The organism is Spirosoma endbachense, assembly GCF_010233585.1.
Classification (GTDB): Bacteria; Bacteroidota; Bacteroidia; order Cytophagales; family Spirosomataceae; genus Spirosoma; species Spirosoma endbachense.
In genome coordinates this window covers 4,890,297-5,351,669 of the sequence record NZ_CP045997.1, presented here as the reverse complement: position 1 = coordinate 5,351,669, position 461,373 = coordinate 4,890,297, and the positions used below count along the sequence as shown (strand labels likewise).

The window sequence follows — 461,373 nt, the reverse complement described above, 5'->3', positions numbered from 1 at the left end:
GGCGAAACAGCAAATACCTCCTGTCCACTGACATTGAGTTTGCCAGCGCTGATGCTGATAAAGAACGTTCCTCGATTCGTAATGACCAGACTGCCGGGCTGAACAATCGCATAGTCTTTTTCGCTGTTTATCCGCTCCAATTCCTGTTCCAGACCCAGCGCAATATCGAGCTGGTGCGCGTATCGGTCCCGTTCGATCTGCGCCATAGCACGGCCGGTTTCGTATTTATCACCAGCACTGCTCTTCGATTCCGAATTGGCCGACTCCTGAGCGGCTTCCATTGCCTGTCGGGCTATTTCAATGCGTTGCTGAACATGGCCCCTGCACTGGGCCATTAAATCCTGTCGGAGCTGCTTTGGCGTAAAATCCTGATTCACAATAACTAAAAATAAACAATTATTCTGTAGATGTACATAGCCAGCAACTTGCGTTTGCCTATGCTGGCTCTAGTTAAGAATAATTTTATTGTCAAACGCTAAATAGCGCTGCAGGAAATAATTTTTGAGCCTTTATCTATTAGGCTTTTCGCTTCGAGTCGATTCGTCTGCGATTGGATAGTAAAGGTGCTGTAGCTATACCTATGTGCGCCGTTACCACTCCACTATTTTAATAGATTTCTCCAAACAACCACCGTTGCTTTTGGCTTATAAAACCAAGTACAACCAACAGCAACGTTATGGAAGCAAAAATTCCCCCTCAGCATCAGGATCTCCAGCCGGGGATTGAAGCGGAACTGGATCCACAGCCGAAGGTAATTCGGCATCTGTACAAAGGAGCGAACAAATTGAAAGACAAGGTCGCACTCATTACGGGCGGTGACTCCGGCATTGGCCGGGCGGTGGCCGTGCATTTTGCCCGCGAGGGTGCCGATGTAGCCATATCCTATACGCCCCGAGAGGAAGAAGACGCGCAGAAAACCAAAGAACTGGTTGAGGCAGAAGGTCGTAGATGCCTGCTACTACCGGGCGATATCCGTCAGGAAGTTTATTGTAAGCAGATTGTTGAGGATACGGTCCAGCAATTGGGCAAGCTCAACATTCTGGTCAATAATGCGGGCTTGCAGTTGCAGCACCAAACGCTCGAAGAAGAGCGTGATGAAGACCTGCTGGCAACCTATGAAACCAATATATATTCGTTTTTTAGAGTCACAAAAGCGGCCGAACCACACTTGCATAAAGGGGACTGCATTATCAATACCACATCGGTTACTGCCTATCAGGGGCGGGCCGATTTGTTGGAGTATTCATCTACGAAAGGGGCCATTATGACCTTCACGCGGGCCTTGTCCAGCAATCTGATCACCAAAGGTATTCGTGTCAATGGTGTTGCCCCTGGCCCAATCTGGACTCCGCTCAACCCGTCGTCGGTCAGCGCAAAAGAAGTGGCGCAGTTTGGTAAGGCTGTACCCATGAAGCGCCCCGGCCAACCTAGTGAAGTGGCACCAGCCTATGTTTTTCTGGCCTCAGAAGATGCCTCATACATTACCGGACAGGTTCTTCACCCCAATGGCGGTACGATTGTCAATGGCTGATATAACAAGGCGTGAGCGCATCGACTTGATGAATGAGAATAGGTCAGTCTCATTCATCAGGTCCTGCTCCTAATTCTTCAAAAATATGGAACAAATGGAAATTAAAACCAAGCCTCAGCATCAGAATGCGCAGCCAGGTTTGGAATATGAAATGGATCCTCAACCGATTTACATTCGGGACAATTATCAGGGAGCCGATAAGCTGAAAGATAAAGTTGCGGTCATCACTGGCGGTGATTCGGGCATTGGCCGGGCAGTAGCCATTTATTTTGCCCGCGAAGGCGCTGATTTGGCACTTATTTATCATCCGCGCGAAGATGTAGATGCTCTGAAGACAAAATCACTTGTCGAGGCTGAAGGGCGTCGGTGTCTGTTAATTCCGGGGGATTTAAAACAAATTGCCTTTATCCGGGACGCCGTCGGCAAAATCATAAGCACCTATAATCGGGTGAATATTCTGGTCAATAATGCCGCAAATCATGTTGAGCAAAAAGAGTTTAGCGGCATTTCGGACCAGCAGATGCGCGAGACGTTCGAGCTCAATATTCTGGCCATGTTTCGATTAACGAAAAACCTACTGCCACACATGGGTGCATACGACTGCATCATCAACACGACATCGGTGGTATCGTACCGGGGTAGCGAATCGCTGATCGATTATGCTTCGACCAAAGGGGCCGTAACAGCGTTTACCCGGTCTTTGTCGCAGAATCTGGTGGAGCGAAACATTCGTGTCAATGCTGTAGCGCCCGGCCCTATCTGGACCCCGTTGATTGTAGCAACCAAAACACTGGAAGAGGTTGAGAAATTTGGAAAAGATACGCCTATGGAACGCCCTGGCCAACCTGCCGAACTGGCTCCAGCCTACGTGTTTCTGGCATCAGAGGATGCGTCCTATTTTACGGGACAGGTGATTCACGTCAATGGTGGCGAGGTGATCAACTCCTGATCTGGCAGGCGATTTTTGTGCAGCGGCCTACCGAACAAAACGACTTTAAACTCCGTCATTTTGTTCGATGGGCCGCTGTAGTTCTCTGATTAGTAGTAGTAGTCCTTTTGCTAATCGGGCAACCACAAACGATCATTTTACTGTAAAATCGGAGTCTTTCAGGCCTTTATTAATCTTTACGTTGTCAACGGTCATCGTCATTGGGCCGCGTGGCGACTGTTGCGCGATCGTCATCGGGAATTTGATACCACTAACCTCTTTATAGTCCGAGTAAACCGATGTCATTGTCATTTCGCCCCGTGCATTTTTGGTCGTAGTAACAGACTGCACTTTCAGGCCAGTAGTAGCATCGAAATTATCGGTCCAGGTAGCTGAGCCATCAGCCGTTGTATGGCTTAGCTTATACGTGTCTTTACTATCTATTTTTTCTGGCCCAACAACTGTCGATTTCACCCCATTTTCAGCATAATGCAGTTCCGGGAAAATCACGTTCATCACAGTCATCTGCTGCGCGGCCGGGCCTTCGAGCGTTGTACTATTGCCCTGCATACCGCCCATAACGATCTTTGAGCCATCGCCGGTTTGTTTCATCACTTCCATTCCATTGGCGTTTATGACCATCGAGAATTTGTTAGGCAGCTTCTGCTTTCGGGTAATCATTATAGCGCCCATTTGCCCTTCGCTCGACATACTGGTGGTCACATCAGTCACTTTGGCAAGCGCATCTTTGCCACCAATGGCCGTAATGTATTTGTCTAAAACCTCCTCAGCAGTCGGAGTCGTCTGGGCAGTTGCCCGATAGTAAAGCAGCGGCAATACGAGTAGGGTTACGAGCAGTCTTCTCATGATAAGTCTGGGTTAACGATTTTTACCAAATGTAATGGATCACAAACAGATCAACAAGCTACTGATTCTGTGTGTCAGTCGCTTAGCGCATCACCATAAACTCAGCCAGATAAACCAGCGCTCCAGCTATATAGCCGATCAGGGCAAGCCAGCTGATTTTACGTAAATACCAGCCAAACTCCAGTCGTTCCAGCCCCATAACGGCGACCCCGGCTGCCGAGCCAATCACCAGAATGCTACCTCCCGTTCCGGCACAATACGCCAGAAATTCCCACAGTTTGTTATCTGTCGGATAGGTCTGCATATCATACATACCCATTGCTGCGGCAACAATCGGCACATTGTCGACTACGGCGGAAGCCAGACCAATTAGTAGAACAATTACATCAAGGTTACCAATCGACTGATTCAATGATTCGGCCAGATTGCGTAAAATGCCGGTTGTTTCAAGTGAGCCAACGGCCAGAAGAATCCCCAGAAAAAACAGAATACTTGGCGTATCGATACGGCTCAGCGCATAGGCCGGGGTAAACTTCTGGCGTTCGGCCTCATCCTTATCACTATGCAGCACTTCAGAAACCACCCAGATCACGCCCAATACAAGCATCATGCCCATATAAGGAGGTAAGTGGGTAATGGTCTTAAAAATAGGAACATAAAGCATTCCACCCAGGCCAACAGACAGCATGATCCGGCGATCTCGGCGGGCCGCTGTCGTCACGTAGGGGCGGCTGATCCCCTTCGCGGCTGTCGATACGGTAGCCTGTTCTTCGGGTTTATACCGAAATGTTAAAATCCCCAGTGGAACAAGCAGCGAGACTAAACTGGGCAACAGCAACGAACTAATTATTCGGGTAGTGGTTATTTGCCCACCAATCCAGAGCATTGTTGTTGTCACATCACCAATGGGAGACCAGGCTCCGCCCGCATTGGCCGCAACGATAATCATACCTGCCATAATTTGCCGTTGCCCAACGTTGCGGATCAATTTACGCGACACGGATACCATCACGATGGCGGATGTAAGATTATCTAACAGGGCAGACAGGAAAAAGGTCAACAGGCTGATAATCCAGAAAAGAACGCGGGTATTACGGCTGGCAATACGGTCGGTGATGAGCGTAAAGCCGTCGTGCGCATCGATCAACTCGACAACAGTCATGGCGCCGAGCAGGAAAAATAATATTTCGGCGACGCTGGCCAGATGCTCACTCAGGTGGTGAACAACGACTTCGGCATTCGGAGCCATCAAGGCATAAACAGCCCAGCAAACAACTCCAGTAATCAATGCTGTGGCTGTTTTATTAATTTTAACCGGATGTTCAAGTGTGATCAGCACATAACCGACAACAAAAAGAAGGATAAGTGTTAACGTCATAATGGGAATTTCAAAGTCATATTAACTGTTTTACAGTCAACTACTGTTTGCCTGAACCGCCAGCCTGTTCATCACGTACAAATCAGCGCCTGATGCCTACATTCATTATTCGTGTTTCTTCACTTGGCCCCGATGGCATGGCCCTGTTTCCCTTTATTCTGGTTCGTAAGCCTAACCCTGGGCCTGTGTTGCTCAATCACGAACGAATTCACCTGCGCCAGCAGGCTGAACTGGGCATCTTGCTTTTCTACATCTGGTACTCACTCGAATACCTTATCCGGCGATTTCAATACCGCACTCATTATACAGCTTATCGAAATATCAGCTTCGAACGGGAAGCATTCGCGAATGAACAAAACCTGATTTACCTAAAGAATCGCCCGTTCTGGACATTCCGACGATACATAGTGAATAAGTAGGTCCGGCTACCCGAACATCATTCATTAGGAAGTACAGGTTTTTGACCGAGTCCACCCACTACCATAACGATCAGTGAAAGCACGATGACAAGTATTGGAATTCCATCCCGGAAACCAATTACCCGCATATCCTGGGGAATGTTGAGGTAAAGTAGAATGGTGATCAAACCACGCGGAGCAATCCAGAGAAGTGGCTTCATCGGCCCCTGATAAGTCAGGCGGAGCGTGATCCACCGCCAGCCAATAATGACTGCAACAAATATGGCACTCACGATCAGTGCATCCCTATCCAGTAATTCACCGGGTACGGCGGCATAGCCCAGAATCAAAAAGAAGAACGTGCGGACAACAAATGCACCTTCAGCCGTAAGATTTTTGAGCTGATCCAGTTCCTTCTCGAACAGGTCATTTTTTAGAATCTGGCTTAACTGGCCGCGAATAAACAATTCGGTATTATTCAAAAACAGGCCGAAAATCAGGATCAATAACAAGGACGACAAATGGTTGATTTCGGCAATGGCATAAACCAGAAAGAGTACCGATATGATCGGCAGGAATTTGATCCGATGGTTGATCCGTCCAATCAGATACAGCAACAGAAAGCAGCACCCTAACGATAGCAACGCCATAATGAGCATATCGCGGGCAAAAAACCAGACGGCACCCCATATCGAATCCCGGCTGAGCAACAAAAAATTAAATACTAAGACCCCAATTATTCCCGCAAAAGCGGATTCATAAACGACAAACTCGCCCTGCCCATACGATATATTCGATATGCTTGGAATAACAACCGCGCTGCTGATGATTGAGAACGGCAGGGCGGCAATTAAACAATGATAAAAGGAATCGTTCAGCAATAGGTATAAAACACTGGCCAACAGGAGGGTAATACCCGCTACCGATAATACGGATGCAACCAGCGTACGACGAATAACACTCAGTTTTTCCCGATGCAATTCCAGATCAAGGCCATTTTCAAGTACAATCAGAATCAAACCCAATGTGCCGAGCGTCGGCAGGATTGTATTGACAAACGGAACCTGAACCCCAAAGTAATTAGTCGCCTGTCGGGTTATTCCACCTAATAATAAGAGCAACAATACCGAAGGCGTTCGGAACCGGCTGCTGAACAGGTCAAACGCGTAGGAAATTAAAACGGATAAGCTCAGAACAATAATGAGAATCGAAGAATCCATTCGGCAAGATAAAAAGCAGTTTTCAGTTTACGGTTTATCATCGGTAGTTAAACCCGTATCTGACGCTAAAAACCAGTAACTGGCCGCTCGAAATCTACACTAAATCAGTTGCGATTTTTGCCGACAGCAAACAGAGTGGAATACCACCTCCCGGATGAACGCTGCCACCCACAAAATAGAGATTCTTAAACTGCCGGGAGAAATTGGCATGGCGCAAAAACGCAGCAAACCGGCTATTGCTGCTATTCCCGTATAAGGCGCCCTGCGTTGATGAGGTTCGGGCTTCAATACTTCGCGGGTCCAGTATCGATTCCGTTTCAATAAGCGAGCTAACATCTGTGCCCAGCATATGACTAAGTTTCTGCACAATACGTTGTCGGGTCCGGGCAATGATAGCATCCCAGTCCTGGCCGGTGTTGTTTGGCACGTTTAGCAGGATAAACCAGTTTTCGCAGCCTGCCGGCGCATCATCAGGGTTAAGTTTCGCGCTACAGTTCAGATAAATGGTTGGGTCGTCGGGTACCTGATTCTGCCCGAATAAGGCATTGAATTCGGCCCGATAATCGGTACTAAAGACTATATTGTGCAACCCCAGTTCGGTAAACTGTTGCTTGATACCCCAATAAAAAATTAAGCCCGAACTCGATTTAGGTTGGCGTAGAATTCGCTCAGGTTGTCGGGCATTCGGCAGGAGTTTCCGGAATGTACTGACAATGTCCATATTAGAAACGACAACACTAACCTCGCTTCCAATTGAGTTGCTAGTAGCTATTTCCTGATTCAGAAGGCGACCAGCCTGTGAGGTGAATTTAATAGCCACGGCGAGTTTACCCTTCGTTACAATTTCTGTAACATAAGTATTGTAGTGGAAACGCACGCCCAATTCTTCGGCCAGTTTCAGCAAACTATTGGTGATACTAATCATACCCCCTTTCGGGAAGAAAGCCCCGATGTTGTATTCCAGATGCGGAATAATATTCATCGTTGCTGGCGTCTGATACGGATCTGAACCGTTATAAGTAGCGTATCGATTAAATAACTGCACCAGCCTGGGGTGATCAAACCGACGTTCATTTGCCCCGTTCATGGTCCCAAAAACACCGAGTCTGGGTAGATTAAGATAACCAATCAGCGCGTCACGATTGAACCAGGTCGACAGTTTATGGAGTGATCGATGCAGAAATAATTTCTCCGTTACCGCATATTTTCGGGCACTGGCTTCTAAGTGCTGGTGTAAATGCATGGCTGGTTCACCAAATACGGTTTCGATCTCTTTACCAAATCGATCAAGATCGGCCCAGGCAGTCAGGCGCGTGTTGTCATCCCAGAAATAGCGACAGGTCTCGTCAAGGCGGGTGTACTCAAAATAATCGGCGGGATTTCGGCCAGCGAGTTTGAATAGTTCATCTACTAAATGCGGCATCGTAAAAAGCGACGGACCAGCGTCGAAGCGGTACGATTGTCCGTCGGGTGTTACGTCTTCGAAACCAGACAATTTACCGCCCGCATAGGCATTAGCCTCGACTACATCGACCTCATAACCCTTCACGGCCAATCGGATGGCGCTGGCAATCCCGGCGATTCCGGCCCCAATGACCGCAGCTTTCTTAGTCACAACGGATTATCAGTAAGCAGTTTCCAGACGAAAAACTGCCTGTACTAACTTACTGTCTGGCGTAGTAATATAGATTCACCGACGAAGCACTAGCCAGTTCGCTAATGGTAAAAAAGCCTTTTCCGTCTTTGTCGAAGCAAATGGCTTCGCCCTGCGGTTCCATGCGCGATGTCAATAGCGATCGGGTACCTTTTTGCAACGCATCAGCGACAGTTTGGCCGGATGTACGTTTCCAATAAAAAATACCGGTATATGTACGGACTAAAATCTCACCACCATCGGGCGAAATGGCCGCACTCGTTACGTAGCCCGCCAGTCCATCGCCAAAGGATGGCAGCTCGCCATAGGTCTGAAGTGTGGTAACCTGGTTAATATCCTGTGGATACGGAAGCCGATACAGATGGACTTTTTCTTCCCGTTTGGAGATTATCCATGTATCACGGGTTTGAGGATCGACAATGAATGCTTCAGCATCGCGAGGTCCGTCAGGGTATTTGTAATTAATCCGTTCAACCTGTCCGATTGTCTCCTGCAAATTAGCCGGTTCGATAAACCGATATAGCACGCTGGTTGGCCGCTGGGCGTTGTTGTCGCCAATGTCGGCAATATATATGTAATTTTTCCCATCCTGAGGGCCGGGGCCTATAGTCATATCCTCCCAATCGATGTTGGTCGTGTTCGGAATACTCATTTTCCCCTTCAGCTTGCCATCATACCCCAGCAAAGCTAATTCGGCCGGGCTACCGCTATCCTGTTCAATCCAGAGATTACCGGGTTGAGTACGGCTATCGGCCAGGCCGGATGCTTCGTTAATCTGACCCGGAGTAACAGGTGTCGATGTAGGGTTACTACTAAAATTACCCGCATCAGGAGTAACACCTATAGTACAGGAAACGACAGTTAGTGTACCAAGAACTAAAAGGACTATGCGCATGAATGATTTCCGGTTGATTCAGTCGCCAAAGTAACGAAAGAAGCGACGGAATAAGTCTTTAATTTGAGGAAGAGGGCAGTAATATCCTGAAAGTAGCTCCCTGACCCGGTCGTCCATCGGCCGTGATGTACCCTTTGTGATTCTCGACAACCTTCTGAACAATAGCCAATCCAATACCTGTTCCCTGGTATTCGCTGCGCCCATGCAGGCGTTGGAATACCTGAAAAATCCGTTCAGCGTAGTGTGGGTCAAAACCAATTCCATTATCAGTCAATTCGATGGCATGAAACAGTTGGTTGTTCTCAGGAGGAGATATGGGCAGACCCGACTCGCGCCCACGAAGCACGCTCGAACTGATCGTAATTTCCGGGATTCGATCGACTTGTGCAAACTTCAGGGAGTTACTGATCAGATTCTGAAACAACTGGCGCAACTGAGCAATATCACCCATAATGAGGGGGAGTTGCCCTACGGTTACAACGGCTTTTTTTTCTGTTATAAACGTTTCCAGATCAATCAACACCTCCGCTACAACACTATTCAGATGAACTGGCTTATGTTCCTCTCGCTTAGCCGAAACGCGGGAGTAAGCCAGTACATCCTTGATCAGTACCTGCATACGGGCAGCAGCCGACTGCATCCGTTGGATCATATCAGCCCCCGAATCGCCAATAAGTGGCGCATATTGGGCCTTAATAATATCGCCAAATGCCTGAATCTTACGCAGTGGTTCCTGAAGGTCATGGCTGGCGACGTAGGCAAACTGCTCCAGGTTACGGTTCGACCGTTGAAGCTCTATAACCGATGTTTCCAGTTGCTGCTGAAGTTGTTTGAGCGATGTATAATCGCCAAAGGTTACCAGTACTTCATCGCCCATTTTGGTGGACATAATATCAAGCCAGGCATCGATTCCGCCACCATCGTAATGAAAATCGAACCGCTGTGGCTCACCGGTTTGATAGGTTTTATTATAAAGTTCAAACAGGCCGTTATTTTTATAATCAGGGAACCACGTGCTTCCTAATGCCCCCATAACCGATTCGGGATCCTGGCCAACATAAGACGCTAGTTGCCGGTTGGCTACCCGAAACCGAAAATCAATGACATTCCCCGTTTTGTCACGTACTGGACTAAAGAGAAAAATACCGGTTTGCGATGTATCGATTACGGTCTGCAATTCAGCCCGTGATCGTTCGAGTTCCTGCTGGGCCCGCTTCAAATCAGTAATATACTGGAAGACAGTGAGTACATCATTTTCCTGCCTGACCATCGTAATTTCAGCCCACAGATCGACACCGTCGTCCGAAAAATGATGTTCATACTGCTGCGTCTCACCCGTTTTGAGCACAATCCTTAACCGATCAAAGAGTCCCTTCTGCGCTGCCATTGGAAACAGCGTGTTTCCCTGCATATATTCCAGTGTTCGACTGGTGGCGGTGGCCGCTACCGGATTCGCCAGCTTATACCGAAAATCGATCACTTCGTTGCTTTCATCCCGTATGGGTTCATAGAGTACGAGTGCAGTCGGTGAATTATTGATCACCGTTTGAAGCAGGTCGGCCGTTTGGCTGATCTGCTGTTGGGCCCGCTTGGCTTCCGATATATCTGAAAACGTAACGACAAAACCATCGCCCAATTTCAGGGCCGAAACGGCAACCCAGAAATCAAGTCCGTCATAACCATAATACGTTTCCATACTGGTACGCTCACCCGTCTCGACGGTGTGAATGTACATTTCCATCATACCCGACTTCGCATTGCCAGGAAAGATTGACAACATGGATTGCCCCATCATATCGTCGGGCGATCGGCCGCTTAACAGACTGGCAGCTTTGTTGAGCGCAATGAACTTAAAGTCTGTAATTACCCCGAATTCGTCCCGAATGGATTCAAAGGCCATGATACCATTGGTCGAATTATCGAGTACACTGTTGAGCAAATCAGCCTGTCGTTTGTTTTCGGCAGCGGCATCTTCAATGACCTGTTTTACGCGTTTACTCTCTGTAATGTCGGTGTAGGTAATGACGAGTCCGTTACCAAACGGAGCCAGGGCCATATCGTACCAGACATCACCGTGTAAACTCTGACTATGCTGAGGATCGCCGGTTTCGGTTACGTTACAGTACTGATCGAATAAATCTGTCTGCTGGAGATCCGGAAATACCTGTAAAGCCCGTTTACCAACAATATCGTTTGCGTCAAGTCCACGGATATCAGCCCCGGCTTTATTGATCACGGTCACAACAAAATCGATAATCTTTCCGGGTAAGCCATCCGGTGCAGTTTCTCTGATGGCCTCCATCGCCTTTATACCATTTGGCGAGCTGTTCAAAACGCTGTTGAGTAGATCAGACAGGCGCTTATACCGCAATAAATCCTGCTTTTGCTGCGTGATATTGACTCCCGTTACCACGCATCCATCACCGAGTTTTGTAATGGCCGTATCATACCATTCCTGAACATCCGGGTAGTAATGCTGAGCCCAAACGGGCTTTCCGGTTTCAATAACCTGGCAAAAGAGGTTAAACTGGCCTGTCTCCCGCGAACTGGGGCGAAACCCCAGCAAGGTGTTGCCCAGCACTTCTTTGCCATACCGATCCATAACATCCTGTCGACCAGCCGGATTGGCCAGTCTAACCCGAAAATCCTGAATTTGGCCTGTGGTATCACGAATCGCTTCGTAAACAAAAACATTATTGAGCGAAGTATCCAGTATCGTTTGCAGCAATTCCGTCTGAGACTGCTTTTCCTGCTCAGCCGCTTTTAACGATGAAATGTCGCGGGTGACGCTGAGAACACCATCGCCCAATTTAGACCGGCTTATCAGATACCAGCTATTCAGTGTACTATTGAAATACGTATCTTCAATGGGTTGGCCCGTTTCGTATAGGACACACATTTTCTTAAAAATCTGTGCCATATACACCTGATCGTGCTGGTTATCGCCCAACAGGAGCGTCCCAATACTAACCTGATATTTGCCCTGGCTATACTCCTCCGCTTTTTTATTTACATAATCAATTCGAAAATCAACAAGCTGATTGTTCTTATCACGGATCGTTTTCATCCAGATCACTGCATCGGGCAATGCATCAAGAAGCTGAGAGAACTGGATATCGGGAGATTTATCGGTTAGCATTCTCGGCAAAAGCAATTTTTCGATAAAGGTCTGATAGCTAACCGAATACACATTCTATAGCAGTAAAAGCAGTTGTCAGGCAGCTTTCATCAAACCTGCTACCAGCCTAAGCAATCAGCGAATATACGTAATTTATGACGTAAAAATCATCCAAGTAACCGGACACTCCAATAGAACCATTATCCTGAACAATGGTAGCTGATTTTGGCGTATCTTTAGTGCTTGTGTTACCTTGAAACAACTTTCCTCTTATGCTTCACAACCTGACTACTCGTCGAAAACGTGTTCGACTTCTACTGGTACTTTCGGTCGTAATTCCGCTTGCCGGACGCGCACAGGACAACCCAACCTACCAGACCCCTCCCAAAGCCCTGGCCGATCTGGTGACCGTTCCCCCCACGCCTACTGTCAGTATGTCGGGCAAGGGCGATGTCATGCTCATTCTCGAACAGGCCTCTGCACCAGGAATTGCCGAGCTGGCTCAACCCGAGTTCAAACTGGCTGGCCTACGCCTGAATCCGGCAAATAATGGACCCAGCCGGGCGCGTTACATAACCGGCCTCAAAATCAAAAAACTGACAGATAAAGATGAAAAAACCATTACCGGCCTTCCGGCAAATCCACTCATCAGTTATGTACAGTGGTCGCCCGACGAGACTAAAATAGCCTTTACCAATTCAACCGATACCCGTATCGATCTGTACGTTGCCGATGTAACGACGGCTGCGGCCCAGAAAATTGGCACAATTGCCCTCAACGCAACCCTCGGAACACCCTATCACTGGGTATCGGACAGCAAAAACCTGATCGTTAAGAGTATTCCGGCCGGGCGCGGGTCTGCGCCCGAAATCAGCCGCGTACCGAGCAGTCCGACAACGCAGGAAAACGTCGGTGGCAAACGCGGTCAGGCACCCACGTACCAGGATTTGCTCAAAAACCCGTCCGACGAGCGACAATTTGCCTACTACACCACAGCACAAGTGGTTCGGCTGGGTCTGGACGGAACAACGACAAACATTGGCCAGCCGGGAATCATTCTCTCCGCCGATCCGGCACCAAATGGTCAGTACGTACTGATCGAAACGGTTCATACTCCCTTCTCGTACCTGGTTCCGGTCTATCGGTTTCCGCTGAAAACGGAGGTTTATGCGATTGCTGGCTCGCTGGTAAAGACACTCAACGACGGCCCATTGCAGGAAACCGTTGCATACAGCCCCGATGGTGCTCCCAATGGCCCACGTGAGTTTGCCTGGCGGGCCGATGCTCCAGCTTCGGTCTATTACACAGTAGCTCAGGATAATGGCGATCCTAAAGTAAAAGCAGACATCCGGGACAAGGTCTTTCTGACAGAAGCTCCCTTCTCGGCACAACCCAAAGAGATTTACGCAGCTCAGTTCCGGTTCGAAGGCTTCGAATGGGGGAATGAATCGACCGCCCTGGCCAATGAACGCTGGTGGCAGAACCGCAAGACAATTACCAAAATTGTTAATCCGGCAACCTGGCAAACGTCCGTTCTGTTTGATCGGTCATACGAAGATCGTTACACAAATCCTGGTCAACCCGACACGAAGCAGAATCAATATGGTCGCGACGTATTAAATCTATTGCCTAGCGGGGAGTTGATTATGTTGAACGGACTAGGTGCATCGCCCGAAGGGGACCGTCCCTTTGTGAGCCTGCTCAACCTGAAAACGAAGCAAAATCGTGAGCTCTGGCGGTCGGCGGCTCCTTATTTTGAGCGCCCCATTGCCGTACTGGATGCCACTCGACAAGTGATCTTAACCACTCGCGAAACGCCCGATGAAAACCCGAACTATTTCGTCAGGAACCTAAAAGCCCGCATTGCTCCAGTTCAGGTAACATTCTTCCCTCACCCCTATCCGCAACTGAAAGGGATTCAAAAACAACAGCTTCGCTATAAGCGCTCAGATGGCGTAGACCTGACTGCCACGCTTTATCTGCCTGTTGGCTACAAGAAAGAACAAGGTCCACTACCGACCTTCCTGTGGGCCTACCCTGCCGAGTTCAAGAGCAAGGATGCCGCCAGTCAGGTATCCGGCTCGCCCTATCAGTTTAACCGGATCAGTTACTGGGGTGCGGCTGCGTTCGTAACAATGGGCTATGCCATTCTGGACAACGCCAGCATTCCCATTGTGGGCGAGGGTGATAAAGAACCGAACGACACCTACATTGAGCAGTTGGTAGCCAGTGCCAAAGCGGCTATTGATGAAGGTGTTCGGCTAGGTGTGGTCGACTCAAGCCGTGTGGGTGTGGGCGGCCATTCATACGGTGCGTTCATGACAGCCAATCTCCTGACTCACAGCAAATTATTCAAAGGTGGCATTGCCCGCAGTGGTGCTTACAATCGTACACTGACCCCATTTGGGTTCCAGAACGAACAACGTAGCTATTGGCAGGCTCCGGAGGTGTATAACAAAATGTCGCCGTTTATGAATGCCGACAAGATGAAGACTCCCCTATTGCTTGTTCATGGTGAAGCGGATAATAACACAGGGACGTTCCCGATTCAGTCGGAGCGCTATTATAATGCGCTAAAAGGCTTTGGCGCAACCACGCGGTTAGTATTCCTGCCTTATGAGAGTCACGGCTACACGGCCAAAGAATCGTTACTGCACATGCTTTGGGAAATGAACGGCTGGCTCGACAAATACGTCAAAAACCCAGCCGCTGCCGGACAGGGCAACAAAGCGGGGAAAGTTGGCGGAGGAAAATAAGCTACAACTAAATTCTGACGATGGCCGATCCGTCAATTGACCATTAATAGAATGACTAAAATGAATGACGGCTTCGGTCCATGTTTGCATGCGCCGAAGCCGTCATTTTTGCACGCACATTCACCTCTCCGGCAAATGACTGATGGCGCAGCGAGCGTAATCTGCGCCAACCAATGCGCGTCAGGCAGAAGCTCAAACAGAACTACTGACAATCCAGTGACCGATGCCTGATTAACGTATCGTATAAACTTAGTTGGTACGGTAAATCTTTAGGAATAGTGCCTTTGCACTCATTGCACCTTGTAACGGGTCCTGGCTTACCTTTCACTAAGAAACACCGTTGTGAATCAAGCAGGTAAAAGCCTCTTCTTTACATTTGCCTGTCATATGCGCCTAAAAGATAAACTTCCCCTCAGTTACCTTCTATTTACAAGCAGGGGCCGTATCAAACGAGCCACCTACTGGATCGTCTCCGCCTTTATCTGGAGTACGTTCTATGTGCTGCATACGTTACTAAACGATTTCATAGGCGAAGGAGCGACTTATGCACTCTATCCGCTTCTGATCGGATCGCTGTTCGCTACAGCCACCAAACGGCTGCATGATACAAACCGCTCTGGCTACTGGCTGCTTATGGTTTTAATTCCGGTTCTTGGCCCAATCTGGCTGATCTATCAACTGGGATTTAAAAAGGGGGATTCACAGAAAAACAAGTTCGGAACGGTTCCCGACGAAGCCGCCGATTATTTCAAAAACGATACCGGTCTGACAGATTCGCATCTCAAACCCCAGGAACGCGTTATCAACGACGTCACTCAGCTCAATCCGGTTGTTGTGGCGGAGGTCTTTCGGCCTAAATCTGTAGCGGAGTTGCAGGAACGGCTCCGTATGACTACGGGACCCGTATCAGTGGGCGGTGGACGGTTCAGTATGGGTGGGCAAACGGCAAGTCCAAAAAGCCTGCACATCGATATGCGTGGTCTGAATCAGGTCATTCATTTCTCGAAAGATGATCGCATCATTCAAGTGCAGGCTGGCATCCGGTGGTGCGACATCCAGCGCTACATTGATCCCCACGATCTGAGCATCAAAATCATGCAGACCTATGCCAATTTTACCGTTGGCGGAGCACTGAGTGTAAACTGTCATGGCCGATACATGGGGCACGGCCCACTCATTCTGGCCGTTCGTTCCATTGAAATTGTGCTGGCCGATGGGTCGCTTGTTCAGGCCAGCCGTACCGAAAATCCGGACGTATTCTTCGGCACTATTGGCGGCTATAACGGGCTGGGAATTATTGTAGCTGTCGAACTAGATCTCGAAGATAATCTGGCCGTTCGGCGTGACCACTACAAACTGGCTCGTTCAGACTACCGTTCCTATTTTGCCCATACCATCCGTGATAATCCAGAAGCGGTTTTCCATAATGGTGATATGTATCCGCCTGCCTTCACAAACATGCGGGCCGTTACGTGGGTTAAAACTACCGAAAAGCCAACCGTAAAAACGCGTCTGATGCCACTTCGGGAATCATATCCGCTGGAACGATATTTTATGTGGGCATTTACCGAGACATTCTTCGGTAAATGGCGACGTGAACATATCGTAGACCCGTTGATCTACCTCAGCCAGCCCATTCACTGGCGCAATTACGAGGCCGGTTACGATGTCGCTGAACTCGAACCTAGATCCCGCACGAAACGCACGTATGTCTTACAGGAATATTTTGTTCCTGTTCGTCATTTCGACGCTTTTTCGGAGAAAATGAGTGAGATATTTAACCGCTATCGGGTCAACGTCATCAATGTATCGATTCGCCATGCACTCCCGGATTCGGGTTCGTTTCTGGCCTGGGCGCGCGAAGAAGTCTTTGCCTTTGTGGTCTATTACAAACAACGGACAAACGAAATCGCTAAAAATGAAGTAGCCATCTGGACTCGCGAGCTGATCGATGCGGCCATATCGGTCGATGGGGCTTATTACCTTCCCTATCAGGCACATGCCCTGCCGGAGCAATTCCATCTGGCCTATCCCAATGCGAAAAAACTTTTTGCACTCAAGAAAAAACTGGATCCCGACTTTCGGTTTCACAACGTATTCTGGGATACATACTATAACCCCTCTACCCTCTAAGCCATGACACCAGTAACTTCTGAATTTCACACTGTTTTCGATGAAACGAAACCCCGCGATGCGTTTTACCGCTTTCTACAGGTCGTTTTTCACCTCTATCCCGAAGACAAGTTTCACCACCTGATTCGTGAAGTAACGAAAACAGAAACGTCGGACGAGCGTATTTATAAAACCGTACAGAATCGCCTGTCCAGCATCAAGCCGTTTCTGTCAGAACTGACCTATGCGCTGCCTGCCCTCAAAACGCAGAAAAAAGAAATGACCCGCCAAACACTGGAACTGTTGCCCAAAGGAGCCCAGATAAACGGCTACGTTGAAATTGGGTCACCGGGTCGCTACATCAGCCATCTGCGTAAACACCTGCCTATCAGCGAGCCCATTTACCTGATCAACGATGTTGCTCCAACCAACAGCCCTGCCGATATTATGGAACGGGGTCAGTTAGGCAAAATCGGCACCTTTGTTGAACTAAATGATTACGAGCCAATTAGCCCCGATGCTATTGCCAGCGAAAGCGTTGATCTGGTAACCTGCCTGATTGGCCTGCATCACACCCGACCCGAAAAACTAGCGGGCTTTATCAACTCCATCCGGCGAATTCTGCGTCCTGGTGGCTGGTTTATTCTGCGCGATCACGACGTAAAAACCGATGATATGGCAACGTTCGTATCGCTCGTTCATACCGTATTTAACCTCGGTCTGAACATCACTTGGGAAATCGATCAGCAGGATTATAAAGGGTTTAAACCGATTGAGGAATGGAGTCGGCTCATTAGTCAGGCTGGCTTTAGCGATGCGGGTAAACGGCTCCTTCAAGCCAATGATCCATCTGATAATACGCTGGTCCTGTTCACTAAAATTTGATAGTCCCTCATGCTTAGGCTCCCGATTCTGACGGTTATGATGGTCGTACTGGCCGTTTTTCTTTTCCTCCGCAAAGGGCGACAATCCTTGACGACTCCGGCTGGCAAGGGCTGCGTTGTGCCGAAAGAATGGCTGGTCAGCAATCCGAATCCAGTCACACCCGCCGAGCACATCCGCCCCGCCGATCAGACATTCCTGACCTATCCCGAATGGTTTCTGGTCCATAGCCCCGCCGAAATAGCCGACTACGCCCAAATCCGCACAACGACCACATTCCCATACATGAGCCACGTTAAACAGCTCTGGCAAAGTTATGGTGTCGTGTATGATCAGATCAAAGGCATTTTCGCGTTCAATACCGGTTACCACATCATGATCTGGGTCATTGGCGTCAGCACAACGGTCGAATATGCCATGAAAGCCCTCTACGAAACCATCGTTGGGCGGCTAACGAACCCAACGCAGGGCGCTATCGTGACGGATGAAGATACCTTTAATGCAACGTTTACGCAGGATTACGTAGACTTTATCCGCGTATCGCCCTGGTATGAGTTCGACTTTACTTCTCGTATTCCCAGCCTACTGACAGGAACATCGTTTTTCGGGCCACATTTCCTGCGTAAATGTGATCGCAAGTATATGCTGCTGACGGAGTTGCTGGTGAAGGCAGGCTATGGTTACCTCATCAAACTCGGCACCAAAGCTTCTTACGACGATGCTTTGCCGACAACTGCTGTCATCATAGACAAACTACCCGCTACCCAACGGCCAACCTCTCTATCACCTGCCCAAACGTATCCCGATGGCTCGGCCTTACTAATGTTGCCCCGTTATGAAGCTTTCCATCCGGCCGTGTCGGCTTTAGTACAGCAGGGTGCAACCTTCCGGGAAATTGCTGGGAATAACTCGGCCATCCTGATAACCCTATTGGCTCCCGAAACCTGGAAACCAGCCTCGACCGATTTCCAACTGGTATTTACGCAGCCAATTCTCACCAAACCCGGCCTGAAGCGGGTTGCCCTGGTAACGCCCGTCCGTTGGCTGGACAAAACCGTTCGGTTCGTAACCGAGCAGGGCGTTAAGATTGAGCATGTGTATGATTATTGAAAGAAGTTGGTCAATGACGTCATTACGCTCCTATTCTACTTCGACAACAATGCCACAACCCGGTGTGGGATGAATAGTTTCTATGATTTTTGAAGTTGCTGCCTGATCACTCCATAGGTATTGGGCAATTCATAAACCATGCCAATAGCACTACTTATTTTTCGTTTTTTGCTGTATCCTGGATGTATTGTATGGCGTTTTTTACGTCTGTGGTGTTATCCTCCCAGTTATGCTCGCATTCTACGTTAATATAACCGGTAAATTTTTGTCTCTTCAATTCCTGCACGACACGGGCAAAATCGATTTCCCCTTTTCCAGGATCAACATCCTTGCCTGACTTATCGACATCTTTGAGATGTATCCCGATAATATGCCCAGAAAGTGCTTTCAGGCAATTGACCGGGTCCAGACCACTTCTAACCCAATGGCCAATATCGGCACAAGCCCCAATATTTTTATGTCCTTTAACTGCTGCCAGAACCGAATCTGGGTGCCAGTACAAGTTGGGTTTTTTATGTTCATGAATGGCAATTTTAGTTTTATAAACTCCGGCTAAACTATCGATAATCCCCCAATCTTTTTTTAATGGTTCACACACCAGATACTTCACGCCAAATTCTTGACCCAATTTGAAATACTTTTCCCAATCGTTCAAACCATTCGCTTTGCCAACAAACAAAGATGACATATTGAGATTTCTTTCAGCCAGCATTTGTTTCACCAAAGTCACCTCAGTTGCGTTTAAATCACCCATTGTTTTGTCACCAAAGTCCTCTCCGAGTTTTTGAAATGAAAAACCTTCAACGTTTGTTAAACCACAGCGTTGAGCCATATCTAAACTTTTTTTGAAAGCGTGGTGGTGAAAAGAATACAATGCAACACCTGTTTTCCATCGGGGAACGCCTTTGACAAAGGCCATGGTGATCAGCATCAATAAAAGAAAGTATTTGATCGTCTTCATTGTATTTTAGATTAAAGTGAATTCGGAATTAGAAGTGAACAGGTTTACAAAAACAGACGGTTTTTTGTCGTAGAAATGGAAAGCGGCAAAGCCTGCCTTGGTATGCACCAGCGCATTGAGCGGAGAACGGTGGCGAGTGTGATCAATCTCCTGTATACTCATCAAAATGTCATTCACTGACAGCGCTGGCTGCCCGGTCAATTAACGCCCACTTCTTAAGTCGTAACTTATCATCCAGCCGCACTAACCGGTTCTTCCTATTTTTGCGGCTTTTAGTGACCACGCGCAAGCCTTGTTAATAGAAGGTCTCGAAAAGTTTACTGATGCATCCTTTATCCGCATAACGCTTACCTGTAAGCTTGCTCAGTAGCTTGCGTAGTACCAAGTTGTTATTATCCGACACATTCGCCAGAGTGATCAGGAAATGCGCAATTTGAACTAACTCGTTGATAATCAAACGATATTTTAATCTATAAAACCAGCCTGTTGACGGCTTGCCCCGACTAGCGATGTGGGTTAAGACTTTATGAGTATGGATTCGTCGGTTATCACAGACGGGCTCACCTCGATTACAGGTTAATACCTATTTCTCTGGTAATGTAAATGCCACATAAGCATCACTTGATCTTTTTCTGTCCCATTTAGAGCCACCGCAGGCAATAACCACATATTGCCTGCCATCGATTGCATACACGGCTGGTGTGGCCACACCAGCAGCAGGGAGGTCGGTTTCCCAAAGCAGCTTGCCTGTCTTTTTGTTAAATGCCCTGAATTTCCCGTCTGCCGAAGCTCCGATAAATAGTAACCCGCCGGCCGTTACAACAGATCCACCGTAATTTTCGCGGCCGGTAGTCGGTATTCCTTTTTTCTTTAGCTCTTCAAATTCGCCAAACGGGATTTTCCATACATACTTCCCGGTGTTCAGGTCGATAGCGTTTATTGTACCCCATGGCGGGCTGATGGCAGGATAACCGTCCTTTGTTAAAAATTTATTATAACCTGTGAAGCTATAGTCCGGTTTCGAAGGATCCTTACTCTCGATGGCCCTTCCAGTGTAGGGTTTTTCCTGTTCTGCTTTCAGGTTCAAAACAAAAGAGCCAATCGCAGTCTTTTCTTCTAATGAGAGTTGCGCAAATCCTGGCATCCTGGTCTTTCCTGTTTTAAGGAGCTGATTGAACTGGTCAAGCGTATATTTTTGATCTACCCCAATCAATTTTGGAAAATCTCCGGAGCCTAAAAGTTCGGGGCCGTGACAGATCATACAATTTTTTTTGTACAAAAATGAACCGGCCTCCAGGTTAGTCAGTTTTTTACCACCACGCTGCATTCTAACCAAGGTTTGTACCCAGGCCATTTCGTTGGCATTCACATACAGAATATTGGAAGTAGGATCCACTGTTGGACCGCCCCATTCACCGCCACCATCATAACCAGGCAAAATGATTGTTCCTTGCTCACTGGGTGGCGTATAGATGCCCTGGGATCGGTAAGTCCTGAATCGTTGCCTGATTTGTTCTTGTTCCTCAGCACTCACCAGTGGATTTAAATCCTTTTCTGTCAGGATTTGCCTTGCAAATGGTTTGGGCAATACCGGGAAAGGCTGTGTTGGATGCAATTTTTCTCCTTCTACCCCATCAGTGAGCACGGGTATTTCTTTTATTGGAAAGAGGGGTTTTCCCGTTACGCGATCAAAAACAAAAATCATCCCTGTTTTGGTTGTTTGTGCGACGGCATCCACTTTTTTCCCGTTGCGGGTAAGGGTCAGCAGTGCCGGCGGGCTGGATACATCCATATCCCAGACATCGTGATGAACTGTTTGGAAATGCCAGATGCGCTTACCCGTTTGAGCATCAAGCGCCACCAGGCAATTGCCGAACAATCCTTTCCCCAGGCGTGCACCGCCGTACATATCATTGGTAGGGCTACCGATACCGGCATAGAGTATTCCCCTTTTACTATCGAGGCTGAAACCACTCCAGGCATTGGTCGAACCCAGCCGTTGGTAAGCCGTTTTATCCTCCCAGGTGTCGTATCCAAATTCACCTGGGTAAGGAATTGTATGAAATGCCCATTTCTGCTCACCAGTTTTGACGTCAAAACCGCGTATATCGCCAGGAGTATAACCGCCGTTCAACCCACTTGTGATAAACAGGTTTTTATAGATCAGCACAGGCGAAGTCGGAGACATCGAGACGGTTTTTGGGTCTCTTCCAAGCCCTTCGCGTAAATCAACACCTCCATTTTTACCAAAAGTAGGAACGAGCCGGCCTGTTGTGGCATTCACAGCATATACGATATTCCCACAAGCAAAAAGGACTCGGCTGTCATCACCCTCCGTCCAATAGGCTACTCCCCTGTTCATAGGGGTAGCATAATTTTCATACCAGGTCCTATTGGTCGACGAATCTGCAGGATTAAACTCCCATTTCCTTTTACCGGTAGCCGCATCAATAGCAAACAACTTCAACTTGGCTGATACCGCAAATAGGGTTTTACCAATAATAATGGGATTGGATTCCATTGGTCCAAATCTGGTGCTATCCCCATTTTCAGAGCGATAAACCCATGCCACTTTTAATTGGTCAACATTGGACGTATCGATTTGCTTAAGGTCTGAATACTTATTGTTTTCAGAGTTACCACCATAAGTACGCCAGTCGAGATATAATTTCTTGGGAAAATCGGTGAGAGAAACCAAAAACACGCCCAAAACGACTAGAGAAAATGCATATTTTATCCTTGTGAATGTCATATCTTGTAAGTTTACGTGCAATGATTGGCTGACATTATTTCCCGCAAAAGTGTCAACCAATTAAATCTATTAGTAGCCTTCGTTTTGTTTCAAGGTGGGCTTCCCGTCTTTATAACTTTGTTTAATAGCATAATCTGGAATGGGCTGATATTCGCACTTGCCTTTCGTAAAACTGACACCTGTGAATATCAACTTACGCCTAGGCGTTTCCTTAGCGAGATATTTGGTAATCTCCTGCTCTGCAATTCCCCAGCGGACAAGGTCAAAAAAGCGGTGCCCTTCTGGCCTAATTCAAGCCTCCGCTCAAACATTAGTGCTTGCATCGATTCAATCTTACTTGTCCAGGGAGCTGTATAAGGTCTAGCATCAGTTCCACAGGACTTAGCATAGGCGGCATACTTCTTAGAGGCACCTGCTGAACGCCGATATATGAATTATAGGTAAGGCTTGTTGTCCCTGATTTGCCATGTTTTGTAGTGATGATTACTACTCCATTGACAGCACGGGCACCATAGATCGAAGCTGCGGACGCATCCTTTAAAACCTGTAACGATTCGATGTCTTCAGGATTAATGCGTGTTATATCAGTGGTAGCCACTCCGTCGACTATATATAACGGATTATTATTACCATATGAGGCAAAGCCACGGATTCTTATACTTGATGTAGCACTCGGATCGCCACTGGTACTCACGGTTACGCCCGCAGCCCGTCCCTGCAATTGAGCCATGATATTTGGCGACGGCGTCTGCTGCAAATCTTTTGCGCTGACCACTGAGACCGCTCCTATGATGTCTTTTTTACGCTGAGTCGTATAACCTGTTACGATAATTTCATTTAAATTTTGTTCAGATTCTAAAAGTTTGATTTTTACTCTAGTTCTTCCATTTAATGGCACCTCTTGCGTCAGATATCCAACAAATGAAAATACCAGTACACTATTGCCAGGCGCGGTAATACTATATTTTCCTGACGCATCTGTTATCGTACCACGGTTGCTTTCTTTTATCTGAATTGTTACACCCGGCATTGCCATACCTTTTTCATCGGTCACCTCTCCTTTTATAAGGGTGTCAGCCTGGAAGATGCTCTTGCGCTCTAATCGCTTTGAGTCAGGATAAAGTACCGCTGCTGCATATGATTTTAGGCCCATTAAAGGCGTTAATACAAAGAAATGGCTTAAGCAATATTTTGTTCGTCCTACCAGAAGCTGGACACTTCGCATTCTTTCCTGGGTAGAATCTTTCATACAAAATGGATTTTCAAATTGAGGCTCTGATTACTTTTAAAGCAACCATAGGGATTACGTGTTATTCCGATTAACGAAGGGGCATTATCCCAAAATATCCGGCGATAATTACATTAACCTAAGCCCTTTATCCTTCAGCTTCTGTCATAGACATCGTCCTGACAAGCCGTCCTTGCCATTTACATCGCAGATTCTATTCATGTAATTTTCTGCTGTACCTGACTCCCGACCAAAGGGGAAGGGCACAATTGAACACTGGCATGTGGATTACCATACCCAGGGGTCTCACCAAGCATTTGGCTATCTCATGCCAGCCGTATTTATATAAATAAGATAAGCTCTGATTATTTACAGATCCTCGAACCTATCTGCCCACATACATGCGATACACCGACACAATTAGCGTACTAGCTATTTAATCGAGTAAGCCCACCATCAATGGTGTAATCGCTTCCGGTAATGAAAGCAGCTTCTTCTGAGCATAAGTACAAGGCTAATGAGGCTATTTCTTCGGAAGTACCCATCCGACCAATCGGTTGGGTTTTTGATAACTTCTCAAACATTTCCTGTTCACGACCCGGATAAGTCTTCGCCAGAAAGCCATCCACAAAAGGCGTATGTACGCGCCCCGGCGATATACAATTGCAGCGAATACCATCGGCCAGATAATCTTTTGCTACGGAAAGCGTCATGCCCACAACAGCTCCTTTCGTCATGCTGTATGCAAAGCGATCTGCCAATCCTACTGTAGCCGCCACTGAAGCCATATTCAGGATCACTCCCCTTACTTTTTTGAGGTGAGGTAGAGCTGCCTGAATGACATAGAACACGCCTTTTACGTTAACTGCCAGCAGACGTTCCATATCGGCGGACCGGGTCGTTTCTGCATTGCCAATATGAGCTATCCCCGCATTGTTAATGATTATATCCAACCGGCCAACCTGATCAATAATAGACTCTACTACTAATCTCACTTCGCTCTCGTTGTGGACACTACATTTTTTGAAAAATGCCTTACCCTTGATGGCAACTATCGATTGAAGGGTCTCTGTAGCGCCATCCTCATCAATATCCAGTATAAAAACTGTGGCCCCCTGCTGAGCAAAAAGAGCGGAGATAGCCCGGCCAATGCCACTGCCTCCCCCAGTTATAAGTGCCACTTTCTGATCTAACCGTAGCATAAAATTTCCTTAGGATAAAGGATTTTGAACCATGAATAACCTGTTAATTCATTGGTGAGGGACTAACAGACGTCCAACCCCCGTCAATAATTAGTGTTTGTCCGGTAACATGTCGCGCTGCATCTGAGACAAAAAACAAAGCTGCCGCGGCAATGTCAGCCACAGTGGCTGGGCTCCCCATAGGAGTGATACGCGACCAAGTTTTTTCGTATTCCGGATCTTCGAGTGTTCGTTCGGTCAGTGTAGCTCCAGGAGCAATGGCATTGACACTTATGCGGTAGGGTGAAAGTTCAATGACTAAACTTTTAGCCAGCATTTCAATGGCTGCCTTTGTCATGCCATAAGCCTCTAGATTCTGATGGGCCTGGTGACCTGTCACTGATGAGGTAAACAATAGCGTGCCCCCTGATGGTTGGTTTTTCATTTGATTTGCCGCAGCCTGCGCCAGAAAGAATGTTCCCCCAAGATTTACCTGTAGCACGCGGTAGAACGCTTCAGGAGTATAGGAGAAAAAGTCCCCAAAAAGCGTAATACCCGCATTGGCAATAACAATGTCCAGCTTTCCAAACCTCGACACTGCTGTATCAACCAGTTGCTGAATGACGGCCCGGTCACTGGAATCACCGGGAACAGGAATGCAGTTGCCTCCTTCCTGTGTGATCTTCTCTGCTGCTTCCATTGTTAGTTGCGCCGTGCGATTATTCAGGATCACCTGAGCGCCTGCATTGGCTAGTTGCCGGGCAATTTCCAGTCCGATACCAACACCAGCCCCAGTGATAATGGCTACTTTATCTGTCAAGGTCGTCTTATTCACGGTTATTCGAAGGCTTTCATAATCAGTGATGAATGCGTATCTGTTACTGCTCAGTCGAAGACTAGATTCCCAAAAATCCTTTTATTGAACATTTCCTCGTTGCTAACACTGACAAAGTCCTGGCAAAGGCACGGTCGGTAATGCATATCATATGATTTCGGATAAACACAGCACTTTCTGCTGTTCACTTGCAATGGAGTATCTGGCTTGTTTCTCCTCTGGCTGCTTCTAATCCTATTTTTAATAGCATGCACATGGCCTAACATATATACTATTCCATTGAAATGACAAACAAATGTCTGAATAATACAATCTTCGAAAAAGCATTATATTTGCCGTTTATTACACACTATTTACATTAATTCTACCTTATATTCCATTATTCATATCAATTTCATATACTATATGAGAACTTTTTTTCGTGATATCCAGCCCGTTCTGGATGCAAGCTTTATCATTCGCCAAGAGCAAGCCAACCAGTTTGCTGCACCTTTTCATTTTCACCGGGGCTACGAGTTACTCTTCATTATAAAAGGGCAGGGTAAATTTTATGGTGGGAATCAGGTTATGAACTTCGGTCCAGGCGATGTGTATTTATTTGGCCCAAACTTTCCTCACTATTTTGTCATTGATCGACTTTTTGTGGAAATGGGTCATTCGATTGTGATCCAGTTCCGTGATGATTCACTGGAAAAGGTTTTTAGCCAATTACCCGAACTTAATGCTGTTAATGAACTGCTAAAACTGGCCGCTTCGGGCATTAAATTCGGGCCGGTTGATGATTCTGTGTGGATTTCGGTATTAGAGATGTCTAAATCCAAAAATTTGGGCCTGGTCGCTTTACTTCAATTCATCTACACACTTCATTTACTAGCTACGAGCAATCAGCACCAAATTACCATCATTGACCCCATTATAGACAAGTTTATTAAGAAACAGGGGGACGACACACGTCTTGATAGCGTCTATCAATATGTATTAAGACACTTCAATGAAAAGTTATCCACAAAAAAAGCCGCTTCCCTGGCTTGTATGCAGGAAGCGGCTTTCTGTCGTTACTTTAAGCGCCGGACTAGCAAAACCTTCTCTCAATTTGTTAATGAGGTTCGTATTAAACACGCTAAGCAACTGTTATACAGATCTCATGATAGCATATCGGTCGTCTGTTACTCCTGTGGCTTTCACAGTATCACCTACTTTAATCGACAGTTTAAAGCAATAATTGGGTTTACCCCATATGAATATCGGAAGAAACTTGCTGAGGAGGATTCTACAAAAACTGATTAATGTTTACGCGTATTGGATTAAATCATATGCAACCAGGCTTAGTATCGCCATGCCATAATTCGCTCCTATCCAATGTCTGAAAACTAAACTTCCCAGTTGACTGTCGTCTTCCAGGGCACCGAAAATCGATGACACATCGGAATATTGCGCTTACCTTCCTCAATCGACAAGCATAGGGAGTGTATATATTATTCAAGTAAAGATAGCACTCCTCCAACAAAATTGCCCGAACGCCCTTTTTTCCCTATTTTTATCGGCTTATAAACCAATTATCCGAATACTAACCTATGAAAAGACAATTCCTCACAACCTTATTACTCATTCCTATACTCGCCGTAGCTCAGCCTAAAGCAAAAAAAGCAGCAACTCCGGCTATTGATCCTGATAAACAGGCTGTCATTGCGGATCTCGACAAACGGTTCCCCGAATACGCCACTATTTCGAAGCAGATCTGGACTTTCGCAGAACTTGGCTATCAGGAAGAAAAAAGCTCCGCCCTGCTGGAAGAACAATTAAAGAAAGAAGGTTTTGATGTTCAAACGGGTGTGGCTGGAATTCCCACGGCTTTTGTAGCTACCTATGGTTCAGGCAAACCCGTTATCGGTATTCTGGGTGAATATGATGCGCTGCCAGGACTGGCGACCGAAGCCAAACCCGAATTTACTCCCATTCCGGGACAAAAAGGCGGGCACGGATGCGGCCATAACCTATTCGGAACGGCGTCGGTTGCCGCTGCTGTTGAGGTGAAAGACTGGCTCAAAAAATCAGGCCATGCCGGAACGGTCAAAATTTACGGTTGTCCGGCCGAAGAAGGTGGTTCGGCCAAGGTATATATGGTCCGGGAGGGGCTGTTCAATGATGTAGATGTAGTGCTGCATTGGCATCCTGGTGCGCAGAATGCTGCCGATGCTGGTACATCGCTGGCCAACAAGAATGCGAAGTTCCGATTTAAAGGCATTGCGGCTCACGCTGCCGCATCACCGGAGCGCGGTCGATCGGCGCTGGATGGTGTCGAAGCCATGGATTACATGGTCAACATGATGCGCGAGCATATCCCATCCGATACCCGTATCCACTATGTCATTACGCGCGGTGGTGAAGCTCCAAACGTGGTTCCAGCTTTTGCGGAGGTTTATTATTACGCTCGCAATAAAGACCGGGCAGTTGTGCAAAGTGTCTGGAAACGGATTGAAAATGCGGCTGAAGGTGCAGCGAAAGGAACAGGCACACAGGTAAGCTGGGAAGTGCTGGGCGGTGTTTATGATTTGTTGCCCAATGTAACCCTGGCCGAAGTAATGCATCAAAACCTGAAAACGGTTGGTGGTGTGAACTATACCCCTGAAGAAACGGAGTTCGCAAAAAAAATCAGTGAAACGTTCGATCGGAAAGTCCCCATCGAAGAAGCAGCTACCGTAAAAGACTTCCGCGATGCCTCTGAAAGCGCAACCAGCGGTGGCTCAACCGACGTTGGCGACGTAAGCTGGACGGTACCGACCGTAGGTTTATCAACCGCAACCTGGGTTCCGGGCTCATCGGCACACAGCTGGCAGTCTACAGCCGCCAGTGGCATGAGCATTGGCCAGAAGGGAATGATCGTTGCGGCCAAAACGCTCTCCATGACAGCCCTCGATCTCTTTAAAACACCGGCACTCATCGAGAAAGCCCGCGCAGAGTGGGTCAAGAAGCGTGGGGCCGACTTCAAGTATGAAGCACTGCTCGGCGACAGAAAACCAGCCCTGGATTACCGAAAATAATGAGTGAAAGTATGAAAGAGCGAAAGAGTGAGTAGTCGGGTTTCGGCAAAGTACCTACCTTTGCGGTAGAATTCTAAAGAGTGAAGAAGTGAATGAGCGAACGAGCGGTTTCCGTCAGTCACATTCGCCCCTTCACTCTTTCACTCTTTCCTTCTTTAAACATGCTTCGAACGCATACTTGCGGAGAACTCCGCCTTACTGACAGCAACAATACGGTCACATTGACCGGCTGGGTCCAGACAATTCGTGATAAGGGTGGCGTGTTGTGGGTTGATCTACGCGACCGGTATGGTATTACACAGCTTCTGCTCGAAGATGGCCAGACTGCGCCCGAACTCTTTGCCATCGCCCGTTCGCTGGGTCGCGAATATGTTCTGAAAGCCACAGGTACGGTCATCGAACGAAAGTCAAAAAACCCGAATCTGCCCACTGGCGACATTGAAATCAAGGTAACGGCTCTGGACGTTCTGAACCCGGCCAAGTTACCACCTTTCCTCATCGAGGACGAAACCGACGGTGGCGACGATCTGCGGATGAAATACCGTTATCTTGATCTGCGCCGTAATCCTGTTCGTCGGAACCTTGAGCTTCGCCATCGGATGGCCCAGCAGACACGTCTGTATATGGACGGTCAGAATTTCATTGAGGTCGAAACGCCGGTACTGATCAAATCTACACCCGAAGGCGCACGGGATTTTGTGGTGCCAAGTCGGATGAATCCGGGCGAGTTTTATGCACTCCCACAGTCTCCCCAAACATTTAAACAATTGCTGATGGTATCGGGCTTCGACCGTTACTATCAGATTGTGAAGTGCTTCCGCGATGAAGATCTTCGTGCTGACCGTCAACCCGAGTTTACACAGATCGACTGCGAAATGTCGTTTGTGGAGCAGGAAGACATCCTGAATATGTTCGAAGGACTGGTTCGGCACCTGTTCAAAGCGGTAAAAGGGATCGATATGGTCGAAGTGCCACGTATGACCTATGCCGATGCCATGAAACGTTACGGGTCCGATAAACCCGATACGCGCTTTGGTATGGAATTCGTCGAGCTTAAAGGCACCTTCGATACGGTTGATATGACCTCTGGAAAGGGTTTCGGCGTGTTCGATTCGGCCGAACTGGTTGTGGGTATCAACGCGCCGGGTTGTGCGCACTATACCCGCAAGCAACTCGATGAGCTAACGGACTGGGTTAAACGCCCGCAAATTGGCGCTAAAGGGTTGATTTATGTCCGCTATAACGAAGACGGTACGCTAAAATCGTCGGTAGACAAATTTTATTCGGAAGACGATTTGAAAGCATGGGCTGCTCACTTTGGTGCTAAACCTGGCGATTTGATGCTTCTCATTTCGGGCGATTGTGCCAAAGCACGCAAGCAACTGAACGAACTGCGGCTGGAAATGGGTAGTCGGTTAGGTCTGCGCGATCCAAACGTATTCAGCGCATTGTGGGTGCTCGACTTCCCGCTTCTCGAGTATGGCGAAGAAGAGAATCGGTGGTTTGCCATGCACCACCCCTTTACATCGCCAAAGCCAGAAGATATTGCCCTATTGGCGAACGATCCGGGTGCAGTTCGGGCCAATGCGTATGACCTGGTTATCAACGGAACCGAAGTTGGTGGTGGTTCTATCCGGATTTTCAACCGTGACCTACAGGCGCGGATGTTTAGTATTCTGGGTTTCTCAGATGAAGAAGCCAAAAATCAATTTGGCTTCCTGATGGATGCCTTCGAATACGGTGCTCCGCCCCACGGTGGTATCGCGTTCGGTTTCGACCGGTTATGCTCGCTCTTTGGCGGAGCCGATTCTATTCGCGACTTTATTGCCTTCCCGAAAAACAATTCTGGCCGGGATGTGATGATCGACTCGCCGTCTACCATTTCGCAAGCCCAATTAGATGAACTAAAGATCGCAACGGTAGCGAAGTAAATTTATGAATAGCGTGAGTGGAAACTTCGCGTAACCAGAGTCTGGCATATAACCACTGTTTTGCAGACTCTAGTTACACGAAGCTTCCATCCGCGCTGCTTTTCTGGTCAAAATCTGCATTTACTTACTTAAAGGTTATAAGTTTTTTATATAATAAATACCTAGTATTCTTTATTACCATATTACACCTAGAATTAGTATATTAAACTAGTAAACAGCTCTATATCAGCTCATTAATTTACGATCTAAAATTCTACAAAAGCCAGCTTGCCAATCAAACCGAAACGGCTATCTCGTCAAAGCATAGGCTAATGTATTAAGTTAGCCCATTTTGGCAACTTCACAAGTATATACATCTAGCATTTCATGCGATAATAGTTTATACTTGGCGGCCATTATCACGGCATTACGCAACCCTATCCGACATGAGCGCTTCTGTACGACCAATACTAATGGTATTGCTTATTCTATATTCTGCGCGATCCTTTGCTCAATTAACAATCACTAGCCCGGTACCCCGAATTGTTTATCAACGAAATCAGTCAGACGAAGCCACAATAGTCATAACTGGGTTAGCTCCGCCGACGGCTACAACTATCGAAGCGAGGTTTATACCGATGGCCATTGAGCAGGGCGAAGTAACGCCCTGGACACCTCTCTCATTTTTCCCATCATCTAAAGCATTTCGAGGGTCTGTTCTTGTCAAAAAAGGGCAATATCGCCTGGATGTCCGAGCGAAAACGGGTAGTACATTAGTAGCCGAAACGCACGTAAACCGGGTAGGTGTTGGTGAAGTATTCGTATTGGCCGGTCAGTCGAACGTCTATGGTGGACTACAGCGCGTTCCAAGTTCCGAAGAGGATCGCGTTTCCTGTGTCGATTTCCGACAGGAAACGATCAATGAATATCTGCTTCCCTTTCGGTTTAGCAATGTCAGCTACGGGAGTAACATAGGTCCCAGTCAGCCTCCGCACCTTTGGAGTATTCTGGGTGATCGACTCGTTCGTCGGCTCAATGTACCGGTCATGTTTCTGGGTGCAGCATTGGGTGGTACGTCAAGCGACGAATGGAAGCAATCAGCTGCTGGTAACCTGGGCAATACGCCGAATTCATCCGTATATAGACGTTTGGGTATCGCTTTATTGCATTATGTATCCCGTACGGGAGCGCGCGCTGTTCTCTGGCACCAGGGTGAAAATGACCTCATGACCAGCACTCAGACCTATTTCGACAATATTCAGTACGTCATCAACAAATCCCGTCAACAGACAGGCTTCAACCAATTAGCCTGGATGGTATCACGAACCAGTTTTGTCGCTGGCCAGACAAGCCCTACCGTCATTGCTGCTCAAAATCAATTAATTGCCCAGGTTCATGATGTCTTTGCGGGGCCAGCTACAGACAGTATAGTTGGTCCGGAAAACCGCCCCGATGGTACGCATATGCTTGGCGAGGGGCTTTATCGGTTTATCAATACCTGGGAACAATGTCTGAATAGTACGTTTTTCAATACAGCTCTCCCATTTACACCAGTCGATTCATCCGCTTTTATTACCAGTGGTTACACGCTTCCCCTCATCCGCCGACCCGGCGAAACCATTCAGGTGGCTTCACTTCGGGCCGACGCTCATGAAGCTGATAATCAATATATTGCCCAACTAGTACGAGCTGACAATAATCAGGTCGTATACGAATCAGCCCCCGGCACAGCCAATCCACTGATGGTAACGCTACCCGCCAGCTTGCCCGATGGTCAGTATCGGATGCGAACAAACTCGACTCACCCTGTTACTCTAGGTACTCTTGGCGAGCCTTTTCAGGTACAGCAATCGGCAACACCCACCGCTACTCAGCCATCGATTCAGCTGACAACCAGTGGCGGAACGACCGATCCTGCCATCCAGCGTTTTGCCTACCGGTATGAACCAAAAAGCCATGGTTTTTTTGTCATGGTTCGATCAGATGTTCCGGTAGAAACCCGAGTCGAAAGTATGGATGGCGGCACTTTCGGCAATTCGGGCTGGAATCTGGCCCTACCAAGCAGTCAGGGGCCCGACTATGCCGAATTTGCTGATTTCAATTATCTGAACAATTATCCACCCAGCGCCTTTGGTGTCGGTGGGGTTGAACCTGGGCGGTACCGATTGGCTGTTCGACGGCAGGGTGATTCGGGATCAGGCTTCTGGTATGATGTAAGCCTGATTGAAGGCCGAAATATTCTGTATTATGCCATGGAGCCAATTCCTACTGTTCCTCCTATTCTAACACTTTATGGTATTCCGGTTACTCCTCCATGCGTATCCGGTTCATTCTCTGTATCGGTTATTGTCACAGACGGCGAAATGAATAATGGGAATAGCTTTACAGTCCAGTTGTCGGACGCAACAGGTTCCTTTAACGCCGGAACGACGATTGGCACGGGTAATACAAGTCCAATACTTGCCACTTTACCATCAGGCTTACCACTGGGAACTAATTACCGTATACGGGTGATCGGTAGTAATCCGGCCGTAGTCAGCATGCCTGGCGCGCCCCTGCTTATTTGCCCTGATGTAGCTGACTTATCGCTGTCTATGCAGCTTGATAATCGCGTACCCGTTGTTGGTCAGGTCGTTTCTCTTACCTTGTCACTGACTAATACCGGCCCACAGGCTGCCGCGGGCGTACGCCTTCAAAGCCTCCTCCCTCCAGCCATCACCTTTGTTGATTCGCCTAATACCGCCGTTAGTGTGCTGAACAGCGCTGTAACCATTGAGGCAGGTACCGTTTCTGCGGGGGAAACAATACCTTACATTTTTCGGCTAAAAGCAACTCAGTCCGGTACTTTTGCCACAGCCGCCCAGATCATTGGCAGTCAGACATTCGACCCCGACAGCCAGCCCAATTCAGGTACGGGCGATGGGCAGGACGATGCCAGTCTGGTCGACCTGCGAACTGCCAATGCAACCGGGCCGTTAGTCACATCACCAAACCCAAATCAGACGCCCCTTCCGGTGGTACTATCGAATCAGCCTCCAACCGATCCGACAAAAGCAGACTTAAGCCTTGGCATGAGTACGAGTAATTTAACCGTATCAGCAAATGGACTTGTTAGCCTGACAATTACCATCTTTAATCGAGGAGGGCTCGTAGCCAGTAATACTGCCATTCAGATTCTGTTACCCACAGGCTGGCAAGTGACCGATACAACTAACTTAACCATTAATGGTCAGACGATTACGGCATCCATAGCCGAGATAGCGGCCGACAATTCGGTCAGTATTGTCCTGCCTGTTCAGGTAAGTGGAACCGGAACGATAACCGCTCAGATTTTAAGTGTTGCTGAAGCCGACCCAGACTCGACACCCGGCAATGGGTATGAAAATGGCGAAGACGATGAAGCCCGCATCAGTATACGAACCAATGGCTAGCTCCGGCCGACAAAACACAGATCATACACCAACAACGAATTGTCAGATTTTGGGTAAGCAGTTCGTGTAGCGACTCATAATACCGTCAGGTCCCAATTGTGTTTAAGCGGTATTGTCGCATCAGGAAATGGTAGCTATATTGCTTTTCGAAAATTCGAGACTAATTAGGTTTGCAAAATAGATGAGCTTTTTTTCAATCCGGCGCAATTTTAGCGAGTCAAAATCTGTTGGATTAAAGCAATAGATTTGGGTTTGCATAGCGTTCGACACCATGGAAGCAACAACGTTAGTACCTGCCGAAAAACAACGATATCAAAAACATCTGAACCTACCAGAAATGGGTATGGCAGGCCAGCTTAGGCTCAAAAACAGCCGGGTGCTGGTCGTTGGTGCGGGAGGCCTGGGCTGCCCTGTGCTGCTTTATCTGACAGCGGCTGGTGTTGGCACTATCGGCGTTATCGATCCCGATGTAGTAGACCTCAGCAACCTTCAGCGGCAAGTGCTCTACACGACCGATGAAGTTGGTAAACCAAAAGCTAAAATCGCCGTTAGCCATCTAAATCGGCTCAATCCCGATATTTCTTTCGATACCTATACAGCGGCTCTTGAGATCAGTAATGCCCGAGGTATTATTGAAGGTTATGATATCGTTGTTGACTGCACCGATAATTTTAAAGTTCGGTATCTTGTTAACGACATTTGTGTAACACTGGGCAAGCCATTCGTTTATGGGGCGATTCATCGCTTCGAAGGGCAGGTAGCCGTACTCAACGCCGATCTGGGCAATGGCCAGCGAGGCCCAACGTATCGGTGCCTGTTTCCTGAATACCCCAACGACATTGAGATTCCTAACTGCAACGATACGGGTGTACTCGGAGTATTGCCAGGTGTTATTGGAACGTATCAGGCAAATGAAGTAATCAAACTTATTACCGGCATTGGGCAATCGCTAAGCGAACACCTGCTGATGGTCGATCTGCTGACAATGAATCAACAGCGAATCAAAACCAAACGCCGTGCCGATGCTGACGACCTTGCCCGACAGGGTCTGGCATCTGGATACCGACCAACGCCCGCCGTTGCGACCGGCCCCCAGAAAATCACCGCTCATGAATTAGCCGAACGGCTTGCTCTGGGTGAGGATATATTTTTGCTGGATGTTCGCGAACGACCCGAATATGACCTCTGTCACCTCGAAGGATCAGTACTTATCCCGGTTGGCATGATTCCCAATAACCGAAAACGCATTCCTACCGATCGGCCCGTTGTCGTGTATTGTCATCATGGAATCCGCTCGGCCAATGTCATCAACTACCTCTATGCACAGGGCGGATTAACGAATCTGTATAACCTTGAGGGTGGTATTAATGCCTGGGCGCGGGATATTGAACCCGAAATGGCAATCTATTAACGTCCAATCAAGTTCAAAAAATAAAGCCATAGCCTAGTGCTATGGCTTTATTTTTTGAACGTCAGGTTACAAGTTGAGCCGGAACCAACCCCTAACTGCGGTTGTTTCGTGAGTGCCGTTGGTAAGCGTCGGTATTTGTCGCCCCAACCGGCATTATCTTACCAATCATGTTTATCAACGTCCTTAAATCCAAGCTCCATCGCGTTAAAGTCACGCAGGCGGAGTTAAATTATGTCGGCAGCATCACTATTGATGAAGATCTTATGGATGCCGCCGGATTGTTCGAGAATGAGCAAGTGCATATTGTCAATAACAATAACGGTGAACGACTTATCACCTACGTCATTAAAGGCGAACGGGGTTCGGGAACGATCTGTCTGAATGGAGCCGCAGCGCGTAAAGCGCAGGTTGGCGATATCATTATCATTATTGCCTACGCAATGATGACGCCCGATGAAGCCAGGTCCTATAAACCAACCGTAATCTTTCCGGATAATAATAACCGACTGGTGAAAGACTAGCCTTTTACGCACCGTTAACATCCATTTCCGTGAAACTCCGTTACTTTGTAGCGGAGTTTTTCGTGTAACGCGGCCAAAAAGTCGCCCTGTATTTGCCATAAGCGCGGTCTTCGAGCCGCGTTACCATCCTATGAATCTCAAAAACGTACTAAAATACGCCATCTCATTAGCAATCGCCGGAGGATTACTCTGGTTTACATTTCAGCAAAGCCATCTTGATGTTGCTGATTTATGGCGCAAACTAAGCGCTGCTGATTTCCGATGGATATTCGTGTCGGCGGCCCTGACGCTTGTAGCACACTGGAGTCGGGCTGAACGCTGGCGGACATTACTGGAACCCGTTGTTCCGCAACGACCAACCTCACTCGATGCAACAGTAAGCGTTCTGACCGGTTATTTAGCGAATATGGCCCTTCCGCGCGCTGGCGAGGTGGCTCGTTGCGGAACGCTCTATCGGCTTTCAGGCGTACCGGTCAACGTTAGTTTTGGTACTGTAGTCGCCGAACGTTTGTTCGACGTATTGATGCTTCTTCTCTTGCTGGCAGCCACATTCGTACTTGAATTTGACCGGCTAAGTCAGTTCTTTATGGAATTTTTAGGTGGCAAGCTTCCCAAAGGATCAAGTGGTTCGAGTATTCTGATGCTGGCAGGAGCGGTATTGCTTGGGCTGGCTTTATTGGGCTGGTTTCTTTTCAATCGCTACCGGGAAGCCCTGGGCAAACACCCGGTCTATCAGAAAGTAAGCGGCTTTCTATCCGGTTTACTCGAAGGATTATTGAGCGTTCGCAAATTACGCAGGCCCGGTGCTTTCTTATTTCACACGCTGCTCATCTGGACGATGTATTACCTTATGTCGTACACGCTCTTCTTTGCTATGCCCGCCACTGCCAATCTTGGTCCGCTGGCTGGATTGACAATTTTAGTGGTCGGATCGCTTGGTATGGCAGCACCCACACCAGGAGGTATAGGCTCGTTTCACCTATTGGTGGGGCAGGTTGCACTACTCTATGACCTGACCAGTCAGGATGGGCAGGTGCTGGCCACGTTCATACATGGCGTTTCAACCCTAATGATTATTATACTGGGTATCCTGAGCCTGCTGGTCGTACTGTTACGCCGTAACAAAATGACGGAAATAGCAGATGTTCTGGATGATCCTAAAGCGATAAAACTATAGTAGCGCGTTCGCGTAACATTTCTTTACATGACTGAATCCAAAATCCTCTCACGCGAACAGGCTATTCAACAAGCCGATCAATGGCGGGCAGCAGGGCAGAAAATCGTTTTCACGAACGGTTGCTTCGATATTGTTCATCTGGGTCATATAGATTACCTTGAGAAAGCCCGCAACCTGGGTGATCGCATGGTTCTGGGACTCAATACAGATGACTCTGTTAGTTGTATTAAAGGCCCTTTACGCCCGGTTGTCAACGAGTATGCCCGTGCCCGGTTGATGGCCGCCCTCGAATTTGTAGATGCTGTAACACTTTTTGGCGAGCAAACTCCGCTCGAACTGATCGAAGCCATTAAGCCAGACATTCTTGTAAAAGGCGATGATTATTCGGTTGCCAACATTGTTGGAGCCGACTTTGTGTTGGGCAGGGGTGGTCGTGTTGAAACGGTTGCTCTTGTGCCAGGCTATTCAACGACAAAACTCATCGAACGTATCAAACAGAGTTTCTAGCCGGGCGCATACGAGTATTTTTTTTCCACTGTCCAAGAAAAATACTTAGCACTTAAATTCCCGTAATTCATTCACTATCAGGCAGGAGCTGGCAAAATGCCAGCTCTTTTTTTACATTAAAATAACCTTAATCTATATAACCAGTAGAAATTCACAAATAGATTTTTTATTTTAGTCCCTCGTTACCCCTACTCACCGACATACAATCTGCAAATCCGTAATTTTTGCTTGTATCACCTTGTAAACCAATCGTGAACGAATGTCTTTGTTACTGCGCCGAAATCGCCTTTGGGCATTAAGCCTTTTTTTCCTTTGTGTTTGGCCTGCATCAGGTAAATCATCCACAGAGAATACAGCCGATCAGATTCTGGGGCGCTGGCTGTTTCCTGGGCGAGGCTCGACGGTCGAGCTGTATCGTGTCGGTGATCGCTACTTTGGCCGCATCTCTGAAGTCAGTCCAACGGGTAAACAACAGTTTGGTATAACCAAAAACCAACTCCTGATCAGTAATCTGATATTCGACGGTTCTGGCTGGTCGGGCGGGGAGTTGATTCACCCAAAAACGGGGAGCCATTTTAATATTGAAGTCAAAATGGTGGATTCACAAACATTAACCGCAACTGTTTACAAAGGCTGGCGCTGGCTTCATAAAGAATATATCATGACGCGAAAGCCTTTATAATTAGACGGCTACTGACCCACATACACTCTTGCTGTTCCTAAACCTTTGCAACGGCCAGCCGACTGTCGGCTGGCCGTTGGTATTTACAGCTTGCCAACGGACCGTAGACTTGATAAATGGTTGCAATTGTGGAGACATTTCAGTAAAACTATTGTTTTATAGGAGACGGACCGGTAAGTTACCCGTTCGCATACGTATAAACCTAACCAAAAAACGATGATTTCCCCTTGGTTGTTAATGATTCTTATCTTCGGTATCAGCCTTTTTGTGAGCTGGCGCCTGAAGAGTAAGTTTAATGAATATTCTCAGATTGGCTTAAGCAATGGCCTTAGCGGTGCCGAAATTGCACAGCGGATGCTTCAGGAAAATGGCATTTATGATGTGCGTGTCGTTTCGACGGAAGGCATGCTTACCGATAATTATAACCCACAGGAAAAGACCGTTAACCTGAGTAATGATGTCTATTATGGCCGTAGTGTGGCAGCCGCAGCGGTAGCCGCACACGAATGCGGTCACGCAGTTCAACATAAACTCGCTTACGCTCCGTTGCAATTACGATCGGCGCTGGTTCCTGTTTTATCCGTTTCTTCGCGCTATTTGCAGTGGGTTATTCTGCTCGGCATTCTTATGCTCCAGACAACGCCTATTCCATTGGCTATCGGTGTTGGCTTATTTGCCCTCACAACGATATTCAGTTTCGTGACGCTACCCGTTGAGTTCGACGCCAGCCGTCGGGCGTTGGCCTGGATTCAGGATCGGGGCGTCGTAAACCAGCGCGAATATGGCTTTGCCAAAGATGCGCTCTGGTGGGCAGCCATGACATATGTTGTAGCGGCCTTAGGTTCGCTGGCAACCTTGCTCTATTACGCGAGCTTACTGTCGGGTGGTCGACGTAGCGACTAATCTTATTGAGTACTTACTATAGAAAGGGGTAATTGGGAGCCATACGGTCTCTCAATTACCCCTTTCTAATTTTCAGCTCAGGTACTTAATCGCTATTCACCTGATCATCATCGCTTCATAACCTGATTGAACCCGCTCTTCAGTCGGTGCCGAACGGTCAATTAACATCCCTGCAACGGCCACAGCAAGCGCAATAACAAGAGCGGGCCAGAAGCCAGTGATGGTAAAACTGTCTAAAAAGCTATCGATAAGTTTTAGTAAAATAGCCGTTACGACGATACGAATAATGCCAGTCAGGAGGAAGAAGGTTACTAAATTAAGTGGGAAGCGAATAATCCAGCCGATAAAAAAATTGAGCAATCCCAGCAATACAGCAATCAGCAGCGCTGTTCCAAAATTCTTCACATCGACCTGTGGCATGAGGTAAGCCAATCCAAAAATTACGGCCGCGTCTAACAGTAAATGCAATATAAGGTTCATAGATAAACGTTTAGATGGTTTTCTGAACAACTGTTTCCGGACAGGGTTGTTTGAAAGATCGTATCACCCCTAAGAGCATGTACCGTCTCTGGCTATTCTCCTTACTCTCCTTATTGGCTTGCAGACCTGGCTCTTCACAGCAGCAAACATCCGCTCAGACTGCCGATAGCACCCGCTATTACCAATACCAGCAAGCCACCCGCGATGGAATTGGCAAACGATACATGGGCCGGGAGATTGCGCAGGTTATGGGCCATCTTGGTGCATCATGGCTTGAACGACCCGAGCGGGAACGGGAAGAACGAACCGATTTATTACTCAAGGCGCTCAATCTCAAACCAACTGATGTTGTTGCCGATATTGGGGCCGGAACGGGTTTCTTTACCTTTCTGATGGCTCCCGAATTACCGAAAGGCCGTGTGCTGGCGGTTGACATTCAACCCGAAATGATTCAATACCTAAACGAAGGCAAAACGAAGCGAAACATCAGTAACATTCAGCCGGTGCTTGGTACGGAGTCAGACCCAAAATTACCCGCGAATACCGTCGATCTGGTCATCATGATCGATGCGTACCACGAATTTTCGTACCCACGGGAGATGATGGACCACATTGTATCATCGTTAAAACCGAGTGGGCGTGTTGTGCTGGTTGAATATCGCGCCGAAGATCCGAATGTGCCCATAAAAGCACTGCACAAGCTAAGTGTAGCCCAGGCCACCAAAGAAATGAAAGCGGTTGGTTTACGATTGCTAAAAAACGATAGCCGCTTACCGCAACAGCACATTATGTTTTTCGGAAAATAGCGCCCCTACCTTTTCTATTTCCACCACGTCGCCCGGTACTATCCTTGCCATTAAGAGACCGTCAAGTTGGAGGAATAAGGTTGTTGCACACAATTCAAATCTGCTAAACGGCTTTCTAATAAACAGCTTCTAAAGATGTGCTGTATAAGCATTCGTACGTTAGGTTTTTCTAAGAATGATCTGGCTAACCCCTAGCCGATTAACCTAAAATAAGCCGACCAGGACTACCCTAAGCAAACTTATTCGACAACCCGGCTACTTTCTTTAATTACACTAAACACCTCATAAGCTCCTTGATTTTCATTGTGATTTTCATTGTGATTTTCATTTATATAAAAGAATACGTATAAATATTTATAATATAAAATATAGTATATAAATTCTATATATAATATAAGATTTTATAAATTAAATAATATTCATCTCTATTTGGGTGATTTCATCCGGCGAAATGGTGATTTCAGCCAAAATCACATAAAAAAATGATACCTCTGTCACCTGACAGGGTCTAAAATGGCAAAAGTCCTAAGCCTGTTTGGAGACCAGACGTGGGGCTTTGAGCAAGTTCAATGTTTTATTATTAAATCAGTTAAAAATATGGGAAAGAAAATTAATTCAAAGCTCTCGCTTTTTAGGCGACTACTAACTGCGATTCTACTTCTAGCTGTTGTTTCTTGCTCAAAAGAGCCAGGGGCACTGCTCAAGCCAAGCATTAATGGTCTAACAGTAGATAAGGCTCGTAGTTGGTTTGCGTAACATTCACTTTATAAATCAGGAGCACGGGTAAAAACAAAGAGATTTGATGGCCTTGTTCCAATTTGGGAAAAGGCTCAGGAAGGACAGACGAAGCAGGGAGAACGATTTGTTGAAATTCCGCTTAGGTCGTCAAGAAATAAAAAATGGTTATATAATATAGGGGCGAAGAATGGACAGCAAAATGAAACTATGCTATTAACGCCTGACAATCTATCGTTAGTCATCTATATTAAAGATGGGCAGATACAGGAGCAAGTAAAGAAGGTCCAGCCTGATGAAGAGTATTTGCGTATTTACAATGGAAGAATTTGGAAAAACAATTTTTCAGGTAGGGTATTTTTATGGAATTGGTTGGGAGAACTGTTGGGGGGTAGCTATTATAAAGATGGATTAAAAGTAGCTACAATCAAGCCTATCACATCTTCCTCTAATAGCAATGCACGTGCTGCCATGTTCTGTAATACGCACACTACTTGTTATTGGTCGTCATTTTGTTATGGAGATTGGGGTTCTCCAACTTCCTACGGTACAAGTACTAATTCACTAGGACCGAATTGTAGCGCACCAAACTATGGACATGGATCTACTGATGATTATTACTGTTCTAACTGGGAACTTGTAGACACAGATAGCTATGAAGAATGCTATGATGATAATCCGCCAAGCCCTGGAGAAGGTACAGGACCGACCGAGCCAACAACTCCAGGGAGTAATAATGTAGTCGATATAAACATAGTAAATTTAAAGACCCCATGCATGGTTAGTGCCTATAACTCTTTGATTGATGCACAACTAAAATCTAACGTGTTAGGTATAATACAAGGGTTTGCTCAATCGAAAGACGTTACTATTGATTTGATTGACAAAGATCTTGGCGACCCTAATATTGATGGAGAAACCCGTGTTACAAATGCGGCTTATAAGGTATATGAAATTACGTTGAATACAGGTGCACTAGCTAATTCGAGCAAAGATTATATAGAAGCGACGATTATCTACGAAATGCTACATGTTTATCTTCCAGCTAATGATGGAGAAACAGATCATGAAATAATGGCGGAAAAATACGTTAAGCCGATGGCTTTTACGCTAAAAGCTGCTGGCTATGCACTGACCTATGATGATGCTATTGATTTGTCCTGGGGAGGGTTACAAAAAACGAAAGCCTGGAAGCAGCTGGTAGATATAGACCGGGTGTCAGGCACCAATGTGACAGGTAAAATACTACAGACAAGCGTTAACTATAAAAATAACACAGGTTATGGAGCTAGGTGTAACTAGGGTATTTGTATTAATACTCATGCTGGCGACTACCACTAATGCAATAGGGCAGTCAGTCAAGGGAGTACCGACTCCCCCGACACTGAAGAGTGGAGAGCCTTTTTTAAAGTCTATTCGCTTAACGTGTGCAGAGAAACCTAACATCTTCAGAACGGTCTCTATCAAGTTTAAAGTGTCCTCTGAAGGAAATTTGGATACGCTAGTTGTTTCCGATAATACGCCCTCAGAGTTGGCTATATCCATTCGAGAACAGCTAAACCGATTAAATGGACAGTGGAAGAGCCAGTATCTAGATGGGCATCCAGCTGCCAGCAAATGGGTAATAATTCGATTTTATATTACGGGGTACAAAGAGGACTCCAATGAGTGTTTGAATAAGCAAGAAGCTGACTTTATAGCTGCTTATAAAAGAGAAGCTGACTTAGTTGATTGTTCAGTTGATCTAGAACATCCTATGAGGTGTAAAACTGCTTACCTAGAAGGGCATGATTATTTTCTATATCCACCTTGGTTATCGAGAGTTGAACGTTAACCTGGATAAGTAAAGGTCCGTATTATTTCCTTATTGCGATCATAGTTACAATAAGGAAATAATACGTTCCGCAATTGATTTATCAAATCGTTTATTAGCTTACCATTGCTTTCACTGGCTTACCACTTTGTTTGGGAAAGGTGGAATTCACTCCACAAATGAACTATTCCCCGGTTATAGATTTTTTTCCTTTGGCTGTTTTAGGTTTATGTCGCCCTGCACCCTAAATCAATAAGGTGCCTTTAATTGCAAACCCATCGGACCTGTTCGGCGAATATCCTCATAATCAAAGGAATATTAATCACTTTTTAAGGGGAAACAGGCCAAACTCTAAGCCGGATTTAATTCTGAGTACTGCTTTCTGTGCGTCATTTGTGACACTACATTCTAGTGTTATGTCCATTCAAATCGCCAGGTCTAAATCTGGTTTATTGAATTGATCAGGCATCTAAACTGGTCTTTGCTGATTTTAGGCAGATGCGCATGAAACTTTTACTTATCGATAGCGAGGTATCCCAGGCCGACTGGATACGTCGGCGGCTGGAAATTGAGAACAATCAGGTTATGGTTAGCCCAGACTGGCATACGGGCTGGATGATGGCTCACCAGTCTCATTATGACATCGTACTGTTGGCCATGAACCTCCAGGACAGTGTCCAGTTAAGTTCATTTTATTTATGGGCTGTCGAAACGCATGATGTGCCGCTATTATTAATTATTTCTCCCGATACGCCTGCCAATAAAGCATGGGTACTGGAATCAGGAGCGGATGATTGTGTTGGCAATTCGGTAGATATTCGGGAATTAATGGCCCGGTTGTATGCACTTTACCGGCGTAAAGCCGGGCACTTTACAACACGATCAGAACTCAGCATTGACGATCTTAACGTTAATTTATCCGAGAAATCAGTATACCGGGCTGGCAAACGCATTAATTTACTCCCTCGTGAATACTACCTGCTGGTATTTCTGATGGAAAATAAGGGACGCGTTATCTCTAAAAAAGAAATCCTTGAAACGGTATGGAATGCCGCCGATGCGATTCGCCCGAATACAGTTGAAGTATATATCAATTATCTGCGGAATAAAATCGACCGCCCGTCAACCACCAAGCTTATTCATACCGTAGTCGGTATGGGTTATGTTATCCGGATTCCGGACGACGTGTAATAAATTCGTTTTCGGCTTTGGTAAATCGCGATTCCGAATCTGGCGAAAATCTGATCGTAAACGGGTGTACAATAAGGAAGCAAAGGTTCTATTGCGGCAGAAAACGCCTTACCTTTGCCGCATGAATACGATCCTGCATCAGCGTCTTAACACAATACCATCTCCCTGCTTCATCCTCGAAGAAGCAAAACTCCGCCGAAATCTACAACTCATCGACTCTGTTCAGAAGGCCGCCGGTGTAACGATCATTCTGGCTCTGAAAGGCTTTTCCATGTACAGCGTGTTTCCGTTGGTACGCGAATACCTGAGTGGAGCCACGGCCAGTTCGCTTAATGAGATCAAGCTGGTGAACGATTACATGGGCGTAAAGGCGCATACCTATATACCCGCTTACCGCGACGACGAATTCGATGAAGTTGTTGAACGCAGCAGCCATCTGACATTCAACTCGTGGAACCAATGGGAACGCTTCAAAGACCGGGCTATTGGCCGTGTTTCGTGCGGAATACGCGTTAATCCACAGTATTCGGAGGTTGCTACCGATATGTATAATCCGTGTGTACCCGGCTCCCGCCTGGGGGCAACGCGCGACCAGCTCCCCGATCAATTACCCGAAGGGCTGGAAGGTATTCATTTTCATACCCTTTGCGAAAATGACTCGTTTACCCTCGAACGTACCCTCGATGCGCTTGAAAGTCGATTCGGCGATTTGCTTCATCAGGCAAAGTGGGTCAACTTCGGCGGGGGCCATCTGATGACGCGCGAAGGCTACGACACCAACCACCTGATTGGGCTACTCACTGCTTTCCGGCAGAAATATAATGTTGACGTACTTTTAGAGCCAGGTTCGGCCATCGCCTGGCAGACAGGAGTTCTGGTGTCAACGGTACTCGATATCATTGATAGCCAGGGTATTCATGTCGCTATTTTAGATACGTCGTTTGCGGCTCATATGCCCGATACGCTCGAAATGCCTTATAAGCCACGTATTATTAATTCCTACCACGAGCCCGTTGACGGAAAACCAACTTACAGACTGGGTGGAATGACCTGTCTGGCTGGTGATTTCATGGGTGATTACTCGTTTGACAAACCGCTGGAAATCGGTGATAATCTTGTCTTCGATGACATGATCCATTACACCATGGTGAAAACCACAACCTTTAACGGCGTGGGTTTACCAAGTATAGGCATCTGGAAAGAGAATGATCAGTTTCAGGTAGTACGCTCCTATGGGTACGATAGCTTTAAGGATCGGCTGAGTTGATCGGTTGGGTCTTAAGCTATTCCCGTACCAGTCTCTATGCCAAAAAACAAAAAACCTGCGCACAATATGGTCCGCAGGTTTTTATCAGACAGCTAAAGGTGTACTGCACAAGGCAATTACGGAAGTAAAACTACGCAACGTTTCCATTAACGGCAACGCAACGGTTCAGTTTATTTCTTCACGAACTCACGGTGGTAGGCCGCCTTGTACAGTTCTTCTTCTGGTAAACTCTTGAAATAGTCATACGTAATCCGTAATCCTTCTGCGCGAGACACTTTCGGCTCCCAGTCCAGAATTGCTTTTGCCTTGGTAATATCAGGCTGACGTTGTTTCGGGTCGTCCTTAGGCAAATCTTTTAATACGAGTTTCTGGCTCGTGCCGGTAAGCTTGATAATCTCTTCGCCAAACTCTTTAATGGTGATTTCCGATGGATTACCAATATTGACCGGATACGGATAGTCACTTAGCAACAGGCGATAAATACCTTCAACCAGATCGTCGACGTAGCAGAACGAGCGTGTCTGGCTACCATCGCCGAATACGGTTAGGTCTTCGCCCCGAAGCGCCTGACCAATGAAAGCAGGCAATACCCGACCGTCGTTCAGGCGCATCCGTGGGCCATAGGTATTGAAAATCCGGACAATGCGCGTCTCCAGCCCATGATAGGTATGATAGGCCATCGTCATTGCCTCCTGGAATCGCTTCGCTTCGTCGTAGACACCACGCGGCCCTACCGGGTTCACATTACCCCAATATTCTTCGTTTTGTGGGTGAACCGTTGGGTCTCCATACACTTCCGATGTTGACGCGATCAGCACACGAGCGCCTTTTACCCGCGCCAGGCCCAGGCAATTATGGATTCCCAGTGAACCTACTTTCAGGGTCTGAATCGGAATCTTGAGGTAATCGATCGGGCTGGCTGGCGAAGCAAAATGCAGGATATAATCCAACTCACCGGGAACATGAATGAATTTGGATACATCGTGATGGTAGAACTCAAAATTCGGCAGGTGGAACAGGTGTTCGATGTTACGAATGTCGCCGGTAATAAGGTTGTCCATCGCGATGACATGATAGCCTTCCTTGATGAACCGATCACACAAATGCGATCCTAAAAATCCGGCTCCGCCGGTAATTAAAACACGCTTCATTCAATATAGGGTTTGTGGTAAATTAAACACAGAGACACAAAGTTACAGCGTTTTATGGCTGTACTCTTTGTGTCTCTGTGTTTAAAACTACGCTTTTTGTTCGACTGGGGCCAGAACGGCTTCCCGGCCAACGCTAATGTATGTATAGTTCAACTCGCGCATTTGATCGAGTTCATACACGTTTCGACCGTCAAAGATAACCTTGTTCTTCAACAGCAGATTCATCTTATCGAAATCTGGCGTACGGAACAGCGGCCATTCAGTAATAATCATAAGTGCGTCGGCATCGTCTAATGCGGCATATTGTGTATGTGCGTACGAAACGGCATTACCAATCTGATTCCGCACATTTTCCATCGCTTCGGGGTCATATACCGTTACTTTAGCACCTGCTTCGATCAGGGCTTTGATGTTATCCAATGCGGGCGCTTCGCGGATATCATCGGTATAAGGTTTAAAAGCAAGTCCCCAGACAGCAATGGTTTTACCCGTCAGATCTCCACCGAAGTAGTCTAAAATCAGGGGCATCAGTTTCGTTTTCTGTGTATAGTTAACCTCCATTACTGATTTCAATACTCTGAAATCATAATCGAAATCCTGCGCTGTTTTCGCCAGTGCCTGTACATCTTTGGGGAAACAGCTTCCACCATATCCAATACCGGCAAACAGGAATCGCTTCCCAATCCGGCTATCGGTACCAATACCGCGACGAATGTCATCTACATTAGCGCCAGCCCGTTCACAGAGATTGGCAATCTCGTTCATGAACGTGATTTTCGTAGCAAGAAACGCATTGGCTGCATATTTAGTCATTTCAGCCGAACGCTCGTCCATGAAAATAATGGGGTTCCCCTGACGTACCAGGGGCGCGTAGAGTCGATTCATGACGCCTTTCGCCCGCTCTGATTTTGTACCGATCACAACCCGGTCAGGTTTCATGAAATCTTCAACGGCTACACCTTCGCGCAAAAACTCAGGGTTAGACACTACATCGAAATCTACCTTCGCATTATCGGCAATGTGAGCGTGCACTTTTTCAGCAGTACCGACTGGAACTGTGCTCTTATCGACAATAACCGCGTATTGGCTTAGAATAGGACCCAGATCACTGGCTACCTTCAAAATATATTTCAGGTCAGCAGAGCCATCTTCACCCGGAGGAGTCGGCAGCGCCAAAAAGATTACTTCAGCCCCTTTAATTCCTTCTTCCAGGTTCGTCGTGAACGACAAACGGCCCTGTTCTACATTTCGATGGAAGAGTACATCCAGGCCAGGCTCATAAATCGGCATAATGCCATTATTAAGCTTTTCTACTTTGCGTACGTCGATATCAACGCATGTTACCTGGTTGCCGGTCTCAGCGAAACACGTCCCCGTGACAAGGCCTACATATCCAGTTCCTACAACTGCCAGTTTCATATAAAAATGTCAAAGTAAAATTTGCGAACGATTACGGTATATATTACGGACGCTTAAGTCGGCCCGATGTCACAAAAATAGGAGTTTTTTAATAACTGCCTAGCCCTAAAGTGTAATTATGACTTATCGGTAAACAATTCGTCACCTACCAAATGCACTGAACATTAACTCTGGTAGCCTCGTAACAAATATACGATTTAACTTTATTATAACTCAAAAAATTTAAAAATAGCGTAATTGGTAACATAATAAACTATGGACCTTATTTTGCTAGTTAATATTGCCTAGAAAGTGTCCAGTAAAAAACCATTGGAGTTTCAATAGAATTTAGCGATATTTCTATTCGATCACTTCATCGAGTCACACCCTTATATGACCAACGAAATTGTAGAAAATCAAGAATTAATAGCCCAATCGGTTCGGGATTTGAGTGAACGCTTGATTCGCCCAAACGTGCGCCAATGGGATGAAGAGCAACATTTTCCTGCCAGCTTATTTAAACAGTTGGGTGATCATGGCCTCATGGGAATGCTGGTACCCACAGCCTATGGCGGAACAGGTTTAGGGTACCGCGAATATGTAACAGCTATTGTGGAGCTTTCCCGCGTGGATGGTGCCGTAGGGCTGTCAATGGCTGCCCACAATTCGTTGTGCACAAACCATATTTTATTATTCGGCAACGAAAATCAGAAACAAACATACCTTCCCCGGTTAGCAACTGCAGAGTGGATCGGCGCGTGGGGTCTGACTGAGCCCAATACTGGTTCTGATGCAGGTAATATGCGCACAACGGCTAGTCGTCAGGGCGACGGCTGGATTTTGAATGGAGCCAAGAATTTTATAACGCATGGCAAAAGTGGAAACGTTGCGGTAGTGATCGCCCGAACGGGTGAACCAAACAAACCACACAATGCTACTGCGTTCGTCGTTGAACGGGGTACACCCGGTTTTTCGGGTGGCCGAAAAGAAGATAAAATGGGGATGCGTGCTTCAGAAACGGCCGAAATGCTGTTTCAGGACTGTTACATTCCCGACAGCCAACGGCTAGGTGCAATAGGAGACGGCTTTATCCAGTCATTAAAGGTTCTGGATGGTGGTCGTATTTCAATTGCTGCATTAAGTTTGGGAATAGCTTATGGTGCCTACGATGCTGCTTTAGCCTATGCCAAAGAGCGGGAACAATTCGGGCAGCCCATTGCGAATTTTCAAGGGATCAGCTTTAAACTGGCCGATATGGCCACCGATATTGAAGCGGCAAAATTATTGACCTACCAGGCAGCCGATTTGAAAGATGCCGGCAAACCCGTAACGAAAGAATCGGCGATGGCTAAACTGTTTGCTTCAGAAACCGCCGTTCGGGTGGCTAATGAAGCGGTTCAAATTTTTGGTGGTTATGGCTATACAAAGGATTTTCCGGCGGAGAAGTTTTACCGGGATGCCAAGCTTTGTACGATTGGAGAAGGAACGAGCGAAATCCAGAAAGTGGTCATTTCGCGACAAATACTCAAATAAGTTGAACCGCACAGGCAACCCTGTGCGGTTCAGAAATTTACACGGTTCGGCGTGAGCCTTTAATCAGAGCGGCAATACCCAGAATGATGACGGCACCAACAAATGAGGTTAGAATCTGATCTACTACACCACCAGCTCTACCAAATATCCAGCCGCCTACAAAACCACCGGCAATACCCAGCAGAATTTCAATGACGAGCGAAAACGAAAAGCGCTTAAATACAAGATCGGCGAGCCATCCGGCAACCGCACCTACTAATATTGAAACTAGGATTCCCATGATTATTAACTGTTGAGTGAAAAATCTATTACAAAAACAGATACATAACCGTCGTCACCTGAACTTTGTTTAAGGCTGAATACCAATTACAACCAACATTCGTCCGGTTTGGCCTTGCTCTGCGCGATAGGAAAAATAATCATCGTTATTTAACACAGTCGAAAAAGTCGATATGCCGATTTGGGCCGGTGGAACCCCATAATCAACGAGCTGCTGTCTGTTAGCAGCTTTCAGATTGATACAATCTTTTAAGGTACTGGAATCTTTCTGCTTAAAGGCCATCGCAAACTGTTCGGCTACTTCAGGCCCAACCTCAAATGAATTTTCGTCGATACAGGTCCCGATATAGGCATAGCATTGATCAGCGACTGTTCCGAACTGCTGCTGCATCGTCGCCAATGTTTTGGTAACAATTTCGCCTGCTGTTCCGCGCCATCCTGCATGAATGGCAGCTACGGCCTGGTTCGCTTTGTCATAAATTAAGATTGGAACACAATCGGCAACAGTGACGCCAACAAATAAACCTGGTTTATCGGTGATGAGTGCATCATAGCCGTCAAAACGGCCACCTTCCGTAGCATATAGAATAGCCGTTCCGTGAACCTGATGCGACGATGCAAAGTGGCTTTCTGATTCCTCTACACCCAGGGCACTGAAGAAACGACGGCGATTTTCAATCACATTACCTGGCTCATCGGATGTGTTTATGCCCAGATTGAGCGACGAAAACGGAGCAGGACTGACTCCTCCATGTCGGGTACTTTCGGCTGCGATTAACCGGTTAAAGTCAGATAATATAGCAGGAATGCGATAGAGAGACATTATATCTAAAAAGTGTTTCAGGCGTCGTAGCTGTCATTGGCCATAACAAAATTGCGCTCAAATCCCCATCTATCCTAAAGACCGTTTCCTCAACCGCCCCCATTTTTCCGCCATTCATCAAGTTGGCAAACCGCTCCGGTAGTTTGTAATGCATAGTACCATCTATCACCTATACCTTTGGATCATCAATCGGGAATAACCCGGCTAGATTTTAAAACGGAAATAAAAAAACTAACATATCATGAAAACGTTCATCAAACCTCTGCTTCTTACTCTTTCACTGGGTATTCTTACATCATTGACTTCTTTTTCTGAAGCGAAACCAATCGGTCGTCCAACCAGCGCAGTAGCCTACAAAGCGGGCGTTTACACAACCGTTAACGGCAAATTGAACATTGCTCTTGACAAAGAAACCGGCGGCACCGTCGACATTCGCCTGAAAAATTCTCAGGGTGTAGTTTTATACAGTCAGCACCTGAATAAAAACGAAAGTCAGTACCGCACTCGCCTGAATCTGAGCGACCTTCCAGATGGCGTATATCAGGTAGAAATCACGAACGGCGTTGAAACGACAACGCACAACATCACACTCTCGACTCAACAGCCTAGCGCACCAAGCCGAGTAGTTGCCTTAAACTAACAACTAAGATTCATTTTTCGACAAGACCTCAACTGGCTACCAGTTGAGGTCTTGTCATTTCCGATCCATCCATAAAGCGTCTGGAACAGGCTATCAAGCTTTCAAGCAGAGCAATTGATCGGCAACTGGTTTTAGTGGATGTGACATAGCCACTGCACCGTTTTAACCATAGGAATTAGTGCTTCTTTGCCAATAATATAAACGCTTAAGCCTAGTACAGACCATCCAAAAAGCATTCGGGTTCTAAGACCCGAAACAAACCTCGATACATACGAACCTACCAGAATGCCCAGCACGGCCAAGCTGGTAAAAACCAACAGAAATGGCCAGTTAAACCGCTCCATTGTCGTGTCGCTCAGGAAACCGGTAAATGAATTGACAGCTATAATTAACAATGACGTACCAACTGCTTTTTTCATTGGCAACCGCATCAGTATTACTAAAGCTGGTATAATCAAAAAGCCACCGCCAATACCTGCCAGCCCAGTCAAACTACCTGCCAATATACCGGTCAGGATCGTTAATGAGTCGCGATATTGGGGTAGGACTGCTCCGTTATTCTCCTGGCTTCTTTCTCCTTTGATCATCGAAAAAGAAGCGACCAGCATGATAAAGGCAAAAAAAAGAAGAAAGGCGAGTGCTTTACTCAGTCGAAATGATTCGTGGACAAAAATTGGGTCAGGAATAGTCGGAATAACGTATCGACGGATCACAAATACGACGCCGGATGATGGAATCGAAAACAGCAGGGCAATCCGGTAGTGAATTTGTTCGTGGATGTAATTAACCGTTCCAATAAGCGCGGTTGTGCCTACTACAAACAGCGAATAAGCCGTTGAAAGTATAGGATCAATGCCCAATAAATACACTAGCACGGGTATGGTTAACATACTTCCTCCTCCTCCCATAAGGCCCAGGCAAAAACCTATGAGCACCGAACAAAAGAAGCCAAGTTCCTGCATGATTATTATCGTTCATCTTTTGTTGTCATTCGACTATTACTGACCTACTACTGGCCACTTTTACATCAGCCGGCAAAAATGTAAGCACATCCTTTCTCCTGCGCCCGACCGAGCGCCCACACGCCAGAGGGAACGGGCTGAATGCCGGGCAGTAAACCCGAGAGCCAGTCTTTTTTCACATCGTCTGGCTTTTGATTAATGCCCTGAGCAACAGCCGCACTGTAAACAGACATGGCTGCTTCGCAGACGCAGAACTTTACACCACTGGCTTGCAGTTCGTTGATGCCAATCGCTACATTACCTATGCCCGGAAATTTATAGTCACCTGCCTTGGGTTTCCAAAACGGATTACGAGTTGCGGGCTTATTCGTAGCCGGATCGTCGGCTTTGAAAACGTCGCCAAATTTGTATTTCTCCCATAAACGGTCTTCAAACGCATACGGAATCGCATCGTGACGGAGCACAACCACGACACTATTTTCTGCTTCAGGAGTGCCCGTAGCCCCATTAGTCAGTAGAAACACCCGTGGCCAGGCAAAAGGGAAAAGACCATGAGGTCGAGTTGCATCAAAAACGACCTTGTGTTTGCCCTTAATGTCGTTAAACCAGGCATCGGCGCTATCTACACTATTTTCCAGTACAGGTTCGAGTCCTGCCTGCGCTGCCTGTGGATTAGCGAATGTGGCCACGCTCAAAGCTGCTACCCCACTGGTTAGTGCGCCCAGAAATTCGCGACGGGGTGTCGATTGATTGTCATTCATTGGTTTCATGAGAAAAGTGGTTATATGTATGGGTAAGGAAAAGATTATGCGTTTTCTGTTTCAGCAGCCCGCGTCAAATTCAGGTAAGACAATAGCCTGATGGTAAAGTGTATACCTTACCATTGGGAGTCTGAGTAGTGTCTTTTTGATAGCTACCCGATTAAAAAATGAATCGCAGGCTTGGCGTAAACTGCCAGAAAGGTCCCTCTAAAAACTTAGTTGTTTTTGGCTCATATACCTTGTTGTTTAAATGGGTTTAAGTCCATTCCCAGGCACGTTGTCGAACATTATACGGGCTTAATGTTCTGATTCACCCGAAACAGATTAGTCGGGTCGTATTTAGCCTTTACTGCCACCAATCGATCGTAGTTATCGCCGTATGTGGCCTTTACACGGTCTTCACCTTCTTCCATCATAAAATTGATGTAAGCACCTCCGGCACCGTATGGGTGTAAATCCTGCCAGTAATTTTTGGCCCAACTGGTGATCAGTGCACCGTTAGCCGGGTCAGGATCAACACCGACGATAACCATTGCCCAGGTAGCGTCCCGATAATTCCAGGCAGTATCCTGATTGCGTACCCGTGCAGCCGCACCATTGATGGGGTATAAATGCATGGTCGAAAGCATGGTTGGGAGTTGGGCAGCATGTTGACAATGAATATCGATTACCTCGTCGCTCAGCTCATTGACATAATCAGCCTTCCAGTACCATTGCATTCCCGGCGGATAAAGCGGATCGAATAGGCCCTGTAATACGGGTACCGGCATTGGTCCGACCAGATCGAGTGCCGGGGTTTTCATTTGACGAATTGGGTCCAGTAGTTTATCAGCGTCTTCAGTGGGGCCACTATAACACCACAGAATACCACACATTTTTTTCAGATGAAGATGTTCTGGAAATGGCGGGCCGGGGGGTACGGTCAGGAATGCAAACCAGCCATTGATCTCATCAGGAGCATCTTTAATGTAGGAACGATACCACTGCATGATCTCTTTAGCATCTTCCAGTTCGTAGAGTATTGGCCCGGCAACGACCGTGCTGATCGGATGGGCATGAAACAGAAAAGAGGTAATAACCCCAAAATTGCCGCCACCGCCCCGAATAGCCCAGAATAAATCCTCGTTTTCACTGGCCGATGCCTTTACGACCCGGCCGTCGGCCAGCACGACAGTAGCCTCCAGCAGATTGTCAATGGTCAACCCGCAATGCCGGGTCAGATAACCAAGACCACCACCGAGCGTAAGACCAGCCAGGCCCGTTGTTCCGTTAATACCCGTTGGTACAGCTAAGCCATAGGGATGTGTTGCGGCATCTAAATCTTTCAATAAACAGCCTCCTTCAGCCCAAACGGTCTGTTTCTCGGCATTAACCTCAATCCGCTTCATGCCTGACAAATCAATTACCAGACCATCATCGCAGACGCCTAATCCCGCTCCATTGTGCCCACCTCCTTTGATTGCCAGCAACAAGCTGGTTTCTCTGGCATAGTTAACCATTGCCACCACATCTTCCACCGTATCACATTGAGCAATCAGGGCTGGATGCTTATCAATCATCCCGTTATAAACCTTACGCGCCACATGGTATTCCGGGTGCTGCGGATCAATGAGTTTCCCCTTCAATTGAGGAATAGCTACTGTTTCCATAATTAGAATAGATTTGGTTTAAGAGTGAAAGCGTATAGAACAGACTAACTAAAGCTCAATTGCTTACGGTATTGCAGGGGTGATTCGCCGAACTGATTCTTAAACACGCGACTAAAGTGCGACCCACTCTCGAAACCACTCTCCCGCACAATATCACTGATACTTTTCTCCGTGGTTCTCAGCAAGATGCCGGCATGCGATAACCGTTTTTGCAGAAGCCACTGAGCAGGCGGTATATTGAACATCCGTTTGAACTCACGCTTGAAGGTGGGCAAACTTTGATGGGCCAATTGAGCAAACTCATGGAGCGATAGATTGTACATAAAATTAGTCTCCATAATCATGTACAACGACGGGCTAGTACGTTTAGCAAGTTTGCCGAGATACCCGACCAATGATTGATTACCAGGTTCGGCCTGAATAGCCAGAAACAATTCCCGAAAACATTGTTCAAGCATCGCTTCAGTCGGTGCCTGCCCATCGGTAAAGTAAGCCAGCATTCGTTGCGCCAACTGGCTAATCAGGTCATTGATTTTTAACTCATTAACCTGATCAAAAAGCGATTCTGGCTCTGATTTCTGATCATAAATCTGTGGATAATTTTCAACAAGCTGTTGCAGATAACTGTCCGGTATGTAGAAGTTCATCGACCGCCAGCCTTCATCCAGATAAAGCTCCTGATTATAGGCTCCTGTTTTGAAAAAATAGCAATGTCCCTCCTCCAATAAGTAAGTATTATCAGGTCGATGAATCAACTTTCTGCCTTCTATAACAAAGGAGAGAATATTGTAATGCGTAAACACATCCACCTTCCGAATGGTCTGCGGACAGTAGTAGTATACAAACATCAAATCTTTACAGTTAAACTGTTTGTAAAGCTCTGGCTGGTAGCGCAAAAATTCATACACATTTATCATGGCAATGCAGGATAAGAGCTTGGCCTTTAGTCGAAAAGCCACAGAAAACAGGCAACACATCCATGTCGCCATTTCAGCCAATACAGGTAGAACTGATTAAGCGGTTAGGGTCCGTTCCGTCGGCCCTATACGTTGTTTTCGATAGTGTTGGGGCGAAAGGCCAAATTTGTCTTTGAAGACCCGGCTGAAATGTGAACCATTTTCAAAACCACTGTCAAAAACAATATCACCAATGCTTTTTTCAGTTGTTCTGAGTAGAATCAAGGCATAATCGAGCCGCTTCTGAATGAGCCATTGAGCGGGCGTTGTATTGAATAGGCTTCTGAATTCACGCTTAAAGGAGGCCAAACTACGATTGGCAATCTGAGCGTACTCATTGAGTGACAGATGGTACATGTAATTAGCCTCAAGCACCTCATAAAGCGATATACGAGGGCGATCGGTCAGGCTATTGAGATAGGTGACCAGGGCATAATTATCAGGATTGATAAGCAGGGTAAATAACAATTCCCGAAACCGCTCTTCCAGTACCTCTCCAGTAGGTTCTATTTCCTGTTCAAAGTAGTTTAACAAGGTTTGTACGAAGCCAGTCGTAGTTTCATTGACGGCCAATTCAATAATCGGCTCGGTAGGCTGGTTTGTAATGGGTTTCCCCCGGTAGAATTGCCGAAAACTTCGGATGAGCTGTTGTAAATAGGTATCCGGTATATAGCACGTCAATGCCCGGAAGCCTTCATCCAGATACACTTCCTGAATAAATCCACCTTTTTTGACAAATTCCAGGCTCCCCTTCGCAAATGTCCAGCTCTTTCCCTGCCGGTAAATGCGTTTGCTTCCGCTGACAACAAATGAAAGGTAGCTATGATGCGAAAATATGTCATCCCGGTGTTGCGACTGTGGGCAATCATAGTAGGCAAACAGAAGATCTTTACATGCGAACTGCCTGTAAATATCTGGTTGGTACTTTAAGAAGTCGTATACATTTGTCATAGCTTCGATCGAAAAGTTAACCAACTGACTGATAGAACAAAACTAGACAATATCACGCAAGCTTATTTTGCTGTACGGCTCAATTTATTGCCTGTAAAGGTCAATTTATAGCACGACCAACAAGATAGATCAACTATTCCCCCAGATCCTTTATTTCCTGTACTGACCAGTTAACAACTACCGCTATTTTACGAATCGGCAAATCGGTTGAAAACGCCCAAATCATCAGTAATTGCGGGCATTCGGGAATCAGTCAGGCAGATGGTCTCTGACATCTTTAGAGTTCAGGCCAAAAGAAAATACGCATCCATTCTCATACCCGCCAACATCAGCCGTTCTTTTTTGTTTTATATTCAAGAAATTTTTGACTTGAACCGAGTATCCAGAAGCATCAATATCCGTACTAAACACGAGTAACCAGCTACTAATCTGCATTCAGCTCCGCCAAAGCCCGTTCGAATTAACACGACACAACCTGTTCGACTCCAAGCCAATTGAACCTAATTCATGGTATCCTCCCAGCCTCTGACCTCCTCCACTCCCTGGACTACCGTTGCATCCGATACACCATTCTGGTCAGAACTGGCCCAAACGTTACTTCCTTTTTACGTCAATACCTGCCGTTGGTTTGCGGGTAAAGCCCGGCAGCAAACCGGCTTTTCGGTCCAGACAATACATACATTAACGCTATCCGATGGCGACGTAGCCTATCTGTTAATTCTGGAAGCAACCTATGCCGACGGCATTCCCGAACATTATCTGCTGCCGCTGTCGTTCATGACCGACTCCCTGGTTGATGTGCCCGACAAAGGCCGCATCGGTGAGGCTACTCTTGGCGGTCAATTGGGGCTTCTGATCGATGCCATCTACGACGAACGCTTCCGGCACGCTTTGTTCACCAACATCTATACCAATCAGGTGATAGCGCAATCGGATGGTCAACTGGTTTTTCGTAAAGGCAAAGGGCTGGAAGAAGGCGATGAGAACCTGCGTTCAAGCGTGCTGCCTGTCGATTCGAGTAATTCGGCGATGACCTTCGGCGATAAATATTTTCTTAAACTCTATCGTAAGCTCTTTCAGGAGACCAACCCCGAAGTCGATATGGTGGCCTTTCTGACGGACGAAAGCAACTTCAACCACATTCCGGCCTTTGGCGGAAGCATTAGCTGGCAACAAGCCAATACCAATCCATCGGAGGAACGTTCGGATATTACGCTGGGAATGATGCAGCGTATGGTCCAGAATGACAAAGACTCGTGGATGCAAACCGGCGACTACCTCAACGATTTTCTGTTTGCCGTGCCCCAACGCCTGTTTGCCATTCGGGAAGATGTTTTCGAGAAGGTTGAGTTATTAGGAAAGCGAACCGGCGAAATGCACTGTGCACTCTATAAGCCGGAGGCCAATGAAGCCTTTGCTCCTGAACCATTTACGGATGAGTATCGCGAATTTCTGATTAAACGTTTTGGCGATCTACTTGAGCGTCGATACGCGCTGCTTATCGACAACTATACGAAGCTCGATCCTCAAACGCAGCGATTGGCCTGGGTGTTTATGGAGGCCCGCGAGATGATCGAGACGTTTATTGACGATTTCCGAAACCGTCCGATCGATTCACTACGCATTCGCATTCACGGTGATTACCACCTTGGGCAAGTACTGGCAGCCGCCAATGATTTTGTAGTGATCGACTTCGAGGGAGAACCGGAAAGTAGCATTACCGACCGAAAAATCAAGCACTCCCCCCTCAAAGATGTGGCGGGTATGATCCGGTCTTATCACTACGCGGTTTCGGCCAAACTTTTTAACTCCATAGAAACCGACGCCCTCCATCCCGAACATTTACAACGTGTTTCCGATCGGTGGTTTTATCTCATCCGCGATACGTTTTTAAACTCGTATCTGGATGTTTTCGGGACTCCGCATCCATTATTCAAAAACAACAATGAGGTAAATTTCCTGTTACTGGTTTATCTCCTCGAAAAGGCTGTTTATGAATTGGGCTACGAAATTAGTTACCGCCCCTCCTGGGTTAAAATTCCGCTCAGGGGTATTATCGACGTCGTTCGTGAAATCGAGAAAATTCGCCTGAGCGATGGCGAAAGCGTGCCCAACATACCAATGCTTCAAACAGCTCTGCTACAATCGAAAAGCGAATAGTTTTACAAAGGGTAACCACACATACCCTTTGACGAAGTAAGCCAACCACGCCCCAACACGAACAGTAAAAATTGAAGCATCGATAGATTGTACAGGTGCTTCATGAAGAACGGTAAGGAATTTTTCTAACTTTCCGGCCCTGATCACGTTCAATAACGTAGCTATACTAGTTCCTAAACAATGGCAAAACGCAAAACCACGACGTCACCGTCTACAATTCCACCGGCTGAAATCAAGCAGCCAGAACAGCCTGCCTCTTCGCCACAAAACACCAATGAACCGGTGAAATCGGATATCTATTCCCGTTTTACGGATTTCGATATTTATCTATTTCGGGCAGGGAAACATCAGAAGCTTTACGAAAAATTTGGCTCACACGTCGTTGAGTTTAACGGCGTTGTTGGTACTTATTTCGCAGTTTGGGCACCTTCTGCGCGGTATGTATCTGTGATCGGCAGTTTTAATAGCTGGGACAAAGCTAGTCATCCGCTGAAAGTTCGCTGGGATTCTTCGGGTATCTGGGAAGCATTTATTCCGAACACGGGCCGGGGCGAATCTTACAAATATTTCATTGTTCATGAAGGAGGACGTGAAATTGAAAAAGGCGATCCGTATGCACACTGGTGGGAAACTCCTCCCAAAACAGCTTCATTAGTCTGGGATACTTACTATGAATGGCAGGATCAGGACTGGATGGCGAACCGAAAGGCCAAAAATGCCCTTAATGCCCCTTTTTCGGTCTATGAGGTTCATTTATCCTCCTGGCGACGTGACCCTTCAGATCCAAAACGCGAACTGAGCTACGGCGAAATTGCCAATGCGCTTGTTCCGTATGTACAGGATATGGGCTTCACGCATGTTGAGTTCATGCCGGTTATGCAATACCCTTACGAACCCTCCTGGGGCTATCAGATTACAGGCTACTATGCGCCTAGCAGCCGCTTTGGTACACCGCAGGATTTCATGCATTTGATCGAGCGATTGCACCAGGCGGGCATTGGCGTATTGCTCGACTGGGTTCCCTCCCACTTCCCCGGCGATGCACACGGTCTGTATGAGTTCGATGGGTCACATCTCTACGAACACCCCGATCCACGCAAAGGCTACCATCCCGACTGGAAAAGCTACATTTTCAACTACAGCCGACCAGAGGTTCGTTCTTTTCTGATCTCTAACGCCATTTTCTGGCTCGACCGTTGCCATGCCGATGGGCTGCGGGTCGATGCCGTTGCCTCCATGCTCTACCTGGATTATTCCCGGAATGCCGGAGAATGGGAACCGAACATGTTTGGCGGCCGCGAAAATCTGGAGGCCATTTCGCTCTTTAAAGAAATTAACGAAGCGATTTATCTCAGCTTTCCGGATGTACAGACGGTGGCCGAAGAGTCGACTGCTTTTCCGGGTGTATCGCGCCCCGTTTACACCGGCGGATTGGGTTTTGGCATGAAATGGATGATGGGCTGGATGAACGACACACTACGCTACTTCCAGCGGGATCCGGCTTTTCGCAAATTCCATCAGGACAATCTGACCTTTAGTACAGTCTATGCCTTCACTGAAAACTTCATGCTCCCCCTTTCGCATGATGAGGTCGTGTATGGCAAGAAATCGCTTATTGGTAAAATGCCGGGCGATGAATGGCAACGTTTTGCCAATTTAAGGCTATTGTTCTCCTATATGTTTACGCACTCCGGCAGTAAACTGCTGTTTATGGGCGGTGAATTTGGGCAAACATCAGAATGGAAATTCGACGACAGCCTCGACTGGCATTTGCTGGAATTTGCTCCTCATAAAGGCATGGCAGCCTGCGTTCGAGCTTTAAACAAACTCTACAGAAACGAGCCTGCTATGTACGAACGCACCTACACAGCCGACGGTTTTGAATGGATTGACACATCAGATCGGGAAAATAGTATCATTACCTACATCCGTAAAGGCAATCGCCCCGAAGACAGTTTGCTGATTGTTCTCAATATGACTCCGATTCCCCGCTCCGACTACCGCATTGGCGTACCAACTTCGGGTTCATATCGGGAAATTTTCAATAGTGACTCCACCGAGTTCTATGGTAGTGGCATTGGCAATACATCACCAATTCAGAGTGAAGAATCTTCGTGGCATGGACGCCCGCAATCAATCCGTTTAAATGTGCCGCCACTAGGTGCTATTGCCCTAAAAATTGGCTAATAACATAGTTTTTTGTGCGATTACACTGATTTAAGGATTAACTTGATTTTGAACCGTTCGCTAGGCGACAAAATCAGATTAATCCTTAAATCAGTGTAATACCGGCTCAGCACCTATCTTTACCGGCTCATACATCCTGATTCGTTTGCATGAAGAAAATAATTGTTGCGGTACTTACCCTTTTCTCCATTCCTAGTTTTGCCCAATCGCCGGTAGCAGCTCGCCTGAAGAGTGGTTTTGATCTGGGCATGGCCTATTCAAAAAACAATTATAATCCATCCATTACGTATTATCAGCTCATTAATGTAGGTGAGCGGAAATTATTCTCTCTGGGCTGGACGCTTCGTCTGGGTGCTTTTTACGGCGATAATTTGAATTATTACACAGCGCCTGCCCGGCTAACACGGGGAAAAAGTGGTTTTGGTGCACTCGCGGAGCCTCTCATTGTCCGTAATGTTGACACGGTTCGGCTCGATTACGTAACGATGACCTCCCTGAATGCAGGAGTTCGGGCGCAGCTCAACCTGGGTATGGTTGAATTAGGGGTCAGCGCTGACCTGCTAGGTTTCACATTTGGCAAGTCGCGCACGGGCCGCTATTGGTCATCGAATGGAAAATTCAACCTAAAGACACCTGCGGGCGCTGATTCGACTCTTTTCTTTCAGGGAGTTAACGCTTTCCAGCAGAATCGTCCCAGCACGCTAAACGTGCGGCTGCTGGGCGACAATGATCTTGGAACACTTTCTACAGAAGTATATGCCCGTTTTCATGTCAGCCAACGCTTTGCCGCCAAAGTGGGGTATCAATGGCTGACAACTGAAATCACCGTAAATAACCGCGATATTGTAGCCGATAACAATCGATTTCGGAATCGGGCAGGGATGGTGTATGTAGCGCTTACATTACCCATATTTTATTGATTCTCCGTTGGCTAACCAGCCAAAAATTAACAGCTTTCAGTCGTATGACTTTTCGCTCAGATGCGTGCCACGGTTATTGGGAGCAGCACCAGTAACCGTGGCACGCATCTGAGCGAAAGTCCTACGTGAGCCATTTCCTCCTATAAATAGTTTCATTTTCGGCATGAGTAACTAGTTGACAGCTCAGGCTTTCAGCTTATAGATCAACTATTCAGTAAGCACTAGTTTGATTTACTGCCCGATAATCATAACCAATCTACCGCCATCACTATAAGTTAGCACGATCTACTACATTTAATTGACAAAATCTTAGCCGAGCATTGCCCATTTAACACTTCATGGACTCACCGATTACGTGCCTTTTAATTGATGATGACGAAGACGATCAGGAAATTTTTTTGCTAGCTTTAAGAAAATTGGATTCGTCAATTGCCTGTTCCTTTGTTGACGATGGAGCGGAAGCACTGCGAAAACTTCGGCAGGATGAGACTTTTGTGCCTCAATATATTTTCCTGGACTTAAACATGCCAGGAATGAATGGCAAGCAATGTCTAACGGAAATCAAAAAAATTGCCCACCTGCAGCACGCATTAATCTTTATCTACTCAACATCGTCTGAAGCAAAGGATATCCTGGAGACAAAACAACTTGGGGCAGATGGGTTTATAACAAAGCCCGCACAAGTGTCTGACCTGATTGATGAGTTGTCAAAATTGCTTCTGAACTGTTAGCCTGTCTGAGACCAGTTCATCATGAAAACGCATAGTCCGGCTTCTCTTTATCCCTTTCTCAGTCGAGGGGGAGAAATGGGCAACTTGATTCCCTCGATTGACTGGTCGATTAATCCACAGGGTCCAATTGACACATGGCCGCAAAGTTTGCGTACATCGCTAAGCATTATGCTCGGCTCCCGGCTTCCCATGCTTCTTTTCTGGGGTCCCGAACGGATTTGTTTTTGTAATGACACCTACCACCTGGAGCTTGGTCATTCGAGTAATTACCCCGCAATCACAGGTGAGCCGGGTCCAACGGCCTGGCCATTACTCTGGACTGAGACGAAACCGATTATCGATCACACAGTTAGCAGCGGAGAACACGTCTGGATAGAGAATAAGGTACTGGCTATCCATAGAAATGGAAAACTGGACGATAGTTACTGGACATTTAGTTACAGTCCCGTTATAGACGAACTGGCTGAACCTGGCGGTATACTTATAACCTGCATTGAAACGACAGACAATGCTAAGTCTACGGTACCAATGGACGTAACTCAGGAGCAGCTACAATTTGCGCTGGAGGCCAGTGAGTTGGGCACCTGGGTTCTTGATCCTGTACAGAATATTGTTCGCTGGGACACGCGCTGCCAGGAGCTTTATGGATTCCCGAACGATAATCAGGTCGCTTATGCCGATGTTTTGAACCACATCCATCCCGATGATCGTCAGGAAGTAGAAGAATCGGTTCGGCGCGTATTAGCACCAGGGTCAAAGGGTCGGTATGATAGCAGGTTCCGAACAATCGCAGCTACCGATAATAAGCTACGCTGGTTACGTTGCCAGGGCAAAGCATATTTCAATGAGCAAAAGGTAGCCTACCGTTTTGCTGGAACTGCGCAGGATATTACGGATCAGGTGTTGGCTCAGGAAAATCTGAAAAGAACCGAAGAACAGGCCAGATTGGCCGTAGAAAGCGCGGGAGCAGGCACATTTTTCGTCGACTTGGCCACGGATGCTATTGCCTATTCCTCTACGCTTGCTACCATCTTTACGGGTATTGAACAGGCCAACTTAACCCGCGATCTACTCATCAATTACATCCTGCCGCAGGATCGCCCCATCCGGGATAAAGCTTATGAAAAAGCAGCCCAAACGGGCAAATTACAGTACGAAGCAAGAACTGTCTGGAACGACGGCAGTATCCATTGGCTAAGAGTAATGGGTACTTATCTAAACGATACATCCGGTAAAGCAAGAAGTTTTGCCGGTATTGCCCAGGACATTTGCGCCGAAGTCGAAGCACGATTGGAACAACAGCAGTTTACGTCTCTGGTAGAAGGCAGTCCGGAATACATGAGCATTTTCCGTCTGGACGGCCCCGTACTGTATGTCAATCCGTATGGTTTAAAGTTACTGGGTTTGACGCATGACCAGCTGACGTTCAGGCAAATGAGCGATTTCTTCACTGTTGAAGACTGGAAAATCGTACAGCAGGAACAGATACCTGTTGCCATGGCTCAAAAGCAGTGGGAAGGTATACAGCATTACCGTCATTTTCAGACAGGCGAACGAATTCCCCTGGATATTAAGCGATTTATTATCGACGATCCATCAACCGGAGAGCCCTACGCTATAGTGGCAACGGGCCGGGACTTACGCCCGACACTGGCAGCCCGAAAAGAACTGGAAGAAAGCGAAGCAGCTCTTCAGAAAGCAAATAAGCGGCTGGAAATGGCGTTGAATGCCGGGCGTTTAGGTTCGTATGAGTTGGATTTAGGATCGGGTCTTATGCAGTGTACGCTTCAATGCCGGGCAAATTTTGGCCTTCCAGCCGATGCGCTCTTTAATTTCCCTGACCTACTGGATGTGATTTTACCCGACGATCGCCAACGTGTATTGGAAGCCATCGACGAGGCAATCATGACGACGAATACCTATAATTCCGAGTATCGCATCAACTGGCCGGATGGCTCCATCCATTGGATCAGGGCTTCGGGCCAGGGAACGTATGACGAGGCAGGAATCCCGTTAAAAATGGTTGGTATTACAATGGACATTACTACCCAGCGAATGGCCCAGCAGGAGTTAGAGCGCCAGGTTAAGGAACAGACACAAGAATTGAGAACAACAAACCATGAGCTAATCAGAACCAATCACGAACTGGAACAATTTGCCTATATCGCCAGCCACGATCTTCAGGAGCCCCTACGAAAGATTCAAAGTTTTGCGGGGCTGCTGCTTGACAATCGACACGATGACGAACTGTTTACGCTTTACCTGAATAAAGTAACTAAATCGGCGCAACGGATGTCGGCCCTGATCAAAGCCGTTCTCAACTACAGCCGACTGTCAAAAACCGATGAGCAGCTGGCACTAATCGATCTCAATCAGATAATACGCAATGTACTGGTCGATTTTGAGCTATTAATCGAAGAAAAAGAGGCCGTTATTCAGTGCGAAAATCTGCCCATTATTGAAGGAATTCCGTTGCAGATGCATCAGCTTTTCACAAACCTGATCAGTAACGCCCTGAAGTTTTCTGAAACACTCCCTGTCATTGTTATTCAGGCCAATATACTTACCCCAATAGAAGTCGTAGAGCAGCTTAACCTGTATCCGACCAGCACGTATGTCCACTTAGTGGTACAGGATAACGGCATTGGCTTCGAGCAAGAGTATGCCGACCGTGTTTTCACTATTTTCCAACGGCTCAATAATGCTAAAAACTACAGTGGTACTGGTATTGGACTGGCCTTATGCCGCAAAATCGTAAACAATCATGGCGGCATTATCACGGCCGAAAGTGAACCGGGCCAGGGAGCCAGTTTTCATATCTATCTGCCAGAGAAACAACCCGTAGGCCAGTTTTCAGCAGGGTATAGTCTCTAATCGGCTCCCTGCTGAAAACTGGTTTCTGGCTTATACTTCTATGGGCTTTAGGTCGAAATAGGTTTCGAAAATGGAAGCCCCGATCTCATTCGTACGCGTCTGAAAATGATCCAGATACTGATGTAATCCTGTCTTAAAGACATCTGCAGTCTCGGTAAATTCAATCTCCGCACGTAGTTTGGAGAGCGTTCGCTCAGCTATATTCCCGAAGCCATGAGAAATATTATTTCCCGAAATTTCGTAGAGCGATAACTCAGCCTGCCGAATGCAGTGAGCAACGGCGCGGGGAAACATTTTATCCAGGATAAGGAACTCAACAATGCTCGATGGCGTCAGTGAACGATACTGCTGACGGTGCATATTGTAGGCGCTAACCGACTTCAGCACCGCCGACCAGATCATCAGATCGAGCGTGGAACCGACCGCTTCAATTTCGGGCAATAAGGTAAAATATTTCACATCCAGAAAGCGGGATGTTTTATCGGCACGCTCCAGAAATCGACCAAGCCGCCCAAAATGCCAGGCTTCATTACGGGTAATCGTCGCATCGATAATGCCGTAAAAGAGCTGCGTATCGTTGCGAATATCCGTGAAAAAACTTTGCGTTTGCACCTCTCCCCATTGCTGCTTTGGCGATGTTTCGCGCACTTTCAGGTAAAACTGATTGAGGTGCTCCCACATCTCCTTCGAAATAACCTCGCGGATCGTCCGGGCATTCTCGCGAGCGTTACTCAGGCACGAAACAATGGAGTTGGGGTTACGCTTTTCAAAAGTCATAAAATGAATGACATTCTCACGCGTCGGCTGCTTATAGTACTTGTCAAACAGGTAGTTATCGGCCGTTGCGATGAGCAGAGGCTCCCATTGCTGATTCACATTAGGTGGCAAATCGAGGGCCAGATTGAAGTTAACGCTCATGAAGCGGGCATAATTTTCGGCCCGTTCGATGTAGCGATGCATCCAGTAAACAGAGTTGGCAACGCGGCTCAGCATAAGTTAAATAATTGGGTTATCACGGAGGGTGACTAACAAAAATAGAACTTCATTGCTGTTTTCCAAGCCGCAAGTCTTTAGTATGATTATTTTGCAAAAGAATCATTTAAAAATAAAGTAATTTGCCAGCCATTCCTTTTCTATAGAAAACACTATGTTCAAATTGTATTCACTACTCACGTTTAGCTTGCTACTCGGTACAGCAACCTTGGCTATTGCCAACCCAGGAAAGCCCAGTTCCAAATTTTATGAGGTGAGGATTTATTACCCAACACCGGGTAAGTATGCCGAAATTGTTGACCGATTCCGGCAATACACGACAAAAATTTTCGAGAAGCATGGGATGGAAAATATCGGATACTGGACTCCAACCGATACGGCTCGCAAAGAGTTAATTTACATTCTGGCCTATCCTAGCCGCGAAGCGCGTGACGCGTCATGGAAAGCATTTAGCAGCGATCCGGAATGGAAAGCCGTTGTGGCCAAAACCGAAGCCAACGGCAAACTGGTCGACCATGTGGATCAGATATTCATGACCGAATCGGATATTTCACCCGAAGTAAAAACCGGTGCTAAATCACCTGCCCGTACGTTCGAATTAAGAACTTATACGCCAGCTCCCGACAAGCTGCCTGCGCTGCTGTCTCGTTTCCGCGATCATACCATTAAACTTTTCAGTAACCATGGTATGACACACATTGGCTATTGGACAACGCAGGAGAAAGATGGCGGGCAGCCAAAGCTGGTCTATATTCTGGCTCACCCAAGTGAAGCAGAAGGCAAAGCCCATTTCGACGAGTTCCGTAAAGATCCAGTCTGGGTTAAGGTAAAAGAAGAATCAGAAAAAAACGGACCGTTAACCACAAAAGTGGAATCGGTTTACATGAAACCAACTGATTATTCTCCGATTAAGTAAGCTGAATTTGGTCCTGAGGTGCTTATTGATCTGACCGTAAAAATTAGATCAATAAGCACCTCAGGACCAAATTCACGCTGTAATAAACTGATTCTTTTCATCAATACGAAACGAGTCAATCAGTATGTAACGACCAGCATGATAGGGACTGGTCAACTCGTGCGATCAATGGCTTACTTTTCTTAACAAAGCGGTTGTAGGTAGGTTGCTTTAGCAAAACTACAACGTTATGAAATCGATTGATCATCTGGTTGATTTGCTCGATCAGTCCCGTTTGCCGATGGTATCCCGGCAACAATTCCTAAAAACAGCCAGTCGAGGTCTGGTTGCTGGCGCAGTCGGCAGTGCACTTATCGGGTGCGATAAAAAGCCGGAAACCAATTTATCGGCCTCCGCAACGGTCAATACGACCAGTGGACCTGTGCCCAAACTACCTGCTACTTCTCCCCCCGCCAAAGTACCTACCGATTCTACCAAGCCAATAGAGCTGGAACAGATCAAAGCAAAAACAGAACAGCAGGAATCACCAACGCCAACCCCGTTACCTGAAGATCAGCGCATTGGCTATGCCCTGGTTGGTCTGGGCCATCTGACACTAAACCAGATTTTACCAGCTTTTGGCGCTTGCAAAAAATCTAAAGTAGTGGCTTTGGTTAGCGGTAGTCCCGAAAAAATGCAGAAAGTAGCCGCCCAATATGGCGTCAGAATAGAGAGCTGTTACAGCTACGCCGATTACGACAAACTACGCGACAATAAAGAAGTACAGGCCATATACATCGTGCTTCCTAACGGGATGCATGCCGAATATACAATCCGGGGGGCACAGGCAGGCAAGCATATTCTCTGCGAAAAGCCAATGGCAAATAGCGCACAGGAATGTCAGTTGATGATCGATGCCTGCCAAAAGGCGGGCCGTAAGCTAATGATTGCGTATCGGATTCAATATGAACCTCATCACCGGATTGTACGTGAAATGATTCAGAAAGAACAATTCGGTAAGGTCAAGTCCATCATGGCTAACAACGGGCAAAACTCCGATAACCCGGACCATTGGCGGTTTAAAAAGGCGCTGGCCGGTGGTGGTTCGTTACCCGACGTTGGTTTATACTGCCTGAACACAATTCGATATCTGCTGGGCGAAGAACCAACGGAAGTAGTTGGTTATGTTCATAGCACACCCAATGATCCTCGGTTTAAGGAAATTGAAGAGCAGGTCAACTGGCTCATGAAATTTCCCAGTGGGGTACAAACCAGTTGTGCCACCAGTTATGGTCATCACGATGACAAAAACTATAAGGTGCTGGCCGATACGGGCTGGATCAAAATGGACCCGGCATTTCCCTATACGGGTTTGCAGTTAGAAACGAGCCAGGCACAGGGAAAAGAAAATCAGGTTATTCAGCACAAAATTGGCGACCAGGATCAGTTTGCGGCCGAAATGGATCATTTCTCGGAATGCATCCTTGAAAACAAACGACCCTTTACGCCTGGAGAAGAAGGCCTTCAGGATCAGAAAATCATGGAAGCGATCTACCAATCAGCGTGGGAAGGGCGGCCCATAAAGCTCGCTGGAGTCGATAAAAAGGACGCCTTTCGTGGCCCGGAACCCAACGAATCCGCCTGACGGCAAAGGCTGTCGACGCGAGTCGGGTTAGAGTACCATAAACTCTACCCGCCTGTTTTTCTTCCGGTTCTCTTCGTTGTTATTGGGAGCAACGGGGTCCAGCGATCCACGCCCGACGGCCTGTAGCCGATTTTTACGAATTCCTTTACCAGCCAGATAGTCAACTACGGCCTGACAGCGATCGCGGGAAAGCTGCGTATTCAGATCAAAATCGCCCTGGTTATCGGTATGACCACGTATTTCGATGCGCAGTGATGGATATTTCGACAGCACGTCAAACAACTGATTAAGTTCGGTATACGATTCTGGTCGCAGAACAGGACTGCTCTGATCGAAATAAATCTTGTTCAGGCGTATGCTTTTACCTTTTTCAATGACGCCAAAGGTTTTTGTTGTGACAGAAGGTACCGATAAAGCGGCCGTTTCCACTGCTGCTTTATCGGTTGGCTGGGCTTCGGATAAGACCGTTTTTTCAGCAGTAGCAGGCGATTTAGCTGACAATTTAACCAATACCTCATTCTGTTCTTTATCCAGGACAATCGACCGCGTAAAATCCTCGTAGCCCGGAGCTACACTTGTCAGTTGATACGTTCCTTTACCGGGTATAGTTGCAGTAGCCAGACCGGTTGCAAAGTCTATTTTTACGGGAACCGGTGGAGTTCCTGTCGGGCCCGAAAGTGTGAATGTGGCTCCCGACACTGCTTTCCCCGTTTGATTGTCGACCGCCCGAATGGTCAGACCAAGTGTAATTTTATCCAGTTCGGCATCGAACTCATAAAGCTTGCCTGATAGTGGTACGTCAATGGCTAATCGTCGGTTTATGGACGTATAGCCAGCTGCACTAACCTGAATATCAAGATCATCAGAGGTTGTAAATATACGTTCAAGCCGGCCGGTGGGTAATTCGAACCGCTCAGCTTTACCCGTAATTCGGGAGGTAATACTGACTACGGCCGATGCGAGAGGCTGACGAATAGACATCGAAAACACTTTGATAGTCAGTACAGTGGGCTTTAGCTTCATCAACTTCATCGTAATCCGTCGTGAAGCATTCAGGTTAGCGAGTTGTATTTTAGCGGATACATAATCGGAAGCAGATGCCAGAACAGCGAGTGAGGTGCCCGGCACTACCGACACACTAAACTGTTGATTGAGACTGTCAAATACGGGTATCAACGTCTGTTGGGTCTGGTCGGTCACGCTCAGCTTCCCGCCAGGAACAGGCTCCTTCGTTTCGGAATCAATTACCTGAATTGTTATCGCCAGTTGAGCCGAACCATTCGGTTTTCTTACAGAATCAGCCGATGCCGTTGGCGGTATGACCGCTGCAATGGCTGTAACTAACAGAGGTTGTTCAGCATCTTTTGTCACTACGGTAATAGTATCTGCTTTATCGTCTGCATGGATAGACCGTAGCCGAAAATCTTTGGGAATTATAGTGTAGATTTCATAAGTGGTTTTATTGATGAACTGGCTATTAGCCCGAAAATCCAGTCGGTCCTGCGCCAATGAACTCAAAACCGGCACTCCCAGCACTATTATCCGGGCAATTAAATAGGCGATTACGCCCAATCGATCGCGGCTTACTGAATTCGCCATCTATTTTTAATTTTGCAAGTGCGGTAACAGCGAAAGACCTAATCAAAAATCCGAACAGCTTACTTGTAGTCAGATCAGATAGTTAACCGGTAAAATCGTATGCACATCTTACTACTTTGGCTGTATATAGGCTGTCAACTCCTAAAGGTATGGACCAATTCTACACCTAAGAATATACTTGCTGAAATACCCTCGCCAGTTCTGTTTCAGGGTGATGACCATACGGCTTATCGCGACCCGGCAGTGCTGTATTACAACAACACAATATACCTCTTTTTTACCCTGGTACGGATCGAAGACAGTGGCAAGGTATATTCTTATACAGCCATGAGCCAATCCAAAGATCTGCGTCGCTGGTCGCGAATACAGATTTTGACACCCCGCGATCAACGTCTTGATTATAGTAGCCCTGGCAATATTATTCGATACAATAACGAATGGGTTCTTTGCCTGCAAACCTACCCTCGCCCTGATTACACAGTTCAGCAAATGCCCCGATTCGGCAGCGGTGATGCCCGGCTTTTTACCATTCGGAGCCGCGACCTGCGTTATTGGAGCCAACCCGAGCTTCTGCGTGTTAAAGGCCCAACCGTGTCAGAACACGACATGGGCCGAATGATCGATCCGTATTTACTGGCCGATAAAGATGAACCCGGTAAATGGTGGTGTTTTTACAAGCAGAACGGGGTGAGTATGTCTTATTCCTATAACCTCCACGACTGGACCTACTTTGGGCATACAGATTCCGGCGAAAATGCCTGCGTGCTGGTGGAGAATAACGAATACGTTCTGATTCATTCGCCGAAAAACGGGATAGCCATCAAGCGCTCAACCGATTTACGAACCTGGAAAGACTGGGGTAACCTCATTACTTTAGGACAGGCAGATTGGCCCTGGGCCAAAGGCAGGCTAACCGCAGGTACGGTGCTGAACATGAAGAACGAACCTCTGTTCGGAAAATACGTCATGTTCTTTCACGGCTCGGGTCCATTAACCGAAGAAGCCGGTGATTTTGACAAAAATGCATCGATCGGAATTGCCTGGAGCGATGATCTAAAAACATGGAACTGGCCCGGTCTGCAAACACCCCGTTAACAAATTACGCCCTGTCTGCAGACCACCTTTTCACCGACATGGATTTGCTACTGACTATTCCCCAGTTTTACCGCCAGGCCGGGCGCTTGTCCTGTAATGACGTTTACCGTAAAACGGAAACGATCGGAAGTACCGAAATAGGTTCCCAGATCATCTTTAAAAAGCGTGGCCACCCGAACCAACTGCTCCTCATTTCCGCCCAAAAATTCCAGCATTACTAATCGGGTAGGGTTAGCTGTCAGGTAAGTTTTTAGTTGCTCCAAAACTGCCTTATTGCCTTGAACCCCTCGTAACCAGCTTTTCCCTAACAGACTAACGAACAACCGATCCTGTTCTGATAAGGTAGTATCTTTATTGGCTACCACTTTCAACGCGCAGCCGTCAAGTTCTTTCAAACCTGCTTCGTTTGGACAGGTATCCTGATTGTCGCGCAGACCATCGGCATCAGTATCCGGACAACCGGCCATAGCAGCCGAACCGGCCACAGTTGGGCATTCATCGTTGTTATTGGCGATACCATCACCGTCGGTATCTGGGCAGCCGTTGTATTTGGCCGGTCCTGCTTCATGAGGACAGGCATCGTTTTTATCTAAAATACCATCACCATCAGAATCCGGACAGCCTTTGTTAGATTTTGGTCCGGCATCCTGCGGGCAGTTATCGTCTTTATCCTGAATGCCATCGCTGTCGGTATCGGGGCAACCCTGAAAAGCCCAGACACCCGGTACAGACGGACAAAAATCACGCTGGTCAGAAACATGGTCCCCATCGCTATCCCTTGGCCGCTTCGCTCCAATGGGCAAGGTTACACCCGCGAAGAGATGAGCTGCCATGCCATTATCCGCAATAAACCCAACTAAATTATCGCTTCCGATCGTGAACATGCCGATCCGAACGTGCGTACCAAGTGATACCTTACCCAAATCCTGCCAGTAATTAACCATCGCCGAAAACTCCAGGCCAGCCGATTCATAGCGAGGGCCGAATGTTATAAGTTCGGACCGATGCTGAGCAATGGCCGCCCTATCTGCCGCTGGTCGGGTGGGTTTCCACCAGGCAGCCCCGACAAACCAGCCCTTACGGACCTGAGCATCCAACTGAACCGACAATGTCTGGGGTAGTTTCACCGTCAGATCACCAATTGTGCCCTCAGGTACAATTCCCAGCGATCGGGCTACGGCATCTCTTACCTGTGTAGGTGTTCTGGGCGGCTTTATCTCCGACTGAAGAAGCGTTCCATCGCGTGGCTGAACCATCCAGGAACTGGCATTTTTATACCGGATACTGCCAATATCCAGAAGCGATAATCCGAATCTGAATTTATATTTTGTTGCAGACGCATCGACAAGCGTTTTGCCATCCATTGGATAGTAAAACGACTCGGGCTCCGGCCTGAATTCATATGTAAATCCAATATCGAAGCCATTGCCTGTTCCGGGTATTTTCCCAAAAAGAGCATCGCCAAAAGTCAGTTGATTTAGTGTAATAAGGTCCGAGTAAGTCGTTGTCAGGCTGTTAAGTGAATAGCCAAGCCAATCAGAAGGTGCTCCGAATTTCCCGTTGGCCGCTAATTCTGTTGTTTGCAGACCACGAATGTATTTATAGGTTCCCCCCGCCTTAACAAAATGATGATCCTTAACAAATATTGGCAGTGCATACGACAAAGCAATTTCACCGAAAGCGGTTGATGTCAAATGAGCCGAACGGTTAATATCTGCCAGGGGTGCTGTGCTTCCCTGAAACCAGTCGATCAGGTCAAAAGCCCCGGTCAGATTAAGATCGGACCGATATCGGGTAGTAACCGCAAATGCATGATTATTAGGCAATTGATACATAGCCCCCGGCCCATGCATATCAACTTCTTTCATGGCCAGGCTCTGCCCATGCAGTTTAATATTAGCCTGAGCAAAGAAAAGCGTTGCCAATGGCACGCGAGGCTGATTGGCAGCCTGAAACGATACTGTTCCTATGTTAACGTAAGTCCCCCAGCGAGAATCAGCAATTGAAGATGGATTTAAAGTTAACCCATTGGTGCCAGCATAATTACTAAGCTGATAACCAGTCATCCGCTGCGCAATCAGAAAACCAGGCACTAAACAAAGAATACCAATAAGTAGACGTTTGGGCATAGAGGAGGCATGATATACTGGCAAAAATGCGAAATCAAAAGCCCCTATCCAAAACTGTACTTGGGTGATTTAGTACACGGCGATTTTTAGTGAAAACGTTATATATAATAATCGCTTAATCAATGATGAGCAGCCGTTGTCGATACCGGTGGATTAATCATGATATGGGCCCTGTGCGTACCCGGATCCATAATCCAGGGCATACCCGGCGCTTCGGGTTTTAGAGGAAGCCCGGTGCTTTCGGCAGTTGCATAGGGAATGTAAACGACATAGCGCAAATAACCGTCTTTCACGTCACCAGTGGCAACATCATAATTCTCATCTTTTGCCGTATACGAAAACAACGTCGATGGATGAGTGGGCATTATTAGCTTCTTGTCCTTGGTTTCCTGCTCGCGAATAGCCAGGATTTCGGCTGGTTTTTTACCTTCCTTTTTCAAAATCCGGCCCCGCTCCATAAACAGGTCCAGATCGCGATGGTAGCACGACACGCTCAATCCCTTCTGAGCGGGGTCGTCGGCCAGACAAATCAGTTCGTTTGTCCCTTTCCGCAGCACGACAAACTCATTCTTTGCGCTATAACCATATACCGTTGCTGCGTCGCGTTTATCTGCCGGAGCAGCCAGAATTGCGGCCTTAATCTGCACATCGGGCGAAGGCACAGTAGGCGTTTGGGCCATAACAACGGCAACCAGGCTGTATGAAGCCAAGAAGGCAGAGATCGTTTTCATCCTTAACGTATTTTTATTCAGTAAGGCGAATCAATACAACTACTACTCAAACCACAGAAAGGCTATTGATACCCTCTGGCCTGCAAACCAAACAATTCAGCGTATCGACCATCCTTCTCCAGCAATTCGTAATGGCTGCCGATCTCGAGCAGTGTACCATTCTCCAGAACCAGAATCCGGTCGGCCATTCGAACGGTACTGAACCGGTGCGAAATAATCACCGACGATTTTCCATCAGTCAGTTTTCCGAAGCGCTGGAACACCTCATATTCGGCGCGAGCGTCAAGTGCGGCTGTCGGTTCATCCAGAATAATTAATTGAGCGTCGCGCATGTAGGCCCGGCCGAGGGCAACTTTCTGCCATTCGCCCCCCGACAGTTCGACGCCTTTACCAAATGAGCGGCCCAACTGCTGGTCATAACCACCGGCGAGTTTGGCAATAACCGTGTCGGCCAGGCTTCGTTGCGCCGACGCTTCAATGCGGGGCTGGTTGGTCCGTTCGTCAATATCACCTACTGCAATGTTTACGCCTGCCGACATTTTAAAGCGGGTATAATCCTGAAAAATAACGCCGATGTTCCGCCGTAATTCCATCAAATCATATTCGCGGAGATCATATCCGTCGAGTAAAATCCGCCCCTCTGCGGGATCGTAAAGGCGGGCCAGTAGCTTAACGAGTGTTGTTTTACCCGCACCATTTTCGCCGACGAGCGCAAGCTTCTCGCCCGCGTGGAGCGTAAACGACAAATTACGCAATGCCCAGCGCTCTGAGTTTGTGTATTTAAACCCAACATTTTCGAAAACAAAACCTTCCCGAATCGGATTCGGAAATGGCCTTGCTATACCGGGCGAGTGAATCGATGGTTGAATGGCGAAATAATCGAAGAGGTCCTGTAAATAGATGGCTTCCTGTGTCAGGCTGCTGAACTGAAGTAAAATACCTTCCAATGAACCGCGAACCTGCCGGAACGATCCCGCCAGGAATGTCAGATCCCCCAGCGAAATCTGGCCACCAACTGCCCGCATAACAATCCAGACGTAAGCTCCGTAGTAACCCGCCGTACCGAGAGCGGTCAGTAGTGTTCCCCAACCCGCCCGACTAATGGCTAATGATCGATTTTTGAGAAAGTATTCCCACGATAGGGAACGGAAGCGATCAATCAGGAAATTGGATAATCCGAAAATCTTGACCTCTTTGGCCGTTTCGTCACTAGCGCCAATGAAGCGCAGGTAGTCAAGTTCGCGCCGTTCGGGTGTCCACGAACGCGATAGTGAATAACTCCGCTGATTGAAATAATTATCACCAATGAAGGATGGCGTTACGGCCAGTAGAATCAGGAGTAACAACCAGGGGTTGTAGATTGCCAGACCAGCAGCCAGAAAGGCCACCGAAATCAACTCCTGTACTTGCCCGAATACACCCGACAAAAGCACCGTCCGACCCGTCGTTTGTCGGCGGGCGCGTTCGAGCTTGTCATAAAACGTAGCATCTTCAAACTGTTCCAGATCGAGCGTGGCTGCGTGTTCCATCAGCCGAATCGATGTCTTGTTCGCAAATAGATCGCCCAATAGGCTATCCATTAACGAAACTGCCCGACCCAGCGCCGTCGAAATAATAGCCAGTCCAAACTCAGCCGCAACGAGCCACCACAGATAGTTCGTATCATCGGGAGTTGACCCAGCCGTATGTTTATTCAGGGCTACAACCTGATCAATAATAAGTTTGCCAATGTAGAGTGTTGCGGCCGGAATTGCCGCCCGAATCAGGCGCAAAGATGCGTTGCCCAGAAACAAGCCGGGCGAAGTTTCCCAGACTAAGCGAAAAAAGGCGGGCAGATTGCCGAGGGCTGCGAAGCGTTCGCGCCAGCTTATTTGTTCCTTAGTATCAGTGGGATTAGCGTGTGGAGTTACCGTTTTTGCCATATACCCAAAAGACAAGTGCAACCGGGGATTAGTTCACAATCCTTATCTCGCTGCTCCAGGATTCAGGCACTCAGGTCAAGCTACCGGTTGCGAAAAAAATTCATAGGCAGGCTTCCTATTTTGTACCTTAATCCGATCCGAACCATTTTGATTTATAGAAGATTTTCAGGTTCCGTAAATCAATAGTTAAAACCATCTGTTACCTTTCTGAACAAACTAAGTTCATTTCATTGGCCGTGCAGAAAACAGTACCTTTCTCCATGCAATCCTGCTTTTTACGATTTAGTCTGGGCGTAGTTCTGTTCGTGGCAGTCGGCACAACGGTCTTTAGTGCAGCTCTTCCGTCCGACAATCCATCGGGTATTTCGTTTTTTAGAGGTTCCTGGAAAACCGTAGTAGCCGAAGCCAAACGCCAGAACAAACCGATCTTTCTGGACATTTATACAACCTGGTGCCCGCCCTGCAAACGAATGGCTAAAGAAGCGTTCCCTAACCCGAAAGTGGGCGCTAAATTCAACGTTCATTTCATCAACTATCAGCTCGATGCCGAAAAAGGTGAGGGTATTGAGATCGCGAAACGGTACGCTGTATCGAGTTATCCAACCGGGCTATATATAACCTCAAACGGCGATTTAATTCACCGATCGGTTGGCTACGGAGGTGTAAATGCCATGATCGATCAGGCCAACCATATGCTGGCGTTGCCCCAGTTCCGACCAACAATTGCCAAAGGAGACAAAGACTATGCGGAGGGTCGGCGTGATGCACCATTTCTGAGAAAATATCTGGCGACCTGTAAAGCACTTAACCGGCCCATCGATGAGGTGCTGGATGCTTATCTTGACGCACTACCTGAGCAGGAACGCTCGACAAATGAGTCGATTTCATTTATCGCCGGGGCGATTCAATCATCCAATACCAAAGCATTTGGCTACCTCATCAAAAACCGGCCAGACTCTGTTGACTCAACCAAACAAAGTGTGGCAGTGATGGTTTCCGATGCCCTAGCCCGTGTACTTGCCAATGACTTCGAGCACGCATGCGCAACTAATGATGAATCGCTTCTCGAATCGCTTATTGCCAATAGTGAACGAAACATCATTTCGGCTAATCCGTCGGCAATTAGATCGGATGTCCAGAAACAGGAAGCGGCTGATGCTTACCGCCTGAAATTTTCAAGTCAAACTAAAAATTTGGGCAAATAACGGGTGCTAACATTTGACCGGCTTCTACCTTCAAGCTAGATTAAAATCATTTAATCTCACAAACCGGGCAGGATAATGTTAAGGTAGTTAATCATTCAGGCTGTAAACCATTCCTACCGTATGGAAACTAGTAAATTCACTCGATTTTTTGAAAAATTTGCGTCGAGGGCTACCCAGGCGACTGGCTCCTCAACTGCATTTCTGCTGGCTTTATTAACAATCGTTATATGGGTCATTACAGGCCCAATTTTTGGCTATTCTGATACCTGGCAATTAGTAATCAATACGGGTACCACTATCATTACGTTTCTGATGGTCTTTCTAATTCAGAAATCGCAAAATAAAGACTCGCTTGCGATGCAGATTAAACTGAATGAATTGCTGGCCGTTAATCGAAAAGCCAGCAACAGGCTGCTCAATGTCGAAGATCTGACGGAAGCGGAGCTTCATGCCCTGCACGAATTTTTTGGGCGACTGGCCGAACGGGCAAAAGCAGAAGCGACTCTTTCGGAATCGCACTCAATTGAAGAAGCAGAAGAAATACACGAAGACAAACTGGAAGAATTAGAAGAACGCCGGGTCGTACGTCAAAAAGAGAAGCAGACTCATAAACAACAGGCCAAAACTCAATCGGTAAAGAGCTAGAATCCCATTTTGACTTCATGCCGCTCACCCGAAACGGTCTGTTCTTCCATATTGAATATGTCAGCCAAAGTCATTGGTTCTTTGGTTCGGTACTCCATACCAATATGTGCCAGCAACTCATTGGCTTTATCGGCCGCCAGCTTACCAAATGCGTAATCGACCATCAGACGTCCCTTCCGTAACAGGGCTTTGTCCAGTAGGTGCTTGCTGGCATTGAAGGTAGCAATAACCTGAATGTGCATGCAATCGGCCAGCAAACCGTCGGTAAGGTTTAATATGTTCGATACACTGTTGGTATCTCCACCGGCCTCCCGTGATTGAAGAATGCGCTCAGCATCTTCAATAATCAGTACAGAGTCTTTATTATCGAGCAAAAATGGAATGATCTCCGGCGATGTCAGGTAGTTGGTCATGTAGGGTGGTAAAATAAGCATGTCCTTTTTGACCAGTGAACTCAGATATTTGATATAGGTTGTTTTGCCAGTTCCGGGTTCGCCATGAAGCAGAATCAACCCTTTGCTTTTGGGTTGTGCCAGCAACGTAACCAGTCGTTCATGAACCGGCTGGAAATCGTCATTATAATGCAGGTCGAGGTTGATATCAGGCGGCAGAATTTCAACCCGTTCGGTATGTAACCCACCCAAGCCACTCTGAATCAAATAAATATGAGTCTGATTTTCCTCATGAACGTACTTATGATCCTGAAATCCATCCAGCAATGCCCGCGCAGAGCCCTCATCACGGTAAAATCCATACAGTCTAAAGAATCGCTCGCCAACAAACTCAGCCTTGAGCACTACACCATCGTTATGCTGATAGATACGCTCAACTGTATGCCAACCATCGTCGTTAACGCGGGTTGAGAGATTGATCAGGTCAAACCCACGCTCATCCAGCAATGCCCGTGCCGACGGCTTAAAATCGTCATTGAAATGCAGGTAGTTCGGATAGCTGCCAAAAGCCTGCACAAAGTGCGGTGCCATCGGAAACTCACGATCGAGGTCGCTGGGAATGTACAAGTTTTGAATGGTTTGATGATTAGGCATACGGCTATCGGCCGTCAGGTAGCGGAACATTTCGGCTTTTGAAAACTCTTCCTGAGGCTTCAAGTGGGCTTTAGATTACGGTTTTACGGTACTAAATTACCTTAAAATTAATAAATAGCATACTCCGAGCGACAGTTTAAGCCAATAGCGATAAACAACAGGGACATTTAATATGAAAACTTGAGTAGGCCCGGCGAAAAGCGAAACATAATTTCATGAACACTCTTCTCATAATACTGATTAGACAACGGGCTTTCGGGTGTTTTTGAGTTAAAAATATATCCTATCCGAATTGATTTTGTCAATTGATATTCTGCCAGAGCCTGCAAATAATTTGTCTGAATAACCCCAGGACTGTTACTGCGATAGGAGGCCCCAAGTCCAAATTCTTCGCCAAACCAGATTCGGGCGTTTATGTCGATACCCAATGGCCGATCTTCAATTTTGGATACAAGAATAGATGGAATCAGTACGGTTCCTTCGTCAATGCTGATTTTCGTACCCACATTCACCATAATCGGCCGAACGGCGGGATAAATTGTCTGTCCTGCCAGATTTACTCCCTTCGACACGATTTCGGGCATCGAAATCCCGCCAAAAAAGTGTTCAGCCTGATAATAAATCCCAACACCAAAGCTTCCAACAGCCCGGTTCAGGCTCGATGCGCTGGTGAAATCATAGACCGGTAACACGTTGACACCACCCTGCACACCGATCGATAGCTTAGCCAGGGCGGGCAAATTAAATCGATACGCCACACTACCATATACACCAGTAGCGGCCAACACGCCCATACGATCGTTCAGGGCCTGAAAACCCAAACCAATCCGGCCATTGTCTATGGCTCCATCGCCCGAAACACTCTGCGTTATCGGTGCATTACGGGCAGTTATCCATTTACGTCGTAGAAAAGCCGACAAATGAAACGACTCGCGACTACCCGCATAAGCCGGATTGATACTTAATGGGTTGACCAGGTATTGCGAGTAAAGTACTTCGCGTTGCGCCAGAGCAGGACGAGCCGTAACTAGTACAACAAAGCAAAAAAGCAGAAAAAGGGGATTTTTACGGATAAAAACAGACATAGGTTGTTGAGGAATAGGAACCCAAATTGCGGGGTTTTGTGCTAAAAACCTAATCGGACCTTTGATTAACGATCAACCCCGCTCGACTACCGGGCGGGGTTGATTGCTTAGGCCATACAGGTATGAATATGATGTTCAGCGATACTCTTTTAATGGTAGATTGCCCCTGTCCTGCTAACACAGATCAAGCCATTACTACTCCAGCGTCAGAATCTTGATTTCTGTCCGACGGTTCTGCTGGTGTACTTCTTCAGGACAGTTGACGCCATCTTTGCACTTGTTCAGTAACAGGCTTTCTCCATACCCTTTGGCAACCATTCGCTTAGCCGAAATACCTTTTTTCTTCAGGTAAGCTACGGCAGCTTTGGCGCGGTTACTCGATAATGTTTTGTTATATGTGGAAGTAGCCCGGCTATCGGTATGCGACCGCATTTCGATTTTCATTGTCGGGTATTTGGCCATCAGGGCTACCACTTTATCGAGTTCGAGGGCTGCATCAGGACGGATGGTTGCTTTATTGAGGTCATAATAAATGTTATCAATTTTAATAACATCGCCTTTCTTGAACATCGTCAGATCGGGCGATCCTGAACCGTCTTTAGTAATCCTGCCACCATTGGTTCCCATATTGTCTTTCATGGCTTCGAGCGAGTAATCGCAACCGGACTGTACCATAAACTCGTAGCTACCATCTGCCCCAGTCGTGGTTTCCTGCGATGTTCCGTCACATTCATTGACCAATACTACTTTCACACCCGCAATAGGCTTCTTATTGGTCTGGGTCGTTACAACACCACGCAGCTTGCTTGTGGCAGGTTTTGCCTCTTCTTTCGGCTTAGCGAGCGGTATTTCGATACGGGATGGCAAATCGTCGGATAAATCTTTGGTCGAGAATCCGATTTTATTATCAATATAACCCTCACGACTTGCCAGGAATTTAAAATCACTGTCGGCGTCGAGGCAAATCCGCATCAACCCTTCGGCATCCGTTTTGAGTTGCTTGTCGTTCGCTTTGCCTTCACGCTCAACGGCCACCGATGTATTGGCCAATGGCTCTTTCGAGTCAGCATCAAATACACTTACCATCAGTTCACGGCAGGCATACATAGGTCCTTCACGCGTAAAACGATAGACATCATCATCAGCTCCGCCATTTTTGCGATTACTGCTGAAGTACCCGGTTTTGCGTTCAGCATCGGTTACGATGCCGAAATCATCCTGTGGAGAATTTATCGGTTCGCCAACATTCCGAAGGTTTTTGACATGCTGCCCATCGTCAGAAAGCTGAGCATAAAATATATCCAGACCTCCTAATCCGGCCTGCCCATCGGAAGCCAGGTAGAGGTTGCCTTTTTCATCAATGAATGGAAACATTTCATTCCCTTTCGTATTTACATCTTTGCCCAGATTAATGGGTTCCGACCACTTTCCATTCGTCCATTTTGACACGTAAATATCGGTTCCACCAAATCCTCCTGGGCGATCAGATGAAAAGTACAGGAATTGATCATCTGGGGAAAGAGCGGGATGCCCTGTCGAAAATTCGTCGTTATTGAACGGAAGCTCTTCTACTTTACCCCAATAGCCGCTTGTTTGTGTTGATGTATATAATTTAAGTTTGTTAACCCCATCGGTACTTTTACGAGACTTCCCATCATTGAAGTTATTTCGCGTAAAAATTACGCGGCTACCATCTTTAGTAAACGTTGCTGGGCCCTCATGGTATTTTGTGTTCAGAGATCGGCTAAACTGATCGGATTCGCTAACTGCTTCCTCTGAATATCCTAGTCCGGCGTTGATATTATTTCCGCCAAAAAAACCCACCGTCCGTGAGTCGTTGGCCGTTTGTGCGGTATAATCGTCGCTACCGAGTGGCCGGATCAGCATGGTCTTTGGTGCCTTTTTAGCTTTTGGCGTAGACCCCCCCAGACGGGATGCTGTTGAACCCCGAAGGTCTTTGGCTTCTGGCAGATAATACAGATCCAGAAATGGTGTACTATTCCATTTGAATACCCGCTTGATTCCGTTTGGCTCACCTGTCGAAACAAATACCAATCCCCCTTTATAAAGTATTGGACTGAATTCCGCCTTACGCGTATTCAGTTTCAAAAACTCAACTTTATAGCTGTCGGCATTGCTCGTCAATGGAGTTACGTCACGATAAAGCTTCGTGAATTTGGCGCCCCGTTTGTCGTCAGTTTGTACGTTACTGTATTTTTCGTACATCTCCTGCGCTTCGCGGTATTTGCCATTGCTAGCCAGCGCCTGAGCATAATAAAGATAACTTTGGGAATATTCCGGAGGGAGTTCGCCCCCTGCAATTAGATCGCGATAAACTCGTTCAGCATTCTTCGTATCATGAATCTGATGGTAACTATACCCTAATTTCACTTTAGCGGCTCGACGTTCATTTTCCGGTAACGATGCAGTGCCCGTCAGGGCTTGTTCATATAGATTAACGGCCTGAGCATAGGCCAGTTGATCGAACTGGCGATCGGCCTGTTTACTGAGCGACTGTGCGAACACCTGTCCGATAAGCAGCCAGAGCAAACTAAAAAGCGGGCAAATCCGTATCATAATAACAATGGGTCTTTTTAAGGCTGTTACTGGAGCCAGAATAAATTGCTATGTCTTTGTAAACAAGCAAAGAGAACATATCTATTAATAAAGCAAATACTGCGCCGAAATTGACGCTGACCTGTAAAGAGGAGAGACGCAAGCGAAAAGACTTATTGAATCGTCTTCCTTCTTACGTCTCTCCTTAGCTTTATCTTTCTTTATTATCAGAAATACCTGGGCGTGAGGATGCGATTCTTGCCGAAACCAAACTCATACCGCAACATGATCTCATGCGAACTTGGGGCGATGTCCTTGAAATTGTTCATCGTCCGATCATACGCATAGCCGAACCGGAACTGATCCGTCAACTGCACCTCCAGCATCCCGACCAGTGCATCTGTACCCACGGGGCTCCAGTCCGAAAACTGATTCCGTCGGATCGACGCTCCGATCGCGACCCGATCCGCAAACCAGAAGTTGATGTTCCCATCAAAGCCCAGCGGAGCGCCCTCTGCATACTTCACCAGCATCGATGGCTTCATCTTCACCACCGGGCTCAGGCCAACCACAAATCCGGCCGCTAGATACGCATGACGACGTTGCGTCGAGATCACGTTTCCTACATTGTACTCCGTTAGCTTGTTCTTGATCAGGCGGGGCACCGATAAACTGATATACGACCGGTCATTGCTCAGGTAAATCCCGGTACCGAAATTGGGCAGGATCTTCGAAATGTTGTTGGCAAAAGCCGGGTCCAACTGACCCGACCCGTCTGGAGTCGTCTTGATATCGGCCAGGTTCACATTGTAACTGGCCGCGCCAGCCTGTAAACCCAATGCCAGCGTACTCTTGGCGCCCACTTTGATTCGGAACGCATACGAGGCAAAACCGCCCGCTTCCGAGACCGCCCCATACTTATCCCCGTACAACTGTAGACCGACGCCTACCCGCTCCCGGTTTAGTGGCATATCCATCGTAAAGGTCGCCGTTTGCGGTGCTCCCTCCACCCCTGTCCACTGGTTGCGGTACAGGGCAGACATGCTCAGGACATCCCGACTGCCTGCATAGGCTGGGTTCAAAGCCATCATGTTGAACATGTACTGCGAGAACATCTTGTCCTGCTGAGCCTGGGCCGGCTTGCTGCCGATCCCAAGGATCAGCAGCAGCCCTACCGCCCACTTTTTTGTTGAAAACTGATTTGCCATCGGTCTTAGCGGTTAATCATCATGTAGCGTACAAACCGGCGACCGTCGCTGGTTCGGATCACGTAGTAGTAGGTGCCATCGGGCAGTCCATCAGCATCCGATCCCACCGTTACACCGGTATTCGGCTTGCCATTCCAATCGTTGTGGTAGTCTTCGTTCTTGTAAACCATATTCCCCCAGCGGTTGTAGACTTCCAGACTTACCGTGACTCCCGCTAGCCCCCGGATCACGAACAGGTCGTTGATGCCATCGCCATTTGGTGAGAAGCCTTCCGGAATGAAGACGCTCTGGTCGGTGGGTGGCAGGTTGAGCGGAGTGGCTTCACGTTCGTTGTCATCGGTCGGATTACCATTGCCATTGAGGTCGGCGATGAGCCCATTGGTGGACACATCGGTAACGACTCCAGTTGGCGAGTTGGCCTGAGCGAAAGCCGAGTTGAGGAACGTAGTCGTGCTGCCATTCGTAGCCACATTGATAACCACCAGGATGGTATCGATCTGACCCGGTAGCAGCGTGCTGGTGCTGTCGCCGATGACGATGAGCGATTCGGCGTTTCCATCGAAGTTAGGATTGAGCTTCAGTGTGCTACCCGTAGAGGTTGTAATTGGGGCTTTGACCACCGAGTACCTCGATCCTGTCTGACTGTTGAAAACTTTCGACAGTGAATCGCTCACGCTGACACTCCTAAGGATTGTGGTCCCGAAGTTCTGAACAACGATCTGATAGGTGACGTTGTAACTTCCATCAGGTTGGCGAGTGGTATCAGCCACAGCCATGGCAACGCCAATGTAGGATGCTCCGGAGAGACCGTTCAGTGAAACTGGTGTCGGCTCATTGTTATTGCGCGGATCCAGATCATTATCGGGGTCTTCGTTTATACCAGCCGTCGACGTATCTGCTATAACTACATTATCAGGGCTCAAAGCGGTTGCATAAGCCGTGTTATAGAACGTCAACGAATCCGCATTCTTCGCATTCACCCGAACCGTAAAGACCAGATTGCGAGTAGCGCCAACAGGCAATGTACTCAAGGAGTCGACCAGCATGTTTGTGATCAGTCCCTGGCCCGTGTAGAGCGAATCGGCGGTCAGGCCTGAATCAGCAGTTACCTGAATCCGATCATCCACAATCAAGGCACCGTGGCCGAAGGTTTGGGAGAGGTTATCCACCACCTGTACGTTCGTTAGTGGTACCATACCCAGGTTGCTCAGCTTAATGGTGTAAGTAACATCATAAATACCAGTTTGCAATAGAGCAGGTTTCCCGACCGACTTGGCAACACCTAACAGTGCCGTCGGTAGATCGAAACGAACACCGGTGGCCGTAGCCCCCGCAGGTTTGGGGTCCAAGCCATTATTCGATATATCGGTCACGGTCTGAGTTGTATCAGCGGTGTGTCCTTCACCTGTAATGGTCGAGTAGAACGGCCCTTTATTACCATTCGTTTTCACATTAACCGTTATTAAAACGGTATCCTGTTCGCTTACATTCAGATAGCTTGCATCGGTCAGTAAGTTTGGCTCGGTGTTACCATTGAAAGCAGCATTTGCGACCAGATGGCTACCGGCACCGACGACTGGCGATCCAACTACGGAGAACGAAGTAGGAGCCGGGAAAGCTTTCGCCAGGCTATCGGTTAGACTTATGCCATAGAGGGCTACATCACCGAAGTTCTTCACGGTTGCTTTGTACGTAACATTATAGCTACTATCGGGCTGCAACTCAATTTTAACGACCGCCAGTGCAACACCGATGCTCGGTCCACTTGTCTGGGGTGCGCCCAGCGTAAATGTAGAGAAGCCTGCGTTGTTAGTCGGGTCGCCATCGTTGTCCGGATCCACATCACCACCGTCAACAGAAACGTCTTCGACCTTAGTACCGTTACTCAGCGCCGATATCGCAGCAATGTTGCTGAACGTTTTTGTGGAGTCCCCTGAAGCGCGCTTCACCGTCACATCCAGGAAGAACGTTTGTGAGCGTCCTGGCGCTATGTAGCTGCTTGTCGAGTCGAATAGATTCGTATTGGCACCTGTTCCGGTAAAGGCTGGGTTATAGGCCAGACTAAAGTCCGCACTCGTCGTGCTAACCGTTGCTGCTTCGATCTGATTCGGAGCGAAAGCGTGTGCCAGATCATCCTTCACCTGAACACCTTTGAGCGTATCATCCCCGAAGTTGGTGACCACAAACCCATAGCGAATATTGATCAGCGAGTCACCCACAGCAGTCGGAGTGCCAACAACTGCTTTGGCCAGCCCAACAATACCTGTTTTAGCCGCTGACGTATCTTTTACGGTTACGCTTGAGCTATTGTTGGTCAGATCGGTGTCCACATTATCCAGATAGGTAATCTGTGCCGTATTCACCACTTCGCCTTTGGTTAACAAACGAGCTGTGAATACAATCGATTCGCTTTTGCCCACTGGCAAGCTGTCGATTCGTTTGGTCAGCACTCCGTACGAGACCGAAGACTTCGGTGTGAGTACCGAAACCAGTTCCAGCCCTTTAGGCAGCACATCCCGTACATCCACGTTGTGGGCAGTGTACTTACCCTGATTGCTTACCGTCAGCGTATAGGTTACCAGTTCTCCGCGTTTCACTACCGACTTGTCGGCTGTTTTGGCCATCACCACATCGGCCGTCAGTGTATCAGCTGCACAGTTGAAGACTTTCACTTCAATCTTGGCGGGTGCACTCAAACAACCTGTGGGCCCTTTAGCCACCACCCAGTAAGTCCCTTCGCAAACCGAATCCGGGCGAATCACGATGTTGGCAGTGTTGCATTCGCAAATCCGGTAGCCATACGAATAGCCAGCGATAGTTGAAGACAGGGCTTTGGTCAAGTCTACAATTTTCGCGGGGCAACTGTTGCGCAGATTCGACACCAGCGGAGGCAGAACCGGATCGGCCACATTTACCGTGACATTATTTGATTTTACGGAACTACACCCTTTTGGATCCAGCACCTGTACATTGTACACGCCACTGGCTTGCACTACAATGGTTTGGGTAGTGGCTTTGTTGTTCCACAAATAACCAGCCGCGCCATCGGGTGCTTTCAACCGTACCGAGTCTCCGTAACATAAGCTGGTAGACCCAAGGATTGAAATAGTCGGGATAGTTTTGCTTCCCTCGATAGTCAGAATCATATCGTCGGTCGCTACCGGACAACTGGCATTGTTGGTACTCACCGACAATGTCAGTGTCACCTTGCCAGCCAGGATATCCTCCGCACTGGCCCTATAAACTGCATTCAACAGGAAGGCATTATCAAACGTACCATTGCCGCTGGTAGTCCAGTGGGCGGTTTTACCCGACCCTCCCAGCACACCTGCTAATTGGTAGGTCTTGGCCGCACAGATGCCCGCATCTTTTCCTGCATTGGCCGTCGCCGGATTCCGCTCATCGCAAGGTAGCTGTGCTTCGCAACCAGTGATCTGTACATGAACCGCCACCGGCAGACTCACACAACCACTCACCGTTCTCTCGACTATATAGTACGTCCCAGTGCCGACCACTGAAGGATTGGCTACTTTCGAGGCTGCACTTAGGGTCGCATCTGTATAGTACTCAAAGACGCCCCCAGAGGTCGAAACCGTACTGCTCACCGCCGTGCTCAGATCCACCGTATTGAAGGGACAACTGTTTAGCTTGTCTACCACCACAGGCGAAGCCACTTTGGGCAATACCGTAACTACCACTGCATTCGATGCCGCACTCTTACACTGAGCCGAGCTATTGCAACTGGCCGTGTAAGTCGCACTGGTTGTCAGCGAGACCGTGATCGATTGACCCACCTGATCATTCGACCAGGTTACATAGCTGTTGTCGGGGCAACCCTGGGCCACCAGCGTCACTGGCGAGCCGAAGCAGGCCGTCGTGCTGGTCGAACCGCCAGCCACCGAAACCGTGGGAGCTGCGGGAGTTCCGACCGTAATCGTGTTGAAGGCTGACCACTCACTGGCACATTGACCCACCACACATTTTACTCGATACTGTACCGTTTGGGTAGGTGTGACTGTCAGTACACTGCCCGTGGTACTGGCCGGATCCGACCAGACATAGGTACCTCCAGCGCAGCCGATAGCCGTCAGCGAGACGGTTTCACTAGTGCAGATGACGGGTTTATCAACTGCGATGGCTGGAATGGCTGGTGTACCCAGCTTCAGCACCAGGGGTTGAGATACCCCACTCGAGCAACCATCCACTGTACAGATGGCCGTTATCGATAGATCACTGTTGAGCACTTTGACGATACTCGCTCCTATCGATTGGTCACTCCAGGTCACGACACCATTCGTACAACCCTGGGCTGTCAGCGTCACACTGGAGCCTGCACAGACGGTTGGGGAAGAGCCTGCGCTCAGCGTTGGCGGAGCCACCACCCGTACACTAACCTTCGCTCCTATTAGATCCAGATCCGCACATACATGCTGGTCGGTGATCAACTTGAGCACATCGGCACTCGTGGTAATGCCCGGTTTGACAGCCGACAGATTCAGGTAGTTCTTATCGCCTACGGTTGCGTTATAAACCAGCGTATTGATGGTGTATTCAGCACCCACCGCTGACAGGCTAAAGCTAGGAGTGGCACTGGTTTGTTCGACAACCAGACCCGCTCCCTGAGTCAGCAGATACAGTACCGAGTAGCCCGCTGGCTGAACCAAACCACCATTGGGTGTAGCCGCCACAATTACACTCGTACTCGTTCCTACGCAAACCGTTGGGCTCACAGGAACCAGCGTACCGGCTTTGGCCACACAATCACCTTTGTTGATGATGATGGCATTGGACGGAGTACTCAGGCAGTCATGGAATTTGCATTGGGCATAGTAGGTCTGGGCTCCGTCAGGCTGGACTACCAGTACCGCCCCCCGGTTATTGCCCGTAGCGTCCATAGCCGACCAGATCACCTCACCAATACAGCCTGTCGCCGTAAGAGAGATAGTTCCACCCGGCTCCACGGCGGTGGCCGAGGCTACAATGGTGGGAGCGCCGACTGGCATAACGGTAATCGTATAGGCATCTGATGCTTCACTGGGACAAGCTCCCTGCTGGCAGTAGACGGTATAGGAAGTGGTCACGCTTGGGGCCACAACGATGCTGGCAGTTGTCTCCTGGGTGCTCCAGTGAGGGGTACCGACGCAGTTTTTGACATTAAGTTTGACGGTTTCGCCGGGGCAGATCGTATCGGCACTACACACACAACGGACAATGGTCGGTTTGGATGTGGGTGTCACATTGATATTGATCACGTTCGACTGACCGCTGGCGCAGAGCGTGCTATTAGCGGGCCGACATATGGCGTAGAACGACTTATTAGTTGGCGTAGCAGTTACCGTTATTACGGCTCCTCTCTGATTATCGGACCAGATGATGTCGCCCGTACAACCGGTAGCGGTTAGTGAAACGACCGCACTGCTACAGACCGATAGACTTGACGCGGTCACAATTGGCGCTGCAAGACCCGATGTAGACACAGTAACACGTACTTTGTTTGATGGATCGCTGGTACAATTGCCAACTTTGCAAGTAGCATAGTAGTCTCTGGATTCACCAGGCACGACCTGGATGATCGGACCAACTTTATCCAGACCCACCCATTGTACTGTTCCGTTACAGCCCGTAGCCGTTAGCGAGATCACCTGACCACTACAGACCGACAGACTCGAAGCCTTCACAATCGGAACCGAGGGTGATACAACCGTCACCGGCAACGAAGCCGATGGGTCACTGATGCAATTCTCGCCCGTTTTGCACTGGGCAAAATAGCTCGTACTAGCTGATGGGTAGACCGAAATGCTGCTTCCCACCTGTTTATCACTCCATACGACAGTGCCTGTACAGCCGTAAGCTGTCAGTACCACTTTGGCGTTGGCACAGACCGAATCCACATCCGCACTGATGGCTGGAATCGTCGGTGCGACTAGTTGAATCACGGTAGGCTGCGAGGTTTTACTTGCGCAACTACCTGTATTACAGTAAACTGTGAAGATTTTATTACCTACTGTTGGCGTGACAACAATGCTGCTTGTGGTAGCCGTTGTGCTACTCCACTGTGGCGTTCCCAGACAGTTGTTGATCGTCAGTGTGACGTTGCTGCCTGGACAAACCGCCGTTGCACTGCTAACGATGCTCGGTGTCGGCACGTCTGTTGCAATATCAATGGTTTTAGCGGCTGGTTTGCTCAGACAGGTACCAATGATGCAGGTAGCTGTATAGGTGGTTTTGGTCATCGGATTGACCACGATAGAAGCACCGGTTTGGGGGCCTTCTGACCATTCTACGATACCACCGGCACAGCCCGATGCAGTCAGGGTGACCGAAGTACCAGGGCAGACGGTTGTGGCACTGGCCACAATTGTCGGTGGCTGCGGATCACGAACTGTAATGGTGACCAGGTTGGAAACTCCGCTCGTGCAGCTAGTGCCAGAAATGCAGCTGGCTGTGTAGGTTGCTGTTACTTCAGGCTTGACTGATACTGAGAGCCCTCGCTGACCATCAGACCAGATGACAGTACCGCTCGTACAACCCGTTGCTTTCAGGGTTGCCACATCACCTTTGCAGATTTCGCTAACGGCACATGCAATATAGGGTGGCTCAACAGAGCACGGGTTCATCGGTATGGTCACTGACGATGTATCATTGCCAGGATGGCCAGGATCGTTGTTCGAACCACCGATTATTGCCGTATTCTTAATTGAACCTGTACCCGTTCCAATTATCGTCGCTTCGATAAGCAGATTACGGTTTGAGCCAGTTGTTAAGGTACCGATAGTCCAAACACCAGTAGCAGCACTATATTCTTCTGCTGGAGTCGCGCTGACAAACATCAATGTCGACGGCAATAAATCGGTTACTTTTACTGCAGTACCTGTAATTGGGCCATTGTTGGTAGCGGTTATCGAGTACGTAATTTTCTGTCCTACACTATAGGGACCAGCCGTCACAACTCGCTTAACTACGGCCAGATCGGCCTGACAGGAACCAACCGTTACAGTTACTGATGAGCGCGTAGCGCTAGTACAGTTTTCAGCACTTATGGCTTCGGCATAATAAATATTAACACCCGATTTCGCTGGCTGAACCGTTTGCTTGCCACCGCTCAGCGTCGAGCCGATCAATTTCCCATCCTGGTCATACCAGTTAATTTTGGAACCAGGAGCAAACCCGATCAGCTTAGTCGCGCCACCCTGGCAAATCAGTGTGTCGTCGCAGGCAACACCGGTTGGTGCTTCTGGCCGCTTATTGACTTTCAGGATCAGTGCGCTTGTAGATGCACTACAATCACCTGCACCATCTGGATCGTTGGTCGTGGCCGTAATCAATACTGACCCAGCCGTTATATCGGTAGTTGACGGTGTATACGTGGAAGTCAGACTATTGGGAGCACTAAATGTGCCGGTACCATTTGACGTCCAGGTTACACTCGTAGCCGAACCCGAGATTGTTGCTTTCAATGGAACCGGGTCCACCGAGCAAGTCGCCAGGCCAGGACCAACCTGAACTTCTGCCAGATTCGGACAGTTACAATTTACGACTTCAACTGTCAGTACTGTCGGGCTACTGTAGCAACCTTCTGCTGAGCGGGAAAACAGATAGTATTTACCTGCAGCTACCGCCGTTAGATTCGTCACTCGTGTAGCCTGCGAACGAATTGTACTTGTATACCATTCGTAGGTCAGTGCCGGATTGTTGTTATCAACCGGAACCGTTGCCAGGTTAACCGTTTGTTCAGGACACTTATTTTTAATGGTACTCAGTATTATAGGTGCCTGAATTGTATTTACGGTTATAATTACCGGCTTCCGAGCGCTATAGCAACCATTCACTGTCGCTTCGACATAATAAGTCGTCGTTATCGTCGGTTTCACCGTTACCAGCTGGCCATTATCAACTATGGCAAACGCGGTTCCATCCGTAGGGGTTAAGAACCAGCATATTTTTGCGCCAGGAAGAGACGATGCCGTCAGTTTAATTGAATCGCCATTGCAGAGATTAGCATCATTCGAAGCAATCAGGCTAAAGTTGGTTGGGCACGATGGCGTAAATCCAGCATCCAGTGTTGGGTTGTATTCTCCAGCCGCCAGTATCACCGACTGTGTCTGACCCGTTATCGAGTTAGCATCACTGTCTTTGGTATCATCTCCGCCCTGACTGGCCGAGGTGCTCGCATAACCCGCCGGTGTTACAAAGCTTACTGAGTAAGGAATACCGGGTGTTAAGCCAGTGAAACTATAGATACCACTGGCATCCGTTGTTGTTGACTTAAGTGGATTGTTATTGGCATCCAGCAATACGACGACGACACCCGGGATCGGTGTATCGCCACCATCCTGAATACCGTTTTTATTGTTATCCGCAAATACATAATCACCCAGACTTGCCGTCGATGGAATGAAGCCCGCATCCAGAGAGGTGTTAAACTCCCCAGCCGCCAGCGTCACCGACTGGGTCATCCCTGTAACAATATCAGCATCACTGTCTTTGGTATCATCTCCGCCCTGATTAGCCAGAGTGGCTGTATAACCCGACGGTGTTGTGAAACCCACTGTGTAGGTGGTGCTGCTGCCTGAAGCCAAACCGGTGAAACTGTAAAAACCAGTTACATCAGTGGTCGTCGTCAACGAAGCTACCCCGTTGACATACAAAACCACTTTGACACCCGGAATTGGTGTATCGCCACCATCCTGAATACCGTTTTTATTGTTATCCGCAAATACATAATCACCCAGACTTGCCGTCGATAGTATCAGACCGGCATCAACATTTGGATTATTACGGGCGATATCGGTAACCGGTTTATTCGTGTCAATGGTATAGACACGCGTAAAACCATCTGATCCGGCATCACTATCGAGCGAATCAGTGGGCGTAGAAGCTACATCCTGCTGAGAAAAAGTGAAGTTAGGTTGTACGGCGAATTTGACTTTATACTGACCATCGGTCAGGCTATCAAATAAATACCGGCCACCTCCTGCGGTTATTGTAGAATCTAGTTTGGTAGTTCCGGTAGCGTTGTATAAGTAAACCTTTACACCGTCTATACCGGTCGCTCCATCATTCTGTAATCCGTCTTTGTTCGTATCATTCCACACGTAATTACCCAGACTACCAAATAGCCCCTGAATAACTTCAATGTCACAACAGTTTAGAGCTGGACAGCCATTGATACTTGTCGTGAAACGGTAGGTACCAGGACTCTTAATGGTTAATGAAGAATCAGCGTTAATAACCGCCAAATCGGCTGAAACGGTCGTTACATTCACATTGTTTCGGTACCAGGTAATGTTCTTGTAACCCGATGGAACGGTTACCGTGAATTCATCACCCACATACCAATAGATGGGAACCGAAAAGCAGACTGTACTATAGTCATCTTCACCCAGGCTCTGGTTATTAGGTTGTGAGTCAGCATCCGTTTGATCGGCAGACATAACCTCAGCCGTATTAAACCAAACGCCACGCTCCAGGACTGTTGCCTGAAGCGTAAGAACAGCGGAGTCACCGGGAGCCACAGCACTTAAGTTCCAGAGTCCGGTAGCGGACGTGTAGTTACCTGTGCCACGAACTGTGGTGGCCGAACCTGCAACATACGAAACACCTCCTAGCGGTAACTGGTCCTTCACTACCACATTTGTAGCGGTAGCCGATCCAGCACCATTCCGAACGATAACTGTATAGGAAATAACATCACCCAATGCCGGGTTCTGCTTGCTGATTTTCTTTGAAACGCTCAAATCAATAGTAGCAGGCGCTTGTGCACGGGCTGAGCCAGTAATCAAAAATAGTAACCCCAGTAGAGAAAAGGCAGTTTTCATCAACTGCTTCGACTGTAGCAACGAATGAGTGAAGGCTATAAACGGTAATAGCAACTTTTTCAAGTTGTTTGCCTCTGAAGGGTCAATCTCAGCTGAGTCCAGATTTTGGCCGGTGTCGGGCACCGTTCTGGAGACATTTGCGAGATAAGACTGGTTTAGTAAAGTTCGCTCATTCATTGGTTGTTGTCCTAAAAAAGTGGATGCCTGGTGCAGACAATTCGTTGATTGGCCAGGAGGGCTGGGAAGTCCAGTAAGAGGGATATCAGGTGGTTCGCAGTCAGCGCGAATTGACCTGTTTATTTTCAGATCCTCTCTAGGTGGCATTATAACGGCGGTACCGACAGTAGTAGATTTAGTATCGCCCGTTAAGAGCTTGGTGGGTTTTGCCTGCAAAAGCTGCAGCAAATAGATAATGAGTCGACCTTTCAGTCGAACCATTTGATTCTTCCTGCCGGCAAGACTAATGTCTCGCATAAGAAATAGACCGGCTAGGGCCTTAAGGCAAGTTGTGCTTAGCGTAGAAGTTACTTTCATCTGCAACCTTATTTGGGGCGGTATACTTAATTACAAAAAGACCCCGCCAGCTGGCAATTGTTCAGACAGCCAAACCACTGATAAGTCACGGTTTGCATTCTACTAACAGAGGTTACTTTTTGCTAACTAAGAATCGAACGAAAACTATGCCAAAGCGTAATTTTCTCAGATTTATTCTAAGTGGCAACTATCTAAACCGTTACATACAAACAGTTTAAATAGACAAAATACCTCATCTGGTTACCAATTGTATGACAATTCATTCTCTGGTTCCGTAGACAACTTTAAGGTACTGAGAGTTGTACAGATAGCGAAAACTATGCCAATCATCCGGCAATGAGTCTTATAAATTATTTTATTGATTTTGTTCGCCTATGTGAATACATAAACCCGACAAAGTGGGGTTTTATCTGTTAGACGAAATAGAGAGAGAATATGCCCAAGGCATGCCTGAATCATCTTTATCGAAGAGTCGATAAGTACAGTGATTCAATCGAACAAACATACGTAAGAAATTGCGTATAACAAAGATTCATTCCTGGCTGGAATTTAGTCAAACAAAAAGGCGACTTTGATAGGTCGCCTTTTTGTTTGACTAAATGAATTTATTCTAAAAGTCGTAACCTAATGTTAGATAGGCGATTGGCTTACTTACAACTTTATTTTCCAGACCCCAGCCGTAATCAAATTTAACAAAATAGCCAAATAGCATTGTTCGCGCTCCGGCACCATATCCAATCAGGAAAGGATTTTTGAAATTCGTTACTACAGCCCTGAACGGAATATTACCACCGCCGACTATTTCGGTATTCAAACTATTTTGCTGGCTAAATGGGCCTTTTCCTGACCAGGCCGTTCCAATATCTGTAAAGGCGACTAATTGCAGATTCCGCAAAAAATTCGATGTGATATTACCGCGATATAAATAACGGATCAATGGTAATCGAAGCTCTAAATTAAGCAGCATATGACTGGTGCCCGTTAACTTACCTTGCCGGAATCCACGCAATGGTGCCGCAAAATCCAGGAAAAACACGTTCCGATAATCATACGGGATCTCAACGGGAATTGTGTTTGGAACCAGCAACGGATTGGATGCGATCGGTTCTTTAATAGACGAGTTAGCCCCGATCCAGTTATCCATACCGCCCAATGTGCTTTGTTTGGGAGCAGGACCACCCGACTGACTAAAGGAGAACCGGGCTGCCAATACCAGATCGCGGTGAATTTTCTGATAATGACGCAAATCGATCGATAGCCTTCTGAAACTTTCCGATGAAGACCGCAATCCAGCGTATTCTTCATACTTGACTTTCATTTTGGTTCCGATGGCCATATTCATGCCATTCATTTTCGTATTGTCGAACACGACTTCACCTCGTAAACCAGCATAGTCAGAGACACGATCAGGCTCGCTAAATGACGAAATATCGATTAAACGAGTCGTGGCGTAGAATGGTGAAAGCGTGAATCGGGTTGTCACCGAAATTGGATAGGAGGCCGATAGTGAGACACGGTTATAGCGATACTTCTGGCTTAGGCCGCTGTTGTCGACAAACAGTGTACTCCGGTCTACGCGTGCACCAAAGTCTATAAGATGGGTGAGGTTCGTATATTCGGCAAACAGATCACTATTGCGAAGGGTCGTCGTAATAAACAACCCAGCCCGTAAAACATGATTTTCCAGGAGATCGGTCAGGGTCACGTCCTGCGAGTAACCAAATCCTTTAGCCGAAATCGGATCAATCCGCCAGTTTGAATTAGCATCATTGACCGTAAACATTCCTTTATAGTTAAAAGGCCCCCGAATGGTAATGTTCTCCCGGCGACGGTTTCGGGGCAACGTTGTTGTCAGGGTAGGCGTAGTTCCCCCTATCGAACGGCGTTGGCGATATTCGGTTGCCTTCAGTACTTCCGGATCGAACTGATAATTATCGGTATCGACTTCGCCCGGTTCGAGAGCCAGCTTGCTTTCAGTGCCGGTAACACCGGTTGCAGGTCGTTTTGCTATTGATGTATCGGGTTGCGTGGTATTCGTACGGCCGGGTAGCCCTGCCGAATCAGGTTTAGTGGCTCCGGAACGAACCGCGTTAGCCTTGGCAGGATTTGCCAGTCCAGCATTAATACTGCGCTGTGTTGGAGGAGCCTGAACCGTTTGCGTTAAGTTTAATTGCGACCGGAAACCAATGTATTCTTCTCCATTCTTGAGGCTACTGTAAACAAAGCCCCCGTTTGAAGGATTCAGATCATAAAGCTGGATGCTTTCTGGAAAAGCGGTCAATTGGCCAACCGATCCAGATTCAGTATCGAGCCGGTACAGGTTACGTATTCCGCTGACGTCATTGAGGAAATAAACAACCGTTTCGCTGGCCGGAATTGGCTGTGTAGCATGCGAGAGCGAATCCGTCAGCCGTACCAGCGAAAAATCGCGTGCACCGCCCTCATGCGAGAACAAACTCAACCGATCGGTAATGCTTTTGTAGGAGCCTTTGTCGACGCCAAGCGTATCTAATTTCCGGTTTGAGCTGAAAACAACCTGTCGAGCCGTTCGCCCAACAAATTGAGGATACAGATCATCATACAGATCGTTGGTTATTTGTTGATACGACCCCCGATTAATGCTGTAAATGAATAAATCGTTTTGCCCCTTCCGGTCGGCACTCAGAATCAAGCTACCTCCATCGTCCGACGCATCTACCGAAACAACCTGCGTTAATCCGTTGATCTGGCGCTTAAACTGGCGCTTGGGCCGTTTCTCAAAGTCGCTGAATTGATACATGTTCGTTTTCCCTAGCTCGTCGGTAATAACGATCAGATTATTTCCGCGCTGCCAGGCTACGAGGGGTGTATTGGTCCGGGCTACCTGTCCATCAAGACGGTATCCACCCTGTAACACCGTCGTTTTCTTATGGTTTGTCGTATTGACAACCTCTACATTAAACTTTCCGTCGAAAAGCGTCGTATAGGCAAAATATTGTTTATCGGGGCTTAGTTTCAAACTATTCAGTACCAGCTCATCATCAGACGAACTAAGTTTAACTTGAAAATCATCGGTCCCGGCCTTGTAGGATTGCGCTACTACATTAGCCATAGCGGCATAGTATTCGCGCCACTCGCGCAGAAAGCGGTTGTAGGGTACGCCAAGCGTGCTAGAAATACTACTCTGCTCATTACGAATGATGCGGGTCAGATTCAGAATGTTCGATACATTATCCCGGCCATATTTCTGAACAATATAGTTCCAGATTGAATGTCCAACCCGTTCGGCTTCCACACCCGACAATAAAGACGGTTTTTTGACAGCCTTTGCTATTGACGCATCACGCATATAATCGTCGATCTCCAGACTATAGCCATCAGCAATATAGGAAGCGATGCCAGGCATAAACCAATCGGGCAATGTCAATAAAAGCGAACTCTGAAGTGCGTCTTTCAGGCTACCCCCATAGAGCATGTCATAGACAAATAGCATGGAGATATCATGGACAATCTGCCGACGAAAACTAATCTGATCGCCAGTAAATGCCAGTTCTACGCGCGACTTCGACAGATCAAGTTCCCTGCGGTTCAGGCCGCCCTGTGTATTAAGGCCAATATTGCTCTGAGCCAGCTCCGACGGCGAATTAAATAAGAATATTTTGACCCGGTTATAGGGCGTATATCCTAACAATTCAGTGATCCGATCAAATTCAGATTCAGCATATTGCGCCGTTAGATTCGCAATCTGGCTACCATCCTGATAATAATAGATTTCGAAGTTGGAAGTTCGTATAATCTTCCAGTCAAAACTCCGGTATTGAATCCGGTTTTTACCAAAACGCTCAAGCGCCGGGTAGTTTTGCGCTGTGGCTGCGCTCAATGTTCCCAGCCACAAGCCCATCAGCAGAATGTATTGATTTCGCATACTGATCAACAAAACGTTAGACGTCGGCTAAAAGCCCCGGAATTGAGCCAAAAAAGCTCTCTATTCAAGGCCTGAAATCGAACGCCTTAATTAACGCTATAATAACGAAACATAACGGCTAATATTCGCTTCCGGCTCTAATTCTTCGCCATCTAATAAATGCCGCGCAAATTGCTCAGCCAGATAGGGAGCTAATGAGACCCCTTTGGTGCCCATACCCCCAAAAATACCAACTGCCGGATGCTCTGGATGAATACCCACAAACGGCCGACGGTCTTTAGTTGATGGTCGAATACCAGCCTGTTGTGCAACAACCTGATAAGGAACCTTCAAAACCGCACGAACTTTCGACTCTAAAAACGATCGCCCGTCATCGGTCGTTTGCCAATCCAGGTCATGCCAGGAATAAGTAGCCCCAATCCGAAGCAATCCACTCCGAATTGGCAAAATAAAAACACCCTGATTTACTATCGATGTAATAGGATAATTCTCGACAACCGCTGTCAGAATTTGCCCTTTAACGGGATTATACGGCAGCCAGTCAAATAACAAATTCTCGCGGGCCTGAACGCCGTCACAAAATATGACTTTATTTATTTTGATGCCTTTCCATTCTACACTTTCATCCTTAATTATCAGATCAATAGAAGACACCCGGCCTTCGTAATATTGATTTTTTCGTATAAAATACCCCTTTATAATTCTGGTCAGTTCAGTTAAGTCTACCCATCCCGACTGGGTTACTTCCAAACCCCCGAATGGGTTATTTATATACTGGCTATAGGACTGATTATCAACCAATTTTGAGACATACGATTGAATTTCGGGGTCAGCTGTAATGGCGAGATAATCGGTTTGCTCGGCCAGTGAGCGAAAGGGACGGTAAATATTTTTAGGATGAAAAAAGCGAACAGCGAGTTCCTGTTCAATCTGAGAATAAAACTGATGAAGGAAAGGAAACAACTCATCAGCTTTCCAGGTACGAACCAATTTCCGGCCGGTAAGCGGATTAACGATCCCGGCTGCTACCGCCGAGGCTGATGGAAGCCCAGGATCATCGGCCAGTAATACAGAACAACCACGTTGATCAAGTATCCAGGCCAGCACAGACCCGGCTATCCCCTGCCCTACTATCAAAAAATCGGCAGTCATTCGTGTGTATAATTTGGCAAGTGTAGCAATAGATACGCAATCGGACTCAGGTTATAATCACTCACTAACGAATCTCCCTATTACTGAATAACTAATTACCCTATTACTTTCGTTTTTAACCGATGTATCTCTGCCAGCCGCCGATCTGCCAGTTCAATAACCCAATCGACCTGCTCTTCAATAGTCATGTGCGATGTATCCAGTAGAATGGCATCAGGTGCTTGTACGAGTGGGCTTTCGGAGCGAGTGGTGTCAATTAAATCCCGCTTTTCGATATTTTTAATAATTTCTTCCAGACCGACCAATTCGCCCTTTGCCAACAACTCCTGCTGACGCCGTTTAGCCCGAATATACGTTTCGGCGGTCATGAAAACTTTGATCTCAGCATTCGGGAAAACTTTGGTTCCAATATCCCGGCCATCCATCACAAGTCCTCGCCGACGTCCCATCTTCTGCTGCTGGGCTACCATTGCCCAACGAACTTCGGGGATGGCGCTCACTTCGCTGACCAGATTGGAAATGTACATCTTGCGGATTTCTTCTTCTACATTCAGCCCGTTCAAACAGGTTTCATTCTTACCCGTGCGAGCGTTATGCTTGAATGTAATATGAATGCGGTCAAGAGCAGCTTCAATTTCTTTTTTATTGGAAAACGAAACCCGTTCCTGAAGAAAGAACAGCGTTACAGCACGATACATAGCACCCGTGTCGATGTAACCGTAACCCATTTTGGCGGCTACGGCTTTAGCCGTCGTACTTTTTCCGCAACTGGAATATCCGTCTATGGCAATCACTATCTTCGGCATGAAAGGCTTGGTCCGCCGAAGCGGTAATATTTCAGCAAAATAACCACAAATTAGAGGGATAGTCAAATCAATAAAGCTTGTCGGCTATCGGTTCAACTCTCTAAATTCTGAACGTAACATGGCAAAAATATGCTCGTCCAGGTATTGATTGTTCTTTACAGCGGCTTTAAGATGTACGGATTCGTGTCGATAACCAGATGCTTCCAGTACACGCATCGAGCCTACATTTCCATCCAGCACACAGGCAAAAATCCGATTGACCTGAAAATTCTTAAAAATATAATCAGTCATGATCGGTACGGCTTCACTCATAATTCCCTGCCCCCAATAGTCTTCGCTAAGCCAGTAGCCAATCTCGGCATTATAGCGGTAAATATCGTCTTTAATCGTAAAGCCAATATTCCCTACTGCCTGCCCATCAACCTCAACAGCCAGATTATTAGGCTGTTGATAAGACTTATTGGATCGTACCCATGAATGGGCATCGCGTGGTGTGTAAGGGTACGGAAAAAAATCCCGGACGTTATTCCAGATACGACGGTTACTGGCATGGCGGGCTAACGAATCTTCATCGCCCTCACGCCAGGGACGAAGTCGACCAAGAGAAAGTTGAAATGTGATCAATGTAGTGGTCAATGGTGCGAGGGTCTTTATACGAAAGTAACTATGTATTCCACCAAATGTTAACCCAAATTTATCCTTATCCTGCGGGATTTCACACCCTGCTTTACTGAGTTCGTCGGAAAAAGTGGGGTGCTGGCAGATGAGCACGGTAGTTTTGGTCTATCCAATCAGCAACCGAAGCACCTGAACGCCGGATAGTCATGAAAATAATTTACGTTATTTCCGCCCTGCAACTCACCACGTCTGTGGCTTCGGCACAGGTCATACTGGCAGGGCGCGTAACGGACCAGAAAGGCCAATCGTTGCCCGGAGCCAATGTGTTCCTGCGCGGTACATACGACGGTGCCAATACCGACAGTACGGGTAGCTTCCGTTTCTCTACCACCCGAAAAGATACAGCTACCCTACAGGTTTCCTATATCGGTTATGAGTCATTCAGCAAAAAAGTGACCCTGGGTTCTCCTAATCCCATTGCTATTCGGCTCACCGAAGCAGCCAACGAACTGAATACGGTTGTCATCACAGCGGGGTCGTTCGAAGCGTCCGACGAACGCCGGATGACTATGCTCAAGCCAATGGATATTGTAACAACCGCCGGAGCCAACGCTGATATCACCGCTGCCATGAATCTGTTGCCGGGTACGCAACGGGTTGGCGAACAAACGGGATTGTTTGTGCGGGGAGGCTCTGGAGAGGAAGCAAAAGTAGTGATCGATGGGATGATCGTCCAGAATCCGTATTTCAGTTCGATGCCCGATGTGCAGTCACGAGGGCGATTTCAACCGTTTATGTTTAAAGGAACATCCTTTAGCACAGGTGGATATTCAGCCCAGTATGGTCAAGCACTCTCATCAGTCCTATTGCTCAATACCACCGATAAAACCCAGAATGAAGGAGTTAGTTTGAGCCTGAATCTGGCGAATGCTGGCATCAGCTACGACCATGCTACGGAGAAATCGTCGGTATCTGCAACGGGCTATTATGGCAATCTCAAGCCTCTTTTCAGTCTGGTTCGGCAAAACATCGACTGGACGCACGTACCCGAATTTGCCGGATCGTCTTTAACGTATCGGCTACAACCTACTAAAACCGGTATGTTCAAGTTTTACGGCATGTATTCCGACAGTAGGCTTGGTATGAATTTCGTCGATCCTTCGAATGAAACGGGCAAAACAGCACTTCAGCAGCACAATCGTAACTTCTTCACCACCAGTACCTATACCGATAGCTGGGCTAATGGCCGCTGGCTGCTCAATTCTGGTTTATCGTATAGCTATGACACAGACGCAACCACGTTCGATACCCAGGATTTTGGGCGTTCAAGCGCTCGGGCACAGGGCCGGTTTGTGCTGACTCGGCTCTTTGGCAACAACTCACTACTGTTTGGTACCGAAGCCCACGCTATTACAATAAAAAATTCAGTACAGGGAATCCAATACGCTCTGCATGATAATTATGGCGCAGTATTCATTGAGTCGCAGACTTACCTGGGACGCAATTTAGCCGTACAGGCAGGAATCAGGGGCGAATATTCGTCGGTACTCAGCCGATTCAACCTGGCTCCCCGCTTATCCCTGGCTTATAAAACAGGTATGTTCAGTCAGGTATCGATGGCGTATGGGCAATTTTACCAAACGCCGGATTATCGCTATCTCTATCGCAATACGTCTCTGGATTTCGAACGGGCCGATCATTTAATTCTCAACTATCAGATCATTAAAAACAAGCGCACATTCCGAATTGAGACTTTCTATAAAAACTACGCGCAGTTAGTCCGTGAATTTACGGGGCAACCTTTTGACGCCAATCCCTATCGTTTTCCGATCGGCACGACGAATAACACGGGCAATGGTTATGCACAGGGGTTCGACGTTTTCTGGCGCGATCAGAAAACGATTAAGGGCCTCGATTACTGGGTTACCTACAGCTATGTAGACTCCAGGCGGCTATTTCAGCAATACACTGTTCAGGCCACTCCGACATTCATTTCTAATCACAACATAAGCCTGATTATGAAACGGTATTTCGAGAAGATCAGCACGAACATGGGGCTAACCTACACGGTCAGTAGTGGCAGACCTTACTTCAATCCTAATAACGAAGTATTCCTTGCAGACCGGACACCCATAGTTAACAACCTCAGTTTCAGTGCCAGTCATATCATGAGCATTAAGAAAAATTTTGTAGTGCTCTATGCTTCAATCGATAACATCCTCAATACGCACAATGTGTTTACGTATCGCTACACACCCGATGCAAAGACCCGCTATGCTGTTGGTCCACAGTCATACCGGAGTTTCTTCGTCGGTGGTATGATCATGCTGTCGAAGAAAGCGAAGGTAAATGTGAACGAATTATAAGAAGGAAACCATATGCTGATAGAACCAGGTCAAACCTCAATCAGGCCAGCAGTTGTAGCCGTCGATGAAGCCGCAATTCGCGAGGTATTTGCTCAACTGGCAGTAGCCTGGAATGCTGGCGATGCCAGAGCGTTTAGTCAATACTTCACCGATGACTGTGATTACGTCACCTTCGCAGGACAACATATCAAGGGCAGACAAGCGAACGAACAGATTCACAATGAGCTATTTAACTCCTGGGCACTGAAAGGATCTACGATGCATGCAGGACCCGAATTGCCTTCGATTGCCTTTTTGAGTACTAATGTTGCCCTGATGCATTCGACCGGAACGATTCAATTACGCTTTCAGAAGAAGCCCCCTTTGAACCGATTATCGATCCAGACAACCGTTTTGGTCAAAGCAGGCGGCCAGTGGAAAGTCAGGGCGTTTCACAACTGTCGTGTGCAGAAACCGGGCTTATTCCAGCGATTTCTTATGGCATTTAAAAGCAAGTAATCAACCACAGGTCAAACTAACCAATCTCATGAAAACAATCATTCTCATCATCATCGCGGCTCTCACCGCCCACTGCCCGGTATGGGCGCAATCTGACCAATATAAGCAGGCAATGAGCGAAGCCATTGGTACGATGAAAACGCATACCGAAAAAACACCAGCCGCCGATTTACTGGCAACAGCGAATCAGTTTGAACGCATTGCCGGAGCGGAGCCTAAAGAGTGGTTGCCGCGTTACTACGCTGGTTTGAACTACGTTTATTTAGGCTTTACGGGGAAAGACGAAGCGACCAACGATAAATTCCTCGATCAGGCCGACGTCAATCTGAAAGCGGCAGAGGCTATTTCCCCCGATAACGACGAATTAGCTGTTTTGAAAGCGTATATTGCTCAGGCGCGGATGGTAGTCGATCCGATGAGTCGCTGGCAGCAGTATGGGCCACTTTTTCAGGCAGGTTTAGTTAAAGCAAAAGGCCTCAATGCCAATAATCCACGCACCTATGTACTGGAAGGATCATCGCTCATGTACACACCCGAGCAGTATGGTGGTGGGCCTACTGCAGCCTGTCCGGTATTAAAGCAGGCCACCGAAAAATTCGCTAGTTTTAAACCAGCCAGCGACTTAGCGCCCATGTGGGGCCAGAAGCAAATAGAACCATTACTGGCAAAATGCCCAAAATAAGAGCAGTATTCAGCGTATGGCTTTCGGTTTATAGCAAACGGAAGAGCTAGTAGCAACAAGGTACCAGTAACTTTTAGATCAGATACCGTAAACTGTAAATCAATAACTAACGAATGACTCGCGAGCAACTTATCGGCACAATCGGCAAAAATGGCAGGCGCCTTAATATGCGGGCATCTGACCTGGCCGATTTCGATTTTAGCGGTATTGACCTGACGCAGGCTGACCTTCGTTTTTCGAACCTCGCCAGAGCTAATTTTCGGGGAGCCATATTGCGACAGGCTAATCTAAGCTTTTCGGAACTCAGCGGGGCTGACTTTACGGATGCCGATTTGTATGAAGCGAACCTGAATTTCTGCGGGTTGATGAATGTGAACCTGACGGGCGCTAATGTAGAAGGAGCCACATTCAACTTTGCCGGGCGCAGTAAATACATCCCGGAAAAGATCAAAGCAGAACCCATCACCTTAACGACACTGCTCCAGAAACCAGGCTGGGGAACCTTTATTGGCTCTTTTCTGGGTGCTCTCCTGATCTATGGTTGCAATGCGATCATCTATTTTACTCATCTGATTCTCAATGCTACCGATCCACTGATAGCGGGCCTGTATCGGTTCCTGATCATCGAGAATATCACCGATGGAGCCGCTGTTTTCCTGTTAACATGGGCACTATCGGGTTGGCTTACGAGTCAATTTAAAGCCATCTGGGTAAGACACCTACTGGTCAGTGTTGCCGTAATTATCAGCTTCTTTAGCATCAATACGGTTTTATATATGCTGTTGGGAAAACCGTTTATCGATGAATTAGCTAAACGGCCCATCGGGGTCGAGCAAACAGCATCCTGGTATTTCTATGTATTAGGTGATTTACTCATCGCCAACATCTTCCTTTATGTTCTTCAACAAGGTCGCCAGTTGACCCGGAAGCTCTCAGAGCAGGAAATTCAGCTTCTGAATCTGGAGAAATTAAAAACACGGGCCGAACTGGATGCTTTACAGGCTAAAATTAATCCACACTTTCTGTATAATGCCCTCAATAGTATTGCCAGCCTGGTTCACGAGGACCCCGACAAGGCCGAAGAAATGACGTTGTTGCTGTCAAAACTGTTTCGTTACTCGACAAGCCGCAATGGCGAATTATTTTCTACCCTGGCCGACGAACTGGAGATGGTTCGAACCTACCTACAGGTTGAACAAGTGCGGTTCGGGAATCGGTTAACGTTTAGCGTTGAAGTGGCCGATCCGGCCCTGAATGAGCTCAAACTGCCTCAGTTTTTGTTACAGCCCATTGTCGAAAATGCCATCAAACATGGGATCGCGAAACGCGCCGACGCAGGCCGTATCGACGTCCGTATTTATGAGAAAAACGGTGAACTCAATCTCTGTGTCCATGATAACGGCCCCGCTTTTTCCGACGATATGAGCGGTGGGTATGGCCTACGAAGCATTCAGGATAAACTTAAACTACTCTACGGCGACGACGCCCGCGTAGAACTTCAGAACTGGCCACTCAAGCAGGTTCTCATATCTATTCTTATGAGTAAAGTTCGAAGTGGTTATTCGCTGGTGATTCCCGATACAGATGCTTAATCACATTAATCCCATGACATTCCCGCTCAAAACCATACTTATTGACGATGAGCCACTGGCTATTAGCCGGTTACGCCGTCTTCTCATCAAATACAATGATACGTTTGAGGTTATAGGCGACGCATCGAACGGGGCCGAAGGTTTAACGCTGATCGAAGCAGAGCGCCCGGATGTAATTTTTTTAGACATCGAGATGCCATTGCTCAACGGCTTCGAAATGCTTTCGCGACTCACAGCCATGCCGCTGGTTGTGTTTGCCACGGCTTTCGATCAGTATGCGATTCGGGCATTTGAAGAAAACTCGGTCGATTATTTACTAAAGCCCGTTGAAGCAGATCGATTGGCTCGTACAGCGCAGAAAATCAGGTCATTGGTCGAGCGAAACGATCCATCAGAGTTAGGCAGCGGCCCGATGTCGGACAATTTAATGCGGCTTTTGGCCCAGATGCAGCCGAAGAAAGAAATCTACTCAATCTCGGTAAAAACGGGCGAAAAAATCCGGCTGGTTCCTCTGTCAGACATTGCTTTTTTTGAAGCCGAAGACAAATATGTTTTCCTGGCTACGATGGACGGGCAGAAGTTTCTGACAACCTATACGCTGACAACACTCAACGAAAAGCTGCCCGACACGTTTGTCCGCGTGAGCCGGTCGGTGATGGTCAATCGGCATAAAATTGCCGAAATCCATAAGCATTTCGACGGCAAATTCCTGCTGGCCATGAGCGATAAGAAAGGTACCAAGCTGACAACGGGCAGTACCTATGGCGAAGCTGTGCGGCAGATGCTGGAACTTTAACAAACAACGTTATGAAAGCCGCTACTGAACGTAAAATCATACGCTGGTTTCATATTCTGGCCAGCATTCCTATACTGGGCTATATTTATGGGCCGGTTGCCTCACTACCTGAGCCAGCTTTTGCCGTCAAATTTGTCATTCTCCCTGCCGTCGTTTTATCCGGATTCTGGCTCTGGTTGGGGCACCACGTCCGGAAGTGGTGGCGTACCGTGAGTGGCGGGAATACAAACGTACGCACGGCACAGGGGCGAACGCGCTAAACAATAAAAAGCCTGTATTTTTTAGCGCGTTCGCTCAAAAGCGTGCCACGGTTACTGACGATGTTCCTGATAACCGTGGCACGCTTTTGAGCGAAAGCGCTATTTTTGCAGGAAACAGCGAAACCTATGAGCAAGAAAAACCGCAGTGGCATTGTTTACTCAACCAATCCAGACTTTGATTACCAATCTGACGATCAGTCGGAAGCCGAAACAATACCTCCAGCCCAGCAAAACCTGAAAATCTGGCTAGAGAAATTAGGCGGCAATAAGGTCGTAACAAGTATACGCGGTTTTATCGGCACCAATGCTGATTTGACAGATCTCGGTAAGCAACTAAAAACCGCCTGTGGTGCAGGCGGTTCAACAAAAGACAACGAAATCCTGATTCAGGGTGACCACCGCGACAAAGTACTGACGTGGCTCACAGGCAAAGGTTATAAAGTGAAGAAAGCAGGCGGATAAAGTCCGTGCACAGGAGACCAAATCCCCGATTGTGAAGACTGTTTACGGCACACTGGCTACTCAATTCCTCCCATCCATTTCTTCAGTGGCTTAACAAGTACCAAAAGCAGAAAGCCAAACCCCAGACTGAAATAGGCAACTTTCTGGAACATTTCGGGCATCTGGTGCACATTTTTCTCATCGAATCCGCCCGCAAACAGACCGGCGATCAGGTTCCCCAGTGATGTACCTACGAACCACAGGCCCATTAGCTGGCTAGTATAGCGTTTGGGGGATAATTTGGAAAAGGCACTCAACCCGACGGGGCTCAAAAACAGTTCGCCAAGGGTAAAGAACAGATACGTAAATGCCAGAAAGAAAGGCGATGTACGAACGCCAGTACCACTAAGAGCCAGCCGGGAGGCTACTACCATAACGACATAAGCTAATCCAAGCAGCAGTAGGCTAGTCGCAAATTTGGCAGGAACAGCAAAATCAATCTTTCGCTTGAACAGGAAAACCCATAAAGCCGCCAGAACCGGCGAAAAAATGAGGATAAAAGCGGGATTTAGATTTTGAAACCAGCTCGAAGGCATCTGCCACCCAAACAGGTTAAGGTCGGTATAGCGATCGGCAAAAATTTGCAGTGATGATCCTTGTTGTTCATTTCCCGCCCAGAATAAAGCTGATGCCAGAAAAAATACGAATAGAACGACAACCCGCTTTTTCTCGACACTATCGAGCCCACCCGCAGCCAGAATATAAACAAAGTAACTTACAGCGATGAGCGAAATAATCGTGCCCATTGCCTGAGCCAGCCCCTGCGCGGTTGTCATATCGATCACTCCGGCCAGTTGCAAACCGGCCAGAATTGCCACCAACACAGCCAGGAACACCAATAGCGAACGATTGCCCGTCGACGACTTTTCATCTCCAACGGATGTTGGTACCACAAAGAGCCCCCGGTCGCCGAGGTATTTTTGGCCGAACATCCTGAAAGTAATGATACCTAGCGCCATTGCGATAGCTGCGGCTCCAAATCCGTAGTGCCAGCTAATTTTCTGTCCCAGATAGCCTACGATCGAAATACCGAGCAACGACCCAGTATTGATACCCATGTAGAAAATAGAAAAGGCAGCGTCTTTACGAGCACCGCCTTCAGGATAAAGTTCGCCTACAAGGCTGCTAATATTGGGTTTCAGCAATCCCGTTCCAATGGCAACCGTGCAGAGGCCGGCATAGAACAATCCGGGTCCCGATGGAATGGCTAAAATGATATGACCGAGCATAATGACTATGCCGCCGTACAGGATCGATTTGCGCTGCCCCAGCAGGTTGTCGGCAATCCAGCCTCCAGGCAGCGAAAGCAGGTAAACAGAAGCGGTATAAATGCCATAAATAGCGGCCCCATCAGCTTCGGTCAAGCCCATCCCACCCCGAACATTATCAATTAGAAACAGCAGCAGAATGGCTCGCATACCATAGTAGCTGAACCGCTCCCACATTTCGGTAAAAAATAAGACGAAAAGGCCCATCGGATGGCCGAAAAGCGTGGCCTCATTAACGGGCTTCTCAATAGTAGCTTCCATGCAGTTAGGTTAATTGGTCAGTTTGCCGAAGAATATGCCTGTAATAACGAAAAAATAGTTGTAAATATACCTTCAGCATCCGAAACCAGCAAGGCTACCTAATTACCATCCGGCGTAAACTCCCATAAATCATTAAACCGCGTCTGACCGCTTGACCCCGTCGTTATATAGCCTTTGGAGCTGGTAGCAAAGCCAACCGCTCGTGTTCGGGCCGTCCCTTCAAACGACGATTTGGTATCCCAGGAATCATCGGTGGGATCATACGCCCATACGTCGTAATCGCCTGAACGCTGTGTACAGGCACCTGTTATGAGATATCCCATTTTATTAATCGAAAAACCGACGCTGTAGGAACGGGCGATGGATGTTCCGGTAAAATTCCGACGCTCTTTCCAGACGTCTTTCGAGGCATCATAAGCCCAGAAATCATTTTGATTCACATTATTGGTGCTTCCTGTTCCAAGATAAGCTATGTTGTTAATAACAAAAGTTGCGGCACCAAGCCGTGCCCGGCCGCCAAAATCTGCCTTACGCGTCCAGGAATCTGTCGCGGGAGTATAGGCCCATAAGTCTTTCTGTTCGGCACCGTCAGACCCCGTCGCTACAAAACCGATCCCCTCTACGGTAAATGCAATGGCCGACCGTCTGGCCGACCCGCCAAAATCGGCTATCGGAGTCCACTTATTGGCGACCGCATCATACGCATAGAAATCCTGTAGCAAATTGCCCGTAACCCGGTCAAGGCCGGTTCCAACGTAGCCTTTATCGCCAATAGTAAAACCAACCGCTTCACTACGGGCTTTTCCGGGGAAGTCGGCAATTTGTGTCCAGGAATTTTTTGCCGGATCATACTGCCAGAAGTCAGCAAGTGGGTCTTTATCGGTATTGGCCCCGGTTCCGACAAAAGCCAGATCACCAATGGTAAATGTTACAGCCGCATTTCGAGCTGTTCCGCTAAGATCTGACCTTGGATGCCAGCCTCCGGCAAGGGGTGACGTATCATTCATGGTACAGCTATGCAGTAAAAAACTGATGAAAACACATAAAATCCCAGATGCACTACTGCGTTTCATAGCCTTCTATTGTGGTTAGAGTACTCCAACGTTTCTGTAGGATTGTAAAGTATACGATTGCCAATTCTTAATAGTTTTAACGAAAGAATTCTTAACTTTTGAATTAGTCTTACCTTTTGCGTCACTCATTGCGTATGCTTCTTCCCTTCAATTTCCAGAAAGATACCTATTTACTACTCAACTTGTCGGCCACAAATCCTGACCTGGCATTGCTTGATTTAACCGATACGCACCTCTTTACTGATTATATTTCCGGGAAACTACAGGAAGCAGGCGTTAAAGTCGGCCTTGGTGGTTATAACGAACACCGCGTCATTTACCGTCGCAGCGAACACTTTAATACCCAGGAAGAACCCCGCGAGATTCACCTCGGCATTGACTTCTGGGCCGAAGCCGGAACGCCCGTCTTTGCACCCTTAGCCGGGATCGTCCATAGCTTTCAGGACAATGCCAACTTCGGCGACTATGGCCCAACCATTATTCTGGAACATACTTTTGGCAGGAAACCGCTCTATAGCCTCTACGGTCATCTTACGCGTTCGTCGCTGAATGGGCTATATGTGGGAAAGCAAATTGACGTCGACGATAAAATCGGGGAGATTGGCCCCTACCCCGAAAATGGTGACTGGCCTCCACACCTCCATTTTCAACTCATGACCGATATGCTTGGCCGCCAGGGTGACTTTCCTGGCGTTTGCACAATAAGCGATCGTGCGAAGTTTCTGGCGATCTGCCCGAATCCCAATGATCTTCTGGGCATTCGGGGTTTATAAAACTTCCCTCATCTAATCTCAGTATTACTGATTAGTTTTTGCGCCTTAAAGTTTGGCACGTTAAGCAATAGCCTATATTTGATTTTCATTTATTCACTATTTCGAGTTGGCTCTTTAGCCAGCCATGAATGGCTTATTTTCAGCACACAATGAACGAACACAGTAAAAACTTTCTGTATCAGTACCTTAATAATGCCTCGCCAACTGGCTTTGAATCGTCGGGGCAGCAGATCTGGCTGGATTACCTAAAGCCTTATATCGACGAGCATATTGTGGATACCTACGGCACGGCAGTAGGAGTCATAGGGCCAGGGAAAGACTATAAAGTGGTCATTGAGGCTCACTCCGATGAGATTTCATGGTTCGTCAATTTTATTTCTGACGACGGTTATCTATTCGTCCGACGAAATGGTGGTTCCGATGCCGTTATAGCTCCTTCCATGCGAGTCAATCTACATACCAAAAAGGGTGTTGTAGAAGGCGTATTTGGCTGGCCAGCTATCCACGTCCGCGACCTCGCTAAAGACACTGCCCCTAAAGTAACTGATCTGTTTATCGATATTGGTGCAGCAACCAAACAGGAAGTGCTGGATATGGGAGTCCACGTCGGTACGGTGTGTACGTTCTCTGATGGCTTGATGGAGTTAAACGATCGCTATTTCGTTGGTCGCGCCCTGGATAACCGCATGGGCGGGTTTATGATCGCTGAAGTTGCCCGGCTCCTGAAAGAAAATAACGTAACGCTGCCATTTACGCTGTATGTGGTCAACGCGGTTCAGGAAGAAATCGGTTTACGTGGGGCCGAAATGATTGCCCGTCGGCTCCGGCCCGATCTTGCCATTTGTACCGATGTGACACACGACACCCAATCGCCGAGATACGATAAAAAAGAGCAGGGAGATCTTAAATGTGGCGATGGTCCGGTGTTGTGTTATGGTCCTGCGGTACAAAACAATGTGCTTGATTTTATGATCGGTGTTGCTGACCAGCAAAGCATTGCATTCCAGCGGCAGGCCGTTAGTCGTTCGACCGGAACGGATACCGACGCCTTTGCCTACGCCACTGAAGGCATTGCGTCTGCGCTGATCTCACTTCCGTTGAAATACATGCATACAACTGTCGAAACTGTTCACAAAGACGATGTTCAGAATGTGATTAAACTCATGTATGAAACGTTGCTGGCGTTGAAAGGTGGAGAAGATTTCCGCTATATCAAATAAAGTCAATCAACTAGCCGGTTGCTGACCGGCTAGTTGATTATAACCAGATTATTGGCAGAAATAGCTGTACAATTAATCAGGTATGACAGATAACCGCATTTAAACCATCTGAAAATGCCCAGGCATGAAGTAATAATTAAGTACCAAATGCTCTATTGCCGAATAATAGCTCTGATTATCTCATCTAAATCACGAAAACGAAACCACGTTTGTCTAAAATAGACTGTTCCGTTTGGTTTAATTAAATAGGCCGTATTAGGCGACTGACCAAAAGACAACCAAAAACTATTAGCTGGATTATCGATAAGGATAGGGGGAATAACATAGCTTTTCTGCTGTAAGAGCCTGGCTAGCAGTTTTCGTTCGCCATACGTTTTAGGTTGTTTGGCATCAATATGTTCTTTGATGTTTTCAGAGGTTAATTGCAAGCGGTTATCTTTTGAATATGGCCCCGCAGTATCTGAAGGATGAGCATCAATGGTGTAGATAAAATATACATCAACAAAGTTTTTATATTTGGCAGCTATTGAGTTTATATCAACCATATTACGGCGGGTAATATCACATGTATAACTGCCTGAAATCAATAAAATAGGTTTATTGATTTTTAATATTTCCGAAAAATTAAAACGGATTCCATCGAGAGAAAATAAGGTAAAATCCAGAATTTTATCTCCTTTTTTATAGCCAATTTTATCAAAATTTTTATAATTATTTTTAATACCTTTTGACGTCATTAAGACAATTTTGTCGGTATCTATCGGTATTTTATCATTATTTGCATTCTCACAACCAAATACAAGCATAGCTATAGCAGACACCCAGTATAGGTTTTTCACTTGCCACATGTTCATAACGCTGGTAGTAGTTTTACACCACTACAGCAAGTGAAATTTACTAGTCAGCTACTAAAAAATAATAATCAATAAGTAAATTTACATTCGCCGTAACCGATGCCGTTTTTAATTGTATAGGAGAAGTTATTTTATGTATGAATATATATTTTTAATCTATTCTATTATTAAAATAATATTAAAAAACTACTCCAAAACCGGTCTATTCAGGAATATTTCAGAATAATAGCTCTCCTTTTTCTGAGTCAACTTTCATAACGACTGTTCGCCCAATTGGTAAAGCTAAATTGTACGTTACATGGCCAGCGGGAAAATCAAAAATAATTGGGTAATTATACTCGAACACCGAATCGGCAATTATTGAAAACGCGTCTTTGCCAAATGGTAACGATGGATTAAGGCGCATATCGGAAAACTGGCCTACTACCAAACCTGCTAACTTCGCCAGTCTACCTCCCCGACGAAGTTGAGTCATCATGCGATCGAGCGAGAAAAGTGTTTCGTCTATATCCTCGATAAATAGAATCGATCCTGAAAAGTCGATATCTGTAGACGTACCCAGCGAATTAACAAGCATGGTAAGATTGCCACCAACCAGCGACCCCTTTGCCTCACCTATCCGGTTAAGCGAATGGGCAGGCACAGCATAGTGCGCTGGTATCTCGCCAAATAGCCATTGCCTCACCGATTCAAGCGATTGAGAGCGGTCAGGGTATCCAAATTGGCGGGGCATCAACCCGTGCAAGCTCTGAATTCCATGCTTGTAGAACAGGCTTAGCAAAACGGTTATATCGCTAAAGCCGACGAGCCATTTGGGGCTCTCGTGTAAGCAGGTCAGGTCTAATTGGTCTACAATTCGGTAGCATCCGTAGCCCCCCCGAGCAGCAAAAACTGCTTTTACGGATGGATCATCAAAAAGGCGTTGCAGATCCGCCCGCCGAAGGTCATCGGAACCGGCGAATGGGCCATCAATGGCGTGTAGGCTATCACCTTCCAGTACATTTAGTTTCCAGTCGTCGCGCAGGATACGCAATCCATCAACTAACTCTTCATATGGAAACCAACTGGCAGGAGCTACTACTCCGACCGTATCGCCAGGGCGCAGAAATGGAGGAGAAATCAATTCGGTTTACAATTTATGGTTCACACAGTAGGCTTGCCTTTAATTACATCATGAGCAACTAAACTACCTTGAACCGAGAACTAGTTAAGCTCAACTTCTTCAGTATCATCCAGTTTCTCAAGATCGAGATTAACAATACCGCTTTGGCCACTGTCAAACATGGGGCGAAATTTGTGTCCCCAAAGAACTTCATCATACCGATACGAATACCGTCGATGAACTACCTGCGAGAATGTATCGTCCATTGCCTGGAGCAAAATTAAGAATTCAGTATCAGATTCGGCAAGGTCTTCGGGCGTACAGCCATGTAATGGACTTTTATTCGTAATAGCGTGGACCAGGGTCCAGTTAGTTGGAAAAAACGTTACTTTCTTCCGCTCCAGACTTAAGGAATAATAATTACGGTGCTTCGTTCCATCCGCTTTAGTTTCCATGCGCGACATAGTTACTTCTACCAGCACATCGATCAACTGGTGTGACCGTGCATTAATGATCCGGAACATCCAGGCATTTACATCCAGATAAGGCGCAAACACTGACCGTTGGGAAAATTTAATATGAGCAGATGGTCGCGAAAACCGGCCGTACAGGAGTCCGGTTACCAAAGCAAACGACAGTAATCCCATCATTGACTCGAAAGCGGCTATAATACTAGTCAGAAAGCTAGTAGGGGCAATATGTCCGTATCCTACAGTTGTAAGCGTTTGAGAACTAAAGAAAAAAGCTTTCCAGAAAGGTCCATAAAATGATTGGTCCGAGGTACTCTGAAGATTCTCAGCGCCAGCCAGCATATATACTACGGCAAAAAAGCCATTCGCAATGAGATAAAATACCAAGACTAAGCCTAAAAAAGGCAACCATTTGATGGTAATCAGCCGATTATAGAGATTTAGTTGATCCCAAAATGTTCCGTTCTTACGAAATATATTAAAACTACCATCTTTGTTGATTAATCGAGAATAGGTATCACCGAGCTTTGTTCCGAACCCTAAATCACGCCTTTGCTCCTCTTGTTCAACAAGTTGACTGTTCCGTCCCTGTAAATTCTGTTTTGGCAAAGTATTCATATAGTCTATAGAGAAGTGCTCTTTTAGTAAATTTTTGACGGTAAAGGCAACTTTTAAAACAACTTTAATTCATCTATTGATAAAATATTAAGTATTAATACTTATTTTAGCAGAAAATTTAAAGAAACCGTCCGTAACGGTTCTTAATCCACGAAGATACAATGAAATCATCTGAAGGTATGATTAGTATAGTCGTACCAGCCTATAACGAGGAAGAGAACTTACCCGTTTTAGTACATCGGCTCATGGCCGTTATGGAGCCGTATCGATCTTATGAAATACTGATCGTTGACGATGGCAGTTCTGACCAGACTCGCTTTGTGCTTCGGCAGTTAAGCAAAGAGTATCCTGTAGTACGGTTTCTTTCTTTTTCCCGCAACTTTGGTCATCAGATGGCCCTTCGTGCTGGTTATGAAAATGCCAGAGGTCAGGCGATAATCTGTCTCGATGCAGACCTCCAGCACCCTCCCGAACTCATCCCTACGCTGATCAGTAAATGGCGCGAAGGCTTCGAGGTCGTTTATACGGTTCGGCAGCCCGATCCAAAATTATCCTGGTTCAAGCGTACAACGTCAAAAAAGTTTTACAGCCTGCTGAGAAATATTTCAGGCCTTAAAATTGAAGATGGTGCAGCTGACTTCCGGTTACTCGACCGCAAAGTTATCGACACCCTGAAGGCTTTCAAGGAAAATGATCTGTTCCTCCGCGGGGCGATTTCGTGGGTAGGTTTCCGCCAATGCCGGATTCTCTATCAACCAGCCGCTCGCTACGCAGGTCGTTCTAAGTACTCATTTCGCAAGATGATGCATCTGGCTGCCATGGGTATCACCTCGTTCTCTACCAAGCCCTTGTATTTGTCTGTTCTGCTCGGCTTCGGCATGTTCATGTTTGCCAGTTTATTCGGGGCGGAAGTCCTCTACGAAAAGTATTTTACAAATGCGACCGTTTCTGGCTGGACTACGCTAGTCCTGTTGATGCTGCTCATCGGTGGTGTTCAATTCATCATAATCGGGATCATCGGCGTATATTTGGGGAAAACGTTTGTGGAAGTAAAACAACGCCCGGCTTATATCATCGGCGACACAAGCGACATTGAGGAGACCGTTACAACATGGGAAGCCCCAACCAAAGAGCAACACCCCCTGGGAGGCAAATATTATTCACCGTTGATGTAGAGGAGTTTGATACTGCGGTTGAGTTCGGTCACAACATTCCACTGAGTGAGCAAGTGGCCGTTTCAACGCGGGGTCTGCGTTTGCTGGCCGAACGCTTTGATGCAGTTGAGGCTCGTACCACGCTTTTCACTACGGCTAATTATGCCCTTCATGAACCCGAATTAGTCTGTCAGCTAGCTGGTAAGCACGAAATTGCGTCCCACGGCTATTTCCACACGACTTTCGAACCTGCTGATTTACTGACATCCAGATTAACGCTGGAGAAATTACTTAATCGTCCGGTAACCGGCTTCCGGCGCGCGCGCATGGGTTTTGTCGACCCCAACGATGTTGAACAGGCAGGCTATCAGTATAATTCATCATTGCATCCGACCTGGCTCCCTGGTCGCTATAATCACTGGGGCGAACCACGGCATCCATTCCGGGAAGCAGGTGTCTGGCAAATCCCGGCATCCGTTACGCCTACCCTACGGTTGCCGCTTTTCTGGCTAAGTCTAAAAAACTTTCCGTTTGCTTATTATAAACAACTATGCAGGCAAACGCTTCGAGCTGATGGCTTTCTGAATTTATACGTTCACCCCTGGGAGTTTACGGACCTGTCGGGCTATGAAAAGATCCCGGCTTATGTTCGGCGTCATTCCCGGGAGGAATTACTTGACCGGGTTGAGGCACTACTTCGCTATTTAAAGCCACAAGGCGAGTTTAGCACAATGCACGAATTTGCCAGCTCCTTATCGTAAGAAGTCTGCCAGGATTTTTTAAAACCGAAAAAGGCATTACTGACCAGTAATGCCTTTTTCGGTTTTAAAATCTAACTTATTCAGATAAATACCACGTCATCGATAACATCGGTACCCATGTCTTTATTAACAAGTTGAATTAGTTTCTGCTTGGCATTGACGAGTTCGTTACGCAGGGGAGCCGAAGCGATCTCGATATGTAATTTTCGGTCCCTAACGTAGAGACGGTTTGTTCGCGATGCAATCGTTGGCCCCATCATACGTCCCCAAAAGGCTTCGAGGTACGTTTCGTTGAAGCGAGTCTGAAGTTGATACGCTTTCAGCAACTGCCCGATTGCATCCTTCACAGTTGTAGTTCCGGCTACTCGGGTAGCATTCTCACGGTTGTAACGGTAGGATTGATTCATTGGGGGGGTGTCTTCGCCACAAAAGTAAATATCCGCCCGATTAAATAAACCTTACTCGACAACGAAGTCAAAAAAAATAAGGCAACGGTCAGAAAATAGAGTCTGTGTTTGGATTGGCGCGCTTTGGCTAGTATACTTGCGGTATCAAGTCAATTGCCAGACGTCAATCATTTCATACCGACGTCAATTGATTTATAAAGAAGCGAGGAGAGATCAGGCTCTGTGAATCGCTGGCAACCTACCACATGGCAAGGTGCTAACTCCTGCCTAAAGCAACCGCAAAAGCGGACGGTTAGGGACTATAAATCGTTTATTCACATGCGCTACAAACGGCACTGTATGCCCTACGAGGCCTACTAAGCATCACTCACCTCATCGCACCGCTAACCGGGAGTGGTTTTGTGCGGTTCCATATGTTTATGGTTTTCAGCGTAGTTATGCCTCCATAATTCCTGAAAACGTTAGGGCAGAAAACGCATTATCCATTGGACATCCATTATTTTAACTATAAATATTCGTTCCCGCTTGAGTCGGGAGAAAGCTTACCGGGTTTTCGGTTAGCTTACACGACACGCGGTACATTGAACAGCGATGGATCTAACGTTGTCTGGATTTGTCATGCTTTGACTGGTAATGCCGACCCCGGCGACTGGTGGAATGGCATGGTAGGGCCAGGCAAATATTTTAATCCCGATACCGACTTCATCGTCTGTGCCAATATTCTCGGTTCCTGTTATGGCTCGACCGGGCCGCTCTCAGTCAATACAACTACAGGGAAACCCTTCTACCATGATTTCCCGACAATTACAATCCGCGATATGGTTGAAGCGCTGGACTTGTTACGGCAGGAGCTGGGTATCGATAAAATTCATACCTGTATTGGTGGATCTGTTGGCGGAGAACAAGCCGTTGAATGGGCAATTCTGCGCCCGAATCTAATCGAAAATCTGGTTCTGATTGCTGTCAGCGCGGTAGCATCGCCCTGGTGTATTGCCTTCAATGAAGCGCAGCGTATGGCTATTGAAGCCGACCCTACCTGGATCGAACAACGCGACGATGCAGGCATGTCGGGGATGAGGGCCGCTCGGGCTATGGCCATGATTTCTTATCGTAACTACGATACATATGGCTTTACGCAGGCTCTCGATAACAATGAACAACTCGATGGCTACAAAGCGGCTGGCTATCAACGCTATCAGGGAGAAAAAATAGCCGATCGATTTAATGCCTTTACGTACTGGACACTGTCGAAAGTAATGGATTCGCACAATGTCGGCCGAAACCGAGGTAGCATTCTGAACGCACTCAACCAGATAAAAGCTCGCGCTCTGGTAGTTGGTATTCGTTCCGATTTGCTGTTTCCAACAGCCGAACAGCAGTTTTTGGCCCGGCATATTCCGAATGCCGTCTACGAAGAGATTGATTCCCTATATGGCCACGACGGCTTTCTGATCGAATTCCGGCCATTGGGCAGCATTCTCCGGAAATGGATGGCTTCAGCCGCATCTGATTCAAACAAAATGGCCGAAACAGTAAAAAAGTAACGCATTATTCCTTCATTAGCATGAAGCTTTCTTCAACGAGCGGGTAGCATCACTGAAAAAAATTATTCTATAATGCCTAAAGGGTTCATAAAGATTAGACAACACATTTGTCAGCTTATGAGTTAACCCATTCTGGTGCAGTAATCTACCCATGCGGGTTGTAAGAAGCCATTAGGCAACCCTTAATCATACAATAACCAGATGGTCTGGTACGAAGACGACGTTCGGCAACTCGAAGCCAAAATTAAGTTAGCTCATCCCGCATCCGATCGGGTTGTTTTTTATGGTAGTTCATCGATTCGGCTTTGGTCGACGCTGGCTCAGGATTTTCCGCAACTCGATACGCTTAATTTAGGATTTGGCGGTTCAACATTGGCGGCCTGTGCCTGGTTTTTTGATCGGCTGGTCGTTCCGGCAAATCCTAAATCCATTGTATTTTACGCAGGTGACAACGATCTGGGCGACGGTCGGCATCCTGAGGAAGTTTACCTGTTTTTTTGCGCGCTTGTCGAAAAAATGCGCCGGGAGCTACCCGATGTACCGCTGTTTTTTCTAACGATCAAACTTAGTCCGGCACGCTGGGGAATTGGCGATAATATTCGCCTGACAAACAAACTCATTACCGACGAAGTGGCTAAAAACCCTGCTTTTCGAACCATCGACATGACTTCGCCCTTATTGGCTAGCGATGGTCGGCCACGTCGCGATTTTTTTGAAGGAGATGGACTTCATCTTAACCCGGCTGGTTATCAGGTATGGAAACGGATCTTACAGGAATCGCAGATTTTTAATAATTTGTTTACCTACTAAGTTAGCCTGATTTGCCCTCTCTGATGCAATTTCACCCAATCTATCACCTTCCTTATGCATCGTGAGTATCATAAATGGTTCAGTCCAAATCTGAATCGTGACATGGAGTTGCTTGTCTTCGGCCATTCGGGGGCTCGTGTACTTGTCTTTCCGACCCGACGAGGTCGTTTTTATGAGTATGAAGAACTGGGGCTTGTAAATGCCCTGGCCGACCGGCTTGAAAATGGCTGGCTCCAGCTTTTTTGTGTTGATAGCGTTGATCGGGAAAGTATTTATAACCGCTATATTCCTCCACCAGAACGTATTAAGCGGCATGGGCAATATGAGGAGTATATTCTGAATGAAGTTCTGCCGTTTTCGCGTCTGAAAAATCCGCAGCCCTTCATGATTTCGCACGGATGCAGTTTGGGAGCCTATCATGCGGCAAACATTGCCTTTCGTCATCCGCAATGGTTTGGCAAATTAGTGGCACTCAGTGGCCGATACGATTTATCGGCTCCGGTAGCTGAGTTCAGGGGGTTATTCGATAATTATTACGATGAGGATATTTATTTCCATAACCCCAATCATTTCCTCCCGAATTTGGGCGATGGTATTGTCCTCGACGAATTGCGACGAATGCAGATTGTGATGACTGTGGGAGCTGCCGACCCGTTTCTGAACAGTAATCTGGCCTTAAGCGAAACCCTTGGGCTAAAAAACGTATCGCACGAATTCTACATCTGGGATGGGCGGGCTCATCAGGCCGACGACTGGTACAAAATGGTGCAGATATACCTCTAGTCGTTATTCTGACGAGGGCAATTTAGCAGCCAGATCCAGGTATGGCTCCAGTTAATGATGCACAAAAATCGTTTTTTTGTTGTCATAAGTTTCTAGCCAAACCGTGTTGTGGATGCCAGAATACATACAGGCAACGTTAGAAGTTTTTCCATAAAATACAGGGAAGAAGAGGGTAAACAGTTCTCATTAACAGCTAATTAGTTGTTGATGAGAACTGTTTACCCTCTATATATCATTTTGCCGATTCCACCCGTAAGCGTGCCAGTAGCCTTGTATCGTGCTTTAGCTGTAATTTGTTTCGCTCAGCGTTTTTACAAATGTACTTTTGGCAATTTAGCCTTAATAGTTAACTATCTATTCTACAGGCCATTGCTGCGGCTCCAGGAGACTATTCCCGACAATGCGCTGGGCATTTAACAACGCATTGGCATACGGCTCATACAACACGCGCCCCGGTGGATCGACCGATAGATCAGCATCCCATAATCCGGAATGATGCCAGCGATCCAGATGGTCCCAGTCGGGCCGGTCAATGATCGGATACAAACAAACACCCCAAAGCGGTACACCTGCTTCGATCACGGCGGCACATTCACGACCAATCATGTTAATCCAACCGGGCCGGTCAATTCCAGGATGGCTGGTTTCGGTCAGAGCAATGGGTTTATTGTATCGATGGTGTGCTTTTAGAAGTAATCGCCGTAGAGGCACCCAGCGTGGATCAGGAATGGCATCAGCCCAACCCAAAAACGTACTGGTTTTGTTGATCCACTGGTTATTGTAGTAATAATTAAACCCTAGAATATCGAGGTATTCGGGCGAACCACCCAACTCTGGACGAATAGCCCCGGCTAATATATCTACTGACTGAAACTGGTTTTCGTCGGCAATGGCAGCGTCTATAATTTCCTGTTCGGTAGCGTTCATCGGTGGCACCATCTGTACCAATGGTTCAGTCGTCAGAATGCGAATTGATGGATCTATTTCACGCATAGCGGCAACGCCTTCAATGTAGGCTCTCATTAGCCCAACTTTCACTTCCCAACCCTGTTTGGTGCAATAAGGCGATGTACCACGCACATCGCCCCCTAACCAGGAAATAAAACTGACTTCATTGATGGGGGTTACAATTAGTTCATCGTCGGGATACAGATCGCGATAGAAATGGACAAAGGCCCGACAAAGTGCGGCAAAACGGCGGGCAAACATCGGGTGTAGGGGCGTCAAATCGTCGGGATAACCAAAATGGCACAAATCCCAAACTTGCTGAATGCCCTGCCGATGCCCTTCGGCCAACAGTTGTTCAACCACATGCCAGTCGTACTGATAAGCGGTTTTCTCGACCTGACTCCAGCGAATACCCTCCCGAACCGTGCGAATGGCAAACGAATCAAGGTGTTTATAATCGTCGCTTAAGCGTTGTAAATGTCCCGTTAGGGGTAGAAAATCCACCCGATTACCAAAGCAATTGAGTTGATCTGTGCATTCATAACCTGCCCACCAGAATGACTGAAAGGGGTTCTTCGTTAAGAATGTACGTTTGCTGATCATAATTTCGGGTTAAATGTGTATAGTTATCCAATATGACTAAAAAAAACATCGGTCAGCTTATATCCTGGGCTTTTCTGAGGGAAGGGGCTATAAATTGCCAACTATGATTCATCGATGCCGATCGGTCCGTTGTCAGCGATTTGCCGTAAATCCTCATAATGCCTGAACGATAGCGATGACCAACTTGGCCGAGTTTCGGGCAGCCGTGGGATAAAACTTGTCGTAGGCAATGTGCGCTTCGGCATCGGCACGATCGCTCAGGCTACGAATAATCAGGTGCGGCACCTTTACCTGATAACAGACCTGCGCAATAGCCGCTCCTTCCATTTCAGTAGCATCTGCGCCAAATTCAGCCCGTAAGCTGCTTACTTTTACCGACGATGCAACAAACACGTCTCCTGTTACAACCGTACCGGTCATAACTTTCACCGGCCGATCAGAAACGCCACCAGATGCTAATGGAATTCCTTCCAGCGTAAGACTTGTGACTACTTTTTCAGCTAATCGCATCAACGACGAATCAGCGGGGAAATAAACCGGATTAAACTGTTTCGTGATAACGTTTCGAGTTTGCCGTGTCGGTGTATTTTTATCGGTGATCGAACCATAGTCGTGGTGGGCGGTCCGGCCAGCAATGACAATGTCACCAGGTTGTAAATCGGGGTTTGTGCCACCCGCAATACCAGTGAACAGTACGCGTTCTGGGCGAAAATGGTCGAGCAAAAGAGCCGTGGTCATGGCTGCATTGACCTTGCCGATACCTGTTTCGGCCACAACGACTTTGTGTTTGCCAATGCGCCCGGTGGTGAATGTCACTCCGTCGACGACAACAGTTTTGGGCTTTTTCAGCGTCTGTTTAACTAACTCAACTTCAGCCCCGAATGCGCCTAACAAGCCTGTAATGGAGCGAGGTTTGTAGTGCTGAGCAATGGTAGTTTGTGAAAGAAGCAGCAGAACGAGTAAGTGTTTTTTTACGAGTTTATTATTCATACGGTTGTATTAAGCAATCACAAGGTACAGCCTTTTGCCGAGAGGAGGAGAATATGCCAATTTACCGTTTTACTCTCTGATTAACTGCATCTCGTAGTCACAATCGACATTTTTCGTACACTCATGGACTCATTACATACCGGATAAAAATTATTGGGGTAAACTGTTGGTTATAAAAAACTTAAATAAGAAATTTAGATAACTTGTATTAATAAAATATCATTTTTTACAAATAAAATGACAAAATATGCCGCTTTTTTACTAATCGTTGGGCTTTTAGGACTACTTACCGGAAAAACAAGCTGGGCTCAAACCGGCCCAATTTCTAATTCAACTCTTTGTGGTACAGTAGACCTCACCCCCGCACAGGCCCTATCGCTTGTCCAGCAAGCCAATCTGGCACTACAAGAAAAGAGAGCTTCCGGAGCTGTATTTACGAATATAACGTATATTCCCATTCGCCCCCATATTGTTCGCCGGAGTGATGGCAGTGGTGGTCTGAGTCTTGCTAATCTGAATCGGATGATGGCGGCTACGAATAGCTATTATTTGCTCAATGGCTTTGGCATCCAGTTTTACTTTGCCGGTACTACACCCGATTACATCGATAACGATGGCCTATTCAACAGTTTTCCGTATCCGGAAGGGTCAACGGTAGATAGTCGTGATGCTGCCAATGCAATGAACCAGTATTACATTCATAGCTTTTCTGCCAGTGTAGGCGGCTACGCTTATTACCCTGCCAATAACATCGTTACAACACGCTCTTTTATTGGGGTATTTAATAGCACGGAAGCGGATATCAACGATGCCAGTGACCGGATAATACCCCATGAATTAGGCCATAACTTTAACCTCTACCATACATTTGGCAATAACAATGGTATTGCAACTTCGACCGAACTGGTCACTCGGGGAGCCGGGGCCAACTGCACAACCGATGGCGATCTGATCTGCGATACGCCTGCCGATCCCTATGGCATGTATGGGGCTGATGTTACCTATGTCAACAATTGCCCTCAATACAATCCGAACAGCTTCGCCCACGATGCTCATAATGAGTACTATACGCCCTCCATTACCAATATCATGTCGTATTATTTCCCCTGTACGCATGATTTTACGCCGGGGCAGTACGATCGGATGCAGGCCGGATTGGCCCTCCGTCAGACCCATACAGCTTATACGCTCGATGCCCCGGCTACGAATGTCGCACCAGTCAGTAACCTGACGGCTAATTTTACGCTGACATCAATTGTACTCAACTGGCAGGACAATGCCAACAATGAGATGGGTTACTTCATTGAACGCTCTACCTCCCCCACATCGGGCTTTGCGTCCATTGGGGGAGTAGGCCCAGATGTAACAACATTTACAGACACCAAATTTGACAACCGAACAGTCTATTATTACCGCGTTCGTCCGTCCAACACAACTACAGGCAGTATAAGCTCAACGGCTAACGTTGACACGACAATTCCTTCGATAACCGGCCTGGTCACAAACAACATTACGGCGAATAGTGCGGTCCTGAGTTGGAATAGCCTGGGTTCAGGCCTAACCTACGATGTACAGTGGCGAGCCGTAGGAAGCGCGACCTGGACCACTGTTGCTAACATCACAGGTACAAGTAACTCCCTTTTCGGTTTGACTCCGGGTACTGCCTATGAATGGCAGGTGAAAGCGTCAATCGGTACTGCGTATTCCGGCCCCATTAGTTTTTCTACTCCCTGTACAGCCCCACAAAACATTTATTATTCGACAAATCGTACTGTGGCATACCTATCGTGGTTTGGTAGCAGTTCCCCAGCGTATACTCTCCAATGGCGTCAGCAGGGAGCTGCCAACTGGACTACTGTGACAGGAATAACGACCCCAACCTATTCCTTAACAGGATTGACCTCATTAACTGCCTATGAATGGCAGGTACAAAGTGTTTGTTCGCTTACAGCCAGTTCAACCTACGCTGGTCCGCAGTCGTTCACCACGCTCTCCTGTCAGGCTCCATCCGGGCAAAACGCTATTCCAAAATCAATCTCGGCTCAGTTAAGCTGGTATGGAGGTTTTGATCCAGGTCAAACATTTGAACTCCGTTACCGCCCTGTAGGTACAGTTAACTGGACATCAGTCGCCAGTTTAACAACTACAACCTTTTCGCTGACCGGTTTAACAAATAACACACAGTACGAATGGCAAGTCAGGGGTATCTGTTCCATGACTGAGTTCTCAAACTATACCACTCCGAGTACCTTTACTACATTGTGTCTGGCAATTACTGGCTTAACTGCTAGCCCTAGCAACACATCAACCATTCTATATTGGTTCTATGCTGGCATTCCTGAGCCGGGCAGCATCTATGAGTTACAGTATCGCCCCACAGGCAACCCTAACTGGATGACTGCTATTGGTTATAATTCCGGCTCATCGTATAATTCCCGAACGATAACCGACTTACTGGCCAGCACCACCTATGAAGCCCGCATCCGAACACTCTGCTCACCAGGTGCATACACTGATTATTCGACCACAGTTACCTTTACAACGGGCTGCTATGCCCCAGCCCCCAACAGTCTTTATTTAAGCAACACATATTCTTCCTTCGTCCAACTTCAATGGAGCGTTACTATCGATCCCGGTTCATCGTTCGATCTGCGTTACCGCACCATAGGCGCTACCGACTGGTCAATACTCAATGGCATAACGACTCAATATTACTCATTGACGGGTCTGAACGGCAACACCCAATACGAATGGCAGGTTAGAACGGTTTGCTCGCCTTCTACCAGTTCGACCTTTACGGCTGGTCCAAACTTTACAACCAACTGCCATTTGCCCAGCGGGTTATATGCACTTGCCAAGCTAAAGTCAGCTACGCTAAACTGGAGTTCTGACGAATCTGGCTCTAGCTACGAGGCTCGGTATCGGCTGGCAGGAACCACCGATTGGACCACAGTTAGTAATCTGACCAGCACAAGCGTCGCCATAACAGGCTTAATTAGCAATACTGGTTATGAATGGCAAGTCAGAGTGCGATGCGGGAATGGCTCATACTCAGATTTTTCATCCTTAAATACCTTTAATACAACATCCTGTAGCCTACCCTATAATTTAGTGGCCTCAATTAGCTATAACGGGGCCCGTCTGAGTTGGACTTTTGGTAACGCTGATGCTACTACGCGTTATGAAATTCAATATCGGCCAACCAACGATTTTGCGAATCCCGGCTGGTATACGCTCTCAAATCTGACCAGCGATAGTGGCAATGGTTATGTGGACATCGGCGGATTAATTTACAATAGGTTTTATGAATGGCAAATCAGAACACTTTGCTCACCCACCGAAAGCACAGCCTTTTCGGCTAGTTCTTATTTTGCTACTCAGTGTGAAACGCCAACTAATCTTATTGTTACGACAACACCGACAACCGCCCGATTAAACTGGTCATTTCAACATGCAGATGTCGACACTCGGTATGAAGCCCGCTATCGGGTCATTGGAACTACTAACTGGGTATTCGTCGGTAATCTGACAAGTGACACTGGTGTTGGCTATATTGACATTACTGGATTAACCAACAATACACAATACGAATGGCAAATCAGAACCATGTGTTCAGCGACCAATGGTTCGTCATTTACGCCATTAGCCACATTCTCGACGCAATGTAGTGTTCCTGGCGGACTGCTCGCCAACGTTCTGACTAATTCAGCGACGTTGTCCTGGGCCCAGTTGTCAGGAGCCGCTGGTAATTATGAAGTACGATACCGGCCCACTGGAACAACGGGCTGGACAACGATCAGTAACCTAACCAGTACCAACACGGTAGTATCGGGACTCACAGCAAACACCGCCTATGAATGGCAGGCAAGAACGTTATGCGGCAACAATGTTGCTTCTGATTTTTCGGACATACGAAACTTTACAACTAATTCCTGCAGTTCGCCGGTAAGTTTATATACGAGCAATTTGGCAACGACCTCGGCCCGGTTGAACTGGTCTTTCTATAGTGCAACAGCCGAGACTCGTTACGAAGCGCGTTACCGGGCAGTAGGAACCACCGACTGGGCGACACTCAGTAATTTGACGAGTCTACTTGGAAACGGTTATTTTGACGTGGCAGGCTTGACCGAAACGGGCCCCTATGAGTGGCAAATTCGAACGATTTGTTCGCCTTCTGAAAGCTCGGCCTTCTCTTCATCGGTTATTTTCCGAACGCTTAGTCCTTGCCAGAGTATGTATACCGTTAAAACGGGTTTATGGACAGACCCTACAATCTGGTCATGCGGGCGATTACCACTCAGCAGCGATATCGTTGAAATCAGACATTTTGTAACCGTCCCGACCAATCTGATCGTTTTTGCGAAGAAGGTCAGCATCGACAGCGGGCAGCGGCTGATCTACAGTCTCAATACTCAATTGAAGACAGGGTTTTGACGGTTAATCATCGGGCATCATGCTGATACCAGTTTTGAAAAATTGGTATCAGCATGATGCCCGAATTGGGGGGAAACCCAGCAATCAAAAGTGCTCGATTTTGCCTGACCAAACGATGGATGAGCCAAAAAGATTGAAAAAAACTCACCCAAAAGTCATTTTTCATGACAATAGAACCGCTGTGTGTTTGCTGAATTCGCGTCTTCCCTCGTTGCTTTTTACCGAAATGCCAACTTGTCTCTTTTATTCACTTGCACATGGCGAAATACACCTACAGGCTGATTCGAATCAGACATTAATAGGATTCATAGTCGAAATGCAGGGTCTCTATAGTGGTCCGGTTACCAGCAGGTAATGGCATAGTGGATGTCTTAACCCGAAGAACGGGTAGATTAGCCGCATTGTATTGATATTGATAGGAAATGGATTCGGCCTCAGCAGACAAAGGATTCTTCTCGGTCAACACATTGTTCTGGCTCAAATTAAGCACATTATCGATCCCGCCAAAATAGGCTTTGGGCGACCCTGGTGATGATTGTAGATTAACAAATCCATTGGGATAGGGTGATGGAATAACATATATCCCGTAGAAAGGATTGACTTTATCATCGTGGGTATAAACATTGTTAGACCCACTGCTTGGCAGCATTACGCCATGCCCTGTTATGTTCAATGTTGTTTGATAGGCCGTCAGGTTATGGCCTGTGAACGTGAAACTCCCTGATCCATTGATCGTAAGGCCACCCGTGGCAAAATTACTTGTATGACCTACCGGCTGATTGGCGCCATTGTAGCTAAATGTCAGGGTTAGTCCATTCACATACTGTATTCTGGAAACCTGGCCCGTAGCGTTATACGAATATAAATACTGCTCAACCCGGTTGGGCCAGCTACCTCGGGGATACAATACGACCTCATGCCGAAGCTGCGTAAATCGGTTCTGCTCATCATAAGAGTACGTGCTATATTCAACCTCAGAAACAGTACTGTCGGGTGTCTGATAGGTCAGGATGGCGCTAAGCTTGCCCTGTGAATCATAGGAAAAGGCGCTGATTTTGGACCGATTATCGGGTAACTCCTGAGTTATTGTTTTGACTCGCAAACGGACTGGCGGTGAGCCTGGAGGCACCAGAAGGCTATGATCGGCGCATTGAGACAGTGCTAAAATCACCAGTAATCCGGTAACCCATTGGTATAAATGTGTGCTTTTCATGATTTGTATAAGAAAATGAGGTGTATTTGGAATAAGGCTATTAACAATGTAAGCTGGCCTGGCCATCTGTAGCGAACAGCTTACTCATTTATAATTAACTAGCCACTTATGTGAAAAACTTCCGGCTAACAGATTAGCCGGAAAGTCAATAGATTCCAGAATAACAGTGCAAAGGGTAAATTGAGACGTTTAATGCTATGCCTAAGCCAGTAAGGAAATATATTGAGACGGCATTATTTGGAGGAATACTCCTATTTCTGGTTTATCAATCGGTACGGTGGGCCATGATTTATTGTTTCCCCAGTTATACGGTTGGAGTAGTCACAGCGCCTTATAAGGGGGCTAAGGGTATGTATGGCATCGAATATGTCTATTATGTAGCAAACAGGACTTACGCCAGTAGCCAGCGAAGAAACACATTTGATAAGTTAAAGGTAGAGCCAGTAGGCAGCCGGTATGTAGTTAAATATTGCTCAAAAGTTCCGCGCTGGAGCAGGATGTATATGGGCCATCCTGTTCCGGACAGTATTCCTGATTTTAAGATTTGGTCAGATTTCCCCGCTACAGGCTGGGAAAGGCTTTCGAACCAGCGGGAAAAAACACAATAGGAGTCACGTTAGGAGTTGTGTGATCCGTACAGTACAATTTCGTTACCTGCGCTCTGGATACACTTTTTGTTCATAAACCAGGTTCGATCGCTAAACCATATGCCGTTCCCAGCTTCCGGGAGTATATACAATTTCATAGTTAAAAACAGCCTACGATTGACTGCAATGCTAAGCGAAAGCTGGATTTGACTGGGTATATTTGTTTATAACTAATCTGCATCAACAATGAGAGCCATCGATAGTATCCGGCAAAAAGCAAATCAATTAACGCTTGATAAAGTAGCCCTAAACGGCGAGCTAATTCACAACTGGGAAGCGTATAGCCCATTCGACGATGGCCATTCGACTCAGGTAAGGATCTATTTTAATGACTTCTATATTCGATTTAGGCAGGATTATTCGCCTACTGTCAATGAGTCGAACTTGCGGGTAGCCCCCGTCCTGAAAATGGTGGATCGGGAAACCCTGGAAAAAAACTTAAAGAGAGCAGAGGGAATTATTGACGAAATACGCCATACCCATTTCAAGGAAGAAATGGCACGGGTAATCGAATTTAATATGATTCTGGATGATGGCCGCCCAATTGAGCGATGAGAAAACTGTTCGGTTTTCAGCAGCTTTGACTAGATTCAACTAGCCCATAATATTCATTTCCTGAACCCCTGTTCGGCCACTAATCACCCGTTTTTATTTATTTCTACGGATAGACTAAGGGTAAATAGGCATTTATCCGTCTACTTTATGTACTGAATATCCTGAATTGTTCAAAAGTGGGCATTACGGGCTTTAGAGAAATTAGTCAAGTCCCCATTTTGCTACTGGCTAGATGGGGCTTTTTTATGGTTGAGAATCAACAGCATCAGGTTAAATCGATTTTTGCCTGCGTACAGTAAATCCAGTCCACTCTACTCCTTCAAGCCGTAATCTGGCGACTTAATACAATACCCACAAGCAGCATAAAGTAGACGATTAAAAGTAGGTATTCTCCATGCCTGACTTCTCATTAGGTGTCCAATATACACGTTTTGCCTACCCTTCCTTTCGACAATGAAAAAGCTATTCTCCCTCCTTTTTTTTCTGGGGCACTTATCGGTAGTCGCCCAGCCCGCGGCCGAATCGTATCCCATTGACTCGGCTTCAATTGAGCAGGCCAATGTTCCTAAAGGTGAAGTTATGAAGTTTACTTTTCAGGATTCCAAACGATTTCCTGGAACCTGGCGCGAGTATTGGATCTATGTACCTGCTCAATACCGTCCTGATAAACCTGCTTGTGTATATGTCAATCAGGACGGCATTCAGTGGAAGGCCCCCACTGTTTTCGATAATTTAATTCATCGAAAAGAAATGCCCGTAACCATTGGTGTTTTTGTCATGCCCGGCAAGGTGCGAGTTGTCGATGGCGACCCTACTCATGATCGGCTGAATCGGAGTTTTGAATATGATGGCCTGGGCGAAGCTTATGCCCGGTTTATTTTAGACGAGATTTTACCCGAGGTTGAAAAGCAAAAGACCAGTGATGGCCGATCGATTCGACTCTCGAAAAGTGGCAACGATCGTGCCATTGGTGGCTCAAGTAGCGGAGCCGTTTGTGCCTTCACCGCAGCCTGGGAACATCCAGAAGCTTTTTCCAGAGTATTTAGTGCGATTGGGACCTACGTTGGGCTACGGGGTGGCGACCGATACGCAACTTTAATTCGCAAATATGAGCCAAAGCCTATTCGCGTCTTTTTACAGGATGGAACCAATGACCTGAATAATTTCGTCGGCGATTGGTGGAAAGCCAATGAAACCATCGACCGGGCCTTGATTTTCGCGGGCTACGAGGTGCAGCATGTGTGGGGCGAAGGCGGGCATAGCGGCCAGCATGGTACGGCTATCTTTCCCCAGGCTATGCGATGGCTCTGGAAAGACTACCCAAAACCTGTTACAACTGGACAGACTAAGAATCCTTTTCTACTAGATATTCTACAGCCTAATGAAGGCTGGGAACTGGTTGGTGAAGGCTACTCCTTTACGGAAGGGCCAGCGGCAAATGAGGCAGGTGAAGTGGTTTTTCAGGACGTATTAAACGGAAAAACGTTTAAAGTTGACCAGACAGGCAAACCTGTCAGCATTAATACCGATTCCAAAAAAGCGGCAGGCACAGCCTACAGTACTACAGGGCAGCGATATACCGTATCAAGCCGGACTAATGCGGTATATCGATACGATCGTTCAGAAAAAGAGACTGTAGTAGTAGAGGGGCTATCGGGCAATGACATTACGGTGGCAAAAAATGGAAATCTATACATTACTTCTCCGGATGGAATTGACAAGCCAAGCACAATTTATCTGATCAGACCCGACGGCCAGAAAGTAGTGGTTGACGGCGGTGAAGCGCCAACGGGCTTAAAGCTCGCCAATGGGCTGGCCTTCACACCCGATCAGCGTCAATTATATGTAGCTGAATCGGCCTCGCACTGGATATGGGCTTACCAGGTCCTGCCCGATGGGCAACTGACTCATAAGCAACGCTATGGGTGGCTTCATGTTCCTGATACCGCCGAAAATGCCTGGCCAGATGGACTGAAGTGCGATAGTGCAGGCCGTGTCTATGTGGCCACACGACTAGGTATCCAGGTTCTTGATCAGACAGGCCGGGTCAATGCGATTATACCCACTCCAACAGGTTATCCTTCCAATTTATGCTTTGGTGGCAAAAACTTTGACACCCTATACGTAACATGTGGAGCCAAGGTATATCGACGTAAATTAAAAGTAAGAGGTCTATCACCTAACTGATAAATCGCCACCTAATCAAATTCAACTGATAGCTATCATGGGCGACAATTGAAATTTGGTATTTTTGATACATGGAAGGATTATCTGATCAGATAGAGCCGAATTTACCATCGCCCGAGCAACAACGGATCGATGCCGCGAATGATTTTCTGACTATTTGTGACCGTTTATCTACGGGCTATGATAGTGGCTATTATTGGGAAGATGTGCAGCGGGCTTTGCGCATTGCCGCTGGCCTGGAAAAGTGGCCTACCTGAACAGGTTATGGTTGAATTTGCGTCAAAACTAGCCTTTCTATGCTAAGGACTCTCTTGATTTCGTTTATATTGAGAAGTCTATAATCTATTCCTGATCACAACCATGAGCCAGCCTGTTTACACATCCATTCCCGATACGTCGGACGCAAATTACTGGGAGATAAAGTCTCACAGTGAAAAGCACCAGAGTAGCACATTCGTACCAAGGGATAAAGAGCTGCATCAACAATTAAAGGCAAAAGCCTGGGTTGAGATTCAAGCCTCATTGGATCGTAAGCGACGAAATTATTAACCTAAATGCCTTCCAGTAAGCCAGCAAACGATTGTAAAATCATCGATTGCCAGGCATAGCCGTGTCCTTCTTCTGGGTACGTCATGATTTCTGTACAATTCGTACGCACCTATTCAGGAAAATCTACAATAACCAATAGGAAATTGATTTATAGAGCGCTCGTATCTGGAAAAGTCGGGTACAATTGTTACGGTGAAAGTGTACTTTCCAGGGGTTTGCATCTAGCCCACGAAAAAGATCAACCAGATACTATAATAGGCGCTTAAGAGAAGTAAAACTACGCCTACATAATAACTGATACAATACGCTAGCTAAGCCAATAAATACCTGAAAAAATCAGAATATTAAGTGGTCTCGACGGGACTTGTACTTATACCTATAAGTATTTAAATATCAGCATCTTTACAATGTTACAATAACATAGGTGACGGAATAGGTGACGGATATTAAAATAACATTGCGGTAAGAATACCTACTCAATAACAAGACTTATATTTGTATTAATCAAGAAACCACGTTGGTTCTTGGTTTGGCCAGAGTTGAGCTGGCGGTTCCCCCGGCCTATTTATTTTTTAGATCTAGTTGAACTTTGAAGACGATAACGATCAGCGATAGATTCGCAATATGTTCGAGTGGGTCGGATCGACTCCTGGAAATTGATGCAGTTTCAACCTAACTAGACTAAGGCCAGTTCGTTGATCTTAAGGACTGACCTAATTGAGGTTGATTAAATCGAAATTCTCTCGTAAAGGCTAAAAAACCAGAACCCCATGTCTGGGGGGGCTGTCTTAATTGAAAAGCGCCCAGATGAATAGCGGGCATTTTGAGTTCTGGTATAGACTGCTGCCAGCCAGGGCTACTTGCCACATTATGGCCAAAATCAGGATAGGCTAATCTAGGAAAATTCGTTGACGAGTCGAATGAGTCAGCTAGCGAGGGTAGATTAGTCGCCATTGGCTGATATAATGAATGGAATAAAGTTGTAGTACTATCTAGCAGAAAAACTTCCCCAGCCAATAAATTAGCGGTGGTTCTTGGCGGAAGGTAAGTCGGATGCGGTTTAAAGCCAAGAACGGGAGGTAGTAACCTCAATCGAGCATCCATAAAGGAAGGCCTCTTCCCCTGCTGTACTCCCGCTTTAAGATCATTCTCATACAGTTGAACATGGAGTGGATCCCATGGGTCTACCCATGTATTACCTGTTAGCAAGCCATGTCGTTCGCTTAAAACTTGTAAATCCTGAATAAAGGCGTGGTTCCTGGGGGGATCGCTGCCAACACTACGATCCGTAACGTGAACGGCCATTGCTTGAGGATTGCCTGCCCGGTCAGTAACGTTATGAAAACTAAATTTTGCACCTGTGCGATCAGGATGCTCTGCTTTAAGTTTTTGGTGATCCGCAACCGATCGATAACCCGTTCCTTCTTTTCCATATATTTCAGGTATGAACGGATGCCAGCCTCTAGATACTAAATCGGCCATGACCAGTTTAATACGCCGGGCTAATTCAGGGTGAAGAAGGGACTCGAACTTATGTGTCATGGCAAGAAATGTTTAGAGCAAAAACAGCGTACTCGCAATGGATGGATAGTTAATAAGGCTTGCAACGTATAGTTCTACTAGAAGCTGTAAGTTGCTCCTATATTCGTGATCAGCGCTGTCCATATAAATCTTTTAATTGCGGAAATAAATGGACAGTACTTTTGAGCTTTCGGAATTGGTATAACCAGTTACTTGGGATCAATTGTTTTTCTGACTTTTTGGAAAGTTATAGTGGTATATTCCTTTTGCATCGGTATAGATGTTTAAATCGTACTTTCCGATCATTCGGCTTTTTAGTGTCCTATTTTTACTTATTTCATTGGCGCAGTGTAAGCAACCATCCGTACCTGTTCCTCAGAATACCACGCCGACTCGCGATGATAACATGGTCTTGGGTAATCCCGATGGAGCCAGGCTGAGCGAGATTAGTCCCAATGCCTATCTGATTGCCGGCCTACCTACAGCTTATCGTATAATCAGTCGACTGGTATCGCTAATTGGTGCAGCTGGCATTTGGGTTCCGCCTGGAAAGGATCAGCTACCCGCTACTCGGGCAACTTCACCACAGATCACTCGTTGCCCGCTAGTTGGTATCAGGTCAAACACAGCGATTACACGAATACCGGCTTCGATAGAGGCCACCTCTGCCCCAGTGATGATCGGGACAGTACGACCGAGGAAAACAAGACGACATTCCTATTAACCAATATTGTGCCACAGGCTCAGCAACTCAACCGGCAAAGCTGGCTCCGACTGGAAGATTATTGTCGGAGTTTATTAGACCAGGGTAATGAACTATACATTATCGCCGGAACCCAGGGTAAAGGTGGTGAAGGCGATAACGGCCCAGCGCGTAGTCTTGCTAATGGGAAGCTAACGGGTCTTGCAGCCCTCTGGAAGGTGATCGTTGTGCTGCCGGTAGGATCGGATGATTTAAGCCGAATAACCACTCAGACGCAGATTATTGCGGTCTTTATGCCCAACACCAATGTAGTAAGCGAGCAATCTTGGGGAAATTACCGTGTAAGTGTCGATGAGCTAGAGAAGCAGACAGGGTATGATTTATTGTCAAACCTGCCTGAGGGCGTCCAGAAGATGATAGAAGGAAAGATAGATAACACCTTATTATAATGGAAGAGTACCTATTGAAAGTTTGGCTTCCATTTTCTCTCAAAAGTAGATGAAAGAGAGATTACAAGACTGATGTAGTTTGACCTAATGGATTTATCTAACGATTAACAAGAAAGCCCGGATTCATCGTCCGGGCTCTCTTTATTTAAGAGATGTCTTCAGTAAGGCTTTTCGTACTTTCTCGGCAGCGGCTAGATCCGTCAGAGTGATGTTGGTTTGATGACGAAGGGTTGGCGATGCGGTCAGAATCTCCGTAGCCATCTTGATCAGTAGGGCCGCAGTGGCTGGACCGTTTACCTTTCGACGGGTTGCCCGAGCCGGTTTACGCTCTCCTGAAACCGGGAGTAATTGATGCAGGTTAATGGACTCCATACAGGCTTATAAACAGTTATTTACGTTCTATATAGAGAACAAAAAACAACGAGTATTCATTCGTAAATGGGAGGCATAGAACTTCTTATTTTGCCTTCAATACTGCTTCCAGCCCGTTGTATACAACGTTAAGCCTACCTGATTTGACCATTCATTCTGCTTGTGCTGGTCCCTGGTGAAGTATGCTTTTATACGAGCGAAATTGGTTCGCGTGTCCTGATATATGTCAGCCAGGATGATCATACATACCGGACGGTGTTCGTAAAGCAGAGCTTATTCCTAAGCGTCAGGACTCCTACTGGTAAGATCCTCCAGCTAGGAGGTTATGTTACTTAGGTTGGGTGTGTTTGCCGTACGGCAAACACACCTCAGGGACGTTAACCAGGCCCGAAACGACACTTTGCCCCTCTATCAGGCGCTATTTTTTCGTTAACTGGGGGAAATCTCCCCCTGTGAATACATAGTTGTCGGCGGCCGGATCGAAATCTAGGTATTTGTCGCTGTGTCCAACCTCATCCTTTGACACATCGAAATAGCCATTAAAATCAGGCTTTTCTGTATGGAATTGTTTGTAAATGTAGTCGCGAGGCCACAAACCCGTTAATGGCTTTGTCTTATCGTTGGGGGCTGGATTGATGATGTGACCGGGAGTCGAATCGATAAATAATTCTTTGGCAGCATCAGCTGAAAGTTTTTTACCATCGAACTCAAAATAAAATTCTTCAAATGTATACGTATCAAGGGTAGGACCACCATAAACGCCCCGTACATAACTCCCTTCGTAACCCGGCTGGCTATAATAATTAACGCGTACATGTTCATTTGCACCGCCCGCGTAGTAACCCGCTTCATGTACCCCAAGATAATGGTAAGTCATGTTGCCAGCTTGAATGATCATCGCATTCCAAATGTATTTTTTGAATCGAAGCAAGGCAGTATTCCGTAGTGCTTCGTATTGAGCACTATCTGCCGGGACGCTGCCATCTGGGAAATGGTTTTCCGCCAAATCCTTGAGGGTGTATTTTTTGCCCATAAAGTCAATATCCCCCTTCGCAAACGCGGCCTGCAAATTGGCGTAATTATTTTCGCTGCTTGCCAGTGTAAGCAGACTGTTGGAAACTGCCGTCATCATATCGTCGTAACCCGCCTTAAAACCGCCAAAGGCAGCATCTACCCCTTTTTCTGTTTTTGCCTCGAGTCCCCATTTCTCAATTTGCGTAGCCGTAGCGGCAATGATCGGCCCCACACCCGGAAATTCTTCTACCGCTGCTTCTAAGATCCCAAACCCTATATCCGTAAAGATCTCTACGATAATCTTTGTCCAGTCCGAGGGCTCTGCGCCACCTTTTAACAACGCCCACACCCGCTCTTCATAAGCACCGGTAAATATGAATAGATCGTCATTCCAGACTCGCATACGTAATAAATTTTTGGCAGCCTCGTCGTACAGATCCAATTCTGCCTGGCTCAGTGGTGGTTTGCTCCCCAGGCCCGGAGGATGATCTGTACAGCCGGTTAGAAGCGAGGGCAGTACAACGGTACCGGCAGTTGCCAGGGCGGCATCCCGTAGCCAGTTCCTGCGACTTAGTTTGTTGGGGGTGTTTTGTGATAGCATGGCGAGGTTTATTTTATATGATTTAGTTTACATTGGAAAAGACACAGTCAGGCAGGACCATCCTGCGGACGGCCTGGGTAACACAGGTAGTAGGCATTGGCCTGCCAGGTTTTGGTTTAAGGTTTGCCCGGATAGCCTAAGGCCACGCGGGCCGCGTAGGCTGCATCGTAGAGGGTATTCAGGCCTTTCTCAAACGAATCCAGCCCTTGGGTCAGATCCCACAAAGGCAGATAAACCACCACCGATACGTCGGTCAGGGGGTCGTAAATGATCAAAGCCGTATTGCCAATGCGCGCCCCGGTGTGCCCATAGCCCAGGTCGGGCCGGATGTGGATACCTAGCCCATACAAATTATTCGCTGCTGAAACATCGGTCTGCATGAGCTGCACGGTTTGGGGCGTTAACACATTCTGGCCTTTCATCAGCGAGCGGATGAACGTATTCAGGGCGGGCATCGTCCCATACCCATTCCCTTCCCCTACCTGCGCACTCATGTTATAATCGCCGTAGTAGATGGCCTGGCCGGGCGACAATACCAGCCCTTCAATACGGGGAGCCGGTAAGATCGTATCATCGGCCCTGACCGGAAACCGAATAGCAACGGGTACTGGCGTAGTGGGGCCTACGATGTGATCCTGTAGATAGTTGTCATAGGTTTTCTCGCTACCACTTTTAGTCGAATAGACCCGGGCGATAATATAGCCCAGGATGGAATAACCGGTATTACTGTAGTGATAACCCATACCGGGGGCAAAGTAGGACAGCTGATGCAGCGTTAGCTGTTGCACCATTTCCTGGGTGTTGAACTGGTGAGTCGGATCGGCTGTCTGGGTAGCGTCAGTGAAGGAGGTACCATTGAAGCCGGGAACCGGGTCATTGTCCACATCGAATACGCCCGAACTATGTTGGAGCAGTTGCTCAATGGTAATCTCATTTTTATAGGGAAAATCCCACGCTGGTGTGTTGGGCACATAAGGGATGTTCGTGCCGGGAATTAGGTCGGTGATGTGGGCTTTAAAATTCAGCCAGCCCCTCTGATGCATATGCATAATGGCGGTGGCCGTAAACGTTTTGGTGTTGCTGGCGAAGCGGAAATTAGTCGTTTCGGTCATGGGGGTACCGCCCGGGGGCACCGAGGAGACAAAGATTTTTTGGCTTGGCGTTTGAATCAGCACATTCAGAGAGGGCACCTGATTCTGGAGGGCATTCTGTAGCTCAGCGCGAACCTTATCGACGGCTTGCTGAACCCTCTGAGCCGGGAGAATAGGATGATCGTCCAGGTTAATTACGCTACAGCCAACCAGCAATCCGGTCAACCCAGCTGTCAGGCAAGAGCGGAAGAAAACGGTACGAACAGACGTTCGTGAAAAATCGAGCAGACGACTCGGGTCCGTAGAAAAGTTAGGTTTCATACGTTTATTGAGCAATTGTTTTGTAAAAAGAATGATACTCGTACGGTAGTTGTGAGAAGCCGTTCTACCTACAGGTAGTGGTAACCCGTATTGATCGAGCCTCAACCAGCCCCGTGCAGATGGTAGTAGTCCTAGGCCCGTAAGCGACTGAGGTCCGAGTGGCCGAGGATAACCCGAATAGAGATCCCAGCCGAAAATAAATTGGAGGCGAGCGGCTTGGAACAAACTTCAAGCCTGGTCGGAAATGACGGAACGAAGTAAACCTCATGAGGCAAAGGCTGGCTGGTTTAAGTGAGGATCAAACAGCCGGACAATGGTAGAGGTATTTCCAGAGGAAGAGGTGGATTCCTGTGTCAAAAAGGTGGACTCCTGTGTCAGAGCCCCCCAAAAGGTGATTTTGCTCAGAAAAGGGACCCCTATACACCCTTTTTCAACGTTATCCACAGCTATCCCCTCTGACCTGTGGATAAAATGTACAAAAAGGATGGTTGGAGACTGCTATTGACTGCCATTAGTAGCCGGGACATAGACAGGTACTTTTATCCCAAATGCTGGTACTGAGATCCCAACCTACAGGTTTTGCATCAAAAAATAAATATGTTTTTCGAGCCTCACTTTCACCACTATCACCACTTTTCTGTTTTCTATAAGTGACATATATTCTTAGGACCACCGTTAACTCACATGGCGAAAGAAACATTGGAAGTTTAAAGGTCAATCCATTGATTTGTTACTCAGTAAACCTAATCCCTCTGTTTAATGAGAAACTGCGAAGCTATACGTAGTTTATTGATTATTAACTGTATTTCCGCAGCTAACTTTTATGCCCATCTTAGTCCTTCAATTTATACTACAAATGTCCCTAAAAGACAGGTGGTGACTGTCAAGGTAGTATCGGCTGACAGAGCTAATTCCTGATTATGCAGCTCGGTAAGGACGGTTTCGCGCCGATGTAACGCTTCATGTTTGGGTATAAAAGAAGATAAATCACGTCAATCCACACTTTATGTTTAAGCCTATTCACTTTATTTGGGGGTTACTATCTACCCTATTGCTGATTATTGGTAAGCCTGCTGTTTTCGCTCAAAATAGGGCCTCATCTACTCCCGTTCCATCGACTGGCAAAGCTGGGGCGCTTAAGTCAGAAGATTTTAAATATTACGCTATTCTTAGGCGTACTAATATGTTCCAACCCTCTCAGTATAGCCTGAAGGGCTATCCCCCTAGTGGTCTATCGACACAAGCTGGATTACAGACTGGAATTGTGGTTGTTGATATACGTACAATGAAGGAAGTTGCCTGGTGGCCAGAGGGAACAACTTTTTTGCATGATAATTCTATCTACACGACCACAAATTCCTCATTAGGCACAAGAGTGATTAAAGTTTCAACCAATGGTACAATTCTTTATAATAAGCTTCTCAACTTAAATAAAAACGGTATCGGCTCAGGTTTAACCCTATCAGCGGACTTATTACATGTCTATTATCTCAATAACGGCGATGCCTGGATAGGGGATTTCAATATAGAAACAGGCGCCGTTTCGAATGTACATCAGGTTACCCAAACTGGGGTGATTCAGGGCGGTGAAACCTACATGAGACAGCAGACACTGTTAGCTGGAGGCTACATCATCAATACACAGGATGGGACATTTGAGCAATGCTGTAAATATGGATTTGTGCCAATTAGCAGTAAAGCCACTCGTTTTGTGTATGCATCCGGGGGGCCATTTGGGAAAGACGATAAAGTTTGGAGTTTAGAAACCCGAAAACCTGTTTTTGGCTTTCCAGGAGGGGCAGAACATTGGCTAAATGCTGAACAGACTAAACTTATTCGTCAGGCATCGAATGGGTACCAAATAATTGATCTTTCGCCGATTAAAAGCAATGCTGTTAACTGGAAAGTAACGGCGTACAAACATCCTACTTATCTGAGTACCATTTGGACTTCAGCTAAAGCCCGCCTTTCGCCTAATGGAAAATATTTGTTCCAGGCTGGTGGCGAAGGCCCTACGAGTGGTTTATACATACACGATTCTGAAACGTATAAAGAATCTTTTCTTCCGATGAATCTGAAAAAGAATATGTGGAGAGGAGCCAATTATGCACCAGAAGCCTTCTGGACAGATAATTCTCATCTAATCTTTAAAGCCGATGAAGGGTCTATAGTGAACGGAGAAATGATAACTACGGCCAATCAGGGAACATATATTATTGATTTGAATACCAAGAAGGCTAAGCGTATAACACCTTATTTAATCGACGTTGATAAAGATAAAGTCCTTCGGTTCGCGGACGCTGAGATGATATTATTTCAGGCAAATAACAATCTGTTTACTTGCTCTTCAAATGGCGATAATCTCAAGCAAGTAACATCACTCCCAAATCTATATAGCCTTGAATATCCATTTTTGGACGATGAGGCTAGGTAAAACACTTTGCTTAAGTATCAGGAAGGCTTTCACAGGCTTAAAATATATACCCCATTGGCCACTGTTACTATCATATAGTTGGCCCATATAACCCCTTATCATTATATCGGATGAGTAACTCTACCAACTTACGAATAAACACACGTTGCACATTGTCAGTATTTTTTATTCTGCTTTTTGGATTGTTCTTTTCATGCACTAGCGAAAAGGGTTCATCAGGTGAGGTCAATCCCGTTTTGACTAAGTTATCAAGCGAAGAGAAAAAGAACGTAAAACGCCGAGAAGAGGCTCTTTTGAACAATACTCAAGCGATTGTCCTATCAACACAAAAATATTGGGATCATGTTGAGGAGTTTACCCAAGCTTCTCCTGGAGATCGCTATATTCCTTATCCAGAAGCAGAAAAGTTTTTACCTGCCACAATTGGATCGGAAGCTTTAAAATTTGATACAGGTGGGCAACAGTCATTTTATGAACTTGGTAGATTTAAGTATGGCAACAAGATGACTGTATTTTATAAATTTTCCCATAGGCAGCCCTTTTCCGCTTGGGAGTTAAGGGAATATATAGCTCAAGCGTCCAAACCCAACATTGAAACACGTGTATTGAGTCCTCAAAATGAAGTATTAATTATTTCAATAGATGACAGAGAAGCTAACAGTGATTATTATCCGATTTGCGGCATACTAATAAATGGATTCGCTAAACTGCAAATTACCTTCGGCGAAAAATTATCGAAAGAACAAAAAACCAGTTTATTAAATGAGCTTTTGACAAAAATCAACTATGATAGTGCTATAGCAGCCATGTCCCCCAAATTATAAAACCTGGCAAAGGGTTTCGTTTATGTAGAATACGTGGCTTAACAAGATAGCTTTCTGAGTCTTAGTCGGTTTTTGTTGGCAGAATTCACCTTCTAAAGAATATCTACCAGATCAATCAGTACAAAGCTTTTAATCAATCGCACAAAACCTATCCTCAATCAATATATTATAGGTACCCAATTCACCCCTCCATTTCCTGCACCCGCTTTTCAATAAACTCATTGATCTGCACCTGAAACTCGTGGAGCTAAAAAAAAATAAAAGATGTTTTTAAAAACTACATTTTCTACACATCCTACACCTGGAATCAACTAGTGGGTAATTAAACGCGACTGGGACTCTGGTTTCGTCAGATACCCACGGTAGTGAATTTTAGGTGGGTAAATCACTGTTACTAACTCGGATAATTACGCCATGTGGGAGATCGCTTACGGGCATCATTAAGCTCAGTAGTAGAGTATCGTTCGATTGGTAATAACAGGAGTTTGGTTCCTGCAACCAATCGATTCGGATTCTTTCCAATGACCTCTTTGTTTAAATCAAAAATCAGTGGCCATAAATCCACAGCACCGTATTGTGCTCTTGCAATGGCAGACAGGGATGACCGCGTTGGATCACTTGGTATTACCTCAATTCGATAGCCACCCGTTATAACTATATCCCCTAATACAGCAGGGGGCTTTTTGCCTTTCGCGTCAAGAAATTTCTCAAAATCTGCATCAAGTGCTTCTGAGGACGAAAACTTGGCGAAGTTGATGTCGAACACGGCCAGCGATTGCCGAACCAGTACAGCAAGTAAGCCTGCCTGATTGGCTAAGTAAATGAGTTTTTCATCAACAACTGCATTGACAATAGAAAACAGGGGCTGTGATGTATTGACGACGAAGGTGCCTTGTCTATAGAATTTAGACAGCTCATCTAAACTATTGAAAAGTCCATAGCGATCAATGATTTTAATTCCGCTTAGGGTCTTACTGACAAGAATTAAGTGGCCGACATTGTTCTCTAAAGATTTAAGTACAACAAGAAGCGGCCGATCCTCCTGAATAGCTAGCCGCTTTAATTCTTCGAAGGAAGTAAGCCCTCGTCGTCGTGCTGTATCAATCTCAGAAAAAACTACACCTAACCTTCTCAAGGCATCAGCAATGAGCCTATTGGGTGTCCCAGATGTAGCTATCGTCTCTAAGGGAATACCGATTGCCTTAGCGATTTCAGATACACTAATTGCGATTCGATAACCAGCGCGCTGGAGGGCTTGTCCAATGGCAATGGGAGCACATAACCCACCCCTAAGCCAACGCCATATAGTTAAATTAGTGAATTGTTGAACAATTGCCCTGAAATAGGTGGCTGACTCCTTTAAAACTTTACCCTGTGGAACAAAATTTAATACGCGCAGAAAATCTTGTACGGCGCCCTTTAGCGATCCATCAGCAGCCCCTTCCCCAATTCGTGCCAGATCAACATACATGGTGTTGAGGTAGTCAGCGCCACTCGCTTTAGCGGTGGCGATATAGACCGCAAAATTACCCGGATTCTCAAGAATATACTGTTCCAATTCAGCGTGATACGCTTTATTCCGCTTTGCCCACCAATCGGCGCATTCGGATCCAATCATCATTCCTTCAGCCATATGGAGTTCTTCAGTTTAAGGGCCTATTTTACTGGCGCTTCAGCGTGGTGATTTCAGGCAAATTGACCGCCGCCGGGCGTAACGAATCTGGTCATACTATGCTGTCCTAATTAATTGCAGACAGGGCCGTATTTCCCCGTTTTTGCGGGAATGTATGAGCGGTTTCCAAGCAGTATATTTTGCTTATTATCCATTCCTAACTGGAAGTACCCCGGTTGCCCATTCTCAGCCGTAAGCACAAGCTGAACGCTTCCTGAGCGGGCCTGCAAACTCCAGGTGCCCGATTCCGTTTTAGGACCTGACATATCGAAACTGGCCTCTCCATAGAAGTTATAAAAGCCCTGCGGACATAAATCCAGTTTCTGAACCCGGGTAAATCCTCCGGTAGACGACCGGTACGTATGGAAATAGTTAAGCCGGGTTCCCGACAGAATTTGTCGCCACTGCGCTACCTGATCAGTTTCGCTACTGGTTTCTATGGCCTCGTTGTCGGTGTTGTCGTCCTGCGGGTAGGCCAGGACTCCGATCAGAAAAAACAGGCCGATGGCCCAGATTTTTGTGGATTTGGGATTGGTTTTCATGGTATTTCTAACGGATAACAGATCTTTTCAAAATCGTTCATACTTAAAAGAAGCGTGATGACGAGTGAGCCCACCGGAAGATTATCTTTCTACTTTCTTCTTTCCATTGCCTCTGGTGCTCAAAAGCGAACCGACTAGTAGTTGGTTGCTCTTGAGTTTGATAAACCGTGCCTCTTGTAAAGGTCGTGGCTCAGGTACTAGCACGCTGACCGGGCTGCGGAGTCATCGTGGCGTAAATCTTCTTGCCATTTGTCGTCATGTGCGTAACCGTTTGGCGGCTGCTCCCTGATTAGATCGAAACCAACTTCATCGATAACTATCCCCTTACCCGAAACGACGACAACCCACACTCGTCAATAACTACGTGCGCTATAGGCTTTCCCCCGATTCCCTGGGTTGATTTCTGATCCGATCATGATGGGACTGTTAGCCTTATTTTTCTTTACTACAGGACAAAGATGAGCGGATAATCCCAGTCGGTTATTCATGGTTTTCTATGCTATTCGATCAGGGGAAACCATGATTTTTTGGATCATGGAAAACCATGATTTTTTGGCCAAGTAGCGCGGTAAGCTGCCAAATAATAGTAGCTTTCCGTATCTAATCGTTTGTGCTGATGCGACGTTTTATCTGTCTGATAATCTGCACCCTTATGCTGGCTACGAGCCAGGGGCAACCTGCTCCCCCGCCCGAAGAGAAACAGTTAATTCAACTGAGCAAACTTCCGGTTAGCTACGGTCGGGATACAGCAGTAGCCTATCTGCACGACCGATGCGCCCGGCACTGGATCATTCAGGGCATGCCGCAACGTGCCGACGAACACTTACGACGTTTTGAGGCTATCAATAAAAACTATACATGGCCTTTTGGAGAAGCACTGCTTTTATACCGAAAAGGGCACTACCAAACTGTACTGGGTAATGCGACCCAGGCAAAATCTTATTTTTTACGGGCATTGGAGCGGCTAATTCATCTGAACCATCCCGAAGTGCTGCTGGCGGCTTATACGCAGATGAGCGCCAATGAATTAAATAGCGATTGGGCGGACTCCACCAGTACACAAGTGGCCATCCGTTATTTACAGAAGGGTCGAAAAATATCGCTGAAAACACCGAAACGATTGTTTTATTCAGCACTCTGTTATCAACTGGGTCGGGCGTATCTGCAATTACAGGATTACAAACAGGCTCGTTACTATTTAACCGAATCGTGGCAGGAAAGTCAGCGAACGGGTTATAAGGAGATGACATTTTACCATAGCCTGCTTTTCACAATCTGTTACCTTCACCTAGGTGACCCGAGACACCGGCAAACCTGGAAAAGCTGCCAATCTTATTTACCCAACCTGAGTAATCAGGAATACTTCGATTATTTCACAGCCCTGTCAGCTATGCACCGCTTTGAGCAAGAGCCTCCCAAGCTACTTTCGGATGGATTGAATATGCTATCGTATGCAACGGCGATAAAGTCCCCGACGAAAGTGCTTCAATCGCGCCGTATTGTCTTTGAGGCCTATAAGCTATTGAATCAACCCCAATCCGCATTACAGGAACTGGAAATCATAAAGCAACTTGAAGATAGTACACAACGCCAACGCTCCAAAGTGCTACTCGCCGAATTGCAATTGAAATACGATGCCAAACAGCATCAGGCCGAGCTTGCCCGCTTAACCATCGAAAACCAACGTAGTCAAAGTAGGGTATTGCTTGGCAGCATTCTCATTTTGGTCGTGTTACTAGGTATTATTGTTTATAGTAACCGTCGCCTTCGTCAGAAAAACCAGGCTATCCGAGCTGCTCTTTTGCGGGGGCAAGCCCTCGAACGCCAGCGTGTTGCAGCCGACCTCCACGATAATCTGGGCACTACCCTCTCCGCCCTCCGCTGGACTCTGGAAGCTATGGATAGATCCAAACTATCCCTTATGGAACAGAACGCCTATGCGACCATCAGCCTACAAGTTGATCAGGCCTACAATGATGTTCGGCTCCTCTCCCACAATCTACTTCCCGACGAATTAGCCAGGCAGGGACTACCTGTAGCGCTCCAGGCCTTATTGACGAAACTGAATCACAATACGTCTGTATGGTTTAAACTGACAGGGATTGAGACTTTACCGAGATTAAATGCCCAAACGGAATTTGAGTTATATAGTGTCTGCCTGGAATTGCTCAATAATACGATTAAACACGCTAAGGCGACGGAAGGGTACATTAGCTTTAGTCAGGAAAATGGAATGCTCCATCTGACAGTCGGTGATAATGGAGTAGGTTTCAGCAGCCAACGTAAAGATGGACAAGGATTACGGAACGTAACAGCACGGGTTAACACACTGGGCGGTATGTGGCAGGTCGATTTTAGGCCGGAAGGCGGGATACGAAATCAGATTGTTGTGCCGCTTAAGACAGCCGTCCGTGTTTCATCGCGAACTTGATCCTACTGACTACACGCTTTACCCCTAGCTTTTGTATCAGGTGTTTGCGGTGGGCTGCGGTGTCCGTCTCAACTAGGTTCAGTTGTTCATTGAGCCGTTTCAGAACTTCAATCGGCTGCTTCTGGATGTATCCTAGAGATGTAAGCTCAAAATACACAAGCCCATTAGTATGTGAAAGTCTCTAAATTCAATAGCTCTGAACTGTAGCCTGACTAAATAAGGAATGCCCGGTTCCCTGCTGAACCGGGCATATACCTTAACTTTTACAACTTCATTTCAGAGCAGGCAGCTAGATACTTATTTACAATTACTGGTAGTAAATGAAGTACTACCCACTTGATTGCCGTTTAACGACATAACAGATGAAGTTGGAAACCCATCTTTATATATGTATGTATCTGTTCTTGTCGTTATTGTACCAACAACACCGGCGGAATTTTTCGGGGAGATTTTAGTAGTTAGCGGGTTGTTTTTGCCAAAAAGTCCCAGATTAGAGCCGATGGCAGTTACATTGAAAAAATTACTAGTCAATACAATCTTATGCGCTTCAGATAGTGCAACACTCGCAAATGCCAGCTTTTTATCATCATAGGTTAGGTCTGTACGAGTCTCTCCCCCAGCTTTCAGTGTTTCTACAAGAGAGGTGAGATTTCCCTGACTATCATAGCTAAGTTTAGACTCGGCTATATCGCCAGAAGTAGGCTGAATAGTGACTATCTGGCCAGATGCATTTAGTGACACTTTGTAGACAGCATTATTGTAACTATACTCCGTTAGCTTACCCCCAGAATAGGTAAAGACATACTTATTAAGTGAACTCCCCAATTTCTCTTCCACCGACACTAATTCTCCGCTAGTGGCATACGAAAATGTTAGCACTGTGCCACTGCTATAGGTAATTTTGGATACTCGTCCCTGAGCATCATAACTGATGGTCGCCGTATAACTATCACCAGTATACGTAACTCGTTGTGTTATACTACTTAAAATACAGGTTGTTGCGGTGGTGGTCGTTGCCGTCAGCGTGGTGAAGGTAAAGGTAGGGCCATAGGTTGTGCCTGATGCTGTTGTCAGATAAGCACGGATGGTATAGTTAGTCGCGGCATCGAGTCCGGTTAGAGCACTGGAAACACTGTAGGGCACAGCTACTGAAGAGGCTAAAGACCCTAATTCTGTTTTGCCAGTGTTACTTGCCAATGTGGGAGTTTGCGTGCCTTTGCTCCAAACATGACCATGCTGGCTGATGGCCTGGTCTCCAAGCTGATTCAGTACCGATACTGCCCGTGCGGTAGAACTGGTTATGCCCGATGTGGTTTGATTGTTGATAGCAGTACCAAACGTAGGGGTTGTGACGGTAGGTGTAGTCATAATGACGAAATCGCTAGTACTACTTACCGTTGTTCCACTCACTGTCACACTTATTTTTCCGGACTGGGCACCCTGTGGCACTTTCGTGACTAGCCGTGTTGTAGTAGCACTATCCACAGTTGCCTCCGTACTGCCAAATTTTATATTGTTATTGGCCGTTGTAGCACTAAAGGCTGTTCCCGTAATGACGACTTTCGTGCCAACCGAGCCAGTCATCGGTGTTACGCCCGTGATTGTTGGGGGATTTGCCGTCGGCGTTGTGGGCGTTGATGGTGTAGGCGTTGAGCTATTGTCTTTGCCGCAGGCCAGCACTAGAAATAAGCTCATGATTGACAGGTAAGCAAGTAAATTTTTTAACATGTGGATATGAATAAATGGTAATTGTTCAACCTTAATTCTAGTGCACTAGAGTTCGATAAATCCTCGCAATAAAGTTATTATTCAGCCGAACACAAAAATACGTTATCCCTTAGCGAATAGCTGTTTAGTCGTTGTATTTGCCTGACCACGATGCTCCTTTATTGTTGTTAAACCGGTTGACGTAACAGGTTCGTTTAAAAAAATTATAAATGTTGCTAAGTGCTAATTATATCTCATCCGCTTCTTCAGAGTTGACGTTAGTTGCCGTACCATCTGATATGGAGGTGGCCACCGTGCGGTTCCCCACGAGCGGCTAGCGGCCGGGACGCGGTCAACTGACAACGGAATTGGCGGGTGACCCGGCGGTGGTCCGAGGCAGCGAAATCTCTACTTTTACTACCCGACCAGGTGAAGTAGGCTAATTTGTTCGACAAAGTGATTTGATCGAATGGGGTCTGGTCAAGTCGATACCAATAGAAAACGCCCGATCTCATTGAAACCGGGCGTTGTATTCCATCAGCTAAAGGACAAACTAGGGTTTCAACAGTTTCACTTGCCGGTGTTCCTGAGTAGTATTGACCTGCAAGAGTAATAATCCCTTACCTGTACCAATAGGCACACTCACCCGTTCTACAGAACCCGCTTCGTCAAGCCGCTGCTGATGCAGGAGCTTACCCTGCATATCCACCAGATTCAACTGCACAGCCTGGCCTGCTACCCCCCGAATCTCGACATCGACGGTTCTACCTTCCACCGGATTGCCCAAAACGTTGACCTGTAATCCTGGTCCCGTTTCTGCCACACCCACTCGGGTGGGAGCCGTGCAGATCGATAACCAGTTGTAGAGGAAAGTAGCGGTTGTAGCGCCCTGTTTGGCACTCAGGGTAATACTCGGGTTATCCGTGTACAGATTGAGACTGTACGGTCCCGGATTGGTCGTAGCCGGCATCTCATTGACCACCGAGAAACTAATCGGTGAGCTGTCTACTCCGCCATACTGGGGTGTAAAGGTCACCCGACGAAGCCCTGTACTTAACACCTCACAGCTCACCGTCGATACCCCTACGATCGTAAAGCCCGCGGGCGTCGAAGGCATGGGATTTACCGTCAACTGGAAGCTACTGCTCACCTGTAAGCCACCTGGATCCAGAGCCGTTACCTGTACCGAGCTTACGCCAGTCGTCGAAGGTGTGCCGCTGATCAAGCTACCACTGACCGAGAGTCCACCGGGTAAACCTGTCGCCGAATAGGTTAAGGCTTGCCCATCAGGATCCGAGAAGTAGTTGTTCAGATTGAGCTGATAAGCCTGATTCACCAGAATGGTCTGGTTGGGAATACCACTTGTGGTGGGCTGCTGGTTGGGGTCAGTGCCACTCTGACAGGAGGCAAACCAGTTGTAGGCATAGCGCGCTTCGGTACTGCCCGCCTGATTAGCGACCAGGGTGATCACCGGGTTATCCGTATAGAGCTTTAAGGAGTAGGGTGGAGCCTCTGTCGTAGCCGCCTTTTCATTGACCACCGCGAAGGTGATTTGATTGCCATTAGACCCGCTGTACTGGGGCGTGAACTGGACCTGATAGCCCCCTTTGGCTTCATCGATGAGCGTGCAATTGACCATCTTGACGGCCTGAATGGCAAAACCACCGGGTAGGATCTGCAAACTGACCGGAGCGGCTTGCGGACTGGTGCAGTTACCCACCGAACAGGTAGCCGTGAGCGTATAGTTGCCCGGCTGAGTGAACGTGTAGATGTTACCATTGGCCTGGCCTGTTCCGCCCTGGGGGAGCCAGTTGACTGTTCCCGCACAACCCGTAGCGGTCACGGAGATGGGCTGGTTAGACGTCGAGGAAGCTGAAGCTTGCAGGGTTGGCGCTGACAGGGCTGTGTTACTGGTCACCGTCGTGCTGGCCACCGACGAGCAGCCACTGCCCGACAGCACGGTCACCGAGTAAACACCCGATTGACTGACGCTAGCCGTAGAGGAAGAAGGCCCATTGGGTTGGCTGACTCCAGCACTAAACAGGTAGGTGCTACCCCCACTTCCGGCGGTTAAGGTCACGCTTGTCAGAGCGCAGGTTAGCGGACCATTATTGGCCAAACTGGCAATAGGTAGCGCGTTAATGGTCACACTGGCGGTGCTATTGGCGGATTGGCCAGCTACACTCACGGTCAGGGTGAAACTTTGACTGCTCGACTCTGTGGCTGTCACTGTCTGGCTGAAAGCAGTTCCTGATGCATTCCCCATCGTTGTACTGCTGCCATTGGTCAGCGTGAAGGTATAAGTTCCTGTTACATTACCCAGCGTTGCTGTGAAAGTAAGGGGGCTGCCCGTACAAACCGTTATGGGATTAGCCGTCAAACCCGAAATCGTCGGTACCGGAGTTTGAGTTCCTAGGGTGAATTGGCCAAACATAGCCGTAGCTCCGTCCGTGGAGACCAGTCCAGCGGCCAAACCACCATTAGCCGAGCAGGAAATCGGATCCCACACACTCCCGTTGAAACGGACCACCCGTAAATTAGGAGACGAGGTGATCGACGGACTGGTCGCTACATTTTGATAAGCAAGTCCAACCTGAGCGGATCCACTGCCACTGGTATGGTCAATCTGCCAATACTCTTTATCGGAGATCACCGCCAGGCAGGCAGCCAGACTGGTAGACTGGGAGGGCGACGTCTCTACATACTGGGCCGTAAAAGCATCCGTTGGGGTTCCTTGTGGAGAAATGGAGGCTGGTCGATAGGTAGTGCCATTGCCCAGTGGAAAGGTGAAAGCCTCATCACCAATTTTGGCTATGGGTCCTACTACGTGCGAGGCATTACTGGCTCCAACGGCCTGGGCATTGTCGTTTAGGGTGAGCAGGTTGGTAGCATCCGTTTTCAGAATACCATCTACAAGGCTCAGCGATTGGCTGGCCGTAACCGGTACGGCCAGCACCATCGACTGACCGGCTGCGGTGTTTTGCAGCGTGAGCTTACCAAAGGTCAGACTGGTTGACCCGGCAATGGTCTGGCTGGCTGTTCCTGCCAGCAGACCTTCGCCCTGAGCCGCGTTGAAGCTACCGTTGTTGGTCACATTCGCCCGAAAGCTCATGCGGCCATTATTAGTCACTGAGCCGGTGTTGGTAAAGGCTTCACTCGTGACGAGCGACGTGCCTGTAGTAACAAAAAGCGTCCCCTGATTGACAAACTGAGCCATTCCGCGTAGGGAAAGCATAGTAAGCAAGATGGTTAGGAATAGACCTTGTTTCATAGATGAATTGTCGAATAGACCGTGAAGTTTTCCAGAAAGGATCAGCCGCAGGCGTCCGGCGATTAGCACCGAACCCTCAGGGCAGGATCCCTCCCTCAAATGCCACACCTAAAACCAAGGTTATTCAATGGTGACGCCTGCACTGGCGTAGCCGCTGACCGTATTGATTAACGTTAGCCCGGCAGATGTCGAGTTAAAGACGAGCAACAACCGGGTCCCTGCCGTAACGGGAATAGCCAGGCCTGATGTTACGCCAGAGCTGGTGGTGCCCAACCCTATAATACCCGTTAGGCCAGGCGCTAAACTAACGGTTGCCCCCCCCACGGGGGTAAAGGTATTACTCGATTCACTGGCTTTATATAACTGGGCATTGACGGTAACCGTCGTGCCGATTAGCGATAGTGCCTGAGTTGTACTAAAAAAGCCGGACAGGGAAGTGATCGTGCCGGCACGGGGAACGGAGAATGCGAAATTAAGTAAGACCCCTGCATTACCAGTGAGATCGATGGATCCTCCCGTAGTGATACCCGATGCAGAATTGCCAAAGCCCAATAAGGCACCTGTACCCGCCAGGCCACCCAGAATGGTCGTCATCGTAACGGGTAGACCCGAGGAAAAGGGAATTATGCTTCCCGCGGAGGAGCCTCCCGAGACATCAGCTGTCGTTGCCAGGCGAACCCATTGACCGCTTTTCCGGAAATAAAACCCGGCTGTTCCCCCGGTTTGGTACACCAGCAACCCCTCTGCCGGATTAGCCACATCGCCTGTGCTGTTGACTCGTGGAATCAGCAACCCTTTGGTACTGGACTGGACTTCCAGTTGAGCGCTGCCATCGGGGCTATTGGTACCAATACCGACCTGAGCTCTGGAGTGTTGGGCAAACAGGAGCAGGCCAAAAAGACAAAGCAATACATTGTTTTTCATGGTTAACGGAGGTTTAGTTAAAGACGTTTTCAATGAGAAGGCACAGGATTAGTTTACCGGGTCTTTATCTGATTGACCGGAAAAAGACCTTAAAGACAGGACAAAAGGGCTTACAGAGAGGTTTGTGGCCACTTCGCCCGAAGCATGCCTCACCAGCTGATGGTATTCCGCCAATAAGTTGGCAGGATCCAGCTACCGATTGAGCCGGAGAAGACAACTCTGGGGATCATTGTCGGAACCGCCAGGCGGGTTGCCGGTGCTACATGGGCATGGGGCTGACTGGCTTGTGATTTTGCTGAAGCCAGCGCGTTCAGGCTTAAGCACTACCCACTGATGAGGAGTAGTTACCTGTCTGTGGTGAATTGGCCAGCTTTATGGAGACTTGTAGGCTGGTCGATCGACTGACTAAATGAGTTGTAGTCAGATTTGCGAGTCGAACTGAAGTTATCTGGGAGGAAAGAGAAAGGTAGACCATTCGTATGATTTGGGAGGAAAGGTGGTAAGGCAAAGGATAACCTATTGTATTCAGTAGCTATAGAATTAGCCCATGAATTGGAGTATATACGTAGATATGAGCTACTTGGATTTACAATAAGTTTATATTTTTTGTTACTTGAGTATATTCTCTAAGTATTTATTGCAACAAAAACTTGTTTTAATGTACAATTACAACTGCTTGATATGCGAACGCATAGAAAAACGCCCGATCTCATCGAAACCGGGCGTTCGCTTCTAACCACCCTTTCTAGGTTATTTAGACCCAAAAAGGCCCATACCCAGCACCGGGTATTGACGCTATAATAAGTACTTATCAAAAAGTATATACCTGTCGGAAGTTCACTTAGCCAGCACCGAACTTAGTCGGCATACGTTGGTTATTTCTCCGATCCTGAAGGCTTTTTTATTACCAGCGCTGTTTCATATATGCCTGGCTTTGGGTAGTACAGTTGTACCTGCGTTAACCTGCCTTGCATTATAGAATACCGCTTCAGCGCTTCTTTACCTATTGCGACTATATAATAAGGTTGTCATGTTTGATACGCTCAAAAAATTAACCCAACTTGATGAACATTCCTGGTCGATGTTCAGTCACATACTGACTGAGCATCAGTACATGAAAGGTGAAACAATCCTGCAACCTGGTCAACTATGTAAACACATATTCTTTCTGCAAACCGGGCTTTTACGCAGCTTTCAGCTGAAAGCAGGTGACGAACGAAATGTGGCCTTTAGCCTTGAAAATTCGTTTTTAACCGATTTAAAAAGTCTGCGTAACGAGCAGCCAAGCGAATTGACTATCCAGGCACTTGAGCCCTCATCCGTATTGAGCATGGCCAAAGTGGATTTAGTTGGGCTTTATCAACAGTCTCATCCGATTGAAACTTTAGGCAGAAACTTGCTGGAAACTCTTTTGGAAGAGCAGGAAGAATATGCGTCCTGGTTCACCTTATATTCGGCCAAAGAGCGATATGATTTATTACGTCAAAAGAAACCCGATCTAATTCAACGGCTTCCGTTAGGTCAACTGGCATCGTATTTAGGGATTCGTCGGGAAACATTAAGCCGAATTCGTCGCTTGAAGTAGGACTCTTTTTTGACTTTTGTCACACATTCGCAGCTCACTGCCTACCTACCTTTGCTAACCTTAAACGATGGAAGCAATGGATCTAAATCAGGTTAAACAGTTAGCCCTCAACTTCATTGAAGAAGTTTGGAATCATCAACAGTATGACAAGCTCGATGATTATCTTCATCATGACTATGTTGACCACTCATTACCAACGGCTTTACCAGCCGACCGTGTAGGTTTGTTAAAATGGCTTCAAGCCACCAGCCAATCCTTCGAACATCAGACGCTCATTGAAGATCAGGTTACCGAAGGCAATAAGACGATTCTAAAAGTTAAAATGATGATGACCCATATTGGTTTATGGCGTGGTATTGAAGCGACCGGTGCTCAAGTTAGTACAACAGGGTATCGGTTTTATCGAATTGCGGATGGCAAAATCATTGAGCATTGGGCTGCCATTGATGGGAACGTATTAGAAACCCAACTAAAGCAGAAAGTAAACAAGGGCTGCCAGATTCCAGAATAATGTATTAGTCCAGGATCAGTTATAAAATCGATACGACGATTAGTACAGACTTTTCGCAGCAACAACTAAAAAGTCCGATTCAATCGAACCGGACTTTTAGCACGACATCAAAGGTTGCAACTACCAAAGCGGGCCACCCTGGCGGGGCCAGCTATCAAATAGAGTTCTGTAATTGGTCTTTTTCAGTCGAAATACCTGTCAGTTGCTTTTCTTCCAGCGGTTGCTACTCTCCTGTTGAATCCAAATGAATTCCATTGGAGCGGTTTTTCAACAACCATTATGTCTACTCTTTACAGCGATTTGAAGTTCATAAATTGTTGGCGCAAATGACCCTATACTTGTCATTTTCACACCCGTCAGAGGCAGAAAGTCGACCGTATATTTGTCGGAGCTAGTCAGTATTTAAACACAACTACTTATGAACCAGGAAGTCACCAACTACTTTCAAAAGCTGCCGAAATGGCAAACTGCCGTTTGTGAATCGCTTCGTACAATGATTGCCGAAACCGTTCCCATCATTGAAGAGAGGATGCAGTACGGAAAACCGCATTACTTGAAAAATGGTCACTTTGCCTGTGTCATCCACGCAGCCAAGGAAAAGGTATCTTTTATGATCTTTAATGCCGGTGAATTGCAGGAAATTAAGGGGTTTTTCAAGTCGATGTCAACCCCTGACCGAAAAACCGCAGCGATTATTGAAGGCCAGGAAGTGGATTATGGCCTGTTGGCAACTCTTCTGAAACAGGCATCCGAATCGTTATGAAAATTGAGGTAGCTAACACCATTAGAATCACCGACACGACGATAGGATCGGTTAGCGGATGCTACAGTGAACTCGTGGCGAATTGAGTACGATTCGGAAGAAATATTTATTGGTTCAAGAAAAACAGCCTACAACGGACCCCGTCAGGGAGAGCTATTTGATATCTAGTTCGCTTTGGTAGTTGCAACCATCAAAAAAACGGTAAATCTATTTCGGTCTCAGGCATTGATCAGCTATCGCATACAGGTTTTCGAGCTGGCCGTGTTCCTCGACAATATCCAGATACTTGGATTCCTTTTGCCCTCTCCCATAAGTAGGCATCAAAGCGGTATCGTTGTAAAAGTTGAGCGTATAGTCAGTTCCAGAACTCTTGATGTGTAGCTTGCTTAGCAGCTATATACCGTTAACAGTTCGCACAATTTTAGGTCGGGTTGATTGCTCAAGTACCGGCCGATCGGCTACCGAGTCGATCTCGGGAGTTAGTGGAGCAGGCATGGGATTACTCAAGACATTGGCCAGCTTGGTATTGTCAACTCTTTTAGATTAGACCGATTTGCCGAAGTTGATGAATGTCAAATGGGCCATGCAATACCAAATCGACGGGCGGCTACGCCGATAGAATAATCTGTCGATACACTATCGGCCAAGTTTGGCACCCTTGGATTAGATTAGCTATCCTGGCCAGGAGTAAATAACCGAAATAGTATATTTCTCTGAATTTCAAGAAGAGCCTACCTGTAGCGGCTGTTACGAATCATCATAACTCTATATTGCAAATAGAATTATAATTTAATTTCACTTTGTAGCATCGGTCCAACCATTACGTTTAGCTTTGGTCGGTTTTTCATTTGGAGAGTCAAACAACGCGGCAAGAACACGGCGTTGGGCAACTTCTGGCGAAATTTTTTTACCTATTAGATAATCCCGAACAGAATAAATACAGTAAAAAGGGCGGTCACCCTTGTATCGGTACCTGAGCTCTCCAGATAAGTGAATCCGTCGAAGCGTTTCGTGCGAAACGTCTAGCGCCTTCATTGTTTGGGCACGATCCAGCCAGGCAACTTGTAGCAGTAATGACCGAAGGAAACTAAGTTCCAAGCCCTGCTCATGGACTTGCCTCTTCAAATTTTCAAATTCTTCATAATCAGGAGCCTGAACCATAATTAAGCAACCCTTTGGTTTTTCCAGCCGTTGTATACCTAGCTCTACCTTGGCTTTTTTATAAGTTTCAATGCCACCAAAATCTCTTTATTAGAATCTTCACTGATAGTTATGTCCCTCACACAACTTTACCATATGCTTTTTAATCCTCATCAGTAGTCATCAAAAAGCATATCTTCTCCAAAGACCTCTTTGATCGAGTATATCTGCACAGCTCTCCCGCTTAGAACGTTTGATTGCAGCCTTCGAATATACTAGGAATTGCCCTTTCTCTGATAAAATTAAGGGAGTGATTGGTACTATATTGGTCAACTTCCCGCAGCTATGACCGAACGGTTAAGACTTTATGTAATCTGATTCTTACTAGAACTTCATAAGCGGAATCATGCAGTTCACTTCAGAATAGCCATAGTCAGGAAGATATCTGAACTAGGCTCGTTACTAATGATGCTTTTTATTGATGAAGGCCCGACGAGAACATTCGGGCCTTCACATTACCTACTCACTGAGCCGATTGATCTCGGCCTGGATGTTGGCAATTCGCTGGTCACAGTAGCCGATCTGCGGATTCTCTGGGTTCGCCGCCAGCAGCTGCTGCTTTAAGTCCTTCCAGGCAGTCAGTTGGCGCTGGTTTAACGCCAGCGGAGTAATGGGAATATTACCTTGCTCTGGGTTTGATAACTGGTTTCGTAGGGCTTCCCAGTCGGCTAATTGTTGCTCGTGGGCATTGGCTTGTGAATCGGGATTGTTGGTGTTATCCATGGGAATAAACAAGGGATTGGTAGGGTGGTAAGAAACCGGCCCGGTTGGTTGAAAAATGAAAACTGGGGTAAGTTTTTGGCATCCGCTAACGGGCTAGCTGTACGGCCGTTGCGGCCAGCAGCAACCACAGACTGGCTGCTAACAGTGGAGGAATGGGTTTGTAGCCCATTCTGGGTTCAGTCAAAGAGTTGTCCATCGGTACTAAAAAGTGGGGTTAATCAATTGACGATTAGTAGCGATTTGCTCATCGTCTCAGCAGGGATGTTCACTCATCAGTATAGGTCAACTCGGCACTGACAATGGCATAGATCTTCTCGATGTGGCCACTTCGTTCGGCCACGTCCAGCCAGCTTTCCCGCTCCGATCGCTTATGGGCCCGGATGTTGACGTGGTATAAATAATACAAGCGGTCGTAGACGCGGCGCCAGATATCCTGCTGCTTGAGGTTATTGACCCGACAGTAGCCATTAACAATGCGTTGGATCTTTATCCGGGTCGTTTCAATGGGTAAGGGCTCGGTGCTACGGGGAACATCAAGCAGTGATCGGGCGGCTTGCTGTTGGGAATCGAGCATTTGCTTCAGCTGCTGCTCCAGATCGGCGATGCGTTGGTCGTGCTGACGGAGGTAGTCGGCTGGTAGCGGTGTCTGGCCCGCTTCCCGCAGTCGCCGGCGCGCCTGGGAGAAGGATTTGACTAGCGTAGCTTTGAGTTCGACAACTCGTTTAGAATTGCGGCTGAGCGTACCAATGAACAGCGCCTGGTCTTCGGTTAAATAAGCAACAGTGATAGGCTTGGTGCTTTTCTTTTCTGGTTGAAGATTCGCCGTTTGAAACGGCGAATCTTTTTTACCTGACTCTGTTTCAAAGGCGACCCTGCCAAAGTCACGCTCGATGGCCCGTTGATGGGTTCGAATTGTTTCCAGCAAGCTCTTATGATTTACTCCTAATCCATGAGCAAAGTCAAGGCTGCTAACGGTTAACGTCTCTCCCGACGTGCGTACCGGAATCAGATGGATGTTTGGCGTAGGTTCCATCTTAGTAGGTAGCTGAAGGGAAAACAATTCCGGGAAAATCAACATAGTGCTCGGTTAAGGCCTCGTAGCTCACCCCACCGTCGAGCAACTCTTCCCCCATCTCTTCCAAGACGTAACTCACATTTTCCTGGGGTAGCAGCATCAGCCAGTCCAGATGCTCATAGCCGTACCACATGGCTGTCATGCGCAACGCTTTCACCTCCCGAAACCAGCTATCATCAATAGCCTCCTCTTCACACAGGCGAGTAGCTAGCAGCACTTTGTCGGCATCAAGTTGCAGTATATGGCGCATCATGTTGCGGTTATCATTCTCGTAGGTGGCAATGGCATGGGCGGGATCGCCGGGACGGTTGGGCAGGAAGGCCAGGCCAATCATGTCCCATCCCCGGAACAGCAGAGCATAGTTGGCATTAGGATAGACCTGGGCCGTTGGGGTAAAGGCACGCAGCAGGGCAATACCATCAAGTATTGTCTGGTAGTGAACGGGTTGTGCCTGCAGGCGCTCGGTGAGTTGCTGAGCCAACTGATTCGGAGCGAGTCCGATCAAATAGGCATGTTGAGAAATGAATTCCTCAGCTGTAATTGAGGGAGTAAGCGTAGGCTGCCGATTATCAGCCGCAGAAGGGGTTTGTAGGCCATTTTCGGCCACTGATGGATTGGGATTTGCATACAATCCCCCACCCACGTAATTTTGATCCGTGGTCATTTTAATTAACTGTTAGGGTGAACACTGCCCCGCTGCTAGCTCTGCCAAGAATTTAGCGCGGGGTTTCTTTTTGCCTGTCAAGTCGGTTCATACAGTCCAGCGAGCAACCTCTTAGGTACTATATCGCCTTTTCTAAATCTGATTGACAATACAATAATACGAAATAGTATAGATATATCTGTACTTAATAGTTAAAAAAATACGTATTATCCAAGAGTTATTTTCATGGGCATGTCCAAAGCTAACGCTACTTTATGCAGTGTACCAACAGTAAGATTTTGCTTTCCTGTTTCGTAGCCACTAACCGCTGCCTTGGTTACCCCTAATATTTCTGCTAACTCCAATTGGCTAAGCCCCTTTTTCTGACGAGCCTCCCGTATTAACTGGCCAACCTGCTCTGTAATCTCTGACATAATAATCTGCTTTCCTGTAAATATAGCATTTTGACGCTTATAGGGTGGTGGCACATAGTTTTACTACCGTTAAGTCAATAGCATATATGTGAATAGGTATAATGTAGGAATCAACGCTTTAATTCAGCGATAGTGCGTACAATCGTAGGTTGGGCAATTCATAATATTCATGATTTGCAGCTGATTAGCCTGAAGCAGACAATCCGATTTGAACTCATTAATTAAACAAGTCGGTCATAGGTAGGGCTGTTGTTAGTGGATTGATGTTAGGCCCATTAGCGGCAATATTAGGGATTTGATTGAAACAGCACATACTTGGTTGTAAATTATTGGGATGTTTCAACTAAGTCCACTCAGGCCATACTTATTGGGGGCAGTAAAGCCAGTATTCGCCTTTTTGTCAAACGGAATCAAAGGAAGAGGCTGTTAATTGACGACAAAACAGGCAGGCCGAAAGTAACCCAGTAGGATGCTTTGGAATAGTTCAATTCCCATAATCATGTTGCCAGCTTATTAATTGTTAAGCCAGGCGTTACCGTACCAAAACACAAACAAAAAATAGCCGACTAATGGGATTGTTTGACTTTATAAAGAAAAAAGAACTGGTTGAAATTGCTGCCCTAAATGCGAAGCGTGAACAGGATGAACTACTTATTGAAAAGCTCAATGGGCAATTACAACACTACAAACCAATTGTAGATATTGAAGCTGAAGTAGATAGGCAAAAGAGAAATTTGGTGCAAATGGTCGACGCGAAAACAACTGAGGTAGAAGCCGCTAACGAAAAGTTGACTACGCTAAACGCTCAGTATCAAGTGGCCCTGGAAATGTACACCAAGTTGCGAAAGGAGGTTAACGTCTTCGAATCAAAACTGGATTTGATTGAATTTGGCGTGTACGAGCCGGTATACGACTTTGAAAAGTCAGACGAATATCGCGCTGAACAAACTGAATTCATCGAAGCGCAAAAAGCACTAATCAGTATGGACAAAGCTGCCCTGTGCGATACGCAGTGGACAGTAGAAGGTAGTGAAGCCAAAGGTAAAGCAGTAGTGCGGGTGTACAAAAAACTGATGTTACGAGCCTTCAATGGCGAGTGCGATGTATTGATCGCCAAAGTCAAGTGGAATAATATCAATCAGATGAAGGAACGAATGCAGAAGATATTCGATGCCATCAATAAGTTAGGTGAAGGCTTCAAAGTTTACCTCAACAAAGACTATTTAGGCTTTAAACAGCAGGAATTAGTTCTAGAATACGAATATCAAGCTAAGCGCCAGCAGGAGAAGGAAGCCATGCGGGCTATACAGGAAGAGTTGCGTGAGGAAGAGAAAGCCAAACGGGAGTTTGAACAGGCCCAACGCGAAGCCCAAAAAGAGGAAGCCAATTATCAGAAAGCATTAGATAAGGCTCGTCGGGAAGTGGAACTAGCGACGGGTGAAAAGCAGGACCGGCTGCTGACCCAAATTCTGATGTTAGAACGTGAACTGGAGGAAGCCCAGGCTAGGAAAGAGAGGGCTTTGTCGATGGCCCAGCAAACTAAGCGGGGGCACGTATACATAATTTCAAATATTGGCTCATTCGGCGAAAACGTCTACAAGATTGGTATGACGCGGCGTTTAGAGCCAGAGGATCGGGTCAAAGAATTGGGGGATGCGTCGGTGCCCTTCCAATTTGATATACATGCCATGATTTATTCTGACGAAGCTCGTACGTTAGAATACGAATTGCACAAAGCGTTTACTGACAAAAAAGTAAACATGCTCAACTACCGTAAGGAATTTTTTAACGTAACGTTGGATGAGATTGAGCAGAAAGTAAAAGAGATCGGTCTTAACGCGGAATTTTCGCGGCTTCCTGAAGCGATGGAGTACCGAGAGACGTTAGCTATTTTGGAGAAGCTCCACGCTCAAACGCCATTAGTAACGGTCGAACAGATGATTGCCGAAGAGTTTCCAAGTAGTTTGACTTAGAGGAAGCTGCGGATCAGTTTTATTGCTTATAATGCCAAGTAAATCCTAAATCACATGTACATAACAATAATGTGAATAGGTGGTGGAATAAAAAACGACGATGATCGGATGGAAATCATCCTCTACAAAAACTAGCGATTCGCAAGCTATTCTATGACTGCAAAACGAAATGAATCAGTCGCTGGATAAGCGGATATAGGAGCTGGTTGGATAATTGAAGCTAGTAATTAGTTTATGCACACAAAATATATCTAATTATCATAATCAATTAAGTCTACTTGCACACCTAGAAGCTTTGATGCATGGGACTCATCTGTTAGCTCAAGGATAGTACTATCTTCGATATATTTAGTAAACTCTTCCTGAGTATATTCTTCCCGCAAACTATCAATTATATTCTGGTTGCTAGAAATAATATACTGAAAGTTTGTGACTTGTGTCTTATCGTAAGCTACCTGGAAAAGAGTTGCTACTTGATGAGAATCAATTTCTGAAAGTAGTCGGCTATCATGAAATAAGAAGTTAACATTGTGGTTATGTTTTCCTTCCAATAGTGTCCAATCAAAACAGAAGATTTTTACTGCCCCTACTCCATCTCCTTTATCGTCATCAATCCTAGCGCGAATGTCAAATCGTTGCCGGTTAAAATCATCATTAATTTCTATTTGAATACCCGCGCTTTTATCCGAGTAGAATTGGTCCACAAATGAGCGAAAAAGCAAAATATTAGTTTCTAATAGAGCATAATTATGCTCTATATATCGACTAGTCTTAAGATTTTCCTCGCTTACTTGAAGCTTAATTTCTTCTAGCTTTCGCTTATACTCATTGATTAGTTTCCTGTACGTTTCAAGCTTATCAAGCTGTATTTCATAATCACGTACCTGGTTATTTAAGCTTGTAAACTCGTCAAGAGCTCCTTTACCTTTTAGGTATTCGGTAAGCCTATCTTTCTCTTTATTAAAAGTTGAAATGTCAGAGTCGAATTTTCTTAATTGGTTTTCATACCGTTTCTTTTCAGTAGTTAAGCGCTTTGAGCGATTCTCAATAATTTTTCGATGGAATTCTTCTACTTCTTCCAATCTACGTTTTACAGCATCATTTAGAGAAACCACAGCCTCTTGGTACAATTCAAGGACTTTGTCCCTTGGGATATCAGGTTGAATTTTTAAGCTATCATCAATATTCCTTAAGGCAATTCTATATGAATCTGCGGTCGATTCTATTTGTGCTACTTTACCCTTCAGTACATTTACCTCACGAAGGACAGCATAGTAATCATCAGCAATCCGAAAGCTGTCAAGACTTTTACGTAAGCGTGCTACTTTCTGCTTCAGATCTGTAATATCAATACTTAAATCTCTGTCACCCTCAAAGAATGATTTTAAGACTGGATCCTTCTCTGTGCTCCTACGGAGATTATCTAACTTATCGTATTCGTCCTTTAGATTGTATTTATCCGCCATTAAATTGACATCCAAACCTAGCAGGAAAGCATTGTTTAGTAATCGGTCATAATCTTGTTCTTTTTTTTTGTAAACATCATACGAATTGTAACTTTCTTTCTGAGGCCGTATAAACCGAGCTATTAATGATCTGAATGTTAAGTTTTTTATATTTTTGGGAATAATAAAAACTAGATCAGCTAGTTTCTTTTTATAATCATCAAGCTTTATTGATTCATTATTCAGCCAGATTACTTGTTGATCGTTACAAAACCTTGTAGCAGTGTAAGTAATTTCATTAATCTCAAACGATAGGGAGAAGCTCCAGTCCTCTAACTTACTTTCAAACTCTGCGTTTTTGTGCGACCCTAAGCAAAAATGAATTAAAGCAATAGTTAGTGACTTTCCGACACTATTATAAGTAGACTTTTTATTATCAGACTGATAATTGCCGTCCGCTCGCTTTCCAATAATTAAGGATATACCCTTCCTATTAAACTCGACAGTTTGAAATGACGCTTTATTCGATGAAAGTTTCAGTAGCCGCATTATAAAGTTTTCCTTCAGAATCGATATCTATAGAGCCTATGAGATACAGAAAATCGAGAGTCAAAACCAAATTATCTATTCCGTGAAATGTTCCTTTTAACTGCCGGTTTATTTTATCCATTCTGGCTATCAAATCATCAACCGTTTGCGGAGTGGCAGTTATGTCTCGTAACAAAAACGCGCCTAAACCAAGAAGCGATTCAGAAATTCTGATATGTTTGGTTGGCAAAATCATGATAACCGCTCAAGCAGAAAATAGACCAAGCTGTTTAGGCGCTAACGGCTCCTCAAATATGTCACAGTAGCTAAAGAAATAGCTCATTAGAACCAGTACAGCATCTTGTACTCCATGATGCTGTACTGGCATAGCCTCATTTAGGATGTGGAGGAAAGTCTGATCACTTCCATCTGACATATCCGCGAATTTCTCTTTTCCCTCTCTGTATAACATGACAAACTTTGCCTGTAAATCCTCTTTGGCAAAAGCACTGTTGACTCGAAAATAGTTTTCGAGTGTTCCTTCGTGGAGACTGGCTGTAGTGAGTAAACTACCATACACCTTGCCAAGGCGATTAAATTCTATCTTACGGTCAAAGTCAGGGTTCTCGGGAAACCCAACGGAAGAAATCAAAGTTTTTTCCTTTAGTAGATGTTTTATAACATCATCTAATATACTGATTTTGAAATCATTAACGTCAATATTGGGTAATAAGTGAATCCATTTTATGCATTCACTTAAGGGGAATTTTAAAAAAATATCTTCAAGATGATGAGCTAAGAACGAAGCGCATTTAACGCCAGGATAAGCGTTCTCAATGGCGGCATATTGCTCCTGAACAGTGGCGTAAACTCCATTGTACTTATCGTTAATTACGAAAAAAAATTCCTTTACTGGATATAAGGAGTTCCAATAATTATAAAGTCCGGCAAAATCTTCACATAACTTATCAATTGTTTCTTTTTCTCTACTTAATGGATTTTCAGGCGCATATACCTGATAATAGGTGCCGGTACGTCTGTCAAATCCGTCATTCTTACGGTCACCGTATCTACCTTGTGGCCGCACGGATTCGAAGTTCGAATTATAGGCACGCATTATATTTACAAAGAAGTCTTCGTAAGATTGCCCATGGCGAGTGTATATTTCTTGTTTGAAAAGGGATCGAACAAGGTAAAGCTCGTCAGTAGTCATCATTTAACATAATTGGTGTGTAAAGATAGATTAAAGACAGTAAAGAGCAGACAACTACTGATAAACACAAACAAAGCGGTTTATTTATACTTTATGGTAGTTTACTCATTTCTACTGACTTGAGCGTTTAACAGCTGAGGCCGTGTCGTAAAGTAATTTATTGCCAGGCACGTCCCACCCCACCCGGTCAGGCTTTCTGTAGTGTAAGCGAGGAACTATGGCCTAAATGCGGCTTGAGCGTGTCATAGTAGTCGACATACTGCTCAGGGCTTGCCGACCTGGCGTTCCTTCTATTATAAACGGGATTATGGCCGAATTCCCGTTTAAACAGGTTAATCAAACCAGCTTTCAGGGCTTCAGCTTCGGCCTGCGTTTCGGTTGTAAACCACACGATTTGCAACGCGTCCGGCAGTGCTCCGCTTTTTACATCGCGTGCCATTCTTTCCGAGGCTGAATGGGGACAGGTATCCGCAATCCTTCCCTGTAAACCCTTTTGTTCCTTTTGGCCTTTCCCATCCCGTAGCCCCGCCTTGCCGATATCAAGAATGCAGTTTTGGATTAACTCCTCATCAAGTCGAAAAATAACGTACGTGCCTGGCTGAGTGGGCACAGTACTTGTGTGGGTTCGGGGTACACTCAGCCGTGCTTGACTTCTTGTTAAGTCGTACGGTAAGGGTTGACTCCAGCGCATAAAAAAAGATGTCTAAATAAGCATTGGGATAATTTCACTTGAACGAGTTGGTGGTGAGCGCCTGTCTAATCCTCTCTTAACTGCCAGATTAACAAATCCAGTATTTTCAAATCCGTAAAGCCACAATCTGGAAAGGCGGTCATAAAGTTGAGTTTAAGACCGCTAAAACGTTCGTCCTGCTTCATATCCTCAAAACGGGCTTGTAGTACTTGATATAGGTCAATCACTTTTTGCATCCGATTGGACTCGCTGTAACCTGGTAATCGCAAGCCCATCCGGTTCAAGACAATACTATCGATTACCGGCTGATGAGGGTTAATGGTGGCCAGCAGTTTTGAGGCAAACGATGCTTCAATGCGGCCCGTTTTGGTTTGAAGTTCGGCCAAAATACCTGCTATACTGATATCCAAATTGGTCTTGCTACGCTCTAGTAGCTCGAAGTAGTGATCGTAACAATCTGTACGCGGCAGCCGTAGGCGGTAAAAGCGGGTAAAGTTTTTACGATACTTTAAATCACTGGAGACATCACAAGAGTTGAAACCATCCATTGTTTGCCGGTATAAGACAACCGGCTTTTTTAACCTCGGCAGTATCGACTCAACATTAGCGGTTAATTCGTCTAGTAATTCGTTATTGTTCATGCAATCTCATCTGTAGTTAGGTAGAAACAGTGCATAAAATTCAGTCGCCTTAGCCGATTTTTATCAAAGTCCTCTGATCACTTTAAAATGTCCGTTACCGGTAGATTGAACCTCAAACTGAAGCGGATCTCCCATCGGCCAGGGAGCATAGTGATTATTTAATAGCCATCGACCGATCCTTTTATAGATTAGCTCACGACAGGTTTTGTTCCAGAAGGACGCTTTGTCTACGTTCACCTCTACTTCGGTCTCTCCTTTGGGAGAAGGCAGGTGAACGATTACCGCTTTCCAGTCCCTCTGACAATGCCGATCTCGGTCGGCTTTGTCAATCTTAAAGCCATACCCAGCTCCGGACAATTTGTAGGCTCCATTGTTCCAGGCTGTCCAGATCATAATCCCCCCCCTTTCATCTGACTCCAGCTTTTACCGTTTAAATGGGCCGCCAGCTCGGCTTCATTGGAGGAGCCAGCAGCAGCATCCCAGAAGTACAACTTGGAAGATAACATACCCTTAGGCGTGTCTTTTTTGAAATCCGTTTCTGCCTTTTCCCTAGCACAAACACCTGAATAGGGGTATGCCGATTATCATCGAGTCGGAATTGAGCGACATACTCACGGGCTTTGGTCGTTAAGGCTTCTTTGTCGGCTTCAGGTCGGTTGATCCACTTGAAGCTTACCTCCTCCAGGCCCGTGCTTACCGTGGCTACCGCATCGACTTCAAAAATCTGCCGAACGGCTTTGTTGGCGTAGGGTCCAAAATAGCGTGCTCGTTTATGCCGATACGCTCCGCCCGTATCGGGGCAGAGGTAGACGCCGGCCTCAATCTCGTGCAGAGTACCGGCGCAGTTGACCACATCGAGCAAATACTTCCAGCGGGGCAGTAGTCCTTTTGAATCGATGAACTCCCGAAAGTCATCGATCAGCCCTCTTAGGTAATCAGTGATACATACCTTTTCCAGAGCTTCCAACAGATGCTCATAGCTAAGCGGAATAAGCAAAATGTTTTTCTGTTTAGCCTGGTTGATCTGAATCTGGAACTTGTCGCGCGGGTCGCTCTCAAAGTTGCTTAGTAAAAACAGAATCAACGTTCCACTATGGGTACGTAAGCCCTGTAGATGGTTGACTAACTGCTCATCATAAAACCAGTCGTTCAGTTTGGTCTCGACAGCAATGGTGAAGGCTTGCTGAGAAATAACCAGATCCGGAACACTTTTTTGCTGCCGCTGCTGCTGCTCAAAGACAGGGCCGATGATGAGGTTACCCGTACCCTCAGTTAGCTTATCGAGCAAATCGCTGAAGCGGCGTGGGCTATCTTCATAAAGCAGTTTAAGCAGTAAACCACAGTAGTTGGTAACGCGGTTTTCGAGTTGGCTGTAATCGGTAAATAGAGAGATAAGACGACCCATAAAAAAAGGATAAGAATTATTCTCAAAGGTTGGTTAATGTTATTTTCTACGCTTTCGGATTGGGGACTATTTCTATCGGATTGGAGACAATTGGTTAACTCTCAGCAGAAGATAGTTTGTGATAGTTTATCTTCAACTGCGAAAACGTAGACGCTTATAGGCATTTGTGGAGTTGAGCCTGAAATAATTGCAACTACTTTATTCACCTTTTTCAGCCATCCCCTATAAATACCTAAGATCAGTTAAAAACGAATTAGCATGAAAGGATTTTTACTGTGCTTTGGGCTGGTAGCCCTGTTAAGTTGTAGTGGGGGCGGCGGTGATCCCACTCCCTCCTCATCAAGCGGGTCTAAATGTGGCTGCTCAAAATATAACAAACCTCAGTGTTATGGCTCTTGTCACTGGACAGTCGGTCAAGGGTGTGGTTGTTAAGGAAGCGATTTTTAACTGAGATTTTATTAAAAACGCTATATCAACTTTTCATTTTGTCAACTCGAACCACCACGCAAATACCGCAAACATGCCTTTGGCGTATAAAAACAATTATATGAATACTGAGTTAGAGGGCTTTTGGAGTCAGATTATTGATGGCTATTTTCGCCACGATATTAAGCAATTAGAGGCCATTGACATTGGCGATGAGAAGTACGGCCTATGTGCAGTAGAACAGTTTATGGCCGTGGCATCGACTCTCGAACTATTGGGGAAATTATTATCTAAAAGTGCAGCCAAAATAGCCAATGAAGATGCTGCCTGGGCTTATTACTTCAAACATTATTTAGCTGAACACAAAAAAATTAAGGGAGCGATTCACGCGTTAGTCAGGCATGGGGTTGCTCACCTTTTTCTGCCGAAATACATTGGCATTTCTAAGTCAGTAGAACGAGATGCACTGATGTTTAAAAACGAAGAGGGACTGCCTGTTTTAAATGTCTCCAAACTTACATCTCTTTTTATAGCCTCACTCAATAAGGTAAAGGACGATTTAACAAATGATCCTGAACTATCAAAACGCTTCTTAGCTAATTATACCCAGTTACTGCAATCAAGTGATAGTGATTTCGACAATTACAGAATTACAATAGACGAATATATCGTTGATCATCCATCTACTCAAGCTGAAACTTCATACAAAACTAAGTCCACACAGGAGTACAGGCAGCCTCCACAAACGACGGTGCCCTATAGGACACCGATAACAAGCAGTAAGTCTGATGACTAATTCGACTTCTTTCTTTTTTAGTTGAGTTGTTCGGCTTTCCAATTAGCAAATTTCATTCCTGCCGCTCTTAGTCGGATCGTTGGCAATAAGCATGATTAACTATTCAATGAAATATGGGGTTTCTGAAACCGCCCGTTTTTTTGGTGTCGACAGAGATACATTGAAAACCTGGGCTTATGTTTTTGCTGGCTATTTAAGTTCAGAAGCTAACCCAGGGAAGGGGAAAGCCCGTCAATTCTCAATAGAGGATCTGCGGGTATTTGCCCATGTTTTATTTTACTGGGAAGATGAACCGGATATCGAGGCTATCAGATATGGACTCAACTCCAACAGCCATTTTGAAGATCCGAGAATTGATGATTTTATTACTCAAATCACACCATTATTTCGAGATATGCCGGAAGGTATCGATGAAACGTGGCGGGGTGTCGTTTTTGGTGGCGAATATCACCTGCGAGATACCCTCACTACTGCTGACTCATTTAAACTGGCAGGTGACAAACTTATAGAAATAGCTCACGAAAATTACGAAGAACGCCAATTGTTTCAACCGGCGATTTATAACTACCGCCATGCAACAGAATTATACATCAAAGCCGTAACAGGCGAAGAAAAAAGCCATAATCTGCAGGAGTTACTACAAAAGCTAAGAATAAAGGTAAAGGCCGAGTTCGATGCAGTTCTTCCTGAATGGTTTGAAAATGTGGTCAAAGCCTTTGACGATTCCGATCCTAAAGGAACGGCGTTCCGATACGGAATTACGATACCCAAGAATGAATTATACGCCGATATGTTACACGTCAAGGAGTTAATGGGCCGCCTTTCAAAAGTATTTAAGCGCATCCAGTTGGAGCGATTGAACCGAGAATACGACTCTCAAACCATCCCCTAGAACTACTTTCGTTCACAATATTAGTCTTTCACTTGAATACTGGCCTGCCAAATAGCTATTGCCTCAGAGAAAGTGCAGTGATCGCCTTCCACTCCCCAAAACCATTTCGGGTCCCACCAGACCGGGTCTGGTGGGACCCGAACTCCTCTCGTAATCAACAAAGCCCAGTTTGTGCCGGGCTTTGTTGATTACAGGCTACATACACTACACTAAAACCGCTAGCATAGCCTCCAGACCCTTCTTCAGCCGCGCATCCAGTACCATACCCTGGGCCAGTTGCTGGCTAAATTCAATTTCGGAGTAACCTAATGCCTTAGCACAGCTGGCCGTCGTGCCCGGCAGGGTCTCCTCCAACTGAAAAAAATCCTCCCGATAGACAACCTCTTTGAAAAGGATATGACGCAGGGCGAGCTCAATGGCTTTGACGCCCTCAAGATACACCTGGCGGTCATAGCGGGTTTGCTCAGCCTCACGAAAATCAACAATGGTCCGGTACTGTTCCTGAGTAATCATGGTATAAAATTTACGTGGTTTATTTCTTAACTGGCGGGTTGAGTCGACTCAGTTGTTGCTCACTCCGCTCTTCCAATACCTCAATCCAGCCGTAAAACTGAAACACCGTCAGCTTTTCGGGTTCAGCGCAACCGCACTCGATCAGGGTGGTGTAGAGCTTGAATTGCGATTTCTCTAAAGCCACCAGTCCGTTTTCAGGGCTATCCTTCAAATTAATGGGCTTTTGCATAGCTAGTAAACCCAGCATAGTCCGGTCAAAAGCCGCCCTGCTTTCCTCGGTACCGTGCTCGAATTGCTCCAGGAGCGCTAGAGCGTAGTCCCGGTAGCGGACCAGGTTATTGAATTTTCCCTTTCCCACTCGTTTGGGATAGTAGCGTTTGGTTTCGGCCAGCATCTGCTCATTGATCGCTCCCAGCGACTCCTGGATTTGTTCTCCCGTAAAACCCTGCTCTTTAATTAATTTTATGTAGTCGCGCAGCGCATCCTCGGAATGATCCTGGACCGGCTCCCCATTAATGGCATACAGATAGCAGGCCCACTCCAGTTCCGCCGGGTTGTAACCCTCGGCTAGGAATCGCTCCGAGAGGTTATAGTTGTAGGCTTCCAACTGATACTCGGCCTGTTGATCGAATTGAAGCAGTAAGGCCACTCGCTCTTTACGGGACGCTAACTCTTCGGTTGTGGTAGCCAGCGCCGATTGCAGAATGGCATACTGCTTAGCTTCCAACTGAAGATTAGCTGGCAGCTCTTTGATCGAGTCGTAGAGTCGTATGGTAAGCGTTTCACTGATTGTTAAAGTAAGCATATAAGAAGGGCTAAAAGAGGCGTTGCCGTTTTTCAACGTATTCGATGTAATGATTTCCCCGCCGAATGCCTTCTTTCAAACCGTCGATATCAATGTAGGTTTCATGACGGGGTGCCTCTTCCCAGGCTTCCAGGAAGGCTTCCTTAAGTTGGCTAGCAGTCAGTGGAGCTGGATTGGTCGAAACAGCTTCCCGGACCACTTGTTGCCACTGGGCGCGTTGCCCCTGCTGCAGAGCCTCTGTCGACTGCTGATTTAGGGCAATTTCTCCATAAGTCTGCTCGACAGCTTGCTGTTGAGGCCAGCTATTCAATAAAGCCGCCGTCTGGGTGGCTGTGTAGACCGTGTCGCCCGGCTTTGTATGAAAAATAGTGGGTTTGTCGAAGACCTGGCCAAAGCCATCACGGTCTACCAGCAGCTCAGCCCCAGCTTCTCCGCCGAGGGCAAGACCTGTGTATTGATCCGTGGCCAGTTTTCCGTATTTATAGGCAGGTAAAGGTTTACTCAAAACAGCGGCCGCTTCTAGGGCGCCCGTAGCGATAACAAAAGCCGTTAGGATACCGGCGGATATACCCAAATCAGCATAATGAGTACCACCACCCGTGGAGAGCACCGAAGCTACCCCCATTGCGGTATTTAGGGCTATCGAAAATAAAGCCTGTTCCCGATCAGTTATGGCCTGCTTACGCGCTAACTCCGTTTTCCGTTTCTGATATTGCTCATCAATACGCTGTTTGGCATCGGCATTGTCTCCAGCCAATCGCAACTCGTTGTCGTGCTGGGCATCTAATTGTTGGGATTCTCTTTCGTAATTACCCGATATAATGGAGAAGGTGGTATCGCCGAGTTTACTGGCAAAGTCGCCCCCCAGCTTGAGTAACTCTTCCCGCTTCTTTTGGGCTTTATCAATATTCTTTAGCTCATGATCAGTTTCCAGATCACTTTGCTGTATCCCGTTTTCGGCAACCTCTTTATTGAATTTCTTCTTGAGTTCAACCTGCTCAGCGTCCCGGTTTTTCTCTAATTCGGCAATGGCTTTGTTGGCGGCATCAATCTCATCCGCCGTAAGCATCGCGTAATCGCGATAATTCTTGATGCCCTCGATTTTACTATCGTACAAGCCCGCACTAAGCCCAGCATCTTTCTGGTAGGTCTCTTCGGTAATGCGTAGTGATTCCTGGAGGTACTCCATTTTCGTGGCATATAGTCTAGCCTCTCCCTCAACTGGACTAATTCTACCATTGGCAACATCCAGCTTAATCTTACGCTCTTTTTTGGCTAGGTATTTATCAAGTTCCTGTAGCTTTTTCTCGTAATCGACTCCAAGCTCGGCATCGACTGCTTTGACTGCATCCTTGGTTTTGGCTAACTCATCCTTCCAGGCCTTTTCCTCAACTTTTAACCGACGACGCAGGTAGTCTGCCTGTTCATCACTGATATCGGTTTCGGTCTTTTTATACAATTCAGACTTTCCCTGTCCCGCTTCTTTGAGAATGTTCTTTTCCCGATTGAGACTATCGGTCAATATTTTATGGCGCTTCTCAACATAAGACAGGTCGTCCATCGTACCATTGGTATGTTGTACATCAAGGGTGGAGACCTGTTGATCGGCACCAGACCGATTAGTTTTAAGGTCTAACTGCAACTGAGATCGATTATACTCCTGCTCGGCCTTTGTTTTAGCGGTTTGAAGTTTTATATAGTCGCCCGTCTCTTTTTTGCCATATTTTTCAAGCAAAGCCTGCCGAGCGTTCAGGCCATCAAGCGTTATCTGTAGGCGTTTTTCGAGAAACGATTGTTCGTCGATTAACCCATCCTGGCGTTGATCGTTCAGGGCCGATAGCTTATTGTCAGTGCCGGATGATGATACGCCCAGGGCGACCGAAAGTTGGCGGTTAGCTGCGAATTCTGCCTTTTTCTGAGCAGCCGTTTTTTCTTTATCTTCTTTCTCCTTTCTGGCTTTGTCAGCCTGAGCCTTTTCATTGGCCTTGGCGGCACTTAGCCGGGCTTCCTGTGTTACCTGATCATTGTTGGTTTTAACCAGATAATTGTAGTGGGCTTTCGCTTTGTTCAACTCTTTTTGCAACGCCAGCTCCTGTTTTGTCACCTCCGACGTTGGCGATTTGTCGAGCAACGCATCAAGCTGCTTCTGAATAGCCAGCTTCTTTTCGTCGGCCGCATTAACTTGTCTCTGGCGATCGTCGGCAGGCATGGCACGAAATTTCTTTTCATTCTGGGCTGCCATCGCGTTGGCCGACCTAATTCCCCCGGCAACCGCATTGCCAAGGGTGGCCCCACCAGTTAGATAGTTCAGAAACAAGCCCCATTCATTGGATTTAACTAACGTGCTCAAATCCTTGAATACATTGGCTATTCCCGTTTCAATAATTCCAAAAAAAGTACTAACCTTCTTGTTTTCGTTGAAGGAGGCAATAAACTGCTGAGCCTCGTTGGTCATGCGGTTCCAGCCCGCCGACATGGTGTTGATCTTTTCCTGAGCGTTGCCCCCGTAAATTTTGTCTAGTTCCGTCGCGAACTTGGGCAGTACATCAACCGCCAATAGCTCGCCTTTCTCCATCATTTTGTTCAGCTCGATTTCAGAAAGACCCGTTGCCTGAGCCATAATCTTCATCGCTGCAGGAACCCTCTCTCCTAACTGGTTGCGCATTTCCTCAGCGGTGACCTTTCCTTTTGACAGCATCTGGGTCAAGGCCAGCAACGATCCTTCGACATCAGCATTGGTCAAACTTAGCTTTGCGCCGGCTTCGGTCATCGCGTGGAAAATATGCTCAGTTTCGTCCCCTTCCAGAGAGGAATCTTTCGTAGCTGCTTTTAAGAGCTTGTACGACTTAACCAGCGAGTCATACCGCAGGCCTAGTTCATCTGATGTTTCAAGTAAAAATTGCTGTGATCGGTTAAAATCATCCGTATCGCGGCTAACGGCTTTTAGTCCGGCATCGAGCCGTTCCATGTCAGCCGTTACCTGAATGGTCGCTGTGATGGCTTCAAATGCAGATGAAATGCCAATTAGCCCGCCAACATTTTGAAGCAGGCTTTTGCCCATTCCAGAAATGGCATTCCCATAATTGCCAACATTACGGCCGTAGTTTCCCATCGAGCTATCAGCTGCCTTGAGAGCCTTGTCGTTAGCCTGGATACGAGCCAGCATATCAACCGCGGCCTTGTTGTGCTGATTGATCTTTCCCGTAACCAAGTCTAAGGCATCGGGCATTTGCCGAAGCTGATTCTTGAGTTCGGCCGTTTGCTTAGAAAGGTGTTGATACGATCCCTCTGCCGCATCGAAAGCAGCCTTACCCACTTTTAAGCTCTTACTTTGTGCGTCGATGGCCTGACTTACAGACTTGACTTCGCGCAGAATAGCCTTTTGCTGCTTTTCGTGGTTTTTTTGGGTAGGGTCAAGTGCCTGGTATCGTTGATGTAAAGAGCCGAGTTTCGCCGTTAAATCGGCAACGAGCTGTCCGTTGAGCCTTTGAGCCTCGGTGAGCGTGCTTAGGGACTCTCGAGCTATTGCTACTCTCGGGCCGACCTGCCCGATTTTGGCGATATAGTCGGTGATTTGTTTGTCAGCCCCGTCTTTGGTGACGCTAAGGCCTTTTAAGCCTTCCTTAAGTGGTAAAAGGTCTTTTAGGGCTGAATCAAAGGAGGCTTTAATACGATTGACAGAGGCTGTTGTGCTTTGAGCCCATCCGTCGGCAGCTACTTCTAACTCAGCTAATCGTTTGAAGTAGCCTTCAAAATCAAATACATCTTCGGGGCGAATTTGTCCTGGCATAACGGGATTGCACTAGTGATTTAGTGAGTGCAGTCAGCCCGATGTGTCAGAAGTAAAGTTAATAAAAAAGTGAATGGCTAGTATACCCTAAAAGTACAAAATCAAATAGCCGACTTTCTCGACTACATTGGCCCTTTATACGCTAAAAAATAGGCAGCCTCTAACTAATGTGGCCGTACGTTTGATTTGGTCCTGAAGATGTCTTTAATCGAATCTACCGCTGACTCCTCTAAATCTTCCATATAGATCTGGGTGGTATTTAGTTGTTCATGACCCATTGCTTTTTTTATCTGCATCACGTCCAAATTACTACGTCTAGCTAAGTCAGCAAAGCTGTGGCGGAACATGTGCGTGCTGATCGATTTGTCAATACCAGTTAGTTCTGCCATTTTATGCAGATTGTCCCGAATCAGGACGATTTTAGACTTTATCTTATTGCGTAACTGATAGGGACTATAGCCTGCATCGATAAGTTTTTTCAGGTACGGGAATAGCGTATCGGTAGGGTATACAGCCTGAGTCCGATAAGGTGCCAATAGGTCTATACACTGCTGCGGCAGGAGTACGTTTTTGGGCTTTTTGGTTTTACTCATTATGTAAATTAGCCGGTGCTCGCTTTCCCCTCCGGTTTCGATAATTACGTAGTTCTGGCAGCGCAGCCTGAGCGCATCACCCACCCGCATACCATGGGCGTAGTACATCATCAAACAGATATCCCGAGCCCGGCGCATGGGACTGCCCCACGTGAGATCAAGCTGTGCCAGCCGCTCGATCTCGTCCTCATAGAGCCGGACCTTTTGGGTGCGCTGTTTGGGAATCTTGACCCGGCGAAAGGGATCGCTTACTACAGTCGGCAAACTGGTCAGCCCCTCGACATCCTCCAGGGCCTGGAAGTACAACGATTTTAGCCGCGAATGATAAAGCCAGGCAGTATTGGTCTTATAATGGTTGAGCACCCAGCTGCGCCACTCCTTGACAAAAGACACGGTTAAATCAGCGAATTCGACATCAAGCTTCCGGCGACTCACTAGAAAGCGGGCAAACGCTTTTGTGGCGTTTGCATAAGTCTCCGTCGTTGCCGACTCGCCCCGGCGCGTTAAGTAGGTATGGGCATACTGCAAAAAAGCCGTTAAACTCTGTTCTGCATCTTCTTCAATCACCTCATCTTCCCGCTTTTCTAACTTTGCTTTGACATCATCGGCAGTAGCGAAGATGCCAAATTTATCAATGACTGCCAGTGCTCGGTCATAGAGCTTCCGTAAAGAATTATTAAATAATTCATGATTGGGGTGATTCAATCGTATCCAGTTCGATGACTCCCGTTTTCCCTTCGGGTTAAAGTACGAAGGAGCTACATTAATAAACGTAGCAATATATCGGCTCACTCGATTGGCCGTTATACGCAGGCGGATATTTTTCTTCCCGTCAATACGAGATTCATATTTCTGGACGACTTTAAGTGTTACTTTTCCCATACAGCTAGCCTTTTCGATAAGTACGAATTTTCAGCAACGGGCCCCAATCAACTTATATCAATCTAACAATAGGCTAACATACTCATTACTTGCTACTGCTTTGACGTCAACTACTAAAGCCTTCATAAACGCAGTTCTATCAGCCTGCATCTTCGATTTCTTATAAAAACGATGCTGGAGTATATTTAACCTAATGCATTCATTTTAAGTAACCATCGATCTAGACGACTAGTCGGCAACCCGCTGAAGTAGTTAGTCATTTAGTTGCTGAGTGGTCCGCCTGAGCTTTAGATACCGATGCATGGGCCGAGTTAGTTTACCCCCATAGCTTCGTTTGCAATGGGGGTTGCTGAACCATTCTACCGCCTCAATAGCACGCGCTTTTTGTTTGAGTATCCGCAAGCCCGTATAAAAGGCCCGCTGGCTGTGAGACCGTAGCTGCGCCTGGTAACGCATCCCCCCTTCGTCATGACGGGATACGAAGCCATACCGACCCTTAATCAGGATTCGGCAGCGCCGATGGGTCTGAGGGCAGACGAAATACCAGATACCCCCACCCCGGCCCAGATTACTGGCTATATGTACTAAGTCAACTTGTTCTTCCACGAACTGGCCGTTCTGAGTATAGTGAACGCGCAGTGTGCCGCCTTCTGGCAGGTTTTCCTCATCATAGTTAACACGAACCCAGATACTGGCTAATACATTGTCGCCTAATAGCCAGATAATCGATCCCGATCGATTTCGGGCAAAGAAACCTCGTCGTTTCAAATCAGGTAGGCTAATCATAAGCCGCTCTTCAATGGGTTTATGCATAATGTTAATTTTTCAGACCAGCCTAAAACTTTAAGGAAGTTTGGATGGAACACAGTCAGAACGTGCCGCTTTCAGGTTCCCCGCCGCCGTTTAATCCGGAGCTGAATCCCCCGTCCGTTCTCATCCACTAGGCGGACGGTCGTGCCTTTGCCAGTTACTCGTTTTCCGACTGATTGAACCGTCACATCATAATTTCCATACGAACGGGTAGTTTGAGGAAAGCCATTACCTGGCGTCAGGGGTTGTCCGTTGCGAGATTGCTCCGACTGTTTTTTGAGCAAGTCAATATCAATTTTCTTTCGACGAGGCTTCATAGGTATGATCATTTAGTTGGTATTGTTACGCGTCTTAAATAGTTTGAGAAATTACTACAGCCTCGTCCAAAAACCGCCGGGCTGCTGCCTGCTGATAGTAGGGCCGAAAGGGTCGCTCGTTGAGCTCATAGGCCATACCGTCAGTTCCCAACGGATACCGTTGCAGCAGCCCCACTTTGCGTAACTCGGCAAACGTTTCGAAATCGGCGGACGACAGGGCGCTTTCTTTCAGTTGGGATCGCGAATAGGATTCCTCCCAGTTCAACCTATGCCGTCGGCAATCGCTGGCCAGCGCAATCACAAACGAATCGCTACCCAAGTAGGAGTTGGTGAACAAAACAGCAAAGGGTACATCCAGCTGGAGTAGTTGCTGGAGTTGACTAATAGATTTCATCAATACGTGTTTTTGTCAATACAAAACGGTGGATTTAGTAGTATGGAAGCACTCATGCCAAAAGCCTCAGTACATTAGCCAGGCTCTGAACAGCTATAAGGGGGCCGTCACGCTCAAAGCTGGCCCGGAATAGAATATAGAGCGCTCTGACTTGTATTAATCGGAGGGGTTTAATAAAAGGAACTGATTCAACAGCTTGAATAAACCCGCGTATCAGCGGCTCGCTGCCAGCCGAATCAATGAGAGCAAAGCCAACATTCTTTTGAAAGATTATTCCTCTGGGTAGCAATTGAAAGCGCTGGCAATATTCATTGAATTCAAGACGCATACGAGCTGACTTGGCTTACTATTAAAAATTTACAGGAGCCATCTTAACATGCTGGGGCTCTCCGTTGTCAAATTCACCCTTGCTACTGTAATAAGCGCTATATTTTAGCCGGTGATACAAAACAACAGCATCATCACCCGTATGAATAGCCCCATCCCGGCTCTTGGCAATATGCACCTCGGTTAGATTAGCGGTCGATATGCCATCGGGGTATTGACTTAGGTTATAATATTCCGGCCGAAACAGAAAAAAGATCGCATCGGCATCCTGCTCAAGATCACCCGAGCCCCGCAGATCACTCATAATTGGACGCTTTTCCCAGCTACTACGCTTATCAGGTTCGCGCGACAATTGCGATAAGGCGATGATGGGTACCTGTAATTGCTTGGCCAGATCCTTAAGCGTACCCGAAATGGCCGTGATAGTCTCCATAGCTGTTGCTCGCGGGCGATAATCGCGAATACGTTGCATATAGTCGACGAAAATGATTTGAGCACCATTTAACACTAGCCGGGTAATGCGTGACTCTAGCCGGTCTAACGTGCAGGGCGAATCATCGATTTGCAGAGGAGCCTGCCCAACTATATCCAGTGCCTGACTTACCAGACTGGCATCGGCCCGACCTTGCCGGATATCTTCAACACTATAACCGCAGTAACGGGTAATGAGTCGGCGCATGATCGCCGTATCGGTACCTTCCAGCAAGAGCAAACCTATTGGTATTTTTTGTTGAACGGCAATACCATCAATCTGCTGACAGAGGTAAGCGGATTTGCCCATTGATGGTCGGCCGGCCGGCACGTACAGACAGCCCGGCTCATAGCCTCCCAAAGCCTCATCGAATGGTTTGATCCCCGTTCGAATCAAATGACGGCCTTGCTGATTCATTTCCTCCAGGACCGATCGGGCCACATCGGTCAGCACTTTGGCCCGGCGATCGGGCAACCCACTTTCCATGCGGTCCAGATGTTGCCGGAAGTGATGTCCTGCTTGCAATGCGTCCGTTGACAACGTTTCCAGATCACGAATGAGCTCTAAGGCAACAGCCTGCACATTGCGCCGGTGAAACAGATCATAAAGTTGTAAACAGCGTGATTCAAAGTTGACTAAAGTGGCCTCCCTGGTTAAATCAAGAAGGTCAATTTGAGTAAGTCTGGATTCGTTGTTTCGTAAACGGCGAGCCACATCGAGCGCTTCCGGTAAGTTGCCCGCTGCGTGTAGTTCAAGCATCGCCTGGTAAACCTGTTGATGGCTATCCCGGTAAAACAGTGATTGATCTTTCAGATAACGGCGAGCAGATGCTATCAGGGCCGGTTCAGTCAAGATTGAGCCTAATATGCCCGCTTCTAAATCGACATCGAATAATGTGTTTGGTACTGGTTTCATGCTTGATTTAAGGCTGCCAGGCCTTTAGGCGCCTGGGTGGGTTGAGGGCGATTGGTAGTTGTCAACGGATTGAACGGAGGCTGAGTGGCCACGCCGGGTGCAAGAGGAATTGTAAATTCGCTTTCCCATACGCGATGTTTCAGGTAGCGCTCAGGGTCTTTGCGAAATTGAGGATCAGGTTGATAAACTTTGTAGCGATCAATCGCATCGTAGGCTGCCTGCTGCTCCAGCGCCAGAAGCTTGTTCCACTCTTTGAGGGTAGCCGATTTACTACCGGTTCTTTTGCCATAATGGTCCCAAAATCGATCAAACTCAGCCGTTATCGGCATATTAGATACGTTAGTATCTTTTACTTTACTTTTCTTTACTTTACTCTGTGGTATTTCTGTGACAGAAACCAGCGTTTCTGCGACAGAAATACTTTCTTTAGCCGTTTGAGCAACGATTCGAGCCCGGTTTCGCTTCTCAAAGACGTTCTCTAATGCCTTGTTTAGGTCTGGGCAAATTAAAAATCCCTGCTCATTCCGACTGAAAAACCCAATTTTTTCGGCAAGCTGTAGCAAACTGTAGATTTCTGTGACAGAAACTCCAAAATCACCGGCCAGTAATTCCATCTCCAACTCTTCCGTATTAAGCTGCGTATAGTCAGCATCAGTTAGGACTTCTAGAAGCATTAATGTCAAGCCATAACCTGCCGGACCAAAACGGGATCGAATCGCTTTAATGCGCCGGTCATTGCGCAAATCAGCATTATGAGTAAAGTAATCAGCGTTGTTGCGAGAAGGTCGGGCCATATAAATGAGCAGTTTCCTTACTTTTTAGCCTAGGCCAAAGCACGTGAGAATAGCCACAATTGGAGTTTTAAATTTTATTGGCAAGTATAGATTGGTTTGCCCTAGCCAACCTTGAAGCTACGTTTCTCTTTCAAGGCGGCCAAAACATCAGAACGGCGATAGCGGACACGACCGTTGATTTTTAGAGGTACCAGAATCGCAGATCGATCGTCCGTATCTTTTGCCCAGTCGTGGAGCGTCGTTAAGGAAACCTGTAACGTATCAGCGGTCTGCCGACGTGTCATCAGTTCAGGAAGAGCAACCCCCTCGGGTTGGGGTGGTGTGTAATTTGCCAATTCAGAGCGAACGGCAATGCGAACCAGTTCGGTCAACTGATCGGGAGTAACTTGAATTTGGGTGACTGTACCGTACATGATTTAATTGCATTTATGTCCGGTACAAAAGTGGATTATATAGAGAGGCAACAACTATCAGACTACTGTCATGACAGTAGTCTGATTAAGATTAAGTCAATTGATCAAGGTCCGGAAGATTTAGTTTGGCACGCTTGGAGTCAGGTAACGCATTTCTCTCTGGATCAACTACATTACGCCAACTATCCCGAGAGGGTGAATAACCAGACACATCAAATAGCTGGGAGCAAATATTGGCTAGTTTATTTAAACTTAGTTCGCCGTTCTTTATAGGCGGTTCAATATAACCAGCTCTAATAAGTTCAGAAATTATATAACCAGCTACGGCGGGTTTACAACTCCAGGTTAGCTTATTTAAACGGTTCGCTTCTTCTTCATTTGTAAGTTTTGAAGATGACGTATCTAATAATGGATATTTTTTTCTGTTATAATCTGGTATTCCATAAGGATATTCATTAACGTTTATCAAATCAGGGTATTTTTTATACCAAACTGATTGCCTTAACAATTCAATTATTGAATTTTTAACTCTACGAAACTGCAGATCAATATCTAAAAGAATTTCTATATAGCTATTTATTACCTCTTCATCATATAACGTGCCAGCTAGAACTTCAATTAATTTTAAATTTCCCAAAAATATACCGTTGCTGAAGTAGCTGAACTGATTAATAAACTTTACCCATTTATTTAAGTAGAAAACACCGCTATTCTCATCCAAAATAAATAACAGGTTTTCTTCTATTTCTTCTTTTAACTCACTTCGTAGTATGTAACTCATCTCACCTTGAATGTTTTTAAGATCCTCAAATATATGATGCCATTTTATGGGGAAATTCATTCTACCTCTTTCAGAATAGTCTTTGCTTATTTCAGCTGCTTCTGATGATGCTATATACCAAGACTTATAATGATATACTAACCTATCATAGATCTCAAATTTCAATGGCAATTTTTGGTTTCTAGACATCTTTAAAATAATCTTTTTTTAAATAAAGTTTAACTCTTTCAATTTGAAGTTCTTCTTTTTACTGATTAGGAATAAATTGCTACTGGGAAACAGTATTCAATTTCACTTAAAATGCTCATGTCCAAGCATCAATAACGCATTCTGCTCCGATGAAATCTTAATGTATCTCATGAATATCGACTCTGATTTATGGCCAGTAATTTTCATAATCGAAACGGTAGGTACTCCCGCCAGAAATGCATTTGTAGCAAAGGATCGCCGGGCAGTATGCGTGGTGATCAGTTCCCATTTTTCCATTACTCGCATTTGTCGGAAACCACCTTTTGTACGCCCAACCTCAACTCGTTCTGTAAAGCCAGCCAGTCGACATAATTCTTTCAGATACGTATTCATCCGCTGGTTGGTGATCGTGCGCGGTGGCACTCCATCGTATTTTTTAAGGATAGCGAGAATAGTAGGGTTTAGTGGTATTGAAACCCTTCCTCCTGTTTTGAGCGTCTTACGCGTCAAGATTTGACCGTTATGAGTAATATTCTCCGGCCGTAGCTCGGAAAAGTCGGAAAAGCGAAGGCCAGTATAGCAGCCGATTAAAAACAGATCTCGAATACGGCTAAGTCTGGCGTTATGGCTCAAATCAAGTTGACTAAGCTGAGTTAGTTCTTCACTCGATAGGTATATATTATCCACCTCCTCCGCTAGCCGTTTAAAGTCACTATGCTGAAAAAATGTATTGGCATGAAGCCCTTCGTTATAAGAAAGCTTAAGGAGTAGCTTAAAATCTTTCAGAAGAGCCCCGACATAGTTCAACGTCAGACCGCGATCCGTCAGCCAGGATTTGAACTCATGATAGAAATCGATAGTAAAATTGTCGTAGCTAATACCCCGACCCGTTTCCTGATGATAGCGCTCCAGAGCACTCTTGAGTCTGGAAAATCCTTTTATGGTAACCGCTGCATACCGATGGGATTTACTACTAAGTCGTTTTCCGCTATGGGCATCCAAAATAAACTGATCAATGTACGCCAGAAAAGTAGTTGGTTTGGCTTGAGCCACCACAGTCTTTTTAGTGCGACCTAAGGCATTGTCCAGATGTTGCTTTATGGTTTCGTTGCTGAACGGGATTTGTGCCAGGTGGAGTGAATTGAGAACCTTCAACAAGGCTGAACGATGTCGTTCCAGATGAGCGTTTATCGTTTCATTGGCCTCCCGTCCCCGTTTATTTCGGATAAGTTTAGGATCTGTACTGGCTCGTTGCCGTTCAGCATCCCATTGAGCAGGTCCGATCGTTTGCCCCGTTGAGGTAACGAATCGTTTATTCTCATACCGAAAAACCAGGTATATTAGAGTTGCTCGACTAGCGGCCGTATCCTTCAGCAGGAACTTGACGGTTTTGTCCGTAATCGTTTTCATTGGTTGGTTTGGCTTGGTCAAACCAAAGATAGAATAAAAAACGAATCAGGTGACGGAATAGGTGACGGATTTACTTTATTAAACCGAATTAGTTTTAGTAAAGTACAGCACATAAAAATAGGCTAACCAGTTGATATAGAGCTTTTATACTCCGAAACTGATTAGCCTTGATTTGGAAGGGGGTGGTCTCGACGGGAATCGAACCCATATCAAACGTTTAGGAAACGTCTATTCTATCCGTTGAACTACGAGACCAAAAAAGGAGCGGCCATTCTGACCGCTCGTCTTTGTAAATACAAATTTGACGAAAATCCGTCAACCTGCCAAACCGTCGCCATATTCGGCCGATTCGGTTAGTGGTACATGCACCCAGTTTGGGTAAATCTGGTAATGTTTCTCCTTGACCAGATCATAAAGCAACTCCCGTAGCTCACCGACGTTCTCGCCAGTCTGCGCCGAAATGAAGGCAACATAATCTGCCTTTTGGGCCAGGTAGGTTTTCTTCAAATACTCCAGCGCCGTTTTCCGGCGCACAGCAACCGGAATGACAACTTCTTCGTGCGACAAGTCATCACTGAATTCATCGTCGGCCAACGAAGGAGTTTTCTCTGCCCATTCGTCTTTTGGCGCAAATTGGTCCATTTTATTGAAAACCAGCACCATCGGTTTATCGGCGGCATTAATATCGGCCAGCGTCGTATTGACAACCTCAATCTGCTCTTCAAAATTCGGATGTGAGACATCCACCACATGAACCAGAATATCAGCCTCACGTACCTCGTCCAATGTCGATTTAAACGACTCGATCAGCGTTGTTGGCAGTTTACGGATAAACCCGACGGTATCTGTCAACAGGAACGGGATATTACCGAGGGTTACCTTCCGAACCGTCGAATCGACCGTAGCAAAAAGCTTATTTTCGGCAAACACGTCCGTTTTAGCCATCGTTCGCATGAGGGTCGATTTACCAACGTTTGTGTAACCCACCAGAGCTACCCGCACCAACCGATCTCGTTCTTTTCGACGTGTGACACTTTGTTTATCGATCTTGGCGAGTTTCTCCTTCAGAAACGCGATTCGGTCTTTTACAATCCGGCGGTCAGTTTCAAGCTCCTTCTCACCCGGTCCGCGCATTCCCGTACCACCTTTCTGGCGGCTAAGGTGCGTCCACATACGAGTCAGACGTGGATACAGATACTGATATTGGGCCAGTTCGACCTGAACACGCGACTGGGCTGTCTGCGCCCGCATCGAAAAAATATTCAGAATAAGCAGGCTACGATCAAGGACTTTGATCTCCTTAAATTCAGCTTCGAGGTTACGCACTTGAGCCGGAGTCAGATCATCATCGAAAATGATGCTATCGACCGGATTAGCCAGAATAAAGGTTTGAATTTCTTCCAGTTTCCCCTTGCCCACGAAGGTCCGGGTATCGGGCCGATCGAGTTTTTGGGTAAATGATTTTATCGTTTTAACACCCGACGTTTCGGCCAGGAACGCTAATTCGTCTATGTATTCTTTGGTTTGGTCGGCGGTTTGCTTTTGCGTAATCAGCGCGACCAACACAGCGGTTTCGGGTTGTTTATGAGTGTCGACCATGTAAATTCTTAGTGGTGATTAGGCAATTTATAGCTTATGAAAGAGCGTATTTCCCAGGTACTATCAGATCCGCAAACCCGATCCTGAAAAACTGCTCGCCAATGCGATGATCAATCCATCAGGTGTTATTAACCCAAAGGGCCTCTTTCTGATAAGCTATAAGCCTGTAAATTATAACGGGCCATTTTGACTAAAAGTTTCGACAGCGAATCTGCCCGATCATTCTGCCGAAACCAACTGAATAGCATTACACCTGAACCATTTTCCAGTGTCCCCGCCGGAAAACCCAGATCGCAATTCCTGCCAATAATGTCTCGCTGATAGCTACCGACCAGAATACACCCTCAGGACCCCAGTTCAGTAGGTGAGCAAGCGTATAGGCAAGTGGAATTTCAACGACCCAAAAACAAAAAATGTTAATGATTGTTGGGGTACGGGTGTCGCCTGCGCCATTGAGCGACTGGCTCAATACCATTCCATACGCCATAAACAGATAGCCCAGGCAAAATACGCGCAGACATTCTACCGCGATGGCTACTACCCGGACGTTGTTGTCGAACAAGCCAACTATGGGAGTGGCCCCCAGGAAGAAACCAACGCCAACGGCGGCTAAAAAGAGCATGTTGCAGAAAGCCGCCCGCCAGGCGGAGGTTTCGGCACGTTCGGGCTGATTAGCCCCCAGATTCTGCCCAACCAGCGTAGCAGCCGCATTGGCCATACCCCACGAAGGCAGAATTGTAAACACAATAATCCGAATGGCAATGGTATACCCAGCCACCACATCGCTACCAAAGGTCGATAAAATACGCGTCAGGAATATCCAGCTGGCCGAGCCAACCAGAAACTGACTGGTTCCTCCAACAGCCAGACTGAGCAGATTTTTGATCAGACTCATATCGGGTATAACATCCGAGCGCAACACCTGAATGGCCCCTTTCACACGCGTCAGGGCGTTTAATTGATACAGAACGCCCATCGTTCGGCCAATGGTCGTTGCCACCGCCGACCCCATAACACCCAGTTCAGGAAATGGCCCCAGTCCGAAAATAAATACCGGACATAGCACAATGTTGACGCCGTTAGCCAGCCACAGCGACCGCATCGCCACCGACGCATCGCCCGAACCGCGCAAACAGCCACTCAGTGTATAGAGTAACATGATCGCGGGCGCGCTGGCGAAAATCATCCGGGTGAACCCTACACCATTGCCGATCAGCTTTTCGTCGCCACCCATCAGTCGCAGTATATCTTCGGCAAAGGCAAAACCGACCAGGCCCATGAAGAGTCCTAATGCTGTTGACACCAGAATGACCTGCCCCACCACGGTACCTGCCCCCCGGTGGTTTTCCTCACCAACCCGGCGGGATACAAGGGCAGTGGCGGCTGTGCTGAGGCCAATAGCAATGGAGTATACAATGGTCAGCACCGATTCGGTAAGGCCCACAGTAGCAATGGCTTCTGTACCGATTTTGGCGACAAAAAATACATCGACAACGGCAAACAGCGACTCCATGACCATTTCCAGAATCATCGGAACCGACAGTAAAAAGATGGCCCGGTTGATACTACCGGACGTAAAATTGGTTTCTGTACCACGCAATGCGGCCAGGAATAACCGAAAAAATTTGGTCATTGGATCAAAAAGGCTATGCCGAAGTCACGATGACTACAGACAATGCATGAAGAATAGTAAAATGGAAACGATCGGCCCAGCTGGGCGACAGGAACTTGAAGAAGAAAAAACCGCGTGGGTTTTTAAGCGAGGAACTTCATGGGCTTTTCGGGCGCTGCAGCGAGCGCATTTAGACCGCAAACTTACTACTTTCTTTATGACAAAGTCAAACGGGTTTGAGTAAACGGCAGATTAAAATACTGAACAGGAACGTTTTTGCGAGGTTTATTTAGTTGACAACCTGATCATTAAATTTAACCTTCCTGTTGATGACAAGTAATTTGTGTCAAAAATAGCAGGTGTTTGGCGTATGAATAATCAATGGTGCAGCCTTAATGAACTAGCCGATTTCCTGAAAAACGAATTTTCTATCGATCGCTATGATCATAGTGAACAAGGCGGAATTTATCACCCTTCTGACCGGCCCGTTACGCGTTTGGGCCTTGCCCTCGAACCCTGGCCTGATTTGCCCGAATGGATTGCTGATCATCAAATCGATGCGCTCTGGATCCATCGTCCGTGGAAGCTCGATACGATCAGAATCCCTCAGGATATTGGCATTTTATCGCATCACTTACCGTTCGATGAAACGCTGACAATGGGTTACAATCCCCTACTGGCCAGTCTAATGAGCAAACTTGGACAACCTGAACCATTGGGATTCAAGCAGGCAACAGCCGACAATGGCAAATTGCTTCCCGAGCGCCCCATCGGTATGCTATTCGATATTGTCGGGCAGGAATTTGATGCCCTACTTCGGGAAGTTAACAGTCTCTTTGGCGGATATGATAGAGCCGAAGCAGGCCGTTGCCCAACGGGGGCCCATACGATTAGCCGAATTGCGGTTGTGGGGGCGATGAATGAGGGCTTAATTCGGGAAGCCTACGAGCGCAACGCTGATCTTTATTTGACCGGTCAGTATAGAAAACCAGCGCAGCCGGCCGTAGATGATACGGGCATAGCCGTCATTTCCATTGGGCACCTGCGGAGCGAAGAATGGGGCCTGCGGGCTCTGGCAGATCTATTGCACGATCGATGGCCAACAGTAGAGATCGTGATGCCCATAAGTGGGCAAACCGTTACGGTCATGAGTACTAACAATTCTGCCTAGCAACATGAAGAATGTGTTAAACCATTTTTGCCTTAGTTTGTCTTTAATAAGGAGCTGCTTAACTTGGCAGCGTTTATCCAACTATCGTATCGTACTTATAATAAATTAAACACGATGAAAACCCTACACGCTAATATCTTCCTTTGGCTGCTGGCAGGCTCACTGGCTGGTGGCTCATTAGTTGCTTGTGCGCAGGCGACTACCGGCGCAGCTACGGCGTCTACAGCAACGACTGACCCGGCTAAAACACAACTGCTGCAACCAATGCGGCAAATGATGGATAAAATCAAGAAATTACAGCCAACGGGTGACCCCGACTTTGATTATGCATTCCAGACAAAGCTCCACACCCAGGGCGAACAGGATTTATTGAAGCAGGAGATTCAGAATGGCAAAGATTCATCACTGAAACAGATGGCCCAGACTTTATTAACGGCCACCCAAAGCGATGCGGCTTTGGTCGACGAAACCTTGAAGCAACTTAAGCCATCCCGCCCTAATCAGGCATTCACCCAGCAACAGAGCCGCAATGTGCAGGCTATGGCGCTGAAACTACAGCAGGGTGGTATAGAAGATAAACTGACAAGTGATTTCGATAAGAACTTCGTTACTATTCTGCTCGATCACCGGCAGGATGCCATCGATCTGGCCAATACATATCTGCAATACGGCAAAAATGCTACACTGAAAGATTACGCTCAGAAACTGGTCACGAAAGCACAGGCAGAAATGACCCAGGCTAAAGCCGCATTACCCAAGCAGAACTAACCAGTACTAAGTATAGCGACAGTACTGCTGAATGAGCCGGTTCTCATTCGACAGTACTGTTTTTTTTATGAAGCTATCCGATACATTTATTCCAACGGCGGGCGCTGTTGGCTTACTTTCCATGGTCACTTACTTCCTTTTGATGGTGACCATGTACGCTTTTCTGGGAAATTTTATCTTTGCATTATCGGCGCGTACCCGTGTCAGTTCCAGCTACCAGACATCGCAAACCCTGACGGCCATTGTTTCAGCCATTGCGGGTCTTTCCTACTTCTTCATACAAGGCTACTACCACGATATGCTGGCCGAGCTGGCTACTCTTTCGGATGCAGAAAACCGGCAAACACTTATTCGGGAATCCTATAACGCCATTGGCCAATATCGGTACATGGAATGGGCCGTTACCACGCCCCTGTTGCTGATCAACATGGTATTGATGCTCAGAATCGACTTACGAAGCATTAAGCGCCCATTAATGATCATGCTACTGGCTGATTTCTTTATGATTTTGGCTGGCTACCTTGGCGAGCAACAGCTTGCGTTCGACAACGAAATTCTGGTCGGCCCAAAATTACTCTGGGGCGGAGTTTCAGCGATTGGCTACGTCATGATCCCCATTAGCCTCCACAAATTCTGGAAGCAATTTGCAAGCCACGCCTTGCCCGAAGAGCAATGGGCTTATCGATTGATGGCACTTACTACCGTTACATTCTGGGGTGTTTACCCAATCGGTTATAGTCTGACGGTACTCGACATCGATACGAACTGGCTTCATATCGCCTATTCACTTGCTGATCTCATCAATAAAGCTGGCGTAGGATTAATTGCCTATTGGGCAGGAAAAGCCGCAACCAAGTAGCTCATTGTTAGCATCATTACGGCTCTATATTTTTGGCAATCTACCTCAGGTATGTGCCACGGTTAGCCATTAAACCATAGCATATACCTGAACGAAAACCTTGTAAAAGATCACGATTTTTATGCCGATTGCGTACGAGACGTATACAGATTATAGAAAACAGACTAATCCTGTAATATTCCTTGAAAATCCTGTCTTATCCAATGATCCTACGGTGAATGGATGGTTTTTCAGAATTTTCAACAATCTTGCTTTGTCATTTGACAATCTCATAGCTTTAAGCTGCTTTTATTGAGAATTATGAAGGAATACATCCGTCCCATCAAACGTCTATTAGTCGCCAATCGGGGTGAAATCGCTATCCGTATCATGCGGGCTGCTACCGAGCTTGGCATCACGACTGTTGCCGTTTACACCTACGAAGACCGTTATTCACTGCACCGTTACAAAGCCGATGAAGCCTATCAGATCGGCCGCGACGAGGAACCTCTGAAACCCTATCTCGATGTCGAAGGTATCGTTCTACTGGCTAAACGGCATAAGATCGACGCGATTCACCCAGGATATGGTTTTTTATCTGAAAACGTAAAGCTAGCCCGCCGGTGCCGCGAAGAAGGTATTATTTTCGTTGGGCCGTCGCCGGAAGCGATGGATGCGCTGGGCGATAAAGTAAGAGCGAAAAATCTGGCGACTACGGCAGGGGTGCCCCTTATTCCTGATTCTCGAGAAGAAAACATGAGCCCGGAGTTTGCCCTGTCAGAAGCCGAGCGGATTGGTTTTCCGGTTATGGTGAAAGCCGCTGCCGGTGGCGGTGGACGTGGGATGCGGGTTGTACGTCAGGCCGAAGAATTTGAAAAAGCATTTACGGAGGCCAAAAATGAAGCGCGTAATGCGTTCGGGGATGACACCATTTTTCTGGAAAAATTCATTGAAGACCCCAAACATATTGAAGTACAGCTCCTTGGCGATCAGCACGGCAATATCGTTCACCTATACGAACGCGATTGCTCGGTTCAGCGCCGATTCCAGAAGGTTGTTGAGGTAGCGCCCTCCTTTGGTTTGAAGCAGGAAACCAAACAGAAACTGTATGAATATGCGCTTCAGTTGGGTCGGGCCGTGAAGTATTCGAACGCAGGTACTGTTGAATTTCTGGTCGATAAAAACGAAAACATTTATTTTATCGAGGTCAACCCCCGAATTCAGGTTGAGCATACGATCACGGAAGAAGTAACGGGCATCGATATTGTCAGGACACAAATCCTGATTGCGATGGGTTACAAACTATCTGATAACGGCATCTACATCCACCATCAGGATGAGATTCCGCTGAATGGATTCGCAATTCAGTGTCGAATCACTACCGAAGACCCAACCAACGGGTTCAAGCCTGATTTTGGCACGATCATCGCCTACCGTAATGCGGCTGGTTTCGGCATACGGCTCGATGAAGGCAGTAGCTATGCGGGCATGAAAATTTCGCCCTACTTCGACTCGATGATCGTAAAGGTATCGGCGCGGGGCCGAACCTTAAAGGGAGCCACTCAACGCCTGACCCGTGCTTTGCTGGAATTCCGGATTCGGGGCGTAAAGACCAACATTGGATTCCTGCTGAATGTAATCAGCCACCCAATTTTTCAGCGCGGAGAAGCGCGGGTTTCGTTCATCGAATCACACCCGGAGCTGTTTGACTTACGGAAGCCACAGGACCGCTCGACACGGGTGCTTAACTACCTCGCCGACGTTATTGTCAACGGCAATCCGGAAGTAAAAAAGAAAGATGATACCAAGTTTTTCAGGACGCCTATCGTACCTCCTTACGATACATTTGGCCCCTACCCTGCCGGGAATCGGGATCGATTGAAGGAATTGGGCCGGGAGAACTTTACACAGTGGGTACTCGACCAGAAGTGCGTTCTCTATACCGATACGACCTTCCGCGATGGTCACCAGTCGCTGCTGGCAACCCGCGTTCGAACGCAGGATCTGCAAAAAGTAGCCGAAGGGTTTGCCAAAAACCATCCAGATCTGTTCTCCATGGAAGTATGGGGTGGAGCTACGTTCGACGTATCGATGCGGTTCCTCTACGAAAGTCCGTGGAAACGCCTGGCCGCCCTACGCGAAGCCATGCCGAACATGCTGCTACAAATGCTGTTCCGGGGCTCCAATGCGGTTGGCTATTCGGCCTATCCGGACAATCTGATTGAAAAATTCGTCGAAAAATCCTGGGAAACGGGTATCGATATCTTCCGGATCTTCGACTCCCTGAACTGGAATGAAGCCATGAAAGTGAGCATTCGAGCCGTTCGCGAACGGACAGACGCCCTTTGCGAAGCGGCTATCTGCTACACTGGCGACATGCTCGATCCGGCAAAACACAAGAAGTATAATCTGCAATATTACCTGGATCTGGCCCGGCAACTCGAAGACGAAGGTGCGCATATGCTGGCCATCAAAGACATGGCGGGCCTTCTGAAACCGCTGGCGGCTGATGTACTGGTACGCGAATTGAAAAAAGCGGTGAGCATCCCGGTTCATCTGCACACGCACGATACGGCAGGCATTCAGGCCGCGACCTACCTAAAAGCCATTGATGCCGGTGTCGACATCGTCGATTGTGCGCTGGGAGCCTTGTCGGGCCTAACCTCGCAACCCAATTTCAATTCCGTTGTCGCCATGATGCAGGGGCATGAACGCGAATGTCCCATCAATTTATCGTCGCTCAATGCGTACTCCAACTATTGGGAAGACGTCCGCGAATACTACTACCCATTCGAGTCGGGTATGAAAGCGGGGAGCGCTGAAGTGTACGAGAATGAAATTCCGGGAGGGCAGTATTCAAACCTGAAACCGCAGGCTTTTGCAACGGGCCTGGGCGACAAATTCGAAACACTCAAAAAGAATTATTCGGTAGCGAACCAATTGTTCGGTGATATTGTGAAGGTAACTCCTTCGTCGAAAGTGGTGGGAGACATGGCGATTTTCATGACCGCCAACAACCTGACCGCCGATGACGTATTGACTCGGGGCGAATCGCTATCGTTTCCGGAATCGGTGAAAGAACTGATGAAAGGGATTCTGGGCCAACCCGTAGGCGGTTTCCCAAAAGATATCCAGCAGGTTATCCTGAAGGGCGATCAACCCATCACCGGGCGTCCAAATGAGCACCTTAAACCGATTGACTTCGACGCCGATTTTGCCGCTTTCCAGAAGAAATATCCGTTGAGTGATGGGTTCGTCGATTATCTGTCGTATCAGATGTATCCGAAGGTGTATGACGAATACTATAAAGCCAACGAGCAATATGGCGATGTCAGCATTATTCCGACCCCGGCATTTTTCTACGGTCTGAAAGAGAATGAAGAGATTTTGATCAACATTGAAGAGGGTAAAAATATCCTTGTTCGGCTGTTGTTCAAATCAGAACCGAATGAGTTCGGAATGCGGACAATTACCTTTGAACTGAATGGACAGAGCCGCCAGGTTCAGGTTCGCGACAGAGCGTCGAAGGTTGAAAAAGCGATGAACGCCAAGATTGGTAAAGCGGGCGATGTGGGCGCTCCCCTGCAAGGTCGGCTCACAAAAATACTGGTTAAAGCGGGCGATGAGGTTAAGAAAAACCAGCCGCTGTTTGTGATTGAGGCCATGAAAATGGAAAGTATCGTAGCAGCCCCTAAAGCAGGGAAGGTCGATAAGATTCCGCTCAAAGAAGGCGTTGTGGTCGAACAGGACGACTGTGTGGTTGAATTGTCGTAATGGCAAACTCCTGAAACCAGTGGTCAGTATCAAGAAGTCCCGGTTTTAGCAAAACCGGGACTTCTTGTTTCGGGATGTTTTTCTGTACCTGATAAGTCTGAGAAGTTGGAGTATTTACTGCGTGTTTTTTGTGGATAACGTTGTGTAAAACAAAAATTTACACCAAATTACTACCTCTAAACGAACCCCTTGCATCATGGAGAATCAGCCATCAACTCCGCCTTTATCACCCGCTCCCGTACCCCTTAGCGAGTCTGATGCTCGTATGTGGGCGATGTTCACTCACTTAAGCGCCCTACCCGGCTCATTTGTGCTGATTGGTAGTATTGTGCTCCCGTTAGTCATCTGGCAGATTCAGAAAGAAAAGTCTGCATTTGTGGACTTTCATGGCAAAGAAGCGGTAAACTTCAACATCACAATAGCAATTGCGGCCTGTTTATCGTTTCTATTGATGCTCATTTTAATTGGTGTGTTTCTTATTTGGGTAGTGGGAGTCGTGTGGCTTGTTTTCACCGTTATTGCCGCTGTTAAAGCGAATAACGGCGAATATTACCGGTATCCACTGACCATTCGGTTTATTAAATAAGCCAGGGCGTCATGTTATCTTATCGTCTTTCAGCAGCTTGACTCTATAATTCCAATCGCCATTCTGGTCAAAATCCCATTGAGAGTCACTAAAGATCTCATTGGGATTTTGTCATTTCTAAAGCCTCTTATCCGAATTCCATCTAGCAATAGTTGGCTTTATTACAGCAACAAAGCCAATATAATAAGTTGATTATAAAGCCCCTTAACCCTTTTTTAGAGATAATCCAAAACGGAACTTTTAATCTGGAAGAGCGCATTTCACTTCATCCGCTAATCCAATTCTCAGGGATTTCACCCGAACCTAATCACCCTCACTTTGCGTTTTAAGTATGACTTTTCGGTCGGAGTTTTGATTAACTTATTTCTTTTATCGCGAATACCCCATGCAGTCGGCTTTAGAAAGTACCCTCGATATACAAAAAATTCGTCAGGACTTCCCCATACTTGATCAGGAAGTAAACGGGCGTCCATTGGTCTATTTCGACAATGCAGCTACGAATCAAAAGCCGCTTCCAGTCATTCATGCCTTAACCCGCTATTATGAAGGCTACAACGCTAACATTCACCGGGGTATTCACCACCTGGCCGAGCAGGCAACAGCGGCATTTGAAGCATCTCGCCGGGCTGTCCAGGCGTTTTTGAATGCAAAACACTGGCAGGAAATCATCTTTACCTACGGCACTACTGACGGAATTAACCTGGTTGCTCAGACGTATGGCCGTCGGTTTTTGAAAGAGGGCGATGAGATCATTATCTCGACCATGGAACACCATTCCAACATTGTTCCCTGGCAAATGCTGTGCGAAGAAAAGGGGTGCGTTCTTAAAGTTATCCCCGTTGATGACAATGGCGAATTGCTGATCGACGAGTACGAAAAGCTTTTGTCGGAGAAAACAAAATTTGTTTCCTGCGTTCACGTCTCGAATTCGCTCGGAACGATCAATCCGGTCAAGACCATCATTGATAAAGCGCACGCTGTTGGAGCGGTTGTCCTGATCGATGGGGCACAGGCAAGCTCGCACCTTGAGCTGGATGTACAGGCGCTGGACGCTGATTTTTATGTTCTTTCTGCCCATAAATTATATGGCCCAACAGGTATGGGTGTCCTGTATGGTAAAAAAGATATTCTCGACGCCATGCCGCCTTACCGGGGCGGGGGCGAGATGATCAAGGAAGTCACGTTTGCCAAAACGACCTATAACGACCTGCCGTATAAATTCGAGGCTGGTACACCCAATATTGCCGATGTGATCGCGGTTAAAACGGCGCTGGAATATATGGCTGGCTTAGGTAAAGAAAACATTGCCGCCCACGAAAACGACCTGCTTCAGTACGCTACAGAACAATTGAGCGAGCTGAACGGTCTACGCATTATCGGTCAGGCAAAGCACAAAATCGGTGTCATTTCGTTTGTGCTCGATGGTATTCATCATCAGGATACGGGCGTCATTCTGGATCAGCAGGGTATAGCTGTCCGGACGGGTCATCACTGCACCCAACCGCTGATGCAACGTTTCGGAATAGCAGGAACTACGCGGGCGTCATTTGCGGTTTATAACACCAGAGAAGAGGTTGATCGGCTTGTGCAGGGTTTGCATCGGGTGCAGAAAATGATGCTTTGATAATGCCTAACTTGTTTTTCGTATGATCAGTACAGCTGCTATTATTGAATCATTCAGCCAGTTACCGGAGAAAATATCTCTTGATGAGGCAGTGGAACGGCTCATTATACTCGAACGCTATGAAAAGGCGATGGACGAAATGAGTCATAATAAGGGCCACAAGAATGAGGATGTCATGCGGGAAATGAAAGAATGGATACAGGCGCACCGATAATATGGACAGACGAAGCCAAAGAAGATTTACGTGATGTTCTCCATTATCTTTCACGCTCTCCGCTAGCTTACGTTGACAACTGGTCGAATGAACTGACTAAAAAGCTAAGTTTACTGGAATCATTTCCGGAAATGGGCCGCAAAGTTCCAGAAAAAGAACTTAGTCATCTTAGGGAAATATTAGTAGGGAATTATCGCTTGCTATATATACCTACACGATATGATAACAATTATTGGCGTTAGGCACCAAGCCAGCCAGTTAGGAAAACTTTGAGGATGACCATTAACGAGAAACAGGACGAAATTATCGAAGAATTCGACTTGTTCGAGGATCAGCTCGACAAGACGCAATACATCATAGATCTGGGCAAAAAACTGCCTCCCATGCCCGAAACCAGTAAAACGGACGAAAACCGTATTATGGGCTGTCAGTCAAAAGTGTGGGTCGATGCGGAGTTTAAAGACGACCGACTCTACTTCAACGGTGATAGCGAACGAACGGCACAAATTTCAAAAGGGCTGGTTAGTTTGCTGATTCGGGTGCTGTCGGGCGAAAAACCCGAAGATATTGCCAAAGCTGATCTGTATTTCATCCCACGAGTTGGTATGGGTAACCTGATTACCTCACTTCGGGCGGGCGGATTGGCCTCAATGATTGAACGTATGAAAGCCTACGGCCGCGCTTACACCAGCCAGGTCGCTCAGGCAGACTAACATAACGTCTAACTATTTACGCATTAACGTCTCTTTGCAATGACAGACGAAGAACTAAAAGAACAAGTCGTACTAGCGCTAAAAGGCGTATATGATCCCGAAATTCCGGTGGATGTGTACGAGCTGGGGCTGATTTACGACATTAAAATATTCCCGGTCAATAACGTCTATATTTTGATGACGCTGACCTCACCGTCCTGCCCATCAGCAGGGTCAATTCCGGCGGAGATCGAAGAGAAGGTGCGAGCTATTGATGGAGTTAACGACGTAAGCGTTGAGCTAACGTTCGATCCCCCCTACTCCACCGAACTGATGTCGGAAGTAGCCAAACTTGAATTAGGATTTATGTAAACATAGCAGTTGGTCGCTAACGGGTCTTTAACCTGCCAGTGACATACCTGCAAACCGCTACGGCGGATCATTAATAACTGTAAAAACTGTAAACTAATTATGTATCCTCCTCATTTGCTTGTCCCGATGCGGGAAGACCTGACGAGCGTCGGGTTTCAGGAACTGACCACCGCCGACGACGTGGTGAACACGATGGAAAATGCTGAAGGCACGATGCTTGTCGTTGTCAATTCGGTTTGTGGTTGCGCTGCGGGTGCGGCCCGTCCGGGCGTAAAGGCAGCCTTAACGGCCAGTGCTGTTAAGCCCGACAAAATGGTGACGGTATTTGCCGGTGGCGATCTGGAAGCTACGGCCAAGATGCGGGAGTACCTACTTCCTTATCCACCATCATCGCCAGCCATCGGTATTTTTAAAGATGGCGATCTGGTACATTTCATCGAGCGGCACCATATCGAAGGGCGTTCGGCGCAAATGATTTCCCAACACCTCGAAATGGCACTGGAAGAGTTTTGTACGCCAGCCAACGCATAAGTAATTAAGATAAATACAAAACGGCCCGATTGAAATTTCAGTCGGGCCGTTTTGTATTTATTATGCCGAGAATAAGGCTAACACACAAAACACATCGACTATCCACAGGCCAATGGGTATCTCCCGACTCTTCCCGACTGCCACTTTAATGACTGTCCACGACAGAAATCCCCAGATTAGGCCCTGAGTAATCGAATAGCTGAACGGAATCAGCACGAGTGCCAGAAAAGCAGGCAGTGCATCGTCTAATTGGCCCCAGTTGATTCGTGTAACGGGCTTCATCATGAAAGCCCCAACCAATACCAGAGCGGGAGCCGTTGCAATGGACGGAATAATCGATAACAACGGCGACAGAAACAGAAAAGGCAGAAAGCAACAGCCCGCAACGATAGCGGTAAGGCCTGTACGCCCACCCTGCGCAATGCCGACCGCCGATTCAATATAGGCGGTACCAGGACTAGTCCCCAGCAAGCCTGCCAGCGTTGTTGAAACGGCATCGGTCAGCAATGAACGATTCAGATTCCTGGGCTGGCCATCGGCGTCCTGCAAACCACCTGCTTCAGCAACGCCTACAAACGTAGAGAGACTGTCGAACAGATCGGTAAAGGCAAAGGCAAAAATCACGGGCCATAGCGCCCATGTCAGCGAGTTGGTCAGATCCAGCTTACCAATTAATGAGAAATCGGGCGCGGCCCATATGCCCTGACTATTGACCAGCGTTTTCTGGCCAACGTTAATAGCCGATGCATCGCCCCAATACCGACCAATGGGCCAGGCAGCCAATGTGGTCAGAATAATCCCGATAATGATCGCTCCTGGCACATCGCGCACAACCAGAATACTGGTTAACAGCAAGCCAAAAACAAAGGTCAATAGGATAGGATCGGTCAGGTGAGCAGCACTGACCAGTGTTGCCGGATTGGCGACAATAAATCGGGCATTCTCGAGGCCGATCAGCGTAATAAACAGACCGATTCCGGCAGAAACAGCGTAACGAATAGGCAGTGGAATGATACGGACAATGGCCGAACGCACATTCAGCACCGATAACAGCAAAAACAAAATACCGGCCCAAAACACGGCTCCCAGTGCCACTTCAGGCCGAATGCCCATTCCTTTAACGGCCGTGAATGTAAAAAAAGCATTTAACCCCATGCCCGGTGCAACCACAATTGGATTGCGGGCATAGAGCCCCATCATCAGACTGCAAAAGAAGGACAACAAAACCGTTGCCGTCAATACACCACTGAATGGCAAACCAGCCTGACTCAAAATTGACGGGTTAACAACGATGATGTACATCGTTGCCAGAAAGGTTGAAATACCGGCAAGGACTTCAGTACGGCGGGACGTAGTGGACGTATATTGTTGAAACATTCGGTTTACGGTTGTCATCGATTGCTGAACATACAACGTATGCTCAAGAACGACAATAAATAAGGATAAATAAGCCCTTCCTGAACGGTACAGGATCGATCATTTATCGGCTCAATCAGATGTAAAGCCAGCCAATTGTCTCATCAGCTTTAAGTACTCAGGGCTTTCTGGAAAGTTCCGGTATGATAAATTTCAAATTATCACTAAAATATTATTTTACAAATAAGCAATTACACAAAATATAATATCAATTAAGTTTCACAGCAAAATACACTGGATCGGTCGGCCATTTGATTACATTAGCTTATAATTCAATTTTGTTGTTCATGGCGAATCTATATTTCCTCTCTCCGCAGGTCAGGTATTGTCTTATTATCTGTTGTGTTCTTTTCGGATTAAGATCTACTGCTCAACCGTCCGATGCGCTCCTTGTCAAAGTACGTCAGCTAGCCTATACCGACTCTGCCCGGCTGGTGTCCATGTATAAAGACCTCCACACCCATCCGGAACTGGGCTTTATGGAAACCAGAACGGCCGATATTGTCAGCGAAGAGCTTAAAAGCTTAGGCTATGAGGTCTATTCAGGGGTTGGCAAAACGGGTGTTGTTGGCATTCTGAAAAATGGCGATGGGCCAACGGTTATGTTTCGAGCCGATATGGATGCGCTACCGGTTAAAGAAACAACGGAGCTACCCTATGCCAGCACCGCAACCGTAAAACTGCCGGATGGAAATGAGGTGCCAACGATGCACGCCTGTGGACACGATGCGCACATTACCTGGCTGTTGGGCATCGCAAAACTCATGAAAACGCTCCAGCAGGATTGGAAAGGAACCCTGGTACTGGTCGCTCAACCGGCCGAAGAACCAATAATGGGCGCCAGAGCCATGAGGGAAGACCCCGTTTTTATCAAAAATGTACCCCTGCCCGACTATCTGTTAGCCATGCACACAGGCCCATTTCCAACCGGTATGGTCATGAATCTTCCGGGCACCCGGATGGCAGGCACCGATCAGCTCGACGTTACATTTCGGGGTATTGGTGGACATGGCTCTGCCCCACAAACAACTAAGGACCCGATCATTATGGCCAGCGAGGCCATCCTGCAATATCAGACGATAATTAGCCGTAGCAATGATCCGCAAACACCGGCGGTGCTTACCGTTGGCTCCGTTCAGGCTGGTCAGGACAATAACGTAATACCGGCTTCGGCACTGGTGAAAATAAACTTTAGATGGCTTAAACCCGAAACCCGAAAAATGCTGTACGATGGTGTCAGCCGAATTGATAGCGGTATAGCCGTCAGCAATGGGCTGCCAATGGGTCTTTATCCAATCATGAAGAAAAAGGGCTATTCGTTTCCAGTCGTTAATGATTCAGCGCTCGTCAGGAAAGTGAATGCGACGCTGGAAAAAGTAGTAAAGAAGGGGAGTCTGATTTCGGCTGGTTTACCCACAGCCATGGGGTCAGAAGATTTCCATCATCTTGTTCTGGACAATAAGAAATCTGTTTATGATTTTATATTCGTCGGAACAGCCCCACTAGACAAGGTTATAGCCGCCAGAAAAGAAGGCAAACAAACCCCATTCGCCAACCATAATGGGAATTACATGGTCGATCTGGCGGGCATACCCTGGGGTGTTCAGATTGGTACAGACGCTTTACTGGGTGTGCTCAAGCTGAAGTAGTTCAGTCCAGATTCAGTAGCAGTGTCCTGATTTCAATGGCTTTCAGAAGAATCAGGACACTGCTACTCGGTCTGGGTCAACAGTTTCAAATAAGCAAGCTTCCAGCGGCTTCATCGACCAGAACACGTGCATTAGGACGCGTTTGGATAATGCTGGCCGGGATCTGTTCGGTAATAGGCCCGGTCAGTGCCTGACGCAGCATCGGTGCTTTTTTCTCACCACTAACCAGAAGCACCACATTCCGCGCTTCTGCCAGATGACGTAACCCGATGGTAATACCCTGGGTTAAGGTAGTTTCCGTTTCGAAATACTTCTGGCCAACGGTTTTGGTACTTTCGGCCAGTTCAACAACATGGCAACCCAGGTTGAAGGGTGTACCAGGCTCATTCAGGGCAATATGACCGTTCATGCCCATCCCAACCAGCAAGAGATCTAACCCGCCTTTCGACCGAATAACCGCATCGATTCGTTTACATTCGCTGGCTAGATCGCTTGCCTTAGCGTCGAAAACATGAACCTGCTCCGGGCGAAGATTGAGTGGATTAAACAAATCCCGATAGACGTAATACGAACAGCTCCCTACATCGTCGGGACCGAAACCTACCCACTCATCCAGCCCAACAAACGTGCACTGGCTAATATCAACCTTTCCGGCTTTTACCAGCGCCACAAATCGATGATAGGTTTCAATTGGCGTATCGCCCGATGCCAGGCAAAGCAAAGCATCCGGCTTTTTGTTAATAATGCCTGCGATATACTCAGCCGTATGCTGCGAAAGTGTGTTGTAATCAGAAAACTTTTTAAGGTTCATAAACTGGTTTAGGGAAATTTATAGTCCGTTTTCGGTATTCTTCGTACACCATAAAACCGAAAACGATAAACGGCATACTCATTTCAATTCACTGGCCCGAATATCCCGGCTCCAGCGTTCAGCTCCTTTCTGATCATGGACTTTAATTGTCAGAACCCGATCATTGAGCGGACCGCCTACACTCAGCAATCCGAAATTGCGCTCTGCTACCAACGTTCCGTCTACATAGGTCGGCTGTTTCAGCTCATCAGCGCGGGGTTGTGCAACTGAGGACGTGAGTGGTGAAATCGTTAGATCGTAAAGCGGGTAAGTGCCCGAACGATCCAGTTTGTGAAGAATTGAATGGTGACGATCACCGGTTATGAACAGGACCCCCGGAATTTTGGCCTCCGTGATCGCTTTAAGCAATCGGTCTCGTTCGGTGCCATAGATCGCGTAATTCTCGAAGGCAGCCGTTGGATTAATAATTTGTCCGCCCGTTATGATAAACTTAAAAGAGGCCTTACTAAACGTCAGCGCATCGACGAGCCATTGAATCTGTTTGTCACCAAAATAGGCTTTCTCCGGTCCATCGGGTTTCTCATTTGGGGCACGAAACGTGCGGTCATCCAGTAAAAAGAACTGGCAATCGTTCCAGAAAAATGTACCGGCACATCCTTCCGGAAAAACAAAATTCGGATTTGTCCAGAATAATTTGAATGCTTCAAGCGTAACGGGTTTGAGCCAATAAGAGCGATCGGCATCATTAGGGCCATAATCGTGATCATCCCAGACGGCATAATTGTGCGTTGAAGCCAGCAGAGGCTGCATTTCGGGTAATGATCGGGTGTGGGTATAGCGACGTAATACGCCCGATCGACTGTTCCAGTCTACCTCCCGCGTATAGGTGTTATCGCCTGTCCAGATCATAAAATCAGGTTTCTGAGCCGTTAGTGCCGTAAAAATCTCGTAGCCTCCACCATAGGGTTTACCGGGCCGGTCAGTGCCCTCCTCGTTGACGTAGGTGCAGCTTCCTACGCCGAAACGGAAAGCCGGTGGGTCCGTCCGCCACTGCCACAGGCTTTGGGTTTGAAACTGGGTCCGGTAGGGCAGGCTCACCTTTCTGCCCCCGATTAACAGCTCGTACTCGTACTTTTTGCCGGGTTCCACCTGATCGGCGAGCAGGTGGGCTGTAAAAGCCGTTTGCCGGGAGGTCTGAATTTCACTCGTCAGGTAAACAGGCGTGGGTTTGCCAGCTTCATGATAGCGAACCTGAACACGGGCTGGCTCTTTGGTTTGAGCCCATAACATGACCTCCCGCATATCAGAATAACCCACCATCGGGCCTGCCTGGAGTTTACTACCGGCAGGGGTTACTTTTGCCGATTGTGCGTCTGTAAGCAACGGGTTGACAAACAGTATCAACAAGAGTATGTGTCGAATATTGTACATAGTAGAAAGATGGCGTAATTTTGCGGTTCGTTTACTGAAACCATGCAACTAAAAGACCGCAACTATCAGATTCAGGGCGTTGACGTGTTGGCGATTGCCGAAGAATTCGGTTTGCCTGCATACGTATATGACGCAGACAAAATTATCGAAAAAATTGGCTTGCTCCGGTCATCTTTTGCCGGGGTTAACCTAAAGATCAAGTATGCGGCCAAAGCGCTGACCAACGTATCGATTTTGAAATTGATGCGGCAGCAGGGTGTTGAAATGGATTCGGTGTCGGTCAATGAAGCGCGTATGGGCATGTTGGCTGGTTTTGAGCCCGGCCAGATCATGTTTACGCCCAGCGGAGTGGCTTTCAATGAAATTCGTGAAGCGGTTGACCTCGGTCTGCAACTGAACGTCGATAGCCTACCCTTGCTGGAGTGGGTTGGTCAGACCTATGGTGGTGCTGTTCCGATCAGTATCCGGATTAACCCGCATATTGCCGAAGGTGGAAATATTAAGATTTCGACGGGCCATGCCGATTCCAAGTTTGGCATTTCTATTTTGCAACGGCCCGAAATTCGGGCTGTGGTTGAGAAATATCACATGTCGGTAGCAGGCTTACATATTCATACGGGTTCGGATTTTAAAAATGCCAATGCATTTCTGCGTGGGGCCGAAGTTTTGTTCGAACTCGCCAGCGATTATCCCGATCTTAAATTCATCGATTTCGGTAGCGGCTTTAAAGTGGCCTACAAAGCGGGCGATCACATCACCGATATCGTTGATCTGGGCCGTAAGGTTTCTGAAACTTTTCAGGCTTTCTGCCAGCAATATGGCCGGGATCTGGAGCTTTGGTTCGAGCCGGGTAAGTTTCTGGTGAGCGAATGCGGTCATTTACTGGTACGGACCAATATCGTTAAAGAAAATCCGACAAGAACGTTCGTAGCCGTTGATTCGGGCCTGAACCACCTTATCCGGCCCATGATGTATGACGCTTATCATGACATCAAAAACGTTTCGAACCCGCTGGGTAACGAGAAAACGTATACTGTCGTTGGCTATATCTGCGAAACAGACACCTTCGCTACCGACCGGCCACTGCCTGACGTACGGCCCGGCGATGTGCTGTCGTTCGAAAATGCAGGGGCTTATGGCTTCAGTATGTCTTCCAACTATAATGCCCGCCTTCGTCCGGCAGAAGTGTTGGTATACGACGGAAATCCATACCTGATCCGCCAGCGCGAAACCTTCGAGGATTTGATGCGCGGTCAGGTTGACGTTCCCGTTTTGAATTCAGAAATAATTGAGCAACAAGTATAAGGTGACAGCTTACAGTATTCTATTTATGATTGCCTGACACACGAATCACGCAACCCGAATGCTGAAAATCGAATACCATAAACCATAAACCACAATGGGAAGAGCGTTTGAATACCGGAAAGCGCGTAAAATGAAACGGTGGGGGCAAATGGCAAAGACCTTTACCCGCATCGGAAAAGATATCGTTATCGCCGTTAAAAACGGCGGTCCTGACCCCGACACCAATGGTCGTCTGCGGGCTATTATCCAGAATGCCAAAGCGGCTAACATGCCGAAGGAAAACGTAGACCGGGCGATCAAAAAAGCTTCGTCGAAGGATCAGGAAGACTATAAAGAGATCGTTTATGAAGCCTATGCTCCACACGGCATTGCGCTCGTTATCGAAACGGCAACCGACAATCACAACCGTACGGTAGCCAACGTTCGGAGCTATCTCAATAAACTCGGTGGTAGCCTCGGCACCCAGGGTATGCTCGATTTCCTGTTCGACCGGAAATCCGTCTTTCGCATTCCGGCCGACGGTATCGATCAGGAAGAGCTGGAACTGGAACTGATCGATGTTGGGGGCGATGAAATAGAATTCGACGATGAAGCGAATCAGTATGTGATCTATGGTGAGTTTACGGCGTTTGGTTCTATTCAGAAGTTTCTGGAAGAAAAAGGCTATGATATCAAACAGGCCGAGTTCGAGCGCATTCCAAACGACTACAAAGAATTAACCGACGACGAAGTTGCTGATGTAGAAAAGCTCATCGAACGCATCGAAGAAGACGATGACGTGCAGATGGTGTATCACAATATGCGATAGCGTAAGTCATTTCCGTAATAAAGCAATTGGGGTGAGTAAGGGATTGGTTAAACCAATCCCTTACTCACCCCAATTGCTTTATTCTATGCTTAAGATTATTTCATGCTGACGCCTTCGCGCAGAATCTGCACCCAGCCCTTAAGTACCTGCGCCGGGGCCTCCCGATCCAGCATGGCATACCGTACCGTCACCTGATAGTAGTACAACCCACTCGGCAGATCGGCCCCGTCACTCGATTTGCCGTCCCAGGCCAGCGTCGGACTGGTGCCTTCGTAGACCTTGCTACCATACCGGTTGTAAACCACCAACGCGACACTCTCCACAAACCGTGGACACTTTAAAGGCTGAAACAGATCATTTTTCCCATCTCCATTGGGCGTAAACACGTTCGGCAGAACAAAAGCCGGACAGGCATCATTACAGACCGTGTTCGATGGCAAACTCTCCACTCCCGACTTGCTGACAGCCGTCACATAATAACACCCTGCCACTGTAGTCAGATTCGTGTGATCAAAGCTGGTCGTGGGAGCAGGAATACTGGCCAGTTGGGCCGGCTTATCCTGCTGGTAACGTCCATAATAGAGCTTATAGCCCACCACATTGGGGTCGCAGGTGGGGCCGGTGGTGAGGGTCCAGTGGAGTTTGTTGGTAAAACTGGTTTGACCGCACAGGCTCTCACTGCTGAGGTTGGCACAGTTCAGACTATCCAGTCCCAGGTTTGGCGAACAGGGTTTGGTGGTATCGCTCGGCGTGGCACAGATGATCTGGCTGTAATTGATCAGTATACCCAGAGTAGCCAGTTTAGGGTCGGCATACTGACCTCGGGTCATCACCCGGTAACAGTAGCTGCTATCGGCCGAAAGTTGGCGGCTGGTATTTCCATCGGCCACAAAGGTATCGTTGCCCGTATCGGTAAAGACATAGGTCTGGGCACCCTGCACCCGCACTTCGGCGATTTTGTTGAAGGGCCCATTAGGGCCTGACCGGCTCCGATAGACATCGTGAGTCTGGTTGTCGTTGGTCCAGGGCGTGTTGGCCTGCCAGCTCAGGGCTACCTGTCGCTGGGCGGGAGTCGCGGCCAACCGGACGCTGGAAGCAGGGTCGGTCACATCCAGTCGGGTGAGCTGGCCATTGGTGCCGGTGTAGTAAAACTCGACCCGGTAGCGATACGCATTAGCCGTAGTGTTCAGCGCACTCACGGAGCTTCCTCTGTCGACAAACACCGTATCGGGTACCCCAGCCTGGAGGTTCGTGTTAATGGTAGCAATGTTGACAAAATCGGCACCAGCCAGACCTGTGGCCCGTTGGAGTCGGTATTGGTACGGAGCGCCTAAATCGCCGGGGTTCAGGCCCAAAGGCCGTGTCCATCGAACGGTAATTCGACCTCGTTGCGTATCCGTACTATCGACCGTGACCTGAGTCATGACGGGGGCCAGCAGTGGCAGTTCGAGACAGGCTTCGGTAGAGACCACGCTAAGCCCGCCGTTGTTGCCAATGCCGGGGTTGCTGGCTACGATCCGGTACGAGTAGCTGACACCCCGTTTGAGTGAACTGGTATCGATATAGCTGGTCGCCGTATAAGGTATACGGGCAATTTCCTGGTAGCCGTAGCTGGCTGGTAATCCAGTCGTACAACTTTGGGAGACAATAGGCGTACAGCCTTCTTTGCGATAAATGATCAGTTTAGTCGTATCACGTGATCCGCCAGACGTAGCAATTCGGCCGCAGCTATAGGCTGTCCAGTTGAGTTGAATGGCTCGCCCGGCGGCAGTAGCCGTGGGGCGGGCCGTCAGGTTTTTGACCGATGGTGCATAGAGTCGAATACGCAATGTAGCAAACGAAGCGAGGGAGACAGCGCCCCTACCCGGCACATCATTGACTTTGAGGGTAATATCATACGGTTCCTCCCGCGCCTGATTACAGTTGGTTTGCCAGGAGAAAGTAGCGGTTGCAGGCTGAGCCTGTGATACACCTCCGTTGATCAGTTTAGCATATTCGGGTGGCACCAGTTGACCAGCGGGGAAAGGCTGACCATCGCTGTTCACATTGAATGGCCCACCAAAAGCCGTAATAATAACTCGTTGACCGTCGGGGTCAGTAGCCCTGATCGCCTGTTGAATCAGTGTACCGGCTTCCACACAAATCTCGGCACCAACAATGAGCGGGCGCTTGTTGGGCTGATCGATTACGATGATCTGCATATCGCGGGTAATCTCGCCGATCAGTACGCCATTGCGCCATTCTTCAATGATAAAGGCGAAGTTAAATTGACCGGCCTGTCCGGGAGAATCCCAGCAGAGATCGCCTGTTCTGGCATCAATTGTAAACGTTGGCGGTGTGCCACCATCTTCCCTAACCGAGCTAAAATTACTGGCGGGATCGAGGTAAGCGGGAATAAATCGACTTCGGCAACTGTTGGGAATTCCTTCCTGAGGCTTGCTAAGCCGGTACGCCAAGCTGTCACCATCGGCATCGAACGCAGCCGGGTTGTGGCAGAATTTCTGACCAACGCGAGCCGAATCCAGGGGTGGGTTCAGCATAACAGGCGTTGAGTTAACTTCCAGAGCCGCATTGATCAGAATCGTTGTCGACACATAAAACGTAATCTGATCGGAGCTTCCGGCGGGCGGAAGGTTCAGCGTACCTTTGTTCCGGTTCGCGATCTGAACACCAATCGTATAAGCGCCAGGACCCGGATAGGTATGAGTTGTCACGTACGTGTTTACGGATGACGTACGGCCGTTAATGTACCTACGGCCAGATCGTTTCACCTCCGCCTGCGTACCATCACCAAAGCAGAACGTATAGGAATTCGCATCGTCAGCAGCTGTTTTCCCCGTTACTTCGTCATAGTACGTAGTCAGGGTTATCTCATAAGTTAAAGAAGCTCCGGGAAGTCGTCGGGTTGTAATTTCACCTGCCCGTACGTGCGTAGCCTGGCTGATGGTTGGCCAGAGAATAGCCCCCATAGATAGGGCAATGAGCCCAATTGTATAAACTAAACGCATAGAATTATCGCATTTCACTTACAACGAATTCAGACCCAAAAAGTATATTTCCTGTTGGGGTAGAAACTGCCTGTTTTCACCTTTCGGGCAAGATTTTGTTCGTATTCTGACTTTTGATTATACTTTATAAAACCCAGGCCGGTTGAACAGGGTTTTCCAGAAAAATCGCAGAAATATACCGACTTGCTGCGTAAATGCCCGTTGATTTTCCAAATCTGCCCACGGAAGTCGCCGGTCGCGCAGGTTCACCGCTATTTTCCAGGCATACACAATGGGAATCATTAGCAGATAATGCAGGATAAGGACCAGATAAGCACCAACTCCATATTGCTTCCGAACCCATAGCAACTGCGACACCTGTATTTGTGGCTTAAATCGGTTGATGTGGGTTACTACATGCTGCTGATTATCGTCACTGCTGCCATACTCAAGATGAATAAAACTGGCCTCTCGAAGTAACAATAATCTCCCATGCTTCCCTAACCGATAACCCCACTCAACATCCTCGCCGTACATAAAAAAGCTTTCGTCTAATCCGCCAGCCAGGGCAATTGTCGATGGTCTTGTCATCAGAAATGCGCCTGAAAGCCATTCTACCTGATTTGGATCAGAATACTGTGGGTCAGGAATAAGCCGGTGGAGCCAATTTTGAAAAAACGCTCCGGCGGGCAAAATATAAAATGCCCGGCGCATCTGCCCGAAAGTTGTGTATAGATTAGGTCGGAGCTGGCCACCGCCCCCCCGCTGTAGGACACTCACGGCTGCCACATCGGGTTGTTTATCCAATATGCCTACGCACCGGGCCAGTACGTTATCAGTCAGCAGGGTGTCGGAATTGAGCAATAGTACATTTCGGGCTTTTGCCTGCTTAATGCCATAATTATTGGCCCGCGCGAAACCGGCATTATAGCCCATATCGAACCAACGAACAGTCGGGTACTGGGCCAGAATAACAGCCTGACTATCATCACCCGACTGGTTATCGACGACAATAACCTCAAAATCAATACCTTCCGTATACGTATGTATTGACGCCAGACAGTTCAGAATGAGCTTAGGCGTTTTATAATTGACGATGATTATGCTTAAATCGAGCAAGACAAATTGAATTAGCAGGGCATAAAGATAGGTATTAGTAAAAATGGAATTGGGTGACGGAGTTAATTCGTTTAGCACAAATTAGCTCCGTCACCCAATTCCATTTACAATACCCACCAGGTAATCAATACAATACCCAGGTATCTTTGCCCCCTCCTCCTTGCGACGAATTGACCACGAGCGATCCCTTGCGTAAAGCTACCCGTGTTAGTCCACCTGGAATGACATTAACGCCATCGCCATAGAGAATGTAAGGCCGTAAGTCAACATGGCGCCCTTCGGCATGATCGCCGACCAGACACGGCACCCGCGAAAGCGAGATCGTTGGCTGAGCGATGTAGTTCCGTGGATTTTCCTGAATTTTCTTTCTGAATAATTCGTGATCTTCGGGCGTGGCCTTAGGGCCAATCAGCATTCCGTAGCCACCCGCTTCATTAGCCTCTTTTACAACAAGTTGCTCAATGTTTTCCAGCACATACCGACAGTCTTCTTCCTCGCGACAGATGTAGGTTCTGACGTTTGGAATAATAGCCTCTTCGCCTAAATAATACTGAATAATTCGCGGTACGTAGGCATAAATAACTTTGTCATCGGCAACGCCCGTTCCGGGTGCATTGGCGAGGGCAACGCGTCCTTTTTTGTATACTTCAAAAATACCCGGCACCCCGATCATAGAATCCGGATTAAAAGCCTGAGGATCGAGGAAGGTGTCGTCTATGCGTCGATAAATGACATCTACAATCTGGAATCCCTTCGTTGTACGCATCTTCACATAGCCCCCCGACACGACCAGATCACGGGCTTCGACCAATTCAACGCCCATTTGCTGAGCCAAATACGAATGCTCGAAATAAGCTGAATTGTAAATACCCGGCGTCAGAACAACAACCGTCGGATTCGGCCGATCGGCAATAAACTGAAGCATCTGAAGCAACCGCATCGGGTAATCGGATACGGGTCGAACACCCGTTTGAGTCAGTACTTCAGGAAATGTCTGCTTCGAGAGTTCACGATTTTCGAGCATATACGATACGCCCGACGGACAGCGGAGGTTATCTTCCAGCACCATAAACTGGCCATCGTCGCCCCGGATAAGGTCGGTTCCGGTAATATGGCACCAGATTCCTTTCGGTGGTTTGACGCCAAGACAGGGCGGAAGAAATGATTTACTGGATTCGATCAGGTCGCGGGGAACTACGCCATCATTCAGAATACGCTGTTCATTATAAACATCGTCGAGAAACATGTTCAGCGCCTTAATCCGTTGAATTAAACCAGCTTCGAGGTTATCCCATTCGGCCGATTCGATAACCCTTGGAATAATATCAATAGGCATAATCCGCTCAGTCCCTTCGCCTTCCGAATAAACATTGAAGGTAATACCCATACTCATCAGGGCGCGCTCAGCGGCATGTTGCCGGCCAATAATGTCTTCGCGGGTAAGTTGCTCAACCCGCTGCTGGAAAGGCGCACACCCTGCTCGAACCTGTGTCTCGCCGTCGAACATTTCATCGAAAAAATTTTCGGTTTGATAGTCGGCAAAGGTAAAATTGGCTGTGAGCTGACCCTGCGACTGGGTCATTCCGTTGAGCGTCTGCGATTGAGATTGCGCGGTGGATTTTCGTTTCATGGAACAATATATTGCCGTTTATTTAAATGGCCAAACAGAAATGCAGTTTAGCTCACTATTATACAAATCGAACGTAAGAAAGATCAGAATTAGCCAATACCCGTATGGAAATAAGTTCCAGTCCACCTGTGAATTAATGGATACGCATATTGGCGCTAATTCGCGGCTACAGTATACGCTATTTTATAACGTTCTGTTTTTCGTTTAAAGCGGTGCCTTGGGTCAAAACCTTGGCACTGCTTTAAACGAAAAACATAAATGTATTTATCTACAGATACGAAGTGCCTGATTTTCTTTGGCTTTCATCTGATCTGGATTTCGGTCAAGGTGATTTTATAAGTGTATTTCCCTCAGTACATTTTAATCTCTACACACCTTATCGCTTCATTTGGGCACTTTTTAACATTTTTTAAGAGTCTTGCAACAGTATATCTACTTAGGGCGTATCGGCAGTAGAATTAGCGCAGGAGATAAGCTCAGGCTAGTTCACTAGTCTAACCAGTAAACAAAACCAACAACAATTTCCATGAAAACACTGCTTGTTTTCAGTTGCGTGGCTGCCCTTGCGCTAAGCCTGAACGCCTGTAACCGTAATTCTGTAGACCCAACGACGGCCGATGCCTCGGCCCGGTCGGCCTCTGTCTCCGGAACGACCGGTGGGCCTAAAAGCCTGACAGTTGTCGATGCGTCGACCTTGCCAGCGGCCATTACAACGTACATCAATACCAACTATGCGGGTGCTACGATTAAAGAAGCCGCCAAAGGCCCATTAGGCAATTATGTTGTTGCTATTTCAGTAAATAGCACGATTAAATTGCTGGCTTTTAAAGCCGATGGGACATTTGAGAAACTACTCGATGGAAAAGGTGGACCCATGCGGGGCGATTCTGCGCATCACCCCAAACCAGATTCGCTCCATCGTCCCAAGCCTGATTCGCTTCATCACCCTAAGCCAACTCCCGGTGATTCTGCGCGCCATCCACGCCCTGCCCCTGGCGATACAGTTCGTCATGCCGGTCCTGGGCGGGGACCCGATGTAACGGTCATTGCCGTATCGAGCTTACCCGCAGCCATCACAACATACATTACTACCAACTTTGCGGGTGCAACGATCGAGAAGGCTGTTCAGGAGAAAAAAAGCAGTGATTATGTTGTCCTGATCAAAACCACAGACAGCAAGCATGTCGTGCTGCTCTTCGGGTCGGATGGCACCTTCAAGAAAGCAGTAACAGGTAAATAGTACCCCTTTTTGTTTACTCGAACACAGAAAGACCTGGCTATACAGCCGGGTCTTTCTTGTTAAATTTCCTTAATGGCTTATAACTAATTGCCAGTAGTCCATAACTTTCTACATGAAAATTAATACTGGTACTAGTTATGAAAAAAATCTCCTCTGGGCTCGTTCTCCTACTTTTTTTTAGCTCTCTAGCAACAATGGCTCAAACCGAAAAAGGTCGCTGGACGATCGGTGCCCAGGTGGGAAATTTCCAATACAGTACCCAGAATGAATATTATTCTTTTTCGGGAAGCCTTTCACCATATGCCGGCTACTTTGTCGCTAAGAACCTCACTATTGGAGCAGGAATTCCCCTGAGTTTAGCGACACATAAGTATTATGACTATCACTCCAATAATACTGGTATTGGCATTTCGCCCAATGTCCGCTATTACTTCGGCAATGCGAATCTAAAACCTTATGCAGGTTTACAGTATAGTTACTCAAGAACTCATCAACGAACAAGGACGGGAAGCCAGGATACCGATGCCAATGGGTTCGCATCCAGTTTTTCACCATCCATAGGTTTGGCTTATTTTCTTAATCATACGGTCGCTTTAAACATTGGCCTGAACTATATCTGGCAACGATACAACAGTGGCAATCAAAATTATGACGTTGATGGCAAGCCAGTTGATAGTCAAACCGCAACGTCAAAATATGCAATGGTAGCTATTGGCTTTGATCTTTTTTTCGGGAAATAATTCTCAGCCATTCATTTTACAGGCTCACGCCAAAGCGCTCTCCTAATTCTTCCAGACTTTTTACGACCGGCTCCACCAGTGGAATGCCATGAACGAGCCGCTCGGCCTCCATCTCACGCTCCGGATCGCCAGGAATCAGAACACGGTGTCCTTCAATGGCTTTAGCCTGCCGGAATCGTTGAATCCAGGTATCCATATGCGTTTTAAACTCGTCAGCGGGACGGAACGCATCAATACGCATTGCTCCGAAGAAATGGCCCGTACCCTGTCCAACTCCTTCGTTAGCCTGCATAAAACCAGCCGTAGCAAAAGGTGGCACCCAAGGCCCGTAATTAGCACCGGATAAGACACCCGAAAAAATATCGACAATGGCACCCAGGCCATAACCTTTATGGCTTCCGTGTTCGCGATCAGTGCCTAAAGGCAGTAAAGCTCCCCCGTTTCGAATGGCATTGGCATCGGTCGTAGTCTGCCCAGCGGCATCCTGCGCCCAGCCCAGCGGAATATCCTGACCTTTTCGTTGCAGAATTTCCAGCTTCCCATACGCAACAGCCGTTGAGGCAAAATCGGCCAGAAAAGTAGGTTCTGTTGCGGCCGGAATAGCCACGGCAATTGGGTTGGTTCCCAGGAGTTTATCCAGCGAAAACGTTGGCGCTACCAGTGGAGCGGCATGCGTCATGGCCTGTCCAATCATGTCGTGATCAGCCGCCAGCAGCGCGTGGTAGCCAGCAATACCGAAATGGTTGGAATTACGAACAGCCACCCAGCCCGTTCCGGCAATGCGCGCTTTTTCAATAGCAACCTGCATCGCCCACGGCCCAACAACCAGGCCAAGTCCCCGATCGCCATCAACCACGGCAGTAGATGGTGTCTCGTGAACGATTCGAATGTGGGGCTGCGGATTAATTCGGCCAAGATCATAAAGCCGAACGTAACCCGGCAAACGCGCAACACCATGAGAATCAACACCGCGCAGGTCGGCACTGACCAATACATCGGTAGCTAAACGGGCATCGGCTTCCGAACAGCCGATAGCGATAAAGATTTGTTCGGTAAATGAACGGAGTTGGTTCGCAGTAATCATGGGTGCAAATTAACGAAGCGAACAGGTTAAACTTCGCTAAAAATTCAGCCAAATCCACGTCTTTTGCGTTATACCAAACAACGCCATTTACGTACGCATGATGTCACGTCGCTCCCTCCTCCCCATTTCACTCTTTTTTTTGGCAGCACTATTCAGTCATTTTTCAGTAGCTCAGCCAACCGACACACTCACAACCGAACAACTTCTTCAGCGGAAAGGAACGGCTTACTCCGCTCTGATACGCCCCTCCAGGTATCTTGCCCTGGATGTAAATCATGCCCTCGGCGGTTTTCGCCGGTATCGTTTTTTTGAGGGAGATGAGCTTCACTTTAAAGCGCGGGGCGAAAAATTCAGGGAAGAGTTGTATGCCGTTACGGATACTAGTTTCACGATCCTGATGGCCAACGAAGTCATGAACCGCGATGAACCCGTAACGTTCCGGTTCGATGAGGTCCAAAAAATTATGCTACACCGACGAATACCTTTTGTAACGGCGGCCGGGACTATTTTTCCACTGGCCGGGGGCGTTTACCTGATCGCAGATGTAGTCAACAACAGGCAGTTGAATGCCAATGTGCTCCCTGTTACCGGGGCCTTTATCCTGAGTGGTATTTTGTTTCACTGGCTAAGTAATCCACACATAAAGATCAACCGAAACCACCGTCTGAAAGTCTTGCGAACGTATTAAGGCACTGAAACGTAAAGCAAAATTGGGGCAATGAAAAGGTTCATGTAATTGCCTCATTTCTCCTCAATTACCTCAGGCACCTGATTGCCTATACACTTAAGTTGGCGTAACGGTTGACGATACTGTATCTTTGCAGGAATGAACGCCGTTAAACTTACTCCCCCAACTGGCCCCGTTCGGGCTACCATTCCGCTGGCTTCGTCGAAAAGCGAAAGCAATCGTGCCCTCATTATTGATGCGCTGACCAACTTTCGCTGCGATCTGCGTAATTTATCGACCGCCCGCGATACGCAAACAATGATCCGTCTGTTAAAATCAGACGATGCTGTTGCCGATGTACTCGATGCCGGTACGACGATGCGTTTTCTGACGGCGTATTTCGCCGTAACGGGCCAGAAAAAAACCATGACCGGTACTCCCCGTATGTGTGAGCGACCCATTGGGATTTTGGTGGATGCGTTGCGGACGCTGGGAGCAGACATTACGTATCTGAAAAATGACGGATACCCACCTTTGCAGATCAATGGATTTACGCCTTCGGCTGAAGCGAAAGTAAGTATCCGGGGTGATGTCAGTAGCCAGTACATTTCGGCATTGCTGATGATTGCTCCTACATTACCAAACGGTCTGACGCTCGAATTAACGGGGGCTATTGGCTCACGGCCTTATATTGAAATGACCCTGGAGCAAATGGTGTATTTTGGTGCTGACGTTGAAACCGATTGGGATAAAAAAACCATTACGGTCAGGCCAAGCCCCTACACCCCAAAATCCTACACCATTGAATCGGACTGGTCGGGTGCCAGCTACTGGTACAGCGTTGAAGCGCTCGCTCTCGACGAAACCGCTGAACTTGAATTGATAGGGCTGAAAGCAAAATCATTACAGGGCGACAGCGCCATTGTCGATATTATGCGGTCATTAGGCGTCGAAAGCACATTTACCGAAACAGGCGTTCAATTGACCAGACAACCAGCCGAAACAACACTTGCCTGGGACTTCACTCATTGCCCCGATCTGGCCCAGACCGTTGCTGTCTGTGCCGCCATGAACGGTGTTGTGCTGACGCTGACCGGTGTTGAAAGTCTCAAGATTAAAGAAACAGACCGCATAGCTGCCTTGCAGGCGGAATTACAAAAAATCGGAGCCGAACTGGTTGAAATTGAGCCTAATCATCGGTATGAGGTTAGGCGATCGGGTTCTGTTTATCAATCACCAGCCACCATCGAAACCTATGATGACCATCGTATGGCCATGGCTTTCGCACCAGTGGCCATGCAGCAGGAGGTCGTGATTGAAGAACCGGGCGTAGTAGCCAAATCATACCCTAGTTTCTGGGACGATATGGCCCGGATTGTATCGGTACAGGAAATACAGGCAGGCACTAAAGTTGCCGGATAATTCCAAACTTAGGTTCACCGTAGTTGGTTTATGTGGCATCATTTAGGATAAACTGACTACTGAAAGCGGCACAACAATAACCACAAACCAACCATGACGCGTCGGGAGCAATTTGAACAGCAGGGCTACCTGATTGTTCGTAATGTATTTACAACCGAAGAAGTTACCAAACTACGACAGGCCGCTTACGACCATCGTGACCAGCAGCAAAAAAAAGGACTGGTTGCCCAGGTCAAACAAGCTTCGTCGATAAAGGGCGACCTGCTTAGCAAAGACGGTCTGGGGTGGGTTCTGTACGACCCACGAATTGTGACAATTGCCACAGAATTACTGGGCGATACCCCCGTTTACTTTTCCGACAGCACCTACCAGATCGGAACCGGAACCCGAGGATTCCACCGCGATAATATTGATCGCCATCAATTTGGTCAGGGGGCCGATTGGGAAGGTACGTATCCGCTCATTCGTTTTGGCATTTATTTGCAGGACCATGATACGTATAGTGGTGGTATCCGGTTTAAAACAGGCAGCCACCAGGCGGCTGACGGAGCCGATGTCTTTGCCGACACCCGCGCTGGCGATATTGTCGTCTGGAATATGCGGACACTGCACAGCGGCAACGCCCGACGAATGAAATTATTCAACAATTTACCATTACATGTTGGCCTGGAAAATCGCCTGCCGGATTTTTTGTTTCGTGAACAGCAGGGAGAGCGTATATCGCTTTTTTTCAGCTATGGTTTGGCCGGTAAACACCTCGATCGTTACCTGGAACAACACCTATTGAAACGGGCCGACATGCAGGATAATATCCGGCTATCTGACTATACGCCGGAGACGCTGGCGAACGCCAAACAGAATAAGATTGATGTCCTGGAGGTTAAAAAGTTATTATAAATACTTAGCAAAAAATTAACATAAGTTCGCCTGATTAAAAACCTGGTTTTGCCCTATTTTTATTGACTTTACCTTCATTATCAGTCAGATAAAAAAAATAGTTTGGCTCTGGTAAGTCTAATAATTTTATAACTTAGCCGACGGCATTGGGGCATATACGAATTTTCAACTTACAATTTGCTACGTTAAGTAATTTTTAAGTCATAAATAGCGTTAAATAAAAAATAACTCACCAACTTTGTGGTGTGAATTGACATTAGTCTTTTGGGAATTTTAACGTTTCCCGGACTAACAAAGAAATTGCTAATTTTAGCATAACGATCCTTTACAAAGGGAAGGTTGAACATCAAGATTCAACGGCCGCCCGGTCGTTGGTCTTGAAATGGTGTGGATAGAAGCGGAAAGCCGCCCCGATTTTCGGGACGGCTTTTTTGTTTTTAATCGGACTGACCAAAAACCGATTTAACTTGCTGAATAATTTAGTCTAGAAGTAGATTTATATACATCAAACCTCTTACCAGAAAAAATTGGCAATGACAGAAACATCATTCGCGACTCGTTTTGTAGATGACCAGTCTATTCCTTGGGAATCGGTTGCCGAGGGCGTCAAACGTAAAATCATGACTTATGATACCAACCTGATGATGGTGAAGGTTGCCTTTGAAACGGGTGGGATCGGCACGCTTCATGAGCATAGACATACCCAGATAAGCTACGTTGAAAGTGGTGCTTTTGACATTACCATTGCTGATGAAACAAAAACTCTCCGTACCGGCGATGCCTATTATATTCCGCCGAATATCCGGCACGGGGCCGTCTGTGTAGAAGCAGGTGTTCTGGTCGACGTCTTTACTCCCATGAGAGAGGACTTTGTCTAGTAAATATATATTTTAGAACGTGTAATGAGACCCGTTCGAGTATTCAATCAATTTTTTATAACAAATCATGCAACGCCCTCTTTGTTGTCTGCTCCTGTGCTTACTGTTTTACGCGGTTAGTGTATCGGCTCAGAAACCTGAATTACCTTATACAACAATTAATTTCCAGAATCTGAACGACTTTAAACCAACTGGCAGCAACTGGAAACTCGCCGGTGACGTTTTCTATGACCTCAATAAGAGCGGAGGTGGAAGCGTCAAATCAGGAACGGGTATACTGGTCAATGATCTTTCCGGAAAAAGCAAAGATCATCTGTTTACCAAAATGGAACACGGTGATATTGAACTGGAGCTGGATTTCATGATGGAGAAAGGTTCCAACTCAGGCATCTACCTACAAGGTCGGTACGAAATTCAGCTGTTCGATAGCTGGGGGGTAAAAGTGCCGACGCCGGCCGATTGTGGTTCCATTTACGAACGCTGGGACGAAAGCCGACCCGAAGGCCGCAAAGGCTATGAAGGCCACCCGCCCGCTCAGAATGTCAGCAAAGCACCGGGTTTGTGGCAGCATTATAAAATTGTGTTTCGGGCACCGCGTTTCAACGAAAAAGGCGAAAAAATTGCCAATGCCCGTTTTGTTAAAGTGATACAGAATGGGGTAACCATCCACGAAAATATTGAAGTAACCGGACCAACCCGATCGGCGGCTTTTCAGGATGAAAAACCCATGGGCCCGCTCATGCTCCAGGGCGATCATGGTCCGGTAGCCATTCGTACTATCAAATACAAAGCCTATGCCATTGAGCCCGTGGCGCTAACTAAATTACAGCTGAGCGCTTATGACGGTAAATTCAAATCCGTTGATGAACTGGCTTCGCTTACACCGAAACGGGAAATGCCGATCGATGTACTGGCTCATCTGGCACCCGGCAGTAAGGATAACTTTGCGGGAAAAATTACGGGCACCATCCATATTCCCCGCTCGGGCGAATACCTGCTCAACCTGAACCTGCGCTGGATTCCGGCTGAGGTTAACCCGAACGTTCGGAATGGAGCCGGCGAATTGAAAATCGCGGGTAAAAAACTCCTTACGATCAATACTGAAGATGGTGGTACGGCATCGACAAAGGTAAATCTGGAGGCAGGTGATTATCCGCTTGAACTATCCTACTACAAAAATTTTGGCTTGTGGTATGCCCGAAGTAATGATATTCTCTTATCCGTTGAAGGACCTGGATTTCAATATACAACCCTGAATCAAATTATCCGGGCCGAAGATCCGGTTAGCGAAATTTCACTGCTGGCCAAAAGCGAGCCCGTTATGCAGCGGGGCTTCGTCAACCACCACGGCCTGAAACATACTCATACCATATCGGTTGGTGAGCCAGGTGATGCCAACTACACGGTCGACCTTGCGAAAGGGGAATTTCTGCAAATCTGGCGGGGCGATTTCCTGGAAACAACACCGATGTGGCACGGCCGGGGCGAAACACAGCTTTCGGTTCCTTTGGGCAGCGTAATCGAACTTTCGGGTAAGCCTTCGCTTGCCTGGCTGGCAGATAAAAATGCAGCCTGGCCCGATTCCAGTGCTACGTATACGAACCTGGGCTACGACATCGACAAATCAGGGCGTCCTGTTTTCAAATACACGCTGGGCACAGCAAACGTACGGGAATCATTTGCGTCAACCGATGAAGGCCGAAAGTTATCGCACTCATTTACAGTAACTCCCGGAACGACCGTTACCGGGCAGGGAATCTGGTGCCGAATTGCATCAGGAAGCGATATTACCGAGTTGCCTAACGGTATGTATGCGATTAATGACAAGCAGTATTTTATTGAGCTACCAGGGAAAGAAAAACCGGTTATTCGCACTACTGCCGCAAATACCAAAGAGCTATTGATGCCGATAAACGCAACGAATAATACGGGCACGGTCACCTATTCAATTGTCTGGTAAGCGCTCAACTTCCCGAAAAACAAGATGAAAGCATATACTCATAATCTCAATACACGGGCTCTAACGGCATTGGTTGTGGCCAGTGTGGCCTGTTTAAGCCCTTTATCGAGCAGGGCGCAGATCCAGTCCAAAACTGGCCAGCCAGTCAGTTCAAGCAGTAAGCAACCGGCTCCGGTTGCCAAAGGGCTGGCGAAAGTCGAAGCTGATCCGGAAAAAGAGGATGATTTTTATAAACTGATTTCCCTACCCGTTCCGGAAGATATTATTCTGGAAGTGGGTGGCATGGCCACATTGCCCGACGGAAGCCTGGCCATTTGTACCCGGCGGGGCGAAGTCTGGATCGTATCAAATCCATACATAAGCGGAACCGAACGGCCAACCTACAAGCGGTTTGCCTCTGGGCTGCATGAGCCCCTGGGACTTGCCTACAAAGATGGAGATATCTACGTAACCCAACGGAGCGAACTTACCCGTCTGCGTGATACAGACGGCGACGGACGGGCTGATTCGTACGATAAAATTTTCTCCTGGCCATTATCCGGTAACTATCATGAATATTCGTATGGACCAACATTCCTGCCAAATGGAAACATGCTGGTTACGCTAAACGTCGGCTGGAGCAATAGTCTGGGGCATGGCGTTAGTCTGGTTCCCTGGCGTGGCTGGACGCTGGAAATTACGCCGGATGGCAAAATGATGCCTTTCGCTGCCGGTATGCGCTCTCCGGCTGGTTACGGCATGAATGCTGCAGGGGATTTCTTCTACACCGAAAACCAGGGCGACTGGGTTGGCTCGGGCCGTATTTCGCAGGTAGAAAAAGGCGATTTCCTGGGCAATGCCGAAAGCCTACGCTGGACAGGTTTGCCGGGCTCTCCGCTAACGCTGAAGAAAGATGAAGTGCCTAACACGGGCGAACCATTGTATGATGTGGCCAAACGCCTGCCAGCCCTGAAGGCTCCGGCAGTATGGTTACCGCATGGTATTCTGGGCATATCGACATCAGGTTTCATGAGCGACAATACGAACGGGAAATTTGGTCCTTTTGCTAATCAGGTATTCGTTGGCGATCAGGGACAAAGTATCCTGTCACGGGTTGATTTCGAGAAAGTTAAAGGCGAATACCAGGGTGTTGTTTTTCCGTTCCGCGAAGGTTTCTCATCGGGCGTCCTGCGTATGGCGTGGGGACACGATGCCTCTATGTTTGTGGGTATGACCAGCCGGGGCTGGTCTTCGACCGGTAAAGAGCTTTATAGCCTGCAACGCGTTGTCTGGACGGGTAGAACCCCTTTCGAAATGAAGACCATTCATGCAATGCCCGACGGTTTTGAGATCGAGTTCACCGCCCCTGTCGATCCTGAGCTTGCGGCCAATCCTGAGTCTTATAAAGTTACAGGCTTCAATTATAAGTATCATGCTACCTATGGTAGTCCGGTCATTAACCGGGGTGGTTGCCCAATTCGGGGTATTGTCGTATCAAAAGATGGACTAAAAGCACGGCTGGTGGTCGATAGTCTCCGATTAGGCTATATTCACGAGATTACAACACCGGGTGTTCGTTCGGCAACCGGCCGGGCCTTGCTGCATAATGTCGGCTATTATACCCTCAACAACATACCGGACGGCGAAAAGCTGGTAATTGCAGCCGCTGCACCAAAGCATGATCATTCCGATATGGCCATGGCTTCCACCTCATCGGCACCACCGGTCAGCACAAAGTCGACTAGCCCGAAAGGAAAACCCATGACCAAAGCGGGTGCCGCTAAAACGGCTGTCAGCAGTGCAGCCAAGCGGGTAACAGAAATGCCGGCATCATGGGGAGAGCCCGATTATACGATCACGATCGGTACTAAACCAGGGCTTAAGTTTGCTCCTGAGCAGTTTCAGGTAAAGGCAGGTAGTAAGGTTCGCGTTGTCTTCAACAATGAAGATGACATGCTCCATAACTTCGTGGTAGTAACACCCGGCACAGCAGTTCAGGTTGGCGAACTGGCTATGAAATTAGGCCTTGAAGGGCAGGAGAAAAATTACATTCCGCAGTCTGACAAGGTTTTACATCATACCAATCTGCTTCAGCCCAATACAAACGAGACGATTTACTTTATCGCTCCCGATAAACCCGGCGACTATACGTACGAGTGCTCAGTACCAGGGCACTTTTATGTCATGCAGGGTAAGATGAAAGTTGTCAAATAAAGTACCTGTAAAAAAGATGTAGCGTAGGCAGCAATCTGCCTGGTCGTAGATCAAGTTGTAAAGAAAAAGCGTTTCGCTACAGCTTCCCCTACGGTCAGGCAGATTGCCATCTACGCTACACTTATGAAAGCCAAAATCTCAACCTGAACCCGTTATGACCATTCCTGCAAAGCTATCCACTTACTTTACCCTTCTGCTACTTATTGCATGTAGTTTACCGGTTCAGGGTCAAACGTTATCAGAAGCTATTCGGCTCAACCAGCTTGGTTATTACCCCAATGCAGCAAAAATTGCGGTTGTAGTCGGAGAAGCAAAGGGAGCCTTTCAGCTGGTTTCGGCAGATTTAAAAACGGTTGTCTTTTCAGGAAAACTGAGCGATACCCGGCAGAACGCAATTTCAGGAAAAACAACCCGCACGGCTGATTTTTCTACGTTTACCAAAACCGGCACTTACGTTGTCCTGATTCCGGGTACAGGTCACTCCTTCCCGTTCGAGATTCGGCCCAGTGTGCACAGGAATCTGGCAATTGGGGCGCTCAAAGGATTCTACTACCAGCGCGTATCGACTGACCTACCCGCCAAATTTGCCGGAAAATGGGCACGGCCAGCTGGCCATCCCGATAATCGCGTACTCATTCATCCATCTGCGGCTTCGAAAGATCGACCAGCCGGTACGGTTATAGGATCGCCCAGAGGCTGGTACGACGCGGGCGATTACAACAAGTACATTGTCAATTCGGGCATAACGATGGGCACACTTCTGTCGCTGTACGAAGATTTTCCGGCCTATATGAACGCCTTAAAAACCGATATTCCGGAAAGCACGAATAAAATTCCTGATCTGCTCGATGAGGTGCTCTGGAATCTGCGGTGGATGCTAACCATGCAGGACCCAACTGACGGTGGTGTGTATCATAAACTGACGAATCCTCGTTTCGACGGAATGATTATGCCCGACAAGGCCGTTAATGATCGCTATGTTGTCCAGAAAAGCATTACGGCTACTCTCGATTTTGCGGCTGTGATGGCTCAGGCCGGGCGCGTCTACAAAGCTTATAACCGTGAATTACCCGGTCTGGCCGATTCCTGTGTATCAGCAGCCACGAAAGCCTGGAATTGGGCGAAAGCGAATCCAACAGTTGTGTACAATCAGGCCGACATGAATGCAAAATTCGATCCTGACGTCGTAACCGGAAGCTACGAAGACCGCAATGCCAGCGATGAGTGGATATGGGCTGCCGCTGAACTCTACGCAACCACCAAAGACGAATCTTATTATAAAGCGGTCAATCTGTTTCCCGATACAAAAACGCCGTTACCAGCATGGCCGCAGGTTCGTACCCTGGCCTATTATACACTGGCCCGATTCGGCAACGACCTCACTCCCCTTGGCAAAAAAGATGTACTCTTAGTGAAACAACACCTGACAACGATGGCCGATTCGTTACTTATGGGTGCCGACAAACAGGCTTTCCAAACGGTTATGGGGAAGTCGGCCAAGGATTTCATCTGGGGTAGTAGCGCCGAAGCAGCTAATCAGGGAATTGCCTTGCTCCAGGCCTACCGATTAACCAATTCGCCCAATCGAAGCCAGTATTTACAGTATGCACTCGGAAACCTGGACTACTTACTTGGCCGGAATGCCGTGGGTTACTCCTTTGTAACGGGCTTCGGCGATAAAACACCCATGCATCCACATCACCGGCCGTCAATCGCCGACGGGGTAGCAGAGCCGGTTCCGGGTTTATTATCAGGAGGTATCAACGCAAATGCCGCACGACAGGACAAATGTGCGGGCTACATCAGCACTGTAGCTGATGAAGTCTACATTGATGCTGATTGTTCGTATGCCTCCAACGAAATTGCCATCAACTGGAACGCACCACTGGTTTATCTGGCTTTCGCGCTGGAAGCATTACAGAACGATCTGAAATTAAATAAATAAACCAGACAAGCCACTTTGTAGGCATTATTGCCAAATCACGGAATGATCGATACTCGAAATCGTTGCTCTGCCGGTCAAAGCCATAGCCAGTTCAAGTTCGGTTCGGAGTATAGTCAGCACTTTCGATACGCCTGCTGCTCCACCACAGGCCAGACCAAAACAAATGGGCTTCCCTACCAATACTGCATTCGCACCCAGCGCAATGGCTTTCAACACATCCGTCCCCCGTCGGATGCCACCGTCCATTAAGATCGGGACTCGCTTGTTTACGGTTTCGGCAATACGGGGAAGTGCTTCAATTGTAGCGGGCACCGTGTCTAGATTCCGTCCGCCGTGGTTGGACACAATAATGCCCGAAACGCCCGACTGAACTGCTATGTCGGCGTCGTCAGGATTCAAAATACCTTTGAGCAGAAGGGGAATTTTTACAAATGATTGTAACCACTCGATGTCTTTCCAGGTCAGGGATTTTGTCAGCGCAAAGGCGTCAGCCATATGGGGTGTTCTCACACCTTCCGGCATTGCAAATTCAACCCGTTGCTGACGGTTGCGGACACCAGCAACGGGTGTATCAACTGTAACGCAAAGCGCCCGGCAACCCTGTGCTTCAGCTTCCTGAATGAGTGCCCTGGTAAGTTCCCTGTCGTCTCTCACGTAGAGTTGAAACCACAAAGGTTGTGTTGCTACGCGGGCTATTTCGCTAAGGGGTGTGGTGGTAAATGAACTAACGACATAAATAGCCGAAGCATCGCCAGCACCCTGAGCGGTGGCCAGTTCGCCTTCCGGGTGCATGATTTTATGGTAAGCGGTGGGGGCAATCAGAATCGGATAGGGCAAGTCGAGCCCCAACAGCGAAATGCGGGTATCGATTTCGCCGACATCCACAAGCACTCTTGTGTTTAGTTTTATGGCATCCAGCGCCTGACGGTTCCATCGGAGTGAAAATTCGTCAGCGGCTCCGCTGGCTACGTATTCGTAGGCCATTTTGGTCATGTTGCCAACTGCCAACCGCTCAACATCAAACAGGTTAATTATTTCTGATAAATCAATGGGGTCATTTTGCGGACTCATGGGGACTTTGGCAGATTGGTGTTGACGCGTTTCAAGATTTATAGTCAAGGCCATAAAGAGTTTAACCCTGGCCATTCTACCCCATTGCCAATGTATCCCTCCTGGTAAAGTCTTTCAAGAGTGAGCTCACTCTCCGGAATGACTTCCATTAATATAGCTTACGCCTACGCCCGGCTTTATTTCCTGTCGGACAGTTCGGCAGAGTGTTTACTTATATCAACTCCCGAACGGATCGTAAATAAGCGGTATATCAGCCTAAAGCTCATCAGGACTTTGTTCGACGAACGTTGGCATTATCTTTAAGGCTGGTCTAAAGCGCGCTATTACAATTACTTATTTAATGAATTGATAAAAGAAATCAATTCAGGTATGTCCAGAATAAAATCAATGGGAACATTAAAAATGGCCTGCTGAGGCATAAAGGCAGACTGTGCTGTTTCGGGTTTCTGAGCAATCGTGATCCCACCTGCTTTTTTGATGGCCATAAGGCCATTGGTGCCATCGGAATTGGCCCCCGACAATAAAATGCCAACCAAAGAATCACCGTATACATCGGCAGCCGACTCAAACGTTACATCCAGCGAAGGTCGACTGTAGTTTACTTTTTCTGAATCATCCAGCGAAAACGTCAGATTTTTTTCGATTAAGAGATGATAGTCTGCAGGTGCCACATAAATAATATCCGGCCTAAGCGTGTCTTTATCTTCTATCTCCCGAACAGGAATAGTTGTTCTACCTGCCAGTAAATCCTCTAAGGTAGAATCACCGGAATTTTTGCGATGCAATACAATTATTGCCGTAAATGATACAATAGGTTGTAAGGCTGGCAATAGCTTTAATAAAACATCAAGGCTACCGGCAGAACCGCCAATGACAACAGCTTTAACAGGATTATTTAACCTATTTTCCGCCATATTTTTTCCTTACCTAATTGCTTATATTTTAATTTAACCATCGAAAATTTTAGTGTTTCCTTTGAGCCTAGCGCCAGATAGCCAAGCTGGGCTAAACTCTCATCAAACAAATCAAATACACGATCCTGCAAAGGCTTATCAAAATAGATTAATACGTTTCGGCAAAGGATTAAATCAAATTCATTGAATGATCGATCAGAGACTAAATTATGGATTGAGAAAATCATTTTTTCTGATAATTTCTCATCAAATTTCACCTGACCATATTGGGCCGTATAGTAAGCTGAGAAATCATTTATCCCACCAGATTCTATATAATTTTCTGAATACTGTTTCATGTGAGCCAGCGGGAAAATGCCATTTCTTGCTTTTTCGAGTGCCGCCGGATTTAAATCAGTAGCATAGATCAATGATTTATGCAGAAGCTTAGCTTCTTTTAGCAAAATAGCCATTGAAAAAACTTCTTCGCCTGTCGAACAGCCTGCATGCCATATGCGAATAAATGGTTTGGCAGCCAATGTAGTTAATACTTCTGCTCTAAGGCATTTATAGAACAGAGGATCGCGAAACATCTCGGTAACAGTCACGGTAATTTCTTCCACAAACCGTTTCAGATAATCCGCATCGGATCGCACACGATGTCTGAACTCGGCAAAGCTTGGAAATTTATCCAGCGTACAAAGCCGGATTATTCGTCTCTTCAGCGATGCTCTGGAATAATTGGAAAAGTCATATCCATATAATTCATACAGATCATTCACTAATATGTCAACTTCGGCCTCTTCTATCATTACGTAATCCAATTAAACACGTAGTAATAGTTGCAATAATCTATCCACATCGACAGGCTTAGCGATGTAATCGGTTGCTCCGGCCTGTAAACACTTCTCCCGATCACCCACCATTGCCTGCGCAGTAACCGCAATGATGGGCGTATGACGTCGCTTTTCAATATTTTTAATGCGGGGAATTGCTTCGTAGCCATCCATTTCGGGCATCATCATATCGATCAGAATGACATCTAAAGTTTCATCAGTCTTTAATAAATCGAGCGCTTCCTGCGCGCTATTGCAGGCTATGCAATCAAATGATTTTGCTTTTAGTGTAGCAGTCAATGCAAAAATATTTCTTGCATCATCATCAATGATTAATACACGTTTTTTAACCATTTTCTCTTGTTTGATCAGGGCTCCAGACCAGCTAAAGCGTAAGAATTACAGGTAGTATACTCAATTAAGACCGCTCATAAAGCCAGACGCGTAATAAAGACATCAATTGATCGATATCAACTGGTTTCGTAATATAATCTGATGCGCCAGCCTGAATGCATCGCTCCCGATCACCAGTCATTGCTTTGGCCGTTACCGCAATTATAGGCAGCGATTTCCATTGATAATGCTCACGTATTTTTTTAGCTGTTTCATAGCCATCCATTTGCGGCATCATCATATCCAGCAAGACTAAATTTATAGTTGGATTTTCCTGTAATTTCAGGAGTGCTTCTTTCCCATCAAGCGCTGTAATGACGTTCATCTTATAATTTTCCAGCGCCTTCGATAGTGAGAATATATTTCGGACATCATCATCAGCAATCAGTACCGTTTTATTCGTCAATATCTGACTTAAAGCACCCAGTTTCTTTTTATTCGTTTGCGTGCCTGATGATTTTTTATTTTCATCGACCAGATGCAGAAAAAGTGAAACTTCGTCTAGCATACGCTGGTATGAATGAGCCGTTTTTACGATAATAGAATCTGCATATTTTTTAATTTTTAATTCTTCAGCCATTGATAAACTTTTCCCGGTGAAGATGATAATTGGCAGATTTTCAAGACCTGGGTTCTTCTTGACTTCTTCGAGGGTATCGTATGACTTTTTATCCGGAATTCCCATATCCAGAATAACACATTCTATTTCTTCCCGCTTTAAGGCTTCTACTCCTTCGCTTATATTGCTTTTCAGCTCGGAATTAATGTTAAATGTTTCCAGAAAATACGCCAATGCTTTGGCATGCTTCGGATTATCTTCAATAATCAGCACTTTTTTAGCCGTGCGGTTCAAAACATACTCAATTTTTTTAAAGACCTCCTGCATTTGTTCGAAGGCCACTGGCTTATCAACAAAATCAATAGCACCTTTCAACAGGCTCTCTTTCTTCAGCTTGTGCGACGACATAATGTGCACCGGAATATGTCGGGTTTGCGGATCAGCTTTTAAAGCGTCCATAACCTGCCAGCCACTCATGATCGGCAACTGAATGTCGAGCAGAATACCCAGTGGTTTGTAGATACTGGCCAGCCTTAGCCCTTCGTCGCCCCGCACTGCCACGATGACTTTATACCCTTTCTTACGCGAGTAGTCCAGTAATGATTTGGCGAAGTTGGTGTCGTCCTCAATAATCAGGATTGTTTTATCAGTAGCGGTAATCGCATTTCGGTCGTCAGGAATCGACTCAGGAATGACCGTACTGATAAATTTATTAACCGCTTCAGGTTCTTCTGCCTCTATTGCCGGAATTGGAGCTGGTTCCGGGCTTCTGCTTACATAGGTGGGTTCGGTTGATACGGCGCCGTGTACGTTTGCTAGTGGCAATTGCACCGTAAAGGTACTTCCCTCATTCACCTTACTGGTCAGCGTAATTTCGCCCCCCAATAGTTTCGCCAGTTCACGACTGATAGACAGGCCGAGACCTGTTCCGCCATATTTCCGTTTAGTTGACCCGTCGGCCTGCTGGAACGCTTCAAAAATCAGTTGCTGCTTTTCGGGCGGTATGCCAATCCCGGTGTCTTTAACTTCCAGCAGCAATGACGCATCGGTCAGTGGAGATCTTTTTATAGTAAGCGTAACGGACCCTTTTGAGGTAAATTTAAGGGCATTGGAGATCAGGTTTTTAAGTATTTGCCCGACCCGCATCTTGTCGGTTTCAATAACCGTTGGTACGTTCGGGGCTATGTCGACTTTAAATTCCAGCTGTTTTTCGTCGGCCAGCGGCCCGAATAAAGACTGGAGTTCATCGGTTATTTCCTGAACAGATACGTCGAGGTATTCGAGCTTCATCTGGCCAGCCTCAATTTTCGACAGATCCAGAATCTCATCGATTAATCCGAGCAAACCATTTCCCGAAGACTGAATAACTTTTGCGTAGTCAACCTGATCCAATGTCAGGTTTTCTTCATTGTTTTCTGACAATAATCGGCTCAGTAATAAGATTGAATTGAGTGGTGTACGCAATTCATGCGACATATTGGCCAGAAACTCCGACTTATACCGCGTGCTTATTTCCAGTTCTTCGGCCTTTCTCTGAATTTCTTCGTTTTTCTCCTCGAGCAACACACTTCTTTCTTCCAGTTCGGCATTGGTCTGTTGCAGTTCTTCCTGCTGCACCCGCAATTCTTCCTCAGAAGCCTGAAGTTTTTGTGCCTGAGCTTCCAGTTCGGCGTTGACGTTTTCAAGCTCATTGTGTTGAGCCTGAAGCTCTTCCGACTGAGCCTGCGTCTCTTCCAGAAAATTCTGAAGTTTAACGTAATCCAGCGCCGAATTTACGCCAATTGCCAACGCATCCAGATTTGACTCTAAAAAGCTTATTTCCAATGGGTCAGGCTTTCGTAAGAGTCCTATTTCAATCGCGCCGATGCATACATCGGCATATATTAAGGGAGCGATGATTACGGAAGCGGGCGACGTACTTCCTAACGAAGAATTTACGGTCAAATACGATTCGGGCAGATCATGAACAATCAGTGTCTTTTTACTTTTTATGGCCTGCCCGATCAGTCCTTCGCCCGATATAACAGTAGGCGGGGCATTATTGGCGGCATAACTACCTATCAATTTAAAGTTCGACGCATTGTCAATAATGTAAACCGTTCCTAGTGGTGCATTCAAATACTCGTTGATGGCCGTTATCAAATTGCCTGCCAGTTTTTGCAGATCCCGCTCACCACGTATCGCTTCGCTTACGGTCAGCGTTCCTGTTTGCAGCCAATTTTTAGCGTTCAAATCGCGGAATGTACTTTCGAGCGCGGCTGCCATTGTGTTGAGCGCATTACCGATCCTTCCCAGCTCATCATCCCGGATATCCTGGCTTCTCACCGAATAATTACCTTCCGCAATGTCGGTTGTGATGTCTTCCATCACATTGATACGCTCCGTTGTTTCTCTGTATTTTTCCTCGGCTTCTAACTGGTTCGCGATTCTGTCATCAAGGTCCTTTTTAATCCGTATGTAGGTGCTGATGGTGATCATTATAGAGATCGCAGCCGCTACCAACAACAGAAAAGGCGTGTAGGTAATGTAAACCTGCTGTTGCTGGATACGCGTTTCAAGTATTTTCGTTTCGTCGGTTTTCACCCGATTAACCAGTGCCCTGAGATCGTCCATAATCTTTTTACCCCGCACCATTTCGTCATTACGCGCTGAGGTATCTCTCATAAAGGCACTATAACGTCTCGCCAAGTCAATAACCCGCTGCATCTGAGTAAACTTTGCCTCATACAGGGACTTTATTCCTGAAAGCGTTTTTTGTTGAGTCGCATTATCGGTGGTCAGTTCATTCACTGTATTATAACTGGAACGCACTTTGTCGTAGGCTCCGTTATACGGCTGTAAAAATGTGGGATCACGTGTAATCAGATAGCCTCGTTGACCAGTTTCCGCATCTTTCGCGTATGAAATTATATTCTCGGCTTCAATCAAAACCTGATTGGTATGATTGACCAGCTGGGAGTTTGTAATTAGCTTTTGAATGCTATAATAGGCAGCAAAAAGGCTGACAACTAACAACACGATGGAGACCGAAAAAACAATCTGCAGTTGCCTTATGACAGAATTTGACGTCGAGAACCTGGGCATAATTACGGGTTAATAAACGCTTATTAGTTAACAATGGGCTCATTCACTTGATGAACAGGTAGAATAAGGATGAAACATGTTCCTTCGCCCACACGGCTTTTGGCCGAAATGAGCCCATTATGCTTATCGATATTCTTTTTAGCAATGGCCAGCCCAATACCAGTACCTTCGTAGCTGGTCCGGTTATTGAGCCGTTGAAAAATGATGAAGATCCGGTCCAGAAACTTTTCGTCGAATCCAATTCCATTGTCACATATTAGAAAGCGGCAAAAATTACCGCCGGGCGCCGGCTCACTATCGATTTGCTTGCTCTCGATGATTTCTGCACTAATTGTAATAATCGGGGCAACATCCTGTCGGGAAAACTTAAGCGCATTACTGATCAGGTTTTGAAAGACCTGCCTGATCCGGCCCGGAATGGTATCGATTATTGGTAATGTATCTATAGTGATAATTGCTTTCTGTTTGCTAATAGTATCCTCAAAATCGACCAGAACTTCATCAATCAACTTATTTAGATCGGTGGGCTTGAACACCGCAGGCATGGCCAATTGGGAATACGACAACAGGTCATCGATCAGACCCGATAAACGAGCCGACGATCTGATCGATCGGTCGAGATACGAAATGGCTTCCGGGTTTTCCTTCAGGTATTTCTCTTTGATGAGGTCATGAAGAAGCTGAATTTTACGAAGCGGTTCTTTTAAATCGTGCGATACGACCCAGGTAAATTGCTGAAGCTCATGGTTTGTGGTTTCTAGCTCGGAATTTTTCAGCAATAGCTCTCTTGTCCGGGTTGCAACCTGTTCTTCAAGCAGCTCTGCAGCTAGTTTTTGCGGATGTATATCCGTGAATGTTCCGACCCATCGCACGATTACATCCTGTTGCTTTATGGGTATGATTCGTAAAAGATGGTATCTATACGCTCCGGAAGCGATCTCCTTCAGACGCACTTCGCGCGTAAACTCAATTCCTTTTTCTAGATAGATCGGCCATTCGTTACTAATGTCTTCATCGTCGTGATGCGTTTGTGGAAAGTCAGTCTGGTTGGTCGAGTAGCTAAACCAATGCTCGTTCACATATTCGATTCGCCCATTAGTAGCGACCGTAAACGCCATCTGTGGCAGTGAAGCCAATACGAGCCGAAGCTCCTGTATTCGATCCGCCAGTTCTTCCTGGGCCTGCTTTCTTACATCAACTTCGTTTCGCAGTGAGTCCTGAACTGCTCTTAGCTCCTGTTGCTGTTCGTAGAGCCGATGCAGTGTTTTAACTTTTAAGACCAGAATATCAGGATCAACTGGTTTCGTTAAATAATCGACCCCGCCTGAGGTGTATCCTTTTGTAATAAATTTCTTTTCGGTATTGACCGCCGACAAAAAAATGATTGATGTGTCTTTTGACCGGCTGAACCCCGTTATGGCATTGGCTACTTCAAAGCCATCCATTCCGGGCATCTGTACGTCCAGGATAATAACGGAATAATTTGTTTTAAGAATCTTTTTTAGCGCTTCTTCGCCTGATTCTGCGGTATCGACTGAAAACTTATGAAGCTCTAAAATCTTTTTTAGCGGAAGAATATTCTCTGGCCTATCATCAACAATAAGAACCATACTCAGAATAACTGTTTATAACGTTGGCATCGAATCGCATAGCGATTGTTCTGGATGAGAACGCATTTATGAGGGCTTGCTATGAACTACTAAACTCTAAATGCAATACATTCAGAAATTGTTATGTGAAGATATAGCAGCCAGGTAGGTGCATCCAAATATATGGAGTTTACGACGTGCAAAAAGGGTTTTTAGTTTTTATACGGCCTTACCTAAAGTTCTTACTTATGCCATAAGCTGGGCAGGAGCCTGTAATACAACAAATGGCGCCAGGTTCCCCAGTCATGTGCTCCATCGCCCCCTACATAATAATCGTGTTTGATCTGGTGATTTTGCAGGGCTTCGTGCAGCGCAACCGCTCGCTTTCCTATGGTCGTTACTTCGCCAGTTCCCTGACCTACCAGGAGGTAGTCAACTTTTTGATTTGCTGCTGGATCGTTCAGAAAACCTGCACTGACAGTCTCTGTTTCCAGATCGCCTGCACTCAGAATACCGAACGAACTAAACAAATCCAGATTTTTAAGCCCCACTAGCTGCGTGTGCCGACCACCCATCGACAAACCAGCCAATGCCCGGCCTTTTCGATCAGCGCGTGTACTATATGTTTTATCGATGAAGGGCACAATCTGCTTTTTAAGCTCTTCCTCGATCAGCGGAAATGTTTGTTCAGTATGCTTCGGATCGCTTCGGTGCACTACCTGATTATTGGGCATCGCAATCAGCATCGGCACCATTTTACCCTCAGCAATCAGATTATCAGCAATAAAATTGGCCCGCCCGTCAATACTCCACGTCGATGCCAGTTCACCACTTCCGCCCATGAGATAAAGTACCGGGTATTTCTTTTTCGGGGTATAACCAGGTGGAGTGTACACGTAGATTTCGCGTTCGCCCTTAAGTACGTCAGAATGATAGATATGACGGCTAACCACTCCATGTGGCACAGGGCGTGCATCGTAATAAGCCGGGCCATCGCCATGAACGACCAGATTGCTGTAGCCGGGCTGGTCGGCAAAGCCCGTTAGGGTATTATTCGGATCAGGTACAGTTAGCCCGTCAATAATGAATTTATACACGTAAATATCGGGCTTAACCGGCCCAACGGTCAACGACCAGATTCCATCGGCTGCTTTCTGAAATGGGATAGGATCTTTAGCCCCCAGTGCCAGCAAAAGCGGCCCGCCGGTTAGCGAAACCTGCTTTGCATCAGGCACTTTTAACCGGAATGTCACTGTATGATCATCGCGCACGTCAGGCGAAATCAGATTAGCGCCAAACGGGACCAGATTCTGGGTATTCTTCTGAGGATTCCAGTCCAGATTAACATGCGCCTGTTGTGCTCTTACCCAATGACTTCCTGCTACCACAATTACAATAGCAAAATAGCAAGTCCGGCTTATTCTCATAGTTAGGTTATGTCTTTTAGTCCTTTTGTTCAGGAGTGTAGAGGTGTGCTACGGTTAACATGAGCAGAACCAGTAACTGTGGCACACCTCTTCAACCCTGAGCGAAAGAACTGGTTTTTGATCCCTTGATAATCTACAAAGTTTCGGCCTCACAACATCTCCTCTCCATCGGTTCAATTCACTGACTCACGCAATTAAACAGCGATGTATCACCTCTCTTTCCGGCGAGTTATACTGCTTTAGTAGACCATGTGTTTAATTCAGCTTTGACTATTCAATCTTTATCCTTGATAGACAAGGCATTTACTGCCAACTTGTCAGGAGGCTGGAATTTCTTTCGTGTTTTGCGACCAACCTATGAGAGTAAGTAACAAAATAGACAGGATTCTCTTGCTCAAACGCTAACCTTTTCAGTAAATCACTATTTTTTCTTCTGATAGTTCAACCTGATTCCGTTTTTTACGTTTTTTACATAAAGACTATCGCCAATTATGATCCAGACGAAACTTATTCCCCGCACTACCGAAGCTTTTGAGCCACCGATGCTTATAAAAAACCTATTGGCAGAGTCGCTTAAGTATGAACCGCATCGTGAAATCGTTTACCGGGATTTATTCCGAATGAACTATGTCGAGTTTAACCGGCGTGTTCGGCGGCTGGCTAATGTACTGACGGGTCTTGGCGTTAAACCGGGCGATACAGTTGCGGTGTTCGACTGGGATAGTCACCGGTATCTGGAGTGCTTTTTTGGCGTGACAAGTATAGGCGCTATTCTACATACGGTCAACGTGCGGCTCTCACCTGCTCAAATTCTGTATACGATGAACCACGCGCAGGATAAGGTCGTGCTGATGCATGAAGATTTCCTGCCCATTCTAAATGCGGTAAAAGATCAGCTAACAACCGTCGAGACGTTTGTTTTAATAAGCGATAAAGTTTACACGGACCTTAATGCGATTGGGCAGGTTCCAACTGGGTTTTCAGGTGAATACGAAGCATTACTCCGAGACGTATCTGATCATTATGATTTCCCGGATTTTGACGAAAACACCTGGGCAACAACATTTTATACGACCGGTACAACCGGTAATCCGAAAGGAGTTTACTTCTCCCATCGGCAGTTGTTCTTGCACACAATGGGCCTGCTTACGTATCTGATTGGCTATGAAGCACTGCCATTTAAATCGCGCACGGATGTATATATGCCCATTACGCCCATGTTTCATGTGCATGCCTGGGGATTTCCGTTTCTGGCCACACTTATGGCAGCGAAACAGGTATATCCGGGTAAGTATGAACCCGCTATGCTCTGCAAATTGATTGTTACAGAAGGCGTTACACTTTCCCACTGTGTTCCAACCATTCTAAATATGATTGTCAACAGTCCGCTTGCACAACAGTATCATGATAACTTTAGCCGCTGGAGCGTACTGATCGGTGGTTCGGCATTAACAAAAGGGCTGGCCAGAGCCGCTTTGAATTTAGGCATTAATGTGACGGCAGGCTATGGCATGTCCGAAACTGCTCCTATCCTATCCGTAGTTTACTTAAACGATAGCGAACGGACCTTGCCAGTAGAGGAGCAAGTCGAGTTTCGCACACGTGCGGGTCGAATTGCACCATTCGTAGAAGCACGGTTAGTAGACGAAGACGGTCAGTTTTTGCCCCATGATGGCGAAACGCTAGGCGAAATTGTTGTACGAACACCCTGGGCAACGCAAGGTTACTACAACGATCCCGAACGGGGTGCTGAGTTATGGCGTGGTGGCTGGCTTCATACCGGCGACGTAGCCAGCATAACACCCGATCACTGGATTATGGTAGCCGACCGAACCAAAGATGTGATCAAAACGGGCGGTGAATGGGTATCATCGCTCGATATGGAAGATGCTTTATCGCAGGTAGAGGGCGTAGCTGAATCGGCCGTAATTGGCTTGCCCGACGACCGCTGGGGCGAACGACCTCATGCGCTCATCGTGCAGAAACCCGGCTATAATCTGACTACAGAAGGGATCAAAGCAGGCTTGCAGTCCAGAATAGATCGTGGTGAATTGCATAAATGGTATATGCCCGACCGAATACTATTCGTGCCCGAAATTCCTAAAACGAGTGTAGGCAAGATTGATAAGAAGCGTATCCGATCAGAAATGAAAGAGCAGATACTTTCCTAACGAGCCGTTTGTGTTTTGGAAGTACCTTGCGGCTCATTTGCATCCGCAAGTTCACCAATTGTCTACAGCCGCCAGTGCGGCTCAATCTGCAACATGACCCGAATCGGCCTGCTTTCTGATACGCATAGTTTCCTTGATCCGCAAATTTTCACCCATTTCGACAAGTGTGATGAAATCTGGCATGCAGGCGACGTTGGTGCGCCGTCGGTTACCGATCAGTTACGATCATTCAGGCCGTTACGCGTTGTGTGTGGCAATATCGATCAGGAATCGAGTGATTTGCCCTTAAATCTTCGTTTTAATCTGGAAGAATTAGCTGTCTGGATGACGCATATTGGGGGCACTCCGCCCAGATATAACCCCATTGTTCGGCCCAATTTGCAGCTTGACCCGCCAGATATCTTTATATGTGGCCACTCTCACATTCTCAAAGTTGTTCGCGATCCAGTTATGAACAGGATTCTGTTTATCAATCCCGGTGCGGCTGGTAAAACAGGATTCCATCAGATGCGAACAGCAATCCGATTTACGCTCGACGCTGGCCGGATTTTGGATATGCAGGTGATCGAACTTGGTAAAAAATAGATGAGTTCTGAATACACAAAAAAGGCATTTACCAACTGGTAAATGCCTTTTTTGTGTATTCAGAACTCGTTTGCTTACAACGGAAGCGATTCGGGCTCCGTTTCGGCAGGCTTAGCTTCTTTACCGATTTCTTCTTTCAGTGCTTCGGCTATGCCTTTATTTTTATAAGCCTGGTAAACCGTTTCACGCTCAAATGGACGCTTGCCAATCAAACGCACCAGATCGTTCTGGTACAGAATTTCTTTCTCAAGCAATTCCTTAGCAATGATTTCCAGAGCCTCACGATGTTCAGCTAAAAGGTCTTTCGTACGGGTATAGGCGATATCGACAATCTTCCGGACTTCTTCATCAATATGCTTGGCGGTTTCTTCCGAGTAAGGCTTATTGAAGGAGTAATCCGACTGTTTCGAATCGTAGAACGATACATTACCGATTTTGTCGTTCATACCATACATCGTCACCATGCTGTAAGCAAGCTTCGTTATACGCTCCAGATCGCTCAGAGCACCCGTCGAAACTTTACCAAAGATGAGGTCCTCGGCAGCCCGGCCACCCAACGCCATGCACATTTCGTCCATAAGCTGTTCGGTACGGTAGAGATACTGTTCGCGCGGCAGGTATTGCGCGTAACCGAGTGCCGCGACACCACGGGGCACAATCGTTACTTTTACGAGCGGATCGGCGTGTTCGAGGAACCAGCCAGCTACAGCGTGACCGGCTTCGTGATAAGCGACAATTTCTTTCTCTTCGGGAGAAATGATCTTGTTTTTCTTCTCCAGACCACCAATGACACGATCCATCGCATCCTGGAAGTCTTTCATATCAACGGCCTCTTTATCACTACGAGCTGCAATCAGAGCGGCTTCGTTACAAACGTTGGCAATTTCAGCCCCGGCGAAGCCTGGTGTTTGCGCAGCGAGTTCCTTGGGATCAACATCAGCGGCCAGTTTAATTGGCTTTAAATGCACCCGGAAGATAGCCTCACGACCTACGATATCGGGTTTATCGATACTGATCTGACGGTCGAAACGACCCGGACGCTGCAAGGCAGAGTCAAGTACGTCAGGACGGTTGGTAGCGGCAAGGATAATGATACCGGAATCGGTAGCAAATCCATCCATTTCAACCAGCAGCGAGTTCAGTGTATTTTCCCGTTCGTCGTTGGCACCTGGCATCGAGCCACGGCCCCGCGAACGACCAACTGCGTCGATCTCATCAATGAAAATGATACAGGGAGCTTTCTCTTTCGCCTGCTTGAACAAATCACGCACACGAGCAGCACCAACGCCCACGAACATTTCAACAAAGTCAGAACCCGACAGCGAGAAGAACGGCACACCCGCTTCACCGGCAACGGCCTTAGCAAGCAGGGTTTTACCGGTACCTGGAGGGCCAATCAATAGAGCCCCTTTAGGAATTTTGGCACCGAGCTTGGTAAACTTGGTCGGATTTTTAAGGTAATCAACAATTTCCTTGATCTCCTCCTTGGCTTCATCCAGACCCGCTACATCATTGAAGGTAATCTTCACCTTATTATCGGCGTCGAACAGAGCGGCTTTAGATTTACCAATGTTGAAAATCTGACCACCTGGCCCTCCAGCGCCCGACATCCGGCCCAGAAGAAAATACATAGCCAGAATCATGACGATCAAAAAGCCCCAGGTACTGATGATACTGCCAAAGTCGCTTCGGCTTTCAAATCGAAAATCGATTTTCTCATTATCAGGAACGCCCTGCTGCAACACATCCAGATCTTTCTTGAACGATTCACCAGAGGCAACCTGAAACTGAAAATGAGGGCCATGACTCGACCCAAAATAAGGCTTATCGGCAAAAAGAGTGCGGTATTTCGGACTTTGAGCTGCCTGCTGGGTTAATGTTACCTCAGCAATTTTATCGTTAACTACCACGACATCGGCAACTTCACGTTCTTTCACCATCCGCTCAAAACGCTTTTGCGAAATCTCGTGCGTCGAAGAGCTTTTGTTGAAGAACGTAATACCCAGAATAGCAGCAATCAGCAGCGCAACAATCCACCCCTGAAAATTAGGTTTTCTCGGACCACCCCGGGGTACTAACGGATTTCTATTATTGTTTTCTGACATTTCCTCAGGTTGTACATAACGGATTTTAACAGTAACACCGTTTCGAAGACTAATGTTTCTATAACGGAATGGTTCGGACAGGCGGTAAACCTGTCCGATAGACGGTTGAAAATGTCCTTGTTCCTAGCTCACCGTTGCCAGCATACTTTCGTCGATATGCTGAATTTCGGCGTCGCCCCAGAGTTGTTCAAGGTCATAAAACGACCGGCGGTCTTTTTTAAATACGTGGGCAACCACATCCACGTAGTCAAGTAAAATCCATTCCCGGTTCAATTTACCTTCCTTATGCCAGGGGTCCTGGCGGCTGGCTTTATAAACTTCTTCCTCGATTGAGGTCGAGATGGCATCAATTTGCGTGTCGGAATTACCCGAACAAAGAACAAAATAATCGCAAATGGCATTTTTTACATTACGCAGGTCCATTACGACGATATCCTGCCCTTTTTTTTCCAGCATACCCCGTACTACAAAATCACGGATTTGCTCGGCTGAAAACTCATTGCTTTTGTTAATTCTCATGCTTTCGGTTTAACATTGCACGATAAGCCAACCAGCGGGTACTTTACATAATGGATATATAAACATCCAGAGCACCATTCATTGACTTCCTACTACTAAACTATACAATATTTTGTACAAAATCTATCCCAAAACGCTTTTTGTCGGGCAAATAGTTAAATATCTGCCAAGCTGTCAGTCTACTAACGACGAAGCGTCTGCTTTGATTGCCCAGCAAGACCCGGCTGAAGGCCTTATTGTCGTAACAGACAATCAAATGGCTGGTCGCGGTCAGCGAGGCAACGTTTGGGAAGCAAAACCCGCTCAAAACCTGACATTTTCGCTGATTCTCAAACCATCTTTCCTAATTCCAGCCGAACAATTCTGGCTCAACATGGCCATATCACTCGGTATATATGACACGTTACAACCACTTATAGGCGTACCGTTGCGCATTAAATGGCCGAATGATATATACGTAGAAGACAGGAAATTAGGTGGGATATTGATCGAAAACAGTTTACAAGGGCAGAGTATTGCCTGGTCAGTCATTGGTGTCGGTCTGAACATCAACCAAACTGAATTTAGTTACTCAACGGCCACATCCTTACAGCAACAGGCACCGCTTCCCGACAATTACGACCTACCAGGTGTTCTCAATTCCCTATGCGAGAAAATAGAACAACGTTACCTTCAACTGCGTTCAGGCCATCGTGATAATCTAAAGATCAATTATTTACAAACACTTTATCGCTATCAGGAAGAACACAGTTTCGTGAATGATGGACGATTATTTCGCGGTACAATTGTGGGCGTAGATGCCGTAGGGCGATTGGCGATCGCCGAAGGGGAACAGGTGAGGTATTTTGGGTTCAAAGAAGTGGCCTTTATCAATGAGTGAAAGAGCTAATGAGTGAATAGTGCAGACAACTTTCTCTCTTTCACTCATTAGCTCTTTCACTCATTTATTTAATTGCTTCCTCTACCGGATTGCCAATACAGCCGCTAGGTTCCAGGATACTGAGCAGAGCCGTAACGGTGGGCGCAATGTCGTGGATGTGGGTTCGGCGGAATGTCTGCCCCGGCTTAACGCCCCAACCGTAGATCAGGAACGGAACGTGCGTATCGTACGTGTAGGTTGTGCCGTGAGTTGTGCCTTTGGTACGGCCTTCAAGCCAGCCCGGTGGTTGCATAACGTAGAAATCACCACTGCGGTTAGGATGAAAAACGTTGCGGAATAGATTCTCCTGAAGCAGTGGTAGAGCTTCTGCCCCAAGATTATGTAGATTGATAACGTTGACAATACCCCGCTGCTTGAGTAATGTGCTCTTCAGGTATTCATAAACGTCCTGAATAGCGATCTTTTTCTCCGTTAGCAAGGCATGGTTCAGGTAAACCTGCTGATTGAAATAGGAGAGCATCCACTGTCCTGGTCCATAGGCTTTTTCGAGTGCCGCTTTGACAACATCGCCCACTTCGCCGTAACTTTTCACGCCCGACGGAATCCGGTATTGTTGTAAAAAGCCTGGCGCATCGACCACACCGTGATCGGCAGATAGAAACGCCAGCCACTGACCTTTGCCAACAGTTGCGTCGAGCTGAGCAAAAATATCGGCCAGTTGACGATCGAGCCGGATGTAGTTATCTTCCGTTTCGATCGCATGCGTACCGAACGCGTGACCGATATAATCGGGCGATGAAAAGCTTAAGCAAAGCATGTCCGTTACATCATGCTGTCCTAGTTGTTCACCTTTTATGGCTGCCAGCGCAAATTCTTTGGTAATCTGATCGCCGTAGGGGCTGGTTCTTAACGGTTCATATTTGCTGCCACCCGCCTGAATAGCAAACGTGTGAGGAAAAATGGATTTCGTTTCGCCCGCCAGTACGGTCTCGTAGGGCTCATCGTCAGGCGTACTTTCGGTGTATTGATTCATTGCCAGCGTTGGTTCCCATTTCTGGCTGATGAATTGCTCGGGCAATTTGCGGGCATTGAAATCCTGTACCCATTTCGGTAATTCATTCTGGTAAAAAGTACTGCTGATAAAATTACCGTCTTTTGAATCGAACCAGTAAGCACCATTTGCAGCATGACCAGCGGGCAAAATGGCGCCCCGGTCTTTTAACGCAATGCCAACCACTTTAGCTCGTCCATCGGTAGCCAGCTTAAGCTGATCGCCGATGGTTGTTACGAGCAGATTACGGGGCGACATTTTGCCGGCAGTTCCGGTGTTTCCGACCGTATTGACCGTAGTATCTTCGGCGCAGTACATCAGGCGACCAATATTCCGTTCATAAAAATCATTACCAACGATACCATTCAGCGCAGGAGCAGATCCGGTATAAATGGCCGCGTGCCCAGGTCCCGTATAGGTAGCCGCATAATGATAATGGTTATTCCGGGCATTGAAGCCCCCATCCATCATTCGCCGGAATCCACCAGTCGTATATTTATTATAGTATCGATATAGATAATCGTAGCGCATCTGGTCAACCACAATACCGACAACAAGTTTGGGGCGAGGCAATGCCTGGTGAGAAGCCGAAGCTACAGGCGTGGCCGCTTTTTTAGTTTGAGCAAAGGTCGTTGCCGCCAGTAATGACAGCAGCAAGACAGACGAATATAGGCGCATGAAGCCGTGCTTATTTGATTGGGTGCATTTTTGGCAAAGGTACAAACAAATCAATGGGCTGACCAACGGGCCAAATGAAGCGTTTACGAAAGCCCGATAAATCCTAAACTCCTTTCCACGAGTATATCTTGCTAGATAAATTTCCCAACATTAACGCATCCATCCAGTTGACCATATAAGCGGATTAACCGGCCGCCCCATGCAGTCATGATTCAGATCAACGGTCCAGCTTCGTTCTGGCTGACAGCTTTATTTTTCTTCATCGCTATTTTCGGGCGTTATGTCCTGTTTTCGTTCCTGTTCTGGTGGCTCTTCAAGGTATCCATGAAGGATCAGTTTGCACACCGGGCCGTTCAAACCCGGCCTCGTAAACCGGGTCAGGACCGTCGCGAAATTGGTTGGTCGGTGCTGACATCCCTAATTTTTACGGCCATTGCATTAGGGGTAATTCTGGCTTATCAGGAAGGATACACGCTGATTTACACGGATCTTGCTGCACACGCAACGCTTTGGTATCCAATCAGCATTTTGCTGGTTTTATTTATTCATGAGACTTACTATTACTGGCTTCATCGCTGGATGCACCGACCAGGGGTTTACCGTTGGGTTCATAAAACCCACCATGATAGCATAACAACCTCGCCCTGGACAGCATTCTCGTTTCACCCCATTGAAAGCACGCTACAGGCCATTGTCATACCGATCCTGACGTTTGTGTTGCCTCTGCACATTTCGGCGGTGGGTATACTCTTACTGATTATGACCTTTTCGAGTGCGATCAATCACCTGAACACAGAAATTTACCCGCGCGATTTCGACCGGCACTGGCTAGGTCGCTGGCTGATTGGTGCAACACATCATGGGCTTCATCATTCACAATTCAGGTTCAATTTTGGGCTTTATTTCACCTTCTGGGATAAATGGATGAAAACCGAAAGCCCCGATTTTCATATGTTATTTGAAGAAAAAACCAGGAAAGCAGATCGAATGAAGAGTTTAAAATAAAATGACTATACAGTGAAAGATTTTACTGTATAGTCATTCGATATGCTTCACTCTTATTTACTCCGCTCAATGGTATACTGCACCAACTGGTGCAATGACTGCCGATAGGTTGATTCGGGAAACGAATTTAGTAACGATTGGGCTTCAACAACGTAGCTGTTCATAGCCTGGGTAGCGTATTCGATTCCGCCCGAATTTTTAACGAACGTAATTACCTCATCAACCTTTTTAGGGTTCTCGCTATCGTTCTTGATAATGTTAATAACCCGGCGTTTCTCCAGAAAACCAGCTTTGTTGAGGGCGTAGATAAGCGGCAACGTCATCTTTTTCTCTTTGATGTCAATGCCTAATGGTTTACCAACCTCAGCCGTACCGTAATCGAAGAGGTCGTCTTTAATCTGGAAGGCAATACCGACTTTCTCGCCAAAGGTACGGGCTTTGTCAACGATTGATGGATCAACTCCCGCCGAACGCGCTCCAACCGCACAACAAGCCGCAATAAGCGAGGCCGTTTTCTGGCGGATGATTTCGTAATAAATAGCCTCGGTGATGTCCAGCCGACGCGCCTTATAGAGCTGAAGTAATTCACCCTCGCTAATTTCACGAACAGCTTTTGAAACGATCTGGAGGAGCTCAAAATCACCATTATCTACCGAAAGCAATAAACCACGGGATAAAAGGTAGTCGCCAACTAATACGGCAACTTTGTTTTTCCAGAGCGCATTCACCGAAAAAAAGCCACGCCGATAGTTAGAATCATCGACAACATCGTCGTGAACGAGCGTGGCGGTGTGGAGCAATTCAATAAGCGACGCTCCTCGATAGGTTGCTTCGGTAATTTGACCGCAGACGCCTGCCATCAAAAACACAAACATGGGGCGGAGTTGTTTGCCTTTCCGCTTCACGATGTAATTCATGATTTGGTCGAGCAGCATGACGTCGCTTTTCATTTGTCCCCGAAATTTCTGCTCGAATAACTCCATTTCGGCAGCAATGGGGGCTTGTATATCAGCGACAGAAAGAGGCATATTGGAGTCGGTAGTCAATAGTAGGCAATCAATGATCGTTCGTATTAAGACAACAACAGATACGCGTAATATGTGCTCCTACCTATTGACAAACGGTTATCGACGATAAACTATCGACTAAATTTTCGGCAAGTATAGCAAGGAAAGCGCAGACGCCGAAAAAGCCAGCCATAAAACCAATATTCCCGAATGCCGTTTTATAATCTGTTTCCTTTTGTTTATACCACAAAAACTGGCAACTTACTGCTAATCTACCTCAACTTCATGCGTCTTTTATGATCAACAATCCGGTCCCCCCCGTACCCCATCCAACAGCAGTTTCTTCCGAAGTAAAGCCCATTAAAGCTCTTGTTCTAGGCGGAGGTTCATTAAAAGGTGCATTTCAGGCCGGGGCCGTCATGGCTCTTTTTGAGTCGGGCTTCGTGCCCGATCAGCTTTATGGCATTTCAGTAGGAAGTCTTAATGCAACGTTCATAGCCAACGAAACCGCCCGTCAATATGCCGAAAGTGGCCACATCGACTGGGAAAAAGTGGGTAAATACCTGATCGAGTTCTGGATTCGAAACATTACTAAACCCGACGACGTAGCCGTTATTCGATCGCGGTTCCGGTTAGGCTACAACACGCTCATCCGTCGGTTTGATGGCCTTCTGGACAACTCGCCTATCAAAGCTCTGATTCGCAGTCACGTTGACCTGGATGCCATCCGAAAAGGCCCATTGAAGATTAAAGTTGGGGCTGTAGATATTATTGAAGGCGATATGCGCTATGCTGACGCCCAGGACCCCGACTTCCTCGAATATGTGTATGCCAGCAGTTCACTGCCCTTTCTGATGCCCGCCGTACAGATTGGTGGGGATCACCGACGCGCTTTTCTGGACGGTGGCCTGCGTGAAGTGGCCCCCCTGCGCGTCGCGATTGAAGACGGTGCAACTGACATCGCCTGTGTTGCCTGCCATGCCCGCAAGATCTATAACGAGAAGTTCAATTACCGAAACTTATTGAACCTGATGGACCGTGTTAAGGACATTACGGTCAATCAGTTGGTAAACAATGACATTGCCTGGGCCGAACGTTTTGCCGATCGGGAAAAACTCGACGGCCGAAAACTTCAGCTAACAATCATCAGACCGACGGAGCCGCTTTATCTGAACATGATGAAATTCACCTCCGACGATATTGGCCGGATGATCGTTTCCGGATACCAGGCCGGGACGGATGTATTGAAGATAAAAAATAGTTAACCGAAACCAGCTCAGGCTATCGTTTAGAATAAAGTAGATACCTCAATTGGTCGATCAGTGGTTACAATATCACCGCCTTGCCGGAATAGTTCGCGATACCCAGACGTGGCCTGGGAAAGTGGCTTTTCGTCTAACTGATTCGGTCCATAAGTACCGATAGAGCATGGAATTCCGAGCTTGTGCAGGCGCTCATAGAATGCGGCTGGCTGGGGTTTCTGGGGCGTCAGTGCAATTAATCGGTCTGATGCTAATGGATTCATTTCTAAGCGCTCCAGATCAGCCATGCTATTAACGCCAACTGCCAGCCACAGAGCCGGATACTTATCGCGAACACGCTGTGCATCGGCGAGCGAATAGCAAATGACAAAAACACAATATTCGGACTGATGCTTACGCACTTCGTTCAGAACGCGCACCGGATCGGTTCCGGGCTTTATATCAAGAGCCAATACATACCGATTCTGATTCCAGGCCAGTACATCGCCAAATGTTGGAATAGGCTGATCGGTTAGCTCACCGGCCAGAGTCTTGAGCCTGATCTTTTTTAAATCAGGCAACGACCATTGAGCCACATCTCCTGTTACATTCGACTCACGATCCAAGGTCGCATCATGCAGCAGCACAAAGTTGCTATCGCGCGTCATTCGCACATCCATCTCGATAATTGCATCAGGAAGCGCCTTTGCCGTTTTAGTAAATGTTGGAATTGAATTTTCAGTATCAGACGAAGCAGGTCCACCTCTATGCGCTAAAATAAGTGGTCGTTTTCGTCCAGACTGGTATTTAAGAAACGAGTCTATTGTCTTGCTATCGTGAAACCGATTAATCGATTGGCCGCAGACTTCAACCGATATAAATACGGCGACTAAAAAGAAACTGATGATTTTCATAATCCGTTATGCAGTACTAAATTTTTATGTCACTACAATCCGACGGCTTCTGTTTCACTTCGCCTGATAGGGCCCATGAATTGCCTTGACCTGTAGCTGTTCATTTTCATCATTCAAAACCAACACACGATAAACTTTACCGCCTGGCTCAACCCGTACCACAACATGACCGGAGGTACTTTTTAGCCGGGATGCCAGGTCACCAATCGCTGATCTGGTTTCGTCAAGTAGATTGGTCACGAACACATCACGATTGCCGGTATAGATTTGTTCAGAATAAATTCGTTCAAGCACAGTACGATCGGGATGTGATGAAGCCCAGGCTGGGATCACAAAAATACGAGGGCGTAAACCGGCCAGCAAGGCTCCATTTTGCGAATCTTTATACCCGTGATGATCAACCGATTGAATATCCACTGGCCCAACCACTTGTGCCAGTGGTGTCTCTACATCATGCCAGCCGGGTTCTCCAAATTGCAAAACGCCCGGAATATCTCCTCCAGAAAAATAATCGAAATCACCATAGTGAATCTGCAGGGCAATGCTGCACATATTCTCATTTGGGTAGTGATTCGTTGACAGCGTTGCCAGTTCAGGAAACAGCTTGCGGCAAGGTTGATTCTCGCCCGCCCAGATCTCGCCATTGACAGCCAGATTTCTTATCTGAAACGTCTTCTGATATAAATTCTGCTGTTTTACTAATGTAATCTGATCCGTCCGGCCAGCCTTAAATCGCTCTACTGTGAGGGCTTTGCTTTGAGTTTTGGCAACCAGAAACTGACGATAGTTAATAACCATAGAGTCATTATCGAACGGCTGAGGATAGGTGTAATCGGGCCAGCCGCGATCCAGAATCTTACGAATGGGTATATAGTCTGCTACTTCTGTTATTCCAGTCAACACATAGCCTTCCTTTGCTTTCTTCGTTAGGTGAAGCGGAGATCCCATGTGGTCATCGTGGAAGTGAGAGATAACAGCGTAATCGAGTACGGGATCACGCTGAAAGCTCAGAACTTTCCGGATATAGCGGGCAATCCACTCGCCAGCCTGCCGTTCGTCGGTAGGTTTAATTGGTAAGTTACGGGGCTTGTTGGTTCGCCAGTCAATGGGATTGATCGAACCCGCATCAATCAATATGGTAGTTCCATCCGGTAGTATTGCGAAGGTAGCGTTTCCTCTGCCCGTATTTATGTGATGAATGTCAAGCTGACCTTGCTGCCAAACCGGCAGCGTTTGCCCTATTTGCTGCGCTATAGCGTCATAAACAGGCCACAACATCAGTATTAGGATATAGTGAGGAAAGGTGAGCATACGAACGATAACTAAGTACTAACGGCCTGCTGTTTCTTGCGCATTGCTCTTTCTGTGTAATAAAAAATCCCCCGTCACAAGAGCTGTGCGGGGGATTTTTGCAAGAAAAGCGGTTAGACTAATTAAAGATATAACGAAGGCCAATTTGTGCCTGATAAACGTCACCACTGTTGAGCGAAGCGCTTTTCGTGAACGAATCTTTCAGCAAAACAGTCTGCCCGTTTATATTCTGGGTGGCTAACCGATAGGTTGGTACGCCTGTCGTTGTATTCACACTCGCTAGAGAGAGCGGGTTAAACGTAGTTTGCAGATTACCTACACCCCACTTATCGTTAAGCAGGTTACCAACGTTCAATATGTCGACCCGGAACTGAATTGTGTTCCGCTTGCCTTTAGCTCCAACAGCTACATAGAATTCCTGAATCACCGTAAAGTCGAAACGGGCAAGCCATGGGAAGGCACCACCATTACGCTCAGCATACTGGCCCCGGCGAGTTTTCAGGTAATCGTTTCCATTGATATAAGCGTCGAAAGCAGCTTGCTGTGCCTCCGGCGAATAGGTTACAGCGCTAGCTCCTGTTCCTACTACAAGCGGACTAAATGTCAGTTCAGATGCACTTTTTGGAACGTAGATCAAATCATTGTTAGTCTGACCATCAAAATTGACATCCTGATTATAGGTGTACGAAATTTTGCTGCCGCTGGCATATGTACCAGCCAAGGTAAAGGCAGTAGATCCGCCAAATTTACCTCCGTAGTTCAGGCGATAATTGACATAACCATTTATTCGGTGACGTAAGTCATTATCGGAATATGTTGTAGCCAGATAGTTCTGTCCATAAATAGTCGGTACGTTGGCCTGAACCGTACTACCTACGAAGGCAAGATCGCGAGCCTGTCCGTATGTATAAGCCACCATTCCACCAAAGCCCCGTACAACGGGTTTCTCCAATTTGAACGTAACGATATATGAATCACCCTTATTCGTATTTTTCAGGACGAATGCGTTGGCAATCTGTGGATTGATATAACGGGCAACGGCTACTGTATTCGCGGCACCAGTACCACTGCTTGTCACACCAAAAGCAGGAAACACATTACGGGTGTCAGGGCCGCTTAGGGTACGGGTAGGTGCTTTCAGGTTAGCGTCGATATAGCGCAGGGCCTGAATGTTCTTGTTATAGATAAACTCAACCGTTCCAACCAGACCGAATGGCAATTTCTGATCGACAGCAAGGTTGGTTTTCCAGATTTGTGGGTACTTAAGATTTGGATCCGACGCATTGATCGTATAGGGTAGCAGCTTAGTTAGATCAACCGACGAAGGATCAGGCGGACGGACAGCGGCTGGCAACTTACTGGGATCCGTAACAAACGGATAAGCCGTTGTATTATTCACCGAGATAAGAGCCGTGTTAACACCGTTATTACCCAATTGGTTAGAGATCAACACCTCGGGAATACGAGACACAAAAATACCCGTACCACCTCGAATCTGTGTTGTCTTATCACCTTTCAAATCGAAGTTAAAGCCAAAACGGGGCGACAGCAACAGTTTCGGTTTTGGGAAGGTCCCCGTAGTAATCTTATATGGGTTTCCGTTTTCATCATTGAAGGTTAGGCCAGCAACAACCGGGTTGTTAAAATCTTTAGCCGTACTATTGTCATAATCGAATAGATCACCCCGCAAACCAAGCGTTAATTTCAAATTTGGGGTAGCCTGAAATTCGTCTTGTACATATGCACTGTACAAATTCCGTTTTAGCGTTTGCAAAGGCTCTCCACCACCCGGAATCAACGAATAACGTAGATTATATCTGGCTACAGTAACCGGCGATGTTGTGGCAGTCGGATTACTGATTGACGCCAAAGCCGCCGTTTTGAAATCAGCAATTGAGTTATAAACATATACTCCGTTCGATGATGGGAAGAAGACGTTATTCGATGTGTAGTGCTCGAAAACCAAGCCCGCCGTCAATGTATGCTTCCCCGCGAAATAGCTAAAGTTATCTGTAATGTTTAACGTCGAATAATTCAACTTGTTATTCGGCGTGAATGGGTCAAAGCCAATCGATGTATACGTTGTTCCGCCAGGTGCGATATCGATCGATGGAAACAGCTGAGTTTTATACGTTCTGTCTTCGATCTGTTTGTTATATGTGCCAACGAGGTCATTGGCAAATTTACCACCACCAAAGTTAGACGTTAGCTCAACAGCAAGTGAACGAGTGTTATCTGCAATAATATAACCAGTGTTTTGTGGCGAGAGTGAGTTTGGGAAAACGTTCCGGTTACCATTGCCTGCTGTGTTACTACTGTTACTATTGCTAATAACCTGATCCGACGATGAATTGTGGTGTGAATACCGAACCGACAGTTTGTTATTGTCGTTGATATTATAATCAAGACGAATCAGCCCTTTTGTACTCTTCACTTCATTGTTATAGTTATCTATTGCCCCCAGATCAAACCCAAAGTTCGTCTGCATAAAATTTTTCAGGTCAACCAAATCGGAGTATTGGACGTTCGATACGTTACCTGTAGCACCAGGTTGGGCAGCAACATAACTCAAAGCTGGATTACTGCTGGTAAACCGTTCGGCATTAATGAAGAAAAACAGTTTGTTTTTGATGATCGGACCGCCCAAGCGGAAACCATAAGTTTTTTCATCAACATTAACTGTACCAATCGAATTACCAGCCGCTGTTTTACCAACCATACCAGTATTGCGAAATAGGTGGTAAACAGACCCTGAGAAATCATTGGTACCTGACCGCGTTACAGCGTTTATACCAGCGCCGGTAAAGCCAGACTGCCGAATGTCAAAAGGAGCTACGTTGACCTGAATTTGATCCAAAGCATCGATCGAAACAGCGGTCGTGCTCGTTCTACCACCGGCCAATGCCGAACTGCCTAATCCGAATCCATTATTGAATACCGAACCATCGATCGTGAAATTATTGAAACGAGGATCCTGGCCCGCAAATGATTGACCGTTACCGTAGGGGTTATATTTCGTAATATCGGTAAGAGTACGACCAATTGTAGGAAGCGTATTGATCGCTTCGCGACCAAAAGAAGTAGCAGCACCCGTACGATCCGAACTAAAAATATCGTTTCGGTTGCCTGAGACAACCACTTCATTTAGGCTAGTTCCTTCATCCGTTAATTTAAAACTAACATCAGCAGTTGTTCCTAAACTGGCAAACACATCATTCTTCGTTTGCTCCTTAAATCCTACAAACGTAACCACAACAGTATACGGCCCTCCTACCCGAACGTTAGGAAAGGTGTAAAAACCAGAGGTGTTAGAAATCGTACCATAACGACTCCCAGATGGCGTATGAACTGCAACAACCGTTGCCCCCGGTAGCCCTTCTCCTTTCGAATCGGTCACTCGACCATTGATCGCCGAAGATGTTACCTGCGCTAGTGCTCCGCTCCCACCGAGTACGGACAGTAGTATACTGCTGACTAGCACAAAAGCCGCCCTAAAATGCAGTAATTGTTTTGACATAGAAGTGATTGATTTGGTTTGTAGTTTTGAGCAACTCATCCGGTTAGATAGGTCCCTAATTTAAGGACAAAGATGCTACTTTTTTTGAGTCGACAAAGCAAGCTATCTTAAAAAAGTACCACTATTTGAATACCTATACACTACATTCTACAAATAGCCATATTTCAAGTCGGTTACGTTCTATAAATGACGATTAAGATATTGTTAAGCTCACAGTTTCATTTAGATAGCTTTATGACCACGGTGGAACCATTCAGTAGCGATGGCCGTACTTATTTTAAGGGATTCCTGCCCATACTACGCGTTTTCTCTCTTAGTTTTGTCTCCTTATGATATCAACCGAAACGGCATCCGTCAAACTCACTCAATATAGCCATGGTGCAGGCTGCGGCTGTAAGATTTCGCCTAAAATACTGGATCAGATTCTGCATAACCGGACCACCAGTCCAATGGGTCAGGGCAGTAATCCGGCGTCCGTTCAGCCAAACTACGCAAACCTCCTTGTCGGGAACGATTCTCGCGATGATGCTGCCGTACTTGATCTCGGAACGGGTGAAGCCATCATCAGCACGACCGATTTTTTTATGCCTATTGTCGACGATGCGTTCGACTTCGGGCGTATTGCGTCGGCCAATGCCATCAGCGATGTCTATGCGATGGGGGGTGAGCCCATTATGGCGATTGCTATCCTGGGTTGGCCGCTCGACAAACTTCCGCCCGACGTGGCTGGTCAGGTCATCGAAGGAGCGCGGGCCGTTTGTCTGGAAGCTGGAATTCCGCTGGCCGGGGGGCACAGTATCGATTCGCCCGAGCCGATTTTTGGGCTGGCCGTGACGGGTCGGGTCCGAATTGACCACCTAAAACAAAACAACACCGCTACCGAAGGCTGTCGTTTATACCTCACCAAACCACTTGGTGTCGGCATTCTGACAACAGCGCAGAAAAAAGGAATCTTAAAGCCTGAACATGCTAATCTGGCCCCGGCGCAAATGGCTAAATTAAACAGCTTCGGAGCTGTTTTAGGAAAATTGCCGTATGTAAAGGCACTGACCGACGTAACGGGTTTTGGCCTGCTCGGTCACCTGACCGAAATGGCTGAGGGATCGGGACTGAGTGCAGTCATTGCGTTTGACGACGTACCCAGGTTACCATTTGTTGAGGAGTATCTGGCGAAAAAAAGCTTTCCAGGCGGCACCGTTCGAAATTGGGATAGTTATGGCCACAAAATCGCGGAACTAACCGAAACTCAACGCTACATTCTGGCTGACCCACAAACGTCTGGCGGCTTGCTCATTGCCGTCGAGCCGAATAGCACAGCGGAGTTCGAGCGTGTAGCTGCCGAAAACGGTTTCGCCCTCCAATCGTTCGGTGAATTGGTCGAGCAACGGGAGAAAGTTATTTATGTAAATTAAAGCGTGCATGAGTTCAGGAGTGAAACCAGTCGGCCAAAGCAAATCGATTTCACTCCTGAACTCATGCACGCTTTCACTCTTTGGATTAGATGAAATTATTCTTCCGACAAACTGGCGAAACCGGTCCAGCAATTGTCATCCTGCATGGCGTCTTTGGCTCATCCGACAACTGGCTAACAATCAGCAAAGCCATTACGGCTAAAGGGTATCGCGTTTTCGCCCTCGATCAACGTAATCACGGGCAATCGCCCCGTGCCGACGAGCATGACTACCAAAACATGGCATCCGATCTGCACGAATTCCTGAGCGATCAGGGGTTAGAAAAGCCAATTCTGGTTGGCCATTCGATGGGTGGCAAAGCAGTCATGCAATATGCCATGTCTTATCCGGGCACATTTGCCAAACTCGTTGTTGTTGACATAGCCCCTAAATTCTACCCCGTTCATCATGCAGAGCTTGTACGCGGCCTGAAGGCTATTGACCTGACCAGTCTTACAAACCGCAATGAGGCCGATGCCATTCTAAGCCAGTACGAGCCGATTTTGGCAGTACGGCAGTTCTTGCTCAAAAATCTGTATCGGAACGAACAGGGCCAGTTTGCCTGGCGATTGAACTTACCTGTCATTGAACGGGAGCTTCATGGCATTGGCGAAGAATTAACTAATCCACGAATCGTAACTGACCCAACTTTATTCATCCGCGGAAGTGAGTCTCCATACATTCTGGATGAGGACATTCCGACGATCAAACGCATTTTTCCAAACGCACAAATCGAAGTCATTCAGGGCGCAGGGCACTGGGTACAAGCCGAGAAACCAATGGAATTCGTGGAGGTACTGATGAAATTTGTCAATAATTAGTTTTGTCATGCCAACACTCTATCTCATTCCTACACTGCTGGCCGACGACACCGCCGAGCTGGTCCTTCCGACACATATCCGGTCGGTTATTGAAAAAACGGATGCCTACTTCGTCGAAAATGTACGCACTGCCCGGCGATTTATCAGTGGCCTGAAAACCACTCGGGTTATTGATGAAACGACATTTTTCGATCTCGACAAAGACACTCCTGCGGTCGATACCCGCCGACAGATCCAGGAGTTAACCGAGCGCAAACGCAATGCTGGTGTGTTGTCGGAAGCCGGATGCCCCGGTGTAGCTGATCCGGGTTCGGTTGTGGTAGGAATGGCCCATTCGCTCGGCTGGCGGGTAGAACCGCTGGTAGGCCCATCGTCTATTTTACTTGCCCTTATGGCGTCTGGCATGAGCGGTCAGTCATTTGTTTTTCATGGGTACCTGCCCATCGAACGGCAGGACCGCGCCCGGGCCATTCGCCACCTCGAAAAAGAAGCACAACAGCGGCAGCAGACTCAGATCTTTATGGAAACGCCTTACCGCAACGATGCCTTATTTGCTGAAGTGATAGCCAATTGTGAGCCGAATACCCGCCTTTGTGTGGCCTGTAATCTGACCGCCCCCGATGCCTTCGTACGTACACGAACCATACGGGAATGGAAAACACAGGTGCCTGATTTGCGCAAAAAACCAACGGTGTTTTTACTTTTGTAACAAAAAGCAGTAAGTCAGTAAGTGGCCGACGCGAGTTTGTTGCTTACGCATCAGCTACTTACTGACTTACCAACTGCTCCATGATCCAGGCCTTCGAGTTTTCACCACTTCAAGAAAATACCTACGTAATTGCCGACGACGCAACCGGTGAGGCTGTTATCATCGACCCAGGTTGTTACGATCAGGCAGAAAAAGAAGCACTTGGGCGGTTCATTACTGACCACAAACTCACCGTCAAATATCTGCTGCTTACGCATTCACACCTCGACCACGTTTTTGGCGTCGCTTATGTAAAGCGTAAATTTGGGGTTAAGGCTTATTTGCATGAGCTCGACATGGTAATTTATAACGATGTGCCCACACGTTGTGCTATTTATGGTTTGAGAGGCTATGAGCCGTCAGAAATTGACGAACATCTGGAGGAAGGGGATCAATTTAAGTTTGGGAATACAACACTCGATGTCATCTTTGTACCGGGTCATTCACCGGGTCATGTTGCCTTCGTGAATCACGCTGATCGTTATATAATTGGCGGAGATGTACTATTCCGGGGAAGCGTAGGTCGTACGGATTTCCCGTATTGCAATCATGCCGACCTCGTTAATAGTATCAGAACTCAATTTTACACCTTACCTGATGATTACATCGTTTATCCGGGACATATGGATCCAACGACAATTGGTCAGGAGAAGCGATCAAACCCGTTTGTCAAACAATTATGAACGATGAATACCTAACCTCGTCGGCTCAAACTCATCCTTCATACGTATCCCTTGAAAAACTTACTCAAACATCTCCCGAATGCCATGACCTGCGGCAATTTGCTATGCGGGTGCATTGGCCTGGTCATGGCATTACGTGGGCACCTGGAAATAGCATCCTGGCTTATTGGCTTAGCCGCCGTGCTTGATTTTGGCGACGGTTTTGTGGCCCGACTGGTAAACGTATCGGGGCCGTTTGGGAAAGAACTGGATTCGCTGGCCGATGTCGTTACGTTCGGCGTTCTCCCGGCTACCATCGTCTTTCAGCTCTGCTGGTTTCAGGAATTGGGTGTCATTTCATACGGCGCTTTTTTAATTGCTGTTTTGTCGGCATTGCGGCTGGCAAATTTTAATATCGATACACGACAGTCTGAATCATTTATTGGCCTGCCCGTACCGGCAAATGCCATGTTGATTGCGGCTTTTCCGCTAATGGGCCACTATCAGCCGCAGTACGATACAATCTGGCAGAACGATATTGCACTCGGTATGATGATTGCCTTTTCGTTCATGCTTGTTTCTGAAGTACCGCTCTTTGCGCTTAAATTCAAGTCGTTTGGCTGGGCCGAAAACCGGATTAAATTCAGTTTTCTGATAGCTTCCGCCCTACTCTTATTATTTTTGCAGTTCGCGGCTATTCCGCTGATAATTCTGCTTTACATTGTTGTTTCACTTTTTACTAAATGAATAAGTGATTGAATGAATAAATGATTGAATTAAAGACTAATTCAATCATTTATTCATTCAATCACTCAATCACTCATTACAGATGAAATACGTTGCCGAAATTAACATCATGACCCGTTCGGAAATTCTGGACCCACAGGGAAAAGCCGTTAAACTGGGCCTTCATAACCTCCAGATGGACAATATTGACAACGTCCGGATCGGGAAACATATCCGGCTTGAGGTAGATGCCGATAGTCAGGAAAAAGCACATGAAACGGTAGACACTGCCTGTCGCCAACTGCTGGCCAACCTGATCATGGAAGAATATTCTTTCGAGTTGCAACCAGCTTAATGGCTCATTCGCCTATTTCCACCCGGATGACTCCGTTTTTAAAGAAAAGCTGCCCTTTCAGCGCAGATACAGGTAAGTAGTTTCCAAGCACAATAGCTACCTGAAAAAGTACTATTTTTGCCAACTATTTTGCCATTAACGAATGACGACCACTTATTCAAGGATTACCGGGTTAGGCTTTTACGTACCAGACAACGTGGTTACGAATGACGACCTGACCCAATATATGGATACATCCGACGCCTGGATTCAGGAACGGACGGGTATTAAACAACGGCGTTTTTTCACCTACGGGAAAGAGACTAACGCCAGTATGGCCGCAGCCGCATCGCGAATGGCGCTCAAACGCGCTGGTTTGGACGCCAAAGATGTCGATCTGATTGTTTACGCTACGCTTTCGCCGGATTATTATTTTCCGGGCTCGGCGTTTCTTATGCAGCGCGAGTTGGGCCTGGAAGGTATAGCCGTTATAGACATTCGGCAGCAGTGTTCTGGCTTTGTCTACGCCTTGTCCATTGCCGACCAGTTTATCAAAACCGGGATGTACAGGACAGCTCTGGTGATTGGGTCGGAGATCCAGTCAACGCTGATGGATAAAACAACCGAAGGTCGTGGGGTTGCGGTTATTTTTGGTGATGGTGCGGGGGCGGCTGTCGTTCAGGCTACAACAGATCCGGAACATCGTATCCTGTCGACCCACCTACATGCCGACGGTCGTTACGCCGAGGAATTATATTTGAAAGATCCGGGCAGCAGTCGGCCTGATCACTTCATTACAGCCGATACGGCTACAGCAGGTGGGAGCAGCGTAGTGATGAACGGAAACACCGTTTTCAAACATGCTGTCGTACGCTTCATGGAGGTGATTAACGAAAGTCTTCATGCCAATGGGTATCAACCCGGCGATCTGGCTCTTCTGGTGCCGCATCAGGCCAATATTCGTATTTCTGGCTATGTTCAGCAGCAGATGAATCTGCCCGATGAGAAGGTGTTCAATAACATTCAGAAATACGGGAACACGACCGCAGCGTCTATTCCGATTGCACTGACCGAAGCGTTCGAGCAAGGCCGCATCCAACCCGGCGATTTAGTTTGTCTGGCGGCCTTTGGGAGCGGCTTTACCTGGGCATCAGCTCTGATAAAATGGTAAAAAGGATTGACCGGCTCACCGGTCAATCCTTTTTAATAGGTTCCGATAGATAACATCACCAATGTACAGGCTTCAATAGGTTCAATACCTTCGGCCTGTAATTGGCTCTCAAAATCCGGATTTTCGGTTCCAGGATTAAAAATCACTCGCTTCGGCTTCAGCCCTTTGATATAGTCGTACAGGTCCGATTGATTCCGTGGCCCAACATACAGGGTAACGGTATCGATATCGGTTAGCATCGGTTGGCCCGTTTGAATAGGGCGCCCTTCGATCTGGCCCGGCCTTAATCCAACTAATTCTATTTCGTGGCCATGTCGTACTAAACTATGAGCAGCCCGATTTGCATATCGTCCAGGATTTTCAGAAGCGCCAATTACTACTGTTTTTTTTGATTCAGCATTCATTTCGTCTCTTTTGCGCCAGCTTTTCAGCGAGCACTTTTTTTTTAAAACCTATCTGGCCACTGTGTAGTTCAACGTATATTCGTTCGCTTATTTAGATTCTTTCTACCATTTAAGTATATAAATCCTTCGATTGTTTATTGTCGTATGTATTTCTTTGCCCTTATAATCAGAAATCACTGAGAATCAGAATTTTTAATTTATTTTAGCAACTATCTTGTTTTATCTTTGTTAAAGATTAGTTAAACAAACAAGCCTTTATCAGCGAAAGAAATCTATAAATAGCTAACAGGCACATAACAACCACTGGCAATGATTGAGAAGAAGTATCAAAGTTTCTGGAACGAAAAGTGGGTGCCCATAGTGTTCGATGGTGTTGAAAACCAGCCTCGCTATGACGTTTCAAATTATGGACGACTGCGTAGTTTTCAGACTACAACACGCCCTGCCAACCCGACAACTACTACAACTGGAACTATTATTAAAGGTTCTGTCATTCAGGGATATCGATCGCTAAACATACGTTCGGCGGGAAAGACCCTGAACCGATATGTTCATAAGCTGGTTGCCGAGCAGTTCATAACCCGCGAAAATCCCGATCAAACCTTCGTGATCCATCTCGACCACGATAAGCAAAATAACTACTATCAGAATCTGAAGTGGGTTACTAAAAACGAGATGATTGAGCATAACCGGAACAATCCGAGTCTCAAAAATCGCCCGGCACCTCGCCCAACCCGCAACTATAAATTAACCGAAAGCAAGGTTAAAATTATTAAGAAGCTGCTCAGAAATGATAAAAATCGACTTAAGATGATTGCCAAGCAATTTGGCATCACCCATACACAATTGAATCGAATTCGGTCGGGCGAAAACTGGAAACATGTGACCATTGATGGCGATTAGCCAGCGAACGATCTATTTTGAGTGATGTTTGAGACTACGAGTTGCAGCCGATTGGGGTTCCCGATCAGCTGCCTTGTTGTAAGGTCCACCCTAAAATCCTGAGCGCTATTTCTTTAGGACCGATTGATTCGCGGGTTCGTTTGCGGGTTTGCTATCCAATGGCAACGACAGAAAGAACGATGTGCCAACACCTTCCGTTGTTTCAAACCAAATCGATCCGCCCGCATGTTCGACGCCACGCTTGGCAATAGCCAGCCCTAAACCCGACCCGCCCCGCTTGGTACTGAAATTCGGGAGAAAAACTTTCTTGCGAATAGCCTCCGGAATACCAGCTCCATTGTCGTGCACTTCAATCTGAACATCATCGTCATTGGTATAGAGCCGCAGGCTAAGCACGGGTTTTCGGTCGGAAGGAACCGATTGAATTCCGTTAATGATCAGGTTTGTCAGGATACGGCCAATAAGCTGGCGATCACCAACTACCATGACCGGGCCGGGAGCAATCTGCCGTAATAAACTGATTCGCTCATCATCGGCATAGAGGTCAGCAGCTTTATTGATTACGCCAGTGACTTCAAATACCTCATTTTTAGGCAGTGGCATCTTGGCAAAGTCGGAGAATGACGTAGCAATATCACTCAGATTGTCAATCTGATCGAGTAACGAATCAAAGGTTCGCTGAATCACCCGGCGCATGGCCGGATCATTCGGTCCTGCCGGAGATCCGTCGGCTCCGTTCACATTCGGGAACGTCCGCTGCAAGTGTTGCAGCGTTAGTTTCATCGGTGTGAGCGGGTTCTTGATTTCGTGCGCCACCTGCTTTGCCATTTCGCGCCAGGCCGATTGTTTTTCGTTCTGTGCCAGCGCCTGTTTACTCTCCTCCAGCTTTACCAGCATTCGGTTATACTCGCGTATCAGTAACCCAATTTCATCGTCAGAACGCCACGGAAGCGGTTCATTCGGCTGATCGAGGTTCGTTTTCCGGATCTTTTGCGTCAGCAACTTCAGGGGTTTGGTCAGTACATTCGATGCGAAATAAGAGAGGATCAGGAAGAACAGAAATAAACCCGTAAAGATGCTCAGGGCCGATGAGATCACTTCAATAATCTGGCGGTCGAGTTCAGGGCGAGCATAGAAATAAGGAATACTCAACACACCCAGTAATCGTCCATCGTAGGACTTGATACCCGCGTAGGCCGTTCGGTATTGTTTACTGCCCAGCGATTCGTTGAGTAGCTTCTGATTTTCTTTTTCTTCAATAACGTGGATGTAAGCCTCCGGATTGATGCGCTTGGAGAGGTGTCCGCTCTCGTACATCAGTGGACGCGTAGACGTACTTAGCCGCCCTTCTGTATCGAACAGGTTAATGTCGATATCGGCATCACGGGCAATTTTATGCAATTCCTCCTCCATGGACGCCTTACTGCGTTTTCCCTGAAGGTATTCATCGAGGTATGCCTCGAAATTAGAGGCAATATTCCGTGTATTGCTGATGTAGGTATTCTCCTGGTTTGTAATGTAGTTTGAGCTAATTACACTCAGAATAATGACGATGACCAGAAGTAAGGGCAGGAAAAACGCGACATTCAACAGAATCTGAATCCGGGTTGAATAGTTAATGCTGAACTGCGAAAACCCGTAATGAATCGCGTAGATGATAACGATGATGAGTACAGTCAGTACAAGCAGCAGGTATAAAAATGAAAAATTGGAGAAAATATTCTGAAATGGGTACTCGGCCGATGACACAACCACGATGCGGCCATCCTGTCCAAGCTGACCAACATGTTGATAACCATTGGCAATCAATCCTGTACTATACAGCGTCGAATCGGCCAGCAGCGCAGGTGGCATCTTACGATCATAGTTATAACTACCAGCGCTGTAGAGGATTCGATGGTAGGTTGTATCCTTAATAGACTGGCCCTTAAAAATAGCATAGCTGTATTCCTGCGTATCTGGGCTCTGCATGAATTTAGCATCGACAAGCAGTTCCGGATAAACGCTTTTGGGCCGCTCATTGCGCAGTTTTAGATCCAGGACAACATAACCGATTGTGTCAGAAGCTGTTACTGCTCCTGCATTTGCCAACCGAATCGGAATAAAGCAGACATACTGCTTGATAAACTGATTCCCGACTTCATTGACGAAATACACACCAGGATACTGTGTTTTATAGATCGGTCGGCGGTATCGGGCGGTCAATTTCGATAATTCACTGGCATCCGGGCTGATGTCGAGCGGTTGACCATCGGCTCGAAACGACGATACATCAATATCGTATTTGTCGAAGTACTTATCTAAATGAACACTTTTTATCCGTTGCTGAATACGTTCTCTCACCAGAAGCGTATCCTTCCGTAATGAGCGGGCAATCTCCACATCGGTCGTAATCGACTCCTGCGCTTTACTCATCAGAAACTCGCCGAATTCGTCGTTTTCGGCCAATAACTGCGAAGCAAACTCACGCTCGTGAACCAACTGTTTCTTTATTTCCTGCTTATAAACTACATAGGCGGTTGTAACGGCGCACACAAAAGCAGCCAGAAACAGGTAGATCGACGTCCGGTAACGGAACGTATAAAGCGATCGGGAAAAGCGACCTACATAAATCAACAGGAAATAGAGCCCGTTCAACAACAAAATCGGTTCCAGCGACCAGCCTATGCTATAGAAAAGAGCAGCCGACAGTAACGTACCGACCAATAACCAGAGTATCCCGCTGATTACGGGTCGGTTAAACCGAAGAAAAATACTGGCCAGGATATGATTCAGTAAAAAATAAATCGAAGAGATCGTGACGAACACGATTAAACAAACGATTTTCAACAGAGAAAACCGAATATTAAGGGTGATATCCAGCGTAAACTGTGACTTCTCATAAATGTTATTCAATTCGTCGTAACAAATTGAGAATGCCAGATAACTCAATACGACGCACGCAATCGATATAATTTTCTTCGTACCGGGAGGCAAATGGATCAGCTTACCGTAACTCCAGGAGTGATAATAATGGCCAACCCAGTAATAAGCCAGAATAAGAATCACGACCGCATTCAGCAACAAGTCGCCCAGTGACGGCACCAGTACGGATGAAGCATAAAATTTGGCGTTAAACAGATCGGATTCAATAAATAAAAACGGGACGCCAAAATAGAGCATCACCGCACGCAGAACGACCAGATAGACCGCCAGCCAGGCAAAGCCCAGCTCATAGCGCCGACTGCGCTTGAAGCGAGCCAACGCCTGTAGCACGTACAAACCTAGAAAGACAACACCTAATGTGGCCAGAATTACGGTATTGACGGGTGTTGAATGGTTCCGGTACACATCAACTTTGGGAGGTACCACCGAAAACAAATAGACCGGTGTATTGTCATAGATCGCATGATAAACATTCGTCCGGTCGTTGGTAATCGCTTCTGGATCAATGGCAAACAAGGCAGGATTGTAGCCCGACTCTAAATACGTATTACTGTTTCGATACTGTCGAAAAATGTTGACCAGCGAAAAAACATCCAGTGTATCAGCACCACTTCGAACCCGCCGACAACTGACAATGTAGTTGCCCTGTTCGAAATTAATTAACGTTGGAAACGTTACGGAGGCAATTCGGGAATAATCGGGAATAAATCGGTAATCGGACCAGAACAACAATTTAGGCTCGCCACGCTGGCCGGATTGGCGACGAAAAATAAAATAAGGATACTGGGTCGGCTGGCTCATACTGGCAAACGTAGCGTTTGGCGTTTGCCGGACTTTTTCGGCCACCTGGTCCAGTTCGTCGGTACTGACCCGCATCTCCTCCTTCACGCGCTGCTGTACGGCAGTCATGTATTGTTCATCGGTAGCTCCTGGGGCATTTTGCTCCAGAATCCAATAACACAATACCGATAGGCCAACAGCCAGTATAGCTAAAACTAAAAAAATATGTTGTTCAATTCGCTTCACGAACCCAGAGGGAGAGTTTGGTCAAAACTGACCTAAAATCATGCCAATTTTAGTCGGCAGCCTTCAATTAATAGTACTCAGTCAGCTACTTATTGAAAATAGGAATGATTTTTTTCGCCTACAGAAAATAGTCCATTAATAACTGAGAATCTGCCTACTGAGAACTACCCACGGAAGTCTGCTCTTTTTCTACGGTAAAACCACCTGGTTCATACCCAATTTCGGCACCCAGTACGTACAACAAATGCCTGCGATCAATAATGATGCGAACACCTTCAACGTTATACACTTCGTCGGAAGAGCCAGGCACATCGAAACCCAGTAACCAGGATGCTCCACAGCCACCTCCCCGGATACCAATTCGCAAACCGTATTCGTCAGGAATTTTATTGGCCTGTAACGTGTCCATTAACTGCTGCCGCGCTTCAGGCCGAACCCGGACAGGATTATCAAGTACCAGCATAGTTAGTGTGTGGCCAACAGTTTGTGACTTTTGGTAATTGGTTTGCCGACTCAGAATGTGTTGGCGCGTCAGCCAGCCAACGACCATAAACCGAAAGCCTTTTTCCAAAATTACCCATTTTTAACTAAACAACGTTTTTCCTTTTATGGAGTTGCTGAGTGATTTTTTAAAATTGATTGTACCCGCCGGATTGGTGCTCTATGGCATGTATGTGACCGTTAAGCTATTGCTGGAACGGGAAGCTGACCGTCATCGTTTTGAGGTTAAGACCCGCTACACCGAAACGGTTGTACCTGTCCGGTTGCAGGCTTACGAACGAATGGTGCTCTTTTTAGAGCGAATCAGCCCGAACAACCTCTTATTGCGATTAGGTGGAACTGCCACCACAACGCTGGAGTTTCAGCAACGACTTTTACAGGAAATCCGGGATGAATATAACCATAATTTATCCCAACAGGTCTACATGAGTCAGGCCGTCTGGGATAAGATTCAGGCCGCTATGAACGACGTAATGACACTTATTAATCAGGCATCCGGCGACACTCGGCCCGATGCGCCTGCCCTTGAACTCTCCAAGCGTATTTTTGAGCGTATTATTCAGAAAGACCGACTACCAACTGCCGAAGCACTCAAGGCCGTAAAAGAAGAGATCCAGGTTATGTTTATGTAAGCTCGAAACCCATGCCCGATTTAACACGATCGTGTTTGATACGAATGCATAAGGTTTCCTCCTTTAAATAAATACCGCTGCTGACAATGTGAGTGCTTTCTGGAATGCGTCCTGGTTAAGATTAAGCGAAACGCCCTCATTCGTGAGTGTCTCAATAATTTCTTCGGTTGGCAGGTTTCCCGTCAAATCGTCGGCCGCCATCGGGCAACCACCAAAACCGCGTAGAGCCCCATCTATTCGCTGAACACCCGCCCGAAGTGCGGCCTTCACCTTAGCAGGAGCTTCCCCTGGCAGGGCATGAAGATGCGCCCCAAATTCGACGTCGGGGAATGTGGCTAACAACTGGCTGAACAGCCTTTCAATCGCTTCCGGCGTCGATGAACCAACCGTGTCGGAAGGAGCAATGATCTGAACACCCATATCAACCAGTCGGCCGCTAAAATCAGTAACGAGTTCGGTGCTATACGGATCGCCATAAGGATTACCAAACCCCATAGACAGGTAAACAACCAGCTCTTTATGGGTCTGTATGCACAGTTTCTGTATCTCCTCGACCTCCACAAATGCCTGTGCAACCGACTTGTTGGTGTTTCGTTGCTGAAACGTTTCGGACACCGAAAGCGGAAAACCTACATACTGAATTTCAGTGAAGTTCGTCGCTTGCTCGGCTCCCCGAACGTTGGCGACAATAGCCAGTAATTTTGTCTGGGTATCGGCCAGATTCAGTCCCGCCAGTACGTCGGCCGTGTCGCGCATCTGTGGAATGGCCTTTGGCGACACAAAGCTGCCAAAGTCGAGCGTGTGGAAACCCGCTTGCAGCAGGGCATTGAGGTACCTGATTTTCAGATCCGTAGGCACGAAATGGGCAAGCCCCTGCATCGCATCGCGCGGGCACTCGATAAGTTTCATGGTCGTGGAGCGGCTTGACGCGATAAGACAGCCAGCAATAACATAACAGCCGCACAGATAGCCAGTCCACCAGCCTCGCGCGCCATTTCTATATTCATACTCCGCATACCGACTTCGCTGAACAGGAATCCCTCAAACACGGGAGGCCACTGATAAATAGCTGCGATTACGTAAAAAAGAGCCATTATGACCAGAAACCACCAGCGAGCTACACCCGCATAGGTCATAAAACAAGCCGCAGCGGCCAATCCATAGATCGGTATCCAGACCTCCGGGTCAGGATCGTTATACTGGAAGGCTGCAAACAAAACAAAAAGCAGCCCAAAAATGATAGCAAGAATCTTACGCATACAGTGATTACCTCATTGATCAATTAGCGACAATATTCAGCCACGGCATTAGCCGCATCGGCATAGCCCAGATTTTGTGCCTGTTTCAGACTCAGGCACCCCCCTTCGCGCTCGTTTTGCAGGATCTGAGCTATACCCAATCCATAAAAGGCTTTACCAAATTTTGGGTCGGCCTGCACAGCCTGCTGAAAATCGATCGTAGCTCCAGCCAGGTCTTTTTGCTGGAATCGCAGATTGCCCCGATTATATAAAGCAAGCGCATTCTTCGGATCTAAGGAAATAGCCTGTGAAAAATCGGTCAGGGCGGGTTGAATCTGCCCCTGTGCTGCAAATAACTGACCCCGGTTCAGAAAAATTTCAGCACTCATGCTGCGGCTCGAATCGGGCGCCAGCCGGATGGCGTCAGAATAATCTTTCAACGCACCCGGCAGATCGTTCTGAGCAACCTTCAATAAGCCCCGATTGTAATAAGGGCGATAAAAGTTCGGATCCAGCTTAATGGCCTGATCGTAGTCCATCGTTGCATTGGCGTATTCTTTAAGCTCAAAATAAGCGACACCGCGCGAGTTAAACGCTTCGGCATTGCCAGCGTCGGCTTCCACAGCCTGATTCAATACCTGTACTGCTTCCCGGAATTTACCCTGTTTTAAATAATCTCTTCCCTGTTCAATCGTTTTATCTGTCGAGGTACAGGCACTGATAATGAACAGCGTACAAAAAAAACTATAAAAAGAACTCTTCATCACGAATGTATTTTGGCGCAAAGGTACAGTCGAAATTTGGTCGTTTGACTAACAATTGCTTAACTTTGCATCGGCAAATCGGTGCTACCAGCTCCTGCTGAATCCCCCAGGTCTTGACCGAAGCAAGGGTAGGTGGTCGTAGCGGTGAGACATTGGTTTGCCATTTTTTGTTTCCGTCCTACTGTGTATTAGTTTCGCGGGAGCAATTAATTTGTTTAGCGGGTTATGCGGGTTAGCTGTATCAGACCGCTAAATTCCTTAAACCCAACATGGACCTGCTTAGCCAACTTACCGCGTCGTTTCAGGACGCGTTCCATTCTGATCCGATCCTGATCTGCTCTCCTGGCCGCGTTAATCTTATCGGTGAACATACAGATTATAACGAAGGGTTCGTATTGCCCGCAGCCATTGACAAAGCGATCTATCTGGCCGTTGGTCCACGCGACGACGACGAACTTCATTTTGTTGCTTACGATCTGAATAAAACCTATCACGGTACAGTCAATGATCTTACCTCAACGCATACCTGGGCTGACTATCTTCTGGGCGTAGTTGCCCAGTTCCGGTTGTTAGGTCAGCCTATACGGGGTTTCAACTGCGTTTTCGGTGGAACGATTCCAATGGGGGCTGGTTTATCATCGTCGGCAGCGTTGGAAAATGGCGTCGGTTTTGCCCTTAACGAACTCTTTGGTCTGGGCCTGGATCGGATAACGCTACTCAAACTATCGCAACGAGCCGAGAACGATTTCGTTGGTGCCAAGGTCGGTATTATGGATATGTTTGCCAGCATGATGGGTAAGGCCAACCATGTCATTAAACTGGACTGCCGTTCGCTGGAATATACCTATGCACCCCTGCAAATGGACGGAATCAGCATCGTTCTGTGCGATTCAAGGGTGAAACACTCTTTAGTTACTTCCGAATACAACACGCGCCGGGCTGAATGCGAAGCGGGGGTTCGGTTTCTGAAAACGTTTTATCCCGAAATCAACAGCCTGCGCGATGTGACGATGACCATGCTTGACACGCATCTGAAAAATACCCAGCCGTTAATCTATCGCCGGTGCGCCTATGTAGTACAGGAGAATCAACGACTGCTCGACGGGGTAACCGCTTTAGAAGCGGGTGATATCAAAACATTTGGCCAGTTGATGTATGGGTCACACGAGGGACTCAGTCAGTGGTATGAAGTGAGTTGTCCTGAACTGGATGCTCTGGTCGACATTGCCCGCGAACATCACGGTGTACTGGGTGCCCGGATGATGGGCGGGGGTTTTGGCGGCTGTACCATTAATCTGGTACGAGAAGACGCACTTGATGATTTTACGCACCTGATTACCAAACAATATAAAGCCAGAACGGGTAAAGATACGTACCTTCACGCCTGCAAAATTCAAAATGGTACGAACCTAGTCAGTAAGTCAGTAAGTTAACAAGACAGCGTATATTTTATGTATTCGTTCCTTTTAGCTTCCGGGCTTACCAGCTTACCGACCTACTTAATTCTGTTTAACTATGAAATTTTTCATTGACACGGCCAATCTGGCCGACATTCGCGAGGCTCAGGACATGGGCGTTCTCGACGGCGTCACGACCAACCCATCGTTGATGGCCAAAGAAGGTATCACCGGCAAAGACAACGTGATGCGCCATTACAAACAAATCTGCGAAATCGTAGAAGGTGATGTAAGCGCTGAAGTTATCTCCGTCAAATACGATGAGATGATTAAAGAAGGCGATGAACTGGCCGAAATCGACGAGAATATCGTGGTGAAGGTTCCAATGACCGCCGATGGTGTAAAAGCGATCAAATATTTCTCAGAAAAAGGCATTCGTACCAACTGTACTTTGATTTTTTCAGCGGGTCAGGCACTGGTGGCTGCTAAAGCAGGCGCTTCGTTCGTGTCGCCGTTCGTTGGCCGGTTAGATGATATCTCGACCGATGGTATGGCCCTGATCGAGCAAATCGTAACTATTTTCACGAATTACGGTTTCACTACCGAAGTACTGGCCGCTTCAGTACGTCACCCGATGCACGTTATTCAGTGCGCTGAAATCGGAGCCGATGTTATGACAGCTCCATTGAGCGTTATTAAATCACTGCTCAACCACCCACTGACCGACAGCGGTCTGGCTAAATTCCTGGCTGACCACGAAAAGGCTAACTTACCGGTTAAAAAGTAAAAAAATAGTTGTCAGTCGCTGATCGTTAGTGATTCAACCAAACTTGCTAACGATCAGTGACTGACAACTGATAACCAAATCTATGTTTTCTACAGAACCCGTTCTTAGTATAGACCACGCGGACATCTACCAGGGCAGTAAACTGATTTTGGGCGATGTATCGTTTCAGATAAATAAAGGCGATTTTGCTTATCTGATCGGCCGAACGGGCAGCGGGAAAACATCATTACTAAAAACACTATACGCCGATTTATGGCTTCAGAATGGGAAGGGTTTCGTAGCTGGCTATTCGCTCGATAAGCTTAAACCCCGCGATGTTCCTTTTCTGCGCCGTAAAATTGGTATTGTCTTTCAGGACTTTCAGCTGTTTCCTGATCGCACGGTTGAAGAGAATCTACGGTTTGTGTTAAAAGCAACCGGCTGGTCGAACAAAGCCGATATGAATAACCGCATTGCCGATGTATTGATGCAGGTTGGCCTCGGAACCGCCCAGAAAAAAATGCCCCACCAGCTTTCGGGGGGCGAGCAGCAACGGGTTGTTGTTGCCCGTGCCATGCTGAACGAACCCCTCATTCTGATTGCCGATGAACCTACCGGTAACCTCGATCCAGCAGTTTCGGATCAGATTATGAAGGTTTTTCAGGCCATCAACAACGCCGGAACAGCGGTGCTCATGGCTACCCACAATTACGAACTGCTCAATAAGTATCCGGCCCGCGTGCTGCGTTGTCAGGACGGGCAGGTAATCGAACTGGGTGGGTAAGCTTATCCTACACATCATCTAAAAACGATAACCGATACTAATTCCTGCCGAGGATAAGGTACCCAGTAAGCTTGTTCTTACATCAGGGGTTAGGAAATTAGTCGAAACTCCAACTCGAATGCCAGCAATCAGTTTAGGAGTGATTGAATAGTAATAATTGGTTTTGAGATTAATCCCAGCATTGAATTCCCCCTGATAGGTTCTGGTGAAAGTTACTTTTTCTATTTGCTGGCCATTCGAAATTCCAGTTAAGTCGGAGATGATGCCATTTCGCTGATACCAGATGGATGGGCCAGCCCCAACCTGAAACGCATGCTTTTCTGTTTTGACCAGATTAAATAGAAAACTTAAGTCACCTGCCATACGCTGCGAACGAGTCCCCTTATAAAAATAATCGAATGGCAAAAAATTTTCCCTTAGATAGTGGTCTATGTAGCCTAAACTAACTTCATAATTCCATCGGCTCGACTTGACCTCCTGAGTTCTGATTAGCGAATACTTAAAAGTGGTGGATTGCCCAGGTTCACTACTACCCACATGATTTGCCTCAACAGCTATGCTTATTGCGGATTTGGGTAGTTGCTGTTGAGCCCGTAAAGGCCAGGAAAACAAAAAAAGGAGGCCGATTAAAAATACATTTTTCATGGGCAATATTACCATTTTCTATCCATTTAAAGCAATATTAGTTACATCAATCTTTAAAAGTTTATATAATCTATTTTACCATATAATTATACTTAAAATAAAAATATCTAATGAATAATAGCGCCTATTTGGATAAATTCTAACTATTTAGGCATTTACAATTCACATCTCTTAATAATTTTAGTATATTTTAATGAATTTATAAAATAAATTCATTAACAACAATTTGTAACCTATTAATATTTTTTAATTAAAATTTCTTTAAAAAATCCCATCCTAATTTATTTGATTGCTTTTATTGACCGGAAAGCTTGTATGAGCAAGCTACTGCCAATACAAAATGAAAGATTCGAAAAGCAGCATGCGATTATCTGTATAGATGTTGGCCTTGAGACCGACTTACCGAAGCTGTACCGGCGAAAGTGGTTGTTCTTTTAGGTTTTCCCTAACTACGCCCATACTGAGTAACAGGGCGGTAGCCATAAATCCAGCCTATTCTCCTCTCATCCTAGTTTTAAGGTACGAAGCCGGCAAGATTGCGTATGTTTACTTTTTACGTATTTTTTTGAGTACTCGATTTAGCTTTCTTTCACGTACTATGAACAATTTTGTTTGGAGCGCACTGTTGCTGGCTTGCTCCGCATTGACAACGCCTGTGTGGGCAGCCGGGCCAGCCCCTCTGGTCTACGAGGTTGACCTGAACAACCGGGCTGACGATCAGTTTAAAGTTACCCTTCATGTCGATGGACTGAAACCGGAAAACGCTGTTTATCAGTTTGCATCGACAGCACCAGGCACCTATCAGGTCATGGATATTGGTCGTTTTGTCCGTTCGTTTCAGGCATTCGATAAAAAAGGTAAGGAGCTGAAAACCGAGCAGGTTTCGACTAATCAATGGAAAATTGAGCAACCTGCTCAGGTACGCCAGATTCGCTATCAGATTGCCGAAACCTGGGATACGCCCGTTAAGAAAGATGTCATTTACAGGATGTGCGGCACCTCGATTGAGCAGGATCATGCCCTCATCAACGGACAGGGCGTGTTTGGTTTTCCGCAGGGCATGCAGGCAACTCCACTGGCCGTAAAAATCAATTACCCAATGGAGTGGACCGTAGGCACGGCACTTGAAAAGAATAAGGATGGGTATTTTCTGGCCGATAGCTACGACCGCATTGTCGATTCACCCATTTTGCTGGGACGCCTGACCCGCGCCGAAACTACGGTGGGCGGAGCTGCCGTTGAGATGTACACCTATTCGAAAACCGATCAGGTTACGTCCGAGCAATTGCTCAACAGCATGCAGTCGATGCTTCAGGCGGCCGGAAAGTTTTTGAAAACGCTGCCCGTAAAGCGCTATACCTTTTTATACCATTTTGAGGATGAAAGCTGGGGAGCCTGGGAACATTCCTACAGTTCGGAATACATATTCAAGGAAACTCCCTTTTCTCCTCGCCTGGCCGAAACAGTTACGTCCATTGCGGCCCATGAGTTTTTTCACGTTGTTACGCCATTAAATATTCATAGCGAGCTGATCCAGCAGTTCAATTTTGTTACTCCTACCCCCTCCGCCCATCTTTGGTTGTATGAAGGGGTAACGGAATGGGCCAATGGGGCCATGCGGCTACGGGGTGGCCTGACTGATCTGCCCGCTTACTGCGACGAACTGAGTCAGAAAGTAAAGATCGATCAGCAGCTGGACACGACCTACAGTTTGCTAAAACTCGCGCTGACGTGCTATACACCCGAAGGCCAGAAACAGTACGGAAATATCTATAACCGGGGTGCGCTGGTGGCTGGTTTGCTCGATATCCGGCTCCTTGAGTTGTCGGGTGGGCAGCGTGGCCTTCGGGAAGTAATCAACGAGCTAACAAGTACCTATGGTCCAAATCGCCCATTTCCCGATAAAGAATTCTTCGACATTTTCGCGCAGAAAACCTATCCAGAAATCACTGATTTCTTCAATCGGTATGTCAAGAATGCCGAACATTTGCCCCTTCAGGAGTACTTCGGTAAAGTCGGAATTTTGTATAAGCCCGTTTTCGCTACCGGCAAAAAACTCCCCTCACTGGGCATGAGACCGGTTCCGGTGAATGATACCCTTCGGTTGAAACAGGTGAGTGAGCCACTGCGTCAGGCTGGTATACAGGAAAATGACGAATGGATCGCGTTCAATCAGCAAACGATCGATCAATCAACACTCCCGACAATTCGGGAACAGATTCGCGGACTCAAAGCGGGCGATCCGTATGAGCTGACCGTTCGGCGTAACGGGCAACCCATAACTATCAAAGCCACCATGCAGGAAATTCCCGAAGTAAACCGTTACGTGTTCGAGCCAAACCCCCAGGCGACTCCGCAACAACTCGCGCTCAGAGAACGCTGGCAGAAGAATTTGTAGGCGTAAAACTGAAAATAACGAATAAGCCCCAAAGCTAAGAGTATATCTTCGGGGCTTATTCGTTACAGTAGTTTATCGTAATGCGGATTTCAATGTCACGAAGTAAATCCGGTTTTTATCGACCTGGCCGGTAGCGGGCAACAGTTTGGTGGTGAAGCCATTTTTGCCATCATCCAATACGCCGAAATCGTCATCATTGGAAATCGCCAGTCGATTACGACCAATCAACGCTATTCCTTCTGCTTTGTCGTGTGGATACACCGGCGAAATGTCGGTGATCAGATCAAACACGAGCGTTTTCGAAACAGGCACGATGCCAGCCGCAGTCAGGCCCGCTTTATCTTTCAGCTGGTCAACTGTCATACCGTTATAGAGCTTGCCCCCATCGCCATTGAACGAGTCGGAAATGTCGGTAGCTCCGGCCAGATCGAATTTATAAACCCGCTTAAACTTGGCCGGTTTGGCTGGATTACCGCCGTAATCGCCGTCACGTTCCAGCGTCAGGAAAGTTGTATTGGTTATGGCAGCAATTTCACTACAGCCAGTCAGGCCAGGATCTTCCATCAAATAAACGTATTGTTTGGTAGCACCAGTCGCGATTTCAAATGTAAGTATCCGAAGAACAGTTGAGTTTGTGACAGCCGCCGAAGATGGATTGTATAGGGGTGACTGCATTAAGCCAACCAGGGTTTTTCCGTCAGGCGTAATAGTCAACCCTTCCATACCGCGATTCGGCCGACGACGGGCAAACACTTTCGGAATAATACGCCCACCGGTTCCAGTCCCAAATGGATTGACACGCTCAATGGTCTTTCCGGCTGGATCAACGTGTACCAGGTGAGGCCCGTATTCATCGCTTATCCAGAATGAACCATCCGGCATCAGGACCAATCCTTCGGAGTCGATACCATCCGGATCAGGTGAAATGGTTTTCCCATTCAGGTCGATGGCAATTTCGCCCGTATTACCCTGTCCAACCGGATTCGGTAATCCCGTCAGGAGCTGACCGCTGGCATTTTTCAGCAAAATCGTTTCTTCCAACACAATCTGATCGCCCACGATCCGGAACTTACCAATCTGCGGTGTAAAGTCGGCTTTACCGAAAATAATGGAATTGGCCTGAACGCCCGCAGCATTAGGTCCCCGGTCGGTGAGCAGGTAAAACACGGATGGATCGTTGAGGGATGGAGCAATCGACGAACCATATCCACCATTGTAAATCGTTGTCCCGTTGGGCGCTGTCGATAGCGTTTTAGGGTTACTGGCTTCTACAAATGCCGGATAGGTGAAGCCATCGATCTGGTTAAGTTCATCCTGACAGCCTGCCAATAATAAACCACTAATAAATACTCCGCAGACAGCGCGGGAAAGAGGGGGTAGCTTTACGTTCATGAGGGGTGAAATAAGCAAGAGATAATCACACAAAGCTAAGGCTGCCATATTACCTGAATATTACCTAATACTGCTCATTATTAAACTATTATAAAATTGATAAGGCATCTAATCACTCCTGTTGCAGATTGCTATAAAGCACTGTAGTTTTCGTGATTATGCATGGTTTTTATGGTTGGTCGGTACTGCTCGTTGGCGTACTAATTTCGCATACGCTTCGGGCGCAACGGTCTTTGCTATCTGGTCATGCTGACGTAAGCATGTATGGGGCCAATGCGTCACAAACACCCTTTTGGCTACGCACGAATCAGTGGGGTGTTGTACCTCCTAACACACCAGCCGTTAGCCTGCAACTGGGTATCTGCCGCAGCTATAAACAGACCGATTCGCTCCGTAAGCCCTTGGTTGATTGGGGATTCGGGGTCAAAACAGTCGGAAATCTGTTACAGAATGCCTTATCAGCCAATTCCCGACAGGTTCTGCTGCCGGAAGCGTACGTAAAAGTCCGGCTTGGCCGATTTGAGCTATGGGGCGGACGTCGTCAACAGATTATTGGCCTGGTTGATACAGTTCTTTCATCCGGTTCGTATTCTGTGTCCGGCAATGCCCTGCCAATTCCGCAGATTCAGTTCGTTCTTCCTGATTTTTTACCGTTGCCTTTTCTGGGCAACGCGGTGGCCGTTAAAGGAAGCTTTACGCATGGTTGGTTCAACGCTCCCTACATACGGGGCGTAAACCTGCATCAGAAAGCAATTTTCCTGAAATTGGGTCGCCCTTCATCCCGGCTCCACGGAATCGTAGGCCTGAATCACGAAGTACAATGGGGAGGTTATGCCGATTATCTTAAAAACTCTCCCTTTGCGGTCGATGGTCATCTAACGACCAATTTCGGGGACTATTTAAAGAGTGTCGTGCTGGGAATTATTCCCAAAGATTTAGGAAACATCCGCTACACAAGTTTCGACGCGGCCAATCGAATTGGTAACCATCTGGGCAGTATTGACATTGGGCTGAGCCTGATCTTACCAGCCTCATCGTGGTTTATTTACCATCAACATCCCTACGAAGATGCCAGTGGTTTAAGCTGGCGCAATGCTCCCGACGGTTTATACGGTTTGCGGTGGCTCAACCGGCAGACAAAATCGGCGGGCAATCGTTTCTGGACATGGCATCGCGTGTTAGGCGAAGTGTTACTCACGAGAGATCAATCAGGACCTTATTTTTCGGCCCCTGGGCAAACCTATAAAGGAGCTGACAACTATTACAACCATTCCCAGTATGTGGAAGGATGGTCTTATTTTGGGCAAACCATTGGAACGCCTTTTCTGATACCGCGCCCGATGCTGTCATCTACATCAGAGCCGGGTGAATTTTACTTTCCCAGTAATCGGGTTATTGCCTATTACGCAGCATTCGAAGCCTCGATAAAAAATCGGATTAGCATGACCGGGCGGTTTTCCTACAGTCAGAATTTTGGCACCTATTCAACTCCTTTTCGGTCGGTTGAAAACCAATTTTCGGGGATGTTGAGCGCCAGTATTCCCTTACCATTGTTGCACAATAGCGTGCTTTCGGTAGCCCTGGCCGCCGATCAGGGCCAGTTATTGGCAAAGAGTATGGGGCTGAGGGTTGGTTTACGTCGGCAATGGTAATAAACAAAAAAGCCATCCGGTTAGGCGGATGGCTTTTGACTGTCAATGTATTGTTTTACCGCTTGGCTGTCAGATAGGCAAACGGAATAATCATCTCTTCGAGCGATACACCCCCATGCTGGAAGGTATTTCGATAATGATTGACGTAATAGTTGTAGTTGTTCGGATACGCAAAGAAATAGTCCTCCAGGGTGAAAACATAGGCGGTTGAAACGTGCGGCTTGGGCAGAAATAATCGCTCGGGCTTACGGCCCACAAAGAGGTGGTTGTCATCAAAGCCAAGGTTCTTACCCTGTTTGTAGCGCAGGTTTGTGTTCGTTTCGCGATAGCCAACAATTTTGGCGGGTTTCTGAACCCGAATCATGCCGTGGTCGGTCGTTATAATAAGCCGCCCGCCTTTGGCCGCAATTTTCTGGATAAATTCCAGCAGGGGCGAATGCAGAAACCACGACCGCGTTATTGACCGATAGGCCGACTCATCGGGAGCTAGTTCCTTAATCATCGCCATGTCGGTACGGGCATGCGACAGCATATCGACGAAGTTGTAGACAACTACGTTCAACTGATTCTGCAACAGGTTATTGAAGTTATCGACCAGCGATTTCCCCTGATTGACATTCAGGATTTTATGGTACGACATTTTTACGTTCAGGCGACTTTGCTCAAGCTGCCGACGCAGAAATTCGTCTTCGTGGTTATTCAAACCCTCGTCTTCGCTATCGTCGTTAACCCACAGATCAGGGTGTTTACGCTCCATTTCGCTGGGCATCATTCCCGAAAAAATAGCATTTCGCGCAAATCCGGTCGTGGTTGGCAGAATGGAGTAGTACGACGACTCTTCTTCGACCGTAAAATAGTCGCTCAACAGCGGCTCAATCACCTTCCACTGGTCATAGCGCAGGTTATCGATCAGGATAAAAAATAAGGGGCCAGTGTTTCCGTTGCTGGCCTGATCCAGTAATGGAAATACTTTTTTCCGCATCAACTGGTGCGACATGACAGGACTTTCGGCCTTTGGATCATTGAGCCAGTCTTCATAATTATCGATCACAAACTTGCAGAAGGTAGAATTCGCTTCACTTTTCTGCATGTTCATCACCTCGCCCATGCTTCTATCCTGCGACTGATCAAGCTCAAGTTCCCAGTAAATCAGCTTCTTATAAACGTCGGCCCATTCCTCAAAATCCATGCGGTCATTATACTGCATCGATATATTCCGGAAATCCTGCTGATAGCCGATGTTGGTACGTTCGGTCACCAGTCGTTTGTTATCCAGGATTTTTTTGACCGATAGCAATATCTGGTTGGGATTGAGCGGCTTGATCAGGTAATCGGCAATTTTAGAACCGATCGCTTCCTCCATGATGTGCTCTTCTTCGCTCTTGGTGATCATGACAACGGGCAGATTCGGCCGCAGCTGTTTGATTTGCGAAAGCGTTTCGAGGCCGGTCATGCCGGGCATCATTTCATCTAAAAATACAACGTCGTAGTTGCTCTGCTCTACCTCTTCAAGTGCATCCGCCCCACTATTAACGGGTGTCACTTCATATCCTTTGTTTTTCAGAAAAAGAATATGTGGCTTGAGCAGATCAATCTCGTCGTCGGCCCAGAGTATCGAATAATTTTGCATGTAGTTCTGGCTTTTCAATTAGTAATAATATGTTGGATAAGCACCTGAAATACTTTCGGTTAGACGTAAAACGTTTTGTGATCGAAAGGTAGGAAACACGATCCAATCGGGTGAAAGTATGAATCAGAAGATTACCTTCTACTAAACATCAAACGCCCGTATGTGTTTAGGCGGTTCATAATTAAGGTTTTTTAACACAGCAAAGGAATTCGAAAAAGAGCTATAAATCAGACATAAACTGACTATCAAACCGTTCTTGATGAAACTTGGGCCGATTTTTACGTTAATTTTACAATCAACTCTATTTTAAACGCTCCAGCGGTTTTTGGTTAGTACTAACCCATGAAAAAATATACAGTCCTCATTGCCCTGCTGCTTTTGATGAGCCGTATTGCAAGCGCCCACATCGTGGCCGATTCAGTGGGTGTTGAGAAAAAAGACGGCAAGCGATTTATCCTACACCGAGTCAATCAGGGTCAGACACTCTACGCCATTGCCCGGCGGTATTCCAGTTCAGTCAGTGCCATCAAAGCGGCTAACCCAACCATGGGCGATGCCGTTCGATACGCTCAGATTGTTCGGATTCCGATACCCGAAGGCTCGTTAAGCAGGAAACAGGAAAAAACCATTGACAAGGCCATCCGGAAAGATGAGAAAGCCAAAGAGCGGCTGGCAAAAAATAATTCGGATGCTACGACAAAAGCAACAGCCCAGCAACAAAATAAGGAAGCCCGTAAGAGCAATGATCCAGCTAAAGCCGGTATACACATTGTAGAGCCCGGTCAGACCTTATACAGTCTGGCTGTACGATACGGTGTCGCTCAGTCTGATTTGCGCAAATGGAATAGCTTGCCCGGCAATAACGTTCTGATCGGTCAGGCATTGATTGTGAGCGAGAAAGCCTATCAGGCCCGTACGCCCTCGGCTCCCGTTGTTTCTGTACCGGTAAAGACGCCCAATCCTGCCCACCCCGATACGCCTACACGAACTTCGCCCAAACCGGATCGGCCAACCCCGAAAAAAAACGAAGAAACAGTAACGGCAAAGGCAGAAAATCCAACTCCAAGACCCGACAATGCTGGCTCGCCTAAAACCGAAAATCCATCCGCAGCAAAAACCGAGGAGGTCGTGGTCGAGATACCCCACCCCGGCAATGACGCGCCTATGCCGACCCGTGGCCGACGCATTGCCACCAGCGGAGTTGCTGAAATGATTGAAGGTGACGATTCCGGCAAATATTTAGCCCTCCACCGCAAAGCGCCCATTGGTACGCTCGTGCAGGTGCGAAACGAGTTCAATAATCAGAGTTTATGGGTAAAAGTGATTGGCCGCCTGCCCGACACGGGAGTCAATGACAAGATTCTGATAAAACTCTCGACACAGGCATTCGCGAAACTTTCCCCCGAAGACCGACGTTTCCGAGCTGAGGTCAGTTATATAGCCCCTTAAACATAGTAGTACGGTTTGTATGTTTTATAGTTTGTAGCTACAGCGAACAACTGAATACAAACCGTGAAGTCAGTATGGAAACGAAAGAAGAACGCATTGCCCGACGCATTCGGGAACGGGATAAGAAAATGAAAGCCTCACCAGGTTATGTAACATTCAGCATCATGTTTACGCTGGCTTATCCGTTCATTGCGGTATTCACGTTTGTTATGTCGACGCTATTGGCCGTTTTTTCGGGGATATCCCGGGCAATGGCCTGGGTCGTTAGTGGGGGGAAATCACATTGACACACACCGAGCTTTCCGATTTACTCAACCAGAAGGCCGATTGTAATAATCGGCCTTCGTTCATTGAACGCGATCCGATCAGTATTCCGCATCGCTTTTCCCGAAAACAGGACATCGAAATCATGGGGTTCTGGGCGGCTGTGCTGGCCTGGGGGCAGCGTCCTGTCATTTTGAAAAAGTCAGCCGAATTGCTGGATCTAATGGATGGAGCACCCTACGACTTCATCCGGCATCATGAGGAGAGCGACCTGAAACGGTTTCTGAACTTCAAGCACCGCACCTTTAACGCTACGGATGCGCTCTATTTCCTTCATTTTTTTCGCCAATATTACCAACAGAATGACTCGCTGGAAGATGCGTTTCTGCCGCTCGTACCAGCCAATGGCAATCCCGTTGCCCGATCAACGGTTGAGGCCAATCTTATCATTTTCCACGATCGTTTCTGTGGATTGGCCGATTTCTTTCCTGAGCGAACGCGCAAGCATATTGCCACACCCGCCCGAAATTCGTCGTGTAAACGACTGCTGATGTTTTTGCGCTGGATGGTTCGGCATGACGATCGTGGTGTTGATTTTGGTATCTGGACACGCCTTCGCCCGGATCAGCTGGTGATTCCGATCGACGTTCATGTTAATCGGGTAGCTCGTAAACTTGGCCTGCTCAGTCGCCCGCAAACCGACTGGAAAGCCGCGCTCGAACTTACTGACACACTCCGTCAATTCGACCCAGGCGATCCTGTACGCTATGACTTCGCTTTGTTTGGACTCGGCGTTGAAGGCGAAATGTAGTTTTCGGGGTATAACCTCTTGGAACTGGTTATTTTTTCCGAGCGTAATAATAAATAATCTGAGGTTCTCCGTCCAGTTCCTCGGTCGTTGTGTAATAGCCCGCCCCATTGCTTGCCCAACCGACCGCTTCACCCTGTAATTCAGTGGCTAATGGTAATCGTAGTGGAACACGTTTGAGCGCATCTATTATCGACTCACCTGGGCGACGTCTGTAATAAAATAGCTTCTCATAGGTGCGGATCAGGATTTCGCTACCATCGGGTGAGAGAGCCGCTGACGTTACATCCTTAAAAGGTATGGCCAGCACACGAGTCATTGTAGTGGTTTGGGTCAGCGATTGCGGGTACGCGGCCCGATAGACCAGCGATCGTTCACCTTTCGACAAAATAAACAGGTCTTTCGTGGCTGAATCAACCAAAATCGCTTCGGCATTTTGAGAACCATCGGGTAGTTGCAACCGAATGATTTCTGCATTTGTGATGTGCCCTTCGTAAGGAAGTCGTTGCCCCACAACGGTAGGTTCGGGGAAACGATAAATCACTTTCTCGGAATACTGGTGCTTATTATCGCCAATATCAGCCAGATACAAATACGTTTCGCCCGCTACAGGTCCGGCACCAATCGCAATATCTTCCCAGTCGCGGTTGGTTGTTCCATCAACGATGAAACTAGCTACCACCTTTCCGTTCTGGTTCAGCAATTGAATTTCATTGGGATTACCGGAGTCTTCTTCGGCCCATAGATACCCCGGATTTCGGCGGCTCGCTACCAAACCGGATGTTTCCAGCAAATCAGAATCGGTCAGAACACCAACCTGTTGTGGTTGCGCAAACAATGTGGTGTCATTCGCCAGATCATGAACACGATACTGAACCCACGACAACGAATCGTCCTTTGTTTCCGCTGTGGTTGTCTGACGGGTTTTCTGACAACTATTCAGTAGCTCCATGAGCCCTACTGTTACTAAAATAATAAACTTCATTCGCTATCCATGAACTTAGCTCCCCATCATGGCTACCAAAAACAGTACCACGAAATCTACTTATATCGGGAAAGTATACTTTTTTTCTTCAACATTACGTCAAGTTACCTGAAGCATACCTTTTACTAGAGGTCATCCAATGGCCCGAGTAAACCATAGTTCACGGTACAACGGCACGACTCTGAGCAAAAATCATGTCCAGAACTCGCCCATACCGGTTCTTTATGAGATTGTGAACTTCAGGATTAAATCATAAACCAACAATAACAGAGGTCACCCGACGGCTTTAGGAGGTTTTATTCTTTAAAATTCTGTTTTAAGCTTGCAAGAAAAATCAACCTGCAACCACCTAACGTTTAGTACTCAGCATCTCATATCTTTTATTCGCTTGCCTACCTCAATTATGTGTCGAATTTATAGCCTGCTCATCAGTTGTCTGCTTTTTCCGGTATCGCTTCTGATTGCTCAGAATAAGCCGAAAAAGGCTTTATTCATCATTGTCGACGGTATTCCGGCGGATGTCATTGAACGGGAGTCGACCCCAAATCTGGACAGTATCGCCAAACAGGGTGCTTACAAACGTGCTTACGTGGGTGGCATAAAGGGCACGTATTCGCAGACACCAACGATCTCGGCAGTGGGTTATAACAGCTTGCTGACAGGCACCTGGGTCAATAAACACAACGTTTGGGACAATAGTATCAAAGCGCCCAATTACCACTACCCCACTATTTTCCGGCTATTCAAAGAGCAATATCCTGCTAAGAAAATCGCTGTATTCTCTAGTTGGCTCGACAACCGCACCAAACTGGTTGGTGAAGGCCTTCCGCAAACAGGGAAACTCCAGTTGGATTATCATACCGACGGGTACGAACTCGATACGGTTCGATTTCCGCACGATCAGGAACGGGATTTCATGGCCCGAATCGATCATCAGGTCGTTTCAGATGCCGTAGAATCCCTCAAAACGCAGACTCCCGATTTGTCGTGGGTCTATCTTGAATATACCGACGACATGGGCCATCGCTACGGAGACAGCCCGCAGTTTGTGAATGCCGTTAAGCGAATGGATGGCGAAATTGGCCGGATCTGGGAAGCTATACGCGATCGCCAAAAAAATCACGGTGAGGAGTGGCAGATTTTCATTACCACCGATCATGGCAGAGACGAACAGACGGGCAAGAATCACGGCGGGCAATCGCCCCGGCAGCGCACTACCTGGTTGATCACGAACACACCAGCGCTCAATGCCTATGCAACGCATTTTCAACCCGCTGTGGTAGACATTATGCCCACGATAGCTCGTTTTTTGAACGTTTCGATCTCAACGGAGTTGAGCCGGGAAATTGACGGAATTCCACTGACGGGGCCATTATCACTTGCCGAACCAACAATACAACAAAGCCCAAATCAACTGGCCGTAAGCTGGAAAGCACTCGCCCAAACGGGAACCGTAAACGTGTGGCTTACGACAACCAATACCTTCGAAACCGGCGGTAAAGACGATTATAAGCTCATCGCCAAGATACCGCTCAAAAACGAACAGGTAGTCATCGACACGCGCAACACACCATCGTCGTTTTACAAAATTGTACTGGAAGGGCCATCGAATACGGTCAATCGATGGGTGGTTTCTGGCGAGAAGAAATAATCAAAAAAGCCCCAGTCTGGCTAGGCGTTGAACGCCAGACTGGGACCTGACTTACAGCAACGGATTTCGCTTTATGTATTTGCCATCCTCGAAACTGATCACGTACTCCGAGGTGAAGTGTTTGCTCTTGATATAGTAATCCGTTGTGATGATTTGCGCCCCTGATTTACAGGCAGCTTCAAACATTTGCTTATCGTTCTGGCGAGCCTGCTTCGTATCCGCGTCAGCACGTGTACGAACGAGGTATCCCTTTTTGACCAGATCCTGAATAGCGGCCAGCTCATTAATCGGATTGTTTCGAATCACAAAAGCAGCTTCGGGTGTACCGGGTTCCGAGTTAGTGAACAACACCCGGCCTTTCAGCGATGGATGTCCCTCAATGTAGGTTGCCCGTTTCGCTCCTGTTTCGTCCAGCACAAACATAAACTTGCCTTTGGCGGCCGCAACCGTTGGCCATTTGCCCGCCAATACCGCTTTTTCCAAGGTTTCGGCACTACCGCGAACATCATCCGGCGTAATCAGATATTGCTTTCCTAAGGTTTCTACTATTACTTTATCTAACTGGTCATACACCTCCGCCGTAAACTTCTCAGGCACCGTAAATCCAGGTCGATTAATCGGTTCATCCTTCGCATTCATGGTGATAAAGACCGGATAATGCCCTTTGTGTGCATCAGACCAGCTCTTTAACTCCTGCAAACAGTTTTTAAACGTCAGGCAGTTGCTGCGAAAATCTATTTCCTGAATGTGAAATACTTTAAAACCAGGCTCCTTCATCACACCCTGCGGATCGTAAGGCGTAGTTTGAGCGTCTTTCCCGGCCCAGTCGAGCCCTTTTGGATGCGCATATTTACCGCCGTTAATATCGGCATAAATATCGATCTCCAGGTTTTGAAGCCCCATCGAAAGCTGGTCTGACAAACCGATATGGCTGTAGTCGATTGATTTCACCATCGACGAATCGACCTGCTTTAATGTCCGCAACAAGGCGGGATCGATAGCCTGTTTATAGCTGTTGTGTGAGCCAATCACCTGAATTTTATTGATTGGCAAACGATCCAGATCAATAGAAATAAACGCGGGAAGAACTACCAGTAGACTGATAAAAGAGAGACGTTTCATAGAAATGTAAAGCGATTCATTTACCTCAGCAAGGTAGTGATGACAGGGTTAAGCAAACGTTAAATTTAGCGTGCTTAGCCTTGCCACAACTCCTGCCTATTATGGGTGAAAGGTTAAGCTAAGGAGTAGAATGCACTTTGGTGTGAGGTCAGGTTTTTTAAACCTGACTCCTGCGAGTTGATAAACCGTATCCGACATGAAGGACGAGGTTTCTCAAAACCTCTTCGTGTCATTTTCTTAAAACTGACACCACTTGGACTGCTTTTGCTGATAAATTCAAGAATCAATAAGAAACGAACTTTTGTAAATTTAGCCCTTTCTCCTACGCTAAAATAGCTTAGTATCAGCTGTGTAAGGAAGCCATTTATTTAGTATTAATCAGTCACTCTCGTATCGAAAAAGTATAAACTGGTTTTTCAGGAAAGAGTAGTAACTCTCCATTTTTTCGCTGCGCCATCAACGTAAACTTAATTATTATCTGATCCGCTGGTTGAGCTTGTTGAACAAAATCGGCAAATAATCGGCCACCGGTTACGTCTACTTGAGCTATTCGGCGGCCATTTCGTGCTAAGGTGACTTCTGCATTTTTAATTAACACTTCCGATTGGAAGTCATTGAAAAAATCATCCGATTTCGTATCCAGTAAAGCATTAAAACGGATTTCTTTACTACCAATCTTTACTCCTGTCTGTTGATTTGTCGGCTTGCCATCTGAAAGTAAAGTGACGCCAACTCGTGGCTTTAGACCCGACGGTAGCGATTGATCAGGGGACTGGGCTTTTAACTTTACTTGCAGGGCTCAATAAAGCAAAGAAAAAGACAGATCGCATAAGAAACATCAGGTTTAGGTTATGGCTAAAACGTCCGAAGTTTATAATTAGCGTATCCGTTTTAACGTGATCTTTATTCTTGTTACGCGATTGGCCATATAGTAAGGCACGATGATTTAGTGACCTTAAAACATAAATAGACTACAAAAAAGGCGATTTATTTAGAGCTCTGAATAATTCAGTCTTGGGGTCTCTATCAATTTTAGGACTTTCGCTTTGAGCCGTGCCACGGTTTGTTTGCGCAGCATCAGTAACCGTGGCACGGCTCAAAGCGAAAGTCCTAAAGTTATAATCTTGCATTTTATAAATAAAAAATAAAAACTGATTGGGGGATTTGATAGGGCTAACTTGTCTTACCTCTACCAAACCCTTCGACTTGATGCCAGCTGACGCATTTCCATTCCGGCGATCTACCGACCCGACACCTACCGGGCCAACGCCTTTGCTGCGGAGCGACCCCGAAGCCCCAACTCCCATGCCCGTCGATAGCGAACAGTTTATCCGAAATGCGTTCGCTACTGATCCAAGGCTTGGCTGCGAGTTGCTCTTTCGGCAGTATTTCGCGCCGTTGTGTAGTCATGCCGTACGGTTCGTATATGACCGGCAGTTGGCCGAAGATCTGGTTGCCGACTTGTTTTACGCGTTTTATACGAAAGAAATTTACCGGCAAATCACGGGTTCCTATCGGGCCTATCTGTATCAGGCCGTACGGAATAAAGCCTACAACAGCCTGCGTTGGGAACTGGGTCGGCAGGAAACTTTACCCGATGATCTCGACCGGCCCGATACCGAAACCACCCAACCCGACCGGCTTCTGCAACAGGACGAACTCTATCGGGCGCTGGAACAGGCGGTTCAGCAGCTGTCGCCCCAACGGCAGCGTGTATTTCTGTTAAGCCGCTTCGAGGGTAAATCCTACAAAGAAATTGCCGAAGAGATGGCCTTATCGCCCAAAACGGTTGAAAATCATCTTCTGCGCGCCATTTCAATGGTTCGGCAATCGCTCCGCCAGCAAAAGCTGATAAGCTGGGGATTCCTCTTCATTGCGGCCTGGTCATAACGCTCAACGCTTTACCCTCTCACCATGGAACCTCCCAAAGAATTGTTATTTACCTACTTCGCTGGTCAGGCAACGTCGGTTCAGCAGAAAGCCATCGGCGAATGGCTGAGCCGTCCCGAAAACCGGGAAATGTATTTCCAGTGGCTCGACGAATGGGAACGCACCTACCCACAATATGCCCCTGATGTGGCGACTCACCTCGGTCAATTCCGGCAACGACTCGATACGCCAAACGACGTTCAGCCACGGTTGTTACGAGTGCTCCCCGATGAAGTTCTCCCGTTCTGGCATCCTGGCCGATGGCTGGTTGCGGCTACGGTTGCGCTTACGCTATTTACCAGCGGCTGGCTGTTCCGGGAATCGCTCTTGTATTCGACTATTACGACCGGCCCACACCAGCTCCGCTCGCTAAATCTGCCCGATGGTTCAACTGTGGCCCTGAATAGCAACTCATCCATACAACTGCCACGCATTGGCTACGGCTGGCTCTCCCGGCGGGTAACACTGACGGGCGATGCGGTTTTCGATGTAAAACATCTTCCCACCAATCAACCTTTTGTTGTCCACACGCATGATGGATTGGCGGTAGAGGTACTTGGTACGGAGTTTTCGGTACGAAGCCGATCTACACGCGCGGAGGTCGTGCTAAAACGAGGAAGGGTCAATCTGCATTATGCAACGAATGACCAACCCGTACAGAATCTGCTCATGAAACCCGGCGACCGGGTTACACTCGACGGACACGGCGCTTTACAACTCCAGGCACGATCCGACACAAACCGGTTTGCTCAATGGCGTTACCGACTTTTCAGTTTCAACGATACGCCCCTGCGTGAGGTAGCTTACCAGATCCAGCGTGTCTTTGGTGTGAGTGTTCAACTCACCGATCCGGCACTGGCCCGACGAACACTAACCGGCACCATCCGGGCGGGTTCTTCCGACGAACTGGCTGAAGCTCTCGCCGAATTACTTGGCCTTCGGGTCAGTCATCGCGATCAACATTTAGTTTTTTCAACTGCTTCCGAAACCCAAATCACTCAATGAGAAAATCGATACCCCTCGCGCTGGTAACGGGTTGGCTGCTAAGCGTAGGCTATGGCCCAACCTTAGCCCAAACACTGGCCTTTGCCCGAACGACTCAGCTTACCAACAAAAATCAGGCAGGCAAAGAGACTAGCCTGATTATTGCCCACCAACCCCTGAAGCAGACGCTTCTACAGTTAAAAGAGCATTATGGTGTAGACATTCTGTTTGAAGAATCAGTCGTGGCACGCCACCTCAGTCCGCTTGAACCGCTCGACCTGACCGTTCGGCTGGAAGCGAATCTCAATCTTCTTCTGAAGCCTTATGGGCTGCGGTTTAAAAAAATGCGGTCGGGTGCGTATCTGATTCTGCCACCCAAAAACGCCGAAAAAACAGCGGCCAGCCAACCAGAACCAACCACGATGGCCGCAACTGCGCCGGTTCCATTAGTGGGTCTGGCGAATCTGCAAGGTGTTCAGTTGACCGAATCTACCCCAATGGATGTTCGGGTGAGTGGTCGGGTTACGGGCGAAATCGGCGAAGCGTTACCCGGAGTAAGCGTCGTTGTTAAAGGCTCGCCCAGAGGCACAACGACCGACTCACAGGGCCGCTATCAGATCAATGTTCCAAACGAAGGCGTTACGCTCGTATTTAGTTTCGTCGGTTACGTCAGCCAGGAACAGGTCGTCGGCAACCAATCTACACTCGATGTAAAGCTCCAACCCGACACCAAGTCGCTGAATGAGGTGGTCGTTGTCGGCTATGGTCAGGTCAAAAAGAGCGACCTGACGGGTTCTGTCGCCAGCGTACCCGTTGAAGAAATCCGTAAAGTAGCGGTAACCTCACTCGATCAGGCATTGCAGGGCCGGGCGGCTGGTGTACAGATTACCCAGAACTCCGGCGCTCCAGGCGGCACAACAAGCATACGCATCCGGGGTGGTAACTCGATTCAGGGTGATAACGAGCCGCTATACGTCATCGACGGTATTCCGTTTAAAAATGATGGAGCCAGTAGTGGCGGCAGTTTCAATGTATTGAGCACACTCAACCCTAGTGATATCGAGTCGATTTCGGTGTTAAAAGATGCCTCATCTACAGCTATTTACGGATCACGGGGATCGAATGGTGTGGTGATCATCACCACCAAACGGGGCAAAGCGGGTAAGTCGACCATCAATTTTGAAACGTATTACGGTATCCAGCAGGTCCGTCGGAAATACCCGGTCCTGAACGGTCGGGAATATGCCCAGTTTGTGAATGATGCCAATACTAACGAAGGCCGACCAGCAGTTTATTCGCAGGCGCAGGTCGATGCTTTTGGTCAGGGTACCGACTGGCAGGACGAGATTTTCCAGCAGGCACCAATGGCCAATTACCAACTCTCGTTTAGCGGTGGTGACGAAAAAACGCAGTACGCCATTGCGGGTGGTTACTTTAAACAGGGAGGTATTATTGTCAACTCCGATTTCGACCGGTATTCCTTCCGAACCAATCTGGACCGAAAGCTTACTAATAAAATAAAAATCGGTAATAGCCTGACGATCAACAGAACTGTTACGAATCAGGCCCGTTCCGATGGTGACTTAGGCAGTGCGGGTTTAGTGACCATTGCCGCGCTTCAATTCCCACCGATCCTGCCGGTGCGCAATGCCGATGGTACCTATTTGCTGACGGACCCGGCTTTGCCCTTTACCGCCGACAACCCCGTTGCGCTGGCCCGCGATAATAAGAACCGGACAACAGCCTATCGTATTTTTGGTAACGTCTTCGGCGACTATCAGATACTTGATGGACTGAACCTGCGCGTATCGCTGGGTATGGATGGAATTCTTCAGAAGCAGGATTCTTACCTCCCCCGCTCGGTGTCGAGTGGACTGGCGCAGGGCGGAGCCGCTTCGATTTTCAATAGCCAATCCGTGACCTGGCTGAATGAAAACCTGCTGACTTATACGCGCACCTTCAACAGTGTACATAATGTAACGGCCTTACTTGGCTACACACAACAGGCCAATCGTACCGAAAACAGTCAGGCTCAGGCCCGTAACTTCGTGAATGACAACTTAGGATCGAGCAATCTTGCGTCGGGTTCCGTACCGCTAACCCCTTCGTCGGGAATTGGCACCTGGGGTCTGCAATCCTATCTGGCCCGTATCAATTATGGTTATAAAGATAAGTACCTGCTAACAGCTTCGTTCCGAAGTGACGGTTCATCGCGCTTTGGGGCTAACAAACAGTATGGCTACTTTCCATCGGCAGCCCTCGCCTGGCGGGTATCGGAAGAAGGGTTTATGAAAAATAATCGGGTAGTCAATGACCTGAAACTGCGGGCTACCTACGGCTCTACCGGTAATCAGGATGGTGTTGGCAACTACCCTGCCTATTCGTTGCTGGCCACTCAGAATTACGTTTTTGGCAATACTGTTTCAACGGGTCTGGGGCCAAATCAGATTGCGAACCCTGATCTATCCTGGGAAACCACCACACAGGCCGATCTGGGCGTGGATGTTGGTTTCCTGAATAATCGAATCACGCTGACAGCCGATGTGTACCTGAAACGCACGAAAGACTTGCTGCTGAACGTAACGGTTCCCAGTACATCGGGCTTCTCGAGCGCCATCAAAAACCTCGGAAAAGTCGAAAACAAAGGGATCGAGCTTAGTATTTCATCGCGGAATATAGACGGTGCCTTCAAATGGAGTACTGACGTAAATTTTGCCCTTAATCGCAATAAAGTGCTTGATATTGGGGGGACACCACAAATTTTTGCGGGGAGTGTCGCCAACATCGGGCAAGGACTGAATTCAGGAATCATCCGGGTCGGTGAGCCATTAGGGTCATTTTTTGGCTACGTCACCAACGGGCTCTACCAAACGACCGACGAACTGACGGCACTGGCTGATCCGCAGGCCAGGAAACCCGGCGACCGTAAATACCTCGATCTGAATGGCGATAAAAAGATCGATGATAACGACCGTACGATAATTGGCCGGGCACAACCCAAGTTCATCGGTGGCATCAGCAATACGTTCTCGTATAAAGGCGTGGAGCTGACCGCTTTCTTCCAGGGCGTTTATGGAAATAACATTCTGAATGCGAACCGTTATGAGCTGGAATACCTGAACGCTACGACGAATCAGGATCGGGACGTACTGAATCGGTGGACGCCGACCAATACCAACACCGATATTCCACGGGCCTCAACAACCCGTCCGGCCAACCGCGTATCAACCCGCCAGATTGAAGATGGCTCGTACCTGCGCTTAAAGAACATTCAGTTAGCCTACAACTTACCCGCATCGGCCCTGAAAACCCTGAAAATTCAGTCGCTACGGGTCTATGCAACGGCGCAGAACTACCTGACCTGGACAAGTTATTCGGGCTACGATCCGGAAGTAAACCGCTTTGGTCAGGACAGTCGCAGCCAGGGCTTTGACTATGCCAGCTACCCCGCAGCGAAAACGATCCTGTTTGGACTTAATGTAGGATTCTAATTGAATGGATCATGAGCAATTGAGAATGGATATTCAATGACTTACCCATTATTCATTGTTCGTTAATTATGTCATAAGCCATGAAAAAACACATAGTCGTTACCCTTCTTCTACTCGGCGCGATGACGTCCTGCGAAGTGCTGGATCAAAAGCCCGAATCGAGTTTTACACCAGCGAATTTTTATAAAAACGCCGACGATGCCAAAGCAGCCGTCAGTGCGGTTTATGATCCGCTGAATAACGCCAATATGTATGGTCAGATCATGTGGATTTTGCAGGATCAGGCTACTGACGATGCGGAATGGGGTAATGGTCGGTCGACGGCCAACCAGCCCAAAAATGACCTCGATAAATACACGTTTACACCCGCAACGAACACGTTTCAGTCAATCTGGTCAACGGTGTATTCGGCGATCAACCGGGCCAACGCGGTAATTGCCCGCGTACCGGCTATCCCGATGGATAATGACCTGAAAGCCCGATACGTAGCTGAGGCAAAGTTCATGCGTGGCTTTTATTACTTTACGCTGGTTCGGTTATTTGGCGGGGTTCCTATTATCACTGCTGAAACAACATCGTTGAATAATTTAGCCGTTTCCAGGGCATCCGTAGATGATGTCTACAAACTGATTGTTCAGGATTTTACTGAGGCCGAAACCGTACTGCCAACGACCTATTCGACCGCCGATAAAGGCCGGGCTACCAAAGGAGCCGCCAAAGCATTTCTGGCGAAGGTGTATCTGACCCGCCAGGATTGGACAAACGCATCGACCAAGGCCAAGGAAGTACTCAATTTAGGTGTGTATGACTTATGGGCGAACTTTGCCGATGCCTTCCTGATCGCAAACAAAAACGGGAAAGAAGCGGTGTTTGAAATGCAGGCCCTAAGCGGAGGCTTCAACGAGGGAAGTTTGATGCAAGGCTACATGCGGCCAAATTTTGACCGTGTCAATGGCGTAGCCGGTTTTGGCGATGATCCGGCTACCGACAATTTGTACAAAGCCTATCGCGCCGACGACAAACGGCGAAACGTAACGCTAAAACTTTACTCACTAACAACGACTCCGGCGGCTCCGGCCAGCGTTTTGTTTCCCTGTTACGTCTATAAATACCTCGACCCAGCCTCAACGGGAACCAGCGATGGCGGGAACAATTATCCCATTATCCGTTATCCCGACGTACTGTTGATGTATGCTGAAGCCCTAAATGAACAGGGTGCGAACAATGCCGAAGCGTATACAACCATTAATCGTATTCGCAACCGGGCGGGGCTACCCAATCTGACGGCGAACCTGAATCAGGCTCAGTTTCGGGATAGCCTGCTGCTGGAACGTCGGCTGGAACTAGCCTTCGAAGGGCACCGCTGGTATGATCTGTCTCGCACGAAACGGCTAATCAGTGCCATGAAAGCCCAGAACCCAACCATTATAGTTGAAGAACGGCACTACCTATTCCCGATTCCACAAACCGAACGTGATGTCAATCCGCAGTTAACACAAAATCCGGGTTATTAATGTAGTCCTTTGGCTTCGAGCCGTGCCATGGTTTGTTTACGCACATTAGTAACCGTGGCACGGCTCCAGGCGGCCACTCTCAGCCATAGCCTGTAATTGAGTGTATCATTTTCAGCGGGTTAGTTTTCAGTAGCTAACGCCGGGCTACCCCGCCTGTTATGCACTGAAAACGAATCTCCTGAAAACTGAATCATGCAACGTCGAACGTTTATACAAAGCACACTGGCCATTGCTCCGTTTGCGCACCAGCTTTCATTTTCTGGTAATGAGAGTCCATTGGCAGATCAAAGCCCGGCCATTATCAACGCGGGAATTGGCGGCAACAATACGGTCGATTTGCTGGCCCGGATCGATAAGGATTGTCTGGCACAGCGGCCCAACCTGACCATTCTGATGATAGGTACCAACGACATGAACAGCAAAAAATACGTTCCGCTTCCCGATTATGAGCAGAACCTTCGAACGATCTGCTCAAAGTTGGTAGCTGTCCAAAGTCAGGTTATGCTCATGACGATTCTGCCCGCTTATGAGCCATACTTAATGACCCGGCACAATCCTAAATTTTACCAGCCAGAAGGGTACACCGCGCGCAGAATGAAGGTGAATGATACCATTCGAAAGGTGGCCACCGACAACAGATTCCCATTGCTGGACATGGGTCATATTTTTGAGAAAGTAGGCAATATTGGTCTGGAAGCCAGTAGTCTGATCAAAAATGAAGCCAACAGCCAGAAAACGGATGGGCTTCACCCGACTCCCGAAGGTTACCGTACGATGGCCGTTGCCATTTACACGTTTCTGACCCAAAGTCAGCTGATCAAAAACCGTATCGTCTGCTTTGGCGATAGCATCACCATTGGGGATGGAAACGGCCAGAATTACCCGTCCCACCTCCAGAAATTAGTAGCGTCTTAATCATTCCGTTCCGCATGAAAAAACTGCTTATTCTTTTCGCTTTCGTTCCATTTTTCAGTCCGCTTACGCTTGCCCAAACGGCACCCACAACGGTCGATATATGCATTTATGGTGGTTCATCCGCCGGTGTGATTGCCGCTTATACGGCCAAAAAGATGGGCAAATCGGTCATCCTGGTTGAACCCGGACGGCATCTTGGCGGACTGACCACGGGTGGACTGGGCTATACCGATATTGGCAATAAATACGCGATTTCGGGCATCGCCCGCGACTACTACCGCCAGATTGGGAAACACTACGGCAAATTTGAGCAATGGATTTTCGAACCCCATGTTGCAGAAGACCTCTTCAACCAGTATGTCAAACGCGCCGATGTCAACGTCCTGTATGCGTATCGGCTGGCATCGGTAAAAAAACTAAACGGGTCCATTCAAAGCATTACGGTTGAACCATCGACGGGTTCGGCTCCGTCTCGGGTGATCAATGCCAAAGTCTTTCTCGATTGTACGTATGAGGGTGATCTGATGGCTCAGGCTGGTGTCAACTACACTGTTGGTCGCGAAGACAACAAGGCTTACGGCGAAACCTACAACGGTTTTCAATTACTTGACAAACACCAGTTTGCGGATGGTGTCGACCCCTATAAAGTACCGGGCAAACCTGAAAGTGGTCTGCTCTGGGGCATCAGTACAGCTCAGATCGTTCCGACGGGAACAGGCAACAAACAGGTTCAGGCGTATAATTTCCGTATCTGCCTGACCGGCGATCCGGCCAACATGATTCCGATCACCCAACCAGAAGGGTACGACCCAACCCGGTATGAGCTTCTGCTGCGAGCTATCGAAAAGAATCCCAAACTAGCCTTTAATACCATTCTGAAACCCGACCGGATGCCCAATCAGAAAACGGATATTAACAACAACGGCCCGTTTTCTACCGACATGATCGGTGTAAATTACGACTTCCCAGAGGCCAGTTACGAACGTCGGGCGGCCATTCAGCGGGAGCACGAACTGTATAACAAGGGGCTGTTGTACTTCATCGGGCACGATCCGCGTATGCGTAAAGACATTCAGACGGAGATGCTCAAATTGGGCTATCCGAAAGATGAATACACCGATTCGGGCAACTGGTCGACCCAGATGTACGTGCGCGAAGCCCGGCGTATGATTGGCGACTACGTGATGACACAGGCTAACTGTCAGGGCCGGGAGGTTGTCAAAGATGGCGTTGGTATGGCCGCTTATACCATGGATTCGCACAATTGCCAACGGCTGGTTGTCGAGAAAAACGGCGTAAAAATGGTTAAGAATGAAGGGGATGTTCAGGTAGGGGGCTTTCCGCCCTACCCGATTTCATACCGATGCCTGATTCCAAAAGAAGCTGAATGCAAAAATCTATTAGTACCCGTTTGCCTCTCAGCTACCCATATTGCCTACGGGTCAATTCGGATGGAACCCGTCTTTATGGTGCTGGCTCAGTCATCGGCTGTGGCGGCCAGTATGGCCATCGACGGCAAAACATCGGTGCAGGCTATTGATGTAAAGAAGCTTCAGAATGAGCTCAAAACGAATCCATTAGCCGACGGCAGTACACCCGAAATTCTGGTCGACAATGATGATCCGGCACAGGTTACCCGTACGGGCGAATGGACACGAGACAACAATCCGAAGGGAGCTTATGGCCCTGGCTATTTTACAACGACAGGGACCAATCCGACTCCAAAAACGGTACGGTTCAATCCCGCCGTGACAAAAGCGGGTAACTATCAGGTCTATGTCTATTTCCCCAAACTAACCGGAGCCTCCAGCAAAACAAACCTGATCGTCTCGGATGGTAACCAGACAAAACCCATCACGATCCGCGAATCAGACATTCGGGTCGAAGGGCAAACATCGGGCGAATGGGTGTCGCTGGGATCTTTCGCGCTATCGCCGAATAAGAAAAGCTACGTTGAGGTTTCTACAAGTGATGCCGACGGTATTGTCGTGGCCGATGCGGTCCTGTTTGTACCAAACTGAGAAATTTTATTTAGGCCGCATGGAGGTCGTTTTTCTTATCTTATAGTCCTTTCGCTCAGAGCCGTAGAGCCGTGCCACGGTTAGTCTATCCATCATTAGTAACCGTGGCACGGCTCTACGGCTCTGAGCGAAAGGCTTATCTTATTCAGGAGTTTTGTGGCCTTTCTAACAAACCTGCACTACTTCCACATTCAGTAGTGCTCCAAGCTTCCTGAGCTTAGACGCAATGTGCCCTACTCCCACTGCACAATGGTGAGCCGGTCCATGACTGTTCCAGTCTTCAATGAACCGGCGGGCACCAATCGAAAACCGGTATCGACTGTTTGTATTGCCAATTTCCAGAATCGGCCCCGGCACCGATTCCGCTTCAGCGGTAAGCAACTGAATTTTACCATCAACCGTTTCGACAACCGACAGCAAGGTTACCGGCCCATGCTTAACCGACATTTCTACGGATAATCCGTTGCCAACTTTGCCATGATAGACATAGAGTGGTCGTACTTTGGTTTTCCCTTCGGCAATGGCAAGGTGACCGGGGCCATCATGGCCCATTAACACGACATCGTCGGCAAAATCCATGGCGTAATATTCGGTAAAGGAGCCACCAACCCCGAATGAATCCATAATTTTCATGGCCTGCACATTCTTGACCTCGTACTCTCCCGCAACGGGTATACCCCTGGCAGTCAGTAGCGAATTGCCCAGAATGACCGAACTCATTGTGTCTTCATTCCACGGATTACCTGTTCCTTTATAATAGTAAGCCAGCGAACCTAAATCAAGCTCCTGTGCTAACCGATCGAGCGCAATGGAAGTCCGGGCCGCCCGTTCCAGCTCAGGGACTGTACAATCGTCCTGTACGTCAAACGTTTCGAAAAAGAGAGTCACCCGCTCCCGAATTTCTTCATCTGTCACGTCTTTTCGTAGAGCCGATAACTGATCGACTTCAATCATTTCAATATGTCCGCCAAACACCGAACTGTGTAGGGTGAGATTCGAGTAAATGTCGAGCATGCCGCCATAGTAATTCCCCATCACGCCCAGTCGGTTATGAGCCATTACGTTGGCTACGCGAGCTGCTTCTACCCACTCATCGATCTCATTCCAGGCGAGCGGGTCGTTCCGAAGCATGCCCGTAATCTGATAGAACGGAATGTTGGATCGCTTAAAGACGCTGGCAATTTCAGGAACCGGGCAAGCCGAGCAATAGGCCAGCCACTCGCCTGTCATACGCGTGCGGTCGTGTAATGAGTTAAACCACTGATAGCCAATGGCCGGTTCGGGAGCCAGATTGAGTACAACAACCGGCACCTTTGCCCGGCGGACGACCGGCAACACAGTCGATGAAAGCGCATAGGTCGTGACGTACAGAAAAATCAGATCTACGTCGGCCTGCCGAAACTGATGCCCGGCGATCAATGCTTTTTCGGGCGTATCGATCATGCCCAGGTTGATTATCTCAACGGCAGGTCGGCGCATTTTTGCATCCAGTTCGTTGAGATAGCCTTCCAGACGGGCCTGCAACCCATCAAATTGCGCCCAGTAGGCTTCTAAACCAATGCCAAATAAACCGACTTTGAGCGCGTAAAAATTCTGGCGATTCGGTTTATCAAATCCGTCAAACCGGGAAGTGATTGCATTTTGTGGCATAGTATCTAAAAGCTAAACTCCAGGGGTAAACTCTTCATTTCCAGTCCAATTTTAATCAAAAGTAAACTTTCAGGCAGACGAAACGAATGGTTCTTCGGGCTATTCTTTTGCACTTTTTTATAGGGAGCCATACCGTAAATACGTCAATGCAGCTCCAAACCAGGTGTTGGCATTCTTACGGTAGGCCATACCATGCATCATCCTCAAACGCAGTACCTTGTGAATGGATATTAGTTTTACTATAATCAGGCCGTATCCAGTAAATAGCTGGTGGTTTCGCAAAACCAGCAACTGCAATACCGGAATTGCTGATTACAAACCTATAAGGTTTTTGAAACCTTATAGGTTTAATTACAATTTTATTAAATCGATTGTCCTTCTTGGTGTCAGATTGATCGGGTGCTGTTTTTTTTAATAAAGAAAAGAAACAAAATAGCCGCCTGAGTACTTACCTAAAGTACCGTCCTTATTTACCAAGATTGTATGTCATTTACGATTACGACCCAGCCATTTGGTCCGTTACCGCTGCCTTCGGATCGCAAACCACTAACCGAATACATCCTCCAATACGCAGGAACGGGTGAATTTGCTACCATTATCCCGGAGTTTGGCGGTATTCTCCGGCGTTTGGTACTTCGTCGGAGCAACCACCTCTTCGCGTTACTCAAAGCGCCCGAATCGCCCCAGGCCCTGCTTGCCGACGAGTCGTACGCAAGTGCTTTGCTCTTTCCCTTTCCGAGTCGAATCCGGCATGGCATTTACGCATTCGAGGGGGAAAAATATGCGCTGAAAATGAATGAAGCCAGTCGTGACAATGCCCTTCATGGCTTTGTTCACGGTCGGCAGTTTAGCGTTGTCAATCAGGAAACTACACCCAATCACGCCAGTCTTACGCTACGATATGATTATGCCGGAGATACAGTTGGTTATCCGTTTCCGTTTGCGCTGACAGTCACCTACGAACTAACCCGCGCCGATTGGTTAACGCTTGGCAGTAACCCCTCAGAAGACCGGTTATGTGCATTGCGCATCTCCTATTCCGCCCTCAACACGGGTACAACCCGGTGCCCGGTAGCATTTGGCTGGCACCCGTATTTCACCTTTACCAGCGAGTCAGTTGACGAGCTAACGCTAACATTGCCAGCGAGATCAGCCATTGTGTTGGATGGCGATATGATTCCCAATGGACGTCAGCCAGCGGATGCCTCAGAAACGGTAGCTCTTCGGGATCGCCAGTTCGATACACCCTTCATCATTGAACCAACGGGTATAACACCCGATGGAATCAGTTTTGCCGAAACTGTTCTGGATTCACCTCAGGCGGGGGTCAAACTGGTAATAGGTCAGGAAACGGGCGAGGGAAAGCTAAATTATCTGGTTTGCTACACCCCTACCCGACGTGATAGCATTGCCATTGAACCGCTGACGGCCAACGTTGATTCATTCAATAACGGTGAAGGCTTAGTCATTCTAAACCCCGGCGAAATTTTTAGCGGCTCGATGTGGGTTCGACTGGAGTAGCCTCAAATTGTCTGATACTAGCCATTGGCTGCCAGACGCTGGCAAACAGATCAGGCAACCATTTCTTGCTGGGCCAGGCTTTAGCCTTTCGCTTCGAGCCGTATAGCCGTGCCACGGTTTGTTTGTATATCATAAGTAACCGTGGCACGGCTATACGGCTCGAAGCGAAAGTCCTATCTGTTAAAGCGACCGAATTTTTACGTTGCGAAACCACACAGAGCTACCCCAATCCTGCAACCCTATTCGCCCCGTAAAGTTGCCTTTACCGATCGGAGCACTTTTCAGCTTGCTCGATGCTAACCGCTGTTTCCAGTCGGCACTGGTCAGGTCGTGCTCCTGAATACTAAAACCATTTAATGTAACGGTTAGCTTGTTGTTTTTAAGAACAAAATGAACCTGATTCCATTCGCCAACCGGTTTCAGTTCACGGACCCGCGCATTGGCCACACTGAAGAAGTCGCCAGCACGGTGTTTATTTTCATCCGCCCCTTCATAGATGGCATCGTCGAGCACCTGAAGCTCTAAACCTGTGTCAAAAATATTCTTGTATTGAGGGGCTTCCTGCACAAAGAAAAATATGCCGCTGTTCGTAAACCGCTCGACTTTCCAGTCTGCCTTAAACTCAAAATTGCCTTTAAAAACCTCATCCGTTGCTAAATCGCCCCCATCCGGTGCTTTATTACCAACCCGATTGGGTACATTTAACTTCAGCGCTCCCTGATCAATTTGCCAGGATGAACCGACGCCTTTGCCACCATACGTGTGCCAGCCAGCCGTATTTTTGCCATTGAAGAGGAGTTTCCAGCCTTCTTTTTTCTCCTGGGGCGATAAGGTGTTCAGGGATTGAGCGTGTGCTCCAGTAAAGGCAAAACTGGTAAGGCAAATAAAGCCGAAAATTGTACGAAGCATAGTTGAAGGAAGGGTTACTTTCTTTCAAAAAGCAGGAAAGACTCATTAACTCCTCATGTCTGCCGGTAAACGTTTTTAGCCTATTCTTTGCTGCAATTCCTCAAATGGAAGGATGGCCAGTGGGGTTATCTCAATGCTTGACTTCGGGAAACTAAGTTATGCTTACTGTTATCAGGAGTTTCTTTTCTCTTTGAGCCGTGGCAAGGCTCAAAGAGAAAAGAAACTCCTGCAATAGTCTGATTATTTGTTAGATCAAAAATCGTAATGTTGTATATGGCTTAACCACTTCACTAATGAAACGCATTGTTCACAAGCATCCGCTGGCTATTCGCTGGTTTCACTGGATCAACTTCCCCATTCTGTTTGTCATGATCTGGAGTGGCTTGCTGATCTATTGGGCCTATCATCCCTATAAAATTGAGGTTGGCGATTACACCCTTCTGACATTTTTCCCGAATGGATTCTTTAAATTCCTGAATATACCCCGTCGGCTGGCCGAGGGAATGGCCTGGCATTTTGTATTCATGTGGATCTTTCTGATCAATGGATTGCTCTATGTAGGCTATACATTTATTTCGGGCGAATGGCGTCACCTGGTGCCCGATCGGAACTCGTTTCGTGAAGCCATTCAGGTAACGCTTTATGACCTGGGATTGCGCAAAACCCAGCCGCCATTCATCAAGTATAACGGAGCCCAGAAAATTGCCTATTTCTCGATCATGCTCATGGGTGTCGGATCAGTACTGACTGGCTATGCCATCTATAAGCCAACCCAATTTTCGTGGTTAACCAGCCTGCTGGGTGGCTATAAAGCCGCCCGACTCGAACATTTCGCTCTGACGATTGGCTATGTGCTCTTCTTTTTTGTTCATATCGGACAGGTAATCCGTGCCGGATGGCATAATTTCCAGTCTATGGTAACGGGCGTTGAAGTTGTTAAGGCAAATTTGCCCGAACAGCCCATAGCCACTGAACCCGACGATGACCAGCCCGTTGGCCCGCTCGAACCCACTTTATCGCCAATCGATACCCCAACCCGACCCGCCCTATCATGAGCTCATCAACGAAATCCAGTAAAGGTGAACCGAAACTTCCGGAAGAAGAGGTTCCTGAATCAGCCGTTCGTCGGCGCATGTTGAAATCATTTGGCTGGTTTGCTGTGGCTTCTGTCGTTCCTATTGGCATCTATAACTGGATAAAACGCAGCCCCAAAGCAATGGGAACGTTAAAACCACTGCGGGATGTATTGAATACGAATGAAGTAATTGCCCGAACGTACTTCAGTAACACGCACCTGGTCCGCACCTATCCGGTTGAAGAAGCGGCTCCCAAAGCGCGGACAAATGGCTATGACGGCCTCAAATCACCCGTTCCCGAAGATTGGAAACTCACCATCGAAACGCCGGGCAAGCAGCCGTTGCAGTTGACGATCGACGATATAAAAGCACTACCAAAGCAGGAAATCGTTTATGAGTTCAAGTGCATCGAAGGGTGGAGCCAGATACAGCACTGGAGCGGTGTTCGGTTGTCCGATTTTATGGCGCACTACAAATTGGGAACCCATAGCGGTAATGCCCCAAATCCCGACGCTACCAATGACCTGTTTAAGTATATGGGTTTGGAAACACCCGATAAAGGCTATTACGTTGGTATCGATATGGAAAGCGCGCTCCATCCACAAACGCTACTGGCTTACGAGCTAAACGGCCAGCCTATTACGGCTCCACACGGAGCTCCGCTTCGGCTCATTATTCCCGTAAAATATGGGGTCAAAAATCTCAAACGCATTGGTCGGCTGTTTTTTGCCGATGAACGCCCCCGCGACTTTTGGGCTGAACGAGGATACGATTATTATGTTGGTTTGTAATTGTAGGGAGCCGTGCCACGGTTACATGATACGCGAACAAACCGTGGCACGGCTCCCTACAATTACAAACCAATCGTTGAGGTGTATGGTTGGCAACTAAAAAATCGTTTTAGTCGTAGCACGGTTTTGCATCAGCCAACTTTGCACAACCAGCTGCCTATCAGCACACTACCGACTGTAAACGGTAGCATCGCCTTTGGCTAGTGAGTCGAAAAAGCAAAACTACGCATCAACATGAACCATCTACTTCTATCGCTGTTTGTCCTGACCGCCACATCCTATGGGTCGATCAACCCACTCCCGGAAAAACCGACCAGGCCAGCGCCTAAACCAGTTGTGGTACTGGAGTTGTTTACATCACAGGGATGTTCGAGCTGCCCACCCGCCGACAAAGCCTTACAGGAACTGACACAACAGGCGGCCCGGTCGGGGCAGGCGGTTTATGGGCTCTCGTTCCACGTTGATTACTGGAATCGGCTGGGCTGGCAGGACCCATTCAGCACAAAACAATTTACGGATCGCCAGCGGCAGTATGATCGGGCTCTGCAAACGCAAACCTACACGCCCCAGCTTGTCATCAACGGCAAGCAGAACGTGATTGGCGGACAGCGGGGACGTATTCAACAAGCTATTCAGGCTATTCAACAGCAACCAGCCTCAGCTTTCGTGGATATCGATGGAAGTCTGACGCATAATGCAGGGCGCATAAAAGTAAAGTACGAGTTGTCGGCTGTGGGCCCTTATCGGGTCAATGTTGCCTTAATACAGAAGGAAGCTCATACTGCTGTTTCAAATGGCGAAAACGGCGGCCGGACATTGATTAATACGAACATTGTCCGGGAGTTTAAAACCGTTGACAAGCCCGGCACATCCGGCGACGTGGTTCTTTCGCTACCCAACAGTCTGAAAGCCGAACAAACGGCCGTCCTCCTGTACGTTCAGAGAACGGATAATCAGCAGATTGTCGGGGCAAAGCAGCTGTAAGATCGTGGTATAATTGCCTTTCAATACGATTGATTTTTCTTCGTCTCAAAGGATAAAGAACCAATCGTCATTTATTACTCGTGTCACAACCCGGTCAGCCGAACACCTTATTGTGCCAAAGTCCCCCACTATTTCTTGAATACTACCGGTTGTTAACTGGTCATAGCACTCGGCTCGGGTGTCACCTACTTTTGTTTCGCCGGGTTCATTCCTGACACAACAAAACCCAATTAGTAAACACATTATCAGTACCGAGCTAATGAAAACCAGACTAATCATAACCCTTTTTATCCTGCTGCTCACGACAGCAGGATCTTATAAAGCCATTGGCGGAAGTGAGCGGGACAAACCGGCTGTAAGTCCAGAAACTGACAAAGCAAGCCGCGCCGTACAGGATTTCCTGCATTGGTACAAAACCCACATCGACTCAGCCAGCCGCATTATTCTGGTCAATCAGCAGGCGGGTAAGCCCTATTCTGTAAATGTCAAAAATGGCGAGCGTTATCTGGCCTATCTCCGTAGCAGCCACCTGCTGACAGATGCTTATCTCACGGAATGGCGAACCTATTTTAATGAACGGCAGGCGGGTTTTCGGGCCAGTCCGCAAAACGAAGGGCCTCCGCTTGGCTTTGAGTACGATCTGGTTTTGCTCAGCCAGGATGTCGATCAACAGTTAGCATCCCTAAAAACACTGAAAATCGAAACTGTTAAGGTTCGGCAGGATCGGGCTACGGTTAAGCTCCTGCTCCTCTATAACTACGAATTCCGACTGGTTAAAATCAATAATCGCTGGTTTATCAACGAAATTTTAAACCTGAGCGCCGAATAAACATGGAACGTTTACTTACTGTACTGATTGCCAGCCTGTGCGTTGCCGTTCTTTTTGGGTTGCTGGGGGCTACACTGGTCTGGTGGCTAACGAAAGATTCGGGGGGTGGCAGTGATTCGTCAATTGCCTATGGTTATTTTGGCATTCTGGCGGGTCTTGTGCTAGCCGCCATTGGATTCTTCCTGACCTGGTATCTGACGCAGCGTTTTCTGCTACCCACCTATCTGCGTTATATCCAGATTGCCGACGGTATTGCCCTTCTGGCCCTGGTTGTGGTCTGGTTAATGCAGGCATCGCAAGAGCCAGTAAGGCTACAATATGACAGGCATTGGGCAGCGCTGGAAGTAGAGGCACGCGCCGATAAATCGTTGCTGGGCGGTGAACCGGTTAGCTCCGTTATTTCTATGGATTACTCCGGTGGCCAGAGCAGCGGCAACTTTCCGAAACCCGAATCGGCTCGGGACGAGGGTTCATTTGTGATTCTTCCGTGGGCAACAGCACCGTTTCAGGTAAAGACGTGGGATGTCCGGGTGTTTTTGCGGGGCGAACCTGTCCTGTTCACCCTGGGTCTGCCTAAATACCCAACTCAATCGACGGAATGGTCGAACTGGATACCGCCCATTCAATATCAGGAGCATGTTGTACCGGCAAACGTTCAGCAGGGGCTTACGCTTCGCTATCGATTTCGGCTCATTCCGTCCAATGAAGAGTATTACTAGCTGAGAACCTCGCCACGGTTCATGAGTTAAGTCCAGTTTTGTCGTTGACGACAGAACTCATCCCGTACCGTTTATTAGAAACAATTGCCGGATACCAGCTCCCGAAACTTAACTTGGTAGCACCTTAACTTATAGACCAATACGCTCTATACCCGCGGCCATGCATTCTTTTCTGATTTTTTCTTTTTTCTCCTGCTTACTGATCCTATCGGCAACATTTACGGCCGGGCATTCTGTGCAGAATACGCCCCAGCAGTCGCTAAATGACTATGTTGCCTTTCTGAACCAGTCGGTCGATGAGGTCATGAACCGATTTCAGCTGATTCAGACTTATTATGCAGATGTGAAGCAGTACCGCAACAATCCACGGCAGTCATTGAGGTTACCGTCTTCGGGTCCGCTGGAAGAGTATTATTATCAAAAAGCCCTGGCCGCCGACGGTTTAACACCCGCGGAGAAACAACGCCTGGACGAAAGTACAAAAGCCCTCTGGCAAGTACTGACCAAGCTTGACCAGACCAGTAAAGCACTGGAAACCTACGTCAGACTGAATGATTACCAACGCGATAATCTCAAACAGTCGGACGCCTTATTAAACGACCTACAAAAACTATTCGGCCAGTTTAGCAACGACAAAACCGTTTTTTACAAGCAGATTCAGCGGATTTACCGACGCTATCAACCGTATCTTCCAACAGACGCTTATCTGTTTACGGAGAAAGAAATGGAGCAGGTTCTACAGAGCCAGATTCAACTACTCGACTCCCTATCGTATTATATGGATGAGAATGGTCAGTCAAACTGGCCGGTTGAACGGGTTCAGAAGAGCATGCTGGCTGATGTTAAAAGCCTGTCGACGTTTGGGAAGGCTGAATCCGTTATTGGCTATCCAGCTTCCAGTATGCTCGCTTCGTTTAAAGAGGCCTTACAAACCATTCAGGATGTAAAGAAACGGGCCGTTGATGACAATACATTTGCCGCCCGGCAAACCACCCGACATGGCAACGAGGTCTACCTTTCGCTCATCAATCATTACAACAATGATCTGCGAAGTTGGCAGCAATCCTTTGTCGATTACAGCAGAACAACCAAACACTTACTGGCCTATCCCAAATTTAGCCCAGTTTTTGCGTTCGAAGCGCCCCAGCAGCAAGCAGAAGCCGTAACCCGTACAGCACCTTTTCGCGACGTTCCGCCTGCACCGTTCACGATCAAACCGGCCGATAAACCCGCTGATTATGCAACCTTTCGGGCACTAACCGCTTATGTCGAATTCATCAATGAATCGCTGCGACAGATGAATCACCTCCAGCTGAGTCTGCGGAATTACCAGTCTACGGCCGACTATTACCGTGATCCATCGCCAACCAGCCGACGCGGCAATCTGACCTATTCGCACGATGAGTATAAAGTGCCCATCTCTGAATTTCAGCTCCTCCAGGTCGAAAGTAGTCATATACCTCAGCCCTATCGTGCTTCCATCAACGGGCAGGCCGAGGTACTGTTGAGTATGCTGAAAGAAATGGATGGCCTGAGCATTGAATTGATTGGCTACACCAGCCAGAAACTATACGTGCAGGATCACATGCAGCGTTCCGATGCTATTCTGGACCGTTATGCCTACCTGATCGATGCCTTTGACCAGAAAAAAGAAAAATTATACCAGGATGTCCGGCGCGTTCATGAAAGCTATCCACTCCGCAATCCATCTGACTCCTGGCAGGTGGCCGGAAAAGCCCTTCAGAAAACGCTGGACGACGACAAAGAAATCCTGTTCGGTGTTAAAGCCTTCATGAAAGGTGAGGCAGCCCAATTGCCGATAACCGACAAACTCACCGCCGATGCACGGAAGCTGATTCAGGATGAGTACCAGAATCTGGCAGGACTGAAACGTCTGGGGCGAAATAACGGTCTGTGCCCCTACTCGCCCTATGAAGACATCGCGGAGAACTCGCTCCGGTTCGCCGAAAAATCTCAGGTCGCCAAAACGAAGTCATCTTCTTATGGCGCACATCCGTACGAAGAGTTCTACTATTTTTTCAACAATCAGCTAGTCTACGAATACAACAAGTTCAGCGAACTCGCTAAAAGCGGTGTGTTAAAGGCGGTCAATCAGCCCAATATGTTCGCGTTCCGCCGATCGACTCCCACAAAATCTATACCTACCCAATCAGAGCCCGAAAATCGATCTGATAACAAACCTGTAGCCATGACTAAACCGGTTTCTGAACCCCCGGTTTCTGTTAGCGTGGCATCGACACCAACGCCCACCACCAACGGAACGACCATTCTGCATGACACCGTTTATGTGAAGCAGTCGACGGTAGATACCGTGTATATTGATCGCTCGGGTCGGCAGGAGTACGCCAATTCGCTGAAAGGCTTTGCGGCTAACAATATGGTCTTATTACTGGACGTATCGGCATCAATGGATTCGCCCTACAAGTTGCCTCTTCTGAAAAAATCCATCAAATCACTCCTGGCCTTATTACGCCCCGAAGATCACATTTCGATTGTCGTTTATTCGGGTAAAGCACGCATTGCGCTGAAGCCTACGTCGGGCAGTAATATTGATGAAATTGCCCAGGTTATCGACCGACTTCAATCCGACGGCGACACCGACGGTAATGGCGGTATTCGCCTGGCCTACAAAGTGGCCGACAAACAATACATCCGGGCAGGCAACAACCGGATTATTCTGGCTACCGATGGTGAATTTCCAATCAGCGACGAGACGTACCAACTAGTCAATGAGTCTGCTGGTCAGGATCTCTATCTGACCGTTTTCACATTTGGCCGAAAAGAAGTCAAGAGCAACAATCTTAAAAAATTAGCGAGTCTCGGTAAAGGCACGTACACGCACATCACACAGGATAACGCGAATGGCCAATTGATTCTGGAAGCACAGGCCAAGAAAGTACCTTAGACTAGTGACAAACCTATAAGGTTTCAAAAACCGCATCGGCGGCCCGGCTTATAGGTTTAGATTGGCCAGGGCACTAGTCGATAACGTTAACCCGGTAAAAGGTCGAGTGTTCGCTGGTGATATCGCTACCCGCCCGAAAAGACTCCGTAATTTTTATCGTTTTAATTGAAGTCAGCATCAGGCTCAGCGCATTGAACCGGGCTTTGGGGCCTTTTAGATAAGAAACGGGAATCAGGTGCGAGCCTGAACCTGTGCCTACATCGATGGTGATGTAGTCGGCCTGGTCAGCACTTCCCTCTTCTTCAATGATGCTGCCCCACTGGTTTTTTGTCTCGCTGATCTTAGAAACCGTCATCTGGCTATGCGTCGTTTCACCCTGCCAGCGCTTCCAGAGCGACAGCCAGTAATTACCAGGTTCAACACCTTGCCAGTTCACTTGTAGGGGTTTCTTACGCGAATGGTCGGCCGGCAGGGCTAGTTGCTGCGTAGTCAGATCGGGATGCGCCTGAATGCGCCCTACTTCATACTCCTTGCCATCCGTGAGTATCATGGTGAATACATATGTTTCACCCCCGCGAACGCTTTCATCCGAACCTGCCAATAATTCATAGTAGGGAAAGGCTCCGTAATAGTTTGATGAGCCATTATTCAGCCGCAAAGGGTGACCATTGGCACGAATCTGAATAGCGCGGTTCGCTACAGTCTTACCAGACTGATCTTTTAGATACGCTTTAATGCTACTGGAGTTTCCATCGTAGCAAACCCGTCGATGAACAACGATATTTACCTGAAGCAAAGCCGGATCGGTGACAGCGCCCATAGACAGATCTGATCTACCACAACGCATAAATAACAGGGCCAGTGACAGGAAAGCGCAACAACGGATGAGTACTAATCGGTAAAACATCAGACATAGCGTTGGTTGAACTGGTCTTCATATTTTTTCCAGCAGACTCAGAAACTCCTGTTTTTTATTGCGTGATACGGGTAAGGTTTTATTGTTTTCCATGACCACCTCACCACCGTCGCCCCGAATATACCGCTGCACATAGCGCAGATTAATCAGGAAGCCATGATGCACCCGGCAGAACCCTTTATTTTCCAGAACCTCTTCTACTTCTTTAAGCGTCTTGGAAATCAGGACAGCTTTGCCACTAGTCAGGAAAAAGTGCGTGTAGCCCCCATCAGACTCACAGTAATAGATGTCCTCTGCTTTCAGAATCTGTAGCCCTTCCATCGTTGGCAAAGCAATCCGATCGCCAAGCTTCTGCCGGGTCAGGTATTCGACAAAGTGGTCTACCTTCGACGATGAACGGCTTTCTTTATCCTGTTTGGCCTTTGCTACAGCCTGTATCAGTTCATCTTTATCAACTGGTTTCAGGATGTAGTCCAGTGCGTTATGCCGAATGGCCTGAATGGCATACTCATTGTAAGCGGTCGTAAAAATGACCCGAAAATCGGTAAAGCGGCAGGCTTCGAGCATATCGAAACCACTCATGCCCGGCATTTCAATATCCAGAAAAACCAGGTCAGGGTGGTGTTGCTCAATAGCCTCTACCCCTTCCCGCCCATCGGCACAGGAAGCCAGTAAATTAACCGTGGGGCAATATTTGGCCAGCAATAGAGCCAGCACATCACGGCAGTGTTTTTCGTCGTCAACAAGAATAGCGGTCATTGATTGAGTAGTTTTTGGGTGAAGCGAACGTGAGTTCCAGCCGGCGCTCCTCCGGCTTTATACTGATCGGTTATGGTAATACAGGCATCGGCCCCATACATCTCATTCACCAGATTTAAGCGTTCCTCGGTAATGGTAATTCCGTGCGATTTATGAGCCGTCAGGCTGTTTGTCCGGAGCCGCCCAGACGCTTCCCGGCCAATGCCATTGTCCTGAATGTCGATAATCAGTTGGTTGTTATGCTTACAGCAATCAATCTGTAACACCGGCACGCCCTCTTTCATTGGCAGCAAACCATGCCAGATCGCATTTTCGACATAGGGTTGGGTGATCAGCAAAGGCACATGGAGCACGTCCTGATCCAGGTCGTCGCTGACATTTAATTTAACCTCGAATTTATTGTCGCACCGAAGCTGTTCCAGCTCCACATAAATTTGCAACACTTTCAGTTCATTGCGCAACGATACCCATTCGGTTTTAGAGTTAGCCAGCACCTGCCTGATCAGCCGGGAAAACTTTGTTAGCAGATCCGACGCACGATCAACATCATTTTGCAAAATAAATTTATTGATGGAATTCAGGCTGTTAAAAATAAAATGCGGATTCATCTGCATCCGAAGCGCCATAAGCTTGGTTTCGGCAACCCGTTTTTTGGTTTCCATTAATTGACGCTCGGCCTGTCGGTAGGCCTGTTCAACGTCGGCCTGCTTAATTTTCTGAGCGCACAATGCCGCTACTGTCGACAGGATTTTCAGATGCCGGGGCATAAAGAAATTCTTCTGCGGGTGCTCAGCATCCAGCACGCCCCACACCTGGCCATTTACCCAGATCGGTACTGTAATCTCTGAATAGCGAACAGCATCGTCGGCAATATACCGCTTGTCGAGCGAGGTATCACCAATCAGTTCAGCCCGACCGCTCTCAGCAACTGCACCTACGATGCCCGATCCAAGTGGGATTTCGATGGGTTGAAGAATCACGTTCATCGGCATGCTTTTAGGACCATGCGCAGCTTGCTGCACCAATACATTCCGCTCTTTATCGAGTTGATAAATAACACAATCAACAAAATTCAATCGGGCAATACAGTTTTTTGCTACATCCCAAAGCACATCTTCTACTGTGGTCTGCTCCAGCAGCGACATCGCGAACGCATTGATGATCCGTTCGGCTTCCAGCTCATTTTTTAAGGACTGTCGGTGATTGATCGACTGACGAATTTTCTCATTACTTGCCACACGTGACACATGTTAGGTTAGATCAAGGTCAAAGGAACATTCCTTTTAGTTAATAAGGTAGTCCCAATCCGTAACTAGTCGGTTTGGGCGAACAACTGGCTGATTGTACGAATAACTACCAGCTGTAGCAGGTCCGGATGCACCCCAAACAAGTTATTGACTCATAAGCACCAGCTATCGGTCGATTGCCACCAACTGTTAGTTCTACCTACTGCTTGCCATTGTTTCCCCTTATGTTTGACCAACTCAAAAGACTGTTCCTCCGGTCATCCGCTATGAATCCGTCCCGTGTATCTACGTTTCACGAACCAGCCGAAGCCAGTACATTTCTGGAAAACTGGAATAAAGAGGTCGAGTATTTAAACGGCTTTCAATACAAACGAATCACGGTTCAGACCTCTTTCGGCCATACGCGCGTTTGGGCCTGCAACACCCACCTGCCGGCCAGCAAAACAATTGTCATTTTTCCGGGTGCCCGTACCTGTGGGTTGTTCTGGGACATGGACAATGCGCTACGCCCTTTCCGGCACAATTACCGGATTTATATTACGGATGTAAACGGGCAGCCTTCGTTAAGTCATGGCCATAACCCGGCGATAAAAACAATGGATTATGGCCGATGGGCTACCGATGTGCTCGATGGCCTTCACATTGAAAAAACGATCATTGCTGGCGCTTCTCTGGGTGGGCTCATCTGCATGAAGCTGTGTTTGCAATCGCCAGAGCGAGTCGAAAAAGCCATCTTAATGAATCCAGCCGGGATTCGTCCCTTCTCGTTTTCGATCCGGAATTTGTATTATAATCTTCTGCCAATCGTTCTGCCAACCAAGTCGAATCTGGCCAGATTCCTCGATAACGCCATTTTCTGCCCGCCTACTCACGACCTTCCACCAGCTTATAAGAACCTGATCAGCGATTATCTGCTCTATGCGCTCATGCAGCATAAATTCAGAGGAGATTATCCGGAGCCGCTCCGCAAAGAAGAGCTGGAACGACTGACGACCGATATTTTTCTGATCGTAGGTGCTAAAGACCTGCTGTTTCCGCCCGACGGAACCATTCGAATCGCGAAGCAATACATTCAATCGCTCCGTGGTATCAGCGTCTTACCTGCCACGGCTCATGGGATCGAAACGTCTAAAGAAGCAATTAATCTCATGTATGACCTGCTCGAAAAGGCATCGATTCCTCAGCCTGCGTAAACGAATCAGCCTATTCCGTCAAGGGTCGACTAAATCCATTCTCGATTTACGGTAAAATAGCGTTTATATTCGCTTCGTCAGCTAATAATAGCTGCGACAGGGGAGTACTTTGTATGGATATTGGTCAGCTAAGGAACAGTTCGACAAAAGCGGGTAAGTATAAGCAGACGGGTAGCATCTACCAGTGTCGTAATCGGTGGTTACTAGGCTTATTAATCCTTTGTGGTGGCATCACCCAGGGTCAGTCACCTACGGTTTTATTTCAGCGGCTGACCCTTCGTCAGGGGTTACCTACAAATTATACTACCTCAATCGCTCAGGACAGTCTCGGTTTCATGTGGCTGGGTACGATCACAGGCCTGGTTCGTTACGATGGCATCCGTTGTATTTATTATAGCCGTCAGACGGGTAATCCACATTCTTTATCGCACCGCATTGTACGCAGTGTTTTCAAATCCAGAAACGGCACGATCTGGGTTGGTACCCAAAAAGGCTTAAACCGGTTTCTGCCCAAGAAACAGTCCTTCCAACGATACTCCTTCGCCACGCTGGGAAGCGGCTGTAATCTTGTTCGGGGAGCTGTAGAAAGTTCAGATGGTCTCTTCTGGGTGGCAACCAGCGGTGGCATTATTGCTTTTAACCCCGTCACGGCTAAGGCCCGACGACTGCCTATGCCAGCCGATTCAACCTCACGGCAGGCCGCCAATTCAATTCGCCGGGTGTTGATCGATGGGCCAACTCTTTGGGTCGGCAGTCAGTTTGGACTTTATGCCTACAATCGTAAAACGAAACAGTTCAAAACGTTTCTCCATAGCGATTCCGTTGCGGGGTCATTACCGCATAATTACGTGTCGGCGATGATCCAGAACCCCCGAACAAAAGAGCTACTGATTGGGACCCACACAGGGCAAATTGCCATCCTCAACCCAAACACTGGCGTGTTCCGGTATCTGCCGATGCCGCCCCTCAAGCAGGAAATATCAGCGCTGCTTCTGACCAAAACCGGCGTGTTGTGGGCAGGTGTCGCCACCGGAGGGTTATATCGGTATGATCCCGATAAAAATCTATTTTCAGCCTATGTCAGTGATGAAACCAATCCGAGAAGTCTGGTTTCCAACTCCGTAAAAGCCTTGTTTGAAGACCAGAGTGGCGTGGTATGGGTTGCTACCGATGATGCCGGTGTTAGCTGGTTTAACCCAACCATCAATAAAATAAACTCGCTCTTCGATGATATTAGCTATCGGCCAGCCTCAACGCTGGGGCTCGATGCGAGCCGATTGTCCATGGATCGAAAAAATTGTCTCTGGATATCAACGCGGGATGGCATTCTATGGGTCAATCCCAAAACCCGGGCTTATCGTCTTTATCGACATAACCCACAGGACCCGCATAGCCTTACTGACAACTGGACGTATACAATACTGGCCGACAGAAAAGGCCCCGTGTGGGTCGGGACACCTACCGGCCTCGATGTGCTCAACCCAACGACCAGTCGATTTGAACACATCCGTTGTTTGCCCTCGTCGGAAAACCCAACCCTCTATCCAGCTTTCAATCCAACCCGTCGGGATTTCGTAGCAGGCCACCAGGTTTTTAATGTCATTCAGGCTCCCGATGGCCGGGTTTTTATTGGCACAAATGAGAAGCTAACGATTTATGACCCTAAAACCCAGACGTTCAGCAATCAGTTTAACGACGAGCGAATCCGGCAACTACCCGGCAAAAACTATAACACCCTTTACCTCGACAACGAAAACAATCTATGGGTAGGTGGCCTTGGTCCCGTGCTCAAGATCAGTCCGGACCTGAAACTACTGGCCGAATATACCCACGAGGATGATAACCCCAATAGCCTTCCCGATGAGGGCGTGACCGATTTTGTCGAAGATCGTTATGGCCGAATATGGATGGGGACCGACAATGGCCTGACTTGCCTGAACCAGCGCACCCGACAGTTAAGTACCTACACAACCCGGCACGGATTACCTAAAAACGATATTGCAGCCCTTCACTTAGCCGGTGACAGCCTTTGGATCAGCACGAGCCGGGGGCTGGCGTGTCTCGATATCCGTCGGTTACAATTCACAGCTTTTGACGAAGCCGACGGTATTCCTTCGTCGGAGTTCGAATCGGGATCGATTATTCGCGATTCCACCGGACGGCTCTATTTTGGCGCTATGCGCGGGTTAGTCTACCTGCAACCTGACCAGATCAAGCTGAATCGTTTTGTTCCTCCTGTCTACCTGACGTCTTTTCGAATCAATGACCAGGAGTTGCTCACCAGTCCTTTAGCCAATCCACAGGCGATCGATCTTGAGCCGAATCAACATACATTTTCGTTCGACATGGCCGCCCTTAGTTTCGACAACTCGGATGGGAATCAGTATGCTTACCGACTCGAAAATTTTGAGGAACGATGGAATCAGACCAATAATAGACCATTTGCCAGCTATACGAACGTGCCTCCTGGCGATTATGTCCTGCATGTGATTGCCTCCAACAACGACGGTGTATGGAATCGGGAAGGCTATCGGTTACCCCTGACAATTCAGGCACCTTTCTGGCAAACGTGGTGGTTTCGGTTACTTGCACTAGGCACATTACTGGGATTAACCGTAACCATTGCCCGATGGCGGGAGAAACGCGTTGCCAGCGAGCAACAGGAAAAAAGTGAACTCCGCGAACGAATTGCCGCTTCGGAAATGAAGGCATTACGGTCGCAAATGAATCCACATTTTTTATATAACTCACTGAACGCCATTCGTTTGTTTATCCTGCAAAATGATAGCGACAATGCCGACAAGTATCTGGTTAAGTTTGCCCGACTCATGCGGCTGATACTGGACAATTCACGTCAGGAGTGGGTAACCATTAGCAGTGAGGTGGAGCAATTGCAACTTTATCTGGAGCTGGAACAACTGCGATTTAACAGTAAATTCGATTTTGCCTTAACGACCGATCCATCACTGGCGCAGGAGAATCTATCCATTCCGCCGATGATTATTCAGCCGTATATTGAAAATGCGATCCTGCACGGCATTGCCCACAAACGAAGCCGGGGAACCATTACAATCGGCATCAATCGTCAGGGCGATCACCTGGAATGCATTGTGGACGATGATGGAGTAGGTCGACAAAAAGCGCAGGAGCTGAAGAGTAAAACCGTTTCGGCCCACAAAAGCGTTGGCCTTAAGGTGACCGAAGAGCGCTTACAGCTTATCACGCAGCGCAGCGGCAAGGAATCGGGGGTAGTTGTCATCGACAAAACCGATGACAACAATGAACCAGTGGGTACGCGTGTGATTATTCAATTACCAGTGATCAGGCAGGAGTAGTTCCGTGCTAATATTGGGTGATCCGTCGATCAGGCATTCCCAAAATTAGCTAACCTCAGAAGGCATGATTCGAGCTTAGCCACTCCTGAATTCCGCCAAAGGTTAACACCAGAATCAAAAGCATACCCAAAGCCATCAGACCAATACCGGCTAATCCGCGTACCTGCCAGTTAAAATGTGAGCCGGGCAAAGGTTCATCCAATTCGTCGGGCACGTAGGTCAGTTGTGTCGTTGCTCCTTCACTCACCTGATACCATAACTTCGACCGCATATATACATCAACCTCCTTAGGCTGCCCGGATGGATCATGAAACTGGCATTGCGCATAATAGCTTTCCAGATTGCCCCAGGCTCCCTGATCATCTTTCCTGAATTTTTTCAGAATGGTAGCCGTAACGGTAAGTCCGTTGCTACGCAGATCGCGCCCATCATACCAAAGATACCAGCCAATAAAAATTAATAAACCCCCAAAGAACAAGCCAACAAAGGCGATAAGTAGCGGAAGGATCGTTGTCGTTGCCATAATGGTTGAAGAGGATGAGCAAAAGTGCAGCACAGTCGATGACTAACCTAGTCTCACTTACTAACCGGCAGTTCTGGATGTATAACTGGTTAATTTTCCCGATAACTGGTTAATCCAGCCAATCCGTTGTGTTTTCTGACGAATCAATAGCAGCGTTAATCGGGTCGATTCGCTGCTATTGAACGAACGTCGCCAACTGTACTTCTTCGTCTACCCGTTATTTACCCAAAACAACCCGTTATTGGTTCGGACTAGTCTAAACCCATATGCTGTGTCTACTTTTGATCAGTCGCGAATGTCCGTATAAAAGGAAACAGGCGTTCGACCCAGGCTGTCTATTCTTGCAGTACACATGAAAACACTCACAACCAGTAATTGGCTTTTAGTAGGCCTTTACGGTATCATTCTACTTTTCTCTTTCTTTAACATAAACCGTCGGGGTAACGACGCGGCAGGAATCGGTATGGAAACAGGATTGATTTTCTTTGGCGGTATTTTACTGGCTGTACTTATTGGCCTAAATATCATTCCTTACCGTTGGTCGAAGCTAACCGCCTTTTCGGTTGGGCTGCTGCCCGTTCTGGTGGTGTCGTATAACTTCGTTTCTGACCGGATTTTCGCGTATTTAGACAAGCAGAAAAACGAAGCCATTACCAATGGCTCGTATTATTTTCAGGATGCGGCACTGCTTGACGTCGCAAGAGCCATTGCCAAAGAAGACTTACCCCGGCTGCAAACTTTACTCCAGTCGCCCGTTCGGCAACGGCTCAATGAAAGCGGTAACGATCATGTAACCCTACTTGATTTCGCGACCTTTCGTGCTACCGAACAGGAAAATCCCAAACAGGCCATGCACTGTATGGAGCTACTGCTGGCAAATGGTGCTACCACCCAAACGACCGATACAGCCCGTATTCCAACTCAGATCTGGGTAAGTCGGCAGGGCTCGGCAGCGGTTCTTGAATTATTATTAAAAAAGGGTGCTGACCCGAACGCCCGCAACAGCTATGGCGCTCCCATCCTTTTTTCGACTATCGATTATGAAACTGATCGCTTTTTAAAAGTGAAAGCCCTGCTGGAACACGGTGCCAATCCGAATAGCATCCACCCCGATTATGGATGGATGGGGCATTATTCACCGCTGCTTTATGCCGCTAACAATCAGGCCTGGGACGTATGCCAGCTATTGCTGGAACGTGGAGCCGATTTTCGCTATCAAACACCAACGGGCTTCATGATCGACAACGTAGTCGTTCATTATGAGAACCTGTATGCAGATAACGGCAACACTCCAGCCGATTTTATGGCTTTTAAGAAAAAGCTGCGGGCCGCTCAGAGTAGTAAGTAAGCTGGTAATTGATCACCAGCTTACTCAACTATGAACGACTACGTTCATAGCTTTCATTTGTCCACTAACGTCGACGTTGCAAATAGCGTAATCTGCATCCCATCAGGTGCCTGAACTCGGGATACTTCACTCCAGGGCGCGGTGGTGGGCGGAGCAACCGATGTGGCTCCACCATCAACGAGCGTTTCGGTTGCTGCCGGGATCGGTTCGCTCACACGCAACGCCAGTCGTATCGGACCTGACACCCGTTTGCCAACTTCAATCTGATCGATTCGGTCAGCGTGTTTGGCATCAATCAGTTCAAGTGATGCCCGACCGGCATCCAGAATAATACCGTTACCGGCTTCTTCGTGCCACTCTTTCGATGTTTCCAGCCCGACCGTATCCCGGTAAAAACGGATCAGTTCATCCAGATTGTCGACGGTAAGAATTAGGCGAAGTTCTTTTACTGTGGTTTTCATAGGGTATATTGGGAATAGGACTTTGGCATCGAGCCATCGAGTCGTACCACGGTTTGTTTGCGTATCAGTAGTAACCGTGGCACGACTCGATGGCTCGATGCCAAAGTCTTGCGGGAAGTAAGTAACAAGTGTTTTGGGCAAAACTAACCGACGTTCCCCAATGGCAATTAAAAAGCGTTGGCTAGATTGCCCAAAACACCTGCTTAAAATTGAAAAATCTCAGTTGGTTATCACTTGATCCGACCCAGCACTTTATCCAGACTGACCGTAGCCGTCAGGTAGTCATAAACGGCCTGTAGATAATTCGATTTGGCTTGCGTAAGCGAGAGTTCAGCGTCCGACATATCCAGTCGTGAGGCAATACCTTGTTTCCAGCGGTCGCGGGTGATGCGGTAACCTAGCTCTGCAACCGAGATCGTTTGCCGTTGCGTTTCGATCCGTAAACGTGCTTCCTCCACATTAGCCAAACCAATTTTTACCTGCGCCCGAACAATTTCTTTCAGGTTAGCCACCTGTGTTTCGGTCTGCTGGCGTGTAATCTGAGCCTGCTGAATCCGTGAATTTGTACGAAAACCAGTAAAAATCGGAACACTTAATTGCAGCCCAAGATATGAACTCACCGGCCACTTGTACTCATCAACCCGAAAGTTATTGGCCTGTGACTGAGACTGTACCAGCCCAATTGCCGATAGCTTGGGTTGTCGCTCTGCCGTTTGTATGGCCACTTGCTCCCGATTTAACTGTTCGATCAGTTCCAGCCGACGCACTTCGGGCCGGGCCTGAACGGCTTCAAAATACACATCCGTCGTTGTAGCAGGAGCCGCCAACAATGGATTGTCGTAGCGCAGCGAATCCTGTAACTCGATGGCCTCCTGTTCATCCAGACCCATTGTCCGTTTCAGAACGGTTTTGGTTATTCCGATGCGGTTAGTCAGTTGAATAATGGCCGGACGTAGATTTTCGACCGTCACGAAGGCCCGTAACGTATCGACACGAGAGGCTCGTCCCTGCGCCAAAAGTGAGCGTGCATCTTTCAGCGCCTGTTCATTCCGGGCAATGCTTTGCTGCTGCAACCGAAGTTGTTCCTGCGTAATCAGCACATCCAGATACGCCTTTTTTACATCCGTAACGATGCTGGCACGAACGTCGGCCAATGCTTCGTTTGTAGCAGCCTCATCAATTTGGGCGGCTTTGATGCCCGACTTTATACCCGGCTGGAAGAGTGGCTGCGTTGCGGCAATGCCCCCAATCAATGCGTTCGAGCCTCCCACCCGGAAGGTAGCCAGTTGATTTTCGGGCAATCCAACAAAACTACCGGGCAAAAACGAAACCTGCTTGTTGAAATAATACTGATACAGGGCTGATCCTGCTACGTTTGGCAGCGCATAACTTCGCGCTTCTACCACTTTCTGGGCCGACTTAGCCGTTTCCAGCGTTGCTACCTGTAAATCCCGGTTCTTATCCAGCGCCAGCTTCACGGCATTGTCCATCGTTAGCTGGCGAACCTGAGCCTGAGTCAGCCCCCAACTACCCACAAAAATCAGCGTAGTCAGGAGCGTATAAATAATACGTTTCATGAAATCTAGTTGATAAAACTCGTTTATTCTACCGGCTCTAATACCTCAGCTTCCTTATGCTTTGGCACGCGGGAGAAGTAGGAATACACCGCCGGTATGATGTAGAGTGTGAGTAAGCCAGCAAACAACAGCCCGCCAACAATGACGGTACCGAGCGAATTGCGGCTGTTTTCGGTGAGTGCAATCGGAATGGTACCGAAAATCATGGCCAGACTCGTCATCAGAATGGGCCGGAACCGGGAAGCAGCGGCTACTTTAGCGGCTTCCAGCGTACTTAATCCTGCTTCCTTGCTCTGGTTAGCAAATTCGACAATCAGAATCCCATTTTTGGTGATCAGACCAATCAGCGTTATTATTCCGATCTGGCTGAAAATATTCAGGGTCTGGCCAAAAAGCCACAGGCTGATTAGTGCTCCTGTCATGGCCATTGGAACCGTCAGTAAAATAATGAACGGATCGACCAGGCTTTCAAACTGAGCAGCCAGAACCAGGTAAATCAGCACCAGCGCAAATACGAACGCAAACATCAGGCTCGATGAGCTTTCGGCAAAGTCCCGCGATTCGCCCGCCAGAGACGTTTTGATCGTCGGCGGCAATACTTTCCGAGCGATGCGATTCATTTCGGCCACGCCGTCGCCAATGGTTTTTCCGGGTGCCAGACCCGCCGATACCGTTGCCGAAATAGCCTGATCATACCGATAGATAGCCGCCGGGCTAATGCTTTCTCTGAACGAAACCAGATTATCGAGCGAAACAATGTCGCCGGTTCGGGTGCGTACGTACATGGATTTGAGGTCATAGGGCGTATCGCGGTCCTGACGTTGCAACTGACCAATCACTTCATACTGGCGATCATTGTAGATAAAGTAACCATACCGCTGACCGCTCAGCGCCAATTGCAGACCACGGGCAATTTCGACAACGGAAATTCCCAGCTCAGCAGCCTTATCGCGGTTAATCTGAAGGACCAGTTCAGGCTTATTGACTTTCAGATCGGAATCGGCAAAGCGCAGGATCGGGCTTTTTCGTGCTTCGTCCATGAACTTGGGCAGAATCTCCGTAATAGCGGCCAGATTGGTTCCCTGCAACACATACTGAACGGGTTGAGCCTGTCCAAAACGGCTACCAATGGTCGGCGGTTGAACCGGGAATACCATCACTCCCCTAAAATTCTGTACATTCCGGGAATAAGTCGCGAACACATCAGCCTGGGAGGTTTTTCGCTCATCGGCCTTTTTGAGGAAGGTGTTCTGAATGGCTATATTGACCGGAGCCGGTGGGCCAAACGTCAGTGCCAGAATGGAATACGTCTGAAATAAACCCTGCGTAGAATCGACCGAGAATTTGGCGATCTCGTTCATGTACTTCTCCGTGTACTCGTACGATGATCCTTCCGGCGCAATCACAGCCAGGCTAATCTGCGAACGGTCTTCCAGCGGAGCCAGCTCCGAAGGCAGTTGCTTTCCGATGATGTAGATCAAGCCGAACGTAACGATCAGCGTTGGGAAAGCAACCCAGCGATAGCGCAGGAACCAGCCCAGTGATTTTTCGTAACCCCGGTTCAGAGCCACAAAATACGGCTCAGTTTTCCGATAGAGCCAATTGGGTTTGTCCTGCCGTTTTAGCAGATAAGCGCTCATCATGGGCGAGAGTGTCAGCGCCACAAAGGCTGAAACCAATACAGAACCCGCTACGACTACCGCAAACTCCTGGAACAACTTTCCGGTAATGCCGGGTAGAAAAAGAATCGGCAGGAACACAGCCGCCAGCGTAATGGTCGTTGAGATAACGGCGAAATAGATTTCCGACGAGCCTTTAAAGGCAGCCTGCAATGGCGACATCCCTTCTTCTACTTTGGCGAAGATATTTTCCAGTACCACAATGGCATCATCAACCACGAGTCCAATCGCCAGTACCAGCGCCAGCAGCGTCAGAATGTTGATCGAGTAGCCAGCTATGTACATGATGAAAAAAGCGGAGACAATCGACACCGGAATCGCCACCACCGGAATGATGGTCGAACGCCAGTCGCGCAGGAACAGGAACAGAATCAGGATGACCAGACCGAACGCAACGAACAGCGTTTCTTCGACTTCCGAAATTGAATCACGAATTGGCTCCGTAAAATCTTTCCCAATCGTCAATTGATAATCAGCAGGAATTTCCTTGCGTAGTTCTTTCAACCGGCGGTAAAATTCATCGGCAATCGCTACCGCATTGGCACCCCGTTGTGGCTCAACAAAGACACCAATCGTCGGCGAGTTTCCTTTCAGACTGTTCAGAATGGCAGTTCGCTCGTTTTCCGCGCCCAATTCGGCATAACCAATGTCTTTGAACCGAATTATGCTGCTACCCTCCTGCTTGACGATCATGTTGTTGAAATCGTCTTCTTTGGTCAGGCGACCCAATGTCCGAACCGTTAGTTCGTTGCGGTCGCCTTCGATACGACCCGATGGCAGATCCACATTTTCTTTCCGTAAAGCCTGTTCAATATCAGATGGAGTTAGTTGATAAGCCGCCAGTTTGGCCGGATCGATGCGAAGCCGCATGGCGTATTTTTTCTCTCCTGCAATACCCACCCGTTTTACGCCCGGAATGGTCTGCATACGTTCTTTAATGACCGTGGAGGCAATATTGCTGACTTCCAGAATACTGCGGGTTTTGCTTTCCACAGCCATAAAAATCACGATATCACCACTGTTGGCTTTTTCCACAATGGGCGGATCGACATCGCCGGGCAACAGCCGCCGGGCTTTGGTCACTTTGTCGCGAACGTCATTGGCAGCCGCTTCCAGATCGGCATCAAGGTTAAATTCAACCGTAATCACACTGGCGGCTTCACGCGAAACCGACGAGATGGTCCGAATGCCATTGGCCTCGCCAATCGATTCTTCCAGTGGTTTTGTAATCTGATAGGCGATTACATCGGGGCTGGCCCCAGGATACGTTGTTGTAACGGTAACGATAGGCGAGTCGGTGACGGGGTATTCCCGAATACCGAGGTAGGTAAGCCCAACGAAACCAAACAGAATAATCAATACTGAGAGTACTCCAGCCAGTACTGGCCGCTGAATACTAATTCCCGATAAACTCATGATTGGGTAAATTTTGATTCAATAATGATGAGAAGGCCTTGTTAATAAATGCCTAGTCAACAGTAGAAATAGTTACGGGAACACCCGTATCGAGCCGTAATAAATTGGTTGTCAGAACCGTATCGCCGATCGATAAACCATCCATGATCTGAACCATGCCTTTGGTGCGGCTACCGGTTTTCACGTCACGTCGTTCGGCGCTTCCGTTTTTGAGTCTGAACAGTGAATAGCCTTTTGCATTCGGGATGAGCGCTTCTGTCGGAATCAGGATACCATCCTGAGCAACGTGCAAAGCAAAGGCGATTTTAGCGGACGATCCCGGTACGAGTTTGCCATCCCGGTTCTCGCTGACGGCTTTTACCAGCAGACTGCGCGTATTTGACTCCATTTTGGGTTCGGTAGCGGTGACTTTGCCAGCAAACGAGCGATTACTATTCTCGGTCGTAAAGTGAATGGTTTGACCGGGCCGAACGTCGGAAGCGTATTTTTCGGGAATGGTAAAGTTGATTTCTACCCGACTGACATCGTCAAATGAACTGAGCACAGTAGAGGGCGTCACATAGGCGCCAACATCGACCCGTTTTAAACCCAGCCGACCGGCAAAGGGAGCGCGGATCTCGGTTTTCGCCAGATCCACATCAATCATGGCGATTTCGGCCTGTAGTACGTTCAGGTTGGTTAACACCTTATCATATTCCTGCTGATTGACCGCTTCGGTAGCCAGCAATTCGCGGAACCGTTTTTCGTCGAGCTTAGCCAGTTTTTCCTGGAGGGCGATCCTGCGTTTTTTTGCCAGTAGATCAGCATCGTCTAATTTGTATAGCAGCGTCCCCTGCCCTACGAAACTTCCTTCCCGAGCATACACCCGAACCAGTTTACGAGCCACTTCACTTACCAGATCGACTTCCTGATTAGCTGCGATGGTCCCTGTAGTCTGGAGTTCGTCTGTAATTGTTTCGCGCTTAATGACAAAAACATCGGTAGCCACTTTGTTTTCGGCGGGCGGTGTTGATGGAGCTTTCGTATTCGAAGGCTCTGGCTTATTGGAGAAAAGCTTCGGCGTGATAAAAAAAAGCGCAACCGTTAAGGCAATGATACCGACGATGAGCGATTTTGTTCGACTATTGATCGTTTTCATACTAATTGAGGTTGTATTGTTTTATTGTTCTACAATTATCGAACTTTAATTGTTTTATGGATATCGAACAAGTGTGCCTGCCGGATGGTTTCCTAAACGTGAAAAAAATCAAGTGAATTATTTTTAGTCGACTAATCGTTGTAGTAGCAATTACTGTAGCTACGTCTTTTCTGGTAGCTACCAACGAGCAGAAATTGGAAGGAGTAGACTTATGAAACAGTACCAGCATCCCACCGCCGACCAGATTACCTTGACTGGTGTGCTGCACGCTCTGAGTGATCCGGTGCGGCTAAACTTTATACAATGCTTAGCTAAACTTACGAGCGAGTCGCCCTGTGGGGCCATTCCGTCGCCCGTTGCCAAATCGACCATGTCGCATCACCTACGCGTGTTGCGCGAGGCCGGTATTGTTCATATCCGAACCGAAGGCACCCAGAGTTTAACCTCGTTGCGACTATACGAACTGGAAGCAAAATTTCCGGGTCTGCTGGATTCTGTCCTGAAAGCTGCCGACGAAACGAGCCCCCTTACAGAAACAGAAAAGTAGCTTAGCGATTCAGGAAACGGGATTGAGGCTGCGTCGCGCAAAGCCTCAACGACCCGGTGTCCTAACTTTTACATTTCATTGACATTCTTTTACAGGTGCCTGTCAGGTGATGCTTCAGGGTCCAATACATTTGCCCAAATGGACATGGTGCACCGATGAACAACTTTGGCAGAACGTTAGCTTATATCTTTGGGTTTATTCTCAGCTCTAGTTACTACCCGGCTTTGGGCCAGGAAAAAGAAACCTGGATTACGAAACCGCAGGCTCAATGGCCCCTCATTTCGATGATCAATGAGGTTTGGTTCCAAAATGGGGAACGCTATGTACATCCTTCCTTTGACTATGTTGCTACCGGCTTTCTGATCCAGACCGGTACAGATACACTAGCCGTTACCGCCAAGCATGCGTTATGGGCTGCCAAAACAAAAGCGATGAAATCGGTGGATTTTGGCGGTGCGCTTCAAAAATGGCTCATGCATCCTAAAAATAACCTGGCCGATTCGGTATTGATCGATTATTTACTGAATGCCGATTCCACAGAAATACTCTCAGGCAGGCAATCGACCATTACCCAGCGCGACTGGCTTGTTTTCAAAACAAAATACCATTCACCTGCCATTCAGCCTTTAAAGCCCAGATATACACTGGCAAAGCCGGGAGAAAAGGTATATATTTTTGCCTGCCCTTATCAGGAAAAAAACTGTGTGATCTATAGCGGACACGTACTGGAATCGAAAGGAAACCGGCTGATTATCACGAGTGATACGTCACAAAAGGTTTCCGGGTCCAGTGGCTCGCCCATTGTCGATGAAAACGGGTATTTACTTGGGATTCTAGGCGGTAGTTCGGTTAATAATAAAACAGGAGAACCGGCCCTGTATGGTACAACCACTCATTATCTGCAAAAAGTACTTCGTCAAACCCGGCCTCTGAACGTACCCTTAATCTCGATTGGAGAGACCTTGCTACCCATCATTGACAAGCAGGGTATTGATCAGGCCGTAAGGTATTATCGAACCTTGTATAAGCAGGATCAAAGTCACTTCATCTACACCTTCGATTCTCAGGAACTCAATTCGTTAGCCGATAGGCTCGTGCGGGAGAAAAAGCTGAATGAAGCCGTCCAGATTTACCTTCTTAGCCTGTCTGAGTTCTCCTGGAGCTCGGGCACCTACTATTCGCTGGGAAACACGTATGCACTAATGGGAAAAACCCAACTCGCCAGACAAGCTTACACGCGATCGATCCAACTCTCTCCCGACAATAAGGAGGCTAAGCAAGCACTTGACAAGCTTTCCAACCAGTAAGTATCTTTCACGCCGTCTGGCCTTCTTTCTACTTATTTATCGAATGTAACTAGTGCCATCAATGGTTGTTTTTCTAATCCGTTTCACCCGTTACTCCATGCAGTTCAGGTAGTTCTTTATGCAGTTCAGGCAGTAGCTTCTGGCTCAACCGGTGCCCGTCGTTGTACGTTTGCATCGTTCCTCAGGAAAACCAGAAACAACAAATACTGTCATGAAAACATTTACTCGATTAGCCGTTCTGGCGCTTGCCCTGGTCTGTTCAACAGACTTGGTTCTGGCCCAGCAATCGGTTCGGCGACCAGCACCGAAAACCGTTTCCGCAGCGAAAAAACCCGTCGCAAGGCCAGCTACAAGTCAGGTCCGTAAGCCGGTAACGGCCACAACCGCTCCCAAAACGCAGATACAGGCACCTGCTCCGGCAGCCAGTCCGGCACCCGCAGAAACTCGCCAGGCGCCCGCTACACAAACAGTAGCACGTCCGCAACCAGGGGCTCGTCCTACAGCAGCCCGTACGTATAGCACAAGATCTTCGCACCGAAGTCACGCGGTGTATCTCAATGCAGGAATTGGATTAGCCACTTATTATGGTGGGGGGCTGCCACTAGGCGTCTCGGTGGAAGTAGAAGCAAAAAACAACTTTTCTATTGGTGGCTCAATCGACTACTACCACTACAATTACGGCTATTATTCAAGCGGTTATAATTTCGTCTACGTCGGAGCCCGTGCTTCCTATCACCTGGGCGAAGCATTGAATGTTCAGAACAATAGCTTCGATCCTTACGTAGGTGCATCGCTGGGTTTCCGGTATGCAGGGGGTGGTGCTTATAGTTATAGCTATTACGACTATGGTAGCAGCTACAACAGTGGGGTATTCATCGGATTACATCTGGGAGCCCGGTTTATGTTTGCTCCGAAAGTCGGTGCATTTGCCGAAGTAGGGTATGGCGTATCGGCCGTTAAATTGGGGCTGACGGCTAAATTTTAAGTAAATCCAGCCAATCAGAAGGTACGCATCTCGTCATCCTTGCTTGACAATGACGCTAGCTTAAGCCTGGATCGGCCTGGTGCGTACCTACTGAAAACAACACTAATGATCAACTACAACCATGAAAACAACCAGACACATTCGCACCGTTCTTCGCACTGAGCGGGCACGGTTACTGGGAATGGAAACTATAGTTTCCCGCCCTGTTCGTCGGACGGCTACTTTCACAACGGGCCGGTAATCGTACCGCCCCGCCAGTCCATAAACTGATTTATGACTAGTACTTTCAGCTCAAGGTGTAGCCCTTATCATACAATTTGATAAGGGCTTTTTTTGTGGTTAGCGGTTCATAAAAGCGGCTCTCAACCTCCGCTTAGTAAATAAATCACCCAACTCTACTTATAATCTATTTTACCACAATTGGGCACATACTGAAATTGCAAGCTTAGCGTTTTCCGGGAAACATCCTATTTCATGAAAACAACCTTACTCCTGTTATTGGTTAGTCTATCTATTGCCAGTCGGGCACAGCCTATTTCGCAACAGGTACATACGAAGCCAGGTGTAAATCCCTTCACCCGAAAAAGCTGGCAAATCGGTATTCAGGGAGGTTATTCCAAAGCAGAATTCATATCCAGAAATAGTACAATACAGCTTTATGGTGGCTATTTTGTAGCAAATAAGCTTTCAATGGGTTTATCGGGCACGTGGGTTGCTGAATGGACACGCAATGTTTTGCATGAAAACACACTCACAATAGGTCCTGCAATACGGTATCAACTGACTCAAACACGCATTTCGCCATTCCTGGCGGCTTCTTATCAAATTGGCGCACGTACGCTTACCATTGCTAACGTTACCGTTAATCCAGCAGCCGTTGTTACCGTCATAACAACGCCAACAGGATCATACACTACGATTAGCGGCTCAAATTTTACGTATAGTTCCAGCAATAAGCCTACTGCCATCCATTCACGATCACTTACAGCAGGGATAAGCGTTGGCGTAGTCTCATCAATGCGTGTAGATGTTGCGCTTAACTGGCAGGGTAATGCATTTCCGGCTTATCCAGAAGTAAAACGTGAGCTTTTCCAACTCCAGTTTGGCCTTAATTATCAGCCGGGTGCTACGTACCGCTATTCTCTTCGGAGAAAACCAATCCATTAGCTACAAATTCAGGAGTCGCTTCAGCTTGTCGTAAAAGCCGGTATTTCGAAACGTAAACTGTTTGTGGAGAATGTAATTACTGATAAAACTCAGGCCCATTCCTGATGTATGCGCTACTAATTTATTGACATTCACTTCTTTCACCGACGAAGGAATTTTAACAATAATTGACTGGAATGTTTCGACTGAAAACGTGTAAAGCAGCGAAGAGCCGTAAACTGTGATGATGCAGGATAGTACTGAAACAAGCGTGAACTTGGCAATTTCCCGTCGGGTTTTGGCCGAGTTTTTTGCGTTAAAAGCAAAGAGTTTAGTCAGGTAGAATCCAATAAAAAAAGCAGCTACATAACCAGCGAGCAGCGCCTGCTCATACGTTACCTGAAACCATTCCTGAAGTAAAGTACCAACTACCAGTTGCAGTGAAGCGCCAATAGCAGCGACAATAAAATAAGCAATGAGATCTCTTCTGTTGAATAGTTGGCTATTCATAAATGCGTTAAAATGAAACGGCAAAGATAGAGAAAAGCACAGTTAGCTTATTGCCGTTCAGGAAACCACATCCAGATTCAGCCATTATTGTAGTATTCGGTTGCACCAGAATTTTAAAGTTCAGGCATTAATCCGATACGCAATTCTGCCCTTAAAGAAAAAGGAGAACTAAGCTCTATTGTACCCTCGTCAACCATTCAGGCATAGGCGCTCATAACCAGTCACATACAAAGAGTGATCCATTACCTAACCGTTTTTTCAAGACTGGATGCTTGTCCAGATTATAACGTTTCCAGTTCATTCGGCGGTTATTCCTATTGAGCCCCTGCTTTTGTCAGTTGATACAGGATACCCTTCTTCTCCCCTCATCCAGCCGCCATTTTTGTGTCATCAAACCGACAAGGTTCGGTTAACCTCCTTCTTTTTTCACCAAAAACAGCATTGATCCTAATGAACTCTCTTTTCTCTTTCCGGCGCTCAGCACTGCTTGTGCTACTGGTTGCCGCTTCGCTTTCTGCCTGTAAAAAGGAAAATACAGATGCTGCCCCTGATCTGGCTAGCCGTGTAGCCGGTTCATATAATTTCTCGGAACTGGTCACTGGCGGAAAAGCCTACCCTGCCAGCGAAACCAACCTGAAGGGTTCTATGAACATAACCCGCCAGACAGCGACTACCGTCTCCATTGATGTAGCCATCAAACTCAAATCGACGAATGAGTTCTTCATTGAAGATTCGGCCGATAATGTTACAGTCGTTGAGGCAGGTAGTGGCAAGGTGGAGTACCGTCTGAATGGCAATGTGATCGCAACGAGCAACGGCAACAAGTTAAGCATCAGTGGCGAAGACGATAATGGCGTTGAACTAACCGTCTCCGCAACCAAGTAAACAAACCCCCTCTTTTTTAACTACCGCAACAGCGGATTAAAACCATGAACACTATCAAAAAATTTACCTTGCTGGCATTAGCCACCCTTACTCTGTCAGGCTCACTCACCAGTTGCGCCACCGTTTTCGGCGGACGTGTCACCGAAGCTCAGAAACGCAAACCGATGCCCGGTGAACCCCAGCGGCAAGTTCGCACCGGAGCCCTGATTGCCGACATTCTATTGTTCTGGCCGGGCACTATTGTTGATTTTGCAACCGGTGCCATTTATAAACCACAACGTGGAGCAACGGCGCAAAAAACACCAGCGGCCCAATCCAGTGCTACTCAGAAACAAACAAATTAAATGTTAGCCTGTCACCAGGTTTATAAGACAAATCCCCGGCGAGTAATTGCCGGGGATTTGTCTTAATGTATACCACACGGACAATCGTGGGTCAATAGGCTGCATACGTATTTGAGTATTTACCTATATAATTATATTGCGAATTGAAACCCGTGATTAGCGGAATGCAACCCACTACCTTGTTTCTGCGCCTTTAATCATGGTGAGTGAATATTGAAAGCACAAATTGCGGAAACTTCTTAACCCTGATTTTGCTCAATTCATTGCCCGGTTCATACAGTTGATGTATGTGTCAGATGCGGTGCACGTTTGGCATTATTATCTTTATTTTCGTTTAGAAGCCTATTGTGGAAATCTGATTTTCGCCAAACCACCCTGATCAATAAGCGACGTAAAAATTGTCTATGAATAAGTCAGTTCGTTTTTCGCCCCTGGGACCGTTCTGTTCCCATAGCAGGTGGACCTACGTCCTGGCTGTACCTTGTTTTGCTATTCTGTTCGGCCATCTGTTTGTCGGCGATAGCTATTGGCATGATGGATGGGTATTTGCGGAAGCGACGGTTCTTAACGGGTTTATCCTTTCTGGTACTTTTTTTACGCAGAGTCAGGTATCCAAAAAAATCACTCAATGTTGCCCCCGTTTCGAGCAGACGACGCGCCGTATCCTGACAGCTCTTTTGGCTCAAACGACCCTGTCAGCATTCTTCCTGACAATTACGGCTACAATCTATAGTCAATTGCGGTTAGCTGGTTCTACGTTTACCTACGAAGCGCTAATCCAGGCTTACGTAGTTACGCTGGTTTTTACGGTACTGGCAGTTGGTATGGATGAAACAGTTTACTCACTGAACCAGTGGCAACAAAATCAGATCAATAAGGAAAAACTAAAAGAAGAAAACCTGAAGGGACAATTACAGGGACTCAAAAATCAGGTCAACCCGCATTTTTTGTTCAACAGTCTCAATTCACTTTCGTCGCTGATTGCCGACGAGCCGCAACGAGCTGAGCAATTCGTTGACCAGATGGCCCGCGTGTATCGGTATATGTTACAAACCAACCGAAGCTCCGAGCTACTCCTGACTACTAATCAGGCCAACGACGATGAGTTGACAACGCTTGATGCAGAGCTGGCTTTTATCGACTCGTACTATCATCTGCTCAAAACCCGGCACGGAGACGGCCTGCACCTTCATGTCCGCGTATCCGGTCACTATCGTCAGCATCGACTCCCCCCCCTTACGTTGCAATTGCTTGTCGAAAATGCGGTTAAACACAACATTATTCTGGCGAGCCGACCTTTGTCTATCGAGATAGACATCACAAAACAGGGTCACCTGTGCGTACGCAATAATCTTCAGCAAAAAGCAACCCGACCCGGATGTACTAAAATCGACGAACCGGAATCAACCCAGGCTGGACTGGCCAATATTCGGGCAAAATACCAACTGCTGGCCCAAGCGGAACCCAATATTGAAACAGGCCCGGACTTTTTCACAGTTACCATACCTCTTTTAGCAAAAGCCTCTACTACCACATGAATGCATTGATCGTTGAAGACGAAGAATTAGCCGTACGCAAACTCCAGAAACTATTGCATGAGGTAGAACCTACCTTAACTATTGAGGGCGTAACAGCCAGTATTGAAGATACGGTAGACTGGCTTGAAAACCGACGGGCAGCCGGACAACCTGAACCCGATCTTATTTTTCTGGATATTGAACTGGCTGATGGACAAAGTTTCGAGATTTTTGAGCGGACGTCGGTAAAAAGTACGGTGATTTTCACAACCTCCTACGACGAATATGCCTTGCAGGCGTTTAAGGTCAATAGCATCGATTATCTGCTTAAACCCGTTCAACGCGACGACCTGCAACGGAGCCTCCAAAAATATGAATCCCTGCGCGGCAAGCCAGTCAATGACCCCGTTCATAACATCGAGAAACTACTGCAACAAATTCAGCGGCAGGCCCCACGCGACTACCGCCAGCGGTTTCTGGTCCGGCAGGGGCAGCGCCTGCTATCTGTTGAAGTGGGCGAGATTGCTTATTTCTTCACCGAAGACCGCTACAGTTTTTTCACGACCCATTCCGGCCAGAAGTTTCTGGTTGATTATACACTGGATGAACTGGCCGACAACCTCGACCCGAATCGATTTTTTCGGATTAACCGGGGTGTTCTGGTTACGCACCAGGCCGTTGATCAGATGCAGCCTTATTTCGGAAATCGGCTCGCTTTAAATCTGCGGCCTGTTTTTGATAAAGAAGCGCTGGTAAGTCGCGAAAAAGTCAGTGATTTCAAGACCTGGATGGGCAAATAATACCCTCCGGATCTCATCACAGCGAATCTTTTTTAGCTTTACCAATCGGCACTCCTACCCCAAATGCCCTGGGATCGCTTGGCGGAACGGTTTTACCTTTCCGCTTTTTGCCGTTATTCGGAGGAGCTACGACGGCATTTGGATCTGGTGTCGATTGAAGCATCGTTCCGGGTCCCGATAATGGTGTATCAACCCCTGGTATGGGAACTCGCGTTGTTGTCGAGGGTTCGCGGGGTGTTTTGGTTGAGTCGATCTGGCCAAAACAAATTGAGCCACACAAACTAATTGACAGGAAGAATAAGACCGAACGCATACGAAAAGTTAGTTAGTTGAGTAAATCGTTTTAAACTAACCTTCTCTTGGTTAGCTCTCTTGTCAACTAACAGATGTAGGTAACAGTTTAAGCAGGTTGTAGTCAGAAAGTAAACTTTACCGAATCGCTTCTTTTGAAATGGCTATCCAAGCGTTTCAGCTTACTCCTATGCCTACCTACAAACGATTCAAGCGAACAAACTTCCTGCTGATCATTGGTCTACTGACCAACCTGAGCATTGGGGCCTATGCCCAACAGAAATCAACGGGCATATTTGACGGGCAGAATACGATTGGTACGGCCACTCAACCCATTGCCGCCCGCTACGCTTCTGCCAGTCAGGAGTACGAACTAAGTAGCGTCGGAACGGTTCAGGATGGGGCCAACTTTCTGTGGAAACGAATCAAAGGCGATTTCATCGTTTATACACGCGGACGTTTACAGAGCAAAGAACCCGGCCATAAAATCGGCTGGATGGCAAGAGCTACCCTTGAGCCTGGTTCACGGCAGGTAAGTGCGGCCGTTTTTAGCAATGAGCCTGCTTCGCTGGAATTTCGTCGATCAGGCGATGGCTCTATAGACCAGACCCAGACTACGGTCAACAACGCCGACATCATCCAGCTTGAGCGACGCGGCAATACCTACACAATTCGAGCGGCCCTGTTCGGAGAACCGTTTCAGGTTCGGGAAATCACAGAAATCAACCTGGGCGATGAAGTCTACGTCGGCTTATTTGTCAGTACTTCTCATAAAAATACTCCGGCAAAAGGTGTATTTCAGGATGTGCGCATTACGGTACCAGTTAAGGCAGACGCAAAGCCGGGACGAATGGATTTAGGCAGCCGGATCGAATTGCTGGACATTGCTACGGGCAAGCGTGAGGTCATCCATACGGCCCCCAACTCCATCCAGGCTCCCAACTGGACAACCGATGGTAAAACCCTGATCTACAACGGGCAGGGAATGATTTACACCTTCGACCTAACCAGTCGGCAGCAGAAAGTGCTCAATACAGACAACATTAAGAACAACAACAACGACCATGTTCTGTCTTTTGATGGGAAACTCCTGGGGCTAAGCAGTGGTGTCAGTGAACTGGGCGGATCGATCATCTACACCGTTCCTGTAACGGGGGGAACGCCCAGGCAGATTACGCCTAAAGGCCCTTCGTATTTACACGGATGGTCGCCCGATGGCAGGAGTCTGGTATTCTGCGGTTCGCGAAACAATGAATATGATGTCTATAAAGTATCGGTCGATGGTGGCCCCGAGGTTCGGCTAACCGATGCCAAGGGGCTCGACGATGGGCCGGAATTTACGCCCGATGGCAAGTATATTTATTTCAATTCGAACCGTACCGGCACCATGCAAATCTGGCGTATGAAACCTGATGGTAGTCAACAGGAAGCGGTTACGGATGGTGAATTTCACGACTGGTTCCCTCATATTTCACCAGACGGCAACTGGATCGTTTTCCTGTCGTTTTTGAAAGACGAAGTGGCTGCCGGCGATCACCCGGCCTATAAGCACGTGTACCTGCGTATGATGCCGATCAAAGGAGGCAAACCTACCGTTATTGCCTACCTCTATGGCGGCCAGGGTTCCATTAACACGCCTTCGTGGTCGCCCGATAGCAAACGAATTGCCTTTGTCAGCAATACCGATGTGAGTACATTAAGCCCGATTGAAATAACGGGTAACTAATCAATTAACCGCCACCAGGGTATAGTAAGCCAGCCGGCGAATTATATATCCGAAGGCAGATCCCATTAACCTTAATTAACATAATGAAAACAAGACGTGAGTTTCTTAAAGCATCGGGCTATCTGGCAGCCGGTGCCGTTTTAGCACCAAACCTGGCAAAAGCGGCTAAGGTGAGCAATGTGGGTATTCAATTATATACCGTCCGCAAAGAAATGCTGGCCGATGCGGCAGGAACGTTGAAACAGTTAGCCAAAATTGGCTATAAGCAACTGGAATCAGCCCGCAGCGATAAAGGCAACTTTTACGGTTTGAAACCTAAAGAAATCAAGAAGATAGCCAGCGATCTGGGCATGACCGTACGCAGCGGACACGTTCACATCGATAAAGACTGGCAACGCTCGATCGATATGGCGGCTGAAGCGGGTCAAAGTTATCTGGTCTGCTCGTCGTTACCGTCGGAGGGGCAAACGGTGGCCAACTACCAGCGGTGCGCCGATACGTTTTCGAAAGCCGCCGAGGCCTGCAAAAAAGCAAACCTGGTATTCGGTTACCACAATCATGAGTATGAATTCGAGAAAGTAAATGGCAAGGTTCTGTACGATATTCTGCTGGAACGCACCGACCCAAAGCTGGTAAAAATGGAAATGGATCTGGGCTGGGTTATTGTAACGGGCAATGATCCACTGGCTTATTTCAAAAAATTCCCAGGGCGTTTTCCGCTATGGCATCTCAAGGACATGGATAAGGTCAAAAAGGAAAGCACTGAATTCGGTAAAGGGCAGATCAATATCAAGACCATGCTGCAGAATATCGACAAATCGGGCATGAAGTTCTTCTTTGTTGAACAGGAAGAATACCCCAAAACAGCCATGGAGAGTGCCAAATATGATTACGATTATCTGGCAAAACTCACCTATTAACGCTTCTCTATTGAACAAACCCCAATAGTCTACAGTGATCGCAATGCTAAAATCAGTTTATCTGGCACTCATGTTCGTGCTTGAAATAGTGATGCTTATCATACTGGGCTATTGGGGTTTTCATAATACGAACAACCGGTTTGCAGGCTATGCACTGGCCATTGGCCTGCCCTTGCTGGCGGCCGTTTTGTGGGGCCGATTTGCAGCCCCCAAATCTGCACACCGCTTAGCGCTTCCCTATCGAATCGTGTTCAGCCTGACGCTATTTGGCATTGCCGCGTTGTTGCTATTTAAAACAGGGCACATTACCCTCGCCATCGTTTTTGGGCTAACCGCCTTAGCTGGACAGTTAACGGCCCTATTTTTTGAACGATAAGGTTATACTCCACTTCAGGCCTTCAGGAACAAAGATTCCAGCTATTTCTCAACTATGCTTATTTTATAAAGCTATAGTGAAATAGTGCACTTTGATAAAACATATTTTCTAAAAGAATATACTAATCAGAAACATTATACTTACAGAAATGTAAATTAATTGAAGCCTATTTGGTTAATATGTTTACGCATCTACCATTTAATATATTTTTCGTGTCTTAATTAACGCTATCCAGTCTAACAATTAATAACGCCCTGCATCATTATTTAGAATAAATAAATACAACCTGAACTGCGCCCATAGAGTATTATGCATACTTCATTAACTGACGAGAATATAATTCGCTTATACTTACCCAATCAGCCAAATCAGTGTTTCGAAACACTCTATACGCGATACGTTAATAAAGTATATCGGCGCTGCTTATCGCTCACTCAGGATTCTGCAAAAGCCGAAGATTTTACCCACGACATCTTTCTGAAGGTATTTGATAAATTAGATAATTTTCAGGAACGAGCCCGTTTCTCAACCTGGCTCTATTCAATCGCCTATAATTACTGCCTCGATCAAATTCGCATTTCCAAACGAATAAATACAGTCGCCATTGACGACAACGATGATCTTGATATGCCTGACATTCAGGAGTCTGCACTCCGCGAAGAAACACTCCATATGGTGAAGCGGGCTATGGATACATTATCCAAAGACGAGACAGAACTCCTCCGACTTAAGTATGAGGATGGCATGAGCATTGATGAAATTGCTGATTTATATGACCTTAAGGCTAGTGCGGTTAAGATGCGACTTAAACGTACTCGCGACAAGATCCATAGGCTCTATGAGCAGCAATACAACAGCTAATTTATTGCTGAAAAAAATTTTAGCAAATTTCAGGTGACCGAACCAGGAGGTCTAATTCTAAATACCAAAACCTCTACTAGCCAAAAGTTACTCTAAGCCCAATCTTAATGATTGGGCTTTTTGTTTTTTGCCCGACTCCATACAACTAGAGGCTCTCGCGACTAAGTAATTTTCCTTATCAATATTAATAGAAATTATACGATTACATTTTTCATTAAAAATATCAATATATATCTCTATAACTAAGTACATAAAATACACATGATTATTCATTTAAGAAACAAAAACATACCAATAGAAAGTATTTATTGAACATATTAGATAAAATAAATCTAAAGTGAAGCGAATTACGTACGCAACCAAATCGACAAACGGCCATTAACTAACCCAAGGTAGCCTATGACTAAGTTGTTATCGGATGAGGAGATGATTCGCGTTTATTTACCTTCACAACCAACTCACTGTTTTGAGACACTTTATAATCGCTACGTCAACAAAGTATACCGTCGCTGTCTATCACTAACCCAGGACTCAGTCAAAGCCGAAGATTTTACTCACGATATCTTTCTGAAGGTATTTGACAAATTAAGTGCATTTCAGGAACGCGCTCGTTTCTCAACCTGGCTCTATTCAATCGCCTATAATTATTGCCTCGATCAGCTTCGGCTGGCCAAACGAATCAATACCATTACGCTTGGTGAAAGTTCAGAATATGACCTGCCAGAGACCGACGAAACCTCTCTGCGCGATGAAGCTATCCAATTAGTGCAGCAGGCGGTAGAACGACTGTCGCCGGAAGAAACGACCCTATTACGGCTCAAGTATGAAGACGGCATGAGCATTGATGAACTGGCCACTCTCTATAATATTAAAGCCAGCACCGTTAAAATGCGGCTCAAACGTAGCCGCGATCGAATTTATCGTTTATACGAAAAACAACATAGCAGCTAATTAACCTACCCTTATTAGCTTATTATTCAATCAATTATACCCTTTACGATCCGATAATCAATCAACTTTATGATGACTATCGGATCGTATTTTTGTCTTCCTGGGTTGAAAACCGTGTATGCGTGCAATAACGCTACAGTATAATTCTGCTTTTGGCGGACTCCGGCTGCGTACCCACTTTAATTTACGTCTTTACCCTGCCCAAGCTGCAGCAATAAACGTTCAACGTTGGCTTTATTAGCGGCATCTGGTGCCAGTGCGAGGGCTTTTTTACCCCAATCTGTAGCCTGTTTATAATCACCAGCCGCCGAGTAGCCGCGCATCAATCCCATGTTCGTCATGAACACGTTCGGATACTTTTTAGCCAGTCCCTGAAACAGTTCCAGGGCTTCTTTGGCCTTTTTCTGGCCGATCAGTTGCCGCCCATATTGATACGACTCCTGCATGCTGGCCAGCGGTAGCGCTTCTTTCATCAATACATCGGCCTCCGCACCTCGATTCAGCATAGTCAGCAAACGAGCTTTTGTACGAAGTGTATTGAAATTCTTTTCGCCCACAAACTGACCACCAATGGAATAGTCGGCCCAGCGCAGCCCTTCGTCAAGGTTGATGTTATGATCAGCGCAGTATGCAGCCGCCTGTTGGTATGCCTCCGCCCGAAATCCTTTTTCGCTTCGCAACTCATTACGCAGCGACGCAAGCTGGGTCTGAACCAGACTGACGGATACTTTAAACGGAATGGCCCATTTCTCCCATAATAACGACACCACTGCCGAACTATCGGTTTCGTCGCCGAATTCAAACTTAAGACGTTCTACTACTGGTTGATTTTTGACTGGCTTGACCGCCACACGCAGTACATCTTCTTTGGGATCGTAAAAGTAGCTACCCCATGAACTGGCATTTTTTGAAAAAATAACCGTTACGTCGTTTTCCTGAACAGCCATCATCAGTCCATACGTCCCGGCGGCTAATGGCTTGCCCCCAATGGCAACATCCGTACTGAACGAAATGGTCGTGTTTTCATTGGCACCAGCCCGCCAGGGTGCTTCTTTGCTGGTACCGAAAGCCAAATCCTTAAAGCCGTAATGCACCAGCTGACCCCAGATTTTGTCTTCGCGGCCTTTCACCGCTGGGCGGTTGTAATTAATGGTAACGTCCGTAATACCAATGCGTTCAGAGACTAACGCTTTTTTGTTACCACCATCGGGTGGAAACGTAAGCTGCGCCATAGTCGACAATGACCAAAGACACAGTGAGCTTATTAGTAGACTAGTTTTTTTCATGGTACTGATACTTAATTAGATAGGAGGTGGTAAACTTCATAAGCCTTTCGCTCAGAGCCGTGCCACGGTTACTAATGCTGTTCCTGATAACCGTGGCACGGCTCTGAGCGAAAGGCCTACTTAATAATCGACTAAGAGTAAAAATACTTATCGCCCAACCGGACAGGCAAAGTGAACCGTATGGACGGGCTTCTGTGTTGATAAAAGGTATAAGACTATTTCTCCTGACCGGGTTAGACTTTCGGCTTTCGTGCCCCAGTCTATTTCCATATCTTTGCACTCATTTTTTAACCGCATGGGCCTACCTGCATTTCTATTCGGGACGACTCGTGCAATACGATTATTCCAGGCGTGAAGTATCAGCAATATGAGTCCCTTGATTACGCGAAGATCGCGGCCGAGGTTTTAACGTATTGGAACCAGAATCAGGTTTTCGAGCAATCCATCGCTATTCGCGAAGGGAAGCCAACGTTTACGTTCTACGAAGGCCCGCCGTCGGCCAACGGAACGCCGGGTATTCACCACGTAATGGCCCGAACGATTAAGGATATTTTTTGTCGGTATAAAACCCTACAGGGCTTTCAGGTCGAGCGTAAGGGCGGATGGGATACCCACGGCCTGCCTATTGAGTTACAGGTCGAAAAAGAACTCGGCATCACGAAAGACCACATCGGCAGGCCCGAATCCGAAGGCGGCATCAGCGTTGAAGAGTACAACCGCAAGTGCCGCGAAACAGTCATGCGCTTCACCGACCAGTGGAACGATCTGACCCAAAAAATGGGCTATTGGGTTGACCTTGACAATCCATACGTCACCTATAAAAACGAATACATCGAATCAGTGTGGTATTTGTTGAAGCAGTTATACGATCAGAACCTGCTCTACAAAGGCTACACCATTCAGCCCTATTCACCCAAAGCCGGTACGGGCCTAAGCTCACACGAGTTGAACATGCCGGGCACCTACAAGGATGTTCGTGACACAACCATTGTAGCCCAGTTTAAGGTGAAACCCAGCGGCAAATCGGGGTTCCTTTTCTTCGACTCTGCCGATGCCGATGTATATATACTGGCCTGGACCACCACGCCCTGGACATTGCCCGCCAACTCCGCCCTCACCGTCGGAGCGAACATCGACTATGTGCTGGTAAAAACGTACAACCCATATACACACCTCATGGTGCATGTGGTGATGGCTAAAAACCTGGTCGGACGCTGGCTTAACGAAAAAGGGCAGGTCGATACGATTCACAGCCCCGCCTTCGATACGTATTTGCCGACCGATAAAATAGCTCCGTGGACCATCGTTTCTGAGTTTAAAGGCCTTCACCTCGAAGGTATCGAGTACGAACAGCTCATGCCTTACGTCACTCCGGAAACCCCTGCATTCAGAGTGATTCTGGGGGATTTCGTTACCACCGAAGATGGTACCGGTATCGTGCATACATCGCCAACGTTTGGTGCCGATGACTTCAGAGTTGCCCAGGCTGCCGGTATACCACCCATCATGGTGAAGGATGAAACCGGCAAAGATGTCCCCATTGTGGATAAGCACGGCCTGTTTGTGGACGAAATCACGGATTTTGCCGGACGCTATGTGAAGGAGGAATATTACTCCGACGAAGAACGTGCTGATCCGGATTTCAAGCCAACCGACGTTCTGATCGCCATCAAGCTCAAAGAAGAAAATAAAGCATTTCGGGTCGAGAAATACGAACACCCTTACCCGCACTGCTGGCGGACCGACAAGCCGATCCTGTATTATCCACTCGATAGCTGGTTTATCCGCACGACGGCCAAGAAAGATCGGCTGGTAGAACTGAATAAAACCATAAACTGGCAACCCGAAAGCACGGGCACGGGCCGTTTTGGCAACTGGCTCGAAAATCTCGTCGACTGGAACCTCAGCCGAAGCCGGTTCTGGGGAACGCCGTTGCCTATCTGGCGCAGCGAAACAGGTGAAGAAGTATGCGTTGGGTCGGTCGATGAATTAGTGAAAAATTGTGAATTAGCGAATGAGCAAATGAGCGAATGGGTTCGTGAAGGAAAAACCGAATACCAACCCTATCTCGACGCTAACTCTTCGTTCATTCAATCATTCAATCAATCAACATTCGACCTGCACCGACCTTACGTTGATGAGGTTTATTTCGTTTCGGAATCGGGCCGAGTCATGCAGCGGGAGTCGGACCTGATCGATGTTTGGTTCGATTCAGGGGCTATGCCGTATGCCCAGTGGCACTATCCGTTTGAGAATCAGGATGTATTCCAAAAGGCATTCCCGGCTGATTTTATCTCGGAAGGCGTTGACCAGACGCGCGGCTGGTTCTTCACGCTTCATGCCATTGCGGGGATGCTATTCGATTCGGTAGCGTTCAAAAATGTGGTATCAACAGGTCTGGTGCTCGATAAAAACGGCAACAAAATGTCGAAACGACTCGGCAACGCTGTCGATCCGTTCGCGACACTGGCACAATACGGTGCCGATGCTACGCGCTGGTACATGATCACAAATGCCGAGCCCTGGGATAACCTTAAGTTTAATACGGAAGGTATTGGGGAAGTGCAACGAAAATTATTCGGTACGCTGTCGAATACCTATAATTTCTTCGCGCTCTATGCCAATCTTGATGCGTTTCATTTCGATGGCCGAACAGTCCCGGTAGCCGAACGCCCCGAACTCGACCGCTGGATTCTGTCGAAACTACAATCGCTGATTCTGGAGGTTGAACAACAGTTCGATAGTTATAACCCGACCAAAGCGGGTCGTGCTGTTCAGGATTTTGTGAACGATCAGTTGTCAAACTGGTACGTTCGTCTGTCGCGTCGGCGGTTCTGGCAAGGTGAAATGACGATCGACAAGCGCGCAGCTTACGAAACACTGCACGAATGTCTGACAACCGTGTCGCAGCTCATGTCGCCCATTGCGCCATTTTATGCGGATTGGCTCTATCGTAATCTGACAGGCGGAGACAAATCCGTGCACCTGACCGACTTTCCGGTGGCCGAACGATCCTTGATCGATACCGAACTGGAAATATCGATGGAATTGGCTCAGGATACCTCCTCGCTGGTTCATTCATTGCGTAAAGGCCATAAACTGAAAGTTCGCCAACCACTGAGCCGGGTACTTATCCCCGTTCTTAGTACGGATACACGCCGACAAATCGAACACGTTGCACCCATTATTATGTCGGAGGTAAACGTGAAAGCCGTTGAATTTGTGGACGATGCCAGTGGTATTCTGAAAAAGAAAGTCAAGCCAAACTTTAAAGCCCTTGGCCCAAAATTTGGCAAACAGATGAAGGAGGTTGCGGCTGCTATTTCAGCCATGACTGATGACGAACTCAAGGAATTAGAAGCCGTTGGCAGTTGGCAATTGGCGGTTGGTACGATTGCGCTATCCGATGTTGAAATTCTGACCGAAGACATTCCGGGGTGGCTCGTAGCCAGCGAAGGCGGGCTGACCGTTGCGCTCGACGTAACGGTAACCGACGAACTGCGTCAGGAAGGTATTGCCCGCGATTTTGTAAACCGGATTCAGAACCTCCGGAAAGATCGCGACTTCTCGGTTACCGACAAGATCCGAATCTCACTGGAGCGCAACGACGACCTGCTGGTCACTGCTATTGAGGCCAATCGGGAGTATATTCAGCAGGAAGTTCAGGCGGTTTCGCTTGATTTAGTGGGTGATCTGAACGGTTCAGCAACGGAATCCACGGCGGCAGAAATTGAGATGGATGAATTTCAACTTCGGGTTAAAGTCGAGCGTGCGTAAGCCGTTAACTAACAATACAAATAGGTTATTCATAAACTAAAAAGGTCGCCTTGCGTAAGGGCGACCTTTTTAGTTTATCGGTCCTGGGGTATCACAGCAGAGCTTTCTGTTACGACTGATAATGAATGTTACATAAAGTCCTAATAAATAGACAGTCGGCACGAAACTTGTAAGGGATAATGCAAGACCTATTCGTCCATTCTGGCAGCCGATTTCAAGTAAGCCAGATAGTTTCTGCCTGTTCATCTTCTAAATCACAACACAGCCTTGATGGAATCTTTACAAAACACACTTCGATCCTTTGTTAATAGTTATCAATCTGTCATGTGGCGACTTCGTGAATGCCGGCTTAACGATGAACAATTAAGTACGCTTATAGGTCTTAGCAGCGGAGCTGTGCGTAATCGTCGTGCAAAACCTGACCTCTGGAAACTCTCGGAAGTAGAACGATTAGCTGCTTTTTTCAATGTGCCAACAACTGCCTGCCATCAAATGAATCAACTTCTCCATGAGTTGCCCAATCGGTGGACAATTATGCACGAAAGTGAGCGTCGACGAATTGAGCGCCTGTTATCGGTCAGACGGTCTCAGTTTGAAACCTATAACCATACCGACTGGCCAGTGCGTCACCTTCTCAAAATGCATCGGGTTCTGGCCGTTGATAATGAGTAGCCATTCGAGCTTGTATACCTCTGAACGGCAACACTCATAGCACCTGGCTGATACCGAACAGAATTACAAACAGCAGGGTTGATAAGGCAAGTTGGCCAAGTCGGGCGTTAAGCTCGGCCGGACGTTTGTGGGTAGCAACAGCCCGCCCGTTCAGCACGAACAAGGGAAAAGCAAGCACATAGCTATACCCCGATAACGTGGCATCGGTCAGGAAGGAATAAGCCAGCGCACAAAACATACCGGTAAGTAGCAGCCCCCAATGGTAACGGATGGCCAGTTGTAAACCCAGTCTCGCCGGAATTGAACGTTTACCGGTCAGCGTATCAGTTTCTATATCACGGATATTATTGATATTCAGCACACCCGTAGCGAACAAGCCAACGCTGGTAGCGGGCAGAAGCAGAATCGGGCTGAACGATAACGTATGCAGAAAATACGTCCCCAACACACCTACCCAGCCGAAGAAAATCAAAACGGCGATATCGCCAAAACCAGCATAGCCATAAGGACGCTTCCCATTGGTATAGCCAATAGCGGCCGCAATACTGAGCAGACCAAGAACCAGAAAAAACCAGAACAGCTTTGGGCCTGCATCAAAAAAGGCGACGACCAAGAGCCAGATACCGCTAATCAACGACAACACCGCCGTTACAATAATGCCCCGCATCATTGCTTCTTTGGTGATGTCTCCAGTAGCAACGGCCCGGCGCGGTCCGACACGAAGTTCAGTGTCTTTGCCCGATACAGCGTCGCCATAATCGTTGGCAAAATTGGAAAGAATTTGCAGGCAAATAGTCGTCAATGCAGCCAGCAGGGCAATCTGCCAGCTAAAATGGCCGGTAGTTGTCGATGATCCGGCGGCCAGGAAACTGCCCAGAATAATACTGGCCAATGCCAGCGGTAATGTGCGCGGTCGAGCCGCAGCAATCCAAGACTTCATACTGAATACTGTAAAATGAACAATGGATAATGATCAGACTGGCGATGAACCAATCCTGTCATTATCCATTGTTCATTACTCATTTTACATTACATGCCAATGGCTTTCTTAAACTCTTCGTCTTCTGGCTTTACTTTAGAAGCAAAGAAATGAGTTAATTCGCCTTTTTCATTGATAACATATTTGCAGAAATTCCAGGTTGGAACCTTGTCATTCCATCCATTCAAGTCTTTGGTAGTAAGCCATTTGTACAACGGAGCCTGATCTTCGCCCAAAACCGACACTTTCTCGAACATCGGGAATGTAACGCCGTAATTTTTCTTACAGAACTCAGCAATTTCTTCGCTGCTACCTGGCTCCTGACTCTTAAAATTATTAGCTGGGAAACCCAGTACTACAACCTTATCACCGTGTTCTTTATAAAACTTTTCCCAGTCAGCATACTGTGGGGTAAAGCCGCATTTCGAGGCTACATTCAGAATCACAACCTTTTTTCCTTTAAATCCGCTCAGAGCAACAGGTTTGCCATCAAGCGATTTTACGGTGAAATCATAAAGGCTTTTGGTTGGGGCCGGGGCATTAGACGGAGCGACCGCTACTTCGCGTTTGTCGCTGAAAATACCTTTAACGAGGGTAGATAAAGACATAAAACTGCTTGCAAAAAAAGCTACGGCAACGACTGCCAATAGAGTTACTGTTTTTTTCATGGTTATTTGGTTGTTGTATAGAGTTTGGAAGGAAATGTTTGCTGAACCTGAAGGACTGGATTTACATTTTTTCAGGCACCTCTATGCCCAATAAACCCATTGCCTTACGAATAGTTTCACCGACTGATTTAGAAAGGATTAAACGTGTATGTAGCTTAACCGCATCCGTTTCTTTCAGAATCGACAGTTTGTCATAAAACTGATTGAATGTTTTCGCCAGTTCATAGGCATACTGCGCAACATACGATGGTGCATAGGCATCACCTGCTTCGGCCACCCGCTGTGGATACTGGCTTAACAGGAACACCAGTTGCTGCTCAATTTCATCAAGTTCAGTTGTTGTAACCGATCCTTCCAGCGAAACACCCATATCACTGGCTTTTCGCAAAACCGACCGTATACGGGCATGAACATACTGAATATAAGGCCCCGTATTGCCGTGTAAATCAACCGATTCAGCCGGATTGAACTGCATCCGTTTCTGCGGGTCAACTTTCAGTAAATAATATTTCAATGCACCGAGTCCCAGCATTTTGAAAAGGGCTGTTTTCTCATCGTCACTGAATTCATCGAGTTTACCTTTAGCCGCTTCATCGGCAGCAGTCGAAGCCGCGTCGATGGTTTCCTGAATGAGATCATCCGCATCGACAACCGTACCCTCGCGGGACTTCATCTTACCCGTCGGCAAATCGACCATGCCATACGACAGGTGATACAACCCATCGGCATACTCCCGGTCTAACCGATGCAGAATCGCAAATAGTACATTGAAATGGTAATCCTGCTCGTTGCCTACAACCCAGATCTGCCGATCATTATGGAAATCCTGAAATTTCAGATCGGTCGTGCCAAGATCCTGCGTCATGTACACCGATGTACCGTCGGAGCGAAGAACCAGCTTCTGATCCAGTCCCTGTTCTGCCAGATCGATCCAGACAGAACCGTCATCTTTACGATAGAACACGCCCTTTTGTAACCCTTCTTCAACAATTTCTTTCCCCAGCAGATACGTATTCGACTCGTAATACGTCTTATCGAAACTAACCCCGATACGCTGGTAAGTAGCATCGAACCCTTCATATACCCAGGCATTCAACTGGCTCCAGAGCGCTACCGTTTCAGGATCGCCCTGCTCCCATAGCCGCAGCATTTGCTGCACTTCGAGCATCAGCGGGGCTTTTTTCTCGGCTTCTTCTTTGGGCATCCCCTGCCCTACCAACTCTTCTATCTGCGCTTTGTAAGCCTTATCAAAAAGTACATAATACTTCCCGATCAGGTGATCGCCCTTCATGCCCGTCGACTCAGGGGTTTCCCGATGACCCGACTCATCGGCACTAAACCGCTTGTAAGCCAGCATCGACTTACAGATGTGAATACCCCGGTCGTTGACAATGCAGGTTTTTGCAACAGTATACCCGTTGGCGGCCAGAATCCGGCTGACCGAATCGCCCAGAAAATTATTACGCAAGTGCCCAAGATGCAGCGGTTTGTTGGTGTTCGGCGACGAAAACTCAACCATAACCGATTGTTCCTTCCTGGGTGATGTGCCAAAAGCGGGGTTGGCCGAAATGTCATTCAGCACGGTAACCCAGGCGGCATCGGCAATACTGATGTTCAGGAATCCCTGCACAACGTTAAAACCGCTGACAATCGAACTGTTCTGCGTTATCCAGCTACCAATCGCCTGTCCGATCTGGGCAGGAGCCTGTCGGAGCGCTTTGGTGAGCGGAAACGTCACGAACGTATAAAGACCTTCAAATTCTTTCTTCGTGGGTTGGAGTACAATTTCGCCCGCATCCTGTTGATACAGCTCCGAAATGGCCCGTTGAATGGTATGCTTTACTTCTTCCTGAATATCCATTGGTTTGCGAAACCGCACGAACGGGCGGTTTTCCGGGTGCAAAAGTACGAAATGTAGTTCGGCTGTTATGTAGCTCAGGCGTAGGCATTTGTTTTTTTATCGCATCAAAACAGGATGCCTACCCTCTGGCTAACTTGCCCAGTCGTTTCAGTCCATCCTCAACGGCAGCACTAAACGGTTGCCCAAAGCTGATACGAAGGCAGTTTTGATAGAGTTGCTGAGCCGTAAAAACGGCACCGGGAGTAACTGAAATACCTTCCAGAAGCGCCTGCTGGCTAATTTGAACGGTATCAATTAAATCAGGTAGCTCAACCCATAGCACAAAACCTCCCTCTGGATTAGTAAAGCGTGTCCCCTCCGGAAAATAGGCACTGATGGCTTGCTGGTAACGTAAACTCGTCAAATGAAAAGTTTGCCGAAGTTGTCGTAAATGATGATCGTAGCGGCCATGGGCCAGAAAATGAGCTAATGCTGCCTGTGTAAGCGTTGGACAGGTACGGGAAAAGACAGCTTTCTGGCGGTTGATTGCCGAACCGAACCGCCCTGGTAATACCCATCCGATGCGATAACCGGGTGCCAGCGATTTCGAGAATGAACTGCATACCATAACCCACCCTTCAGTATCGAAGCTATGGCATGTTCGTGGGCGCGTTTTGCCAAAGTAGAGATCACCATACACATCATCTTCAATGAGTGGTGTCTGATAACGGGCCATCATCTGCACCAGTCGCTGCCGATCAGTATTCATCAAACAACTGCCCAGCGGATTACTGAATGTCGGTGTTAGTAAACAGACCTGCACGACGCCAGCCTGAAGGGCCGTTTCCAGTGCGTCAAGGTCGACACCCGTGGTCGGATTTGCGGGTAGTTCGAGCACATTTAGCCCCATTTTTTCAAAAGCCTGGAAAAACGCAAAATAAGATGGACTTTCGACCGCTACCGTATCGCCGGGTCTGGTAACCGCTTGCAGGCAAAGTACTACGGCTTCCATACAGCCAGCGGTGATGATCACCTCATCGGGTGATACGACCGACCCACTCCCAAAGGCCAGACGAGCAATTTGCTGCCGTAATTCGGCATTACCCTTCCCATCTTCATACGTTGTTCCTCCGGCCGGAGCAGTACGCAGCGCATGGATCATGGCCTTCTGTAGCTTAGCAACTGGCAATAAATCAGGTGCGGGTACGGCGGCAGCAAAGCGTAATGGCCCATCGGGCTGGTTGTAGAGACGACTCAGCAATTCGTCATTGCTTAGTGTCTGCACGGTGGCATCGGGCTGCGACACGCTGGGTAATGCGTAGCTTTTTGCGGGATTATTACGAACGTAATAACCCGACTTTGGCCGGGCCTCTATCCGCCCCTGCGCTTCCAGATGATAATAAGCCTGAAACGCTGTAGTAAGGCTTACCCCATGCTCCTCGCTCAATCGGCGAACGGAAGGTAGCTTATCGCCTACCCGTATTACCTGGCTATCAATAAGCTGACGAATTTTATCGGCAATTGACACGTATAAAAACGCTGTATTCATTCGATCGAACTTTACAATCTGATATGGTCAAAAATAACAAAACTGTATCTGTTATGCTCAAGGAAGAACCAGGACTTTTGTAGAAAGTTTCAAGTAGCTATGCCAGTATCATCTTTTCAGAACGACTTAATCAACCTCCCATCATTGCTCGATGCCATTCAGCAACTGGCGTTGACCCATATTCAGAACCTTTCAACGATTCATATTTCGCCCAAAACCAGCAATATACCATCGGCAAATCTGCCCGAAATGGGCCAGGGAGCTACTTTTCCACTGCACTGGTTCACCGAACATTATCAGGCGTTGATGACAGCTTCTGCTGGCCCACGATACCTTGGCTTTGTTACGGGCGGCACAACACCAGCCGCACTGGCGGGCGATTGGCTAGTGTCGGCCTTTGATCAGAATACCCAGTCGATTACGCCGGGTTCGGGCGATTGTTCGGCTTTACTGGAGCAGGAAGCCATCCGATTGTTAACGCAACTCCTCAATCTGCCGGATGCTTTCATGGGCGGTTTCGTAACCGGTGCTACGATGTCTAATTTTACGGGACTGGCCGTTGCCCGGCAGTGGTTCGGCGCTGAGTATGGACTGGATATAGCCACAGAAGGGCTCCGTCAGGATGTGCCGGTACTGTCGGCTACCCCACATTCATCGGCAGTAAAAGCCCTGGCGATGCTGGGAATTGGCCGAAATTCGCTTCGGTTCGTACCTACGCTCCCCAACCGGGAAGCCATTGACCCGGCAGAACTGGAATTGGCCATTGAAGAACTGAAAGGTGAACCGTTTATTCTGATCAGTAGCGGGGGCACCGTCGACACCGTTGATTTCGACGACATGGCGTTTATTGGCGATCTGAAAAAACGCTACCGGTTCTGGTGGCATGTCGATGCGGCATTTGGTGGTTTCGCAGCCTGTTCTCCGGCTTATGCACACCTCCTCAACGGTTGGGAACTGGCAGACAGCATTACCATCGATGGTCATAAATGGCTAAATGTACCGTACGATAGCGCTGTTATTCTCACACGCACCGAACATGCCCATTTGCAACGCGATACCTTCAAAAATGCCAATGCGCCCTATCTTGGCGATCCGTTGCAGAATTTCTCGTACCTGAATTTCGTACCCGAAAACTCCCGGCGATTCAGGGCGTTACCTGCCTGGTTTACACTCATGGCCTACGGGCGCGATGGCTATCGGGCACTGGTCGAAAACAGCATAACACGGGCGCAGCAATTAGGGCGGTTGCTGGACGAATCAGCCGTGTTTTCTCTGGCTGCTCCCGTCCGGCTGAATGTTGTTTGCTTTACGCTGAAAGCAGGACAAACAAATGACATCAACACCCGCCTGAACGACATACTGACCCACCTAAAACAACGTGGACGTGTATTTCTGACCCCAACCGCTTACAAAGGTATTCCGTGTTTGCGGGCGGCCTTTGTCAACTGGCAAACGACTGATGCTGACGTACAGATTGTGGTTGATGAACTACTAACGGCCTGGCAGGCAGTGCAACCCGTGGACCAATGATTTAAGGCTTTAATATGGTGGTTCCCTCAGCAACCGTTTTTACTTTTTCTTTGGAGAAAAACACGGGAAAATAACTGTTTTCAGCCCAGATCGGGAACAGGTCGCCATAGTGTGGACTGTCAGGATTGCCCGACTGACCCGGATTGTTGACGCCCAGGGTTTTGTCCCAATCTTCGGTATCGACCAGAATCCGGAACGAGGCACCGTGAGCCTGGTTCAGATCGTTACCCGTTGCGTTAACCGTTTCGCCATAGCCACCCCGCGCCACTGGACCCAGGTTGATTTTTTTCTGCATCTCTTTATCGACCAGGTCGCTGAGTGGATGTGTGATGGTAATATGCTTGTTTTTTCGCTGCCCATACGCCCATTCGTCCATGTCGCTACCAAGCCGTTTGGTGAGTTCAGCAACGGCGCGATCCATGCAGAAAAGTAACAGACTATCGCGAGCGGCCGTTGGAATGAGCAACGCATCGAAGACTCGCTTAGAAGGCATCGTTTTAAAATAAGGCTGAGCGTTCTTCGGGACTTTTTGCTGATAAACGGCCTGTTTTAGTTGTCCCTCCCAGGCCACATAAATTGAAGCCGCTACCGAGCTGGGATCAAGTTTATAATCCCACCGGCGCAGGCGGGCCAACGCCTGTTCGGTTCGATCGGTCGGCGATGACAGGTTTTGCAGCAATGGCACCAGTGTTCGGGCCGGAATAGACAGATAGTCGGCCTGAAGCGCCATAAAATCGACCATACTTTTGCGTTTCCCATCGTTCAGCACCTCTTCGATACGGTGCGCCCGGCTGGGTGCGGCCCAGGTCCATCCGATTACATCGCGGTGAGGGAAATTAGTTGGCGTGAGGTTGTTATTGGCCGTTGCAACGTAACCCTCAGGCGGATTCAGTTTGCCGGGAAGTTGTTGAATCGGCAGATAACCACTCCATTCATAACGACCATCGCCCGGTACAGGCACCAGGCCTGTAAAGTTTTTCCGGATTGGGGCCAGCCCTACAGCCTGCCAGCCAATAGTGCCCGTCTTATCCGCCCAGATCATGTTTTCGCCCGGAATTCGGCTGTAGGTGCAGGCCTGCCTGAACTCCGTCCAGTTATGGGCCTGATTCATACGTAGGCTGGCCAGATAGGGCGAACAACCTGTTTCAAGCCATCCGGCCCGCACGGCGTAGGCTTTGTGATGTTGCTTATCTTCGAAGACAACCGGGCCATGCTGTGTGTATTTCAGTTCTGCCCGAACGGATTGACCACCTTTTACCGGAATTGTTTCGGACAGGGTTTTCATGGTCGCCCAGCGGCCTTTGTATCGGTATTGATTGGGGTTAGCCGGATTGGTATCGTACACATACAAATCCTCATTGTCGGTTTCAAAGATCGTTAGTCCCCAGGCCCCATACTCGTTATGGCCTACAGAAATGCCGGGCAATGTCGGTTCACCCGCTCCAACTACGTTCCAGCCGGGCGCATTAAGATGCACCCAATACCGCAATGAGGGCGTAGATTGCGCCCTGTGCGGATCATTGGCCAGCATTGGGTAACCACTAGCCGATTTGCTCCCCGAAATAATCCAGTTATTGGAGCCGACATATTGCTTTTCCGTGTCGAACCAGTCGTCTGCTGAACGATTCGATCGTTTTGCCTCATCCTCATCGGCTTTGGTTGGCCGACCTTTGAACTTCAACGGCAGGCGAAAGGCTTCGTATAGTTCCAGAATTGGCTGAAACAATTCATCACCGTTAACATGCAAGGTCAGGTCTGGATCGCCATTTTTTGCCAGCGGAACGGCTGGCTGTGGGTGAAACCACTGCAATTCGCGGAGTTTGTCTGCTCCGATGAGTTTAACCAGTCGCCCGTAGTTTAGTTCGTCGCGTACGTTATAGGCAAGTCCCTGATGGCGGCTGATAACAACTTCGGGTGTCCATAGCCCTGGTTTCGTATCGAGCACCCGAAACTCGAAAGGGAGTTTCTCTGGTGTTTTCAGAATTTCGGTAATGTAGGCGTTGATCCCCTCCACAAACGCCCGAACGATTTGTGGGCCATGCGGATGATAGTGAAGCAGCTCTTTATTTATATCTCCCCTGAATCGAAACAATCGAGTGCCAATATCGCGCTTGGTTTCCTGTGGCCCAAGTAATTCGCCAACGGTACCCGTAGCCTGTCTACGCCATATTTCTAACTGAAAGAGTCGATCCTGAGCGGCTGAATAACCCTGAGCAAAAAACAGATCGTGTTCGTTTTTGGCGTAGATGTGATTAACACCCCAGCGGTCGCGGATTATTTCGACGGGTTGCTGAAGGCCAGGTGTTGATTGAGAACAGGCAGAAGAGATCGTAAGAATGAGCAGAAGTAAGGGCAGGAATCGTTGCATTGCACAGCGGAGATTTCTGAGTAAGATAACCAACAATCTGCATACACAACTTTAACAGGCTTTGAACAAGCACATTAACTTTGTTTTGTTACGTTAAGAATCGGATTAATACAATACTCATTACGTATGAAAACGCTCGCTACTTTTCTCCTGATTAGTTTACTGGTTGGATGCGTAACGATTCCATTTACTATAAAACCGAGGGACTTGTCAGATCATTTCCAGCAACTTATCAGGTATGTAGGTGTGGTTAATGGTCACATCTTCGAAGGCAAGCTACCCGAATCGCTACAGGCCATCAATTGAGAATACATCGATGGTTGCTTTTTGAATATTCCGGACACGGGCAAAAACAGCGGTGCCATTACTCCCGCCTTTTAAATCCGTATTGCCTTCCAGTGTTTCGATCGCATCCCCCAAAACAGCCGTTATGATCCCCGTATGAAACCAGTCATTATCCTGGGGATTTCGCAGGATAAACACATCGCCAATCTGAATTCGATCTGGTTTTTTGCGGATCAATGTACTGTCTAATAACCGGCCGTTTTCCTTCCCACTGAGTGCCATCGTATCGCAACTAAGCGTCTGGGGCATAATTGACGTGAAGCTGCGGCCCTGTGCAGAAGCCACCTGATCGAGCACCGTCTGCACAAAGCCTACGCACCACTTGAACGGTGCCCCATCGAATCCGTCGCAATAGCCGCGTACCCACGGCCCAAGGTTTTGCCCATCATCAGTCTGAATTTCGGCCGACCGCTGGTTTAAGTGCGCTTTTGCAACTTGTATAACGGCTTTCCGTGTATCGTTTATGGTGGGTTTTGCCTGAAAAGCAGTCGATAGCGGAGCACTCAGCCGGGCAAATAGTTCAGAGGTGACAATCCCCGTTTTAGGCAACTTGAGAACCGCCTGAAAATTCTGTAACGCCCGCTCGGTCGCCGGTCCAAACTGGCCATCAATGGCGGTTGTCAACACTGCCTGTGGATAACGTAACGCACTTAAACACAACCATTCCTGAATTCGCCGGACATCGGGACCCTGGCTGCCTTTTTTGAGTGTATCCGAAAAAAGTAGTTCGTTTTGGTAAGAGGTTTTGATCATACTACAGCTTAGCCCGGACCCCGCGTCCAGGCCACGTTTGGTGTACAGGCTATTCGTTCAGTTTCTCATTGTTCAAATGCCGCGTGGCATCACGGTTGTTTTTCTTTGCCAGATTTTTCGCGAAGGCATCGGTCAGGTCAATACCGGTCTGGTTGGCCAGGCAGATCAATACCCAAAGTACATCAGCCATTTCGTCGCCCAGATCTTTATTTTTATCCGATTCCTTCTCTGACTGTTCGCCATAGCGCCGGGCAATAATTCGGGCTACTTCACCAACTTCTTCGGTCAGCATAGCCATGTTGGTCAGTTCGTTAAAATACCGAACGCCGACCGTTTTAATCCACTCATCGACAGTTGTCTGTGCGTCTTTAAGAGTCATATAGTCGTAAAGTCAATTTGTTTCCCGCTTGAGTATCACCATCACATTTCGCGATTGTTGGTTAGTGCTGGAACTACAAGTACTGGATTTTGCCGCGAAGATAGCGGTCGGGTCATCAACTAAATCAACTTTACTGTACTACCGGGCGTTATAGCCAAAAGTAGAAGCTCATGTCGTTCGTTGCGCCCGTTACTATACAGAAAATCACCGGTACCAATCAAATCGAAGCACCTGACTTGCTGGCGGTTGAGGAGCCGCTTGAAATCCGGCTGGGATTTGGCCCAATCGACGACCGGCAGCAGCGCAGTGTTGCCGTTACGATGCGCACACCCGGCAATGACGAAGAACTGGCCATGGGTTTTCTGTTTACAGAAGGTATTATTCAGAAACCCGCCGATATCGTTTCGTGCCGACATTGTGTTCAGGATTCGGCCAAAGAAGGGAACGTTATCCGAGTCGAACTTAATCCGGATGTAGCGGTTGACTGGTCGCGGCTAACACGAAATACGTTTACCTCATCGAGCTGTGGACTTTGTGGCAAAACCACCATCGACGCTGTAATGGCCCTTACACCCGGTCCGATTTCATCTGATTTATTGATCGAACCAGCCATCCTGCATACCTTACCCGACCGGGTCCGGGCTACACAGCGAGCCTTTGCCTATACGGGCGGCATCCACGCGGCCGCCCTGTTCGATTCCAGGGGCGCATTACTACTCGTTCGGGAAGATATTGGCCGACACAATGCCCTGGATAAACTCATTGGGGCTGCCTTCTGGCAAAACTGGCTCCCATTAAGCCGTTATGGCGTATTTTTAAGTGGTCGTATCGGCGTTGAACTGGTCCAGAAAAGCTGGATGGCTGGTCTTCCACTGTTAGCCGCCGTGGGGGCACCGTCGAGTCTGGCCGTTCAGATGGCGCAGGAGGCCGATATAACCCTGGCCGGTTTTGTACGGGATGAGCGATTCAATATCTACAGTAAACCCAATCGGGTAAGCGCTTGAGCCGAACTGGCATGACAGCCGGTAAAATCTCGCCGAACAGCGGGCTTTACTCCTGCTTTTTATCATTGTTTATTCTGACGCTGGAGGAATAAGTAAACTCGCATTTGTAAGCCTTTCACTGAGAAGCGTATCACGGTTACTAATGCCGCTACAAATACACTTGGTACGCTTCTCAGTGAAAGGCTTAAAGCCATTGCTAAGGATACAGGAGATACTTTTTTCGCAAAACCTTAAACTGGTTCAATTCCTTTTTCCAGGCGCTCCGGATTACCTTTTCGGATTTCCCGTCCGTTATCATAATTCGTAAAAAGTCGTTGCCTGCCAGCTTATCGAAAGTGGCAGGCTTGGTAAAGAATTTGGTTTTGTCGGGGGCTTTATGGTAAAAATCGATGAGATATTTCAGGGTGAAGCCTTCTTTTTGGGTGTTTACACGTCGCAAGTCCAATCCATAGCATAATCGACCTTCGTTGGCCGGATTAAGAGCTCCCGGCCGGTCGCTCGGTGTAAACGTATACTGGCCATATTTGGGACTGGTACCGCCAATTACCTGAAACTGCATATCGGTACCGCGCCCAAAGTTGATTTCGGTACCTTCAAACAAACAGAGCGATGCGTATAGTAAAATGGCCTTTCTATTAGGCAGATTAGGCGTCGGCGGCACGGGTAAATCATAGGGCATCTGATGCGTGTAATTTTGGCAGGCAACTACTTTTAGGGTACAGGGTTTACTAGTTGCGAGCCAACCTTCGCTATTTATCATTCGGGCCAACTCGCCTACCGTCAGCCCATATACGATAGGCACAGGATTTAACCCGACAAATGAAGCAAATTTCCGATTCAGGACAGGCCCAGCCACGTAATGTCCGTTTGGGTTCGGGCGATCTAAAATAATGAGCGGTTTACCCGTTTCGGCGCAGGCTTCCATTATATAGTGCATTGTGCTGGAAAAAGTGAAGTAACGCACGCCTATATCCTGAATATCGAAAACCACGACGTCAACATCGTTTAGTTGTTCGACAGTGGGCTTCGTATTGGCTCCATAGAGCGACGTAATGGGGATTCCCGTTCTGGCATCAGTACTGTTATCGACTTTTTCGAGTGGGCTGGCAACACCTCTATAACCATGCTCGGGCGTGAAGATCATGGTGATAGTAACACCCAAACTCAATAAGCTATCGACTAAATGTCTATGGTTGCTAAATATAGACGTATGATTAACAACCACTGCGACCTTTTTCTTTTGCAGGTCAGGCAGATACTCACCCGTCTGTTCGCAACCCAATAGCAGGCTCTGTGCTATCAGGTTAAACGGTAGCATTAACAAGACGATAATAGCCAGGAGTTTAAAAAATCGTTGGCCCATATGATCGAAGGTCATGAAAGGTTAAAACAAGACAGGCAAATCAACTCACACAGCAAGGCAAATTCCTGAAAGTCAATCGATTACACGATCAGTCAATGTGTTAATTAATTCAGTTATTCAGAACAACTATCACGTAAATTACCAGCCGGTATTTTGTGTAAGATTTGGTGATAAAATCCGTTCATTCGTCGGAATCGGCCACAAATAATCGCGGGTCGTGTTAAACGATTTGATGAATGATGGCACCTCAATGGTTTTAACGGCATTATTATCTACGTAGTCGATGCCTCCAATTGAACCAACTAAAACCTTATCGCCAATTTTCCACCGTCGGAGATCATACAGTCGTAGTCCTTCAAACGCTAATTCGATAGTTCGCTCCCGACGGACAAGTTCACGCAAATCGGCTTGCGATTGCGGCAGCGTAATGGCCGGTAGTTTTACGTCGCCCCGAGCCCGAACTGCATTGATAGCATCCAATACACTCTGGTCTATTTGGTTTTGCTCGATTTTTGCCTCGGCATATGTGAGCAACACCTCGGCATAGCGTACCTGAATAATATTGATACCGCTGTTAGTGGGCGTGGCGGCATCGGCATTGTTTACATATTTGCGGGACGTAAACCCTGTTGCTGTTGCGTAAAACGTGCCACCGACTGCATCAGGTGTGTTGCTGGATGGCAATGAATTGAATACCTTTCCATTAGGCAGCAAATCGCCCGGTACATAAACCGTAAAGCCCAATCGTGGATCCCGGTTCTGATAAGGATTTTTCGGATCAAAACCGCTGGTTGGATCGTTAATAAGTTTGCCGTTAGCCATTGAATACATAATAGCCAACGCTTTTGTCGGCACGTAGGAATTAGACGCCAGGGCGGAGGTTTGCCCGTAAGGAGCCATCTGGTTAAATACCGGACTTGGGAGTACATCTTTAACATACTCCCGATCCAGAATCACCTCCGGGCTTCGCTCTCCTGCATAGCCGAACAGATCAGCGAATTTCGGATAGATGCTGTAAATGCCCGACTCCATAACGGCTTTGGCATCGGCTGCAGCCTGCTGATATCGACCAGCATACAGATTAGCGCGGGCTTTCATGGCCAGAGCCGCCCCTTTCGTAACCCGGCCAATATCAGTTCCAGTATAGCTGACAGGTAAAAGCGAAGCCGCTTCAGTTAGTTCTTTATCGATGAAATCCCAGATCTGGCTTATGGGTGTACGGGATAAGCCTTTCCCGTCCTCAATTGAAATCACTTTCGTAATAAGAGGAACATCACCGAAAAGAGCCGTTAATTTAATGTACTGATACGCTCTGAGGGCTTTGGCTTCGCCCTTCACGCGGTTAACGACGGTCTTGTTCGTAACCGGAATGGCATCGACATTATCCAGCACGAAATTGGTTTTCGTAACCCCAGCCCATAATGTTGACCACTGCGTGGCAATAACCGAATTCGACGCATCGTAGCTGTTTTTTTCGACCAGCGCATCGGCATTGAAGAATAAATTCACGTGGGCAATATCGCTGAATGCGTCGCGCTGAAACAGGGCTGCTCCGTCGTCTAACACCGCCGGATAAGCCGCATTGACAGCCAGCACGGCGTCGTTTTCAGTTTTCCAGAACAAATCCGTTGATAAGCGGTCGTTGGGGGGCTGCAGTAACAAATCGGTTTGACAACCACTCAAAACCAGGATTGACAAGGCAAGAAGCCCCGCTTTGATATAGTTTGTGTTCATTTTTCGTATTGTTAGTAGTTAAAACTGAACATTTAGCCCAAAACTCGTGACCGATACCTGGGGATAATAGGTGGCCCGGCCACTTCCTGCCTCGGCATCAAGACCCCACTCATTCAGTTTGGAAAAGGTTAATAGGTTCGTTGCCGACACATACACGCTGGCACTTTCCAGTTTCATTTTCTGCACTACTCTGGTTGGCAGATGATACATCAACTGTACGTTCTTTAGCCGCAGGTAGTCACCATTGATGACGAGTCGATCGGCGGTGTACATATTGAACAAATCCCGTTTCAGGGGTCGGGGAAAGCGAGCGTTCCGATTGTCTGGAGTCCAGTAATTGGTGCTCACGATTTTCGGAACAAAGCCTTCATTGTTGCCATTTTCGGCCAAAGCCCCCGCTAAACGGGCATCTCCACCGGCTGCTCCCTGAAAAAACAACGACAACTCGAAGTTTTTATAACCGATATTCCCGTTCAGCGAGTAGAGCAGTTTGGGGAATGAGCTACCAATAATGGTACGATCGTTGGCATCAATTTTCCCATCGCTGTTCAGATCGAGGTATTTCACATCGCCAGCCGCCCGGCCTGTAGTGATGGTTGGGTAGCTTTTGGCTTCGTCGTCGGTTTTAAAAAATCCATCGGTTTTATATCCCCAGAGCGAATTAATGGGAGTGCCTTCTTTTATGATAAACAGTGGATCGATATCACTCCCCGAAATATAGGGTCCCGTTCCAGCCAGACTGACTACCGTGTTTTTATTGGCCGAGAGGTTAAGAGTTGTACTGTATCGGACGTTTTTCGCACCTATATTCCGATAGCCGATTTGCCATTCGAAGCCTTTGTTTTCAACCTTACCCGCGTTTTGCGGGGGTGCCGCCAAACCAATCGTTGCCGGAATGGGCAAGTTCAGCAAAATGCCATCGGTTAGCTTAGTATAGTAGTCGAACCCAACGCTAAACCCTCTGAAAATCTGGGCATCGAAACCGAGGTCAACCTGAGTCGTAGTTTCCCAGGTTATGTTTTTGTTAGCCAATTGATTCGGCGAATACGAAATAGCAGTAGCCCCATTGAAGCCATACGATGAAGCCACCAGCGACTGATAATAGCTGTACAAACCAACTGACTGGTTGCCGGTTCGGCCCCACGAAACCCGTAGTTTCAGTTCATTAATAAATCTGGCTTTCTTCATAAACGACTCTTCCGAGATTCGCCAACCTGCCGAAAACGAAGGAAAAAAGCTATACACATTCGCACCCGTAAACCGCGATGACCCATCGTAGCGGGCGTTGGCTTCAAACAAATACTTGTCGGCAAATGAATAGTTGACACGGCCAAAGTACGAGCGCAGGCCAAACTGCGCATCCGAACCACCGTTGTTTTTGGTGCCATCATTAGCCCCCTGACTCAACGACTGAATGTCGTTGTTGTAAAAATTCTGACGATAGGCATACAATCCTTTAAACACATTGTTGATGGTCGAATAACCAACCAAGGCTTTCAGGTAGTGTTTTTGCAGGCTTGTCTCGTAATTCAGGTAATTGTTCCAGGTATATTCGGTGGAGTTTCTGAGCGTGTCGGCCAGTGAATTATTGATGATGTTCCGCGTTATGTTTTTGACCAGATCCACATTTTTATAGGCATTCGTGAAATTCTTCTGCCGAAAATTCTCGATCCGTAACGCCAGTTGGGAGGTAAATCGGAGCCCTTTTATGATTTCATAATCGGCCTTAAGGCTCGAAAATATACTTTCCTCTGTTCGTTTCGAGGTGCCGTCCTGCTCAGCCTCAATGCGGGGCGTAACGCCTTGGGTGCTCAATCCGTAGGTTCCGGTAATGCCCGGATACGTTCCCTCCAGCGTACTTAAATACCGGGGCGTGGCAAACAAGGTGCCATGGATGAATCGGTTAAATACTTCGCTTTCGTTGACTGGTGCAACTGTGTAGTTGTTCCGGTAATTAATATCGGTCGAAACGTTTATTTTTTTAGACACCTTAAAGTCGGAATTCAATCGAATATCCCGTAAATCGGCACCGTAGTCCAACGGCGCATCCAGAAGAGATGCCTGTTTTTGCTGGCGGATGCTCAATCGGGCACGAATACTTTCGCTGCCACCGCTTACCGAAATGCTATTGTTATACTGAGGGGCAACTCGAAGCATGGTTTTAAACCAGGAATTAACATCGGGATACAGTTCAGGATTGGTTTTATTCCCGTTAATGTATTCCTGGATGCCCGCATCCGTAAATTTAGCGGGCAACGCAATTTTGGCATTGTTATAGGCTACCTGCTCTAATTTCATGTAACTCGGCAAATCCATCGCTGGATTATTGACCGACCGTTGCAGGCCGTAAAACCCATTATAACTAACCGTAACTTTCCCCTCTTTTGCCCGTTTGGTCGTAATCATAATCACGCCATTGGCGGCTCTTGACCCATAGATGGCGGTTGATGCTGCATCTTTCAGTACAGAAATAGATTCGATATCGTTGGGATTAAGGTTGGTCAATTGCTGCTCGACGCCGTCTACAATCACGAGGGCTTCGTTACTGTTGCTCAGGGTCGTAACGCCCCGAACACGCAGGGTGCTGGTGGTGCGGCCCGGACTGCCGCCCTGGTCAAGCACGGTCAGACCGGCCACCTGCCCCTGTAAAGCCTGCTGGATGCTGGAATAAGGTCGCCTAACGAGTTCGGTGCCTTTAACGGTCCCTACGGCATTGGTCAGGCTTACTTTCGATTGCTGACCATAGCCCACCACCACAACTTCATCGAGCGATTTGGTATCTGTCGCCAGCGAAATCGAGATGTCGCTTCGATTGCCCACCTTCACTTCCTGCGTGATGAAGCCGATATAACTAAAGACCAGAATGGCCTGATCGTCTGGCACATCAATTGAATATCGGCCCTCTACATCTGTAACGGTGCCGCGGGTTGTACCTTTTATAACGATCGAAGCCCCGACGATTGGTTGTTTTTTTTCGTCGGTGACCTCCCCTTTCACGCTAGTGGCACTTTCTTTTTTTTCGATCGAGCCGATTTTGTTTTCGTTTGGCGCGTTTCTCGCTGGAGATTTACTCTTTCTGAGTAAAATTCGATTATTAATCACCTCGTAATCAATCATATTTGGAATCAACACTTCGTCCAGAACCGTAGCGAGTTTTCGGTTAGCTATATTGATCGTTATCCGTTGCTCAGAGTTGACCTTTGTACTGTATACAAATTTTACGTCGGCCTGTTTCTCGATTTGGCTCAAAACGGCGCGCAATTCAACCTGATCGCCACTGACCGATACGGTTCGATTCAGTACCTCCTGCCCACGGGTATCGTATGCCAGTGTAACACTCACACCTATGACACACATCAGCAACTGAGTAAGCGTGATTCTCATAAGTTTCCCCCAGTTTCTGGAGGTTTGTAAACCTTTTTTCATAGTTTTATTTGTTTTTCGTTGTACGGATGAAAAACTCTATCCCTTCCACAGATTGGCGTTTGTCAAGGGGTAGCTACACCAGCCGAAAATGCGGAAACATTTTCGGCTTTTTTATTAACAGCCTTCACCATTGATGAAAATAACCGTACCTCTTTTTTCGTAGGTGGCATCAATAGATTTGCAGATTAATTCTAATTGGATAAACATCGAGAGGGCATTCAAATCGGCGGTAATGTGGCAGTCTTTTGTTTTCGGATTGGTAATAACAAACTCGATTCCGTATAGCGTCGAAAGCGTATTCAATACCGTTTGTAAGGGCGTCGACTGGAATACTAACTGTGGAGCTATGTTTTCTACGGATGTAATAGGCATTGGCTTTTCAACAAGACCGGGGATGATATTCTGCGAGGCTTCATCAAACGTAACCTGCTGATTGGGCGTCAGAATTATACCGGCCCGTTCATTTTTGTGGTTCGATTTTTCGGTATAAATCGACACCCGGCCTGTAGCCACAGCTACTTCAATGGCATTGGCTTTTGGTTTTATCCGAAAACTTGTTCCGAGCACTTCGGTAATCAGCGTGCCCGAATGCACAATGAAGGGCTTCGTTATATCTCGTTTGACGTAAAAAAAAGCTTCGCCGGTCAGATACACTTCGCGCTTGCTTTGGTTGAATTTTTCTCCGTAAACGAGGCTACTTTTTTGTTTTAGCAGCACAACGGTTCCATCTTCCAGTTTTACTACCTGTTCTGCCGAGGTCGTGTTCTTCACTTCAATACCAGTGCGACCCAGCTTATTTGCCACCGCAAACGGTCCGTTTTGGGGAAGCAGTGAGGATGGCACTAACCAGAAAAGTCCCATTAAGAGACAGGCCGCTATACCACTCAGCCATGCGGCACGCATCCAGATAATTTTCGGTTGAATTTGCTGATCAACGTTTCGCCATATTCGTTTCTCAACCTTGCTTCTCTCAACTTTGGTGAAATCAGGTAACTCATCGGCCAGTTGTCGGTGCGACCATGCTAACAAGTATCGATCCTCTTCCTCAGAGGTTTTACCCTCCAGATAGCGTTCCGATAACTCGTTAAATTCTTGTTGTGTCATTATACGTTGATTTAATTATCTGACTGATAATGGCTTAAATTCTCTCTCAAAAACTTCAGGGATTTTGTAATATGATATTCAACTGCCTTTTCTGACAGATTCAGATCCTCTGCGATTTCTCTAACCGTTTAGTTGTGAAAGCGGCTTCGACGGAACACTTCGGCACTTTTTTCGGGTAATCGCCCAAGGGCTGCTTCGGTAGCATCCATGAGTTCGTGAAAACTCACAAAGTCATCGGTATGGTGGTTCTGATAGATATCCTGAAAAATGATATATTCCCTGTATTTTTGTAAACTAATTTTTGATTTGATATATTTATAGATTTGATTTTTTACGGCCAGCATTAAATAAAGATCCAATTGCTTGATGATAACTATCGACCGACGTTTCCAGAGACTCATGAAAATGTCCTGTACTAACTCTTCGGCATCTTCCTGCACATTGACCTGGTGATAAGCCATTTTAAACAGCTTGTACCAGTACCGCTGATAAATCTCCTCAAAGCTTGCCATGCTGCCCTGATGAAAAAGCGTTACCAACTGCTCGTCATGTAGCTGTTTTATATTCATTGAGTTACGGGGTATAGGTACTCTATTTAGGTATAAGTACCCTAAATCATAAAAACCCCTAAAAAAAGCAAAAAAATAATCAAATAGTCAAATTTGACCAGGCTGATGCAGAATAACGGCTAATCCTCAATGAATTAGTTAGAATTATAAATATACCAATCATTAAATATATTATTATTTTTAATAGACTATAATTTATATATTATATCTAAATATATAAACAATTACAACAAAAGTTTTTATATTAAAATATTTTAAAATAATATTGCCTCCGTAACATTTACCCCCATTTCTTATGAAGTATTTTTCAATTATCGCATGCCTGATGCTTATGACATTGAGTTGTCAGGAGAAAAATCCCGTAGATTCAATAGCCCCAATTAGGGCTGAAGCGAAGAATGGATCAGCCAGAGCCGCAGGTCAGTATAACGAAATCATGGCTGGTTATTATAGAACCGGGGCTGATAGAGCCGATCACCCGGAGAAACTAACTACCATGCTTGATTTACCAACCGATTTGGATATGGTGGTGGTTTTCACAGTCAATACGAGTGCCACCAGTAACTACTGGAATGTCTTAAAGGATACATATGTGCCGGAACTTCATAAGCGTGGCACTAAAGTCATTTACACAGTAGGTGGTATTAACTTACCATCAGGCTATACACACGATGCCACCGGCTATGATAAATACGCCAAATTTCTGATAGACAATTTCCTCATCAAGTATAATGTAGATGGTCTTGATTTTGATATTGAGGATTCTCCAAGCGGCCAAACGCTAACCGATAAAGTAGGAATTGTTACCGCTTTGTCAAAATATGTAGGACCTAAATCAGGGACAGGGAAGCTACTTATTTATGATACGAATCAGAATGGGACCACCCCCTTTTTTGGTGCTATCTATGATAAAATTGATTATGTGTTCTTGCAGGCTTATGGTCGTAGTGCGACCAGCGTTAATGGCACCTACACCAACACCTACGCGAGTAAACTACCCCTAAACAAATTTTTGCCGGGATTCTCATTCCACGAAGAACGGGGTAACTTTCACGATGTTCACTCCCCTGATGATCAGAAAGGGATTGCTTATGATTACGCGAACTGGAATTTGGGTAAGAAAGGGGGGATTTTTGCATATGCCATTGACCGTGATATTGCCGATCAACAAACGGATACGAGCCCTGCTCCCGATTATAAAGTGACCAAGAACCTGCTCGACATCCTTCATGGAAATGGTGTACAATTCTACAGGGATTATAACTATAGTGGTCCCGTATCGAGTTATCTGAAAAAGGGAACTTACACGGGGTTTCAATTGAGCGTCGCTGGGGTAACTAATGACTGGGCATCGTCGGTGAAAATTCCTGCGGGCTGGAAAGTAACCATGTACGAAGGCGATAATTTTAGTGGTCAGTCGTGGGTACTTACTGCAAATAAAAGCTCTTTTGGCTCACTTTCACCAAGTGCCAATGATAAAATATCATCAGTAAAGATTGAATAACGGGTGGTAACACAAGTTTAAAAAGCGGGGAGTCGACTCTCCGCTTTTTTGGTTAAAAGGGCAGTAAGAGGTATTAGATAGTTGTAAGGCGTACCTAAAAGCAGCGTTTGCCTTATCGAGTCGTTAACCCTGTTGCCGGAACGATAGCAAATACGCCCTTTATACATTTGGGCGCATCAACCAACACCTCAAAGGGCTGATGGAAAACCAATTAGCAGGAATCAACGAGTTACAATCCTGCTTGAGTTGGGCTACACATTTTCTTAAGGAACGGATTCCCTGTAAGAGCAAAGCAACAATGCACGGACATCTGCTTTTGGTTAACTCAAGTTGATTACTTTTCTCTTTTGAACGCAACAGCTTCAATTTCCACTAAATAATCAGGATTTGCTAAACCGGCAACAACAATTCCCGTAATAACGGGTGGGTTACTTAATTTTTTTAGAAAACCCTGAGCTCCTTCAAAACCCTTTCGTACGTCTTGCCCCTGAACAATATAAATTGTCAGTTTAAACAAGTCATCTACCGTTGCATCGCAGGAATTTAAAGCAATTTCAATGTTTTTTAAAATGTATTCCGTTTGTAAGGTTATGTCGCCTTTCCCAATTATTTCCAGATCTTTTGTTATTGCATTTTGCCCGCCAATATAAATTGTACTGCCATTTCCTTTTGTAATGGCAATCTGAGAGAAAGCCGGATTTTTTAATAATTCGTCTGGGTTCAGAAATTCTACGGTTGAGTTCATATTTTCTGGCTGTTGTTTATACAATAACTTCTCTTGAAGCCTTTTGTCCAGCATGTGTGCACGCTTTGTCTTAAGCCGAAAGCTAGTTATAAGCTACCAATAGCTTGATTAGACCTATACATTACACGATCATCCTTTTACATAGGCCAATTTTTCCGCCACCTTTCCATTTCGGACTTTGAAAATATCCACTCCCCTCAAATGCCATGGTTTCCCTTCTTTTGTCTTGCGATAAATCCACCTGACAACACAACGATCACCAGTCGCAAAAATCTCCTCCGTCTCAAAAATGGCGTCTGGATTTGCCGCAAAGAATTTCCCCCAATATGCCCTGACGGCATCAGCACCCACTAAACGGGTACCATCAGGTTGTGGATTCGTATTCTCAAAGATGCAGTCTTCTGTCATAGCATTCATTACAGCATCGACATCGTGACGATTGAACGCTGCATTGAATCGTTCCACTGCGTCAAGTGTAAGACTTGTCGCACTATTGTCTATTTCGGTTGCCATATGTGCCTGTGTTTTCTTTTGGCTAAAACTGGTTTTACATGATGTCAAAATGAATGATGCCGCCATGAGAAGTACCAAAATTTGATTCATTTTCCTGATAGTTTACTTGTAGACTGGCTTAGCAAAATTAAAACCCGCAAAACTCCAGGGTGGCTCACTATCGGTCAAGATTCATTTAAGCTCTCCTTGGAAACGTGCTGCCTGCTACACGATAAGTGACTCGCAAAGCATTATTGCTGCCGACTAACTTGACGCTTAAGCAGGAAGTAAACCCCTCCTACCAAACAACATAACAAACCAATACCCCTGAACAGACTGCCCCAGCCAATGACATAGTAAGTAGCATAAAGTTGGATGTCAAAAGCGTCGCCTTCAACCCAAAACGAGACAATTAACAAGAGCAGGCCGAGCGCCAAAAACATCAATTTAGTATTCATTGGTAACCTGTCTAAGGTATACAACTAAAGGTAGTTGTCATGCTGCCCCCTACGTTAGATTTGGCTACCCCAACCAAGACGTTTTCTGTTTCATACGCACGCTTAAAAGCTGACTTGTCGAGATGCGCTCGCGGTCAGCTTAGTTTAAGCTATTCAATTTATTTCCAGCAATTTATATTTTTATTTGGCTATTTACTCAACACCCAAAGGGCTGATTGGTAGAAGAATTACTCAAAACAGGTGAGTTTCCTTAATCTTTAACAATCGATCAGTCAGGCGATAGAACTTGCTTTCTGTAAATCGACAAGTTACCCATGCAGGGTTTACAAAAAACCCACGTCAAACTCCTTGCTTAAAAGTACCCGATCAGTTTGGCTAATTTCAAAAATCCATTTGCCTCCCTGCATCTCCCAGGTGTATTCAAATTTGTAATAATCAAAATTTGCTTCTCCAATGCAACCAACCTTCATTTCGACTACTTCGGTAGAGGCTGAATTAGTAGCAGGGTTAACCATCTGAGGGTAGAGGATTCGTGCTTCAAACTCTTCTGCGTTCTCATCCTCTAAGCCTGAAAGTAAATATTCTATGCCGAAGGCCAGGCCACTTTCAATGTTGATCTTATCGGTCTTTTCTAAAAATTGGATGGTATCACTGTGAAGAAAAAAGCCTGTAGGGCTGTTTTCGTTGTTGTCGGCTACTTCGTTAATTAATTGGCAGACGCCAAAATTGAGCAACTCAACCTCAGTTATCATAATCGTTTTTTGATTAGAGTCAATCTTGGACTTGCCTTGTGAGGTATTTGCCTTGCCAGCCGCAATGTACCCTGCATGTGGGTTCGACAGGCAATTAGGTTTGGCCCTTCGACACAAAGCTGACCCGCAAGCAATGACCTGAATGAGCCACCCAACGCCAACGCTGGAGTTGGTGGTTGACGCGAAACTCACCTAAATGCCAACGCCATCGATGGCCCGATGGCGAACATACGGGGCCTTTTCGGCCTCGGTTTGTTGGTCTGTCACGCTTGACTTTAGAGCGAGCAGCCTGCCGCTAAAGGCTTGCCTTACAGATTTTTGGCAAGACCACGCTGAATTTCAAGAACAAACTCAATATTAATACTACTGTCTTCAGCTATTTCTTCGATGGTGAGTTTGCCCCGTTTTAATAATTTCGCAACAGTCTCCGTTTTTATCGACATCTCAGCTTCCTGAATCTTTTGCTTCTCTGCCTTGACCGCTTCGGCGTTTGCTGCTGTCACACGCGCAAAAGTACGCCTGCTCCTCTGGAGCCATCTTCCGCGTGTCCAACTCGTCAATGGCCCGTTTAAGCCATTCCTCGTTCCAGAAAGCCGGATACTGAGTGGGTTCGGTCGTATGAAGACGCTTCATAGTATACATTAATTTTTCCAAGTCGGCCTGAATGTCAGCTACTTGTTTAGTAAACTTAGCCAATTCTACGATAATGAACGTCAGTTGAGTGTCAATAATTTCGCCATCTTCGCTTCGCAGATTAGCAACGCTGTGAAAATTCGCTCCGCTCCACCACTGTATTGAACTTGTGTAAAGCGTAAAACTTCATACGCTGGACAAAATACGGAGCCAAGCCCAACTGATTTTCGACAATAAATTGATTGCCGTTTTCATTAGTACAAGCCAAATTAAAGATGCCGCTGCGGCTGTCGATAGTCAGAGCCTCAAATACATTCTTATCAAAATGTACTTCTCGAATAGGCATGTCCGACTTGATGAGAGCCCGCAAAGCTGTCCGAAGGAAAAGACTGTCGGCTTCGTTACCGAAGGTGGCTTTAAAACCGTAATCAGAAATAATGGAAATATAATCGCCTGTCGCCATTTAGCATAATTACTCGAAACACAGAGACATACTACCTGTAGCCAGACAGTCGCAGATGCAGAGTTTATAAACCGTACTGCCTAAATTATCTTTGGCTGATCTACTATGGATGTGGGATTCCTGATTTTTTCAAACGTGATGTAATCGCCCCTTTTTTTCTACCCAATGCTGCCGCAATATCTTTGATAGATGCTCCTTCAAAAAATTTGATTTTCAATTGACGCTCTTCTTCGATTGTCCACGGACTGTATGCTGCTGCATGCTTTCGACGAATTTCCTCGACTGAATATGCTTTAGGTTTGTCAACACCCGAAGACCCATACTGATTAATCGAGTCAGCTCTTCAGTACCCGCTATTAATCCTTTATAGACTTCAATTGGCATCTGCACATACAGAATTTTACCAGTGGAATCAGTGACGTATTGAATATCGAGCATTTGTTACAAAGGCTTTTTTTACAATCAACCCAAACTGAAAATGAAATTTTAAATCGGCTTTTCTTGTCGGCCCAAAGACCAAGATAGAAGCTCAAAATCTAACCTCTAAAACATGGGCCCTGTCAGCGGGGAAGCGACCTCGCAAGGTTTTTGTGCTTATGTTGTATTAGCTGCATCTTTACACCCTTTGTCTGTTGGGCTGCCTACTTTCCTTCAGGCTAGCATCTTGTCGCCAGACAGGTGAACCACGCCAAGCTCACAACAGGACCAAACGTTGATATTTAGCCTACCTTTTTTCTAGTTGCCACTTCGAGAACGCAGCTACATAAAGTGCGATTAACACGCCTAAACCAGGAAGCAATACTATCAAACTTAGCCAGGGATTTTGGCCAGATTTTTGAAAAATCTTCCAGATTGGCAAAATAGTAATGATGTTAACCGGAATAAAGAAAAGAAGTAGTAAAACTAGCTCTTGCCCTCCTAAGCCCATAAATGCTAACATATCATGACGGATTTAACTAGTGAAATTGTTTTTATGAGTCGTGTCACCTGTCGCCAGGAATCTTACGTTACTTTCACTTTTACGCTCTTGTTGCGAAGGCATTAACGCCCACTTGCTGAACCGTCAGCACAAGTCACTATTTTCGCCGTAATAATAAGTAACGAATCGAATAATTACAAACTAAATTATAAAATAAGTTACAAATATCAGTTATATTGATTAAGTCTGGTATCGAAGGGATTTCCAAATTAGTTATTTGGGCATGACAAATACTTGTACCGTTATGGGCTGCGGGACAATTAAAACCGATAGCGGATCGTCATTGGAACGACTTAGAGGTATATTCCTCAACTACTGGTTTACCCACAGAAAAGTCTTCTCGACAGGTTTAACAGGAAGAATAGGAATTCTTATATCCCTGAATGAGTCCTGTTAAACCTGTCGATATAAAATCACAGTTCAAACGTAATACCCTGCGCCAGCGGCATGGTCGTGCCATAGTTGACGGTATTGGTTTGCCGACGCATGTAGGCTTTCCAGGCGTCGGAGCCGGATTCACGACCACCGCCCGTTTCTTTTTCGCCCCCGAACGCACCTCCGATTTCAGCGCCCGATGTGCCGATATTTACGTTGGCAATACCACAGTCGGAACCCGCAATGGATAGGAAACGCTCAGCCTCCCGCATGTTCAGGGTAAAAATGGCCGACGATAGCCCTTGTGGTACAGCATTTTGCTGAGCAATTGCGTCATCCAGCGAGGTGTATTTCAGCAGGTAAAGAATGGGCGCGAATGTTTCTTTCTGTACGATAGGCCACTGATTTTCGGCTTCGGCAATACACGGCTTTACGTAACATCCTGATTCGAAACCCGACCCGTCGATCAGGCCCGGCTCAACCACAAACCGTCCCCCCAATTCGCGAATCTCGTTTACGGCTGTCTGATAGCCTTTTACGGCCTGTTGATCGATGAGCGGCCCAACATGGAACGACTCATCCAATGGGCTCCCAATTCGTAGCTGAGCATAGGCGTTTTTGAGCCGATTCTTTACATCGTCGTAAATACTCTCCTGAACAATGAGCCTGCGTGTGGTGGTACACCGTTGGCCAGCCGTGCCAACGGCTCCGAACACAATTGCCGGAATAGCCAGATCAAGGTCGGCATGTTCCGATACAATAATGGCGTTGTTACCGCCCAGTTCGAGCAGACTACGGCCCAATCGTCCGGCAACGGCTTCAGCGACCGCCTTACCCATGCGCGTGCTACCCGTAGCTGAAACCAGCGCGATACGTGGGTCACGGGCCAGCCATTCACCCGCATCGCGACCGCCGGTAACAAGGCACGACACACCTTCGGGAACATCGTTATTACGCAACACGTCGCCAATGATCTGCTGACAGGCCAACGCTGTCAATGGCGTTTTTTCGGATGGTTTCCAGATACAGACATCGCCACAAACCCAGGCCAGCATCGCATTCCACGACCAGACGGCTACGGGAAAGTTAAAGGCCGAAATAATACCCACAACCCCCAACGAGTGCCATTGCTCAAACATCCGGTGAGCCGGACGCTCGGAGTGCATCGACAGGCCATACAACTGCCGCGACTGCCCAACGGCAAAATCGCAGATATCAATGATTTCCTGTACTTCGCCCAGACCTTCCTGAAGGGACTTACCCATCTCATAGCTGACCAGTGTGCCAAGTTCACGTTTATACCGCCGGAATTGCTCCCCCATCTGCCGGACAATTTCGCCCCGGCGCGGAGCGGGTACCTGACGCCATTGCTGAAAAGCAGCCTGCGCGGTTTCAACAACACGATCATAATCAGCCCGACTCGACACGTGGACGCGTGCAATGAGCTGACCGTCAGCGGGTGAATAGGAATCGATTGTTTTTTCGGAAGATTGCCAGAACTGTTGCCCGGTGCTGGTTCCGGGTTTTACGGGCTGCGTTGGTAAAGGGAGAATCGACTGCATAACTATCGGTACTCAGTAGGTTGATGTGTTGGCAAATCTAGTGGCCTTTGTATAAACAACGGACACATGACAGTAAACTTTTTACGTCCAATTAGGTTGATAACATGATGATTTGTTATCTCAACGACCATGCAACGTTATGAAAATCAATGTAACACTTAGTTTGCTGACGCTCGGAGCAGCGTTGGCAGCTGGAGCCGCCTGGGCACAAACTACGCCCACCGGGGCAGCTACCTCAACCACCTATCCGCAGGGCGCTATCGCCCCCGATTCTACACCCGCCCCATCATCACGAAGTCAGCGAAGAGCCATGAAACGCAATAAAAAAGCCATGGAACAAAACGCGCGCATGAACTCAGGTACCTCAACGAGTGTGCAGGATGGTCAGTACCGGAAAAGTTCGGCCAGCGACGGCACGGCCATCAACAACAGCAACACGACGAACTACAACAGCAACAACGTTACGAATGCTCCCACAGGCGTTGGCAGTAATCCAACAGTTGCAACGCCTACGCCCGCCGATCAGGTAAGCAACGGACAGAACAATTCGGCTGCCCGTAGTTCTGTGAGTAGCGACGGAAGCAGTTATTCGCCCAATACGGGTGCAACTCCATCCGGAACAAGTGTCAGCACTTCAGGCACCGGAGCCGCAGTATCGGGTGCAAGAACCGGCGGAACACCAGCCATAAAAGCAGGTAGCACGAACCGCAGCACCAGTGTGGGCGATTTTATTTCGTCATCGCCAAATTACACGACGCTGCAAAATGCGCTTCAATCCGCTGATTTATTTGAGACACTCAAGGGAAGCGGCCCTTACACCGTGTTCGCACCGTCGAATAGTGCCTTCAAAAAACTACCAGCCAACGCCCAGAGTGGTCTGCTGGAAGGCAGCAACCGCGATGCACTAAAACAATTGCTCTCTTATCATGTCGTACGGGGAGAAGTCGATATTGCCGAGTTAACTCGTCGAATCAAGGCGGGTAATGGTCAGGCCGAATTACAGACACTGGCAGGAAGCACCCTGATGGCGAAACAAGGCTCAAACGGCAGCATTGATTTGACCGACGATCAGGGACATACGGCCAGCATCGACGCTGGTGATAATTACAAGTCAGAAAACGGTGTTGTGCACAGCATTAACATTGTGCTGATGCCCAAAGCTGTAGGTACAATGTTTCGGTAGATGAGCAATACAATATACCAATGGCCGTGGAAATGAGTTTAAGCGCTCATCGCCACGGCCATTGTACGTTATCATCAGACTGTGGCTGGTCATTTAATTCGTTTTGCGGTAATTCCAGATTGCCCAACCGTTGAGCACGATCGCAAAACCGATTTCGTAGAGCAATTGACGGGTTACATCAGCAAGACCACTACCTTTCAGGATAATCATTCGAACCACTTCGATAAAATGCGTAACGGGGGTCATATACGCAATGGCCCGCGCCCAGGGCGGCATACTGTCGATAGCGGTGAATAAGCCACTCATCAGAATAAAGATCATCACGAAGAAAAAGGCGACGAACATCGCCTGCACCTGCGTATCACTATAGGTTGAAATGAGTAGCCCAAACCCCAGCAGAGCCACCAGATAAACGCCCGCAAACAGATACAGGGTTGCCAGACTCCCAACAGGAATAATGCCGTAGACGAGTCGGGCAATAAGCAGTCCGATGGTGAATACGATCATACCTAATACCCAGAACGGAATCATCTTACCCAGAATAAACTGCCATTTCTGAATGGGTGTCACGTTGATTTGTTCGATGGTGCCAATCTCTTTTTCCCGCACAATGTTCAGGGCCGATAAAAAACCGCCTACCAGCGTCAGGAGTAAAACCAGAATACCGGGGACCATAAAAAATCGGTACTCGCCCAGTGGATTGAACCAGTTTGACGAGGTTACGTCAATGGCCGTAGCCTCATTAAAACGGCCGGACTGCATCCACTGTAGCCGGACATCGCCATTGAAATCGCCGATAATCCGGTTCAGGTAGGCCCCTCCCAATCCTGCTTTGGTTCCGTTAATGGCATCGACCGCCAGCGACAGCTTTTGCGAGCCTTCGCGAACCAGATTCCGTTCAAATCCAGCAGGAATTTCCATGATCAGATCGGCGCGGTTATCTTCAACCGTGTGCAGGGCCTCCTTAAATGAATGACTCGCTTCGATAATGCGGAAATAACCGGATGAGCCTACTTTCGAAATCAGCCGCTGCGAATAGGTGCTGTGATCGTTATCGACAATGGCCAGGTTCACATTCTTCACATCGAAATTGGCGGCCAATGGCAGAATAATCAGCTGGATCGATGGCATCGCAAAAATCATGGCCAGGATACTTTTGTCGCGGAATATTTGCCGAAACTCTTTCCGGAGCAGAAACTTCAGGATTCTCATGCGAGCCGTATGTTAAAGTTCTTCAGACTAATTCCCAATAATCCAACGGCCATCCCGATCAGCACAACCGTTTCTTTCCAGACTGCACCAAAGCCCAGTCCTTTTAGCATAATCGCTTTCACAATCAGATAATACCACCGCGAGGGAACGATATTGGACACCAGTTGCAGCGGTAGCGGCATGTTTTCCAGCGGAAACATAAATCCCGTAAACAAGATGGTCGGCAGCATCATCCCCATCATAGACGCCAGCATGGCCACCTGTTGCGAGGCCGTTATGTTAGAGATCAACAAACCCAGCGAAAGGCAACAGATAATGAACAGTGTACTCTCGGCAAACAGCAGCACAACACTCCCCCGAACGGGAACATCCAGCACAAAAACCGCCAGCACCAGAATCAGGGCAAAATCCAGCAGCGAAAGCACCAGATAAGGGACGGCTTTGGCAATAAGAACCAGAATCGGTTTAAAAGGCGAAACCAGTAGCACCTCCATGGTTCCCAGCTCTTTTTCCCGAACGATGGAAACAGACGTCAATGTTGTGCAGACAATCATCAGAATCAATGCTAATACCCCCGGAATAAAATTCAGCGAACCATTCATATCCGGGTTATAAAGCATTCGGGTCTCGGTCTGAATCTGATACGGCAAGGCTGCGGCTGCATTGATTTGCTGCTGATAATCACCGATAATTCCGGTCAGATAGTTGGTGATCGTTGTGGCCGTATTGGGGTCCGATGCATCGGCAATGAGTTGAATCTGTGCTTTATTAACATGGCGTAGATCATCATTAAAACCCGTTGGAAAGACGATGGCCGCTCTTATTTTTCCTTCCCGAAACGCACGTTCCATGTCGGCATAGCTCAGTACGGACTGTTGCAGATTGAAATACGAGCTTGACTGAATTTTGGTAATGATCTGTTGGGTAGCTACATCTTTTGAAAAATCGACGACGGCCAGATTGATGTTTTTAACCTCACTGCTCAGGGCATAACCAAACAGCATAATCTGCGCCGTTGGCAACCCAAACAGGATGAGCAACGTACGCCGATCGCGGAAGACGTGGTAAAATTCCTTTCGTATAAAAACCAATAGTTGTTTCATGCCCGTAGCTGGTTGAACTTAATCCGCAGAACGTTTGGCTCCCCGAGCCAACTGATAGAAAACATCATCCATTGAATCGGTGGCAAACTGTTTTTTCAGATTTCCCGGCGAATCCAGCGCGTCTATTTTGCCATCGACCATGATCGAAATCCGGTTGCAATACTCGGCTTCGTCCATGTAATGTGTTGTCACGAAAATGGTGATGCCCCGATCGGAAGCATCGTAGATCAGATCCCAGAATTGCCGACGCGTAACGGGGTCAACTCCGCCGGTCGGTTCGTCCAGAAACACAATTTTAGGTTCATGGATGATGGCGACCGAGAACGCGAGCTTTTGTTTCCAGCCCAACGGCAGGCTCCCAACCATCTTTTTGGCTTCGTGTTCAAGCCCCAGCGTACTGATCAGTTCGTCGCTTTTCGTTTTCAGGTCTTTATCCGACAGGCCATACACGCCCCCAAAGAATTCGATATTTTCCAGGATGGACAGGTTTTCATAGAGCGAAAACTTCTGACTCATGTAGCCAATGTTTTTCTTGATCGACTCCTGCTGCTTGTAAACATCGAAACCCGCGACCGTGGCCTGCCCGGAGGTTGGAAACGACAAGCCGCAAAGCATCCGCATGGCCGTAGTTTTGCCTGCGCCATTGGCTCCTAAAAAGCCGAATATTTCACCGATTTCTACATCGAAGGAAATCTTGTTGACTGCCACAAAATCACCGAATTGCTTCGACAACTCATGACAGGAAATGGCTTTCTGATTCGTTGCGTTCATACCCGTAGGAATTAATCGGCCTGTTTCGTCATGAGTTCGATGAATCGGTCTTCAATGGTCGGTGTGATGCGTTTCACCTCAACACCGGTATGTTTTTTCTGCTCAAGGTACTGGAGCAACGTGTGCGAATTCTGGTCGTTATCCTGCCTGAAGGACACGTGCAGATACTCACCAAAGGCGTAACTGCTTCGTATTGAGCTATTCTGCCGGATGTCGTTCAACAGCTGATGAATAGAATCTGCTTTGACGGCGAATAGCTGCCCCGGATAAGAATTTATCACGTTTTCCGGCGTGTCGATGGATAGTATTTTACCCGTTTGAATCAGCGCAATTCGTTCGCAAAGCGTCGCTTCGTCCATATAGGGCGTCGACACCAGAATGGTGATACCCTGTTGTTTCAGGCGCTTCAGCATATCCCAGAATTCTTTGCGGGAAACCACATCGACACCGGTCGTCGGTTCATCCAGAAACAGGACCGTGGGTTTATGGATCAGGGCGCAGCAGAGAGCCAGTTTTTGCTTCATTCCGCCCGAAAGCTTACCCGCCCGGCGTTTTTTGAACGGTTCGATTTGTTCGTAAATGTCTTTGATCAGAGCGTAGTTTTTCTGAATGGTTGTGCCGAACAGGGTCGCAAAAAAAGTCAGGTTTTCTTCGACGGTTAAGTCCTGATAGAGTGAAAACCGTCCCGGCATGTAGCCAACGGTGTTCCGAATAGCCCGGTAATCCTTCACAACATCGTACCCATCGACGGTTGCGGTGCCTTTATCGGCCAGCAGTACCGTTGTCAGAATACGAAAAATGCTGGTTTTCCCGGCTCCATCGGGACCGATCAATCCGAAGAGTTCGCCTGGCTCTACTGAAAAAGAAATCTCATCAACGGCCAGAACTTTCCCGCTGTCGTAGGTTTTGGTCAGATTCATCAGCGTTACGCCCCCCATGATTACTCAGTTCGTTTTGGGTATATTCGAATCCAGAATCACTTCGCCATACATACCGATTTTGAGGTAGCCGTCATTTTTGACGCGTATTTTGGTAGCATAGACCAGATTGGCCCGTTCATCTTTCGTCTGGATAGTCTTGGGCGTAAACTCCGATTTGGTTGAAATCCAGGAAATTGTACCCGGATATTCTTTAAATCCTTTTTCGCCATTATCGATCCGTACCGTAACCGACTGATCGACCTTCACCTGGGGTAGCTGCGTACCCGTGATGTAGGCTCGAAGGTTGAGGGTATCGGTATTGGCAATCCGGTATAACGGCTTACCCAGCGTGGCCATTTCGCCCGCAAAGGCGTATTTGGTCAATACGGTTCCTTTCACAGGATTGACAATCTGGCCTTTCTGCACCTGTACTTCATATTGTTCAGCGGCCTTCGCCAGCGAACCCTGTTCACTCAAAACGCCCCGATTTTGCGACGCATTATTGGTTTCGGCGACCCTGATTTGCTGGCGGGTTACGTCCAGTTGTTTTTGCAGCTGATCGATCTGGGCATTGAGGTCGTCTAACTGCTTTTGGGTAGCCGCATCCGCTTTGATCAGATTTTCGGTTCGGGTCCGCTCATGTACCAGCTGCTTAAGCTGGGCCTCCTGAACGGCGAGCTGTCGCTGGGTTAGCTCAACCTGTGGCCGTACACTGGTGGTTCGCTCTCTCAGTGCCTGCATCGATGCCTGCACCTGCTCTTTCTGAAGTTTGGCGGAGGTTACGTCGATCTGACCAACCGTTTGACCGGCCTTAAGTACATCCCCTTCGTTGGGCGAAAACGTTAAAATCTGGCCGTTCTGCTGAGAAGATACGATAATTTCATCGGCCTCAAAATTGCCGGATGCATCATAATCAGGTTCATTGTTCTGACACGATGCCAGCCCGATGGCCGTTGTAATGATCAGGATTGTAAGGAGTTTCATCGGTTCGACACTGGTTTAATTTCCGGATGTGTTTTTATGGGTATACTGGGCCTGTAGCAGTTGAATCTGATGTAGAATAAGGTTTTGCCGGGCTTCATTTTCAGCATTCACCTGATTGATGTAATCGTGAGACGTAATGACTCCATTTTGCAGTTGGGCATTGGCCGAGTTCTTGACGGATGCCCGTAAGTCAACAATCTGATTGTCCTGAGCGATTAAATCCTGATATTTCTGCACGTCCGAACTCTGCTGAGCCAATGACAGGTTGGTGTTGAACAGAAACGTTTCCCGTTGGATATCCACGTTTTGCCGATTGATTGCCAGTAATTGCACATCGTTGCGGTGCGTGGTATATAAGCTACTCAGTGCCCAATTCAGCCGGATACCCCCAATCCAGAAGAAATCGAAGGTGTTATTGATGATATTGAAGGTTGGGCGGCCATAGTTTTCCTGAAAAAAAGCACTGACTTTTGGCCGGTAAGCGGCCTGTAATTGCTTTTCCTGTACGTCATAAATCCGTTTCTGATTTTCGTACAACGTCAGCTCCGGTCGGTTTACCTGGGCTGAAAGCGTAATGGGCTGCGGCCTGACAAATACCGTACTGTCGTTCAGCGGCTGATTGATTAGAGCACCCAGCATCGTTACGTAGGCCCGTCGGGAGGCTTTCAGTTCGGTAGTCGCCTGATCAGCCCGGATCAGTTCCGCTTTCAGTTCATTCAGGCTACTCCGGAAAGCGGTTCCGTTGGTGAGTGCGCCCTGTGTTTTATCGACTCCACTCTGAATATCGGCTTTTCGTAAATCGGTTTGTTTGAGCTGCTCATCGATCAGGGCAATCCCAAAAAACAATTGATTGACCCGCTCCCGAAGCGCATAGAGGCTGACCTCCAGATTCTGCTCCTGAATGGCAGCATCGGTCCGCCGAGCCTCCTGGGTGTATTTGATCGCTCCACCATCATAAATCAGCTGATCAACCTGACCCGTGACCTTGTATTGATCCTTACTGATTTTAGGCAAGGCAACATTGGGCGGTATTACAGCACCCAGTGCCGATTCGGAGAAATCAACCGTTTGGTTTTGATAGGTGGCCTGGCCCGAAAGTGTCAGTTGGGGCAGATATCCTTTTGCAGCATTCTCAACCGAATACGCGCTGGTCTTCTGAATCAACGCCCGCTGTTTAATGAGCGGATAGTTCTGTTTAGCCAGCGTATAGCAGTCCTCGATCGTCAGTGACTGGCCTGCCTGAGCCAACAAGCCAACCGGAATGGTCAACAAGCCTACCAACATGCTTATCTTTTTCATGATTAAGCCGGTTCAAATTGACTTAAAATTAATTTTTAAAAATATTTTTAACACCTGGGCAAAAAAAATTTAACTGGCCTTTAAAATCGCGCTAATCCATAAGGGTATCAACCGTTTACGCTCCTGCATTAAGGCATAAAACTCGGCCGGTTCCTGATTGGCGATTACCTGAACAAGAGGCCGTGCAATAAAAGGCATGACCACCAGGCTCATGATGCTCATCATAATTTGCATTGGATGCATACTGATTTCATGCGCATCCAGTTCGGCCTGTAACTGCTTAAAAAAATACGACTGTGTGATCTGCTTTCTACCTACAATATCCACTAGTTTGTCAGGATTCGCGGTTACTTCCCGGAAAACAAACAGCGGCAGTTCGGGCTCATTCGTAAACAGATCAATATAAAACGTAACGATCTTCTGTACTTTCTCGCTGAGTGACGTTTTCGGATCCATCATAATCTGCTTGATGGAGCCAGCAATCTGCTGGATATTCTCCGCCATAATGATGTCGAACAGCTTTTCTTTGCTTCGGAAGTAATAATTGAGCAGCGCAATGTTCATTCCGGCTTCCTCCGCAATATCTTTCACACGAGTGGCAGCATACCCCTTTTGCGTAAACATCTTACGGGCCACCTCCTTGATCCGTTCTTCCGTTGTGCCGTCCAGCGCGTTATTGGCCGATTTCTCCATACAGTCTGGCCTTCCTGATCACTGCCCAGAAAGGGCTATAAAGCTTAATTTTCGCAGGCTTGCTGGCCTTGTCAGCACAAAGGTTAGCAATTAAAAACATTTTTAAAAAAATATTTTAAAACCAAATGTGCTCATTTATCCAAAGGTCATCGACGCAGCATCTAATGGATAAACAGACTTAATGCCATCACACCCGCCAGCCCGGCCACCGATACGAGCGTTTCCATAACCGACCAGGTTTTCAAGGTATCGGCCATTGACAATTGAAAGTATTCGCGAAACAACCAGAAACCCGTGTCGTTGACGTGCGAAAACATCATGCTTCCGGCGCCAATACTCAGTACCATCAGGTTAGGCTCAACTCCGGATGCTTTCAGTAGAGGTGCCACAAATCCGGCCGTTGTGATGCCCGATACGGTCGATGAGCCAACGCACACCCGAATGATAGCAGCCATGCTCCAGGCCAGCACATACGGGTGCAGAGTCGAATGCTGCATCAGATCAGCGATGTTCTGGCTCACGCCACCATCTGTCAGAACCTGTTTGAGCGCACCAGCTCCGCCAAAAATCAGTAAAAGCATCGCTATTTCTTTGACCGAATCGGCCAGAAGCGTCGTGATTTCCAGCATTGATTTGCCGCGCTGCATGCCCAGCGTACCAATCGCAACCAGCACCGAGAGCAGCATACTTACAATCGGTTCGCCAAGTGTCATCAACACCTGCTTACTCACAGAACCATCGGGAAGAAAGGGACTAAAAACGGTGCTCAGGCCAATTAACAGAATCGGCAGTAAAACCGTCAGGAAGCTGGCCGTTACCGAAGGCATCTGTTCATCGGTCAGTTCAGCCGCCATAAACGCTTTGTTGGGCAGCGTTGTGTAGCGTCTAAGCGTCGACCCAAACAGGGCACCTGAAATCAGAATAGCCGGTATGGAAACGATGATTCCGTAAAAGAGCGTCAATCCCATATTGGCATTGAACTGCTTAAGAATCGCCAGGGGAGCCGGATGGGGCGGTAAGTACCCCTGCGTAACCGACAACGAAGCCAGCATTGGCAAGCCGATGTAAAGCGCTGGCAGTTTGTATCGATAAGCGACTGTAATCACCAACGGAGTCAGCAACATAAACCCAACCGAGTAAAATAGCGGCAGGCCAACAATAAAGCCCGTAACCATAAAGGCCCAGCGGGCATGTTTTGGGCTAACCAGCGACATCATTGTGACGGCAATCTGCTGAGCGGCACCGCTTGTTGCGACCAGTTTTCCCAGCATGGCACCCAGCGCAATAATCCCCAGAATAGAGCCAAGCGTCCCCCCTATTCCCTTCTGAATCGACTCAAGAATCGGGAGTGGCTGCATACCCAGCGCCAGGCCAACGCCCATCGACACCACCAGAAAGGACAGGAAAGTATGTAAACGTACGTACGAAATCAGAGCAATCAGAACAATGATAGCGAGGGTTGTGATCAGCAGGGGCATAGTGGGAAAAGACCAGCTTAAACTAGATTTACTATCCTGGCATACTCTTGGCGCACAGTAGAATAGTCGTTAGTAAGGTGCAGATCCGCTCCTCAACTTCACATTGACAACGGTTGAATTCCGCTAATCAGCGATTGCATATTGCCGGTATAGTGACCGTCTAATCACAAAAAATACTTTTTTTCTTACAGGGTTTCCTAAATTTGCGGCCTTATTCTTAGCCTACTCAACGATAGCATTGGCCATGCCTACAAGCAGGATTTTCGACGATGACTCCGGTCTTTGGAATGCCTTTCAACAGGGAGACATCGAGGCTTTTGAACATATTTACCGAACGCACTCGTCTTTATTACTGGCTTATGGCAAACGCCTGAGCAGCGATCATGACCTGGTCAACGACGTTGTGCAGGATGTTTTTTTGGAGATCTGGACTCGCCGGAGCACTCTGCGTGATCTGCACACGATCAAATACTACCTCTTCCGGATTGTGCGCAACAAGCTGTCAAAAATACGGACCAATGCACCACTCCTGGCTACTGACGGTGAAGATATGATAGCCGATGACCAGCTACTTTCACCATCCATTGAATTTCTGATTACGCAACAGGAAACAAGCAACGACCAATCGGCCCGTCTTCAAAAAGCCATCACAATACTGCCCAGCCGCCAGCGGGAAGCCATTACCCTGGCATTCTATCACGACTTCAGTAATGATGAGATTGCAGGCATTATGGGAATCAACCACCAGTCCGTTATCAATCACCTGAACCGGGCGATCATCTGTCTGCGTGATTTATTTACCAGTCACCCGATTACGCTTATCCTGATTGGGCTTTTTTTGTAAGCTCAATTCTCAGTTTTTTTACGAAGAATTGAGAAGTTTTTAAAAAATTTCAAAAAAGATGAGTTAAAACCACGCCCTCTCGACTATTATATCTAGACGAACGCGTGTATTATGACCCAACTCTCTCGCTGTGAAGACTTTGTTGCTGACTCCTATTTTCGGCAATGGGTAAAGAATCCTGATGAAGCGTCAACGCTTTACTGGGAGTCCTATCTGGCCGACTATCCCGAAAAAGCAGAAGCCATACAACAGGCGATTGATCTGGTTAAACAAATTGCCGACGCTACATCAACGCTCGCGCATCCAATTAAGGGCGACGACGAAGAACGGATCTGGGCGGCTATCCGGAATCAAATTGAGTTGTCACCTCAACCCTCAACGAACCCGTTCACAAAGATCTTCCGTCGGAATTGGCGCAATTGGATTGCTATTGCGGCATCCATCGCCATGATGATGAGCCTCGGTTGGTGGTGGCTGCGCGTTCGCCATGCAGGCAACGATCAGGAACGCTTTCACGAGTTAGCACAGTTGGATCAGTCGCTCATCGAGCAAACGAATGATACCGATAGGCCCCGCCTGATTGCGCTGCCCGATGGCAGTACGATTATTCTCCAGAAAGGCAGTCAGGTTACGTTTTCGAAAAAATTTAATGGCCCTAATCGGGCAGTCTATCTGATTGGCGAAGCCTATTTTGAAGTGGCCAAAGACCCATCGCGGCCTTTTCTGGTCCATGCCAATGGCTTACTAACGAAAGTGCTGGGCACCAGTTTTACCATTCGGGCCTTCGCCGACGATAAAGATGTGGTAGTTACGGTTCGGTCGGGCCGCGTCGCCGTTTTTCCGCAGACGGATAAGCAACAGCAGCAAAAAGTCAGTACGCCTTCGCTGGATGGAATCGTACTGACCCATAACCAGCAAATCGTTTTTGCTCGTCAGCAGGCACGGCTTATCCGCACCCGTGATGTGGTTGCTACGACACCTGTTTTTCCGAAAGGGCTGTCAACCAGCTCAACCAACTTCATCTTCAATGCAACTCCGGTCAGCGACGTATTCCGCGAACTCGAAAAAGTGTATGGGGTGAAGATCAGGTACGATAAAAACGTGCTGGGCAACTGCCGGCTTACGGCCGATTTAACCGACGAATCGCTATCCGAAAAGCTAACGATTATCTGTAAAAGTATTGAAGCTGAGTACCAGATGCAGCAATTAGCCATTGCCGTTTCCGGGCCCGGCTGCCAACCTTAAACTACATGACCATCAGAAAATTAAAAACCAGAAAAAGACCTATGCAGTAGAATAAAGCCGAAGAGGAGTCAGCAATGCGCCAACATTACTGACTCCGGTATTGTCCCAGGAGTCGCTAAACCTACGCCCGATTTACCGGGCGTCCGGGAAGATTTTGTCAACAGGTTCTTAACAAAACCCTTTCAAATTTATGAATAACCCCATACTCTCCAAGTTTATTGGATGGAACGTTATGCGATTAATGCTATTCCAGTTGCTGTTAGCCACGATTTTTTCAAATGTCTCGCTGGCTACTGACGGCAACGCACAGGATGTGCTCAATCAGAAGATCACCTTACAGATTGCGAACAAAAACATAAGTGATGTTCTGAGTCGAATTGAAAAGCTGACCGATGTGAAGTTTTCCTACAGCCCCGATCTGATCCAGTCGAATCGGAAGGTATCGGTGTCTGCCGAAAATGAAACGCTGGCTCAGGTGCTATCGTCGTTGCTTGGCCCCCTGCAACTTAAGTATGAAATGGTCGGTAACCGACTGATTCTGACGCGAAACGCCAGTACACAGAAAAAACTGTCATCCTTAGTCGATGCTCCGCCTGTCGAGTCAGCGGCTCCACCGATTACCATTTGGGGGCGCGTGTTTGACGAATCGAACAAACCACTTCCGGGCGCGACCATTCTCTTAAAAGGAACAACCTCCACAGGTACGGTGACCGATGCCGAAGGTGTTTTTACGCTGAACGTGCCCGACGGTAACGGAACGCTTGTTGTTTCATCGATTGGCTACACGGCCAAGGAAGTCTCCATCAACAATCAGACAACTATTGACATTTCGCTCGTACCCGATGTCAAATCATTAAACGAAGTGGTCGTTGTAGGTTACGGCACCCAGAAACGGTCGGACTTGACCGGATCGGTCGGGAGTGTAAAAAGCACCGAGTTGCTGGAGCGCCCGGCCATTAACGTCGAGCAGAGTTTACAGGGTCGTATTGCCGGTGTCAACGTTTCGGTTAACTCCGGTCGTCCGGGTGGCAATACAAACATTCGGATTCGCGGCTACAGTTCGATCAACGCAACGAACAACCCACTGTATGTGGTCGATGGTATCATTTGGGCCGCTGGTATCGACGCCCTGAACCCAGCCGATATTGAATCGATCGATGTGTTGAAAGATGCATCTGCAACGGCCATTTACGGAACACGGGGTGCCAACGGTGTTATTCTGGTAACGACCAAACGAGGGCGGAAAGGTGGAGCTGTAAGTTACGATACCTACGTAAGCGCAAGCCGCATTGCCCGCAAACGCGATGTACTGAATGCCAAAGAATTTCTGGCCCTCGAAGATTTAGCCTACCAGAATGTAGCCAAATACGACCCGGCAGGCTGGGCTAGTGGTAAATACGCCGACAAAGATCCTAAGATCAAACGGACTGCCCTGATCGGAAAACTGTTCGATGCAAACCTGAATCCCCTGTATGATGTCGACTGGCAGGATGAAACCACCCGTACAGCGATCAGTCAGAATCATAACCTGGGCTTTACGGGCGGCAGCGATCAGACGACGTATGGGTTGTTTCTGAACTACAACGACAATCAGGGAATTATCAAAAATACGTATCTGAAGCGTTACAGCGGTCGGTTGGTTATTGATAACCAGGTCAAGAAATGGCTGAAGGTCGGCGCAACGCTGAACTATAGCTATTCGGAAGAACGGCGAGCCGACGAAGGTGTTGGGGGCAACAACATTCCCCGGATGCTGATCGAGATGATTCCAATTGTACCAATCCGTTATCCTGATGGCACCTATGGTAAGCGGCAGGATTATCCTGACATGGAAAGCGGAGACAATCCGGTAGCTCTGGCCAACGAAGACAACCGGATGTATAAGAAGCAGGTGTTTGGTGCCAATACCTACGCCAACATTACGCTGATGCCGGGTCTGGACTTCCGCACTACGTTCGGGGCCAACATTGCCAGCCAGTACAATCCGTTCTCGGAAACCAACCAGGTTCAGCTGACTCGCCCGTTCCGGGGTTATGCCGAAATCTGGAGCTACGATACCAAATTTTTGCAGTGGCAGAACTACCTGACCTACAACAAACAGATCGACGCATCGAACTCGATCAATGTTGTGGCGGGTGCCGAGTTGCAGAAATACACCTACCTGCAATGGTTTTCAGGGGTCGAAAGTCTGCCGGACAATTACTACCAGTACTATAACCTGGGCGTTAGTGCCAATCCATTGCCGCCTACGTCGTCGTACAATGCCTACCAGATGGCGTCTTACTTCGCTCGTGGTAACTACAATTACAAAGACAAAATCCTCGTAACGGCAACGGGTCGCTACGATGGTTCGTCGCGCTTTGGGGCCAACAACAAATATGCGTTTTTCCCATCGGCAGCGGTGGCCTGGCGGCTATCGCAGGAAGATTTCCTGAAAAACAGTCACCTTATCTCCGATCTGAAAGTACGCGCCAGCTATGGCTTGACGGGGAACTCGGAAATCAATTCGTACCAGTCGCTGGCAACGCTGAGCACCAATACAACGGTTTTCGGTGGACAGCGTGCGTCGGGAACCATCATCGGTACACTGGCCAACCCAAACCTGCGCTGGGAAAAAACGGCACAGTACGATCTGGGCGCATCGGTGGGCTTTCTGAAAGGGCGCATTAACCTTGAAGCCGACCTATATCTCAAAAAGACCCATGATCTGCTCCTTTCGGCCCCCGTGCCACTGTCCAGCGGATACGCCAGCATCTACAAGAACATTGGCAGCATGGAGAATCGGGGCCTGGAGTTATCGCTGAACACGATCAACATCGACAACAAAGATTTAACCTGGTCGACGAACTTCAATATTTCGTTCCTGAAGAACAAAGTAACGGCCCTGGGCGACGCAAACGACGATATTTTCCCGGACCCACAGTTTCTCAACAACACGAACATTCTGCGGGTTGGCGAATCGGTTGGCTCGTTCTACGGTCTGGTTCGGACGGGCACCTGGGGATCGGCAGAAGCCGATCAGGCGGCTAAATACGGCAAGAAACCGGGCGACCTGAAATTCCTGGATCTGAACAACGACGGTCAAATCAATGATCAGGATCGCATTATTACCGGCAAAGGTATTCCCACTGGCTACGGTACGTTCAGTAATACGCTGCGCTACAAAGGTCTCGACCTGACGGTTGATCTTCAGTTCTCGTATGGCAACGATATTTTAAATCTGACGCATCACTCGGCACTCGATCGCACAGGGCAGGCCAACAGCTACGCCGAAGTGTTAAATGGATGGACGCCCACCAACCAGAATACGTTCATTGCCGAAGCGCGGCCGTCGTATGTGTATTACGATACAAAGATCGATTCGTATAAAGTAGAAGATGGGTCGTTTCTGCGGGGGCGTAACCTGGTGTTGGGCTATACATTTCCAACTGACTTCGTACAGCGGATTAAGCTAAGCCGTCTGCGGGTATACGCATCGGCGCAGAACTTCTTTGTGCTGACGAAATACACAGGCTACGATCCGGAAGTAAGTACCTACGGCAACGCCTTTGCACAGGGAATTCAGTTCTTCGACTATCCGAAAGCACATGTGTTCACGGCCGGTCTGAACGTCTCTTTCTAATCCTACTCAATGACAGCAATTCGTATGAAAAAGTACATAAAATCAATCAGTCAGACAATAGCCTGTGGAGCGCTGATGCTCAGTGTGTTTGGCTGTACGGATTATTTGCAGGAAGTCAACAAATCCAACTTCACGCAGGACAGCTATTTTACATCGGCCAGTCAGGCGCAGTCGGCTATCAATGGTCTATATGCTGGTTTGGGCATGTTCAATACTGACAATGGATACGGTGAACGGCCGTGGGTATCGTTGGAATTGATCAACGGTCACGCGTCAACGTTGGGTCAAAGCTTTTACAATAGTCAGTTTATCAATCAGACGGCTGATGCAGCCAACCCGCCGTTCAAAACCATCTGGCAAACCAGCTACAATACAATTGGAAGCGCGAACCTGGCCATTCAGCGAATTCCGGCCATTTCGATGGATGAACCGCTGAAAAAATCATTGCTTGGGCAGGCGTATTTCATGCGGGCTTTCTTCTACTATCACCTGGTACGGCTCTATGGTGATGTGCCGCTGATTACAACACCCGTTGATGCCTCCAGTGCCGACCTGTATCCAACGCGGGCTTCACAGGAAGATATCTATAAGCTAATTGTCAGCGATCTGACCACAGCGGAACAGGCCGGACTTCCCGTTGCTGATCAGACGGGGCGCGTTACGGTTGGTGCCGTTAAATCACTGCTGGCCAGTGTTTACCTGACGATGGCTGGCTATCCATTGCAGAAAACAGAAAACTATGCATTGTCAGCAGCGAAAGCGAAAGAAGTACTTGATTCGAAAATTTATTCGCTGTTTACGTCCTACGACTATTTGCACGATAATGCCCACAAAAATCAGAGTGAATTTATTTTGCAGGCCCAATATGCAACGGGTATCGTGAACAACTCGATCAGTGCATTGATCATTCCTTATTTCGCCCGAATTTCGGTATATGGCGACGAATATGGTGCTATTATTCCGACGGAAGGTTTCTACAATACGCACGAGTCGGGTGATCTGCGTGCTCAGGAGCGGCAATTCTATTTCACCGAATATCCATCCATCACGGATTCGACCAAGATTGTTAAGTTTGGCGTGCATGCGCTTTACAAGTATTTCCAGAAGGAAAGCGCTCTGAATCGTAATGTTAATACCGATGAGAACTGGACGTTACTGCGTTTACCGGAAGTCATGCTGATTTATGCCGAAGCCTCAAACGAAGTGAGCGGACCAACACAAGCTGCTTATGATCAGGCGAATACAATTCGGACGCGGGCTCAGCTTAAACCGCTATCGGGTTTAAGCAAAGAGCAGTTCCGGGAAGCCATCTGGAAAGAACGCTACCACGAACTGGCCTACGAAAACAAGGCGTATTTTGATACACAGCGCACCCGGAAAGTGTATGATGTGGTCAATAACAGGATGATAGATGCGATCGGCTTTAAAAACGAGAGCGGTGCTATATTTACCGAGAAATACCTGCTGTGGGGTATTCCTCAGTATGAGATCAACAACAACAAAAAGCTTACTCAGAACAAAGGCTGGTAGAATTCGTCGATCAATCTGTTTAGTAAGGCAGGGTAAATCAAGTAAGATTGGTTTACCCTGCTTTTTATACGTTGCGATGAATTACCTTCCCGCTCATTCAAGCGTTTGGCCTGAAGCTGCGATTCGATATAAAAACACAATGAAAAAACACCTTTATCTGCTGGGCTGGTTAGTCATTTCGGTTGCTGCCTATGCTCAGCCCGCCAGCCCTAAAACCGACTGGGTCGAGTTGGTAAACCCGCTCATCGGCACCGATTCGAAACCAAGTTTATCGAATGGGAATACCTACCCGGCCATTGCGCTGCCCTGGGGCATGAATTTCTGGATGCCACAAACGGGCAAAATGGGAAACGGCTGGGCCTATACGTATTCGGCGGATAAAATCCGGGGATTCAAACAGACCCACCAGCCTTCGCCCTGGATGAACGACTATGGCCAGTTCTCGCTCATGCCCATGACGGGCAAATTGCGAATCGACGAAGACGAACGAGCCAGTTGGTACTCGCACAAAGCCGAAGTTGCCAAACCCTACTACTACAGCGTCTATCTGGCCGACCATAATGTAACAACCGAAATTGCACCGACCGAACGGGCTGCCAGTTTCCGGTTTACCTTCCCCAAAACGGATAGCTCCTTTGTTGTCATCGATGCCTTCGATAAGGGCTCTTCCATCAAAGTGATCCCGAAAGAACGTAAGATCATCGGCTACACAACCCGAAACAGTGGTGGTGTTCCAGCAAACTTCAAAAATTACTTCGTCATCTACTTCGATAAGCCATTCACATCGGCTCAGACGTGGCATGAAAAAAAGCTGGCGAAAGACACACTTGAGCTTACGTCCAATCATGTGGGCGCGGCCATTGGTTTTAAAACAGCCAAAGGCGAACAAGTCCTGGCTCGCGTTGCTTCTTCGTTCATCAGCATCGAACAGGCCGAACAGAACCTGAAAGAGCTGAGCAACGATGCATTCGATACGGTTAAGCAAAAAGCAAAAGCAGCCTGGAATAAAGAACTCGGCAGGATTCAGGTAGAAGGAGGTTCACTCGCTCAGACACAAACTTTCTACTCCTGCCTGTACCGTTCATTACTCTTTCCCCGGAAGTTTTATGAACTCGATGCCAGTCAGAAAGTAGTTCATTACAGCCCCTACAATGGTCAGGTGTTACCCGGCTACATGTTTACAGACACAGGTTTCTGGGATACGTTCCGATCGATGTTCCCATTTCTGAATCTGATGTATCCGTCCCTGAACGCGCACATGCAGGAAGGGCTGGCGAATGCCTACAAAGAGGGTGGCTGGCTACCCGAATGGGCTAGTCCGGGTCTGCGCAGTGTGATGGTTGGCTCCAATTCGGCATCGGTCATTGCGGATGCGTACCTGAAGGGTGGTCGCGGTTACGACATCAATGCGCTCTACGAAGCCGTTCTGAAGAATTCAGAGAATGAAGGTCCAATGGATGCGGTTGGTCGTCGGGGGGTTAAATTCTACAATGAATTGGGCTATGTACCCTACGACGTAAAAATTAATGAGAATGCCGCCCGAACGCTGGAATATGCCTACGATGACTTCGCCATTTACCAATTGGCCAAGGCCCTGAAACGACCTCAGGCCGAGATTGATCGCTTTGCTAAACGCTGCCAGAATTACCGCAATCTGTTTGATAAGCAAACTGGACTGATGCGGGGTAAAAATCAGGATGGTTCGTTTCAGTCGCCGTTTAATCCGTTCAAATGGGGAGATGCGTTTACGGAAGGAAACAGTTGGCATTATACCTGGTCAGTTTTCCACGATGTGCAGGGATTGGTTAGTTTGATGGGCGGTCGTGAGAAATTTGTAAACAAGCTCGATTCGGTATTTACCATGCCACCCGTATATGATGAGAGCTACTACCGAAGCGTGATTCACGAAATTCGGGAAATGCAGATCGCGAATATGGGCCAGTATGCTCACGGAAACCAGCCAATTCAGCACATGATCTACCTCTACAACTACGCCGGAGAGCCCTGGAAAGCCCAGTACTGGCTTCGCGAGGTCATGAATCGCCTGTATCTGCCAACGCCGGATGGCTACTGTGGTGACGAAGATAATGGACAGACTTCGGCCTGGTATGTTTTTACAGCTATGGGTTTCTATCCGGTTTGTCCAGCAACCGATCAGTATGTACTGGGAGCTCCATTGTTCAAAAAGGTTACGGCAATGCTCGAAAATGGAAAGCAGATTATCATTAATGCCCCGGCCAACAGCGAGTCGAACCGCTATATCAAAGCTATGCGGCTGAATGGTAAGCCATACACCAAAAACTGGCTAAGTCATCAGGGATTGACAGCGGGTGTAACGATTGAGATAGACATGTCGGCAACCCCAAATAAACAGCGGGGAACTCAAACAAATGAGTTCCCCTACTCGTTCTCTACGAGTGAAATCAAGTAACCAAAGCCGTGGCATAATGAGGTCTCCTTCTCACAAAGACTTCATCATGCCACGGCTGTTTATGAGTAACGAGTTTGTTGAAGCCGTACAACAACAAGCTGCCATACGACCATCTAATAAATATCGGCAACAAATACAGTCAACAACTTCTCTTTACAGAGCGGTAATTACCTGCTTTATTGGTCAAACGCTTATTCATTTATACTTTCTGCTATATTTGGCCCATCTAACTATACCTGTGTGAAACGTCAGTCATCTTTAGTATCGGAAAGTGTCTTAATCGAGAAGCTTACCAGGCGCGATGAGCAGGCTTTCCATTGGCTGTACGACCAATATTCGCCCGCTCTCTACGGAGTTGTGTTACGCATCGTCCGCGACGATGAACACGCTCAGGACCTTGTACAGGACATTTTTGTAAAAATCTGGAAAAACCTTGATGCTTACGACCCTAGTAAAGGCCGGTTATTTACGTGGATGCTGAATGTAGCCCGTAATACGGCAATTGATGCGCTTCGTGCCAGAAAAACGCAGCCATCCCCCTCCAACGCAATCCGAACCGACGAAGAGAACGTACATATTGTTGATCGTCAGCACAACACTGAGCAGCCTAATCCCGAACACATCGGGATCAAGGAAGTTGTGAGTCAACTCCGGCCTGAACGCAGGCAGTTGATCGATCTGGTTTACTTCGGCGGTTATACGCACGAAGAAGCCGCCGATGAATTGAATTTACCCCTCGGAACAGTAAAAACCAGAATTCGTGCCGCATTGCAGGAATTAAAACAATTATTTAAGTCATGAATATACCGGAGTATTTAGCGTCTGGCATCCTGGAATCTTACGTTATGGGCGCGGTGAGCGACCAGGAACGGCGTGAGGTTAACTGTCTGGCGTCTATTTACCCTGAGATCCAACAGGAACTGGATCAATTAAGTCTTTCGATAGAAAATTACGCATTACTACATAGCGTTGAACCACCTGCCGAGCTAAAATCAAAGATTATGGCTCAGCTTTCGTTTGAGAAAACTGCCGAGCCGATTATTCGGCCCATGCCTGTTGACCTTACTAAAGATCGCCCAACCTTCAAAACAACCTGGGTAGTTGCGGCTTCTGTAGGCTTATTGCTGCTTGGTTTTTCGTTTTTCCTGCTGTCGCAACTACGATCTGGTCAGGAGACTCTGGCTCAATTACAAGCAGCGAATGGATCGCTGCAAAAGGAAATCGGTCAATTCAAAGAACGACAGGCCGAAAATGAACAGGCTTTGGCTTTGTTTAAACAACCAGGCACTCGTACGCTTGAATTACGTGGCAACGAAAAAGCGCCAAATGGTGATATGCTGGTATTCTGGAATGCTAAAACCCATCAGGTAGCCGTTGAGGTCCGATCACTTCCTCCCTTGCGGCCTGATCAGCAGTATCAGCTTTGGTCGCTCGTAGGCGGAAAGCCGGTCGATGCCGGTGTATTTGAAGCCAATAGCGCGAGTAAGTATCTTCAACAGCTCAATCGCCCGATCGAACGGGCCGACGCCTTTGCTGTAACAGTCGAAAAACGGGGCGGTAGCCCTACGCCTACACTAACAACCTTGTTGGCTATGGCAACAGTAGATGCCTGAACGATAGCTTCTTTTTCATTGTTTTAGTAGTACCAGCGATAGATTTTCCAACGGTTCAAAACGTTCGCAACGTTGTCAGTAATCTGTCAACCTGAAATCCAGATTTGCTCTACTCCTGTACGTTTTTGTACAGCTATCACGAATCAACTCATGAAAAATACCCTGCTTTTGTTATTGCCAGCCTGGCTATTAACAGGCTTCATTTATCTGGGCGCCTGGACGTCCAGTGCATCGAACCAAACAGTTGACCAATCGAAGCGCCTTGCCGATGAGAAACCGCCGGGCGGTCGGAAGGTCGTTAAAACGGATGCCGAATGGAAAAAAATCCTGACACCTGATCAATACGCTGTTCTACGCGAACACGGTACGGAAAGAGCCTTTACCAGCCCGTTAAATGATATTCATGATCATGGCGTTTTTTATTGCGCAGCCTGCCACAATCCGCTTTTTTCGTCGGATACGAAGTTTGACTCCCGCACAGGCTGGCCGAGCTTCTATGCACCCATTGCCAAGAACGCGGTTAAAGATGCCAGCGACAAAAGTTATGGTATGGTCCGGACAGAGGTTGTTTGTACTGTTTGTGGTGGCCATTTGGGCCATGTCTTCGATGATGGCCCAAAGCCAACAGGTCTGCGTTACTGCATGAACGGCGTAGCCATGACATTTGAGAAGAAATAGGGGCACAAAAAGACGACAAAAGACGGTGACAACAAGGGAAAGGCCTGAAGAGCCATGATCCTTGTTGTCACCGTCTTCCTTATTAAAAATAACCTATTCAGAATCAGTCAGGTTGTTCTAAGAGCCGGGCTTTAGTATATCACATCGGCTGAAAATCCGTTATATTTGAGGCCCGGCGATGATTCGACGACCGGTCTGCCGGTTGGGTAGATTTGCCGGGAGCCAATGTTCGACCTAGTCGTAACTAATCATCCCATAACCGAGAACTTACCGAATTAAAACGCATGAGTGAATATAGGGAGCGATTCCGCGCCGTCCGGCACGCGTTTGGAGCGTTTCGGCGACGAATTCGACAACGCCGGGCGCAATTTGGCGATGTCAGACGCGGAGTCGGTCGACACATCTATCGGCAAACCGCACGAATCGCCGGTGAAGAACGGGTCAATTCATGGGTCACAGCTTACCGCGACTATCGCGGCCGTCTGCGCTCATTTATCCATCAGTACATTGATCCGGATGCCTGGTATTATCCATACCTGAAATATGGAATCAAAGGTGGATTAACGGCAGCACTGGCTTTGGGTCTTTATGTGTTCATGCTCAACTACAATTTCTTGTACCTGACCGGCGAAATGCCCAGTGTAGAGGAGTTGAAAAACCCAAAGCTGAATCAGTCGTCGGAGATTTATTCGCAGGATGGCGTAATGATCGGGAAGTTTTATGCCGAAAACCGGACTCCGATCAAATACGAGAACATTCCGAAACAGTTGATCAATGCCTTGATTGCCACCGAAGATGTGCGTTTCTACGAGCATGGTGGTGTTGATCCTCGCGCCATTGGCCGGGCGGTATTTACATTAGGACGCGATGGGGGTGGTTCGACCATCACGCAGCAGTTAGCCAAAAACCTCTTCAAGACCCGTCGAAAAACCCGGTCAGGTCTGTTGACCCGGATTCCGTTTATCCGCAAGATTATTTACAAGTCGAAAGAGTGGCTGATGGCACTTAAGCTGGAGCGAAACTTTTCGAAAGAGGAAATTATTACCTACTATTTCAATACGGTAGATTTCGGCAGCAATGCGTTTGGCCTGAAAACCGCTGCCAGAACATTTTTCAACAAAGCGCCTGATAGCCTCAATGTGCAGGAAGGAGCCGTACTGGTCGGATTGCAGAAAGCAACAACAAGCTACAATCCACTTAAGAACCCTGAACGGTCGAAAGAACGCCGAAACATTGTTCTGGGACAGATGGCGAAGTACAATTATCTGACCAAAGCGCAGGCCGACTCAATTAGTACTTTACCGTTAGGAACGGACTTCACGCCCGAAAATCCGTATTCTGGTCCAGCCAGCTATCTGAAAAATGCCGTTCAGGATTATGTGAAGAAATGGGGAGAAGAAAACGGTTATGACCTCTACACCGATGGGCTGCGCATCATTACTACTGTGGATTCGCGCATGCAGAAATACGCGGAAGATGCGACCAGTGAAAAAATGAAGCAGTTGCAGCGGACATTCGATAACCACTGGCGAGGCCGGAATCCGTGGACTGACGAAGATGGAAATGAACTGCCAGGCTTTATCGATTCGGTCGCCAAGCGCACGGAACGCTACAAAACACTCAGCCGTCGTTTCATGCCGCTTTACCCCGACTCGATCATGTACTACATGAAAAATGTGAAGTACAAAATGAGAGTTTTCAGTTGGACCAACAAGCGTGGTTATGACTCTACACAGATGACCCCCTATGATTCCATAGCCTACTATAAACATTTTTTACAGTCGGGCATGGTCGCGATGGACCCTCACACGGGTTATATCCGGGCGTGGGTTGGTGGATTAGATTACGATTATTTCAAGTATGATCACGTTAAGCAGGGAAAACGGCAACCGGGTTCAACCTTTAAACCGTTTGTTTATACGGCTGCCATCGATGACTCTCTGGTCAATTTAAGTCCGTGCGACCGAATTGAGGATAGACCCTTTCGCAAGGAGTTTATCAACGCCGAAGGAAAAGAGGACGTGTGGGAGCCGCGCAACTCAACGGGTTATTATACCTACTCCAACATGACCTTGCGCCGGGCACTGGCCCGTTCAGTGAACTCAATCACGGCACAACTAACGGACCGGGTTACGCCGGAGCGGGTGGCCCAGTATGCCCATCGAATGGGCATTAAAAGCAAGCTGGATGCGGTGCCATCTATCGGCCTAGGGTCATCGGACGTATCGCTTTACGAGCTTGTTGGCGCTTATTGTACGTTTATCAACGACGGTGAAGCCATCGACCCCATGATCGTACAGCGTATTGAAGATCGGGATGGCAACGTTATTGAAACGTTCTCGTCCAAAACGAAACGGGCTATAAGTCCTGAGTCGGCCTTCCTGATGCGCTATATGCTACAGGGCGGCTTACAGGAATCGGGCGGCACATCACAAAACCTGTGGTCATTTGAGCTATTTAGAAACCACAATGAAATGGGCGCAAAAACCGGTACGACCTCCAATAACTCCGACGGCTGGTTTGTTGGTGTATCCGACAAATTAGTAGTAGGAGCCTGGGTTGGTGGCGACGACCGGAGCATTCACTTTCGCTCAACGGACCTCGGCGAAGGAGCAAAAACAGCTTTACCACTTGTCGGTCGATTCCTGGAAAAAGTCTATGCAGATCCTAAATTTAAGAGTTTGCAGGGACCTTTCCCGAAACCAGCGTTCTCGATTTCAAAGAATTACCTGAACTGCGGCCCGTCTGACGACGAAGAAACCACGGAGGCCACTGACTCAACCGCCATCGGTGAACCAGGGGATTCTACCTTCGTACCAACAACACCCGCCCCCGCAGAACCAACCGTTCCACCCGACACAACAGGAACTCAGCTATAAACCGAAGTGCTATTGACTCTTAATGGTCCAGAATCAATTCTGGACCATTTTTTTGTTTTAAACAGGTCACTTTCGCAAGACATCTGCCCCACATACCTCAAATTATACGGGGTAGCTTATTGAAAAGCAGGTCCAATTAGAGCAGAACTTCACGGTCCAGGCGTTGACGGATCGCAAGGGTAATTTACTCTTCATCAGATTAGCTTACCATTATTTCGGAGGATAAATACGGGATTATTCTACCGGTACAGCCAATGAAAAGCGATCACCATTATTTAATTTAGTAAGTAGTCTATTTCTGTAAAATCGACCAGGCATTTGGTACGGGTAGTAAATTAAATTTTATTTCTGGCGAGATACTTGTAGACTTCAACTACCGGAAATGACCTACGAGCACAGAACAGCATATCAAATTATAGTATTTACATAAAGCTATCAGCTGATTATAAATGCATTACTCATTAAAATATCCGTAAACAAAGATGGTACCCTCTATCGAAAAGATAGATACAAATACTTTTTCTTTATTCAACCCTGGTCTCAAGTGAGGTTTTTGGTACAAAATTTGATCATTCCAGAATCAAACTGACTTTCGAAGGCCTAATAAGCCTTTTTCGGTACGATTATAAATTGATGGATGTAAATTCCGGAAGTGCACATGCTTAAACCATAACACTTGTGCATAGTAGAAAATTGGGATACTTCTTATTTTAAGTATCTTGATTAGATTAACAGCATGAATCCTAATTCATCATGTATACATTTAAATACTACAGTGATTGAGTTAGTAACACCTTAAGATGTTATTTTTGTTTAACTGAAGAATTACAAATGACTCTTTTATACCAAACACCAACATATTACCCAAAATACATAATGAAGACACGAACTACAGGTTTAACAGCCCAGGAACTGGCTCGCTATTTAGGTGGCCGGGTACAGGTACTGGTTGAAGGCACAGATGCCCAAAGCCGAAATGCTAAACTAGTAGCCGTTGATATTACAAGCGGGGAGGTAAAGGTTTGTTACGAAGGGAGTCGGCTTGAGCATGAGTTATCGCCTGAATTGGTCCGTCCCGTACTCCGGAAACTAGTAACGATCAGCAATGACGAAGCACGCGAATGTTTTAAATCGGCTTATTCCTGGGATGAAGATATCGATGTGACAGTAACGCGGGGCAATGACTATATTGAATTATACGCTGACCCTATAACGCTCATTATTACAACTAAAGGTGTTATTGCTTCAAGCAAAGACAGTGGTTACCGCGTTGGCCCAGCCCGTGTCAATGCCCGTGCCATCATAAATTACCTCGATGCACAAGGTTTCGATCTGGATGGCCTGATTGAGGCAGGGCTTTCTGTAGATGATGAAACGCTTACAACCTAATCAATAAGTACCATTATCATCGATAAATCGTTTAGCAAACGCCCTTAAACTATATCTTTGTACCCTCGAAGTACCGAACTTCTGTATAAAGTTTCTGGCCCAGATACCTATAACTAACTGTCAGTCAGCTTAATAAGCGCTGTGATTCGGCACATGGTTGTAACGATATTGCTAAACAATGAAAATTCTGATACCACTTCTAGTATTGTTGTCAATTAACGTACTAGCCCAGGTCAAGTTGCCAACCAATGACCTTGGACAGGTTCAATACCAGGAGTTAGTACGTCTGCCTGACGCAACACGCCCAACGAAGCAAATCATTACTCAGGCACGCTCGTGGCTGGCACAGCAATTCCCCAACGAAAGCGATGCTGAGCAACAATTCGATCAGGAGCATAACATTCTATTTGTCAAATCGGCCTACCGTATCGACGATCAACTAATCCGGTACACGCTTACCATTGAGTCTAAGTTTGGACGCTACCGGGCCACCATAACCGATCTCATCGCAGAAGGTAATGGACTTTCGCTACCCGTCCGACCCGATAGCCCTACTGCTGAAGAAATGAGTCGCTCCTCCGATAATAAACCAAAAAGCACGGCTGTAATAAACCAGGCCGTTCGTCAACAGGCTGATTTATACCGGCAAATCGATAAAGAATGTCACGATACACTGGCTAGCTTAAAAGAGTATATGGTATCGCTGGCAGCAAAAAAGACAGAATAACCAATTCGTTGTTTATCGATGCCGCTCCACGCCTACCTGCTCACACCAGGCCAGCACAGGACAGGTTGAACAATGAGGCAGTGTGCCGGTACAGATGTGCTTTCCGAAAGGCATCAGTAACCGATTGATATTTACCCACTGTTCACGTGGTACTTGTGTTTCCAACACGTTCAGCGTTTGTTCGGGCTGTTTGGTATGTACATAGCCCCACCGGTTTACGACCCGATGTACATGAACATCGACGCTGATCGCAGCCTGGCCTGTTGCTACGCCCAGGGCCAGGTTTGCGCATTTTGGACCAACTCCCTTCAGCGAAATCAGCGTAGCAAAATCGGCGGGCAATTCTCCACCAAATTCATTGACTATACGATCGGCAATGCCATGCATGGTATACGCCTTTTGATCCGGATAGGTCGTGCCGTATAGTAAATCCGTTAGCGTAGGTATGTTAAGTGCCAGAAGTTGTTCGGGGGTTCGGGCAGCGTCAAATAGTTTTAGCGAAACCGGTATTGTTGTCTCGTCAAGCGTGCGAATGGAGACAATACAGGAAATTAGTTGTTCAAACAGGCTATCATAACCACGCTCGGCCAGCTCAAACATAGCGGCTTTTGGGTAAGGTTGAATAGCCCGCTCGATTCGGTTCAGGATAACGTCGAGATCGAAATCAGGTTTCATAGACCGGTTTAGTTTACGGTTTCGGGTTAGCTACCAACTGTTATTCGGTTGAGTTAGCTACCAGTAAACCAGAAACCGTAAACTGAAAACCGGCTGTCAAGGTTTTATACGTTTATGATTACCATTTCTACCCGACGATTTTCAGGACGCTCCTTCAGGCTTTTATTCTTATTGATTGGTCGCGATGGGCCATAACCGACTGTATCGATTCGGCCCGCACTGACTCCTTTTGCCACCAGGTATCGCTTCACTTCATTGACCCGATTCCGGGACAGTTCAACGTTCGAATCGAAATCGCCAACCGTATCCGTGTGCCCTTCGAGCCGAATGGTCATTGTCGGATTCTGCTGCATTACGGTTACGAGTCGATCCAGTTCAGGGTAGGATTCAGGCTGAAGGTCGAACAGGGAAGCATTAAAATAAATATTTTTCAGCGTAATGGTAGCTCCGGCTTCAATTGGAACCAGATCAAAATTCCGGTTTACATTGACGCGATTCGTTGCGAGGGTATCGCTCTGGCTGAAATAGCCTTTCGCCGAAGCGGTTACAATATACACACCGCGCCGATCGACTGGAATCGTATAGGCTCCTGTTGATTTATTACTCCGAACAGAATCAGCCGAGCCGTCGCCGGCCGACTCAGCGCCGGATAGCAGCCGAAAACTGACCGTTGCGCCCATTAGCTGCTTAGTTTTGGCGTCGCGCGTAATCCCACCAATTGCCACAGCCGATGGAGTTGCCTGTGGTTGTGTTACGGGCGGGGTTGGGTCGGGTGTTCCAGCGCCAGGCGATGTCCGGGGCTGATAGCGTGGTTGTTGTGGTTGCTGCGGTTTTGGCTGAACCTGTGGCTTGGGTGTTCGTTGTGAGTAGGTCTTTTTAGGCGGATTGATGATGTGAACTCCCCAGAAATTGAAACACACATAACCACCACCGTCTTTACATTCAAACAAATCGAACGTAGTATATCCGGGATCGATCCGTTCAAAATAGGCGACAAAATCTACCCGTTCACCCGGCTGAACCCGCCGACGGGTTTCGAGGGGAATATTCTCGGCCCGAATAAATTTATACGATCGTTCGCCCTCATTGACATACAATCGTGATGTTGGCTGAAAACCAATGTTGTTGCCAGACTCTATCTTTCCTCCTCTCCCATTGGGCATTGGGATGATGAAAGGCAGATCGCGGCCTAATGAGCCTCGCTGACTGGCTTCAAACTTCATGTAAATGACTGTGTATTGGGCCGTTAGCTCAACACGCTGTATAGACACGTCACGGTCGTTCACATCATCTACCCTGGGCGATTCGGTGGCATATTGCACCTGTGCGTGCAGCTCTGGTGCGAGCAGCAGCAGAACAAAAAATGGAAGTAATAGACGGTTCATAATCGTTGTTTACAGGAAGTTACTCCCTATAAACGTTAGACTATGCCGAGTGGTTTATGGTTTAATTTTTACTCAAACAGTAAGTTATGAGCATTTGATTGTGAATAAATCAAGAAAATCGCCCTTTATCTCACCTTAATGGCCTGAAAAATATTTTATTCTAAGGATAAACTATTTTTCCAACAAATATTTTGACATTACCAGCAGAATCAACCTTTGTTGTAGACCATTTTTTTTATAAGTTATCGTTGCGTTGTACTTTTACAGTTCTTTTCAACTTTCTAAATTAATAACATGAGAAAACTCTTACTAGTTAGCTTCCTATTTCTTGCGGTAGCTTGCAGTAGCTATGCACAGAGTCAGGTAGTATCAGGTAGGGTCACGTCATCGGATGACGGCGCTGGTCTACCAGGCGTATCGGTCAGCATAAAAGGCCGAACGCAGGGAACGTTGACCGACGCATCGGGCAATTACCGCCTGTCTACTGATGGTACTGTTACCCTTGTTTATAGCTTCATCGGCTTTACCTCCGTTGAAGAACCGGTCAATAATCGTTCTGTAATCAACGTAGAACTGAAGACTGACGTACGTAATTTGAGCGAAGTCGTTGTTACAGGTTATGGACAGCAGATCAAGCGTGATCTGACTGGTAATATTGCGAAGGTTAGGGCTGCGGATATTCAGGATCAACCCGTAACTACTTTTGATCAGGCTCTTCAGGGTAAAGCCGCCGGAGTGCAGATCAATTCAGGTTCGGGTAAATTAGGTCAGGGAATTCAGGTTCGGGTTCGGGGGCAATCGTCTGTGTCTGCCTCGAATCAGCCCCTGTATGTCGTTGATGGAACGCCGGTTACAACCGACAATCTGAGCTTCAATAGTGCTTCTACAAACCCATTGGCCGATATTAACCCGCAGGATATTGAGTCTGTCGATATTTTGAAGGATGCGTCTGCCGGGGCTATTTACGGAGCAAGAGCGGCCAATGGCGTTGTGCTGATTACTACCAAGCGCGGAAAAGCCGGTCGGACGAATATCAACTTTGGTGCGCAATATGGATCGAGCAAACCGACGAAAAAACTTAATTTTCTGAATACGGACCAATACGTCAAATTTTACAATCAGGCTGCCGCTAATTCAGACCGCATCGAGGGCCTTGATCCAGCCGATCCTGATTCGTATTCGTCCTACATGAAGAGCTTTTACGACACGCAGGGACTCGGCACCTATGGCACTCCTAAACAGGTAAGTACAAACTGGGGAGACCTGGCTTATCAGGATGCACCGTATCAGCAATATGACTTGAACATAAACGGCGGTAATGAGAAAACGACGTTCTATTTATCCGGTCAATTGCTGGATCAGAAAGGTATTCTGGTTGGCAACGCCCTGCAACGGTATTCTGGTCGCCTGAACCTTGATCATCAGGTGTCGGATCGCTTCCGCACAGGCTTCAACATTGGCCTGACCCGAACCTATAACCAGCGCATTTCGGCAGATAACCAGTTTGATAATCCAATGCAGATGGTGGCCCTTCCACCAATGACACCCGCTACGGATCCGACTACGGGTCTTCCGGTAGGTACCCCTCCCGGCGACATCAGCATTCCGGTTTATTATAACCCGCTGATCAATATTGGCAATGCCTATTTTAATACAACGGTTTACCGGAATATCAGCAATGTGTACGGTCAGTTGCAGATTATCAAAGGGTTAACATTCCGCACGGAATTTGGCCTCGACGTATTGAACCAGCAGGAAGAACTGTATTACAACAGTAAAACACAGCGTAATTTCAGCGCCCCACAAGGCGTCGGCCAGAACCGCTACGTGCGCGTAGAGAATTACACGACCAATAATTTCTTTTCCTACGGTGCAGTCTTCGGTAAGCATGCCATTGATGCTACGCTGGGGATGTCTTATCAGCAGTCTCAGCAAAAAACGAACTTCACCGAAGGTCGTGACTTCCCGTCGGACGCCTATCGCCAGATCGTTAGCGCGGCCCGCAAAACCGATGGTAGCTCAACGCAGACCGATTATCGCTTCCTGTCATACTTCGCCAGAGCTAATTACAAATTCTCTGACCGATACCTGCTGGGGGTAAGTGCCCGTGTCGATGGGTCGTCACGATTTGGTCGCAATAGCCGCTACGGCTTTTTCCCGGCAGTTTCGGCCGGTTGGGTATTATCGGAAGAAAGCTTCCTGAAAAATAACAATACCATCAGTTTTCTGAAGCTCCGCTCCAGTTATGGCCGGACAGGTAATGCCGAAATTCAGAACTTCCCGCAATTAGGTCTGTTTACGGGCGATGCCAATTATGGCTCATTACCCGGTCAGCGTCCGTCACAGCTGGCCAACCCCGATCTGAAGTGGGAAACGACCAACCAATTTGATATTGGTCTTGATTTCGGGATTCTCAACAACCGTATTAACGGCGAAATTGACTACTATAACAAGCAAACAACAGGCTTACTGCTGAACGTAAACGTTCCGGGTACAACTGGTTTTGCTACACAATTCCGGAACGTTGGTAGCCTGGAAAACAAAGGGTTTGAATTTGTATTGAATACCGAAAACCTGACGGGTGCTTTCCGGTGGACGACAAGCTTCAATGCTGCTACCAACCAGAACAAAATCACCAATCTACAGGGACAAATTATTGAAGGTGGTATCAACGCCATGAGCCGTGCCGTTGAAGGACAACCGCTGGGTGTATTCTTCACGCAGGAGTACGCAGGTGTTGATCCGGCGAATGGCGATGCGCTCTGGTATAAAAATACGGCGAATCCTGATGGATCATTAGATCGCACGACAACGAATGTCTACAGTCAGGCCCAGCGTGTCGTGAAGGGAAGTCCACTACCTAAATGGACTGGCGGTATCACCAACACCTTTAGCTACAAAGGCATTACATTGAGCGTGCTATTCAACGGCGTATTTGGCAATAAGATCAACTTCTATGGTGTTGGCCGCTACTCGTCGGCAAATGGTCGTTTTGAAGATAACCAGACCGTCGATCAGTTAGACGCCTGGACAACTCAAAACACCAATACGAACGTACCGGAAGCCCGTTTGTATTATAACAACGGCGCTCAATCGTCGAGCCGATTTATTCTCGACGGTTCATTTGTCCGGCTGCGCACGGCTACATTATCGTACAACTTACCAAAAACACTGATCAATCGGGTGAAATTGAATAGTGTACGTTTCTTCGTAACGGGTCAGAACCTCCTCACCTTCACGAAGTATGCGGGCTGGGACCCAGAAGTAAATGCCGATTATATCGTATCGAACATCGCTCAGGGCTATGATTTCTATACCGCACCACAAGCTCGTACGATCACCGGCGGAATTAACATCGGTTTCTAACCCAAACACGTTAAAACTGAATTTTCAAACGCATTTTCATTATGAATTCATCCATAAAATACTGGTTATACGTCGGTTCCGTTAGCCTATTGCTCACGGCCTGCGACAGCCGACTAGACGTTGTGCCGACTCAGAGTATTGAGCAGGGTCAGGCGTTAAATACCGAACAGGACGTTCAGATCACCTTAACCGGCGCTTATGATGGGCTAAATACATCCGCGGCTGCCCAAAATGGAGCTAACTTATTCGGTGGCGCCTTTCAGTATATTGGCGATCTGCTCGGCGATAACCGTGATGTTGTTTTTGGTGGTACCTACGCAACGATTGATGAGATCTGGCGCAAAACCGTTACAACATCGAATACAGTCAACCGCGATGTATGGCTCAATAGCTACAGTACAATCAACCGTACCAACAACGTACTGTCGGCATTACCTAAAGTTAGTGAAGCCAATCGTGGGAATATTGAAGGGCAAGCCCGCTTTATCCGGGGTGCGGTTTACTTTGAACTGGTTAAGCTCTACGGAAAAAGCTGGAACGATGGCACAGCAACGGCTAATGCAGGCGTACCGCTGGTACTCACGCCAACCACTTCTGTATCAGATGCCGATTACCGCGCCCGGAATACAGTGGCGGAAGTTTACACTCAAGTGCTGGACGACTTAACGAAAGCAGAAAGTTTATTACCCGCTACGCAGTCTGGAGGAACTGGTTTTGCCACCAAAGGAGCAGCAGCGGCTATACTGGCTCGCGTTTATCTTCAACAGCAAAACTATGCGGCTGCCCGCGATGCGGCCAATCGGGTTATTGCATCGGGCACCTACAGCCTGGAATCGAATTTTACGGATGTATTTAACGACGCAACGAATGATAATGAATTGATTTTCAAAATCATCATTACAGATCAGGATGGCGTCAATGACATGAATACATTTTACGCATCAGTGCCTAATCAGGGTCGGGGCGATGTGCGCGTTCAATCCAAATTCCGCCAGCTCTATGCTGCGGGCGACGTGCGGGGAACGTTTTTCAACACGGCAGGACAGAATACATTTACCAGTAAATTCAACGATCAATACGGCGATGTTCCGGTTGTGCGACTTGCTGAAATGTATCTCGTTCGCGCCGAAACGAACCAGCGTCTGAATACGAGCATTGGTGCGACTCCACTGGCCGATGTAAATCTGATCCGGAACCGGGCCAAGGCGGCTCCATTGACTGCTGTCGATCTGAACGCGGTTCTGCTGGAACGTCGTCTTGAACTAGCTTTCGAAGGCCAGCAGCTCGCCGACATCAAACGTACAGCGGGCACAGTAGGTACAGTAGCCTATAACGCCAATAATCTTGTTCTGCCGATCCCCCAACGGGAAATTGACACGAATAAAAAGCTGGTCCAAAATCCGGGATATAATTAAGCAACACTGTTAGGACATTCGCTCAACACTGTGCCACGGTTTGCTGATGACGTTCATACTAATCGTGACACAGTGTTGAGCGATTGTCCTGACCGGATTTGTTCCAATAAAAAGTGGTGCCAGGCTCTCAAACCTGACACCACTTTTTATTTTAATCAACATCTCAGGAATCGGCTCCAGTCAAAACAGAGACTGTTTATTCACTTTTAGCGCTCTGCTCACCGTTATTTTTAGGTAATGTGCTTTCATAAAGAGTGTTGAAAATCAATTTATACGTTCCGCGTGGCTGGCCCCGAAATTGTGGGCTAAAGCCGAAAAGAACAATAGTACCTTTACCCTGATAAGCTCGAACAACTGCGGCTTTTCCGGCAATGTATTTGTCTTCATTCAATGCCCAGCCGCTCATCAGCAACTCTTTTTTGGCATAGCTGGCAATAACCTCTACTTTCGGTTCTGGCGCGGCTTTAACCTCCTCGCGGCCGCCTTCGCCCTCGCGAACCTGACGAATAACCTCAAAGGCCCGACTATTGGAGAAAGCAGCGGCCGCTTCGGGCTGCATACCATAGGCCAGCGGATGCTTCGTATCGATAACCGTCCGAATCAGCGAGCCGGGGATATAGAACTGCTGACTCGACAAACCGTCGGTAACATTCTTAACCGGTAACCCAAATAGCTCTATCGCAAAGTCGCTGGCACCGTCAAATGCGACCAGCGTTCCGCCATTCGAGACATACTGCTGTAAGGCTACTGTACCGCCCAGGCCTAATCCACCGACGTATTGAGCAGGCATTGTGTTGGCGGCATGACCATTTAGAATCCGCTTCACCTCCTGATCAGGAATGATAATTGCGCTATAAGCCGACAGATCTTTTTTGGCGATGTCGGCGTCGTGCAACGTATCGACCGGGAACCCATAGGTTTCCATCAGCCAGCGCGTCCAGCCTTCATCCATGTTCGCTACCCACGATTTATACAGGCCGATTTTAGGCAGTTTCAGCGGTTTTCCCACGGTTGCCGGTTTGCTCGCAATGGCAGTAAAACTTACACCCAGTTCCTTGGCCAGCTTCTGGATACGGGCATCGGTTGACGCTCCTTTTTCGATCAGGAAGTTCTTCGGATCGGTCGATTGGGCGCTGGCAGGCATCATCGACACAAGTTCACCGTCTTTTAGCAGGCGGTTAACGGCCATGACGCTGGCGTTCTGGTTCCGGGAAAGCAGATAGCCATATCCCGCACTTTCGGCAACCTGACCGGCAACAACGGGTGCGAGTCCTTTAATCAACTCGGTTTCGGCCTTAAATGCAGTGCCGATTTTGGCCACACTCACGCCCATTTGCATGGGCAATGTCCAACCGGCCAGATCGTATGGTGGAATCGGCGGACCACCCGGATAGAGCCGTTGATTTGGATGAACCTGCTTTTCCATCAGGTCGACGACGTAGGGACTAAATGCCTGACCGCCATAAATAACATAGGAACCAGCCGCATAAGAGACACTATTGACCTGAAACGGCTGCGTAGCCCGGTGTACTTCTACCCCACTTTGGCGAAACATATTGACCAGATTCAGGGCCTCGCCTTTGTCCCATTGCCCGGTTGGAATGATGTAGGCATACGGCTTCTCTTTCCCGGCCGCTTCGATGGCATCGCGGCCCATCCGGTAAATGTTATACAGAAATTCCTCGCGTTTATCGGCCGCCAGGACAAGTGTAGCCATCGACGCTTCTTCCATGTAGTTAACCGCATCGCGGAAATGCGATTGGCCACCTTTCCAGGGATCAGCATAAAAAATTTCGGTTCCCGTCGTGGCGGCAGTTACGCCCTGACCAACGGTTTTAGGGAGTGAATCGGGTGGATAAAATCGGGGCGACGGCGTTGCGTGAGCTGTTTCGGTCAGAATACCGATCTGATTGTGGTAATAAGGAACCGTTCGCATACCGCCGTTCCACCACATGCTGAACCGCAGTTGTGACACCACTCCCGGCATTCGTTTGATGGCAAATCGGCTGGCCATTGCCGTACCGACCAGATTGACGCCTGCCGTTACAGCGGGGTGAATCTGCGGATTAACGGGATTGGCAAAGGGCGGAATGAAAATACGAGTCCAGGCAGGCGACGTTTGGTGGTGGTTATAAACAATTTGCGGATACCACTGATTGTAGAGTACCTCCGAAACGGCTTTTGTTTCGGGCATGTTATTCGTAAACCAGTCGCGGTTGTTATCGTGCCCAACGTAATGGTGATACAACCAGGGTGGCTGTGTGGTTTCGAAGGGTGTTCCAAGATTACCGTTATACCAGTCAGCCACAATATCGAGCCCATCGGGGTTCATTTCAACCATGAGCAGCGCAACGACCTGATCGCGAATTTTCTTCATCTCCGACGACTCTTCGGTTGCCATGCGGTAGGCCAGTTCGGGCATCATCTGCGCCGATGCTACTTCCGATGCGTGCATTCCGGCATCGACCCACACAATGGCCTTGCCCGAAGCCGCCAGACTGCGCGCCTGAGCGTCATCGATTTTTGCCCGTGAAAGCTGTTCACTAACACTCCGCCAGCGATCCAGCTGTTTCATGTTGGCTTCGCTCGACACCATCAGCAGTAACAGCGGTTTACCCAGCACCGATTTTCCGATGGTTACCATCTGCACCCGATTACTGGCTTTATCAAGGCGCTGATAATAGTCCATCAGCATTTTGTAGTTGGCCAGCTTATAGTCGGCTCCCGGTTCGAAGCCAAACACATCGGCGGGTTTTGGCACCTGAGCCATAGCCGCCAGCCCTGAAAACAAGGCCACGCAGAGCAGTAATAAACGATGACGATAGTAGTTCATGTTAGTCAGGCAATTTGGTTAACAGATAATAGAGAAAGGCTGAAAAACACTGTGGCCCCGAATTCAAATTCGGGGCCACAGTGTTTTTCAGGTTAAGCATCAGTTGCCATTCGTGGCCTCGCCCGGTGCCGAACCGGCGGAGTAAAGTTGATTGAACAGTAGTTTAAACGTTCCGTGCGACTGCGCCCGGAATGTAATTTCGGGGCCGAAAGCGTAGAGTTTGCCGGTACCGACAGGGGCCATGAAGGCCGCAATACCATCCTGTAGATACGACTGTCCCCATGCCCAGCCGCTACGCAGCGGTTTGCTCGTCGAGAACCAGGCCAGTGGTTTCACTTTTCCGGTAGCGATTGCATCAGGAGCTACTTTAAACACGGGGCTGGCATCAAAATAAACATCGGTTAGCGCCGGCAAACCCCAGGTTGCCTGATTGGTAGAGTCTACACTCATTTGCAGTACGCTGCCCGGAATGTAATATTTCTCACCCGGTAACGGCTTTTCCTGTCCCGTTGTGGTCATCTCGGTCAGGGCACTTTTAACGGGCAGTTTCAGGTGATAAGCCAGATTGGTGCTGGTGCCGATGGTGATTACGGTTCCACCGGTTTCCATAAACGTCTTCAATTGCGGAATCGATTTATCGGCTGTAATCTTTCCTAGCCACGGACGGTATTCAGCAGGTGTATTTTCGGGTTTAGCCTCCGAACCAAGCAGGCTGAAAATATCGACATCCTTGCCGCCAACCGGCGGAATAGCCCGCGTTACGAACACGATCACATCGAATTTTTTCCGGAGATCACCCGCGTCAATGTCCTGTGTATAGATGACTTTCGCCGGAAAGTGATACTGCTCCATCAACCAGCGGACCCAACCCGAAGGCATCGACCCGCCATAGGTATCCCAGAGAGCAATGCGCATCGGGGCCATTTTCGTCATCGTCGTCGTTGGCCGTTTGGCAAGGCTGGCTACTTCCAGACCAAGTTCTTTGGCGGCTTTATCTAGTACTGATTTTGACTTCGGTGTAGCGGGTACATAAAACGCCCCCGCTTCGCTGGCAGGCTTTACCCCCGTACCATTGGGCAGGCGATATACTTCAACGCCAGATGCCAGTAAATCATTGACGGCAGTAAAGGTGTTATTTGCCCGTGCGCTCAGCACATATCCGTCGCCTACTCCTCCGGCCACGTGTCCTTCCGGCGACTGTAGTTCACCATACGGCAATTTCTTGAAAGGCCCATCAAAACTGTCCAGAATACGATCAAACTGAATATTCATCAGGTACGCCAGCGTCCATCCGGCGGCATCGTATGGGCGAACAGGAGGGCCACCCGGATACTGAAAATCATTGGGATGATCCTGCGGTTCGAACATATCAAGCACGTGTGGACGGAATGCCTGATCGGACTTAATAACGTAAGAACCAGCCGGATACGTCTTCCCGGCAACGGCAAATTCAGACGTTGCCTGCTGAACCTGGATTCCCGTTCTGATCAATGCATTAATGAACTTGACGGCGGTAGCAAAATCAGGCTGACCAGCCGGAATAATGAACCCACGCGGATCGCGCAGAACCGGCGATTTCATAACCGTATCGTAGTACTTCATTGGCATACCACCCCCTTTGGGAATCATTCCGTACTGCGCCAGAGCGGCATTGGTGGGCGGCACTACTTTCTTGGGGTCTGAATCATACGCATTGGTGATCGCATCGATCCGTTTGGGCGAGAGCGCCCAGGTGTCGTGGCTACCGCGCTCAATGGAGTTTTTACCCATTCGGTAAATATTAAACAGCACTTCATCGCGATAACGGGCGGCATAACCCAGCACAGCATAATTCAGTGATACCGAATAGTCGATTGACTGCCGGAAATGCCATTTTTGTGGAGTAACCGGGAACGGCGTAGCGCCATTAGGCAGCAACCGCTTCGGAACCAGCGGCACATCTTCGGGAGTTGGGTCACCAATGATTTCGGTCAGGAGCCCAATCATGTTATGGAAGTGCGTAGTTGTGCGCAAGCCCCCGTTATACCAGGTTGAGAAAACTGAACCGCTCAGGCGGGTGAATCCGGGTTTGTTTTCGGCGTTCAGGCGGTTGATCATGGCTGCACCAAGAGCATCGATCCCGGTTACCATCAGCGGATCGAACACGTAATTGAACGGATCACGGTATGGAGGTCCAGCCAGTACCGACCCAGCCGGACCGCGCTGATGGTGATTATACATGATCTGCGGAATCCATTCGACAAACAACTGACGGCCAATATTTTGCGTTTCTTTCATGTTCAACATGAAGAAGTCGCGGTTGTTATCGTGACCAACGTATTTCTGATACAGTCTTGGTACGTTATCCAGCGAACGCTTTTCGGGAGTGGCTTCGCGCATGTACCAGTTCGTGACAATCTCCTGCCCATCCGGGTTTGCATGGGTCAGCAGAATAATATCATCGTTCAGAATCCGCATCGTTTCGGGATCTTTACGGCTCGCCAGTTGCCAGGCCGTTTCAATCAGTTGCATTGTCCCAACGGTTTCGGTGGCATGTAGACCGCCATCAATCCAGACAACGGCTTTACCTTCCAGAGCCAGCGCACGGGCCTGATCGTCGTTCAGATTTTCGGCGCGGGCCAGCTTCTGGGAAATTTCCTTGTAGTGGCTCAGCTTTTTCAGGTTGGCGGGCGACGATACGATCAGCATATATTGCCGACGTCCTTCTTCGGTCGGGCCAATATCGACCAGCTTTACCCGATCGGAAGTGGCCGCCAGCTTTTTAAAATAAGCCTCTGTCTGCGTATAAGTGGCCAGTTGGTAATCGTCGCCGATATTGAAGCCAAAATGTTGTTTAGGCGACGGAATTTGCGCCCAGACTGTAGTCAGGCCGAGCAGCAGGATGGCAAATGGTTGTAAAATAGAACGAATCATAAAGGGGTTAATTTAGAGGGGTAGTTGTTTATCGATTATTTTCTTCGGAAGCGAACACCAACCCGGCAGTCGCCAACTTCACCACGGGCTTCGTCGCATACGTTCTCCTGATAGCCCGCAATACGTCGCCCATCTTTCAGATTCAGCATAAACTTGAACAGAAAGTAGTCGTTTTGCGCAACCGTGCTCAGGTTAACACCCGTAAACGCAGCCAGTTGCGCGGCAGTAACCGTGAAGGTTTTGGGGAATTGCGTAACCGTTTCATAGAGCTTGTCGGAGGTGCCAACCCGGCTCGGAAGCGGATATTGTGTTACACTGGGATAGATACCTCCCGGCTGCGACAGCACAATTGGGTAAGCTGGATTTCCCGTAGCTGCCGCCTTATTGAAACCAAGATAGACATCAATGGAAGTCACTTCTTCTTTCCCAAAACCCTCCCATTTCAAGGTATACTCAAATTCCTGGGTAGCCAGATTAGTCGCACCCATATCAAAAAAGGAGGTATTGGCTGTAGAAACCGTAGGCAAGGCGGATTTCGCTATGTTGACCGCCACCAGTGGAACCGCCGTGTAGGACCAGTTTTCCCAAACATAATCTTCGGTCTTACAGGCATCGAGGCCAACGACCAGAAGGAGTGAAAAATAAAGAATGATTTTTTTCATGGGTAGCCTTAACTAATTTACGGTGAATCGTTTATTGTACTCGGTTTGCAGAAAACGCTATTCTCTGTCAACTGAATTACTTATCCCAAAAAACCGGTGTTGTTTGCTGCGCTGTCTGAACCTGGTCAGCCTTAGCCGATACATTCGCATTGGTCGAAAGCTCCGTGATCGAATACGTTAGCCGCAACGGGAACGTGTTCAGCGGGGCAATGGGAGCGGGCAACGCAGGCAATCCGGTTCGGCGGTAATCGTTATACGCTTCCATGCCATTGCCATAGAGCGCAATGTACTTCTGCGTCATAACCGCGTTCAGTTTGCCAGCCGCATCGGCTGCGTCATATTGGCTGGTTCGGTTGGCCACGAAGGCCGTGATGGTAGCCGCCGAAATGGCCGGAGCTGAATTCCCGGAAGTCGAGGCAATTGTGTTGACGCTGTTCAGGTGAGCCGTGATACCATCCTGAAACAACTGCTTCGCGTCGCCGGTGGTCCCCAATGTTAATGCCGCTTCGGCCAAAATAAACTTCACCATCGCGTTTGTCATGAACGGAAACACACCCGCACCCGTACCGTCGGTATTGCTCACTACTTTCGGGGCTGAGGTTGCCCCTGCGTTGGTTATGAATACATTGGCCGACGTCAGGTTGTTGATGGGGCCGTTATCATACAAACCACCGGCCGGATACACGCCAACCGTAGCTTTCAAGGCGTTATCATTCGGTGAAGCGGTTGCATCGCCCGTGTAACGACCGAAATAACCATTACCCGTTGGCGTAAAACCAACCGTATAATTAGAGGTCTGACGGTAGAAGAAATAACGAATCCGGGGATCGTCGGTATTGAACAAGCGTTCGATGAAGCCCTGGCTCATGTAGTAACTTTTGCTGGCCTGGTACTCCGAGCGGTGCCAGGGATGCCGGTTAGCGGGCGTTTCGGTGGTGCCGAACCGGAACGAAAAATCCTGCGCATTGGTCGTGATCAGGGGCGTATTGGCCGACAATAAAGCAGCGATACCCGCTTTTGCCTTGTCGGGTTGCACAAGCCGAATCTGGTTGAATAGCTTCAATTTCAGCGTGTTGGCCATACGAATCCAGGCGGCCTTATCCCCTTTATAAATGATGTCGGCCGTGGTTGGCTGAATGGCAAAATTGCCTTTGTTCGCATCGGCCAGTGCTTCATCGATCAGCGTAAACAGTTTGTCATAGATGGTCGCCCCGCTTTCAAACGCCGGGTCAGAAATGGTCAATCCCTTCGACGCATCGGCAAACGGAATATCACCCCACAGATCAACCATCAGGCTGTAGATGTAAGCTTTTTCCAGCTTGGCAATCGATACATAGTCCCAGCGTTGCTGCTTTGTTCCCTCGCGGATAACGATCTCGATATCATTGAGAACCTGGGTGTACAAACCATTCCAGGACTGCTGATAATCGGTTCCGTCCTGAAAATTACGGCTTGTATTGCTCGTGTAGAGCTGCTGCATCAGGATGGATGTACCCTGGTTTACATCCCTCAAACTGCCGGTCATTGACACCTGAGTTGCGGGCAGAAGCAATTCCAGAACCGGCGTTGTTGGGTTGTTCGGATCTGCATTTATATCGATAAATTCCTTACAGGCGCTCCCGATAAACAGCAGGCTCACGAAAGAAGCTATTCGTATTAGCGTTATGACTTTCATAAAATCGTGTTCGAAATGGGTTGATTGACCAGAAATCAGAAGCTGAACCGGAGGTTTACACCCAACCGGCGGGTCGTTGGAATACCGATAAAATCGAAGCCCTGCGAATTGCCGGCGCCAAGCGAGCTAACCTCCGGATCGAAGTTCAGGTGCTTGGGGAAGTTCGGGGCCAGATACCACAGATTACGGCCGCTAAGGGATAGATAAGCAGACCCAAACGGCGTTTTATCCAGCCATTTTTTCGGTAACTGATAGCCCAGCGATACTTCACGAAGCCGGAAAACGGTTGCATCTAAAACGTTTACCTCAGCCGCACCACCCGGTCCAAACCCACCCGTGAAATAATAGTCAGCTACCGCAATTCCGATGTTATTCGGAATCTTCTTCCCTTCTCCATCCAGTATGGGCTTCAGGGTATTCACATCCCCCAGTACACCCGGTCCTACCAGAATGGCTTCCCGCTCTTCGGTATCTTTCGTTACACCCCGGCTAAGCAGTTCGTAAGCCGTGAAGGAATACATGTCGCCCCCTTTTTTCCAGTCAAACAGCGCACTCAGCGTAATACCCTTATAGCTCAGCGAATTGGTGACACCCAGAATAAAATCGGGATTAGGATTGCCAATGGCCGCTGTTTTACCGCTTAGAATGGGCTTTCCGGTATTTGGATTAACCAGAATATTGCCTTCATCATCTTTAGCATAAGTCGATCCGCGAATCTGCCCGTAAGGCTGACCAGCAATGTGTACGCTGCCCAGATCGGAGAATCCACCGTAGGGTAACTCGGTCAGGTTGCCAATGTCCCGCACGATGTTGCGGTTCATGGTAAAGGCCGACGAAAGCGTCCAGGTCAATCCGTTGAGAGCCTTTACGGGGGTTGCGTTCAGCCCGATTTCAATCCCTTCGTTCGATGACTTACCCAGATTGATTACCTTTTGCGTATACCCGGATGAAGGCACAGCATTGACCGTAAAAATCTGCGACGTACTAATCTTGTTGTAGTATGTGATGTCCAGCCCAATCCGATTATTGAAAAACTGGAGCTCGGTTCCTAATTCCAGCTCGGTGATAAACTCCGGTTTCAACAAAGAATTGGCCAGCAAATCCGATTCGGTCAGTGTACTTTGTCCAGCAAAAGGAGAAGCAATCGTACCCGTTCCTGAAGCACCCGCGCCCAGAACCGGGTTGGCGATATAAACCGTCTGCGTCTGATACGGTGTGGCTTCATTGCCGACACGCGTATAACCAGCCCGGAATTTACCAAACGACAGAATATTTTTGGGTAGCTTGAACGCTTCCGTGAAAATCAGCGATGCACTGGCCCCGCCGTAGAGATAGCTTCGATTGCTGGCAGGCAACGTCGATGATACGTCATTGCGAGCTACCAGGTTCAGGAAGGCAAAGTTTTTATAATCCAGCGAAATGTCGGTGAAGAACGCAAAGAATCGCTGTTTGAAATCGTTGCGGTTGTTAGGCAGTACACGCGGAATGGTTACGCTGGTATTATTCAGCGAATTGATGCCCCGAAAAATAATACCATCACCAAAAACGACCTGGCGTTCGGTTAGTCGCTGGTTCACATTATTCCCTACAATAACTTTCAGTCCAATGTTTTCATTGATTGGTTTCGTAGCTGTTATCAGCAAGGTGTTATCCAGTTCCTGCCGGTAGATGTTATCGGTCGTGACATTGCCATTTGGGAAATAATCACCGCCTTTCCCGTTCACTACCGTGCGCCGATCCGTGTAGGCGTTGAAGCCAACGGTATTCTGCACATTCAACCAGGGCAATGGATCGAATCCAAGCACAACGTTCCCGTAATAGCGATCTACCTTACTCAGGGTAGGACTGTTAAGGACAGACCAATATGGGTTATCAGTCCCTACGCGGTCATACACGTTATTGCCGTTCAGCGGATTCGTATTCGGGAAACCCGTCAGGTCGTAGCTGGTCGGAACAAACATCAGAATGTCCATAATGGAGCTTCCACTCCCATTGGCCGCCGTTACCTGAGGAGATACCTGATCGGTGTTTACATAATTCAGCGCCCCGCTTAAGTAGAATTTGTTGTCTAGCTGCGCATTACCGCCAATGTTGACTGCTGTACGCGTAATCTGGTTTTCCCGGACAACACCCTGATTGGCGGTTCGTGACAAACCCGCCGTGAAGTTGCCTTTCTCACTGCCCGTCGATACCGACAGTGCGTTCTCAAATACGCTACCTGTACGAAAGAATTTTCTGGCGTTATCCTGTGAATAAGACTGGTATGGAATCTGAATTGGCGTTATACCATCTGCCTGATAAAACTCCGGAAACACGGTGGAAGGATACCGGTTGTTGGTTGTTAGCGGATGCGGAATCGTTGCCCGCGTAGGAATCAGACTCGTAATACCCTGATAAGGCGGCCCCCAGGAACCAAACACACCACTTCGATAATCGAAGTTGGTGCCCTGCCCGTAGCTCGTCTGATAATCAGGAAGTCCGGCTACGGTTTCCGTCGAATAGCCTGTATTGTAGGTAATTTCCAGCCCTTTCTTACTCTGACGCTTACCGGCTTTCGTTGTCACGATTATGGCACCATTGGCGGCCCGAGATCCGTAAAGAGCGGCTGCGGCCGCTCCTTTCAACACCGTCATTGTTAGAATGTTATTGGGGTCTAAATCGAACGCCCGGTTGGTAATGGTCGATCCGCCAACCGAGCCGTCGGTACCACCAAAACTGGAGTTATCGAACGGAACCCCATCAACCACAAACAACGGTTGGTTATTATTACCCAGCGACGAGTTGCCCCGAATGGTAATGTTAGTAGCACCACCCGCTGCACCGCCCGAGCCCTGAATATTCACGCCCGCAACTTTTCCCGTGAGCGCACGCAGTGCATCCGGCTCCGATTTCTGGGCCAGTTGGTTGGCATCCAGCGTACTCACCGAATAACCGAGTGCATTCTTGTCGCGTTTAATTCCAGCCGCTGTCACAACAACTTCGCTAAGTTGCTTCGTATCAGCCACTAACACAACATCGATCACCTGTTGTGCGCCAACCACAACCTCTTTGGACTGAAAGCCAACCGAGGAAAAAACAAGGGTGGCATTTTTGTCTGGGACATTAATCTGGTACGTTCCCTGTGCATCAGTAACCGTCCCAACGGTACTACCCTTCACCGTTACTGTTGTGCCGGGTAATGCCGATTTTTCTGCCGTGTCAGTTACTTTGCCACGCACAGCTCGCTGCTGGGCGAGCGCAAAAAATGGCAAAAGCAGGGTTAGAGCAAGGACAACTAGTTTCATAGATATTCAAGTAGAGATTATACATATAGAGAATGGCACTTAGTAAATGAAGCACCAATTATAAGGGATTATATTTTTTAATACTTATTTAATACAGAATAAAATTTTATTAAGTCATTATATTTAAATATTATCTATTAAACCTCCTATATTCTATCTACAATTGAATATATTAATTAGAAACGTAAACAGGCAAACAAAGACCTATTCTCAATAAACTACTACTAGCCAACAGATTACGTTAAAATTTATCAACAAGAGGCCATTATTTAAGCCATGAATAAGTATTTTTACTTAGTATGTTTTGGTTCTTACTCGATCGTGCAAGAATCAGTGCTACAGCGCTAAACGAACGTCTTAAACTAATTGAACAGTAATCTAATTCTCAACTTCACCTTATCTTCAAGGTAGCTCCAACAAAAAAGCCCCCCAATCTCTTGGGAGGCCAATGGTGTAAATAAAAGGGATAATCTAACTATCTGTCGTTTTCTTTTCGGCCTTTTTCATGTTCTTATGCATATGCTTCATGTCTTTTGCGGCATCCGCTTTTGCATCATCCCCCTCTTTCTTGGCCTCTTTTTTCATCTGCTTGGCTTCATGTTTCATTTCTTTATGAGCCTTTTTTGCATCATCCTGGGCAAAAGCAGCACCTGTCATCAACAGGACTGCAACTGCAGCGATCATTACCTTTTTCATAGTCTTCCTTAGATAAGTGAAATAAAACCAACATTAATTTAACCCTCCTCCAACGAAAAGGTTATTAAACTTTGGTTAAATCAGCCACTGACATTAAACGTCAACACGTTTAACTATCTGATTTTCGGGGCTTTTTCTTTGCTTTTACGGAAGATGCGCCAGTTCTGGTACTGCTGTTGGCATCGGTTGATGTTGTGCGGGGGCTGGTTGCATTACCCGCCTGATTTTGCTCAAGCGTTGTACCTGTTCCGGTCGATGCACCCATAGTTCCATCATGAGTATTTGCCGCCGACGGACTGGAGCGCGCGGCATCGACTGGAGAAATAGTACCAGCCGTGGTTGCTGGCTTAGTGCGTTTGGGCTGCTTTTGCTGGGCTACGGCGGTTCCGGCCATGAACAGCACGAAAGCAACAATTGCCATTGAGTTTATCATCGGTACGGGTTGTCTGGTTAATAATTGACTAACCCATACCGATGACAGTAGTTTTTGCGCCGGAAGAAATCTAAGCAAACGGGCTTAAAACAATTAGGCCGTTACGTTAAACTCCGACGTCAGATGGAACTGAATATCCGGGTTGTTTTGCTGGTTCATGCGCAACATCCAATCAGATTCGGCCAGAAAAACGGGATGCTGATCTTTATCGTAGGCGATCTGGTTGCCTTTCAGTCGGATAAACTCAGCAAGCTTAACCGGATTTTCGGCGGTGATCCAGCAGGCTTTTGTATAGTTGAGTGGCACCCAACGGCACTTCGCCCCGTATTCATTCTCCAGGCGATACTGAATTACTTCAAATTGCAATTCGCCCACGGTCCCCACAAACTTCCGATTGCCTAGTTCAAGCGTGAACAACTGGGCAACGCCCTCATCGGTTAGCTGTTGAATCCCCTTGTCCAACTGCTTGGATTTCATGGGGTCGAGGTTCACCAGTTCTTTAAAGATTTCGGGCGAAAAACTTGGAATACCCTGAAACTGTAGGTCTTCGCCCTCGGTCAGTGTATCCCCAATCTTAAACGTACCGGTGTCGTATAAGCCAACGACATCGCCAGGAAATCCTTCTTCCACGACGCTCTTGCTATCGGCCATAAAACTGAACGGCGAGGCAAAGCGAACGTTTTTGTCGAGACGGGTGTGGTGGTAGAATTTCCCCCGTTCGAATACGCCCGAGCAGATGCGCAGAAACGCAATACGATCGCGGTGGCGCGGGTCGAGGTTGGCGTGAATTTTAAAGACGAATCCGCTAAAGTTCTTCTCGTCAGGTAGCACCTCCCGTTTATCGGTTGGCCGGGCAATTGGTTCGGGCGAGATATCACAGAAACCTTCCAGTAGCTCTTTCACGCCAAAATTATTGACAGCCGAACCAAAAAACACGGGAGCCAATTTGCCATCCAGATAAGCCTGCCTGTCGAAGGAGTCATAAACGCCCTCAATCAGCTCAACATCTTCACGCAGTTGAGCCGCATCGCGCGCGCCTACCTTCTGATCAAGTAATGAATCATCCAGATCAATTGGAAGCACATCATCTTCAACGCGGGTCTTGTTGACTTTGAAGAAATATAACTTTTTCTCGATGAGGCTATAAACACCCTTAAAGTCAGAACCCATGTTTACAGGCCAGGTCATTGGCCGAACACGAATGTTGAGCTTCTCTTCCAGTTCGTCGAGCAGATCGAACGGGTTACGGCCTTCGCGGTCCAGTTTATTAATGAAAATAATAACCGGTGTATCGCGCATGCGGCAAACTTCCATCAACCGCTCGGTTTGCTCCTCAACTCCTTTTACGCAGTCGATAACCAGAATGACGCTATCAACAGCAGTAAGTGTCCGGTAGGTATCTTCCGCAAAGTCTTTGTGACCAGGTGTATCGAGAATATTAATTTTGAGATTGTCGTATTCAAACGTCATTACCGACGTAGCCACGGAGATACCCCGTTGCTTCTCAATTTCCATGAAATCGGAGGTTGCCGACTTCTTGATTTTATTGGATTTTACGGCCCCTGCCGTCTGAATAGCCCCGCCAAAGAGAAGCAATTTCTCGGTCAATGTTGTTTTACCGGCGTCAGGGTGACTAATGATGGCGAATGTCCGCCGACGAGCGGTTTCAGCCTGTATATTGGTTTGCATTATTCTCAGAATCAGACTACAAAGATACGAAGATTTAAGTGAAGAATGAAGCGTGACTAATAAACCTCATGTTGAGTTACTATGCTTCATTTTTCGCTTTTCACCTATAAAAACGCCCACAGTAACAGCGCCCAGCCAGCAATCATAGCCACTCCGCCTAAAGGTGTGATGGCTCCCAACCAGGTGATGCCGGTAAAGCACAGAACATAAAGTGACCCAGAAAAAATCAGCGTTCCGCCCAGAAATGAATACCCCGACCAGTTGAGAAGCTTGACAATGGTTGGGTTACTCCCAAATAACTGCATCAACACACCCACCAGCACAAGAGCCAGTGCATGATAAAACTGGTATTTAACGGCTGTTTCGAAGGTTGCCGCCCGGCCCGATGCATCGAGCATTGCTCGCAACGCATGTGCACCAAACGCGCCGAGCGCAACGCCCAGCAGACCTAAAACGGCTCCTGCCTGAATAAAGAATTTCATATCATTGTTTGTTATGCTGACAAAGTCAGGCCGCCAGAGCGGTAGTTTTAAAAAGGTCGTACTGGAAAATGCCTCCTTCTGCTCCGGCGTACCGGCCAGCATGACAGATTCAGTTCCGTGATCCAAAAATAGCACTCCCAACCCGCACCAGCGTGCTACCCTCTTCAACCGCTATCTGATAATCGCCACTCATACCCATCGAGAGCTCGGCGAACTGAACATTTTTACGGTTCATAGCAGCCAAGGTATCATATAACTGCTTGAGCCCGCGAAACTCCTGCCGAATCTGGTCGTCGTTGTCGGTGTTGGTTGCCAATCCCATAAGCCCAACAATCCGAACATTTTCCAGACTCTCCAGAGTTGGGTCGTTCAGCAGGTTTTCGGCTTCCTGAGCACTAAGGCCAAACTTGGTTTCTTCATCGGCAATATAAATCTGCAATAAACAGTCGATGGTACGATTGTTCTTTGCCGCCTGTTTATTGATTTCCTGTAACAGTTTGAGACTATCGACCGAATGAATTAAAGCCACAAACGGGGCAATGTATTTAACCTTGTTTGTTTGCAAATGACCAATCAGGTGCCACTCTACATCGGCAGGGAGCTGAGGCTGTTTCTCAGCCATTTCCTGTACTTTATTCTCGCCAAACTTTCGGCAACCCGCGTTATATGCCTCACGCAGCAACTCAACCGGTTTCGTTTTGGTAACAGCAATAAGTTGGGCGCGTCCCGCTAATTCGGTTTCGATCTGGTGAATCGTATCAGCAATCATAATGGCCTAAAAGTCGGTTCAACACCGACCGTTTATTAATATTGTGCAAAGATAGGTTTGAGAACTACGCGAAATCGTGTAGTTTTTGGCCATAAACCAGCTAACTGGTACAATAAACCGGTAGATGATATAGTTTTGGTAAGGATTTACACAACACCTTCGCTTAACAAATGACCCCAATGGAACCTAGACCCCAATCCCGAAACAATAGTCGCAGCTACTTGCTGGCCGCTCTACTGGTTCTGGCAGCATTAAACATATTACTACTCTATTTCTATTATCAGGAACGGCAGGATAATAAAACAAAAGATGCCACGATTGCGGCTAAAACGGAAGAAGTGTTATCCGCGAAAACGAAACTGGACTCCATTTCGGCTCAACTGGATGCCAAAATCGCTGAAATTCAGCAACTGGGTGGCAGTGTGGATTCGCTCATGAAAGTGAAAGCGCAACTGGAAGTCGATAAACGCGAATTACGGAATGTTAACTCCTTCGATCGAAAAAAATACGACCAGAAAATTCGAAATTACCAGGCTATACTGGCCCAGAAAGATCTGGAAATTGCCCGCCTGAAGGAAGAAAACGGTGTTTTATCCCAGCAGAACGAGTCGCTGTCGCAGGAAAACAATAGTTTGAAAGCAGAAAAACAAACATTGAGCGATTCGGTCGTTGCCGTGGCATCGAAAAATCAGGAGCTGAGCGAAAAAGTCACTATTGCTGCTGCGCTCAGAGCTGAGAACATTACGGTGAATGCCATTAATTCGCGCGGAAAAGAGAGCGACGGCGGCAGTTATAAAGCCCGGCGAATCGATAAAGTGCGGATTTCGGTGCGGATCGCCCCAAATGGACTGGCCAAGCAGGAAGAAAAAGTGCTGTATATGCGCGTTCTGGACCCGAGTGGGGCCGTTGTCTCTGATTTGGCTACCGGGTCGGGAGAGTTTACGTATAATGGCGAAGGCATGATTTATACAGCCATGCAACGGTTCAATTTCGACAATAGCCGCCAGCAGGTTGACTTCATTTATGGTCGCGGGGGGCAACGGTTTAGCCAGGGTCGTTATAGTATTGAAGTCTATTGCGAAGGCTTCCGGATTGGCGAGGGTGAGTTTACTGTGAAGTAATTGTTGGCGTCAATTGAAAATTCCCAGCAGGTAGTTAGCAAAAAAGCGACTGCCTACTGGGAATTTTCGTTTTTTTTCTTACCTTTGCGCCCTCATTTCAAACCAATTACGTACAATGTTTCCGAATAACTACGAAACGGTGTTCATTTTAACTCCCGTTTTATCTGAGATTCAGATAAAGGACGCCGTTGACAAGTTTCGCAAAGTGCTGACCGACAACGGTGCGGAGCTCGTTCACGAAGAAAATATGGGCCTACGCAAACTGGCCTATCCAATCCAGCACAAGAATACGGGTTACTACCAACTCTTCGAGTTTAAGGCTCCCGGCACGATCATCGAGAAACTCAACACCGAGTATCTACGCGATGAGCGCATCATCCGTCACCTGACGGTTTCACTTGATAAGCACGCCGTTGCTTACAATGACCGTAAGCGCAACGGCTTAGTGGGTAAGAAAAAACAAACCGAAAACGCCGGGGAGGCCAAGTAATCATGAGTTTGCAAAACGAATCAGTCTCGAAAACCGAGAACCGCAAAAAATACGACCGCTTCAAGAAAGCCGGCATCAAATACATCGACTACAAAGACGGAAACTTCCTGCTGAAACTGTTGAACGAACAGGGTAAAATTTTACCCCGGCGTTTGACCGGTACAAGCCTGAAAAACCAGCGTAAAGTGGCCCAGGCCGTCAAACGCGCTCGTCATCTGGCTATCCTGCCGTACGTAGGAGATTCACTAAAATAGTTTTCAGCTTATAGTTTATAGTTTTCAGTTGTACAGCAATCTTCTGTCCACAAAACTGTAAACGGACCTACTGAAAACTGAAAACTCTTTTAATCATGGATATCATTTTAAAAACCGATATTGCCGGCCTGGGCTATAAGAATGACACCGTAACGGTGAAGCCTGGCTACGGCCGCAACTACCTGATTCCTCAGGGATTTGCGATCATGGCGACCGATTCTAACAAGAAAATCGTCGCCGAAAACATTCGTCAGGCCGCTCACAAAGCCGAAAAAATCAAAAATGATGCCCAGGCAATTGCCGATGGCATCGGCGATATTACACTGACTATTCCGGCAAAAGCGGGCGATAGCGGCAAAATATTCGGCCGTGTTACAAACACACAGGTAGCTGACGCTCTGCGCGCAAAAGGCTTCGACATCGACCGGAAGAAAATTACGGTTGATGACGTAAAAACCCTCGGTACCTATGAAGCGTCACTCGACCTGCACAAGGATGTGAAGCACAAGGTTAAATTTGAGGTTGTGTCTGCAGAATAAGCACTTCATAACAAAAAACGGTCGGCCAGATTTATATCTCGGTCGACCGTTTTTTTATGCCTATACTTTCGCTTCAATTTCAGTGTAATACCATTCTACTGGGGCCTTGTATTCTTGAAATATCGAACATATTTCGCCAAAGACTTTAGCGTTTTTGTATTGAATCTGCCGCCAATCACAGGGTTCCAGCAATTTCAACGTTTCGCTCAGTGTCAGTTTCTGGGCCTCCTGCCAGTAAACCAGCTGTTTCTTATCGGCAATCGTTCGATACAACAAATCACGGGCACGAACAGAAAAGGAGATTTCCTGTAGTTTCAGTGGCGGAATTCGTTCAATAAACTCCTGCCGACGGTGAATTTCATGGCGCGCTTGATTAATTAATTCATGTAGTGATTCGAAACTAAGTGCTTTAATTCGTTTCTGGAAGGTCATCATTCTTGAGTAAATCGAAAAGAATTATTTCCGGTGAATGTATAAATAAAAGGCTATATCTCCTTACGTCAGGATAGATATAATAGTTAATAAATTTATACGGTTATATTTTATATTTATAGTATAGACGACAGATGAAATACATCAGGGTAGTTTTAGCACAATTTTTTACAAACCAAACACCAATATAACACATTAAATATCAGACAGTTATACACGAAATTAACTTTAAAAACAGGGACCTATTTGGCATATATTTTTGTTGATGCAGTATGCAGTTTCATACCGAATTTTCACCTGAACCACTCGCCCACCGTATTGGCCTCAACAGCCGTATTGTGACTATTGGGTCGTGTTTTGCTGAGGTTATGGGTCGTCGATTGGCCGACCATAAACTAACTGTCCTGGATAATCCCTTTGGCACGATCTTCAATCCCGTTTCTATTGCCAAGCTGCTAACAATGGCTCTTTACGGGACTTTGCCCGACGAGAATCGATACGTTGAACGCGATGGCGTCTGGTTTCATTACGACTTCCATTCGTCGCTCTGGGCAAACAGTCGGGATGAATTACGCAACCGGTTAACTCAAACCCTGGCGCAGACCAGTGATGCGATTTGCAAAGCTGACTTTCTGTTGCTTACCCTTGGTTCGGCGGTCGTTTACCGGCATATCGAAACAGGAAAAGTGGTAGCCAATTGCCATAAAATGCCGGGGCAGTTGTTCGAAAAATACCTGTATCAGATTGATCACCTCCGCGACGACATGACGCGGTTGCTGAAAACGCTGCACAAAGCCAACCCAAAACTTAAAGTCGTTTTGACGGTCAGTCCTGTGCGCCATACCCGCGATACGCTTCCACTCAACCAGGTGAGCAAATCGACATTGCGGGTAATCACGCATGAACTGACAGTTTGGAATGATTGGGTGTCCTACTTCCCTGCCTACGAATTAATGGTCGACGATCTGCGTGATTACCGATTCTACGAGGCCGATCTGATTCATCCGAACGCTCTGGCTCACGATTATATCTTTACCAAACTTGCCGAAAGTGCTTTCGATACCGATCTTCGTAGCTTTATTGATAAATGGGCGAACGTCAGTAAATCATTGGCACATAGACCATTGTACGGAAATAGTCCGGCTCATCAACAATTTCTGGCGAAGTTATTGGCACAATTAGAAGCCTTATCGAAGCAAGTCAACGTTTCGGCGGAACTGGCAGAGGTGCATCGTCGTTTAGAAAAATGTATGATGCATAATGAATAGTGAGTTATTGGACTCCAGTGCTGCATTCTACATTTTACATTATTTATTAGCCTGATGTCTGATTATCGATTATCGAAAGAAGCTGTTTTACAAGCACTAAGCACCGTTGAAGAGCCGGATCTGAAGCGAGATCTCGTTTCGCTCAACATGGTGAAAGATATTGAGCTGAGTATTGGTCAGGTTCGTTTTACGGTTGTGCTGACCACACCCGCCTGTCCGTTGAAAGAAGTGATCCGGAAGCGATGTGAAGATGCCATTCATACGCACATCGGCCCTGAAATTGAGGTAAAAGTCAACATGGTGTCTGATGTAACCTCAACGCGTGCCAATGCCCCAACACTTCCGGGTGTAAAGAATATTATCGCTGTTTCGTCGGGAAAAGGCGGAGTCGGGAAGTCTACCGTGACGGCAAATCTGGCCATTGCCCTGCATAAATCAGGCGCTAAGGTCGGTATCATCGATGCTGACATTTACGGTCCTTCGATGCCAACGATGTTTGGCGCCGAGAATATTCAACCCCGCATTTTTCAGGTAGATGGCCAGACCAGAATGGAACCGATCCAGCAGTTTGGCATCAAAATGCTCTCGATGGGCTTTCTGGTAGCTCCTGGACAGGCTATTATCTGGCGCGGCACCATGGCAGGGCGGGCTTTGCAGCAGTTCTTCTCCGATGCCGATTGGGGCGAATTAGATTATCTGCTCATCGATCTGCCACCGGGCACGGGCGACATTCATTTAACACTGGTGCAAACCGTTCCGGTAACGGGTGCTATCATTGTAACGACACCCCAAAAAGTGGCTTTAGCGGACGCGACGAAAGGACTGGCCATGTTCCGGCAACCGCAGATTAATGTGCCGGTACTGGGCGTTATTGAAAACATGTCCTATTTCACTCCGGCAGAATTACCCGAGAATAAATACTACATTTTTGGTAAAGGGGGAGGAAAGCAACTGGCCGATCAGTTTGATGTACCCCTTCTGGGACAGATCCCACTGATTCAGAGCATTCGGGAAGCGGGCGACGAAGGTCGGCCTGCCATCAGCGTTGGTGAGCCAGTGGCCAGTGAGGCCTTCCAGAATACTGCTGAAGCACTGGCTCAGCAGGTAGCCATTCGAAACGCAACGACCGAACGAACCAAACGCGTAGAAGTAGCCTGACAGCTTTTAGCCTGAACCAGGCAAGAGCTTGGTTCAGGCAGTTGCATAAAACCCCGATACCCTGTAACTTTACCGTAAATAGAAAATTTCATGGAAACGGTAGTTAATAACGACCAACTGATTACGAAGATCGAACGAGCGCTTGATAGCATGCGTCCTTATCTGGCAGCAGATGGTGGCAATGTGAAAGTGCTGGAAGTGACCGACGATAAAACCGTACGGCTCGAGCTGATTGGTTCCTGTGGTTCCTGCCCCATGTCAGCAATGACCTTCAAAGGAGGGCTGGAGGAAGCAATTCTGCGTGCCGTACCCGAAATTAGGAAGGTGGAAGCCGTGAATATTACGCCCGCGTTTTAAGACGAATAAGACCATGCTACCCGATGTCATATCAATTAGTCCAAAAGTTATGGGAGGGACGCCAGTCTTTAAAGGAACCCGGGTACCCGTTCAATCTTTATTCGACCATCTGGAATTAGGCATTTCAGTAGATGATTTTTTAGATGATTTTCCAACTGTTTCGAAAGAACAGGTTGTCGCTACCTTAAAGATAGCTGAGCGTTTATTGACAGCAACCAACCTCAATACAATCTATGAGGCTGTTGCTTGACGAAAATGTACCAAAGAAACTCAAGCAGGATTTAGTAGCTTTTCATGACGTTTTTACCGTTAGAGAGATGCGTCGGGATGGAAACGAAGATGAAGATGTACTTCAATTCCTGGTAAATTTTAACATGGATGCATTGATTACCTGCGATAAAAATCTTAGGTTTCAACAAAACCTCACCAAATATTCAACTCCAGTACTTGTGTTGGATACCTACACAAACGCATACCCAGTCTTAAAAGCGATTATTCCGGCCTTACTCGCAACATTAGAACAACCTTTAGAGTCTGGAGCAACTGTTATTAGAATTTGACCTTAAGCCACCTGCCCAAAACAGGCGGCTTTTTTGTTTCTTTGCGAATCGCATTATTCCTCAATTCAGTGAAAATAGGCATTTTCTTCGGGGGCCCGGCGCGGGAGCGCGAGGTGTCATATGCAGGTGGGCGTACAGCTCTGGCAAATTTAGATAAAGGCTTGTTCGAGCCAGTTCTGGTATTCGTAGATGGGCGAGGTCGATTCAGACTCGTGCAACCCGAGTTCCTGAATTCGCCATCGTTACGGGAGGCCCTGCCACAGGACAGCTCGGGTTTCTCGGTTTACGATGAATCGCTCGATCCAAACGTCCTGGACATAACCCTACTCGAAATTCGTCCAGAACATTTTCGGAATTACTTCGATCTGGCATTTTTGGCCATGCATGGTCCCGACTGCGAAGACGGTGCCATTCAGGGTTTGCTCGAATGGCACAAAATGCCGTATACAGGTCCGGGTTTAGTTGGTTCAGCGGTAGGCATCAATAAAATCTTACAGAATGAACTGATTGCACTCGCTAACGGGCAGCAGAAAAAAACAGCCACTATAAGTCGTGACGCTTACGAACGAGCCGATAAAGCGCAATTTTTCAAATCACTGACTGATCACCTGGGTTTACCAATCGTTGTAAAAGCCCCGCACCAGGGTTCTTCCATTGGCGTGGCTATCGTTCGTGAAGCCGATCTGGCACAATTCTGCCGGGCTGTCGAGCAATGCTTCTTTACGATGAGCATTCAACCAGACGGCTGGAGCAAACTGAGCGAATGGTCTGATTTATCGACCAGCGAAAAACAGGAATTAGCCCAGGCAATGGTCAGTCTGGATTCGGGGATTAGCTTTCCGGTTGTGATCGAACAAACGGGAGAAGTCATTCGGCATCCAAAAGACTTCGTTGAAAAACTCAATGAACTTACGAGGGTTTCGGGCGGATCAATTACCCTTGCCTCCCTCAACGCTGAAGACGAAGTGTTATTTGAGGAGTTCATCAGTGGCCAGGAATTTTCGTGCGGGGTTATTCAGGATGATGACCAGATGGCAATTGCCCTGCCGCCCACTGAGATATATAATGTAACGAGCTTCGATTTTGAATCGAAGTATAAGTTGAATACGACCAAAAAGCGGATTCCGGTTGAGACGACTCTCGAAAATAATCGCAAAATTCAGTTGGCCGTCGCCGAAGTTTTCACACGTCTGGGCATAAATGTCTATTCCCGAATTGATGGATTTCTGACCCCCGACGGCCGCGTGTTGCTTCACGATCCGAACACAATTCCGGGCATGTCGCCTTCGTCGCTTATTTTTAAGCAAATGGCAGAGATTGGCCTGAATCTGGCCAACTCCCTGACATATCTTATCCGCCAGTCATTACGGGAACGCATTCGTACGGGAAAAGATACGTTCCATCTCAAACGACTGTTGGCCGATCTCGATACGCAGCTCGCCAATCGCAAAGCTAATCCCCTTCCCGAACGCGTGATTTCATTCGGCATTAGTGATGAAGAATTTTTGGCGGCAAAGCAACAATACAACGAGCTGGCAGCATCGGGAACCGTACGGCCATCGCTGATGTACATTAAAGGCAAAGCCGAATCGCATGAAATTCCGTTGCATTTCCTTTTCAAAGACACCATCGCCGATTTGGAAGCAGCCCTAAATCAACCGCGCCATCCATTACTGCTGGAAACAGCGGAAAGAAGCGCTCACATTACGGCGAGGTATGTTTAACTCGTAGTACTTTTCAACAAATAGCTGAATATGACCAGATAGAAGGGCCTGGAAACGGCCCAACCATAACCATCTATCCATAAACGGCCCTTCATCGTGCAGACAATGAAGGGCCGTTTTTATAAAGACAGGGTAATCAGCTATTCTTGTTACTAAAATTCTCCAAATGATTCTACCGTAAGGATTTGGTGGGCAAATGGGGAATTGTAATTTTGGCGAATAATCGTTTCTGTATTAATCAGCCCTTTAGTATGACAACTACCCTTGACGCTTCTACCCAGCAGCGAATCGACCAATGGCTTGGCGGTAATTACGACGCCGACACTAAAGATGCCATCCAACACCTGATCGACTCGGGCAATATTACCGAACTGACCGATTCGTTCTACCGCGATCTCGAATTCGGAACAGGTGGTCTACGGGGTGTGGTTGGTGTGGGTTCTAACCGCATGAACCGCTACACGGTTGGCGCGGCCACCCAGGGGCTTTCCAACTACATCAATGCCGCTTTCCCCGATCAGGATATTAGCGTAGCCATTGCACACGATAGCCGCCGGATGAGCCCAGAATTTGCGCGGTTAGTCGCCGATATTTTCTCAGCAAATGGCATTAAAGTGTACTTGTTCAGTGCTCTGCGCCCGACTCCCGAACTGTCGTTTGCAATTCGGCAATTGGGTTGCCAGAGTGGTATCGTCGTAACAGCATCGCACAATCCACCTGAATACAACGGTTACAAAGTATACTGGAATGATGGCGCACAAGTGGTTGCCCCCCACGATAAAGCGATCATTGGCGAGGTGGCTAAAATCACATCGGTAGACGATATCAAGTTTGTGGGTGTTCCGGAAAAGATTCACCTGATCGATGAAGAAATCGATGCGCCTTATATTGAGCGCATCAAGTCGAATGCCGTTAATCCGGATGTTATTAAGCGGCAGGCAAACCTGAATATTGTTTATACGCCTATTCATGGCACCGGCATTACGCTCGTTCCGCGCGCTCTTGATGCGCTGGGCTTCACAAACGTTCATATTGTTGAACAGCAGGCAACACCCGATGGCAACTTCCCGACCGTAAAGTCGCCTAACCCGGAGGAACGGCCCGCCATGCAGTTGGCCCTCGATCTGGCTTTGTCGATCAATGCCGATCTGGTCATGGCCACTGATCCCGATGCCGACCGTGTGGGTGCGGGCGCTCGTAATCACCATGGTGAATTCGAGTTGCTGAATGGCAACCAGATGGCCAGCCTGATTATTTATTACCTGCTCAATGCCTGGAAAGACGCCGGGAAACTAACCGGTAATGAGTTCGTAGCGAAAACCATCGTTACGACCGACCTCATCGACCAGATGTGTGAACGCTACGGAGTAAAATGCTACAACACGCTCACCGGTTTCAAATACATTGCCGAAGTCATTCGTGAACTGGAAGGTCAGGAAAAATTCATTGGTGGCGGTGAAGAAAGCTACGGTTACCTCATCGGTGATTTCGTTCGCGACAAAGATGCGATTGCTTCCTGCGCCATAATTGCCGAATTGACCGCCTACGCCAAAGACAACGGTCAGAGTCTGTTTGACCTGTTGATGACGATGTATCAGGAGAACGGTTTCTACTATGAAGCCCTTGTATCGCTAACGAAGAAAGGAAAAGCCGGTGCCGAAGAGATTCAGCAAATGATGGCGGATTTCCGGGCAAATCCGCCTAAATCGATTGCGGGTTCAGCCGTTGTTCGGGTCGACGATTACAAAGCACTTACACGCCTGGACGCACAGAGCGGACAGACAAGTGCCATTGAAGCGGGGAAAATGGGCATTGAATCATCGAATGTACTCCAGTTCTTTACGGCCGATGGCACGAAAGTATCAGCACGTCCTTCGGGTACGGAGCCCAAGATTAAGTTCTACGTTAGCGTTCGTGAACCACTCGAAAGCAAAGAAGCTTTTGACGATACGTATGCGCAATTGAAAGCGAAAGTTCAGCGCGTAATCGATGACATGAAGCTGGTCTAGTCTACCTGTAATTATACTTATTTAAAAAAAATATAAAAAAATCCCGACTTATAAAAAAGCCGGGATTTTTTATGGGTAAAAATATTTTCAATAAAATTAAAGTAAGCTTAATTAGAATTAATCGAAGAAATACTTTAAGCATTAGTACTCATGTACTTCTCTCGATCATATTACCTATTCTAATTAAGATCTCATGATTAACCAACTTCTACGCAATGTGCACCGCACATGGCCGCTGGCATTGCTTTGCTGGCTTTTGTGCGAAGGGGCCTTCGCCCAGGATCGTAAAATTAGTGGCCGTATTGCCGACGGTAATGACAACAATCCACTGCCAGGAGCGAATGTCGTCATCAAGGGTACGCAAATCGGTATGGTTACGAATGCCGAAGGACGATTTACGCTAACAGTACCGACTGGCCGTAACACACTGACCATTTCTGCCATTGGCTACACAGCCCAGGAAATTACCATTGGAAATCAATCGGACATCAATGTTACGCTGGCTCCTGATGTCAAAACCCTGAATGAAGTTATCGTAACCGGGTATGGCGCTCAGGCCAAACGCGACATTACCGGCGCGGTTGCCACAGTAGATGTCAAGGAAGCATTGAAAGTGCCGGTTACAAACGTTTCGCAGGCATTGCAGGGACGCGTAGCCGGCGTTCAGGTTGGAAACGACAATTCGCCGGGAGGTAGCGTAATGGTACGTATTCGCGGCTTTGGCACGCTGAACGATAACTCTCCGCTCTACATCATCGACGGCGTACCCACCAAAGGGACCAACAACACCATCAACCCAAACGATGTTGAATCCATCCAAGTACTGAAGGATGCATCGGCAGCCTCGATTTATGGTTCACGGGCCGGTAATGGCGTTGTTATCATTACGACAAAAAAAGGGAAAGCGGGAAAACCGAAGTTCACATACGATGTGTACTATGGCACGCAGCAACCCGGCAAAACATTAAGTTTACTGAATACGCAACAATACGCCGATCTTTTATGGGAGTCACGTATCAATTCGGCCAATACACTCGTCAATGGTGTAGCAACGCCTAATGCCGGTCAGAGTGGTTTGATTTATCCCAAAAATGCCCAGTTTGGGAGCGGTACTACGCCCGTTCTGCCCGATTACATCTTTCCGGATGGCGCGGCTGCAAACGATCCTCGCCTGGCACAAAATCCAGATGGTAGTTATGTCAACTACTCAAGTGATATCGACGGGGCCGACTTTCGAAAAACTAAATTCCTGATCACCAAAGCGAACAAACAGGGAACCGATTGGTTCGACGAAATTTTCGATCCGGCCCCCATTCAAAATCACCAGTTGGGCGTATCGGGCGGTAACGAAAGTGGTCGATATGCGATGTCGGTGAACTATTTCAACCAGCAGGGCATCCTGAAATACACCGGCTACAAGCGGTATTCGGTACGGGCTAACACAGAATTCAACGTAAACAAGCGCTTTCGGGTGGGTGAAAACGTCCAGATTGCTTACGGAGAACGCGTTGGGGGCGGTAACTCAACCCAAAGTGCCACGGCCAATAACAACGAAAGCAACGCCATCTCAATGGCCTTCCGGATACAGCCGATCATTCCGGTGTATGACGTAGCCGGAAACTTTGCGGGTACCAAAGGGGGTGACCTCGACAACGCTCGTAATCCAGTGGCTTTGCTCTATCGCAACAAAGACAACGTCAACAAAGAGATGAAGTTGTTCGGTAATGTTTATGCCGAAGTCGATATTCTGAAAGGCTTAACGGCAAAAACCAGTTTTGGGGTTGATTATAATACGCTTAATGTTCGCGTTTATACACCGCGCGACGTTGAATCGTCTGAATCGGCAGGAGCCAACAGCATGTTTGCCCGGAACGAGTTCGGTTATACCTGGACATGGTATAATACCCTGACCTACAATGGCGAAATTGGCAGCAACATTCGGTATAACGTCATTGCCGGAACGGAGTCAATCAAAAATTACTTCGAGTTTCTGCGGGGTGACCGAAGCCGGTTTGCCGACGATGGTATGGAAAACCGGTATTTAGATGCGGGGAATGCTGGTACATCGACCAATACCAACGGCTCATCAGACTGGCGGCTGGCCTCGGAGTTTGCCAAACTAAACCTGGCCTTCTTCGACAAATACCTCATTGATGGTACACTGCGTCGGGACCGTTCTTCACGCTTTTCGGCAGCAAACCGCGTAGCTTACTTCCCGGCTCTCTCTGCTGGCTGGCGCGTGTCAAAAGAGTCTTTCATGGCTCCTACGGCTGGCTGGATCGATGACCTCAAACTACGGGCAGCCTACGGGCAAACCGGCAATCAGGAGATTGGTAACTACAACCCCTTCCTGATTTATGCAACGAACCCAACCAATTCGTTCTATGATCTTAATGGCTCCCGAACGTCATCGATTCAGGGTTATCAGCTCGATCAGTTTGGCAATGCCAACGCGAAATGGGAAACAACAACTTCCGTTGACTTTGGCCTGGATGCGTCGCTGTTTAAAGGCAAAGTTGATCTGACATTCGACTGGTTCAACCGCAAAACCACCAATGCGTTGTTCCCGGTAGAAGTTCAATCGACGCAGGGCGTTGCCACCAACCCATTCCAGAACATTGCCGAGTTTACAAACAAAGGCATTGAACTCGGCCTGAACTACAATGGTCGGGCACTGGGCGGTGAGCTGACCTATAGCCTGGGTGCGAATATCTCGACTTATCGCAACGTGGTCACGAAGACCGACGGGAATGAGTCAACGCAGTATTTCGGTTTTACGCCCCGCATTCCAGCCATGACCGTAACGCAGGCAGGCTACCCAATTTCGTCGTTCTTTGGGTATGTCATCGACGGAATTTTCCAATCGGATGAGCAGGCCAAAGCAGCTCCCCCAGCCTTCGCCAATGCCGATGGAACAAACAATTACAACAAAGCGGGTGAGTTCATTTTCAGGGACGTAAACGGCGATGGGAAAGTCAATGCCAGCGACCGGACAATTATTGGTAGCCCGCACCCCAACTTCAGCTATGGCCTTAACGTAAATATTGGCTATAAAAACTTCAATCTTACGCTGTTTGGACAGGGTGTACAGGGCAATCAAATCTTCAATTACGTTCGCTACTGGACTGACTTCCCGACATTTGGCGGTAACCGCAGTACACGCATGTACTATGAGTCCTGGAAGCCAGGCAAAACGGATGCAAAACTACCAATCCTGCGCTCAAATGACGCGATAAGCTCCAACCCATCCACCTATTATCTGGAACCGGGCGGTTACCTGCGGCTCAAAAACGTTCAGTTGTCCTACAACCTTCCCCGCACCTTGATGAGCAGATTAGGTGTAAGCAATGCAACGATTTACGTACAAGGTCAGAATCTGCTGACGGCAACTAAGTACTCGGGACTCGACCCTGAAATCAACCTGCGTGATTCAGGAGGTACCGGAAACGACCGGCATATTGGCGTTGATGAAGCGGCTTATCCGGTTGCCAAAACCCTGCTTGTGGGGCTAAATCTGGCGTTCTAATCCCTTGACTTAATCTGATCTTAAATCATGAAAAAAATAACTGTATTAGCCTGTCTGTTAACAATTGGCTTTGTTACAGGCTGTAAAGAGTCCTTCCTTGACGTACAACCCAAGGCCGTACTGGGTGCAGAAAACTTTTATAACCGTGTTGGCGTCGGCTATTTGCTCACAGGAGCCTACTCGCTACTGGACGGCTGGGGTTCCGGCGGAACATCGTACCATAGCTCGGCCGACAACTGGGTCTATGGCAGTATAGCTGCCGATGATGCTTACAAAGGATCTACCTCAGGAGATCAGCCGGAAGCAGGCTACATCGAATACAAAAACATTCAGCCCGATAACACCTACTTCCGGGGTAAGTGGCGGGTTGTGTATGATGGCGTAGCCCGCTCGAATGATGTGATTCAGGCAGTTGCCAAAGCAACTGACATGAGCAATGACGAAAAAACACAGGCGATTGCACAGGCACGCTGTCTGCGGGGGCACTACCATTTTGAAGCGAAAAAAATGTTCAACATGGTGCCGTATATCGATGAAAAAATCTATAATCCGCTCGATCTGAACAGTACGAAAGTGCCTAATGATAAAGACATATGGCCTAATATTATTGAAGATCTGAAATTTGCTTACGACAATCTGCCCGAAGTACAGTCGCAGAAAGGCCGGGTAACCAAATGGGCTGCTGCGGCCCTGCTGGCTAAAGCCTATGTTTTTCAGCAGAAATGGGCAGAGGCCAAACCGTTGCTGGAAGCTATTCTTGCCAGCGGGAAATATAAGCTCATGGACAGGTACCATGATAATTTCAAGACGGTAACGAATAATAATTCGGAGTCTATTTTTGAGATTCAGTATTCGGTTAATGACGGTACAGGCGAAAACGGTAACAATGGGGCTGTGTTGAACTACCCTTATGCCGGTCCGACAACCTGCTGTGGCTTTTTCCAGCCTGCGCAGAACCTGGTCAATGCGTTCAAAACCGACGCCAATGGCTTGCCAATGCCCGCAACGTTCAATGATTCGGATGTAATTAGCGATCAGGGCATTGAGTCGACACAGCCGTTTACGCCTTACGCAGGTACCCTTGACCCACGTCTGGACTGGACAGTTGGCCGACGCGGCATTCCATTTCTCGACTGGGGAATAATGCCCGGCAAGTCGTGGGTACGCGATCAGGGCAATGGCGGGCCTTACGAAGGGAAAAAGCACTTATTCTACAAGACAGATGTCGGCACAAACACCTTCGCCAGCAATTCGCGTCTGAACGCCAATAATTACCGGATGATTCGTTTATCGCACGTATACCTTTGGCTGGCCGAGTGTGAAATTGAAGTAGGTAGCCTCGAAAAAGCCAGGGAATACGTCAACGTGATCCGGAAACGGGCCGCTAATCCCGATGGTTTTGTGAAACTGGATGACGGTAAGCCAGCAGCTAATTATGTGATCAGCCAGTATACAACTTCATGGGCTGATAAAGCCGCTGCCCGCACGGCCGTACGGTTCGAGCATCGGCTGGAATTTGGCATGGAAGGTCACCGCTTCTTTGACCTGGTACGCTGGGGTATAGCTGATCAGACTCTCAATGCCTATATGGCGAAAGAGGCCCGCCTGCGCACGTATTTCAATGGAGCCTCCTTCTCGAAAGGTAAGCACGAATATTACCCGATTCCATTGCAGGAGATTTTGAATAGTAAGATTAGTGGCAAGGAAACACTAAAACAGAATCCGGGCTATTAATTTTCAGGACTTTCGTTTCGAGCCGTGCCACCGCAGCCGCGGACGGTCGCAACGGCGGACCGTGGTTATTAGGAGCACGATTAGAAACCACCGTCCGCGGCTGCGGTGGCACGGATTGAAGCGAAAGTCCTAATTTCCTATAAGCAGCACAAGTGGGCAGTGAACAGATAAAGATGTTCGGCTGCCCACTTTTTTTGTCGCCAGAATCCTGATTTATGAAAATTTTTATCCGCCCAACCCAATCGTCGGACATTGATTAAACAGCTTTCTGGCAAAGGTGACAAGGGCTAGTCAAGTGCTACAGGAATGGTGTGGAGATGCATCACTAACCCGTGAAACGACCCGGAAGCTAAGAAGCTATTAAGTAAACCAATGCGAAAAGAGTGGACCTCCTAAAAATCTGTATCTTTGCAGGCTGTTAGTTTCTGGATACGAATTAATTCGTTTCGTATTGGCTCGGTCTGAACTGACTCGGTCTGAATTGACTCGGTCTGAATTGACTAATCCAGATTAATGCCGGATTATGACGTTACACTTTCATCGACTCGACGAATTAGATACGGTTGCCCATCAATTACTCGCCGAAGGACGCAAGTATTCGGTATGGCTGTTTGAAGGCGAGATGGGTGCTGGCAAAACAACACTGATTAAAGCACTTTGCCGGGCATTAGGTGTTGTTAGTATGGTGCAAAGTCCAACCTTTTCGATTGTTAACGAGTATACAACGCACGAAGGCAGGTCGGTCTATCACTTCGATTGCTACCGACTCCGCAATGAAGCCGAAGCGCTGGATATTGGTATCGAAGAGTATTTTGATTCAGGTTATTATTGTTTCATTGAGTGGCCGGAACGCATCGAATCGCTGTGGCCTGCCACGTACTATCAGATCCATCTTTCAGCCGATCATGTCGGCCGCCGAACGGTGGAAACTTTATCAGTTGACTAGTTTTCGAAGGGTAGACACGTACCGATTCATGTTTCTATCTATCGAAAACTGAAAACGATTAGCAAGTGACTGGATTCGAGGAATTGGCTAAGCAAACGGCCTTATATCCCAAAGAAGCTCCGATGGCCGTAAAGACCAGTCGGAACGGTTTACTTATCGGTCTACCGAAAGAAGTATCTCTTCAGGAGAACCGTATCGCACTCACGCCCGAAGCCGTGGCCATTCTGGTCCGTAACGGCCACAACGTAATTGTTGAAAAAGGAGCTGGCGAAAAAGCCAAATTCTCGGATACGGAATACAGTGAAGCCGGAGCACAGGTTGCGCAATCGCCCCAGGAAGTATATGAGGCCAATCTGATCCTAAAAGTTGAACCCCTCGTCGAGTCGGAGTTCGACCACATAAAATCAGGCAGTACGGTTATTTCAGCCCTGAATTTACCCGCTCATGACCGGGGCTATTTCGAGAAAATCAACAACAAAAACCTGACAGCTTTCGGGTACGAATACATTGAAGATCAGGCTGGCAATATGCTCATTATCCGCTCGATGAGCGAGATTGCAGGCAGTACCGTCATGCTGATTGCCGGTGAATACCTGAGCAACGCCGATAATGGGCGTGGCATTATTCTGGGTGGCATTACGGGAGTACCTCCCACCAAAGTAGTGATGCTCGGAGCCGGAACCGTTACCGAATATGCCGTCCGGACGGCCCTGGGTATGGGTTCCGACGTGAAGGTATTCGACAAACATCTGTATAAGCTCCAGCGGCTCAAATATTCCGTTGGCCAACACGTTTACACGTCTATTATCGACTCCGACACACTGGCAGAAGCCATTCAGCGGGCAGATGTGGTCATTGGTGCCATGCGGGCAGAAGATGGCCTAAGTCCGATTGTTGTAACCGAGGAGATGATTAGCCGCATGAAACCGGGCTCTGTGATCATCGATGTGTCAATCGATCAAGGCGGCAACTTCGAAACCTCACGCATGACGACCCATAAACACCCCACATTTAAGCACATGGGCGTCATCCACTACTGCGTACCCAATATTGCAGCACGCGTCGCCTATACGGCTAGTATGGCCTTGAGTAACATCTTTTTACCTTTTCTGCTTGAAACTGGCACTACGGGTGGTATTGAGCAGATGATGTATGCGAACCGTTGGTTCATGAAAGGTGTTTATGCTCATAAGGGAACGCTCACTAACGCCTACATCGCCCGGAAGTTCAACATGCGCTTCAAGGATTTAGATCTGTTGCTGGCCGCCCGATTTTAAGTTTTACAATGTCTTCAGTTTATAGTCTTCTGTAGCAGGTGAGCCTTACTGGCGCGACAGTACTGAAAACTGAAAACCGCACCGGCGAACCGGTGAAAACTTTTTAGCATGATTAACCATAGCAACGAAAATACCCTACTCGACGATGCCAATTCGTATGATGTCAACAAAGAGTTGATGGGTGTGATATCGTCGGATTTTATCAAAGTAGCCGATCAGTTGAAAGAGGCTTCGTACCAGATCAGGAAACGTGGCTTCTCAGAGTATCCGGTTTTTGTCGCTTCACGCCGTGATGTTCCGGTAGGCCAGTTACTGATTGGGGCCACTGAACTCGACAATCAATGGAACTATAAAGCATCGTTTCTGGACGAGTTCATCCAACGCGCCCTGATTGGTGCAGAATCGCTGGATTTGTGGAAAGAAAATTACAAGCAACCGGACGAATATTGCTGTCTGTTTGTCGTACATGGTGATTTTGCCGGCTTTGTTTATATCCCTTATCCCGAAGACTAATAGCGTTTTTCAATCCATCATAACAAAGCCAGGCCATCACGAGACCTGGCTTCTTTTTACCAAACTGGTTACCGTTCTGAGCATCCGGTTATGCTTCTGGGGCCTCCTGCTAAGTTTTGTGTTTAACGCACAATAATGAGCGTTAAACATCGGCAAATTTCATGTTGGCTAATAATACTTTTTCGGGAAATCCCCGCGCTAAAAAAAGCTGATGAAAAATGTCATTTATGGCGTTATCGATTGGATGATCAACTGTCAGAGAATAGGCCATAAATCGACCATAAACCCGCTAAAATCCACTACTTATCGGTCAAATTGGGGAATAAAATAATTTTACGTATATTAAGGCAATCTTACCAAAAGACCTAGGAAAAGACAAATTATTTTTGTATTTTTACAATCTGTTAGGCTCACCTGATTTTGTCATTTATCGAGCCATAAACAGCAAATTTCAGACACGCTCCCATTCCGATATGACCAACGAACTGATTGAAGCAGATGCTCCCGTTGAAACCGCGCTAGGCAACTATGGTGCCGATAACATCCAGGTGTTAGAAGGTCTGGAAGCCGTTCGCAAACGTCCATCCATGTACATTGGCGACGTAGGTACGCGCGGCTTGCACCACCTCATCTGGGAAGTTGTTGATAACTCTATTGACGAGGCTTTAGCAGGCTACTGCGACAAGATCACTGTAACAATAAATCCTGACAACTCGGTTACAGTACAGGATAATGGCCGGGGTATCCCAACAGGTATCAATACCAAAATGGGTAAGTCGGCACTCGAAATTGCCATGACGATATTACACGCCGGTGGTAAGTTCGATAAAGACACCTATAAAGTATCCGGTGGTCTGCACGGCGTGGGCGTTTCCTGCGTAAATGCGCTCTCGACCGACGTTCGTGTGGAAGTTCACCGCGAAGGCAGAATTTTTGAACAGGAATATAAAATTGGCGTCCCTCAGTACGATGTCCGCGTTATTGGTGATGCCACCGATACGGGTACAACGACGCATTTCAAGCCCGACGCCAGCATTTTTACCGATACAGTTTATAAGTACGACACAGTAGCTGGTCGACTGCGTGAACTGGCTTATCTGAACAAGGGTATTCACGTTTTCCTGAAAGATATGCGGGAATTGGATGAAGCCGGTGAGCCCATCCGCCAGGACGATTTCTTTTCAGAAGGCGGTCTGGTCGAATTCGTGCAATATCTGGATGAAACCCGCCCTGCACTTGATGGCATGAAGCCCATTTACATGGAGAGCACGAAGGGCGCTACTCCCGTACAGGTTGCTTTGGTGTATAATTACGAAGCAGGCGAAAATGTCCTGTCGTATGTCAATAACATCAATACGCACGAAGGCGGTACACACGTACAGGGCTTCCGCTCGGCACTAACACGGGTCTTGAAGAACTATGCCGACAAGAACCCCGGCGTATTGCCCAAGAACTCCGGGAAAGTAACGTTTAGTGGCGAAGACTTCCGCAAAGGACTCACCGCTGTTATCTCGGTAAAAGTTCAGGAGCCTCAATTTGAGGGACAAACCAAAACCAAGCTGGGGAATCAGGAAGTAGTCAGTGCGGTTAGCCAGACAATGGCCGACCTGCTGGAAACCTGGCTGGAAGAAAACCCCAAGACGGCAGCCGGTATCGTGAAGAAAGTGCTGGTATCGGCTCAGGCGCGGATTGCCGCCGATCTGGCCTACAAGCGTATCATGACCGAGCGCAAGGACTTCATGGGTGGTATGGGCCTGCCCGGTAAGCTTGCCGACTGTTCTGACACCGATCCGGAGAAGTGTGAACTTTACCTCGTAGAGGGTGACTCGGCTGGTGGAACGGCCAAACAGGGCCGCAACCGGGCGTTTCAGGCGATTCTGCCACTGCGTGGTAAAATCCTGAACGTCGAGAAGGCAATGGAGCACAAGATCTACGAAAACGAAGAGATCAAGAATATATGGACCGCTCTCGGCGTGCGGCTCGAAAAGAAAGATGACGAAACGGTAATGAATCTGGAAAAGCTTCGCTACCACAAAATCATTATCATGACCGATGCCGATGTTGATGGTAGTCACATCCGGACACTGATCCTGACGCTTTTCTATCGCAACATGAAAGCGCTCATTGATAACGGCTATATCTACATTGCTCAGCCACCACTCTATCTTGTCAAAAAAGGCAAAGAAGAACGGTATTGCTGGACTGAAGCGCAACGCGAAGTAGCCGTTAAAGAACTTGCCGGTAGTGGTCGAGAAGAAAATGTAGGTGTACAGCGTTATAAAGGTCTGGGTGAGATGAACGCCGAACAGCTCTGGAGCACGACGATGAACCCCGACACGCGAACTCTCAAGATTGTGACCGTTGAGTCGGCCGCCGATGCTGATCACGTCTTTTCAACCCTGATGGGCGATGAAGTTGCTCCCCGACGCGACTTCATCGAACGAAACGCTAAATATGCCCGAGTGGATGTTTAACCGAAAGATAACATAGAGCGGGCTGAAAAGCCCGCTTTTTTGTTTTACTTCAAAGTTCTAAATTCAGTATGCGTTATTCCCTTAATCCCAACCGTACGATACTGGGTAACATTGTTTCCCGTTTTACTCACCGTCAGCAAGATCAAGCTACGACAGTAACCGACAAAATGGCAAAGGTTAGCGAAAAAGTTAGTAGTGTCATTGATCAAAGTGACTACCTCAGCCGCGATTTAAGCTGGCTTAAATTCAATGAACGGGTGCTGGATCAGGCCCGTCGTGTAGAACCTCCTCTTCAGGATCGGACCCTCATGGAACGATTGAAATTCCTGGCGATTTCGGCCTCGAATCTTGATGAGTTCTTTATGATCCGGGTTGGAAGTCTATACAATTACCTCGATTATCATAAACAGCGTGTCGATTATTCCGGCTTACGCGAAGTACCCTTTCGGAAAGCATTATTTACGACTTCCCAGCAATTCTGCCGCGACCAGCAGGCTGTGTTTACGGATCAGCTGTTGCCCCTTTTTCTCGAAAATGGTCTTCAGCTAGCCAACTATAGTGGCCTTACGGCCGACGAAAAAACGGAAGCGACAGGCTATTTCGATCGGGCAATCTATCCAACATTGACACCAATGCTCTACGACTATACGCACACGTTTCCGGTGCTATTAGCCAAAGTGCTCATATTTGGTGTGGTAACGCAAAATCCGGACGGCGCTAACCTCCAGAGTCTGCGTTCAGAAGATGAAGATGATCGGCAACGGTTATCGTTTGTCCAGATTCCGGCCAACCTGCCGCGCTTTCTGTCATTCGAACGGGAGGATACTATCGTGTTCGTTCCAATTGAAGAGATCGTTAGGCAAAATATAAAAAAGCTCTACCGTAACGTCGAAATTCTTTCCGTTAACCTATTTCGTATCACACGTAACGGCGACTTTACGCTCGACGAAAACGACGATGATGAAGTCGATTTTCTGGACGAAGTACGGCAGAAAATCAAAAGTCGTCGGCTCGGTCGTGTAACGCGCGTTGAGGTTGAAACAGACAGCAATGGTCAAGTGGCTTCACCCTGGATGATGAACCTACTCAAAAAGCGCTGGGAAATCGATGACCTGAATATTTTTGAGTCGAAGACAATACTTGATTTTTCGGCCTTCTGGCAAATCATCGGCCATCCGGAATTTAAAGACGATATGCCTCGGCCTCATGTACCCGTTCCACCGCTGGGTCTTGGTCGCGACAAAAACGACGATATTTTTGAGATCATTAAACAGCGCGACTTACTCCTTCATCACCCTTACAACAATTTCGAGCCCGTATTACAACTCCTCGAACAGGCCGCTGAAGATCCGCATGTACTGGCCATTAAAATCACCGTTTACCGGCTGGCCAAGCGATCACGGGTTACGGAAGCGCTGTTGAAAGCGGCTGAAAATGGCAAGCACGTTTCGGTACTGTTTGAAGTGAAAGCACGCTTCGATGAAGAGAATAATATTCGTGAAGCCCAGCGCCTGCAAAAAGCGGGATGCTTTGTCATTTATGGAATCAGCCGGTATAAAACGCACACCAAACTTCTACTGGTTGTACGCAATGAAGGCAGCCGTGTTGTACGCTATGCTCACATGGCCACGGGTAATTACAATGAAGATACATCGAAGTTATATACGGACATTGGCCTTCTGACAACCAATGAGACCTATACGCACGATATCTCAGAGTTTTTCAACGTTATTACGGGCCATTCTCTGCCCAACGAATACCAGTACCTCATTACGGCTCCCCGCGACATGCGCGAACAGTTACTTCGACTGATCAGGGTCGAAGCCGATAACGCCCAGCGTGGTTTACCAAGTGGCATCTGTATAAAGGTCAACTCGCTGGAAGACAAACTGGTGATCGACGAATTGTACAAAGCGTCGCAGGCAGGTGTTCCAATCCGGCTCATTGTCAGAAGTATTTGCTGTTTACGCCCCCACCGAACCGGCCTTAGTGAGAACATTACGGTTCGGTCGATCGTTGGCGATTTTCTGGAACACACGCGGGTTTATTATTTCCATAATAACGGCGATCCAAAGATATACGGTGGCAGCGCCGACGTAATGGTACGGAGTTTTGATCGGCGGATTGAATCGTTATTTTTCCTGGCCGATCATCGTGTGAAGCAGTTAGCGATCCTGATTCTGGACTATAACCTGAAAGATAACGTCAATTCGTATGAATTGATGGAAGATGGCGACTTTAAAAAATGCCAGGTACCGACTGGTGGTCAACCCTTTAATCTACACCAGCGCTTCTTCGAGGTAACCGAGAAGGAAGCGCTGGAAACACGGCTATTCGACCCGGAGATTAAACCTGCCGAAGTAGCCAAGATTGAAGAAGAATATCAGGAAGGAGCTGAACGGGCTATTGCCAATATTTAGTAAATAATATCGTAAGTTTGATTGCTTAATAACAGAAGGTATGGAATCAATACGGGTACATTTGCCAGAAGATTTGCGGATGAACGATGATGAGTTCTTTCGCTTTTGCCAGGACAATCCCGACCTGAAGTTTGAGCGTCGAAAAAACGGCGATATTGTTTTTATGGCTAACACAGGCGGAGAGACAGGTAATTATAATTTTGAATTAAGTGTCGATTTTGGTGTATGGAACCGACAGATAAAGTTCGGCAAGTTCTTTGATTCGTCAACCGCGTTTCGGCTTTCCGATACATCCATCATGTCGCCGGATATTTCGGGCATTGCCCAGAATCGATGGGATGAATTAAATGCCGAACAGCGCCGTAAAATTGTAGCCCTCTGTCCTGATTTTATTCTGGAATTACGCTCACCCAACGACCGCCTGAAAGATTGCTTTGAAAAAATGGAGGACTGGATGGAAAACGGCTGCCGCTTAGGCTGGCTCATTGACTTGACGAACCAAATCACCTACATCTACCGGCCCAATCAGGAACGGCAGGAAATTGCCGGATTAGGGCAATTATCTGGAGAGGATGTACTACCTGGCTTCTCATTAGATTTAGCAGCCTTGACCGCCTGACGCATTCCTACAAATGAAAAGAGGTCGAAGTGGCGAATAATATTTGCCACTTCGACCTCTTTTCATTTAGTAAGATTGATGAAAGCCGCATTCCTAACCTTCTTTTTGTATATTCGCCAACCTAACTGTAATTGTATTTTCGCTGAATGGATCGCTTCACCGGACTAATTGGTATTGTTTTAATTCTGGGCATTGCTTATGCCCTCTCCGACAACAGAAAATCAATAAACTACCGTACCGTCGGAGTTGGGCTTGCCCTTCAGTTCGGGTTGGCAGTTTTTGTACTAAAAACAGATATCGGGCAGCAACTCTTTCAGGGCCTGGGTTATTACGTAGACAGGCTTCTTCAAAAAGCCAATAAAGGCGCCGAGTTTGTCTTTTCCTCACTCGTTAGACCCGATGTTCTTAGTAAAGCGTTTGGTCCCGACAACAGCTTTATTTTCTTCTTCAAGGTTATTCCGACCATTATTTTTGTGGCCGTACTGGTCAATATTTTCTACCATTTAGGCATTATGCAGCGCATAGTGGCTGTAATGGCTAAAGCCATGAAGTGGCTCATGGGCGTTAGTGGAGCCGAAGCGCTATCAAACGTGGCCAGTACATTTGTCGGTCAGGTTGAAGCCCAAATCATGATCAAGCCGTACCTGAACGGCATGACCAATTCTGAACTATTGGCTTCCATGACAGGCTCGTTTGCCTGCATTGCAGGTGGCGTGCTGGCCGTTTATATTTCGCTTGGTGTTCCGGCCCCTTATCTGTTGGCAGCCAGCATTATGGCAGCGCCAGGTGCTTTGGTAATCAGTAAGATCGTGATGCCCGAAACCCAGGTATCAGAAACGCAGGGAACGGTAAAGGTCGAGATCAAAAAAACACACGCGAATCTACTCGATGCCATTGCTGCCGGAGCCAGCGAAGGGCTGAAAGTAGGCTTCAACGTCATTGCCATGCTAATCGGCTTTATTGCCCTTATCGCCCTGATAGACAGCATTTTATTCCGAATAGGTTTCTATATTTTCAGCATGGACAACCTGAGCTTAAATCTTCTACTAGGTAAAGTATTTTCCCTATTTGCCTGGGCAATGGGCGTTCCGAATAAGGATATTGTGGCGGCAGGATCATTGATGGGCACTAAAATGGTGGTCAATGAATTCGTCGCTTACCTGGATTTAGTGAAAATTAAACAGACACTTGAGCCTAAAACAATCGCTATTGTGAGTTTTGCTCTTTGTGGATTTGCCAATTTCAGTTCAATTGCCATTCAGGTAGGTGGTATTGGCGAATTAGCTCCATCGCGCCGGGGCGATCTGGCCAGAATTGGCTTTAAAGCTCTGATCTGTGGCACACTGGCAAGTTATATGTCGGCAACGCTGGCCGGTTTGCTGCTGTAATCCGTACGCATTTTATCAGCACAGATATTCATTCTTTTTAAGACAGGCTGCCTATAAAAATAGGCAGCCTGTTTTTGTTTCAGCGCTTTCACCTGGAACGGTAACGGTGCCACGATTTTAGGTTAAGCTCGATTTAGCTTGGCACTGCTACCGATCCGGATGAACGATTTGTGTTTGTGTAACTGGCTCAGTTTTTATAAATCGCACTGCCTAACGAGCTTCAGGAGCCTTTATAAAAATCAGATCTATACGTTTAGTTTTCTCTTATTCTACCTTTCTTTCGCGACTATTCATGCCTAAAATGCTATATAACAATCTGTTTGGTGGCCAGTACATAAGTTTGCACCGCTACACCGAACAATGTTATTACCTAATATGGCATTAGAATTGGTTAACCAATAACTTAATAGATTTTGCTACCTTACGCGCCCCGGCAGCGCCTTTTGAGTTGCTCATTGCCATTGACAACACGCCATGAATCAGCAAGACATTATTTCCTTCATCGAACAAAACGATATACAAAAAATCAAATTCGCCTTTGCCGACATCGACGGTGTGCTTCGGGGCAAAATCATTGGCCGACAAAAATTTCTGGATGGCCTAGCTGATGGTTACGGATTCTGTGATGTTGTCTGGGGCTGGGATTCATCCGATACACCCTACGACAATGGACGCACAACGGGCTGGCATTCCGGCTATCCCGACGCTCCGGTCCGGCTCGATCTGGCTACGTTCCGGCAGGTTCCCTGGGAGGATGGAATTCCATTCTTTCTGGCTGACTTTAGCGCCGATGGCAACGGCAAACCGGGCAGCGATTTAGCGGCCTGCCCTCGATCGTTACTGAAACGGATTGCTCACGATTGCGGTACAATGGGCTTTCATGCCGAATATTCACAAGAATTTGAGTGGTTTAACTTTCGGGAAACTCCGCAGAGCCTGCAACAAAAAGGCTTCCGGAATTTAGAAACACTAACGCCGGGCATGTTTGGTTACTCGATTCTTCGTCCTTCGCTCGAAAGCGCTTTTTATCATGACCTGTTCGATCTGCTGGGTGAGTTCGATATACCGCTCGAAGGGCTCCATACGGAAACCGGACCGGGCGTATACGAAGCGGCTATCATGCACGATGAAGTTCTCAAAGCAGCCGATAAAGCTATTTTATTCAAAACAGCCGTTCGGGAAATTGCTTACCGACACGAGCTTGTTGCTACGTTCATGGCCAAATGGAATGCCGATCTACCCGGTTGCAGCGGCCACATCCACCAAAGTCTCTGGAATCCGGAACAAACCAAAAATCTGTTCTACGATCCGGCCCGGCCAAACTGCATGAGCGAACTGATGAGTCAATTCATTGCCGGCCAGTTGCATTGTCTGCCACACATAACACCCATGTTTGCACCAACCATAAACAGCTATAAACGGCTGGTAGAAGGTGCCTGGGCTCCGACAACAGTAACCTGGTCGGTCGATAACCGGACAACGGCACTGCGGGTGCTGAACCGAACAGAAGCCTATACCCGCGTCGAACACCGGGTTTCGGGCTCTGACTCAAACCCGTATCTGGCCATTGCTGCGGCATTGGCTTCTGGTTTATACGGTATCCGGCATCAACTAACGCTCGACATACCAGCCTCTGTGGGCAATGGATACGCCGATAAAAAACACGGTGTCCTACCGGCAAATTTATCAGAAGCCACCCGAGCCATGGCAAATTCACCCATTGCATCTGAACTGTTTGGTGCCGAATTTGTTGACCATTTCACCCGTACACGTGACTGGGAGTGGCGGCAATATGTCGGCCAGGTCAGTGATTGGGAATTAAAACGATATTTCGAAATTATTTAACTGGTTTTAGTTCATGGTTTTCAGTTCACGGTTAGTGGTCACCTATTAATCTACGAACAACTAAAAACCATGAACTGAAAATTGCACCGGCAGCCCGGTGAAAACTTTTCATGCGTCTAGTCGATTACCCCACAATTATAAAAAAAGCTTGGGCCAGCTTCGATCCGTCGGTACAGATTGATACCATTACGGACATAAGTGCCAAGGTTTCTACAAATCACGTTTTCAAAGTTACGTTTGAAGATGGCGACAGTATCATTGCCAAACTCTCCTATTTTGGTAAGTATGAGCATTTTGTAGAAGATCACCGCATTATCCACGCCCTCTCCAACAACCTACTCTATCCTTTTGAGAATGTGCTGGCCAAATCGCTGGTACGTGATGGTCAGGTTTATACCTACCGGCATAAAGATGGCTTTGTGGATGCATGGGTTGTGTTTTACAATCCGATCCGGAGTCAATATAAGCTACCCCGGCGGCTGGAAGAACACCACATCCGAAAGCTTGGTAATCAGATCGCCAAGTTTCACAAGGCCTGTTCACGCGTGAGTACGGTTCTGCCCAACTCGTCGAAAACGTTACGATCCGATGTTTGGGACTTACTTGATTTGCTGGAAACGGAGGCTGGTCAGTATGAGCATCGGATGCATGTCGACGAACTAAAAAGACAATGTAATCTCTTTCTGGAAAACCGGCAGAAACTGGTTGCCAAAACGGTTGAAACCATGCCCGTTTTTGTGGACTGGAACATCGGCAATTTCTCGGTAACCGACAACCTTGAGCTATATTCTCGCTGGGATTACGACTGGTTTCGGATCAGCTATCGGGTGATGGATTTTTATTTCTTCAGCCGGGTCGTTTCCAACGTTGGCGATCGAACCGTATTCAGCTACGTCATAGGGCCACTGATGGAAGACCGCTTTATGCTGTTTTTGCAGGAGTATCATAAGGTTTATCCGCTGACAGAGAATGAAATACGCTTCCTGCCCGAAGCCTATCGCTTTTTCATCTTAAATTACGTCATTAAATACGGGCGGTATTTTTTCCATCGTACGTATGCCACCAAACTCCAGCGCGAAGCATACCAACTCTATTTTCCCTCTATTGAAAAATTTGACGCGGAGAAAATCCTGAAAGCGCTGGGAATATGATGCCCAAATGCCCACCTCGCCCGACCTGTCATTACTGATCGAACCCATCCGGCAAGGCAATGAATCGGCTTTCCGGCAACTTTACGAAGCCACTAAAAGTCGTGTTTTCAATACGGCTCTTAGCTATGTACGCACGCGCGAAGACGCCGAAGAAATTACCCAGGATGTGTTTGTCGAGGTGTTTCGGGCCATTGAGGCATTTAAAGGTGATGCCAACATCACAACCTGGCTGTATCGAATTACGGTTAATAAATCGCTCGATTTCCTGAAGCAGAAAAAGCGACAGAAGCGTTTTGCCTTTTTTACCAGTTTATTCGATCATAGCACAGGTGAGGTGTTGCACCATCCCACCGATTTCATTCATCCGGGTGTTGCTCTTGAAAATCAGGAGAATGCGGCTATGTTGTTTAAGGCGATCGATAAACTCCCCGACAAACAAAAAACGGCCTATATTCTAACAAGAATTGAAGCATTGAGTAATACTGAAGCAGCCAGCGTTATGGTTGTTAGTGTTGGCGCTGTAGAGTCATTGTTGCAGCGGGCTACCGAAAACCTAAAAAAACAATTGGCTGGTTTCTATAAAACCCTACAGAAGCCGTAGGAATCAAAACGATTTGTCGTCTGACCTAAGTATGGAACCTAAAAAAGATAAATGGATCAACGATATACTGGCTAGTGCTGATGGTATTGAACGGGCAGAACCGGGTCCATTTCTGTACACCAGAATCCGGAATCGCCTGGCAACGTCGGTGGTGTATGTACCAGCCCGAACGGTATGGCTAACTATTGCCTCACTTGCCCTCTTGTTATTACTTAACTGGCGGGCAACAAGTCGGCTGTCAGAAAAAGCGTCTGATGATAACGCCGGGTTAAATGCGGTCATAACGGATATGCAACTCGACCCGACCTCCAACCAACCTTATAACCTATGGAGCGGACAAAATTACTAACCTTTGCTGTTATCGGATTACTTCTACTCAATCTGCTTACGATAGGTTTTGTATGGCTCAAGCCTGATCAGTCGTCTTCCCTTTCTCAAGGCCCACCACCCGAAGGCGATGGACCGGCAAGGCTCATTATCGAGCGACTGCATTTTGATACGCAACAGCAGCAACAATACCGTCAGCTAGTTCAGGAACACCAACGGCAAACGCGGGTTCTGAACCAGGAGTCGGTTCAGCTATTCCGCGCTTATTATGGACTACTGGCATCTACTCAACCCGATTCAGCACGAGCAAATACCCTTAGCCATCAGATAGCCGACAATCAGCGGTCAATCGCCGAACTTAATTTTGCGCATTTCCAGCAAATAAAAGCCTTGTGCCAACCCGACCAGCAACCCTATTTTACGAAACTGGTAGATGATCTGGCCCACTTGTTCGGCAGACGTCAACGCCCACCACGACCAAACGGTGAGGGTCCACCAGAAGGTCGCCCGGAAGGCCCGCCAGAAAATTTTCCATCACGGCCGTAGGAATCGATTCGGTGGTGTCGTCTAAGCAGCAAATGATCACCAATCGTATGAATCGACTACGAATAATCACCGCTTCAGGCGGATTGACTCTTCTACTAGGCCTGATAACAGTTGTTGCCTGCCAGAAAAGCGACAACACGGTTACTCCCGCTACGACAACAGGAACGACAAGTTCGACAACCGCAACAGGAACGACTACTAGCACCGTGTCCGTTGGCACGGGTGTACCGGATGTGTACAAAAAGATTTACGGAGCCTCGGAGATTTATGTGGAAGGCACAAACATTGTGATTAAAACAAAGGGGCGACCCGATCACAAGAGCCCTTATTACAAAGGCACGCAGTGGGAAAGCAGCCTCTACGAAGCCTACAATGGAACCAACACCAAATTCGGGGCCAATCCAAATACCATCAGCGAGTTTAGCCTGACTTTTAAAATCCCGATGAACCCTCAGATAGAGGCTTCTCATGCAGCAACACCACTGGGTTCCATCGGTATTGCGTTAAATGGCGTGGCGTTTTTTAATCAATACGCAGCCATGAGAGCAGCTCTCACCAATGAAATCAACGGGTTCGATCAGTATGGCGGGCATCCACAACAGCAGGGGCAATATCATTACCACGTCGAGCCGACCTACCTCACAAAGAACAAAGGTAAAGATGCGCTACTCGGCTTCCTGCTCGATGGATTTCCGGTTTATGGCCCTCAGGAAAACGGCAAAACCGTCACAAACGCTGATCTGGACAGCTATCATGGCCATTCTCACGCTACCGCTGATTACCCCAACGGCATTTATCACTATCACATCACCGCCGAAGACCCCTATCTCAACGGCAGCGGCTTTTATGGCAAGGCAGGTACGGTTACTCAATAATCCCTTATTGGTAGTAGTAGGCCTGTTGCTGAGCCTGTTCGGTTGTAGCCCGCGAGATCGTACGATTCCGGCTCAATTTGTATCGGCAGGCTCGGCGGGCTGGCAGCGGCACGAGGGCCAGTTATGGCTAAACGGTAAACCTTTCAGCGGCTGGCAATACCAACTCTGGCCGGACGGCGATACTTCGTTCGTCGGTGCTTTCTATGAGGGGCAAGCAGAAGGTTTGCATCGATATTGGTATGCCGATCAACGGCAAAAAGAAATCCGGCACTACCAGAATGGCTGGCAGGAAGGCGAGCAACGCGGCTGGTTCGAATCGGGAAAATTGGCTTTCGTCTATCACTTTCGAAACGATATCTACGAAGGTCGCTGTCAGGAATGGTATCAAAGCGGCCAACCCGCTCAGGATAAGCATTATCAGAACGGGCAGGAAAGCGGCTCACAAAAGATGTGGTTTGCCGAAGGTAGTCTGAAGGCAAATTACGTGGCCCGCAATGGCCGGAATTATGGATTTACGGGTGTTAAAAACTGTGTCAATGTCTGGGATTCAATTGCTGTTTCGCATTAATGGCGTGTCGGTTTTACTGGCGTGTCTGATCGGGTGCCAGTCGGCCGAAACAGCTGATCGCCAGCAGGCGTTGGCTTCCGAGCCAGTTCCGTACTACAACACACCTGATTTTACGCCGGTTTGGTTAACCAACCCGATTGATATTCAGCAGAAAATTCCGCACCGCATCGCCGATTTCGCCTTCTACGACCAGACGAACAGGTTGATCACGCAAGAGTCGGTTGCGAATAAGATTTATGTTGCGAATTTCTTTTTTACGGCCTGCCCCAGTATCTGCCCAAAGATGACCAACCTGCTCAAAGCCGTTCAGGATACCTTTCTGCATGAACCGAAGGTCGCTCTCATATCATTCAGCGTTACGCCCTGGCTCGATTCGATTCCCCGGCTTCGCCAGTATGCAGCTAATAAGGGCATTATTTCGACCAAATGGCATCTATTGACTGGCGAACGCGGCAAACTATATGAGCTAGCCCGGCGCTCTTATTTTGCCGAAGAAGCGATTGGCTTCACCAAAGATTCAACGGAGTTTCTGCATACCGAGCACCTGATTCTGGTCGATCAGAACCGCCGAATCAGGGGTATTTATAACGGAACATTGCCGCTGGATGTCGATAAACTGATTGCCGACATGACTACATTGCTGCGCGAATAGCAACTCGTTTTAATTGCCGCATTAAGGATAAACACCGATCAGGCGCTTAGCTGCTTTTCGGATTGCAGTTGAAAATAAACCACTTATTTAAACTCAAAATTGTAGGTCAAACTGGGGATTGGTGCCCCAAAAATGCTTAGCCGATACGGATTCGTGCCCTGACCCTCTGTGCGATAGAAAATCGAGTAAACATTCTTCCGACCATAGAGATTATACACGGTAAATGTCCAGTGGCTCTGCCAGCGCCGGTTTTTCATACTGGGATTGTAGATGTTCCAGGCAAAATCCAGGCGGTGATAGTCAGGTAAGCGATACTGGTTACGCTCATCATAATAAGGGTATGTCCGGCCCTGATAGCGAATAAACCCTTCGGGGGCCGTATAAGGTCGTCCTGTGCTATAGGCAAAGTTGAACGAAAAACTGTGGTGTTTGCCCTGATTGATCGTCAGGCTCATGTTCAAACTGTGAGGCCGGTCGTAGTTGGCCCGATACCAGTCACCATTATTGATCTGCTGCTGAAAATCAACCCCTTGACTGACCTGATTCAGCGTTCGTGAAAATGTATAATTGATCCAGCCAGTCAGTTCTCCCTTTTTTCGGGCGATCATCAGCTCCAGTCCGTACGCTTTGCTGCGTCCAGGCAATAATTGCGTTTCGGGATACGGTTGTAGCAAAAAGTCAGCGCCCGGCTTGTAATCCAGCACGTGCTGCGTACTCCGCCAGTAGACCTCTGCCGATAACTCAAAGATGTTGTTCTTGAAATTCTGGAAATAACCGGCCGACCATAGCTGGCTCACCTGAGGCTGGATATGAGCGTCGGACGTTTTCCAGCGGGCAGTAGGCAACGGGGTCGTTGTATTCGTAATCACCTGTAAATACTGCCGCATCAGATTATAGCCCACTTTAATAGAAGCATTGGGCGTCAACGAATAACGTAAGCCTAAGCGAGGCTCCAAACCGCCATATTGACTGGTCACCTGACCAGCTTCGTAACGAACTGAATCGACGACCGTTGTGGCATCGACCGATTCGCCACTGGCATACCGACGGACAACAGACGGCCCAAGGCTCAAAAAGTGCGAATAGCGTAGTCCAACCGATACAGCCAACCGATCTGACACGCTGATCTCATCTTCGGCATGGATGGCTAGTTCCAGTGCATTTTCATTGGGGGTTTTCTGATAGTTCACAGCCGGGCTACTACCGGGTATCAATTCGCCGGGGTTAAGTCGATACTGGATGCCACTTATGCCTATCTCCAGCTTCTGATTTTCCAGCTGAAAATTCAGGTTCGACTTGATCTGGCGTTGCAGCAGCGATTGCTTCAGCACGACTTTGTTGTTGGTACTATCTTCAATAGATAAAATTTTAGGAATGTATTGGGACACCAACGCTGTCGTTTGCAGATTCAGCCGGGGATTGAATTCGTGGAACCAGCGTACCATTCCATTAGCGGTTTGCTGGGCATATTGCGTAGCAGTCGAGTTCACATTGGCCAGACTGCCCAACAAATTGGTCTGGAACAAGTCCTGACTGTAATACCCCATAGCCGTAATGGTGTTGCGGTCGTTTATCCGCCAAAATAGTTTGGCCGTACCATCACCGAACTTAGCCCGAATATTTTCCAGCCGGGGCGAGACCAGCCGCAGCAGAAAGTCGTTAAATGCTCCGCGCCCCGACACCATCAGGGCCAGTTTACCTTTGATTATGGGCGTCTCGACCGTCAGCCGATTTGAGACAAGACTAACACCACCGCTAAGCTTAAACTGATTCAGATCAGGATTGCGCAGGCTAATGTCGAGCACCGATGCTGCCCGTCCGCCGTAGCGGGCCGGTACATTACCTTTGTACAGATCAAGCCCACCGACGGCATCGGGCGGAAAAACTGAAAACAGCCCAAACATGTGGGTCGGATTGAAAATGGGCGTATCGTCGAGGAGGATCAGGTTCTGATCAGTCGTGCCACCCCGAATGTTGACCCCATTGGCCGCTTCTCCCACGCTGGTGACACCGGGGAGCATTTGCAGACTACGCAAAATATCGACTTCACCCAGCGCTGCGGGCATCTTTTTTAGAGCAGGAATAGAAATCTGGCTAACGCCCAGAAGTGGTTGTCGTACATTTCGATCGTAGCCTTTACTGGTGACAACGACCTCTTCCAACTGGCTGGATACCGATGGCAAGCGTACATTTAGCGTCTTATTTTCGCGCAGATAAAGGGTTGTACGGAAAGGGACGTACCCGATGCTCCTAACCACGATGATATGCTGGCCAGATCGGGCTTTTATCGAAAAATAGCCCTGATCGTCAGTATAGGTGCCGGTCGTATTTTTCTCATAATCGAGCACAACCGCAGCCCGCACAACGGGTTGCATACTGGCCGAATCGCGAACAATACCGGAAAGCGTATAGGTAATCTGAGCGTTTACAGCAGAAACGATTAGAACCAGTAATAAGACAACAGGTAGCAGTCGGCTCATGCAAAGTAAAGTAAACGAATGATTGCAACTACTTCTGAAGCTATATATAAAAGGATCTATCTCCAGATTCTAACTGATTAGCTCCCATCTTATTATCTATCAAAAAAATCCGACTAAATTACTATCATGATTTTCACAGGGAGTTGTGTCCCGGTTATCTATAACTTTGATACAAACCGTGGCATTATTCCAGCCGAAAACCCTGTACTCGTTTAACCAATCATGCGTTTTCCGCATATTCTTTTTTACATTGGCTTGTTGGTTGTTGGCTTGCTGGCTGCCTGCGTAGACCCGGCAGACATTATCATCAATGCATCAGTCAATGTACTGGTCGTCGATGGTACAATCACGAACTTACCAGAACCTCAGATCATTCGGCTCAATCGATCGAAAGCCGACCCTGTTACCGGGCGCTTTGGTACGACTCCCGTCACCAAAGCGACAGTTGAAGTTGTTGTTGATTCGGTACAGGTAATTGCTTGCCACGAAACCGTGGATGGCAGCTACCAGTTACCAAGCGACTTTCGGGGACAGGTCAATCATAGTTACCAGCTTCGTTTTATGCTCAGTGACGGCACTCGCTATGTGTCTACCCAGCAAACTATGCAGGCCGTTCCGCCAATCAACAGTGTCTCGGCGCAATTCAGTCTGACAAGTTTACCTGTTGAGTTACAGCTGGCAGGCCAATTCCGGGCGGGGCACGATCTTTTTATCGGCCTTAATGACCCGGCGAACCAGCATAACTACTACCGCTGGGAATGGGTTTTGTGGGAAAAGCAAAGCTGGTGCCGGAGCTGTCAACAGGGGGTTTATGCGGTTAATAACATCCTGCCCCATACCTACAAAGACCGCCTGTTTTATGTTTCAGGGAATGATACGTACGAAGATTGTTTCGTGCCGATCAATTACAACGAAGCAGCCCAGCCCCCCTTTCCGAGTGGCCTCTATGTCTATGATTATCCCTGTCGGACCCAGTGTTGGGAAATTCTCTATAGTAGCTCCATCAATGTGTTCGATGATCAGTTTAGCAATGGAGGTCAGATTCGGGGGCGAAAAGTGGCTCAGATCCCTTACTATGATAGCACCGCATGTCTGGTCGAAATTCGCCAGTTAGCCCTGACACCGAAAGCATATTCTTACTTTAAACTTTTTCAGGATCAAACTCAATCAACGGGCGGTCTAGCCGACACACCGCCTTCTGCGCCGGTCGGAAATATCCTCAATACAGGCGATCCGGGCGAACACGTTGTGGGTTATTTTACCGCTTCAGGTGTCTCGACCGTTCGCTATTGGCTGGATCGTAAAGACGCGAAAGGATTGCCATTTGGAGAAACCGATCCGGCGGGGCCATCAAAACAGAAAGATGCTGAACTGTTTTACGCACTTAAGTTGCGGCAGCCGATTCCAGAACCCATTTATCCTTACCCCAATATTCGGGTCTTAGGTGGCCCCCAGCGGCCGCCAACTGCCCTTTGCGTGCCCAGCGATAGCCGAACACCTTATAAACCTGAGGGCTGGCGGGAATAACTCAAATTGTACCGCTGTCAATGGCGCTGACTGCTTTGTTGGCCAGTTCAACAATCATCGGCAAGATTTTGCCAAAGCGCTCGTCTTTGCTGTAACCCTGTTTCCAGCGGGCATAGATCTGCTGGGCAATCACGGCATTTTTATACAGACCAAACATGTAATAGAACAGAATATGCGACAGGTCACGCCCACTGCGCCGGGCATACCGTTCTGCGACTTCCTGCCGTGTCAGATTACCGGGCAGCCAGGTCAGGTTGAAATTTTTATAAGCCGGGCTATCTGTTACTTCCGACCAGTAGGCCAATGTTGCTCCTAAGTCCATGAGTGGATCACCGACGGTAGCCATTTCCCAGTCTAATACGCCCCGAATATGAGCTGTTGGTTCACCCGTAACGTCATCTGGAGCCAGCAGGACGTTATCATACTTATAATCATTGTGCAAAAATGCCGGGAATTGCTCAATAGGGTAATTTCTGGGTAACCACTCCCCTACCGTATCCATTGCCGGGATCGTGTCGGTCTGGGCATTATGATACCGTTTGAGCCAGCCCTCAACCTGCCGCTGTACGTATCCTTCGGGTTTGCCTAACTGAATCAGGCCGGTTCGGTTGATGTCCAGCGCATGAATGTCAGCCAGATTATCCACTAATGATTCCGATAACTGGCGCATACGTTCGGGAGCAAGATTCAGCGTTGGAGCCATCGACGCCCGAAGAATGATTCCCTGCACGCGCTCCATGATGTAGAATGGAGCGCCCAATACATCGTCGGTTTCACAATAAACGACCGGATTGGGAATTCGGTCGTATTGCCCTGTCAATAAGGACAACACGCGGAATTCTCGACCCATATCATGACCACCTTTAATGTTGGCGCCAAACGGTGGCCGACGAAGCACATACTCACCAGTGGCCGTTTGAAGCGAATAGGTCAGATTGGAAAAACCGCCGGGAAATTGCCGAACCTCCACCACCTCGCCCATAGCCGGTGCGTATTCGCGGAGGTAAGCATTAAGAACGGGTAGATCAAGTTCTTCGCCTGAACGAACAGAGCGCGGAGAATCGGGAGTAATCATCAATGAGAATGTTGGCTATAGGATGTTAGAACCTTGCGAGTGTGGCCATTAATCCAAACCCCTCAAAAATCTATAATTGTTCGGCAGTCATCATCCGGCGAAACTCCTGCAATTCGCGGGCTTTCTTCTTAACATCCAGGCCGTATTTCTTTAAAATACTAATCGCCAGACTCTGCTTATGGACTTCGTCAGCCCCATCCCAGATACGGGCACCCCGTTCATGACGGTACATGGCCGCTAAAACCGTATCGTCCGTTACGCCCAGGGCACCGTGTACCTGTATAGCGCGATCGAGCACGCGCAGAAATGCATTGGCTACGTAAAACTTGATGGCCGAAACGGCATCGCGAACAGCAGCAACACCAACCGTGTCGATCATGTGGGCGGTATTGAGTACGAATAATCGACTGGCATCAATTTCGGCGCGGCTTTCGGCAATGAAATCCTGGATAAATTGTTTTTCGCCCAGCATCACCCCCTCTTCGATTTCACGGGAAGCTGCGCGTTTGCACATCAACTCCATCGCTTTTTCGGCATTCCCGATCCAGCGCATACAATGATGAATCCGGCCGGGACCGAGTCGTTCCTGCGCCAGCCTGAAACCCATTCCCTCGCCCCCAATCAGGTTGGTGATGGGTACGCGACAATCGGTATACGATACCTCGGCGTGACTGAACCAACCTTGTCCTGCTTCACCAAAAACGGGAATGTTTCGCTCTATTTTGAAACCCGGCGTATCGGTCGGCACGATGATCATACTCGCACGCTGGTGTGGAACGGCATCGGGGTTCGTAACCACCATGGCAATGGCAAAAGCGGCCCCATCCGCTGAAGATGTGAACCATTTGCGCCCATTAATGACATAGTCATTGCCATCGCGAACGGCCGTCGTAGCCATTCGGGTAGGATTTGAGCCCGCAAATTCGGGTTCGGTCATCGAAAAACAGCTTCGGATTTTGCCCTCCATAAGCGGCTTTAAATACCGCTCTTGTAGTTCGGGCGATGCAAATTTGTGAAGCAGTTCGGTATTGCCAATATCAGGAGCCTGGCAACCGAATACATAATGCCCGAAAAATGGCGCATGAGCCAGTTGTTCGCTAATCTGCCCAAATTCGCAGAGCGTCAGACCATGCCCTGCCTCCTCTTTGGAAAGATGCAACCCCCAGAGCCCGGCGGCTTTGACTTTCTCCCTCTTCTGGTCGAGTATCGGGATCAATTCGCCCACGGCATGATGCGAGAAACCGTCTTCAAGAGGAATCAGTTCGTTCTGAACAAAGTCACGGACCTGTGCCAGTAAGGGCCGGACACGGTCAGTAGTGAATATCGTTTCCATTCGGGTTATCGGTCTAGGCAGGCAGCAAACCGGGTACTCAGTAGGCTGCGTCAGACACTAAGGTAATTGTTCCCGAACGAAGGGGCAACTGTAGGTGGATAAGGAGGGACTTGAGCTAAGTTCCGGCAATAGCAAGCCTTTTGAAAGCAGCCGTTTTTTATAGTATTTGCCTGGTTACTTCTTCCGTTACTGTGTCAAAAAGTAGCAGTCCTTCATTTTTGTCGTCAAGTTGCCCAACTAATTTCCCTTGTTTTGTCCAGACAGAACTCAAGCCAACACTCGTAAAATTATCGCAAAACCCGACACAATTTGACATTAATACGGGCATTGAGTAGTTCCTGGCAACTTCAGGATAATGGATCATGGCTTTACTTACGCCATTTTGTGATTTGGCAACGCTTGCTACATAAATGTCTGCGCCAAGTTTACTTGCCTGGTCAGCGTGATCGGGCTGCAAACTTTCGTAGCAAATAGCAGGTGCAATCCTGACATTATCGACCGTCAACATAATTTGTTGATTGCCATTTTCGAAATAGGGAATTTCGTCGGAATGAAGTAGCTGTTTTGAGTAGGTTTGCCTTGGTTTGTCAGGTTGAAAAATGATCATGCTTATCTGTACGCCCGTTTTCGTTTTTGTCGGAGCCCCAAGTCCAATGGCAATTTTAGTCGTATCGCTAATTTGCTGAAAGTCATCAAGCCTTGTATCATCTTGATTTATCGCTAACTCTTTGGCTAATTCTGGTTCATAGCTGGTCAGAGAAAGCTCCGGGAAGAAAATTACAGTTGCCTTACACGAAGTAGCAAGGTCAATTAACCGTTTGTGTCTGTCGATATTACCGGAAATGTTGCCTTTAATTGGTCTAATCTGCGCGACACTTATTTTCATTGTATTATCTGTCTATCAAGATCATAGCGAACGTACCAAAACAAAACCGGGCTATGAATACAAATATGCACATCGCATTTCGTATTCACAGCCCGGTTTATCAACAACGATACTTCTTATTTCAACAACTCCGCCAACGTCCAGACCTGCCCATTTTTGATGGTGTATTTCACGTTCATGGTGTCCCGGATTTTGGTTAGTGGATCGCCATCAACGGCAATTAGATCGGCGATTTTACCTACTTCAATGCTACCAACATCCTTGCCTACACCAGCCGCTTCCGCCGACCAGAGTGTAGCTCCCCGCAACGTCTCGAACGGAGTTACCCCACCCTCAACCCAGTTCTGTAGCTCGATCTGTAAGCTCAGTCCGTACGGAATCAGGGGCGAATCCGTACCCGGTGTTACCCGGCCACCGGCAGCAATGAACTTCTTCACATTTCCGGCCAGCGTCTTGAAATTTTCAACTGCGCCGGGCATCATCCGACGCATGGTCTGTTGCTGAGCCATCATGTTGGTTCGGTATTTTTCGTCATAAAAATGCATGTATGGGGCATAGCTGAACAGAGCCGTATCGCGTCGGGTCTGGTAGCCAAAACCGCCCTGCAAACTCGTTGTCGGGGTCATGTTCATGCCCGATTTAGCAATCAGGTTCAGTACATCGCCGTAGATATGATTGGTAGACGTGAGTTTGGGGGAGAATCCCCGGCGACTTGTAGCCGATGAATGTTCGACTCCATCGATGTTGTATTTTACGGCCGGATAGAGCTCGTGCGACGTTACAGGAATGCCAATCTGATGCGCCAGATCAGCGGCCAATTGCTGTAACCGGTCGGGGAGCCGCACATAGCATTTCAGGAGATCGTAGTCCAGCCGTTTGGCCCGGTCAAGTTCCATGCGCAATTGTGCCTCACTGCGAATACTGGTGGCCAGACCGTAATAAAGCCGGTAGCCTTCATTGAGTGTTCCGGTATAAAACGAACGAGGCCCCGGCCGGATACCCGCATCCCAGGCTTCGCGTCGTTCGAGTGCATCATACGGGTCGGCACCCGTTTCGCGAATACTCGTAATGCCATGACTGAGCCAGATACGCCCTTGCTTTTCCCCCGCCAGAATACTCTGGTGCGTATGCATTTCCCAGAGGCCGGGCATAACTGTCAGTTTGGATGCATCGATCAGTTTGCCCGTTCGCCCGGCTTTATGCGGCTCAATAGCCTGAATACGACTTCCTTTCAGAATAATGTCTACATTTTCGCGATACGCATTGGTCTTTCCATCGAATAGCTTTCCGGCATGAATAATGGTCTGATCAGTAGGCAATTTCGCCTGATACGTGAAATTTAGCGGAATGATGCTAACCCGATTGGTGGTAATATCCAGTTGCTTCAACGTATCGACTGCCAGATAAACCAATGTCTTCGAGTCGGCGGTCCAGCTCATGTTATCAGCCAGTGTCTTTGTTCGTTGAACAGGCGATCCGGTCTGTTTCCCATCGGCGGTAACCGGCAATGTCCACAAAACACCATCGAGCACGTAGGCCATCCAGTGACCATCCGGCGACCAGGCAGGACCACTGCGTCCACGGAAACTGATGGTTTGCCCCGATGAATCGGGTTTCAGTTCGAGTGCGCTACCACTGCCTCCACTGGGGATAACCAAAAACTGATTCAATCCCTCCCGAAAACGGCTGGAATAGACATCCAATGCCGAAACGGCAATCTGTTTCCCATCGGGCGACCAGCTTGGCACACCAGGCCCAAAGAGTTGATCATGAATCTTTTTGGGAACTGGCGTAGGCTGATCTTCCGATGGCGGCACATCAAGCGTATGCAACACACTCCGCCCAAAAGCAGCCCGGTCGAGCATGAAAAAGGCAATGTGTTTGCTATCCGGTGAGAATACGGGGGTACTAATTTCCTCTGTTCCGTTAGTCAACTGGCGATCCTGGCCGGTTTTCAAATCTCTGGCCCACAGATTAATACTACCCGAACGATCGGAGACAAACACCAGAAACCGGCCATCGGGCGAGAATGTCGGATCAGCTTCAATGAAGGCATCGTCCGTTAGCTTTTTAGGTGTAGGATTACCAATATCCAGCCAGTACAGATCGCCAAGTGCCGAAAAGGCAATGGCCTTCCCATCGGGCGAGACAACCGGAGCCCGGATGCCTTTAACAGGTCGTGGCTTCGCGTTATCGAGCAGGTACGTTTTGCGGGTGTAGGGTTTGCGCTGTAATGCCAGCGTTGCCTGCCAGGTGACCTTGTCGGTACGGGCGAAATCAGCCGTTTTATGTTTGATACCACCATCGGCCGTGTACCAGATAGACCCGTCCGTTGCTACCGAAGGTCGGAAAGGAAATACATCTTCGCCAGTGGCCGAGATGACTTTCGGTTCACTATCGGGTTTCAGGTCTTTAACAATCAAGGCGGTTTTGCCAATTTCAGCCGTCTGCACAATGAGTGACTGTCCGTTCAGTGACCAGGCTGGTGGCCCCAGTGTAGCGGCAGTTTTCCAGGCCAGTGTTTCCTTACCACCTTCCCAGACATAAAGCCCTGACGCATCGGGGCGGGTAGCTACGTAGGCAATCCGTTTGCCGTCCGACGAGTAGGATGGTGCATATTCGTTGCCTGCATTGTCGGTGAGTTGTTTGAGTTCTCCGGTTTTAAGTGTCAGTTCAAATACGTTGTAATTACCACCGCGATCTGACGAAAAAATCAACTTACTGCCATCCGGCGAATAGGATGGTTCTCGGTTATCAAATTCCCCCTTAGTGTGTTTCTGCAAGTCTGAACCATCAGGCTTAACACTATAAATATGGAACGTTCCATCGCGGAACGATGAGTAAACAATACGCTTGCTATCCGGCGACCACGCAGGCTGTCGGGCATCATCCCGAAAATCGGTCAAGGCACGAGCCGTTCCTCCTTTGGCAGGCAATAGCCAGATAGTACCCTGAAGATCAACAACAATGGACAGTCCATTGGGCGAAAGCGCAGCCGACATATTGGTCCCCTCCGTGACGGTGATCCGCAACGAATCAGACTGGGCCAGAGCCGAAGTAGCTCCCGACAGGATTAGCACAAAAAGCAGCAGCAACTTGGCAAACTCAAAACAGGTCTTCATAAGAATAGTGAGTTAGCAGTGAAAAAAGGAAGGCAATAAGTTCGTATCAGGCAGCGTATGACTGTCTGTAGGTATGGGTTTCTGATTTATGCTTATTAGCTGAATATCCAGGCACTACCGGATACCCTTGACTCCTTAGTTCTGTCAGGCTTAGGTCTACCTGTCTCTGGCACCGCACCTATTTCACACCGGCAGGCGGGTTCAGATAGCGAGTGAGAAATTTATAAATCTCTTCGCGCGATTCGCGAGCCAGTTTCGTATCGAGCCGGTTGAAGCTATGTCCACCCGGCGCATCCTGATAAATTTTGTATTCGAACTTCTTTTCATGGGCTTTCAGCGCATTGATCAGCGATTCGACTTCCAGCACATTCACATCTTCGTCGTTGGTATTGGTATGAATCAGCAGGGGTGTTTTGAGCTTCTGTGCGTTCCAGACCGGCGACCGGCGACGATATTCGGCTACATTGTCGGAAGGATCTTTACCAATATGAGTCGCGGCTGAGAAGATCGTCCGGTACTGCTGTGGTTTATAGCCAAGCCGGGCAATGATGTCGCTGACGGGCACACCGGCATAGGCCACTTTATAATCTTCAGGATGATCGAAAATATTCATGAGCGAAATCATTCCGCCGTGACTCCATCCAATAATACCAACGCGGTCGGCGTCTACCTGCGGCATGTTTTCAACGGCCCACCGTTTCCCGGCCAGCACATCGTCATTTTCGTAATCGCCGTAGTCAATCTGGTTGTAAAACCCGCCCCCATAACCAACGCTACCCCGGTATTCGGGCGCAACGATCAGGTAGCCCTGATCCAGTAGCTCCCGCACAACATGGGCATATAAAGTACCAAAATCACCATGAACCCCATCGTGAACGAAAACCAGTAAGGGCAGTTTCTTAGCCGTTGCGTACTTTTTGGGAATAAACGTATAAGCCGGAATAATGACCGGATTGCTGGCACCCTGTCCCGTCGGATTTTTAATTACATGCGGGGGCTTGCTGGTATAACGTACTTTATCGATAATCGCAACATCGCCAAGTTTTTGATACCAGAGCAGGTCGTCAATATTCTTGTTCAATACCTGATCTGAATAACGTAAATTCTCTTCCAGTTGTCGAACGCGTTCGTTCAAATCGGGAGCGGCAGGGGTTGGTGTAGCGGTGGGCGGTGTAGTTTGTCCAGTAGCCACAAATGATATACAGACAAAAAGAAGAAAATAAAGTTGACGCATGGAGGAATGACAAATTGGTAGTTAAAGAGTGGGTATAAATTTACGGGCAGGAAATTCCCAAAAAAGCACTAATCAGATCAGTTTTCGCAGCTTTAACGCCAGCGAGTCTGCTTTATAACGTCCTTGCATGGTCAGCGTGCTATCGTTGAGAAACGTATAATTAACCCGCATCGAATCAGCCGAATCTCCCTTTTCGTTTGGGAAGCCGATGCGAATGATTTTAGCGGTTTCGTCGATCTTGTAATTGCCCCGCAAATCCCGTTTTTGAAACTTGTCGGGATGGTATTTGAACAGGCAGCCGTACCGCCATTCAAAATACACTTTCGACCAGACCGAATCCTGATAAGCCGATGGCACAACGACGTTGTCATTTCGGGCAATGCTTTCGATTTTCCAGACCCCATTTAATTTCGTTTTAGGCTGGAAGCCATCACGCAGGGCACCAATACGCCAGAACGCTAACCCGATCACCAAAACCCGTATGACATTCAGCAGAACGGTCCGGCCATTTAGACTCACTTTTTCCTGATACGACAGGAACGCCTGCCGGAGCTTGTCATAATCCAGAAAGAGCAGGAAAAACAGCAGGAATGTATAGTGAAGCGCGTTGTAATAAGCCAGTGGAGAGATTTCGTAAAAATGGTCGATCAGATCAATGTTGACCATTACGGGGAGTAACACAAATACGCCGATCAGCCGCGTTTGTCGGAAGAGCAGAAGAATACACCCTATAATCTGAGTCCAGCCCAGAATGTAGGCCATCGTTTGCGAGTAACCGTAATAGGTCCAGGTCAGCCAGAAACCGTTGAGGTCGCCAATGGGTGTTTCAAGAATGTAGTTAGGTGGCTGAAACTGGGTTTTCAGAATTTTAGCAGCACCATAGCCAGTAATTGCATAGGCAACATAAAACGCAATTATAGTCTGAAACAGGCTATGCAGCTTTTCACCCCTGCCGCTGCGCTGCCAGCTAAAGGCAATAAGAAAGCTAAGCAGCAGCAACCCGGCCAGCGCAGGCCATAGTTTAGCCCAGTCGGAGGTTACCTCAAACTGCCAGCGTGAGGTAACCTCCGACGCCTGCGTTATCCCGATCAGTACCAGAAGAAGGCAAAGAGTCTCCGAAAACTTGAGCCAGAAACTACGGGCGGCCAGCATAAAAGAGGAAGATTATTGACGCAATTTAAAGTATATAAATCAAAATTTCACAAAATAAATAACAGGTAAAATATCTAATCATCAATTATTTATTCTTTATCTTTTGTTTTTCATACTTACACTATCAGAATAGTAAACGATTGTAATCAGAAGCTTCTTAGCTATTCGTTCACTGCATCATGCTAGCTAGTCCAGCCAGATTATTTCTCCGATTACCGCTCGTTCCAGTATCATCAGGTACCAGTCCTGGGACTTTCGCTTGGAGCCGTGCCACGGTTACTCGTGATGCGCAAACAAACCACGGTCCGCCCGTGCGGTGGCACGGCTCCAGGCGAAAGTCCTCCGTCTATTTTGGAAGGATAATTTTCCAAACTAGACGGATACCCACTAGTGCTCGGCCCATTTAAACCTATAAGGTTTTTGAAACCTTATAGGTTTGTCATCAACCACCTTCATGACTAATACGTATAAAATAGAAATTGGAAGACTACTTGCTAGTTAAAACTTGAAGACATTGATTTGGGCATTGATAGCTAATTCCGCCCACTTTACCGACCAATACCTGCACAGGTTTTGAGCCGGTCACTATTATTTTGACAGAGCACCTTATCAAAATGATATACTTCGCAACTCTCCGGGCAAATCGGCTTTAGCGTAATTAATTGAAGTACAACGACATAAATAACACTCTAAAATCATGGCACAGAATTATTAGTATAGGTTGGCAGTACGTTGTAGGACTTTCGCTGAGAACCATGCCACGGTTACTCGTGATGCGCAAACAAACCGTGGCATGGTTCTCAGCGAAAGTCCTGGTAAATAATCATTGCTATGAATGAAGTCATTAGTAAAACCGATTTGCTCAATCTATTGATCAATCGGATACCGGAAGCCCGGCAGGAATTTATGGCCTTACCCAATGAGACCAGTGTACATACGATCTTACATAAACTATGTGAGGTAACTTCGCTTCTGGCGCACCAGAATAAATTCAGAGCCCTGAAGCGCTGTTTGCTGGCTGCTGAAGAGTTACTGAAAGACGGCGACAAACAGGTCAGTAACGCAGTTTGCTCGGTCTACATTTATCGGCTGGCCATGTTGATGGATAAACGTGACGCCAGAGCTGATGTAATTCATTACTTATTACCTCGTGCCCTACGTACTGAATATCATCGCCAGCTCAACACCTGTCTTCCTTAACACACATTTGAGTAGCCCGCTTTATAAGGCTCTTATTATGGAAACAGACATAACGATTACCGTGGCAACAAAAGCGCACCTGATCTACGTCGATTCAATCTGTCGCACGATAGCAGAAAGCGCTCAGGCAAGAGGCACTGGAATTGCCGGGCGTTCTGCTGCTTATCTGCGGCAGAAAATGCTGGATGGAAAAGCAATTATTGCAACATTGAAAAACGGGCAATGGGCTGGATTTGCCTATTTAGATGTTTGGGATAATGGACAGTTTGTTTCTCATTCCGGTCTCATTGTGGCACCCGATTTTCGTCGACACGGGATTGCTCAGCAGATTAAACGAGCGCTCTTTAGCTTAAGTCGCTGCCTTTTCCCAAAGGCTAAACTATTTAGCATTACAACTGGCCAGGCCGTTATGAATCTCAATAGCCAGTTAGGATTTCGGCCGGTAGCCTTCAGCGAACTACCCCAGGATGACCGCTTCTGGAATCAATGTTCGTCCTGCAAAAACTGTGATATTCTGGCCCGTACTGGCCGAAAATATTGTCTTTGCACAGGCATGTTATACGAACCCCTCCCTTCAGAAAAAGCCGGGTAAGTCTGGAAATATCCCATGCCACTTGTCGTAGCCATGAAAGCCTGGCCTATCAGTGTTTACGATAGAATTACCCGCCCTGCGTGAATGAGCGAAAGCCATTGCCAAAGAGTTTGTTCGGCAATGGCTTTCGCTCATTCATCATTACTATTTTACAAAAAATTATCAATACCGAATGGCCCAATAGGGGTTCCGGTGAGCGGTCATGCTTTCGGCAATATGCTGGCGGATAAGTTCGTCGTAGGCGACATCGTTAATTTTCTTGCCCTTGAGCTTGGGTAGTTTCAGTTCGTCGGGTGTTAATTTTCTGAACGTCACGTTTGTAGCTTCAATGACAACGTCGCCATCATTCAGATTCAATTCCAGAATAAGTCCCGGTAAACCATTGTACCGCTCTGGACCAGCCGAAACCGGAATGTCCTGCGCGAACCAGGCCGTAATTTTCTGCTTTTTAATTGGATCTTCTGATTCAGCCTTCATGCATATATACCCGGCAATATCTTTGATCTGATTGCCTATTTTCCAAACGGGTGTATGTAGTGAATCGTCAATGACATAGGTCTTTCCCAACATTTCTACGACGTCAGTTTTCTGTTCTTTGGCGAAATTTCGGTATAGAAGCAACTCCTGATTACGCCATGTATATCGACCATCATCTGTGCTTCCCATCTCGTTGACATAGGTATACAGACTCGCATCCTGGTTAAATGTCAGTTTCATTTTCTCCTTATTCTCTTCGTCATTCTTCCAGGTCTGAGCAAT

365 protein-coding genes, 1 tRNA gene, 1 pseudogene and 1 riboswitch (2 of these 368 running past the window's edge) are annotated in these 461,373 nt (G+C 47.5%); of the genes and pseudogenes, 190 read left to right on the top strand and 177 right to left on the bottom strand.

Features of this window, described 5'->3' with window-relative positions:
* Positions 1–377, bottom strand: partial view of a 3-oxoacyl-ACP synthase gene (locus GJR95_RS21540; RefSeq protein WP_232540816.1) — the 5' portion only. Its footprint begins 94 nt before the window's first position; 377 of the gene's 471 nt are visible here — the first part of the coding sequence; it begins with the start codon at positions 375–377; the stop codon falls past the left edge of the window.
* Positions 378–676: 299 nt separating this feature from the next.
* Here GJR95_RS21540 and GJR95_RS21535 point away from each other — a divergent pair, with 299 nt between their 5' ends.
* The gene (locus tag GJR95_RS21535; protein ID WP_162387821.1) at positions 677–1,531 is read left to right on the top strand and encodes an SDR family oxidoreductase; all 855 of its coding nucleotides are present in this window, start codon (positions 677–679) and stop codon (positions 1,529–1,531) included.
* 85 nt (positions 1,532–1,616) lie between these two features.
* Complete coding sequence (locus GJR95_RS21530) at positions 1,617–2,480, top strand: SDR family oxidoreductase (RefSeq protein ID WP_162387820.1); 864 nt, start codon at positions 1,617–1,619, stop codon at positions 2,478–2,480.
* Between the two features lie 132 nt (positions 2,481–2,612).
* On the opposite strand, the gene GJR95_RS21525 is transcribed toward GJR95_RS21530, so the two are convergent.
* Together GJR95_RS21525 and nhaD are read right to left on the bottom strand one after the other, a co-directional pair.
* Complete coding sequence (locus tag GJR95_RS21525) at positions 2,613–3,326, bottom strand: hypothetical protein (RefSeq protein WP_162387819.1); 714 nt, start codon at positions 3,324–3,326, stop codon at positions 2,613–2,615.
* An 82-nt stretch (positions 3,327–3,408) separates the two neighbouring features.
* A complete protein-coding gene (gene nhaD / locus GJR95_RS21520; RefSeq protein ID WP_162387818.1) occupies positions 3,409–4,704 on the bottom strand; it encodes a sodium:proton antiporter NhaD in 1,296 nt (431 codons plus the stop codon).
* Positions 4,705–4,796: 92 nt separating this feature from the next.
* On the opposite strand from nhaD, the gene GJR95_RS21515 reads away from it, so the two are divergent.
* Positions 4,797–5,123, top strand: a complete 327-nt coding sequence (locus GJR95_RS21515) for a hypothetical protein (protein ID WP_162387817.1) — start codon at positions 4,797–4,799, stop codon at positions 5,121–5,123.
* 17 nt (positions 5,124–5,140) lie between these two features.
* Here GJR95_RS21515 and GJR95_RS21510 read toward each other — a convergent pair whose 3' ends face one another.
* The 4 genes from GJR95_RS21510 to GJR95_RS21495 form a co-directional block, all read right to left on the bottom strand.
* Positions 5,141–6,322 (bottom strand): cation:proton antiporter, encoded by a 1,182-nt coding sequence (locus tag GJR95_RS21510; RefSeq protein WP_162387816.1) that lies wholly within the window; start codon positions 6,320–6,322, stop codon positions 5,141–5,143.
* Positions 6,323–6,416: 94 nt separating this feature from the next.
* Entirely contained in the window at positions 6,417–7,937 is a 1,521-nt protein-coding gene (gene crtD, locus GJR95_RS21505) for a 1-hydroxycarotenoid 3,4-desaturase CrtD (protein WP_162387815.1), read from the bottom strand.
* A gap of 49 nt (positions 7,938–7,986) precedes the next feature.
* Positions 7,987–8,871, bottom strand: coding sequence for a PE-PGRS family protein (locus GJR95_RS21500; protein WP_162387814.1), 885 nt, complete (start codon positions 8,869–8,871; stop codon positions 7,987–7,989).
* 58 nt (positions 8,872–8,929) lie between these two features.
* Positions 8,930–12,010, bottom strand: coding sequence for a PAS domain-containing protein (locus GJR95_RS21495; RefSeq protein ID WP_162387813.1), 3,081 nt, complete (start codon positions 12,008–12,010; stop codon positions 8,930–8,932).
* A gap of 251 nt (positions 12,011–12,261) precedes the next feature.
* On the opposite strand from GJR95_RS21495, the gene GJR95_RS21490 reads away from it, so the two are divergent.
* The 4 genes from GJR95_RS21490 to GJR95_RS21475 all read left to right on the top strand — a co-directional run bounded on the left by GJR95_RS21490 (position 12,262) and on the right by GJR95_RS21475 (position 18,849).
* The gene (locus GJR95_RS21490; RefSeq protein WP_162387812.1) at positions 12,262–14,745 is read left to right on the top strand and encodes a S9 family peptidase; all 2,484 of its coding nucleotides are present in this window, start codon (positions 12,262–12,264) and stop codon (positions 14,743–14,745) included.
* Between the two features lie 342 nt (positions 14,746–15,087).
* Positions 15,088–16,878: an FAD-binding protein gene (locus GJR95_RS21485; RefSeq protein WP_198424729.1), complete on the top strand. Its 1,791-nt coding sequence runs from the start codon at positions 15,088–15,090 to the stop codon at positions 16,876–16,878.
* A gap of 3 nt (positions 16,879–16,881) precedes the next feature.
* A complete protein-coding gene (locus GJR95_RS21480) occupies positions 16,882–17,742 on the top strand; it encodes a methyltransferase domain-containing protein (protein WP_162387811.1) in 861 nt (286 codons plus the stop codon).
* 9 nt (positions 17,743–17,751) lie between these two features.
* On the top strand, positions 17,752–18,849 hold the full coding sequence (locus GJR95_RS21475) for a hypothetical protein (RefSeq protein WP_162387810.1): 1,098 nt from the start codon (positions 17,752–17,754) through the stop codon (positions 18,847–18,849).
* 154 nt (positions 18,850–19,003) lie between these two features.
* Here the strand turns inward: GJR95_RS21475 and GJR95_RS21470 are convergent, their stop codons facing one another.
* The 7 genes and pseudogenes from GJR95_RS21470 to GJR95_RS21440 form a co-directional block, all read right to left on the bottom strand.
* Complete coding sequence (locus tag GJR95_RS21470) at positions 19,004–19,810, bottom strand: sugar phosphate isomerase/epimerase family protein (RefSeq protein WP_162387809.1); 807 nt, start codon at positions 19,808–19,810, stop codon at positions 19,004–19,006.
* A gap of 6 nt (positions 19,811–19,816) precedes the next feature.
* Positions 19,817–20,369, bottom strand: a pseudogene (locus GJR95_RS42965) (transposase); the annotation flags it as partial.
* Between the two features lie 24 nt (positions 20,370–20,393).
* On the bottom strand, positions 20,394–22,562 hold the full coding sequence (locus GJR95_RS21460; protein WP_162387808.1) for an outer membrane protein assembly factor BamB family protein: 2,169 nt from the start codon (positions 22,560–22,562) through the stop codon (positions 20,394–20,396).
* Between the two features lie 69 nt (positions 22,563–22,631).
* Positions 22,632–22,853 carry a RagB/SusD family nutrient uptake outer membrane protein gene (locus tag GJR95_RS42850; RefSeq protein WP_162391806.1) on the bottom strand — a complete coding sequence of 74 codons (222 nt, stop codon included), beginning with the start codon at positions 22,851–22,853 and terminating at the stop codon, positions 22,632–22,634.
* Positions 22,854–22,872: 19 nt separating this feature from the next.
* Positions 22,873–23,811 carry a TonB-dependent receptor plug domain-containing protein gene (locus tag GJR95_RS21450; RefSeq protein ID WP_162387807.1) on the bottom strand — a complete coding sequence of 313 codons (939 nt, stop codon included), beginning with the start codon at positions 23,809–23,811 and terminating at the stop codon, positions 22,873–22,875.
* A gap of 407 nt (positions 23,812–24,218) precedes the next feature.
* The gene (locus GJR95_RS21445; protein ID WP_162387806.1) at positions 24,219–24,992 is read right to left on the bottom strand and encodes an SDR family NAD(P)-dependent oxidoreductase; all 774 of its coding nucleotides are present in this window, start codon (positions 24,990–24,992) and stop codon (positions 24,219–24,221) included.
* A gap of 43 nt (positions 24,993–25,035) precedes the next feature.
* Complete coding sequence (locus tag GJR95_RS21440; protein ID WP_394370005.1) at positions 25,036–25,812, bottom strand: SDR family NAD(P)-dependent oxidoreductase; 777 nt, start codon at positions 25,810–25,812, stop codon at positions 25,036–25,038.
* A gap of 399 nt (positions 25,813–26,211) precedes the next feature.
* Here GJR95_RS21440 and GJR95_RS21435 point away from each other — a divergent pair, with 399 nt between their 5' ends.
* From GJR95_RS21435 to GJR95_RS21390, 10 genes are all read left to right on the top strand, one after another.
* Positions 26,212–27,093: a helix-turn-helix domain-containing protein gene (locus GJR95_RS21435; protein ID WP_162387804.1), complete on the top strand. Its 882-nt coding sequence runs from the start codon at positions 26,212–26,214 to the stop codon at positions 27,091–27,093.
* Between the two features lie 287 nt (positions 27,094–27,380).
* Positions 27,381–28,847 (top strand): amidohydrolase, encoded by a 1,467-nt coding sequence (locus GJR95_RS21430; protein WP_162387803.1) that lies wholly within the window; start codon positions 27,381–27,383, stop codon positions 28,845–28,847.
* Between the two features lie 161 nt (positions 28,848–29,008).
* A complete protein-coding gene (gene aspS, locus GJR95_RS21425) occupies positions 29,009–30,778 on the top strand; it encodes an aspartate--tRNA ligase (RefSeq protein ID WP_162387802.1) in 1,770 nt (589 codons plus the stop codon).
* Between the two features lie 425 nt (positions 30,779–31,203).
* On the top strand, positions 31,204–34,188 hold the full coding sequence (locus GJR95_RS21420; RefSeq protein WP_162387801.1) for a DUF11 domain-containing protein: 2,985 nt from the start codon (positions 31,204–31,206) through the stop codon (positions 34,186–34,188).
* A gap of 271 nt (positions 34,189–34,459) precedes the next feature.
* The gene (gene moeB, locus GJR95_RS21415; protein ID WP_162387800.1) at positions 34,460–35,599 is read left to right on the top strand and encodes a molybdopterin-synthase adenylyltransferase MoeB; all 1,140 of its coding nucleotides are present in this window, start codon (positions 34,460–34,462) and stop codon (positions 35,597–35,599) included.
* Between the two features lie 167 nt (positions 35,600–35,766).
* Positions 35,767–36,120: an aspartate 1-decarboxylase gene (gene panD, locus GJR95_RS21410; protein WP_162387799.1), complete on the top strand. Its 354-nt coding sequence runs from the start codon at positions 35,767–35,769 to the stop codon at positions 36,118–36,120.
* A gap of 130 nt (positions 36,121–36,250) precedes the next feature.
* Entirely contained in the window at positions 36,251–37,297 is a 1,047-nt protein-coding gene (locus GJR95_RS21405; RefSeq protein ID WP_162387798.1) for a lysylphosphatidylglycerol synthase transmembrane domain-containing protein, read from the top strand.
* A gap of 27 nt (positions 37,298–37,324) precedes the next feature.
* A complete protein-coding gene (gene rfaE2 / locus GJR95_RS21400; RefSeq protein ID WP_162387797.1) occupies positions 37,325–37,804 on the top strand; it encodes a D-glycero-beta-D-manno-heptose 1-phosphate adenylyltransferase in 480 nt (159 codons plus the stop codon).
* Between the two features lie 259 nt (positions 37,805–38,063).
* Positions 38,064–38,486, top strand: coding sequence for a DUF2147 domain-containing protein (locus tag GJR95_RS21395; protein ID WP_162387796.1), 423 nt, complete (start codon positions 38,064–38,066; stop codon positions 38,484–38,486).
* 237 nt (positions 38,487–38,723) lie between these two features.
* Positions 38,724–39,389 carry a zinc metallopeptidase gene (locus GJR95_RS21390; RefSeq protein WP_162391805.1) on the top strand — a complete coding sequence of 222 codons (666 nt, stop codon included), beginning with the start codon at positions 38,724–38,726 and terminating at the stop codon, positions 39,387–39,389.
* A gap of 96 nt (positions 39,390–39,485) precedes the next feature.
* On the opposite strand, the gene GJR95_RS21385 is transcribed toward GJR95_RS21390, so the two are convergent.
* A complete protein-coding gene (locus GJR95_RS21385; RefSeq protein ID WP_162387795.1) occupies positions 39,486–39,869 on the bottom strand; it encodes a phage holin family protein in 384 nt (127 codons plus the stop codon).
* 77 nt (positions 39,870–39,946) lie between these two features.
* On the opposite strand from GJR95_RS21385, the gene GJR95_RS21380 reads away from it, so the two are divergent.
* The 5 genes from GJR95_RS21380 (at position 39,947) to nspC (ending at position 45,681) form a co-directional block, all read left to right on the top strand.
* Positions 39,947–40,675 carry a class I SAM-dependent methyltransferase gene (locus tag GJR95_RS21380; protein WP_162387794.1) on the top strand — a complete coding sequence of 243 codons (729 nt, stop codon included), beginning with the start codon at positions 39,947–39,949 and terminating at the stop codon, positions 40,673–40,675.
* 513 nt (positions 40,676–41,188) lie between these two features.
* Positions 41,189–41,431, top strand: a complete 243-nt coding sequence (locus GJR95_RS21375; protein WP_162387793.1) for a hypothetical protein — start codon at positions 41,189–41,191, stop codon at positions 41,429–41,431.
* A 189-nt stretch (positions 41,432–41,620) separates the two neighbouring features.
* The gene (locus tag GJR95_RS21370) at positions 41,621–42,712 is read left to right on the top strand and encodes a hypothetical protein (protein ID WP_162387792.1); all 1,092 of its coding nucleotides are present in this window, start codon (positions 41,621–41,623) and stop codon (positions 42,710–42,712) included.
* A 1,015-nt stretch (positions 42,713–43,727) separates the two neighbouring features.
* Positions 43,728–44,414 (top strand): response regulator transcription factor, encoded by a 687-nt coding sequence (locus tag GJR95_RS21365; RefSeq protein WP_162387791.1) that lies wholly within the window; start codon positions 43,728–43,730, stop codon positions 44,412–44,414.
* 121 nt (positions 44,415–44,535) lie between these two features.
* Complete coding sequence (gene nspC / locus GJR95_RS21360; protein WP_162387790.1) at positions 44,536–45,681, top strand: carboxynorspermidine decarboxylase; 1,146 nt, start codon at positions 44,536–44,538, stop codon at positions 45,679–45,681.
* Between the two features lie 170 nt (positions 45,682–45,851).
* Here nspC and GJR95_RS21355 read toward each other — a convergent pair whose 3' ends face one another.
* Both GJR95_RS21355 and GJR95_RS21350 read right to left on the bottom strand, forming a co-directional pair.
* A complete protein-coding gene (locus GJR95_RS21355; RefSeq protein WP_162387789.1) occupies positions 45,852–46,832 on the bottom strand; it encodes a UDP-glucuronic acid decarboxylase family protein in 981 nt (326 codons plus the stop codon).
* 87 nt (positions 46,833–46,919) lie between these two features.
* Entirely contained in the window at positions 46,920–48,251 is a 1,332-nt protein-coding gene (locus GJR95_RS21350) for a UDP-glucose dehydrogenase family protein (RefSeq protein ID WP_162387788.1), read from the bottom strand.
* 372 nt (positions 48,252–48,623) lie between these two features.
* On the opposite strand from GJR95_RS21350, the gene GJR95_RS21345 reads away from it, so the two are divergent.
* On the top strand, positions 48,624–49,763 hold the full coding sequence (locus tag GJR95_RS21345; protein WP_162387787.1) for an acyl-CoA dehydrogenase family protein: 1,140 nt from the start codon (positions 48,624–48,626) through the stop codon (positions 49,761–49,763).
* A 37-nt stretch (positions 49,764–49,800) separates the two neighbouring features.
* On the opposite strand, the gene GJR95_RS21340 is transcribed toward GJR95_RS21345, so the two are convergent.
* Positions 49,801–50,043 carry a GlsB/YeaQ/YmgE family stress response membrane protein gene (locus GJR95_RS21340; RefSeq protein ID WP_162387786.1) on the bottom strand — a complete coding sequence of 81 codons (243 nt, stop codon included), beginning with the start codon at positions 50,041–50,043 and terminating at the stop codon, positions 49,801–49,803.
* Positions 50,044–50,112: 69 nt separating this feature from the next.
* A complete protein-coding gene (gene pgeF, locus GJR95_RS21335; RefSeq protein WP_162387785.1) occupies positions 50,113–50,865 on the bottom strand; it encodes a peptidoglycan editing factor PgeF in 753 nt (250 codons plus the stop codon).
* A gap of 241 nt (positions 50,866–51,106) precedes the next feature.
* Between pgeF and GJR95_RS21330 the strand changes: the two genes are divergently transcribed.
* A complete protein-coding gene (locus GJR95_RS21330; protein ID WP_162387784.1) occupies positions 51,107–51,505 on the top strand; it encodes a T9SS type A sorting domain-containing protein in 399 nt (132 codons plus the stop codon).
* A gap of 131 nt (positions 51,506–51,636) precedes the next feature.
* Here the strand turns inward: GJR95_RS21330 and GJR95_RS21325 are convergent, their stop codons facing one another.
* The 5 genes from GJR95_RS21325 to GJR95_RS21305 all read right to left on the bottom strand — a co-directional run bounded on the left by GJR95_RS21325 (position 51,637) and on the right by GJR95_RS21305 (position 56,784).
* Positions 51,637–52,467 (bottom strand): sulfite exporter TauE/SafE family protein, encoded by an 831-nt coding sequence (locus tag GJR95_RS21325; protein ID WP_162387783.1) that lies wholly within the window; start codon positions 52,465–52,467, stop codon positions 51,637–51,639.
* 65 nt (positions 52,468–52,532) lie between these two features.
* Positions 52,533–53,237: a hypothetical protein gene (locus GJR95_RS21320; RefSeq protein WP_162387782.1), complete on the bottom strand. Its 705-nt coding sequence runs from the start codon at positions 53,235–53,237 to the stop codon at positions 52,533–52,535.
* 278 nt (positions 53,238–53,515) lie between these two features.
* On the bottom strand, positions 53,516–54,877 hold the full coding sequence (locus GJR95_RS21315) for an FAD-binding oxidoreductase (RefSeq protein WP_162387781.1): 1,362 nt from the start codon (positions 54,875–54,877) through the stop codon (positions 53,516–53,518).
* Between the two features lie 44 nt (positions 54,878–54,921).
* A complete protein-coding gene (locus GJR95_RS21310) occupies positions 54,922–55,794 on the bottom strand; it encodes a helix-turn-helix domain-containing protein (protein WP_162387780.1) in 873 nt (290 codons plus the stop codon).
* A 96-nt stretch (positions 55,795–55,890) separates the two neighbouring features.
* The gene (locus GJR95_RS21305) at positions 55,891–56,784 is read right to left on the bottom strand and encodes a helix-turn-helix domain-containing protein (protein ID WP_162387779.1); all 894 of its coding nucleotides are present in this window, start codon (positions 56,782–56,784) and stop codon (positions 55,891–55,893) included.
* Positions 56,785–57,291: 507 nt separating this feature from the next.
* Between GJR95_RS21305 and GJR95_RS21300 the strand changes: the two genes are divergently transcribed.
* From GJR95_RS21300 to GJR95_RS21280, 5 genes are all read left to right on the top strand, one after another.
* Positions 57,292–58,944 carry a putative maltokinase gene (locus tag GJR95_RS21300; protein ID WP_162387778.1) on the top strand — a complete coding sequence of 551 codons (1,653 nt, stop codon included), beginning with the start codon at positions 57,292–57,294 and terminating at the stop codon, positions 58,942–58,944.
* 180 nt (positions 58,945–59,124) lie between these two features.
* Positions 59,125–61,131 carry a 1,4-alpha-glucan branching protein GlgB gene (gene glgB / locus GJR95_RS21295; RefSeq protein WP_162387777.1) on the top strand — a complete coding sequence of 669 codons (2,007 nt, stop codon included), beginning with the start codon at positions 59,125–59,127 and terminating at the stop codon, positions 61,129–61,131.
* Between the two features lie 149 nt (positions 61,132–61,280).
* Positions 61,281–62,051, top strand: a complete 771-nt coding sequence (locus GJR95_RS21290) for a hypothetical protein (RefSeq protein ID WP_162387776.1) — start codon at positions 61,281–61,283, stop codon at positions 62,049–62,051.
* A gap of 338 nt (positions 62,052–62,389) precedes the next feature.
* Positions 62,390–62,782: a response regulator gene (locus GJR95_RS21285; RefSeq protein ID WP_162387775.1), complete on the top strand. Its 393-nt coding sequence runs from the start codon at positions 62,390–62,392 to the stop codon at positions 62,780–62,782.
* A gap of 21 nt (positions 62,783–62,803) precedes the next feature.
* On the top strand, positions 62,804–65,656 hold the full coding sequence (locus tag GJR95_RS21280; protein WP_162387774.1) for a PAS domain-containing protein: 2,853 nt from the start codon (positions 62,804–62,806) through the stop codon (positions 65,654–65,656).
* 30 nt (positions 65,657–65,686) lie between these two features.
* On the opposite strand, the gene GJR95_RS21275 is transcribed toward GJR95_RS21280, so the two are convergent.
* Positions 65,687–66,649, bottom strand: a complete 963-nt coding sequence (locus GJR95_RS21275; RefSeq protein ID WP_162387773.1) for an alpha-E domain-containing protein — start codon at positions 66,647–66,649, stop codon at positions 65,687–65,689.
* 154 nt (positions 66,650–66,803) lie between these two features.
* On the opposite strand from GJR95_RS21275, the gene GJR95_RS21270 reads away from it, so the two are divergent.
* Both GJR95_RS21270 and GJR95_RS21265 read left to right on the top strand, forming a co-directional pair.
* Positions 66,804–67,565, top strand: a complete 762-nt coding sequence (locus GJR95_RS21270) for an NIPSNAP family protein (protein ID WP_162387772.1) — start codon at positions 66,804–66,806, stop codon at positions 67,563–67,565.
* Between the two features lie 229 nt (positions 67,566–67,794).
* A complete protein-coding gene (locus GJR95_RS21265) occupies positions 67,795–69,189 on the top strand; it encodes a Gfo/Idh/MocA family protein (RefSeq protein ID WP_162387771.1) in 1,395 nt (464 codons plus the stop codon).
* A 27-nt stretch (positions 69,190–69,216) separates the two neighbouring features.
* On the opposite strand, the gene GJR95_RS21260 is transcribed toward GJR95_RS21265, so the two are convergent.
* Positions 69,217–70,788: an OmpA family protein gene (locus GJR95_RS21260; protein ID WP_162387770.1), complete on the bottom strand. Its 1,572-nt coding sequence runs from the start codon at positions 70,786–70,788 to the stop codon at positions 69,217–69,219.
* 99 nt (positions 70,789–70,887) lie between these two features.
* On the opposite strand from GJR95_RS21260, the gene GJR95_RS21255 reads away from it, so the two are divergent.
* Entirely contained in the window at positions 70,888–71,883 is a 996-nt protein-coding gene (locus GJR95_RS21255) for a glycoside hydrolase family protein (protein WP_198424728.1), read from the top strand.
* A 47-nt stretch (positions 71,884–71,930) separates the two neighbouring features.
* Here GJR95_RS21255 and GJR95_RS42190 read toward each other — a convergent pair whose 3' ends face one another.
* From GJR95_RS42190 to GJR95_RS21240, 3 genes are all read right to left on the bottom strand, one after another.
* On the bottom strand, positions 71,931–74,012 hold the full coding sequence (locus GJR95_RS42190; protein WP_232540814.1) for a DUF5723 family protein: 2,082 nt from the start codon (positions 74,010–74,012) through the stop codon (positions 71,931–71,933).
* 119 nt (positions 74,013–74,131) lie between these two features.
* A complete protein-coding gene (locus GJR95_RS21245; protein WP_162387769.1) occupies positions 74,132–74,743 on the bottom strand; it encodes a hypothetical protein in 612 nt (203 codons plus the stop codon).
* Positions 74,744–74,805: 62 nt separating this feature from the next.
* The gene (locus GJR95_RS21240; protein ID WP_162387768.1) at positions 74,806–76,665 is read right to left on the bottom strand and encodes an ABC transporter ATP-binding protein; all 1,860 of its coding nucleotides are present in this window, start codon (positions 76,663–76,665) and stop codon (positions 74,806–74,808) included.
* A 260-nt stretch (positions 76,666–76,925) separates the two neighbouring features.
* On the opposite strand from GJR95_RS21240, the gene GJR95_RS21235 reads away from it, so the two are divergent.
* Both GJR95_RS21235 and GJR95_RS21230 read left to right on the top strand, forming a co-directional pair.
* A complete protein-coding gene (locus tag GJR95_RS21235; RefSeq protein ID WP_162387767.1) occupies positions 76,926–77,870 on the top strand; it encodes a thioredoxin family protein in 945 nt (314 codons plus the stop codon).
* 120 nt (positions 77,871–77,990) lie between these two features.
* Entirely contained in the window at positions 77,991–78,515 is a 525-nt protein-coding gene (locus GJR95_RS21230) for a low affinity iron permease family protein (RefSeq protein ID WP_162387766.1), read from the top strand.
* On the opposite strand, the gene GJR95_RS21225 is transcribed toward GJR95_RS21230, so the two are convergent.
* The 9 genes from GJR95_RS21225 to GJR95_RS21185 form a co-directional block, all read right to left on the bottom strand.
* Positions 78,512–79,591 (bottom strand): AAA family ATPase, encoded by a 1,080-nt coding sequence (locus tag GJR95_RS21225; RefSeq protein WP_162391803.1) that lies wholly within the window; start codon positions 79,589–79,591, stop codon positions 78,512–78,514. The two genes, GJR95_RS21230 and GJR95_RS21225, sit on opposite strands and share 4 nt — an antisense overlap.
* Positions 79,592–79,728: 137 nt before the next feature.
* Entirely contained in the window at positions 79,729–80,646 is a 918-nt protein-coding gene (locus GJR95_RS21220) for a PorP/SprF family type IX secretion system membrane protein (RefSeq protein WP_162387765.1), read from the bottom strand.
* Positions 80,647–80,841: 195 nt separating this feature from the next.
* On the bottom strand, positions 80,842–83,223 hold the full coding sequence (locus GJR95_RS21215; protein WP_162387764.1) for an OmpA family protein: 2,382 nt from the start codon (positions 83,221–83,223) through the stop codon (positions 80,842–80,844).
* A 206-nt stretch (positions 83,224–83,429) separates the two neighbouring features.
* Positions 83,430–84,410, bottom strand: coding sequence for a PorP/SprF family type IX secretion system membrane protein (locus tag GJR95_RS21210; RefSeq protein WP_162387763.1), 981 nt, complete (start codon positions 84,408–84,410; stop codon positions 83,430–83,432).
* A gap of 5 nt (positions 84,411–84,415) precedes the next feature.
* Positions 84,416–94,405, bottom strand: a complete 9,990-nt coding sequence (locus GJR95_RS21205; RefSeq protein ID WP_232540813.1) for an SdrD B-like domain-containing protein — start codon at positions 94,403–94,405, stop codon at positions 84,416–84,418.
* Between the two features lie 967 nt (positions 94,406–95,372).
* Positions 95,373–98,666, bottom strand: coding sequence for a hypothetical protein (locus GJR95_RS21200; RefSeq protein WP_162387762.1), 3,294 nt, complete (start codon positions 98,664–98,666; stop codon positions 95,373–95,375).
* Positions 98,667–98,762: 96 nt separating this feature from the next.
* Positions 98,763–99,818, bottom strand: a complete 1,056-nt coding sequence (locus GJR95_RS21195) for an NAD(P)/FAD-dependent oxidoreductase (RefSeq protein ID WP_162387761.1) — start codon at positions 99,816–99,818, stop codon at positions 98,763–98,765.
* A 95-nt stretch (positions 99,819–99,913) separates the two neighbouring features.
* Entirely contained in the window at positions 99,914–100,624 is a 711-nt protein-coding gene (gene cmk / locus GJR95_RS21190; RefSeq protein ID WP_162387760.1) for a (d)CMP kinase, read from the bottom strand.
* A gap of 84 nt (positions 100,625–100,708) precedes the next feature.
* Positions 100,709–101,260 carry a GNAT family N-acetyltransferase gene (locus GJR95_RS21185; protein WP_232540812.1) on the bottom strand — a complete coding sequence of 184 codons (552 nt, stop codon included), beginning with the start codon at positions 101,258–101,260 and terminating at the stop codon, positions 100,709–100,711.
* 188 nt (positions 101,261–101,448) lie between these two features.
* Here GJR95_RS21185 and GJR95_RS21180 point away from each other — a divergent pair, with 188 nt between their 5' ends.
* The 7 genes from GJR95_RS21180 (at position 101,449) to GJR95_RS21150 (ending at position 107,898) form a co-directional block, all read left to right on the top strand.
* Positions 101,449–103,608: a TonB-dependent receptor gene (locus GJR95_RS21180; RefSeq protein ID WP_162387759.1), complete on the top strand. Its 2,160-nt coding sequence runs from the start codon at positions 101,449–101,451 to the stop codon at positions 103,606–103,608.
* 12 nt (positions 103,609–103,620) lie between these two features.
* The gene (locus tag GJR95_RS21175) at positions 103,621–104,106 is read left to right on the top strand and encodes an SgcJ/EcaC family oxidoreductase (protein WP_162387758.1); all 486 of its coding nucleotides are present in this window, start codon (positions 103,621–103,623) and stop codon (positions 104,104–104,106) included.
* Between the two features lie 28 nt (positions 104,107–104,134).
* Positions 104,135–104,788, top strand: coding sequence for a hypothetical protein (locus GJR95_RS21170; RefSeq protein WP_162387757.1), 654 nt, complete (start codon positions 104,135–104,137; stop codon positions 104,786–104,788).
* Between the two features lie 113 nt (positions 104,789–104,901).
* Positions 104,902–106,380, top strand: coding sequence for a histidine kinase (locus tag GJR95_RS21165; protein WP_162387756.1), 1,479 nt, complete (start codon positions 104,902–104,904; stop codon positions 106,378–106,380).
* Between the two features lie 13 nt (positions 106,381–106,393).
* Positions 106,394–107,176 carry a LytR/AlgR family response regulator transcription factor gene (locus GJR95_RS21160; RefSeq protein WP_162391800.1) on the top strand — a complete coding sequence of 261 codons (783 nt, stop codon included), beginning with the start codon at positions 106,394–106,396 and terminating at the stop codon, positions 107,174–107,176.
* Positions 107,177–107,187: 11 nt separating this feature from the next.
* A complete protein-coding gene (locus GJR95_RS21155; RefSeq protein ID WP_162387755.1) occupies positions 107,188–107,436 on the top strand; it encodes a hypothetical protein in 249 nt (82 codons plus the stop codon).
* A gap of 126 nt (positions 107,437–107,562) precedes the next feature.
* Complete coding sequence (locus GJR95_RS21150) at positions 107,563–107,898, top strand: translation initiation factor (protein WP_162387754.1); 336 nt, start codon at positions 107,563–107,565, stop codon at positions 107,896–107,898.
* A gap of 56 nt (positions 107,899–107,954) precedes the next feature.
* Here the strand turns inward: GJR95_RS21150 and GJR95_RS21145 are convergent, their stop codons facing one another.
* Positions 107,955–109,466 (bottom strand): peptide MFS transporter, encoded by a 1,512-nt coding sequence (locus tag GJR95_RS21145; protein ID WP_162387753.1) that lies wholly within the window; start codon positions 109,464–109,466, stop codon positions 107,955–107,957.
* 98 nt (positions 109,467–109,564) lie between these two features.
* Positions 109,565–110,473 (bottom strand): Kelch repeat-containing protein, encoded by a 909-nt coding sequence (locus GJR95_RS21140; protein WP_232540811.1) that lies wholly within the window; start codon positions 110,471–110,473, stop codon positions 109,565–109,567.
* A gap of 200 nt (positions 110,474–110,673) precedes the next feature.
* Between GJR95_RS21140 and GJR95_RS21135 the strand changes: the two genes are divergently transcribed.
* On the top strand, positions 110,674–111,312 hold the full coding sequence (locus GJR95_RS21135) for a peptidoglycan DD-metalloendopeptidase family protein (protein WP_162387751.1): 639 nt from the start codon (positions 110,674–110,676) through the stop codon (positions 111,310–111,312).
* A gap of 149 nt (positions 111,313–111,461) precedes the next feature.
* The gene (locus GJR95_RS21130) at positions 111,462–112,532 is read left to right on the top strand and encodes a M20/M25/M40 family metallo-hydrolase (protein ID WP_162387750.1); all 1,071 of its coding nucleotides are present in this window, start codon (positions 111,462–111,464) and stop codon (positions 112,530–112,532) included.
* 152 nt (positions 112,533–112,684) lie between these two features.
* Here GJR95_RS21130 and GJR95_RS21125 read toward each other — a convergent pair whose 3' ends face one another.
* From GJR95_RS21125 to GJR95_RS21115, 3 genes are all read right to left on the bottom strand, one after another.
* Positions 112,685–113,386 (bottom strand): deiodinase-like protein, encoded by a 702-nt coding sequence (locus GJR95_RS21125; protein ID WP_162387749.1) that lies wholly within the window; start codon positions 113,384–113,386, stop codon positions 112,685–112,687.
* A gap of 217 nt (positions 113,387–113,603) precedes the next feature.
* Entirely contained in the window at positions 113,604–114,509 is a 906-nt protein-coding gene (locus GJR95_RS21120; protein WP_162387748.1) for a S66 peptidase family protein, read from the bottom strand.
* Between the two features lie 80 nt (positions 114,510–114,589).
* Positions 114,590–115,576 (bottom strand): ion channel, encoded by a 987-nt coding sequence (locus tag GJR95_RS21115; protein WP_162387747.1) that lies wholly within the window; start codon positions 115,574–115,576, stop codon positions 114,590–114,592.
* A 161-nt stretch (positions 115,577–115,737) separates the two neighbouring features.
* On the opposite strand from GJR95_RS21115, the gene GJR95_RS21110 reads away from it, so the two are divergent.
* On the top strand, positions 115,738–116,751 hold the full coding sequence (locus tag GJR95_RS21110; RefSeq protein WP_232540810.1) for a glycosyltransferase family 2 protein: 1,014 nt from the start codon (positions 115,738–115,740) through the stop codon (positions 116,749–116,751).
* Entirely contained in the window at positions 116,688–117,491 is an 804-nt protein-coding gene (locus GJR95_RS21105) for a polysaccharide deacetylase family protein (protein ID WP_162387746.1), read from the top strand. The genes GJR95_RS21110 and GJR95_RS21105 overlap by 64 nt, the downstream gene beginning before the upstream one ends.
* An 80-nt stretch (positions 117,492–117,571) precedes the next feature.
* Here the strand turns inward: GJR95_RS21105 and GJR95_RS21100 are convergent, their stop codons facing one another.
* Entirely contained in the window at positions 117,572–117,898 is a 327-nt protein-coding gene (locus GJR95_RS21100) for a DUF721 domain-containing protein (RefSeq protein WP_162387745.1), read from the bottom strand.
* A 189-nt stretch (positions 117,899–118,087) separates the two neighbouring features.
* Positions 118,088–118,206, top strand: a riboswitch (SAM riboswitch).
* Positions 118,207–118,383: 177 nt separating this feature from the next.
* Here GJR95_RS21100 and GJR95_RS21095 point away from each other — a divergent pair.
* From GJR95_RS21095 to GJR95_RS21085, 3 genes are all read left to right on the top strand, one after another.
* Positions 118,384–119,442, top strand: a complete 1,059-nt coding sequence (locus tag GJR95_RS21095) for a homoserine O-acetyltransferase family protein (protein WP_162387744.1) — start codon at positions 118,384–118,386, stop codon at positions 119,440–119,442.
* A gap of 201 nt (positions 119,443–119,643) precedes the next feature.
* A complete protein-coding gene (locus GJR95_RS21090; protein WP_162387743.1) occupies positions 119,644–120,252 on the top strand; it encodes a GDSL-type esterase/lipase family protein in 609 nt (202 codons plus the stop codon).
* 54 nt (positions 120,253–120,306) lie between these two features.
* Positions 120,307–121,035: an esterase family protein gene (locus GJR95_RS21085; RefSeq protein WP_162387742.1), complete on the top strand. Its 729-nt coding sequence runs from the start codon at positions 120,307–120,309 to the stop codon at positions 121,033–121,035.
* A 354-nt stretch (positions 121,036–121,389) separates the two neighbouring features.
* Here the strand turns inward: GJR95_RS21085 and GJR95_RS21080 are convergent, their stop codons facing one another.
* On the bottom strand, positions 121,390–122,586 hold the full coding sequence (locus GJR95_RS21080) for an amine oxidase (RefSeq protein ID WP_162387741.1): 1,197 nt from the start codon (positions 122,584–122,586) through the stop codon (positions 121,390–121,392).
* 153 nt (positions 122,587–122,739) lie between these two features.
* Complete coding sequence (locus GJR95_RS21075; protein ID WP_162387740.1) at positions 122,740–123,576, bottom strand: 5'-methylthioadenosine/adenosylhomocysteine nucleosidase; 837 nt, start codon at positions 123,574–123,576, stop codon at positions 122,740–122,742.
* Between the two features lie 237 nt (positions 123,577–123,813).
* Between GJR95_RS21075 and GJR95_RS21070 the strand changes: the two genes are divergently transcribed.
* Positions 123,814–128,010 carry a fibronectin type III domain-containing protein gene (locus tag GJR95_RS21070; RefSeq protein WP_162387739.1) on the top strand — a complete coding sequence of 1,399 codons (4,197 nt, stop codon included), beginning with the start codon at positions 123,814–123,816 and terminating at the stop codon, positions 128,008–128,010.
* A 295-nt stretch (positions 128,011–128,305) separates the two neighbouring features.
* Here GJR95_RS21070 and GJR95_RS21065 read toward each other — a convergent pair whose 3' ends face one another.
* Positions 128,306–129,223 carry an RHS repeat protein gene (locus tag GJR95_RS21065; RefSeq protein WP_162387738.1) on the bottom strand — a complete coding sequence of 306 codons (918 nt, stop codon included), beginning with the start codon at positions 129,221–129,223 and terminating at the stop codon, positions 128,306–128,308.
* Between the two features lie 197 nt (positions 129,224–129,420).
* On the opposite strand from GJR95_RS21065, the gene GJR95_RS21060 reads away from it, so the two are divergent.
* The 5 genes from GJR95_RS21060 to GJR95_RS21040 all read left to right on the top strand — a co-directional run bounded on the left by GJR95_RS21060 (position 129,421) and on the right by GJR95_RS21040 (position 133,161).
* On the top strand, positions 129,421–129,831 hold the full coding sequence (locus GJR95_RS21060; protein WP_162387737.1) for a hypothetical protein: 411 nt from the start codon (positions 129,421–129,423) through the stop codon (positions 129,829–129,831).
* A gap of 225 nt (positions 129,832–130,056) precedes the next feature.
* On the top strand, positions 130,057–130,425 hold the full coding sequence (locus tag GJR95_RS21055; RefSeq protein WP_162387736.1) for a hypothetical protein: 369 nt from the start codon (positions 130,057–130,059) through the stop codon (positions 130,423–130,425).
* 453 nt (positions 130,426–130,878) lie between these two features.
* Positions 130,879–132,612, top strand: coding sequence for an SMP-30/gluconolactonase/LRE family protein (locus GJR95_RS21050; RefSeq protein ID WP_162387735.1), 1,734 nt, complete (start codon positions 130,879–130,881; stop codon positions 132,610–132,612).
* A 71-nt stretch (positions 132,613–132,683) separates the two neighbouring features.
* On the top strand, positions 132,684–132,869 hold the full coding sequence (locus GJR95_RS21045; RefSeq protein ID WP_162387734.1) for a hypothetical protein: 186 nt from the start codon (positions 132,684–132,686) through the stop codon (positions 132,867–132,869).
* A gap of 103 nt (positions 132,870–132,972) precedes the next feature.
* Positions 132,973–133,161, top strand: a complete 189-nt coding sequence (locus GJR95_RS21040; RefSeq protein ID WP_162387733.1) for a hypothetical protein — start codon at positions 132,973–132,975, stop codon at positions 133,159–133,161.
* Positions 133,162–133,842: 681 nt separating this feature from the next.
* On the opposite strand, the gene GJR95_RS21035 is transcribed toward GJR95_RS21040, so the two are convergent.
* On the bottom strand, positions 133,843–134,703 hold the full coding sequence (locus GJR95_RS21035) for a hypothetical protein (RefSeq protein ID WP_162387732.1): 861 nt from the start codon (positions 134,701–134,703) through the stop codon (positions 133,843–133,845).
* A gap of 489 nt (positions 134,704–135,192) precedes the next feature.
* Here GJR95_RS21035 and GJR95_RS21030 point away from each other — a divergent pair, with 489 nt between their 5' ends.
* The gene (locus tag GJR95_RS21030) at positions 135,193–135,834 is read left to right on the top strand and encodes a DNA/RNA non-specific endonuclease (RefSeq protein ID WP_232541287.1); all 642 of its coding nucleotides are present in this window, start codon (positions 135,193–135,195) and stop codon (positions 135,832–135,834) included.
* A gap of 141 nt (positions 135,835–135,975) precedes the next feature.
* On the opposite strand, the gene GJR95_RS21025 is transcribed toward GJR95_RS21030, so the two are convergent.
* The 3 genes from GJR95_RS21025 to GJR95_RS21015 all read right to left on the bottom strand — a co-directional run bounded on the left by GJR95_RS21025 (position 135,976) and on the right by GJR95_RS21015 (position 139,233).
* On the bottom strand, positions 135,976–136,206 hold the full coding sequence (locus GJR95_RS21025; RefSeq protein ID WP_162387731.1) for a hypothetical protein: 231 nt from the start codon (positions 136,204–136,206) through the stop codon (positions 135,976–135,978).
* Between the two features lie 418 nt (positions 136,207–136,624).
* Positions 136,625–137,821, bottom strand: coding sequence for a hypothetical protein (locus GJR95_RS21020; protein ID WP_162387730.1), 1,197 nt, complete (start codon positions 137,819–137,821; stop codon positions 136,625–136,627).
* 116 nt (positions 137,822–137,937) lie between these two features.
* Entirely contained in the window at positions 137,938–139,233 is a 1,296-nt protein-coding gene (locus GJR95_RS21015) for a serine hydrolase domain-containing protein (RefSeq protein WP_162387729.1), read from the bottom strand.
* Positions 139,234–140,239: 1,006 nt separating this feature from the next.
* Here GJR95_RS21015 and GJR95_RS21010 point away from each other — a divergent pair.
* Positions 140,240–141,667: a hypothetical protein gene (locus GJR95_RS21010; protein WP_162387728.1), complete on the top strand. Its 1,428-nt coding sequence runs from the start codon at positions 140,240–140,242 to the stop codon at positions 141,665–141,667.
* Positions 141,668–141,819: 152 nt separating this feature from the next.
* Complete coding sequence (locus GJR95_RS21005) at positions 141,820–142,491, top strand: hypothetical protein (RefSeq protein ID WP_162387727.1); 672 nt, start codon at positions 141,820–141,822, stop codon at positions 142,489–142,491.
* A 394-nt stretch (positions 142,492–142,885) separates the two neighbouring features.
* Here the strand turns inward: GJR95_RS21005 and GJR95_RS21000 are convergent, their stop codons facing one another.
* Both GJR95_RS21000 and GJR95_RS20995 read right to left on the bottom strand, forming a co-directional pair.
* The gene (locus GJR95_RS21000) at positions 142,886–144,124 is read right to left on the bottom strand and encodes a LysM peptidoglycan-binding domain-containing protein (protein ID WP_162387726.1); all 1,239 of its coding nucleotides are present in this window, start codon (positions 144,122–144,124) and stop codon (positions 142,886–142,888) included.
* 110 nt (positions 144,125–144,234) lie between these two features.
* Complete coding sequence (locus GJR95_RS20995) at positions 144,235–144,705, bottom strand: hypothetical protein (protein ID WP_162387725.1); 471 nt, start codon at positions 144,703–144,705, stop codon at positions 144,235–144,237.
* Positions 144,706–145,321: 616 nt separating this feature from the next.
* On the opposite strand from GJR95_RS20995, the gene GJR95_RS20990 reads away from it, so the two are divergent.
* On the top strand, positions 145,322–147,136 hold the full coding sequence (locus GJR95_RS20990) for a tetratricopeptide repeat-containing sensor histidine kinase (RefSeq protein ID WP_162387724.1): 1,815 nt from the start codon (positions 145,322–145,324) through the stop codon (positions 147,134–147,136).
* A gap of 297 nt (positions 147,137–147,433) precedes the next feature.
* Here GJR95_RS20990 and GJR95_RS20985 read toward each other — a convergent pair whose 3' ends face one another.
* From GJR95_RS20985 to GJR95_RS20975, 3 genes are all read right to left on the bottom strand, one after another.
* Positions 147,434–148,831 (bottom strand): IPT/TIG domain-containing protein, encoded by a 1,398-nt coding sequence (locus tag GJR95_RS20985; RefSeq protein ID WP_162387723.1) that lies wholly within the window; start codon positions 148,829–148,831, stop codon positions 147,434–147,436.
* Positions 148,832–149,396: 565 nt separating this feature from the next.
* Positions 149,397–152,114 carry a hypothetical protein gene (locus tag GJR95_RS20980; RefSeq protein ID WP_162387722.1) on the bottom strand — a complete coding sequence of 906 codons (2,718 nt, stop codon included), beginning with the start codon at positions 152,112–152,114 and terminating at the stop codon, positions 149,397–149,399.
* Positions 152,115–152,234: 120 nt separating this feature from the next.
* Positions 152,235–153,038: an exosporium glycoprotein BclB-related protein gene (locus GJR95_RS20975; protein ID WP_162387721.1), complete on the bottom strand. Its 804-nt coding sequence runs from the start codon at positions 153,036–153,038 to the stop codon at positions 152,235–152,237.
* A gap of 1,030 nt (positions 153,039–154,068) precedes the next feature.
* Between GJR95_RS20975 and GJR95_RS20970 the strand changes: the two genes are divergently transcribed.
* The 3 genes from GJR95_RS20970 (at position 154,069) to GJR95_RS20960 (ending at position 155,897) form a co-directional block, all read left to right on the top strand.
* The gene (locus GJR95_RS20970; protein ID WP_162387720.1) at positions 154,069–154,623 is read left to right on the top strand and encodes a Crp/Fnr family transcriptional regulator; all 555 of its coding nucleotides are present in this window, start codon (positions 154,069–154,071) and stop codon (positions 154,621–154,623) included.
* Between the two features lie 67 nt (positions 154,624–154,690).
* Positions 154,691–155,134, top strand: a complete 444-nt coding sequence (locus GJR95_RS20965; RefSeq protein ID WP_232540809.1) for an ester cyclase — start codon at positions 154,691–154,693, stop codon at positions 155,132–155,134.
* A 418-nt stretch (positions 155,135–155,552) separates the two neighbouring features.
* Entirely contained in the window at positions 155,553–155,897 is a 345-nt protein-coding gene (locus tag GJR95_RS20960; RefSeq protein ID WP_162387719.1) for a DUF1801 domain-containing protein, read from the top strand.
* Positions 155,898–156,692: 795 nt separating this feature from the next.
* On the opposite strand, the gene GJR95_RS20955 is transcribed toward GJR95_RS20960, so the two are convergent.
* The 5 genes from GJR95_RS20955 to GJR95_RS20935 form a co-directional block, all read right to left on the bottom strand.
* A complete protein-coding gene (locus tag GJR95_RS20955) occupies positions 156,693–157,058 on the bottom strand; it encodes a hypothetical protein (protein WP_162387718.1) in 366 nt (121 codons plus the stop codon).
* A gap of 498 nt (positions 157,059–157,556) precedes the next feature.
* The gene (locus GJR95_RS20950) at positions 157,557–157,820 is read right to left on the bottom strand and encodes a hypothetical protein (protein ID WP_162387717.1); all 264 of its coding nucleotides are present in this window, start codon (positions 157,818–157,820) and stop codon (positions 157,557–157,559) included.
* A 265-nt stretch (positions 157,821–158,085) separates the two neighbouring features.
* Positions 158,086–158,853 carry a Rha family transcriptional regulator gene (locus GJR95_RS20945; protein WP_162387716.1) on the bottom strand — a complete coding sequence of 256 codons (768 nt, stop codon included), beginning with the start codon at positions 158,851–158,853 and terminating at the stop codon, positions 158,086–158,088.
* 1 nt (position 158,854) lies between these two features.
* A complete protein-coding gene (locus GJR95_RS20940) occupies positions 158,855–159,559 on the bottom strand; it encodes a hypothetical protein (RefSeq protein ID WP_162387715.1) in 705 nt (234 codons plus the stop codon).
* A gap of 206 nt (positions 159,560–159,765) precedes the next feature.
* Entirely contained in the window at positions 159,766–160,026 is a 261-nt protein-coding gene (locus GJR95_RS20935) for a helix-turn-helix domain-containing protein (protein WP_232540808.1), read from the bottom strand.
* A 515-nt stretch (positions 160,027–160,541) separates the two neighbouring features.
* Here GJR95_RS20935 and GJR95_RS20930 point away from each other — a divergent pair.
* Positions 160,542–161,945 (top strand): DUF4041 domain-containing protein, encoded by a 1,404-nt coding sequence (locus tag GJR95_RS20930; RefSeq protein WP_162387714.1) that lies wholly within the window; start codon positions 160,542–160,544, stop codon positions 161,943–161,945.
* A 251-nt stretch (positions 161,946–162,196) separates the two neighbouring features.
* Here the strand turns inward: GJR95_RS20930 and GJR95_RS20925 are convergent, their stop codons facing one another.
* From GJR95_RS20925 to GJR95_RS20895, 7 genes are all read right to left on the bottom strand, one after another.
* Positions 162,197–163,939, bottom strand: coding sequence for a DUF2326 domain-containing protein (locus tag GJR95_RS20925; protein ID WP_162387713.1), 1,743 nt, complete (start codon positions 163,937–163,939; stop codon positions 162,197–162,199).
* The gene (locus GJR95_RS20920; protein WP_162387712.1) at positions 163,911–164,174 is read right to left on the bottom strand and encodes an ABC-three component system middle component 6; all 264 of its coding nucleotides are present in this window, start codon (positions 164,172–164,174) and stop codon (positions 163,911–163,913) included. The genes GJR95_RS20925 and GJR95_RS20920 overlap by 29 nt, the downstream gene beginning before the upstream one ends.
* A 9-nt stretch (positions 164,175–164,183) precedes the next feature.
* Positions 164,184–165,134: an ABC-three component system protein gene (locus GJR95_RS20915; RefSeq protein ID WP_162387711.1), complete on the bottom strand. Its 951-nt coding sequence runs from the start codon at positions 165,132–165,134 to the stop codon at positions 164,184–164,186.
* Positions 165,135–165,318: 184 nt separating this feature from the next.
* Entirely contained in the window at positions 165,319–165,741 is a 423-nt protein-coding gene (locus GJR95_RS20910) for a hypothetical protein (RefSeq protein ID WP_162387710.1), read from the bottom strand.
* A 146-nt stretch (positions 165,742–165,887) separates the two neighbouring features.
* Entirely contained in the window at positions 165,888–166,463 is a 576-nt protein-coding gene (locus GJR95_RS20905) for a hypothetical protein (protein ID WP_162387709.1), read from the bottom strand.
* Positions 166,464–166,526: 63 nt separating this feature from the next.
* Positions 166,527–166,856, bottom strand: coding sequence for a hypothetical protein (locus GJR95_RS20900; protein WP_162387708.1), 330 nt, complete (start codon positions 166,854–166,856; stop codon positions 166,527–166,529).
* Between the two features lie 37 nt (positions 166,857–166,893).
* The gene (locus tag GJR95_RS20895; protein ID WP_162387707.1) at positions 166,894–167,868 is read right to left on the bottom strand and encodes a hypothetical protein; all 975 of its coding nucleotides are present in this window, start codon (positions 167,866–167,868) and stop codon (positions 166,894–166,896) included.
* A gap of 547 nt (positions 167,869–168,415) precedes the next feature.
* Here GJR95_RS20895 and GJR95_RS20890 point away from each other — a divergent pair.
* Positions 168,416–169,090 (top strand): hypothetical protein, encoded by a 675-nt coding sequence (locus GJR95_RS20890; protein ID WP_198424727.1) that lies wholly within the window; start codon positions 168,416–168,418, stop codon positions 169,088–169,090.
* A 91-nt stretch (positions 169,091–169,181) separates the two neighbouring features.
* Positions 169,182–169,982 carry a hypothetical protein gene (locus tag GJR95_RS20885; protein ID WP_162387705.1) on the top strand — a complete coding sequence of 267 codons (801 nt, stop codon included), beginning with the start codon at positions 169,182–169,184 and terminating at the stop codon, positions 169,980–169,982.
* Positions 169,983–170,186: 204 nt separating this feature from the next.
* Here GJR95_RS20885 and GJR95_RS20880 read toward each other — a convergent pair whose 3' ends face one another.
* The 15 genes from GJR95_RS20880 to GJR95_RS20810 all read right to left on the bottom strand — a co-directional run bounded on the left by GJR95_RS20880 (position 170,187) and on the right by GJR95_RS20810 (position 186,619).
* Positions 170,187–170,495, bottom strand: coding sequence for a hypothetical protein (locus tag GJR95_RS20880; RefSeq protein ID WP_162387704.1), 309 nt, complete (start codon positions 170,493–170,495; stop codon positions 170,187–170,189).
* A gap of 19 nt (positions 170,496–170,514) precedes the next feature.
* A complete protein-coding gene (locus GJR95_RS20875) occupies positions 170,515–171,300 on the bottom strand; it encodes a hypothetical protein (protein ID WP_162387703.1) in 786 nt (261 codons plus the stop codon).
* A 10-nt stretch (positions 171,301–171,310) separates the two neighbouring features.
* Positions 171,311–175,090 (bottom strand): tape measure protein, encoded by a 3,780-nt coding sequence (locus GJR95_RS20870; RefSeq protein WP_162387702.1) that lies wholly within the window; start codon positions 175,088–175,090, stop codon positions 171,311–171,313.
* A 164-nt stretch (positions 175,091–175,254) separates the two neighbouring features.
* A complete protein-coding gene (locus tag GJR95_RS20865) occupies positions 175,255–176,565 on the bottom strand; it encodes a tyrosine-type recombinase/integrase (RefSeq protein ID WP_162387701.1) in 1,311 nt (436 codons plus the stop codon).
* 252 nt (positions 176,566–176,817) lie between these two features.
* Positions 176,818–177,378: a hypothetical protein gene (locus GJR95_RS20860; RefSeq protein WP_162387700.1), complete on the bottom strand. Its 561-nt coding sequence runs from the start codon at positions 177,376–177,378 to the stop codon at positions 176,818–176,820.
* Positions 177,379–177,449: 71 nt separating this feature from the next.
* Positions 177,450–177,692 carry a hypothetical protein gene (locus tag GJR95_RS20855; protein WP_162387699.1) on the bottom strand — a complete coding sequence of 81 codons (243 nt, stop codon included), beginning with the start codon at positions 177,690–177,692 and terminating at the stop codon, positions 177,450–177,452.
* Positions 177,693–177,726: 34 nt separating this feature from the next.
* Positions 177,727–178,086 (bottom strand): hypothetical protein, encoded by a 360-nt coding sequence (locus GJR95_RS20850; protein WP_162387698.1) that lies wholly within the window; start codon positions 178,084–178,086, stop codon positions 177,727–177,729.
* Between the two features lie 349 nt (positions 178,087–178,435).
* Positions 178,436–179,800 carry a replicative DNA helicase gene (locus GJR95_RS20845; RefSeq protein WP_162387697.1) on the bottom strand — a complete coding sequence of 455 codons (1,365 nt, stop codon included), beginning with the start codon at positions 179,798–179,800 and terminating at the stop codon, positions 178,436–178,438.
* Entirely contained in the window at positions 179,797–180,594 is a 798-nt protein-coding gene (locus tag GJR95_RS20840; RefSeq protein WP_162387696.1) for a DUF4373 domain-containing protein, read from the bottom strand. The genes GJR95_RS20845 and GJR95_RS20840 overlap by 4 nt, the downstream gene beginning before the upstream one ends.
* A 101-nt stretch (positions 180,595–180,695) precedes the next feature.
* Positions 180,696–181,007: a helix-turn-helix domain-containing protein gene (locus GJR95_RS20835; RefSeq protein WP_162387695.1), complete on the bottom strand. Its 312-nt coding sequence runs from the start codon at positions 181,005–181,007 to the stop codon at positions 180,696–180,698.
* 91 nt (positions 181,008–181,098) lie between these two features.
* Positions 181,099–181,977: a hypothetical protein gene (locus GJR95_RS20830; RefSeq protein ID WP_162387694.1), complete on the bottom strand. Its 879-nt coding sequence runs from the start codon at positions 181,975–181,977 to the stop codon at positions 181,099–181,101.
* 102 nt (positions 181,978–182,079) lie between these two features.
* Positions 182,080–183,387, bottom strand: coding sequence for a site-specific integrase (locus GJR95_RS20825; RefSeq protein WP_162387693.1), 1,308 nt, complete (start codon positions 183,385–183,387; stop codon positions 182,080–182,082).
* Positions 183,388–183,570: 183 nt separating this feature from the next.
* Positions 183,571–183,642, bottom strand: a tRNA-Arg gene (locus GJR95_RS20820).
* Positions 183,643–183,702: 60 nt separating this feature from the next.
* On the bottom strand, positions 183,703–184,986 hold the full coding sequence (gene hflX, locus GJR95_RS20815; protein WP_162387692.1) for a GTPase HflX: 1,284 nt from the start codon (positions 184,984–184,986) through the stop codon (positions 183,703–183,705).
* 247 nt (positions 184,987–185,233) lie between these two features.
* A complete protein-coding gene (locus GJR95_RS20810; RefSeq protein WP_162387691.1) occupies positions 185,234–186,619 on the bottom strand; it encodes an MATE family efflux transporter in 1,386 nt (461 codons plus the stop codon).
* A gap of 349 nt (positions 186,620–186,968) precedes the next feature.
* On the opposite strand from GJR95_RS20810, the gene GJR95_RS20805 reads away from it, so the two are divergent.
* The 11 genes from GJR95_RS20805 (at position 186,969) to GJR95_RS20755 (ending at position 197,168) form a co-directional block, all read left to right on the top strand.
* On the top strand, positions 186,969–187,769 hold the full coding sequence (locus GJR95_RS20805) for a Nif3-like dinuclear metal center hexameric protein (protein WP_162387690.1): 801 nt from the start codon (positions 186,969–186,971) through the stop codon (positions 187,767–187,769).
* A gap of 114 nt (positions 187,770–187,883) precedes the next feature.
* Positions 187,884–188,537, top strand: coding sequence for a DUF305 domain-containing protein (locus tag GJR95_RS20800; RefSeq protein ID WP_162387689.1), 654 nt, complete (start codon positions 187,884–187,886; stop codon positions 188,535–188,537).
* Positions 188,538–188,604: 67 nt separating this feature from the next.
* Complete coding sequence (locus tag GJR95_RS20795; RefSeq protein ID WP_162387688.1) at positions 188,605–189,396, top strand: bacteriorhodopsin; 792 nt, start codon at positions 188,605–188,607, stop codon at positions 189,394–189,396.
* Between the two features lie 300 nt (positions 189,397–189,696).
* Positions 189,697–193,149, top strand: coding sequence for a pyruvate carboxylase (locus tag GJR95_RS20790; RefSeq protein ID WP_162387687.1), 3,453 nt, complete (start codon positions 189,697–189,699; stop codon positions 193,147–193,149).
* 196 nt (positions 193,150–193,345) lie between these two features.
* The gene (locus tag GJR95_RS20785; RefSeq protein WP_162387686.1) at positions 193,346–193,735 is read left to right on the top strand and encodes a DUF4870 domain-containing protein; all 390 of its coding nucleotides are present in this window, start codon (positions 193,346–193,348) and stop codon (positions 193,733–193,735) included.
* A 385-nt stretch (positions 193,736–194,120) separates the two neighbouring features.
* Positions 194,121–195,359, top strand: a complete 1,239-nt coding sequence (locus GJR95_RS20780; RefSeq protein WP_162387685.1) for a cysteine desulfurase — start codon at positions 194,121–194,123, stop codon at positions 195,357–195,359.
* 22 nt (positions 195,360–195,381) lie between these two features.
* A complete protein-coding gene (locus GJR95_RS20775) occupies positions 195,382–195,573 on the top strand; it encodes a hypothetical protein (protein ID WP_162387684.1) in 192 nt (63 codons plus the stop codon).
* Positions 195,552–195,815, top strand: a complete 264-nt coding sequence (locus tag GJR95_RS42845) for a type II toxin-antitoxin system RelE/ParE family toxin (protein WP_162387683.1) — start codon at positions 195,552–195,554, stop codon at positions 195,813–195,815. The genes GJR95_RS20775 and GJR95_RS42845 overlap by 22 nt, the downstream gene beginning before the upstream one ends.
* Positions 195,816–195,848: 33 nt before the next feature.
* Positions 195,849–196,286, top strand: coding sequence for a SufE family protein (locus GJR95_RS20765; RefSeq protein WP_162387682.1), 438 nt, complete (start codon positions 195,849–195,851; stop codon positions 196,284–196,286).
* 39 nt (positions 196,287–196,325) lie between these two features.
* Positions 196,326–196,637 carry a DUF59 domain-containing protein gene (locus GJR95_RS20760; RefSeq protein WP_162387681.1) on the top strand — a complete coding sequence of 104 codons (312 nt, stop codon included), beginning with the start codon at positions 196,326–196,328 and terminating at the stop codon, positions 196,635–196,637.
* 99 nt (positions 196,638–196,736) lie between these two features.
* Positions 196,737–197,168: a BrxA/BrxB family bacilliredoxin gene (locus GJR95_RS20755; RefSeq protein ID WP_162387680.1), complete on the top strand. Its 432-nt coding sequence runs from the start codon at positions 196,737–196,739 to the stop codon at positions 197,166–197,168.
* A 60-nt stretch (positions 197,169–197,228) separates the two neighbouring features.
* On the opposite strand, the gene GJR95_RS20750 is transcribed toward GJR95_RS20755, so the two are convergent.
* Entirely contained in the window at positions 197,229–198,545 is a 1,317-nt protein-coding gene (locus tag GJR95_RS20750; RefSeq protein ID WP_162387679.1) for an NCS2 family permease, read from the bottom strand.
* Between the two features lie 326 nt (positions 198,546–198,871).
* On the opposite strand from GJR95_RS20750, the gene GJR95_RS20745 reads away from it, so the two are divergent.
* Entirely contained in the window at positions 198,872–200,233 is a 1,362-nt protein-coding gene (locus tag GJR95_RS20745) for an amidohydrolase (protein WP_232541258.1), read from the top strand.
* Positions 200,234–200,318: 85 nt separating this feature from the next.
* Here the strand turns inward: GJR95_RS20745 and GJR95_RS20740 are convergent, their stop codons facing one another.
* Both GJR95_RS20740 and GJR95_RS20735 read right to left on the bottom strand, forming a co-directional pair.
* Entirely contained in the window at positions 200,319–201,044 is a 726-nt protein-coding gene (locus tag GJR95_RS20740) for a 6-phosphogluconolactonase (RefSeq protein WP_162387678.1), read from the bottom strand.
* A 78-nt stretch (positions 201,045–201,122) separates the two neighbouring features.
* On the bottom strand, positions 201,123–202,475 hold the full coding sequence (locus GJR95_RS20735) for an alkaline phosphatase D family protein (protein WP_162387677.1): 1,353 nt from the start codon (positions 202,473–202,475) through the stop codon (positions 201,123–201,125).
* A 42-nt stretch (positions 202,476–202,517) separates the two neighbouring features.
* On the opposite strand from GJR95_RS20735, the gene lysA reads away from it, so the two are divergent.
* Together lysA and GJR95_RS20725 are read left to right on the top strand one after the other, a co-directional pair.
* Positions 202,518–203,780, top strand: coding sequence for a diaminopimelate decarboxylase (lysA, locus tag GJR95_RS20730; protein ID WP_162387676.1), 1,263 nt, complete (start codon positions 202,518–202,520; stop codon positions 203,778–203,780).
* Between the two features lie 94 nt (positions 203,781–203,874).
* Positions 203,875–204,588: a YebC/PmpR family DNA-binding transcriptional regulator gene (locus GJR95_RS20725; RefSeq protein WP_162387675.1), complete on the top strand. Its 714-nt coding sequence runs from the start codon at positions 203,875–203,877 to the stop codon at positions 204,586–204,588.
* A 95-nt stretch (positions 204,589–204,683) separates the two neighbouring features.
* On the opposite strand, the gene GJR95_RS20720 is transcribed toward GJR95_RS20725, so the two are convergent.
* From GJR95_RS20720 to GJR95_RS20710, 3 genes are all read right to left on the bottom strand, one after another.
* The gene (locus GJR95_RS20720; protein ID WP_162387674.1) at positions 204,684–207,596 is read right to left on the bottom strand and encodes a T9SS type B sorting domain-containing protein; all 2,913 of its coding nucleotides are present in this window, start codon (positions 207,594–207,596) and stop codon (positions 204,684–204,686) included.
* Between the two features lie 117 nt (positions 207,597–207,713).
* The gene (locus tag GJR95_RS20715; RefSeq protein WP_162387673.1) at positions 207,714–208,694 is read right to left on the bottom strand and encodes a glycosyltransferase family 2 protein; all 981 of its coding nucleotides are present in this window, start codon (positions 208,692–208,694) and stop codon (positions 207,714–207,716) included.
* Positions 208,695–208,818: 124 nt separating this feature from the next.
* Positions 208,819–210,324, bottom strand: a complete 1,506-nt coding sequence (locus GJR95_RS20710) for a circularly permuted type 2 ATP-grasp protein (RefSeq protein ID WP_162387672.1) — start codon at positions 210,322–210,324, stop codon at positions 208,819–208,821.
* Positions 210,325–210,850: 526 nt separating this feature from the next.
* Between GJR95_RS20710 and GJR95_RS20705 the strand changes: the two genes are divergently transcribed.
* The gene (locus GJR95_RS20705) at positions 210,851–211,564 is read left to right on the top strand and encodes a PepSY-like domain-containing protein (RefSeq protein ID WP_162387671.1); all 714 of its coding nucleotides are present in this window, start codon (positions 210,851–210,853) and stop codon (positions 211,562–211,564) included.
* Between the two features lie 137 nt (positions 211,565–211,701).
* Entirely contained in the window at positions 211,702–212,304 is a 603-nt protein-coding gene (locus GJR95_RS20700; protein WP_262889804.1) for a porin family protein, read from the top strand.
* Positions 212,305–212,320: 16 nt separating this feature from the next.
* Here GJR95_RS20700 and GJR95_RS20695 read toward each other — a convergent pair whose 3' ends face one another.
* A complete protein-coding gene (locus GJR95_RS20695; RefSeq protein ID WP_162387669.1) occupies positions 212,321–213,388 on the bottom strand; it encodes an Ldh family oxidoreductase in 1,068 nt (355 codons plus the stop codon).
* 139 nt (positions 213,389–213,527) lie between these two features.
* Here GJR95_RS20695 and GJR95_RS20690 point away from each other — a divergent pair, with 139 nt between their 5' ends.
* The 7 genes from GJR95_RS20690 to GJR95_RS20660 all read left to right on the top strand — a co-directional run bounded on the left by GJR95_RS20690 (position 213,528) and on the right by GJR95_RS20660 (position 223,350).
* A complete protein-coding gene (locus GJR95_RS20690; protein ID WP_232541257.1) occupies positions 213,528–214,076 on the top strand; it encodes a hypothetical protein in 549 nt (182 codons plus the stop codon).
* A gap of 138 nt (positions 214,077–214,214) precedes the next feature.
* Positions 214,215–215,477 (top strand): 3-phosphoshikimate 1-carboxyvinyltransferase, encoded by a 1,263-nt coding sequence (locus tag GJR95_RS20685; protein ID WP_162387668.1) that lies wholly within the window; start codon positions 214,215–214,217, stop codon positions 215,475–215,477.
* Positions 215,478–215,570: 93 nt separating this feature from the next.
* Positions 215,571–216,374, top strand: a complete 804-nt coding sequence (locus tag GJR95_RS20680) for a phytanoyl-CoA dioxygenase family protein (protein ID WP_162387667.1) — start codon at positions 215,571–215,573, stop codon at positions 216,372–216,374.
* 533 nt (positions 216,375–216,907) lie between these two features.
* A complete protein-coding gene (locus GJR95_RS20675) occupies positions 216,908–217,252 on the top strand; it encodes a cupin domain-containing protein (protein ID WP_162387666.1) in 345 nt (114 codons plus the stop codon).
* Positions 217,253–217,319: 67 nt separating this feature from the next.
* Complete coding sequence (locus tag GJR95_RS20670; protein ID WP_162387665.1) at positions 217,320–219,212, top strand: 3-keto-disaccharide hydrolase; 1,893 nt, start codon at positions 217,320–217,322, stop codon at positions 219,210–219,212.
* A gap of 24 nt (positions 219,213–219,236) precedes the next feature.
* Entirely contained in the window at positions 219,237–221,405 is a 2,169-nt protein-coding gene (locus GJR95_RS20665) for a plastocyanin/azurin family copper-binding protein (protein WP_162387664.1), read from the top strand.
* Positions 221,406–221,559: 154 nt separating this feature from the next.
* A complete protein-coding gene (locus GJR95_RS20660) occupies positions 221,560–223,350 on the top strand; it encodes a glycoside hydrolase family 9 protein (protein ID WP_162387663.1) in 1,791 nt (596 codons plus the stop codon).
* Positions 223,351–223,374: 24 nt separating this feature from the next.
* On the opposite strand, the gene GJR95_RS20655 is transcribed toward GJR95_RS20660, so the two are convergent.
* The 7 genes from GJR95_RS20655 to GJR95_RS20625 all read right to left on the bottom strand — a co-directional run bounded on the left by GJR95_RS20655 (position 223,375) and on the right by GJR95_RS20625 (position 233,202).
* Positions 223,375–224,421, bottom strand: a complete 1,047-nt coding sequence (locus GJR95_RS20655; protein ID WP_162387662.1) for an alpha-hydroxy acid oxidase — start codon at positions 224,419–224,421, stop codon at positions 223,375–223,377.
* A gap of 329 nt (positions 224,422–224,750) precedes the next feature.
* The gene (locus GJR95_RS20650) at positions 224,751–225,335 is read right to left on the bottom strand and encodes a chemotaxis protein CheB (RefSeq protein ID WP_162387661.1); all 585 of its coding nucleotides are present in this window, start codon (positions 225,333–225,335) and stop codon (positions 224,751–224,753) included.
* Positions 225,317–226,126 carry a CheR family methyltransferase gene (locus tag GJR95_RS20645; RefSeq protein WP_162387660.1) on the bottom strand — a complete coding sequence of 270 codons (810 nt, stop codon included), beginning with the start codon at positions 226,124–226,126 and terminating at the stop codon, positions 225,317–225,319. Before GJR95_RS20645 ends, GJR95_RS20650 begins: the two co-directional genes overlap by 19 nt.
* A 12-nt stretch (positions 226,127–226,138) precedes the next feature.
* Positions 226,139–226,504, bottom strand: coding sequence for a response regulator (locus GJR95_RS20640; protein WP_162387659.1), 366 nt, complete (start codon positions 226,502–226,504; stop codon positions 226,139–226,141).
* Positions 226,505–226,568: 64 nt separating this feature from the next.
* Positions 226,569–230,186, bottom strand: a complete 3,618-nt coding sequence (locus tag GJR95_RS20635; protein ID WP_162387658.1) for a response regulator — start codon at positions 230,184–230,186, stop codon at positions 226,569–226,571.
* A 23-nt stretch (positions 230,187–230,209) separates the two neighbouring features.
* On the bottom strand, positions 230,210–231,796 hold the full coding sequence (locus GJR95_RS20630; RefSeq protein WP_162387657.1) for a hybrid sensor histidine kinase/response regulator: 1,587 nt from the start codon (positions 231,794–231,796) through the stop codon (positions 230,210–230,212).
* A gap of 221 nt (positions 231,797–232,017) precedes the next feature.
* Complete coding sequence (locus GJR95_RS20625; RefSeq protein WP_162387656.1) at positions 232,018–233,202, bottom strand: alpha/beta hydrolase; 1,185 nt, start codon at positions 233,200–233,202, stop codon at positions 232,018–232,020.
* A 491-nt stretch (positions 233,203–233,693) separates the two neighbouring features.
* Here GJR95_RS20625 and GJR95_RS20620 point away from each other — a divergent pair, with 491 nt between their 5' ends.
* Both GJR95_RS20620 and GJR95_RS20615 read left to right on the top strand, forming a co-directional pair.
* The gene (locus GJR95_RS20620) at positions 233,694–235,373 is read left to right on the top strand and encodes a fatty acid--CoA ligase (protein ID WP_162387655.1); all 1,680 of its coding nucleotides are present in this window, start codon (positions 233,694–233,696) and stop codon (positions 235,371–235,373) included.
* A 93-nt stretch (positions 235,374–235,466) separates the two neighbouring features.
* Positions 235,467–235,958 carry a metallophosphoesterase family protein gene (locus tag GJR95_RS20615; protein WP_162387654.1) on the top strand — a complete coding sequence of 164 codons (492 nt, stop codon included), beginning with the start codon at positions 235,467–235,469 and terminating at the stop codon, positions 235,956–235,958.
* Between the two features lie 74 nt (positions 235,959–236,032).
* On the opposite strand, the gene ftsH is transcribed toward GJR95_RS20615, so the two are convergent.
* A complete protein-coding gene (gene ftsH, locus GJR95_RS20610; RefSeq protein ID WP_162387653.1) occupies positions 236,033–238,063 on the bottom strand; it encodes an ATP-dependent zinc metalloprotease FtsH in 2,031 nt (676 codons plus the stop codon).
* Positions 238,064–238,186: 123 nt separating this feature from the next.
* Positions 238,187–238,582, bottom strand: coding sequence for a ribosome silencing factor (gene rsfS, locus GJR95_RS20605; RefSeq protein WP_162387652.1), 396 nt, complete (start codon positions 238,580–238,582; stop codon positions 238,187–238,189).
* Positions 238,583–238,694: 112 nt separating this feature from the next.
* On the opposite strand from rsfS, the gene GJR95_RS20600 reads away from it, so the two are divergent.
* On the top strand, positions 238,695–239,462 hold the full coding sequence (locus tag GJR95_RS20600; protein WP_162387651.1) for a biotin--[acetyl-CoA-carboxylase] ligase: 768 nt from the start codon (positions 238,695–238,697) through the stop codon (positions 239,460–239,462).
* A 64-nt stretch (positions 239,463–239,526) separates the two neighbouring features.
* On the opposite strand, the gene pafA is transcribed toward GJR95_RS20600, so the two are convergent.
* Positions 239,527–241,191 (bottom strand): alkaline phosphatase PafA, encoded by a 1,665-nt coding sequence (pafA, locus tag GJR95_RS20595; RefSeq protein ID WP_162387650.1) that lies wholly within the window; start codon positions 241,189–241,191, stop codon positions 239,527–239,529.
* 207 nt (positions 241,192–241,398) lie between these two features.
* Between pafA and GJR95_RS20590 the strand changes: the two genes are divergently transcribed.
* Positions 241,399–242,196 carry a sterol desaturase family protein gene (locus GJR95_RS20590; RefSeq protein ID WP_162387649.1) on the top strand — a complete coding sequence of 266 codons (798 nt, stop codon included), beginning with the start codon at positions 241,399–241,401 and terminating at the stop codon, positions 242,194–242,196.
* A 53-nt stretch (positions 242,197–242,249) separates the two neighbouring features.
* Here the strand turns inward: GJR95_RS20590 and GJR95_RS20585 are convergent, their stop codons facing one another.
* A complete protein-coding gene (locus GJR95_RS20585) occupies positions 242,250–243,224 on the bottom strand; it encodes a polyprenyl synthetase family protein (RefSeq protein ID WP_162387648.1) in 975 nt (324 codons plus the stop codon).
* Positions 243,225–243,499: 275 nt separating this feature from the next.
* Between GJR95_RS20585 and GJR95_RS20580 the strand changes: the two genes are divergently transcribed.
* Positions 243,500–244,468, top strand: coding sequence for a patatin-like phospholipase family protein (locus GJR95_RS20580; protein ID WP_162387647.1), 969 nt, complete (start codon positions 243,500–243,502; stop codon positions 244,466–244,468).
* Positions 244,469–244,491: 23 nt separating this feature from the next.
* Here the strand turns inward: GJR95_RS20580 and GJR95_RS20575 are convergent, their stop codons facing one another.
* The 3 genes from GJR95_RS20575 to GJR95_RS20565 form a co-directional block, all read right to left on the bottom strand.
* Entirely contained in the window at positions 244,492–245,358 is an 867-nt protein-coding gene (locus GJR95_RS20575; protein WP_162387646.1) for a glycerophosphodiester phosphodiesterase family protein, read from the bottom strand.
* 54 nt (positions 245,359–245,412) lie between these two features.
* Positions 245,413–246,636 carry a ComEC/Rec2 family competence protein gene (locus GJR95_RS20570; protein WP_162387645.1) on the bottom strand — a complete coding sequence of 408 codons (1,224 nt, stop codon included), beginning with the start codon at positions 246,634–246,636 and terminating at the stop codon, positions 245,413–245,415.
* A gap of 151 nt (positions 246,637–246,787) precedes the next feature.
* Positions 246,788–250,186: a TonB-dependent receptor gene (locus GJR95_RS20565; protein WP_162387644.1), complete on the bottom strand. Its 3,399-nt coding sequence runs from the start codon at positions 250,184–250,186 to the stop codon at positions 246,788–246,790.
* 329 nt (positions 250,187–250,515) lie between these two features.
* On the opposite strand from GJR95_RS20565, the gene selD reads away from it, so the two are divergent.
* From selD to GJR95_RS20530, 7 genes are all read left to right on the top strand, one after another.
* Complete coding sequence (gene selD / locus GJR95_RS20560; RefSeq protein ID WP_162387643.1) at positions 250,516–251,598, top strand: selenide, water dikinase SelD; 1,083 nt, start codon at positions 250,516–250,518, stop codon at positions 251,596–251,598.
* Positions 251,599–251,687: 89 nt separating this feature from the next.
* A complete protein-coding gene (locus GJR95_RS20555; RefSeq protein ID WP_162387642.1) occupies positions 251,688–252,458 on the top strand; it encodes an alpha/beta fold hydrolase in 771 nt (256 codons plus the stop codon).
* Positions 252,459–252,465: 7 nt separating this feature from the next.
* On the top strand, positions 252,466–253,167 hold the full coding sequence (locus GJR95_RS20550) for an SAM-dependent methyltransferase (protein ID WP_162387641.1): 702 nt from the start codon (positions 252,466–252,468) through the stop codon (positions 253,165–253,167).
* Positions 253,168–253,247: 80 nt separating this feature from the next.
* Entirely contained in the window at positions 253,248–253,889 is a 642-nt protein-coding gene (locus GJR95_RS20545; protein WP_162387640.1) for an MBL fold metallo-hydrolase, read from the top strand.
* 51 nt (positions 253,890–253,940) lie between these two features.
* Complete coding sequence (gene pssA, locus GJR95_RS20540) at positions 253,941–254,615, top strand: CDP-diacylglycerol--serine O-phosphatidyltransferase (protein WP_317167090.1); 675 nt, start codon at positions 253,941–253,943, stop codon at positions 254,613–254,615.
* An 82-nt stretch (positions 254,616–254,697) separates the two neighbouring features.
* The gene (gene purS, locus GJR95_RS20535; RefSeq protein ID WP_162387639.1) at positions 254,698–254,949 is read left to right on the top strand and encodes a phosphoribosylformylglycinamidine synthase subunit PurS; all 252 of its coding nucleotides are present in this window, start codon (positions 254,698–254,700) and stop codon (positions 254,947–254,949) included.
* A gap of 142 nt (positions 254,950–255,091) precedes the next feature.
* A complete protein-coding gene (locus tag GJR95_RS20530) occupies positions 255,092–256,099 on the top strand; it encodes a 3-oxoacyl-ACP synthase III family protein (protein WP_162387638.1) in 1,008 nt (335 codons plus the stop codon).
* A gap of 32 nt (positions 256,100–256,131) precedes the next feature.
* Here GJR95_RS20530 and GJR95_RS20525 read toward each other — a convergent pair whose 3' ends face one another.
* Entirely contained in the window at positions 256,132–256,503 is a 372-nt protein-coding gene (locus tag GJR95_RS20525) for a CoA-binding protein (protein WP_162387637.1), read from the bottom strand.
* A 309-nt stretch (positions 256,504–256,812) separates the two neighbouring features.
* On the opposite strand from GJR95_RS20525, the gene GJR95_RS20520 reads away from it, so the two are divergent.
* On the top strand, positions 256,813–257,406 hold the full coding sequence (locus GJR95_RS20520; protein ID WP_162387636.1) for an HNH endonuclease: 594 nt from the start codon (positions 256,813–256,815) through the stop codon (positions 257,404–257,406).
* Between the two features lie 105 nt (positions 257,407–257,511).
* Here the strand turns inward: GJR95_RS20520 and GJR95_RS20515 are convergent, their stop codons facing one another.
* Positions 257,512–261,357 (bottom strand): sensor histidine kinase, encoded by a 3,846-nt coding sequence (locus GJR95_RS20515; protein WP_162387635.1) that lies wholly within the window; start codon positions 261,355–261,357, stop codon positions 257,512–257,514.
* A 154-nt stretch (positions 261,358–261,511) separates the two neighbouring features.
* On the bottom strand, positions 261,512–261,820 hold the full coding sequence (locus GJR95_RS20510; RefSeq protein ID WP_162391793.1) for an iron-sulfur cluster assembly accessory protein: 309 nt from the start codon (positions 261,818–261,820) through the stop codon (positions 261,512–261,514).
* 145 nt (positions 261,821–261,965) lie between these two features.
* Here GJR95_RS20510 and GJR95_RS20505 point away from each other — a divergent pair, with 145 nt between their 5' ends.
* Complete coding sequence (locus tag GJR95_RS20505) at positions 261,966–262,490, top strand: DUF7935 family protein (RefSeq protein ID WP_162387634.1); 525 nt, start codon at positions 261,966–261,968, stop codon at positions 262,488–262,490.
* Positions 262,491–262,553: 63 nt separating this feature from the next.
* On the opposite strand, the gene GJR95_RS20500 is transcribed toward GJR95_RS20505, so the two are convergent.
* The 3 genes from GJR95_RS20500 to GJR95_RS20490 are packed head-to-tail and all read right to left on the bottom strand — an operon-like array spanning position 262,554 to position 264,492.
* Positions 262,554–263,399 carry a hydroxymethylglutaryl-CoA lyase gene (locus GJR95_RS20500; protein WP_162387633.1) on the bottom strand — a complete coding sequence of 282 codons (846 nt, stop codon included), beginning with the start codon at positions 263,397–263,399 and terminating at the stop codon, positions 262,554–262,556.
* Complete coding sequence (locus tag GJR95_RS20495) at positions 263,396–263,749, bottom strand: transmembrane 220 family protein (RefSeq protein ID WP_162387632.1); 354 nt, start codon at positions 263,747–263,749, stop codon at positions 263,396–263,398. Before GJR95_RS20495 ends, GJR95_RS20500 begins: the two co-directional genes overlap by 4 nt.
* A gap of 23 nt (positions 263,750–263,772) precedes the next feature.
* Positions 263,773–264,492 (bottom strand): tetratricopeptide repeat protein, encoded by a 720-nt coding sequence (locus GJR95_RS20490; protein WP_162387631.1) that lies wholly within the window; start codon positions 264,490–264,492, stop codon positions 263,773–263,775.
* Positions 264,493–264,761: 269 nt separating this feature from the next.
* Between GJR95_RS20490 and galK the strand changes: the two genes are divergently transcribed.
* The 3 genes from galK (at position 264,762) to GJR95_RS20475 (ending at position 267,439) form a co-directional block, all read left to right on the top strand.
* A complete protein-coding gene (galK, locus tag GJR95_RS20485; protein ID WP_162387630.1) occupies positions 264,762–265,925 on the top strand; it encodes a galactokinase in 1,164 nt (387 codons plus the stop codon).
* 82 nt (positions 265,926–266,007) lie between these two features.
* Positions 266,008–266,676, top strand: a complete 669-nt coding sequence (gene fsa, locus GJR95_RS20480; protein ID WP_162387629.1) for a fructose-6-phosphate aldolase — start codon at positions 266,008–266,010, stop codon at positions 266,674–266,676.
* A gap of 82 nt (positions 266,677–266,758) precedes the next feature.
* Positions 266,759–267,439, top strand: coding sequence for a cell division ATP-binding protein FtsE (locus GJR95_RS20475; RefSeq protein WP_162387628.1), 681 nt, complete (start codon positions 266,759–266,761; stop codon positions 267,437–267,439).
* An 18-nt stretch (positions 267,440–267,457) separates the two neighbouring features.
* On the opposite strand, the gene GJR95_RS20470 is transcribed toward GJR95_RS20475, so the two are convergent.
* Positions 267,458–268,084, bottom strand: coding sequence for a hypothetical protein (locus GJR95_RS20470; protein ID WP_162387627.1), 627 nt, complete (start codon positions 268,082–268,084; stop codon positions 267,458–267,460).
* A gap of 598 nt (positions 268,085–268,682) precedes the next feature.
* Here GJR95_RS20470 and GJR95_RS20465 point away from each other — a divergent pair.
* Entirely contained in the window at positions 268,683–270,482 is a 1,800-nt protein-coding gene (locus tag GJR95_RS20465; protein ID WP_162387626.1) for a M61 family metallopeptidase, read from the top strand.
* A gap of 72 nt (positions 270,483–270,554) precedes the next feature.
* On the opposite strand, the gene GJR95_RS20460 is transcribed toward GJR95_RS20465, so the two are convergent.
* Positions 270,555–271,874 carry an esterase-like activity of phytase family protein gene (locus GJR95_RS20460; RefSeq protein WP_162387625.1) on the bottom strand — a complete coding sequence of 440 codons (1,320 nt, stop codon included), beginning with the start codon at positions 271,872–271,874 and terminating at the stop codon, positions 270,555–270,557.
* A gap of 158 nt (positions 271,875–272,032) precedes the next feature.
* Here GJR95_RS20460 and GJR95_RS20455 point away from each other — a divergent pair, with 158 nt between their 5' ends.
* Positions 272,033–273,526, top strand: coding sequence for a capsule assembly Wzi family protein (locus GJR95_RS20455; protein ID WP_162387624.1), 1,494 nt, complete (start codon positions 272,033–272,035; stop codon positions 273,524–273,526).
* Between the two features lie 55 nt (positions 273,527–273,581).
* Here the strand turns inward: GJR95_RS20455 and porX are convergent, their stop codons facing one another.
* Positions 273,582–275,156, bottom strand: coding sequence for a T9SS response regulator signal transducer PorX (porX, locus tag GJR95_RS20450; RefSeq protein ID WP_162387623.1), 1,575 nt, complete (start codon positions 275,154–275,156; stop codon positions 273,582–273,584).
* A gap of 342 nt (positions 275,157–275,498) precedes the next feature.
* Here porX and GJR95_RS20445 point away from each other — a divergent pair, with 342 nt between their 5' ends.
* The 3 genes from GJR95_RS20445 (at position 275,499) to GJR95_RS20435 (ending at position 277,680) form a co-directional block, all read left to right on the top strand.
* Positions 275,499–276,605: a LysM peptidoglycan-binding domain-containing protein gene (locus tag GJR95_RS20445; RefSeq protein ID WP_162387622.1), complete on the top strand. Its 1,107-nt coding sequence runs from the start codon at positions 275,499–275,501 to the stop codon at positions 276,603–276,605.
* Positions 276,606–276,679: 74 nt separating this feature from the next.
* On the top strand, positions 276,680–276,892 hold the full coding sequence (locus tag GJR95_RS20440) for a hypothetical protein (protein WP_162387621.1): 213 nt from the start codon (positions 276,680–276,682) through the stop codon (positions 276,890–276,892).
* Positions 276,889–277,680: a TIGR02757 family protein gene (locus GJR95_RS20435; protein ID WP_394369997.1), complete on the top strand. Its 792-nt coding sequence runs from the start codon at positions 276,889–276,891 to the stop codon at positions 277,678–277,680. Before GJR95_RS20440 ends, GJR95_RS20435 begins: the two co-directional genes overlap by 4 nt.
* Positions 277,681–277,708: 28 nt before the next feature.
* Here the strand turns inward: GJR95_RS20435 and GJR95_RS20430 are convergent, their stop codons facing one another.
* Positions 277,709–278,629: a hypothetical protein gene (locus GJR95_RS20430; RefSeq protein ID WP_162387620.1), complete on the bottom strand. Its 921-nt coding sequence runs from the start codon at positions 278,627–278,629 to the stop codon at positions 277,709–277,711.
* 436 nt (positions 278,630–279,065) lie between these two features.
* On the opposite strand from GJR95_RS20430, the gene GJR95_RS20425 reads away from it, so the two are divergent.
* A complete protein-coding gene (locus tag GJR95_RS20425; RefSeq protein WP_162387619.1) occupies positions 279,066–280,313 on the top strand; it encodes an alkaline phosphatase family protein in 1,248 nt (415 codons plus the stop codon).
* 51 nt (positions 280,314–280,364) lie between these two features.
* On the opposite strand, the gene GJR95_RS20420 is transcribed toward GJR95_RS20425, so the two are convergent.
* A complete protein-coding gene (locus GJR95_RS20420) occupies positions 280,365–281,435 on the bottom strand; it encodes a phosphatidylinositol-specific phospholipase C1-like protein (RefSeq protein WP_162387618.1) in 1,071 nt (356 codons plus the stop codon).
* Positions 281,436–282,644: 1,209 nt separating this feature from the next.
* Here GJR95_RS20420 and GJR95_RS20415 point away from each other — a divergent pair.
* The 6 genes from GJR95_RS20415 to GJR95_RS20390 all read left to right on the top strand — a co-directional run bounded on the left by GJR95_RS20415 (position 282,645) and on the right by GJR95_RS20390 (position 292,289).
* Positions 282,645–283,325 carry an RNA polymerase sigma-70 factor gene (locus GJR95_RS20415; protein ID WP_232541256.1) on the top strand — a complete coding sequence of 227 codons (681 nt, stop codon included), beginning with the start codon at positions 282,645–282,647 and terminating at the stop codon, positions 283,323–283,325.
* A gap of 24 nt (positions 283,326–283,349) precedes the next feature.
* Positions 283,350–284,369, top strand: a complete 1,020-nt coding sequence (locus tag GJR95_RS20410) for a FecR family protein (RefSeq protein ID WP_162387617.1) — start codon at positions 283,350–283,352, stop codon at positions 284,367–284,369.
* On the top strand, positions 284,366–287,839 hold the full coding sequence (locus GJR95_RS20405; RefSeq protein ID WP_162387616.1) for a SusC/RagA family TonB-linked outer membrane protein: 3,474 nt from the start codon (positions 284,366–284,368) through the stop codon (positions 287,837–287,839). Before GJR95_RS20410 ends, GJR95_RS20405 begins: the two co-directional genes overlap by 4 nt.
* A gap of 80 nt (positions 287,840–287,919) precedes the next feature.
* A complete protein-coding gene (locus GJR95_RS20400; RefSeq protein WP_162387615.1) occupies positions 287,920–289,353 on the top strand; it encodes a RagB/SusD family nutrient uptake outer membrane protein in 1,434 nt (477 codons plus the stop codon).
* A gap of 192 nt (positions 289,354–289,545) precedes the next feature.
* Positions 289,546–290,268, top strand: coding sequence for an SGNH/GDSL hydrolase family protein (locus tag GJR95_RS20395; RefSeq protein ID WP_162387614.1), 723 nt, complete (start codon positions 289,546–289,548; stop codon positions 290,266–290,268).
* Between the two features lie 14 nt (positions 290,269–290,282).
* A complete protein-coding gene (locus tag GJR95_RS20390; RefSeq protein WP_162387613.1) occupies positions 290,283–292,289 on the top strand; it encodes an FAD-dependent oxidoreductase in 2,007 nt (668 codons plus the stop codon).
* A gap of 165 nt (positions 292,290–292,454) precedes the next feature.
* On the opposite strand, the gene GJR95_RS20385 is transcribed toward GJR95_RS20390, so the two are convergent.
* Positions 292,455–293,939, bottom strand: coding sequence for an arabinose isomerase (locus GJR95_RS20385; protein WP_162387612.1), 1,485 nt, complete (start codon positions 293,937–293,939; stop codon positions 292,455–292,457).
* A gap of 483 nt (positions 293,940–294,422) precedes the next feature.
* On the opposite strand from GJR95_RS20385, the gene GJR95_RS20380 reads away from it, so the two are divergent.
* On the top strand, positions 294,423–295,460 hold the full coding sequence (locus tag GJR95_RS20380; protein WP_162387611.1) for an aldose 1-epimerase: 1,038 nt from the start codon (positions 294,423–294,425) through the stop codon (positions 295,458–295,460).
* 180 nt (positions 295,461–295,640) lie between these two features.
* Here GJR95_RS20380 and GJR95_RS20375 read toward each other — a convergent pair whose 3' ends face one another.
* Entirely contained in the window at positions 295,641–296,369 is a 729-nt protein-coding gene (locus tag GJR95_RS20375) for a 3-keto-disaccharide hydrolase (protein ID WP_162387610.1), read from the bottom strand.
* A 293-nt stretch (positions 296,370–296,662) separates the two neighbouring features.
* Here GJR95_RS20375 and GJR95_RS20370 point away from each other — a divergent pair, with 293 nt between their 5' ends.
* The 6 genes from GJR95_RS20370 to GJR95_RS20345 all read left to right on the top strand — a co-directional run bounded on the left by GJR95_RS20370 (position 296,663) and on the right by GJR95_RS20345 (position 303,694).
* Positions 296,663–297,424 (top strand): cytochrome b/b6 domain-containing protein, encoded by a 762-nt coding sequence (locus GJR95_RS20370; protein ID WP_162387609.1) that lies wholly within the window; start codon positions 296,663–296,665, stop codon positions 297,422–297,424.
* Positions 297,421–298,236, top strand: a complete 816-nt coding sequence (locus GJR95_RS20365) for a molybdopterin-dependent oxidoreductase (RefSeq protein ID WP_162387608.1) — start codon at positions 297,421–297,423, stop codon at positions 298,234–298,236. The genes GJR95_RS20370 and GJR95_RS20365 overlap by 4 nt, the downstream gene beginning before the upstream one ends.
* 234 nt (positions 298,237–298,470) lie before the next feature.
* Positions 298,471–299,220 carry a DUF1223 domain-containing protein gene (locus GJR95_RS20360; protein WP_162387607.1) on the top strand — a complete coding sequence of 250 codons (750 nt, stop codon included), beginning with the start codon at positions 298,471–298,473 and terminating at the stop codon, positions 299,218–299,220.
* Positions 299,221–299,479: 259 nt separating this feature from the next.
* On the top strand, positions 299,480–300,049 hold the full coding sequence (locus GJR95_RS20355; protein WP_232541255.1) for a hypothetical protein: 570 nt from the start codon (positions 299,480–299,482) through the stop codon (positions 300,047–300,049).
* Between the two features lie 2 nt (positions 300,050–300,051).
* Positions 300,052–300,768, top strand: a complete 717-nt coding sequence (locus GJR95_RS20350; RefSeq protein WP_162387606.1) for a hypothetical protein — start codon at positions 300,052–300,054, stop codon at positions 300,766–300,768.
* Positions 300,769–300,928: 160 nt separating this feature from the next.
* Positions 300,929–303,694 carry a VWA domain-containing protein gene (locus GJR95_RS20345; protein WP_162387605.1) on the top strand — a complete coding sequence of 922 codons (2,766 nt, stop codon included), beginning with the start codon at positions 300,929–300,931 and terminating at the stop codon, positions 303,692–303,694.
* Between the two features lie 73 nt (positions 303,695–303,767).
* Here GJR95_RS20345 and GJR95_RS20340 read toward each other — a convergent pair whose 3' ends face one another.
* Genes GJR95_RS20340 through GJR95_RS20330 form a run of 3 tightly spaced genes read right to left on the bottom strand, consistent with a single transcriptional unit; the run spans position 303,768 to position 306,607 of the window.
* Positions 303,768–304,601 carry a hypothetical protein gene (locus GJR95_RS20340; RefSeq protein WP_162387604.1) on the bottom strand — a complete coding sequence of 278 codons (834 nt, stop codon included), beginning with the start codon at positions 304,599–304,601 and terminating at the stop codon, positions 303,768–303,770.
* Positions 304,602–304,628: 27 nt separating this feature from the next.
* On the bottom strand, positions 304,629–305,369 hold the full coding sequence (locus GJR95_RS20335; protein ID WP_162387603.1) for a LytR/AlgR family response regulator transcription factor: 741 nt from the start codon (positions 305,367–305,369) through the stop codon (positions 304,629–304,631).
* Positions 305,366–306,607 carry a histidine kinase gene (locus GJR95_RS20330; protein WP_232541254.1) on the bottom strand — a complete coding sequence of 414 codons (1,242 nt, stop codon included), beginning with the start codon at positions 306,605–306,607 and terminating at the stop codon, positions 305,366–305,368. Before GJR95_RS20330 ends, GJR95_RS20335 begins: the two co-directional genes overlap by 4 nt.
* Before the next feature lie 275 nt (positions 306,608–306,882).
* Here GJR95_RS20330 and GJR95_RS20325 point away from each other — a divergent pair, with 275 nt between their 5' ends.
* Together GJR95_RS20325 and GJR95_RS20320 are read left to right on the top strand one after the other, a co-directional pair.
* On the top strand, positions 306,883–307,809 hold the full coding sequence (locus tag GJR95_RS20325) for an alpha/beta fold hydrolase (RefSeq protein ID WP_162387601.1): 927 nt from the start codon (positions 306,883–306,885) through the stop codon (positions 307,807–307,809).
* Positions 307,810–307,922: 113 nt separating this feature from the next.
* Positions 307,923–311,144: a sensor histidine kinase gene (locus tag GJR95_RS20320; protein ID WP_162387600.1), complete on the top strand. Its 3,222-nt coding sequence runs from the start codon at positions 307,923–307,925 to the stop codon at positions 311,142–311,144.
* A gap of 55 nt (positions 311,145–311,199) precedes the next feature.
* Here GJR95_RS20320 and GJR95_RS20315 read toward each other — a convergent pair whose 3' ends face one another.
* Positions 311,200–311,667: a DUF3592 domain-containing protein gene (locus GJR95_RS20315; RefSeq protein WP_162387599.1), complete on the bottom strand. Its 468-nt coding sequence runs from the start codon at positions 311,665–311,667 to the stop codon at positions 311,200–311,202.
* Positions 311,668–312,019: 352 nt separating this feature from the next.
* Here GJR95_RS20315 and GJR95_RS20310 point away from each other — a divergent pair, with 352 nt between their 5' ends.
* On the top strand, positions 312,020–313,015 hold the full coding sequence (locus tag GJR95_RS20310; RefSeq protein ID WP_162387598.1) for an ankyrin repeat domain-containing protein: 996 nt from the start codon (positions 312,020–312,022) through the stop codon (positions 313,013–313,015).
* A gap of 53 nt (positions 313,016–313,068) precedes the next feature.
* On the opposite strand, the gene GJR95_RS20305 is transcribed toward GJR95_RS20310, so the two are convergent.
* The 4 genes from GJR95_RS20305 to GJR95_RS20290 form a co-directional block, all read right to left on the bottom strand.
* Positions 313,069–313,476, bottom strand: coding sequence for a VOC family protein (locus GJR95_RS20305; protein ID WP_162387597.1), 408 nt, complete (start codon positions 313,474–313,476; stop codon positions 313,069–313,071).
* Between the two features lie 230 nt (positions 313,477–313,706).
* Complete coding sequence (locus tag GJR95_RS20300; protein ID WP_162387596.1) at positions 313,707–315,053, bottom strand: TolC family protein; 1,347 nt, start codon at positions 315,051–315,053, stop codon at positions 313,707–313,709.
* Positions 315,054–315,076: 23 nt separating this feature from the next.
* A complete protein-coding gene (locus tag GJR95_RS20295; protein ID WP_162387595.1) occupies positions 315,077–318,148 on the bottom strand; it encodes an efflux RND transporter permease subunit in 3,072 nt (1,023 codons plus the stop codon).
* 52 nt (positions 318,149–318,200) lie between these two features.
* Positions 318,201–319,286 (bottom strand): efflux RND transporter periplasmic adaptor subunit, encoded by a 1,086-nt coding sequence (locus tag GJR95_RS20290; RefSeq protein WP_162387594.1) that lies wholly within the window; start codon positions 319,284–319,286, stop codon positions 318,201–318,203.
* A gap of 211 nt (positions 319,287–319,497) precedes the next feature.
* Between GJR95_RS20290 and GJR95_RS20285 the strand changes: the two genes are divergently transcribed.
* The 4 genes from GJR95_RS20285 to GJR95_RS20270 all read left to right on the top strand — a co-directional run bounded on the left by GJR95_RS20285 (position 319,498) and on the right by GJR95_RS20270 (position 323,292).
* On the top strand, positions 319,498–319,833 hold the full coding sequence (locus GJR95_RS20285) for an ArsR/SmtB family transcription factor (RefSeq protein ID WP_162387593.1): 336 nt from the start codon (positions 319,498–319,500) through the stop codon (positions 319,831–319,833).
* A gap of 155 nt (positions 319,834–319,988) precedes the next feature.
* Positions 319,989–321,140 carry a trypsin-like peptidase domain-containing protein gene (locus tag GJR95_RS20280; protein WP_162387592.1) on the top strand — a complete coding sequence of 384 codons (1,152 nt, stop codon included), beginning with the start codon at positions 319,989–319,991 and terminating at the stop codon, positions 321,138–321,140.
* Positions 321,141–321,351: 211 nt separating this feature from the next.
* Complete coding sequence (locus tag GJR95_RS20275; protein WP_162387591.1) at positions 321,352–322,125, top strand: hypothetical protein; 774 nt, start codon at positions 321,352–321,354, stop codon at positions 322,123–322,125.
* Between the two features lie 474 nt (positions 322,126–322,599).
* The gene (locus GJR95_RS20270) at positions 322,600–323,292 is read left to right on the top strand and encodes a hypothetical protein (protein ID WP_162387590.1); all 693 of its coding nucleotides are present in this window, start codon (positions 322,600–322,602) and stop codon (positions 323,290–323,292) included.
* Here GJR95_RS20270 and GJR95_RS20265 read toward each other — a convergent pair whose 3' ends face one another.
* Positions 323,293–323,781: a GtrA family protein gene (locus tag GJR95_RS20265; protein ID WP_162387589.1), complete on the bottom strand. Its 489-nt coding sequence runs from the start codon at positions 323,779–323,781 to the stop codon at positions 323,293–323,295. It lies immediately after the preceding gene.
* Positions 323,782–324,231: 450 nt separating this feature from the next.
* On the opposite strand from GJR95_RS20265, the gene GJR95_RS20260 reads away from it, so the two are divergent.
* The 4 genes from GJR95_RS20260 to GJR95_RS20245 all read left to right on the top strand — a co-directional run bounded on the left by GJR95_RS20260 (position 324,232) and on the right by GJR95_RS20245 (position 327,327).
* Positions 324,232–324,666 (top strand): hypothetical protein, encoded by a 435-nt coding sequence (locus GJR95_RS20260; RefSeq protein ID WP_162387588.1) that lies wholly within the window; start codon positions 324,232–324,234, stop codon positions 324,664–324,666.
* 44 nt (positions 324,667–324,710) lie between these two features.
* A complete protein-coding gene (locus tag GJR95_RS20255) occupies positions 324,711–325,010 on the top strand; it encodes a hypothetical protein (protein WP_162387587.1) in 300 nt (99 codons plus the stop codon).
* A gap of 404 nt (positions 325,011–325,414) precedes the next feature.
* Positions 325,415–326,548, top strand: a complete 1,134-nt coding sequence (locus GJR95_RS20250; RefSeq protein WP_162387586.1) for a sensor histidine kinase — start codon at positions 325,415–325,417, stop codon at positions 326,546–326,548.
* Entirely contained in the window at positions 326,545–327,327 is a 783-nt protein-coding gene (locus GJR95_RS20245) for a LytR/AlgR family response regulator transcription factor (protein WP_162387585.1), read from the top strand. The genes GJR95_RS20250 and GJR95_RS20245 overlap by 4 nt, the downstream gene beginning before the upstream one ends.
* 16 nt (positions 327,328–327,343) lie before the next feature.
* Here the strand turns inward: GJR95_RS20245 and GJR95_RS20240 are convergent, their stop codons facing one another.
* The gene (locus GJR95_RS20240) at positions 327,344–327,640 is read right to left on the bottom strand and encodes a hypothetical protein (RefSeq protein ID WP_162387584.1); all 297 of its coding nucleotides are present in this window, start codon (positions 327,638–327,640) and stop codon (positions 327,344–327,346) included.
* A gap of 168 nt (positions 327,641–327,808) precedes the next feature.
* Between GJR95_RS20240 and GJR95_RS20235 the strand changes: the two genes are divergently transcribed.
* The 5 genes from GJR95_RS20235 to GJR95_RS20215 all read left to right on the top strand — a co-directional run bounded on the left by GJR95_RS20235 (position 327,809) and on the right by GJR95_RS20215 (position 332,452).
* On the top strand, positions 327,809–329,344 hold the full coding sequence (locus GJR95_RS20235; protein ID WP_162387583.1) for a TolB family protein: 1,536 nt from the start codon (positions 327,809–327,811) through the stop codon (positions 329,342–329,344).
* Between the two features lie 83 nt (positions 329,345–329,427).
* Positions 329,428–330,264 (top strand): sugar phosphate isomerase/epimerase family protein, encoded by an 837-nt coding sequence (locus GJR95_RS20230; RefSeq protein WP_162387582.1) that lies wholly within the window; start codon positions 329,428–329,430, stop codon positions 330,262–330,264.
* A 43-nt stretch (positions 330,265–330,307) separates the two neighbouring features.
* Positions 330,308–330,640: a YrdB family protein gene (locus GJR95_RS20225; protein ID WP_232541253.1), complete on the top strand. Its 333-nt coding sequence runs from the start codon at positions 330,308–330,310 to the stop codon at positions 330,638–330,640.
* A gap of 309 nt (positions 330,641–330,949) precedes the next feature.
* Positions 330,950–331,501 (top strand): RNA polymerase sigma factor, encoded by a 552-nt coding sequence (locus GJR95_RS20220; RefSeq protein WP_162387580.1) that lies wholly within the window; start codon positions 330,950–330,952, stop codon positions 331,499–331,501.
* Positions 331,502–331,900: 399 nt separating this feature from the next.
* Positions 331,901–332,452 (top strand): RNA polymerase sigma factor, encoded by a 552-nt coding sequence (locus GJR95_RS20215; RefSeq protein ID WP_162387579.1) that lies wholly within the window; start codon positions 331,901–331,903, stop codon positions 332,450–332,452.
* Between the two features lie 179 nt (positions 332,453–332,631).
* On the opposite strand, the gene GJR95_RS20210 is transcribed toward GJR95_RS20215, so the two are convergent.
* Positions 332,632–333,684, bottom strand: coding sequence for a DUF2911 domain-containing protein (locus GJR95_RS20210; protein ID WP_232541252.1), 1,053 nt, complete (start codon positions 333,682–333,684; stop codon positions 332,632–332,634).
* 396 nt (positions 333,685–334,080) lie between these two features.
* On the opposite strand from GJR95_RS20210, the gene ileS reads away from it, so the two are divergent.
* Positions 334,081–337,515 carry an isoleucine--tRNA ligase gene (ileS, locus tag GJR95_RS20205; RefSeq protein WP_162391789.1) on the top strand — a complete coding sequence of 1,145 codons (3,435 nt, stop codon included), beginning with the start codon at positions 334,081–334,083 and terminating at the stop codon, positions 337,513–337,515.
* A 324-nt stretch (positions 337,516–337,839) separates the two neighbouring features.
* Positions 337,840–338,187, top strand: a complete 348-nt coding sequence (locus tag GJR95_RS20200) for a hypothetical protein (protein ID WP_162391788.1) — start codon at positions 337,840–337,842, stop codon at positions 338,185–338,187.
* A 34-nt stretch (positions 338,188–338,221) separates the two neighbouring features.
* Here the strand turns inward: GJR95_RS20200 and GJR95_RS20195 are convergent, their stop codons facing one another.
* The 4 genes from GJR95_RS20195 to GJR95_RS20180 all read right to left on the bottom strand — a co-directional run bounded on the left by GJR95_RS20195 (position 338,222) and on the right by GJR95_RS20180 (position 343,223).
* A complete protein-coding gene (locus tag GJR95_RS20195; protein WP_162387577.1) occupies positions 338,222–339,127 on the bottom strand; it encodes a 1,4-dihydroxy-2-naphthoate polyprenyltransferase in 906 nt (301 codons plus the stop codon).
* An 89-nt stretch (positions 339,128–339,216) separates the two neighbouring features.
* A complete protein-coding gene (locus GJR95_RS20190) occupies positions 339,217–339,834 on the bottom strand; it encodes a glutathione peroxidase (protein ID WP_162387576.1) in 618 nt (205 codons plus the stop codon).
* A 61-nt stretch (positions 339,835–339,895) separates the two neighbouring features.
* The gene (argS, locus tag GJR95_RS20185) at positions 339,896–341,695 is read right to left on the bottom strand and encodes an arginine--tRNA ligase (protein WP_162391787.1); all 1,800 of its coding nucleotides are present in this window, start codon (positions 341,693–341,695) and stop codon (positions 339,896–339,898) included.
* A gap of 118 nt (positions 341,696–341,813) precedes the next feature.
* Positions 341,814–343,223: an aminotransferase-like domain-containing protein gene (locus tag GJR95_RS20180; RefSeq protein WP_162387575.1), complete on the bottom strand. Its 1,410-nt coding sequence runs from the start codon at positions 343,221–343,223 to the stop codon at positions 341,814–341,816.
* A 99-nt stretch (positions 343,224–343,322) separates the two neighbouring features.
* On the opposite strand from GJR95_RS20180, the gene GJR95_RS20175 reads away from it, so the two are divergent.
* Positions 343,323–344,753, top strand: a complete 1,431-nt coding sequence (locus GJR95_RS20175) for a pyridoxal phosphate-dependent decarboxylase family protein (RefSeq protein WP_162387574.1) — start codon at positions 343,323–343,325, stop codon at positions 344,751–344,753.
* Position 344,754: 1 nt separating this feature from the next.
* Here the strand turns inward: GJR95_RS20175 and GJR95_RS20170 are convergent, their stop codons facing one another.
* The gene (locus tag GJR95_RS20170) at positions 344,755–347,121 is read right to left on the bottom strand and encodes a penicillin acylase family protein (protein ID WP_162387573.1); all 2,367 of its coding nucleotides are present in this window, start codon (positions 347,119–347,121) and stop codon (positions 344,755–344,757) included.
* A 126-nt stretch (positions 347,122–347,247) separates the two neighbouring features.
* Here GJR95_RS20170 and GJR95_RS20165 point away from each other — a divergent pair, with 126 nt between their 5' ends.
* Positions 347,248–347,427 (top strand): hypothetical protein, encoded by a 180-nt coding sequence (locus tag GJR95_RS20165; protein ID WP_162387572.1) that lies wholly within the window; start codon positions 347,248–347,250, stop codon positions 347,425–347,427.
* Here GJR95_RS20165 and GJR95_RS20160 read toward each other — a convergent pair.
* Together GJR95_RS20160 and GJR95_RS20155 are read right to left on the bottom strand one after the other, a co-directional pair.
* On the bottom strand, positions 347,410–348,219 hold the full coding sequence (locus GJR95_RS20160; RefSeq protein WP_162387571.1) for a peptidoglycan-binding protein: 810 nt from the start codon (positions 348,217–348,219) through the stop codon (positions 347,410–347,412). The genes GJR95_RS20165 and GJR95_RS20160 overlap by 18 nt on opposite strands.
* 49 nt (positions 348,220–348,268) lie before the next feature.
* The gene (locus GJR95_RS20155) at positions 348,269–348,598 is read right to left on the bottom strand and encodes a nucleotide pyrophosphohydrolase (RefSeq protein ID WP_162387570.1); all 330 of its coding nucleotides are present in this window, start codon (positions 348,596–348,598) and stop codon (positions 348,269–348,271) included.
* Between the two features lie 170 nt (positions 348,599–348,768).
* On the opposite strand from GJR95_RS20155, the gene fdhD reads away from it, so the two are divergent.
* Positions 348,769–349,602, top strand: coding sequence for a formate dehydrogenase accessory sulfurtransferase FdhD (fdhD, locus tag GJR95_RS20150; protein ID WP_162387569.1), 834 nt, complete (start codon positions 348,769–348,771; stop codon positions 349,600–349,602).
* 196 nt (positions 349,603–349,798) lie between these two features.
* Here fdhD and GJR95_RS20145 read toward each other — a convergent pair whose 3' ends face one another.
* The 5 genes from GJR95_RS20145 to GJR95_RS20125 form a co-directional block, all read right to left on the bottom strand.
* Positions 349,799–350,980, bottom strand: a complete 1,182-nt coding sequence (locus GJR95_RS20145; protein WP_232541250.1) for an exo-beta-N-acetylmuramidase NamZ family protein — start codon at positions 350,978–350,980, stop codon at positions 349,799–349,801.
* A 123-nt stretch (positions 350,981–351,103) separates the two neighbouring features.
* Positions 351,104–352,699 carry a RagB/SusD family nutrient uptake outer membrane protein gene (locus GJR95_RS20140; RefSeq protein WP_162387568.1) on the bottom strand — a complete coding sequence of 532 codons (1,596 nt, stop codon included), beginning with the start codon at positions 352,697–352,699 and terminating at the stop codon, positions 351,104–351,106.
* 18 nt (positions 352,700–352,717) lie between these two features.
* A complete protein-coding gene (locus GJR95_RS20135) occupies positions 352,718–356,125 on the bottom strand; it encodes a SusC/RagA family TonB-linked outer membrane protein (RefSeq protein ID WP_162387567.1) in 3,408 nt (1,135 codons plus the stop codon).
* 114 nt (positions 356,126–356,239) lie between these two features.
* On the bottom strand, positions 356,240–357,229 hold the full coding sequence (locus tag GJR95_RS20130; protein ID WP_162387566.1) for a FecR family protein: 990 nt from the start codon (positions 357,227–357,229) through the stop codon (positions 356,240–356,242).
* Between the two features lie 128 nt (positions 357,230–357,357).
* Complete coding sequence (locus tag GJR95_RS20125; protein WP_232541249.1) at positions 357,358–357,798, bottom strand: RNA polymerase sigma factor; 441 nt, start codon at positions 357,796–357,798, stop codon at positions 357,358–357,360.
* Between the two features lie 295 nt (positions 357,799–358,093).
* On the opposite strand from GJR95_RS20125, the gene GJR95_RS20120 reads away from it, so the two are divergent.
* Positions 358,094–359,302: an EndoS/ChiA family endoglycosidase gene (locus GJR95_RS20120; protein WP_162387565.1), complete on the top strand. Its 1,209-nt coding sequence runs from the start codon at positions 358,094–358,096 to the stop codon at positions 359,300–359,302.
* A gap of 334 nt (positions 359,303–359,636) precedes the next feature.
* Here GJR95_RS20120 and GJR95_RS20115 read toward each other — a convergent pair whose 3' ends face one another.
* The 8 genes from GJR95_RS20115 to amaB form a co-directional block, all read right to left on the bottom strand.
* Positions 359,637–360,101 carry a RidA family protein gene (locus GJR95_RS20115; protein WP_232541248.1) on the bottom strand — a complete coding sequence of 155 codons (465 nt, stop codon included), beginning with the start codon at positions 360,099–360,101 and terminating at the stop codon, positions 359,637–359,639.
* 75 nt (positions 360,102–360,176) lie between these two features.
* Positions 360,177–360,650, bottom strand: a complete 474-nt coding sequence (locus tag GJR95_RS20110; RefSeq protein ID WP_198424869.1) for a nuclear transport factor 2 family protein — start codon at positions 360,648–360,650, stop codon at positions 360,177–360,179.
* 140 nt (positions 360,651–360,790) lie between these two features.
* Positions 360,791–360,997 carry a hypothetical protein gene (locus tag GJR95_RS20105; protein ID WP_162387564.1) on the bottom strand — a complete coding sequence of 69 codons (207 nt, stop codon included), beginning with the start codon at positions 360,995–360,997 and terminating at the stop codon, positions 360,791–360,793.
* Positions 360,998–361,320: 323 nt separating this feature from the next.
* On the bottom strand, positions 361,321–361,749 hold the full coding sequence (locus GJR95_RS20100) for a DUF3859 domain-containing protein (protein WP_162387563.1): 429 nt from the start codon (positions 361,747–361,749) through the stop codon (positions 361,321–361,323).
* A gap of 308 nt (positions 361,750–362,057) precedes the next feature.
* Entirely contained in the window at positions 362,058–362,252 is a 195-nt protein-coding gene (locus tag GJR95_RS42690; protein ID WP_317167088.1) for a hypothetical protein, read from the bottom strand.
* 251 nt (positions 362,253–362,503) lie between these two features.
* Positions 362,504–362,845 (bottom strand): PD-(D/E)XK nuclease family transposase, encoded by a 342-nt coding sequence (locus GJR95_RS42685; protein WP_317167087.1) that lies wholly within the window; start codon positions 362,843–362,845, stop codon positions 362,504–362,506.
* 213 nt (positions 362,846–363,058) lie between these two features.
* The gene (locus GJR95_RS20090; RefSeq protein WP_162387562.1) at positions 363,059–363,283 is read right to left on the bottom strand and encodes a hypothetical protein; all 225 of its coding nucleotides are present in this window, start codon (positions 363,281–363,283) and stop codon (positions 363,059–363,061) included.
* Between the two features lie 954 nt (positions 363,284–364,237).
* Positions 364,238–365,761, bottom strand: a complete 1,524-nt coding sequence (gene amaB, locus GJR95_RS20085; protein ID WP_162387561.1) for an L-piperidine-6-carboxylate dehydrogenase — start codon at positions 365,759–365,761, stop codon at positions 364,238–364,240.
* A 139-nt stretch (positions 365,762–365,900) separates the two neighbouring features.
* Here amaB and GJR95_RS20080 point away from each other — a divergent pair, with 139 nt between their 5' ends.
* A complete protein-coding gene (locus GJR95_RS20080) occupies positions 365,901–366,944 on the top strand; it encodes a fasciclin domain-containing protein (RefSeq protein WP_162387560.1) in 1,044 nt (347 codons plus the stop codon).
* Positions 366,945–367,037: 93 nt separating this feature from the next.
* Here the strand turns inward: GJR95_RS20080 and GJR95_RS20075 are convergent, their stop codons facing one another.
* From GJR95_RS20075 to GJR95_RS20040, 8 genes are all read right to left on the bottom strand, one after another.
* On the bottom strand, positions 367,038–368,156 hold the full coding sequence (locus GJR95_RS20075) for an ABC transporter permease (RefSeq protein WP_162387559.1): 1,119 nt from the start codon (positions 368,154–368,156) through the stop codon (positions 367,038–367,040).
* On the bottom strand, positions 368,153–369,259 hold the full coding sequence (locus tag GJR95_RS20070) for an ABC transporter permease (RefSeq protein ID WP_162387558.1): 1,107 nt from the start codon (positions 369,257–369,259) through the stop codon (positions 368,153–368,155). Before GJR95_RS20070 ends, GJR95_RS20075 begins: the two co-directional genes overlap by 4 nt.
* Before the next feature lie 18 nt (positions 369,260–369,277).
* On the bottom strand, positions 369,278–370,030 hold the full coding sequence (locus GJR95_RS20065) for an ABC transporter ATP-binding protein (protein WP_162387557.1): 753 nt from the start codon (positions 370,028–370,030) through the stop codon (positions 369,278–369,280).
* 11 nt (positions 370,031–370,041) lie between these two features.
* Positions 370,042–370,968, bottom strand: a complete 927-nt coding sequence (locus GJR95_RS20060) for an ABC transporter ATP-binding protein (RefSeq protein ID WP_162387556.1) — start codon at positions 370,966–370,968, stop codon at positions 370,042–370,044.
* Positions 370,969–370,974: 6 nt separating this feature from the next.
* Entirely contained in the window at positions 370,975–371,934 is a 960-nt protein-coding gene (locus GJR95_RS20055; RefSeq protein WP_162387555.1) for an HlyD family secretion protein, read from the bottom strand.
* A gap of 15 nt (positions 371,935–371,949) precedes the next feature.
* Complete coding sequence (locus tag GJR95_RS20050) at positions 371,950–373,233, bottom strand: TolC family protein (RefSeq protein ID WP_162387554.1); 1,284 nt, start codon at positions 373,231–373,233, stop codon at positions 371,950–371,952.
* Positions 373,234–373,302: 69 nt separating this feature from the next.
* Complete coding sequence (locus GJR95_RS20045; protein WP_162387553.1) at positions 373,303–373,926, bottom strand: TetR/AcrR family transcriptional regulator; 624 nt, start codon at positions 373,924–373,926, stop codon at positions 373,303–373,305.
* A 161-nt stretch (positions 373,927–374,087) separates the two neighbouring features.
* On the bottom strand, positions 374,088–375,404 hold the full coding sequence (locus GJR95_RS20040) for a gluconate:H+ symporter (RefSeq protein ID WP_162387552.1): 1,317 nt from the start codon (positions 375,402–375,404) through the stop codon (positions 374,088–374,090).
* A 244-nt stretch (positions 375,405–375,648) separates the two neighbouring features.
* Between GJR95_RS20040 and GJR95_RS20035 the strand changes: the two genes are divergently transcribed.
* The 11 genes from GJR95_RS20035 (at position 375,649) to GJR95_RS19985 (ending at position 392,362) form a co-directional block, all read left to right on the top strand.
* On the top strand, positions 375,649–376,248 hold the full coding sequence (locus GJR95_RS20035; protein WP_162387551.1) for an RNA polymerase sigma factor: 600 nt from the start codon (positions 375,649–375,651) through the stop codon (positions 376,246–376,248).
* Positions 376,249–376,359: 111 nt separating this feature from the next.
* On the top strand, positions 376,360–377,493 hold the full coding sequence (locus GJR95_RS20030) for a FecR family protein (RefSeq protein WP_162387550.1): 1,134 nt from the start codon (positions 376,360–376,362) through the stop codon (positions 377,491–377,493).
* Between the two features lie 190 nt (positions 377,494–377,683).
* Positions 377,684–381,115 carry a TonB-dependent receptor gene (locus GJR95_RS20025; protein WP_162387549.1) on the top strand — a complete coding sequence of 1,144 codons (3,432 nt, stop codon included), beginning with the start codon at positions 377,684–377,686 and terminating at the stop codon, positions 381,113–381,115.
* A 24-nt stretch (positions 381,116–381,139) separates the two neighbouring features.
* Positions 381,140–382,645, top strand: a complete 1,506-nt coding sequence (locus GJR95_RS20020) for a RagB/SusD family nutrient uptake outer membrane protein (RefSeq protein ID WP_198424868.1) — start codon at positions 381,140–381,142, stop codon at positions 382,643–382,645.
* A 139-nt stretch (positions 382,646–382,784) separates the two neighbouring features.
* Entirely contained in the window at positions 382,785–385,076 is a 2,292-nt protein-coding gene (locus GJR95_RS20015; RefSeq protein ID WP_162387548.1) for a GH92 family glycosyl hydrolase, read from the top strand.
* A gap of 240 nt (positions 385,077–385,316) precedes the next feature.
* Complete coding sequence (locus GJR95_RS20010; RefSeq protein WP_162387547.1) at positions 385,317–385,877, top strand: RNA polymerase sigma factor; 561 nt, start codon at positions 385,317–385,319, stop codon at positions 385,875–385,877.
* Complete coding sequence (locus GJR95_RS20005) at positions 385,874–386,689, top strand: anti-sigma factor (protein ID WP_162387546.1); 816 nt, start codon at positions 385,874–385,876, stop codon at positions 386,687–386,689. The genes GJR95_RS20010 and GJR95_RS20005 overlap by 4 nt, the downstream gene beginning before the upstream one ends.
* A 150-nt stretch (positions 386,690–386,839) precedes the next feature.
* Positions 386,840–387,367 (top strand): peptide-methionine (R)-S-oxide reductase MsrB, encoded by a 528-nt coding sequence (gene msrB, locus GJR95_RS20000; RefSeq protein ID WP_162387545.1) that lies wholly within the window; start codon positions 386,840–386,842, stop codon positions 387,365–387,367.
* 284 nt (positions 387,368–387,651) lie between these two features.
* On the top strand, positions 387,652–390,246 hold the full coding sequence (locus GJR95_RS19995; protein ID WP_162387544.1) for a penicillin-binding protein 1A: 2,595 nt from the start codon (positions 387,652–387,654) through the stop codon (positions 390,244–390,246).
* Between the two features lie 876 nt (positions 390,247–391,122).
* Positions 391,123–391,635, top strand: a complete 513-nt coding sequence (locus GJR95_RS19990) for a hypothetical protein (protein WP_162387543.1) — start codon at positions 391,123–391,125, stop codon at positions 391,633–391,635.
* A gap of 178 nt (positions 391,636–391,813) precedes the next feature.
* Complete coding sequence (locus GJR95_RS19985; protein ID WP_162387542.1) at positions 391,814–392,362, top strand: DUF4468 domain-containing protein; 549 nt, start codon at positions 391,814–391,816, stop codon at positions 392,360–392,362.
* Between the two features lie 12 nt (positions 392,363–392,374).
* On the opposite strand, the gene GJR95_RS19980 is transcribed toward GJR95_RS19985, so the two are convergent.
* Together GJR95_RS19980 and GJR95_RS19975 are read right to left on the bottom strand one after the other, a co-directional pair.
* Positions 392,375–393,037, bottom strand: a complete 663-nt coding sequence (locus GJR95_RS19980) for an endonuclease III domain-containing protein (RefSeq protein ID WP_162387541.1) — start codon at positions 393,035–393,037, stop codon at positions 392,375–392,377.
* A 104-nt stretch (positions 393,038–393,141) separates the two neighbouring features.
* Entirely contained in the window at positions 393,142–394,422 is a 1,281-nt protein-coding gene (locus GJR95_RS19975; RefSeq protein ID WP_162387540.1) for an OmpA family protein, read from the bottom strand.
* Positions 394,423–394,716: 294 nt separating this feature from the next.
* On the opposite strand from GJR95_RS19975, the gene GJR95_RS19970 reads away from it, so the two are divergent.
* Together GJR95_RS19970 and GJR95_RS19965 are read left to right on the top strand one after the other, a co-directional pair.
* The gene (locus GJR95_RS19970; protein ID WP_162387539.1) at positions 394,717–397,788 is read left to right on the top strand and encodes a SusC/RagA family TonB-linked outer membrane protein; all 3,072 of its coding nucleotides are present in this window, start codon (positions 394,717–394,719) and stop codon (positions 397,786–397,788) included.
* A gap of 41 nt (positions 397,789–397,829) precedes the next feature.
* Positions 397,830–399,203: a RagB/SusD family nutrient uptake outer membrane protein gene (locus GJR95_RS19965; protein ID WP_162387538.1), complete on the top strand. Its 1,374-nt coding sequence runs from the start codon at positions 397,830–397,832 to the stop codon at positions 399,201–399,203.
* A 196-nt stretch (positions 399,204–399,399) separates the two neighbouring features.
* Here the strand turns inward: GJR95_RS19965 and GJR95_RS19960 are convergent, their stop codons facing one another.
* The 10 genes from GJR95_RS19960 to GJR95_RS19915 form a co-directional block, all read right to left on the bottom strand.
* Positions 399,400–402,036, bottom strand: coding sequence for a M14 family metallopeptidase (locus GJR95_RS19960; RefSeq protein ID WP_162387537.1), 2,637 nt, complete (start codon positions 402,034–402,036; stop codon positions 399,400–399,402).
* Between the two features lie 99 nt (positions 402,037–402,135).
* Positions 402,136–404,949 carry a M14 family metallopeptidase gene (locus GJR95_RS19955; protein ID WP_162387536.1) on the bottom strand — a complete coding sequence of 938 codons (2,814 nt, stop codon included), beginning with the start codon at positions 404,947–404,949 and terminating at the stop codon, positions 402,136–402,138.
* 35 nt (positions 404,950–404,984) lie between these two features.
* Positions 404,985–405,611 carry a hypothetical protein gene (locus tag GJR95_RS19950; RefSeq protein WP_162387535.1) on the bottom strand — a complete coding sequence of 209 codons (627 nt, stop codon included), beginning with the start codon at positions 405,609–405,611 and terminating at the stop codon, positions 404,985–404,987.
* 76 nt (positions 405,612–405,687) lie between these two features.
* A complete protein-coding gene (locus tag GJR95_RS19945) occupies positions 405,688–407,286 on the bottom strand; it encodes a SusD/RagB family nutrient-binding outer membrane lipoprotein (RefSeq protein ID WP_162387534.1) in 1,599 nt (532 codons plus the stop codon).
* Between the two features lie 35 nt (positions 407,287–407,321).
* Positions 407,322–410,570 (bottom strand): SusC/RagA family TonB-linked outer membrane protein, encoded by a 3,249-nt coding sequence (locus GJR95_RS19940; RefSeq protein WP_162387533.1) that lies wholly within the window; start codon positions 410,568–410,570, stop codon positions 407,322–407,324.
* Positions 410,571–411,041: 471 nt separating this feature from the next.
* On the bottom strand, positions 411,042–411,266 hold the full coding sequence (locus GJR95_RS19935; RefSeq protein ID WP_162387532.1) for a hypothetical protein: 225 nt from the start codon (positions 411,264–411,266) through the stop codon (positions 411,042–411,044).
* Between the two features lie 109 nt (positions 411,267–411,375).
* A complete protein-coding gene (locus tag GJR95_RS19930) occupies positions 411,376–411,699 on the bottom strand; it encodes a hypothetical protein (RefSeq protein ID WP_162387531.1) in 324 nt (107 codons plus the stop codon).
* Positions 411,700–411,792: 93 nt separating this feature from the next.
* The gene (locus GJR95_RS19925; protein ID WP_162387530.1) at positions 411,793–413,388 is read right to left on the bottom strand and encodes a peptide chain release factor 3; all 1,596 of its coding nucleotides are present in this window, start codon (positions 413,386–413,388) and stop codon (positions 411,793–411,795) included.
* Between the two features lie 104 nt (positions 413,389–413,492).
* Positions 413,493–413,870 (bottom strand): DUF423 domain-containing protein, encoded by a 378-nt coding sequence (locus GJR95_RS19920; RefSeq protein ID WP_162391782.1) that lies wholly within the window; start codon positions 413,868–413,870, stop codon positions 413,493–413,495.
* 109 nt (positions 413,871–413,979) lie between these two features.
* A complete protein-coding gene (locus tag GJR95_RS19915; protein ID WP_162387529.1) occupies positions 413,980–414,639 on the bottom strand; it encodes a YggS family pyridoxal phosphate-dependent enzyme in 660 nt (219 codons plus the stop codon).
* 179 nt (positions 414,640–414,818) lie between these two features.
* Here GJR95_RS19915 and GJR95_RS19910 point away from each other — a divergent pair, with 179 nt between their 5' ends.
* The 4 genes from GJR95_RS19910 to rplI all read left to right on the top strand — a co-directional run bounded on the left by GJR95_RS19910 (position 414,819) and on the right by rplI (position 417,043).
* The gene (locus tag GJR95_RS19910) at positions 414,819–415,760 is read left to right on the top strand and encodes a hypothetical protein (protein WP_162387528.1); all 942 of its coding nucleotides are present in this window, start codon (positions 414,819–414,821) and stop codon (positions 415,758–415,760) included.
* Between the two features lie 115 nt (positions 415,761–415,875).
* Complete coding sequence (gene rpsF, locus GJR95_RS19905) at positions 415,876–416,250, top strand: 30S ribosomal protein S6 (protein WP_162387527.1); 375 nt, start codon at positions 415,876–415,878, stop codon at positions 416,248–416,250.
* 2 nt (positions 416,251–416,252) lie between these two features.
* Positions 416,253–416,504, top strand: a complete 252-nt coding sequence (gene rpsR, locus GJR95_RS19900; protein ID WP_012925715.1) for a 30S ribosomal protein S18 — start codon at positions 416,253–416,255, stop codon at positions 416,502–416,504.
* Positions 416,505–416,599: 95 nt separating this feature from the next.
* Positions 416,600–417,043, top strand: coding sequence for a 50S ribosomal protein L9 (gene rplI / locus GJR95_RS19895; RefSeq protein WP_162387526.1), 444 nt, complete (start codon positions 416,600–416,602; stop codon positions 417,041–417,043).
* 60 nt (positions 417,044–417,103) lie between these two features.
* Here rplI and GJR95_RS19890 read toward each other — a convergent pair whose 3' ends face one another.
* Positions 417,104–417,478 carry a hypothetical protein gene (locus GJR95_RS19890; protein ID WP_162387525.1) on the bottom strand — a complete coding sequence of 125 codons (375 nt, stop codon included), beginning with the start codon at positions 417,476–417,478 and terminating at the stop codon, positions 417,104–417,106.
* Positions 417,479–417,747: 269 nt separating this feature from the next.
* Between GJR95_RS19890 and GJR95_RS19885 the strand changes: the two genes are divergently transcribed.
* From GJR95_RS19885 to GJR95_RS19770, 24 genes are all read left to right on the top strand, one after another.
* Positions 417,748–418,743, top strand: a complete 996-nt coding sequence (locus GJR95_RS19885) for a GSCFA domain-containing protein (protein ID WP_162387524.1) — start codon at positions 417,748–417,750, stop codon at positions 418,741–418,743.
* Between the two features lie 54 nt (positions 418,744–418,797).
* Positions 418,798–419,901, top strand: a complete 1,104-nt coding sequence (locus GJR95_RS19880; RefSeq protein ID WP_162387523.1) for an Mrp/NBP35 family ATP-binding protein — start codon at positions 418,798–418,800, stop codon at positions 419,899–419,901.
* Positions 419,902–419,991: 90 nt separating this feature from the next.
* Positions 419,992–420,258, top strand: coding sequence for a NifU family protein (locus tag GJR95_RS19875; RefSeq protein ID WP_162387522.1), 267 nt, complete (start codon positions 419,992–419,994; stop codon positions 420,256–420,258).
* A 13-nt stretch (positions 420,259–420,271) separates the two neighbouring features.
* On the top strand, positions 420,272–420,508 hold the full coding sequence (locus tag GJR95_RS19870) for a DUF433 domain-containing protein (protein WP_162387521.1): 237 nt from the start codon (positions 420,272–420,274) through the stop codon (positions 420,506–420,508).
* The gene (locus tag GJR95_RS19865; protein WP_162387520.1) at positions 420,492–420,818 is read left to right on the top strand and encodes a DUF5615 family PIN-like protein; all 327 of its coding nucleotides are present in this window, start codon (positions 420,492–420,494) and stop codon (positions 420,816–420,818) included. Before GJR95_RS19870 ends, GJR95_RS19865 begins: the two co-directional genes overlap by 17 nt.
* Positions 420,819–420,886: 68 nt before the next feature.
* Entirely contained in the window at positions 420,887–422,542 is a 1,656-nt protein-coding gene (locus GJR95_RS19860) for a D-alanine--D-alanine ligase family protein (RefSeq protein ID WP_162387519.1), read from the top strand.
* A 251-nt stretch (positions 422,543–422,793) separates the two neighbouring features.
* Entirely contained in the window at positions 422,794–424,551 is a 1,758-nt protein-coding gene (locus tag GJR95_RS19855) for a phospho-sugar mutase (protein WP_162387518.1), read from the top strand.
* 193 nt (positions 424,552–424,744) lie between these two features.
* On the top strand, positions 424,745–428,077 hold the full coding sequence (locus GJR95_RS19850; protein WP_174260215.1) for a SusC/RagA family TonB-linked outer membrane protein: 3,333 nt from the start codon (positions 424,745–424,747) through the stop codon (positions 428,075–428,077).
* A gap of 27 nt (positions 428,078–428,104) precedes the next feature.
* On the top strand, positions 428,105–429,811 hold the full coding sequence (locus tag GJR95_RS19845; protein ID WP_162387517.1) for a RagB/SusD family nutrient uptake outer membrane protein: 1,707 nt from the start codon (positions 428,105–428,107) through the stop codon (positions 429,809–429,811).
* A gap of 523 nt (positions 429,812–430,334) precedes the next feature.
* Positions 430,335–430,757: a tRNA (adenosine(37)-N6)-threonylcarbamoyltransferase complex ATPase subunit type 1 TsaE gene (tsaE, locus tag GJR95_RS19840; protein WP_162387516.1), complete on the top strand. Its 423-nt coding sequence runs from the start codon at positions 430,335–430,337 to the stop codon at positions 430,755–430,757.
* A 65-nt stretch (positions 430,758–430,822) separates the two neighbouring features.
* Positions 430,823–432,034, top strand: a complete 1,212-nt coding sequence (locus tag GJR95_RS19835; RefSeq protein ID WP_162387515.1) for an alanine dehydrogenase — start codon at positions 430,823–430,825, stop codon at positions 432,032–432,034.
* Positions 432,035–432,142: 108 nt separating this feature from the next.
* A complete protein-coding gene (locus GJR95_RS19830; protein WP_162387514.1) occupies positions 432,143–432,547 on the top strand; it encodes a hypothetical protein in 405 nt (134 codons plus the stop codon).
* Between the two features lie 473 nt (positions 432,548–433,020).
* Positions 433,021–435,021, top strand: coding sequence for a DNA topoisomerase (ATP-hydrolyzing) subunit B (gene gyrB / locus GJR95_RS19825; RefSeq protein ID WP_162387513.1), 2,001 nt, complete (start codon positions 433,021–433,023; stop codon positions 435,019–435,021).
* A 68-nt stretch (positions 435,022–435,089) separates the two neighbouring features.
* Positions 435,090–437,441, top strand: coding sequence for a polyphosphate kinase 1 (ppk1, locus tag GJR95_RS19820; RefSeq protein ID WP_162387512.1), 2,352 nt, complete (start codon positions 435,090–435,092; stop codon positions 437,439–437,441).
* Between the two features lie 40 nt (positions 437,442–437,481).
* Positions 437,482–438,060, top strand: coding sequence for a Uma2 family endonuclease (locus GJR95_RS19815; RefSeq protein ID WP_162387511.1), 579 nt, complete (start codon positions 437,482–437,484; stop codon positions 438,058–438,060).
* A gap of 146 nt (positions 438,061–438,206) precedes the next feature.
* Positions 438,207–439,448 carry a NupC/NupG family nucleoside CNT transporter gene (locus tag GJR95_RS19810; RefSeq protein WP_162387510.1) on the top strand — a complete coding sequence of 414 codons (1,242 nt, stop codon included), beginning with the start codon at positions 438,207–438,209 and terminating at the stop codon, positions 439,446–439,448.
* A 474-nt stretch (positions 439,449–439,922) separates the two neighbouring features.
* The gene (locus GJR95_RS19805; RefSeq protein ID WP_162387509.1) at positions 439,923–441,293 is read left to right on the top strand and encodes a glutamine synthetase family protein; all 1,371 of its coding nucleotides are present in this window, start codon (positions 439,923–439,925) and stop codon (positions 441,291–441,293) included.
* Positions 441,294–441,403: 110 nt separating this feature from the next.
* The gene (locus GJR95_RS19800; RefSeq protein WP_162387508.1) at positions 441,404–442,444 is read left to right on the top strand and encodes an aminoglycoside phosphotransferase/kinase family protein; all 1,041 of its coding nucleotides are present in this window, start codon (positions 441,404–441,406) and stop codon (positions 442,442–442,444) included.
* 7 nt (positions 442,445–442,451) lie between these two features.
* A complete protein-coding gene (locus GJR95_RS19795) occupies positions 442,452–443,045 on the top strand; it encodes an RNA polymerase sigma factor (RefSeq protein ID WP_162387507.1) in 594 nt (197 codons plus the stop codon).
* Positions 443,046–443,076: 31 nt separating this feature from the next.
* The gene (locus GJR95_RS19790) at positions 443,077–443,394 is read left to right on the top strand and encodes a hypothetical protein (protein WP_162387506.1); all 318 of its coding nucleotides are present in this window, start codon (positions 443,077–443,079) and stop codon (positions 443,392–443,394) included.
* Positions 443,373–443,918: a periplasmic heavy metal sensor gene (locus GJR95_RS19785; protein WP_162387505.1), complete on the top strand. Its 546-nt coding sequence runs from the start codon at positions 443,373–443,375 to the stop codon at positions 443,916–443,918. The genes GJR95_RS19790 and GJR95_RS19785 overlap by 22 nt, the downstream gene beginning before the upstream one ends.
* Before the next feature lie 47 nt (positions 443,919–443,965).
* Positions 443,966–444,793, top strand: coding sequence for a YHYH protein (locus GJR95_RS19780; RefSeq protein WP_162387504.1), 828 nt, complete (start codon positions 443,966–443,968; stop codon positions 444,791–444,793).
* On the top strand, positions 444,765–445,361 hold the full coding sequence (locus GJR95_RS19775; RefSeq protein WP_162387503.1) for a toxin-antitoxin system YwqK family antitoxin: 597 nt from the start codon (positions 444,765–444,767) through the stop codon (positions 445,359–445,361). The genes GJR95_RS19780 and GJR95_RS19775 overlap by 29 nt, the downstream gene beginning before the upstream one ends.
* Complete coding sequence (locus tag GJR95_RS19770) at positions 445,330–446,013, top strand: SCO family protein (RefSeq protein ID WP_162387502.1); 684 nt, start codon at positions 445,330–445,332, stop codon at positions 446,011–446,013. Before GJR95_RS19775 ends, GJR95_RS19770 begins: the two co-directional genes overlap by 32 nt.
* Before the next feature lie 83 nt (positions 446,014–446,096).
* Here the strand turns inward: GJR95_RS19770 and GJR95_RS19765 are convergent, their stop codons facing one another.
* Positions 446,097–448,493 (bottom strand): TonB-dependent receptor, encoded by a 2,397-nt coding sequence (locus GJR95_RS19765; protein ID WP_162387501.1) that lies wholly within the window; start codon positions 448,491–448,493, stop codon positions 446,097–446,099.
* Between the two features lie 222 nt (positions 448,494–448,715).
* Between GJR95_RS19765 and GJR95_RS19760 the strand changes: the two genes are divergently transcribed.
* Complete coding sequence (locus tag GJR95_RS19760) at positions 448,716–450,020, top strand: DUF4249 domain-containing protein (RefSeq protein ID WP_162387500.1); 1,305 nt, start codon at positions 448,716–448,718, stop codon at positions 450,018–450,020.
* Position 450,021: 1 nt separating this feature from the next.
* On the opposite strand, the gene GJR95_RS19755 is transcribed toward GJR95_RS19760, so the two are convergent.
* The 6 genes from GJR95_RS19755 to GJR95_RS19730 all read right to left on the bottom strand — a co-directional run bounded on the left by GJR95_RS19755 (position 450,022) and on the right by GJR95_RS19730 (position 458,822).
* Positions 450,022–451,095, bottom strand: coding sequence for a phosphotransferase family protein (locus GJR95_RS19755; protein ID WP_162387499.1), 1,074 nt, complete (start codon positions 451,093–451,095; stop codon positions 450,022–450,024).
* A gap of 70 nt (positions 451,096–451,165) precedes the next feature.
* Positions 451,166–452,428, bottom strand: coding sequence for an acyl-CoA dehydrogenase family protein (locus GJR95_RS19750; RefSeq protein WP_162387498.1), 1,263 nt, complete (start codon positions 452,426–452,428; stop codon positions 451,166–451,168).
* A 157-nt stretch (positions 452,429–452,585) separates the two neighbouring features.
* Complete coding sequence (locus GJR95_RS19745) at positions 452,586–453,314, bottom strand: carbon-nitrogen hydrolase family protein (RefSeq protein WP_162387497.1); 729 nt, start codon at positions 453,312–453,314, stop codon at positions 452,586–452,588.
* A gap of 116 nt (positions 453,315–453,430) precedes the next feature.
* Positions 453,431–456,436 (bottom strand): DPP IV N-terminal domain-containing protein, encoded by a 3,006-nt coding sequence (locus tag GJR95_RS19740; RefSeq protein WP_162387496.1) that lies wholly within the window; start codon positions 456,434–456,436, stop codon positions 453,431–453,433.
* Positions 456,437–456,614: 178 nt separating this feature from the next.
* Entirely contained in the window at positions 456,615–457,670 is a 1,056-nt protein-coding gene (locus tag GJR95_RS19735) for an alpha/beta hydrolase family protein (protein WP_162387495.1), read from the bottom strand.
* Between the two features lie 72 nt (positions 457,671–457,742).
* Positions 457,743–458,822, bottom strand: a complete 1,080-nt coding sequence (locus GJR95_RS19730; RefSeq protein ID WP_162387494.1) for a hypothetical protein — start codon at positions 458,820–458,822, stop codon at positions 457,743–457,745.
* A gap of 831 nt (positions 458,823–459,653) precedes the next feature.
* Here GJR95_RS19730 and GJR95_RS19725 point away from each other — a divergent pair.
* A complete protein-coding gene (locus tag GJR95_RS19725) occupies positions 459,654–460,022 on the top strand; it encodes a DUF7674 family protein (protein ID WP_162387493.1) in 369 nt (122 codons plus the stop codon).
* Positions 460,023–460,059: 37 nt separating this feature from the next.
* Positions 460,060–460,614 carry a GNAT family N-acetyltransferase gene (locus GJR95_RS19720; RefSeq protein WP_162387492.1) on the top strand — a complete coding sequence of 185 codons (555 nt, stop codon included), beginning with the start codon at positions 460,060–460,062 and terminating at the stop codon, positions 460,612–460,614.
* Positions 460,615–460,776: 162 nt separating this feature from the next.
* Here GJR95_RS19720 and GJR95_RS19715 read toward each other — a convergent pair whose 3' ends face one another.
* Positions 460,777–461,373 carry the 3' portion of a GLPGLI family protein gene (locus tag GJR95_RS19715; protein ID WP_162387491.1) on the bottom strand. It continues 150 nt past the right edge of the window, so the window shows 597 of its 747 coding nt (coding positions 151–747); the start codon falls outside the window, past its right edge — the gene reads right to left on this strand; it ends in the stop codon at positions 460,777–460,779.

Excerpts from the sequence above, each read along its gene's own strand:
- GJR95_RS21060 (WP_162387737.1), top strand. The coding sequence starts at position 129,421 with ATGCCTAAGCCAGTAAGGAAATATATTGAGACGGCATTATTTGGAGGA.
- GJR95_RS20080 (WP_162387560.1), top strand. The coding sequence starts at position 365,901 with ATGAAAATCAATGTAACACTTAGTTTGCTGACGCTCGGAGCAGCGTTG.
- lysA (WP_162387676.1), top strand. The coding sequence starts at position 202,518 with ATGCAACTAAAAGACCGCAACTATCAGATTCAGGGCGTTGACGTGTTG.
- GJR95_RS21395 (WP_162387796.1), top strand. The coding sequence starts at position 38,064 with ATGTCTTTGTTACTGCGCCGAAATCGCCTTTGGGCATTAAGCCTTTTT.
- GJR95_RS19980 (WP_162387541.1), bottom strand. The coding sequence starts at position 393,037 with ATGAAACCTGATTTCGATCTCGACGTTATCCTGAACCGAATCGAGCGG.
- msrB (WP_162387545.1), top strand. The coding sequence starts at position 386,840 with ATGAAAAATACCCTGCTTTTGTTATTGCCAGCCTGGCTATTAACAGGC.
- GJR95_RS20640 (WP_162387659.1), bottom strand. The coding sequence starts at position 226,504 with ATGGTTAAAAAACGTGTATTAATCATTGATGATGATGCAAGAAATATT.
- GJR95_RS19890 (WP_162387525.1), bottom strand. The coding sequence starts at position 417,478 with ATGATGACCTTCCAGAAACGAATTAAAGCACTTAGTTTCGAATCACTA.
- fsa (WP_162387629.1), top strand. The coding sequence starts at position 266,008 with ATGAAATTTTTCATTGACACGGCCAATCTGGCCGACATTCGCGAGGCT.
- GJR95_RS20260 (WP_162387588.1), top strand. The coding sequence starts at position 324,232 with ATGAACTCTCTTTTCTCTTTCCGGCGCTCAGCACTGCTTGTGCTACTG.
- GJR95_RS20780 (WP_162387685.1), top strand. The coding sequence starts at position 194,121 with ATGCAGTCGGCTTTAGAAAGTACCCTCGATATACAAAAAATTCGTCAG.
- rfaE2 (WP_162387797.1), top strand. The coding sequence starts at position 37,325 with ATGACTGAATCCAAAATCCTCTCACGCGAACAGGCTATTCAACAAGCC.
- GJR95_RS20890 (WP_198424727.1), top strand. The coding sequence starts at position 168,416 with ATGAATACTGAGTTAGAGGGCTTTTGGAGTCAGATTATTGATGGCTAT.
- GJR95_RS20975 (WP_162387721.1), bottom strand. The coding sequence starts at position 153,038 with ATGAAAAACAATGTATTGCTTTGTCTTTTTGGCCTGCTCCTGTTTGCC.
- GJR95_RS20710 (WP_162387672.1), bottom strand. The coding sequence starts at position 210,324 with ATGAAACGAAAATCCACCGCGCAATCTCAATCGCAGACGCTCAACGGA.
- GJR95_RS19730 (WP_162387494.1), bottom strand. The coding sequence starts at position 458,822 with ATGCTGGCCGCCCGTAGTTTCTGGCTCAAGTTTTCGGAGACTCTTTGC.
- GJR95_RS20300 (WP_162387596.1), bottom strand. The coding sequence starts at position 315,053 with ATGAAACGTATTATTTATACGCTCCTGACTACGCTGATTTTTGTGGGT.
- GJR95_RS21135 (WP_162387751.1), top strand. The coding sequence starts at position 110,674 with ATGCTTCTTCCCTTCAATTTCCAGAAAGATACCTATTTACTACTCAAC.
- GJR95_RS20530 (WP_162387638.1), top strand. The coding sequence starts at position 255,092 with ATGACGACCACTTATTCAAGGATTACCGGGTTAGGCTTTTACGTACCA.
- GJR95_RS20700 (WP_262889804.1), top strand. The coding sequence starts at position 211,702 with ATGAAAAAAATCTCCTCTGGGCTCGTTCTCCTACTTTTTTTTAGCTCT.
- GJR95_RS21345 (WP_162387787.1), top strand. The coding sequence starts at position 48,624 with ATGACCAACGAAATTGTAGAAAATCAAGAATTAATAGCCCAATCGGTT.
- GJR95_RS20940 (WP_162387715.1), bottom strand. The coding sequence starts at position 159,559 with ATGACCACGGATCAAAATTACGTGGGTGGGGGATTGTATGCAAATCCC.
- GJR95_RS21495 (WP_162387813.1), bottom strand. The coding sequence starts at position 12,010 with ATGCTAACCGATAAATCTCCCGATATCCAGTTCTCTCAGCTTCTTGAT.
- GJR95_RS20990 (WP_162387724.1), top strand. The coding sequence starts at position 145,322 with ATGCGACGTTTTATCTGTCTGATAATCTGCACCCTTATGCTGGCTACG.
- GJR95_RS20840 (WP_162387696.1), bottom strand. The coding sequence starts at position 180,594 with ATGGCCCGACCTTCTCGCAACAACGCTGATTACTTTACTCATAATGCT.
- GJR95_RS21000 (WP_162387726.1), bottom strand. The coding sequence starts at position 144,124 with ATGGCTGAAGGAATGATGATTGGATCCGAATGCGCCGATTGGTGGGCA.
- GJR95_RS20105 (WP_162387564.1), bottom strand. The coding sequence starts at position 360,997 with ATGAATACTAAATTGATGTTTTTGGCGCTCGGCCTGCTCTTGTTAATT.
- GJR95_RS20720 (WP_162387674.1), bottom strand. The coding sequence starts at position 207,596 with ATGCGTTTAGTTTATACAATTGGGCTCATTGCCCTATCTATGGGGGCT.
- GJR95_RS21265 (WP_162387771.1), top strand. The coding sequence starts at position 67,795 with ATGAAATCGATTGATCATCTGGTTGATTTGCTCGATCAGTCCCGTTTG.
- fdhD (WP_162387569.1), top strand. The coding sequence starts at position 348,769 with ATGTCGTTCGTTGCGCCCGTTACTATACAGAAAATCACCGGTACCAAT.
- GJR95_RS20250 (WP_162387586.1), top strand. The coding sequence starts at position 325,415 with ATGAATAAGTCAGTTCGTTTTTCGCCCCTGGGACCGTTCTGTTCCCAT.
- GJR95_RS20475 (WP_162387628.1), top strand. The coding sequence starts at position 266,759 with ATGTTTTCTACAGAACCCGTTCTTAGTATAGACCACGCGGACATCTAC.
- GJR95_RS19930 (WP_162387531.1), bottom strand. The coding sequence starts at position 411,699 with ATGATAAACTCAATGGCAATTGTTGCTTTCGTGCTGTTCATGGCCGGA.
- GJR95_RS21290 (WP_162387776.1), top strand. The coding sequence starts at position 61,281 with ATGAAGAAAATAATTGTTGCGGTACTTACCCTTTTCTCCATTCCTAGT.
- GJR95_RS20045 (WP_162387553.1), bottom strand. The coding sequence starts at position 373,926 with ATGGAGAAATCGGCCAATAACGCGCTGGACGGCACAACGGAAGAACGG.
- GJR95_RS19990 (WP_162387543.1), top strand. The coding sequence starts at position 391,123 with ATGAAGACACGAACTACAGGTTTAACAGCCCAGGAACTGGCTCGCTAT.
- GJR95_RS20195 (WP_162387577.1), bottom strand. The coding sequence starts at position 339,127 with ATGAAGTCTTGGATTGCTGCGGCTCGACCGCGCACATTACCGCTGGCA.
- GJR95_RS20395 (WP_162387614.1), top strand. The coding sequence starts at position 289,546 with ATGCAACGTCGAACGTTTATACAAAGCACACTGGCCATTGCTCCGTTT.
- GJR95_RS21160 (WP_162391800.1), top strand. The coding sequence starts at position 106,394 with ATGACATTCCCGCTCAAAACCATACTTATTGACGATGAGCCACTGGCT.
- aspS (WP_162387802.1), top strand. The coding sequence starts at position 29,009 with ATGCTTCGAACGCATACTTGCGGAGAACTCCGCCTTACTGACAGCAAC.
- GJR95_RS20455 (WP_162387624.1), top strand. The coding sequence starts at position 272,033 with ATGCATGGTTTTTATGGTTGGTCGGTACTGCTCGTTGGCGTACTAATT.
- GJR95_RS20930 (WP_162387714.1), top strand. The coding sequence starts at position 160,542 with ATGGGATTGTTTGACTTTATAAAGAAAAAAGAACTGGTTGAAATTGCT.
- moeB (WP_162387800.1), top strand. The coding sequence starts at position 34,460 with ATGGAAGCAACAACGTTAGTACCTGCCGAAAAACAACGATATCAAAAA.
- GJR95_RS21170 (WP_162387757.1), top strand. The coding sequence starts at position 104,135 with ATGAAAACAATCATTCTCATCATCATCGCGGCTCTCACCGCCCACTGC.
- GJR95_RS21130 (WP_162387750.1), top strand. The coding sequence starts at position 111,462 with ATGAACGAACACAGTAAAAACTTTCTGTATCAGTACCTTAATAATGCC.
- GJR95_RS21380 (WP_162387794.1), top strand. The coding sequence starts at position 39,947 with ATGTACCGTCTCTGGCTATTCTCCTTACTCTCCTTATTGGCTTGCAGA.
- GJR95_RS21435 (WP_162387804.1), top strand. The coding sequence starts at position 26,212 with ATGAGAACTTTTTTTCGTGATATCCAGCCCGTTCTGGATGCAAGCTTT.
- GJR95_RS21260 (WP_162387770.1), bottom strand. The coding sequence starts at position 70,788 with ATGGCGAATTCAGTAAGCCGCGATCGATTGGGCGTAATCGCCTATTTA.
- GJR95_RS20365 (WP_162387608.1), top strand. The coding sequence starts at position 297,421 with ATGAGCTCATCAACGAAATCCAGTAAAGGTGAACCGAAACTTCCGGAA.
- GJR95_RS19995 (WP_162387544.1), top strand. The coding sequence starts at position 387,652 with ATGAGTGAATATAGGGAGCGATTCCGCGCCGTCCGGCACGCGTTTGGA.
- GJR95_RS20555 (WP_162387642.1), top strand. The coding sequence starts at position 251,688 with ATGAAATTATTCTTCCGACAAACTGGCGAAACCGGTCCAGCAATTGTC.
- GJR95_RS19870 (WP_162387521.1), top strand. The coding sequence starts at position 420,272 with ATGCTACCCGATGTCATATCAATTAGTCCAAAAGTTATGGGAGGGACG.
- GJR95_RS20160 (WP_162387571.1), bottom strand. The coding sequence starts at position 348,219 with ATGATCAAAACCTCTTACCAAAACGAACTACTTTTTTCGGATACACTC.
- GJR95_RS21490 (WP_162387812.1), top strand. The coding sequence starts at position 12,262 with ATGCTTCACAACCTGACTACTCGTCGAAAACGTGTTCGACTTCTACTG.
- GJR95_RS21375 (WP_162387793.1), top strand. The coding sequence starts at position 41,189 with ATGGCAAAAGTCCTAAGCCTGTTTGGAGACCAGACGTGGGGCTTTGAG.
- GJR95_RS20275 (WP_162387591.1), top strand. The coding sequence starts at position 321,352 with ATGAAAACATTTACTCGATTAGCCGTTCTGGCGCTTGCCCTGGTCTGT.
- rpsF (WP_162387527.1), top strand. The coding sequence starts at position 415,876 with ATGTTTCCGAATAACTACGAAACGGTGTTCATTTTAACTCCCGTTTTA.
- rpsR (WP_012925715.1), top strand. The coding sequence starts at position 416,253 with ATGAGTTTGCAAAACGAATCAGTCTCGAAAACCGAGAACCGCAAAAAA.
- GJR95_RS19855 (WP_162387518.1), top strand. The coding sequence starts at position 422,794 with ATGACAACTACCCTTGACGCTTCTACCCAGCAGCGAATCGACCAATGG.
- GJR95_RS21035 (WP_162387732.1), bottom strand. The coding sequence starts at position 134,703 with ATGACACATAAGTTCGAGTCCCTTCTTCACCCTGAATTAGCCCGGCGT.
- GJR95_RS20315 (WP_162387599.1), bottom strand. The coding sequence starts at position 311,667 with ATGGCAACGACAACGATCCTTCCGCTACTTATCGCCTTTGTTGGCTTG.
- GJR95_RS20550 (WP_162387641.1), top strand. The coding sequence starts at position 252,466 with ATGCCAACACTCTATCTCATTCCTACACTGCTGGCCGACGACACCGCC.
- GJR95_RS21165 (WP_162387756.1), top strand. The coding sequence starts at position 104,902 with ATGACTCGCGAGCAACTTATCGGCACAATCGGCAAAAATGGCAGGCGC.
- GJR95_RS20615 (WP_162387654.1), top strand. The coding sequence starts at position 235,467 with ATGACCCGAATCGGCCTGCTTTCTGATACGCATAGTTTCCTTGATCCG.
- GJR95_RS21090 (WP_162387743.1), top strand. The coding sequence starts at position 119,644 with ATGGTCTGGTACGAAGACGACGTTCGGCAACTCGAAGCCAAAATTAAG.
- tsaE (WP_162387516.1), top strand. The coding sequence starts at position 430,335 with ATGACGTTACACTTTCATCGACTCGACGAATTAGATACGGTTGCCCAT.
- GJR95_RS20175 (WP_162387574.1), top strand. The coding sequence starts at position 343,323 with ATGCCAGTATCATCTTTTCAGAACGACTTAATCAACCTCCCATCATTG.
- pgeF (WP_162387785.1), bottom strand. The coding sequence starts at position 50,865 with ATGTCTCTCTATCGCATTCCTGCTATATTATCTGACTTTAACCGGTTA.
- GJR95_RS21320 (WP_162387782.1), bottom strand. The coding sequence starts at position 53,237 with ATGAAACCAATGAATGACAATCAATCGACACCCCGTCGCGAATTTCTG.
- GJR95_RS20775 (WP_162387684.1), top strand. The coding sequence starts at position 195,382 with ATGATCAGTACAGCTGCTATTATTGAATCATTCAGCCAGTTACCGGAG.
- porX (WP_162387623.1), bottom strand. The coding sequence starts at position 275,156 with ATGCAAAATTATTCGATACTCTGGGCCGACGACGAGATTGATCTGCTC.
- GJR95_RS21310 (WP_162387780.1), bottom strand. The coding sequence starts at position 55,794 with ATGATAAATGTGTATGAATTTTTGCGCTACCAGCCAGAGCTTTACAAA.
- GJR95_RS20180 (WP_162387575.1), bottom strand. The coding sequence starts at position 343,223 with ATGAATACAGCGTTTTTATACGTGTCAATTGCCGATAAAATTCGTCAG.
- GJR95_RS21175 (WP_162387758.1), top strand. The coding sequence starts at position 103,621 with ATGCTGATAGAACCAGGTCAAACCTCAATCAGGCCAGCAGTTGTAGCC.
- gyrB (WP_162387513.1), top strand. The coding sequence starts at position 433,021 with ATGACCAACGAACTGATTGAAGCAGATGCTCCCGTTGAAACCGCGCTA.
- GJR95_RS21515 (WP_162387817.1), top strand. The coding sequence starts at position 4,797 with ATGCCTACATTCATTATTCGTGTTTCTTCACTTGGCCCCGATGGCATG.
- GJR95_RS20635 (WP_162387658.1), bottom strand. The coding sequence starts at position 230,186 with ATGCCCAGGTTCTCGACGTCAAATTCTGTCATAAGGCAACTGCAGATT.
- GJR95_RS20200 (WP_162391788.1), top strand. The coding sequence starts at position 337,840 with ATGTGGCGACTTCGTGAATGCCGGCTTAACGATGAACAATTAAGTACG.
- GJR95_RS19935 (WP_162387532.1), bottom strand. The coding sequence starts at position 411,266 with ATGAAAAAGGTAATGATCGCTGCAGTTGCAGTCCTGTTGATGACAGGT.
- GJR95_RS20490 (WP_162387631.1), bottom strand. The coding sequence starts at position 264,492 with ATGAAGAGTTCTTTTTATAGTTTTTTTTGTACGCTGTTCATTATCAGT.
- GJR95_RS20340 (WP_162387604.1), bottom strand. The coding sequence starts at position 304,601 with ATGTTTTACCGATTAGTACTCATCCGTTGTTGCGCTTTCCTGTCACTG.
- GJR95_RS20310 (WP_162387598.1), top strand. The coding sequence starts at position 312,020 with ATGAAAACACTCACAACCAGTAATTGGCTTTTAGTAGGCCTTTACGGT.
- GJR95_RS19940 (WP_162387533.1), bottom strand. The coding sequence starts at position 410,570 with ATGAAACTAGTTGTCCTTGCTCTAACCCTGCTTTTGCCATTTTTTGCG.
- GJR95_RS20415 (WP_232541256.1), top strand. The coding sequence starts at position 282,645 with ATGCCAGCTGACGCATTTCCATTCCGGCGATCTACCGACCCGACACCT.
- GJR95_RS19975 (WP_162387540.1), bottom strand. The coding sequence starts at position 394,422 with ATGAACCGTCTATTACTTCCATTTTTTGTTCTGCTGCTGCTCGCACCA.
- GJR95_RS20695 (WP_162387669.1), bottom strand. The coding sequence starts at position 213,388 with ATGATTACTGCGAACCAACTCCGTTCATTTACCGAACAAATCTTTATC.
- GJR95_RS20135 (WP_162387567.1), bottom strand. The coding sequence starts at position 356,125 with ATGAAAAAAGGTTTACAAACCTCCAGAAACTGGGGGAAACTTATGAGA.
- panD (WP_162387799.1), top strand. The coding sequence starts at position 35,767 with ATGTTTATCAACGTCCTTAAATCCAAGCTCCATCGCGTTAAAGTCACG.
- GJR95_RS20860 (WP_162387700.1), bottom strand. The coding sequence starts at position 177,378 with ATGCATAAACCCATTGAAGAGCGGCTTATGATTAGCCTACCTGATTTG.
- GJR95_RS20830 (WP_162387694.1), bottom strand. The coding sequence starts at position 181,977 with ATGTCTAGAAACCAAAAATTGCCATTGAAATTTGAGATCTATGATAGG.
- GJR95_RS20765 (WP_162387682.1), top strand. The coding sequence starts at position 195,849 with ATGACCATTAACGAGAAACAGGACGAAATTATCGAAGAATTCGACTTG.
- GJR95_RS19775 (WP_162387503.1), top strand. The coding sequence starts at position 444,765 with ATGGCAAGGCAGGTACGGTTACTCAATAATCCCTTATTGGTAGTAGTA.
- GJR95_RS20130 (WP_162387566.1), bottom strand. The coding sequence starts at position 357,229 with ATGACACAACAAGAATTTAACGAGTTATCGGAACGCTATCTGGAGGGT.
- glgB (WP_162387777.1), top strand. The coding sequence starts at position 59,125 with ATGGCAAAACGCAAAACCACGACGTCACCGTCTACAATTCCACCGGCT.
- GJR95_RS20995 (WP_162387725.1), bottom strand. The coding sequence starts at position 144,705 with ATGAAAACCAATCCCAAATCCACAAAAATCTGGGCCATCGGCCTGTTT.
- nhaD (WP_162387818.1), bottom strand. The coding sequence starts at position 4,704 with ATGACGTTAACACTTATCCTTCTTTTTGTTGTCGGTTATGTGCTGATC.
- GJR95_RS20875 (WP_162387703.1), bottom strand. The coding sequence starts at position 171,300 with ATGCTTACTTTAACAATCAGTGAAACGCTTACCATACGACTCTACGAC.
- GJR95_RS42190 (WP_232540814.1), bottom strand. The coding sequence starts at position 74,012 with ATGCCCAAACGTCTACTTATTGGTATTCTTTGTTTAGTGCCTGGTTTT.
- GJR95_RS21230 (WP_162387766.1), top strand. The coding sequence starts at position 77,991 with ATGGAAACTAGTAAATTCACTCGATTTTTTGAAAAATTTGCGTCGAGG.
- GJR95_RS20965 (WP_232540809.1), top strand. The coding sequence starts at position 154,691 with ATGGAAGCAATGGATCTAAATCAGGTTAAACAGTTAGCCCTCAACTTC.
- GJR95_RS20460 (WP_162387625.1), bottom strand. The coding sequence starts at position 271,874 with ATGAACGTAAAGCTACCCCCTCTTTCCCGCGCTGTCTGCGGAGTATTT.
- GJR95_RS20020 (WP_198424868.1), top strand. The coding sequence starts at position 381,140 with ATGAAAAAGTACATAAAATCAATCAGTCAGACAATAGCCTGTGGAGCG.
- GJR95_RS21285 (WP_162387775.1), top strand. The coding sequence starts at position 62,390 with ATGGACTCACCGATTACGTGCCTTTTAATTGATGATGACGAAGACGAT.
- GJR95_RS21065 (WP_162387738.1), bottom strand. The coding sequence starts at position 129,223 with ATGAAAAGCACACATTTATACCAATGGGTTACCGGATTACTGGTGATT.
- GJR95_RS19925 (WP_162387530.1), bottom strand. The coding sequence starts at position 413,388 with ATGCAAACCAATATACAGGCTGAAACCGCTCGTCGGCGGACATTCGCC.
- GJR95_RS21145 (WP_162387753.1), bottom strand. The coding sequence starts at position 109,466 with ATGGAAGCTACTATTGAGAAGCCCGTTAATGAGGCCACGCTTTTCGGC.
- GJR95_RS42685 (WP_317167087.1), bottom strand. The coding sequence starts at position 362,845 with ATGGCGACAGGCGATTATATTTCCATTATTTCTGATTACGGTTTTAAA.
- GJR95_RS20145 (WP_232541250.1), bottom strand. The coding sequence starts at position 350,980 with ATGACCTTCGATCATATGGGCCAACGATTTTTTAAACTCCTGGCTATT.
- GJR95_RS20655 (WP_162387662.1), bottom strand. The coding sequence starts at position 224,421 with ATGAGTCCGCAAAATGACCCCATTGATTTATCAGAAATAATTAACCTG.
- GJR95_RS20945 (WP_162387716.1), bottom strand. The coding sequence starts at position 158,853 with ATGGAACCTACGCCAAACATCCATCTGATTCCGGTACGCACGTCGGGA.
- GJR95_RS20845 (WP_162387697.1), bottom strand. The coding sequence starts at position 179,800 with ATGAAACCAGTACCAAACACATTATTCGATGTCGATTTAGAAGCGGGC.
- GJR95_RS20385 (WP_162387612.1), bottom strand. The coding sequence starts at position 293,939 with ATGCCACAAAATGCAATCACTTCCCGGTTTGACGGATTTGATAAACCG.
- GJR95_RS19795 (WP_162387507.1), top strand. The coding sequence starts at position 442,452 with ATGCCCACCTCGCCCGACCTGTCATTACTGATCGAACCCATCCGGCAA.
- GJR95_RS20705 (WP_162387671.1), top strand. The coding sequence starts at position 210,851 with ATGAAAACACTGCTTGTTTTCAGTTGCGTGGCTGCCCTTGCGCTAAGC.
- GJR95_RS21025 (WP_162387731.1), bottom strand. The coding sequence starts at position 136,206 with ATGGAGTCCATTAACCTGCATCAATTACTCCCGGTTTCAGGAGAGCGT.
- GJR95_RS20985 (WP_162387723.1), bottom strand. The coding sequence starts at position 148,831 with ATGAGCTTATTTCTAGTGCTGGCCTGCGGCAAAGACAATAGCTCAACG.
- GJR95_RS20665 (WP_162387664.1), top strand. The coding sequence starts at position 219,237 with ATGAAAGCATATACTCATAATCTCAATACACGGGCTCTAACGGCATTG.
- GJR95_RS21275 (WP_162387773.1), bottom strand. The coding sequence starts at position 66,649 with ATGCTGAGCCGCGTTGCCAACTCTGTTTACTGGATGCATCGCTACATC.
- cmk (WP_162387760.1), bottom strand. The coding sequence starts at position 100,624 with ATGCCGAAGATAGTGATTGCCATAGACGGATATTCCAGTTGCGGAAAA.
- GJR95_RS20110 (WP_198424869.1), bottom strand. The coding sequence starts at position 360,650 with ATGAATCAAATTTTGGTACTTCTCATGGCGGCATCATTCATTTTGACA.
- GJR95_RS20410 (WP_162387617.1), top strand. The coding sequence starts at position 283,350 with ATGGAACCTCCCAAAGAATTGTTATTTACCTACTTCGCTGGTCAGGCA.
- GJR95_RS21405 (WP_162387798.1), top strand. The coding sequence starts at position 36,251 with ATGAATCTCAAAAACGTACTAAAATACGCCATCTCATTAGCAATCGCC.
- GJR95_RS20380 (WP_162387611.1), top strand. The coding sequence starts at position 294,423 with ATGTCATTTACGATTACGACCCAGCCATTTGGTCCGTTACCGCTGCCT.
- GJR95_RS21070 (WP_162387739.1), top strand. The coding sequence starts at position 123,814 with ATGACAAAATATGCCGCTTTTTTACTAATCGTTGGGCTTTTAGGACTA.
- GJR95_RS20240 (WP_162387584.1), bottom strand. The coding sequence starts at position 327,640 with ATGCGTTCGGTCTTATTCTTCCTGTCAATTAGTTTGTGTGGCTCAATT.
- GJR95_RS19810 (WP_162387510.1), top strand. The coding sequence starts at position 438,207 with ATGGATCGCTTCACCGGACTAATTGGTATTGTTTTAATTCTGGGCATT.
- GJR95_RS20470 (WP_162387627.1), bottom strand. The coding sequence starts at position 268,084 with ATGAAAAATGTATTTTTAATCGGCCTCCTTTTTTTGTTTTCCTGGCCT.
- GJR95_RS19960 (WP_162387537.1), bottom strand. The coding sequence starts at position 402,036 with ATGAACTACTATCGTCATCGTTTATTACTGCTCTGCGTGGCCTTGTTT.
- GJR95_RS20060 (WP_162387556.1), bottom strand. The coding sequence starts at position 370,968 with ATGGGGGGCGTAACGCTGATGAATCTGACCAAAACCTACGACAGCGGG.
- GJR95_RS20245 (WP_162387585.1), top strand. The coding sequence starts at position 326,545 with ATGAATGCATTGATCGTTGAAGACGAAGAATTAGCCGTACGCAAACTC.
- GJR95_RS19790 (WP_162387506.1), top strand. The coding sequence starts at position 443,077 with ATGGAACCTAAAAAAGATAAATGGATCAACGATATACTGGCTAGTGCT.
- GJR95_RS20285 (WP_162387593.1), top strand. The coding sequence starts at position 319,498 with ATGAAACAGTACCAGCATCCCACCGCCGACCAGATTACCTTGACTGGT.
- GJR95_RS20745 (WP_232541258.1), top strand. The coding sequence starts at position 198,872 with ATGGCGAATCTATATTTCCTCTCTCCGCAGGTCAGGTATTGTCTTATT.
- GJR95_RS21525 (WP_162387819.1), bottom strand. The coding sequence starts at position 3,326 with ATGAGAAGACTGCTCGTAACCCTACTCGTATTGCCGCTGCTTTACTAT.
- GJR95_RS19780 (WP_162387504.1), top strand. The coding sequence starts at position 443,966 with ATGAATCGACTACGAATAATCACCGCTTCAGGCGGATTGACTCTTCTA.
- GJR95_RS19805 (WP_162387509.1), top strand. The coding sequence starts at position 439,923 with ATGAATCAGCAAGACATTATTTCCTTCATCGAACAAAACGATATACAA.
- GJR95_RS19740 (WP_162387496.1), bottom strand. The coding sequence starts at position 456,436 with ATGAAGACCTGTTTTGAGTTTGCCAAGTTGCTGCTGCTTTTTGTGCTA.
- GJR95_RS21010 (WP_162387728.1), top strand. The coding sequence starts at position 140,240 with ATGTTTAAGCCTATTCACTTTATTTGGGGGTTACTATCTACCCTATTG.
- GJR95_RS21015 (WP_162387729.1), bottom strand. The coding sequence starts at position 139,233 with ATGAAACCTAACTTTTCTACGGACCCGAGTCGTCTGCTCGATTTTTCA.
- GJR95_RS20750 (WP_162387679.1), bottom strand. The coding sequence starts at position 198,545 with ATGTTTCAACAATATACGTCCACTACGTCCCGCCGTACTGAAGTCCTT.
- GJR95_RS19800 (WP_162387508.1), top strand. The coding sequence starts at position 441,404 with ATGCGTCTAGTCGATTACCCCACAATTATAAAAAAAGCTTGGGCCAGC.
- GJR95_RS20170 (WP_162387573.1), bottom strand. The coding sequence starts at position 347,121 with ATGCAACGATTCCTGCCCTTACTTCTGCTCATTCTTACGATCTCTTCT.
- galK (WP_162387630.1), top strand. The coding sequence starts at position 264,762 with ATGGACCTGCTTAGCCAACTTACCGCGTCGTTTCAGGACGCGTTCCAT.
- GJR95_RS20915 (WP_162387711.1), bottom strand. The coding sequence starts at position 165,134 with ATGATGACTACTGACGAGCTTTACCTTGTTCGATCCCTTTTCAAACAA.
- GJR95_RS21350 (WP_162387788.1), bottom strand. The coding sequence starts at position 48,251 with ATGAAACTGGCAGTTGTAGGAACTGGATATGTAGGCCTTGTCACGGGG.
- GJR95_RS21460 (WP_162387808.1), bottom strand. The coding sequence starts at position 22,562 with ATGACATTCACAAGGATAAAATATGCATTTTCTCTAGTCGTTTTGGGC.
- GJR95_RS20445 (WP_162387622.1), top strand. The coding sequence starts at position 275,499 with ATGAAAAAATATACAGTCCTCATTGCCCTGCTGCTTTTGATGAGCCGT.
- GJR95_RS21470 (WP_162387809.1), bottom strand. The coding sequence starts at position 19,810 with ATGAAGACGATCAAATACTTTCTTTTATTGATGCTGATCACCATGGCC.
- GJR95_RS21475 (WP_162387810.1), top strand. The coding sequence starts at position 17,752 with ATGCTTAGGCTCCCGATTCTGACGGTTATGATGGTCGTACTGGCCGTT.
- GJR95_RS20030 (WP_162387550.1), top strand. The coding sequence starts at position 376,360 with ATGACCCAACTCTCTCGCTGTGAAGACTTTGTTGCTGACTCCTATTTT.
- GJR95_RS21140 (WP_232540811.1), bottom strand. The coding sequence starts at position 110,473 with ATGAATGATACGTCACCCCTTGCCGGAGGCTGGCATCCAAGGTCAGAT.
- GJR95_RS19985 (WP_162387542.1), top strand. The coding sequence starts at position 391,814 with ATGAAAATTCTGATACCACTTCTAGTATTGTTGTCAATTAACGTACTA.
- GJR95_RS20685 (WP_162387668.1), top strand. The coding sequence starts at position 214,215 with ATGAACGCCGTTAAACTTACTCCCCCAACTGGCCCCGTTCGGGCTACC.
- purS (WP_162387639.1), top strand. The coding sequence starts at position 254,698 with ATGAAATACGTTGCCGAAATTAACATCATGACCCGTTCGGAAATTCTG.
- GJR95_RS20405 (WP_162387616.1), top strand. The coding sequence starts at position 284,366 with ATGAGAAAATCGATACCCCTCGCGCTGGTAACGGGTTGGCTGCTAAGC.
- GJR95_RS20355 (WP_232541255.1), top strand. The coding sequence starts at position 299,480 with ATGAAAACCAGACTAATCATAACCCTTTTTATCCTGCTGCTCACGACA.
- GJR95_RS20650 (WP_162387661.1), bottom strand. The coding sequence starts at position 225,335 with ATGGCGGAAAATAGGTTAAATAATCCTGTTAAAGCTGTTGTCATTGGC.
- GJR95_RS21270 (WP_162387772.1), top strand. The coding sequence starts at position 66,804 with ATGTTCAAATTGTATTCACTACTCACGTTTAGCTTGCTACTCGGTACA.
- GJR95_RS21245 (WP_162387769.1), bottom strand. The coding sequence starts at position 74,743 with ATGAAAACGATCTCTGCCTTCTTGGCTTCATACAGCCTGGTTGCCGTT.
- GJR95_RS20015 (WP_162387548.1), top strand. The coding sequence starts at position 382,785 with ATGAAAAAACACCTTTATCTGCTGGGCTGGTTAGTCATTTCGGTTGCT.
- GJR95_RS19815 (WP_162387511.1), top strand. The coding sequence starts at position 437,482 with ATGGAATCAATACGGGTACATTTGCCAGAAGATTTGCGGATGAACGAT.
- GJR95_RS20795 (WP_162387688.1), top strand. The coding sequence starts at position 188,605 with ATGAAGCTATCCGATACATTTATTCCAACGGCGGGCGCTGTTGGCTTA.
- GJR95_RS21225 (WP_162391803.1), bottom strand. The coding sequence starts at position 79,591 with ATGTTCCGCTACCTGACGGCCGATAGCCGTATGCCTAATCATCAAACC.
- GJR95_RS21195 (WP_162387761.1), bottom strand. The coding sequence starts at position 99,818 with ATGACTGCCGATTTTTTGATAGTAGGGCAGGGGATAGCCGGGTCTGTG.
- GJR95_RS19735 (WP_162387495.1), bottom strand. The coding sequence starts at position 457,670 with ATGCGTCAACTTTATTTTCTTCTTTTTGTCTGTATATCATTTGTGGCT.
- GJR95_RS20220 (WP_162387580.1), top strand. The coding sequence starts at position 330,950 with ATGCATACTTCATTAACTGACGAGAATATAATTCGCTTATACTTACCC.
- GJR95_RS19965 (WP_162387538.1), top strand. The coding sequence starts at position 397,830 with ATGAATTCATCCATAAAATACTGGTTATACGTCGGTTCCGTTAGCCTA.
- GJR95_RS21535 (WP_162387821.1), top strand. The coding sequence starts at position 677 with ATGGAAGCAAAAATTCCCCCTCAGCATCAGGATCTCCAGCCGGGGATT.
- GJR95_RS21085 (WP_162387742.1), top strand. The coding sequence starts at position 120,307 with ATGCATCGTGAGTATCATAAATGGTTCAGTCCAAATCTGAATCGTGAC.
- GJR95_RS20290 (WP_162387594.1), bottom strand. The coding sequence starts at position 319,286 with ATGAAAACGATCAATAGTCGAACAAAATCGCTCATCGTCGGTATCATT.
- GJR95_RS21055 (WP_162387736.1), top strand. The coding sequence starts at position 130,057 with ATGAGAGCCATCGATAGTATCCGGCAAAAAGCAAATCAATTAACGCTT.
- GJR95_RS21110 (WP_232540810.1), top strand. The coding sequence starts at position 115,738 with ATGAAATCATCTGAAGGTATGATTAGTATAGTCGTACCAGCCTATAAC.
- GJR95_RS20035 (WP_162387551.1), top strand. The coding sequence starts at position 375,649 with ATGCCTACAAGCAGGATTTTCGACGATGACTCCGGTCTTTGGAATGCC.
- GJR95_RS21500 (WP_162387814.1), bottom strand. The coding sequence starts at position 8,871 with ATGCGCATAGTCCTTTTAGTTCTTGGTACACTAACTGTCGTTTCCTGT.
- GJR95_RS21210 (WP_162387763.1), bottom strand. The coding sequence starts at position 84,410 with ATGGCAAATCAGTTTTCAACAAAAAAGTGGGCGGTAGGGCTGCTGCTG.
- GJR95_RS20645 (WP_162387660.1), bottom strand. The coding sequence starts at position 226,126 with ATGATAGAAGAGGCCGAAGTTGACATATTAGTGAATGATCTGTATGAA.
- GJR95_RS21430 (WP_162387803.1), top strand. The coding sequence starts at position 27,381 with ATGAAAAGACAATTCCTCACAACCTTATTACTCATTCCTATACTCGCC.
- GJR95_RS21255 (WP_198424728.1), top strand. The coding sequence starts at position 70,888 with ATGCACATCTTACTACTTTGGCTGTATATAGGCTGTCAACTCCTAAAG.
- GJR95_RS20210 (WP_232541252.1), bottom strand. The coding sequence starts at position 333,684 with ATGGCGCAGCTTACGTTTCCACCCGATGGTGGTAACAAAAAAGCGTTA.
- GJR95_RS20955 (WP_162387718.1), bottom strand. The coding sequence starts at position 157,058 with ATGGTTCAGGCTCCTGATTATGAAGAATTTGAAAATTTGAAGAGGCAA.
- GJR95_RS20900 (WP_162387708.1), bottom strand. The coding sequence starts at position 166,856 with ATGATCTGGACAGCCTGGAACAATGGAGCCTACAAATTGTCCGGAGCT.
- GJR95_RS20235 (WP_162387583.1), top strand. The coding sequence starts at position 327,809 with ATGCCTACCTACAAACGATTCAAGCGAACAAACTTCCTGCTGATCATT.
- GJR95_RS20755 (WP_162387680.1), top strand. The coding sequence starts at position 196,737 with ATGTATCCTCCTCATTTGCTTGTCCCGATGCGGGAAGACCTGACGAGC.
- GJR95_RS20545 (WP_162387640.1), top strand. The coding sequence starts at position 253,248 with ATGATCCAGGCCTTCGAGTTTTCACCACTTCAAGAAAATACCTACGTA.
- GJR95_RS20280 (WP_162387592.1), top strand. The coding sequence starts at position 319,989 with ATGAACAACTTTGGCAGAACGTTAGCTTATATCTTTGGGTTTATTCTC.
- GJR95_RS20320 (WP_162387600.1), top strand. The coding sequence starts at position 307,923 with ATGGATATTGGTCAGCTAAGGAACAGTTCGACAAAAGCGGGTAAGTAT.
- GJR95_RS20505 (WP_162387634.1), top strand. The coding sequence starts at position 261,966 with ATGGAGTTGCTGAGTGATTTTTTAAAATTGATTGTACCCGCCGGATTG.
- GJR95_RS19915 (WP_162387529.1), bottom strand. The coding sequence starts at position 414,639 with ATGATTGCTGATACGATTCACCAGATCGAAACCGAATTAGCGGGACGC.
- GJR95_RS20970 (WP_162387720.1), top strand. The coding sequence starts at position 154,069 with ATGTTTGATACGCTCAAAAAATTAACCCAACTTGATGAACATTCCTGG.
- GJR95_RS20500 (WP_162387633.1), bottom strand. The coding sequence starts at position 263,399 with ATGAAACTTATCGAGTGCCCGCGCGATGCGATGCAGGGGCTTGCCCAT.
- GJR95_RS20420 (WP_162387618.1), bottom strand. The coding sequence starts at position 281,435 with ATGAAACGTCTCTCTTTTATCAGTCTACTGGTAGTTCTTCCCGCGTTT.
- GJR95_RS20225 (WP_232541253.1), top strand. The coding sequence starts at position 330,308 with ATGCTAAAATCAGTTTATCTGGCACTCATGTTCGTGCTTGAAATAGTG.
- GJR95_RS20580 (WP_162387647.1), top strand. The coding sequence starts at position 243,500 with ATGATCAACAATCCGGTCCCCCCCGTACCCCATCCAACAGCAGTTTCT.
- GJR95_RS20590 (WP_162387649.1), top strand. The coding sequence starts at position 241,399 with ATGATTCAGATCAACGGTCCAGCTTCGTTCTGGCTGACAGCTTTATTT.
- GJR95_RS19720 (WP_162387492.1), top strand. The coding sequence starts at position 460,060 with ATGGAAACAGACATAACGATTACCGTGGCAACAAAAGCGCACCTGATC.
- GJR95_RS19920 (WP_162391782.1), bottom strand. The coding sequence starts at position 413,870 with ATGAAATTCTTTATTCAGGCAGGAGCCGTTTTAGGTCTGCTGGGCGTT.
- GJR95_RS20055 (WP_162387555.1), bottom strand. The coding sequence starts at position 371,934 with ATGAAACTCCTTACAATCCTGATCATTACAACGGCCATCGGGCTGGCA.
- GJR95_RS21365 (WP_162387791.1), top strand. The coding sequence starts at position 43,728 with ATGAAACTTTTACTTATCGATAGCGAGGTATCCCAGGCCGACTGGATA.
- GJR95_RS21280 (WP_162387774.1), top strand. The coding sequence starts at position 62,804 with ATGAAAACGCATAGTCCGGCTTCTCTTTATCCCTTTCTCAGTCGAGGG.
- GJR95_RS20865 (WP_162387701.1), bottom strand. The coding sequence starts at position 176,565 with ATGGGAAAAGTAACACTTAAAGTCGTCCAGAAATATGAATCTCGTATT.
- GJR95_RS21220 (WP_162387765.1), bottom strand. The coding sequence starts at position 80,646 with ATGTCTGTTTTTATCCGTAAAAATCCCCTTTTTCTGCTTTTTTGCTTT.
- GJR95_RS19755 (WP_162387499.1), bottom strand. The coding sequence starts at position 451,095 with ATGATTACTCCCGATTCTCCGCGCTCTGTTCGTTCAGGCGAAGAACTT.
- GJR95_RS20675 (WP_162387666.1), top strand. The coding sequence starts at position 216,908 with ATGACAGAAACATCATTCGCGACTCGTTTTGTAGATGACCAGTCTATT.
- GJR95_RS20425 (WP_162387619.1), top strand. The coding sequence starts at position 279,066 with ATGTGTCGAATTTATAGCCTGCTCATCAGTTGTCTGCTTTTTCCGGTA.
- GJR95_RS21480 (WP_162387811.1), top strand. The coding sequence starts at position 16,882 with ATGACACCAGTAACTTCTGAATTTCACACTGTTTTCGATGAAACGAAA.
- GJR95_RS20525 (WP_162387637.1), bottom strand. The coding sequence starts at position 256,503 with ATGAATGCTGAATCAAAAAAAACAGTAGTAATTGGCGCTTCTGAAAAT.
- GJR95_RS21115 (WP_162387747.1), bottom strand. The coding sequence starts at position 115,576 with ATGAATACTTTGCCAAAACAGAATTTACAGGGACGGAACAGTCAACTT.
- GJR95_RS20760 (WP_162387681.1), top strand. The coding sequence starts at position 196,326 with ATGACAGACGAAGAACTAAAAGAACAAGTCGTACTAGCGCTAAAAGGC.
- GJR95_RS20570 (WP_162387645.1), bottom strand. The coding sequence starts at position 246,636 with ATGTTGTGGCCTGTTTATGACGCTATAGCGCAGCAAATAGGGCAAACG.
- GJR95_RS20575 (WP_162387646.1), bottom strand. The coding sequence starts at position 245,358 with ATGAAAATCATCAGTTTCTTTTTAGTCGCCGTATTTATATCGGTTGAA.
- GJR95_RS20090 (WP_162387562.1), bottom strand. The coding sequence starts at position 363,283 with ATGCTCGATATTCAATACGTCACTGATTCCACTGGTAAAATTCTGTAT.
- GJR95_RS21045 (WP_162387734.1), top strand. The coding sequence starts at position 132,684 with ATGGAAGGATTATCTGATCAGATAGAGCCGAATTTACCATCGCCCGAG.
- GJR95_RS20980 (WP_162387722.1), bottom strand. The coding sequence starts at position 152,114 with ATGAAACAAGGTCTATTCCTAACCATCTTGCTTACTATGCTTTCCCTA.
- GJR95_RS21450 (WP_162387807.1), bottom strand. The coding sequence starts at position 23,811 with ATGAAAGATTCTACCCAGGAAAGAATGCGAAGTGTCCAGCTTCTGGTA.
- GJR95_RS19760 (WP_162387500.1), top strand. The coding sequence starts at position 448,716 with ATGCGTTTTCCGCATATTCTTTTTTACATTGGCTTGTTGGTTGTTGGC.
- GJR95_RS21235 (WP_162387767.1), top strand. The coding sequence starts at position 76,926 with ATGCAATCCTGCTTTTTACGATTTAGTCTGGGCGTAGTTCTGTTCGTG.
- GJR95_RS20870 (WP_162387702.1), bottom strand. The coding sequence starts at position 175,090 with ATGCCAGGACAAATTCGCCCCGAAGATGTATTTGATTTTGAAGGCTAC.
- GJR95_RS20100 (WP_162387563.1), bottom strand. The coding sequence starts at position 361,749 with ATGATAACTGAGGTTGAGTTGCTCAATTTTGGCGTCTGCCAATTAATT.
- GJR95_RS20400 (WP_162387615.1), top strand. The coding sequence starts at position 287,920 with ATGAAAAAACACATAGTCGTTACCCTTCTTCTACTCGGCGCGATGACG.
- GJR95_RS20510 (WP_162391793.1), bottom strand. The coding sequence starts at position 261,820 with ATGCTGGTACTTGATAATCCTGTCCGGGTTCGGCCTGAAGCGCGGCAG.
- nspC (WP_162387790.1), top strand. The coding sequence starts at position 44,536 with ATGAATACGATCCTGCATCAGCGTCTTAACACAATACCATCTCCCTGC.
- GJR95_RS19970 (WP_162387539.1), top strand. The coding sequence starts at position 394,717 with ATGAGAAAACTCTTACTAGTTAGCTTCCTATTTCTTGCGGTAGCTTGC.
- GJR95_RS20360 (WP_162387607.1), top strand. The coding sequence starts at position 298,471 with ATGAACCATCTACTTCTATCGCTGTTTGTCCTGACCGCCACATCCTAT.
- GJR95_RS19765 (WP_162387501.1), bottom strand. The coding sequence starts at position 448,493 with ATGAGCCGACTGCTACCTGTTGTCTTATTACTGGTTCTAATCGTTTCT.
- GJR95_RS20295 (WP_162387595.1), bottom strand. The coding sequence starts at position 318,148 with ATGAGTTTATCGGGAATTAGTATTCAGCGGCCAGTACTGGCTGGAGTA.
- GJR95_RS20025 (WP_162387549.1), top strand. The coding sequence starts at position 377,684 with ATGAATAACCCCATACTCTCCAAGTTTATTGGATGGAACGTTATGCGA.
- selD (WP_162387643.1), top strand. The coding sequence starts at position 250,516 with ATGATATCAACCGAAACGGCATCCGTCAAACTCACTCAATATAGCCAT.
- GJR95_RS19770 (WP_162387502.1), top strand. The coding sequence starts at position 445,330 with ATGTCTGGGATTCAATTGCTGTTTCGCATTAATGGCGTGTCGGTTTTA.
- GJR95_RS20670 (WP_162387665.1), top strand. The coding sequence starts at position 217,320 with ATGCAACGCCCTCTTTGTTGTCTGCTCCTGTGCTTACTGTTTTACGCG.
- GJR95_RS20370 (WP_162387609.1), top strand. The coding sequence starts at position 296,663 with ATGAAACGCATTGTTCACAAGCATCCGCTGGCTATTCGCTGGTTTCAC.
- GJR95_RS20950 (WP_162387717.1), bottom strand. The coding sequence starts at position 157,820 with ATGGATAACACCAACAATCCCGATTCACAAGCCAATGCCCACGAGCAA.
- GJR95_RS20375 (WP_162387610.1), bottom strand. The coding sequence starts at position 296,369 with ATGCTTCGTACAATTTTCGGCTTTATTTGCCTTACCAGTTTTGCCTTT.
- GJR95_RS42845 (WP_162387683.1), top strand. The coding sequence starts at position 195,552 with ATGGATACAGGCGCACCGATAATATGGACAGACGAAGCCAAAGAAGAT.
- GJR95_RS20785 (WP_162387686.1), top strand. The coding sequence starts at position 193,346 with ATGGAGAATCAGCCATCAACTCCGCCTTTATCACCCGCTCCCGTACCC.
- GJR95_RS20390 (WP_162387613.1), top strand. The coding sequence starts at position 290,283 with ATGAAAAAACTGCTTATTCTTTTCGCTTTCGTTCCATTTTTCAGTCCG.
- GJR95_RS20800 (WP_162387689.1), top strand. The coding sequence starts at position 187,884 with ATGAAAACCCTACACGCTAATATCTTCCTTTGGCTGCTGGCAGGCTCA.
- argS (WP_162391787.1), bottom strand. The coding sequence starts at position 341,695 with ATGGATATTCAGGAAGAAGTAAAGCATACCATTCAACGGGCCATTTCG.
- GJR95_RS21390 (WP_162391805.1), top strand. The coding sequence starts at position 38,724 with ATGATTCTTATCTTCGGTATCAGCCTTTTTGTGAGCTGGCGCCTGAAG.
- GJR95_RS20125 (WP_232541249.1), bottom strand. The coding sequence starts at position 357,798 with ATGAATATAAAACAGCTACATGACGAGCAGTTGGTAACGCTTTTTCAT.
- GJR95_RS20350 (WP_162387606.1), top strand. The coding sequence starts at position 300,052 with ATGGAACGTTTACTTACTGTACTGATTGCCAGCCTGTGCGTTGCCGTT.
- GJR95_RS19785 (WP_162387505.1), top strand. The coding sequence starts at position 443,373 with ATGGAGCGGACAAAATTACTAACCTTTGCTGTTATCGGATTACTTCTA.
- pafA (WP_162387650.1), bottom strand. The coding sequence starts at position 241,191 with ATGCGCCTATATTCGTCTGTCTTGCTGCTGTCATTACTGGCGGCAACG.
- amaB (WP_162387561.1), bottom strand. The coding sequence starts at position 365,761 with ATGCAGTCGATTCTCCCTTTACCAACGCAGCCCGTAAAACCCGGAACC.
- GJR95_RS20660 (WP_162387663.1), top strand. The coding sequence starts at position 221,560 with ATGACCATTCCTGCAAAGCTATCCACTTACTTTACCCTTCTGCTACTT.
- GJR95_RS21215 (WP_162387764.1), bottom strand. The coding sequence starts at position 83,223 with ATGATACGGATTTGCCCGCTTTTTAGTTTGCTCTGGCTGCTTATCGGA.
- GJR95_RS20625 (WP_162387656.1), bottom strand. The coding sequence starts at position 233,202 with ATGAGAATAAGCCGGACTTGCTATTTTGCTATTGTAATTGTGGTAGCA.
- GJR95_RS20075 (WP_162387559.1), bottom strand. The coding sequence starts at position 368,156 with ATGAGAATCCTGAAGTTTCTGCTCCGGAAAGAGTTTCGGCAAATATTC.
- GJR95_RS21020 (WP_162387730.1), bottom strand. The coding sequence starts at position 137,821 with ATGCTATCACAAAACACCCCCAACAAACTAAGTCGCAGGAACTGGCTA.
- GJR95_RS20925 (WP_162387713.1), bottom strand. The coding sequence starts at position 163,939 with ATGCGGCTACTGAAACTTTCATCGAATAAAGCGTCATTTCAAACTGTC.
- GJR95_RS21155 (WP_162387755.1), top strand. The coding sequence starts at position 107,188 with ATGAAAGCCGCTACTGAACGTAAAATCATACGCTGGTTTCATATTCTG.
- GJR95_RS20680 (WP_162387667.1), top strand. The coding sequence starts at position 215,571 with ATGACGCGTCGGGAGCAATTTGAACAGCAGGGCTACCTGATTGTTCGT.
- GJR95_RS20740 (WP_162387678.1), bottom strand. The coding sequence starts at position 201,044 with ATGAACCTTAAAAAGTTTTCTGATTACAACACACTTTCGCAGCATACG.
- GJR95_RS21080 (WP_162387741.1), bottom strand. The coding sequence starts at position 122,586 with ATGATCAGCAAACGTACATTCTTAACGAAGAACCCCTTTCAGTCATTC.
- GJR95_RS21510 (WP_162387816.1), bottom strand. The coding sequence starts at position 6,322 with ATGGATTCTTCGATTCTCATTATTGTTCTGAGCTTATCCGTTTTAATT.
- GJR95_RS20255 (WP_162387587.1), top strand. The coding sequence starts at position 324,711 with ATGAACACTATCAAAAAATTTACCTTGCTGGCATTAGCCACCCTTACT.
- GJR95_RS20880 (WP_162387704.1), bottom strand. The coding sequence starts at position 170,495 with ATGATTACTCAGGAACAGTACCGGACCATTGTTGATTTTCGTGAGGCT.
- GJR95_RS20905 (WP_162387709.1), bottom strand. The coding sequence starts at position 166,463 with ATGAACAATAACGAATTACTAGACGAATTAACCGCTAATGTTGAGTCG.
- GJR95_RS21040 (WP_162387733.1), top strand. The coding sequence starts at position 132,973 with ATGAGCCAGCCTGTTTACACATCCATTCCCGATACGTCGGACGCAAAT.
- GJR95_RS20850 (WP_162387698.1), bottom strand. The coding sequence starts at position 178,086 with ATGAAATCTATTAGTCAACTCCAGCAACTACTCCAGCTGGATGTACCC.
- GJR95_RS20960 (WP_162387719.1), top strand. The coding sequence starts at position 155,553 with ATGAACCAGGAAGTCACCAACTACTTTCAAAAGCTGCCGAAATGGCAA.
- GJR95_RS20325 (WP_162387601.1), top strand. The coding sequence starts at position 306,883 with ATGAATCCGTCCCGTGTATCTACGTTTCACGAACCAGCCGAAGCCAGT.
- GJR95_RS21105 (WP_162387746.1), top strand. The coding sequence starts at position 116,688 with ATGGGAAGCCCCAACCAAAGAGCAACACCCCCTGGGAGGCAAATATTA.
- GJR95_RS19955 (WP_162387536.1), bottom strand. The coding sequence starts at position 404,949 with ATGATTCGTTCTATTTTACAACCATTTGCCATCCTGCTGCTCGGCCTG.
- GJR95_RS20585 (WP_162387648.1), bottom strand. The coding sequence starts at position 243,224 with ATGCCTCTTTCTGTCGCTGATATACAAGCCCCCATTGCTGCCGAAATG.
- GJR95_RS21315 (WP_162387781.1), bottom strand. The coding sequence starts at position 54,877 with ATGGAAACAGTAGCTATTCCTCAATTGAAGGGGAAACTCATTGATCCG.
- GJR95_RS20465 (WP_162387626.1), top strand. The coding sequence starts at position 268,683 with ATGAACAATTTTGTTTGGAGCGCACTGTTGCTGGCTTGCTCCGCATTG.
- GJR95_RS20140 (WP_162387568.1), bottom strand. The coding sequence starts at position 352,699 with ATGAACACAAACTATATCAAAGCGGGGCTTCTTGCCTTGTCAATCCTG.
- GJR95_RS20040 (WP_162387552.1), bottom strand. The coding sequence starts at position 375,404 with ATGCCCCTGCTGATCACAACCCTCGCTATCATTGTTCTGATTGCTCTG.
- GJR95_RS19865 (WP_162387520.1), top strand. The coding sequence starts at position 420,492 with ATGAGGCTGTTGCTTGACGAAAATGTACCAAAGAAACTCAAGCAGGAT.
- GJR95_RS20230 (WP_162387582.1), top strand. The coding sequence starts at position 329,428 with ATGAAAACAAGACGTGAGTTTCTTAAAGCATCGGGCTATCTGGCAGCC.
- GJR95_RS21340 (WP_162387786.1), bottom strand. The coding sequence starts at position 50,043 with ATGGGAATCCTAGTTTCAATATTAGTAGGTGCGGTTGCCGGATGGCTC.
- GJR95_RS21300 (WP_162387778.1), top strand. The coding sequence starts at position 57,292 with ATGGTATCCTCCCAGCCTCTGACCTCCTCCACTCCCTGGACTACCGTT.
- GJR95_RS19745 (WP_162387497.1), bottom strand. The coding sequence starts at position 453,314 with ATGAAAATAAGTGTCGCGCAGATTAGACCAATTAAAGGCAACATTTCC.
- GJR95_RS19880 (WP_162387523.1), top strand. The coding sequence starts at position 418,798 with ATGTCTGATTATCGATTATCGAAAGAAGCTGTTTTACAAGCACTAAGC.
- GJR95_RS21530 (WP_162387820.1), top strand. The coding sequence starts at position 1,617 with ATGGAACAAATGGAAATTAAAACCAAGCCTCAGCATCAGAATGCGCAG.
- GJR95_RS21205 (WP_232540813.1), bottom strand. The coding sequence starts at position 94,405 with ATGAATGAGCGAACTTTACTAAACCAGTCTTATCTCGCAAATGTCTCC.
- GJR95_RS21355 (WP_162387789.1), bottom strand. The coding sequence starts at position 46,832 with ATGAAGCGTGTTTTAATTACCGGCGGAGCCGGATTTTTAGGATCGCAT.
- GJR95_RS20120 (WP_162387565.1), top strand. The coding sequence starts at position 358,094 with ATGAAGTATTTTTCAATTATCGCATGCCTGATGCTTATGACATTGAGT.
- GJR95_RS21325 (WP_162387783.1), bottom strand. The coding sequence starts at position 52,467 with ATGCAGGAACTTGGCTTCTTTTGTTCGGTGCTCATAGGTTTTTGCCTG.
- ftsH (WP_162387653.1), bottom strand. The coding sequence starts at position 238,063 with ATGTCAGAAAACAATAATAGAAATCCGTTAGTACCCCGGGGTGGTCCG.
- GJR95_RS20855 (WP_162387699.1), bottom strand. The coding sequence starts at position 177,692 with ATGAAGCCTCGTCGAAAGAAAATTGATATTGACTTGCTCAAAAAACAG.
- GJR95_RS19845 (WP_162387517.1), top strand. The coding sequence starts at position 428,105 with ATGAAAAAAATAACTGTATTAGCCTGTCTGTTAACAATTGGCTTTGTT.
- GJR95_RS20495 (WP_162387632.1), bottom strand. The coding sequence starts at position 263,749 with ATGCGTAAGATTCTTGCTATCATTTTTGGGCTGCTTTTTGTTTTGTTT.
- GJR95_RS21050 (WP_162387735.1), top strand. The coding sequence starts at position 130,879 with ATGAAAAAGCTATTCTCCCTCCTTTTTTTTCTGGGGCACTTATCGGTA.
- GJR95_RS21420 (WP_162387801.1), top strand. The coding sequence starts at position 31,204 with ATGAGCGCTTCTGTACGACCAATACTAATGGTATTGCTTATTCTATAT.
- GJR95_RS20065 (WP_162387557.1), bottom strand. The coding sequence starts at position 370,030 with ATGAACGCAACGAATCAGAAAGCCATTTCCTGTCATGAGTTGTCGAAG.
- GJR95_RS20305 (WP_162387597.1), bottom strand. The coding sequence starts at position 313,476 with ATGAAAACCACAGTAAAAGAACTTCGCCTAATTCTTACCGTCGACAAT.
- GJR95_RS21180 (WP_162387759.1), top strand. The coding sequence starts at position 101,449 with ATGAAAATAATTTACGTTATTTCCGCCCTGCAACTCACCACGTCTGTG.
- GJR95_RS20115 (WP_232541248.1), bottom strand. The coding sequence starts at position 360,101 with ATGCTGGACAAAAGGCTTCAAGAGAAGTTATTGTATAAACAACAGCCA.
- GJR95_RS20565 (WP_162387644.1), bottom strand. The coding sequence starts at position 250,186 with ATGTCAAAACAATTACTGCATTTTAGGGCGGCTTTTGTGCTAGTCAGC.
- GJR95_RS20335 (WP_162387603.1), bottom strand. The coding sequence starts at position 305,369 with ATGACCGCTATTCTTGTTGACGACGAAAAACACTGCCGTGATGTGCTG.
- GJR95_RS19945 (WP_162387534.1), bottom strand. The coding sequence starts at position 407,286 with ATGAAAGTCATAACGCTAATACGAATAGCTTCTTTCGTGAGCCTGCTG.
- GJR95_RS21100 (WP_162387745.1), bottom strand. The coding sequence starts at position 117,898 with ATGAATCAATCCTACCGTTACAACCGTGAGAATGCTACCCGAGTAGCC.
- GJR95_RS20835 (WP_162387695.1), bottom strand. The coding sequence starts at position 181,007 with ATGTACGGTACAGTCACCCAAATTCAAGTTACTCCCGATCAGTTGACC.
- GJR95_RS20050 (WP_162387554.1), bottom strand. The coding sequence starts at position 373,233 with ATGAAAAAGATAAGCATGTTGGTAGGCTTGTTGACCATTCCGGTTGGC.
- GJR95_RS21200 (WP_162387762.1), bottom strand. The coding sequence starts at position 98,666 with ATGCGAAATCAATACATTCTGCTGATGGGCTTGTGGCTGGGAACATTG.
- GJR95_RS20345 (WP_162387605.1), top strand. The coding sequence starts at position 300,929 with ATGCATTCTTTTCTGATTTTTTCTTTTTTCTCCTGCTTACTGATCCTA.
- GJR95_RS20215 (WP_162387579.1), top strand. The coding sequence starts at position 331,901 with ATGACTAAGTTGTTATCGGATGAGGAGATGATTCGCGTTTATTTACCT.
- ppk1 (WP_162387512.1), top strand. The coding sequence starts at position 435,090 with ATGCGTTATTCCCTTAATCCCAACCGTACGATACTGGGTAACATTGTT.
- GJR95_RS20440 (WP_162387621.1), top strand. The coding sequence starts at position 276,680 with ATGGAAACGAAAGAAGAACGCATTGCCCGACGCATTCGGGAACGGGAT.
- GJR95_RS20810 (WP_162387691.1), bottom strand. The coding sequence starts at position 186,619 with ATGACCAAATTTTTTCGGTTATTCCTGGCCGCATTGCGTGGTACAGAA.
- GJR95_RS19910 (WP_162387528.1), top strand. The coding sequence starts at position 414,819 with ATGGAACCTAGACCCCAATCCCGAAACAATAGTCGCAGCTACTTGCTG.
- GJR95_RS20190 (WP_162387576.1), bottom strand. The coding sequence starts at position 339,834 with ATGAAAAAAACAGTAACTCTATTGGCAGTCGTTGCCGTAGCTTTTTTT.
- GJR95_RS21385 (WP_162387795.1), bottom strand. The coding sequence starts at position 39,869 with ATGAACCTTATATTGCATTTACTGTTAGACGCGGCCGTAATTTTTGGA.
- GJR95_RS19850 (WP_174260215.1), top strand. The coding sequence starts at position 424,745 with ATGATTAACCAACTTCTACGCAATGTGCACCGCACATGGCCGCTGGCA.
- GJR95_RS20005 (WP_162387546.1), top strand. The coding sequence starts at position 385,874 with ATGAATATACCGGAGTATTTAGCGTCTGGCATCCTGGAATCTTACGTT.
- GJR95_RS20885 (WP_162387705.1), top strand. The coding sequence starts at position 169,182 with ATGATTAACTATTCAATGAAATATGGGGTTTCTGAAACCGCCCGTTTT.
- GJR95_RS19725 (WP_162387493.1), top strand. The coding sequence starts at position 459,654 with ATGAATGAAGTCATTAGTAAAACCGATTTGCTCAATCTATTGATCAAT.
- GJR95_RS20725 (WP_162387675.1), top strand. The coding sequence starts at position 203,875 with ATGGGAAGAGCGTTTGAATACCGGAAAGCGCGTAAAATGAAACGGTGG.
- GJR95_RS19875 (WP_162387522.1), top strand. The coding sequence starts at position 419,992 with ATGGAAACGGTAGTTAATAACGACCAACTGATTACGAAGATCGAACGA.
- GJR95_RS20520 (WP_162387636.1), top strand. The coding sequence starts at position 256,813 with ATGATTGAGAAGAAGTATCAAAGTTTCTGGAACGAAAAGTGGGTGCCC.
- GJR95_RS19950 (WP_162387535.1), bottom strand. The coding sequence starts at position 405,611 with ATGAAAAAAATCATTCTTTATTTTTCACTCCTTCTGGTCGTTGGCCTC.
- GJR95_RS20270 (WP_162387590.1), top strand. The coding sequence starts at position 322,600 with ATGAAAACAACCTTACTCCTGTTATTGGTTAGTCTATCTATTGCCAGT.
- GJR95_RS21305 (WP_162387779.1), bottom strand. The coding sequence starts at position 56,784 with ATGACAAATGTATACGACTTCTTAAAGTACCAACCAGATATTTACAGG.
- GJR95_RS20430 (WP_162387620.1), bottom strand. The coding sequence starts at position 278,629 with ATGGAGCTACTGAATAGTTGTCAGAAAACCCGTCAGACAACCACAGCG.
- GJR95_RS19830 (WP_162387514.1), top strand. The coding sequence starts at position 432,143 with ATGATTAACCATAGCAACGAAAATACCCTACTCGACGATGCCAATTCG.
- GJR95_RS20895 (WP_162387707.1), bottom strand. The coding sequence starts at position 167,868 with ATGGGTCGTCTTATCTCTCTATTTACCGATTACAGCCAACTCGAAAAC.
- GJR95_RS20920 (WP_162387712.1), bottom strand. The coding sequence starts at position 164,174 with ATGATTTTGCCAACCAAACATATCAGAATTTCTGAATCGCTTCTTGGT.
- GJR95_RS20805 (WP_162387690.1), top strand. The coding sequence starts at position 186,969 with ATGAATAATCAATGGTGCAGCCTTAATGAACTAGCCGATTTCCTGAAA.
- rsfS (WP_162387652.1), bottom strand. The coding sequence starts at position 238,582 with ATGAGAATTAACAAAAGCAATGAGTTTTCAGCCGAGCAAATCCGTGAT.
- GJR95_RS20790 (WP_162387687.1), top strand. The coding sequence starts at position 189,697 with ATGAAGGAATACATCCGTCCCATCAAACGTCTATTAGTCGCCAATCGG.
- GJR95_RS20155 (WP_162387570.1), bottom strand. The coding sequence starts at position 348,598 with ATGACTCTTAAAGACGCACAGACAACTGTCGATGAGTGGATTAAAACG.
- GJR95_RS21330 (WP_162387784.1), top strand. The coding sequence starts at position 51,107 with ATGAAAACGTTCATCAAACCTCTGCTTCTTACTCTTTCACTGGGTATT.
- GJR95_RS20825 (WP_162387693.1), bottom strand. The coding sequence starts at position 183,387 with ATGAAAACGATTACGGACAAAACCGTCAAGTTCCTGCTGAAGGATACG.
- rplI (WP_162387526.1), top strand. The coding sequence starts at position 416,600 with ATGGATATCATTTTAAAAACCGATATTGCCGGCCTGGGCTATAAGAAT.
- GJR95_RS20630 (WP_162387657.1), bottom strand. The coding sequence starts at position 231,796 with ATGGTTCTTATTGTTGATGATAGGCCAGAGAATATTCTTCCGCTAAAA.
- GJR95_RS21075 (WP_162387740.1), bottom strand. The coding sequence starts at position 123,576 with ATGAATAATAAACTCGTAAAAAAACACTTACTCGTTCTGCTGCTTCTT.
- GJR95_RS20165 (WP_162387572.1), top strand. The coding sequence starts at position 347,248 with ATGAAAACGCTCGCTACTTTTCTCCTGATTAGTTTACTGGTTGGATGC.
- GJR95_RS20620 (WP_162387655.1), top strand. The coding sequence starts at position 233,694 with ATGATCCAGACGAAACTTATTCCCCGCACTACCGAAGCTTTTGAGCCA.
- GJR95_RS21240 (WP_162387768.1), bottom strand. The coding sequence starts at position 76,665 with ATGGCAAAAACGGTAACTCCACACGCTAATCCCACTGATACTAAGGAA.
- GJR95_RS21150 (WP_162387754.1), top strand. The coding sequence starts at position 107,563 with ATGAGCAAGAAAAACCGCAGTGGCATTGTTTACTCAACCAATCCAGAC.
- GJR95_RS21370 (WP_162387792.1), top strand. The coding sequence starts at position 41,621 with ATGCTATTAACGCCTGACAATCTATCGTTAGTCATCTATATTAAAGAT.
- GJR95_RS19750 (WP_162387498.1), bottom strand. The coding sequence starts at position 452,428 with ATGGAAACGATATTCACTACTGACCGTGTCCGGCCCTTACTGGCACAG.
- GJR95_RS19885 (WP_162387524.1), top strand. The coding sequence starts at position 417,748 with ATGCAGTTTCATACCGAATTTTCACCTGAACCACTCGCCCACCGTATT.
- hflX (WP_162387692.1), bottom strand. The coding sequence starts at position 184,986 with ATGGTCGACACTCATAAACAACCCGAAACCGCTGTGTTGGTCGCGCTG.
- GJR95_RS20265 (WP_162387589.1), bottom strand. The coding sequence starts at position 323,781 with ATGAATAGCCAACTATTCAACAGAAGAGATCTCATTGCTTATTTTATT.
- GJR95_RS20070 (WP_162387558.1), bottom strand. The coding sequence starts at position 369,259 with ATGAAACAACTATTGGTTTTTATACGAAAGGAATTTTACCACGTCTTC.
- GJR95_RS20735 (WP_162387677.1), bottom strand. The coding sequence starts at position 202,475 with ATGTACAATATTCGACACATACTCTTGTTGATACTGTTTGTCAACCCG.
- GJR95_RS21125 (WP_162387749.1), bottom strand. The coding sequence starts at position 113,386 with ATGAACATGTGGCAAGTGAAAAACCTATACTGGGTGTCTGCTATAGCT.
- GJR95_RS21445 (WP_162387806.1), bottom strand. The coding sequence starts at position 24,992 with ATGCTACGGTTAGATCAGAAAGTGGCACTTATAACTGGGGGAGGCAGT.